The organism is Mycolicibacterium doricum (assembly GCF_010728155.1).
GTDB classification, from domain to species: Bacteria; Actinomycetota; Actinomycetes; order Mycobacteriales; family Mycobacteriaceae; genus Mycobacterium; species Mycobacterium doricum.
The window spans coordinates 2,397,591-2,858,963 of the sequence record NZ_AP022605.1 but is presented as its reverse complement, the minus strand read 5'-3'; the positions used below and the strand labels follow the sequence as shown (position 1 = coordinate 2,858,963).

The window sequence follows — 461,373 nt, the reverse complement described above, 5'->3', positions numbered from 1 at the left end:
GAGGCGTTCCGCCGGGTGGCGCGGCGTTCTGCGGCGCTGGGCTTCGACGGCAAGTGGGTGCTGCACCCGGATCAGATCACCGCAGGCAACGAGATTTTCAATCCACGCCAACAGGACTACGACCATGCCGAATTGATCCTCGAGGCCTACCATTGGCACACCTCGCAAGCCGGCGGCGCCCGCGGTGCAGTGATGCTGGGCGACGAGATGATCGACGAGGCCAGTCGCAAGATGGCGCTGGTGGTCGCGGCCAAGGGGCGTGCCGCCGGGATGACGCGCCAAGCGGAGCCGTTCCGTCCGCCGGCTTGAGCGTCAGGAGTTCATCACGACGACGGCCATGACCAACCCGGCGAGCAGGGTCACCGCGCCCACGGCGATGCCTGCAACGGCCAGGCCCTTTCCCTGCTCATTGGAGTTCTTGGTCTGGGACAGCGCAATGATGCCGAGCGCAATGCCGACTAGAGCCGGAATGATGCCGATGAAGCAGAATAGGAAGAAAGGGACGCTCATTATCGACGCGACGAGCGAACCGACCGCAAGTCCGTTGGTACCTTGCCCTGGTGGCCCGAACGCGACGTAATTCGGCGGCGGCTGGGGATACCCGGCCGACGTGGCATAGGGCGCATATCCGGGCGGCGGTGGCGGATACCCGGCGGGTGTGTCGTACGGAGTGCCGTACGAGCCGTAGGACTGATATCCGGGCGGCGGAGGCGGATAGCCGGGCTGTTGATAGCCGGGCTGTTGGTACCCGGGTTGCTCGCCGTAGGCGGGCGTTTCGTAGCCGCCAGCGTGCGGCTCGGAGCCGCTCGCACCGGGGTCGGCTCCTGACGAGGGCTCGGGGTCGCGGTCCGGGTTCGTCATGAACTCAACCTAGCGCACCTGATGGGCACCGATACGGTATCCGAAACGTTGATCTGGGGTGAACCCGCTGCCAAAAACCGGGTTCTAGAGGAGAATGACAAGCGATGACTAGTCCTTTCCAATCCGGGCCGACATCGGGTGCCCAGCCGACGTCACTGCCCACCTCACCCGCCGGTGCCCCTGGGGTGCCCGCCGCGCTGCCGACACCGCCCAAGGGGTGGCCGATCGGCTCATACCCGACGTATGCCGAGGCGCAGCGTGCGGTCGACTTCCTCTCGGATCAGCAGTTCCCGGTGCAGCAGGTCACCATCGTCGGGGTGGACCTGATGCAGGTGGAACGGGTCACCGGCCGGCTGTCGTGGCCCAAGGTGCTGGGCGGCGGTGTGCTGACTGGCGCGTGGCTCGGTCTGTTCATCGGCCTGATTCTCGGGTTCTTCAGCCCGAATCCGTGGAGCGCGCTGCTCACCGGTCTGATCGCGGGTGTGTTCTTCGGCCTCATCACCTCAGCCATCCCGTACGCCATGGCCCGTGGGACAAGGGATTTCAGCTCGACCATGCAGCTGGTCGCCGGCCGCTACGACGTGCTGTGCGATCCGAAGAACGCCGAACAGGGCCGGGATCTGCTGGCGCGCTTGACGATCTGAGGTGGCGACACGGCCACGTCGCGGATGAAACGGCCAGGTCACGATCGGGGGTGAATCCACCGTCCGGACCGCAGAAGTGTTGCACATCACGCGCGTCTCCCTCTACGGTTTGCCCGCGGGAAGTTCCCCGGCGGCGCCGCTCTCCAGCGGCTGGAGGGGAACAGACGGGAGGCTGGTGGTGCGCGCTCGGCGGCTAGGTGCTGCAGCAGTCGCCGCGCTGGCGACCGCGTCGACGGTTTCGGCGTGCGGATCCGGCGGCGACGGAAACGTCGTCAACCTGTACACCTCGGCTAATGAACTCGCCACCTTCACCGAACTGGCCGAGCGGTGTACCGAAGAGCTCGACAACGGGTTCACCGTGCGGCAGGTCAGCCTGCCCAAGAGCGCCGACGAACAGCGGCTCCAGCTCGCACGGCGGTTGACCGGCAACGACAAGACCCTCGACCTGATGGCCATGGACGTCGTGTGGACCGCGGAGTTCGCCGAGGCCGGCTGGATCGTCCCGCTGTCGGAGGATCCAGCGGGGTTGGCCGAGCCGGACGCGACCACCGATACGCTGCCCGGTCCGCTGGAGACCGCCACCTGGCAGGACAAGCTCTACGCGTCCCCTATCACCACCAACACCCAGGTGCTCTGGTACCGCGCCGACCTGATCCCCGAGCCGCCCGGCACCTGGGATGCCATGGTGGCCGAGGCGGCCCGGCTCTACGAGGCCGGCCAGCCGAGCTGGATCGCCGTGCAGGGCAAGCAGTACGAGGGCCTCGTGGTGTGGTTCAACACGCTGCTGGAAAGCGCAGGCGGACAGGTGCTCTCCGACGACGGCACCAAGGTCACGCTGACCGACACGCCCGAGCACCGCGCCGCGACCGTCAAGGCGTTACAGACCATCAAGGCGGTGGCCACCGCGCCGGGCGCTGATCCGTCGATCACCCAGACCGACGAGAGCACCGCGCGCCTGGCGCTCGAGCAGGGCAACGCCGCGCTCGAGGTGAACTGGCCGTTCGTGCTGCCTTCGATGCTGGAGAACGCGGTCAAGGGTGGCGTCGGATTCCTCCCGCTCGACGAGCGTCCCGACCTGACCAGCGCAATCAACGAGGCGGGCACGTTCTCGCCGAGCGACGAGCAGTTCCGGACCGCCTACGACGCCAGCCGCCAGGTGTTCGGGTTCGCGCCATTCCCGGAGGTGAACCCGGGCACGCCCGCGAAAGTCACGCTCGGCGGGCTGAACCTGGCCGTCGCCAAGACGTCCCAGCACAAGGCGGCGGCCTTCGAGGTGATGCGGTGTCTGCGCAGCCCCGAAAACCAGCGGACCACCTCCGTCGAGGGTGGTCTGCCCGCGGTGCGGGCGTCGCTCTACGACGATCCGGCGTTCCAGGCCCGGTATCCGCAGTACGACATCATCCGCAGGCAGCTGATCGACGCCGCGGTGCGTCCGGCGACCCCGCAGTATCAGGCCGTCTCGACGCGGATCTCGGTGACGCTGGCGCCGATCGACCAGATCGACCCGGAGCGCACCGCAGATGAACTGGCCGAGCAGGTCCAGAAAGCGATCGACGGCAAGGGGCTGATTCCGTGACGGCCACTGTTGACGCCGCACCGGCCACCGCAGCGCCGACGGCAACGAGCGGTGGCAGCGACGACGCCCGATCCGAGCGGCGGCTGGCCTTCCTGCTGATCTCCCCGGCGGTCATTCTCATGCTGGCCGTCACTGGGTACCCGATCGTCTACTCGGTGTGGCTGAGCCTGCAGCGCTACAACCTCGCCACCCCCGACGACACCGAGTTCGTCGGTCTGCAGAACTACGTCACGGTGCTCACCGACGGCTACTGGTGGAGTGCGCTGGCGGTCACCCTCGGCATCACGATCGTCTCGGTGGCCATCGAGTTCGTGCTCGGGATGACGCTCGCTCTGGTGATGCACCGGACCATCTTCGGCAAGGGCGTCGTCCGCACCGCAATCCTGATCCCGTACGGCATCGTCACCGTCGCCGCCTCCTACAGCTGGTACTACGCCTGGACGCCCGGCACCGGATACCTGGCCAACCTGCTCCCCGAGGGCAGCGCGCCGCTGACCGAACAGCTGCCGTCGCTGGCGATCGTCGTGCTCGCCGAGGTGTGGAAGACGACGCCGTTCATGGCGCTGCTGCTGCTCGCCGGTCTGGCGCTGGTGCCGCAGGAGCTACTCAACGCCGCGCAGATGGACGGTGCGGGCGCGTGGAAGCGGCTGGTCAAAATCATTCTGCCGCTGATCAAACCGGCGATCCTGGTGGCGCTGCTGTTTCGTACGCTCGACGCGTTCCGGGTCTTCGACAACATCTACGTGCTGACCCAGGGCGCCAACAACACCGGGTCGGTGTCGATCCTCGGCTACGACAACCTGTTCAAGGCGTTCAGCCTCGGGCTGGGTTCGGCGATCAGCGTGCTGATCTTCCTGTGCGTGGCGATCATCGCGTTCGTCTACATCAAGTTGTTCGGCGCGTCGGCCCCCGGGTCACAGGAGGACGGCCGATGAGCGCTTGCGCGAAGAGCGGAAAACACCGATGAGCGCTTGCGCGAAGAGCGGAGGAACCCGATGAACCAGCGGGTGACCGCCGGGCGGGGGACCGGATGGGCCGTCGTCAACGTCCTCGTCGTGCTCTATGCGTTGGTCCCGGTGCTGTGGATCCTGAGCCTGTCGCTGAAGCCGACCTCGAGTGTCAAGGACGGCAAGCTGATCCCGACGGAGATCACGTTCGCCAATTACAAGGGCATCTTCAACGGGGACGCCTTCAGTTCGGCCCTGGTCAACTCGATCGGCATCGGCCTGGTCACCACGGTGATCGCGGTGGTGTTCGGCGGCATGGCCGCCTATGCGGTGGCACGCCTGACGTTCCCCGGTAAGAAGTTACTGGTCGGCGTCGCACTGCTGATCGCGATGTTCCCGCAGATCTCTCTGGTCACGCCGCTGTTCAACATCGAGCGCTCGCTCGGACTGTTCGACACCTGGCCCGGCCTGATCATCCCGTACATCACCTTCGCGCTGCCGCTGGCGATCTACACGCTGTCGGCGTTCTTCCGGGAGATCCCGTGGGACCTGGAGAAGGCCGCGAAAATGGACGGTGCGACACCGGCGCAGGCGTTCCGGAAGGTGATCGCCCCGCTGGCTGCGCCCGGCATCGTCACCGCCGCCATCCTCGTCTTCATCTTCGCGTGGAACGACCTGCTGCTGGCGCTGTCCCTGACGGCGACGCAGCGGGCGATCACGGCGCCGGTGGCGATCGCGAACTTCACGGGAAGTTCACAGTTCGAGGAACCGACCGGGTCGATCGCGGCGGGCGCGATGGTCATCACAATCCCGATCATCGTGTTTGTTCTCATCTTCCAGCGACGGATCGTCGCCGGGTTGACGTCCGGTGCGGTGAAGGGATAGCGCGATGGCCGAAATCGTCTTGGACAAGGTGACCAAGAGTTATCCGAACGGCGCGACGGCGGTGAAGGACCTGTCGATCACGATCGCCGACGGTGAGTTCGTCATCCTGGTCGGGCCGTCCGGTTGCGGCAAGTCGACGACGCTGAACATGATCGCCGGGCTCGAGGACATCTCTTCCGGTGAGCTGCGCATCGGCGGTGAACGGGTCAACGAGAAGGCGCCCAAGGACCGCGACATCGCGATGGTGTTCCAGTCCTACGCCCTGTATCCCCACATGTCTGTGCGGCAGAACATCGCCTTCCCGCTCACGCTGGCGAAGGTGAAGAAAGAACAGATCAACGCCAAGGTGGAGGAGACCGCGAAGATCCTCGACCTCACCGAACTGCTGGACCGCAAACCCAGTCAGCTCTCCGGCGGTCAGCGCCAGCGGGTGGCGATGGGACGCGCGATCGTGCGCAACCCCAAGGCGTTCCTGATGGACGAGCCGCTGAGCAACCTCGACGCGAAACTGCGCGTACAGATGCGTACGGAGATCTCCCGGCTGCAGAACCGGTTGGGCACCACCACTGTCTACGTCACCCACGACCAGATCGAGGCGATGACACTCGGCGACCGCGTCGTGGTGATGCTCTCCGGCGTCGTGCAGCAGATCGGCTCGCCCGAGGAGCTCTACAACGCACCGGCGAACCTCTTCGTCGCCGGCTTCATCGGCTCACCCGCGATGAACTTCTTCCCGGGGTCGCTGACCGACGTGGGGGTGCGGCTGCCGTTCGGCGAGGTCACGTTGACCCGGGAGGCGCACGACCTGATCAACCGGCGCGGCAAGACGAAGAACATCATCGTGGGGGTCCGCCCCGAACACCTCGAGGACGCGTCGGTGCTCGACGGTTACGCCCGGATCCGTGCGCTGAGTTTCGAGGTCATCGCCGACATGGTGGAGTCGCTGGGCGCCGAGAAGTACGTGCACTTCCGCATCGAGGGCGCCGGCGCCCAGTCCGCGCAATTGGAGCAGCTCGCCGTCGAGTCCGGACAGGGCGAGAACGAGTTCGTGGCGCGGGTGTCCACCGAGTCGCAGGTCCGTCAGGGCGGCACCATCCAACTCGCGCTCGACACGTCGAAGCTGGTGATCTTCGACGGCGATTCGGGGGAGAACCTGACGATTCCCGACAAGCGGTCCGCGGAGCCGCCGCGGGTCGCGGAACCGGCCAAGCCCGCCGAGTGACCGATGTCCTGACCGCGGTGCGCGCTCACCTGGGCGAGCACTTCCGAGGGGTCGGCATCACCACCGAACCCGCTGCCGCCAGCGTCACCTTCCTGGGCACCGAACGCATCGAGGTGCTGCGGTTCGGGCCCGGCGACGACGGGGTGGCGCACTACGTGTCGCTGGGTTGTTCGCGCCATCCGATGTTCGACCCAACTGAGTTGGTGACCGATGCGATACACGGGCCCCGCGCGGAAGTGGTTCTGGCCCTTCGCGGTCCGACACCCAAGGGGCTGGTCCGCTCGGTGGCGGTACTGGCCGCCGCACCCGCGGTCGAGGGCCTCGTACTGGAGGCCGACGCGTTGATCGACCTCGAGACACCGCTGTGGGATCTCTCCCCGTTCACTGCTTTCCTGTTGGGCAGCAGCGATATCGACGACGTCCCGCTACCCGGTCCGCTGCCCGCGGTGACGGTCTTCTCGGCCACCCCGATCACCCCGACGGAGGCCGCGTGGGTGCGACTCAGGGGTGCCGACGCGATGCGGGAGGCGTGGACGGCCGACGGAGTCGACGTGCTGGATCCGGCCCGCAGGGCGGCCAGCCCGCCTTAGCTCAGAGCCAGTGGTTGCGCCGGAAGGTGAAGTAGAGCAGCAAGCAGGTCGACGCCATGAACAGCAGGACCGCCGGATAGCCGTAGATCCAGTCCAGTTCGGGCATGTGGTCGAAGTTCATCCCGTAGATCCCCGCCATCGCGGTCGGCACCGCTGCGATGGCCACATACGCCGAGATCTTGCGCATATCGATGTTCTGCTGCATCGACACCTTGCCGACCGCAGCCTGCACCAGTGAGCTGAGCACGTCGTCGTAGCTGGCGATGCGGTCGGCGGCCTGCGTATTGTGGTCGAGGACGTCGCGGAAGTAGCGCCGGACCTCTTTGGAGATCAGGTCGTTGTGGTCGCTGCCGATGCGCTGCAGCGCCAGATTGAGCGGGCTGATCGCCCGGCGCATCTCGACGACCTCCCGCTTCGCCAGATAGATTCGCTCGATGTCGGTAGCGCTGCTGGGGGAGAAGACGTTTTCCTCCAGGGCGTCGATATCGTTTGCCACCAGGTCGGTGACCTCGAGGTAGGTGTCCACGACGTGGTCGGCGATCGCGTGCATCACCGCGTGCGGCCCGAGTGTGCAGCGCGCGGGACTGGTGTCGATCTGTCTGCGCACGCCGGCGAGCCCACCGTGCACACCGTGGCGCACCGTGACCACGAAGTCCGCGCCGACGAAGACCATGATCTCTCCGGTTTCGACGATCTCGTGGGCCTTGGGCCCCTCCCCGTGCTCGACGTAGGTGATGGTCTTGAGCACCAGGAACAACGTGTCGTCGTAGCGTTCCAGTTTGGGACGCTGGTGGGCGTGGACGGCATCCTCGACGGCCAGTTCATGCAGGTCGAACACATCCGCGACGGCCTGCATCTGATGTTCGTCGGGTTCGTGGAGGCCGATCCATACAAAGGCCGGTCGGCCCTCATGCTCGAGTTCACGGACCTTTTCCAGGGCGGCGCTGTGCGCGTACTTGCCCGGCAACCGCGTGCCGCCGGCGTAGACGGCACAGTCCACCGTCGCGCGGGCGACCGGGACGTGGATACTGCTGGCGTCCGGTTCGGTCGATTGGTGCTGCCGGCCGCCTTGACGCAGCAACGACGGTGGCAGCGCGCGAAACGACGGCATAGGAACCTTCCCTCGACGGCCAGCGGCCCCGTTCGGACCTGCACAGATGGTACGCGGCCGCCCTGCGGACCCCGTCCCTGCCGAGAACGAGGGGCCGTGTGAACATTAGGGTCCGATACTGTTCCCTTGTGGTCGAAATGGTGAGTACTTCGCAGGTTGTCATCGAGGACGCGGACCCGGCGCGCACCCTCGGTGGCCTCCACACCGGGTGTCGCCCAGGTCGGCCGTGCGATCCCGGAAGACCCCGGACCGAAGCCAACAGCGCGCTGTTCAAGACGTTCGGCGCCGACCTGGCCTCGGCGGTGGCCGCAGCGGTCGATGCGGCGTCGACAGCTGGCTGAGCCAAGCGACACCGTGCGCCGTCTGCTGTTCACCCTGTGCACGATGCTGCTGACCGCGTGCGGTGGTCCGCAGACCGGGCCGTCGCTGACGATAGGATCCGCCGAGGACGAAGCGTCGGTGATCACCGCACACCTGTACGCTGCCGCCCTACGCCACTACGGCACCGGCACCCGGGTGGAGCCGACCGCTGATCCGCTCACCGCTCTCGACGCCGGTGACGTGGCGGTGGTTCCGGGACTCACCGGGCGCCTGTTGGACCGCTTCCAGCCCGATGCGACCGCGCGCGCCGACGAACAGGTGTACCGGGACATGGTGTCGGCGCTGCCCGAAGGCGTCGCCGCCGGTGACTACACCACCGCGGCCGAGGACAAGCCGGCCCTCGCCGTCACCGTGTCCACCGTCGCCGAACTGGGTGGCCAGGACCTCTCGGCGGTGGCGCGCCGGTGCGGCGACCTCCGGCTGGGCCAGGTCCGCGGGGCGCGCACCCCGGCGACGGTCGGTACCTGCCGACTGCCCGTCCCACGCGAATTCCGGGACGCCGCAGGGCTGTTCGCGGCGGTGAAAGCCGGTGGGGTCGACGCCGCATGGACGACGACCGCGATGCCGGACATCCCGTCGGATCTGGTGGTGCTCACCGACGGCACCTCGCTGGTCCGCGCGGAGAACGTGGTCCCGTTGTACCGCCGCAACGGCCTCGCTGAATCACAGGTCCTCGCGCTCAACGAGGTCGCCGGTGTGCTGGACACCGCGGCCCTGGCCGAAATGCGCGCCCGCGTCCGAGAAGGAGCGGATCCAGCCGTCGTCGCCGACGAATGGCTCGCCGAGCACCCGCTGCGGGACTGAGTCAGTGGGGCCCGGGCATGAACCTCGAGGTCACCGAGGGGAACAGCCGTTGGTAGCGCGGCCCGAGGATCCGGATAATCACGTCGAGCGCCTTGGCGTCGGTGCCGATGAGCACCCGCGCCTTGTTCTTGCGAACACCGTCGAGGATGACCTGGGCGGCTTTCTCCGGTGTGGTGTTGGCGAGTCTCTTGTCGAAGAACGTGGCAAGTTCATCGGCGTCGAGGCCTTCCACGGCGGTGGCATTGCGCGCGATCGCGGTCTTGATGCCGCCGGGGTGCACGGTGGTCACCTTCACCGGGTGCCCCGCCACGGCCATCTCCTGGTTGAGCGCCTCGGTGAACCCGCGCACCGCAAACTTGGCGGCGTTGTAGGCGCCCTGACTCGGCACCGAGAACAGGCCGAACACGCTGGAGACATTGATGACGTGCCCGTCGCCGGAGGCGATCAGGTGCGGCAGGAACGCCTTGGTGCCATTGACCACACCCCAGAAGTCGACGTCCATCACCCGTTCGATGTCCTTGAACTGGCTGACCTCGATGTCCCCCATGAAGGCGATGCCGGCGTTGTTGTAGATCTGGTTGACCTTGCCGAAGTGCTGCTTGACCTCGTCGGCGTAGAGCAGGAACGCCTCACGCTCGGTGACGTCGAGACGGTTCACCTTCACCGGTGCGCCAGTCCCGCTCTCCTTGATGCGCTCCTCGGTGACGGCCAGGCCCTCGAGGTTGACGTCGCTGATCGCGACGCTGGCCCCGGAGCGGGCCAACTCGATCGCCAGCGCCTGCCCGATTCCCGACCCGGCGCCGGTGACGACGGCGACCTTTCCGGCGAAGCCCTGCATATTCACTCCTCGTGTCGATTGACTCGCGTCGAGGCTAGTCGATACTCGCGGTACCGGTGCAGCGGGGTAACGGTCAGTGACCCGGGCGCGCGGGGGCCACGCCGAAACGAACGTTCGGGCGCCAAAGTGCAGGTGATTCGCGCCAGAACGTCCATCTCGGCGACGGGACCGCTACGGGGCGAACGCCTCGTCGAGGATCTCCTGCTGCTCGACGGCGTGCACCTTCGAGGACCCGGATGACGGCGCCGACATTGCGCGCCGCGAGATCCGCTTGATGCCGGCGAAGTAGTCCGGCAGCATCTCGGGCAGCGTCAGCCCGAACGTGGGCCACGCACCCTGGTTCGCCGGCTCCTCCTGCACCCAGAACTTCTCCGCGACGTTCGGGTACTTCTCCAGCGTCTCAGCCAGCCGCCGCCTGGGCAGTGGGGCGAGCTGCTCGACCCGCACGATCGCGACGTCGTCGCGGTCTTCCCTGTTCTTACGCGCCACCAGCTCGTAGTAGATCTTGCCGCTGGTTAACAGCACCCGTTTGACCGTGTTGCGGTCGCCGTCGCCGTCGGTGTACATGGGCTCCTCGAGCACCGAACGGAACTTCTGCTCGGTGAAATCACGGATGTCGCTCACCGCCGCCTTGTTGCGCAGCATCGACTTCGGCGTGAACACGATCAGCGGTCGCCGAATCCCGTCCAGACTGTGCCGGCGCAGCAGGTGGAAGTAGTTCGCCGGCGTCGAGGGCATCGCGATCGTCATCGAGCCCTCCGCCCACAACTGCAGGAACCGCTCGATGCGGCCCGAGGTGTGGTCGGGCCCCTGACCCTCGTGGCCGTGGGGCAGCAGCAGTACGACGTCGGAGAGCTGACCCCACTTCGCCTCGCCAGAGCTGATGAACTCGTCGATGATCGACTGCGCCCCGTTGATGAAGTCGCCGAACTGCGCCTCCCACAACACCATCGCGTCGGGGTTGCCGACCGAGTAGCCGTACTCGAAGCCGACCGCGGCGAATTCCGACAGCGGCGAGTCGTACACCAGGAACTTGCCGCCCGTCGGGTTGCCGTCGGAGTCCGTCGCCAGCAGCTGCAGCGGCGTGAACTCCCTGCCGGTCTTGCGGTCGATCACCACCGAGTGGCGCTGCGTGAACGTGCCACGGCGGGTGTCCTGGCCGGACAGCCGGACCAGTTTGCCCTCGGCGATCATCGTGCCAAGGGCCAGCAGTTCGGCGAACGCCCAGTCGACCTTGCCCTCATAGGCCATCTCGCGGCGCCTCTCGAGCACCGGCTTGACGCGCGGGTGCACGGTGAAGCCCTCCGGCACCGCCAGGTGGGCGTCGCCGATGCGGGCCAGCAGCGACTTGTCCACCGCGGTGGCGAGCTTGGCCGGAATCTGCTGGTCGGCTTCCACCGATTCGCTGGGCTCGATTTCGTGCTTCTCGAGTTCGCGGACCTCGTTGAAGACCTGTTCGAGTTGGCCCTGGTAGTCGCGCAGCGCGTCCTCGGCCTCCTTCATCGAGATGTCGCCGCGGCCGATCAGCGATTCGGTGTAGCTCTTGCGGACGCCACGCTTGGTGTCGATCACGTCATACATCGAGGGCTGGGTCATCGACGGGTCGTCACCTTCGTTGTGCCCGCGGCGGCGGTAGCACAGCAGGTCGATGACGACGTCCTTCTTGAACTTCTGCCGGAAGTCGACGGCCAGCCTGGCCACCCAGACCGCGGCCTCCGGGTCGTCGCCGTTGACGTGGAAGATCGGCGCGCCGATCATCTTCGCCACGTCGGTGCAGTACTCCGACGATTTCGCGGCCGCGGGCGACGTGGTGAATCCGATCTGGTTGTTGACGATGAGGTGGATGGTGCCGCCGGTGCGGTAGCCCCGCAGCAGCGCCAGGTTCAGCGTCTCGGCGACCACGCCCTGCCCGGCGAACGCGGCGTCGCCATGCAGCATCAGCGGCACGACGGTGTATCCGTCCTCGCCATCGCCCTTGTCGAGCAGATCCTGTTTGGCGCGTACCAGGCCTTCCATCACCGGGTCGACGGCCTCGAGGTGGCTCGGGTTGGCGGTCAGCGAGACCGTGATGTCGTTGTCGCCGAACATCTGCAGGTACGTGCCGCTGGAACCGAGGTGGTACTTCACGTCCCCGGAACCGTGCGCCTGCGAGGGGTTGAGGTTGCCCTCGAATTCGCTGAAGATCTGGCTGTAGGGCTTGCCGACGATGTTGGCCAGCACGTTGAGCCGACCGCGGTGCGGCATACCGACGACGACCTCGTCGAGCGCGTGATCGGCGCACTGGTCGATCACCGCATCCATGGTCGGGATGACGGTTTCCGCGCCTTCCAGTGAGAATCGCTTCTGCCCGACGTACTTGGTCTGCAGGAAGGTCTCGAAGGCCTCCGCCGCGTTGAGTCGGCTCAAGATGTACTTTTGCTGCGCGACGGTGGGTTTCTCGTGTTTGCCCTCGATACGCTCCTGGAGCCACTGCTGCTGTTCGGGTTCGAGGATGTGGGTGTACTCGACGCCGATGTGGCGGCAGTAGGCGTCGCGCAGCACGGCGAGCACGTCGCGCAGCTTCTTGCGTTCGGCACCGGCGAACCCGTTGACCTTGAACTCGCGGTCGAGATCCCACAGCGTCAGCCCATGGGTGAGCACGTCGAGGTCGGGGTGACTGCGGAAGCGGTTGTTGTCCAACCGCAGCGGGTCGATGTCGGCCATCAGGTGGCCGCGGTTTCGGTACGCCGCGATCAGCTCGATGACGCGGGCGTTCTTGTCCTCGATCGAATCGGGGTTGTCGATGCGCCAGCGCACCGGCTCGTAGGGGATCCCCAGTTCCCGGAAGATCTCGTCGAAGAACTCGTCGGACAGCAGCAGCTGGTGCACGGTCCGCAGGAAGTCACCGGATTCGGCGCCCTGGATGATGCGATGGTCGTAGGTGGACGTGAGCGTGATGAGCTTGCCGATCCCGAGGTCGGCGATGCGCTCCTCGCTGGCGCCTTGGAACTCCGCCGGATACTCCATAGCGCCGACACCGATGATCGCGCCCTGGCCGCGCATCAGGCGCGGCACCGAGTGCACGGTGCCGATGGTGCCGGGGTTGGTCAGCGAGATCGTCACACCGGAGAAATCCTCGGCGGTGAGCTTGCCGTCGCGGGCGCGCCGCACGATGTCCTCGTAGGCGGCGATGAACTGGCCGAAGCGCATGGTGTCGGCCTTCTTGATGGCCGCGACGACCAGCTGCCGGTTACCGTCCTTGCCCTGCAGGTCGATCGCGAGGCCCAAATTCGTGTGCGCGGGGGTAACCGCGTTCGGCTTACCGTCGACCTCGGCGAAGTGACGGTTCATATTCGGGAACTTCTTGACCGCCGTCACGATCGCGTAGCCGATCAGGTGCGTGAAGCTGATCTTGCCGCCGCGCGTGCGCTTGAGGTGGTTGTTGATAACGACGCGGTTGTCGATCATCAGTTTGGCCGGGATGGCGCGCACGCTGGTCGCGGTCGGCACGTCCAGAGACGCCGACATGTTCTTGACGACGGCCGCGGCGGCACCGCGCAGCACCTGGTTCTGGTCGCTGTCGTCGGAGGACTGCGACTCCGGTTTGGCGGTGCCGTTGCCCGACGACGCGCTCGACTTGGCGGACTTCTCGGACGACTTGGCATCCGCCGGCTTGGTCGAGTTCGGTTCGGCCGGCTTGAAACCCTGCGGCTTGGAACCCTGCGGCTTGGAACCCTGCGTCTTGGAACGCTGCGGCTTGGAACCCTGCGTCTTGGTGTCTTGTGTCTTCGGCGCCGGCGCCGGCGCTGGCTCCGGCGGGGCCTTGGGCGCGGCGGTGGCGGTGGCGTTGCGCGTCTGCTGCCCGTTGGCGCTCGCCGCGGAGTCGGTGGTCGGTTCCGGGTTGTAGTCGACGAGGAACTCGTGCCAACTGGGGTCTACCGACGAGGGATCCTCGCGGAACTTGCGATACATTTCCTCGACCAACCATTCGTTCTGGCCGAATGGTGAAGGTGAACTGCTCACGGCAGCTACTCGCCTCGATTCCGTCGTCTCAGGCGAGCATGGCAAGGCTGCTCGCCGCTCATGTTCTGTTCTGCGGTTTACCCGCTTTGGCGCCGCCTAAAGGCTAGCGCTCCGACCATCACGGGACCATCGCAATGCCGCCTTGGAGGGGTTCTGGTCGTAGTGGTCATGGATTCGGCTGCACCGATGGCAGCACGTGCAGTGTCACCGGCCAGCGCGACGGCGGCGGACCGAACGCCGATCGGGCGTTCTCGATGATCTTCTTGCCCATCATCCGGTTGCCGACTCCGCCGACGACGGCGCCGATGCCGACCGGCAGCACCTTGCCGAACGCCAGCGCACCGCGTTTGAGCGTGTAGCGCTTGACGAAGTACCTCAACAGGCGTGAGTTGAGTTGAGACACCGCCGGCAGCGGCAGCACGGCCGCGCCTTCGCTTATCCACGCGCCGCTGGTGCGGCCCCGGCCGAGCAGGTCGGCGACCGCCCGCTTGCTGTCCTCCCCGACGAGCACCGAAAGCACCAGCGCCCGGCGCCGCTCTCGCTCGTCGGCCGGGATGCCGTGCACCTCCGCGACGGCGAGTACGAACAGCGATGTCGCCTCCAGGAAGACCACGGTCTCGCCGGCCACCGCGGACATGGCGGCGAGCGTGCCGATGCCGGGGAAGGCCGCCGTGGAGCCGACCGCGGCGCCACTGCCCATCACCGCGCGCATGTAGTGCTTCTCGAGCTTGCTGATGACCTCGGCCGGTGAGGCGGTGCGGTCCCCGGAGCGGACACGGTCCACATACGCCTTCACCGCGGGCGCCTGGACGCGGGCGCTGCGTTCGATGATCTGCGACAGCACCCTGGCGGTCGCGCCCGGCTTGTCGTCGGTGTCCTCGCCGGCGAACGCCAGCTGTTTCTTGCGGTCCGATCGAGCGCTCATTGCGAGGCCTCCCTTGCCGTGGCGCCTGAACTTCTCAGGCTAACGCGATGTCAACGAACGACCACGTCGTGTGGTGCCGGGCAGTGACTGCAGTCACTGTTGGGTGGCGGACGGAAAAAGTCTCGACGCGACTCGCTGACCCTATCCATGGCAACATCCACGCACGTGGACGACACCTCTGCCCTCAGCACGCCGGTCCGTGGGGCGCCGGGGCGGGCGCAGATGATCGTGGTGCTCGGCGCCCTCGTCGCGCTCGGTCCGCTCACGATCGACATTTATCTGCCCGCCCTGCCGAGCATCGCCGACGAACTGAGCGTGTCGTCGTCGGTCGCGCAGCTGACGCTCACCGGCACCCTGGCAGGGTTGGCGCTGGGCCAGCTGGTGGTCGGTCCGCTGTCGGATTCGTTGGGGCGGCGCCGCCCGTTGATGGCCGGAATCGTGCTGCACATGCTGGCGTCGGTGCTGTGCATGCTGGCGCCTGACATCGCCGTGTTGGGTGTCGCCCGCGGGCTGCAGGGCATGGGCGCCGCCGCCGGAACCGTGGTGGCGATCGCCGTCGTCGGTGACCGGTTTTCCGGAGCGGCCGCGGCGACGGTGATGTCGCGGCTGATGCTCGTCCTCGGTGTCGCGCCGGTCCTGGCGCCGTCGCTGGGCGCGGCGGTGCTGCTGCACGCGTCGTGGCAGTGGGTGTTCGCCGCGCTCGTCGTGCTCGCCGGCGGGCTGCTTCTCGCCGCGGCCACGGTGCTGCCGGAGACGCTGCCGACGGCGCACCGCCGTCCGTTGAAGGTGCGCGGCATCGCTGCGACCTACGCCTCACTGCTGCGCGACCTGCGTTTCGTGGTGCTCGTCCTGGTGGCGGCGTTGGGCATGTCGGGACTGTTCGCCTACATCGCCGGCGCGGCGTTCGTGCTGCAGGGCGACTACGGGCTGGACCAGCAGACGTTCGCGCTCGTGTTCGGTGCCGGCGCGGTGGCCCTGATCGCCACCACGCAGTTCAACGTGGTGCTGCTGCGCCGGTTCACACCGCAGCAGATCATGGTGTGGGCGCTGGCGGCGGCGTCGCTGGCCGGTTTGGTCTTCGTCGGGCTGGCGGTCGCCCATGTCGGTGGTCTGGCCGGCTTCCTGATGTCGGTGTGGGTCATCCTCGCCGCGATGGGGTTGGTGCTGCCCAACGCGCCTGCGGTGGCGCTGTCGCGCCACAACGAGGCGGCGGGCACCGCAGCGGCCCTGCTCGGTGCCGGCCAGTTCGGTCTGGGCGCGGCGGTCGCACCGCTGGTCGGGGTGCTCGGCAACGACGAGTTCGCGCTCGCCCTGGTCATGGTGGTCGGCACGGTCGTGGCGCTGGTCGCGCTCGTGGCGGTCGGGCCTTCTCGGCCACAACCTTCGATAGGCGAGTCGACCCGAAATGCTCTCCACGTCTGAAATCCGGCCGGGTAGCCCGTGGCATGCGCTGTGGGCCATGATGGTCGGCTTCTTCATGATCCTGGTTGACGCCACCATCGTGGCGGTCGCCAACCCGCTGCTCATGGAGGAGCTGGGTGCCGACTACGACGCCGTGATGTGGGTGACCAGCGCGTATCTGTTGGCATATGCCGTTCCGCTGTTGGTTGCGGGCCGGCTGGGCGACCGGTTCGGACCCAAGAACGTCTACCTGCTCGGCCTGGCCGTCTTCACCGCGGCCTCGCTGTGGTGCGGGCTGGCCGGGTCCGTCGACACGCTGATCGCCGCGCGGGTCGTCCAGGGCATCGGCGCGGCATTGTTGACGCCGCAGACCCTCTCGACGATCACCCGGATCTTTCCGCCCGAGCGCCGCGGTGTGGCGATGAGCGTGTGGGGGGCGACGGCCGGGGTGGCGACGTTGGTGGGACCTCTGGCGGGTGGGGTGCTGGTGGACCACCTCGGCTGGCAGTGGATTTTCTTCGTCAACGTTCCGGTCGGGCTGGTCGGTCTGGCGCTGGCGTGGTGGCGGGTGCCTGCGCTGCCGACCACCGCGCACCGGTTCGATCTGCTCGGGGTGCTGCTGTCGGGCGTCGGGATGTTCGCGATCGTCTTCGGGCTACAGGAGGGCCAGTCCCAGGGTTGGCAGCCCTGGATCTGGGCGCTCATCGTGGCCGGAATCGCGGTGATGGCCGGCTTCGTCTACTGGCAGTCGGTCAACCCGCACGAACCGCTGATCCCGCTGCGGATCTTCGGTGACCGCCACTTCTCTCTGTCCAGCTTCGGCGTCGCGGTCATCGGCTTCGTGGTGACGGGCATGATCGTGCCGACGATGTTCTTCGCCCAGGCAGTCTGTGGGCTGACGCCGACGGAATCGGCGCTGCTGACCGCGCCGATGGCGATCGCCACCGGAGTGCTGGCGCCCGTGGTTGGGCGCTTCGTCGACCGCGCCCACCCGCGGCCGATCATCGGGTTCGGGTTTTCGGCGCTGGCCATCGCGCTGACGTGGCTGTCGATCGAGATGGCGCCGGAAACGCCGATTTGGCGGTTGGTGCTGCCGTTCGGTGTCATGGGCATCGGGATGGCGTTCATCTGGTCACCGCTGGCGGCCACCGCGACGCGGAACCTGCCGGCGGCCCTCGCCGGCGCCGGGTCGGGCGTCTACAACGCGACCCGTCAGGTGGGGTCGGTGCTGGGCAGCGCGAGTATGGCGGCGTTCATGACGTCGCGGATCAGCGCGGAGATGCCATCGGCGGCGGACGCATCGCCGCGAGGGGAGGGCACGGTCTCCGCGCTGCCGCAGTTCCTTCACGCGCCGTTTGCCGCGGCGATGTCGCAGTCGCTGCTGCTGTCGGCGTTCGTGGCGCTGATCGGTGTCGCCGCGGCGATCTTCCTACGGGACTTCCGCGTAGCTCCTGGGCCCGGTCCCGCTGCCCCGGCGACTCGGACCGAGCCAGTGGACGACGGCTTCGACGACGACGACTACCTCGAGTACGCGGTCAGCTGGGACGATCTGCAACTCACCGAACCGATCACGCCGCATCCGAATGTCGGCGCCGACGAGAGCGTCACGCAGCCGCTCGTCTCCCATAGTCGGCGCACGCCCATGAAACCCGACCCGGTCCCCGGCGACGATCCGTGGCGTCGGGTTCTCGACGAACTGCTCCCTGACGTCGCGCCGCGGCCCGCGGTCGAGCCGGGGAACACGGTCGAGCCGGGGAACAGCAGACGCCGCCGTTACCGCGACGACGGCGACGGTCACCGCCAGTGGCTGAGCGCGACGACCGAGCCGCCGCGCGGGCGCCATTCGCGCGGGGATTGACCCGCTACGGTAGTCAACGACAGGAACGCGCCGAGTTCGACCAGACCCTTCGGCGTCGACGGCAGGTACTCGGTGAGCGCTTCGGACCGCACGATCACCGCCGCGTACTTGGCCCGGCTGATCGCCACGTTGAGGCGATTACGATTGAGCAGGAACGAGATCCCGCGCGGGACGTCGTCGATGGACGAGGCGACCATCGAGACGAACACCACCGGCGCCTGCTGGCCCTGGAATTTGTCGACGGTGCCTACCCGCACACCGGCCAGCCCGGCGGCGCCGAGGCGCTGCCGCAGCAGCACGACCTGGGCGTTGTAGGGCGTCACGACCATCACGTCGTCTTCGGTGAGCGGTCGGGTGCCGTTCTCGTCGGTCCACAGCGCATTCAGCAGCGGGCGAATTCGCGCGACGATCGCGTCGGCCTCCTCCGGGCTCTCGGTCGCGTTGCCGTCGTGTGGGACGGCGACCTCATGCACACCGGGTGACCAGCCCTCGAGGGTGCGCGCCGCGGTGACCGCGTCGAACGACTGCAGGCGTCCGTCGTAGGACAGCCGGGACACCGCCGCGCATACCTGCGGGTGCATCCGGTACGACACGTCGAGGAAGTAGCCGCGTTCGGCGGGCAGCGTGTGCGCACCGTCGACGAGCCAGCCGAGCGCCGAGGAGTCGACCGGTTCAGGATGCGTGCCCGCACTGACCTGCGGAAGCTGCTGAGGGTCGCCGAGCAGCAGGAGGTTCGCGGCGGCCGGCGCGACGGCGATCGTGTTGGCCAGGCAGAACTGGCCCGCCTCTTCGATGACGAGCAGGTCGAGGCAGCCGCGCGGGATCCGGTTCCCGTTCGCGAAATCCCATGCGGTGCCGCCGACGACGCACCCGTCGTTGTCGGCGCAGAACGCCGGGAACTCCGCCTCGTCGAGCACTGTCCAGCACGCGTCGTCGCCGTGCCCTCGCTTCTTGGCCACCCGCGCCGAGGCCACCCCCGCCGCGATGACCCCGCGCAACAGGTTCTCCACCACCGCGTGTGACTGCGCCACCACCCCGATGCGCCAACGATGCGTGTTGACCAGCGTGGCGATGACCGCCGCCGCGGTGAACGTCTTGCCGGTGCCGGGCGGGCCGTGCACCGCCAGATACGACGAGTCGAGGTCGAGCAACGCGGCGGTGATCGTCCCGGGTGTGTCCGGACCGGTGGGCAGCGGTGCGCCGCTGCGGGTGCGCGGCGGGCGGCGCAACAGGATGTCGGTCACGGCGGTGGCGGGCAGCCGCGGCAGGCGCTCGGCCACCTCGGCGGCCGTCGCCTCGATCGAATCGCGCAGCGCGGTCGTGCGGATCGGCGGCCCGGGCGCCAGCGCGAACGGCAGCTGATCGAATACCCCGCCGTCTTTGGGAGTGCGCTCGACGATGACCACTTCGGTGGGTGCGTCGGCGTCGTCGTATTCGACGACGGTGGCGCTGCCCGCGGCGCGGCGGTCCGGATCGTCGCCGAGCCCGGCCGGGGCGGGCGGCTCGTACAGGGCGTACATCTCGCGGCTCAGGCGGCCTGCGGCCATCGCCCCGGTCAGCCGCACGCGGCGCTGCGGTTTACGGGCCCGCGGCGGAGTGTGCCAGTCGGTGTCGACCTTCGCGCCGTCCGCGTCGACGAGGAAGACGTCGGTGCTGTCGGCCCATTCGTCGACCGGGTTGTTGAGCCGGTCGAAGTGCGACCACCAGAACGGTTTGTCCTCGCGGCGGTGGTAGCCGCGGGCGGCGGCGACCATCGCGACCGCGGACTGCTCCGGGGAGCGGCGCTGGAGCTCGTCACCCGCGTAGCGGCACAGCGCGCGGTCCAGGGCGTCGACGGGTTCGGGCTCGGGCTTGAGCTCGGCGCGGACGGGCTGCGGCCCGCGTGGCGGCACTTCACAGTCGACGGCCCGGCACACCAGCCAGTCGCGCAGTCTGCGCGTCGAGGTGCAGTCGTACCGGTTGTAGTCCTCGATGTCCTTCAGGACGACGGCGGCGTCCTCGTCACGGCCCTCGGCGCGCAGCTCGCAGTAACGCGCGTACTCGGTGATCGACGCCGCGGCCGTGGTGACGTCGCCGGTGCGCAGCTGACCACCCATGTACAGCGGTTCCAGCGACTTGAGGCTGTAGTTCTGGGTGCCGACCCGAAAGGTCTTGCGCACCAAGGGGTAGAGGTCGACCAGCACGCCGCTGCGCAACAGGTCGTCGACGGCGTCCTCACCGATGCCGTAGCGCCCGGCGAGCCGCAGCAGCGCGGTCTTCTCGTAGGCGGCGTAGTGGTAGATGTGCATGTTGGGGTGACGTTTGCGCCGCTTGCGCACGAACTCGAGGAAGTCTTCGAGCGCCCGCCGTTCCTGCGGCCGGTCGTGCGCCCACAGCGGGTGGAATCCGTCGGCGGTGTCCAGCACGCCGAACAGATACTCCAGCCCCCACTCGTGGCCGTCGTCGGTCCACAGCGGGTCACCCTCGAAGTCGAAGAACAGGTCACCCCTGTCGGGTTCGGGCAGCAGCATCAGCGGCTGCGGATCGGTCACCTCGTACGGCGGTTTGCCGTCCACTCGCGGCGCGATCTGCAGTCGGGCCTGCGCGCTCAACGCGGCGACGGTGCGCGCGGACAGCTCGGGCACCGGCCCCCGGTGCCCGGCGAGTGCGGCGACGGTGGTGACCCCGGCGTCGAGGAACCGGGCCCGCTGACTTACCCGCATCCCCGCTACCAACAGCGGATCGTCTCGCGACCGCACCTGAATGCTGCACTCCGGGCAGCGGAAACACGCGCGGACGTCCTCGTCCTCCCAGCGCACCGGCGCGCCGCCGGCCAAATGGTCGTCGAGCAGCCGCTGCAGCGCGGCCCGTCGCAGCCGGTACACCGGCAGCAGCTCGGCGAGCGCGTAGCGGGCAGTGGCGCCGTCGCCGAGCACGAGTTCCACCTCGTCGGCGACCGGCACGCCCACAGCGGTCAGCGTCTCGGCGTAGGCGGCCAGCTGCAGCAGCGCCGCCACCTTCACCGAGCGCGCCAGCTTGGTGTCGCGCAGCAGGTAGCGGTCTCCCGCGAGGACCAAGAAGTCGGCGAAGCCGGCGAACCGGCCGTCGAACATCGCTGCCTGGTAGATCACCGGCGCCCGGCGGGCCACGGCGCGGGTGGTGGCCTCGGCGGCGGCGGTCAACCCGGCCACGGTGTAGGGCGGCCTGCCGATGACGGTGACGTTGTTGTCGCCGTCGGCCCTCAGCTCCTCGAGGTGGCGCTTCTCGTGGTGCTCGCCGAGGTCGGCGGTGCGGGCCAGCAGGCCGTCATCGGCGGCGGCCTTCGGACCCCACCCCAGCCGGGCGTCGAAGGAGCGCAGCAGCGCGTACTCACAGCGGGCGGCCGCGGCGAGATCGGATGCACTGTAGATAACTCTGCTGGATGTGGCCTCGTCGTGCGCCCCAACGGATTCGACGAACACGCCAGACACTTTAGGGCAGCGATCCGGCAGCTAGCCGGTGTTGCCGATCAACTCCACGCCGTTGCCGTTCCAGCGGAACCGCACGATGCTGGCCAGCGCGTCGACCTCACCGGCGTAGCGCAGGGCGACGGTGTCGCCGGTGGTGCCGGCCGGGTCGAGGCCGTTGAACCCGTAGGTGTCGGGCACCCCGGTGGGGATGAACTTGCCGAGGTGGAACATCACCGCGCGGGTGTTCGGGTTCTCGGCGTTGGTGTTGGCGCGCACGATGACCGCCGACAGCTGCGCGCACTGGTTGTAGTTGCCCGCCACCGGCTCCGGGCTCCACGGCTGACCGCTACGGGGATCGCGCGGCAGTTCGGAGACGGCCTTGGCGATCTCCGGGGCGGCCAGGTTCACCGCGCACGGATCCGACGGCGCTGCAGCCGGCGGCGGCCCGACGGTCGGGGCGATGCTCGGCGTGGCCGGGGCGGCGGGTGCTGGCGAAGGGCCCGTCGCCTCCGGGGTCTTGGACACCGTCGAGTCGCCGGAGCCGCAGCCGACGAGGGCAGACATTGCGGCTGCCGCGACTGCGACCACGACCACCCGCTTCACAACAGCGCACCGTACCGGGATCGGATGTGAGGTTCGAACAGGCGCGCTGGGCCGAAGTGGTCCGATGGCGCACTAGACTTGCCACGTTATGACGTCGCCTGAGCCGGACGCCCCCGGCACCGAAACCACCTTCGCTGGTCTGCAGATTCACCCGGAGGTGTTGCGTGCTGTCACCGATGTGGGCTACGAGACCCCGTCGGCAATCCAGGCCGCCACCATCCCGGCGATGCTTGCCGGCTCCGACGTCGTCGGGCTCGCCCAGACGGGCACCGGCAAGACCGCGGCGTTCGCGATCCCGATCCTGTCGAAGATCGACACCACCAGCCGCGTGACGCAGGCCCTCGTCCTCGCCCCGACGCGGGAGCTCGCGCTGCAGGTCGCCGAGGCGTTCGGCCGCTACGGCGCGCACCTCAACGTCAACGTGCTGCCGGTCTACGGCGGCTCCTCGTACGGCCCGCAGATGGCCGGGCTCAAACGCGGCGCGCAGGTCGTGGTCGGCACGCCCGGCCGGGTGATCGACCATCTGGAGAAGGGCACCCTCGACCTGTCGCACCTGGACTACATGGTGCTCGACGAGGCCGACGAGATGCTGCAGATGGGTTTCGCCGAGGACGTCGAGCGCATCCTGTCGGACACGCCCGAATACAAGCAGGTCGCGCTGTTCTCGGCGACCATGCCGCCGGCGATCAAGAAGATCACCGCCAAGTACCTGCACGATCCAGTCGAGGTCACGGTCAAGTCGAAGACACAGACCGCCGAGAACATCACGCAGCGCTACATCCAGGTGTCGTACCCGCGCAAGATGGACGCGTTGACGCGGCTGCTGGAGGTCGAGCAGGGCGACGCGATGATCGTGTTCGTCCGCACCAAGCAGGCCACCGAGGAGGTGGCCGAGAAGCTGCGGGCGCGTGGATTCGCCGCGGCGGCCATCAACGGCGACATCCCGCAGGCGGTCCGGGAACGCACCATTTCGCAGCTCAAGGACGGCTCGATCGACATCCTGGTCGCCACCGACGTCGCCGCACGTGGCTTGGACGTCGAGCGGATCTCGCACGTGGTGAACTTCGACATCCCGCACGACCCGGAGTCCTACGTGCACCGCATCGGGCGTACCGGACGTGCCGGCCGCTCGGGCACTGCATTACTGTTCGTCACCCCGCGCGAGCGGCACCTGCTCAACTCGATCGAACGGGTCACCCGGCAGAAGCTCGTCGAGAGCCAGCTGCCCTCGGTCGATGACGTCAACGCCCAACGGGTGGAGAAGTTCCGGGACTCGATCAGCGAGGCGCTCAACGCGCCCGGTACCGACCTGTTCCGCCGCCTCATCGAGGACTACGAACGCGACAACAACGTGCCGCTGGCCGACATCGCCGCCGCTCTGGCCGTGCAGTCGCGAAACGGCGAAGCCTTCCTGATGACCGAACCACCGCCGGAGAAGCGGCGGGAGCGTCCCGTGCGCGACGACAGCGGTCCACGCAAGCCGCGCGACCGGACGCGGACGGACCTCGCCACCTATCGCATCGCCGTGGGTAAGCGGCACAAGGTGATGCCAGGCGCCATCGTCGGCGCGATCGCCAATGAGGGCGGACTGAACCGCAGCGACTTCGGGCACATTTCGATCAAGCCGGAGTACTCGCTGGTGGAGCTGCCTGCCAGTCTGCCGAAGGACACCCTCAAGAAGCTCGAGCGCACACGCATCCAGGGTGTGCTGATCAATCTCGAGCCCGATCGCGGGCCGAGGGCGCGCCACAAGGGCAAGTGACCGCACCCCGGGGCGTGCAGGAGCCGGTGGCTCAGGGCGGACTGGAGTCGGTTTCGGCCGACGAGCGCGTCGCGTCGCTGACCGGTCTCCGCGCGGTCGCCGCGCTGCTGGTCGTGCTGACGCACGCCGCCTACACCACCGGCAAGTATCCGCAGGGCTTCGCGGGCCTGGTGTACAGCCGCATGGAGATCGGGGTGCCGATCTTCTTCGTGCTGTCGGGTTTCCTGCTGTTCCGCCCGTGGGTGCTGGCGGCGGCCCGCGGCGGCGCGCCGCCCTCGGTGCGCCGCTACGCCTGGCACCGGGTGCGCCGCATCATGCCCGCGTACGCGGTGACCGTGGTGGTGGCCTACCTCGTCTACCACTTCCGCACGGCCGGTCCGAACCCCGGGCACACCTGGGAGGGGTTGTTCCGCAACCTCACGCTCACGCAGATCTACACCGACGACTATCTGTACTCGTTCCTGCACCAGGGCCTCACCCAGATGTGGAGCCTCGCCGTGGAGGCGGCGTTCTACGTCGTGCTGCCTGTACTGGCGTGTGTGCTGCTCGTGCTCCTGTGCCGCCGCACGTGGCGACCGGCTGTGCTGCTGGCGGGGCTCGGGTCGCTCGCCGCGGTGTCGCCGCTGTGGTTGTGGCTGGTCCACGGTGTCGACTGGCTGCCCGACGGCGCCCGGCTCTGGCTGCCGACGTACCTGGTGTGGTTCGTCGGCGGCATGCTGCTCGCCGTGCTGCAGGCGATGGGGGTGCGGGTCTACGCGATGGCCGCCATTCCGGTGGCCGTGGTCTGCTATCTCATCGCGTCAACTCCGATCGCCGGTGAGCCGACCACCTCACCGGCCGAGCTGCGCGAGGCGCTGGCCAAGACCACGTTCTACGCGGTGATCGCGACGCTGACGGTCGCGCCACTGGCCTTGGGTGATCGCGGTGTGTACGCGAAGCTGATGGCCAGTCGGCCGGTGGTATTCCTGGGCGAGATCTCCTACGAGATCTTCCTGATCCACCTGGTCGTGATGGAACTGGTGATGGTTGAAATCCTCCGCTACCCGATCTACACGGGTTCGATGCTGTGGTTGTTCGTCGGCACGATGGCGGTGACGATCCCGCTGGCCTGGGTACTGCACCGGTTCACCCGCGTGCGCCCGTCGTGACCTCCGCCCGAGACCGCGGGTCAGAACCCGGCGCCCGGATTGAGGATCGCGTCGGGGTCGAGCGCCTGCTTGATCCGGCGGTTGAGTTCCATCGCCTCCGGGCCGATCTGGCCGGCCAGCCACGGTCGCTTCAACCGTCCGACGCCGTGTTCACCGGTGATGGTGCCGCCCAGCCCGACAGCCAGGTCCATGATCTCGCCGAACGCCTTCTCGGCACGCTCGGCCATCGCCGCGTCGGCCGGGTCGAACACGATCAGCGGGTGGGTGTTGCCGTCGCCGGCATGGGCGATCACCGAGATCAGCACGTCACGGTCGGCGGCGATCTTCGCCACGCCGGCCACCAGGTCCGCCAGCGCGGGCAGGGGCACGCCGACGTCTTCGAGCAGCAGCGCCCCCTTGGCCTCGACCGCCGGGATGGCGAATCGCCGGGCCGCCACGAAGGCCTCCCCCTCGTCCGGATCCGACGTCGAGAACACCTCCGTCGCACCGAATTCGGCGAAAACCTTCGCCATGAACCCGGCGTCGTCGGCACCCGCGGCGCCCCGGTCGTCGGAGGCGGCGACCATCATTGCGGCGGCATTGCGATCCAGGCCCATCCGCAGTTTGTCCTCCACCGCGTTGATCGCGACGGCGTCCATGAACTCCAGCATCGACGGCCGGATCCTGCCGGTGATGGTGACGACCGCGCCCGCCGCCGCCTCGACGGAGTCGAACGTCGCGACGACCGTGCACGGTGACGGCTGCGGCGGCAGCAGGCGCAACGTCGCCTCGGTGATGATGCCGAGCGTCCCCTCACTACCCACGAACAGCTTCGTCAGCGACAACCCTGCCACGTCCTTGAGCCGGGGCCCGCCGAGGCGCACCGCGGTGCCGTCGGCCAGCACGACCTGCAGCCCGAGCACGTAGTCGGTGGTGACGCCGTACTTCACACAGCACAGGCCGCCGGCATTGGTGGCGACGTTGCCGCCGATGCTGCAAATCTCATACGACGACGGGTCCGGGGGATACCACAGCCCCTGTTCGGCGACCGCCTTCTTGACCTCCGCGTTGAGCAGGCCGGGCTGGACCACCGCCGTTCGGGTCACCGGGTCGACGGTGATGTCGCGCATCTTCTCGGTCGACAGCACGATCGCGCCGTCGAGCGCCGTCGCCCCGCCGGAGAGCCCGGTGCCCATTCCGCGCGTAACCACCGCGACCTTGTGCACCGACGCCCACCGCAGTGTCGCCTGGACCTCTTCGGTGCGGGTCGGGCGCACCACCGCCAGCGCGGTTCCCGCGCTGGGATCGGCCGCTCGGTCCTGCCGGTAGGAGGCCACGATGTCGGGATCGGTGACGACGACACCGTCGGGCAGTTCGGCGACCAGGTCGCTCAGGGCGGGGCTCACGTCGCCATGGTAGGGCGGGGGATTCCTCGAGTAACCGCTTGGAGCGGCGCCGATCGCCCTATTTTCAACGCATGCCCCGCTCCTACGGCCAGCACTGCGCACTGGCCAAGAGCCTCGACCTGGTCGGTGACCGGTGGACTCTGCTGATCGTGCGCGAGTTGCTCGATCGGCCGCGGCGCTACGGGCTGGTGGTCAAACGGGAACTTCCCAAGCCGGCATCGGGAAAGGTGTACGACCTCACCGGCGACGGCCGCGCGCGGTGCGCGCCTATGTGCGCGACGACCGCACCGGTCCTGATGTGGTAGTGCGGCTGGCGACGCCACAGGGCGGTGCGACGATCGTGATCGGCGACCGACGGGTGGAGTTGGTCGGCGACGGTGCCGATTCAGACGTCACACCCGACGTGGTGCTGACCGGTGAGGTCGACGTGCTGGCCGGCGCCACGGAAGCGGTTCGACGGCTCGCCGAGGTGTTCACCCCGCCCCGGGTTCGTCTCTAGGCCCGCGACGGATTCAACGTCCGCGGGGCACAGTGGAGCCGTGCAGCTGCCTCATCCGCGCACCGGCGCCCTGTTCACCTCACCCGTCTCTCCGGGTAGCGGGTGGCCCGGAGATCCGGCCACCGGTGCGACGGCGGTCGCGGCGTCGGCGGCGACGGTGGAGTCCCTGGCGGCCGAGGTGGGGTCGCTCGGCGAGCTGGAAGCGCTGGTGTCGGTGTGCCGCGCCTGCCCGCGCCTGGTCGAGTGGCGGGAGGCGACCGCAGCGGTCAAACGCAGGTCGTTCGCCGATCAGCCGTACTGGGGCAGACCCGCACCCGGCTGGGGGGACGCGCGTCCGCGAATCATGGTCGTCGGCCTGGCCCCGGCAGCCCACGGCGCCAACCGCACGGGCCGGATCTTCACCGGTGACCGGTCCGGGGACTTCCTGTTCGCAGCGCTGCACCGCGCCGGCCTGGCCAACCAGGCGCTGTGCGTCGACGCCGCAGACGGCCTGACACTCAACGACGTCCGCATGGCCGCCGCGGTCCGGTGTGCACCCCCGGCGAATGCGCCGACCCCGGCTGAACGGGCGACGTGCGCACCGTGGCTGGACGCGGAGTGGCGTCTGATCCGCGGTGACGTGCGGGCCGTGATCGCGCTGGGTGGCTTCGCGTGGAAGGCGGCGCTACAGATGCTGCGCCGCGGTGGGGCGGCCGTGACGGTCCCTGCGCCGACATTCGGGCACCTTGCTGCGGCGGAGTTCGATGGCCTTACGCTGCTGGGCTGTTATCACCCGAGCCAGCAAAACACGTTTACCGGCAAGCTCACTCCGGCGATGATGGACGACGTCTTCGCCGAGGCCCGAAGAAGGGCAGGGATCCGGTGACCACCGTGCTGGTGATCGGCGCCTCCGAGCTCACGGACTATTGCGGGCCCGGAATGCGTTGACGTTGCCATGCGCCTATCTGTCCTGGACCTCATTCCCGTGCGCACCGACCAGACCACGTCGGACGCGCTGGCGGCGACCACCCGACTCGTCCAGACCGCCGACCGGCTCGGCTACACGCGTTACTGGATCGCCGAGCACCACAACATGCCCGCCGTCGCGGCGACCAGTCCGCCGGTCGTGATCGCCCACCTGGCCGCGCATACGTCTCATATCCGGTTGGGTTCCGGCGGTGTGATGCTGCCCAATCACGCGCCGCTGGCGGTGGCCGAACAGTTTGCGCTTCTGGAGGCCGCCCACCCGGGCCGCATCGACCTCGGCGTCGGCCGGGCTCCCGGGTCCGACCCGGTGACGTCGATGGCGCTACGCGGCGCCGCCGGGCGCGGCGACACCGACATCGAACGCTTCCCCGACTACCTCGACGACGTCGCGGCGCTGATGAGCCGCCACGGGGTGCGGGTGTCGTTGCCGCGCAACCTGATGCGTGAGACCTACATCCTCAAGGCCACCCCTGGGGCGACCACCGAACCGCGGTTGTGGCTGCTCGGCTCGTCGATGTACTCCGCGCACCTGGCCGCGGCGAAGGGTTTGCCGTACGTGTTCGCCCACCATTTCTCGGGTCAGGGCACCGCCGAGGCGTTGGCGACCTATCGCGCGGAGTTCCGTCCCAGCGACGTCGCCGCCGCCCCGCTCACGTTCCTCACCGTCAACGCCGTCGTCGCCGACACCCACGACGAGGCGATGGCGCTGATGCTGCCCAACCTGCACATGATGGCTAAGCTGCGCACCGGTGAGCCGCTGACCGCGCTCGACCTCGTGGAGGACGCCGAGGCGAAGAAGCTCAGCCCGCAAGCCCAGGCCGTCGTCGAGGATGGACTGCAGCGCGCCGTGGTCGGTTCGCCGGCCGAGGCGGCCGAGCAGGTGCGGGCACTGGCCGCCGAGTTCGACGTCGACGAGGTGATGGTGAACCCGGTCGCCTCAGCACGCCGGGGCACCGATCCGGCGACGGCGCCGGCCCGCGACACCACCCTGGAACTGCTCGCCAAAGAGTTGCTCTAGGCGGCTCTATGGCTTGAGCACGACGATCGGGATGGGCCGCGTCGTGCGTTTCTGGTAGGCGTCGTAGCGATTGGAGGTTTTGTCGTTGACGATCCGCCACAACCGGGCGTAGTCCGGATCGTCGGGCAGCACCGGCTGCGCCGTCACGGCCAGGCGTTTCGTACCGATGTTGATCTCGACGTTCGGGTTGGCCTTGAGGTTGTGGTACCAGCCCGGCGACCGCGGCGCCCCGCCCATCGACGCGACCACGAGGTAATTGGCGCCGTCGCGGGCGTAGCTGAGTGTGGTACTGCGGACCTTACCGGTCTTGGCGCCCACCGTGTGCAGCAGCAGGCTCGGCGGGGCGCCGGGAATCCGGTGGCCGACTCGGCCGCCTGACTTCTTGTACAGCAGGTCGTGCAGCTTCAGCAGCCGCAGTCCGACCTGTTCGACGGGGGAGAGGTGGCTCATTGCACCAGTGTGTCAGCACGTCGAGGTCTCCGAACGCACCCCAGGCGATCCGGTCGGCCCTGAGGAGCGCCGTAATGAGCCCTACGGCGTGCGGTCGAGTTCGGCGAGTGCCTCTCGCAGCAGCCGGCCCGATTCCTCGCGGTCGGGGTCTCGGCGCAGCAACATGTTCTTGGCGAACGACAGCTTGTCGCCGCCACGGCGGGGCAGCACGTGCAGATGGACGTGGAACACCGTCTGGAAGGCCGCCTTACCGTCGTTGATGACGACGTTGTTGCCGTCGGCGTGCAGTCCCGAGCGGCGGGCCGCCTTGGCGATGCGCTGCCCGATGCGGGCCATACCGGCGACCGTCTCCGGCGGGGTGTCGGTGAGGTCCACGCTGTGACGCTTCGGGATCACCAGGGTGTGGCCGCGGGCGAACGGGCGGATGTCGAGGATTCCCAGGTAGTCGGCATCCTCGTAGACGCGGATGGCGGGCGCATCGCCGGCGACGATGTCGCAGAACACACAAGACATCCCGCCACGGTAGCCCGCGTGGTCAGGAGTTCGCGTACGTCTCCGCCCGGGAGACCAGCGAGCAGTGTCCGCCGCCCCGCCCGCTGAACCTCAGCGCGACGGGGTGAACCGGCGCAGCCGCAAGCTGTTGGTGACCACGAACACCGAGCTGAAGGCCATCGCCGCGCCGGCGATGAGCGGGTTGAGCAGACCGAACGCCGCCAAGGGCAGCGCAGCGACGTTGTAGGCGAAGGCCCAGAACAGATTTCCCTTGATGGTGCCCAGCGTGGCGCGTGACAGTCGGATCGCGTCCGGAACGGCACGCAGGTCGCCGGTCACCAGGGTGAGGTCCGACGCCTCGATCGCCGCATCGGTGCCGGTGCCCATGGCCAAGCCGAGGTCGGACTGCGCCAGCGCGGCGGCGTCGTTCACCCCGTCACCGACCATCGCCACGACCTTGCCGTCGCGCTGCAGCCGCCGGACGGCCTCGACCTTGTCGCGCGGCAGCACCTCGGCGATCACGCTTGCGGGCCCCACCTCGATACCGACCTGCCGGGCCACCGCCTCCGCGGCGCGTCGGTTGTCGCCGGTGAGTAGCACCGGGGTCAGCCCCAGCGCGCGCAGGTCGGCGATCGCGTCGGCCGCGTTGTCCTTGACCGTGTCGGAGACGACGACGACCCCACAGATTGCTCCGTCGGCGGCGAACCACACCGGCGTCTGTCCCTCGGCCTCCGCCGCCTCGGCGGCGGCGCGCAGGTCGTCGGGTACCGGCGCCGCGACGGTCTCGGTCAGCCAGCCCAGCCGTCCTGCCGCGACGCGGTGCCCGTCGACGACACCGCTGACGCCGCTGCCCCCATGGTTCACGAACTCCTCGACCGCTGGTAGCTCGCCATGCTCGCCGGCGTGCGCCGCGATCGCGCGGGCGATGGGGTGCTCCGACGCGCTCTCCACGGCACCGAACAGTCGCATCGTCGCCTCGTCGGCGAATGTGGCGACGACCGACATCTGCCCCGTCGTGACGGTTCCGGTCTTGTCCAGTACGACGGTGTCGACGCGGCGCGTCGACTCCAGCATCTGCGGGCCCTTGATCAGGATGCCCAGTTGGGCGCCGCGGCCCGTGCCGACGAGCAGTGCGGTCGGCGTGGCCAGGCCGAGTGCGCACGGACAGGCGATGATCAGCACGGCGACAGCTGCGGTGAACGCCGCGCTGACCGGTCCGCCTGCCAGCAGCCACCCGGCCAGGGTCAGCAGCGAGAGCCCGATGACGACCGGGACGAAAACTGCCGACACCCGGTCGGCCAGCCGCTGTACCTCGGCCTTACCGCTCTGCGCCTCGTTGACCAGTCGGGCCATCTGCGCCAGCTGGGTGTCGGCGCCGACCCGGGTGGCGCGCACCGTGAGCCGGCCGCCCACGTTGACTGTCGCGCCCACGACGTCGTCGCCGGGCCCCTTTTCGACGGGCACGGACTCACCGGTCAGCATGGACATGTCGACGGCCGAGGAACCGGACACCACCACCCCGTCGGTCGCGATCTTCTCGCCCGGCCGCACCACGAACTGGTCGCCGACGCTCAGCTCGCCGACGGGAATCCGGACCTCCTGCGAACCGCGCAGGATCGCGACGTCTTTGGCGCCCATGCCGAGCAGTGCGCGCAGCGCCGCTCCGGACTGCCGTTTGGCCCGCGCCTCGAAGTAGCGGCCCGCGGTGAGGAAGGTGGTCACCGCGGCGGCGACCTCAAGGTAGAGGTGCACGTCGCCGGTGTCCGACGGCAGCAGGTCGAACGACATCGTCATCCCCGGCATCCCTGCGTGGGTGAAGAACAACGCCCACAGCGACCACAGATACGCGGCGCTCACGCCAACCGAGATCAGCGTGTCCATGGTGGCCGCGCCGTGGCGCAGGTTCACCCACGCGGCCCGGTGGAACGGCCACGCACCCCACACCACGACGGGGGAGGCGAGCGTCAAGGTCAGCCACTGCCAGTTGTCGAACTGCAGTGCCGGGATCATCGACAGCAGCACCACCGGGATGCTCAGCGCCGCGGAGATCGCCAACCGCTGTCGCCATGCGGCGGCCTCGTCCGGCCGGGGCGGCTCGGGCTCCTCGGATTCAGGGGTGGGCAGCGTCGCGGTGTAACCGGTGGCCTCCACGACCGCGACCAGGTCCTCCGGGCGCACGGTCTCGGGGTAGGTGACGGTGGCCTGTTCGGTCGCGTAGTTCACCGACGCGCTGACGCCGTCGATCTTGTTGAGCTTCTTCTCGACGCGGGCCGCGCAGGACGCGCAGGTCATACCGCCGACGTCGAGGACGACGGAACTCATGCCGTGGAGCGGACGTCGTATCCGCAATCCTCGATGGCGGTGACGACGGCGGCCTTGTCGGGTTCACCGGTGACGGTGACGGCGGCGGCATCGAGGTCCACGGTGACGCCGGTGACACCGGGCAACGGCTGCACGGCCTTGGTGATGCTGGCAACGCAGTGTGCGCAGCTCATACCTTCGACTTCCAGTTTCAGGCTCATGACGCCATCCTATACCCCTAGGGGGTAGGGGTAAACGGGATCGGGTACGTCTACCCCGGGCGCGTCCCGTGCCCGGCCTCGCGTGCAGGTCCCGGCTGTCCACGACCGGGAGGCTGCTCAGGTCGCGGTAGCGGAGTTCGGGGTGTCCGCGGTCGGGGGGTCGGTCACTGCGTCGGCACCAGGATGCCCTCGGACGGTTGCACGATCACAAAACCCTGTCCGTGGAAGGCCACCTGCAGTGCCTCACCGGATCCGCGGCCGATCAGCGCACCAGCCTTGAAACTCGCCTTGAGCTGGGTCTGCAGGTTTGCCGACCACGCGACGACGGCGTTGGTGTCGGCAAAGGTGGGCGCCTCGGCGGCATCGAGAACCACCGGAGGGCCGTCGGTCGTCAACGCGACCCACCCCGTGCCGCGCAGCGTGGTGTTGAACAGGCCGCCGGTGGCGATGCTGCCGCCGCGCACCCGCTCGATGTTCCAGTCCAACCCCGCCGAGAAGGCGAGCACGTTCTTGCCGCTGATCGACAGGCCGCTGTCGGTGAGTCTGAGCAGGTGCACGTCGTAGCTTCGTTCGGCGAGGAACACGTCGCCTTGACCCTGGCACCGCATCAGCGGCAGCCCTTCGCCGGTGAGCGCCTTCTTCAGGAACTTCGACGCGCCACCGCCCTCGAAGGAGAAGTCGACGTTGCCCTGGTAGGCCACCATCGCCCCCTGCCGCGCCATGAACGGTTCGCCGAGACGCACCCGCAACATCTTGGTGTTCTGGTTGGCGATCGGGGTGGCGTCCTTCTCGCCGAACCGGCCGTCGACCAGGTCGCCGGAGATACCGGCGAACCCGTCGCCACCCACCGGCGCCTGGGTGGGTGCCGGTGTGGCGGGCGCTCCAGCCAATGGTGCCCGCATCACCTGGCCGTGGCTGGACACCTGGTCGGTCCAGCCCTGTCCGTCCCACCAACGGAACTGGTGGCGGCCGTCGGGGTCGGGCAGCCATTGACCGGTCAATGTCTGACTCCTCGTCGTCGGTGGGAAGACTGTGCTCAACCCTGAAGACTGTGCTCAACCCTTGAAGACTGTGCTCAACCCTTGAAGACTGTGCTCAACCCTTGAAGACTGTGCTCAACCCTTGAAGACTGTGCTCAACCCTAAATCAGTGCGCCGTCCGACACGCCAAGCGTGGCGACGAGAAGACATATGAGACCGTCCACGGAGCGGCTTTTGGGAAGTACGACTACATCAACATCTGGCGGGATCAACATCTGGCGGGATCAACATCTGGCGGGTCGAGGTGCACTCCGACAAGGGGCCTGCCGAACCGCCCGCTTTGGAGCCCGCCGTTCCGGGGGCCCGCTCAAACCTGTGTCATGGACCAGTATTCGCCGCGACGGGCGACGAGCTCGTCGTGGGTTCCGCGTTCGACGATGCGGCCGGACTCCATGACCAGGATCAGACCCGCGTCGCGGATGGTCGACAGACGGTGGGCGACGATGAAACTGGTCCGGTCGCGGCGCAGTGCGGCCATCGCCTGTTGGATGAGCAGTTCGGTGCGGGTGTCCACCGAACTGGTCGCCTCGTCGAGTACCAGCAGCTGCGGTTGGGCCAGTACCGCGCGGGCGATCGTGATCAGCTGTTTCTCGCCGGCGCTGATCGAGCCGCCGTCGTCGGTGACCCGGGTGTCGTAACCGTCGGGCAGCGTGTGGACGAAGTGGTCGACGTGTGCGGTTCTCGCGGCCTCGATCACCTCCTCTGACGTCGCGCCGGGCCTGCCGTAGGCGATGTTGTCGTAGATCGTGCCGGCGAACAGCCAGGTGTCCTGCAGCACCAGGCCGATCCGCGAGCGCAGGGAGTGTCGGCTGACCGTGGAGATGTCGATGCCGTCGAGCAGGACCCGGCCGGAGTCGACGTCGTAGAACCGCATCAGCAGGTTGACCAGCGTCGTCTTGCCCGCACCGGTCGGCCCGACGATGGCCACGGTGGCGCCCGGTTCGGCCACCAGTGACAGGTCCTCGATGACCGGTGTACCGGGCTGGTAGCCGAAGTGGACGTGTTCGAACTCGACCCTGCCCCTGGTTGGGGGCAGCGGCGTCACCGGATCGGCGGGCTGCTCCTCGGCGTCGAGCAGTTCGAAGACGCGCTCGGCGCTGGCAATCCCGGACTGCAGCGTGTTGTACATCGCGGCGACCTGGGCCAGCGGCTGGTTGAACTGGCGGACGTACTGGATGAACGCTTGGATGTTGCCGATCGTGACTTGTCCTGTCGCCACCTGGAGGCCCCCGACGACGGCGACCGCTACGTAGCTGAGGTTGCCGATGAACCCCGTCGCCGGCGAGACCAGCCCCGAGAAGAACTGGGCGCCGAAGCTGGACTGGTACACCTCGTCGTTGAGCTCGCGGAACTTCTGCTGTGCGGCGGTGCGGTGCCCAAACGTCTTGACGATCGTGAAACCGCTGTAGGTCTCCTCGATGTGGGCGTTGAGCCGGCCCGTGTTGCGCCACTGCGCGACGAACAGCCGCTGACTGCGCTGGGTGATCCAGCGGATCGCCAGCAGCGACAGCGGCACGGTCACCACGGTGAGCAGGGTGAGCAGCGGTGAGATCGTCAGCATCATCACCAGCACCGCGACGATCGTCAGCAGCGAGGTCAGCAGCTGGCTGATCGTGATGGTCAGCGAGGTCTGGATGTTGTCCACGTCGTTGGTGACGCGGCTGAGCACCTCACCGCGCTGGCGGGTGTCGAAGTAGGACAGCGGAAGCCGGTGCACCTTGTCCTCGACGTCGGCGCGCAACCGGACCATGGTGCGCTGCACGACGACGTTGAGGGTCCGGGCTTGGATCCACACCAGGAGCGCTGCAACGAGATACACACCAAGAGCCAGCGCCAGGGTGCGCGCGACGGCGCCGAAGTCCACGCCCTGTCCGGGCACGACGGCCATCCCGGACAGCAAGTCGGCGAACGCCGAGTCCCCGCGCGCCTGGGCCGCCTCGATGGCCTGCTCCTTGGTCAGCCCCGCGGGTAACCCTCGGCCGATCACCCCGTTGAACAACAGGTCAGTCGCGTGTCCGAGGATCCGCGGGCCGAGCACCCCGAGCGCGATGCCCACCACCCCGAGTCCGATCACCGCCGTGGTGAGCGTGCGCTGCGGGACGAGCCGCCGGACCAGGCGAAAGGCGGAGCCTTTGAAGTCGCGGGTGCGTTCGGCCGGCGCCTGCAGAAGGCCGCGCATCGGCCGGCCCATCGGTCCGGTCACGGGCCACCGCCGACGTCGGCGTCCACCGACTGCGATTCGGCGAACTGCGCGTACGTCGGGCAGTCGGCGAGCAGTGACTCGTGCGTGCCGACGCCGACGACGCGGCCGTCGTCGAGGACAATCACCTGGTCGGCCTGTGCGACGGTGGAGAGCCGTTGTGACACGACGATGACGGTGGCCTCGGCCGACACCTCGCGCAGCGACGCGCGGACCCGGGCGTCGGTGTGGACGTCGAGCGCGGACAGCGCGTCGTCGAACAGGTACACCGCGGGCCTGCGGATGACGGCGCGCGCGATCGCCAGCCGCTGCCGCTGTCCGCCGGAGAAGTTCATCCCGCCCTGGGCGACGCGCCGCTGCAGCCCGTCGGCGTGTGCGCGCACGAAGTCCTCGGCGGCGGCCACCCGCAGCGCATCCCACATCTCTTCCTCGGTCGCAACGTGTCCCGGGGCCGCCCCGAGCTGCAGGTTGTCGGCCACGGTGCCGCTGAACAGGTAGCCGCGCTGGGGTACCAGCCCGATCAGCGACCACAGCCGTTCGATGTCGTAGTCGCGGAGGTCGGTCCCGTCGACCCGGATGCTGCCGCCGGTGACGTCGTAGAGACGGCACATCAGCGAGATCAGGGTGGATTTGCCGGACCCGGTGGACCCGACGATCGCCGTCGTCGCCCCGGGATACGCGGTCAGCGAGATCTCTTCGACGACCGGCCGGTCGGCGCCCGGATAACAGAAGGTGGCGCCCTCCAGGCGGATCTCTCCGCGCACGGTGTCCGGCCGGACGGCGTCGGGCGGGCTGTCGATGCCCGGTCGGGTGGCCAGCACCTCGCCGATCCGTTCGGCGCAGACCGCCGCCCGCGGGATGACGATCAGCATGAACGTGGCCATCAGCACGGCCATCAGGATTTGCATGAAGTAGGACAGGAACGCGATCAGTGAACCGACCTGCATTTGACCGGCGTCGATGCGCAGACCGCCGAACCAGATCAGCGCGACGCTCGAGACGTTGATGACCAGCGTCGTCACCGGCAGCATCAGAGCCTGCCAGCGGCCGGCGTCGAGGGCCGTGTCCGACAGCCTCTGGTTGGCGTCGGCGAAGCGGTCGCGTTCGAGCGGTTCGCGGGCGAAAGCGCGGATCACCCGCAGGCCGGTGAGTTGATCGCGCATGACCCGGTTGATGTTGTCGATGAGCTGTTGCATGCGCCGGAAAATCGGCAGTAGATGCGACACGATCCAGTAGTTGGCCAGCGCCAGCACCGGGATGCTCACCAGCAGCAGCCACGACAGCCCCGCATCCTGGTGGATCGCCATGAAGATGCCGCCGACTGACATGATTGGCGCGGTGATGAGCATCGTGCACGTCAACTGCACAAGCCGCTGGATCTGGCCGACGTCGTTGGTGGTGCGGGTGAGCAGCGACGGCGCGCCGAACCGCGCGGTGTCCTCCGCGGAGAACCGCGTCACCCGGTCGAAGATCGCCGAGCGCAGGTCACGGCCGAACCCCATACCGGCCCGCGACCCGAAGTACACCGCGCCGACCGCGCACACCACCTGCAGCGCGGTGACGCCGAGCATCACCATGCCCAGTTCGACGATGGTCCCGGTGTCGCCCTTGGCGACGCCGTCGTCGATGATCGCGGCGTTCACAGTCGGCAGGTACAGCGAGGCGAAAGTGCTGACGACCTGGAGTGCGGCGACCACCCAGAGCAGTCCGCGGAACGGCTGCGCGTACTGCCGCAGCAGACCCAAGAGCATCTCGCTACTGTCGCACACCGAATGAAATCGCAGGTCAACCGGCATGTCGGTGGTTCACGATCAAGGCGGCCGCTACAGTGCATGGCGTGAACACCAGCACGCCCACGACGGGACGGACCCGCAACGTGAAGGCGCTGGCCGCGCTGGCGACGGCCGTGATGCCGCTGTTGGCCGCCTGTTCCTCGGACCCTGAGCCCGGGGCGCCGGGTGAGGCGCCGCAGAGCACGCAGGCCCAGCAGGACGTCAAGCACGGCCCGTTCTTCCCCCAGTGCGGTGGAATCAGCGACCAGACCATGAGCCAGCTCACCGAGGTGCCGGGTCTGGTGAACACCGCGACGACGTCGGTGGGCTGCCAGTGGCTGGCCGGCGGCAGCATCGTGGGGCCGCACTTCTCGTTCACCCATTTCCGTGGCAGCCCCATCGGGCGTGAGCGCAAGACCGAGGAGCTGTCGCGCACCAGCGTCGAGGACATCAACATCGAGGGCCACGACGGATTCATCGCGACGGGCGACGATCTGACGCTGGGCACCAACCTGTGTGAGATCGGCATCCAGTTCGACAACGACTTCATCGAATGGTCGGTCAGCTTCGCCGACAAACCGTTCCCGGACCCATGTGAGGTGGCCAAAGAGCTCACCCGCCAGTCGATTGTGAATTCCCGATGAGCCGCTCTGCACGGACTCTGGCCGCGGTGGCCGCGCTGCTGGCCGCCCTGACCATGCTGCTGGGCTGCACCCGTACCGTCGAGGGCACCGCGGCGCGCGCCGGCTCCGGCGGTGGGCCGAGCAACAACGACTCCGAACGGCAGTATCCGAACCTGCTCAAAGAGTGCGACGTGCTGACCGAGGACATCCTGGCCGAAACGGTCGGCGCGGACCCGCTCGACATCCAGAGCACCTTCGTGGGCGCCGTCTGCCGCTGGCAGGCCGCCAATCCCGCCGGCCTGGTGGACATCACCCGCTTCTGGTTCGAGGAAGGCAGCCTCGACAACGAGCAGGAGACGGCCCAGAAGCTCGAGTACCAGATCGAGAACCGGTCGGTGGCCGGGGTGCCGTCGATCGTGATGCGACCCGGCGATCCCAACGGGTCGTGCGGCGTGGCCAGCGATGCGGGCGGTGTGGTCGGCTGGTGGGTCAACCCGCAGGCCCCGGGGATCGACGCCTGCGGGATGGCGATCAAGCTGATGGAGCTGACGCTCGCCACCAACTCCTAGCGACATCGCCAGTCGGGAACCTCGCCGCGGTGCCCGTCCTCGTGCGGCCACATGCCGGTCGAGGTCCGCTGAGTTGTCGGTGCCCGGTCCTACACTCGCCATGCACCGCGACGACGAGGCAAGGGACGGGCCACATGCGATTCCTGCATACCGCCGACTGGCAGCTCGGGATGACCCGCCACTTCCTCAACGGCGAGGCGCAGCCCCGGTATTCGGCGGCCCGGCGCGAGGCCGTCGTCGCGCTCGGCGCGCTGGCGGCCCAGGCGAAGGCGGAGTTCGTGGTGGTCGCCGGCGACGTGTTCGAACACAATCAGCTCTCCCCACGCGAGGTCAGCCAGTCGCTCGAGGCCATGCGGACCATCGGGGTCCCGCTCTATCTGCTGCCCGGAAACCACGACCCGTTGGACGCGTCCTCGGTATACACCAGCGCGCTGTTCACCGCCGAACGCCCGGACAACGTCACCGTCCTCGATCACCCCGGTGTCCATACGGTGCGGCCGGGGCTTGAACTTGTCGCGGCGCCGTGGCGGTCGAAGGCTCCGACGAGCGATCTGGTCGGTGACGTACTTGCCGATCTCCCCGCCGACGGTGTGACGCGCATCGTCGTCGGCCATGGTGCGGTGGACCTCATCGACCCGGGAAAGGAGAAGGCGGCGCTCATCGGGCTGGCCACCGTGGAGGCGGCGCTGACGCGCGGCGCGGTGCACTATGTCGCGTTGGGGGACAAGCACTCTCGCACCGATGTCGGCGCCACCGGCCGGGTCTGGTACTCAGGGTCGCCGGAGGCCACCAACTACGACGACATCGAAACTGACTCCGGGCATGTCCTGGTGGTCGACATCGACGAGGACGACGACCTGCGGCGTGTGCGAGTGCGCAGCGAGAGGTTGGGGCGCTGGCGGTTCGTCACGCTGACCCGATCGGTCGACGACAGCCGCGACGTCGCCGATCTCGACCTCAACCTCGACCTCATGCCGGACAAGGAGCGCACGGTGGTCCGCCTCGGACTGACCGGGTCGCTCACCGTCACCGACAAGGCCGCTCTGGACGAGTGTCTGCACAAGTACTCCCGGCTGTTCGCGGCGCTCACTGAGTGGGAGCGGGGGACCGACATCGCGGTCCTGCCCGCTGACGGTGAATTCGACGATCTGGGTGTCGGCGGGTTCGCGGCCGCGGCCGTCGACGAGTTGGTCGAGGCCGCCCGCGCCGACGGCGACCGCGCGGAGGACGCCCGCGCCGCGCTCGCCCTGCTCCTGCGCCTGGTCGAACGAAGCGAGGTCGCATGAAGCTGCACCGCCTGGTGTTGACCAACTACCGCGGCGTCAGCCGCCGCGAGGTCGAGTTCCCCGACCGCGGTGTCGTGGTGATCAGCGGGGCCAACGAGATCGGCAAATCCTCGATGATCGAGGCGCTGGATCTGCTGTTCGCCGCCAAGGACCGCTCGACGAAGAAGGAAGTCAAGCAGGTCAAGCCCACGCACGCCGACGTGGGTACCGAGATCAGCGCCGAGATGACCACCGGGGCATATCGGTTCGTCTACCGCAAGCGATTCCACAAGCGTGCGGAGACGGAGCTGACCATTGTCGTCCCGCAGCGTGAACAGCTCACCGGTGACGAGGCCCACGAGCGTGCGCTGATCCTTCTCGAACAGACCGTCGACATGGATCTGTGGCGAGCGCAACGGGTCTGGCAATCCGCCTCCACTGCCGCGGCCGACTTCTCCGGCTCCGATGCGCTGGCCCGCGCGCTCGACGTGGCCGCCGGTGAAGCGGCCGCCACCTCGGGTGTTGAACCGCTGCTCGTCGACCGCATCGACGAGGAGTACAGCCGGTACTTCACTGCCACCGGGCGGCCCACGGGGGAGTGGGCCGCCGCGATCAAACGGCTGCAGGCGGCCGAAGCCGAGGCGGCGCGCTGCGCGGCCGCGGTCGGTGAGGTCGACGAGGCGGTGCGCCGGCACGCGGTGCTGACCGACCGACTGGCGGAGTCGAGCATGCAGCGAGCGGCGCTCACCAGAGAGCTGATCGCCGCGCGGGAAGCCGCGCAGGCGGTGGCGGCGCTGCGCCGGCAGGTCGACGAGGCGGACGTCATCGCCAAGGCTGCTCAGGCCACGCGCACCGCCTCGCTCGCCGCGGTCACCGAACGCCGCCGGGTGCGGGCGGACATCGACGAGCGCCGCGCGGCGATCACCGATCTCGAAGCCGCGGTCGCCATCGCGGTCGATGAGGAGGCGACCGCCCGCCATGTCGACGAGGCGGCGCAGCAGGCTGCCGAGCAGGCGCGCGCCGCAGTGGAAGAACAGCAGGCCCGCGTCGACACGATACGCGCTGTGGCCCAACGTCTTTCGGACAGCCACGAGGCCGACCGGCTGGCGGCCAGGCTGGCGAAGATCGACGCGGCGATCCGTGAGCTGGCGGCCGTCGACACCGCAATGGCCGGGATCACGGTCACCGACACCTCGATCCGGCGCGTCGAGGCCGCCGCCCTGGCCGTCCAGCGGGCCGCCGGGCAGGCCGAATCAGCCTCTGCCCGAATAGAGATCGAGGCCGTCGCCGACCTCGAGGTGCGGGTCGGAGACGACTTGGTGCGGCTGGCCGCTGGGCAGGGCTGGTCGGTCAATGCCACGTCGCCGACCGAGCTGACCGTACCCGCGCTGTTGACGGCGCGCGTGGTGCCCGGCGCCCCGGCGGTCCAGACCCAGGCCCGGCTCGACGAGGCCAACGCGGAACTGGCGGCCGCGCTGCAGGACGCCGGCGCCGCCGACGTCGTGGCCGCGCGGAGCCTGCACGACCGGCGCCGCGAGCTGAAGCAGACGCGGGCGACATTGCGTGCGACTGTCGATGCGCTGACCGGTGACAACAGCGAAGCGGCACTGCGGGCACGGCTGACCGAACTCCGGGACGGGCAACCGGACGCCGAAGGGCTGTTCGACCTCGCCGGTCCGGCAGATGCCGCCGCGGCCCGCATGGCCCTGGCCGCCGTCGTCGCTGCGCATCAGCGCGCCATCGTCGACTGCGAGACCCATCGCAAGGTGGCGGTGGCGGCCTCGGCGGAGTTGGCGCAGAAGACCACTCGGCTCGGTGTCGTGCAGGAGAAGCTCACCGCCGCACAGGCGGAGCTGAACCGCGTTACCGAACGGCTGGCCGCGGCCAGAGACACCGTGGCCGACGAGGCGCTGTCGGTGGCGGCCGAAGCCGACCGTGAGGCCGCCGAGCGCGCCGCCGCCCGCGCCGCCCAGCTTCGCGACGAACTGGCGCAGTGCGCGCCGGAGGAGGTCGACGCAACTCTTTCCGAGGTGACGCGTCGCGAAAGGGCGCTGCAGGCCCGCCACGAGGAGACGACCGAGGCGCTGCGTGAAGTGACTGCCGCGCTGAAGGTGTACGGCACCGAGGGCCGGCAGTGCCAATTGGACAGTGCGCACGCCGAACGCCAACACGCCGAGTCCGACTACCTGCGGGTGCACCGCAGGGCGCGGGCGGTGGAGCTTCTGCGTTCGGTGATGAGCAGGCACCGCGCGGCGACGCGGCAACGCTACGTCGAGCCGTACCGCCGTGAGGTCGAACGGTTGGGGCGGCTGGTGTTCGGTGAGAGCTTCGAAGTCGAGATCGACAGCGATCTGCGGATCCACAACCGCACGCTAGCCGGCCGCACAGTGCCCTACGAATCACTGTCCGGCGGTGCGAAGGAACAGTTGGGCATCGTGGCTCGGCTCGCCGGCGCTGCCCTTGTGGCCAAGGAGGACTCGGTGCCCGTCGTCATCGACGACGCGCTTGGATTCACCGATCCCGACCGGTTGACCAAGATGGGCACCGTTTTTGACGTCATCGGTGGTGACGGCCAGGTGATCGTGTTGACATGCAACCCGCAGCGGTACGCATCGGTGCCCGGCACACACCATATCGAGTTGACGTCTGAGCGAGAGCTTTCACCGCTTCCGCCGAATGCCGCTGCCCGTGACACGTGAGGTATCCACGAAAACGGGTATGGCCTACGAGTAACACAAACCGGGAGGCCATGGTGTCACTAGGAGACAGAGCCGAGCCGCTGCGGCAGCGCGTCACCGATCTGCTCACGACGGTGGGAGCCGCGCTGGGAGGGCTGGCGCAGAAGGCGCGTGACGCCGTGGAGGGGGCGGCTGGGCGCGTCGGTATCGGATCATCGTCGGACTCCGACGGCCCCGCCGCATTGCCGTCCGGTGAGAAGGGCACGTCGAGCTCCGGGTCGGCGTCGGCGCCGAAACCTCCGGCGAAGAAGGCACCTCCGGCGAAGAAGGCCCCCGCCAAGAAGCCTGCGGTCAAAGCCACTCCGGCGAAGACCGAAGCGGCCAACATGGCACCGCCGGCCAAGAAGGCGCCCGCCAAGAAGACGCCCGCCAAGAAGGCGCCGGCCAAAAAGGCGCCGGCCAAGGATGCCGGGCTGACCAAGACCGAAGCGGCGAAGACGCCACCCGCCAAGAACCCACCCGCCAAGAAGGCCCCGGCGAAGAAGGCCGTCAAACGCCCGGATACCCAGGGCTGATCAGCGGACTGTTACCGCGAGACCACTCAGAGATAGGCGCTCGCGGGAGCGCCCGTGCTTTGGTACCAAGGGGCCCGCACAGGGGCTGTTACTTCACGAAACCGATTTTCGTGTAATCCAGGTCGCCGATGCCGGCCGGTCCGTAGTTGGCGAGGCTGCTGCGGACGGCGACGTTGCCTGCCGACTGGAACAGCGGCAGGCTGTGCACCACCGCCCACAGCATCTTGTCCAGTTCGTTGGCGTGTTCGCGGGCCTTGGCCGGGTCGAGTTCGGACAGCGTCTTCTCGATCTGCGCGTCGATCTGCGGGCTGCCGATCTTGCCTACGTTGCCTTCACCGGTCGCGGCATAGATCTGGGTCAAGCTGGACAACGGGAATGCGTCCCCGGCGTAACCGAACTGGGCGATGTCGAAGTTGCCCGGTGTGACGTACTGGGTGAACAACGCACCGCCCGGGGCCGCGATCAGGTCGAGTTTCACGCCGATCTGTGCCAGCAGGTTCTGGGCGACCTGCGCGATCTGCCGGGTGCTCTGCCCGTCGTAGAACACGTCGCGGATCACCAGTTGCCTGCCGTCTTTCTCCCGGAACTGCCCGTTCAGACGCCAGCCGAGCGCATCGAGTTCGCGGTTGGCGGCCTCCCGGTCGAACGGGATACCGTTGCTCTGATAGCCCTCCTGGCCAGCCACGTAGATGTGGTTGTCCAGCGTGGTGGGGGTCGCCACGAGGCCGCGCTGGCTGACATCGGCGATGACTTGCCGGTCGATGCCCTTGGCGATTGCCCTGCGCAGTGCCGGGTCGTTCAGGATGGAGCCCGGCGCACCGTTGATGGTCAGGTGGTACCAGCTGGCCGCCGGTGCCCGGCGGATGGACACCCCGGCGGTGCGCTGCGCAATCGTGAGTTCGTCGAGGGAGACGAGCCCAACCGCGTCGAGCGCGTTGTTCTGCAGCGCTGGGATCTTGGCCGCGTCGTCGAGCACCGTGTAGGTGATGGTGTCCAGCTTCGGGGCCGCGCCCCACCAGTTCGGGTTGCGGCTCAACCTGATCCGCTGTGCAGCCTTGTCGACGCTGCTGACGATGAACGGGCCCGCCGACGGGGCGGGCCCGTTGAGCAGTGCGGTGTTGAACGCCTCCGGCGTTGCTGTCACGCTCTTCGGGTAAAGCATGCTGTTACCGGCGAACATGCCCTTCCAGTCGGCGTAGTGATCGGCGAACGTGACGACCGCCTGACGGTCGTCGACCCCGCGGGTCACCGAGGCGACCCGCTCGGTGCCATTCGGCGCGGCGATAAGGAACCTTTCGTCCCTACCGCTCTGGGCGGCGATCTGGCTGGCGATGTCCTCCCAGGTGATCGGCGTGCCGTCGCTCCACACCGCTTTGGGGTTGATGGTGTAGGTCACCGTCTGCGGATCGGTACCCGTCAGCTCCACTTCGGTGAAGTAGTCCTGGTTGACGGACGGCTCGCCGGCGGGGGAGAGGACGAAGGCGCGTGGCATCGTCGGGCGTAGCAGCCCACCAAGTTCGCCCAGGTTGCCGTCGATGTGCAGTGTGTTGAAGTTGGGTGGGAAACCACTGAGCGCCAGGCGCAGATTGCCGCCCTGACGCAGATTGCCCACGTCCTGCGGGTTGATGTCGTTGGTGGCGCCGAGCTCCGCGCTACCACCGGCCGGCGGCGTCTCCTCGTTGCCGCTCGAACACGCCGTGAGGGTGAGGGTGGCAACGAGGGCGGCCGAGATGAGGCGTCGCAACGTCATGCACACGAACTCTAACGTTGCGGGACCGTCGGCTGGGGCACCGCCGCCAACAGACTCCGCGTGTAAGCGTGTCGCGGTGCGATGAAGATCTGCTCGCCGTCGCCCTGCTCGACGATGGCGCCCTTGTGCATGACGGCGACCCGGTGGGCGAGGTGCCGCACCACCGACAGGTCGTGCGAGACGAACAGATACGACAACCCGAACTGCTCCTGCAGGTCCAGCAGCAGGTTGATGACGCCCGCCTGGATCGACACGTCCAGCGCCGAGACGGGTTCGTCGAGGGCGAGGATCCTCGGCTGGGTGGCCAGTGCCCGGGCGATGCCGATGCGCTGCTTCTGCCCGCCGGAAAACTCCGCGGGGTAGCGGCTGGCGTCCTCGCGGCGCAGCCCCACGATGCCGAGTAGTTCGGCCACCCGCTCGTCGATGCGGGTCTTGTCGAAGTTGTCGGCCTGTAACGGTTCGGCCAGCACATCGAACACCGGCAGCCGTGGGTCGAGCGACGCCACCGGATCCTGGAACACCACCTGCAGATCCCCCCGCAGCGCACGCCGTGCCCCACGGTCGAGCCCGGCGACGTCGGAGCCGAGCACCTCGATCGAACCAGCCTGCGGCGGCACGAGTTCGAGGATCTGGTGCAGTGTCGTCGACTTGCCCGAACCGGATTCGCCGACGATCCCCAGCGTGCGTCCCTGTTGCAGTTCGAAGCTGATGCCGTCGACGGCGCGGACCTCGCCGATCCGGCGCCGGAAGACGGTGCCCTTGGTCAACGCGTAGGTCTTCACCAGATCGCTCACCCGCAGCACCACCGGATCGTCGGCCGACGGCGGTGACGCGGGAGGCGCGGTGGACACGCCGTACACCTCGGCGGCGCTGCGGCCCGCGACGTGTTCGGTGCGGATGCACGCCGCCCGGTGCCCCGGCGCCACTTCGACAAGCTCGGGTTCGCCGGCGCGACACTCGTCGATCGCTAGCGGGCAGCGCGGCGCGAACGGGCAGCCCGGCGGCAGCGCCGCCAGCGACGGCGGCGCACCCGGAATCGGCACCAGCCGCTCGCCCTGCGGCGCGTCGAGTCGTGGCACCGACCCGAGCAACCCGACCGTGTAGGGCATGCGCCGCTCGGCATACAGCTCCGACACCGACGCGATCTCCACGGCCCGGCCGGCGTACATCACCAGCGCCCGGTCGGCGAACTCAGCGACGACGCCCAGGTCGTGGGTAATGATCAGCACGCCAGCCCCGGTGACGTCGCGCGCCGTCCGCAGCACTTCGAGGATCTGCGCCTGCACGGTGACGTCCAGCGCGGTGGTCGGCTCGTCGCAGATCAGCAGGTCAGGGTCGTTGGCGATGGCGATCGCGATGACTACCCGCTGGCGCTCGCCGCCGGACAGTTCGTGAGGAAAGGCCCGGGCGCGGCGCTCCGGCTGCGCGATGCCGACCAGTTCGAGCAGTTCGACCGCGCGGGCGCGTGCGGCGCGGCGGCCGAGGTCGCGGTTGTGCACGCGCAGTGCCTCGGCGATCTGGTCCCCGACCGTGTACACCGGCGTCAGCGCCGACATCGGATCCTGGAACACCGTGCCGATCCTTCGGCCGCGGATCCGAGACATCTCGGCATCGGAGAGGCCGAGCAGTTCGGTGCCGTCCAACCGCACGGAACCGGCCACCTCCGCGTGCTCGGGCAGCAACCCGGCGACGGCCATCGCGCCGGCCGATTTCCCGGCACCGGACTCCCCGACGAGCGCCACCACCTCTGCGGCGTCGACGTGATAGTCCAGGCCGCGTACCGCGGCCACCCGCTCGGCGTCGGTCGCGAATGTCACCGTCAGCCCGGTGACCTCGAGCAGGCTCATCTCTTCCGGCCTCTCCGGGCCGGCCGGATCCCCGGATCGAGTGCGTCGCGCAGCCCGTCGCCGACGAGGTTGGCGCACAGGACGATCAGCACCAGCACGCCGGCCGGGAACAGGAACACCCACGGGAAGGTGGTGACCGAACCGGTGCCGTCGGCGATCAGCGTGCCCAGCGAGACGTCCGGCCGCTGCACACCGAATCCCAGGTAGCTCAGCCCGGTTTCGGCGAGCACCGCCAGCCCGACGTTGAGCGCGGTGTCGATGATGAGGATCGACGCCACGTTGGGCACAATGTGGCGCACGATGATCCGCCAGTGCGGCACACCCATGTAGCGCGCCGCGACGACGAATTCGCGGTCGCGCAGGCTCATTGTCAGGCCCCGCACCATGCGAGAGCTGATCATCCAGCTGAACGCCGCCAGCAGCAGGATCAGCCACAGGATCGTGCCGGACTCCGTGGTCCGCGGCGTCACGATGGCGATGAGGATGAAGCTGGGCACCACCAACAGGAGGTCGACCAGCCACATCAGCGTGCGGTCGCGCCATCCGCCGAAGTAGCCGGCGATCGATCCGACGGTGGCCGCGATGATCGTCGAGATGAACGCGACTGCGACGCCGATGAGCATCGACTTCTGCATACCGCGCAGCGTCTGAGCCAGCAGGTCCTGGCCCAGGGCGTTGGTTCCGAACCAGTGTTCGGTCGTCGGTGGCTGCTGTAGCGCGTAGTAGTCCAGGTCGGTGTAGCTGTGGGGCAGCAGCGGCGGCAACAGGTAACACCCGGCGAACATCAGCACCAGCACCACCAGCGCGCCGACCGCCGGCTTGTTGCGCACGAACCGCCGCAGGACCAGGGTGCGTCGCGACGCGAACCGCGAGCTGTCCAGTCCGGATCGGGCGGTGGTGCTCGTCGAATCCGTCACCCCTGCACCCTCACCCTCGGATCCAGCGCCGCGTAGATCACGTCGGACAACAGCCCGGCCAGCAGGATCATGGCCCCGGAGAACACCGTGATCGCCGCGACGATGTTGGTGTCCTGGGTTGCGATGCCCTGCACCACCCATTCCCCCATGCCATGCCAGCCGAAAATCTTCTCGACGAAGACCGCGCCGGTCACCAACCCGCTCACCCCGTAGGCGAACAGGGTCGCCATCGGGATCAGCGCGGTGCGCAGACCGTGCTTGAACAACGCTTGGCGCCGGGTCAGGCCCTTGGCGCGGGCGGTCCGGATGAAGTCCTGGCCGAGGACGTCGAGCATTGCGTTGCGCTGGTAGCGGCTGAACCCGGCGATGGCCGCGAGCGCGAGCGTGACCGTCGGCAGGATCAGGTGCTGCAACCGGTCGACGAATTGGTTGACCGGTCCGCCGACCGCATCGGGCGAGGTCTCGCCGGTGTACTCGAACAGCTGCACGCCGAGCCAGGAGTTGGCGTTGAGGGCCCCCAGGATCAGCAGGTTGGCGATCACGAACGTCGGCGCGGACAGCACCAGCAGCGACAGCAGCGTGACGACCCGGTCGGAGAGTCGGTACTGCCGGACGGCGCCCCACGCGCCCATCACGACGCCGGTGACGGTGCCCAGGATCGAGCCGATGACCAGCAACCGCAGGCTGACCCCGATCCGGCGGCCCAGTTCGTCGGAGACCGGCTGGCCGCTGACCGTGGTGCCGAAGTCGCCGCGCACCGCGTCACCCAGCCACTGCGCGTACCGCACCGGGATGGGCTTGTCGAGGTTGAGTTCGGCGGCCTTGGCGTCGATGGTCGACTGCGGGGGCCGCGGGTTGCGCTGCAGAAGGCTGTCGAGCGGTTCGAAGGTCAGCGACGTCAGCGTGAACGTCAGGAACGACGCGAGCGCCAACAGCACGACGTAGTTGAGCAGCCGGCGCGCGAGGAACCGCGTCATCGGCGGCTGCCGGTGCAGGGCTGCATGGGCTAGAGGGTAGAAGAGATCCCCCCGCTCGCAGGCGCGGGGCACACGCGACGGCCGCACCTCACAGCGTACGCATAGGCAATGCACAGGACTGGGCCCATCGCGGTGCGAATAATGGGGCCATGAGCCTGAACCAGACCGGCACCGACCGGTCGGTCATGCGCCGCGCCGACGGTAACCCGGTGCGGGTGCTCGTCGTCGACGACGAACCGGTGCTCGCCGAACTCGTGTCGATGGCACTGCGGTACGAGGGCTGGGACATCGCCACCGCGGGCGACGGCGCGACGGCCATCGCCCTGGCCCGCGAGAACGCCCCCGACGTGGTGGTGCTCGACGTCATGCTGCCCGATATGAGCGGACTCGAGGTGCTCGCCAGGCTGCGCGAGCAGATCCCCGGGTTGCCGCTGCTCCTGCTGACCGCCAAGGACTCCGTCGAGGACCGCATCGCCGGGTTGACCGCCGGCGGCGACGACTACGTCACCAAACCGTTCTCGCTCGAAGAGGTCGTGCTGCGGCTGCGGGCCCTGCTGCGCCGTACCGGGGTGAGCGCGACCGGCGGTGCGACGATCGTGGTCGGCGACCTGGTGCTCGACGAGGACAGCCACGAGGTGACGCGCGGTGGCGACGCGATCACGCTCACCGCGACGGAGTTCGAGCTGTTGCGGTTCATGATGCGAAATTCGAAGCGGGTGCTGAGCAAGGCGCAGATCCTGGACCGCGTCTGGAGCTACGACTTCGGGGGACGCTCCAACATCGTCGAGCTGTACGTGTCGTATCTGCGCAAGAAGATCGACAGTGGCCGCGCGCCGATGATCCACACGCTGCGCGGCGCGGGCTATGTCCTCAAACCCGCCGCCCGCTGAACCGGTCGGCCGCACACGGCTGCGTTCGCCCCGCAGCTGGTCGCTGCGGGGCAGGTTGCTCGCCACGCAAATCGTCCTCCTCGCGTTGGTGTGCGCGGCGGTCGGCGTGGGTACCGAACTTGCGCTCCAGCGGTTCCTGGTCAACCAACTCGACGCCCAGCTCGCCGAGACCGCTCGCCGGTCGGCCGGCCTGTTCGCCTTCGGCCCGCCGCCGGGATCGCCGATGATGATGCCGATCATGCCGGTACCGCGGTTCCCGCCACAGCCGGGCTTACCGCACCGGCGGATGATCCGCGACGACGCCGGACCAGGCCCGGCGTTCCTCAACGCGCCGGGGCAGGCTGCCCGAACGGTAGGTGCGGTGGTCGGCGACGGCGCTGCCGTCGACGCGGGGATCATCACCGCCGACGGCGCGCGCGTCCAGATCAGCGACGCCGCCGCCACCCAGCTCGCCGCGGTGCCCGCCGACCAGACGCCCCGCAGCGTCACGCTCGACGGGCTCGGCCGCTACCGGGTGATCGCGCTGCCCGCCCGGGGGCCCGCGGAGGTGATCGTCACCGGCCTACCGACCTCCGACGTCGACGACACCCTGCTCACTGTGCTCGTCATCTTCTGCGCGGTGGCGGCGATCGCGCTGGTCGGCGCCACCGCGGCCGGGGTGTGGATCGTCGGCAGGCAGTTGGCGCCGCTGTCGCGGGTGTCGGCGGCCGCACGCGAGGTCGCCGACCTCGAACTCGACCGCGGCGAGGTGCGGCTGCCGACGCCGATCGTCGCGGTGGACCCGGCCAGTGCACACACCGAGGTCGGCCAGCTCGGGACGTCGCTGAACCGGATGCTCGACCGGATCGCAGACGCACTGTCGGCGCGGCACGCCAGCGAGACCCGGGTGCGCCAGTTCGTCGCCGACGCCAGCCATGAGCTACGCACCCCGTTGGCGGCCATCCGCGGTTACACCGAACTGGCGCAACGACATTGCGATGCGCTGCCCGGTGACGTCGCGCACGCGATGAACCGGGTGGAATCGCAGACCGCGCGGATGACGCGACTGGTCGAGGACATGTTGCTGCTGGCACGCCTCGACGACGGCCGGCCCCTGGACCGTGAGCCGGTCGATCTGTCCCGGTTGGTCGTCGACGCAGTCAGCGATGCGCACGCCGCCGCGCCCGGGCATGTGTGGTTGCTCGACCTGCCCTCCGAACCGGTGGTGGTCGACGGCGACGAAGCCCGACTGCACCAGGTGCTGGCCAATCTGTTGGCGAACGCCGGCACCCACACACCGTCTGGCACGACGGTCGTCACGTCGCTGGCCGAAGGCCCCGTGGGCGGCGCGGTGTTGACGGTGACCGACGACGGCCCAGGGATCCCGCCTGCATTGCTGCCCGAGGTATTCGAGCGCTTCGCCCGCGGCGATTCGTCCCGATCGCGTCGCGACGGTAGTACCGGGCTGGGACTGGCCATCGTCGCCGCGGTGGTCAAGGCGCACGGCGGCAGCATCCAGGTCGCCAGCGTGCCGGGGCGCACGGAGTTCGTGGTGGGGCTGCCTGCCGAGCAGGGTCCCGACGACCATGGATCCACACCGGATGGTTCTTCGTCACCGAACTACTGGTGATCGGCGAACGCAGCGGGCTGCGCATTGACGACGTGCCGCTCGGGCTGGGCTGCCCTGCGTTTTCCGGACTGCGGATTTCGCATCCATTTACGCTGCGAGCTGTGAATTCATGTACTCGATGCGGACCTCGTGCGGTGTCCGATAGCCGAGTGCGGAATGAATTCTGCGTCGATTGTAGAACAATTCGATGTAGCGTGCAATATCTTCCTTCGCCGCCTTCCGGGTCGGGTACACCATGTGGTGGACCCGCTCATTCTTCAAACTCGCGAAAACGATTCCGCGAGCGCATTATCCCAACATACCCCGGTGCGGCCCACCGATTGCCGCAGCCCGAACTCCTTAAGCGTGGCGGAATACTCGGCAGACATATATTGGGTGCCGCGATCGGAATGCATAATGCAATCTTGCTCCAGCTGGTGGTTGCGGGCCGCCATATCCAGCGCGTCGGTGACCAGCTCAGTGCGCATGTGCTCGGCCATGGCATAGCCGATCACCTCTTTGTTGAAGCAGTCGATGACTGTCGCCACATACAGCCAGCCTTCCCACGTCTTGATGTAGGTGATGTCGCCGACGCACTTAACCCCGGCTTATCGGCGGTGAAATCGCGGGCCACCAGGTCGGCCACCGCCTGCTCGGGCTTACCCGGGATTGTGGTGCGTTTGTACGGTTTCGGTTGCACCGCAACAAGGTTCAGCTCACGCATCAGCTTTCGCACCAACTCTTCCCCGACGTGTTCGCCGGCGCGGACCAACTCGGCGTGGATGCGCCGATACCCATAGGCGCCGTCGAATGAGTCGAACAACGTGGCGATCTTGATCTTGAGTTCCTCCCGGCGCTTCTCGGCCGTACTGGGCGGGCGCGCGGCCCACTCGTAATAGCCGCTCTTGGACACGCCCAGCCAGCGGGTCATCTGGGCGACGGTGGGAGCCTCGGCGACGTGCGCGGCGGCGTGCTCCGCGGCGATGAGCGCGTATTTCTCGCTCACCGCTGCTCCCTCGCGAAGTACGCTGCCGCTTTTTTCAGGAAGGCGAGTTCCATCGCCATTTCCCGGTTCTCTCGTTCCAACTCGCGGAGCCGCGCGCGTTCTGACAATTGCAGCGGCGGCTCGTCCCCGGCGCGCTCCTCTCGGTATTTGCGCACCCAATTGCCGACAGTCGTCTCACTCAGCCCATGTTCACGAGCGACCTTAGCGATAGGCTGTTGCCCCTCCACCACGAGTTTGACGACTTCCTCACGAAACTCTGGAGAGAATTTCTGGTATTTCTTCGCCAATTCCCTTCATTCCTTTCCGGCTCGGACCCTATTTGGTCCGCAGTCCGGAAAGTGGGAGGCACGCCAGGCAGCGGCGCCGGTGGCGGTCGTTGCGCGGTGGCCGTGTGGTGTGCCTTCGCTCGCGCGGCGGCGCGTTGGGCGGCGTTGTGGTTGCGTTCGGCTTTGATGCGTGTGGTGTTCTGGGCGGTGCGGGTGTGTCGTCGTTTCGGCATCTTGGTGATGCGGTCGGGGTCGGGCGGGGGTGGGGTCAGCGGCGGTAGCTCGGTGGTGGTGGTGTTCCAGCGGGGGAACAATAGTCGGCTTGCCGGCACGGTGGTGTAGCGCTGGGCGGCTGGGGTGGTCCAGGTCACGGTGCCGTCGGGTGATTGTTCGTCGCGCCAGCCGTTCCAGAACGTTTTCGCCAGGTGGTGGGTGCGGCATGTGCAGTTCAGGTTGGAGGCGTGGGTGGGCCCGTGGGGCCAGGGCACGACGTGGTCGATATCGCAGCGTTGGGCAGGCACGGTGCAGCCGGGGAATCGGCAGAACAGGTCACGGGCGCGCACGAACGCGGCCAGCTTGGCCGAGGGGCGGTAGTGCGGTTCGGGATCGGCGCCGGGTAGCCAGAGTTGTTTGATCGCCGCGCCGTTGCGGATTGCCTCGGCCAACGCCGCGATCGGCAGGATCGTCGCGCCGGGCAGCAAGGCCACGCCCGAGTCCTGGTCGCAAGGACGAGGATTAGGCACTTCCGGGTCGGGCTCGGGGTTTGGCTGGGGGTCGGCTACCGAGTCGGATCCCGGCGCCGATGATTCATCTTGACGAAACGGTCCGGGGGCGGGCTCGGCTCTGTGGGCCTGCTGGCTTTGTTGTGCGCGGTCCTCGGCGGCGATCAGCTGCTGGGCGGCCTCGACGGCGGCCGGATCGGCGATCACCGTGATGACGACATTGGAGCTGGTCGGCGCTGACGCCGGGCAGTCGGGTGATCCGCACCGGCACGGTAGGTGATCGTGGCCTGAGACGATGGCGCCCACCGCGCATGAGCGCCGCTCGCCGATGGTGCGGGGGTCGTCGTCGCAGACCCCTTTGAGCATCGCGGTGATCCGGGCGGACAGCACCTCAGCGTCACAGCCGAGCAGCTGACCCCAGACCGTGACCAGCGCGTCGGGGTCCTGCAGCGTCCCGATCCGGAAGTCGCGGGTCGTGAGGACCTGTTTGGCTCGGGTGACTGCATCCGGGTCATACCGGTTGATCACCGCGTCGACCGCGCGGGTCAACCGTTCGTCGGACAACGGCCCCCACCGCTGCGCTTGGCCGGCCAGCGCGGCGTCGAGCAGCGCCAGCACCCGGGTGTCCTCGACGAGGCGGGTACGCCAGGTGATCTCGCAGATTAGCCGGGTGCTCAACCGGCCCTGCAGGTACAGCGCCGCGATCCGGGGCAGCCGGTCGCGCAACGCGACCGCGATCCGCATCTGCCCCGATGCCCGTTTGTGTCCGATGTTCAACGCGGCCCCGATCTCGGATGCCGCCGCAGCCCAGGAGTCGTAGACCCAGTGGTCATGTTCCTGGTCCTCGGTGACGCTCAGATGCGCCAGCTGCGCGATCGCGGCGAACTTCCGCGCCCCGGCCTGCGCCTCCTCACGCGCGGACTGCCCGATCGCAGCGATCAGCGCGGACTCGTCCAGCCCCGCGAACACAGTATCGAACATACGTTCGATACTACCGGGACGGGGTGACAAGACCCCCGACAACCCCGTTGACCGAAGATGCTCGCGAGGTCGGGCGGGAGATCGGGAATCCGCCGCTTTGCCTCCGACAGGACAGTCCACGCCGTGGCCACGGCCGCACGCTTCTTGACATCACCGCCGCCCCCCCGGTACCTTCCCGCTATCAAGGTAAATTGGGCAGAATCAGCCAACTTAACAAGGAATCCGATGACAGCCGCTCAGGTAGCCGCACCGGAGCCGGGCCAGTACGAGCTGAGCCATTTGCGCTCGCTGGAGGCCGAGGCCATCCACATCATCCGCGAGGTCGCCGCCGAGTTCGAGCGGCCGGTACTGCTCTTCTCCGGCGGCAAGGACTCGATCGTCATGCTGCACCTGGCGATCAAGGCATTCGCGCCGGCCCGTCTGCCGTTCCCGGTGATGCACGTCGACACCGGCCACAACTTCGACGAGGTCATCGACACCCGCGACCGCCTGGTCGCCGAGAACGGCGTCCGTCTGGTCGTCGCGTCGGTGCAGGAGGACATCGACGCCGGCCGCGTGGTCGACAACGGGCCGTCGCGCAACCCGCTTCAGACCGTCACGTTGCTGCGCGCCATCCGCGAGAACCGTTTCGACGCCGCCTTCGGTGGGGCCCGCCGCGACGAGGAGAAGGCCCGCGCCAAGGAGCGGGTGTTCAGCTTCCGCGACGAGTTCGGCCAGTGGGACCCGAAGGCGCAACGGCCGGAGTTGTGGAACCTCTACAACGGCCGGCACCGCACCGGCGAGCACATCCGCGTCTTCCCACTCTCGAACTGGACCGAGTACGACATCTGGGCCTACATCGGCGCGGAGGGCATCACGCTGCCGGACATCTATTACGCGCACACCCGTCGGGTGTTCCAGCGCGACGGCATGCTGCTGGCCGTCCATCCGTTCATGCAGCCCCACGACGGCGAAGAGGTCTTCGAGGCCAGTGTGCGGTTCCGCACCGTCGGTGACGTCACCTGCACCGGCTGCGTCGAATCGACGGCGTCGACCGTGGAGGCCGTCATCGCCGAGACCGCGGTGTCGCGGCTGACCGAACGTGGCGCGACCCGCGCCGACGACCGGATCTCCGAGGCCGGGATGGAAGATCGCAAGCGACAGGGCTATTTCTGATGAGCACGACGACGCTGCTTCGCATCGCCACCGCCGGCTCTGTCGACGACGGAAAGTCGACCCTGATCGGCCGGCTGCTCTACGACTCCAAGGCGGTCATGGAGGACCAGCTGGCCGCCGTCGAGCGCACCTCCAAGGAACGCGGCAACGACTACACCGACCTCGCCCTGGTCACCGACGGTCTGCGGTCCGAACGTGAACAGGGCATCACGATAGACGTCGCGTACCGCTACTTCGCCACGGCCAAGCGGAAATTCATCATCGCCGACACCCCCGGCCACCTCCAGTACACCCGCAACATGGTCACCGGCACCTCGACCGCGCAGCTGGCGATCGTGCTCGTCGACGCCCGCCACGGGCTGCTCGAGCAGTCGCGCAGGCATGCGTTCCTGGCGTCGCTGCTCGGTGTGCAGCACATCGTGCTCGCGGTCAACAAGATGGACCTGATCGACTGGAATCAGGCGAAGTTCAACGACATCCGCGACGAGTTCCACGCGTTCGCCGCACGCCTCGACATCCACGACGTCACCACCATCCCGATGTCTGCGCTGCTCGGCGACAACGTCGTCACCAAATCGGACAAGGCCCCCTGGTACGACGGGCCGGCGCTGCTGAGCCACCTCGAAGAGGTCTACATCGCCGGTGACCGCAACCTGACCGACGTCCGCTTTCCGGTCCAGTACGTGATCCGCCCGCAGACCCGCGACCACGCCGACCACCGCAGCTACGCCGGCACCGTGGCCAGCGGTGTGATGCGGGTCGGCGACGAGATCGTCGTGCTACCCAGCGGTAAGACCAGCAGCATCACCGCGATCGACTCACCGACCGGTCCGGTCACCGAGGCGTTCCCGCCGATGGCGGTGTCGGTCAGCCTGGCCGACGACATCGACATCAGCCGCGGCGACCTGATCGCCCGCGTCAACAACCAGCCGCACGTGTCGAACGCGTTCGACGCGACGGTGTGCTGGATGGCCGATGCCTCGGCGCTCGAACCCGGGCGCGAATACCTGGTCAAGCACACCACCAGGACGACCCGGGCCCGCGTCGCGTCGCTGGACTACCGCCTCGACGTCAACACGCTCCACCGCGACAAGTCGGCCACCGCGCTCAAGCTCAACGAACTCGGCCGGGTCACGCTGCGCACCCAGCAGCCGTTGTTGCTCGACGAGTACTCGCGCAACGCCGCAACCGGCTCTTTCATCCTGATCGACCCCGACACCAACGGCACCGTAGCCGCGGGCATGGTCCGCGACACCAGCCCCGTCGCGAACCGGACCGCCACCCCGAACACCGTGCGACAACAGCCGCTGGTCAGCGCGAAGGACCGGCTGTCGAGGGGCCGCACCGTCTGGTTCACCGGGCTGTCGGGCTCCGGGAAGTCGTCAGTGGCGATGCGGGTGGAGCAGAAGCTTCTCCGACGGGGTTGTCCGGCTTATGTTCTCGACGGCGACAACGTGCGCCACGGCCTCAACGCCGACCTCGGCTTCTCGATGGCCGACCGCGCGGAGAATCTGCGGCGACTCGCCCACATCGCCACGCTGATGGCCGATTCCGGCCTGACTGTGCTGGTGCCGGCGATCAGCCCGCTCACCGAGCACCGCGAACTGGCCCGCGCGGTACACGTCGACCAGGGTTACGACTTCTTCGAGGTGTTCTGCGACACGCCGCTCGAGGACTGCGAGCGGCGCGACCCCAAGGGCCTCTACGCCAAGGCGCGCGCCAGGGAGATCACCCACTTCACCGGGATCGACAGCCCGTATCAACGGCCGAAGACCCCCGATCTGCGGTTGACCCCCGACCGCGACGTCGACGACCTCGCCCAGCAGGTCATCGACATGCTGGACCGCGGCCGGTGAACGACCACGGACTGGCCGCTCGGCTCGCCACCCGGGCCGGTGACCTGCTGCTCGATGTGCGCGCGGAGTTCGCCGACGCTTCGGTCGACGAGCGAAAAGCCGCTGGCGACAAGCGGTCTCACGATTTCCTGACGGCCGAGCTCGCCGAGCAGCGGCCCGGTGACGCGGTCCTCTCGGAGGAGGGCGCCGACGACCCCGTGCGGCTACGTTCGCAGCGGGTGTGGATCGTCGACCCGCTCGACGGCACCCGGGAATTCTCGGAACTCGGCCGCGACGACTGGGCTGTGCATGTGGCGCTGTGGCAGTCCGGTGAGCTGGTGGCCGGGGCCGTCGCGCTGCCCGCGCAGAACACCACGCTGGCGACACCCGACGTCGCCGCTCCGATGCGGTTCGACGGGCCGCCGCGGATCGTGGTGTCGCGCACCCGGCCGCCCGCGATTGCGCTCGCGGTGCGCGACAAACTCGGCGGTACCCTGGTCGAAATGGGTTCGGCCGGAGCCAAAGTGGCCTCGCTCATACAGGGCTTTTCGGACGTGTACGTGCACGCAGGTGGACAGTACGAATGGGATTCGGCCGCACCGGTCGCGGTGGCCCGCGCCGCCGGACTGCACTGCTCCCGCATCGACGGCTCACCGCTGGTCTACAACCGCGACGATCCCACGCTGCCCGACCTGGTGGTGTGCCGGCCGGAACTGGCCGAGGCGGTACTGGCGGTCACCGGCGCTGAGTAGGCTGGCCGACCGGGCGACTAGCCTGGGTTCATGCGGATGTCGGCCAAGGCGGAATATGCCGTCCGGGCGATGGTGCAACTGGCCACCGTCGAGGACGGCGTGCTGGTCAAGACCGACGACCTCGCAAAAGCCCAGGGTATTCCGGGGCAGTTCCTCGTCGACATCCTCTCCGATCTGCGCACCGACCGGCTGGTGCGCAGCCAGCGCGGCCGCGACGGCGGGTACGAACTTGCCCGGCCGGCCGCCGACATCAGCATCGCCGACGTGCTGCGCTGCATCGACGGCCCGCTTGCCAGCGTGCGCGACATCGGCCTCGGTGATCTGCCGTACTCGGGGCCGACCGCCGCATTGACCGATGTGTGGCGCGCGTTGCGGGCCAGCATGCGTTCGGTGCTCGAACAGACCAGCCTGGCCGACGTGGCTTCGGGTGCCCTGCCCGAACATGTGGCGTCGATGGCCGGTGATTACCTCGACCAGGAGCACAAGCGCGGCCATTACCGCGCGGGCTCGAATGGCCTGCGCCCGAGCTGATTCAAGCCATCGGTGCCGTCGTGGTGGGTTCCGATCGATCCGACGGGCCGGCCCGGCGTCTGGGTGGCCGGACCGCGGAGCGGTAACGTCGGTTGCCGGCCACCGAGAGGACCCAATGGCTTCCGAAGATGATCGACCGACGACCGCCGACGGCCACCCAGATCCGGGAACAGTTCGGAAGGCGATCGCCGCATCGGCGATCGGCAATGCGACCGAGTGGTTCGACTACGGCATCTACGCATACGGCGTCAGCTACATCTCCGCGGCGATCTTCCCCGGAGAAGCGGGGCGCGCGACGCTGCTCGCGCTGATGACGTTCGCCGTCTCTTTCCTGGTGAGGCCGCTGGGTGGTTTCATCTGGGGTCCGCTCGGCGACCGGCTGGGCCGCAAGAGGGTGCTGGCGATCACGATCATCCTGATGGCCGGCGCGACGTTCTGTGTGGGGCTGGTTCCCACCTACGCCGCGATCGGGATGTGGGCGCCGTTCCTACTGGTCCTGTTGCGGATGGTCCAGGGTTTCTCCACCGGCGGTGAGTACGGCGGCGCCGCGACGTTCATGGCCGAATACGCCCCTAGCCGTCGCCGCGGAATGCTCGGTAGCTTCCTCGAGTTCGGGACGCTCGGCGGATTCGCGGTCGGCGCGCTTCTCATGCTGAGCTTCTCCCTGATGCTCGGGGACGATCAGATGCACGACTGGGGGTGGCGGCTGCCGTTCCTGCTCGCCGCGCCGCTCGGCTTGATCGGGGTCTACCTGCGGTCGCGGCTCGAGGACACCCCGGTCTTCCGCGAACTCGAGGAGAAGGGCCAGAACGAGGACCAGGCCACCGCACAATTCCGGGATCTCCTCGCCCGCTATTGGCGGCCCATCCTGCGGCTCGGCGGGATGGTCGTCGCGTTGAACGTCGTCAACTACACACTCCTCAGCTACATGCCCACCTACCTGGAGACCCAGATCGGGCTGTCGGCCGACCAATCACTGTTCGTGCCGATCATCGGCATGCTGGCGATGATGGTCTTCGTGCCGTTCGTCGGTCTGCTCAGCGACCGGGTGGGGCGCAAGCCGCTGTGGTGGTTCTCGCTCGTCGGGCTCTTCGTGGCGGGTGTCCCGATGTTCCTGCTCATGGGCACGAACCTGGCCGGGGCGGTGATCGGGTTCGCGGTGCTGGGACTGCTCTACGTACCGCAGCTGGCGACCATCTCGGCGACGTTCCCGGCCATGTTCCCCACCCAGGTGCGTTACGCCGGCTTCGCGATCGCCTATAACGTGTCGACGTCGATCTTCGGTGGCACCGCCCCGGCGGTGAACGAGTGGCTCACCAACCGCACAGGCGACGTGCTGTTCCCGGCCTATTACATGATGACCGCGTGCGTCATAGGTGCACTCGCCCTGATGAAGGTCCCGGAGACCACCCGCTGTCCGATCAACGGCACCGTCACGCCCGGCACCGATGATGCGCCGGATCCGGTCCCTTACCAGAAGATCTAGGAGCCCGACCTGTAGGCCGGGTGATGATCTCGAGGTAGTGCCCCGCGCGGGTTCCTGCTAGTAGACCGCCGCGGCCCCCGTCGTGGTGGCTCACCCCGCGGTGCTGCCGGCCATGCGGATCCGGCTGCAAATGGCGTCGAACTCAATCTCCGACACGGCCACGATCGCCTGGTCAGCGCCGGATCAGAAGCCGATCGTCGGCAGCTTGAACGGGTTGCTCGGCGGGCCGAGATTGAGCGGGTTGGTCGGCGGCCCTAGCTTCGGCGCCGGAAGGTTCACGCTCGGCATGCCGACGGCAGGCAGGCCGACCCCGGGCAGAGCCGGCGCGTGGAGGTTGAACGGCACGCTGAGCCCGATGTCGGGAACCACGTCGGGCAGGCCGACTGAGATCGGGACGCTGCCGTTCGCCTCGACCGCCGACGGCAGGTTGGCCACGTTCTTGGCGACCTCGCGGGACCACGCCTCGGGAATCTGGATCGGCGCCTTCTCCGCGGTGTTCTTCTTCTCCGCAGGCTGCTCCTCCGGGGCCCGCTCACACATGGCCGGATCGGCACATTCTGGTGCGGCGACCGGTTCTGCTGAAGCGACCCCCGCGCCCAGGAACCAGGCCAGAAGGCCCACGACACCGACGATCGATGCCCCGGCCAGTACTCGTTTGAAATCCACGTTCAACCCCTCGGATAGAAAATCAAATAAATCGTATCCCTTTCGAGCAAATTGTGCGTTGGCTTACTCGCCTTTGCGGACGTATAGGCCGTATTTGCTTAGCAGGCCGAACCACCGCCGGCAGCTGCGGAAATGCGCTAGCGACACACACTTGGGCGGGGAACGTTGCGCTGGCAAACACGCTCGGTGTTGTGAAGTATTGCTGAGCCGCAAAACACTACGGGGGATCGAGCGACAGCGAATCGGCAATACCGAGGCATGGGTCTTCGCCGTCGAGGCTTGTAACGAGGAATTCGAGATCCGGCGGACTGGACGTCATACGGGTTCCGGAAGCTGTGGCCGTCGGGGCACGACCAGGGCACGACCACCGGGCCTGGCCTCCGCACTGGACCGGCGATCCCGCTCGGCCTGCCCGAACGGCATTCGGCGGGTCAGATGGCGTAGCTCATGACCGAGCTGGCGACGCCGGGCCCACCTCTACGAACTGCTCCCGCAATCCCCGGAGATGCTCGACGAGCCTGGCGAATGAGGCGGACGTTCGCGACCGGCGTGCATCAGGTCGCGCCGCAGTACGACGGCCGTCACGTCGTCGCGGTCCAGATCCCCGTTCGCGCGCACACAGGGCGTCGACCAGCGCCTGTGGGCTGGTGCCATGCTGCGGCGCGCACTCGGCCACGGCATCCGACGGCTGCTCGACGGTGCCGCCCCACAGATCCATCACGCCGTTGCTGACGAGGAGAAGCGCGTCGCCGGGCTGGAGGGCTCCGTGTCGCTCGTCCCAGCCGCTGTCCAGCCCGATCGGCAGACCGTTGGAGGCCGCCCGCTCGACGTGATGTGAACCGGTCCGGACGACAAAGCACAGCCTGTGCCCGGCGTCGGCGAAGCGGAAGTCCCCGGTGACGAGGTCGACGAGCACGTAGGTCAGGGTGATGAACGCGCTGGTGCGCTGCAGGTCGTGGTCGACGACGCCGGCCACGCGGCTCATGGCGGCCGACGGACTGAGCTGCGGGTCGTTGGTCCGCAGCGCGGCCCTGGTCGCCACGGCTCGGACGGCGTGCGGCACCTCGACCCGAATGTCGTAGAAGTCCTCACCGACCTGCCTCGCCGGCACCGAAGCCGCACCCGAACTCCAGCCTGGTGTGGGCGGGAGCGTCCCCGGCAGGAGAGCGCGCCGCACTTCGGCGGCGCGTTCGAGTTCCTCCTGCTCCAGGCGGCGGACGAGCAGTCCGGAGATGATGGCCATCGCAGAGTGGTTGGCGCGCAATACCTTCCAGCCGGTGACGTGGCGGGTGGCGATCACCATCCCGGCGACTGACGTGTCGAAGATCCGGCGGAACAGTTCCTCGCTCTCGTTGAGCCGCCGCGCGGTGGCCCGCTCCTGGCCCACAGCGAGCGAGAGCGAGAGCGAGAGGAAGACGACCACCATCGAGAGCTCGAAGACCTGCAGGACGAGGTTGTCCATCTCCGGCGCCAGGAGGTTGAAGGCGAACGGTCCGGTGCCGTACGCGCTGCCGCTGAGGCGATGACGGCGATTGCCAGACCTGCGCGACTGTCTCCGCCCGCCCGGCGTGCCGCGGGCGATTGGGCAGGTCCATGAACAGCGGGACCAGCAGCAGCATCCCGGCAGCATGTTTCGGCGCCGACGTCACCAGCCGGATTCACGCCTCGGTGGAGTCGGCGAGCAGGTAGGTGGCTCCGGCGCCGACGAGGTCGTAGACCACCGCCGCGGAAGTGACGGCCACCAGTAACCGACCGAGGTCGCGCGGTGCAGACAGGCGCGGCAGGCGATCGTGCCGACCTCTGAGGATCAGCGACGGGCCACCACGCCGTCGAGGCCAGTGCCGTCGGCTGGGTCACCAGCGAGAGCCAGCCGACGACGAGAACGGCGAGTAGGCAGGCGACGACGAAGACGACGGCCGGCTTGTCGGAGTGAACCCGCTGATCTCCCGCCGCCCCCTTATCGGGATTCACTCGCTCACTTTTACATGCTGATGAATGCGACGCGGGCGACTGAGCCACTCGATCCGGGGGCCGCAGTCAGTTAGTCGCCGGAGACCGTACCAGCGGATCTCGTCTTTGGGTGCCCCCGGCAGGATTCGAACCTGCGGCCTTCTGCTCCGGAGGCAGACGCTCTATCCCCTGAGCTACGGGGGCGCGTTCAGATGTGCCGCGCCATTGGGCCTGCACAGCGTAACGCATCGGGAGCCGCGGAATGGATTCGGGCACTGACCACCGCAGACCATAGGATGGACCCCCGTGACACCCGCCGACCTCGCCGACTTGCTCAGCACCACCGCGACCGCTGTGTTGACCGAGCGCGGCCTGGACACCGCCGCACTGCCCGCGACCGTCACGGTGGAGCGTCCCCGCAATCCCGAGCACGGCGATTACGCCACCAACTTGGCGTTGCAGCTCGGTAAGAAGGTCGGCGCCAACCCCCGCGAGTTGGCGGGATGGCTGGCCGAGGCGCTGACCGCCGCCCCCGGCATCTCGTCCGCCGACGTGGCCGGTCCGGGTTTCGTCAATCTGCGCATCGAGGCCGCCGCCCAGAACGTGATCGTCGGTGAAATCATCACCGCCGCACAGCGCTACGGGCACTCCACCGCGCTGGCCGACCGCAACATCAACCTCGAGTTCGTCTCGGCCAACCCGACCGGCCCCATCCACATCGGCGGTACCCGGTGGGCCGCCGTCGGCGACGCGCTCGGCCGGCTGCTGGCCACCCAGGGCGCCGCGGTGGTGCGGGAGTACTACTTCAACGATCACGGCGCGCAGATCGACCGGTTCGTCAGCTCCTTGATCGCGGCGGCGAAGGGGAAACCCACCCCCGAGGACGGCTACGCAGGCAGCTACATCGGCGACATCGCCGCGCAGGTGCTGGCCAAGGATCCCGGTGCGCTGGAGCTGCCCGACGACCGGATGCGCGAGGCGTTCCGAGCAATCGGCGTTGACCTGATGTTCGACCACATCAAGACCTCGCTGCACGAGTTCGGCACGGACTTCGACGTCTTCACCCACGAAGACTCCATGCACACCAGCGGACGCGTCGAGGAGGCTATTGCCCGCCTGCGGGAGAACGGCGCGATTTACGAGAAGGACGGCGCCACCTGGCTGCGCACCACCGACTTCGGTGACGACAAGGACCGCGTCGTCATCAAGAGCGACGGCGCCCCCGCCTACATCGCCGGTGACCTCGCCTACTTCCTGGACAAGCGGCAGCGCGGTTTCGACCTGTGCATCTACATGCTCGGAGCGGATCACCACGGCTACATCGCCCGGCTCAAGGCGGCCGCAGCGGCGCTCGGTGACGATCCGGACACCGTCGAGGTGCTGATCGGCCAGATGGTCAACCTGGTCCGCGACGGCCAACCGGTGCGGATGAGCAAGCGCGCGGGAACGGTGATCACCCTTGACGACCTGGTCGAGGCGATCGGTGTCGACGCCGCCCGCTACGCGCTGATCCGCTCGTCGGTGGACACCCCGATCGACATCGACCTTGCGCTGTGGTCCTCGGCGTCCAACGAAAACCCGGTCTACTACGTGCAGTACGCCCACGCACGGCTCTCGGCGCTGGCCCGCAACGCGGCCGACCTCGGCGTCGTGGTGCGTACCGACCACCTCGACCTGCTCACCCACGACAAGGAGGGCACCCTGATCCGCAACCTGGGCGAGTTCCCGCGGGTGCTGGAGTCGGCGGCCGCGCTGCGCGAACCACACCGGGTGTGCCGCTACCTCGAGGACCTCGCCGGTGACTACCACCGGTTCTACGACTCCTGCCGTGTGCTGCCGCAGGGTGACGAAGAGCCGTCCGACCTGCACTCGGCCCGCCTGGCGCTGTGCCAGGCGACCCGCCAGGTGGTCGCCAACGGTCTGGCGATTCTCGGCGTGAGCGCTCCGGAGCGGATGTGAACGCCCACCCCGCCGGCCCCCGGCATGCCGAAGAGGTCCACCACGGCGGCGCGCCGCCGCGTCCGGCCGGCCCCGACGAGGTCCTGCGAATCGCCCCGAACGTCTGGCCGCGCAACGCGGTTCGCGGCGCTGACGGCGTGGTGTCGATCGCCGGAGTGTCGATCACCGACATCGCCGCTCAGTTCGGCACGCCGGTCTTCGTCGTCGACGAGGACGACTTTCGCTCCCGGTGCCGGGAGATCTCCGATGCGTTCGGTGGCGGCGAGTACGTGCGTTACGCCGCAAAGGCGTTCCTGTGCACCGAGGTGGCGCGCTGGATCGACGAGGAGGGGTTGGCGCTCGACGTCGCCAGCGGCGGAGAACTCGCCGTCGCCCTGCATGCCGGCTTTCCGGCCGAGCGCATCGCGTTGCACGGCAACAACAAGTCTCTCGACGAACTGACCCTCGCGGTGAAATCCGGTGTCGGTCACGTGGTGGTCGACTCGATGATCGAGATCGAGCGCCTCGACGAGATCGCCGCCGGGGCCGGGGTGGTCCAGGACGTCCTGGTGCGAGTGACCGTCGGTGTGGAAGCCCACACGCACGAGTTCATCTCGACCGCGCACGAGGATCAGAAGTTCGGACTGTCGCTGACCAGCGGTGCCGCGATGGCGGCCGTGCGCCGGGTGTTCGAGACCGACCACCTGCGGCTGGTCGGTCTGCACAGCCACATCGGCTCGCAGATCTTCGACGTCGCGGGATTCGAGATCGCCGCGCACCGGGTGATCGGCCTGCTGCGTGACGTCGTCGCCGAGTTCGGCGTGGACAAGACCGCACAGATGTCCACCGTCGACCTCGGTGGTGGGCTCGGTATCTCCTATCTGCCGCAGGACGATCCGCCACCGGTCGCCGACCTCGCGGCCAAGCTGGGCGCCATCGTGGGCGCGGAGTCCGCCGCCGTCGGCCTGCCCACCCCGAAGCTGGTGGTCGAGCCTGGCCGGGCCATCGCCGGACCGGGCACGATCACGCTCTACCAGGTCGGCACCGTCAAAGACGTCGCCGTCGCGTCCGACCGGTACCGGCGCTACGTCAGCGTCGACGGCGGGATGAGTGACAACATCCGCACCTCGCTGTACGGCGCCGAGTACGACGTCCGGTTGATCTCCCGGGTCAGCGACGCCGACCCCGCGCTGAGCCGGGTGGTCGGCAAGCACTGCGAGAGCGGTGACATCGTCGTGCGCGACGCCTGGATCTCCGGCGACGTGTCTCCGGGTGATCTGCTCGGGGTCGCCGCGACCGGCGCCTACTGCTATTCGATGTCGAGCCGTTACAACCTGATCGGCCGCCCCGCGGTGGTGGCGGTGCGCGACGGGCACGCGCGCCTGATCCTGCGCCGCGAGACGGTCGACGATCTGTTGAGTCTGGAAGTGAGTGGTCAATGAACAGTGACAAATCCGTAGGCGACAAACCGGTCGGCGTAGCCGTCCTCGGCCTCGGCAATGTGGGCAGCGAAGTGGTCCGCATCATCGAGCACAGCGCGACCGACCTCGCCGCGCGTGTCGGCGCCCCCCTCCTGCTACGCGGGGTCGGTGTGCGCCGGGTGGCCGACGACCGGGGTGTGCCAGCCGAGCTGCTCACCGACAACATCGAGGAACTGGTCTCACGTGAGGACGTCGACATCGTCGTCGAGGTGATGGGACCGGTCGAACCGGCGCGCAAGGCGATCCTCTCCGCGCTCGAACAGGGCAAGTCGGTGGTGACCGCCAACAAGGCGCTGATGGCGCAGTCGACGGGTGAGCTGGCCCAAGCCGCCGAGGCCGCCCGCGTCGACCTGTACTTCGAGGCCGCCGTGGCCGGTGCCATCCCGGTGATCCGGCCGCTGACCCAGTCGCTGGCCGGTGACAGCGTGCTGAGGGTCGCCGGCATCGTCAACGGCACGACCAATTACATCCTGTCCGCGATGAACGACACCGGCGCCGACTACGACAGCGCACTGGCCGACGCAAGCGCGCTCGGATACGCCGAGGCCGATCCGACCGCCGACGTGGAGGGCTACGACGCCGCGGCCAAGGCGGCCATTCTGGCGTCCATCGCGTTCCACACCCGGGTGACGGCCGACGACGTCTACCGCGAGGGCATCACGCGGGTCACCGCCGAAGACTTCGAATCCGCCCACGCGCTCGGCTGCACGATCAAGCTGCTAGCGATCTGTGAGCGGCTGGTCACCGATGGTCAGCAGCGCGTCTCGGCGCGGGTCTATCCGGCGCTGGTTCCGCTCGACCATCCGCTGGCATCGGTCAACGGCGCCTTCAACGCCGTGGTGGTCGAGGCGGAGGCGGCCGGCCGGCTGATGTTCTACGGCCAGGGCGCCGGTGGCGCGCCGACCGCCTCGGCGGTCATGGGCGACCTCGTGATGGCCGCGCGCAACCGGGTCCAGGGCGGCCGCGGGCCGCGAGAGTCGAAGTACGCCAAGCTGCCGGTGTCGCCTATCGGGCTCATCCCCACGAGGTACTACGTCAACATGAACGTCGCCGATCGTCCGGGTGTGTTGTCTTCGGTTGCGGCCGAATTCGGCAAGCGTGAGGTCAGCATCGCCGAGGTACGCCAGGAGGGTGTCGTCGACGAGGGCGGACAGCCCTGCGGAGCCCGCATCGTCGTTGTCACGCACCGCGCGACCGACGCGGCGCTGTCCGAAACCGTCTCGGCGCTAGCCGAACTCGACGTCGTGCAGAGCGTCAACAGCGTGCTGCGCATGGAAGGAACGAGCCAATGAGCACGCCCGTGAACGCAGTGCACCGGCCGTGGCCCGGCCTGATCGAGGCCTACCGCGATCGGCTTCCCATCGGTGCTCACTGGACGCCGGTCACCCTGCTCGAGGGCGGGACACCGCTGGTGCATGCCAAGCGGTTGAGCGAATTGACTGGGTGCACAGTGCATCTCAAAGTCGAGGGGCTCAACCCGACCGGTTCGTTCAAAGACCGCGGGATGACGGTCGCCGTGACCGAGTCGGCGGCCAGCGGGAAGCAGGCCGTGCTGTGTGCGTCGACGGGCAACACCTCGGCGTCGGCGGCCGCGTACGCGGCCCGCGCGGGCCTCACCTGTGCGGTGCTGATCCCGCAGGGCAAGATCGCGATGGGCAAGCTGGCCCAGGCGGTCATGCACGGCGCCAAGATCATCCAGATCGACGGCAACTTCGACGACTGCCTCGAACTCGCGCGCAAGCTCACCGCCGACTTCCCGACCGTCGCACTGGTCAACTCGGTCAACCCGTTCCGCATCGAGGGCCAGAAGACCGCCGCCTTCGAGATCGTCGACGTCCTGGGCACCGCACCGGACGTGCACGCCCTGCCGGTCGGCAACGCGGGAAACATCACGGCGTACTGGAAGGGCTACAGCGAGTACCACCGTGACGGCGTGTCTGACAGGCTGCCCCGCATGCTGGGCATCCAGGCGGCAGGGGCCGCGCCGCTGGTGACCGGCGAGCCGGTGAAGAACCCGGAGACCGTCGCCACCGCGATCCGCATCGGCGCACCGGCGTCGTGGGCGTCGGCGGTGGAGGCCCAGCAGCAGTCGGGCGGCCGGTTCCTGGCCGCCACCGACGAGGAAATCCTGGCGGCGTACCACCTGGTGGCGCGCACCGAAGGCGTCTTCGTCGAACCGGCATCGGCGGCGAGCGTCGCCGGGCTGCTGAAGTCGATCGAAGACGGCTGGGTGGCCAAGGGCTCGACCGTGGTGTGCACGGTCACCGGCAACGGACTCAAGGACCCCGACACCGCGCTCAGGGGTATGCCGGCGGTCACGCCCCTGGCGGTCGACCCGGTGGCGGTCGCCGCCGAACTGGATCTGGTCTGACAGGACGTGTCGGTGACGCAGACTCTTCCCGCCGGGCTGACGGCGACGTCCACGGTGGCGGCGTCGAGTGCCAACCTCGGCCCCGGTTTCGACAGCCTCGGCTTGGCGCTCAGCCTCTACGACGAGATCGTCGTTGAGACAGTCGAATCGGGGCTGACCGTCACGGTCGAGGGGGAGGGCGCCGGCCAGGTTGCCCTGGACTCCTCGCACCTGGTGGTGCGGGCGATCGAAGCCGGTCTGCGGGCGGCCGGGTGCGTCGCGCCCGGGCTGGTGGTGCGGTGCCGCAATGCCATCCCGCACTCCCGTGGGCTGGGGTCGTCGGCGGCGGCCGTCGTCGGCGGCCTCGCTGCCGCAAATTCTCTTGTCTGCCAAGCTGACTGGGCACCGGTCACGGTGGAGCAGTTGATCCAGCTGTCGTCGACGTTCGAAGGCCACCCGGACAACGCCGCAGCCGCCGTGCTGGGCGGGGCCGTCGTCACCTGGACCGACGGCGTGGGCGCGCAGGCCCGCTACGCGGCCGCGCGGTTGCGGGTACATCCCGACATCCACCTGTTCCCGGCCATCCCGCAACAGCGGTCCTCGACTGCCGAGACCCGGATGCTGCTCCCGGCGACCGTCAGCCACACCGACGCGCGATTCAACCTCAGCCGCGCGGCGCTGCTGGTGGTGGCGCTGACCGAACGTCCCGACCTGCTGATGGCCGCCACCGAGGACGTCCTGCATCAACCCCAGCGCGCGGCGGCGATGCCCGCGTCGGCGGAATTGATGCGGGTCCTGCGCGGTTGTGGTGTAGCGGCGGTGCTGTCCGGCGCAGGGCCGGCAGTGATCGCACTCGGCACCGAGCCCGAACTGCCCGCCGAGGCAGTCGAGTTCGGCGCCGCGAACGGGTTCACCATCGCCGAGATGGCCGTGGGGGACGGTGTGCGCTGGTCAACCGGCGTCGCCGCCCACAGCTGAGGGCGGACACACCTCCCGCGAGTTGCGGAGGTTTCTTGCGTCCAGCACGTAAGCGGGCTATTCTCGCTTTCGTCCAGCAATTGCAGCGTCTCTGCCTGCGCCGACACTAGGTCGACCCTCATCTTTCCCGTGTTTCACTCGTGGACCGACGGTTCGCCCCACGGCGGCGGATCCCGGCGATCATCGTTGCACAGGCGACGGTGGAACCTTCGCGTTCGGCGGATCGGCTGAACGTCAAGGACATTTTGAGCCCTCGCTCATACGAAATCAGCGAGGGAAAGAAAGGAAATCCGTGACCGATACGGACCTCTTCACGGCCGACAGCGCTGAGCGAACAGAGTTGCCGAACATCGTGAACACTGAAACTTCTACAGCGTCGGCGAGCCCGGCCGTCACCACGACGACCGCGGAGACCGCCCCTACCGCCGACGTCGCTTCGGGTGACCGCGCCACGTCGCTGACCTCGATGGTTCTGCCGGAACTGCGCGCCCTGGCGCGGCAGATCGGCGTCGAAGGTGCCTCGGGCATGCGCAAGAGCGAACTGATCGCCGCAATTCGCGAGCGCCGCGGCGAAGGTAACGGTTCGAAGGGCGACAACACCGCCACCGCCGCCGCAGCCGAGCAGACGCCGCCGCGCCGCGAGCGTCGTGGCGCGTCCCGCCAGGCCGGCGCCGCCGAAGCCAGCGCCACCGAGCAGCCCACTGCCGAGCAGCCCGCCGCCGAGCAGGTCGTCGCGGAGCAGAAGACCGAACGCCCCAAGAACGGCCGGACCAGGGCCGAGCAGCCCGCGGAGCAGTCCGACGGCGAGCAGCCCAAGGCTGCGCAGCGCCGGTCGGATCGCCCGAGGGGCGATCAGTCCGACACCAGGTCCGAAGACCGGTCCGACACCGACCAGCATCAGGGCCAGGGCAACCGGAACAACGGCAACAGCAGCAACAGCAGCAACAGCAGCAACAGCAGCAACAGCGGCAACAACGCCGACGGGGACGACGACGGCGACGGCCGCGGCGGCCGGCGCGGACGCCGGTTCCGCGACCGCAGGCGTCGCGGCGAACGTGGCAGCGAGAGCGGCGGCGGTGGCGATCGCGACACCGAGATCCGCGAGGACGACGTCGTCCAGCCCGTCGCGGGCATCCTCGACGTCCTCGACAACTACGCGTTCGTCCGCACGTCGGGCTATCTACCCGGGCCGAACGACGTCTACGTGTCGATGAACATGGTGCGCAAGAACGGATTGCGCCGCGGCGATGCCGTGACCGGTGCAGTCAGGGTGCCCAAGGAAGGCGAAGGCGGCGGCCAGAATTCGCGTCAGAAGTTCAATCCGCTGGTGCGCCTCGACAGCGTCAACGGCGGGCCGGTCGAAGACGCCAGGAAGCGTCCGGAATTTGGCAAGCTGACCCCGCTGTACCCCAACCAGCGGCTGCGCCTGGAAACCTCTCCGGACAAGCTGACCACCCGTGTGATCGATCTGATCATGCCGATCGGCAAGGGGCAGCGGGCGCTGATCGTGTCGCCGCCCAAGGCGGGTAAGACCACGATCATGCAGGACATCGCGAACGCGATCACCCGCAACAACCCGGAATGCCATCTGATGGTGGTGCTCGTCGACGAGCGTCCGGAAGAGGTCACCGACATGACACGTTCGGTCAAGGGTGAGGTCATCGCCTCCACCTTCGACCGGCCGCCGTCCGACCACACCACGGTCGCCGAGCTGGCCATCGAGCGCGCCAAGCGCCTGGTGGAGCAGGGCAAGGACGTCGTGGTGCTGCTCGACTCGATCACCCGTCTCGGCCGTGCGTACAACAACGCGTCGCCTGCGTCGGGCCGAATCTTGTCCGGTGGTGTCGACTCGACCGCGCTGTACCCGCCGAAGCGTTTCCTCGGCGCCGCGCGCAACATCGAGGAGGGCGGTTCACTGACCATCGTCGCCACCGCGATGGTGGAGACCGGGTCGACCGGTGACACGGTGATCTTCGAGGAGTTCAAGGGCACCGGCAACGCCGAGCTGAAGCTGGATCGCAAGATCGCCGAGCGTCGGGTGTTCCCGGCCGTCGACGTGAACCCCTCGGGCACCCGCAAGGACGAGCTGCTGCTCGGCCCGGACGAGTTCGCGATCGTGCATAAGCTGCGCCGGGTGCTGTCCGGTCTCGACAGCCATCAGGCCATCGACCTGCTGATGAGCCAGCTGCGCAAGACCAAGACGAATTACGAGTTCCTGGTGCAGGTCTCCAAGACCGCGCCTGGGTTGGCGGACCACGACTGATTTGATTTCCGGGAAGGCTCCTGGTCAGCGCCTCGATCCACGACAGCGTGCTGGCCCTGTCCGGCCGGAATAGCCCCGTCCTCCCGCGTGTTTAGGCTGTTGGCGGTCGACCTGGCATAATTGACCGCTAGTCATACCCTCGGTTCCGGTTCACGCCCATCTCAGCGCAGGTCATGAGCGGGCGACCCGGCGGCCATGATCGAAGAGGACACCAATGAAGACGGGTATTCACCCTGACTACGTCGAGACCACGGTCCAGTGCGGCTGTGGCAACTCGTTCACCACACGCAGCACCAAGAAGACCGGAAGCATCGTCGTCGAGGTTTGCTCGCAGTGCCACCCGTTCTACACCGGCAAGCAGAAGATCCTCGACAGTGGCGGCCGTGTCGCACGCTTCGAGAAGCGCTACGGCAAGCGCAACAAGTAGCCACCACTCCGACGCCCGCTCTGTCGCCACGCGCACAGGCCGGGCGTCGGTTTGCGTTCGCGGAAGTCTTCGGGAAGGAGGTCGCGATGAACGCTCCTACCACAGCGGTCGACGCGTTGCTTGCCGAGCACGCCGACCTTGAGCGTCAGCTGGCCGACCCCGCGCTGCACGCCGACGCGGGCAACGCCCGCAAGGCCGGTCGGCGCTTCGCGCAGTTGTCGCCGATCGTCACCACCTACCGCAAGCTCGAAGCCGCCCGCGGTGACCTCGAAGCGGCCCGCGAGCTGGCCGGCGACGACGAGTCCTTCGCCGCCGAGGTGCCCGAACTCGAGGCCACGGTCGACCGACTGGAAACCCAGCTGTCCGATCTGCTGGCCCCGCGCGATCCGCACGACGCCGACGACATCGTGCTCGAGGTGAAGTCGGGCGAGGGCGGTGAGGAGTCGGCCCTGTTCGCCGCCGACCTCGCGCGAATGTACATCCGTTACGCCGAGCGGCACGGATGGTCGGTCACGTTCCTCGACGAGACCACCTCCGACCTCGGCGGCTACAAGGACGCCACGCTGTCGATCCGGAGCAAGGGCGACTCTGCCGACGGGGTGTGGGCGCGGCTGAAATTCGAAGGCGGCGTCCACCGCGTGCAACGGGTACCGGTCACCGAATCGCAGGGCCGGGTGCACACGTCCGCCGCCGGCGTGCTCGTCTACCCCGAACCCGAAGAGGTCGAGCAGGTTCAGATCGACGAGTCCGATCTGCGCATCGACGTCTACCGGTCCTCGGGAAAGGGCGGCCAGGGCGTGAACACCACCGACTCGGCCGTACGCATCACCCACCTGCCCACCGGTATCGTCGTGACCTGCCAAAACGAACGCTCACAGCTGCAGAACAAGGCGCGCGCCATGCAGGTGCTGGCGGCACGTCTGCAGTCCCTGGCGGAGGAGCAGGCGCAGGCCGACGCGTCGGCCGACCGCGCCAGCCAGATCCGCACCGTCGACCGCAGCGAGCGGATCCGCACGTACAACTTCCCGGAGAACCGGATCGCCGACCATCGCATCAACTTCAAGTCGCACAACCTCGACCAGGTGCTCGACGGCGATCTCGACCCGCTGTTCGACGCGTTGGCGGCCGCCGACAAACAGGCGCGACTGCAGAGCTCATGACCCAGGCGACGGCGTCATCGCTGCGCCAGGTCATCGGCGAGGCCACGGCAGTGCTGGCCGCCGCCGGCGTGACGTCGGCCAGGGTGGACGCCGAACTGCTGGCCGCCCACGCGGCGGGCACCGAACGGGGGCGATTGATGTTCACCGACCTCCCGGCGGATTTTCACCCCCGCTTCCGTGACCTCGTCGCTTCGCGCGCGAAGCGCATCCCGGTGCAGCACCTCACCGGCACCGCGGCGTTCGGGCCGGTGCAGGTCAGCGTCGGACCCGGGGTGTTCATTCCACGGCCGGAAACCGAGGCGTTGTTCGAATGGGTTGAGCGCCAGGATCTTCCGGACGAGCCGCTGATCGTCGACCTGTGCACCGGCTCGGGGGCGCTCGCGCTCGCGATCGCCACCGCCCGCCCGCAGGCGCGGGTGCTCGCCGTGGAGAACTCCGCCGAGGCACTCGACTACGCCCGCCGCAACCTCGCCGACACCGGCGTCGAACTGCTCGACGCCGACGTCACCGATGCCGGCCTTCGCCGTGATCTCGACGGTGTGGTGGACGTCGTCGTCGCCAACCCGCCCTACCTCCCGGACGGGGCCGGGCTCGATCCCGAGGTCGCCGAACATGACCCGGCGCAGGCGCTGTTCGGCGGACCGGACGGCATGGTGGTGATCGACGCGATCGTCGCGCTCGCGCGCCGCTGGCTGCGGCCCGGCGGTCGCTGCGCGGTCGAACACGACGACACCACATCGGCGCTCACGGCAGCGGCCTTTCGCCGCAGCGGCGCATTCGACGCCGCTGCATTCGACGCCGCTGCATTCGACGAGGTAACCGCCCACACTGATCTGACCGGCCGGCCACGCTTCGTCACCGCCCGGCGTCAACCGGCCACCACGGAGGGGTGATGACAGAACTGTTCGACTGCGCCGACCCCGAGAACCGGGCGACCGGTATCGCGGCCGCCGTCAGCGCCCTCAAAGAAGGCGGGCTGGTCGTGCTGCCCACCGACACGGTCTACGGCATCGGCGCCGACGCGTTCAACAACGAAGCGGTCGCCGCACTGCTGGCCGCCAAGGGCCGTGGCCGGGACATGCCGGTGCCCGTGCTGGTCGGCTCGTGGCACACCATCGAAGGCCTCGTGTACACCGTGCCGCACACCGCACGGGAACTGATCCGTGCGTTCTGGCCGGGAGCCCTGAGCCTGGTAGTCCGGCAGGCGCCCTCACTGCCCTGGGATCTCGGCGACGCGCACGGCACGGTGATGCTGCGGATGCCGCTGCATCCGGTGGCGATCGAATTGCTGCGGGAGGTCGGCCCGATGGCCGTGTCGAGCGCCAACATCTCCGGCCGTCCCGCCGCGGTGTCGGCGGCCGACGCCCGCGAGCAGCTCGGCGACCTGGTCGACGTCTACCTCGACGGCGGCCCGTCCGAGCAGCAGGCGGCTTCGACGATCGTCGACCTCAGCGGTGTCCACCCGCGTGTCCTGCGCACCGGACCCGTCACTGCCGAGGCCGTCGCCGAGGTCCTCGGGGTCAACACCGAAAGCCTGCTCACGCAGTGAACGAGTACCTTGCGATCTCCGATCGCGGCGCGGGCGTGCCGCTGCGCGAGCTTGTCCTCGTCGGTCTGACCGCCGCGATCATCACCTACTTGGCCACCGGGTGGGTTCGTGTCCTCGCGACCCGGTTGGGGGCGGTAGCGTACCCGCGCGAGCGCGACGTTCACGTGCAGCCCACCCCCCGGATGGGCGGGCTGGCGATGTACGTCGGCGTCGCCGCGGCGGTGCTGCTGGCCTCCCAGCTGCCCGCACTCACCCGCGGATTCGTCTACTCCACCGGGATGCCCGCGGTCGTGGTCGCCGGCGGACTCATCATGGCGATCGGGCTGATCGACGACCGGTGGGGACTCGACGCGCTGACCAAATTCGCCGGCCAGCTCACCGCGGCCAGCGTGATGGTCACCATGGGCGTGGCGTGGAGCGTGCTGTACATCCCGATCGGCGGCGTCGGCACCATCGTGCTCGACCAGGTCGCGTCGATCCTGCTGACACTGGCGCTCACGGTGGCGATCGTCAACGCGATGAACTTCGTCGACGGACTCGACGGTCTGGCGGCCGGGCTGGGATTGATCACCGCGCTGGCCATCTGCCTCTTCTCGGTCGGCCTGCTGCGCGATCACGGCGGTGACGTGCTGTTCTACCCACCAGCAGTGATTTCGGTGGTGCTCGCGGGGGCCTGTCTGGGTTTCCTGCCGCACAACTTCCACAAGGCGAAGATCTTCATGGGGGATTCAGGGTCGATGCTGATCGGCCTCATGCTGGCCGCGGCGTCGACGACGGCGGCAGGTCCGATCTCGCAGACCGCTTACGGCGCTCGCGACGTGTTCGCCCTGTTGTCGCCGTTCCTGCTGGTCGTCGCCGTCATGTTCGTCCCGGCCCTGGACATGCTGCTGGCGATCATCCGGCGCACCCGGGCAGGGCTCAGTCCGTTCAGCCCCGACAAGATGCATCTGCACCACCGGCTCCTCGAGATCGGGCACTCCCACCGCCGGGTGGTGTTGGTGATCTACATGTGGGTCGGCATCGTCGCGTTCGGCGCCGCGAGCACCATTTTCTTCGACCCCCGGCACACCGGAATGGTCATGCTGGGCGCGACGGCGGTCGCCATCGTGGTGACGCTCGTTCCGTTGCTGCGGCGACGGGAAGTTGCAGCCGAGAGGGTGTACGACGAAAAGTAGTAGACCCCGGTTTAGGGCCGCCTACTATGTGGTAACGTGCTGCTAGACACCGGCCAGGACCAGATTCAGCCTCGCGGGTTGCCGGCCACGGACCGTCGGATTCGCACCGATTCGGACCGTTTCAGACCGACAAAGGGAGCACCCTTGGGCGATTCCAGCGAGCCCGTAGCCCTCCGATACGCTCGACAGAATATTCACAGGTTCCAGAACGGGTGCTCCTACGAACCGCGGATTGAGGTGAAGCAGTGACGACGCCAGCGCAGGACGCGCCGTTGGTGTTGCCGGCAGTTGCGTTCCGGCCTGTCCGTCTGCTCGTCATCTGCGTCGCGTTGGCCGCGGTCGCGGCGGTTGCCGCCGCGCTGTTCGGCGTCCCGACGGTGGGGCTGTTCTTCGGGATCGGCCTCGGGCTCGGTCTGACCAACGCTGTGATGATCCAGCGTTCGGTCGAGTCGATCACCGCCAAAGACCACCCTCTCAAACGCAACATGGCCATGAATTCGGCCACCCGTCTGCTGATCATGACCGTGATCGGCCTGACCATCGCCTACGTCTTCAAGCCGCAGGGCCTCGGCGTGGTGTTCGGCATGGCGCTGTTCCAGGTGATCCTGGTGGCGTCCACCGCCCTGCCGGTGGTCAAGAAACTCAAAGCCCAAGCCGCTGACGGACTCGAAGGAGAGACCCCACAGCAATGACGCAGACGTTCCTCGCCGCAGAGAGCGGTATTCAGGTCGGCCACCACACGGAGGCCAACTGGTTCGGGCTGACGGTCAACACCGACACGATCCTGTCCACGGCGATCGCCGCCGCGATCGTCCTGGGCCTGGCGTTCTTCCTGCGTGCCAAGGTGACCTCCACCGGGGTGCCCAGCGGTGTCCAGCTGTTCTGGGAGACGCTGACGGTGCAGATGCGTGACCAGATCGAGAGTGCGATCGGCATGCGGGTGGCTGGCTTCGTGCTGCCGCTGGCCGTCGCGCTCTTCGTCTTCATTCTGGTCGCGAACTGGCTATCGGTGCTGCCGGTGCAGTACTCCGACGAGACCGGCATCCACGAGCTGCTCAAGCCGGCGGCCTCCGACATCAACTTCGTTTTGGCGCTGGCATTGTTCGTGTTCATCGCCTACCACGCCGCCGGGTTCTGGCGCCGCGGCGTGCTCGGTCACCCCAAGGCCGTGCTCAAGGGCCACGTCGCGGTCCTCGCCCCCATCAACCTCGTCGAGGAGATCGCCAAGCCGATCTCGCTGTCGCTCCGGCTTTTCGGCAACATCTTCGCCGGCGGCATCCTGGTCGCTCTTATCGCGCTGTTTCCGCCGTGGATCATGTGGGCGCCCAACGCGATCTGGAAGAGCTTCGACCTGTTCGTGGGCGCCATCCAGGCGTTCATCTTCGCGCTGTTGACGATCCTGTACTTCAGCCAGTCCATGGAGCTGGAAGAGCACGACCCGACGCCCTGACAGACCACTCGAAAACAACGCTCGACCCACGTCCTGGTAGGCGACTACCAGATCTCAAGGAGGATATGGAATGGACCCCACAATCGCTGCTGGCGCACTCATCGGCGGTGGACTCATCATGGCCGGTGGCGCGATCGGTGCCGGCATCGGTGACGGTATCGCCGGTAACGCGCTGATCGCCGGTATCGCCCGCCAGCCCGAGGCGCAGGGTCGCCTGTTCACGCCGTTCTTCATCACGGTCGGTCTGGTGGAGGCCGCCTACTTCATCAACCTGGCGTTCATGGCGCTGTTCGTCTTCGCGACGCCGGTTGCTTAGTCGGTTTGGAATCTTCAGTCATGGGTGACCTGAGTACGACCATCGTGGCCGCGGAAGAGGGCGGCGGCGGGAACTTCCTCATCCCCAACGGCACCTTCTTCTTCGTGCTGCTCATCTTCCTCATCGTGCTGGGCGTCATCGCCAAATGGGTGGTGCCCCCGATCAGCAAGGTGCTGCAAGAGCGCGAAGCAATGGTCACCAAGACGGCGGAGGACAATCGCAAGGCGGCCGAACTCTTCGCCGCCGCACAGGCCGACTCCCAGCAGGTGATGTCCAAGGCGCGTCGTGAGGCCTCGGGCATCCGGGACGAGGCCCGCGGCGAGGGACGAAAGATCCTGGAAGACATGCGTTCGCGCGCCAGCGCGGAAGCGGCGTCCACCCTGCAGAAGACCAACGAAGAGCTGTCCCGTCAGGGCCAGCAGACCGCGGCCGAACTGCAGTCTTCGATCGAGACGCTGTCGGCCACGCTCGCCGGACGCGTTCTCGGCGTCGATCTCTCCAGCGCCGCCGCGACGAGCCGGGGACGGTAGCCCATGTCGACATTCATCGGTCAGCTCGTCGGGTTCGCGGTCATCGTGTTCCTGCTGTGGCGTTACGTGGTGCCGCCGGTGCGGCGGATGATGACCGCGCAGCAGGACACCGTGCGTCGTCAGCTCGAAGAGAGCTCGACGGCGGCGAACAAGGTAGCCCGGGCGGACCAGCAGCACGCCAAGGCTGTCGAAGAGGCCAAGGCGGACGCCAAGCGGGTGGTCGAAGAGGCCCGAGCCGACGCCGAGAAGATCGTCGAGCAGATGCGGGCCCAGGCCGACGCCGAAGTGGAGCGCATCAAGGTCCAGGGGCAGGCGCAGGTGCAGCTCCTGCGCCAGCAACTGATCCGCGAACTCCGATCGCACCTCGGCAGCGAATCGGTGGCCCGAGCCCGAGAACTGGTCCGCGACCACGTCTCCGACGACGACAACCGGTCGGCGACCGTCGACCGGTTCCTCGACGAACTCGACGCGATGGCGCCCTCTGACGTCGCCTTCGACGACGCGGCCGGTTCCCGGCTGCGCTCGACGAGCCGGGAGTCCCTCCGGGTGCTGGTCTCGCGGTTCGACGAACTGACCGCGAATGTCGACGCCGACGGTCTGACGTCGCTCGGTGACGATCTCGCGGCGGTGGCCAAGCTGCTCAAGACCGAGCAGGTGCTCGGCAAGCACTTCGCCGAACCCACGGAGGACGGGGAGGCTAAGGCGAACCTCGCGGAGGCCGTGCTGTCGGGCAAGATCTCCGACACCGCGCTGGAAGTCGTCAAAGCCGCTGTCGCACAACGGTGGTCAGACGAAACCGACCTGGACTACGCCGTCCGGCACACGGCTCGGCTGGCGCTGTTGGTTCGGGCTGAGCGCAACGACGAGACCAGCGAGGTCGAGGACCAGCTGTTCCGGTTCAGCCGGATCCTGGACTCCGAGTCACGGCTGAGCGCCCTGCTCAGCGACTACACCATGCCCGTCGAGGGCCGGATCGCGCTGCTGGACCGGCTGCTCGAGAACCAGGCTGGCCTTACCACGAGAGCGCTGCTGGCGCAGACGGTCGAGCTGCTGCGCGGTGACCGCGCCGACGAGGCGGTGCGCGAATTGGCCGAGCTGGCGGTGTCGCGCCACGGCGAGGTCGTCGCGCATGTCAGCGCCGCCGCAGAGCTCGGCGATGCCCAGCGCACCCGGCTCGCCGAGGTGCTCGGCCGGATCTACGGTCGGCCGGCATCCCTGCAGCTGCACGTCGATCCCGAGATGCTCGGCGGCCTCACCATCGCCGTGGGCGACGAGGTGATCGACGGGTCATTGGCATCGCGGCTGGCTTCGGCTGAGAACCAACTGCCCGACTAACTCGAACCCACCAGACTCAAACACAAAGGCAGGAAGACAAACCCATGGCAGAGTTGACTATCTCGGCTGCTGACATCCAAGGGGCGATCGAGGACTACGTCGCCAACTTCGCCAGCGACACCGAGCGGGAAGAGATCGGCACCGTCATCGACGCCGGTGACGGTATCGCCCACGTCGAGGGCCTGCCCTCGGTGATGACACAGGAGCTCCTCGAGTTCCCCGGCGGTGTCCTGGGTGTCGCACTCAACCTCGACGAGCACAGCATCGGCGCGGTCATCCTCGGTGACTTCGAGAAGATCGAAGAGGGCCAGCAAGTCAAGCGCACCGGTGAGGTGCTGTCCGTCCCCGTGGGTGACGGCTTCCTCGGTCGCGTGGTCAACCCGCTCGGCCAGCCCATCGACGGCCGTGGCGAGATCGCAACCACCGAGCGTCGCGCACTCGAGCTGCAGGCGCCTTCGGTGGTGCAGCGCCAGGGTGTGAGCGAGCCGTTGCAGACCGGCATCAAGGCGATCGATTCGCAGACGCCGATCGGGCGTGGCCAGCGCCAGCTGATCATCGGTGACCGCAAGACCGGCAAGACGGCGGTCTGCGTGGACACCATTCTCAACCAGCGGCAGAACTGGGAGACCGGCGATCCCGACCAGCAGGTGCGCTGCGTCTACGTCGCGATCGGTCAGAAGGGCACCACGATCGCCAGCGTGCGCCGCACCCTCGAAGAGGGCGGCGCAATGGACTACACCACCATCGTCGCGGCGCCGGCGTCCGATTCCGCCGGCTTCAAATGGCTTGCCCCGTACACCGGTTCGGCCATTGCCCAGCACTGGATGTACGGCGGCAAGCACGTCCTGATCGTTTTCGACGACCTCACCAAGCACGCCGAGGCCTACCGCGCGATCTCGCTGCTGCTGCGCCGCCCGCCGGGCCGCGAAGCGTTCCCGGGCGACGTGTTCTACCTGCACTCGCGCCTGCTCGAGCGTTGCGCGAAGTTGTCCGACGAGCTCGGTGGCGGCTCGATGACCGGTCTGCCGCTGATCGAGACGAAGGCCAACGATATCTCCGCTTATATCCCGACCAACGTCATCTCGATCACCGACGGTCAGTGCTTCCTGGAGACCGACCTGTTCAACCAGGGTGTGCGGCCGGCCATCAACGTCGGTGTGTCGGTGTCCCGCGTCGGTGGCGCCGCGCAGATCAAGGCGATGAAAGAGGTTGCGGGAAGTCTCCGCTTGGACCTGTCACAGTATCGCGAGCTCGAGTCGTTCGCGGCGTTCGCCTCGGACCTGGATCCCACGTCCAAGGCCCAGCTGGATCGTGGCGCGCGTCTGGTCGAGCTGCTCAAGCAGCCGCAGAACAGCCCGATGCCGGTCGAGGAGCAGGTCGTCGCGATCTTCCTCGGCACCAGAGGCCACCTGGACACGGTGCCCGTGGAGGACGTGCAGCGATTCGAGCAGGAACTGCTCGAGCACGTGCGGTCCTCCAAGGCGGAGATCCTCCGCGAGATCCGAGAGAGCAAGAAGCTCACCGAGGAGCTCGAGAACACGTTGACCGACGTGGTCAACGAGTTCAAGAAGGGCTTCGAGACCACCTCCGGTGAATCCGTGGTGCCCGACGAGAACGTCGAGGCGATGTCCGACGCGGATCTCGAGAAGGAATCGGTGAAGGTCCGCAAACCCGCGCCGAAGAAGAAGTAAGGCGCGCATAACCGATGGCTGCCACACTGCGCGAACTGCGCGGCCGCATCCGCTCAGCAGGGTCGATCAAGAAGATCACCAAGGCCCAGGAGATGATCGCGACCTCACGCATCGCCAAGGCGCAGGCCCGAGTCGAGGCGGCTCGGCCCTACGACCGCGAGATCACCAACATGCTGACCGAACTGGCCAGCGCCAGCGCCTTGGACCACCCGCTGCTCGTCCAGCGCGAGAATCCGCGGAGGGCCGGAGTGCTGGTCGTGTCCTCGGACCGGGGATTGGCCGGTGCGTACAACGCCAACGTATTCCGCCGGTCCGAAGAGCTGTTCGCGTTGCTGCGTGAAGAGGGCAAAGAGCCCGTCCTGTACACGGTCGGCCGTAAGGCACTGTCTTACTACAGCTTCCGCAACTGGGACGTGACCGAATCGTGGACCGGCTTCTCCGAGCGGCCCGAGTACGAGCACGCGCAGGAGATCGGCGGGACTCTGGTCGCGGCGTTCATGGCGGGCGCCGACGACGAGGGCGACGACGCCGGCGCGGACGGCATCCTGGGCCTCGACGAACTCCACATCGTGTTCACCGAGTTCCGGTCGATGCTCTCGCAGTCCGCGATCGCCCGGCGAATCGCGCCGATGGTCGTGGAGTACAGCGAGGAGGACGAGAACACCCCGCACACGCTGTTCTCTTTCGAACCGAGCGCCGAGACACTGTTCGACGCTCTGTTGCCGCGATACGTGTCGACGCGGATCTTCGCGGCGATGCTCGAGGCGGCGGCATCGGAGTCGGCTTCGCGTCGGCGCGCCATGAAGTCGGCGTCTGACAACGCCGACGACTTGATCAAGGACCTGACGCTGATGGCCAACCGCGAACGGCAGTCCCAGATCACCCAGGAAATCAGCGAGATCGTCGGTGGCGCCAACGCGCTCGCGGACGCCGCCAAGAAGTAACCCAGCGACACAGCTAGGAAGCGAAGAAGACAATGACTGCTGCCACCGAGCAAAGAGAAACAGAAACCGGCTCCGACAACGTCGGCCGCGTCGTGCGGGTCACCGGCCCCGTCGTCGACGTCGAGTTCCCGCGCGGGTCCGTCCCGGAGTTGTTCAACGCCCTGCACGCGGAGATCGACTACAAGGACCTCGCCAAGACGCTGACCCTCGAGGTCGCCCAGCACCTGGGCGAGAGCCTGGTGCGGTGCGTCTCGATGCAACCCACCGACGGTTTGGTCCGCGGCGTGGACGTCACGGACACCGGCGCGTCGATCTCGGTGCCCGTCGGCGAAGGGGTCAAGGGTCACGTGTTCAACGCCCTGGGCGCCTGCCTCGACGACCCGGGCTACGGCAAGGACTTCGAGAAGTGGTCCATCCACCGCAAGCCGCCGGCCTTCGCCGAGCTCGAGCCGCGCACCGAGATGCTCGAGACCGGCCTCAAGGTCGTCGACCTGCTCACCCCGTACGTTCGCGGTGGGAAGATCGCCCTGTTCGGCGGCGCCGGTGTGGGTAAGACGGTGCTCATCCAGGAGATGATCAACCGCATCGCCCGCAACTTCGGCGGCACCTCGGTGTTCGCCGGCGTCGGGGAGCGCACCCGTGAGGGCAACGACCTCTGGGTCGAGCTCGCCGACGCGAACGTTCTCAAGGACACCGCGCTGGTCTTCGGACAGATGGACGAGCCGCCCGGTACCCGTATGCGCGTGGCCCTGTCGGCGCTGACGATGGCGGAGTACTTCCGCGACGAGAAGCAGCAGGACGTGCTGCTGTTCATCGACAACATCTTCCGGTTCACTCAGGCCGGCTCGGAGGTGTCCACGCTGCTCGGCCGTATGCCGTCGGCCGTGGGTTACCAGCCGACCCTGGCTGACGAGATGGGTGAGCTCCAGGAGCGCATCACCTCGACGCGCGGTCGCTCCATCACCTCGATGCAGGCCGTGTACGTGCCCGCCGACGACTACACCGACCCGGCGCCCGCCACGACGTTCGCGCACCTCGACGCGACGACGGAGCTTAGCCGTTCGGTCTTCTCGAAGGGCATCTTCCCGGCGGTGGATCCGCTGGCCTCCAGCTCGACGATCCTCGACCCCTCGGTCGTCGGTGACGAGCACTACCGCGTGGCCCAGGAAGTCATCCGCATCCTGCAGCGCTACAAGGACCTCCAGGACATCATCGCGATCCTCGGTATCGACGAGCTCGCGGAGGAGGACAAGCAGCTCGTCCAGCGCGCACGGCGCATCGAGCGCTTCCTGAGCCAGAACATGATGGCCGCCGAGCAGTTCACCGGTCAGCCGGGTTCGACGGTGCCGCTCAAGGAGACCATCGAGGCGTTCGACAAGCTGTCCAAGGGCGACTTCGACCACCTTCCCGAGCAGGCGTTCTTCCTCATCGGCGGTCTCGAGGATCTGCAGCGCAAGGCCGAGAGCCTCGGCGTGAAAATGGAAGACGGCGGCGACGGCGCCCCGCTCGGCAGCGACCACAACAAGAGCGACCCGAACGGTGGCGACAAGGGCGACGACGCAGACAAGGACGCCTAACGATGGCCGACCTCGACGTAGACATCGTCGCCGTCGAGCGGGAGATCTGGTCGGGTAAGGCGACGTTCGTCTTCACCCGCACCACCTCCGGCGAGATCGGCGTCCTGCCGCGGCACATCCCGCTGGTCGCTCAGCTCGTCGACGACGCGATGGTCCGCGTCGAGCGCGCGGGTGAGGAAGACCTGCGGGTGGCGGTCGGCGGCGGCTTCATGTCGGTGACCGAGTCCGGCGTGATCATCCTCGCCGAGACCGCCGAGCTGGAGTCGGAGATCAACGTCGACGAGGCGCGGCGTGACTCCGAGTCCGACGACCCGACCACGGCCGCACGGGGTCGCGCGCGGCTGCGCGCGCTGGGCCAGATCGACTGACGGCACCGATGGGCGCGTCCATGTGGAGCATGGTCGCGGTCATCGGCGTGCTCCTCCTGGTCGTCGTCGCGCTGTCGTACCGGCTGTGGAAACTGCGTCAGGTCGGTGGCACGGCTGCGATCCTGCGTGACGTCCCGGCCGTCGGCGGTCACGGCTGGCGGCACGGGGTGATGCGGTACCGCGGAGGCGAAGCCGGCTTCTACCGGTTGTCCAGCCTGCGGTGGTGGCCCGATCGCCGGCTGAGCCGGCGGGGCCTGGAGATCGTGTCCCGTCGCAGCCCGCGCGGCGACGAATTCGACATAATGACCCACGAGATAGTCGTGCTCGAGCTACGCGACACCAGCCCCGAACGTCGGCGCGGCTACGAGATCGCGCTGGACCGGGGAGCACTGACCGCGTTCCTGTCCTGGCTCGAGTCGCGGCCGTCGCCGCGTGCCCGCCGCCGCAGCTTCTAGCCCGAAGTTACGGCGTTGAGGGCGGCGTTTTCGGGTTTTGACCTGGTGGTTTGTCGTTTTGGGGTGGTTTTTTCTGTCGACGTCAGGTCAGTGTGAGTGGGACGGCGGCGCCCAGGAGGTCGAATGCGCGCCGTTGGGTGTCGGTGGGTGCGGTCAGGGTGGGCACGATGGGGCCATTGTCGCCGTAGCGCAGGTCGTTTCGGGTCAGAGTGCCCAGGTGTGTGAGCAGGGCCTGGTAGCTGCGGGCTGGTAGTGCGGTGTCGGTGGTGGTTTTGCGGGCGGCTTTGGTGGCGGCGGCGGCCGAGCGCCGGGCGGGGGCGACGGGGTCCTGGCGTGCGGGTGGATGCTCGTCGGTGAAGGTCAACGGGGCCAACGCTTTACGCATGTGCCAGGTCAGGTAGGCGGCCAGCATGCAGATCAGGACGTGGGCTTTGACGCGGTCATCGAGGCGGTGGTGGATGGGGCGCAGGTCCAGGTCGATGGCTTTGAGGCTGCGGAAGTCGCGTTCCACCTGGGCGAGGTTCTTGTAGGCCCCGATCACCGCGTCGGTGCTGAATTCAGTGGGTGTGGCGGTGGTACGCAGGACGTAGATGCCGTCGAGGGCGGCTTCGGCGTCGATGCGGTCGGTGTCGCGGCTGATGGTCAGTGTGGTGTCGGTGATGTTGAGATGAAAGTGCTTGGCCATCTTGAACTTTCCCAGGATTTTGCCGACTTTCACCCCGATCGGCCCGGCGCCGGCGACCCGGCCCGCGCTGACTGCGGCGATGATCGGTGCCAGGGCGGCCTCGGTGGCGGCGAGCAGTTCACCGCGTTTACGCGCCCGTTCGGCGGCCAGCAGCGGGTTGCGACACGCGACGAGACGTTCGCCGGGGTAGTCGGGATGGGTGATCTCGGCGAAGTTCTGCTCATCGAACAGCGTCATTTGCAGCGGTCCGTCATCGGCGGCCAACGTAGCGATCTGCGGGGCGCGTAGCGCGGTCAGCCAGCCGATCCCGCCGAGGTCCTTCAAGGCGACGATGCGGGCGGAGGTGATCATCCCGCGATCCCCGACCATCAGCATGTTCTGCAACCCGAAGGTGTCGCGGACCGCGGTCACCGCGTGGGTGAACGCGGTCGGGTCGGCGGTGTTGCCGGAAACACCCGGATCGCGACGGGACGCCCGTCGGGATCGGTGAGCAGCCCGTACTCGATCTGCTCGCAGCCTTCTTCGCGTCGCGGGAGTAACCGCGGGCAGCCAGGTCGCAGTGCCGTCCGGTCACCCACGAGGAGGACAGGTCGAACATCGCGATCCGGGACGGATTGACCGCCGGGCCCAGATGGCGTGCCGCGAGCTTCTTCTCGATGGCCTCTTGGCGGGTCAGCAGCCAGTCCATCGCCGCGTACACCTCGTCGGTGGACACCGAGGCGAGGTCCAGATCGGTGGCCAGGGTGGTGTCGGCCCACCAGGAGATGGTCGCCAACTTCGACGCCGGGGCCACCGTGCGGGCCAGAATCAACGCCATCGCGACCTGACGGTGCCGGCACGTCGGGCCCAGCAGCCCGGGCAGGCCCAATGCCTTGGCGGTGACCGACGCCGCGGCCAGATGTCCGTGCGGTAGAGCGCGGGTCACGGTGCACACCGCGGCGGGATCGACCAGGCTCTTGCCGGCCAGGATCGCCCTGATCGCGGCGATCGCCTCCGGTGGCAGCACCGAGAGGTTGGCCAGCGTCTCGTTGCGCACCCGTCCGTCCTCGCGGAAGGACCGTCGCAGCAATTGTGACTCGTAGACCCGTTCGACACCATCTTTCCCGGTGTACTTACGACGTTGTGTAGCGATGTGAACTGCGCCAGTCCCCTTGGGCATGAACAGATTCTACGCCACATCCATCAGGCAGTCTACAATATTAGTGACTACACAATGAACGTGTCGAACAGTCAACTCCGCAGATCAGACCTCAAAAACCCTACTCAAACCCGCCGTAACTTCGGTCTAGCGGGTGCGGCCGCCGGGTCCGATGGTCTTCGCGCAAGCGCTCATCCGATGGTCTTCGCGCAAGCGCTCATCCGCCGGGCTTCCACAGCACGTCGCCGTCCGGATTGGCGACGCGCGACAGGATGAACAGCAGGTCCGACAGCCGGTTGAGGTATCTCGCCGGCAGCACGCTGATGGCGTCGCCGTGCGCGGCCACCGCCTCCCAGGCCGATCGTTCGGCGCGCCGGGCCACCGTACGCGCGAGGTGCAACTGCGCCGACAACGGCGTCCCGCCCGGCAGGATGAAGGAGGCCAACGCGGGCAACGGCTCGTTGAACTCGTCGCACCAGGATTCGAGTCGGTCGATGTAGTCCTGGGTGATCCGCAGCGGCGGGTACTCGGGGTTCTCCGCGACCGGGGTGGAAAGGTCGGCGCCCGCGTCGAAGAGGTCGTTCTGGATCTGGCGCAGTACGGCTGAGACGCGCTCCGCGGGATTGCCGAGCGCGATCGCGACGCCGATCGCGGCGTTCGTCTCGTCACAATCGGCATAGGCGATCAGACGCGGGTCGTTCTTGCTCACCCGGCTGAAGTCGCTGAGTCCCGTGGTTCCGTCGTCACCGGTTCTGGTGTAGATGCGGGTGAGATGCACGGCCATGGGTCAAACCGTACTAGGCGGGCGGCGTGGGACCTCGCCGGAAACTGACACGGCTGGAGCCGCTGTTTACACTGACCGGCGTGAGTGAGCGATTCGTGGTGACCGGCGGCAACCGGTTATCTGGCGAAGTCGCGGTGGGGGGAGCGAAGAACAGTGTGCTCAAACTGATGGCCGCATCGCTGTTGGCCGAGGGGACGAGCACGATCACGAACTGCCCCGACATCCTCGACGTCCCACTGATGGCCGAGGTGCTCCGTGGGCTCGGTGCGACGGTCGAGCTCGACCGCGACGTCGTGCGCATCACCTCACCGGACGAGCCAAAGTACGACGCCGACTTCGCCGCGGTACGCCAGTTCCGCGCCTCGGTATGTGTGCTCGGTCCGCTGGTCGGGCGGTGTAAGCGCGCCCGGGTGGCGTTGCCCGGCGGTGACGCGATCGGATCGCGCCCACTCGACATGCACCAAGCGGGCCTGCGCCAACTCGGCGCTCGCTGCAACATCGAGCACGGATGCGTGGTCGCCGAAGCCGACGAGCTGCACGGCGCGGAGATACAGCTGGAGTTCCCGTCGGTCGGGGCCACCGAGAACATCCTGATGGCGGCGGTGCTGGCCAACGGTGTGACGACGATCCACAACGCCGCCCGAGAACCCGACGTCGTGGACCTGTGCGCGATGCTCAACCAGATGGGGGCGCAGATCAGCGGCGCCGGGTCGTCGACCATGACGATCACCGGCGTCGACCGCCTCTATCCCACCGAACACCGGGTGATCGGCGACCGGATCGTCGCTGCGACGTGGGGGATCGCCGCGGCGATGACCCGCGGCGACATCTCGGTGACCGGGGTCGACCCGCAGCATCTGCAGTTGGTCCTCCACAAACTTCACGACGCGGGCGCGACCGTCACCCAGGACGACAACGGATTCCGGGTGGTGCAGTACGAGCGGCCGAAGGCGGTCAACGTCGCGACTCTGCCTTTCCCCGGGTTCCCGACAGACCTACAACCGATGGCGATCGGGTTGGCGGCAATAGCCGACGGCACGTCGATGATCACCGAGAATGTCTTCGAGGCGCGGTTCCGGTTCGTCGAGGAGATGATCCGGCTGGGCGCCGATGCCCGCACCGACGGGCACCATGCGGTGGTGCGCGGGATTCCTCAGTTGTCGAGCGCTCCGGTGTGGTCGTCGGACATCCGGGCCGGTGCCGGTCTGGTGCTCGCCGGCCTCGTCGCCGACGGCGACACCGAGGTGCACGACGTGTTCCACATCGACCGCGGCTACCCGCTCTTCGTGGAGAACCTCAAGGGTCTGGGTGCCGAGATCGAGCGCGTGACGTCGTCGCCGGCGGGCTGAGCCGCTCGACTCGGACCTTTCCGGCCCTATGAGCAGGCGATTTTGGCAACGGCGCAACCTGTGCGTAAGCTAGCGGACATACCGAAGGCCCCCGGCCGAAAGGCCCGGGCGGAACCCGGTTGACTCCCTCGAAACCATGCAGTACAGTATCAGGGTTGCCTGCGTAGCGGGTGTGTTGTTTGAGAACTCAATAGTGTGTTTGGTGGTTTTTGTTTGTTGTTTTTGTTTTTGGCCATGCTTCTTTTTCCCGTTTAGGGGTGTGGTTGTTTTTGCCAGATTTTTGTCTGGTTGTGATCGGATTTTCCTGATTGCCTTTTTGAGGTTTTGTTTGGAGAGTTTGATTCTGGCTCAGGACGAACGCTGGCGGCGTGCTTAACACATGCAAGTCGAACGGAAAGGCCCTTCGGGGTGCTCGAGTGGCGAACGGGTGAGTAACACGTGGGTGATCTGCCCTGCACTTTGGGATAAGCCTGGGAAACTGGGTCTAATACCGAATACACCCTGCTGGTTGCATGACCTGGTGGGGGAAAGCTTTTGCGGTGTGGGATGGGCCCGCGGCCTATCAGCTTGTTGGTGAGGTTACGGCTCACCAAGGCGACGACGGGTAGCCGGCCTGAGAGGGTGATCGGCCACACTGGGACTGAGATACGGCCCAGACTCCTACGGGAGGCAGCAGTGGGGAATATTGCACAATGGGCGCAAGCCTGATGCAGCGACGCCGCGTGGGGGATGACGGCCTTCGGGTTGTAAACCTCTTTCAGTAGGGACGAAGCGTGAGTGACGGTACCTACAGAAGAAGGACCGGCCAACTACGTGCCAGCAGCCGCGGTAATACGTAGGGTCCGAGCGTTGTCCGGAATTACTGGGCGTAAAGAGCTCGTAGGTGGTTTGTCGCGTTGTTCGTGAAAACCGGGGGCTTAACCCTCGGCGTGCGGGCGATACGGGCAGACTTGAGTACTGCAGGGGAGACTGGAATTCCCGGTGGAATGTCTCTGGGGTGACGCTGGGACTGCGTGGGGAGCGAACAGGATTAGATACCCTGGTAGTCCACGCCGTAAACGGTGGGTACTAGGTGTGGGTTTCCTTCCTTGGGATCCGTGCCGTAGCTAACGCATTAACCCCGCCTGGGAGTACGGCCGCAAGGCTAAAACTCAAAGAAATTGACGGGGCCCGCACAAGCGGCGGAGCATGTGGATTAATTCGATGCAACGCGAAGAAACCTGGGTTTGACATGCGCAGGACGCCGGTAGAGATATCGGTTCCCTTGTGGCCTGTGTGCAGGTGGTGCATGGCTGTCGTCAGCTCGTGTCGTGAGATGTTGGGTTAAGTCCCGCAACGAGCGCAACCCTTGTCTCATGTTGCCAGCACGTGATGGTGGGGACTCGTGAGAGACTGCCGGGGTCAACTCGGAGGAAGGTGGGGATGACGTCAAGTCATCATGCCCCTTATGTCCAGGGCTTCACACATGCTACAATGGCCGGTACAAAGGGCTGCGATGCCGTGAGGTGGAGCGAATCCTTTCAAAGCCGGTCTCAGTTCGGATCGGGGTCTGCAACTCGACCCCGTGAAGTCGGAGTCGCTAGTAATCGCAGATCAGCAACGCTGCGGTGAATACGTTCCCGGGCCTTGTACACACCGCCCGTCACGTCATGAAAGTCGGTAACACCCGAAGCCGGTGGCCTAACCCTGTGTGGGAGGGAGCCGTCGAAGGTGGGATCGGCGATTGGGACGAAGTCGTAACAAGGTAGCCGTACCGGAAGGTGCGGCTGGATCACCTCCTTTCTAAGGAGCACCACGAGACTTGGACGCCGCCCACATCGTGTGGGGGTTCGGTGGTTTCGAGCGGTTCGTGATGATGGGCTTTGCCTGTAGTGGGTGGAGTTCGGGTGCGCAACAAACGTGTTCGGTCCGGCGGGAATCGGGTCGGCGAGGAGATTGCCAGACACACTGTTGGGTCCTGAGGCAACAGGCCTGCGGGCTCACTCCGATTATGGGGTGGGTGCCGGCTCTCGGAGTTGTTCGGGGGTTCTGGTTGCTGCCCTGCTTTGGTGGTGGGGTGTGGTGTTTGATTTGTGGATAGTGGTTGCGAGCATCTGGATGACGGCTTGCGCGGATGGGTTCGCTCCTCGATTGTGGGGTGGGTGTGTTGGTGTGGGTTGTTGTTCGGTGTAATGCAAATTTTTCTGATACCCGCATTCCCTGTTATGGGTGTGTGGGTGACTCATTTTTTGGTTTTGTGTTGTAAGTGTTTAAGGGCGCATGGTGGATGCCTTGGCATTGGGAGCCGATGAAGGACGTGGGAGGCTGCGATATGCCTCGGGGAGCTGCCAACCGAGCGTGGATCCGAGGATGTCCGAATGGGGAAACCCGGCACGAGTGATGTCGTGTCACCCGGCACTGAATACATAGGTGTCGGGGGGGAACGCGGGGAAGTGAAACATCTCAGTACCCGTAGGAAGAGAAAACAACAGTGATTCCGTGAGTAGTGGCGAGCGAAAGCGGAGGATGGCTAAACCGTGCACATGTGATACCCGGCAGGGGTTGTGTGTGTGGTGTTGTGGGGTGCGTCGATCTCAGATCTGCCGGTCTGGGCTGCAGTGAGAAAAGCTCGTGTTAGTCGAACTGGTTTGGGATGGCCGACCGTAGAGGGTGAGAGTCCCGTAGGTGAAAACATGTGCTCTGCAGTGATGTGTCCCCGAGTAGCAGCGGGCCCGTGGAATCTGCTGTGAATCTGCCGGGACCACCCGGTAAGCCTGAATACTTCCCAGTGACCGATAGCGGATGAGTACCGTGAGGGAATGGTGAAAAGTACCCCGGGAGGGGAGTGAAAGAGTACCTGAAACCGTGTGCCTACAATCCGTCAGAGCCTTCGTGTTAAAGCGTGGGGTGATGGCGTGCCTTTTGAAGAATGAGCCTGCGAGTCAGGGACATGTCGCGAGGTTAACCCGGGTGGGGTAGCCGTAGCGAAAGCGAGTCTGAATAGGGCGTATCACGTCAGTAGTGGCGTGTGTAGTGGTGTGTTCTGGACCCGAAGCGGAGTGATCTACCCATGGCCAGGGTGAAGCGACGGTAAGACGTCGTGGAGGCCCGAACCCACTTAGGTTGAAGACTGAGGGGATGAGCTGTGGGTAGGGGTGAAAGGCCAATCAAACTCCGTGATAGCTGGTTCTCCCCGAAATGCATTTAGGTGCAGCGTTGCATGCTTCTTGTTGGAGGTAGAGCTACTGGATGGCCGATGGGCCTCACAAGGTTACTGACGTCAGCCAAACTCCGAATGCCGACAAGTGAGAGTGTGGCAGTGAGACGGCGGGGGATAAGCTCCGTGCGTCGAGAGGGAAACAGCCCAGATCGCCGGCTAAGGCCCCTAAGCGTGTGCTAAGTGGAAAAGGATGTGCAGTCGCGAAGACAACCAGGAGGTTGGCTTAGAAGCAGCCACCCTTGAAAGAGTGCGTAATAGCTCACTGGTCAAGTGATTGTGCGCCGATAATGTAGCGGGGCTCAAGCACACCGCCGAAGCCGCGGCAATCAGATAGTTGTCTGGTTGGGTAGGGGAGCGTCCTGCATCCGGTGAAGCAGCCTAGTGATGGAGCTGTGGAGGGTGTGGGAGTGAGAATGCAGGCATGAGTAGCGATAAGGCAAGTGAGAACCTTGCCCGCCGAAAGACCAAGGGTTCCTGGGCCAGGCCAGTCCGCCCAGGGTGAGTCGGGACCTAAGGCGAGGCCGACAGGCGTAGTCGATGGACAACGGGTTGATATTCCCGTACCCGTGTGTGAGCGTCCCTGATGAATCAGCGGTACTCACCGCCCAAAACCGCTGTCACCGGCACCTTCGGGTGCGCGGGTCTGCGGGGCTGCGCGGGACCTTCGTTGGTAGTAGTCAAGCGATGGGGTGACGCAGGAAGGTAGCCGTACCAGTCAGTGGTTGTACTGGGGTAAGCCTGTAGGGAGAGGCCCAGGTAAATCCGGGTTTCACATGTCCTGAGAGGTGATGCATAGCCGATTGAGGCGAATTCGGTGATCCTATGCTGCCAAGAAAAGCCTCTAGCGAGTGCGCACACGGCCCGTACCCCAAACCGACACAGGTGGTCAGGTAGAGAATACCAAGGCGTACGAGTGAACTATGGTTAAGGAACTCGGCAAAATGCCCCCGTAACTTCGGGAGAAGGGGGACCCACATGGCGTGACAGGCCTTCGCGGTCTGGAGCGTGAGTGGGTGGCACAAACCAGTGAGAAGCGACTGTTTACTAAAACACAGGTCCGTGCGAAGTCGCAAGACGATGTATACGGACTGACGCCTGCCGGTGCTGGAAGGTTAAGAGGACCGGTTAACCCTTCGGGGTGAAGCTGAGAATTTAAGCCCCAGTAAACGGCGGTGGTAACTATAACCATCCTAAGGTAGCGAAATTCCTTGTCGGGTAAGTTCCGACCTGCACGAATGGCGTAACGACTTCTCAACTGTCTCAACCATAGACTCGGCGAAATTGCATTACGAGTAAAGATGCTCGTTACGCGCGGCAGGACGAAAAGACCCCGGGACCTTCACTACAACTTGGTATTGGAGTTCGGTTCGGTTTGTGTAGGATAGGTGGGAGACTGTGAAGCAGCCACGCCAGTGGTTGTGGAGTCGTTGTTGAAATACCACTCTGATCGTATTGGGCTTCTAACTTCGAACCGTATATCCGGTTCAGGGACAGTGCCTGGTGGGTAGTTTAACTGGGGCGGTTGCCTCCTAAAATGTAACGGAGGCGCCCAAAGGTTCCCTCAACCTGGACGGCAATCAGGTGTTGAGTGTAAGTGCACAAGGGAGCTTGACTGCGAGACGTACATGTCGAGCAGGGACGAAAGTCGGGACTAGTGATCCGGCACCTCTGAGTGGAAGGGGTGTCGCTCAACGGATAAAAGGTACCCCGGGGATAACAGGCTGATCTTCCCCAAGAGTCCATATCGACGGGATGGTTTGGCACCTCGATGTCGGCTCGTCGCATCCTGGGGCTGGAGCAGGTCCCAAGGGTTGGGCTGTTCGCCCATTAAAGCGGCACGCGAGCTGGGTTTAGAACGTCGTGAGACAGTTCGGTCTCTATCCGCCGCGCGCGTCAGAAGCTTGAGGAAATCTGTCCCTAGTACGAGAGGACCGGGACGGACGAACCTCTGGTACACCAGTTGTCCCACCAGGGGCACCGCTGGATAGCCACGTTCGGACAGGATAACCGCTGAAAGCATCTAAGCGGGAAACCCCCTCCAAGACCAGGCTTCTCACCCATCAAGTGGGATAAGGCCCCCCGCAGACCACGGGATCGATAGACCAGACCTACAAGCACAGCAATGTGTGCAGGGAACTGGCACTAACCGGCCGAAAACTTACACACAAAAATGTGTTGGTATTTCACGCCTCGCAACCACACCACACCAAAATCAACCACAACTGCACACCCCACCACCAAAAAACACTTCCCCCACCACACCGTGGGGGCACTTGAAAACAAGTGAAAATAGAGTTACGGCGGTCCATAGCGGCAGGGAAACGCCCGGTCCCATCCCGAACCCGGAAGCTAAGCCTGCCAGCGCCGATGATACTGCCCACCCGGGCGGAAAAGTAGGACACCGCCGAACACCCTTCACACCTCGGCCCTCCAACCACAAACGGAGGGCCGAGGTTTTTTCGTCTGTGGACTTTCAGCGATCAATCGAATAGCGCAGGAATGGCCGAATGGGGACGCGGCATGGTGCCGACCGGGTTATGGCTGTTGGCGTACCCGGCGGCGCGGAATGCGCCAGGTTGCATCGATCTGCTCGCCTGACCGTGCCTTTCCCTAGACTCGTCGGCATGAGCGGCGGCACGGGGCAGGCGGTTTCGGAGGGTCTCCTGAAGATCGAGGACTGCCTGGACGACGAGGGCAACATCGTCCTGCCGCCCGGTGTCACGCTCATCTCCCTCATCGACCGCAACGTCGCCGCCGTCGGTGACGCCGTGGCGTACCGCTACCTCGACCACACCGGCGTCGACCACACCGGCGCCGACGACGTGCGCGTCACCGAACTCACCTGGACCGACCTGGGTGTGCGGTTACGGGCGATCGGTGCGCGGCTACAGCAGCTCACCTCCCGCGGCGACCGGGTGGCGATCCTCGCCCCGCAAGGCCTCGACTACATCAGCGGCTTCTTCGCCGCCATCAAAGCCGGTGCCATCGCGGTGCCGCTGTTCGCCCCCGAACTGCAGGGCCACGCCGAACGGCTGTACACCGTGCTCGACGACGCCCGACCGACCGTCGTGCTCACGATTACCGCTGCGGCCGGCGCTGTCGAGGACTTCCTCGGCGATCTGGTCGACCGCCCACGGCCGCACGTCGTGCTGATCGACGAGATTCCCGATGCCGCCGGGGATGCCTTCGAGGAAGCCACGATCGACGTCGACGACGTCTCGCACCTGCAGTACACCTCCGGTGCGACCAGGCCCCCGGTCGGCGTCGAGATCACCCACCGGGCGGTCGGCACGAACCTGCTCCAGATGATCCTGTCGATCGACCTACTCGACCGGAATACCCACGGTGTCAGCTGGTTGCCGCTGTTCCACGACATGGGACTGTCGATGATCGGGTTCCCGGCCGTCTACGGCGGCCACTCGACGCTGATGTCGCCGACGGCCTTCCTGCGACGTCCTCAGCGATGGATCCGCGCGCTGGCCGACGGATCCCGGCACGGCCGCGTCGTCACTGCCGCGCCCAACTTCGCCTACGAATGGACCGCCCAGCGCGGGCTGCCCGAGGCCGGTGAGGACATCGATCTGGGCAACGTCGTCCTGATCATCGGCTCGGAACCGGTCAGCTGGGAAGCCATCGACGCCTTCTCCGCTGCATTCGCCCCGTACGGACTGCCGTCGACGGCCTTCGAACCGTCCTACGGGATCGCCGAGGCGACGCTGTTCGTCGCCACGATCGCCCCGGACGCGGAACCGTCGGCGGTGTACTTCGATCGCGGGCAGCTTGCCGTCGGGCGGGCGGTCCCCGTCACCGCCGACGCGCCGAGCGCGGTGGCGCAGGTGTCGTGCGGTCAGATCGCACGCAGCCAGTGGGCGGTGATCGTCGACGCCGAGTCGGGTGAGGAGCTACCCGACGGGCACATCGGTGAGATCTGGCTGCACGGCGAGAACATCGGCCGCGGGTACTGGGGCCGCCCCGACGAGACACGCGAAACCTTCCGTGCCGCACTGATACCCATAGTCGGTGGTCACGCCGACGGTGTACCGGAAAACGGTCGCTGGCTTCGCACCGGCGACCTCGGCACCTATCTCGACGGCGAGCTCTACGTCACCGGCCGCCTCGCGGATCTGGTGGTGATCGACGGGCGACAGCACTACCCGCAGGACATCGAGACCACCACGGCAGAGGCCACGTCGTTGGTCCGCCGCGGCCACGCCACGGCGTTCACCGTGCCCGACGAGCAGTTGGTGATCATCGCCGAGCGAGCCTCCGGAACGCGACGCGCCGACCCGGCGCGGGGAGTGGACGCGATCCGCGCCGCCGTGCTGCAGCGCCATGGCATCGACGTCGCCGACGTGCGTTTCGTCCCGGCCGGCGCGATCCCGCGCACCACGAGCGGCAAGCTCGCCCGACGGGCATGCCGCGCCGAATACCTCGACGGAACGTTGCGCGGCGCCTGAGGGTCAGGCCGGCAGGGCCAGCCGGGTCGGCTGGCCGTGGCCGCGCAAAGTCACCGTGCCGCCCAGCGTCCAGTGCGAGCGCTCGGAGTCGGTAGCGGCCTCGACGGCGTCGGAGGCGGCGAGGAGTCTGTTGGGCGCCGATTTCGCGAGTTCGCACAGCCGGGACGCCTCGTTGACCGGTTCCCCGATGACGGTGTACTCGAAGCGCTCTTTCGCGCCGACGTTGCCCGCGACCACCGTGCCGGCCGCCACACCGATGCCTGCCTGACATTCGGGGACCTCGTCGGCCAGGCGCCTGGCGATGGCCCGGGCCGCCGACAACGCCTCGTCCTCGGCGTTGTCGAGCGCGACCGGGGCGCCGAACACGGCCAGCACCGCATCGCCTTCGAACTTGTTGACCAGGCCGTGGTGGCGATCCACCTCGTCGACGATCACGGCGAAGAACCGATTGAGCAGTTCGACGATCTCCGTCGCGGGGCGACTGGTGACCATCTGAGTCGAGCCGATGATGTCGACGAAAACCACTGCGGCGTGGCGCTCTTCGCCGCCGAGCTCAATCTGCTCCTTCTCGGCCGCCAGAGCGACCTCACGGCCGACGTGGCGGCCGAAAAGGTCACGCACCCGTTCCCGTTCGCGCAATCCCTCGACCATCTTATTGAATCCCCGCTGCAGCTCACCGAGCTCGGTGCCGTCGAAAACGACCAACTGACAGTCGAGGTCGCCACGTTCGACGTTCTTCAGTGCCGCGCGCACCACCCGCACCGGTGTCGCGATCAGCCAGGACAGCAGCCACATCAGGATCAGCCCGAAGAGCAGTGCCACCATGGCGATGATCATCACGGCGACACCCAACTGTGTTGCGCTCAGATTCTGCATCGAGAGCGAGAACAACGCGAGAAGGAGGATGCCGAGCACGGGGACGCCGGAGCTGAGCAGCCAGACCGTCATGGTGCGGCCCATGACGCCGTGTGCGAACCGGCGTGGCGGGCGGCCGGCTTCGAGCGCCTGGGCGGCGATCGGCCGCAGCGAGAATTCGGTGATGAGATAGCAGGCGGTGGCCACCACGATGCCGGGGAATCCGACCCCGAACAAGAACCGGGGGACGAAGGCCGGATTCTGCAGGCCGTACAGCAACGTCAGCAGCGCGGTACCCAAGCCCCAGAACAGAAGCAGCATCTTCGCCACCTGCCACGGCGCCCGGAACACGTTGTACTGGTCGGTGCGGGTGGGAGTGCGCTCTTCGATGGCCCATCGCAACGAGCGGACCGTATGTGAGGTGATCCAGGCCGTGCCGAAGAGCAACGCGACCACCATGTAGGCGGGCACCACGCCCCAGGTCAACCATGCCGGCGCGTCGGAGAAGACGCTCGGCACCGGTATGGCCACGGCGTTGAGGAGCAGCGACACCCCGATGCCCAAGATGTTGGTGAGCAGGACGAAGAAGGTGAGGATCGCCTGGATCCGAACGCGTCGGCGACGCTGATCTTCTTCGGGCTTGCCCAACAGCCAGGAGCCGTAGTCAGGAGTGTCCGGCAGCCGCCCGCTCTGCCGGGTCACCTTCTCCAGGAGCAGGCCGAGTCGTTGTGGAACGCTCTTCTTGGCGGTTGTCGTCGCGTCCATTGTGACGCCAGCCTAATTTGCGCGGGTCCGCGAACCCTAATGTTGTGCGGGTGCGTCTCGTCATCGCCCAGTGCACGGTCGACTACATCGGTCGGCTGACCGCCCATCTGCCCTCTGCACGCCGACTGCTGCTGTTCAAGGCCGACGGCTCGGTCAGCGTGCACGCCGACGACCGCGCCTACAAGCCGCTGAACTGGATGAGCCCGCCGTGCTGGCTCAAGGAGGAGACCGGCGACGCGCACCCGGTGTGGGTGGTCCAGAACAAGGCCGGTGAACAGCTGCGTATCACCGTCGAGCAGGTCGAGCACGACTCCAGCCACCAGCTCGGCGTGGACCCCGGCCTGGTCAAGGACGGTGTCGAGGCTCATCTGCAGAAGCTGTTGGCCGAGCATGTCGAACTGCTCGGCGCCGGGTACACGCTGGTGCGCCGCGAGTACATGACCGCGATCGGGCCGGTGGACCTGCTGTGCCGTGACGGGGCCGGGCTCTCGGTGGCCGTGGAGATCAAGCGACGCGGCGACATTGACGGGGTCGAACAGCTCACCCGTTATCTGGAACTGCTCAACCGGGACAGCGTGCTTGCGCCGGTGTCGGGTGTGTTCGCCGCACAACAGATCAAGCCGCAGGCGCGCACGCTGGCGACCGACCGTGGGATTCGTTGCCTGATACTCGATTACGACCAGATGCGGGGTATGGGCAGCGACGACTACCGGCTGTTCTGAAGCACTAGACTGCCCACATGCCCAGGCGTCGCCCTCCGCCGCGCCGGTCGCGTCCGCTGCCTCCGGTGTTCACCGAGCGGCGCGTCGAGGCGGGTCCCGACGGTGACGACTACGAGGTGCGTCCGGTGGCCGGTTCGCGTGCCACCAAGATCTACCGGTGCCCGGGCTGTGACCACCAGGTCCGGCCGGGCACAGCACATCTGGTGGTCTGGCCGGCAGACGCGGGGGAGGCGGCGGTCGAGGACCGCCGGCACTGGCACACGCCGTGCTGGACGCACCGGGCCACGCGAGGCCCGACGCGCAGATGGTCTTAGTGCGTCAGTGCTCGGCCGCGGGCTCGACGAGCTCGATGAGCACGCCGCCGCCGTCCTTGGGGTGGATGAAGTTGATCCGGGAGTTCGCGGTGCCGCGGCGGGGCTCGTCGTAGACGAGCCGCACACCCTGCTCGCGCAGACGCTCGCTGAGTTCGTCGAGGTCGCTGACGCGGTACGCGAACTGCTGCAGGCCGGGGCCGCGCTTGTCGAGGAACTTGGCGATCGTCGAGGAGTCGTCGATCGGCGACATCAACTGGACCTGGGTGCTGCCGACCGCGGCACCCCGCACCGACAGCATCGCCTCGCGGATGCCCTGCTCCTCGTTGACCTCTTCGTGCACCACGATCATGCCGAGGTGGTCGTGGTACCACCTGATCGCATCGTCCAGATCGGGCACCGCGATCCCGACGTGATCGATCGCGGTCACCAGGGTGGCGGCCCGTACTGGACGGGCGTCAATCTGCTCGGCAGTCATATCAAAAAGGTAACCTAACGGCATCGGTTCCGAACATCTCAAGTCCGCTGTATAGCCTCATCGGAACCGCCTGAAACCCGCTTGGAGGTAGTGATGACGACGTCGGTGATCGTTGCTGGAGCCAGGACGCCAGTAGGCAAGTTGATGGGTTCGCTGAAGGACTTCTCGGGCAGCGAGCTGGGGGCGATCGCGATCAAGGCCGCCCTGGAGAAGGCCGGGGTGGCGCCCTCGGCGGTGGAGTACGTGATCATGGGTCAGGTGCTCACCGCCGGCGCCGGGCAGATGCCGGCCCGCCAGTCCGCAGTGGCCGCGGGCATCCCGTGGGATGTCCCGGCACTGACCATCAACAAGATGTGCCTGTCGGGTGTCGACGCCATCGCGCTGGCCGACCAGCTGATCCGCGCTGGTGAATTCGACGTCGTGGTGGCCGGCGGTCAGGAGTCGATGAGCCAGGCGCCGCACCTGCTGACCAACAGCCGCTCGGGCTACAAGTACGGCGACGTGACCGCGATCGACCACATGGCCTACGACGGCCTGCACGACGTGTTCACCGACCAGCCGATGGGTGCGCTCACCGAGCAACGCAACGACGTCGACCAGTTCACTCGCACCCAGCAGGACGAGTACGCCGCCCAGTCCCATCAGCGCGCCGCCGCGGCGTGGAAGGACGGGGTGTTCGCCGACGAGGTGGTGGCGGTGACGATTCCGCAGCGCAAGGGTGATCCGCTGGAGTTCAACGAGGACGAGGGCATCCGCGCCAACACCACGGCCGAATCGCTGGCCGGGTTGAAGCCGGCGTTCCGCAAGGACGGCACGATCACCGCGGGTTCGGCATCCCAGATCTCCGACGGCGCCTGCGCAGTGGTGGTGATGAACAAGGCCAAGGCCGAGGAGCTGGGCCTGACCTGGCTGGCGGAGATTGGCGCGCACGGTGTGGTCGCCGGGCCGGACTCCACCCTGCAGTCCCAGCCGGCCAACGCGGTGAAAAAGGCGATCGCCAAGGAAGGCATCACCGCCGACCAGCTCGACGTGATCGAACTCAACGAGGCCTTCGCTGCGGTGGCTCTCGCCTCCACCCGGGAGCTCGGCGTCGATCCCGACAAGGTCAACACGAACGGCGGCGCGATCGCGATCGGCCATCCGATCGGCATGTCGGGTGCCCGCATCACGCTGCACGCGGCGCTCGAACTGGCCCGCAAGGGCTCCGGCTACGCGGTTGCCGCGCTGTGCGGTGCGGGGGGCCAAGGCGACGCGCTGATCCTGCGGCGGCCCTGAGGCGTCGGCGGCCGACGTCTACGACGGCTTGTAGTAATCGCCGCCGGCGTAGGGCACAATGGCGGTCATGTCTGGTGCTTTCGATCTGCGCAATGCTGCCGGCTGGCTCCGGCTCGTCGGGCTGCTTGAAGCGGTGAGCTGGGTGGGACTGCTGGTGGGGATGTACTTCAAGTACCTCGGCAGCCCTAGCACCGAGATCGGGGTCAAGATTTTCGGACCCGTCCACGGCGGCGTGTTCGTCGCCTTCCTCGTGGCCGCTGTCGTCGCCGGCTTCACGCTCAAGTGGCGGGCGGGGACATGGTTGCCGGCTGGTGTGGCGAGCATCGTCCCGCTGGGCACTGTGATCTTCCTCATATGGGCTGATCGCACGGGCCGGATGGGAGGCGACGCCGTCTCCGCGCTGGGTCGGCCAGGCCGCCCGGCACCTGAAACGACGTGACAGACTTGCAGGCGTGACACGTCCACGACCTTCCATCGGGCCGGCACTGGCCGGTGCGGTTGATCTGTCCGCGCTCAAGCAACGTCCCGCCGCCGAAGCGGGCGGGCCTGCCTCAGCAGGCGGCCCCGGTGTCGAGATCACCGAGGCGAACCTCGAAGCCGAGGTACTGACCCATTCCGGTCAGGTTCCCGTGGTGGTGCTGCTGTGGTCTCCGCGCAGCGACTCCAGCGTGGCACTGGGGCAGACGCTCGCCGGACTGGCCAACGCCGACGCGGGGAAGTGGTCGCTGGCGACGGTCAACGTCGACACCACCCCGCGGGTGGCGCAGATGTTCGGAGTGCAGGCGGTGCCCACGGTGGTCGCGCTCGCCGGAGGCCAACCCATCTCGAGTTTCGAGGGCTCGCAGCCGCCCGATCAACTGCGGCGCTGGATCGACTCGCTCCTGGCGGCCACTGCCGGAAAACTCTCCGGATCGGGAGACCCCGGCCAGCCCGAGCAGGTCGACCCCGAGGTCGCGCAGGCGCGCGCGCTCCTCGACAACGGTGACTTCGGCGCCGCGCTGAACGCCTACCAGGCGATTCTCGATGCGCAGCCGAATCACGCCGAGGCCAAGGGAGCGGTCCGGCAGATCGCGTTCCTGCAGCGCGCGACGGCGCAGCGTCCCGACGCGGTGACCATCGCCGACGCCGCGCCGGCCGACATCGACGCCGCCTTCGCCGCCGCGGACGTCGAGATCCTGCAGCAGCAGGTCGAGGCGGCCTTCGACCGGTTGATCGCTCTGGTCAAACGCACCGCCGGCGACGACCGCACGAGGGTGCGGACTCGGCTCATCGAGCTGTTCGAGCTCTTCGACCCTGCCGACCCCGAGGTGATCGCGGGCCGCCGCAAGCTCGCCAACGCCCTGTACTGAGCTCGGCCGACTCGGCCCGTCTCGGAAAGGGGCGCGGCCGTCGCCCTGTCAATGACTTCGTGCCAACGAGATGGTGTCGGTGCCCGTCAGGACAGCGGCGGCGCGGTCGCCGGGCCTTGGACGACGGGCGCCTCTGCGGAGACCGGTTCGAACCACAACGCGGACAGCGGCGGGAGCACCATCACCGCGGAGGCCGGCCGGCCGTGCCAGGGCTCGTCGGTGGCCTCCACGGCCCCGTAGTTGCCGATTCCGGCACCGTCGTAGTCGGATGCGTCGGTGTTGAGCACCTCACGCCACGTGCCCGCGTGCGGCAGACCCAACCGGTACTGGCTGTGCTCGGCACCGGAGAAGTTGAACACGCATGCCAGCACCGAACCGTCGTCGCCGTAGCGCAAGAAGCTCAGCACGTTGTTGGCCGAGTCGTTGGCGTCGATCCACGAGTAGCCCTCGGGGCTGGTGTCGTGTGACCACAACGCACGACGGCTCGTGTAGATGCGGTTCATGTCGGAGACCATCCGCAGGATGCCGCCCGAGTAGCTGTTCTCGTCGAGCTGGTACCAGTCGACGCCGCGTTCTTCCGACCATTCGGCGCGCTGGCCGAACTCCTGGCCCTGGAACAGCAGCTGCTTACCGGGGTGGGCCCACTGGTAGGCGAGCAGCTGCCGTACGCCTGCAGCCTTGCGGTGGTCGTCGCCGGGCATCCGTCCCCACAGCGTGCCCTTGCCGTGGACGACCTCGTCGTGACTGATCGGCAGCACGTAGTTCTCGCTGAACGCGTACAGCATCGAGAACGTCATCTCGTGGTGGTGGTAGCTGCGGTGGATGGGGTCGCGGCCGATGAACGCCAAGGTGTCGTTCATCCAGCCCATGTTCCACTTCATCGAGAAGCCGAGCCCGCCCAGATTGGTCGGACGGGTCACGCCGGGCCACGACGTCGACTCCTCGGCGACCGTGACGATGCCCGGGCTGGCCTTGTGCACGGTGGCGTTCATCTCCTGCAGGAACTGCACCGCCTCGAGGTTCTCGCGGCCGCCGTAGATGTTCGGCGTCCAGCCGCCCTCCGGCCGCGAGTAGTCCAGGTAGAGCATCGAGGCGACGGCGTCCACGCGCAGCCCGTCGACGTGGAACTCCTGCAGCCAGTACAGCGCGTTGGCGACGAGGAAGTTGCGCACCTCGGCCCGGCCGAAGTCGAAGACATATGTGCCCCAGTCCAGCTGCTCGCCGCGGCGGGGGTCGGCGTGTTCGTAGAGCGCGGTGCCGTCGAACCGGCCCAGCGCCCATGCGTCCTTAGGGAAGTGCGCGGGCACCCAGTCGACGATCACTCCGATCCCGGCCTGGTGCAGTCGGTCGACGAGATAGCGCAAATCGTCGGGCGTGCCCAGGCGTGACGTCGGTGCGTAATACGACGTGACCTGGTAGCCCCACGAACCGCCGAACGGGTGCTCAGCCACGGGCAGCAACTCGACGTGGGTGAACCCGTGCTCGACGACGTACGCGGTCAGCTGGTCGGCCAGCTCCACGTAGGACAGACCCGGCCGCCACGACATCAGGTGCACCTCGAGGGTGCTCATCGGCTCAGACACGGGGTTCTGGGCGGCGCGCCGGGCCATCCACGCGTCGTCGCCCCACCTATAGGTGCTCGTGGTTACCCGGGACGCGGTCTGCGGCGGCACCTCGGTCGCGAAGGCCATGGGATCGGCACGCTCGCTCACCACGCCGTCGGCGCCGTGGATGCGGAACTTGTAGAGCCCGTCGACCGGGAAGTCGGGCCAGAACAGCTCCCACACACCCGTCGAGCCGAGCACGCGCAGTTGCGCCTCGTTGCCCTCCCAGTGGTTGAAGTCGCCGATCAGCTGAACTCCCTTGGCGTTGGGTGCCCACACCGCGAAGGACACACCTTCGACGACCCCGTCGGGGGTGGTGAAGCTGCGCGGGTGGGCGCCCAGCGCCTCCCACAACCGTTCGTGGCGACCCTCGGAGAACAGGTGCAGGTCCATCTCGCCCAGCGTGGGCAGGAACCGATAGGCGTCGGCGGTGTGGTGGATGTGCGGCTGGTCGCCGCCGTGGTCGTAGCTGACCTCGAGGCGGTAGTCGATCAGGCCGGTGAACGGCAGGGTGACGGCGAACACGCCCGCCTCGAGGTGGGTGAACACATGTCGTTCACCGCCGACGACGGCCGCGACCTCGGTCGCGTGCGGGCGGTACGCCCGGATCACGGTGTGGTCGTCGTACTCGTGCGCCCCGAGAATCGAGTGTGGGTCGTGGTGCTCGCCGGCGAGCAGCCGATTGAGGTCGGCGGTGTGCGGCCGCAGGTGCGGGCTCGTGATGGTGGTCTCGTCGGTCAGTCGCTTTGTCTTGGCCATGCGTGTGTTCACTCCCTACGCAGTAGGTTGAGGCGTTGGTCGGCGGGCACCTGCGGCATGTTGAGCACGTGCGCCACCGCCCTGGCGGGCTCGATTCGCACGTAGTTCGACTCGCCCCACTGGTATTCCTCTCCGGTGATCTCGTCGCGCACCCAGAACCTGTCGTAAGGCTCCATTCCCAATGCGGCCATGTCCAACCACAGTGTGGCCTCCTCGGGCCCGAACGGGTTGAGCGTCACCACGACGAGGAGCTGGTCACCGGTGACCGGGTCGAACTTGCTGTAAGCCAGGATGGCGTCGTTGTCGGGGTAGTGGAATGTGATGGTCCGCAGTTGGTGCAACGCCGGGTGCACCCGCCGGATCTCGTTGAGGCGGGTGATGAACGGTTCGAGCGACTCGCCGTCGGCCAGGGCGGCGTCGAAGTCGCGAGGACGCAGCTCGTACTTCTCCGAGTTGAGGTACTCCTCGCTGCCTTCCCGCACCGGGAGGTGTTCGAACAGCTCGTAACCGGAGTACACACCCCACACCGAACTCATCGTCGACGCCAACACGGCGCGGATCGCGAACATGCCGGGGCCGCCGTGCTGCAGGCTCTCGTGCAGGATGTCCGGGGTGTTGACGAAAAGGTTGGGCCGCGCGTAATCGGCGTGCTCGGCGATCTGTTCGCCGAACTCGGTCAACTCGCTCTTCGATGTGCGCCACGTGAAGTACGTATAGGACTGCGTGTAACCCAGCTTCGCCAGACCGTACAAGCGGGCCGGCCGGGTGAACGCCTCGGCCAGGAAAAGCACGTCCGGGTCCTCGTTCTTGATCTCCCCGATCAGCCAGGCCCAGAAGTTGGGGGGCTTGGTGTGCGGGTTGTCGACGCGAAACACCTTGACGCCGTGGGATATCCAGAAACGGACCACCCGCAGCACCTCCAGGTACAACCCGACCGGGTCGTTGTCGAAGTTCAGCGGGTAGATGTCCTGGTACTTCTTCGGCGGGTTCTCCGCGTAGGCGATGGTGCCGTCGGGCAGCACGGTGAACCACTCCGGATGCTCACGTGCCCACGGATGGTCCGGCGCGCACTGCAGCGCCAGATCGAGTGCCACCTCGAGTCCCTGGTCGCGGGCGGCCGCGACGAACTCGTCGAAGTCCTCTATGGTGCCGAGCTCGGGATGCACCGCGTCATGGCCGCCCTCGTCGCTGCCGATCGCCCACGGGGATCCCACGTCGTTGGGTCCGGCGGTCACGCTGTTGTTGGGGCCCTTGCGGTGTACCTTGCCGATCGGGTGGATCGGCGGGAGGTACACCACGTCGAAGCCCATCCTGGCGACCCGGGGGAGCGCCTTGGTGGCGGTGGCGAACGTGCCGTGCACGGGATGGCCCTGGCTGTCCCACCCGCCGGTGGAGCGGGGGAAGAACTCGTACCAGGACCCGAAGCGGGCCAGTGGCCGGTCCACCCAGACGCCGTATTGGTCACCGCGCGTGACGAATTCGCGCAGCGGATACTGATCGAGCAGTCCCGTCACGTCAGTCGCCAGCGCGGCACCCGCGCGGTAGAACGGATCACCGGGTTCGCGCAGTCGTTCGGCGGCCTGCACCAGGGGGTAGCGGTCCTGCCGGGGGACGCCGGTGGCGGCACGCTCCAAGAGGCGTGCCCCCACGAGCAGATCGTTGTTCAGTTCCGACTCGCTTTGGCCGGCGTCGAGTTTCACCGTGACGTTGTGGCGCCACGTGGCGATCGGGTCGCCCCAGCCGTCGACCCGGTAGGTCCACAACCCGACGGTCTCGGGCACGAATTGGCCGTGGAAGACGTCGGGTGTACGGCCCTGGCTCATCGGCAACGCCTGCGGTTTGATCCGCGGCGAGGGGTTGACGACTTCTTGGATCTGGACCGCTTCGGTAGCGCTCACCCGGCCCACCGGAGCGTCGGCGAGTTCGGGATACGACGTGCCGTGATAGCGCACCACCAGCGTCGCGGAGACCGCGTCGTGGCCCTCGCGCCACACGGTGGCGCTCACCGGCACCACCTCGCCCACCACCGCTTTGGCCGGGTACCTGCCGCCGGATACCACGGGCGCGACGTCGTCGATTCCGATACGGCCGGCCACCACAACTCCTCTTGAATCGGCGCGACCACCCGCGTCGTCGGGGTGGCCGCTTTAGTCGGTTATGCCTCGGTCGGTTCTCGATGCACCTTCTGGGCGCCCTATACCCACCGTAGTGCGCGGCCCAACCCGAAGCAGGCCGAGCAATCGGCGAGACGCTGCGCGCTTCGGAGAAGTCAGTAAGGTAAAGCCACGTGAAAGCCCTGCGCAGGTTCACTGTCCAAGCCCACCTTCCCGACCGGCTTGCCGCGCTCGAGCGGCTCTCGGTCAACCTCCGCTGGTCATGGGACAAACCGACCCAGGATCTGTTCGCCGACATCGACCCGAGACTGTGGCAGCAGATCGGCCGCGACCCGGTCGCGCTGCTCGGCGGCGTGAGGCCGGGCCGGCTCGACGAACTGGCCGGCGACGAATCCTTCGTCCGCCGCCTCGACGGGCTGGCCGCCGATCTCGACGACTACCTGAGCCGGCCGCTGTGGTACCAGCAGCAGCTCCAACAGGGTGAGGTGCTGCCCAACGGCATCGCGTACTTTTCGATGGAGTTCGGCGTCGCGGAGGTGCTGCCGAACTACTCCGGCGGCCTCGGCATCCTCGCCGGCGACCACCTCAAGTCGGCATCCGACCTCGGCCTGCCGCTGATCGCTGTCGGGTTGTACTACCGGTCGGGCTACTTCCGGCAGTCGTTGACCGCCGACGGCTGGCAGCACGAGAACTACCCTTCGCTGGATCCGCAGGGGCTCCCGCTGCGGCTGCTGGCCGACGCCGACGACAACCAGGTCCTCATCGAACTCGCCTTGCCCGACGACGCGATGCTGCGTGCGCGGGTGTGGGTGGCGCAGGTCGGTCGGATCCCGTTGCTGCTGCTCGACTCCGACATCCCCGAGAACGACCACGAACTGCGCGGCGTGACCGACCGCCTCTACGGCGGTGACCAGGAGCACCGGATCAAACAGGAACTCCTCGCCGGTATCGGCGGTGTCCGGGCGATTCGTGCGTTCACCGAGGTTGAGGGGCTGCCCTCCCCTGAGGTGTTCCACATGAACGAGGGCCACGCCGGCTTCCTCGGCGTGGAGCGCATCGGCGAATTGATCGACGCCGGACTGGATTTCGACACCGCGCTGGCCGTCGTGCGGTCCTCGACGGTGTTCACCACGCACACCCCGGTGCCCGCGGGTATCGACCGGTTCCCGGTGGAGATGATCAAGCGGTACCTCGGCGGCTCCCGCCTCCTGCCGGGCGTGCCGCTGGATCGGATCGTGGGGCTCGGCGCCGAGGACGATCCCTCGAAGTTCAACATGGCCCACATGGGTCTGCGGTTGGCCCAGCGCGCCAACGGCGTCTCACTGCTGCATGGCCGGGTCAGCCGTGAGATGTTCAACGAGCTGTGGCCGGGGTTCGACGCGAACGAGGTGCCGATCGGCTCGATCACCAATGGTGTGCACGCGCCCACCTGGGCGGCACCGCAGTGGCTGGAGCTGAGTCGCGAACTGCTCGGCAGTCAGGATCTCGGGATGTTGCGCGAGACCGACACCTGGGAGCTTTTCCGAGAGGTGGACCCGGGCCACCTGTGGTGGATCCGCTCGCAACTGCGTCGGGCGCTGGTCGAGGACGTCCGCGCACGGCTGCGCCGGTCATGGCTTGAGCGCGGCGCTGCAGAGGCGGAATTGGGTTGGGTGCCAACGGCATTCGACCCGGACGTGCTGACGATCGGGTTCGCGCGCCGGGTGCCCACCTACAAACGGCTGACGCTGATGCTGCGTGATCCGGCCCGGCTGGAGAGGCTGCTGCTCGACAAGGAGCGGCCGGTGCAGCTGATCGTGGCGGGTAAGTCGCACCCTGCCGACGACGGCGGCAAGGCGCTCATCCAGCAGGTCGTGCGGTTCGCGGACCGCCATGAGGTGCGCCACCGCATCGCGTTCCTGCCGGACTACGACATGTCGATGGCGCGGCAGCTGTACTACGGCTGTGACGTCTGGCTCAACAATCCGCTGCGGCCGCTGGAGGCGTGCGGCACCTCCGGCATGAAGAGCGCGCTCAACGGCGGGCTGAACCTGTCGATCCGCGACGGTTGGTGGGACGAGTGGTTCGACGGCGAGAACGGGTGGGAGATCCCGACCGCCGACGGTCTGGCCGACGAGACCCGGCGCGACGACCTGGAGGCCGCCGCGCTCTACGACCTCGTCGAACAGTCGGTCGCCCCGAAGTTCTACGAGCGCGACGAACACGGCGTCCCGCTCCGCTGGGTGGAGATGGTCCGCCACACACTCAAGGTCCTCGGCCCGAAGGTGCTGGCGTCCCGGATGGTCCGCGACTACACCGAGAAGTACTACGCGCCGGCCGCACAGTCGCTGCGGCGCACCGTCGAGGACGCCGACGGGGTGACGTTCGGTGCGGCGAGCGCGCTGGCCGACTACCGGCGTCGGGTGCAGCAGGCGTGGCCGAAGGTCGAGGTCACCGACGTGGACAGCTCCGGGCTTCCCGACACTCCGCTGATCAACTCCGAGTTGACGCTGACCGCGACGGTGTCGCTGGCCGGTCTGCGACCCGACGAGGTGTCGGTGCAGGCGGTCCTGGGCCGCGTCGATGCGAGCGACACGTTGCTCGATCCGGTGACGGTGCCGATGGAGTACGCCGGCACCGCCGACGACGGCCGGGAAATTTACTCGACGACGACACCGCTGCCGGTCGCCGGGCCCGTCGGCTACACCGTGCGGGTGCTGCCACACCATCGGCTACTGGCCGGCGACAACGAACTCGGCCTCGTCGCGCTGGCGTGAGCATCCTGACCCACGAGAGGCGAGATGTCCGAAGCGGTGTCGGCGTGATCCGGCACCACCAAGGTCGTCTGATGGTGATCTGACGCTCACGGGAAGCGGATCAGACACCGCTGTTCGTCGCCGAGGACCCCGACCCGGAACGCGTCGATCCGGGAGAAACCGGACGGCACCGAATCGCCGTTGACATCACTGGCCGCCAGCCCGTTGGACAGGATTCCCGACACCGCCTCGTCGAGGTCGCCCGCCGTCAACGCGATGGTGCTGCCGTCCGGCGTGGTGACGTCGCGCGACAGCTTGGTGGTCGCGACCCCCGTCAGGCACGCGGTGCGCAGCGCCGCTTCGGCGGTGTCGAGCACCAACCCGCGCTCGTTCTGCACGGCCTGCAGATAGCGCGACATCAGCACCGAGTAGGCGGTGTTGTCGCCGTTGGCCAACCCGTGGGCGTCGACGTCATGCTGGGCGGCGCCCATCGTCTGCAGCTCTGGTAGGTCGACGACGAGCGCATTGGTGGCCGGACAGTAGGACACCGGCGGGCTCGGGCGCGCGTCCGGGCAGGTCTGCGCCGTCTCGGCGGTGAAGTCGAGATCCGGCGGGCGTGCGGGTTCCAAGGTGATGGTCAGCGCATCGACGATCGAGCGCACCGAACCGGCGGTGACGGGCAGTTCGCCGGTCTGGTCTTCGGGCAGCAGCACCGGCAGATCCCCTCGACGCTGGCCGATCTCCCGCAGGTCGATCGCCGCGCACGACGTCGGCCCGTCGGTGAAGCCGGACTGGAATGCCGATACCCGTTCGAACGCCGAACCGTGTTCGTCGAGCGCGGCGAAGAAATCGTCCTCGCGGAACAACGGGTCGCGGAACGCGATGACGGCCGACAACACACCGTTGAGGCCGTCTCCGGTGCTCAAGACGAAGCGCGGCGACGAGCCCTCGGCGACCCAGCGCATGTAAGCCCCGGCGAAACAGTCCGCCTGTTGTTCGGAGACCAGCACCGGGGTGTCGGGCCCGTTGAGCTCCGCCTGATGCACGATGGTGTGCCCGTATTCGTGCGCCAGTACCATCGCCACGCCCATGTCCCCGTTCGCGGCGCGCAAGGACGGCAGGAGTTCACCACGGTCCCACCCGATCGTGTTGTCCTCGAGGCAGAACCCGGCGTTGACCAACCCGATGGTGTCCATGCCGCAGAACATCCCGTCGAACTCTTCCGAGTCCCACGACACCAACCTCTGGACCGGGGTGAACGGCTCCCCGTCGAAGCTCTCGGAATAGGACTGCCCCCAGAACTGCTCGACGTCGCTGACCGCCGCAGCGGCCAGCGCGTCGATGTCACCGCCGTCGGAGCCGTCGACGTCGCGGGTGGGGGCCTCGGCGTCGGAGCGTAGACCCGTCGGCCCGTCGGTGGCCACCATGCCCGCCACACGGAACGGGTCGTCGAACACCGATACCGGACGGCCGGCCAAGGTGGTCGAGCAGCCGGCGACCACCAGCACGGCCGTAGCGGCCACCCCGACACCGAGCACCCGCCGTCGGCTCATTGTTGGCGCCTCCCCGTGTCACGTCGTTCGAAGGATAGCGACGTCAGGTCCCGGCGCGGAGGCGTTCGAGGGCGCCCCGGACCCGGGCCGGGTCGGTGGTGGCCCAGAACGGGGGCAGCGATGCGCGCAAGTAACCGCTGTAGCGGGCGGTGGCCATCCGCGAGTCCAGGACGGCCACCACGCCCCGGTCGTCGGTGCGGCGCAACAACCGGCCCGCACCCTGTGCCAGCAGCAGCGCGGCGTGCGAGGCGGCGACGGCCATGAAGCCGTTGCCGCCGTGTGCGGTCACCGCCCGCTGCCTGGCCGTCAACAGCGGATCGTCAGGCCGCGGAAACGGGATCCGGTCGATCAGCACCAGAGACAGCGACGGTCCGGGGACGTCGACGCCCTGCCACAGCGACAGCGTGCCGAACAGTGAGGTCTGCGGATCGTCGGCGAACCGTTCGACCAGCGCGGAGGTGGTGTCCTCGCCCTGACAGAGCACCGGGGTGTCGAGCCCTTCGCGCATCGCCTCGGCGGCGGCCTTCGCCGCGCGCATGGAGGAGAACAACCCCAACGTGCGTCCGCCCGCCGCGGTGATGAGCCCCTGGATCTCCTCGAGCTGTTCGGCAGAGCCTGTCCCGTCGCGGCCGGGAGGCCGAAGATGGGCGGCGACGTAGAGGATCGCGGCCTTGGCATGTTCGAATGGTGAGCCGACGTCGAGACCCTGCCACGACGTATCGGCCAGCCCCCACGCCTGCGCCATGGCGTCGAAGTTGCCGCCCACGGTCAACGTCGCCGACGTCAACACCGTAGTCGCATGCTGGAAGAGCCTGGTCCGCAGCAGGGCGGCCACCGACAGCGGCGCCACCCGCAGGATCGCGCTGGCCGATCCGGAGTTGCCGCCTTCGTGGTCCAGCCACACCACGTCGATGCGGTCGGGGATGGCCGCAACGAAGGAGCCCAGGATGCGATTCACGGTGTCGCTGACGTCGGACAGCGCGGTCACCGCCTCGGTGCGCGCGGCGGCGGCCTTGGGATCGGCCGGTGCGGTGTCGATCGCCGAACGCGCGCGGTCGGCGGCGTCGCGCAGGGCTGTCAGATAGGTCGCCAGCTCGTCGTCGAGTCGATCGATGCGCCCTGGCGTGCCGTCGTGAATGGCCGACGACACGGTGGCAACGGCCGTCCCCAGCCGATCCGCGAGCTCACCTTCGACCAGGCGCGCCACCCGGCGGTGGGCGATACCCAACGACGTGGCCGACAGTTCACCGGTCGCCACCGACGTCACCCGGTCGGCCAGTTCGTGCGCCTCGTCGATCACCACCGCGTTGTGTTCGGGCAGCACCGCGGCGTCGGACATCGCGTCGATCGCCAGCAGCGCGTGGTTGGTCACCACTACATCGACGTCGGCGGCTTTCCCACGGGCCTTCTCGGCGAAACATTCGGTGCCGTACGGGCACCGGGTGACGCCGATGCACTCCCGAGCGGACACGCTGACCTGACGCCATGACCGGTCGGGGACGCCGGGTCGCAGTTCGTCGCGGTCGCCGGTCTCGGTATCCGACGACCATCTGGTCAGCCGCTGCACGTCGCGGCCGAGCGCGGTGGCCTCGACCGCGTCGAACAGCTCTTCCTGGGGGCGGTCATCCGGGGTGTCCGCCGTGCCAGCCGTGCCGTTGTGGATTTTATTCAGGCACAGGTAGTTTCGGCGCCCCTTCAGCAGCGCGAATTGCGGGCGCCGCGGCAGCTTCCCGGTCAGGGCGTCGGCCAGGCGGGGGAGGTCGCGGTCGACGAGCTGACGCTGAAGGGCAATCGTGGCGGTCGACACCACGACCGGTTCGTCGGCGGCGATGGCGTGGGCGATGGCGGGCACCAGGTAGGCCAGCGACTTGCCGGTGCCGGTCCCGGCCTGCACGGCGAGATGCCGACCGGTGTGGAACGCCTGCGCCACCGCCCTGGCCATCTCCACTTGACCGGACCGCTCGGCGCCACCGACCGCCGCTACCGCCGCGGCCAGCAGGTCGGTGACGTGCTCGCCGGGATCCTGGTCGGCCCTAGGAGTGACCACGGCCACTCCTAGAGCCGTTCGCCGCCGCGGGCCGGGGCGACCATGCGGGTGGGGATGGCGGGCTCGCCACGGGAGAGCTTGAGCCCGTCCCATGGCAGGCTCAGCAGCCCGGCGGCGACCCGCTCGCGGCCCGCAGCGAGGCCCAATTCGTCGACGGGTTCGCCGGCGCGCACCAGGGGCACCGTCAACCGGCGCAGGTCGTAGCCGGCGGTGTCGGTCGGCGGTGCGCCGTACGGGTGCACGACCTCCTCGACGATGGTGCCGGACGGTTTCACCAGGCGAGCCGCCTGTTTACGTCCCCCATGGGATTCCTTGCGGCTGCTGCGCTTCTCCACGGGCAGGCCGTCGACCTCGACGAGCTTGAAGACCATCCCCGCGGTCGGCGCGCCGGAACCGGTGACCAGCGACGTGCCGACGCCGTAGATGTCGACCGGTTCGGCCCGCAGGGCGGCGATCGCGAACTCGTCGAGATCCCCGGACACCACGATGCGGGTTCGGGTCGCGCCCAAGCCGTCGAGCTGGGCACGCACCTGGCGGGCCAGCACGCCGAGGTCGCCCGAGTCGATCCGCACCGCACCCAGCCGCGGACCGGCCACCTCGACGGCGTTGGCGACGCCGGCGGTGATGTCGTAGGTGTCCACCAACAGCGTGGTGTCCGCACCGAGCGCGTCGACCTGGGACCGGAATGCGGCCACCTCGTCGGGGCCGTCGGGGGTGGTGTGCAGCAGCGTGAAGGCATGGGCACTGGTCCCCATGGCGGGCACCCCATAGCGGCGTTGCGCCTCGAGGTTCGAACTGCCGGCGAATCCGGCCAGAAAGGCAGCCCGGGCGGCGGCCACGGCCGCCTGCTCATGGGTGCGCCGGGACCCCATCTCGATGAGCGGCCGGCCCTGTGCCGCACCGGCCATCCGGGCGGCGGCCGCGGCGATCGCGCTGTCGTGGTTGAAGATCGACAACGCCAGCGTCTCGAGGACCACACATTCGGCGAACGTGCCGTGCACCGACAGCACCGGCGAGCCCGGGAAGTACAGCTCGCCCTCGGGGTAACCGTCGATGTCGCCTCCGAAGCGGTACCCGGCGAGGTAACGCAGCGTCTCGTCGTCGAGGAAGTCCGCGACGACGGCCAGCGCCGTGTCGTCGAAGGAGAACTGACGCAACGACTCGACGAACCGGGAGGTCCCCGCCACCACGCCGTATCGCCGGCCGTCGGGCAGCCGGCGCGCGAAGATCTCGAACGTCGCGCGCCGGTGCGCGGTTCCGTCCCGCAGCGCGGCTGCCAGCATCGTGAGCTCGTATTTGTCGGTCAGCAGCGCGGCTGTCACAGCTGCCACCGTAACGCCTATGGCGGCCCCGGTATCCTGGCCGCATGGTCACACCGGCGAAAGCCCCGGGAACCCACGAGCAGCGTGACGTGGCCACGGTGCCGGATCAGGGCGAGGCCACCGACGTGCCCTGGGTCACCATCGTCTGGGATGATCCGGTGAATCTCATGACCTACGTGACCTACGTCCTGCAGAAGCTGTTCGGCTACAGCGAACCCCATGCCACCAAGCTGATGCTGCAGGTGCACAACGAGGGCAAGGCCGTCGTGTCGGCGGGCAGCCGGGAGTCCATGGAGATCGACGTGTCCAAGCTGCATGCCGCGGGGCTGTGGGCCACCATGCAGCAGGACCGCTGACGGGACCGCGAGTGCGCAAATGGAAGCGAGTGCAGACGGCCGAGGGTGTGCGGATCCGGTCCGCGCTCGAACCGCATGAGGCGGCGCTGCTGCACAGCCTGGTCAGCTCGGTGAAGGGCATGCTCGACGAACGCCAGTCGTCCGCTCCGGCAGACGAACTCGAGGAGATCACCGGGATGCGCACCGGGCACACCGGGCCGCCGGAGGACGCCACGATGAAACGGCTGCTGCCGGACTTCTTCGGCGCGGCCACCGATCACCCGGACGGGTCCGGCGCCGCGGACAGCCTCAACAGCGCGTTGCGCAGTCTGCACGAACCGGAGATCCTGGCCGCCAAACTCCATGCGGCACAACGACTGCTGGACACCCTACCGGCCGGCGGCGGGCGGTTCGAGCTGACCGAGGACGATGCTCACGCCTGGGCCGCTGCCGTCAACGACGTCCGGCTGGCCTTGGGGGCCATGCTCGACGTCGACGTGATGGGCAGCGACGAACTGCCGCGGGACCATCCGATGGCCGGACATGTCGACGTCTACCAGTGGTTGACGGTGCTGCAGGAGTATCTGGTGCTCAGCCTGGTGCGGAAACCCCCCCGGTGAGCGGTTCGATCACCGACGTTTCGGGCATCCGCGTCGGACACCACGACCGACTGGATGCCGACGCCACACTGGGCAGCGGCTGGGCCAGCGGCACCACCGTCGTGCTCACCCCACCCGGCACCGTCGGGGCGGTCGACGGCCGGGGCGGCGCGCCGGGCAGCAGAGAGACTGACCTGCTCGATCCGAGCAATTCGGTGCGTCACGCCGACGCAGTGGTCCTCACCGGCGGCAGCGCCTACGGGCTGGCCGCCGCCGACGGGGTGATGACGTGGCTCGAGGAGCAGGGCCGCGGCGTGGCGCTCGGCGGTGGAGTGGTGCCGATCGTGCCCGCCGCGGTGATCTTCGATTTGCCGGTCGGGAGCTGGGCGTGCCGACCGACAGCCGAATTCGGCTACAACGCCGCCGCGACCGCCGGTGTCGACGTCGCGGTGGGAACCGTCGGCGCGGGGGTCGCGGCGCGGGCCGGCGTCCTCAAGGGCGGGGTGGGGACGGCCTCCGTCGTCCTGGACAGCGGGGTGACGGTCGGTGCGATCGTCGTCGTGAACTCTGCCGGTGAGGCCTTCGACACCGCGACCGGACTGCCGTGGATGGCCGAGTACCGGGGTGAGTTCGGGCTCGTCGACCCGCCCCCCGACCAGATCGCCGCCTACGCGGGCCGTCGTCAGGAGCTCAGTCCGCTCAACACCACGATCGCGGTGGTCGCGACCGACGCCGCGCTCAGCCCCGCCGGTTGCCGCCGGGTCGCGGTCGCCGCCCACGACGGGTTGGCCCGCACCCTGCGGCCATGTCACACCCCTCTCGACGGGGATACGGTCTTCGCGCTGGCCACCGGTGCCGTCGAGGTGGCGCCCGACGCCACCACACCGGCGTCGATGTCACCCGAGGTGCCGCTGATGACCGCGATCGGAGCGGCCGCGGCGGACTGCCTGGCCCGCGCCGTGATGGTCGGCGTGCTGGGCGCCGCGGGCGCCGCCGGAATACCGACGTACCGGGACGTGTTGCCCGGAGCGTTCGGGTGAGACGTCTGTGAAGCGACAGGGACGTCTGTGAAGCGACAGGGACGTCTGTGAAGCGACAGGGGAGTGCAGTGCTGGTGATCCGCGCCGATCTGGTCGACGCCATGGTCGCCCATGCCCGCGCCGACCATCCGGACGAGGCGTGCGGCATCATCGCCGGCCCCGAAGGGTCCGACCGGCCGGAACGCTTCGTCGCGATGCTCAACGCCGAAAGGTCGCCGACGTTCTACCGTTTCGACTCCGGCGAGCAGCTCGAGGTGTGGCGCACCATGGACCATGCCGACGAGGTGCCGGTGGTGATCTACCACTCCCACACCGGTACCGAGGCCTACCCGAGCCGCACCGACATCGCGCTGGCGGCCGAACCCGACGCCCACTACGTGTTGGTGTCCACGCGCGACCCGCAGGAGAACGAACTGCGCAGTTTCCGCATCGTCGACGGCGTGGTCACCGAAGAGCCCGTCACCATCGTCGACCAGTACTGAATAAGGAGACTTTCCATGGCTGTCACTGTGTCCATCCCCACCATCCTGCGCACCCACACCGGGGGTGAGAAGCGCGTCAGCGCGTCGGGCGCCACGCTCGCCGACGTCATCAGCGACCTCGAGGCGAACTACTCCGGCATCTCGGAGCGGCTCGTTGACCCCGACAAGGCGGGCAAGCTGCACCGGTTCGTCAACATCTACGTCAACGACGAGGACGTCCGCTTCTCGGGTGGGCTGGACACTGCGGTCTGCGACGGGGATTCGGTGACGATCCTGCCCGCCGTGGCAGGTGGCTGACCTTGGCCCGTCATGACTCGGTGCTCGAAGCGCTCGGCAACACGCCGCTGGTGGGCTGCCCGCGTCTGTCGCCGCGGTGGGATGACGACGAGCACGGCCCGCACGTGCGGCTGTGGGCCAAACTCGAGGACCGCAACCCCACCGGCTCGATCAAGGACCGGCCCGCGCTGCGGATGATCGAACAGGCCGAGCGCGACGGGTTGCTGCAGCCCGCTTCGACGATCCTGGAACCCACCAGCGGCAACACCGGGATCTCGCTCGCGATGGCCGCGTTGCTCAAGGGTTACCGGATGATCTGCGTCATGCCGGAGAACACGTCGATCGAACGCAGGCAGCTGCTCGAGCTCTACGGCGCCCGCGTCATCTTCTCCCCGGCCGAGGGCGGGTCCAACACCGCGGTGGCCCATGCCAAGGAGCTGGCGGCGGCCAACCCGGAGTGGGTGATGCTCTACCAGTACGGCAACCCCGCGAACGCCGACGCGCACTACTACGGAACCGGACCCGAACTGCTCGCCGATCTGCCGGAGATCACCCACTTCGTGGCGGGGCTGGGGACCACCGGAACGCTGATGGGCACCGGCCGATTCCTGCGCGAGAAGGTGCCCGGTGTGCAGATCGTGGCCGCCGAACCGCGCTACGGCGAAGGCGTCTACGCGCTGCGCAACATCGACGAGGGTTTCATCCCCGAGCTGTACGATCCCGACGTGCTGACCACCCGGTTCTCCGTGGGATCGTTCGACGCCATCAAACGAACCCGTGAACTGGTCACCAAGGAGGGCATCTTCGCGGGTGTCTCCACCGGGGCGATCCTGCACGCGGCCCTGGGCATGGCCGCCAAGGCGGTCACGGCAGGCGAGCGCGCCGACATCGCGTTCACCGTGTGCGACGCCGGGTGGAAGTACCTGTCGACCGGTGCGTACGGCGGCAGCCTCGACGACGCAGAGGACGCCTTGGAAGGGCAATTATGGGCATAGGCCCCGGTTATCCCGCCAACCCCCCGGCGCCGCAGAAGAAGCGGCCGGCGTGGGTGGTCGGCGGGGTGACGATCGTCAGCTTCGTTGCCCTGCTCTACGTGATCGAGCTGTTCGATTCGCTGAGCGGGCACCGTCTCGACGAGAACGGCATCCGTCCCCTGGACACCGCCGGTCTCTGGGGCATCGTGTTCTCGCCGCTGCTGCACGCCGACTGGCAGCACCTCCTCGCCAACACCGGTCCGGCGCTGGTGCTCGGGTTCCTGATGACGCTGGCCGGGCTGTCCCGGTTCATCTACGCCACCGCCATCGTGTGGATACTCGGCGGACTCGGCACCTGGCTGATCGGCAACGTGGGGACGCAGTGCCCCTACGTCGGCGTGCGCTGCGAGGTCAACCACATCGGTGCGTCCGGGCTCATCTTCGGCTGGCTGGCGTTCCTGATCGTGTTCGGGTTCTTCACCCGTAAAGCCTGGGAGATCGTCGTCGGCGTCATCGTGCTGTTCGTCTACGGCGGCATCCTGCTCGGTGTGCTGCCCGGCACCCCCGGGGTGTCCTGGCAGGGCCATCTGTGCGGTGCGGTCGCCGGCGTGGTGGCCGCCTACGTCCTGTCCGGTCCGGAACGCAAGGCCCGCGAACTGCGCCGGTCGCGGACCGCACCGCCGTACCTGACGTCGTGACCACCCTGGCGGGCGATCGGCTGGGCCCGGTCGGGATCTTCGACTCCGGTGTCGGGGGGCTCACGGTCGCGCGGGCGATCATCGACCAACTGCCCGACGAGGACGTCATCTACGTCGGGGACACCGGCAATGGTCCGTACGGTCCGCTGACGATCCCCGAGATCCGCGCTCACGCCCTGGCGATCGGCGACGACCTCGTCGAGCGCGGTGTCAAGGCACTGGTGATTGCCTGCAACACGGCGTCGTCGGCATGCCTGCGTGACGCCCGTGAGCGCTACGCGCCGGTGCCGGTGGTTGAGGTGATCCTGCCTGCGGTCCGCCGGGCGGTGGCCACCACCCGCAGCGGCCGCATCGGGGTGATCGGCACGGCGGCGACCATTGCCTCCGGTGCTTACCAGGACGCCTTCGCCGCCGCCCGCGACATCGAGGTCATGGGTGTCGCCTGCCCCCGGTTCGTCGACTTCGTCGAACGCGGAGTCACCAGCGGACGGCAGGTCCTCGGACTGGCCGAGGCCTATCTCGAACCGCTGCAACAGGCCGACGTCGACACCCTCGTGCTGGGGTGCACGCATTACCCGATGCTGTCGGGCCTGATCCAGCTCGCGATGGGCGACCAGGTCACCCTGGTGTCGAGTGCGGAGGAGACCGCGAAGGATCTGCTGCGCGTGTTGACCGAACTCGACCTTTTGGCACCGCATCCGGCCGGTCCCGGCGCCGCCCCGGCCACCCGGGTGTTCGAATCCACCGGCGACCCAGCGGCGTTCACCGCCCTGGCGGCCCGCTTCCTGGGGCCGAGTCTGGACGGGGTACGGCCCGTGCAGCGCCGCGTCGAGGCGTAGCGTCCGCCGGACCCGCGGCCGGTGGTGACAATCCGGCCATGTTTTCGTCAACGGCGGATTGGGCATGGCAAGCTGGTGGGCGTGCGAATCACCGTACTCGGTTGCTCCGGCAGTGTGGTCGGGCCTGATTCGCCGGCGTCCGGGTATCTCGTGACCGCCCCCGACACCCCACCGCTGGTGCTGGATTTCGGCGGCGGCGTGCTGGGCGCACTGCAGCGCCACGCCGACCCCAACGCGGTGTCCGTGCTCCTGAGCCATCTGCACGCCGACCATTGTCTGGACCTGCCCGGGCTGTTCGTGTGGCGCCGCTACCACCCGTCGCCCGCCCCGGAGCGCGGTGTGCTCTACGGACCCGCCAACACCTGGGCTCGGCTCGGCGCCGCGTCCTCACCGGAGGGCGGGGAGGTCGACGACATCTCCGACATCTTCGAGGTGCGGAGCTGGTCGGACAACTCCGCCGTGCAGATCGGCGCGTTGTCGGTATTGCCGAGGCTGGTGTGCCACCCCACCGAGTCCTACGGGATGCGCGTCACCGATCCGTCCGGCGCGACTTTCGTCTACAGCGGTGACACCGGATTCTGCGAGTCGCTCGTCGAACTCGCGGCCGGCGCCGACGTGTTCCTGTGCGAGGCGTCGTGGACACATTCGTCCGACCGTCCGCCGAAGCTGCACCTGTCGGGTACCGAGGCCGGCCGGGCGGCAGCACGCGCCGGGGTCGGGGAACTGCTGCTCACCCACATCCCGCCATGGACCTCGCGCGAGGATGTGATCAGCGAGGCGAAGGCGGAGTTCGACGGCCCGGTGCACGCGGTGGTGTGCAACGAGTCGTTCGACGTCACCCGCCGCTGAGGGAAGCGCTGACTCCCGGTCAGGCCGTCGGCGTCAGCGGTTAGGGTTGGCCCGTGTCCAGACGAGAAGACGGTCGGCTCGACGACGAGCTGCGTCCGGTACGGATCAACCGCGGTTTCACCTCCCATCCCGCCGGCTCGGTGCTGGTCGAGTTCGGCGAGACCCGGGTGATGTGCACGGCCAGCGTCACCGAGGGCGTGCCGCGCTGGCGCAAGGGAACGGGGCAGGGCTGGCTCACCGCCGAGTACGCCATGCTGCCCGCCGCCACGCACGACCGCTCCGACCGTGAATCGGTCAAGGGGCGTGTCGGCGGTCGCACCCAGGAGATCAGCAGGCTGATCGGCCGGTCGCTGCGCGCCTGTATCGACTTGAATGCCCTCGGTGAGAACACCATCGCCATCGATTGCGATGTGCTGCAGGCCGACGGCGGCACCCGTACCGCGGCGATCACCGGGGCCTATGTCGCGCTGGCCGACGCGGTCACCTACCTCTCCGCGGCCGAGAAGCTCTCCGACCCCCGGCCATTGTCGTGCGCGATCGCGGCGGTCAGCGTGGGCGTCGTGGACGGCCGGGTGCGGGTGGACCTGCCGTATTCGGAGGATTCGCGCGCCGAGGTGGACATGAATGTCGTCGCCACCGACACCGGCACGCTGGTGGAAATCCAGGGCACCGGTGAGGGCGCCACGTTCCCCCGCTCGACATTGGACAAGCTGCTCGACCTAGCGCTGACGTCCTGCGAGCAGTTGTTCGTCGTACAGCGCGAAGCCCTCGAGGCGCCGTACCCGGGCCCGCTGCCTGAGCCCACGTCGCCTCCGAAGAAAGCGTTCGGAAGCTGACGGTTTTGGCGGACGTCCTGGTCGCCAGCCGTAACCGCAAGAAGCTCGCCGAACTGCGGCGGGTGCTCGACGCTGCGGGGGTGTCCGGGCTGACCTTGCTGTCCCTCGATGACGTGGCACCGTTCGACGAGGCGCCCGAGACCGGTGCGACGTTCGAGGAAAACGCGTTGGCAAAGGCGCGTGACGGCTTCCGCGCGAGTGGCATCGCCACCGTCGCCGACGACTCCGGCCTCGAGGTCGATGCGCTGAACGGGATGCCGGGGGTGCTTTCGGCACGCTGGGCGGGGGCCCACGGCGGGGATGACGCGAACACCGCACTGCTGCTGGCTCAGTTGCGGGATGTGCCCGCCGCACGGCGGGGCGCGAGCTTCGTCTCGGCCTGCGCGCTGGTGGCCGGAACGCGAGAAGTCGTAGTGCGGGGCGTGTGGCGGGGGGTGATCACCCGGGAGCCGCGCGGGAGCGGCGGGTTCGGCTACGACCCGGTGTTCCTGCCCGAGCACTTCGATCGCACGGCCGCCGAGTTGACGCCCGCCGAGAAGGATGCCGCCTCCCATCGCGGTCGAGCGCTCGCTCAGCTGGTGCCGGCGTTGCGGGCGCTCGGCCGCTGACGTCACGTCGCAACGGCACGTGCTGTTCTGGTGCTCCGCCGGTCACAGGCCGAAGCGCGCCTTGAGGTTCGTCGTCTGGTAGTGCTCGACGATGATGCCGAGCAGCGGGATCGTGCCCGCGAGCAGCACGCCGATGGTCTTGCCGATCGGCCAGCGCACCTTCACCGCGAGGTTGGCGGTGAACAACAGGTACGCGAAGTACACCCAGCCGTGGATGGGGGCGACCAGCCACAGGAACGGCCAGTCCACCTCGACGATGTACTTGAGCACCATCTCGGCACACAGCACGATCAGCCAGATGCCTGTGGTCCACGCCAGGACGCGGTAGTTGCGGATCGCCTTGGCGATGGTCTCGGTCGACACTCCGGCGGGCGCGGCGTCAGGCGTCTGCGGTGCGGTCATGATGTGGTTCTGCCTTCGTTGTCGGCTTCGGCGAGGTCGGCCAGGTAGGCGTTGTACTCACGCAGCGCGGGGTCGTCGTCGGGTGCGGGCGCAGTGGGTGTGCGTTCGGGCAGCAAGTGGGCCGGGATCTCGGTGACCGCCGCGGGCGGTTCGGGCGGGTCTTGCTCGTAACGGACGAACTTGTAGTACGCGTAGAAGCAGAAACCGGCGAACATCGGCCACTGCAGGGCATATCCGAGGTTCTGGAACGACCCCGACGTCGACTCCCAGCGGGTCCACTGCCACCACGCCAGCGCGAGGCAGCCGGCGGCGGCCGCGACGACCAGCAGCATCAGCGCCGGCCTCCTACGCTGTGTAGTGGACACGGTTCCACGGTACCGCTTGGCTCTTGGTTCACTACCGGCAAACCGCGAAGAGCGCCACCGACACCACGACGATCCGGACGGTACGATGGGCACGCTGCGGGCGTGGCGAAACAGGTATACGCGCGGTCTTTAGGTGTCCGTGCTCGAAAGAGCGTGTGGGTTCGAGTCCCTCCGCCCGCACTCGGTGTCACCGGGCCAGGCACCATGGCCTGGTGACACTCCGCCGCCTGATCGCCCGGGTGTTTCTCGGGGCGTCCCTCGTGTTCACGGGGATCGGGCACCTGACGTTCGCCCGGACCGACTTCTACGCCCAGGTGCCGCCCTGGCCGCCGCTGAACGTCCTGCACCCCCTGCGGAAGTCGGTCGAGGAGAACCAGCATGTCCGGGCGTGACCGCGACGAGTCCGGCCGGCCCCGCAATAGCCGTGCGCGCGACGCGCTGGGCCGGCCGCTTCCGCCGGGCAGTGAAGGTGTCGACCGCATCCCCGACGACCTGCACCTGCCACCGGCCGAGTCACTGGACTACGCCCAACGCCTCCTCGACGACGGTCGCGCTTTCCACGCGCACGAGGTGCTCGAAGCGGCGTGGAAGGACGGCGCGGACCATGAGAAGGAACTCTGGCAGGGTCTCGCGCAGCTGATGGTCGGCATCACCCACGTGCAGCGGGGCAACGTCGGCGGCGCCCGCGCGCTGCTGCGCCGCGCCGTCGCGCGGCTGGCGTCAGCTCCGGCCGCGCCGTACGGAATCGACGTGACCGGCCTCATCGATCACGCGGAGGCGCTGGACGCCGATCTGGCCGCCGGTCGAGAGATCCCGGTGGATCGGCTGCGTCCCACGCTCGTGCGCACGGCCTGAAAGACCGCGTCGCTCGCTGCACCTGCCCATCGGTAGAAGGCGGCGGACGAAGTCGATGAAAAGGGGCCGTTGCACGCCGAGGAGTACCACGCCGAGGAGTACAACGTCGCGCGCTTCCGCGAAGCCCGGTTGATGAAGATTGTGCCGGTCAGCCACGAGATGATCCGCAACTTCCTCGCAGCCCACGTCCTGAGCCGGCCGAGGAGCTACCGACCGGGTCACCCGGGGGTATCCGCGTGGCATGGTGATGTGATGCATCGACACCCGCCGCTGGCCGATATCACCGTCGTGACGCTGGAACAGGCGGTCTCCGCGCCGATGTGCACGCGGGTGCTCGCCGACTTCGGCGCGCGGGTGATCAAGGTCGAGAACCCCAGGGGCGGCGACTTCGCCCGCCATTACGACGACGTGGTCCACGGCCAGGCCGCGCACTTCGTGTGGGCGAACCGCGGCAAGGAGTCGCTCAGTCTCGACCTGAAGTCGCAAGCGGGTCTGGAGCTGCTGCACCGGTTGCTCGGCGGCGCCGACGTGCTGGTGTCCAACCTTGCCCCCGGGGCGATGGCCCGGATGGGCATCGGCGCCGCCGGCCTCAAAGAGCGGCATCCGCGGGTGATCCCGGTCGAGATCGACGGCTACGGCGCCGGCGGGCCGATCTCGCACAAACGCGCCTACGATCTACTGGTCCAGGCGGAATCGGGCGCCTGCGCGGTCACGGGTCACCCCGGACTGCCCGCGAAATCCGGTCCACCGGTGGCCGACATCTCGACGGGGTTGTACGCGGCGCTGTCGGTCCTGGCGCTGCTCTACGCGCGTAAGGGCGACGGTGCCGGTCGCGCCCCGGCCGTGGCGGTCAGCCTGTTCGACACGATGACCGACATCATGGGTTATCAACTGACCTACACACAGCACTCCGGTGTCGACCAGCAACCGCTGGGGATGAGCTCACCGGCGGTCGCGCCGTACGGAGCCTACCCGACCCGGGACGGGCAGACGGTGGTGTTGGGCACCACCAACGACCGGGAGTGGCAACGGCTGGCGCGAGAGATCATCGAGCGCCCAGACCTGGCCGACGATCCCACGTTCGCGACCAACGGCGACCGGGTCGGCCACCGCGACATCCTCGACGACGCGATCGGCTCCTGGTGTGCCCAGCACGACCTCGCGCACATCCAGAAGAAGGCCGACGATGCGGGCATCGGCAACTCCCGCTACAACCTGCCCAGTGAAGTCGTCGACCATCCGCACCTGAGCGCCCGTGACCGCTGGCGGCCGGTCGAGACGCCCAACGGCGAGATCTCCGCACTGCTGCCACCCCCGGTGATCGAGGGGTTCGAACAGCCGATGGGCGCGGTGCCGGGACTCGGTCAGCACACCGACGCGATACTGGGCGGGTTGGGCCTGTCCGTCGACGAGATCGCCGCTCTGCGTGAGGAAGGGGCGGTCGGTCCGGCGTATTCGTCGTCGACATGCCCGCTGATCGAAACACCCGCTGATCGAAACATCCGCTGATCGAAACATGTAGCCACTCAGGAGCACCCATGCGTGAAACCGTCATCGTCGAAGCCGTCCGCACACCTGTCGGCAAGCGCAACGGCGGCCTGTCCGAGATGCACGCGGCGGATCTGTCCGCGGTCGTCCTCAACGAACTGGTCCTGCGGGCCGGGATCGACCCCGAGGTCGTCGACGACGTCATCTGGGGGTGCGTCTCCCAGGTCGGCGACCAGTCCAGCAACATCGGGCGCTTCGCCGTACTCGCCGCGGGCTGGCCGGAACACATCCCGGGCACCACCGTGAACCGCGCCTGCGGTTCGAGCCAGCAGGCGCTGGACTTCGCCGTGCACGCCGTGATGTCGGGCCAGCAGGACGTCGTCGTCGCCGGCGGTGTGGAGGTGATGAGCCGGGTGCCGCTGGGCTCCGCGCGGGCCACCGGCATGCCCTACGGGCCGAAAGTGCTCGAGCGCTACCGGGACTTCAGCTTCAACCAGGGTATCTCGGCCGAGCTGATCGCCGAGAAGTGGGGCTTGTCGCGTACTCGCCTCGACGAGTACTCCGCAAGATCCCATGAGCTGGCCGCGCAGGCACAGGACGCCAAGGCCTTCGACGAGCAGATCGTGCCGGTGTTCACGGGGGACGACCCCGCGCCCGTGGTTGCCGACGAAGGCGTGCGGCGTGGCACGTCGGTGGAGAAGCTGGCCCGGCTGAAGCCGGTGTTCCGCGACGGCGGCGTGATCCACGCGGGCAACTCCTCGCAGATCTCCGACGGGGCGGCGGCCTTGTTGGTCATGACGGCGGAGAACGCCGTGCAACTGGGGCTGACGCCGATCGTGCGCTACCGCGCCGGTGCGGTGGCCGGTGCCGACCCGGTGCTGATGCTCACCGGTCCCATCCCGGCCACCGAGAAGCTGCTACACAAGGCGGGCGTCGGCGTCGACGAGATCGGTGTGTTCGAGGTCAACGAGGCGTTCGCACCGGTGCCGCTGGCGTGGCTCGCCGAGACGGCAGCGGCCGAGCAGCGGCTCAACCCGCTCGGCGGCGCCATCGCGCTCGGCCATCCGCTCGGTGCTTCCGGCGCGGTGCTGATGACCCGGATGGTGCACCACATGCGCGACAACGGCATCCGGTACGGACTGCAGACGATGTGCGAGGGCGGCGGCACGGCTAACGCCACCCTCGTCGAACTCATCGCCTGATCCAGGGGGACCCGTGTACTTGCGGTGGCCGCGCGGCTGATCGCCAACCACGCGGCCGGCACTCAATTAACTGTCCACTCAATTAACTGTTCACTCAATTAACTGTTGTAGTTGTTGCAGCTGTTCGCGACGTCCAAGATCGGCACGAAATAGGCCTGTGCGGTCGGGTTGCCCTGCAGGAACGCCACCGTCGCCTGCCGCTGCTGCGGGGACGAGGCGAGGAAGCTACGAACCGCCTGCTGGCCACCGCGCTGCTGGGCGAACTGCACGGCCAGATCGGGGTGCTGATCGTCGAGCGCGGCGATCACCTGGTCGTAGGTGCAGGTGGTGTTGATGATCGCGCCCAGGTCGGGTTGCGCCGAAGCGACGCCCCCGGAGAGCGGTATCGCCGCGGCGAGGCCGCCGAGCGTGATAGCGATATTCTTGCGCGACAGCTTCAGCATGGGTACACCCTTTTCTCGGAAGTTCTCTTGTCGAATGCGCTTCACCGGGCACAAGATCACCCGACAGCGGATTCATCGACAATAACAGCGCGACTGTTACCTTTCTGCCCTGGAGCAAACCTCGTCGAGGTCAGTGCCCCGACGTCAGTAGAGGACAGACACGTCCTTGCGCTCGTGAGGGGGCACGCCGGCGGGCACGTTGCGCATGCCGTGGATGACGCCGATGGTGTGGTAGTGACGGTCATGGGGCCGTTTGCCATGTCGGCCAGAGGGTATGTCGCCCGAGTAGTCAGCGGACGACGGGAGGCCACGATGCCCAAGACCACGAAGAGCGGTAAGGCCAAAAGCGATGAGCTGCCCAGCACCCTGAAGAGGTCGGATGCCAAGGCGCAGCGAACCTTCGCCAAGGCCCACGATGCGGCGGCAGACGAGTACGGCGAGGGTGAGCGCGCGCACCGGGTGGCGTACAGCGCCCTCAAGCACAGCTACGAGAAGGTCGGCGACCACTGGGAGCCCAAGGAGAAGAAGGGTCCGTCGGACGACCGGGCCGAGAGCGGTGGGCCGAACGCCAAGGGAGAGTCCGCCGAGGGCGTCGACGCCAATGCGTCGAAGAAGCACCTTGTCGACGTCGCTCGGCGCCTGGACATCCCGGGGCGATCGACGATGACCAAGGACGAACTCGTCTCGGCGATCAAGAAGGCCAACCGGCGCGAGTCCGCCCGCAAGCGTTAGCGTTGGCTGCCCGGCGCGCGGTGGGGCTGGAAGGTCTCGAGCAGCATGCGCTCCTGCTCGCGCCGCGTCGTCCGCTGAGCCTTGCCTCGGGTGATGAGGATCCCAACCGTGGCCAGTGTCCACACCGCGTACTGGGCGGCCCACGCCCACCGGAACGAGTCGAACGAATAACCGCCGGTCGCGTCGAGGATCTGGCCCATGGCCTGCATCACGAGCAGCGAGGCGAGGAACCCGCCCATGTTGACCATCCCCTGGGCCGTGCCCAGTGTGGCGCTCGGATTGAAGGTGCGCGCGAAGTCGAAGCCCACCACCGAACCCGGGCCGCCGACAGAGATCACGATCACCAGCGTTACCAGCAACCACAACGGGGCCGGGCCGGGTAGCGCCAGCACGACCGTCCAGACCAGAGCGTTGGACCCGATGATCCCGAGCACCAGCCATGATCGGCGATGTGGGTACCTGCCGGTCACGATGCCGATGGCGATCCCCGAAGCGATGGCCGATGCCACGGAGATCGACAGCAGGATGCCGGCGGCCGATGTCGACAGTCCCTGTGACACGGTCAGGTACGGCACGCCCCACATCAGCGCGAACACGGTCACGGAGAACTGGGTGCCCATGTGGGTGAAGAAGCCCAGTCGGGTTCCCGGTCGCAGCCACACCGTCTTGACGCCGCGCAACGTATCACCGACGGTGCCCGTCGATTCGGGTACGTGCCTGCCCGACGGGGCGTCCTTGATGAACACGAGCGTCAGCACGAGGGAGGCCAGCCCGAGGGCAGCCACCGACGTGTAGGCCGTCGTCCAGCCGGCCACCCCGAGGATCGCCAGGAACGGCACCGCGGAGAGCGCCTGACCGAGCTGGCCGCAGATTCCGGTCAGCTGCGTGACTAACGGGACCTGTTTCGGCGTGAACCAGAGCGGGACCAACCGCAGCACCGAGATGAAGGTCAGCGCGTCCCCGAGGCCCAGAACCGCCCGAGCCGCGATGGCAGCAGGCAAGGATTCGTTCACCGCCAGCGTCAGCTGACCGGACGCCATCAACGCGGCGCCGGCGGCGATGAGCACTTTGGATCCGAACCGGTCCAGCAGCACCCCGGCGGGCACCTGCGCACCGGCGTAGACGATGACCTGCAGCACGACGAAGGTGGCGAGCACGCTTGGCGTCGCCGAGAAGCGTTCGGCGGCGTCGAGACCGGAAACCCCCAGGGTGGTGCGGTCCATCACCGCCACGATGTAGGCCAGCAGTCCGGTGGCCCACACGATCCATGGGCGCACTCGGACCCTCCGTCGATTGGCTGATGTGTCCCTTCCATCGTGTCCCACGCACGTCGGCGCGGGCGACCAGGCAGGCTGTGACGTCCGCTATGGCTGGTGCAGAGTTACCCGCGTGGAATTGGCTGACAACGCACACAGATGTCGATTCGTTTATACCGGAGATCGATATTGTTACTGCTCATCGCGCATTGCTGATGAGTCGTGGATTCGCATACACCGCCTGGTTGAGTTAGCTGGTTCCGCAGCACCGCAGGTAAAGTGATTCGTGCCGCGATTCGAAGCGCGACGCGCGGGCGAGAGGAGTGTGTACGTGGTCGAGTACCGGCTGAACGAGCTGTCGCGGATCTCGGGCGCCAGCACTCGCAACATCCGCGCCTACCGGGAGCGCGGACTGCTCGATCCGCCACGTCGTCAGGGACGGTCGGCCTTCTACACCGCATTTCACCTCGCGAGGGTTCAGCTCCGCGCACATCGCGGAGTTCTTCGCCAGCATGCGGGCCGGCGCGGACCTGGCCGACATCATGGGCTTGCAGCGCTCGTTGTTCACCACCGACGACCGGCGTGACCATGGCGTACGGCCTCGCCGACGTCGTCGACGGCAAGCTTGTGCTCCTCGATCCGTCCATCGCCGAGATCGTCGGCCGGTCGGCCGACCCGATGCTCTACATCCGGGCCATCCTGCGGATCGTGGCGTCTACCCGCCGCGACGTCGACACCCTTGCCGGTGTGGTGGCCGAAGCGCTCCAGGAGTGCATCGAGGCGCGGTTCGGGCCGGATCGGACGCCTGATCCGCTCCAGATGCACCCCGTGGTGCAGGACTACCGGGAGCTGGCCAACCGACTCGTCACGCGCCACCTCGACGAGGCGCTACACGCGCAGTTGTCGTGGCGACATGCCGGTTGACCGGCCCGCGCTCTGGAAAGTCTGATGCGAACGTGACTGGTGCCATGAAATGACGCTGGGACGGCCGTACCGACCTGTACGTCGATCGACGACGGACCCCGCCTTCGAACCGTACAAAAGGCAGGTGGCGCCCTACCTGAAGGGCTGAGAGGCGGTGCTGGGACGACCGCGCGTCGGCATCTACGCCAACTCGAAAACGATCGAATCGCCATCCAGACGACCCTTCGGATGCCTGAAGATAAAGATAACAATTTGGTAACGATAATGCGTTGATCAGCGGAGTTATAGCTACTCGAGCGTAACCACCCACCAGCAGGACGTTTGTCCCGGGAGCTGTGCGCAGCTTCTGAACGGGGTATTGCGCAAGCACGGGTTACTCGAGCGTAGAACTCGTCAGTAACCGATTCAGCGGCCTGGGACCCGCTTCTTCTTATGCCACTCTTAGTGGGGCTGGGGTGAGCGCCGGCGGACGCAGGATCGGTCCACTCGCGACAGCGACCAGCTGGATTCGACGCCGAATCGCCGTAGGCCCGCCGCAGGGGAGCGCGGGCCCGCCGCAGACGACCACCCGATACACCCACGCTCGCGAGCAGTACACGCGGGCGCGAGAGCGCCACCGAGGGAGACAACGACAAGTGACGATCGACGAGCATGACAGGGTTTCCATCAGCTGGGACGACGAGTCCGGAGCCAAGATCACGCATGCACTTGTGGATCGCCTGACCGCGGGTGAACCGTTCGCCGTGGCCTTCGGCGGGCAGGGCAGTGCGTGGCTGGAGACGCTGGAGGAGCTGGTGTCCTCGACGGGCATCGAGTCGGAACTGGCCACCCTCGCCGGTGAGGCCGAATTGCTGCTGGAGCCGGTGGCCACCGAACTGGTCGTCGTCCGCCCGATCGGCTTCGAGCCGCTGCGCTGGGTCCGCGCGCTGGCCGCCGAGGAACCCGTGCCCACCGCCAGGCAGCTGACGTCCGCGGCGGTGTCCGTCCCGGGCGTCCTGCTGACCCAGGTCGCCGCCATACGTGCTCTCGCACGCCAGGGCATGGACCTGTTCGAGACGCCGCCCGTCGGGACCGCCGGGCACTCGCAGGGCGTCCTCGCCGTCGAGGCGCTCGCCGCGCATGGCGCCAAGGACGTCGAGTTGCTCGCACTGGCGCAGCTGATCGGTGCGGCGGGCACGCTGGTGGCCCGTCGCCGGGGGATCACGGTCCTGGGTGACCGGCCGCCGATGGTGTCGGTCACCAACGCCGATCCCGAGCGCATCTACGAGCTGCTCGAGGACTTCTCCTGCGACGTGCGCACCGTCCTGCCGCCGGTGCTGTCGATCCGCAACGGCCGCCGTTCGGTCGTCATCACCGGGACTCCCGAGCAACTGTCGCGCTTCGAGCTGTACTGCGCCCAGATCGCCGAGAAGGAAGAGGCCGAGCGCAAGAACAAGCTGCGCGGCGGCGCGGTGTTCGCACCGGCCTTCGACCCCGTGCAGGTGGAGGTCGGCTTCCACACCCCGCGCCTGGCCGACGGCATCGACATCGTCGGCCGGTGGGCCGAGATGATCGGTCTGGACGTCGCACTCGCGCGCCAGATGACCGAGGCGATCCTCGTCAAGCAGGTCGACTGGGTCGACGAAGTCACCGGACTCCATGAGGCCGGCGCCCGCTGGATCCTGGACCTCGGTCCCGGGGACATCCTCACCCGGCTGACCGCGCCGGTGATCCGCGGACTCGGCGTGGGTATCGTGCCCGCCGCCACCCGCGGCGGCCAGCGCAACCTGTTCACCGTCGGCGCCGTGCCGGAGGTGGCCCGCCCCTGGTCGAGTTACACCCCGACCACCGTGCAGCTGCCCGACGGCTCGGTGAAGCTGTCCACCAAGTTCACCCGGCTGACCGGCCGCTCGCCGATCCTGCTGGCCGGTATGACACCGACCACCGTCGACGCCAAGATCGTCGCTGCCGCCGCCAACGCCGGCCACTGGGCCGAACTCGCCGGCGGCGGGCAGGTCACCGAGGAGATCTTCAACGACCGCATCGCGGAGCTCGCCACACTGTTGGAGCCGGGCCGCGCAATCCAGTTCAACTCGCTGTTCCTCGACCCGTACCTGTGGAAGTTGCAGCTCGGCGGGAAGCGGCTGGTGCAGAAGGCCCGCCAGTCCGGCGCGCCCATCGACGGCGTAGTCGTCACCGCGGGTATCCCGGAGCTCGAAGAGGCCGTCGACCTGATCGACGAGCTCAACGGCATCGGCATCAGCCACGTCGTGTTCAAGCCGGGCACTGTCGAGCAGATCCGGTCGGTCATCCGGATCGCCGCGGAGGTTCCGACGAAGCCGGTCATCGTGCACATCGAGGGCGGCCGCGCCGGCGGCCACCACTCGTGGGAAGACCTCGACGACCTGCTGTTGACGACGTACTCGGAACTGCGCTCTCGCTCCAACATCACCGTCTGCGTCGGCGGCGGGATCGGCACCCCGGGGCGGGCCGCGGAATACCTGTCCGGCCGCTGGTCGCAGGCCTACGGTTTCCCGGTGATGCCCGTCGACGGCATCCTGGTCGGCACCGCGGCGATGGCCGCACTGGAGGCCACCACCTCACCGGCGGTGAAGCAGCTGCTGGTCGACACCACCGGCACCGAGCAGTGGGTCGGTGCGGGTAAGGCGCAGGGCGGGATGGCTTCCGGGCGCAGCCAGCTGGGTGCCGACATCCACGAGATCGACAACGCCGCATCGCGTTGCGGCCGACTGCTCGACGAGGTCGCCGGCGATGCCGACGCGGTTGCCGAGCGCCGCGACGAGATCATCGCCGCGATGGCCGCGACCGCCAAGCCGTACTTCGGTGACGTCGCGGAGATGACGTACCTGCAGTGGCTGGCCCGATATGTCGAACTCGCGATCGGCGACGGCGACAGCACCGCCGATACCAGCCGCGCCGGTTCGCCGTGGCTCGACATCACCTGGCGTGACCGGTTCGCCCAGATGCTGCAGCGTGCCGAGGCCCGCCTGCACCCGCAGGACCACGGACCGATCGACACGGTGTTCTCTGGTTCTGCCGGCTCGGCGCTGCTGGAGACGCCGCACGCCGCGATCGATGCGCTGGTGAACCGCTACCCGGACGCAGCCACCGTGGTGCTGCACCCGGCGGACGTGCCGTTCTTCGTCCAGCTGTGCAAGACCCTGGGCAAGCCGGTCAACTTCGTGCCGGTCATCGACAAGGACGTGCGCCGGTGGTGGCGCAGCGATTCCCTGTGGCAGGCGCACGACGCCCGCTACACCGCCGATCAGGTCTGCATCATCCCCGGCACCGCCGCGGTCGTGGGGATCACCCGCGTCGACGAGCCCGTCGGCGAGCTGCTCGACCGCTTCGAGCAGGCGGCTGTCGACGAGGTGCTCGCCGCCGACGGCAAACCGCAGCCGGTGATCAGCCGTCGCCAGGGCCACGCCGAGGTGGACGGCCCGCTCGCGGTGCTGCTCGACGCCCCCGACGTGCTGTGGGCCGGCCGCACGGCCGTCAACCCCGTACACCGCATCGCCGCACCCGCCGACTGGCAGGTCCGCGACCAGGGCCGCACCGCCACCCACGCGTCGACCGGCGCGCGCCTCGAGGTGGCCGACGACCAGCACGTGACGCTCAGCGTGCCGCTGTCGGGCACCTGGGTGGAGATCCGGTTCACCCTGACCGACGTGATCCGCACCGGCGGCGCGCCACTGGTCACCACCGAGGACGCGGCGACCGCGATGCGTGCGGTGCTGGCCATCGCCGCCGGGGTGGAGGGACCGGACGCGCTTCCGCCCGTCCAGGACGGTACGGCGACCGCCACCGTCACCTGGGATCCCGAACTCGTCGCCGACCACACCGGGGTCACCGCGACCTTCGGTGCGCCGCTGGCGCCGACGCTGACGGTGGTTCCGGACGCGCTGGTCGGCCGCTGCTGGCCCGCGGTGTTCGCCACCGTTGGATCCGCCGTCACCGACACCGGTTTCCCCGTCGTCGAGGGTCTGCTGAGCCTGGTGCACCTCGACCACGGTGCCCGTCTCGTCGCGGCGCTGCCGAGCGAACCCACCGAGTTGACCGTCACCGCGACGGCCGGCTCGGCCACCGACACCGAGGTCGGCCGGGTCGTCCCGGTCTCCGTGACCCTGACCGGGCCCGACGGCACCGTGCTGGCCATCCTCCAGGAACGCTTCGCGATCCGGGGCCGCACTGGCGAGGCCGAGCTGGGCGAACCCGACCGTGCCGGCGGCGCCGTCTCCGGCAACGCCACCGAGACCCCGCGCCGCCGTCGTCGCGACGTCACGGTCGGTGCTCCGGTGGACATGCGGCCGTTCGCGGTGGTCTCCGGTGACCACAACCCGATCCACACCGACCGGGCTGCCGCGCTGCTGGCCGGTCTGGAGTCGCCGATCGTGCACGGCATGTGGCTGTCGGCCGCGGCTCAGCACGTCGTCACCGCCACCGACGGCAAGGCCGTCCCGCCCGCGCGTCTGGTCGGCTGGACCGCCCGGTTCCTCGGCATGGTGCTGCCGGGCGACGAGATCGACTTCCGCGTGGACCGCGTCGGCATCGACGTCGGCGCCGAGGTGCTCGAGGTGACCGCGAAGGTCGGCACGGATCTGGTCATGTCGGCCACCGCCCGGCTGGCGGCGCCGAAGACCGTCTACGCCTTTCCTGGGCAGGGCATCCAGCACAAGGGCATGGGCATGGAGGTCCGGGCCCGTAGCAAGGCCGCCCGCAAAGTGTGGGATTCGGCGGACAAGTTCACCCGCGAGGCGCTCGGCTTCTCCGTGCTGCACGTGGTGCGCGACAACCCGACCAGCCTCATCGCGTCCGGGGTGCACTACCAGCACCCGGAGGGCGTGCTGTACCTGACGCAGTTCACCCAGGTCGCGATGGCGACCGTCGCCGCGGCGCAGGTGGCCGAGATGCGCGAGCAGGGTGCGTTCGTCGAGGGTGCGATCGCCTGTGGCCACTCCGTCGGCGAATACACTGCGCTGGCGTGCGTGTCGGGCGTCTACGAACTCGAGGCGCTGCTCGAGGTGGTGTTCCACCGCGGGAGCAAGATGCACGACATCGTGCCCCGCGACGAACTGGGCCGCTCCAACTACCGCCTGGCCGCGATCCGGCCGAGCCAGATCGGCCTCGACGACGCCGACGTCAAGGACTTCGTCGCCGAGATCGCGGGTCGTACTGGGGAATTTCTCGAGATCGTGAACTTCAACCTGCGTGGCTCGCAGTACGCCATCGCCGGTACCGTCCGCGGGCTCGAGGCGCTCGAGGAGGAGATCGAACGGCGCCGTGAGCTCAGCGGTGGCAAGCGCTCGTTCATCCTGGTGCCGGGGATCGACGTTCCGTTCCACTCGTCGGTGCTGCGGGTCGGTGTCGCCGACTTCCGCCGCTCGCTGGAGCGGGTCATGCCGCGCGATGCCGATCCCGAACTGCTGATCGGCAAGTACATTCCCAACCTGGTGCCGCGGCCGTTCACGCTCGACCGCGACTTCATCCAGGAGATCCGCGACCTGGTGCCGGCCGAACCGCTCGACGAGATCCTCGCCGACTACGAGACCTGGCGCACCCAGCGGCCACGCGAGCTGTGCCGCAAGGTCGTCATCGAACTGCTGGCCTGGCAGTTCGCCAGCCCGGTCCGGTGGATCGAGACCCAGGACCTGCTGTTCATCGAAGAGGCCGCGGGCGGCCTCGGGGTGGAGCGGTTCGTGGAGATCGGCGTGAAGTCGGCGCCGACCGTCGCCGGTCTGGCCACCAACACGCTCAAGTTGCCGGAGTACTCGCACAGCACCGTCGAAGTGCTCAACACCGAGCGCGACGCCGCGGTGCTGTTCGCCACGGACGAGGACCCGGCCACCGATCCTGAACCGGAGCCCGAGGAGTCTGCGCCGCTCGCCCAGGCGGCGCCGGTGGCGCCCGCCGCGGCGGCGCCCGCCGCCCCGTCGGGCGGACCGCGTCCGCAGGACCTGAGTTACGACGCCGCCGATGCGACCGTCGCGCTGATCGCGCTGTCGGCCAAGATGCGGCTCGACCAGATCGAGGCGCTCGACTCCATCGAGACCATCACCGACGGTGCGTCGTCGCGGCGCAACCAGATGCTGGTCGACCTGGGCTCCGAGCTTAACCTCGGCGCCATCGACGGGGCGGCGGAAGCCGACCTCGGTGCGCTCAAAGGTCAGGTCACCAAGTTGGCCCGTACGTACAAGCCGTTCGGTCCGGTGCTCACCGACGCGATCAACGATCAGCTGCGCACGGTCCTCGGGCCGTCCGGTAAGCGTCCGGGCTACATCGCCGAACGCGTCGCCAAGGCATGGGAACTCGGCGCCGGCTGGGCCAAGCACGTCACCGTCGAGGTGGCGCTGGGCACCCGCGAAGGCAGCAGCGTCCGCGGCGGCAGCCTCGGCGGTCTGCACGACGGCGCGCTTGCCGACGCAGCGACGGTCGACAAGGTGATCGACGCGGCGGTGGCCGCGGTCGCCGCCCGCAAGGGCGTCGCGGTGTCGCTGCCCTCGGCGGGCGGTGGCGGCGCCGGTGGCGGCGTAGTCGATTCGGCGGCGCTGGGTGAGTTCGCCGAACAGGTCACCGGCCGTGACGGGGTCCTGGCCAACGCGGCCCGCCTGGTGTTGGGCCAGCTCGGGCTGGACGCCCCGGTGACGGCGCCGGAGACGGCGACCGACGCGGAACTGGTCGACCTGGTCACCACGGAACTCGGTTCGGACTGGCCGCGTCTGGTGGCGCCGGTGTTCGACGGCCGCAAGGCCGTGGTGTTCGACGACCGCTGGGCCAGCGCGCGCGAGGACCTGGTCAAGATCTGGCTGGCCGACGAGGACGACATCGACGCCGACTGGCCAAAGCTGTCCGAGCGCTTCGAAGGTGCGGGCCATGTCGTCGCCACCCAAGCGAATTGGTGGCAGGGCAAGGCGCTCGCGTCGGGCCGCAACGTCCACGCGTCGCTGTTCGGCCGCATCGCGGCGGGTGCGGAGAACCCTGGAAAGGGCTGCTACAGCGACGAGGTGGCGGTGGTGACCGGTGCCTCGAAGGGGTCGATCGCCGCCGCAGTGGTGGGGCAGTTGCTCGACGGCGGCGCGACGGTCATCGCGACCACTTCACGCCTCGACGACGCCCGGCTGGCGTTCTACAAGGCGCTCTACCGCGACACCGCCCGCTTCGACGCGACGCTGTGGGTGGTGCCCGCGAACATGGCGTCGTACTCCGACATCGACGCGCTGGTGAAGTGGGTCGGCACGGAACAGGTGGAAAGCCTTGGGCCACAATCGATCCACCTCAAGGACGCCCAGACCCCGACGCTGCTGTTCCCGTTCGCCGCGCCCCGCGTGGCCGGTGACATGTCGGAGGTCGGATCGCGCTCCGAGATGGAGATGAAGGTGCTGCTGTGGGCCGTGCAACGGCTCGTCGCGGGGTTGTCGTCGATCGGCGCCGAACGTGACATCGCCTCGCGCCTGCATGTCGTGCTGCCCGGTTCCCCGAACCGGGGCATGTTCGGCGGCGACGGCGCGTACGGCGAGGCCAAGTCGGCACTCGACGCCCTGGTCACTCGCTGGAAGGCGGAGTCGGCGTGGGCGCAGCGGGTTTCGCTGGCGCACGCGCTGATCGGCTGGACCAAGGGCACCGGGCTGATGGGGCACAACGACGCCATCGCCGGTGCGGTGGAGGAAGCGGGCGTGAGGACGTACACCACCGCGGAGATGGCCTCGATGCTGCTGTCGCTGTGCGACGTCGAGGCCAAGGTGGCTGCGGCGCGCGAGCCGATCAAGGCGGATCTGACCGGCGGTCTCGGTGACATCGAACTCGACATGGCGGCGCTTGCTGCCAAGGCTCGCGAGGAGATGTCGGCCGACGACGCCGTCGACGAGGACGCCGACGCACCCGAGCCGGGCACCATCGCCGCGCTGCCGTCGCCGCCCCGCGGCTTCTCGCCCGCGCCGGCCCCGGAATGGGCTGACCTCGACGTCGACCCGGCCGACCTGGTGGTGATCGTCGGCGGGGCCGAACTGGGCCCGTACGGTTCGTCGCGCACCCGCTACGAGATGGAGGTCGACAACGAACTGTCGGCCGCCGGCGTGCTCGAACTGGCTTGGACCACAGGCATGATCAAGTGGGAGGACGATCCGAAGCCGGGGTGGTACGACGCCGCCAGCGGTGAGCTGGTGCCCGAGGAGGAACTCGTCGAGCGTTACCACGACGCGGTCGTGGAGCGGTGCGGCATCCGTGAGTTCGTCGACGACGGTGCGATCGACCCGGACCACGCCTCACCGCTGCTGGTCAGCGTGTTCCTCGACAAGGACTTCAGTTTCGTGGTGTCCTCCGAGGAGGAGGCGCGCGCCTTCGTCGAGGTCGATCCCGAGCACACCGTGGTGCGCCCGGTCCCGGACTCGTCGGACTGGCAGGTGATCCGCAAGGCCGGCACCGAGGTCCGTGTCCCCCGCAAGACGAAGTTGTCCCGTACGGTGGGCGCGCAGATCCCCACCGGCTTCGATCCGACGGTGTGGGGCATCACGCCCGACATGGCCAACTCGATCGACCGGGTGGCGCTGTGGAACATCGTCGCGACCGTCGACGCGTTCCTGTCCGCCGGCTTCACGCCGACCGAGCTGATGCGCTGGGTGCACCCCAGCCTGGTGGCCAGCACGCAGGGCACCGGTATGGGTGGCATGACCTCGATGCAGAGCATGTATCACGGCAACCTGCTCGGCCGCAGCAAGCCCAACGACATCCTGCAGGAAGTTCTGCCGAACGTCGTTGCCGCCCATGTCGTTCAGTCCTACATCGGCTCCTACGGCGCGATGATCCACCCGGTCGGCGCCTGCGCCACCGCGGCGGTGTCGGTCGAGGAGGGGATGGACAAGATCCGGCTGGGCAAGGCCGAGTTCGTGGTCGCCGGCGGGTTCGACGACATGACGCTGGAAGCCGTCATCGGTTTCGGCGACATGGCGGCCACCGCCGACACCGCAGTGATGCGCGCCAAGGGAATCAGCGACGGGAAGTTCTCCCGCGCCAACGACCGCCGGCGCCTCGGCTTCGTCGAGGCCCAGGGCGGCGGTACCATCCTGCTGGCCCGCGGCGACCTCGCGGTGAAGATGGGTCTGCCGGTGCTGGCGGTCGTCGGATACGCGCAGAGCTTCGCCGACGGTGTGCACACCTCGATCCCGGCTCCGGGGCTCGGCGCGCTGGGCGCCGGCCGTGGCGGCAAGGATTCGGTGCTGGCCCGCTCGCTGGCCAAGCTCGGGGTCGGTGCCGACGACATCTCGGTGATCTACAAGCACGACACCTCGACGCTGGCCAACGACCCCAACGAAACCGAACTGCACGAACGACTCGCCGACTCGATGGGCCGGTCCGACGGTGCGCCGCTGTTCATCGTCAGCCAGAAGACGCTGACCGGCCACTCCAAGGGCGGTGCCGCTGTCTTCCAGATGATGGGCCTGTGCCAGGTGCTGCGCGACGGGGTCATCCCGCCGAACCGCAGCCTGGACTGTGTGGACGACGAGATGGCGACCTCGGGGCACTTCGTGTGGCCGCGGGAAACGCTGCGGATGGGTGAGAAGTTCCCGCTCAAGGCAGGTCTGGTGACCAGCCTGGGATTCGGTCACGTCTCCGGGCTGATCGCGCTGGTACATCCACAGGCGTTCCTCGCGACGCTCGACCGCGAGCAGCGGGAGGACTACGTCCGCCGAGCCGAGCAACGCATGCTGGCGGGTCAGCGCAGGCTGGCGTCGGCGATCGCCGGTGGGCGGCCGATGTACGAGCGGCCCGCCGACCGCCGGTTCAGCAACGACGTGCCCGAGAAGCGCCAAGAGGCGGCGATGCTGCTCGACGCCGCGTCGAGGCTCGGCGACGGTGACGTGTACGTCCGCTGATAACCTTCCGCGCGTGGCGATAGTCGGCGTGGGCATCGACCTGGTTTCCATTCCGGATTTCGCGGAGCAGGTCGACCGGCCGGGGACGGTGTTCGCCGAGACGTTCACCCCGGGGGAGCGCCGCGACGCCGCCGACAAGAGCTCGTCGGCGGCGCGGCACCTGGCCGCGCGGTGGGCGGCCAAGGAAGCCGTCATCAAGGCGTGGTCGGGATCGCGGTTCGCCAAGCGGCCCGCGCTTCCGGAGGGCATCCATCGCGACATCGAGGTGGTCACCGACATGTGGGGCCGGCCGAAGGTGCGGCTCACCGGTGACATCGCCGAGCACCTCCGGGAGGCGACCATCCACGTGTCGCTCACACACGAGGGGGATACCGCGGCCGCCGTCGCGGTCATCGAGGAAACCTGAGCAGCGCGGTTGCTTGACTGCTCCCTCATCGGGTACCCGTGCGGTTCTCCCTAACCGTGAGGATCGATCGTGAGTGAAACCAGCCAGCGCCAGCTGGGCGACTCGGACAGCCCCATCGAGGACGCCCTCGAACACGCTTTCCGGCGGATGGTGGACGAGGGCACCCAGCGGCTGCACCGCGGCTGGCGTGAAGTGCTGGTCACCGGATTCTTCGGAGGCACCGAGATCGCCGTCGGTGTGCTGGCCTACCTGTACGTGCTGCACGAGACGCAGAATCCGCTGCTGGCGGGGCTGGCGTTCTCGATCGGATTCCTCGCGCTGCTGCTGGGACGCAGCGAGCTGTTCACCGAAGGCTTCCTGGTCCCCGTCACCACCGTGGTGGCCAAACGGGCCAGCGTCGCGCAGCTGTTCAAGCTGTGGGGCGGCACGCTGGCGGCCAACCTCGTCGGCGGCTGGGTGCTGATGCTGCTGATCATGACGGCGTTCCCCCAGTTGCACGAGCAGACCATCGAATCGGCGGGCCATTACGCGACGGCGCCGCTGTCGGCAAAGACCTTCGCCCTCGCGCTGCTCGGCGGCATGGTCATCACGCTGATGACCCGCATGCAGCACGGCACCGACTCGATGCTGGGGAAGGTCGCCGCGGCCGTCGCCGGGGCATTCATGCTGGCCGGACTCCAGATGTTCCACTCCATCCTGGACTCGCTGCTCATCTTCGGCGCCCTGATCGCGGGTGACGCCCCGTTCGGATACTCCGACTGGTTGTGGTGGTTCGCCTACACACTGGTCGGAAACATCCTCGGTGGCCTCGGTTTGGTCACGCTGCTGCGCCTGCTGCGCACCAAGGACCGGCTGCAGCAGGAGCGCCGGGCGGTCGAATCCGACTGAGGTAGGCCAACCATTAGCCTCGACACCATGAGCGACGTGGTGGCGCGGGTCCAGGAAGTCCTCCCGTCGGTCCGGTCCGACCTCGAAGATCTGGTGCGAATCGAGTCGGTATCCGCCGACCCAGCGCGACGCGACGAGGTGCAGCGCAGCGCCAAGGCGGTGGCCGATCTGCTCGAGGCGGCCGGTTTCGACGACGTCAGCGTCGTCGCCGAGGGTGGGGCGCCCGCGGTGATCGCCCGCCACCCGGCCCCCCCGGGTGCGCCGACGGTGCTGCTCTACGCCCACCACGACGTGCAGCCGGAAGGGGACCCGGCGCAGTGGTCCTCGTCGCCGTTCGAACCAACCGAACGCGACGGACGGCTGTACGGCCGGGGGACGGCCGACGACAAGGCCGGCATAGCCACCCATCTGGCCGCCTTCCGCGCATTCGGCGGCGAACCGCCGGTCGGGGTGACGGTGTTCGTCGAGGGCGAGGAGGAATCGGGGTCGCCGTCCCTGTCGACTCTGCTTGCCGCGCACAGAGAATCGCTGGCCGCCGACGTGATCGTGATTGCCGACTCCGACAACTGGAGCACCGAGCGGCCGGCTCTGACCGTGTCGTTGCGCGGCCTGACCGACTGCGTCGTCGAGGTGGCCACCCTCGACCACGGCCTGCATTCGGGGCTGTGGGGCGGTGTGGTGCCCGATGCGCTGACCGTGCTGGTCCGGCTGTTGGCGAGCCTGCACGACGACGACGGCAACGTCGCGGTCGCCGGTCTGCACGAGGGTTCGGCCGCTGACTCCGACATCACCGCGGACCACGGCCCGGACTGGGTTCGCGAGGAATCCGGGCTGCTGCCCGGGGTGTCCGAGATCGGCTCGGGCTCAGTGGTGCGACGGCTGTGGGCTAAACCGGCGGTCACCGTGATCGGCATCGACGCGACGCCGATCGGCAAGTCGTCGAACACGCTGATCCCGAGGGCGCGGGCCAAGATAAGCATGCGGGTGGCGCCGGGCGGTGACGCGCGGGCACATCTGGACGCGCTGACCCGCCACCTCGAGGCCCATGTGCCCTGGGGCGCCGCGCTCACCGTGACCCCCGGGGACATCGGCCAGCCCTATGCGATCGATGCGGCGGGCCCTGTCTACGACGCCGCGCGTGCGGCGTTCACCCAGGCGTGGGGCGCCGAACCGGTGGACATGGGTATGGGCGGGTCGATACCGTTCATCGCCGAGTTCGCCGCCGCGTTCCCGGACGCGACGATTCTGGTGACCGGTGTGGAGGATCCCCGAACTCAGGCGCACAGCGTGAACGAGAGCCTGCATCTCGGTGTGCTGGAACGGGCGGCCACCGCCGAGGCGCTGCTATTGGAAAAACTCGGAACGCCGGGCGCGGGCTAGACCGACAGGTCGCGACGAAGTTTCGCGACGTGGCCGGTGGCGCGCACGTTGTACTGCGCCTCGGCGATCTTGCCGTCCTCGTCGACGACGAACGTGGAACGGATCACGCCCTGAACGGTCTTGCCGTACATCGTCTTCTCGCCGAAGGCACCCCACGCGGTGAGCACCTCTTTGTCCGGGTCGGACAGCAGCGGGAAGGTCAGCCCCTCCTTGTCGCGGAACTTCGCCAGCTTGGCCGGCTTGTCGGGCGAAATACCGATCACGTCCAGGCCTGCGTCGTTGAGTTCGGCGAGGTTGTCCCGAAAGTCGCACGCCTGCTTGGTGCAGCCCGGTGTGGACGCGGCGGGGTAGAAGTAGACGATGACTTTGCGCCCCCTGTGATCCGACAGGCTGACGGTATTGCCGTCGGCGTCGGGCAGGGTGAAGTCGGGTGCGGTGTCGCCTACCGACAGGCGAGGGGTCTGAGGCATGGCTGTCCCTTCTGGTGGACCGGTGCCGTCGGCTTCACACCGGCTGATCTAGGGTAGTTCGGCAGGACGGGGACCAGACTGGGGACCCGGCACGGGACTTGGAGGACATGACGTGGCGGACCGGGATCCCGAGGCCATCAAGAAGGACATCGACACTGCTCGTGACCAGTTGGCGCTGACCGTCGATTCCCTCGCGGAACGGGCCAACCCGCGCCGGTTGGCCGACGACGTCAAGGCCCAGCTGATCCGGTTCGTGTCCCAGCCGCCCGTGGCGGCCTCGCTGGCCGGCGTGACATTGCTCATCGTCGTGGTAGCGGTGCGGCGGTCCCGCCGATAGCGAGATGGCGCCGACGGAGTATCAGCCGGTCGATCCGCAAAACCAAACCCCGCGTGAGCAGGGTTTTGGTGTGGTGCGCCGTCAGGGTTTCGAACCCCGGACCCGCTGATTAAGAGTCAGCTGCTCTACCAACTGAGCTAACGGCGCGCGGGAGAGACGATAACAGGCGATGCGCCGAGACGTGAAATCACGTCGTCACGTGGGTATCCACCGGTCTCGCCGACAGGCTCGATGTCGGCGCTGCCAGTAGACTGTGGCCTACACGTCCGCGTGAGTGGACCTGGGTGTGTGGGAGAAGACATGAGGGGGGCAAGACTGTGCGGTGGACAAGACTGTGAGGTGGACAGGACTATGAGGCAGGTCCGATCGTTGACCGGTCCGCGTCGGCAACGAGCCTGGTGGGCGGGCATGCTGGTGGTCCCAGCCGTGGTGCTGGGGCTCACCTCGTGCTCGAGCGGGTCAGAACCCGAGGTCCAGCAGGTGATCTCCGACAAGGGCACCCCGTTCGGCGACCTGTTGGTGCCGAAGCTGACGTCGTCGGTGACCGACGGGGCCGTGGGCGTTCCAGTGGACAGCCCGGTCACCGTCGGAGCCGAAGGCGGTGTGCTGGGCTCGGTGACGATGGTCAACGAGGACGGCGACCCGGTGTCGGGCACGTTGAGCCCGGACGGCCTCACCTGGGCCACCACCGAGCCGCTGGGATACAACAAGAGCTACACCGTCACCGCGAAGTCGATGGGCCTCGGCGGTGTCACGAGTCGGCAGATGACGTTCGAGACGCACTCGCCGGAGAACCTGACGATGCCGTACGTGCTGCCCAACGAGGGTGAGGTCGTGGGTGTCGGCCAGCCGGTGGCGATCCGGTTCGACGAGAACATCACCAATCGGTTGGCGGCGCAGCGGGCCATCACGGTCAAGACCGACCCGCCCGTCGAGGGCGCGTTCTACTGGCTGAGCAACCGCGAGGTGCGCTGGCGGCCCGCCCAGTACTGGGAGCCCGGCACGAAGGTCGATGTCGAGGTGAACACCTACGGGGTCGACCTCGGCGACGGGTTGTTCGGCCAGGACAACGTCAAGACCTCGTTCACGATCGGCGACCAGGTGGTCGCGACCGCCGACGACACGACGAAGACGCTGACGGTCCGGCGCAACGGCGAGGTCGTCAAGACGATGCCGATCTCGATGGGAAAGAACAGCACACCGACCGACAACGGCACCTACATCATCGGCGATCGGTTGTCACACTTGGTGATGGATTCCTCGACCTATGGGGTGCCGGTCAACTCACCGGACGGTTACCGCACCGAGGTGGACTGGGCCACCCAGATGTCCTACAGCGGCATCTACGTCCACTCCGCGCCGTGGTCGGTGGGTTCCCAAGGTGAAAGCAACGTCAGCCACGGCTGCCTTAACGTGAGCCCGTCGAACGCGAAGTGGTTCTACGACAACACCAAGCGCGGTGACATCGTGGAGGTCGTCAACACCGTCGGCTCGAGGCTGCCGGGCACCGACGGATTGGGTGACTGGAACATCCCGTGGGAGCAGTGGAAGGCCGGTAACGCCGGAGTCTGACCGGCAGATGCAAGAAGCGCCCCACCGTGCACGGTGAGGCGCTTCTTGCGTACTCCGGGTGGCTGACGGGACTCGAACCCGCGACATCCAGGATCACAACCTGGTGCTCTACCAACTGAACTACAGCCACCATCGCTGCTGGCCCCGTCGGGGCCGGGCAGCCCGTCGATCTTAACCGGTCGGGTGCCCCGAGGCCGAATCGGTTCCGGTCGCATCCTTCGCGGGTTGGCCGAGTTCGGCCGCGATCGCGGCGATTTCGCTGGTCGACGGCCCCGGTGGCGCGACGAACACCGTCTGCCGGTAGTACTTCAGCTCGCGGATCGACTCGTGGATGTCGGCCAGCGCGCGATGCGCGAGGCCCTTTTCCGGCTGACCGAAGTAGATCCGCGGGTACCACCGTCGGCACAGCTCCTTGATCGAGCTGACGTCGATCATCCGGTAGTGCAGGTACTCGTCGAGTCTTGCCATGTCGCGGGCGATGAACCCGCGGTCGGTGGCAATCGAGTTGCCGGCCAGCGGGGCCATCTTGGCCTGTTTGACGTGCCCGCGGATGTAATCGAGGACCATCTCCTCGGCCGCCGGAAGGTCGACCGTCGAGGCGCGCACCTCCTCGATCAGACCCGAGCGGGTGTGCATGTCGGTCACCACCGGGATCATCGCGTCCAGCGCCTCGTCGGGCGCGTGGATCACCACGTCGAGCCCGTCGCCGAGGATGTTGAGGTCGGCATCGGTGACCAGAACCGCGATCTCGATGAGCAGATCCTTACTCAGATCCAGCCCGGTCATCTCGCAGTCGATCCACACCAATTCGTCGCGCACAGCGAATCAGGGTATTCGCCCCCGCGCCGCGCGCATGCCGACACCCGCCGCAGCGGGGACCGTCAGTCGCCGCCGAGCTTCTTGTAGACCGCGCCGACGATCGGCGTGACGACCGCGCGCGGAGCGTAGCCGCTGGCCACCGACATGGCCTTCGACGTCACTCCGGGCACCACCCGCATCTTGTTGCTCTCCAGGCCGTCGAGCGACAGCTTGGCGGTGTACTCGGTGGAGATCCACAGGAAGTCCGGGATGAGCTTCTCCACCAGTGACTGCTCGTGTTCGTCGGGCAGCGTCTCGCGCACCGGGCCGGGAGCCAGCAGCGTGACGTGCACACCGACCCGCTTGAGCTCGCCGCGCAGCGACTCGCTGAAGGTGTTCACGAACGCCTTGGTCGCCGCGTAGGTCGCGTTGTTCGGGATCGGGGAGTTCCCGGCCGCCGACCCGGAGATGAGGATGCCGCCGGAACGGCGCGACACCATGCCCGGCAGGACGGCGAGCACCAGGTCGTGCACGCCCAGTACGTTCAGCTGAACCTGCGCCTTCTCGCCGGCGGGATCGAGCCGCGCGATCGGGCCGAAGGTGGCGGTGCCGGCGTTGGCGCAGAGGATGGAGATCTCGCGGGTGGCCAGCTCGTCACACAGTGCGGTGCGGGCGGTCGGATCCGCCAGGTCCACCGGCCGCACGTCGACGGTCACGCCGTAGCGTTCGGTCAGCCGCGCCGCCAGCGCGGTGAGAACGTCTTCGCGACGCGCCGTGATGATCAGGTGGTGGCCTCGTGCGGCCAACTCTGTGGCGAGTGCTTCGCCGATGTTCTGAGAGGCACCGGTCACGACCGCGCGGGCATCGGGGCGGGGTGTGGGTACGGGCATGGCGGAACTATATCGGGACGCCCGCGTGCGCCGTCACCTCCCGTCGGCCGTCTATATCCTGGGCGACCGTGACTCGACCCGCGCCGAAACATCCGCCATCCGCGCCGACCGCCGGCCGAGGCCGCATCGTCGCGTGGGCGCTGTGGGACTGCGGGAACACCGGCATGAACGCCATCGTCGCGACGTTCGTGTTCGCGGTGTACCTCACCGGCGCCGTGGGATCGGATCTGCCGGGCGACACCTCGGCCACCAGTTGGCTGGGCCGCGCGATGACCGTGGCGGGTCTGGTGGTGGCGGTGCTGGCGCCGGTCACCGGGGTGTGGGTGCAGGCCCCGCGCCGGCGGCGGGTGGTGCTGACGGTGCTGACCGGCACGGCGGTCCTGCTCACCGCCTCGATGAGCCTGATCCGTGACGACCACCACTACCTGTGGGCCGGCCTGGTGCTGTTGGCGTGCACCGCGGCGTGCGGCGATCTGGCCAGCGTGCCCTACAACGCGATGCTGCGGCAGTTGGCCGGTCCGCGCAGGTCTGGGCGGATCTCCGGATTAGGCTGGGCGGCAGGCTATTTGGGCAGCGTCTTCCTGCTGCTGTTGGTCTACGTGGGTTTCGTATCCGGCGACGGCGACACCCGCGGCCTGCTCGGAATCCCCGTCGCCGACGGCCAGAACATCCGGGCGGCGATGCTGCTGGCCGCGACGTGGTTCCTGCTCTTCGCACTGCCGCTGTTGATCACGGTGCCGGCGCACCTGCCCGACGCCGACGACGTCGACCCCGACCAACCCTCCGGAGTGTTCGCCGCGTACCGCAGGTTGTGGACCGAGATCGTCGGGGAATGGCGGCGCGACCGGAACATCGTCTACTACCTGCTCGCCAGTGCGGTGTTCCGCGACGGGCTCGCCGGCGTGTTCGCCTTCGGTGCGGTGCTCGGCGTGAGCGTCTACGGCATCTCGCAGGCCGACGTCCTGCTGTTCGGGGTGAGCGCCTGCGTCGTGGCCGCCGTCGGCGCGGCCATCGGTGGTCTGATCGACGACCGGGTCGGCTCCAAACCGGTGATCGTGGTGTCGCTGACCGCGATGATCGCGGTCGGATTGACCCTGTTGAGCCTGTCCGGCCCGGCGGCGTTCTGGGTGTGCGGTCTGCTGCTGTGCCTGTTCATCGGCCCGACGCAGTCCTCGGCGCGGACCTTGATGCTGCGGATGTCGGCGGCGGGCAAGGAGGGCGTCGCGTTCGGGCTTTACACGACGACGGGCCGGGCGGTGGCGTTCCTGGCGCCGTGGCTGTTCTTCATGTTCATCGACTTTTTCGACAGCGACCGCGCGGGCATGGCCGGGTTGTGCGTGGTGCTGGCCGCCGGGCTCGCCGCGATGCTCGCCGTGAACGCGCCGCACCCCCGGCCGTCGCTAGCGCATGCCGACGCAGAAGGTCAACCCTGACCCGGTGTTCTGCTCCACCTGCGCGCCGTTGATGGCCACCGAACAGGTCACGTCACGGCCCACGTTGATGATGCTGATGCGCGCCGAGCTGCGTGCCGGTGACGGCAACTCCACCTGCTTACTCCACGGCAACGCGACGTTGAACTCGGTCTGCGGGACGCCACCGGTGTCGGTGTAGGTGATGTTGATGACCCGGCCCTCGCCGACGACGTCGTAGGTGACGGTGTCGGTCGACTCCGACGGCGGCGGCGTGGGCGGGGCGGTCGACGGCTGCGGTGTGGTCGGCAGCGGAACCACCGGGGTCGGGATGCGGGAGGTGGTGGTGGGCCGCTGGGACGTGGTGGCGGTCGGCTCGGGCATCGACGGAGCCGGGGCGACGACGGTCTGCTGCCGGGAGCTGTCGGTGATGACGAGCGCAATCACCAGCGCGACGACGAGAACAACCACCGCGCCCGCGAGCACCCAGAGCCACGTCGGCGATTTGGGTCCCTCGGGAGGCGGTTGCTGGGGGCCGCCGGGCGGATAGCCGGGCCCGTACTGGCCGGTCGAGTACGGGTCGTATCCGTACTGACCGTGCTGATGGTACGGCGACAGTCGCTCCGTGGGATTCGGTGCGGCAGGAGGCTGATAGGCCGGACCGTACGGGCTCTGGTTGGCGTACGCGGGGTCCGGCTGACCCTGGTAGCGCTCACCCAGCGGTTGGGTCGGCTCGGCGCCGTCACGACGTGGTGACTCGGTCATACCCACCTCATGGTCGCAGGGTACCTGCGGATCGAGTGCCGCCGTCGTGGTGTTGGGTGTGCCGGTGGTTGCAGACGCGGATACCGTCGAAGGTGGCCGCTCGGTCGCGAGGATCAGGATGAGGATGAGGAGATTCGACGCGTGAGACGTCAGGTGCGGGCGAACTACGGTGCGTCGCTGTCGCCTGATGCGACGGCGTTCGCCCACCTCGTCGACGACGGCGGCTTCCCCCGGGCGGTGCAGCGGTTCCTTCGGGGCTGGCGGGCGAGTTCCTCACGAGACGTCGAATTGCCCGTCGAGGGCCCGGTCACCCGCGTCATGCACTCCGCCGACGGGCACTGGCTGGCTTGCCAGGTCGCGCCCGACGGCAGTGACCGATTCCAGATCTGGGTGGTGACAACCGATCCCGACGACCGGGACGCTCGCCGCATCGACTCGTGGCCCCAGGATCAGCCGGACGGCAGCGCCGAACTCATCGGCTGGGACGGTACGCAGGTCGCTGCGATCCTGACGGGTCAGGACGGCGTCGGCAGTTCGTGCCTGATCGACCCGGCCGACGGCGCCACCATCGTGCTGGACCGCCGCACGGCCGGCCGACTGGTGGACGCCTGGGCCGGCGCCGCGCTGGTGCGGGTCGGGCCGCGCGGCTACCGAGACCTCATCATGCTGCGCGGGCTCACCGAAACCGCCCTGCTGCCCTATGACCCGGGTTCGACCACCGATATGGGTTACATCCTCGACGACCACGGCCCACGGCGCTTGCGGTCGGGCCCGATGGGTGAGAGCTTTACGCTCTACTACCCGGCCAAGGACTACGGACCCAACAGCACCGAGGGTTATGTGCGTGCGCTGATCCGCAGCGACAACGGCGGAACGCACGCGCGGCTCATCGAGGTGACCACCACGGCGGAGGCCGTCTCCTACCACGTCGTCGCGGAGAAGCCGGGGTTCGACCTCGACGAGTTCGTCGTCAGCGACGATCTATCGACCGTTGCCTTGCTGTGGAATGTCAACGGCTGCAGTGAGTTGCAAATCCTCGAGTACGCCGACAACACGTTGTCCGAACCCATCGCGCTGCCCGGCCTCGTCGCGACGGAGCTGTCGATCAGCGCGGGCGGTTCGATGGTCGCGATGACGGTGGAGAGCCCGTCGCTGCCGCCAACGGTCGAATTGGTCGATCCACGCTCACGTGAGTGGCAGCGGGTGGACCGCGAACCCAGTGAGGGTCCGCTGACGGCGGATCCCACGTTGGAGGTGGTCATCGCCCGCGACGGGCTCAAGCTGACCGGCTGGCTGTACCGCCCACCCGCACCGGTCGAACCGGTCGGCGCGATGATCTTCCTGCACGGCGGCCCGGAGGGCCAGTCCCGGCCCGGTTACAACGAGTACTACCCTGCGTTGCTGGCTGCGGGGATCACCGTGTTCACCCCCAACGTGCGTGGCTCCGGCGGATTCGGTCGCGCGTTCATGCACGCCGACGACAAGGAGTTGCGGTTCGCCGCCATCGACGACGTAGCGCAGTGTGTGCGCTATCTGGTCGAGCACGAAGCCGTACCCGCAGACCGCATCGCCTGCTGTGGCTGGTCCTACGGCGGTTATCTGACGCAGGCGGCGTTGACGTTTCACCCCGAGCTGTTCGCGGCGGGCATCAGCATCTGCGGGATGAGCGATCTCAACACCTGGTATCGCAACACCGAGCCGTGGATCGCCACGGCCGCCTATCCCAAGTACGGGCATCCGATCGGCGACCGTGACCTTCTGGAGCGGCTCTCACCGCTGCTGCGGGCGTCGGCCCTGACCGCCCCGCTGCTGCTGGTGCACGGCGGCAACGACACGAACGTGCCGCCCACCGAATCACAGCAAATGTTCGAGGCATTGCGGGCGTTGGACCGCACTGTCGAGTTGCTGGTGTTCGACGACGACGGGCATGAGATCGTCAAGCGGGAAAACCGCGCCGCGCTGGTCAATGCGATGACGACGTGGCTGCTCAAGGCGTTCTCGGAGACATCGGTGTCCTGACGACCGTCCGCCCCGGGCAACAGGTTTGGAGAAATTGTCCGGTGGGTAAACAGTCGTGCGCGTCACAGCGGCGCGAATGGTACGGAGGCTGGCCATGAGAAGCATCATCGGCGTCGTTGTGCTGGTCTGGTTGCTGATCGGCGTGGTGGCCGCCTTCCAGCGCGACTATTTCCAGTCGGGGGAGGCCAACTGCGCCACCGCAGCTCGGGTGGCGTTGACCGTCGTGGCCGGCCCACTCAATTACGCGGGCGTCAATCCGAAGGTGGACTGCACCGAGGTGCAGATCCCGCAGCCGAGCCAGTGATGACTGGTGCCAACAAGTAACTGGTGCCAACAAGTAAAAGGAGAAGGAGTACGCGATGATCATTCTCGGAATCATCTTGGTGGTGCTGGGATTCGTGGTGCCTGCCTTGGACGTCCTCACCTACATCGGTGTGGTGCTCATCGTGGTCGGTGCGGTCTTCTGGATTCTCGGAGCGACCGGCCGAGCGGTCGGAGGCCGAAAAGTCTGGTACTAGTGAACCCTGGTATTAGCGAACCCTGGTCCGGCGGTCCCAACTGCGGGTCGCCTGCCGGCTCGCTCACCAGTGCACGCCCGGTACCAACCGCACCGCCCGCTTGACCGGACGGGGAATACGAAGGCCCGGAACCGGGCGAGTCGGCCGTCTCGTCCGGCTGGTGGGACGCTGCGGCACCGGCGGGTCCTCGGTGACGCCGCGGGCCGCGGAGGAGTCCGGAAATCCCAGATACAGCTGATGAAGCACACGGCGGGTCAGTTTCGGGGTGAAGTACATCCCGATGTCGGCCAGGGTGCCGACGGGTGAGTCGATCCGGGGGGGCTTCTCGATCAGCCCGCGGACCACCATGGCGGCGGCGTGCTCGGCGCTGATCGGTGGCAGCGGGTTGAGCCTGCCCGACGGCGCGATCATCGGCGTCTTCACCAGCGGCATGTGGATGTTGGTGAAGGTGATGTGGTCGGACAGAGTCTCGGTGCCCACCACTTCGGAGAACGCGTCGAGGGCGGCCTTACTCGGAATGTAGGCGCTGTATCTCGGGCTGTTCGCCTGCACGCCGGCGCTGGAGACGTTGACGACGTGGCCGAACCGCCGTTCACGCCAGTGCGGCAGCAGTGCGAGCACCATGCGTACGGGCCCGAAGTAATTCACCGCCATCACCCGTTCGTAGTCGTGCAGCCGGTCGGTCGACGCGACAACCGAGCGCCGGATCGAGCGGCCCGCGTTGTTGACCAGGTAGTCGACGTGGCCGAAACGGCCCAGGATGTCCTTGACGGTGTGCTCGACCGCTGATGAGTCGGTGATGTCGCACGTGAACGCATGCGCATCGCCGCCGGTAGCGCTGATCTCGGCGATCAGCTCGTCGAGTGCGGCGCCGTTTCGTGCGAGCGCGAAGACCGTGGCGCCACGGGCGGCAACTGCTATGGCCGAAGCGCGCCCTATTCCGCTGGAGGCCCCTGTGATGATGACGTGCCGACCCACCAGCGGGCCAGCGGGATCGTCGCGCCTGGCCCGGTCAGGATCGAGGTGCTGAGCCCAGTAGCGCCACAGCCCAGGGGCGTATGTCGAGAAGTCCGGAACCGCGATCCCGGTGCCGCCCAACGCCGCGACGGTGTGTTCGCTGCTGAATGTGGGCGCCAGTTCGACCACGTCGAGGATCTCCGCCGGCACGCCTAGCTGGGTGACGGCCATGTCACGCAGCCTCTTGGCCGGACCGTTGACCCGCAGCAGTGGGGTCGCCGCGGCCCGGGGTAGGGAGCCGACCAGCGGCGGCAGCCCAGCCGCGGCGGCGACACCGCGATAGATCTCGCGCAGGCCGATGGTCTCGGGCGCCGTCAGGTGGAAAGTCTGTCCGTCGCATCCGTCGAGGTGCATCAGTGCGGTCATCGCGGCCACGACATAGTCCACCGGCACGACGTTGGTGCGTCCGACGTCCGGCAGCATCATCGGGGTGAAGCGCGGCAGGGCGGCCAGTTTGGTCAGCAGCCCGAAGAAGTAATACGGTCCGTCGATCTTGTCCATCTCACCGGTCCGGGAGTCGCCGACCACGACGGCCGGCCGGTAGATCCGGTACCGGAGTCCCTCGGCGTTCCGGACCAGCGACTCGGCTTCGAACTTGGTCCGGTGATACGGCGTGGGCAGCTCCTGTGCCACGTCGAAGTCGTTCTCGGTGAACCTACCGGGATGGTTGCCGGCCACCGCGATCGACGACACATGGTGCAGCGTCGCATCCAGCCGCCGGGCCAGGGCGATCACCGCGCGGGTGCCGTCGACGTTCGCCGCATGCTGCCGGTCTGCGGGTGCGGTCATGTCATAGATTGCGCCGCAGTGCACGACGTGGTCGATCGGCCCTAGGTCGGCGACAACGTCGTCGGGCAGTCCGAGGCCCGGTTCAGTGAGATCACCCACCAGCGGATCGACCCCGGCGCCCCATCTCAGCGCAAGTTCCTCGAACCGTCGTAGCGACCCGCGTCGGACGAGTACATGAATCTTCGTGGTGTCCGGCCGGGCCAGGAGCTCGTCGATCAGACGTCGCCCAATGAACCCGGTACCGCCGGTAACGACATAGCGCATACGAATATCGTGGTGTGTCGACGGAGGAACGTCAATCTGGGCTAGCGTTGCGTTTCATGCCAATCGATCCCAACGCCGTGGGCGTGACCACTGCCGCCCAACTGTTCGAGTGGACCGACCGTGACACTCTCCTCTACGCACTGGGTGTCGGCGCCGGTACCGCCGACCTTGCGTTCACCACGGAGAACAGTCACGGCATCGATCAGCAGGTACTGCCGACTTTCGCAGTGATCGCCTGCTCGCCGTTCGCGGCGGCTGCCAAGATCGGCAGCTTCGACTTCAGCCGATTACTGCACGGATCACAGGCCATCCGGTTGTTCGCGCCGCTGCAGCCGGCGGGCAAGCTCAGCGTGGTCAGCGAGGTTGCCGACATCCAGGACAAGGGTCCGGGCAAGAACGCGGTCGTGATGGTCAAGGCGACCGGTAGTGACCCCGACACCGGTCAACCAGTCGCCGAGTCGCTCGTGACGCTGGTGATCCGCGGTGAGGGTGGTTTCGGAGGTCAGCCCGGGCAGCGGCCGCCCGCGCCGGAGTTCCCCGAGCGTGACCCCGATGCCCGTGTGGCGTTGCCGACCCGTGAGGACCAGGCGCTGATCTACCGGCTCTCCGGCGACCGCAACCCGTTGCACAGCGATCCCTGGTTCGCGCGGCTGGCCGGGTTCCCGACTCCGATCTTGCACGGACTGTGCAGTTACGGGGTGGCCGGCCGTGCGCTGGTGGCAGAGTTGTGCGGCGGCGATGCCACTGGGATCAGGGCGATTTCGGTGCGATTCAGTTCGCCGGTTTTTCCCGGTGAGACGTTGACGACGTCGGTCTGGCGGGGGCAGTCGGGTACCGCGGTGTTTCGGACCGAGGCGAGCCAGCCGGACGGATCCAATGCGCGCGTGGTGCTCGACGACGGGGTGGTGGAGTTCCTCACGCACTGATCCGACGAACTGTCCGACAACTTCGCGCACGTTCACCGCTCAACCGGTAGCCGCCCGGCCGAGGCCAGCGCCGCCACTGTCATCGCTCGAAGGACAGTGCGCCAGTTCACCTCGGCCGCTTTGTCGGGCCCGGATTTCACGCTGTGCGGGGTCGAGTTGAGCAGACCGAACACGGCGTGGGCCATCAGCCGCGCCTCCGCCTCGTCGATCGAGGGCTCCACGGCGCGCAGCACCTCGACCCAGATCTCGACGTACTGCCGCTGCGACCGGCGCACCTGCCGTTTGGCGGAATCGGGCAGGTGGATGAGGTCCCGGTCCTGGATTCGGATGAGATCGGACTCGCCCAGCGCGAAGTCGAGGTGGAAGTCGATCAGCCCGTCGAGGATGGTCGCCGCGTCCGGCGAACCGGCGAGCACCTCGCGTGCACCGGCGAGCAGCCGGGTGCTGATGCCGACCAGCAACTCGACGAGCAGCGCCTCTTTGTTGGGGAAGTGCCGGTAGATCGCGGGTCCGCTGACGCCGACCGCCGCACCGATGTCCTCCAGGCGGACCGCCAGGTAACCCTTCTCGGCGACAAGGCGTTCCGCCGCGGCGATCAGCTGGCTGCGACGATCTGACTTCGCCTGGCGACGGCGGGTGTCCGCGGCTGCTTTCGACGCCATGCGCACGCCTCTTGAGGTGGAGGTGGACATCGGGTGTTAATCATGATTAACATACCACGAGTTATTCGTCATTAACTCAAACGAACGGGTTCTCCGATGGCGCCGCGGGCATCATATCGTGACGAGCACATAGCGCTCGTCGAGGGGCTGCGCACCAAGCTCGCGGGCGCGGCGCTCGGCGGGTCGGCCAAGGCGCGCGAGCGCCACGTCGGCCGCGGCAAGCTGCTACCGCGCGACCGGGTCGACGGCCTGCTGGACCCGGGCAGTCCGTTCCTGGAGATCGCCCCGCTGGCCGCCGACGGGATGTACGACGACGACTGTCCCGGTGCAGGGTTGATTGCCGGCATCGGGCGGATCTCCGGACGGGAATGCATGGTCGTCGCAAATGACGCGACGGTCAAAGGCGGCACGTACTACCCGGTGACGGTCAAGAAACATCTGCGCGCCCAGGAGATCGCCGCGCAGAACCGGCTGCCGTGCGTGTACCTGGTCGACTCCGGCGGCGCCTTCCTGCCGCGTCAGGACGAGGTGTTCCCCGACCGCGACCACTTCGGCCGGATCTTCTTCAACCAGGCCACCATGAGTGCCCGGGGCGTCGCGCAGATCGCTGCTGTGCTCGGATCCTGCACCGCCGGTGGGGCTTACGTGCCGGCGATGAGCGACGAAGCGGTCATCGTGCGCAATCAGGGCACGATCTTCCTCGGCGGACCACCGCTGGTGAAGGCCGCCACCGGTGAGGTCGTGTCCGCGGAGGACCTCGGCGGCGGCGACCTGCACTCGAAGACCTCCGGCGTGACCGACCACCTCGCCAGCGACGACCGTGACGCGCTGCGGATCGTACGGCGCATCGTCGCGACCCTCGGAAGACCCCAGCCGCCGCCATGGGACGTCGCCCCGACCGTCGACGCGGTGTCCGATCAGAGCGAGCTCTACGACATCGTCCCGGTCCACTCACGGGTGTCCTACGACGTGCACGACGTGATCACCCGCATCGTCGACGGCGGCGAGTTCGCGGAGTTCAAAGGCGAATACGGTGCCACACTGGTCACCGGATTCGCCCGCATCCACGGCCACCCGGTCGGCGTCGTCGCGAACAACGGCGTCCTGTTCGGCGAATCCGCGCAGAAGGGCGCCCACTTCATCGAGCTGTGCGACAAGCGTGCGATCCCGCTGCTGTTCCTGCAGAACATCTCCGGCTTCATGGTCGGTCGCGACTACGAGGCGTCGGGGATCGCCAAACACGGCGCCAAGATGGTCACCGCGGTGGCGTGCGCGCGGGTCCCCAAGCTGACCGTCGTCATCGGCGGCTCCTACGGCGCGGGAAACTACTCGATGTGCGGCCGCGCGTATTCGCCCCGTTTCCTGTGGATGTGGCCGAATGCCCGGATCTCGGTGATGGGCGGTGAACAAGCGGCGTCGGTGCTGGCCACCGTGCGCGGCGAGATGACGCCCGAACAGGAGCAGGAGTTCAAGGCACCGATTCGCGAGCAGTACGAACGCCAGGGCAACCCGTACTATTCGACGGCGCGGTTGTGGGATGACGGCGTCATCGACCCTGCGGACACCAGAACCGTTGTCGGGCTGGCTCTCTCCATTGTCGGACAGGCGCCTCTGGAGCCTGTCTCCTACGGCGTCTTCCGGATGTGATCGCATGACACACCACACGTTCGACACCAGGGGCCAGCGAAGCGACGGGGGATTCACCACCGTGCTGGTCGCCAACCGCGGAGAGATCGCCGTACGGGTCATCGCCACCCTGCGCGCGATGGGCATCCGCTCGGCGGCGGTGTACAGCGACGCCGACGCCGGCGCCCGCCACGTTGCGGAGGCCGACGTGGCGGTTCGGATCGGACCCGCCGCTGCCCGGCAGAGCTATCTCGACATCGACGCGGTCGTGTCCGCAGCGCGCCAGACCGGAGCCCAAGCCGTACACCCGGGTTATGGGTTCCTCTCGGAGAACGCCGATTTCGCCGCGGCACTAGAGGCCGCGGGCATCGTGTTCATCGGCCCGCCCGTCGGGGCGATCCGGACCATGGGCGACAAGATCGCGGCCAAGGCGACGGTCTCGCTGTTCGGCGTGCCCGTCGTCCCCGGGATCTCGCGCCCGGGGCTGACCGACGACGACCTGATCGGTGGCGCTGAGGAAGTCGGCTTCCCGGTGCTGGTGAAACCGGCGGCCGGTGGCGGCGGCAAGGGCATGCGGGTGGTGCGTGACCCGAGCGAGTTGCCCGCCGCGCTCATCTCGGCCCGCCGGGAGTCGGCCGCCGCGTTCGGTGACGACACGCTGTTCCTGGAACGGTTCGTGCTCAACCCGCGCCACATCGAGGTGCAGGTGCTCGCCGACGGGCACGGCAACATCGTGCATCTCGGCGAACGCGAGTGCAGTCTGCAGCGTCGCCATCAGAAGGTGATCGAGGAGGCGCCGTCGCCGCTGCTCGACGAGGCGACGCGCGCCCGGATCGGCGCGGCGGCGTGCGACACCGCGCGTAGCGTGGGCTATGCCGGCGCAGGCACGGTGGAGTTCATCGTGTCGGCCGACCGGCCCGACGAGTTCTTCTTCATGGAGATGAACACCCGCCTGCAGGTCGAGCACCCGGTCACCGAGATGGTCACCGGTGTCGACCTCGTCGAGCAGCAGATCCGCATCGCCGCGGGAGAGAAACTGACCATCGCCCAGGGCGACATCGTCATGACCGGGCACGCCGTCGAGGCCCGCGTCTACGCCGAAGACCCGGGCCGCGGCTTCCTGCCGACCGGTGGGACCGTCCACGGATTAGCGGAACCCACGGGCGTCGGCGTCCGTGTCGACTCGGGACTGAGCCGCGGCGCAGTGGTCGGCAGCGACTACGACCCGATGCTGGCCAAGGTGATCGCCCACGGGGCCGACCGTTCGGCCGCTCTGCGCGCGCTCGACCGCGCGCTCGCGCGGACGGCGGTCCTGGGCGTCGACACCAACGTCGACTTCCTGCGGTTCCTGCTCGCCGACCCAGACGTCGTCGCCGGCCGGCTCGACACCGGCCTGCTCGACCGCCGGGCGCCCGACTACACGCACGCGCCGGTGAGCGACGAGGCCCTGATCGCCGCGGCAGCCTACCTGTGGTTGCAGGCGTGGCCGGCACCCGGCGGTGACCTGTGGGCGGTGCCGACGGGGTGGCGCATCGGCGACCACGCGCCCACGACCCATCGCCTGCAGTCCGGTGAGCGCACCGACCACGTCCGCCTCACCGGCACCCCACAGGCTGCCAGGGCGAGGATCGAGGACGGCGAAACTCGTTCTTTGACAGCCACACTCGAGGGTGACCGGCTTGTCGTCACCATCGACGGTCTGCGCGCCGACTACCTCGTCGCCGCCGACGGCCGGCAGATGTGGCTGGCCGCCGACGGCCGGCAGATGTGGCTGGCCGCCGACGGCCGGCAGATGTGGCTGGCCGGCGGGGGCCGCACGGTCGCCGTCGCGGAGGTGCGCGAGGCTCCGGTGCGCCAGGACGACGCGCACAGCGGTGATGCCGAGTTGACCAGTCCGATGCCGGGTTCGGTGGTGGCCGTCGGCCCCGACGACGGCGCCGAGGTCGCCTCGGGCACTGTGGTGGTGACCGTCGAGGCGATGAAGATGGAACATGCCATGACCGCGCCGGTCGACGGCGTGGTGGAACTGCTCGTCGCGGTCGGTGACCAGGTGAAGGTGGGCCAGCCGCTGGCCCGGATTCGCGCTACCGACATAGGAGCGCAACAATCGTGACCGACTCCTCGGGTTTCTTGTCGTCCGGCACGCTGCCGGACCATTACGAACAGCTCGCCAATACTGTGCGCGATTTCGCCCGTACGGTCGTGGCGCCGGTGGCCGCCAAACACGACGAGGAGCATTCGTTCCCGTACCAGGTGGTGCGCGCCATGGCCGACATGGGACTGTTCGGCCTGCCGTTTCCCGAGGAGTACGGCGGGATGGGCGGGGACTACTTCGCGCTGTGCCTCGCGCTGGAGGAACTGGGCAAGGTCGACCAGAGCGTGGCGATCACGTTGGAGGCCGGCGTATCGCTCGGGGCAATGCCGGTGTACCGGTTCGGCAACGAGGCCCAGAAGCGTGAGTGGTTGCCGCAGTTGACCAGTGGCCAGGCGCTCGCAGCGTTCGGGTTGACCGAACCCGGCGGCGGCAGCGACGCGGGAGCCACCAAGACCACGGCCCGCCTCGACGACGGGCACTGGGTGATCAATGGCAGCAAGCAATTCATCACCAACTCGGGAACCGACATCACCAAGCTGGTGACGGTCACCGCCGTCACGGGTGAGACCGACGGGCGCAAGGAGATCTCGTCGATCCTCGTCCCCGTGCCCACCGACGGCTTCACCGCCGAACCGGCGTACAACAAGGTGGGGTGGAACGCCTCCGACACCCATCCGCTGTCGTTCGACGACGTGCGGGTGCCCGAGGAGAACCTGCTCGGTGAACGAGGGCGGGGTTACGCCAACTTCCTGCGCATCCTCGACGAGGGCCGCATCGCGATCGCCGCACTGTCGGTCGGCGCGGCGCAGGGTTGCGTGGACGAGAGCGTCCGCTACGCCAAGGACCGTGAAGCCTTCGGTCGCAGCATCGGAAGCAATCAGGCGATCGCCTTCAAGATCGCGCGGATGGAGACCCGTGCGCACGTCGCCCGCACCGCCTACTACGACGCCGCGGCTTTGATGCTGTCGGGTAGGCCGTTCAAGAAGGAGGCTGCGATCGCCAAACTCGTGGCCAGCGAGGCCGCGATGGACAACGCGCGCGATGCCACACAGATCTTCGGTGGCTACGGCTTCGTGAACGAGTTCACCGTCGCACGGCACTACCGCGACAGCAAGATCCTCGAGATCGGCGAGGGGACGACCGAAGTGCAGCTGATGCTGATCGCGAGACAGGCCGGCCTGTGACCGGAGAGGCCTCCGTGGGCAGCAAGGTCATCGCCCAGCGCGGACTGTGGTTCGAGGAGTTCGAGACCGGCGTGCTCTATCAGCACCGGCCGGGGCGCACCATCACCGAGGCCGACAACGTCCTGTTCACCACGCTGACCATGAACACCCAGGCGCTGCATCTCGACGCGGCCTTCTCGGATGCGATGCCGCCGTTCCACCAACGGTTGGTCAACTCGATGTTCACGCTGTCGACGCTGGTGGGTCTGTCGGTCGCACAGCTCACTCAGGGGACGATCGTCGCCAACCTGGGGTTCGGTGAGGTGGCGTTCCCGAAGCCCGTGTTCCACGGGGATACCCTCTACGCCGAGACCCAGGTGCTCGAGAAGCGCGAGTCCAAGAGCAGGCCGGGGGAGGGGATCGTCACCTTCTCCCACGTCGGGCGCAACCAGCACGGCGAGGTCGTCGCTACCGCAGCGCGGAAGGCCATGGTGCGCAAGCAGCCGGCCGAGGAGAACTGATGCTCGGCGACAACGGGCCCGGCTGGCTGTTCTGCCCGGCCGACCGGCCCGAACGGTTCGACAAGGCCGCTGCCGCAGCCGATGTGGTGATCCTCGACCTCGAGGACGGGGTGGCCGCCAAGGACCGGGAGGGGGCGCGCGCCGCGCTTGTCGACACCCCACTGGACCCGGCCCGCACCGTCGTCCGGGTCAACCCGGCGGCCACCTCCGACCACGCACTCGACCTGGAGGCGCTGGCACGCACGGACTACACCACGGTCATGCTGCCCAAGACCGAGAGCGCCGACCGGGTGAGCGCACTGGCGCCACTGAAGGTGGTGGTGCTCGTCGAGACACCGCTGGGCGCACTCAACGTCGTCGAGTCGACCCGCGCGGACAACGCGTTCGCGGTGATGTGGGGCGCCGAGGACCTGTTCGCAGCCACCGGTGGGACGGCCAACCGCTGGCCGGACGGAAGGTATCGGGACGTGGCGGTCCACGTGCGGTCCCAGACGCTGCTCGCGGCGAAAGCCTACGGGCGGTTGGCCCTGGACTCGGTATACCTCGACATCAAGAATCTCGACGGTCTGCGGGCCGAGGTCGACGACGCCGTCGCGGTCGGGTTCGATGCCAAGGTCGCGATCCACCCCACCCAGGTGGCGGTGATCCGTGACCGATTCCGACCCGCCGCCGAACAAGCCGACTGGGCGCGCCGGGTCCTCGACACGGCGCGCAATCAACGCGGCGTCTTCCAGTTCGAGGGCATAATGGTGGATGCCCCAGTGCTGAGGCGAGCGGAGCGCATCGTCGGGTTGGCGCCACACCCAGGCAACTAGCCGGCATCCCTACACCGGGGTTCCCGCTCTGACCGCCACACGCTGAGCACCTGAAGTCGTCGGACGGCCGAACATGCCGTCGATGCGACCTGAAGGAGGCGGTATGGCCGGCGTCGAGTTGGAACCCGTGCGGCTGGTCGGCGCCGACGGCGCACCGAGCGCACATCAGCGCTACAGCCGCGACCTGCCTCCCGAAACCCTGTCCTGGCTCTACGAGACGATGGTCGTCACCCGCGACCTCGACACCGAATTCGTGCACCTGCAGCGCCAGGGCGAACTGGCGCTCTACGCGTCCTGCCACGGTCAAGAGGCCGCACAGGTCGGCGCCACCGCCTGTCTGCGCAAGACCGACTGGTTGTTCCCGCAGTACCGGGAGATCGGCGCGTTTCTGTTGCGCGGCATCTCTCCGGCACAGCTGGCGGCGGTGTGGCGGGGTGCATGGCACGGCGGTCTGGGATTCACCGCGAAGTGCTGTGCGCCGATCTCCATCCCGATCGGTACCCAGGGCCTGCACGCCGTCGGCGCGGCCATGGCCGCCCAGCGCCTCGGCGAGAACTCCGTGACGGCGGTCTTCCTCGGGGACGGCGCCACCAGCGAAGGCGATGTGCACGAGGCGATGAATCTCGCCGCCCTCTACCAGGTGCCGTGCGTGTTCTTCGTGCAGAACAACCAGTGGGCGATCTCGGTTCCGGTGGAGCGCCAGGTGGCCGGGCCGTCGATCGCCCACCGCGCCGCCGGCTACGGCATGCCGGGGGTGCGGGTCGACGGCAACGACGTGCTGGCGTGCTTCGCGGTGATGGCGGAGGCGGCCGAGCGGGCCCGCGCGGGGAACGGGCCGACGCTGATCGAGGCGGTCACCTATCGGCTGGGGCCGCACACCACCTCCGACGACCCCGGCCGCTACCGCGACCAGTCGCAGGTGGACCGGTGGCGCGCGTTCGACCCGATTCCGCGGTACCGCGCCTACCTGCAGGGTGCAGGCGTGTGGACCGAACGGCTGGAGGACCGGGTGACGGCCAGGTCGAAACGGTTGCGCGCCGAACTTCGTGACGCGGTGGTCGGTGCGCCCGACGTCGATGTGGCCGAGGTGTTCGACACCGTCTACCACGACATCACCCCGGATCTCGCCGAGCAGCGCGACCGGTTGCTCGCCGAGGTGGCCAAGGAGGCGTGACATGACGCAGTTGATCGAGCGGCCCCCCGGTGCGAGCGGCGATGACCAGCCATTGTTCGCCGACGTCCCGCCCGTCACCGAGTCGACCATGGTGCAGGCGATCAACCGTGCCCTGCACGATGCGATGGCCGCCGACGACCGGGTGCTGGTGTTCGGTGAGGACGTCGCGACCCTGGGTGGGGTGTTCCGCGTGACCGAGGGGCTGGCCGAAACGTTCGGCGAGCAGCGATGTTTCGATACCCCGCTGGCCGAGTCGGCGATCGTCGGTATCGCGATCGGCATGGCGATCCGCGGTTTCGTTCCCGTGCCCGAGATCCAGTTCGACGGGTTCGCCGCACCGGCGTTCGACCAGGTGGTCAGTCATCTCGCGAAGTACCGCATGCGTACTCGCGGCGATGTCGACATGCCGGTGACGATCCGCATCCCGTCGTTCGGCGGAATCGGCGCGGTCGAACATCATTCGGAGTCGACGGAGACGTATTGGGTGCACACGGCGGGCCTCAAGGTGGTGACCCCGTCGAGTCCATCCGACGCGTACTGGCTGCTGCGGCACGCGATCGCTGCCCGCGACCCGGTCATCTATCTGGAACCGAAGCGGCGGTACTGGGCTCGGGAGACCGTGGACACCGCGAAGCCCGGTCTGCCGATCGGACGCGCTGCGGTGCGCCGCCAGGGCACCGACGTCACGGTGCTCACGTACGGACCGCTGGTGACGACGGCACTGGCCGCCGCGGATGCTGCGGCCGTTCACGGTTGGTCGCTCGAGGTCGTCGACCTGCGCTCGCTCAGCCCCCTCGACTTCGACACCGTGGCGGCATCGGTGGGCAGGACGGGGCGCGCGGTGGTGATGCACGAGGGCCCGCGGACACTCGGCTTCGGCGCCGAACTGGCCGCACGGATCTCCGAAGAGCTGTTCTACGACCTGGAGGCCCCGGTTCTGCGCGCCACCGGATTCGACACCCCGTATCCACCGGCGCGCCTGGAGAAGCTGTGGCTTCCCGGAGTGGACCGGCTGCTCGACTGCGTGCAGCGTGCCCTGGAGATGCCATGAGTGTGCACGATTTCCTGGTTCCGGACCTCGGCGAGGGCCTGCAGGACGCGACGATCACCTCGTGGGAGGTCGAGGTTGGGGACGAGGTGCAGCTCAACCAGACGCTGTGCACCGTGGAGACGAACAAGGCGGAGGTCGAGATCCCGAGCCCGCATGCCGGCCGGATCGTTGAGCGCGGGGGCGACGAGGGGCAGACGCTCGACGTGGGATCGCTACTGGTGCGGATCGCCACGTCGGTACCGGTTGGCTCCGAGCGCAGATCGGTGTTGGTCGGCTACGGCGCGGACGAGGCCATGGATTCGAGCAGACGCACCCGCGCACCATCCGGGCGTCCGCGGGCCAAACCGGCGGTGCGGAAGCTCGCGGCCGAGCTGAACGTCGATTTGTCCGCCGTCAGCGCCTCGGGTCCGGACGGGGTGGTCACCCGCGACGACGTGCAGCGTGCGGCGCAGAGGCGGGCACCGGCCCGGGAGCAGTTCACCGTCGGTGGTGTCCAGGCCGAGATGGCGCGGCGGATGTCGTTGGCGCGACGCGAGATCCCGGACGCCCACGCCAGCGTCACGGTCGACGGCGGCGCGCTGTTGCGGCTGCGGGACAGGCTGCATGACTCGGACCCGCCCGTGACGCCGTTCGTGTTGACCTTACGGTTGCTGACGGTGGCTCTGCGACACCACCGAGCGCTCAACGCGACATGGATCGAGACGGCGGACGGCCCGCAGATCCACCGGCACAGCGCCGTTCATCTCGGATTCGGCGTCGCCGCCCCGCGGGGGCTTCTGGTGCCGGTGATCGCCGACGCGCAGGACCAGACGACCCGCGAACTCGCAGCGGCGGTGGCGCGGATGGTCGAGGAGGCTCGCGCCGGCCGGATGCGGCCAGCCGAGTTGTCGGGGTCGACCTTCACCGTCTCCAATTTCGGCGCCCTAGGGCTGGATGACGGTGTGCCGGTGATCAACCACCCTGAGGCCGCGATCCTGGGGATGGGTTCTTTGAAGCCGCGTGCGGTGGTCGTCGACGGGGAGGTGGTCGCCCGCCCGACGATGACGTTGACGTGCGCTTTCGATCACCGGATCGCCGACGGGGCCACCGTTGCGGCATTCCTGGGCGAGCTGCGCGAGCTCGTCGAGACGCCGGAGCTCGCACTGCTCGACCTGTGACCTACCGGCGTTTGGCGGCAGCGAGCCGGCGGGCGAACTCCGGCGATTCGATGGAGGCCGCCTGGGGTCCGAGTTCGATGTCGACGGCCGTCCGGTGCTGGTCGGTGTCGACCGTTCCCGGGTTGGCGGTCGCGCGCATTGAGGCTTTCGTCGCCAGCACGACGTCGCGCGGTGCGGCTGCGGGCCCGGCGGCCAACTCTCGCGCGGCGGCGACGGGATCGTCGGCGACCTCGAGGGCAAGACCGTGGCGGACTGCGGCATCGGCGTCGAATCGCATGCCGAAAAGCAGTGCCGCCCGGGCCACCTCGGGACCCACGGCCCGCTGCAACATCCAGGTCGCCCCACCGCCGGGGTGGATGCCGAGCTTCTGGAAACGCGGGTCGAACAAGGCGTTGGGGCCGGCGATCCGGACGTCCGCCGCGAGCGCCAGGTTCAGCCCGGCGCCGACGGCCGCGCCATTGACGGCGGCGATGGTTGGCAGCGTGCAGTGCGCTATCGCGAGGAACCCGTCGTAGATTCGGCGCAGACCGTCTTCGGTCGCCTCACCCAGTGCGGTCAGATCCGCGCCCGCGCAGAACGCCTTGCCGGCTCCGGTGACGATCACCGTGTGCACCTCCGGGTCGGCCTCCGCCGCGTCGACGGCCGCGCGAAGTGCCGCCGACATCTCGAAGGTCACGGCGTTGCGACGGTCGGGGTCATTGACGGTGATCAGGGCGACGTGGTCGTCGACCTGCATCAGTACGGAATCAGCCACGCCATCACCCTATTCGGGCTCGTTGTCGTCCTTTGCGCTGAGGTAGCGGTGGGGGTGGAAGTGGTGGTTGAGGCGGGGTTGGCCGGTGTCGTGGTGTTTTGGTGGGTTCCAGTGGGTGCGTCCGTTGCCGGGGCGGTGGGTGGTCCTGGCGTGCCTCCCACTTTCCGGACTGCGGACCAAATAGGGTCCGAGCCGGAAAGGAATGAAGGGAATTGGCGAAGAAATACCAGAAATTCTCTCCAGAGTTTCGTGAGGAAGTCGTCAAACTCGTGGTGGAGGGGCAACAGCCTATCGCTAAGGTCGCTCGTGAACATGGGCTGAGTGAGACGACTGTCGGCAATTGGGTGCGCAAATACCGAGAGGAGCGCGCCGGGGACGAGCCGCCGCTGCAATTGTCAGAACGCGCGCGGCTACGCGAGTTGGAACGAGAGAACCGGGAAATGGCGATGGAACTCGCCTTCCTGAAAAAAGCGGCAGCGTACTTCGCGAGGAGCAGCGGTGAGCGAAATACGCGCTCATCGCCGCGGAGCACGCCGCCGCGCACGTCGCCGAGGCTCCCACCGTCGCCCAGATGACCCGCTGGCTGGGCGTGTCCAAGAGCGGCTATTACGAGTGGGCCGCGCGCCCGCCCAGTACGGCCGAGAAGCGCCGGGAGGAACTCAAGATCAAGATCGCCACGTTGTTCGACTCATTCGACGGCGCCTATGGGTATCGGCGCATCCACGCCGAGTTGGTCCGCGCCGGCGAACACGTCGGGGAAGAGTTGGTGCGAAAGCTGATGCGTGAGCTGAACCTTGTTGCGGTGCAACCGAAACCGTACAAACGCACCACAATCCCGGGTAAGCCCGAGCAGGCGGTGGCCGACCTGGTGGCCCGCGATTTCACCGCCGATAAGCCGGGGTTAAGTGCGTCGGCGACATCACCTACATCAAGACGTGGGAAGGCTGGCTGTATGTGGCGACAGTCATCGACTGCTTCAACAAAGAGGTGATCGGCTATGCCATGGCCGAGCACATGCGCACTGAGCTGGTCACCGACGCGCTGGATATGGCGGCCCGCAACCACCAGCTGGAGCAAGATTGCATTATGCATTCCGATCGCGGCACCCAATATATGTCTGCCGAGTATTCCGCCACGCTTAAGGAGTTCGGGCTGCGGCAATCGGTGGGCCGCACCGGGGTATGTTGGGATAATGCGCTCGCGGAATCGTTTTTCGCGAGTTTGAAGAATGAGCGGGTCCACCACATGGTGTACCCGACCCGGAAGGCGGCGAAGGAAGATATTGCACGCTACATCGAATTGTTCTACAATCGACGCAGAATTCATTCCGCACTCGGCTATCGGACACCGCACGAGGTCCGCATCGAGTACATGAATTCACAGCTCGCAGCGTAAATGGATGCGAAATCCGCAGTCCGGAAAACGCAGGGCAGCCCATCCAGCCGGTTTTGTCGATCATGAGGTTGGCGGGTTGGCAGGCCAGGGTGAGGTTGTCGATGTCGGTGCGCCCGCCGGTGCGGTAGTCGTGGGCGTGGTGGGCTTGGGTCCAGTAGAACGGCGCGGTGCAGTGCGGGTGGGTGCAGCCTTTGTCTCTGGCGAACAGGGCGAGGCGTTGGGCGGTGGTGGCGGTGCGTTTGGCGCGGCCGAGGTAGAGGATTTCTTCGGTGTGGTCGTCGAACACCGCCAGGTAGTGCCGGGAGGTGGCGGCCATGCGGATCAGGTCGCGGAGGGGGAGGCGGTTGCCGCCGCCGGTGTGGGCCCATCCGGCGGCGTGTTCGAGTTCGCTGAGGGTGGTGCTGGCGACGATGGTGGCGGGCACGCCGGCGACCTGACCGAGCCGGCCTGAGGCCACGGTGTCGCGCAGGACGGTTTTGATGGCGTCGTGGTGGCGTTGGCCGGCGGTGCGGTGGTCGCGGCCGGTGCGGGCGGCGTCGTGGGTGTCGTGGTGGGCGGCATCGTGGGTGTCGTGGTGGGTGTCGTGGTAGGTGTCGTGGTGGGTGTCGTGGTGGGGCAGGTTGGCGCCGGGGGCGGCGTGTTTGGCCAGCACCACATCGAGGAAGGCCCGGAATTCGGGGTCGATCCAGCCGTCGAGGTGGCTCATCCCGTCGGCTTGCTGGCGGCCTACCGTGACGGTGCGGCGGCGTTGTTGGGTGGGGTAGTCGGGTTCGGCGCCGTCCTGGTCGATGTGGGCCAGCAAGGTCTCGGCGACTTTGCGGAAGTCCTCGGGCACCAACGTCTGTGCGTGGGTGACGAGGTCGTGTTCGTAGTCGTCGCGGCGGGCGAACGACACCCATGTCGGCAGTCTTTTCACGAAGTCCTGGATGATCCGCACATGGGCGACGCCGATCACGCCGCGGGCTACTGCGTCAGCGGTGTGGGCGAGGTCGGTTTGGACGCGTTCGCCGGTGAGGGTGTAGCGGGGGCCCAGTTGTGTGGCGTCGGTGAGTCGTTGTGTGGCGTCTTTCTGGGTGATCCGCAGGTGGTTGGCCAGCACTTCGCGCAGGGAGGTGGCGCCGAGGCGGTGGGGGTCGGCTTCGGCGATCAGCCGTCCGGTCAACCGGTGCTCGACACTGGGCACGGCCCATACGGCGTGTTTGATGCGGTCGAGTTCGGCCAGCAGTTGCCGGTGTGGCAGGTCGTCGATGGGGGCGGTCTGCAAGTCGGTCACCGCCGCCAGCAGGCGGTCGACCGCGCCGTGAAAGTCCCCATCCATACCTCGAACACTAGTTCGAACCACCGACAAAACACCGCGAATTGGGACAGCAGAAACCCAAGTGGCCAAAGTGTTTGGTCATCGACGTCGGGAGTATTTGAGATACAGGTAGTCGGCGTGAGTGAGGGCGTGGTCGAGCGACATCCGCAGCGGCGAGGTGAGCGCTCCGCGGCCGTGGCCGACGTCTTGGACACCGGCCAGCGTCGGCGACAAGGTCACACAGATCTCGTCCACCGCGTCCGCCGCCACGAGCTCGTCAAGCAGGGTCGGGCCACCCTCGCAGAGGACGCGGCTCAGGCCGCGCGCCCGGAACTGGGCCACCACATCCGACACCTCGACGGTGTGTTCACCGGCGATGAGGACGTCGCGCCGTTGGTCTGCCCTCAAACCGCGTTCGTCGGCCGCGCACCGGCTGGTCACGAGGATGGGCCGCTGCGTGGGGTCGGCGAACAACGTGTCCGGCAAAAAGCCCGACAGGCTCACGACGGCGATCGGCGGGATCGGTCGGCCGGGGGGCCAGCGGTGCGGCATCGCATCGACTCGGACGGGGCCGTAGTGCTCGGCGCGCACCGTTCCGGCGCCCACCAGCACGACGTCGGCGAAACCCCGGAGTTCCCGGAGCAACGCCTGATCCAGTGGATCCGACAGGGGACCGGCGCGTCCGGCGAACGCGGCGGCGCCGTCCGCGCTGAAGATCATGTTGGCCCGCACCCCGATTGGCGGCCTGCGGTAGTACTCGATCAACTCGTCGAGGTCGGTGACGGCGGCGAGATGCGGCGCCACTAGGCCTCGTGTCCGGGTGTGACATCGCGGACGTCGGCGAAGGTCACCCAGTCCGTGAATTCACCCGGAGGCTGACCCGCGATCGGGTCGAGGACATGCCCGACATGGTCGCCGACCTCGAAGCGATCGAGGATCTTGCCGACGAACCAGGCCCCGGCGCCGTCGAGTACGGGCACTCCTTCGGGCCCGATGTGCCACGCGCAGCGATCGAATTTGTCTATTTCGTCGCCGGTTTCACCGCCGAAGAGTCGAGCCAGGTCGATGTTCTCGCGGGCGATGACGTGCACCGCGAGATGCGTCGCGTCCTGCGCCACCCGAAAAGTCTTGTTGCGCTTCGAAAGACCGATCAAGAAGCGCGGCGGGTTGATGCTGGTCTGGCTTGCGAAGCCCACCAGGCATCCCGACTTGACGTCACCGGCGCGGGTGGTGACCACGAACATCGGATAGTCCAGCAGCGCCACGAGTGACTCGAATGATTCCGCTCCCGATTCCGGCATCGTCACAGTGTCCATGCCATCCGGCGGTTCGGTTGACCCACCCTGTGTTCATACCGGGAAGTGGTGCGTTATTCGCCCACTCCCTCGTAGTGTGGAACGCCGCGCTCACGGAAGCGGCGTCCGGTCATCTTCTGCGGCTCGATCCGGATGAAGTTGTCCCGCCGGCCCTCCACCCACGGCTCGACGAAGGTTCCGGACACTTCCGTCAGCTCGTCGATATCGGTGATCGGATGTGCCGTTCCGACCACAGTCACGCTCCACCCGGTGTGCAGATCGGCGTCCAGCTCGTCAGCCTCGAACGCGACCACGGAGTTCTGGTTCGCTGCGGCGAGCTTCGCCCCGCCGGCCACCCGGATGATGACGTCGTCGCGCTTCATCCGGAAGTTGACCGGGTGGACGGCGGGCAACCCCTCCTCGGTGAACACCAGACGGCCCACGCGCACACCGGCCAGCAGATCGAGGCACTGCCTGCGGTTGAGGACATCGAGTTGCTGCCCCTTGGACATGGTCATCAATCTCCCTGCGCCAGTCGCGCAAACCCGTTGTCGGGTTCCGCCGCATCACCAGTGTCCGCCAGGCTACCCATACTGTGGAAGGGACCAAAGGCCCTACGCCACCGCTGCGGTTGCAACCGATACTGGCCAAGTCCGGATGGTGAGCCGGCGAAGGGATTGGCGAGGGATGTCGACTGCGGGCCAATCAGGCATCGTCGTAGGGGTCGACGGGTCACCGAGTTCCGATGTTGCCGTGCGCTGGGCGGCGCGTGAGGCGGTGATGCGCGGGGTTCGCCTCGTGCTCGTCCACGTCCTTTCCACGGATGTCACCGCTGTGTGGGCGATGGCGGTTCCCGCTGCGCCGCTCCCTGCCGAGTTCTTCGAGAGCAGGGAGCGGGCGGCGCGCACGGTGCTCGCCGCAGCCGAGGCGCTGGCGACCGAGAGTGGTGCAGTCGACGTCACGACGGACTTCGTATACGCCGCACAGGTGCCCGGGCTCGTCGACGCCGCCAAGGGAGCCGACATGGTCGTGGTCGGAACACGTGGGCACGGCGCGGTGAAGCGTCTGCTGCTCGGCTCGGTGAGCACCGGGCTGCTGCATCACGCAAGATGCCCGGTCGCGGTCGCGGTCGTCGGCGCCGACAGCGAGACCGCGCCCGCCACCGGCCCGGTCGTGGTGGGTGTGGACGGTTCTCGTGCCTCGCAGCGCGCGGTGGAGATCGCGTTCGAAGAGGCGTCCATGCGGGGCGTCGACCTGGTTGCCCTGCACAGTTGGAGTGACCGCAGCGAGTCTCTTCACCCCTACGTCGACTGGGCGACGGTGCAGGTGCCGGCAGAGGAGACGCTGGCGGTGAGCCTGGCAGGCTGGTGTGAGCGTTACCCGGACGTGACGGTACACCGTGAGTCGGTGTTCGACAGGCCCGTCGAGCATCTGCTCGAACGCTCGGAGGGCGCACAGCTCCTCGTCGTGGGTAGCCACGGCCGCGGTGGGTTCGCAGGAATGCTGCTGGGTTCGGTCAGCACCGCCGTGGTGCAGGCCGCGCGCGTACCGGTGATCGTGGCCCGGGGCCGGTGAGCGTCCCCGACGATCCGCGCGCGACGCGCCCCCGGCAGGGATCGAACCTGCGACCAACCGCTTAGAAGGCGGCTGCTCTATCCGCTGAGCTACGGAGGCAGCGGAGACACTCTAGCTCAACCACTGCCAACCGATGGATGGGTCGATGCCCGGTGCCGGCCGTGATCATGCACCCCACAAGGGACATGGAAGCTGGGTCGGCCGGTGTATCCCGCCGCACGCAGGCACCCCACCGCTCAGCGCGCAAAGCCGTCCCCGCCGGGGCGGCTGGTACTAGCGTGGTGTCACCAGTCACTGTCGACAGGAGGACACGGGTGGCAACGAGCGACGTGCCGGAATTGGATGCCGCGGGCTTGTCGGAGGAGCTCAGCCCGTTCGACCAGATCCTGCACCGCGGCGAGGCCAACCCCCGGACCCGCTCGGGAATCCTGACGATCGAGATCCTCGACACCACGCCGGACTGGGACCGGTTCCGCATCCGCTTCGAACACGCCTCTCGCAAGGTGTTGCGCCTGCGTCAGAAGGTCGTGACGCCGACCCTGCCGACGGCCGCGCCGCGATGGGTCGTGGACCCGGACTTCAACCTCGACTTCCACGTCCGTCGGATCCGCATCCCGGAGCCCGGCAGCAAGCGCCAGCTGATCGACCTTGCCGAGATCGCCCTTCAGTCACCCCTGGACATCTCGCGTCCGCTGTGGACCGCCACCCTCGTCGAGGGGCTCGGGGGTGGTCGAGCCGCGACCATGCTGCACTTCAGCCATGCGGTGACCGACGGAGTGGGCGGTGTCGAGATGTTCGCCAGCGTCTACGACCCGCAGCGTGACCCGCCGCCCAGCGACGCACCGCCACTGCCGATTCCGCAGGACCTCTCGCCGAACGACCTCATGCGCCAAGGGCTCAGCCGGTTGCCCTTCTCCATCCTCGGCGGTGTCCGCGGCGCACTTGGGGGTGCGGCGAGCGTGGTGGGCAAGGTGGTGCGTGACCCGGTCTCGTCGGTGGGCGGTGTGGTGGACTACGCGAGGTCCAGCGCACGCGTGGTGGGCTCGGTTGCCGAGCCATCTCCGCTGCTGCGCCGGCGCAGCCTGTCGACACGCAGCGAGGCGATCGACATGTCCCTCGGCGACCTGCACAGGGCGGCCAAGGCGGCGGGCGGCTCCATCAACGACGCCTATCTGGCGGCCCTGTGCGGGGCGCTGCGTCTCTACCACGACGCGTTCGGCCTGCCTGTCGCCACGTTGCCGATGGCCGTACCGGTCAGCCTGCGGTCGGATGCCGACCCCGCGGGTGGCAACCGGTTCGTCGGGGTCAACCTCGCCGCGCCGATCGGCGTGGTCGACCCCCGAGAGCGCATCAGCAAGGTGCGCGCGCAGATGACACACAAGCGCGAGGAGCGCGCGCTCGACATGGTCGGGGCCATCTCACCCGTGGCGAGCCTGCTGCCCGACACGGTGCTCGAGGCCATCGCCGGATCGGTCGTCAACTCCGACGTCCAAGCCAGCAACGTGCCCGTGTACGCCGGGGACACCTACATCGCTGGAGCAAAGGTTCTGCGCCAGTACGGGATGGGGCCGCTGCCAGGTGTCGCGATGATGGTGGTGCTGGTGTCGCGTTCGGGCTTCTGCACGGTCACCGCCCGCTACGACCGTGCGTCGATCACCGATCCGGACTTGTTCGCCGAGTGTCTGCTGGCCGGTTTCGACGAGGTACTCGCCATCGGTGGTCCCGGCAGGGCCGGCCCAGCATCGTTCACCCGGCAGTCCGATAACCCCTCATCGAACGCGAGTGCGCCACAATGAGTCGGGACGACGGTCAGCAGTCCGAGCGCCGCGCCCTGCGGCTACCCGGATCGGTCGCGGAGATCCTCGCCTCACCCGAGGGGCCGCAGGTCGGCGCATTCTTCGATCTCGACGGCACACTGGTGGCAGGGTTCACCGGCGTCATCATGACCCGGGATCGGTTGCGCAGCAGGCAGATGAGTGTGGGTGAGTTCATCGGCATCGTGCAGGCCGGGCTCAACCACCAACTCGGCCGGTCGGAATTCGAGGACCTCATCGGCAAAGGTGCCCGCATGTTGCGCGGCAGCTCGCTCAGCGACGTCGACGAACTCGCCGAACGGCTGTTCCTGCAGCACGTCCGCGACCGGATCTATCCCGAGATGCGCGATCTGGTGCGCGCCCACATGGCGAGGGGCCACACCGTCGTGCTGAGTTCGTCGGCGTTGACGGTGCAGGTGGAACCCGTAGCACAGTACCTCGGTGTCCGGAATGTGCTGAGCAACAAATTCGTGACGGACGAGAATGGGTGCATCACCGGTGAGGTCGTCCGGCCCATCCTGTGGGGGCCCGGCAAGGCCCGTGCGGTACAGGTCTTTGCGGCCAGCAACGGCGTCGACCTTTCGAAGAGTTACTTCTACGCCGACGGGGACGAGGACGTCGCTCTCATGTACCTCGTCGGCAACCCGCGGCCGACCAACCCGGCGGGCAAGCTCGCCGCCGTGGCGGCCAAGCGCGGGTGGCCGGTTCTCCGGTTTACCAGTCGCAGCGGGAGCAATCCCGTGTCCCAACTGCGGACCGTCGCCGCCATCGGCTCTGTGGTCCCGGTCGCCGCCAGCGCCATTGGTGTGGGCCTGCTCAGCCGCAACCGCCGTACCGGCGTCAACTTCTTCACCTCGACGTGGGGTCGGATGCTGCTCACCACTGCGGGCATCAACCTCAACGTCCTGGGCCGGGAGAACCTGACGGCGCAGCGGCCCGCGGTGTTCCTCTTCAACCACCGCAACCAGGCCGACCCGCTGATCGCCGGCAGGCTGGTCGAACGCGATTTCACCACGGTGGCCAAGAAGGAGCTCGAGAACGACCCGCTGATCGGCACCATCGGCAAGGTGATGGACGCCGCGTTCATCGACCGCGACGACCGCAAGGCCGCGGTGGAAGGGTTGCGCAAGGTCGAGGAGCTTGCGCGCAAGGGTATTTCGATACTCATCGCCCCCGAGGGCACGCGCCTGGACACCACCGAGGTGGGGGAGTTCAAGAAGGGACCGTTCCGCATCGCGATGTCGGCCGGAATCCCAATCGTGCCCATCGTCATCCGCAACGCGGAGGTCGTCGCCGCGCGCGATTCGAGCACGTTCAACCCAGGCACGGTGGACATCGCCGTCTACCCCCCGATCCCCACCGACGACTGGACGGTGGAGGATCTGCCGCACCGCATCGCGGAGGTTCGGCAAATCTACCTCGACTCCCTCAAGGCGTGGCCGCACCGGACGCTGCCGGTGCCCGCGCTGTACAAGCGATCGCCGGGCGAGACGGTGGAGCCGAGGAAGGTTGCGGAGAATTCGGCCGACAACCCCGCCAAGAAGGCCGACAAGAAGGCGCCCGCCAAGAACGCCGCGGTGAAAGGCCGACAGTGAAGCTGCCCGACGACCACTACGCCGGCTTCACCACCACCGACGACGCACTGGTGCTTGCGGTGGCGTCATCGCCGGCCGAGATGGGGCTGCTCGACGAGTGGCTGGCGGCCCAACGACGTGACAATTCCGACGTCAACGTCGAGGTCCTGAAGCTACCCGTCGACGGTGAGCCCTCGCCGGGTGTGCTGGCCGAACTGGTCGAGGAACTGGAGGCCGATGAGGACCGCACCGTCGTCCCGGTGCGCGTCTTCTGGGTGCCCGCGGGTCTGCCCACGCGGTCGAAGGTGGTGGCGCTCGTCTCGGGTCGCGACACATACCGCCCGCCCGAGGTGCTGCAGCGCCGCATCCTCAAACGCGACCGGACCCGGGCCCGCGTCATCGCCGGTGAGCCCGCCAAGGTCTCCGAGTTGCGCCAGCAGTGGCACGACCACACGGTGGCCGAGAGCCCCGGGCAATTCGCGCATTTCGTCATCCGCCGGGCGATGCTCGCCATCGAGCGCGTCGAATACCGGCTGCTGGGTCCGGAGTACAAGTCGCCCCGGCTGGTCAAGCCGGAGATCCTCACTTCCACCAGATTCCGTGCCGGTCTCGAGCAGATCCCCGGCGCGACGGTCGAAGAGGCCGGCAAGATTCTCGATGAGCTCGCCACCGGGTGGAGTCGGGTGTCGGTGGATCTCATTCCGAACCTCAGCCGGCTGATCACGCGTCGAGGTTTCGATCCCCATTTCGACTACGACCAGTCCGAGATCGCCCGTCTGCGGCAGGATCTGGAGAACCATCCGGCGGTGCTGCTGTTCTCTCATCGGTCCTATCTCGACGGGGCGGTGGTGCCCGCGGCGATGCAGGAGAACCGGCTGCCCCCGGTGCACATGTTCGCGGGGCTCAACTTGTCCTTCGGCTTCATGGGACCGCTGCTGCGCCGTTCCGGCGTGATCTTCATCCGCCGCAACGTCGCCGGCGACCCGCTCTACAAGTACATACTCAAGGAGTACGTCGGCTACGTCGTCGAGAAGCGGTTCAACCTGAGCTGGTCCATCGAGGGCACCCGGTCCCGAACCGGGAAGATGCTGCCTCCGAAACTCGGCCTGCTGGCCTACGTCGCCGACGCCTACCTGGCCGGCCGCAGTGACGACATCCTCTTGCAACCGGTGTCGATCAGTTTCGACCAGCTGCACGAGGTCTCGGAGTACGCCGACTACGCCCGCGGCGGCGAGAAGACTCCCGAGGGGCTGAGCTGGCTGTACAACTACATCAAGGCGCAGGGGGATCGCAGCTACGGCAAGATCTATGTGCGCTTCCCCGAGGCGGTTTCGATGCGTCACTACCTCGGTGAGCCCGGCGGTCCGATCGCCCACGACAAGTCGGGAAGACGACTGGCGATGCACAAGATGGCCTTCGAGGTGGCCTGGCGAATCCTGCAGGTGACGCCGATCAACGCGACGGCGTTGGTGTCGGCACTGCTGCTGTCCACCCGCGGTGTCGCGCTCACCCTCGACCAGCTGCACCACACCCTGCAGGACGGGCTCGACTATCTGATGCGTAGAGATATCCCGCTGACCAACAGCGCGCTTCGGCTGCGCACCCCCGGCGGTGTGCTCTCCGCGGTCGACGCGCTATCCAACGGTCACCCCGTCACAAAGGTCGACAGCGGGCGTGAACCGGTGTGGCACATCGCCGCCGAGAACGAACACAAGGCCGCGTTCTACCGCAACACACTGATCCACGCCTTCCTCGAGACGTCGATCGTGGAGCTGGCGCTGGCGTACGCAGCGCGCGCCGACGGTGACCCGGTGCAGGCGTTCTGGTCGCAGGCGGCACGACTGCGCGATTTGCTGAAGTTCGACTTCTACTTCGCCAACTCCGCGGCGTTTCGAGAGCACGTCGCCGAGGAGATGTCGTGGCGCGCCGACTGGGACTCCCAGGTGGCGGCCGGCGGTGAGCGGATCGACACTCTCTTGCGCGAGAAACGGCCCCTGATGGCGGGTGCGATGCTGCGGCCGTTCTTCGAGGCGTACGAGATCCTGGCGAGCGCATTGCGCGACCTCCCTGCCCACGTCGAGGAGAAAGAGCTCACGAAGCGAGCCATGGGGTTGGGCCGCCAGTACGTCGCCCAGAACCGGGTGCGCAGCAACGAGTCGGTGTCGGCGCTGCTGTTCACCACCGCGCGGCAGGTCGCCGCCGACCAGCAGCTGCTGGAGCCCGGCGACGACCTCCAGGCGCGCCGTACGGCTTTCTGCGAGGAATTGTGCGAGATCCTCGCAGACGTGGACAAGGTCGACCGGTACGCGGGCGACCAGTTCGCTGCGCGGGAAGCCGAACGTCGCCGGGCGAAGAGCAGGTGAACCGCCCACCAGGGTGACGGCGAACACGCCATACCCTGTGGAGCATGAGCATGGTTGCGGTGACGGCCCGCACCAGCGCGGTGTGGCCCGTGCTGGCGGGAGTGGTGGCGCTGGCCGGCGTCACCGCCGCCGGTATCGGCGCCCTGTCGTTCGCGGACGCGCTGACCGCTACCGGCCTGCCCGATCCGGGACCGGTCACCACCTACGGGCTGCCGTTCATGCGGGCCGCCGGCGAGGTCGCCGCGGTGACCGCCGTCGGCGCCTTCCTGTTCGCCGCCTTCCTGGTGCCGCCGCAGGCCAACGGTGTGCTCGACGTCGCCGGATACCGGGCGTTGCGGTTGGGCACGGCGGCCTCGGCGGTGTGGACGGTGTGCGCTGTGCTGCTCGTGCCGCTGACCGTGTCCGACGTATCCGGCCAGCCTGTGCGCGACCACCTCGACCCGGTCGAGATCTGGTCGGTGGCTGGGCTCGTCGACGTCGCCGGCGCGTGGCGGTGGACGGCGCTGCTGGCGGCCGTGGTCACCCTGGCCAGCCTGCCGGTGCTCCGGTGGGCGTGGACTCCGCCGTTGTTCGCCGCTTCGCTCGTCACGCTGATGCCGCTCGGCCTGACCGGTCATTCCTCGTCGGGTGGCCAGCATGACCTGGCCACCAACAGCCTGCTCATCCACCTCGTCGCCGGGGCGCTGTGGGCGGGGGGCCTCATCGTGCTGCTGGTGCACGCCCTGCGCGCTGGCGAGCACGCGGACGTGGCCGCCCGCCGCTTCTCCGCGGTGGCGCTGTGGTGTTTCGTCGCGATGGCGCTCAGCGGCATCGTCAACGCGCTGGTGCGGATGTCGCCGTCGGACCTTTTCCGGACCGAGTACGGCGGCTTGGTGCTCGCCAAGGTGGCGGCGCTGGTGGCGTTGGGGCTGCTTGGTTACCTCCAGCGCCGCAAGGGGGTGGCCGCTCTGCAGGCGGACCCCGGCGCGCGAGGCCCCCTGCTGCGGTTGGCGCTGGTCGAGGCGGTGCTGTTCGGGGTGACGTTCGGTATCGCGGTCGGCCTGGGCCGGACACCGCCCCCTCCACCGGGACGGGAACCCACCCCGGTGGAGGTCGAGATCGGCTACGATCTGGCAGGCCCGCCGACGGCCGCCCGGATCCTGTTCGACTGGCGGTTCGACCTGATCCTGGGCAGCGCCGCGATCATCCTGGCGCTGGTCTACCTCGCGGGTTGGCAGCGGCTGCGGCGGCGCGGCGACGCGTGGCCCGCCGGGCGTACGGTGGCGTGGCTGCTCGGCTGCGCAGCGCTGCTGATCACGACGTCCTCCGGACTCGGCCGATACATGCCGGCGATGTTCAGCGTGCACATGGTTGCGCACATGCTGTTGTCGATGTTGGTGCCGATCCTGCTGGCGCTCGGTGCGCCGGTCACGATGGCGCTGCGCGCACTGCCCGCGGCGGGCAAGGGTAAGGCGCCCGGCCCGAGGGAGTGGTTGCTTGCCGCCCTGCACTCTCGAGTGTCGCGCATCCTCACCCACCCGATCGTCGCGCTCGTGCTGTTCGTCGCCGGGTTCTACGGGCTGTACTTCGGCGGTCTCTTCGAGGCGGCCGTCGACGACCACGCGGCCCACGTCCTGATGAACATTCACTTCCTGGTCAGCGGCTACCTCTTCTACTGGGTCGTGATCGGCGTCGACCCGACCCCGCGGCGGGTCCCGCAACTTGCCAAGCTGGCGATCGTGTTCGCCTCGCTGCCCCTGCACGCATTCTTCGGCGTGGTGCTGATGGGCATGAACTCGGTGCTCGGTGAGGGGTTCTACCGGTCGCTGCAGCTGAGCTGGCACGACGATCTGCTGGCCGACCAAAAGCTGGGCGGCAGTATCGCCTGGGCCGCAGGGGAAGTCCCGCTGGTGCTGGTACTTGTCGCGCTGCTCATCCAGTGGCGCCGCAGCGACCAGCGCGACGCCAAACGCCTCGACCGGGCGGCCGAGCGAGATCACGACGCCGACCTGACCGCCTACAACGCGATGCTGACCGAACTCGCCCGCCGCGGCGGCCGCTGAGGGCGTCCGTCCCCTGTACCCGATCCATCCACAGCTCCGATTCATCCACAACGCCCGATCGATGCACAACGACGCCTGCTCCCCGCACCGGGTGGTGGCCGCTGTCACTGCCGTCGCGGTGAATGGCGGTACCGGCGAGACACCGCCGGCCAGTGGATCAGACCCGAATCGAGGAACCCCATGTTCGAGACGCCTATCACCATCGTCGGCAACATCGTCAACAATCCGTTCCGGCAGCGCATCGGCGACCAGGAGGTCATCCGGTTCCGGATGGCCAGCAACTCCCGGCGCCGCACCGCCGACGGCGCCTGGGAGCCGGGCAACTCGCTGTTCGTCAGCGTGAGCTGCTGGGGCAGACTGGTCACCGGGGTCGGCGCCTCCCTCGTCAAGGGAGATGCGGTGATCGTGGTCGGGCAGGTGTACACCAGCGAATACGACGACCGCGAAGGCGTGCGCCGCTCCTCGGTGGAGGTACGGGCCACCGCGGTCGGGCCGGACCTCAGTCGCTGCGTCGCCCGGATCGAGACGCTGCGACAGCCGGGCACCACCGGTATCGGTGGCGCGCCCGAAGGCGCCGAATCCGGTGACGACGGCGGTGCCGTCGATGCCGACGAGACCCACCTGGTCGACCCCGACGCCGCGGAGGCGCTGCCACTGAGCGCCTAGCCACATCCGGCCACGCCTAGGATGGGGCCCGCGGCAACAGACGTTGACGACGCTTGAGAAAGGCAACACCACGGCATGGCCGAATTCATCTACACGATGCGCAAGGTCCGCAAGGCGCACGGCGACAAGGTCATCCTTGACGACGTCAACCTGAACTTCCTTCCGGGCGCGAAGATCGGCGTCGTCGGTCCGAACGGGGCCGGCAAGTCGAGCGTCTTGCGGATCATGGCCGGCCTGGACACCCCGAACAACGGGGACGCCTACCTGGCGCCCGGAGCCAGCGTCGGCATTCTGCAGCAGGAACCGCATCTCGACGAGACGAAGACGGTCCGGGAGAACGTCGAAGAGGGCGTCCCCATCAAGGGCAAGCTCAACCGGTACAACGAGGTGGCCGAACTGATGGCCACCGACTACTCCGACGAGCTGATGGAGGAGATGGGCCGGCTGCAGGAAGAGCTCGACGCCGCCGACGCGTGGGACATCGACAGCCAGCTCGAGCAGGCGATGGACGCGCTGCGTTGCCCGCCGCCCGACGAGCCGGTCACCCACCTCTCCGGTGGTGAACGCCGCCGCGTCGCGCTGTGCAAGCTGCTGCTGAGCACGCCGGACCTGCTGCTGCTGGACGAGCCGACCAACCACCTCGACGCCGAGAGCGTGCTGTGGCTCGAACAGCACCTCGCCTCCTACAAGGGCGCCATCCTGGCCGTCACCCACGACAGGTACTTCCTCGACAACGTCGCCGAGTGGATTCTCGAACTGGACCGCGGTCGCGCCTACCCGTACGAGGGCAACTACTCCACCTATCTGGAGAAGAAGGCAGATCGCATCGCGGTGCAGGGCCGCAAGGACGCCAAGCTGCACAAGCGTCTGCAGGAGGAACTCGCCTGGGTGCGCTCCGGTGCCAAGGCCCGGCAGGCCAAGAACAAGGCCCGGCTGGGGCGCTACGAGGAGATGGCTGCCGAGGCCGAGAAGTCGCGCAAGCTCGACTTCGAGGAGATCCAGATCCCGACGCCGCCGCGGCTCGGCAACGTCGTGGTGGAGGTCGAACACCTCGACAAGGGTTTCGAGGGTCGCGCGCTGATCAAGGACCTGTCCTTCACACTTCCGCGCAACGGCATCGTCGGGGTGATCGGACCCAATGGCGTCGGCAAGACGACACTGTTCAAGACGATCGTCGGTCTGGAGCAGCCGGACAGCGGTACCGTCAGGGTCGGGGACACGGTCAAGCTCAGCTACGTCGACCAGAACCGGGCGGGCATCGACCCGAAGAAGAACGTGTGGGAGGTCGTCTCCGACGGACTCGACTACATCGAGGTCGGGCAGAACGAGATCCCTTCGCGGGCGTATGTTTCGGCGTTCGGGTTCAAGGGGCCCGATCAGCAGAAGCCGGCCGGTGTCCTGTCCGGCGGTGAGCGCAACCGGCTCAACCTCGCGCTGACGCTCAAAGAGGGCGGCAACCTGATCCTGCTCGACGAACCCACCAACGACCTCGACGTGGAAACGCTGAGCTCGCTGGAGAACGCGCTCGAGAGCTTCCCTGGTTGCGCGGTGGTGATCTCCCACGACCGATGGTTCCTCGACCGCACCTGCACGCACATCCTGGCGTGGGAGGGTGACACCGACAACGAGGCGAAATGGTTCTGGTTCGAGGGCAACTTCGGTGCCTATGAGGAGAACAAGGTCCAACGCCTCGGGGCCGAGGCGGCCCGTCCGCACCGGGTGACGCACCGCAGGCTGACTCGCGACTAGTCTCGCTCGTGCACCGTACGACGACGGGCGGTGTGCGGGTGTGAGTCAGGAGAGATCCGCATGACGGGAACCGGTGCCGAAGCTGCGCGCGACCCTTCGGCGGATATGCTCGACCAGTTGGCGAAGGCCTACGCCGCGACGTATCGCGGACCGCAGCAGGGCGAGTCGGCGGCGGACCGCGCGACCACGGGCCTGGTGGATCCGGCGGACATGCTGGAGTCATCGGACCTCGTGCGGACCCATCACCGGCTCGCCGAGCGCAGGAAGGTGGGGGAGACCCTCGTCGCGGTGTACGGCGTCGACGGCACCGACGGTGTCGGCCCCGCGCTACAGGTGGTCACCGATCAGGCGCCGACGCTGATCGACTCCGTAACGGTGCTGCTGCACCGGCTGGGTGTGGCCTACCGGGCGATCATGAACCCGGTGCTGCGGGTGCGTCGCGGATCCTCCGGTGAGCTGCTGGATGCCCGTCCCATCTCCGAATTTGATGCGCGGCCCGCCGCGGAGTTTGATGCGCGGCCCGCCGCGGCGGCGACCGACGGCTACGTGGTCGACGAGGCGTGGATCCACATCGAACTCTCCGAATCCGCCGACCGCTCGTCGGTGGAGGAGGCCAGGCGGATGCTGCCGCGCATCCTCGCCGACGCCCGCCAGGTCGACATGGACGGCAGCGCGATGGTGGCCCGGCTGCGGTCGCTGGCCAACGACATCGAGGCCGACACCCTCGGCCACTTCACCGCGCCCGAACGCAAGGACGTCGCCGCGCTGGCACGGTGGCTCGCCGACGGGCATTTCATCCTGCTCGGCTGCCAGCGGTGCCCGGTCACCCAAACCGAATCGTCGGTCGAGGCCGACAGTCGGCTCGGCGTGCTGCGGCTCCGCGACGACGTGCTGGCGCCGCTGACCCGGGACGGCGACCTGCTGGCGCTTGCGCAGGCCACGATCCCCAGCTACGTCCGCTACGGCGCCAACCCGTACATCGTCGTCATCCGCGAAGAGGGGGCCGGGGCAGAGGGTTACGACGCCGTCGAACACCGCTTCGTGGGCCTGTTCACCGTCGCCGCGATGAATGCCAATGTACTGGGCATACCGCTGATCTCGCGGCGCGTCCATGAAGCGCTGGCCATCGCCCAGCGCGATCCCAGCCGCCCAGTGCAACTGCTGCTCGACGTCATCCAGACCATTCCGCGGCCGGAACTGTTCGCACTGCGGGCCGATGAACTGCTCGACATGGCGATGGCGGTCATCGATCTGGGCTCCCGCCGGCGAACCCTGCTGTTCCTGCGCGCAGACAGCCTGGTGCACTTCATCGCGTGTCTGGTGTACCTGCCGCGTGACCGCTACACCACTGCCGTCCGGCTCGAAATGCAGGACATCCTGGTCCGCGAACTCGGTGGTGTGAGCATCGACTACTCCGCCCGGATCAGCGAGTCACCCTGGGCTGTCGTGCACTTCACCGTCCGGCTACCAGAGGGTTCGCGTCCCGAAGACGTCGACATCTCGGCGGAGAACGAGGAGCGCATCCAGCGTGAGCTCACCGAGGCCGCCCGGACCTGGGGTGACCGCCTGCTCGGCGCCGTGGCATCCGGCGACCTGGATCCGCATGTGGCCGAGCACTACGCCGTCGCGTTCCCCGAGGACTACAAGCAGGCTGTCGCACCCGCGGACGCGATCGGCGACATCGCGATCATCGAAGCGCTGCAAGACGACTCGGTAAAACTGGTGTTCGTCGAGGGCGGGCAGGACCGCGTCGGCAAGCTCACCTGGTACCTCGGTGGCCGGTCGGCGTCACTGAGCCAACTACTCCCGATGCTGCAGTCCATGGGTGTCGTGGTCCTGGAGGAACGACCGTTCACGGTGGCTCGCGCCGACGGCCTGGCCATGTGGATCTACGAGTTCAAGATCCGTCGGCACCCCACCATGCCGGAATCGACGGGCGACGGGTCCGACCGCGACGCGACGGCCGCCCGGTTCGCCGATGCGGTCACCGCGATCTGGAACGGCCGCATGGAGATCGACCGGTTCAACGAACTGGTGCTGCGTGCCGGGTTGACGTGGCCGCAGGTGATGGTGCTGCGGGCGTACGCGAAGTACCTGCGGCAGGTCGGTTTCCCGTACAGCCAATCGTTCATCGAGTCGGTGGTCAACGACAACCCGCACACCGCGCGGTCGCTGGTGGAGCTGTTCGAGGCGCTGTTCGATCCCACCGAGGCCGCCAAGGAACGCGACGCCCAGAGTGCGGCCGCGGCCGTCGCCGCCGACATCGACGCGCTCACGGGTCTGGACACCGACCGGGTGCTGCGCGCGTTCGCCTCGATGATCCAGGCCACGCTGCGCACCAACCACTTCGTCGCGCGCGCCGAGTCGGCGCGCGCCCGCGACGTCCTGTCGATCAAACTCGATCCCGGGCTGATCGACGAACTGCCGCTGCCCAGGCCCAAATTCGAGATCTTCGTGTACTCGCCGCGGGTCGAGGGCGTACACCTGCGGTTCGGCCACGTCGCCCGCGGAGGCCTACGGTGGTCGGACCGGCGGGAGGATTTCCGCACCGAGATCCTCGGCCTGGTCAAGGCGCAGGCGGTGAAGAACGCCGTCATCGTCCCCGTCGGCGCCAAGGGCGGGTTCGTCGTCAAACAGCCCCCGGTGCCCACCGGTGACGCCGCCGCCGACCGCGACGCCCAGCGCACCGAAGGAGTGGACTGCTACAAGCTGTTCATCAGTGGCCTGCTGGACGTCACCGACAACGTCGACAAGGTCAGCGACGAAGTCGTCCCGCCCCCCGACGTCGTCCGCCGCGACGGCGACGACGCATACCTCGTGGTGGCCGCCGACAAGGGGACTGCGACCTTCTCCGACACCGCCAACGAGGTTGCCAAGTCCTACGGCTTCTGGTTGGGCGACGCCTTCGCATCCGGTGGGTCGGTGGGCTATGACCACAAGGCGATGGGGATCACCGCCAGGGGCGCATGGGAGTCGGTCAAACGGCACTTCCGGGAGATGGGCGTCGACACCCAGTCGGAGGACTTCACCGTCGTCGGCATCGGCGATATGAGCGGAGACGTGTTCGGCAACGGAATGCTGCTGTCCGAACACATCAGGCTCGTCGCCGCGTTTGACCACCGGCACGTCTTCCTCGATCCCGACCCGGATGCGGCGGCGTCGTTCCGAGAGCGCCGACGGCTGTTCGACCTGCCCCGCTCGTCGTGGGAGGACTACGACCGCTCCCTGATCAGTGAGGGCGGCGGTGTGTACAGCCGTGAGCACAAATCGATCCCGATGAGCTCCCAGGTCCGCGACGCGCTGGGACTCGACGACAGGCTCGAGGAGATGACGCCGCCCGCCCTGATCAAGGCGATCCTCAAGGCGCCGGTCGACCTGCTGTGGAACGGGGGCATCGGCACCTACATCAAGGCCGAGACGGAATCCGACGCCGACGTCGGCGACCGTGCCAACGATCCGGTCCGCGTCAACGCCAATCAGGTGCGCGCCAAGGTGATCGGCGAAGGCGGCAACCTCGGCGTCACCTCCCGCGGGCGCATCGAGTTCGACCTCGCCGGCGGCCGGATCAACACCGACGCCCTCGACAACTCCGCCGGCGTCGACTGCTCTGACCACGAGGTCAACATCAAGATCCTCATCGATTCGCTGGTCACCGCGGGGCGCATAGAGCTGAGTGAGCGCCACGATCTGTTGCTGTCGATGACCGACGAGGTCGGTGATCTGGTGCTGTCGGACAACCGCGACCAGAACGACCTGATGGGCACCAGCCGCGCCAACGCGACGAGCCTGCTGCCCGTGCACGCCCGGATGATCGATCACTTCGTCACACAACGCGGGATGAACCGCGAGCTCGAGGCGCTGCCCACGAACAAGGAGATCCGCCGCCGGCTGGGCGTCGGAATAGGGCTCACCTCACCTGAACTGGCGACGTTGATGGCACACGTCAAGCTGGCGCTCAAGGCCGACCTGCTCGACAGCGAACTACCCGATCAGGAGGCGTTCGCCGCCCGGCTGCCGCGGTACTTCCCGTCCACCTTGCGGGACCGGTTCGCCGCCGAGACCCGCTCGCACCAGCTGCGCCGCGAGATCGTCACTACGATGCTCGTCAACGACGTCGTCGACACCAGCGGGATCACCTACGTGTACCGGACGACCGAGGACGCCGGCGTCGGGACGGTCGACGCGGTGCGAAGCTTCGTCGCGGTCAACGCCATCTTCCGGGTGGGCGACGTCTGGCGCCAGATTCGCGCCGCGAATCTGCCGGTGGCGGTCAGCGACCGGATGACGCTGGATCTGCGCCGGCTCGTCGACCGCGCCACGCGGTGGCTGCTGAACTACCGGCCACAACCACTGGCGGTCGGTGCGGAGATCAACCGGTTCGCCGACAAGGTGGCGGCGCTGACCCGGCGGATGGAGGAATGGCTGCGCGGCGACGACGAGGCCATCGTCGCCAAGGAGACCGGAGAGTTGTGCTCCCACGGGGCCTCCAAGGAGCTGGCCTACTCCGTGGCGACCGCTCTCTACCAGTTCAGCCTGCTCGACATCATCGACATCGCCGACATCGACGACCGCGACCCCGCTGAGGTAGCCGACACGTACTTTGCGCTGATGGACCACCTCAACACCGACAGCCTGCTGACCGCGGTGTCCAAGCTGCCCCGGGGTGATCGCTGGCATTCCCTGGCGAGGTTGGCGATTCGCGACGACATCTACGGCTCCATACGGTCGTTGTGCTTCGACGTGCTCGCGATCGGCGAACCCGACGAGAACGGCGAGGAGAAGATCGCCGAGTGGGAGATGACCAACGGGTCGCGGGTGGCGCGCGCGCGGCGCACGCTCACCGAGATCTACGAAGACGACGAACGGGACCTGGCGACACTGTCGGTGGCGGCGCGCCAGATCCGCAGCATGACACGATCGAGTGGGACGGGGTCTTCCGGGTGACAGCAGGTTTTGTGGCGCCGGTGCACGTGCGGTGGTCCGACATCGACATGTACCAGCACATCAACCACGCCACGATGGTCACCATCCTCGAAGAGGCCCGCATCCCCTTCCTGCGTGAGCCGTTCGAAACGCGGATCATCGACATCGGTCTGTTGATCGCCGACGTGCACATCTCTTACAAGAGGCAGCTGCGCCTCATCGACTCGCCGCTGCAGGTGACGATGTGGTCCACACGCGTACGCGCGGTTGATTTCACGATCGGTTACGAGGTCCGTTCCGTGGGCGCGCGGGCGGATTCCCGGCCGGCGGTCATCGCCGAGACCCAATTGGCCGCCGTTCACATCGAGGAGCAACGGCTGGAACGGTTGACCTCCGAACAACGCGCCTATCTGCAACGCTACCTGCGATGAGCGGCCCTGAGCGGGGGCTGTGGTTGACCGATCACCGTCTCCGTGACGATCTGGCCACGTTCGCCGAACGGGCGGTGCGCCTCGACGGCGCCGCGGTGGTGCGATTGCGTGAGCGGGCCGGCGGCGGTGTGATGGCTTACGTCGCGACCGGTTTCGACGTGCTGGCCAGCCGGGTGGTGAACGGGCGGCTGCGCCCCAAGGACCTCTGCGCTGGTGCCGACGCGCTGGCGGCCGGGCTTGCGCGGATCGACCCCTCGGGCTTCGTCGACACCGGCTTCCCGATGGATTCGTCCTGGCGTGGTGCGGTGCCGTCCGATACGGGGTTCACCCACCTCGACGACGTACCGGCCAGGGTGATGCTCGATCTGGTGACCCGCGGTGGCGCATTGGCGCGCCAGCACAGCGGCGCCCACGGCCCGCCGTCGTCGCTGCTCGATCAGGAGGTGCTGGCGGTCAGCGGCGGTGGATACCGCGTCGGCATCCCCATGCGTTGCGTGTTCGCGCTCACTGCGATGGGCTTCCTCGCGCAGGGCAGCGGCGCGCTAGGCGCCGAGGACATCGTGCGGATCCGCGTGTCGCCCACCTGGCTGCGCATCGACGCCCGGTTCGGCTCGGTGCTGAGACGACGCGGCGACCCCGCTGTGGTGTTGCGCTAGACCAGCCAGACCGCGGCGTCGGCGGGCAGCCGCCCGCGGTCGAGAGGTGTGCTGGTTATCAGCACCTCACCCGCAGGGAGGTCGACCGGGCACTCACCCGCGTTGAGCACGCACGTCAGCCCGCCGGCGGTCCGGAACGTCAGTACCCCGGCCTCGGCGGACAGCCGGGTCAGCGTGGCCGCGTCGACCCCTGAGCGATCCCGGCGCAGCCGCAACGCCCGGCGGAAGAAGTGCAGCATGGAATCCGGCTCGGCCAGTTGGCGTTCCACCGTCAACGACGCCCAGTCCGGCGGCATCGGCAGCCAGGTCTCGGCCGCGGTGGAGAAGCCGAACGGAGGGGCATCACCGCTCCACGGCAACGGCACCCGGCAGCCGTCGCGGCCGCGTTCGGTGCCCTTGGAGCGTTCCCACACCGGGTCCTGGAGCACCTCGTCGGGGAGATCCACGTTGGGCAGGCCGAGCTCTTCGCCGTTGTAGATGAACACCGCGCCGGGCAGTGCCAGCATCACCAAGGCCATCGCGCGGGCCCGCGCCAACCCGAGCAGCCCACCGCCGTACCGGGTGACCTCCCGCTCGACGTCGTGGTTGGACAGCGTCCACGTCGGCGTCGCACCCTCCAACGCGACGGCGGCCAGCGAGTTCTCGATCGCGTCGCGGATCTCGTCGGCGTCGAACTCGGCGCGCACCAGCCGGAAGTTGAACCCCAGATGAAGTTCGTCCGGGCGCAGATACGCGGCGAACGCGGCGTTGTCGTACACCCACACCTCGCCGACGGCGACCGCGCCGGGGTAGTCGTCGAGCACCGAGCGGATGTGGCGGTGGATGTCGTGGACGCCCTCGTGGTCGAACCGGGGGTCGTCGGCCATGTCGGCGAGCATCTTGTTCTCGGCGATCGCCATGTCGGGCAGATCCTTGGGTTTGGACATGCCATGTGCCACGTCGATGCGGAAACCGTCGACGCCGCGGTCGAGCCAGAACCGCAGGGTCTTCTCGAGGTCTTCGTAGACCTCCGGGTTGTCCCAGTTCAGATCGGGCTGTTCGGGATCGAACAGGTGCAGGTACCACTGTCCGGGCTGCCCGTCCGGTTCGACGATGCGCGTCCACGCCGGGCCACCGAAGATCGAGACCCAGTTGTTGGGCGGGTGCAGCCCGCCGGGCCCGGTGCCGTCCCGGAAGAGATAGCGCTCCCGCTGGGCGCTGCCCGGGCCAGCGGCAAGCGCCGCCTGGAACCAGGGGTGCTGTGCGCTGGTGTGGTTGGGCACCAGGTCCATGGTGATGCGGATGCCGCGGTCGTGGGCGGCTGCGATCAGCCGGTCCAGCGCCTCCATGCCACCGAAGAGTGGGTCGATGTCCCGTGGATCGGCGACGTCGTATCCGTGGTCGGCCATGGGGGAGACGGTGACCGGGTTGAGCCACAGCGCGTCGACGCCGAGCTCGGCCAGATAGTCCAGCTTCGCGGTCACCCCGTCGAGGTCACCGACGCCGTCGCCGTTGCTGTCGCGGAAGGACCGGGGATAGACCTGGTAGAACACCGCGCGCGCCCACCAGGGCTGGTCAGTCGTCGTGGGGTGAACCATTGCGCCCATTGTGGCCGCCTGTGCTCAGAACGGCGAGTTGACCATCGACTGGGCGGCCATCTCGAGATAGGCCAGCAATTGGCTGCGGTGCTCGTCGTCCAATGTCGCCGAGTCGATCTCCGCCACGGCGGTATGCATACAGCGCAGCCAGGCGTCGCGTTCGAGGTAGCCGATGCGGAACGGCGCGTGACGCATCCGCAGCCGGGGGTGTCCGCGCTGATCGGAGTATGTTCGAGGACCGCCCCAGTACTGCTCGAGGAACATCCGCAACCGCACCTCGGCCGCCTCGAGCTCGTCGTCGGGGTACAGCGGACGCAGGATCTCGTCCTCCCGTACCTGCTCGTAGAACCGCGCCACGATCGCGCGGAACGTCTCGTGGCCACCGACTTCGTCGTAGAACGACCGCGTTGGTTGCGTCACCGTTCCATTGTGGCCTGTCGGGGGCCCCGGAGCCGCCACCCTGGTGAGGTCACCAGAAGTTCACTGGACTGACCTGCGAACACGTAAGGAATTGCCGTGCGGAGGCCGTCGATCCATGGTGAACTGTCTCCTCGGAGGACGTATGGCGCAACGCAAGAAGAGCCCGTCGAGGCCGGCCGGCCACAAGCGTGTGTCCGCGGTCGGCCCGTCGGGTCCCGCGGGAAGCACCCGTGTCCTGCACAGTGTCGAAATCCACGGCGTCGAAATCCACGGCGTCGAAATCCACGGCGTCGAAATCCACGGCGTCGAAATCCACGGTGTCGAAATCCGCGGCGGAGAGCCCACGGGGCCGGTTCGCGACGGCTCGCTGTGGGGTCGCCGCCGCGTCCTGCTGCTGAACTCGACCTATGAGCCGCTGACCGCGCTCCCGCTGCGGCGGGCGGTGGTGATGCTGATGTGCGGTAAGGCCGACGTCGTGCACGAGGACCCGGCAGGACCGGTGATCCACTCGGCGACGCGCAGCATCTCGGCACCCACGGTCATCCGGCTGCGCAGCTTCGTGCGGGTGCCCTACCGGGCCCGCGTCCCGATGACCCGGGCGGCGTTGATGCACCGCGACCGGTTCCGTTGCGCGTATTGCGGCGCCAAGGCCGACACCGTCGACCACGTGGTGCCCCGCAGCCGCGGCGGGGACCATTCGTGGGAGAACTGCGTGGCTGCATGCGCGCCCTGCAACCACCGCAAGGCCGACCATCTGCTCGCAGAGCTGGGCTGGACGCTGCGCTCGGCGCCGTTGCCGCCCAAGGGGCAGCACTGGCGGCTGTTGTCGACGGTCAAGGAGCTCGACCCGGCGTGGATGCGATACCTGGGTGAGGGCGCGGCCTGATACCCCGGTGGGATACGGTTTTGGATCGTGACGACCTCCGTGATTCTCGTCCTCGTCCTCGTGCCGTTGGGACTGACCGCGGTCCTGGCCTTGCTGATCTTCCGGAGCAAGGGTCCGCACCCGGCGAGTTACAAACTGTCCGAACCGTGGCGGCATTCGCCGATCCTGTGGGCGGCCGAGGAGCCGGCAGCCCACGGCCATGAGACCGTGACCGGGCGCAGCATTCAGGCCGACACCGCCGCCCACGGTGGCAACGTCGGCGAGCATCATTCGAATCCCGTGATCATCGGAGGCGGCGCAAGTGGCAAGTGGTGAGGTCAAGGCAACCGGTCATCGCGCGGCGGTCGAACGCCAGGGCCTGCCCTACGGCTGGGCGCTGACGTCCAGCGGACGTCTGTCCGGCGTGACCGAACCCGGCACCCGGTCGGTGGACTATCCGTTCGCGACCAAGGACCTGGTCATGCTCGACGATGCGCTGAAGTACGGGTCTCGGGCGGCCAAGGCCCGTTTCGCGGTGTACATCGGCGACCTCGGGGCGGACACCGCTGCCACGGCCCGCGAGATCCTGGCGCAGGTGCCGACGCCGAACAACGCGGTGCTGCTGGCGGTGTCGCCGGATCAGCGCGCGATCGAGGTGGTCTACGGCGTCGACGTCAAGGGCCGCGGCATCGAGACCGCCGCGCCGCTGGGTGTCTCGGCGGCCGCGGCGTCGTTGCAGGAGGGGAACCTCATCGACGGATTGATCAGCGGTGTGCGGGTGTTGTCGGCGGGCGTCTCACCCCGCTGACGTCCCGCCTTGCTGACACCCTCGGTCGCCGCGCAGACAGCTAGCTGACGTCGTGGCGGCGGGCGCGCAGCGCCCGCTCCACGCCTGCGCGGCCTTCGAGGACCAACCGGCGAAGCGCAGGTGGCACTTGGTAGTCGGGGGAGCCGCTGAGGAACCGATCCGCGGCGGCCAGACCTTCGTCGCTGATGTCCCACGCCGGGTAAAGGCCGATCACCACCGTCTGCGCCACCTCACTCGACCGGCGCTCCCACACGCCGGGGATGGCCGCGAAGTACTTCTCCGTGTACGGCGCCAGCAGGTCCTCCTGGCCCATCCGGACGATGCCGCCGACGATGGAGCGGGTAGTGATGTTGGGCAGCGTGTCGTCCTCGATGACCTGTTTCCAGGCGGCCTCTTTCACGCCGGGCTGCGGTCGTGCCGCCGACGCCGCCGCGGCGTGGCGTCGGCCCGCGGCGGTGGGATCACGCTTTGCCTCGGCGTCGATGAACGGCGTCTCGGGGCCGTCGGCGTCGATATCGCCGCTGGCAGCCAGCGCCGTCACGATGCGCCAGCGCAGATCGGTGTCGACGACCAGACCGGGCAGATTCACCTCGGCGGGTTCGTTGTCGAGCAGCGTGGCCAGCACGGCGACGTGGCTGCGCGACAGCACCGAGGTACACAGCGCGTTGACGAACGCCAGCTGGTGGTCCGAACCCGGCGCCGACTCGCGGGCGAGATCGAGCAGCCGGTCGGCGAACGCCGGCCAGCCGTTCTGCCGCGCCCACTGCGGATCGGCGTAGGAGTTCAGCGCGGTCTGGGCCTGCGCCAGCAGCCGCTGCGCCACGCCCACCTCGGTTTCGGCGTGCACACCGCTCATCACCAGCGCCACGAAGTCACGGGCCCGCAGCTCAGCTTCGCGGGTCATCTCCCAGGCCGCCGACCAGGCCAGCGTGCGAGGAAGCGGTTCGGCGATGTCGGCGATGCGGGTGAGCACCGTCTGCAGCGAATCCGGGTCCAGCCGTGATGCGCAGTACGTCAGGTCGTCGTCGTTGACCAGCACCAGCTTTCCGCGCGGCACTCCTTGCAGTGTCGGCACTTGAGTGCTCTCACCCTCGACGTCGAGTTCCTCGCGGTGTACCCGCACGAGCTTTCCGGTGGTCGGATCGTCGTCGTACACCCCCACGGCGAGTCGGTGCACGCGGGTCTCGCCGGCTCCAGGAGCGGCACCGCTCTGGGCGATCGCGAAGCGGGTGAATCGCCCCCCGCCGTCGAGGTCGAAATCGGCGCGCAGCGTGTTGAGCCCGGTGGTCTTGAGCCACTGCCTGCCCCATCCGGACAGGTCGCGGCCCGAGGACTTCTCCAGCGCACCGAGCAGGTCGCCGAACGTCGCGTTGCCGAAAGCGTGGTCGCGGAAGTAGTCCCGCAGCCCGGCGAGGAACGATTCCAGGCCCACGTAGGCGACGAGCTGTTTGAGGACGCTGGCGCCCTTGGCGTAGGTGATGCCGTCGAAGTTCACCTCGACGGCGTGCAGGTCGGGGATGTCGGCGGCGACCGGATGGGTCGAGGGCATCTGGTCCTGACGGTAGGCCCACGACTTCTCCACGTTGGCGAACGTGGTCCACGCCTGGGTGTACTCCGTCGACTCCGCCTGGCACAGCACCGAGGCGAACGTCGCGAATGATTCGTTGAGCCACAGGTCGTCCCACCAGGCCATGGTGACCAGATCGCCGAACCACATGTGCGCCATCTCGTGCAGCACCGTCTCGGCGCGCCGCTCGTAGGACGCGCGGGTAACCTTGCTGCGGAAGACGTAGTCCTCGAGGAACGTGACGGCGCCGGCGTTTTCCATGGCACCGGCGTTGAACTCCGGGACGAACAGCTGATCGTATTTGCCGAACGCGTACGGCACGCCGAAGTTGTCGTGATAGAACCCGAATCCCTGCTTCGTCTCGGTGAACAGCCGCTCGGCGTCCATGAACTCCGCGAGCGAGCGGCGGCAGAACAACCCGAGCGGGATCTCGCCGTGCTCATCGCGGTACAGGTCGTCCCAGCGGGCGTACGGTCCGGCGATCAGCGCGACGAGGTAGGTGCTCATCCGCGGTGTCGGCACGAACACATGTGTCCTGGCGGCGCCCGCGCCGCCATTCGGTTGAGCCGCGCCGTCGTAGCGACTGCCCTCGAGGGCGCCGTTGGACACCACTTCCCAGTGCGCGGGCGCGGTGACGGTGACGTGGAACGTCGCCTTGAGGTCGGGCTGGTCGAAACAGGCGAACATGCGCTTGGCGTCGGCGGTCTCGAACTGCGAGTATAGGTACACCTCGCCGTCGACCGGGTCGACGAAGCGGTGCAGTCCTTCACCGGTGTTCGAGTAGCGGCAGTCGGCGTCGACGACGAGCACGTTGCGCTCGTCCAGCCCCACCAGCGGGATGCCGGTGGACTCGTCGTACCCCGACACGTCGATGGCGTCACCGTTGAGGGTGGCCGCGTGAATCGTGTCGGCCGCAATGTCGACGTAGGTCTCCGCGCCGGCCGTCGCGTCGAACGTGACGGTGGTGACCGAGCGGAACGTCTTCTCGCCGGGCGCGGCGACACCGTCGGTGAGGTCCAGTTCGATGCGGTAGTTGTCGACGGTGACCAGGGCCGCGCGTTCGACGGCCGCCTCGCGGGTCAGGTTGGGAAGTGCCACGCCCCCAACCTATCGGGCGCCGGGAAAGCTCGTCGTCTGCAGCCAGTTCAGGAACGTGCCGTCGCCCACCGAGGACACCATCGACGGGCAGTACATCTGGATGGCGATGCCGGCGACGAGCGCCGCCAGGTCCGGCAGGACGCCGTCGTTGCGCACGGCCGTAACGGCCTTCGCGAAATCCTTGCCGGGTTCGACGAGCACCGGGCACACCCGCTTGCCGAGCGCGACGGTGTCGACCGGATTGTCGTACCGCACCCCCGCTTCGTTGAGCGCCGAGAGGAAGGCGTCGTCGACGGGGTCGGCGGCCGCGGCCGGGGCGGTCATGAGGGCGCCGGTGACCGCGGCGGCACATAGCGCCACCGCCATCCGGGTTCGAGCTGTTGCGGACATCGTGCTCCTCGTCGGTCCATTCCACGTTGGTTCACCCAAGTCAAACACGGTTGGGTAGAGGTTGTCCCAGCACTGCGTGTCCCGCGGGGCCGGTGGGTTCGAACGGCTTGTCCGGGGAACACCCCCCTCGTCACCGAAAGGATCGTCACCGAAAGGATCCGCTGATGGCCGACGAGAAGTCTCCTCCGAAGTCCCGAGCCGATTTCTGGTTCGACCCGCTCTGCCCGTGGTGCTGGATCACCTCCCGCTGGATCCTCGAAGTGGAGAAGGTGCGCGACATCGAGGCGAACTTCCACGTCATGAGCCTGGCGGTGCTCAACGAAGGGCGCGATCTGTCCGAGGGGTACCAGGAGGCGATGAAGCGGGCATGGGGCCCGGTGCGCGTCGCGATCGCCGCCGAGCAGGCCGAGGGGCCGGACGTCCTCGCGCCGCTCTACACCGCGATGGGCACCCGGATCCACGACCGGGGCTACGGCGAATTCGATCCCGATTTCACCGCCGTCATCTCCGAATCGCTCGCCGAGGTCGGCCTGCCCGCGGAGCTGGCCCAGGCTGCGACGTCCGGGGAGTACGACGACGCGTTGCGCAAGAGCCACCATCGGGGCATGGACCCCGTCGGGGACGACGTCGGCACCCCCACCATCCACGTCAACGGGGTCGCGTTCTTCGGTCCCGTGCTGTCGAAGATCCCGCGCGGCGAAGTTGCCGGGAAGCTGTGGGACGCGTCGGTCGTCTTCGCGTCGTATCCGCACTTCTGGGAACTGAAGCGGACCCGCACGGAGATGCCGTCGTTCGACTGACATCCGCGCCGGGTGGTTGCGTCGAAACGGCATGGACCGGGTGTGAGTATGCAAATATCTATGACCGCCCCGCGAGGGGTAGCGTCGCACCCCGCCCCGAGCCCCGGAGACCACCGATGTCGATCGACAGTCAGCACCAGTCCGGCACCACCTCGGCGAACGTCGCCACGATGTTCTTCGACCGTGTCGAGAAATCCGCGCAGCACGAAGCTTTTCGCAAACTCGACGGGGGTGAGTGGACGTCGCTGACCTGGAGGCAGGCCGCCGACCAGGTCGAGGCGCTGGCCGCCGGCCTGCTCGCGCTCGGCATCGAACCCGAACAGCGGGTTGGTATCGCGTCGAGCACCCGCTACGAGTGGATCCTGGCCGACCTGGCGATTATGTGCGCCGGCGGCGCCACCACCACCGTGTACCCGACGACGAACGCCGCCGACACCGCCTACATCCTCAGTGACTCCGAGTCTCGCTTCGTTTTCGCCGAGGACGAGTCGCAAGTGGAGAAGCTCCGCGACCGACGCGACCAACTGCCGCGCCTGGAGAAGGTGCTGCTGTTCGACGGCACCGGGGACGGCGACTGGGTGGTCGGTCTGGCCGATGTCATCGAGATGGGCAGCAAGCACCTCGAGCAGCAGCCGTCGGCCGTGCGACACCGCTCCGAGGCGATCACCGCGGACCATCTGGCCACCCTCATCTACACCTCCGGCACCACCGGGAACCCCAAGGGCGTCCGGCTCGCCCACCGCGCGTGGGTGTACGAGGGCGAGACCATCGCCGGCTTCGGCATCCTCGACGAGAACGATCTGCAGCTGCTGTGGCTGCCGCTGGCGCACGCGTTCGGCAAGGTGCTGATCTCGGCCCAGGTGGCCTGCGGCTTCGCCAGCGCCATCGACGGCCGGGTGGACAAGATCGTCGAGAACATGGGAACGGTGAAGCCGACCTTCATGGGGGCGGCGCCGCGCATCTTCGAGAAGGCGCACGCCAAGGTCGTCGTGCAGCAGCACGGCGTCAAGGAGAAGCTGTTCAACGCGGCGTTCGCGGTGGGCCGCCAAGTGAGCCGCCTACGGCGTGAGGGCAAGTCGGTGCCGCCGCATCTGGCCCTGGCGCACGGCCTCTTCGACCGGCTGGTCTTCAGCAAGGTGCGCGACGTGTTCGGCGGGCGGATCCGGTTCATGATCTCCGGCGCTGCGCCGTTGAACGGTGACATCGCCGAGTGGTTCCACGCCGCGGGCCTGCTGATCCTGGAAGGTTACGGACTCACCGAGACCGCGGCCGGCGCGTGCATCAACCGGCCGCAGAACTACCGGCTCGGCACCGTGGGGCAGGTCTTCGACGGCAGCCAGCTGCGCATCGGCGACGACGGTGAGGTCCAGATCAAGGGTCCGTGTGTGATGGACGGCTACCACAACCTGCCGGACAAGACCGCCGAGGCGCTGACCGACGACGGTTGGCTGCGCACCGGCGACCGAGGTCAGCTCGACGACGACGGCTTTCTCACCATCACCGGCCGGCTCAAGGAACTGTTCAAGACCTCCGGCGGCAAATTCATTGCGCCGCCGGCCATCGAGGGCAAGTTCATGGCGCTGTGCCCGTACGCCGGCCACATGCTGGTCTTCGGCGAATCGCGCAACTTCTGCGTGGCACTGGTGACCCTTGACCCCGACGCCATCTCCAGTTGGGCCGGCGAGAACGGTATGGGGGACAAGTCGTACGCCGACCTGGTGAAGTCCGAACCGGTGCGGAAGCTGATCGGCGGGTACATCGATCGACTCAACTCGGAGTTGAACCGGTGGGAGACGATCAAGAAGTGGGCGATCCTCGACCACGACCTGTCCATGGAGAACAACGAGCTGACACCGTCGCTGAAGGTGAAGCGGTCGGTCGTCGAGGAGAAGCAGAAGGATCTGCTGGACTCTTTCTACCAGGGCTGAGCTTCGGTCCACCGGTCGGCGTGGTGCTCGGCTGACCTGTCACAATGGCCGCCATGCGCGTCTACCTGGGAGCCGACCACGCGGGCTACGATTTGAAGCAGGTCATCATCGACCATCTCCGCAGCACCGGTCACGAACCGGTGGACTGCGGCGCATTCGGCTACGACGCCGACGACGACTACCCGGCGTTCTGCATCGCCGCGGCGCAGAAGACGGTCGCCGACCCGGGCAGCCTCGGCATCGTGCTGGGCGGGTCGGGCAACGGTGAACAGATCGCCGCGAACAAGGTGCCGGGCGCCCGCTGCGCGCTGGCCTGGAGCGTCGAGACCGCGTCACTGGCGCGCGAACACAACAACGCACAGCTCATCGGGCTGGGTGGCCGCATGCACTCCCAGTCCGACGCGCTCGCCATCGTCGACGCGTTCCTGAACACGCCGTGGTCGAAAGGCGAACGGCACCAACGGCGTATCGACATCCTCTCCGAATACGAGCGCACCCACGAAGCGCCGCCGGTACCCGGGGCGCCGGCCTAGCCGATGCCCGAGGGCCACACGCTGCACCGGCTCGCCCGGCTGCACCAGAAGCGGTACAAGGGCCAGGGGGTGCGGGTGAGCAGCCCGCAGGGCCGATTCGCCGAGAGCGCGGCGATGGTGGACGGCCACACGTTCACCGGTGCCAGCGCCTGGGGCAAGCACCTGTTCCACCACTACCGCGGTGGCCGCATCATCCACGTGCACCTGGGCCTGTACGGGCGGTTCGACGAGTTCGCGGTTGCGGTCGACGAACCGCCGCCCGATCCGGTCGGGCAGGTCCGCATGCGTATCGTCGGCGCCGACTACGGCACCGACCTGCGCGGCCCCACCGCCTGCGAGGTCGTCGACGAGGCGCAGGTGTCCGACATCCTGGCCCGGCTCGGCCCGGACCCGTTGCGCTGCGACGCCGATCCGGCGCCCGCGTGGAAGCGACTGAACCGGTCACGCAGGCCCGTCGGCGCGCTGCTCATGGACCAGACGGTGATCGCCGGAGTCGGCAACGTCTACCGCAGCGAACTGCTGTACCGCCACCAGATGGATCCGTTCCGGCTCGGCACGAACATCGAACCCGGTGAGTTCCACGCGATGTGGACCGACCTCGTCGCGTTGATGAAAGTCGGCGTGCGGCGCGGTCAGATCGTCACCGTACGTCCCGAGGATGACCATGGCGCCCCGTCGTACCGCACCGGTCGGCCCCGCACCTATGTCTACCGCCGGGCGCTAGAGCCGTGCCGGATCTGCGGCACGCCCGTCAGCACCGCCGTCCTGGAGGGCCGCAACCTGTTCTGGTGCCCGACCTGCCAGAGCTGAGCAGGGTAACGCGGCGCGGGCCGCCGTCAGCAGCGACAATCTCCCGGTGGAACTGATCCTCGTCGTCGTCGGCGCCATCGTGGTCACCGCCATCGCTCACCGTCGCGGCCTGGAGCCCGCCCTGGTCCTCGTCGTGGTCGGGTTCGTGGTCTCCTTCGCCCCCGACTTCAACGGCGTCGAACTGGAATCCGAGGTGCTGTTGTCGGTCGTCCTGCCCCCACTGCTGTACTCGGCCGCGCTGAGCTTCTCGTTCCCCACCTTCCTGCGCAACATCCGGCCGATCCTCGGGCTCGGGGTCGGGCTGGTGGTGATCACCACGTTCGCGGTGGCCGGGCTGGCGTCGTGGCTGGTGCCGTCTCTGACGTTCGGGACCGCGCTGATCCTCGGCGCAGTGGTGGCGCCCCCCGACGCGGTCACCGCCGTCGCGGTGGGTCGCCGCCTCGGCCTGCCGAAGAAGGTGATGGCGATCCTCACCGGCGAGAGCCTGGTCAACGACGCGGCCGCGCTGTCGTTGTTCTCGATCGCCGTGGCCCAGGTGGCGGGCAGCCGGGCGTTCATCGAGAACCCGGTGCTGCTGTTCGGTTACAGCGCACTGCTCGGCCCGCTCGTCGGCGCCGCACTCGGCTTCGTCACGCTGTGGATCCGCCGCCGGCTGGCCAACCCGGGGCTGGAGACCATCCAGGGGCTCGTGGTGCCGTTCGCGGCGTTCATCTGCGCTGAGCACCTGCACGCCTCCGGGGTGCTGGCTGTCGTGGTCGCCGGTTTCGTCGTCGGCCACGGTTCACTCGACGCCGGTTACCAGACCCGGCTGCAGGAACGTTACGTGTGGAACTCCGTCGACGTGATGCTCGAGGCGTTCGTGTTCGCCTACATCGGGTTGCAGCTGCGCTTCGTCCTCGAGGACCTCAACGAGGCGCACGAGTCGCTGGCCGAGGTCGCCGTGGCGTCCGGCGTCGTGCTGCTGGTGGTGCTGCTGATCCGGCCGGCCTGTGTGTTCGTGATGTTCGGCCGCGGTGTGCTCTCCCGCAAGGTCGAGTCCAGGTTGAGCGTGCCCAAACCCGAGCAGGGCGGTCGCGGGGCGCTCGGGGTGCGCCGCCGAAACGGGGCGCGCCGGCTGTCGGTGCCGGTCGACCGGCGGGCGTTGACGTGGCAGGAGAACGTCGTCGTGTCGTGGACGGGGATGCGCGGGGTGGTGACGCTGGCGGCGGCCTCGGGCATACCGCTGACGACGGTCGAGGGCGAGGCGTTCCCCGAACGGGCGACCATCCAGGCGATCGCGTTCGTGGTCAGCGTCGGCACACTGCTGCTGCAGGGGTGGACGCTGCCGGCGCTGATCCGGTGGCTGCAACCGTCGTTCGAGGAGGATCGGCGGTCCGACGAGACCGAGACCCGCAAGGCCGAGCAGGTGGTGCGCACCGCCGCCGACGAGGTGCTGAACCGTTTCGCCGACGCGCCGCCACCGGGACTCGACGATGCGACGCTGACCAACATCCAGCAGACCATCGCCCGGCACGCTCAAGACGCCGACGAGATGCCCGACCCGGAATCGCACACACCGCGCGCCGAGGTGTTCTCCAAGCTGTACCGGGATGTGCTGTGCGCGCAGCGCAACGCGCTGATCGCCCAACGCGACGCCGGTCGCATCGAGGACGAGGCGGTGCGCGCCATGCTCGAACGGCTCGACCTGCAGGAGGCCGGCGTCTCGGCGCGCCTGGAAAGCCGGATCTGACCTCGAAGCGCCGAAGTCTCTAGAAGCCGCCGAAGTCCCCGCCGCCGAAGTCGCCACCACCGAAATCGCCCCAGCCGCCGCCGGTGTCGCCGCTGGTGTCGCCGCCGCCGTGGCCCGCGTCGGTCCCGGGGTCCTGGCCCTGATCGTCGAAGCCCTGGTCGTACCCCTGGGCGAAACCCTGCTCGTACCCGCTGCCATGCATTCCGGAGAACAACGCGTCGAACAGCAGCACCGAGCCCAGCCCCCATGCCCCCGCGACCAGCGCCGGTTTCCACCACGGCTCCGAATACCAGCCCGCCGGAACCGGTCGGCCCGCCACCCGGCCCCCGGGGTAGTAGTTCGGGGTGCGCTGCGACGGGGCCGGCGACGCCTCGATTTCCCGGCCCTCGAACTGCACACGGCGGTCCTCGGTCACCGCGCCCGCCGAGCGCTGGCCCGCCAGCGCCTCGAGCTCGGGGCCCGGGTCCATGTCCATCGCGACCCGTGCCGCGCGCACGTAGTACAGCCCTTCGACGGCGCTCTCCTTGGCCAGCTGCGCCTGTTTGGCCGACGTGGCCTGGTCGATCTGCGACGCCGCGGCGGTGTAGCGCTCCGATGCGTCGGCCAGCGCCTGCTTCGACGCCTCACCCGTGCCGGTGAGGTTGAGCACCTGGCCGCCGAGCCGTTCGATCACCCGCCGGGCGTCGGCCTTCGCGTCGGCCAGGGTCTGCGCGTCACGCCGGCCCGACGCCTTCGAAGAGCTGTAGACGGCCAGCGCAAGGGCCGCGACGATCACGATGATCAAGACGAGCAGGACGCCGTTCATGCGTCCAGCCTACCGACGCGACCTCGCCGTTCGCGGTGCGCGAAAAATCGGCGAACCCGCTCGAGTCACAGCACATTAATGTCCGTGCAACTGGCGGGCCACAAACCTCGTCCTAACTGGTAGCACCCCACCGCAGCCCAGGAGGACACACCGTGAAGGAACTCTCCATAGTCCGTGGCGCCTGCCCGCACGACTGCCCCGACACGTGCGCGATGCTCTACCACGTCGAGGAGGGGAAACTCGTTGACGTGACGGGGGATCCGGACCATCCGATGACCCGGGGCAATCTGTGTGTCAAGGTCAAGAACTTCCACGAGCACCACTACCAGCCGGACCGTCTGCTGTACCCGATGCGCCGGGTGGGGCCCAAGGGATCGGGTGCGTTCGAGCGGGTCTCCTGGGACCAGGCGCTCGCAGAGATCAAGCGGCGGTGGACGGAGATCATCGACGAGTACGGCAGCCAGGCCATCATGCCGCACGCCTATCTCGGCCACCAGGGTGTGCTCAACGGGTTGACCGCGGGTGACGCGTTCTTCAACCGGCTCGGCTCGACGGTTGCGGAGAAGACCTACTGCGAGTCGGGATCGTCGACCGCGTGGCACATGACGGTCGGCGGGTCGGGTGGTCTCGACGTCGAGTCGATGGCGCACTCGAAGTACATCATCGTGTGGGGCATGAACATGACCAGCACGAACCTGCACGGCTGGCCGTTCCTGCTGGAGGCGCGCAAGAACAACGGGGCCAAGATCGTGGTGATCGACCCGGTGCGCAATCGGACTGCACGACAGGCGGACTGGCACATCCGCATCCGGCCCGGCACCGACGGGGCGCTGGCGATGGGCATGATCGGAGAGATCGTCGCGCAGGGGCTGGTCGACACCGACTACGTCGAGCGTTACACCGTCGGATTCGACGAACTCGCCGCGCGCGCCGCCCAGTACTCACCGGAACGTGTCGAGGAGATCACCGGCGTGCCCGCAGACGACGTGCGCACGCTGGCGCGCGAGTACGCCACCAGCCAGCCCGCGGCGATCCGGCAGGGAGTGGCGCTGGAACGCAGCCGCGGTGGGGGCCAAGCGATTCGGGCCATCACCTGTCTGCCCGCGCTGGTGGGTGCCTGGCGCCACGTCGGCGGCGGCATGATGGAGATGCCGATCTGGGAGTTCCCCACCCGCTTCGACAAGATCTGCATGCCGCAGTGGATCCCCGAGGGCACCCGCGTGGTCAACGAGCTCGACCTCGGCATGGCGCTGACCGGGGAACTCGACCTCGACCCGCCCATCAAATCGCTGTTCGTCTACAACTCCAATCCGGTGTCGCAGGCACCGGCGCAGGAAAAGACGATGCGCGGGCTGATGCGCGACGACCTGTTCACCGTGGTCAGCGAGCACTTCGTCACCGACACCGCGAAATTCGCCGATCTCGTACTGCCGGCCGCCATGCAGGCCGAACAGCTCGACATCATGGTGACCTGGGGCCACCTCTATGTCACTTTGAACCAACCGGCGATCGCACCGCCGGGGGAGTGCATCCCGAACGTGGAACTGTTCCGCCGGCTGGCCCGCACGATGGGATTCGACGAGGAGTCGATGGCCTACTGGGACCGCACGGACCGTGAGATGCTCATCGACTTCCACGACTGGGACGCCCCAGCGCTGCAGGGCATCACGTACGAGAAGCTCGAAGAAGTCGGCTGGATGCGGCTCAACGTCGGCAGCCCGGACACCCGGGCCCCGCACGCCGAGGGTAACTTCCCGACGCCGTCGGGCAAGTGTGAGTTCAAATCCAGCCTCGCCGAGGGCGGCAACTTCGTGGTCCCGGTGTGGCGGTCGATGTACGAGGCGATGCAGCCGGGAGGGTACGTCGACCCGGTGCCCGACTACGTCCCGCCATTCGAGTCACCGCAGTCGAATCCCGAGTTGGCGCAACGCTTCCCGCTGAGCATCATCTCGCCGAAACCGCACGCCTTCCTCAACAGTCAGTACGGCAACGCGCCCGACAAACAGCGGGTCCAGGGCGGCCAGCGGGTGTTCATCCACCCCGACGACGCCGCCGCGCGCGGTGTCGCCGAAGGGGAGATGGTGCGGGTGTTCAACGACCGCGGGTGCTTCGTGGGTCCGGCCGCCTACCAGCCGGATCTGATGCCGGGCTTGGTGATGGCCAACGTCGGGCACTGGCAGGGCGGTAGCTCCGGCACGACGGTGAATGCGATCACCGCCGACCGGCACTGCGGGCTGGGCAACGCGGGCGTGTACTGCGACAACCTGGTGGAAGTGCAGAAGGTCATCGACGAGGCCGCCGCCAGCTGAGGTCGCCAGCTGAGGTCGCCAGCTGAGGTGCCCAGCTGAGGGACTCGTCGTGGGCCGCTGGCGTACTGCCTTATGTTCGCTGAGCTCGATGACTCGGCGCTCGACACCGACCGCGCGAAGCAATATTTGACATAGCAATATTTGGCATCGCAATATTTGACATAGCAATTTCTTGGGCGTCCGGAACGGAGGAGTCGCATCCAAGCTGCGTAGCCAGTTCACTACAAGCAGTGGAAGGGCGGTTGCGGTTCGGGGTCGCTGCGCCGGGGGTACCGATAGGACATGGCGCACGACAATGGGCTGCTGCGGCGGCCACGATCGCAGCGTGAGCTTTGGGCCGAAGAGATCCTGGATCGGCTCTCCCCGCTCATGGGCGTGCTCGGCATCGTGTTCGTGCTGCTGGTACTCGGTGAGCAACTGGCGCGCCCGGGACTGCTGTCGGTGGCCATGGCGATCCTGAGCTGGGTGCTGTGGGCGGTGTTCGCCCTCGAGTTCGTAGCCCGGCTGGTGGTTACGCCGGATACCGCCGCCTTCTTACGGCGAAACTGGTGGCAGATCGTCTTTTTGGTGCTGCCTTTCCTCCGGCTGCTACGTGTGGTCCGCACCGCCCGGCTGACGAGGTCGGGCCGGGTGTTGTCCGGCGCGGTGCGTGGAAGTCGTTCGGCGCAGGCAGTGCTCGGCAGCAGGCTCGCCGGTCTCGGCTCCATCGTCGCGATCACCGTGTTGGGCAGCAGCCAGCTGCTGTTTCAATTCAGTGACTATCCCCGGTATGGGGACGCCTTGCATGCGGCTGCCCTCGGCGCCATAACGGGTGAACCGCTCGGGAAAGCTGACGGATTCGCCCAGGCGATGGAGGTGTTCCTGGCGATCTTCTCCGTCGTGGTGTTCGGCGCCCTCGCGGGCTTGCTCGGCTCGTTCTTCACCGAGAACAGACACCGAGAGAGAGAGGAAGCCGCCGAGCGCGGGTCTACGGACTCGGCCGGGTCACCCGGGCGGCCAGCGCCTTCTGCGAAGCGGGCGACGGGAGTGGGACCCGCATAGCTGGTTGGGACCGACACCGCGACACGGGTGCCCTATCGGTTGGCTGTGCCTACCCTGTCGCCGTCCGGTGTGATCAGAAACCACTCGGCGCCGAACAAATTCACGCCGTGGCCTTCGATAGTTCCCGGCCCCTTGTCGCCCGCGTACCAGTACAGGGGATGACCTTGATAGGCCACCTGTGCACTGCCGTCGGGGCGGGGGACAGTCCTGGCCGCGGACACCTGGATTCCGATCCCCCCGGCCGGATCGCCGGAAGCCAGCAGGGGCAACCAGGTGTCAGCGCACGAGCCTCGACATGTGGACTCGTTCGCCGTGTCCGCCGAGGAGGCATACACCGCGCGGCCGGTACCGTCCACCACGAAGGTGCCCAAACCGTCGATCTCGTCGGTCTCCAACCACTTCGGACCGGTGGGCAGAATGCGGTCGGTCGACGGCGGCGGCGTTTGCGCATCGTGCTCGAATGCGGCCGCGGGTGGCGGCGTCGTCGTCTCGTGAACACCCGACGTGCCACCGTCGCCAACTGCGCAGCTCGTGAGCACGACACTGCCGGCCGTCAAGGCCGCCGCGGCGGCGCCGATGAAACGGGGACCGGTGAAGGCGCGTTCACACATGCACGTTGTTTTGCCAATATCCGCCGCCGGCAAACCGGGCAAGATCTGCGCTGGGTGACATGGATGGGGACATGGATCACCATCCGCCGGGTCGCCTAACCACGATCGGCGACTCACGCGCTGGTCAAGCTTGGAGCGGGCGACGGGAATCGAACCCGCGTAGCTAGTTTGGAAGACTAGGGCTCTACCATTGAGCTACGCCCGCAGCGTGCGCACGCCGATGGTACCGGCGCCCACCGGATCAAATCCAATTGGGTGCCTCGCCCGTCGGTGCTCGGTTCGCAAGCCGTAGGATCGCGCGTGGTCAGCGCTGCGCGTCAACGCATGGTGCGGACCGTGACGGCGCGGGGTGTAGCGCAGCTTGGTAGCGCATCCGCTTTGGGAGCGGAAGGCCGCAGGTTCAAATCCTGTCACCCCGACAACCAGCACCGCACCGATGTGACACCAGAGCCCAGACATCAGTACCCAGACACGAGGAGAGACCGCAGTGAAGAGCACCGTCGAGAAGTTGAGCCCCACCCGGGTGCGCATCAACGTGGAGGTGCCCTTCACAGAACTCGAACCGGACTTCGACCGGGCGTTCAAGGAGCTCGCCAAGCAGGTGCGGCTCCCCGGCTTCCGGCCCGGTAAGGCGCCGCGCAAGCTGCTCGAGGCCCGTGTGGGGCGCGAGGCCATGCTTGACCAGATCGTCGGCGAGGCCGTCCCCGACCGCTACACGGAGGCCGTCACGACTCAGGCTGTGCAGCCTCTCGGGCAGCCGGAGATCGAGATCACCAACAAGGAGTACGGCCAGGACCTCGTGTTCACCGCCGAGGTCGACGTCCGTCCGGAGATCGCCTTGCCGGACCTGTCCGCACTGCAGATCACCGTCGACCCGATCGAGGTGACCGACGAGGAGGTCGACGCCGAACTGGAGTCGCTGCGCGCCCGCTTCGGCACGCTCACCGGTGTCGACCGTCCGGCCCGGAACGGCGACTTCGTCTCCATCGACCTGTCGGCGACCGTCGACGGGCAGGACGTCCCGGAGGCCACGACCGAGGGCCTGTCGCACGAGGTGGGCTCCGGCCAGCTGATCGAGGGCCTCGACGACGCGATCGTCGGCCTGTCGGAGGGGGAGAGCAAGGAGTTCACCACCACGCTCGCCGCCGGCGAGCACGCCGGCAAAGAAGCCGTCGTCACCGTCACAGTGAAGTCCGTCAAGGAACGTGAACTGCCGGAGCCGGACGACGAATTCGCCCAGCTCGCCAGCGAATTCGACACCATGGAGGCGCTCAGGGACAGCGTGACCGAGCAGGTGCGTCGGGTGAAGCGAGTCCAGCAGGCCGAGCAGATCCGCGACAAGGCGCTGGAGCTGCTACTCGAGCAGACGGACGTGCCGCTGCCGGAGAAGATTGTCCAGGCGCAGATCGACGACACGGTCCACAACGCGATCCACGGCCTCGACCACGACGAGGACCGCTTCGCCGAGCAGCTCGCCGAGCAGGGCAGCAGCCGCGAAGAGTTCGACGCCAACACCCGCACCGAGGCGGAGAGGGCCATCAAGACTCAGCTGCTGATGGACGCGCTCGCCGACCAGCTTGACGTCCAGGTCGGCCAGGACGACCTGACCGAGCGGCTGATGCTGATGTCGCGCCAGTACGGCCTCGAGCCGCAGCAGTTGCTGCAGATCCTGCAGCAGAACAACCAGCTGGCCGCCATCTTCGCCGACGTGCGGCGCGGGCTGACCATCGCGGCCGTGGTGCACGGGGCCACCGTCAAGGACACCGACGGCAACCAGATCGACACCACCGAGTTCTTCGGCCCGTCGGGCGGCGCACCGGCCGAGGCGGCCGAGGCGGACGACGAGGCGGACGCAGCAGACGACGCCCAAGTGACGCTGTGAGCGAACGCTCGCCGGTCAGGGAGTGCATGCTCACCCACGTTGGTTAGTGTCGGTACCCAGACCACATCGACGAACACACCGACGACACACCGCGAACTGGCGGACCCAAGACGTAAGAGAAAGCAGGTATCCAGTCGTGACTGTTATGCGTGGCGGGGCGCCGGGCCTCACGCTCCAGGACTCGGTCTATGAGCGTCTGCTCGCCGAGCGCATCATCTTCCTCGGCTCACAGGTGGACGACGACATCGCCAACCGCCTGTGCGCGCAGATCCTGCTGCTCTCGGCGGAGGACCCGACGAAGGACATCCACCTCTACATCAACTCGCCCGGCGGCTCCATCAGCGCCGGCATGGCGATCTACGACACGATGGTGCTGGCGCCGTGCGACGTCGCGACCTACGCGATGGGCATGGCCGCTTCCATGGGCGAGTTCCTGCTGGCTGCGGGCACCAAGGGTAAGCGCTACGCCCTGCCCCACGCCCGCATCCTGATGCACCAGCCGCTCGGCGGTATCACCGGTGGCGCGGCCGACATCGCGATCCAGGCCGAGCAGTTCGCGGCGATCAAGAAGGAGATGTTCCGCCTCAACGCCGAATTCACCGGGCAGACCATCGAACGCATCGAGGCCGACTCGGACCGCGACCGCTGGTTCACCGCCAAGGAAGCCCTCGAATACGGATTCGTCGACCACATCATCACCAGCGCCAGCATCAACGACGGAGTGGCCCCCTAATGAGCAACCAGACCGACCCCCGCCTCCAGCCCCAGGCGCGCTACATTCTGCCGTCGTTCATCGAGCACTCCAGCTTCGGCGTCAAGGAATCCAACCCGTACAACAAGCTGTTCGAGGAACGCATCATCTTCCTCGGCGTGCAGGTCGACGACGCGTCGGCGAACGACATCATGGCCCAGCTGCTGGTGCTTGAGTCGCTCGATCCCGACCGCGACATCACCATGTACATCAACAGCCCGGGTGGTTCGTTCACCTCGCTGATGGCGATCTACGACACCATGCAGTACGTGCGTGCCGACATCCAGACGGTGTGCCTGGGTCAGGCCGCCTCGGCCGCCGCGGTGCTGCTGGCCGCCGGCACACCCGGTAAGCGGCTCGCGTTGCCGAACGCCCGCATCCTGATCCACCAGCCCGCGCTGTCCGGCGTGATCCAGGGCCAGTTCTCCGATCTGGAGATCCAGGCCAAGGAGATTGAGCGGATGCGCACGCTGATGGAGGTCACCCTCGCGCGGCACACCGGTAAGGACGCCGAGACGATCCGCAAGGACACCGATCGCGACAAGATCCTGACCGCCGACGAGGCCAAGGACTACGGGATCATCGACACGGTGCTCGAATACCGGAAGCTGTCCGCCCAGACCTCCTGATCAGGTGCGGCGTCGCCACGTGGGCTTCAGCCCTTCGCTGGGTCACGGTGGCGACACGCCAGGGACACGGCGGCGTGTGGCAGGCGGCAACCCGGCGTGTGAGGCGTTATGTTGGCGCGACAGCTGAATACCACCAGCGCGATTCGGCACTAACGGTCGCACCGCGCGGGAGTTAACGGGTAGCGTCGGAAACAGGGCCGCACCACAGGTCCTGGCAACGGCCCGAACCGACCCTCCGACGTCGAACAGGAAAGTAGGACCCCACCACCATGGCGCGCATTGGAGACGGCGGTGACCTGCTGAAGTGCTCGTTCTGCGGGAAGAGTCAGAAGCAGGTCAAGAAGCTCATCGCCGGCCCCGGCGTGTACATCTGTGACGAGTGCATCGATCTCTGCAACGAGATCATCGAAGAGGAGCTGGCCGACGCCGACGAGGTGAAACTCGACGAGCTGCCCAAGCCCGCGGAGATCCGCGAGTTCCTCGAGAGCTACGTCATCGGACAGGACACCGCCAAGCGCACGCTGGCCGTCGCGGTCTACAACCACTACAAGCGCATCCAGGCCGGCGAGAAGAGCCGCGATTCACGCTCTGAGCCGGTCGAGCTGACGAAGTCCAACATCCTGATGCTCGGTCCTACCGGCTGCGGTAAGACCTACCTCGCGCAGACACTGGCCAAGATGCTCAACGTCCCGTTTGCAATAGCAGATGCGACCGCGCTCACCGAGGCCGGCTACGTCGGTGAGGACGTCGAGAACATCCTGCTGAAGCTGATTCAGGCCGCTGACTACGACGTCAAGCGGGCCGAGACCGGAATCATCTACATCGACGAGGTGGACAAGATCGCCCGCAAGAGCGAGAACCCGTCGATCACCCGTGACGTCTCCGGCGAGGGTGTGCAGCAGGCACTGCTGAAGATCCTCGAGGGCACGCAGGCATCGGTGCCTCCGCAGGGCGGACGCAAGCACCCGCACCAGGAGTTCATCCAGATCGACACCACCAACGTCCTGTTCATCGTCGCGGGTGCCTTCGCCGGGCTGGAGAAGATCGTCTCCGACCGCGTGGGCAAGCGCGGCCTGGGCTTCGGCGCCGAGGTCCGCTCCAAGGCCGAGATCGACACCCAGGACCACTTCGCCGACGTCATGCCGGAGGACCTGATCAAGTTCGGGTTGATCCCCGAGTTCATCGGCCGCCTGCCGATCATCGCCTCGGTGACGAATCTGGACAAGGAGTCGTTGGTCAAGATCCTGTCGGAACCCAAGAACGCGTTGGTCAAGCAGTACACCCGGCTGTTCGAGATGGACGGCGTCGAGCTGGAATTCACCGGCGACGCGCTCGACGCCATCGCCGACCAAGCCATCCACCGCGGCACCGGTGCGCGTGGTCTGCGCGCCATCATGGAGGAAGTCCTCCAGCAGGTCATGTACGACATCCCGAGCCGCGACGACGTCGCGAAGGTCGTCGTAACCAAGGAAACCGTGCAGGACAACGTGCTTCCGACGATCGTGCCCCGCAAGCCGCAGCGCAGCGAGCGTCGGGACAAGAGCGCTTAGCACTCACCGACAATGCACCCAGGGTCGTGAACCTCCGGGTTTCGCGCCCCTGGGTGCATTGTCGTGTGTGAGGAGAATCTGTTCGGCAACGCGTATCTGTGGATGACGCGGAACGCCTGCAGATACTGACGGGGCAGCGGACCGGTCGTGTACGGAAGGTCGTACTTGACGCACAGAGCGCGCACCCGCTGCGCGATCTGCCGCAACCGATTGCTGGGCAGGTCGGGGAAGAGGTGGTGTTCGATCTGGTAGCACAGATTCCCGCTCATGAACCCCATCGCGGTTCCGGCGTGAAAGTTCGCGCTGCCCAGCATCTGCCGCAGATACCACTCGCCGCGCGACTCGCTTTCGAGGACCGCGGGCTCGAACTTCTCTGCGCCGTCGGGGAAGTGGCCGCAGAAGATCACCACGTACGCCCACAGGTTGCGCAGCACATTCGCCGTCGCGTTGGCAGCCAGTGTCCGCAGGAAACGCCGCCCGCTGAGCGCCGGCAGAACCATATAGTCCTTGCTGACCTGGCGCGCGACCTTGGCCAGCAGCTCCCGGCCCCCTTTGGACCCACCGACGAGCAGTGCGCGGTCCCGGCTCGCGTGCAGACCGTGCAGCGCGATGCCCCACTCGAAGATCAATGCCAGGAACACGTTTCGTAATGGCGCCGCGAGGTGGTCCGGACTCCACTCCTGGTCCGGGGACACCCGCAGCACGCCGAAACCGAGATCGTCGTCCACGCCGATGATGTTGTTGAACACGTGGTGTTTGTAGTTGTGGGAGTACTGCCACTGAGACGACAGCCCCGCCATATCCCATTCCCAGGTGTTCGAGTGGATCTCCGGATCGTTCATCCAGTCCCACTGCCCGTGCCCGACGTTGTGCCCGATCTCCATGTTCTCGATGCTCTTGGCGGTCGCGAGCGCGACGGTGCCCAGCACCAAACCCGCAGTCCCCCAAGGGCGGTGGATGAGGATTCGTGCGGCCACGTCGAGAACGCGTTGAGCCCCGATCGTGCGACGGATGTAGGCGGCGTCACGGGCGCCCAGCGAGGCTTCCACGTCGGCACGGATGGCGTCGAGCTCGCGTGTCAGGCCCTCGACATCCGCCTCGCTCAAATGCGCATAGGCAGCGACGTCGGTGATTGCCACATGAGTCCTCGGGTCGGTGGGGGAGGCGCATTCGCATACGCGTTGTGCCCCAGTGATCGGGACCGGCTCCTCGACCCACTCTACGTGCCGACCGGCAGCCGTTACCGCGACGCCCGGCTGCGCTCCGCGAGGACCTCGTCGACGAATGCGTCGTAGCGGGTCTTGGTGAACCCCTCGGCGTCCTCGGTTCGGGTGTCCGTCGGGCGTCGAGGTCATCCAGGCGGTGGGGTTCCGAGCTAGGAGTTCCTGCAGATGGCGCTCAGATCAGCGGTCGACGCGGTCCGGTCGGGTGTAGACGTTCATCGACTGGCCGCGCAGGAACGCCACCAGGGTGAGCCCGGACTGGCCCGCCAGGTCGACCGCCAGCGACGACGGTGCCGAGACAGCGGCGAGCACCGGAATGCCCGCCATCACCGCCTTCTGCGTCAGTTCGAACGAGGCGCGACCGCTGACCAGCAGCACCGAACCGGTCAACGGGATGCGGTCGGCCTCCAACGCCCAGCCGATCACCTTGTCGACGGCGTTGTGCCTGCCGACGTCTTCGCGTACGACGAGCATCTCGCCGTTGGTGGTGAACAGCGCGGCGCCGTGCAGTCCGCCGGTGGTGGCGAACACCTTCTGTGCCGCCCGCAGCCGATCCGGAAGCGCCGACAGCGTTTCGACGCTGACCCGTGACGGGTCGTCTCCGGGGCCGTGTCGGCTGATGAGTTGCACGGCCTCCAGCGAGGCCTTGCCGCACACCCCGCACGACGAGGTCGAGTAGAAGTTCCGCCGCAGATCCGGGCTGGGCGCGGACACGTGCGGTGCCAACGTCACGTCCAGCACGTTGTACGTGTTCACCCCGTCGTCACCGGCCCCGCGGCAGTACCGCACCGTCAGCACGTCGTCGCGGTGCCCGATGAACCCTTCGGTGAGAAGGAAACCTTGCGCCATCTCGACATCCGATCCCGGTGTGCGCATCGTGACGGTCAGCGGCTCACCGCCGACGCGGATCTCGAGTGGCTCTTCGACCACCAGGGTCTCGGGCCGCGCGACGCTGGTGCCGGCGGTCACATGGTGGACGCGCCGCCGCGCGGTGACACGACCCATGGGTCCAGCCTAGGAGGTGACCTCGATGATCTGTATGACGCCTCGGCTCAGACCGGCGACCAACAGCTGCCGGGCCGCCGGCGGAATCGGCATCACAGTGTTCACCGATCCGACGCCGACGTCACATGCGCGCCGGCGTGCCAACGCCCCCGGGATATGCACAATTGAGGCATGGACATCGATTGGCGCACCGCGGCTTGGCGTGACCCGCTGTCGGTCGGATGGCGCGCGCATCGTCAGATCCTCATGCTTCGGTTCCGGTGGCACGAACGCCGTCACTTGTCGGCCCGCGGCGGTCGGCAGGCCTAGGTCAACTACTCCGAGGGGCGCTAGCCCACAGCTACCGATGGGTGGCGTTTTCTTAGGAGAATCGCGTTTCCGGCACGTGACGAAGACCACACAACGTTCGCTTCGGCGCGGCGTTCGCCCCGCTGAGCAGGGCATCCACCAATCCTGCCCGGCGTGGCGGTGCGGCGTGTGGTATCGGGCTACCTAAGACCAGTGCAATAATCGGTACTAAGAGTGACATCAACTTCTATTCGGAACGTATGTGGGTCGTCCACCGGCGGCGCGCCTGGGCGCCCGCGACTGGTGGACCCGCTGCTGACAGTGGGAAAGGCAGGGGGATGGGGCTGAACGGCAACGGCGCCGCGCCGCGGCAGAAGCTCGAGAAGGTCGTCATCCGATTCGCCGGTGATTCCGGTGACGGCATGCAGCTCACGGGTGACCGCTTCACGTCCGAGGCGGCGCTCTTCGGTAACGACCTCGCGACGCAGCCGAACTATCCCGCCGAGATCCGCGCGCCTCAGGGCACCCTGCCCGGTGTCTCGTCGTTCCAGATTCAGATTGCCGACTACGACATCCTCACCGCAGGCGACCGACCCGACGTCCTGGTGGCGATGAATCCCGCGGCGCTCAAGGCCAACGTCTCCGACCTGCCCCGCGGCGGTCTGATCATCGCCAACTCCGACGAGTTCACCAAACGCAACCTGGCAAAGGTCGGCTACGACGCCAACCCACTCGAAACCGACGAGCTGTCCGACTACGTGGTGCAGGCCGTGCCGATGACCACCCTGACCCTCGGCGCCGTCGAGGAGATCGGCGCGTCGAAGAAGGACGGCCAACGCGCGAAGAATATGTTCGCGCTCGGCCTGCTGTCGTGGATGTACGGCCGCGAGCTGCACCAGAGCGAGATCTTCATCCAGGAGAAGTTCGCCCGCAAACCCGACGTCGCCGCCGCGAACGTGCTGGCGCTCAAGGCCGGCTGGAACTTCGGCGAGACCACGGAGGCGTTCGCCACCACTTACGAGGTGTCTCCGGCCAAGCTGCAATCCGGCGAGTACCGGCAGATCTCGGGCAACACCGCACTCGCCTACGGCATCGTGGCAGCCGGCGTGCTCGCCGACACGCAGGTGATCCTCGGCACCTACCCGATCACCCCGGCGTCGGACATCCTGCACGAGCTGTCCAAGCACAAGAACTTCAACGTGCTGACCTTCCAGGCCGAGGACGAGATCGCCGGCATCGGCGCTGCGCTCGGCGCCTCCTACGGTGGCGCGCTCGGCGTCACGAGCACGTCGGGTCCCGGTGTGGCGCTCAAGGCCGAGGCGGTCGGCCTTGGCGTGATGACCGAGCTGCCGCTGGTGATCATCGACGTCCAGCGCGGCGGCCCATCGACGGGTCTGCCCACCAAGACCGAGCAGGCCGACCTGCTGCAGGCGCTCTACGGCCGCAACGGCGAGTCGCCGGTTGCGGTCCTGGCCCCGCGGTCGCCGTCGGACTGCTTCGACATCGCGGTGGACGCCGCCCGGATCGCGCTGACCTACCGCACACCGGTGATCATCCTGTCCGACGGTGCGATCGCCAACGGCTCGGAGCCCTGGCGTATCCCCGACGTCGCCGGATACGACCCGATCGACCACACCTTCGCGCAGCCCGGCGACGACTTCGCCCCGTATGCACGCGATCCGGAGACGCTGGCCCGCCAGTTCGCGGTACCCGGCACCGCGGGTCTCGAACACCGGATCGGCGGACTGGAGAAGGCGAACGGTTCGGGCAATATCAGCTACGAGCCGAAGAACCACGACCTCATGGTCCGGCTGCGGCAGGCCAAGATCGACGGCATCACCGTGCCGGACCTGCAGGTCGACGATCCGACCGGCGACGCCGAGCTGCTCCTGATCGGCTGGGGCAGCAGCTACGGGCCGATCGGTGAGGCGTGCCGTCGCGCCCGGCGCAAGGGCATCAAGGTGGCCCATGCACATCTGCGGCATCTGAACCCCTTCCCGGCCAACCTCGGTGAGGTGCTCACGCGTTACCCGAAGCTCGTGGCGCCGGAGATGAACATGGGGCAGTTGGCCCTACTGCTGCGCGGGCGCTACCTCGCCGACGTGCAGTCGGTGACCAAGGTCGAGGGCATGGCATTCCTGGCTGACGAGGTCGAAGGCATCATCGATTCCGCGATCGACGGCACACTGGGAGGCAAGGAAAACGAGAAGGCCACGTTCGCGCGGCTGGCTGCGGCCACCGTGGGAGCTGGCGTGGGAGTGAGCGAATGACAACAGCGAGAAGCGAAGCGGATCGCGCATCAACCCAGTTGATCGGAACCGACCTGAGCCTGACCCCGTTGTCCAAGACGGCGGGGGTGCCCACCACCGACCAGCCCCAGAAGGGCAAGGACTTCACCAGCGACCAGGAGGTGCGCTGGTGCCCCGGGTGCGGTGACTACGTCATCCTCAACACGATCCGCAACTTCCTGCCGGAGTTGGGGCTGCGCCGCGAGAACATCGCGTTCATCAGCGGCATCGGATGCTCAAGCCGTTTCCCGTATTACCTGGAGACCTACGGCTTCCACTCGATCCACGGCCGTGCGCCGACCATTGCCACCGGGCTCGCGCTGGCCCGTCCCGACTTGTCGGTCTGGGTCGTCACCGGTGACGGCGACTCGCTGTCCATCGGCGGCAACCATCTGATCCACGCGCTGCGCCGCAACATCAACATCACAATCCTGCTGTTCAACAATCGGATCTACGGTCTGACCAAGGGCCAGTACTCGCCGACGTCCGAGGTCGGCAAGGTGACGAAGTCGACGCCGATGGGCTCGCTGGACTATCCGTTCAACCCGGTGTCGCTGGCACTGGGCTCCGAGGCCACGTTCGTCGGCCGGGCGCTGGACTCCGACCGCAAGGGTTTGTCCGAGGTGCTGCGCGCCGCGGCCCAGCACCGCGGTGCGGCCCTGGTCGAGATCTTGCAAGACTGCCCGATCTTCAACGACGGCTCGTTCGACGCGCTGCGGAAAGAGGGTGCCGAGGAGCGCCTGATCAACGTCCGCCACGGCGAACCGATCACCTTCGGCGCCGACGGTGAATACTGCGTCGTCAAATCCGGCTACGGTCTGGACGTCGCCAAGACCGCCGACGTGTCGGCTGACGAGATCGTGGTCCATGACGCCGAGATCGACGATCCGGCGTACGCGTTCGCGCTGTCACGGCTGTCCGAGCAGAACCTCGAGCACATGGTGATGGGCATCTTCCGGCAGGTCAACCGGCCCACCTACGACGACGCCGCCCGTGAGCAGGTTCAGTCGGCGCGCGATGCCAGGCCACACGACACCGCGGCGCTGCAATCGCTGCTTCGCGGCAAGGAGACCTGGACCGTCGACTAACGTCACCTAGGTGATCCTGGGGGCGACGTCACCCGTACCGTTGGCCGCGGTCGTGCTGGCCGGCGGGGCGTCCCGCCGGATGGGACGCGACAAGGCGACGGTGAGCATCGACGGCCCGTCGGGACCCACCACACTCGTCGAGCACGTGGTGACCACGGTGGGCCGACGGTGCTCGCCGGTGTTCGTGATCGCCGCACCCGGCCAAGCGCTACCCGACCTGGCTGCCGAGGTGTTGCGCGACGAGGTACGCGGCGTGGGACCGCTGCTGGCGACCGGGCGGGGGCTGCGTGCGGCCGCCGAAGCCGGGCACCGGTGGGCGTTCGTGTGCGCCGTCGACCTGCCCTATCTGACGATGGATTTCGTCGACGATCTGGCCGTGCCCGCCGAACGGCTCGGCGTCGATGTCGTGCTGCCGTGGGACGGCCGCGACCACTACCTGGCGGGTGTCTACCGCACCTCGCTCTCCGGGCACATCGCCCAGTTGGTGGCCGCCGGCGAGCGCAGCATGCGCGCCCTGGTGGACACCGTGGATGCCCAGCGGATCGTCATGCCCGAGCAGCGGGCTCTCACCAACGCGAACACGCCCGCCGACCTGCCCGTCGGCCACTGATCTGCCAGCAAATTGTATGTCGGCTTTACTTAGATTACCTTTCTAACAATGCGGGCGTAAATTCCGTGATAAGGCGCCATTTACCTATCCGTGATCAAAATGTGAACGTCTGCGCCGTTACCATCTGAATGGGTACCATTTCCTGGTCAACTCGTCCGGAATCCGCTGGGGCAGCACCTTTTTCGGCTCGCCGCCGGTTCCGGCTTTCGATGCGTACCCCCTTCCCATTCAGGCGAGGGGACGAGAAATGCCTCAAAAAAGAACGGTGTACGGCCTTTCGCGCGCGTCAACAGGATGAGCAGGCGCCCGATCGAGGCAGTCGACGCCTCGATATGGCCTTGCCGCACAACACGTTCCGTCCGCGCTGCAGTGGTACCCGTACCTTTCGCCAGCGTCGGGTTGGGCAAGAGAAGGTTATGCCGCAAGCCCTTTGGAGGCGCACTCTTCCACGCGACGGCTGCACGTGCGAGCGAACCGGCTCGCGGACCTGCTCGCCGGCTCTCGAGCGGCCCGGATCGCCGCTCGGCCACATTTTCTGGTGAAACCTTCTGCTACGTGGTCTGGCTCACAAAAATGTCGTGATTTGGGTCACGAATGCGGTGTGCCGCCCTTGTCCGGGAGCCCCTCGTAGATTGCGCGCTGACCTGCGTCTTAGCTCTTTCACAGGCGGCCGTAATGATCCTGTTATCTGCCGTCCTTCCGCGTCGAGTGGATATGACTTCTGGGTGAACGCTTTGTAGCGTCCTCGACGGCTCCTCACCGGAGCAAACAATTCCAAAACCACGAACCTGCGCGTGAGTGGGGCCGCGGACGGCGTGATCGCCCAGCGGACGTCGGGCTGAAGTCCGGCGGAGCATGTCGAGCTCCCCATGTCGCACCTGACCGAGACGGTGCGGCCCAGCTCCTTCTGCCTGTGCTTCAGGCGGCGCGCCCGCATGTCGGGCGTCGACGGCGCGCGCTCGGCGAAAGGACACAAGTTTGAAGAACATCCGCAAGACGTTTGGGCTGGCCATCTTTGCCGGGGGGCTCGCTGTGGCTCCGATGGCGCTGGGCGTCGGCACCGCGAACGCGGACAGTGGCGTCAACTGGGACGCCGTCGCGGCGTGCGAGTCCGGCGGCAACTGGTCGATCAGCACCGGTAACGGCTACTACGGCGGCCTGCAGTTCACCATGAGCACGTGGCGGTCCAACGGCGGCTCGGGTTCGCCGCACAACGCCTCGCGCGAAGAGCAGATCCGCGTGGCCGAGAACGTCCTACAGAGTCAGGGCATCGGCGCATGGCCGGCCTGCGGTGGGCGCGGCTGACGCACTGCAGCAAGGGGCGGCACCTGCTGGTGCCGCCCCTTCTCTCATCTGTCTCTTACGCCAGATAAGTAACGGTTAAAACTTTGGCAACACTGGTAACGCGTGATGTCCATCACCCGACACCCCGGATAGCCGCATCGGAAGTCTCAGTCCTTCGACCGCGGTCCTTGGTTGTCGAACGGTCGGGGAAGGACCGCAACATGATGGACATCCGTAAAGCTCTCACCCGAGGTATCTGGCTCGCCGTCATCGGCGCCGCGCTCGCGCTGGCCCCGATGTTCTGCTCGTCGGCCACGGCGAGCGCCGACTCGGTCGACTGGGACGCCGTCGCGCAGTGCGAGTCGGGCGGCAACTGGTCCACGAACACCGGCAACGGGCACTTCGGCGGACTGCAGTTCAAGCCGGCCACCTGGGCGTCCCACGGTGGCCGTGGCAATCCGGCCAGCGCGTCGCGCGGCGAGCAGATCCAGGTCGCCGAGCGGGTGCTCGCCACCCAGGGACTCAAGGCCTGGCCGAAGTGCGGGCCGCGCGGCGTCGCCGCCAGCGCCGCGGTGTGGAACAACCCCGGTGCCCCCCGGGTCGCCGCTCCGGCCACCGCGCCGCGTCCCGCCACCGGTTGCGCCGCGGTGCGCTCTGGCAGGGTCCTGGGCATCGTCGACCTCAAGGCGCTGTGCTCGACGGTGCTCAGCCCGCTGGGCGGCCTGGCTGCGCAGCGCTGAACTCGTTTCCCTGCGGATCGAGCATGGTGCCGTCCGGTAGCCGCACCGCACCGGCGGCCAGCAGATCGTCCGCCGGGGCGCTCAGCGACCACCAATCGGGCAGGTGATCGGCGAGCGGACCCGCGCATCGACCCGCAGGGGCGGAAGCGTGGCGGTCATCCGGGCAGCACAAAGGCGGAGCGGGCGGCGACCGATGCCAGGTGCCATGCCACGACAGGCTCGGGAATCAGTACGGTCGCTCTGCTCGCCAGGGCGCTCATGGCGGCCGGGCGCACATTGACGACGCGTCCGATCAACTTCGACTCCCAGACGAGTGCCCGCACCCGGGCACGGCGGAAACCTGCGAACCGGCTGAAGGCGGTCGGGAAGTCGGTCCGGGCGTCCGTGGCGGCCGCCACGAACTGTGCCAGGACGGCTGCGTCCTCGAGACCCTGACAGCCACCCTGACCCAGATGCGGCCGCATGGGATGTGCGGCGTCGCCCACCAGCGTCACCGGACCTCGCGACCAGATGCGCAGCTGATCGCGGTCGTAGAGATCGTTGCGTAGCACGTCGGCTGCTGCTGTGGCCGCCAGCAGCGACGGAATCGGCTCAGCCCAGTCGCGGTACTTTCCCCGCAGATACTCCAGCTCGCCCCCCGGGGTCGCCCCGCCCTCGGCCGTGCGTTCGGTGGCGAACCAGTACGTGTGGTCGGATCCCAGTGGGACGTGGCCCACCTCGGTGCCGGCACCGAGTGTCTGGCCGGCGAGTTCAGGATCGAGGCGGTGCCTCGAGATGCCCCGCCACGCGGTGTACCCGGCGTAGCGGTGACGCAGAGGTCCGTTGAGGTGGCGGGCAACCATCGAGCCGACGCCGTCGGCGCCGATCACCGCGGTCGCCTCGTGCACCGCCCCGTCCGACAGCGTGACCCGCATCCCGCCGGGTGCCGATTCGATTCCGCGCGCGGCGACCCCGCGCCGCACGGTGCCGGGCGTCAGGGCGTCGGCGAGGATGCCGGTCAGGTCGGCGCGGCGGGTCACCACCAGGGGTTCACCCAGCGCGCGCACCATCCGGTCTGCCGACGGCCGGCGCAGCCACGCACCGTCGCGCCACCGCAGGGCGCCCGCGGTGACGCGGCCGCCGGAGCCGCGCACCGCGTCGCCGAGGCCGAGCACGTCGAGTGCGGCCAGCGCATTGGGCCAGATGCTGATACCCGCACCCGCGGAGGTGTCCGCCTTCTCTTCGAGGACCGCGACCGGGTAGCCGATCCGTTGCAACGCGACCGCGGTGGCCAGACCGGCGATGCCCGCGCCGACGATGAGGATCCGCTGCGACATCGCACGAACTTAACCCGCACCGGTGTGCTACCTACTTGAAGTCATGCCCGACAATGCTCCCTCGCCCAATGCCGCCGAGTCCGCTCCCTCGCCTTTCGCGGATCTCGACGCCTACCTCGCGCTGCCGCGGGTGTCCGGGCTCGCGGTCGCTCCCGACGGGACGCGGGTGGTGACCACGATCAGTGAGCTCGATGACAAGTGCACCGCCTTCGTCACCGCGATCTGGGAGCTCGACCCCGACGGGATTCGCCCCGCCCGCCGCCTTACCCGCGGCCCGAAAGGGGAGCGCGCACCGGTCTTCACCCCGGGCGGTGATCTGCTGTTCCTGGCGTCACGCCCCAGCGGAGACTGCACCGAACACGGCGACTCGCCACCCGCGGCGCTGTGGCGACTGCCCGCGCAGGGCGGAGAGGCGGTCGAGGAGTGCGCCCCGCCCGGCGGTGTGGCATCCGTGCACTGCGCGCGGGCGGCGGGAGTCACGGTGGTGAGCGCGCCGATGCTGACCTCGGCGACCGACCTCGGCGACGACAAGAGGTTGCGTGCGCTGCGCAAGGACAACAGGGTCTCCGCCATCCTGCACAGCGGCTATCCGGTGCGCTCATGGGATCACGACCTGGGGCCGGATCAGCCGCACCTGCTCGACGCCGCCGACGGCCGTGATCTGACATCCCAGCCCGGCGACGGTCTGCGCGGCGCGGGCGTCGACCTCAGCGACGACGGCCGATTCCTGGTCACCTCGTGGAAGAACCCGTCCGCCGGGGCTGTGCTGCGTGACACCCTGGTGCGCGTCGAGGTGGACACCGGTGAGCGCATCATGGTCGCCGACGACCCCGGGGCCGACTTGGGGAATCCGGCGGTCTCCCCGGACGGCAGTGCGGTGGCGTTCACCCGCGAGACCATCTCCACGCCGCTGCAGGCTCCGTGCACCACGCTGTGCTGCGTGCGGTTCGGGGAGGCAGCACGGGAAATCACCGCCCACTGGGACCGCTGGCCCACCTCGGTCACCTGGAGCCGCGACGGCAAGATGCTGGTCCTCACCGCCGACGACAACGGCCGCGGGCCGATCTTCCTGGTCGACCCGGATAGCGGCGCCGTCACGAAGCTGACCGACGACGACTACACCTACACCGACGTGACGCCCGCACCCGGTGGCGTGCTCTATGCGATCCGGCACAACTACGCCGCGCCGCCGCATCCGGTGCGCATCGACCCCGACGGCGCGGTCACCGTGCTGCCCACCGTGGAGGCGCCACCGCTGCCGGGAACGCTCACCGAGGTGACCGCGGCCGCCCCCGACGGTGTCGCCGTGCGGTCGTGGCTGGCGCTGCCCGACGGCGCCGACGAAAGCCATCCGGTGCCGCTGCTGCTCTGGGTGCACGGTGGGCCGCTCGCCAGTTGGAACGGCTGGCACTGGCGGTGGAATCCGTGGCTGATGGTGGCGCAGGGGTACGCCGTACTGCTGCCCGACCCCGCGCTGTCCACCGGCTACGGCCAGCACTTCGTCCAGCGCGGCTGGGGTGCCTGGGGTGAGGCGCCCTACACCGACCTGATGGCCGCCACCGACGCGGCGATCGCCGACCCACGCATCGACGACGCCCGTACCGCGGCGATGGGCGGGTCGTTCGGCGGATACATGGCGAACTGGATCGCCGGGCACACCGACCGATTCGACGCCATCGTCACTCACGCCAGCCTGTGGGCGCTCGACCAGTTCGGCGCCACCACCGACGGCGCCTACTGGTGGGCCCGCGAGATGACACCCGAGATGGCCGAACGCAATTCGCCGCACCTCTTCGTCGAGAACATCGCCACGCCGATGCTCGTCGTCCACGGCGACAAGGACTACCGCGTGCCGATCGGCGAAGCGCTGCGGCTCTGGTACGAGTTGCTCACCAGGTCGCGCCTACCCGCCGACGACGCGGGTGCCGCACCGCACCGGTTCCTCTACTTCCCCTCGGAGAACCACTGGGTGCTGGCGCCCCAGCACGCCAAGCTCTGGTACCAGGTGGTCTTCGCGTTCCTGGCCAGGCAGGTGCTCGGGCGAGACGTCGAGTTGCCGGAACTGCTCGGGTAGCGTCGCCACCATGAGTCCCGCAGAGCAGCGTGAATTCGACATCGTCGTCTACGGAGCCACCGGATTCGTCGGGAAACTCACCGCCGACTACCTGGCGCGGCACGGCGGGGAAGCCAGGATCGCGCTGGCCGGACGGTCGCCGGACAAACTGCTCAAGGTCCGCGAATCGCTGGGCGACAAGGCGGCCGGCTGGGAGCTCATCACCGCCGACGCCTCACAGCCGTCGACCCTCAACGCGCTGGCCGCCCGCACCCGTGTCGTCCTCACCACGGTAGGGCCGTACACCAAGTACGGGCTGCCGCTGGTCGCCGCGTGCGCCGCTGCCGGCACCGATTACGCCGATCTGACCGGCGAGACGATGTTCATCCGCGACAGCATCGACCACTACCACAAGCAGGCCGTCGACACCGGCGCGCGCATCGTCCACGCCTGCGGGTTCGATTCCATTCCTTCGGATCTCACCGTCTACGTGTTGCACCGAAAGGTGTCCGAGGACGGCGAGGGGGAGCTCGGCGACACCACCATGGTGGTGCGCAGCGTCGCAGGCGGCGCCTCCGGTGGCACGCTGGCCTCAGCCATGGAAATCCTGAACGCCGCCTCGGCGGATCCCGAGGTGCGGCGGCAGATGACCGACCCCTACACCCTGTCGCCCGACCGCCGGGCCGAACCCGAACTCGGCGCGCAGCCCGATATGCGCTGGCGGCGCGGTGCGGAGATCGCGCCCGAACTGTCCGGGTACTGGACGGCGGCGTTCGCGATGGCGGGCCCGAACACCCGCGTCGTCAGGCGCAGCAACGCACTGCTGGGCTACGCCTACGGGCGTAGGTTCGAATACTCCGAGGTGATGAGCACCGGGCGAACCCCAGTCGCACCCGCGATCGCCGCGCTGATCACCGCGGGCAGCACCGCCGTCATGGGCCTGGGTATGCGCTACTTCCACCGGCTGCCCCGCAGGCTCGTCGACCGGGTCCTGCCAGCGCCCGGCACCGGGCCCAGCGAGCAGACCCGCGAACGCGGGCACTACACCGTCGAGACCTACACCACGACCACCACGGGGGCGCGTTACCTCGCGCGGATGTCCCAGCGTGGTGACCCGGGTTACAAGGCCACGTCGGTGTTGCTCGGCGAGTGCGGTTTGGCGCTGGCACTAGACCGGGAAAAGCTCTCGGACCTGCGCGGTGTGCTCACCCCCGCGGCGGCGATGGGCGACGCACTACTGGCGCGGTTGCCCGGTGCCGGTGTGTCCCTGGAGACTTCCCGGTTGGCGTGACGGGCGCCGTTCCCACGGTGGGACCCGGACGGTAGGCAGTGTCGTCGCTCCCTAGAATCAACGGGTGACCGCCACCCCTGACGCCCACGCCGAAGCCCTGCCCACATCCTGGGAGCCGGGGGCGGTCGAGGCGGACATCTACCAGGGCTGGGTGGATGCGGGGTACTTCACCGCCGATCCGGCGAGTGACAAGCCCGCGTACTCGATCGTGCTGCCGCCGCCGAACGTGACCGGCAGCCTGCACATGGGCCACGCGCTCGACCACACGCTCATGGACGCGCTCACCCGGCGCAAGCGGATGCAGGGCTTCGAGGTGCTGTGGCTGCCCGGCATGGACCACGCCGGCATCGCCACCCAGACGCTGGTGGAGAAGCAACTCTCGGTCGACGGCAAGACCAAAGAGGACTTCGGTCGGGAGCTGTTCATCGACAAGGTGTGGGAATGGAAGCGGGAGTCCGGCGGCACCATCGGCGCGCAGATGCGCAGGCTCGGCGACGGGGTCGACTGGAGCCGTGACCGGTTCACGATGGACGACGGCCTGTCCCGCGCGGTACGGACGATCTTCAAGAAGCTCTACGACGCCGGATTGATCTACCAGGCCGAACGCCTGGTCAACTGGTCGCCCGTGCTCCAGACGGCGATCAGCGACCTCGAGGTCAAGTACGAAGACGTCGAGGGTGAGTTGGTGTCGTTCCGCTACGGCTCGCTCTCGGACGACGAACCGCACATCACCGTCGCCACCACCCGCGTGGAAACCATGCTCGGCGACACCGCGATCGCCGTCCATCCCGACGACGACCGCTATCGCCACCTGGTGGGCACCTCGCTGCCGCACCCGTTTCTGGATCGTCGCATCGGCATTGTGGCCGACACCCACGTCGACCCCGAATTCGGGACCGGGGCAGTGAAAGTGACGCCCGCCCACGACCCCAACGACTTCGAGATCGGATTGCGGCATTCGCTGCCGATGCCCTCGATCATGGACACCAGGGGCCGGATCGCCGGCACGGGGACGCAGTTCGACGGGATGGACCGGTTCGAGGCGCGCGTCAAGGTCCGTGAGGCACTGGCCGAGCAGGGTCGCATCGTCGCCGAGAAGCGACCCTATCTGCACAGCGTCGGACACTCCGAACGCAGTGGTGAGCCCATCGAGCCGCGGCTGTCACTGCAGTGGTGGGTCAAGGTGGAGGCGCTGGCGAAAGCGGCCGGCGACGCTGTGCGCAACGGCGACACCGAAATCCACCCGCCGAGCCTGGAGCCGCGCTGGTTCGCCTGGGTGGACAACATGCACGACTGGTGCATCTCCCGGCAGCTGTGGTGGGGCCACCGGATCCCGATCTGGCATGGCCCCGACGGGGAAACCGTCTGCGTGGGGCCGGACGAGACGCCGCCGGCCGGCTGGGAACAGGACCCCGACGTGCTCGACACCTGGTTCTCCTCGGCGCTGTGGCCGTTCTCGACCATGGGCTGGCCCGACCGCACGCCGGAGTTGGAGAAGTTCTACCCGACGACGGTGTTGGTCACCGGCTACGACATCCTGTTTTTCTGGGTGGCGCGGATGATGATGTTCGGCACCTTCGTCGCCGACGACCCGGCGATCACGCTCGACGGCCAACGCACGGCGAACGTGCCGTTCGAGCACGTCTTCCTGCACGGGTTGATCCGCGACGAACACGGCCGCAAGATGAGCAAGTCGCGCGGCAACGGCATCGACCCGCTCGACTGGGTGGAGGCGTTCGGCGCCGACGCGCTGCGTTTCACCCTGGCCCGCGGCGCCAGCCCCGGCGGCGACCTGGCGATCGGCGAGGACCATGCGCGCGCATCGCGGAACTTCGCCACGAAACTCTTCAACGCCACGCGCTTCGCGTTGATGAACGGCGCCGCGCCGGCGCCGCTGCCGGACATCGCTGAACTCACCGACGCCGACCGTTGGATCCTCGGCCGGCTCGAAGAGGTGCGCGCCGAGGTCGACACCGCCTTCGACGCCTACGAGTTCAGCCGGGCGTGCGAATCGCTGTATCACTTCGCCTGGGACGAGTTCTGCGACTGGTACGTCGAGCTCGCGAAAGTCCAACTCGGCGAATGCCTTCCGCATACCACCGCGGTGCTGGCCGCCGTGCTGGACACCCTGCTCAAGCTGCTGCACCCGGTGATGCCGTTCGTCACCGAGGTGCTGTGGAAGACGCTGAGCGCGCGGGCTGCGGCGAGCGGAGCGACGCGAAAGGCGGAGTCGCTGGTCGTCGCCGACTGGCCGGAGGCCTCCGGTATCGCTCTCGACGAGACTGCGGCCCAACATATCTCCGACATCCAGAAGTTGGTGACCGAGGTGCGCCGGTTCCGCAGCGATCAGGGGCTGGCCGACCGGCAGCGGGTTCCGGCCAGATTGTCCGATATCGGCGCGGCGGGTTTGGACCACCACGTTCCCGCGGTCCGCGCACTGGCCTGGCTGACCGAGGCGGGTGACGGCTTCACCCCGTCGGCGTCGGTGGAGGTGCGGTTGTCGGCGGGGACCGTCGTGGTGGAGGTGGACACCTCCGGCACCGTCGACGTCGCCGCCGAACGCCGCCGGCTCGAGAAGGACCTCGCCGCCGCGGAGAAGGAACTGAAGGGGACGGCCGCGAAACTTGGCAACGACGCCTTCCTCGCCAAGGCGCCCGCGGAGGTGGTCGACAAGATCCGCGCCCGTGAGCAGGTGGCGCGCGAGGAGGTCGACCGCATCAACGCCCGCCTGGCCGGACTGCCGTCCCGATGAGTCGGCCACAACCGAGCCCCGACGAGATCGCGGCGCTGCTGCAGGTGGAGCATCTGCTCGACGCCCGCTGGCCGGAGACCAAGATCGAGCCCAGCACGGCGCGGATCAATGCGCTGCTCGAGATGCTCGGCTCACCGCAATCCGGGTATCCGTCGATCCACATCACGGGCACCAACGGCAAGACCTCGGTGGCCCGGATCATCGACGCGCTGCTGATCGCGCTGAGTCGGCGCACCGGTCGGACCACCAGCCCGCACCTGCAGTCGGCGGTCGAGCGAATCGCCATCGACGGTGAACCGATATCGCCGGCCCGCTACGTCGAGGTCTACCGCGAGGTGGAACCGTTCGTGCACATGGTCGACCAGCAGTCCGAGGCGGCGGGGGGACCGCCGATGAGCAAGTTCGAGGTGATCACGGCGATGGCCTTTGCCGCGTTCGCCGACGCACCCGTCGACGTCGCGGTCGTGGAGGTCGGTATGGGTGGCCGGTGGGATGCGACCAACGTAGTCAATGCGCCGGTCGCGGTGATCACGCCGATCGGCATCGACCACGCCGACTACCTCGGGGACACGGTGTCCGAGATCGCGGGGGAGAAGGCCGGCATCATCACCCGCCAACCGGACGACTTGATCCCGACCGACACCGTCGCGGTGATCGGTCGCCAGGCGGCCGAGGCCATGGAGGTGCTCCTGGCGCAAGCAGTCCGCGCGGACGCCGCGGTCGCCCGCGAGGACTCCGAATTCGCCGTGCTGTCCCGCCAGGTGGCCGTCGGCGGTCAGCTCCTCGAACTGCAGGGCCTCGGCGGTGTGTATTCGGAGATCTTCCTGCCGCTGCACGGTGAACACCAGGCGCACAACGCGGTACTGGCCCTTGCCGCGGTCGAGGCGTTCTTCGGTGCGGGTGCAGACCGCCAACTCGACATCGACGCGGTACGGGCCGGGTTCGCGGCCGTTGCCAGTCCCGGCCGGCTGGAGCGCCTGCGCAGCGCGCCGACGGTGTTCATCGACGCCGCCCACAATCCCGCGGGTGCGGCCGCGCTGGCCGATGCCCTGCAGACCGAGTTCGACTTCCGTTTCCTCGTCGCGGTGGTGTCGGTGATGGGGGACAAGGACGTCGACGGGATACTCGCGGCGCTGGAACCGGCGTTCGACCAGATCGTCGTCACGCACAACGGCTCGCCGCGCGCCCTCGACGTCGAGGCGCTCGCGTTGCGCGCCCAGGAGCGCTTCGGACCCGAACGGGTGATCCCGGCCGCTACGCTGCCGGACGCCATCGAGACCGCGACGGCGGTGGTCGAGGACTCCGGCGGCGGGAGCGAAGGACTCTCCGGCGCCGGCATGGTCATCACCGGTTCGGTGGTGACCGCCGGGGCCGCGCGCACCCTGTTCGGTCGGGATCCGCAGTGAGCGAGCAACCCGTGCCGCAGCGGCCCGACCCGTGGCGCAGCTTGCGCGGCGTGATGGCAGGCACGCTGATCTTGGAAGCCGTCGTGGTGCTACTGGCGCTGCCGGTCGTCTCCACGTCCCACGGTGGCCTGACCACCACCAGCGGAGGCTTCCTCATCTGCTTTGCCGTCGTGCTGATTCTGCTGTGTGGAGTCCAGGGTCGACCCTGGGCGCTGTGGGTGGATCTCGCACTGCAGGTGGTGCTCATCGCCGGGTTTCTGGTCCACGCCGCGATCGGCTTCATCGGCGTGGTGTTCGCGGCGGTCTGGGGTCTCATCGTCTACCTACGGGCCGAGGTCAGGCGACGTGAGAAGCGTGGTTTGCTGCCTGGTCAGCGGAGAAGCGAGGACTGACCGGACCCTGTGCTGCAGTAGTCTGTGCGCCGTGACTGAGCGGACTCTGGTGTTGATCAAGCCCGACGGCGTGCAACGACGCCTGGTTGGGGAAATCCTCGGCCGGATCGAGCGGAAGGGTCTGACCATCGCCGCTCTCGAGCTGAAGACGGTCAGCGATGAGGTGGCCCGGCGCCACTACGCCGAGCACGAAGAAAAGCCGTTCTTCGGCTCGCTGCTGGAATTCATCACCTCTGGACCCGTGGTCGCTGCGATCGTGGAGGGCCCGCGCGCGATCGCCGCGTTCCGTCAGATCGCCGGCGGCACCGATCCCGTGGAGAAGGCCACCCCCGGCACCATCCGCGGTGACCTGGCCCTGATCACCCAGGACAACCTGGTGCACGGCTCCGACTCCCCGGACTCCGCGGTTCGCGAGATCGAACTCTGGTTCCCCGGCCGCTGACCCGGTTCGCGGAGCCTGGTCGGTCGGTGCCGTGACGTGTGGGATACTGGTCGCGGGTAGCCGGACGTCAACCAGAGTTCGTCGCCCGAATGAAGACTTCGACGTGCGCGACCATCGTGAACGCGGTGTGGCGCCGACCGTCCAGCCGTCATTCAGCCAGGCACTGAGTTGGTTCTGACCTGGGGCCGCTCGGCGCGAGACCACAACAAGCCCGGGGGAAGTCCTACCGGGTACAACATTGGAAGCCCTCGCGTGGCCGCGTCGACACGACGCGCCCGGGGGCTTGAGGAGAATACGTGGCCGACAGTGAAAATACTCAAGCCCAAGACTCGCCGGACTCTTCAGAAGAGGCTTCGCCTCGCGAAAGACTTCCCGAACGCCTGAGGGTGCATTCCCTGGCCCGGGTGCTGGGCACCACCAGCAGGCGGGTCCTCGACGCGCTGGCCGAACTTGACGGCCGCGCCCGCAGCGCGCACTCGACCGTCGACCAGACCGAGGCCGAGAAGGTCCGCGAAGTTCTCGCCGGCGGCGACGGGGACGCACCCGCACCCGGCCAAGAGCCGGAGTCGCGGCTGATCCTCGAGACGGCCACTGTCGAGCGAGCGGACTACCTGCCGCTGTTCGTCGCGCCGCAACCGGTGCGGTTCGAGCCCGCCGACGAGGACGACGACGAGGACGACGACACCGCGTCGGCCGACAGCGACGACGACGAGGAGGACCCGTCGGAGCGGCCCGCCGCACGCCGCCGACGGCGGGGACGCCGCGGCCGGGGACGCGGCCGGGGCGAGCAGAGCGACGACAACGGCGACGTAGACGCCGAGGGCGGCGAGACCAAGACCGACAGTGGGGCCTACTCCGACTCCGATCAGGACACCGGGGAGGACTCCGACGAGGACGGCGATGAGGACGCCTCGGGCGGCGACGGCAGTTCACGCCGGCGCCGGCGCCGGCGCCGGCGCAAGTCCGGGTCTCCAGACGACTCCGACAACGGCTCACCGGACGACCCGCCGAACACCGTCGTGCACGAACGTCCCCCGCGTGAGCGGGGCGGCAAGTCCGGCGACGGCGACGACAACGAGATTCAGGGCATCAGCGGCTCGACGCGCCTGGAGGCCAAGCGGCAGCGCCGCCGCGACGGCCGCGACGCCGGACGGCGTCGTCCGCCGATCCTGTCCGAAGCCGAATTCCTGGCCCGCCGCGAAGCCGTCGAACGCGTCATGGTGGTCCGCGACAAGGTGCGGACCGAACCTCCCCACGAGGGCGCGCGCTACACCCAGATCGCCGTGCTGGAGGACGGCGTCGTCGTCGAACACTTCGTGACGTCGCCGGCGTCCGCGTCGCTCGTCGGCAACATCTACCTGGGCATCGTGCAGAACGTGCTGCCGTCGATGGAGGCGGCGTTCGTCGACATCGGTCGCGGCCGCAACGGCGTGCTCTACGCCGGTGAGGTGAACTGGGAGGCCGCCGGCCTCGGTGGACAGAACCGCAAGATCGAGCAGGCCCTCAAACCCGGCGACTACGTCGTGGTGCAGGTCAGCAAGGACCCGGTCGGCCACAAGGGTGCCCGCTTGACCACGCAGGTGTCGCTGGCCGGGCGGTACCTGGTCTACGTGCCGGGCGCGTCGTCGACCGGCATCAGCCGCAAGCTGCCCGACACCGAGCGGCAACGGCTCAAGGAGATCCTGCGCGCAGTGGTCCCCGCCGACGCCGGCGTGATCATCCGCACTGCGTCGGAGGGCGTCAAGGAAGACGACATCCGCTCCGACGTCAACCGTCTGCAGGAGCGATGGACGCAGATCGAGACCAAGGCCGCCGAGATCACCGCGAAGAAGGCCGGCGCCGCCGTCGCGCTCTACGAAGAGCCCGACGTGCTGGTGAAGGTGATCCGCGACCTGTTCAACGAGGACTTCTCCGGACTCATCGTCTCGGGTGACGAGGCCTGGAACACCATCAACTCCTACGTCGAGTCCGTGGCACCTGACCTGATGCCACGACTGACCAAGTACGAACCGGCCGGCAACTCCAACGGCGGCGACGGCCCCGACGTGTTCGCCGTGCACCGCATCGACGAGCAACTCGCCAAGGCCATGGACCGCAAGGTGTGGCTGCCGTCCGGCGGAACCCTCATCATCGACCGCACCGAGGCGATGACCGTGGTCGACGTCAACACCGGCAAGTTCACCGGGTCCGGCGGCAACCTCGAGCAGACCGTCACCCGCAACAACCTCGAGGCGGCCGAGGAGATCGTGCGGCAGTTGCGGCTGCGCGACATCGGCGGCATCGTCGTCATCGACTTCATCGACATGGTGCTCGAGTCGAACCGCGATCTCGTGTTGCGCCGGCTGACCGAGGCGCTGGCCCGCGACCGCACCCGCCACCAGGTGTCCGAAGTGACGTCGCTGGGTCTGGTTCAGCTGACGCGTAAGCGGCTCGGCACCGGGCTCATCGAGGCGTTCTCCACGCCGTGTCCGCACTGCGCGGGTCGCGGAATCGTGCTGCACGGCGACCCGATCGACAACGTGTCCGGCAACGGGGGCGGCAAGTCCGAACCCGGAATGGGGAGGCGCAGCAAGCGCGGCAAGAAGGGCGGCAAGCCCGAGGAGGTGCCGGTCGCCGTGCCGGTGATCAAGGTGCCGCCGCACCCCGCCGGTGAACACCCGATGTTCAAGGCGATGGCCGCCGCCAACGGCGGTCACGACGAGTCCGAAGACGAGTCCACCGATGACACCCCGGCCCGCGAGGACGACACCGCGGAGAAGGTTCATGACGCCGTCGCCGAAGAACTCGACGACGAGGAGTTCGCGGACTCCGACGACGAAGACTCCGACGACGAGGACTCCGACGACGAGGACCCCGACGACGAGGACTCCGACCAGATCGACCTCGACAACGACGACGACGAAGAGGACGACGACATCGACGACATCGACGTCCTCGACGACGACGAAGAAGACTCCGACGAGGACTCCCGGGATCCCGAGGATAACGACGAGGACGAGGACGATGGCGAGGACGATGACGAGGACGAGGACGATGACGAGGACGAAGCCGAGGTGATCGTGGTCGCGGCCCGGCGCCCGCGGCGACGCGCCGCGGCACGTCCGGCGGGTCCACCCAGCAGCGAGTAGCCGGTTTGACCCTTTAGCCGCTGGTCACGTACCCTTGACCAGTTGCCGCCAGGCTGACTGCCGGCGGCGGCGGGATCGGATCGACGCCCGCACCCAGACCCGCGCACGCAGCCCAAGGGCAACGCAGTACGCGCACCGGCTACGGAAGAGGACTAGGACACGATGGCGAGCTACGCAATCGTCAAGACCGGCGGCAAGCAGTACAAGGTCGCCGTTGGTGATGTGGTCAAGGTCGAGAAGCTCGACTCCGAGCCGGGCGCGTCGGTGTCGCTGCCGGTCGCCCTGGTGGTCGACGGCGCAGACGTCACCACCAAGGCCGAGGATCTGGCCAAGGTGGCGGTTACCGGCGAGGTGCTCGAGCACACCAAAGGCCCCAAGATCCGGATCCACAAGTTCAAGAACAAGACCGGCTACCACAAGCGTCAGGGTCACCGTCAGCAGCTGACGGTCCTGAAGGTCACCGGCATCAAGTAAGCGGAGGCGAAGACATGGCACACAAGAAGGGCGCGTCCAGCTCGCGCAACGGTCGTGATTCGGCCGCCCAGCGGCTCGGTGTGAAGCGCTTCGGCGGCCAGGTCGTCAAGGCCGGCGAGATCATCGTGCGCCAGCGTGGCACCCACTTCCACCCGGGGGTGAACGTCGGTCGTGGCGGCGACGACACACTGTTCGCCACCGCACCCGGCTCTGTCGAATTCGGCAGCCGTCGCGGTCGTCAGACCGTCAACATCGTCCCGGTCGCCCGACCGGAGGTTTGATTCCGGCGCCGAGATCGACGTTTGCGCGCCGGCTTCTCGCAAGTTAGCGCCCATATGTTCGTTTCGGCGAAGGAGTGATCAATTATGCCTCGCTTTGTCGACCGCGTCGTCGTCCACGCGCGGGCCGGCAACGGCGGTAACGGCTGTGCGTCCGTGCACCGCGAGAAGTTCAAACCGCTCGGCGGTCCGGACGGCGGTAACGGTGGTCGCGGCGGAAGCATCGTGCTGGTCGTCGATCCGCAGGTGCACACGCTGCTCGACTTCCACTTCCATCCGCATGTCGCGGCCCCGTCTGGCAAGCAAGGCGCGGGCAGCAACCGTGACGGCGCGGCCGGCGCCGACCTGGAGCTCAGGGTGCCCGACGGCACCGTAGTCCTCGACGAGGAAGGCCGTGTGCTGGCCGATCTCGTCGGTGTGGGCACCCGGTTCGAAGCTGCGGCGGGCGGTCGCGGCGGCCTCGGTAATGCGGCGCTGGCCTCTCGCTTCCGCAGGGCGCCCGGATTCGCGCTGCTCGGCGAGAAAGGTGAGGTGCGAGAGCTCACGCTGGAGCTGAAGACGGTCGCCGACGTCGCGCTGATCGGCTTCCCGTCCGCGGGCAAATCCTCTCTGGTCTCGACGATCTCGGCGGCCAAGCCGAAGATCGCCGATTATCCCTTCACCACCCTGGTGCCCAACCTCGGGGTGGTGTCGGCGGGTGACCACACCTTCACGGTCGCCGACGTTCCCGGCCTGATCCCCGGTGCTTCCGAAGGGCGCGGGCTCGGCCTCGAATTCCTGCGTCACATCGAACGCTGCGCCGTGCTGGTACACGTCGTCGACTGCGCGACCATGGAACCCGGCCGCGACCCGGTCTCCGACATCGAGGCGCTCGAAGCCGAATTGGCGGCTTATCGTCCGACTCTTCAGGGTGATTCGGCGCTCGGTGACCTCGCCGAACGCCCCCGCGCGGTGGTGCTCAACAAGATCGACGTCCCCGATGCCAGGGAACTGGCGGAGCTCGTCCACGACGAGGTCTCGGAGCGGTTCGGCTGGCCGGTGTTCGAGGTCTCCACCGTGGCGCGCGAAGGTCTGCGGGGGCTCATCTTCGCTTTGTGGGACATGGTCCGCACCTACCGCGCGGCCCAACCTCCGGTCGTCCCGCGCCGCCCGGTCATCAGGCCCATCCCCGTCGACGAGACCGGGTTTTCGGTGCAGCCCGACGGAGAGGGCGGCTTCGTCGTGCGCGGCACCCGGCCCGAACGCTGGATCACCCAGACCGATTTCGACAACGACGAGGCGGTCGGTTACCTCGGCGACCGGTTGGCCCGCCTCGGCGTCGAAGAGGAGCTGTTGCGGCTCGGCGCGCGTCCCGGCTGTGCGGTGACGATCGGCGACATGACGTTCGACTGGGAGCCGCAGACTCCCGCCGGGGTGGACGTGCAGATGTCCGGCCGCGGCACCGACACCCGCCTCGAGCAGACCGACCGCGTGTCGGCCGCCGACCGCAAGATCGCCCGGCGGGAGCGTCGGCAGTCCACCGACGAACCCGGCGGGGAGGAATGACCGAAGCCGCCAGTAGGACCTCGGCGCACCGCGAAGCGATCCGCACCGCGCGCAGCGTCGTCGTCAAGATCGGCACCACCGCGCTGACCACACCGACCGGGGTGTTCGACGCCAACCGGCTGGCCACGCTGGTCGAGGCAATCGAGAGCCGCATGCGGACCGGATCCGACGTCGTCATCGTGTCCTCGGGCGCTATCGCCGCGGGTATAGAACCGTTGCGGCTGTCGAAGCGGCCGACGGATCTGGCCACCAAACAGGCCGCGGCCAGCGTCGGGCAGGTTGCGCTGATCAACTCGTGGAGCAGCTCTTTCGCTAGGTACCAGCGCACCGTCGGACAGGTGTTGCTCACCGCCCACGACATCTCGATGCGCGTGCAGCACACCAACGCCGCCCGCACCCTCGACCGGCTGCGGGCGCTGCACGCCGTGGCGATCGTCAACGAGAACGACACGGTGGCGACCAACGAGATCCGCTTCGGTGACAACGACCGGCTCTCGGCCCTGGTGGCGCATCTGGTGGGGGCCGATGCACTCGTACTGCTCTCCGACATCGACGGCCTCTACGACGGCGATCCGCGGAAAGCGGGGCCGGAGAACCCAGCGCGGTTCATCGCCGAGGTGAACGGATCCGGCGACCTCGACGGTGTGGTGGCCGGGCGAGGCAGCAGCCTGGGCACCGGCGGCATGGCGTCGAAGCTGTCGTCAGCGCTGCTGGCGGCCGATGCAGGCGTGCCGGTGCTGCTTGCCGCGGCCGCCGATGCCGCCACCGCGCTGTCCGATGCGTCGGTCGGCACGGTGTTCGCCCCTCGCGCGGAGCGGATGTCGTCGCGGCGGTTCTGGGTGCGGTACGCCGCCGAATCCACCGGTGCGTTGACCCTCGACCAGGGCGCCGTCGACGCGGTTGTGAGACACCGGCGTTCGCTGCTGCCGGCAGGTATCACCGCGGTGTCCGGGCGGTTCTACGGCGGCGACGTCGTCGAGTTGCGCGCGCCGGACGCGACCATGGTCGCCCGCGGCGTCGTCGCCTACGACGCGACCGAACTGGCCACCATGCTCGGCCGCTCGACGTCGGAGCTACCCGCCGACATGCGCAGACCCGCGGTCCACGCCGACGACCTCGTCGCGGTGTGACTCATGCGGGGTCATAGGCGAAGGTGACCTTGACCACGCCGTGGTCGCCCGTGCCGGTGTCGCGGTGGTTGTCGAAGTTGAGATGGTCATTGTTGATGGCCAGCCCGTCGAAGAGCCAGATCCGCTTGCGGCTGTTGTCGTAGAATTGCTCGCTGACCAGGACGTGGTCGAGTGATTCCCGAAGACCCTGGTAAATGTGGGTGTAATAGACGTCGCGGGTGTCCCGGTATTCCTGAAGGGTCTGAGCCGTGTACAGCCCGACGTCGCTACCGCCTGCCGACTCACCGACGAGATAGCGCGGTTGTTCGGTAAGAATGTTGGCCGTGTTGCTCGTGTGTCCGTCGTTGATGTCGCCGAGCACGATGACCGGCGTCTGGCTGCCCCGCATCACGTCGGTCAGCAACACCCGCAATGCGACGGCCTCGGCGGTTCGCCGGATCGTGGATATTCCTGCGCCGAGCGCCTTTTGGTGGGGCTTGTACAGATCCGGGTTCCGGTCGAACCACGCTTCGTCCGACATCTGGGTGGGCAGCTTCGATTTGAAGTGGGCGACAAAGACTTGGGTGCAAGGTTGGTCGTCCCGCAGCCGGACGGCGAAGCGTAGGACCGGGCGTGAGAATGCATTGATCGCCACTTTCACCTCGGGTGCCTGCGCATCGTTCGGGTCGGATCCGAGTTCTAGTCGCACCCCCTTGGGGAACTTGTCCACCCACTCGGGTTCGCCGTCGAGAAGACCCTTGCGGACCAGGGCGCCGCAGACGATCCTGCGGCCGGTGGCGGGCTCGGCCAGAACGTCGTACTCCTCTTCGAGCCGCTTGTTCACCGAAAGCACCGCGTCCAGCGCCCGCTTGCTCCACAACTCCTGCAGGCCGACGACGTCGGCGTCGAGCGTCGTCAACTGCCACGCGGTCCACTTGATCTTGACGTCGAATTCGGCGTCGCTCCAGGTCTGCCCCCGATGCATCGGCTTGCCGGCGTCCTGCAGGTTGTAGAGATTGAACGTCGCGACGCTGAAGGCTTTGCGTGCCATCCGACGATCGTGCCGGTCGAAGGTGAACCAGGGACGACGCGGCAATGTCCGTCCAGTCGCGACTGGTTATTTCGTCCGGGTCCGCAGGACGCGGGCGACGAGTCGCTTGAGCCGTTCGGCCCGGCGGCGAGCGGTGTCCAGCGCGTCGTCGTCGGCGGGACGCACCGCAACGCCGTGTGCCGCGGCCGTCGCGGTGAGGGCCGTGCGCACCGCGGGATCGGCGAGCAGCACGGTGGCCAGCATTCCCGGGGACAGCATCCGCTCGCCGAGCAACCCGCGGTAGTGCACCTCCGCGGGGATCGCCACGGCCAACGCACCGCGGAACACACCGTCAGCGGTCGCGACGATCACCGTGAGCACCGCCTGGGATGCGGCGCCGAGCGCCAGACCGCGGAACGGAAACCAGGGCAGCGGCAGTTTGTCGATCTGCTTGTCGAGCGCACCGGACAGCAGGTACCCGGCCAGCTTGTGCGTCTCGATCTCCTTGACGTCCGACCACTGCACACCGTCACCGTCGAACTCCACCTCCTCACCGCTGATGGCCAGCCCGCCGAAGTGGTTCAGCAGCCGCAGCACCTCACGAAGCGGTTCGGGAGCCGGTATCAGCCGGGCCAGCGTGTCTCCCACGCCGACCGCCCACCGTCCGTCGATCGCAGCGGGTGCGGGCCTCACACCGAATACCGAAAGCACCCCGCCATCTAATGCGATCTACGCCGAGAAGGCGAGCGCGGGCAGCTCGTCGGAAAGCAACGCCAGCATCGGCGAGCATCCGTTGTCGAGTTTCACCGTCGCGAGGTCGTCACCGCGGGTGCGACCCCGGTTGACGATGGCGACCGGCATTCCCCGCGCGGCGGCATGCCGAACGAACCGGTAGCCGGAGAACACGGTCAACGACGAGCCGGCCACCAACAGCGCCTCGGCACCGTCGACCACCGCGAAGGCCTGTTCGACACGGGGTTTCGGCACGCTCTCACCGAAGTACACGATGTCGGGTTTGAGCATGCCGCCGCAGACCGGACAGTCGACGATGCGGAAGCTGTCCGTGTCATCGATCATCGCGTCGGCGTCCGGGGCGACGGCGATGCCGCCGACCGCTTCGGCGCGCTCGAGGAATCCGGGGTTGGCCGCCTCGAGCAGCTCGGCCAGCGTCGCGCGCGACATCGCACGACCGCAGTCGAGGCAGGTCACCCGCGCGTAGGTGCCGTGCAGGTCGACGACGTTGCGACTGCCTGCCTTGGTGTGCAGGAGGTCGACGTTCTGGGTGATCAGCCCGGTGACGACCCCGGCGCGTTCCAAGGCGGCCAGCGCGCGGTGACCGGCATTGGGCAGGGTGGCCGCCATGTGCCGCCAGCCGACGTGGGTGCGCGCCCAGTACCGCCGGCGCAACGTCGGGTCCGACGTGAACTGCCGGATGGTCATCGGGTTGCTCGGGGGCGAGTCGGGTCCGCGGTAGTCGGGGATGCCCGAGTCGGTCGATATACCGGCCCCGGTGAGCACCACGACGCGGCGGCCGGCCAGCAGCGCGACCAGTTCCGGTGATTCCACCTCATCGAGACTACGACGACGTAGAGCGGGCACCGACGACGTACAGCGGGCACCGGTGGTCAGTGCAGGCAGTCGGCCGCGGCGATGAGTTCGGCGCTCATGTTCTGCTCCATCATCCGCAGTGCCGCCTCGCCCAGTTCGGCGTCGATGTGGGCGACGGCATCGCCGGGTATCACAACCGGGAAGTGCCGGACGTAGGCGTCGAGCGCGGTGTAGAGGATGCACTGTTCGGTCACCTGCCCGGTCAGCACCACGCGCGTCGGTTCCAGCTGGGTGAGCAGGTAGGCCAGCGACGTGGCGTAGAACGCGCTGTGGCGCACCTTGGTCATCACTCGGCAACCCTGTTGTGGCACAACGGGTTTGACAAGGTCAGGACGCTCGCCGTCGAGCGCCGAGCGCACGATGTCGCTGAACTCCGCGCTGAAGTCGCCGTAGTTGTCGTTGACGTAGATGAGGTCGACATCGTCGCGGGCGCGGGCATCGGTGACGAGTTTCGCCAGCGGGTCGATGATTCCCTCGACGTTCGGAGTGAGCTTCTCGGCGTCCTCGTGGTCGTAGGTGTTCATCATGTCGATGATCAGCACGGCGGTCGTGGTCATGTCACCTGCATACCCCGCGACGATTGCGGGCAACAATGTGGGCATGGATTTCTACTCGGCGTACCGGCACGGCTTCGCGCGCATCGCCGCATGCACGCATCACACCTTTCTCGCCGACCCCAAGGGCAACGCCGAGTCCGTCCTGCGGATGGCACGCGAGTGTCATGACGACAACGTGGCGCTGGCCGTCTTCCCGGAGCTGACGCTGACGGGTTACTCGATCGAGGACATCGTGCTACAGGACGCGTTGCTCGACGCCGTCGACGCCGCGCTGCAGGACGTCGTGACCGCGTCGGCGGACCTGCTGCCGGTGCTGGTCGTGGGCGCGCCGCTGCGCTACCGCCACCGGGTCTACAACACCGCGGTGGTGATCCACCGCGGGCAGCTCCTCGGCGTGGTGCCGAAGTCCTACATCCCCAACTATCGCGAGTTCTACGAGAAGCGTCAGATCGCCGCAGGCGACGACGAGCGCGGCGAGATCCGGCTGGCCGGGCAGGAGGTGCCGTTCGGACCCGATCTGCTGTTCGAGGCCGCCGACCTGCCCGGTTTCGTCCTGCACGTCGAGATCTGCGAGGACATGTGGGTGCCGGTGCCGCCCAGCGCCGAGGCGGCGCTGGCCGGTGCGACGGTGCTGGCCAACCTGTCGGGCAGCCCGATCACCATCGGCCGGTCCGACGACCGGTGTTTGCTCGCGCGGTCGGCGTCGTCGCGGTGTCTGGCCGCCTATGTGTACGCCGCGGCGGGGCAAGGGGAGTCGACGACCGACTTGTCCTGGGACGGGCAGACGATGATCTGGGAGAACGGTCTGTGCCTGGCGCAGTCGGAGCGGTTCCCGAAGGGAGAGCGCCGCTCGGTCGCCGACGTGGACCTCGAACTGCTGCGCAACGAGCGACTGCGGATGGGCACCTTCGACGACAACCGGCGCCATCAGATGATCGACGAGGATTCCTTCCGGCGCATCGAGTTCACGCTCGACCCACCGACCGGGGACATCGGTTTGTACCGAGAGGTGGAGCGGTTCCCGTTCGTACCCGCGGACCCCGCACGGCTGGAACAGGATTGCTACGAGGCCTACAACATCCAGGTCGCCGGGCTCGAGCAGCGGCTGCGCGCGCTCGATTACCCCAAGATCGTGCTCGGCCTGTCCGGCGGTCTCGACTCCACACACGCACTGATCGTGGCGGCGCGGGCGATGGACCGTGAGGAACGGCCGCGCAGCGACATTCTCGCGTTCACCCTGCCGGGTTTCGCCACCGGCGAGCGCACGAAGAACAACGCGACCCGGTTGGCCGAGGCGCTCGGTGTGACGTTCGAGACCATCGACATCAAGTCGACGGCCGAGTTGATGCTCAGCGAGATGGACCACCCCTTCTCCCGTGGTGAGGAGGTCTACGACGTCACATTCGAGAACGTGCAGGCCGGTCTGCGGACGGATTACCTTTTCCGCCTTGCCAATCAGCGCGGCGGTATTGTGCTGGGCACCGGAGACCTCTCCGAGCTGGCGCTGGGCTGGTCCACCTACGGGGTGGGCGATCAGATGTCGCACTACAACGTCAACGGGGGTGTGCCGAAGACGTTGATCCAGCACCTGATCCGCTGGGTGATCTCGTCGGAGCAGTTCGACGACACCGTCAACGACGTGCTGAAGTCGGTGCTCGACACCGAGATCAGCCCGGAGCTGGTGCCTGCCGGTGAGGACGAGGAGATCCAGAGCAGCGAAGGCAAGGTGGGCCCGTACGTGCTACAGGACTTCTCGCTGTTCCAGGTGCTGCGCTACGGGTTCCGCCCGTCGAAGGTGGCATTCCTGGCCTGGCACGCGTGGAGCGACGCCGAGCACGGGGACTGGCCCACCGGGTTCCCGGAGAGCAAGCGGCCCACCTACTCCCTGGAGGAGATCAGGCACTGGCTGCAGGTCTTCGCCGAGCGGTTCTACTCGTTCAGCCAGTTCAAGCGGTCGGCTCTGCCCAACGGCCCCAAGGTCTCTGCCGGGGGTTCACTGTCCCCGCGCGGCGACTGGCGGGCGCCGTCGGACATGTCGGCGCGGGTGTGGCTCGACGAGATCGAGAACTCCATCCCGAAGGGCTGACCGTCGACGCTGCGGTGCGGGCGCAGCGCACCATGTCAGGTCATCTGAGGGTGTCAGGTCATCTGAGGGCGTCGTCGACCGCTTCCGCGCTGGGAGCGCAGTCACCGGCGCCGGGGACCAGGGTGGCCAGGGCGCCCGCGGCGCACGCGCGCCGCAAGGCGTTCTCGTGTCCGGAGCGCCAATGCGCGGCAAGCACCCCGGCGAACACGTCACCGGCGCCAGTGGTGTCGACGGCCTCCACTGCGGGTGCCGGGATGTCGAACCGTTCACCATCACCGAGATAGCTTGCCCCGCGGGCACCCCGGGTGATCACCAGATGCGAGACGGGCCAGTGCCATTGAGCGGCTTCGGCCTCGTTGACCACCACCACGTCGGCAGCTTGGGACAGCCTCAGCAGTTCGTGCGGCGGGGCGCCGGACGGCGAGGCGTTCACCATCACCACCGCTCCGGCGGCGCGCGCCACGCGCGCCGCGTCGTTCGCCGTGTGCAGCGGAATCTCGAGTTGCATCAGGACGACGTCGGCCGCCTCGATGACCTCGCGCACCGCCGACGAGGCAACGCTCAGGTGGGCATTGGCGCCGGGCGCGACGACGATGACGTTCTCCGCGGCGGAGTCGACGATCACCACGGCCGAGCCGCTGGGGCCGGGCACCGTCACGACGCCGTCGAGGCCGACACGGTTGGCCCGCAGATGCATGCGCAGTTGCCCGGCGGCCGGGTCGTCTCCGAGTGCGGCGACCAGCCGGACGTCGGCGCCCGCCCGTGCTGCCGCGATCGCCTGGTTGCCGCCCTTACCGCCGGGAGAGGAGGTCATCGACGACGCGAGGGCCGTCTGGCCGGGCCGCGGCAGCGCCGGCACCGAGAAGCACAGGTCGGCGTTCACACTGCCCACCACGCAGACACGCGCCGCCGCCATGGGGTAACGCTAGACCAGCGGTTGGCGGCGGTGACCCTGACACCCGTCGGGCCCCGCCACCTTCGATACGCTGGTGTGATGAGTGTGCACGCCCCCGCGGCTGCTGACCTGCGCGCCGAGGTCCATGACGCCGCCCGTCGAGCCCGGGCCGCCTCGCGCACGCTGGCGAGGCTGTCCACCGAGACCAAGAACCGAGCGCTGCGGGCGGCCGCCGACCGGGTGCTCATGGACGCGCACCTCGTCGTCGCCGCCAATCAGCGCGACCTGGACGAGGCCAGGGCGGCGGGCACATCGGACGCCATGCTCGACCGGCTGGCGTTCAACCCGCATCGCATCGACGAGGTGGCAGCCCGGCTGCGCCAGGTGGCGAGCCTGCCCGATCCCGTGGGTGAGGTCCTGCGGGGCAACACGCTGGTCAACGGCCTGCGGTTACGTCAGCAGCGGGTGCCGCTCGGCGTGGTCGGAATCGTCTACGAGGGCAGGCCCAACGTGACCGTCGACGCGTTCGGGCTGACGCTGAAATCCGGCAACGCGGTGCTGCTGCGCGGCAGTTCGTCGGCGGCGCACTCCAACGCCGCACTCGTCGACTCGCTGCGCGCCGCACTGGTCGCCGAGGGCCTCGACGACGATGCGGTGCAACTGCTGCCCAGCCACGACCGGGCCAGCGTCACCCACCTCATCCAGGCGCGCGGACTCGTCGACGTGGTGATCCCACGCGGCGGGGCCGGCCTGATCGACGCCGTCGTCCGCGACGCCCAGGTACCGACCATCGAGACCGGGGTCGGCAACTGCCACGTCTACGTGCACTCCGCGGCGGACCTCGACATGGCCGAGAAAATCGTGCTCAACGCCAAGACCCGGCGGCCCAGCGTGTGTAACGCCGCCGAATCGGTGCTCGTCGACGCGGCCATCGCCGATCACGCGGTGCCCCGGCTCACCAAGGCGCTCCAAGACGCCGGGGTGACCGTGCACGCCGATCCGACCGACGAGGAACTGTGCGCCGAGTTCCTGTCGATGGACATTGCGCTGGCCGTGGTCGACGGCGTCGATGCGGCGATCGCGCACGTCAACGAATACGGCTCCGGCCACACCGAGGCGATCGTCACGACCGATCTGGCAGCGGCGCAACGGTTCACCGAGCGGGTGGATGCTGCCGCGGTCATGGTCAACGCGTCGACGGCGTTCACCGACGGTGAGCAGTTCGGGTTCGGCGCCGAGATCGGGATCTCCACCCAGAAGCTGCACGCCCGCGGTCCGATGGGTCTGCCAGAATTGACCTCGACCAAGTGGATTGTGTGGGGAGACGGCCACACCCGCCCTGCCTAGATCGGAGACTCCTTTCCGTGAGCGTCCCTGCACGTCCCGCCCCGCTGTTCGCCGACATCGACGATGTCGCGCGGCGGCTGGCCCAGACCGGTTACCTACCCGACACCGCGACGGCCACCGCGGTCTTCCTCGCCGACCGGCTCGGCAAACCGCTGCTGGTGGAAGGGCCCGCCGGAGTCGGCAAGACCGAACTGGCCCGCGCCGTCGCGCAAACCACCGGATCGGAGCTGGTGCGGCTGCAGTGCTACGAGGGCGTCGACGAATCCCGCGCCCTCTACGAGTGGAACCACGCCAAGCAGATCCTGCGGATCCAGGCCGGCAATGCCGCCGGCTCAGGTGCGGCTGCCGGCTCCGCCGGCGGCGCGGATTGGGACCGCACCAAACTCGACGTGTTCAGCGAGGAGTTCCTGCTGTCGCGGCCGCTGCTGACCGCGATCCGGCGCACCGAACCGACCGTGTTGCTGGTCGACGAGACCGACAAGGCCGACATCGAGATCGAGGGGCTACTGCTCGAGGTGCTCTCCGACTTCGCGGTGACCGTGCCGGAACTGGGCACGATCAAGGCGGAACGGACTCCGTTTGTCGTCCTCACCTCGAACGCCACCCGGGAGCTGTCCGAGGCGCTCAAGCGGCGCTGCCTGTTCCTGCACATCGACTTTCCCGATGCCGACCTCGAGCGGCGCATCCTGCTGTCGCGGGTGCCGGAACTACCCGAGCACCTGGCCTCCGAACTGGTCCGCATCATCGGTGTCCTACGCGGGATGCAGCTCAAGAAGCTGCCCTCGGTGGCCGAGACGATCGACTGGGGCCGTACGGTGCTGGCGCTGGGCATGGACACCATCGACGACGCGATGATCGCCGCCACGCTCGGTGTGGTGCTCAAACACCAGTCCGACCGGCAACGTGCCGCCGGAGAGTTGAGGCTGAACTGATGCCGCCACGCCGCCTCCGACCGCCACAGCCGCTCGCCCCGCACGGGATCCCCGGCCATCTGGTCGAGTTCGTCGAGGCGCTGCGCCGGCAAGGGATCTCCGTGGGCCCGTCGGAGACCGTCGACGCAGGGCGGGTGATGGCCGTCCTCGGACTGGGGGACCGAGAGGTGCTGCGCGAAGGCCTCGCCTGCGCGGTGCTGCGCCGCCCGGACCATCGCGACACCTACGACGCGATGTTCGATCTGTTCTTCCCGGCGGCGCTGGGCGGTAAGACAGTAATCGACGGCGACGCGGCGGACAGCGACGAGCACGGCACGGGGCCCGAGGACGTCGAGGCGATGCGTGAAGCGCTGCTGAAGTTGCTCACCGACAACCCCGACCTCGCCGACCTCGACGAGCGGCTGGCGGCGATGATCGCCCAGATCGTCGAATCCTACGGCCGCTACAACTCCAGCCGGGGGCCGTCGTACTCGTCGTATCAGGCGCTCAAGGCGATGAGCCTCGACGATCTGGAGGGCCGCCTGCTCGCCGGCCTGCTGGCGCCCTACGGCGACGAGCCGACCCCCAGCCAGGAGCAGATCGCCAAAGCCCTCGCAACCCAGCGTATCTCGCAGCTGCGGAAGATGGTCGAGGGCGAGACCAAACGACGGACCGCCGAGCAGCTCGGCCGTGAACACGTGCAGATGTACGGGGTGCCCCAGCTGGCCGAGAACGTCGAGTTCCTGCGTGCCTCCGGTGAGCAGCTACGCCAGATGCGCCGGGTGGTGGCCCCGTTGGCGCGCACGCTCGCCACCAGGCTGGCGGCGCGCCGACGCCGCGCCCGGGCCGGCGAGATCGACATGCGCAAGACCCTGCGCAAGTCGATGTCGACCGGGGGAGTGCCGATCGACGTCGTGCTGAAGAAGCCGCACCCGGCGCGGCCCGAACTGGTCGTGCTGTGTGACGTGTCGGGGTCGGTCGCCGGGTTCAGCAACTTCACGCTGATGTTGGTGCACGCACTGCGCCAACAGTTCTCGCGGGTGCGCGTCTTCGCGTTCATCGACACGACCGACGAGGTCACCCAGCTGTTCGGTCCCGACGCCGACCTGGCGGTGGCCGTGCAGCGCATCACCCGCGAGGCCGGCGTCTACACCCGCGACGGGCACTCCGACTACGGCAACGCCTTCACGTCGTTCGTCCACAAGTACCCCTCGGCGCTGTCGCCGCGCAGTTCGCTGCTGGTGCTCGGCGACGGGCGCAACAACTACCGCAACCCGGAAACGGAGTTGCTGGCACGGATGGTCAACGCCAGCCGCCACGCGCACTGGCTCAACCCCGAACCGAGACACCTGTGGGGCAGCGGCGATTCGGCCACCCCACGTTACGAGGACATCATCACCATGCACGAGTGCCGTTCGGCCAAACAACTGGCCGCGGTGATCGACCAGCTGCTGCCGGTGTAGCTCAGGTGAAGGGCACCGTCACGTCCCCGCGCCGCGACGTCTATCGCGCCGACCGCGCCGCATTCGAGGTGTCCCAGGTGCTGGCGGTCGACCGCACGTCGGTCTGAGGGAGCGTCGGCTGCCGTAAGCTCGCTGTTCGTGCAAACTCGACGCAGGCTGGGCGTGATGGGCGGGACGTTCGATCCCATCCACCACGGACACCTGGTCGCCGCCAGTGAGGTGGCCGATCTGTTCCAGCTCGACGAGGTCGTGTTCGTGCCGACCGGACAGCCGTGGCAGAAGCACGACCGCCGGGTCACCGCGCCCGAGGACCGCTACCTGATGACGGTCATCGCCACCGCCTCCAACCCGCGATTCTCCGTCAGCCGGGTGGACATCGACCGCGGCGGGCCGACGTACACCAAGGACACGCTGCGCGACCTTCACGAGCTCAACCCCGACGCCGACCTGTACTTCATCACCGGCGCCGACGCGCTGGGCTCCATCCTGTCGTGGCAGAACTGGGAGCAGATGTTCTCGATCGCGCGGTTCGTCGGTGTCAGCAGACCCGGTTACGAACTGGACGGCAAGCACATCTCGGCGGCCATGCGGGAACTCCCCGACGATGCGCTGTCATTGGTGGAGGTGCCGGCTTTGGCGATCTCGTCGAGCGACTGCCGCAAGCGCGCGGTCGAGGCACGGCCCATCTGGTACCTGGTGCCCGACGGGGTGGTGCAGTACGTCACCAAACGCAGGCTCTATCTCCCCGAACCTTCTCCAGAGTTGAGGACATCCCAATGACCGCCTCCGACGAAGCCATCCAGCTGGCGACTGTCGCCGCCCGTGCGGCGTCGTCCAAACTCGCCGATGACGTCGTCGTCATCGACGTATCCGGCCAGCTCGTGATCACCGACTGCTTCGTCATCGCCTCGGCGAGCAACGAGCGACAGGTCAACGCCGTCGTCGACGAGGTCGAGGAGAAGATGCGGCAGGCCGGGCACAAGCCGGCCCGCCGGGAAGGCACCCGCGAGGGGCGGTGGACGCTGCTCGACTACGTCGACATCGTGGTCCACATCCAGCATCAGGACGAGCGCAACTTCTATGCGCTGGACCGGCTGTGGCGCGACTGCCCGACCGTCCCGGTGGAACTGGACGACCCCTCGTGAGGGTGCGGCGACTGGTGCTGCTGCGGCACGGCCAGACCGAGTTCAACGCAGACCGGCGCATGCAAGGCCAACTCGACACCGACCTCTCGGAGCTCGGACGGGAACAGGCGGTGGTCGCAGCCGAGGCGCTGGCCAAACCCCAGCCACTGCTCATCGTGTCCTCGGATCTGCGGCGCGCGCTGGACACGGCAGTCGCGCTCGGGGAGCGTTCCGGTCGGCCGGTGTCGGTCGACACCCGGCTGCGGGAGACGCACCTGGGTGACTGGCAGGGAATGACCCACCTCGAGGTCGACGCCGTGGCGCCGGGCGCCCGGCTGGCGTGGCGGGACGACGCCCGGTGGGCGCCGCACGGAGGGGAGAGCCGCGTCGACGTCGCGGCACGTAGCCGTCCGTTGGTCGCCGAACTCGTTGCCCGACAGCCGGAGTGGGGCTCGGACTCAGACGGTCACGAACCGGACCGTCCCATCGTGCTGGTGGCCCACGGCGGTCTCATCGCCGCACTGACCGCGGATCTGCTGGGCCTGCCGGTGGACAACTGGCCGTTGCTCGGCGGGATGGGCAACGCCAGTTGGGTGCAGCTGTCGGGACACTCGAGACCCGATGCCGGACTCGACGACATCCGCTGGCGACTCGATGTGTGGAACGCCTCGGCGCAGGTGGGCCATGACGTCCTCTGACTCTGACCCCGGCCGCCGAACACTGCTGGTCTTCGCCGATTCGCTGGCCTACTACGGCCCGACCGGCGGCCTGCCGTCGGACGATCCCCGGATCTGGCCCAATCTCGTCGCTGCTGAGCTCGGTTGGGATCTGGAACTGATCGGCCGCATCGGCTGGACGTGCCGTGACGTGTGGTGGGCGGCGACCCAGGACCCGCGGGCGTGGGCCGCGCTCCCGCGCGCCGGTGCCGTCGTCTTCGCCACCGGCGGCATGGATTCGCTTCCCTCACCGCTGCCGACCGCGCTGCGGGAGCTCATCCGGTACGTCCGGCCGCCGTGGCTGCGGCGATGGGTGCGCGACGGGTACGGGTGGATCCAGCCGCGGCTGTCGCCGGTCGCGCGAGCGGCGCTGCCGCCGCACCTGAGCGCGGAGTACCTCGAGATGACCCGGGGTGCCATCGACTTCAACCGCCCGGGCATCCCGATCGTCGCGTCGCTTCCGTCGGTGCACATCGCCGAGACCTACGGCAAAGCGCATCACGGCAGAGCCGGCACGGTCCGGGCGATCACCGAATGGGCCGCGCAGCACGACGTTGTTCTGGTCGACCTCAAGGCTGCCGTCGCCGAGCAGATTCTCGGCGGCCACGGCAACCCCGACGGTATCCACTGGAACTTCGAAGCCCATCAAGCAGTGGCCCAGCTGATGCTCAAGGCGCTCGCCCAAGCGGGTGTGGCGCACCGCCTCCCGGGCACCTGACCGATGGCGGTCGTCGTGGTGACCGACACCTCGTCCCGGTTGCCGATCGAGGTTCTCGAGCGCTGGAACATCCGGCAGGTGCCCTTGCACGTTCTGGTCGACCAGCATGATCTGCGGGATGCGGTCGATGTCATCCCCAACGACATTCACCAGCGCGCGCACGTGACGACCTCGGGAGCGACACCGGGCGAACTCGGCGCGGCCTACCGGCGGGCGCTGGCCGACAGCGGTGGTGACGGTGTGGTCGCCGTGCATATCTCCGCCGCGCTGTCGAGCACCTTCAGTTCCGCGGTCACCGCGGCCCGCGAATTCGGTTCGGCAGTGCGGGTGGTGAACTCGCGCTCGGCCGCGATGGGGGTCGGCTTCGTCGCGAGCGCCGCCGCCCGGTGCGCGGCCGAGGGCGGGGACCTCGACACCGTCGAGGCGGTAGCGCGGTCGGCGGTACCGCGCGGTTCGGCGTTCATCGTGGTGCACCGGCTCGACAATCTGCGGCGCAGCGGACGGATCGGCGCGACGTCGTCCTGGTTGGGCACGGCGCTGTCGCTGAAACCGCTGCTGCGCATCGACGTCGACGGCCGACTCGAGCTCGCCCAGCGCATCCGGACGGCGTCGAAGGCGCACGCCGCGCTCGTCGACCAGGTGGCAGAGTTCGTCGGTGACCGCCGCGCCGTGGTCGCGGTGCACCACGTCGACAACCACGATGCCGCCGATGCTGTCGGCGCGGCGCTGACCGAACGGCTGCCGCAGATCGGGACGCTCACGGTCACCGACATGGGACCCGTGCTGGCGGTCCACCTCGGTGCCGGCGCTGTCGGGGTGTGCGTGGGGCTTCTGGACTGAGGCGCCATCCGCGCGTGGCCTCGACGCGCGCCTCCAGAGCGTCGCCTCGACGCGCGATTGGTAAGTGTTGACTTACCGTTCGTGGCGACTTACCAAGTCGGCGCGGATGGGACGCCTGTGCCTGAAGCGGTATCCGGACCTGCTGATGCGACGGGCACCGACACCGCTGACGGTGCCCACGCGCGCCGAACGGGCGGATCCCGTCGACTTCCTCACCCACGCTGAGTGCCGCCGAATGGCAGGCGCAGAGCCTGTGCACCGGCTGGACGGTCAGCTGCGTCGTCGCGCGCCGCAAGTTCGGCGGGGCGTCATCTGGCACGGCGTGCTCGTCGCGCCTGCATTGGAGCGAGACATAAGGGGGTGAGCGTCCTCCACAGCTCGGCGTTCATCCACAGGCGCGACGTCGAGACTGCTGGGCGAGGCTGATCCGACGGACGGCGTCCCTACCGTCGGCGTATGCGGACCGAAGAGCCGGCCGAGCGGCTGCACCGTCGCCTCGGCTCCGAAGAAGAGCCCGACCGCGACGAGGCGCGACCCGACACCGCCCTGTCCCGGTGGCTGCCCGACGCCGCCACGCCGAGCGGGACGGGCTGGGTGGCGGCGGTGCGAGCCGACCCGGGGAGAGCCGGTGTCGTCGGATTGGCCCTCGTCGGCGTGATGGCCGTGTTGGTCACCGTGTTCACCCTGTGGCGCGACGACCCGCCTCCGGTGGTCGCGGCGAAACTGCCCGAGGTGGAGATGGTGTCGTCGGCCGCCCCGAAGCCGGCACCCGACCAGCCGGTGGTGGTCAGCGTCGTCGGGCTGGTCCGCCAGCCGGGGCTGGTGACGCTGGCCCCGGGCGCCCGGATCGCCGATGCCCTCGAGGCGGCCGGTGGAGCGGTCGACGGCGCGGACCTGATCGGGCTGAACATGGCGCGACGGCTCACCGACGGCGAACAGATCATCGTCGGAATCGCCCCCGCGCCCGGTCAACCCGCCACCATGGGCAGCTCCGCGAGCGGAGTGCCAGACGCTGCGGCGGCTCCGTCCGGCGCCGCGCCCGCCGAACCGGCCAAGGCTGCCGGCAAGCCGGTGAACCTCAACACCGCGACCGTTGAGCAACTCGACACGCTGCCCGGGGTGGGGCCGGTCACCGCGGCGGCTATCGTCGCCTGGCGCGACGCGAATGGCGCCTTCGACAGCGTCGACCAACTCGGCGAGGTGGACGGAATCGGTCCGGCGCGGCTGGCCAAACTCCGCGACCTGGCCCATGTGTGAGCGACGAGGCCGCGCCGCTCGACCTGCGCCTGATTCCCGCGGCCTCGACCGGGTGGGCGGTCACCGCGGCTGGGATCCAGTGGGGAACCGCCGCCGCGGTACTGGTGCTGATCGGCGGAGTCTCCGCGACGGCCGCGGCAGCGGTGTGGGGCAGCGGCGAGGTGACGGTCACCGCGGCGATCCGGTCGGCGGCCGCGGCTCTGGCGGCGGTCGCGGTCGTCGGGGCGGCCTTCACCGTCGCGGTGACGATGCGCGCCGATCAGGTGCGCCACCACCCAATCGGAGCGCTCTACGGGTCGACGGTGCTGGTCACCGTCACCCCTGGCGACACCCCGCGGCCGCTCGGCGGTGGGCGCCTGATGTTCCGGGCGGTTCTGCACGCCGTGGACGGCCGACCGATGTCGGGGCGGGTGGTGGTCTTCGCGTCGGCGAGCGGATTCTCCGACGTGAGCGCGGGCCGCCCGGCTGCGTTCCGTGCCGGCATCGGCAGACCCGCTCGGCGCGACCTCACAGTGGCGGTGCTGTCGGCGAGCGGGGACGCCGCCGTGGGGACGGCCTCCCCGGTGCACCGGATGGCGCAGCACCTCCGCACCGGGTTCGCCGACGCCGCGCGCGGAGTGCTGCCGGTCGATCAGGCGGCGATGCTGCCCGCGCTGGTGCTCGGCGACACCGCGGCACTGTCACCGGACGCCACCGCGGAATTCCGCGCAGCCGGACTGACCCACCTGACGGCGGTGTCGGGCGCCAACGTGACGATCGTGTGCGGCGCGGTGCTGCTCAGCGCGGCGGTGTTCGGGCCGCGCGCAGCGGTCGCATTCGCCGCGTTGGCGCTGCTTGCGTTCGTCGTGGTCGTGCAGCCGTCGGCGAGTGTGCTGCGCGCCGCGGTGATGGGTGCGATCACCCTGCTCGCGATGGTCACGCACCGGCGCAGGCAGGCGATCCCCGCGTTGGCCGCCAGCGTGCTGGTGCTCCTGATCGCCGCACCCGAACTCGCCGTGGACGCCGGCTTTGCGCTGTCGGTGGCGGCGACGGCCGGTCTGGTGGTGATTGCGCCGGTGTGGTCCCGGCGGCTGACCGGGCGCGGGTGGCCGAAACCGTTCGCCGACGCCGTCGGTGTCGCGCTGGCGGCGCAGCTGGTGACCGCGCCACTGGTGGCGGGGATCTCCGGTCGCGTCAGCCTGGTGTCGGTGCTGGCAAATGTCGCTGCAGCGCCGGTGATCCCGCCCATCACGGTGGTCGGCACCGCCGCGTCGGCGCTGTGCTCACTGTGGCCGGCGGGTGCCGGGCTGCTGATCCGGTTCACCGGACCGCCGTTGTGGTGGCTGCTGCGCGTGGCCGAACGGGCGGCCGCGGTGCCCGGCGCTTCGGTCCCGGTGCCGTCCGGGTGGGCCGGGGTCGGGCTGGTGGCGGTGGGCGGGACGACACTCGTCTTGCTGTGGCGGTGGCGGTGGGCGCGGATCGCCGCCGGGGCGGCTGCGCTGTGCCTGGTGGCGTGGTCGATGTCCGGGCACGCCGCACTCGGCGGCGTCGGCGCCGCGTGACACGATCATCGGGTGAGCCAACAGGTCGCAGCCCTCCATCTGGTCCTGGGGGACGAGGAACTGCTCGTCGAGCGCTCGGTGGCGGCCGTGCTGAAGAACGCGCGCAAGCGCGCAGGCACCCACGATGTCCCGGTCAACCGGCTACGCGCCGGTGAGGTGAGCACCAGCGAACTCGCCGAACTGCTCAGCCCGTCGCTGTTCTCCGACGAGCGGGTGGTGGTGCTGGAATCGGCCGCCGAGGCCGGCAAGGACGCGGTCGCACTGATCGCCACGGCGGCGGCCGACCTGCCGCCGGGCACGATGCTCGTCGTCGTGCACTCGGGCGGGGGCCGCGCCAAAGCGTTGGCCGATCAGCTCAAGAAGCTCGGCGCCGAAGTGCATCCGTGCACCAAGATCGTCAAAGCCGCCGACCGCGCCGATTTCCTTCGCAAGGAGTTCCGCGGCCACAAGGTCAAGGTCACCGATGACACCGTCACCGCCGTGCTCGACGCGGTCGGTTCCGATATCCGCGAGCTGGCGGCGGCCTGCTCGCAACTGGTGGCCGACACCGCAGGTGAGGTCGACGCGGCCGCGGTGCGCCGGTACCACTCTGGAAAGGCTGAGGTAAAGGGCTTCGACATCGCGGACAAGGCTGTGACCGGCGACGTCGCCGGGGCCGCCGAGGCCCTGCGTTGGGCGATGCTCAGCGGCGAACCGCAGGTGGTGCTGGCCGATGCGCTGGCCGAGGCGGTGCACACTATCGCCCGCGTCGCGCCACTGTCGGGTGATCCTTACCGGCTGGCGGGTGAACTCGGCATGCCGCCGTGGCGCGTGCAGAAGGCGCAGAAGCAGGCGCGGCGCTGGTCGCGGGCGTCGGTCGCGGAGGCCATGCGGCTGGTCGCGGCCCTCAACGCAGACGTCAAGGGCGCAGCGGCAGATGCCGACTACGCCCTTGAATCAGCGGTGCGCAGAGTCGCCGAACTCGTGGCCGACTAGCGAGCGCGAGGAACGCTCAGAACTTGTTCAGCGCGACGGCGAGCGCCGACTTCTTGTTGGCGGCCTGGTTCTTGTGGATGACGCCCTTGCTGGCGGCCTTGTCCAGCTTCCGGCCGGTCGCGACGAGCAGTTCGGCGGCCTTGTCCTTGTCGCCGGCGTCGAGGGCTTCGCGGAACCCGCGCACCGCGGTGCGCAGCGAGGACTTCACCGACTGATTGCGCAGACGCCGACGCTCGTTGGTGCGGATGCGCTTTTCCTGCGACTTGATGTTGGCCACGTAGAGCAGTCCTTCTCGAATATCGGGTGGATGATGCAGAGTCTTCGTCCGCGCCGACACGGCGGGCAGCGATTGTCCAGGTTACCAGCGAGGCACTGAATCGACCAAAGTGAGCCCGCTAACCTGCCTAAATGCCCGGTGTGGGGCAAAGTGTCATGGGTGAGCCTGCGCACCCTGCCGACCGAATCCAGCCGATCCTCCCGCACCAACGGTGCGCGGACCAAGAGGCACGCAGGAATCTTCGACGGCTACAACAGCGTCGGGGCCTACGACAAGGCCTTCGACGAGATGTTCGATCCCCAAGGCAACGTGCGGGGCCCCTACAAGGGCATCTTCGCCGAACTCGAGCCCGCGGACGCCTCGGACCTCCAGGCGCGCGCCGATGCGCTGGACCGGGCGTTTATCAACCAGGGGATCACGTTCTCACTGTCCGGCCAGGAGCGGCCACTGCCGCTGGACCTCGTGCCGCGGGTGATCTCCGCCACCGAGTGGACGCGGTTGGAGCGCGGTATCACGCAGCGGGTGCGCGCACTCGAGGCCTATCTCGACGACATCTACGGCGAACAACACATCCTTCGCGACGGCGTCATCCCGCGCCGGCTTGTCACGTCCTGTGAGCATTTCCACCGCGAGGCGGTGGGCATCAGCCCGCCCAACGGTGTGCGCATCCACGTTGCAGGCATCGACCTGATCCGTGACGAACACGGCAGCTTCCGGGTCCTCGAGGACAATCTGCGGTCCCCGTCCGGGGTGTCCTATGTGATGGAGAACCGCCGCACCATGGCGCGGGTGTTTCCCAACCTGTTCGCCACCCACCGGGTACGCGCGGTCGACGACTACGCCTCACACCTGTTGCGGGCCCTGCGCAACGCGGCCGCCTCCAACGAGGCCGACCCGACGGTCGTGGTGCTGACACCGGGGGTCTACAACTCGGCGTACTTCGAGCACTCACTGCTCGCCCGGCAGATGGGTGTGGAGCTGGTCGAGGGGCGCGACCTGTTCTGCCGTGACAACACGGTCTACATGCGCACCACCGCCGGTGAGCGCCAGGTCGACGTCATCTACCGCCGCATCGACGACGCGTTCCTTGACCCGATGCAGTTCCGCCCCGATTCGGTGCTCGGGGTCGCCGGGCTGCTCAACGCCGCCCGGGCCGGCAACGTCGTCATCTCCAGCGCCGTCGGCAACGGCGTCGGCGACGACAAGCTGGTGTACACCTACGTGCCGACGATCATCGAGTACTACCTGGGTGAGAAGCCGCTGCTGGCGAACGTCGACACCTACCGCTGCTGGCTCGACGAGGAACGCGAGGAGGTGCTCGACCGGGTCAACGAACTGGTCATCAAACCGGTCGAGGGCTCCGGCGGGTACGGCATCGTGTTCGGCCCGAACGCGTCGGACAAAGAGCTCAACACCATCTCCAAGAAGATCCGCAACGACCCCCGCGGGTGGATCGCCCAGCCGGTGATGCAGCTGTCGACCGTACCGACCCAGATCGGCGGAAAGCTGGCGCCCCGTCACGTCGACCTGCGACCGTTCGCGGTCAACGACGGTGACGACGTGTGGGTGCTACCAGGAGGGCTCACCCGAGTAGCACTGCCGGAGGGCTCGCTGGTGGTCAACTCCAGTCAGGGCGGAGGGTCGAAGGACACCTGGGTGCTGGCGTCGCGCACGTCGGCCGCCGAGCGGGAACTCGCCGCCGCGGAGGTCGTGCGCCAACTGCCCAAGGCGGAAAAGAACACCAAGACCGCCAAGGTCGACAAGGGCGCCGACGCCCAATCCGCAGAACAGCTGCAGCTGCAGCAGCAGCAACAGCAGCAGCAGCAGCAGCAGTAGGGGTTGTCGGACATGTTGGCACGCAACGCCGAATCGCTGTACTGGATCGGACGCTACGTCGAACGCGCTGACGACACCGCCCGCATCCTCGACGTGACCGTGCACCAACTGCTCGAGGATTCCAGCGTCGACCCGGACCGGGTGGCACGGACGCTGCTGCGGGTGCTCGGCATGGAGGCGCCCGACCATCCGCTCGACGTGTGGTCGCTGGCCGACATCGTCGCGTTCGACCGCGACAGTGCCGACGGTACGTCGATCGTCGACTCGATCTCTGCGGCGCGCGAAAACGCCCGTGGGGCGCGTGAAGTCACCTCGACAGAGATATGGGAGTGCCTCAACACCACCTATAACGCCCTGGCCGAACGTGAACGCGCCGCCAAACGCTTGGGCCCGCACGAGTTCCTGTCCTACGTCGAGGGCCGTGCGGCCATGTTCGCCGGGCTGGCCGATTCCACGCTCAGCCGCGACGACGGTTACCGGTTCATGGTGCTCGGCCGCGCGATCGAGCGCGTCGACATGATGGTCCGGTTGTTGCTCTCGCGCGTCGGCGACAGCGGATCGTCGCCCGCGTGGGTCACGCTGCTGCGTTCGGCCGGTGCGCACGACACCTACCTGCGTACCTACCGGGGTGTGCTGGACGCCGGCCGCGTCGTCGAATTCATGATGCTCGACCGGCTGTTCCCGCGGTCGATCTTCTACTCGCTGCGTCTCGCCGAGCACAATCTCGACGAACTGCTCAACAGGCCGCACAACCGGTTGGGCGCCACGGCCGAAGCGCAACGCCTGCTGGGCCGCGCGCGCAGCGAGTTGGAGTTCATGCATCCCGGTGTCCTGCTCGAATCGCTCGAGCAACGGCTGGCCGGATTGCAGAAGACGTGCAGCGACGTGGGAGAAGCGTTGGCGGTTCAGTACTTCCACGTCGCGCCGTGGGTGGCGTGGACCGATGCGGGTCGCAACGCGATGGTCATCGAAGAGGGTGAGGTCTAGGGCCGATGAGTGGCGAGCGCGGCGACGAGCCCTCGGACGAAGAGCAGACCAGCAAGAGGAGACACTGATGTGGCGGATGCGGGTGGTGCACGCGACGGGCTATGCCTACAGGTCGCCGGTCACCGCGTCGTTCAATGAGGCCCGTTTGACGCCGCGTTCGGACACCCGGCAGAACGTCATCCTCAACCGGGTCGAGACGGCGCCGGCCACCCGCCAGTATCGCTACGTCGACTACTGGGGCACCGCGGTGACCGCGTTCGACCTGCACGCACCGCACACCGAACTCGAGGTGACGTCCTCGTCCGTGGTCGAGACCGACGTCGGCGACCGCCCCACGGAAACCGTGACGTGGGACGATCTGCGATCCGAGGCGGTCATCGACCGGTTCGACGAGGTGCTCACCGCATCGCACTACACTCCGGACAGCAGGCGCATCGCCCGGGTCGGCCAGCGCATCGCGAAGTACCACGACCCGTACGAGGCGGTCATCGCCGCCGCGAACTGGGTGCACACCGAACTGGACTACGTCCCGGGGACCACCGGCGTGCACTCATCGGGCCTTGACGCGCTGCGCGAGGGTAAGGGAGTATGTCAGGACTTCGCGCACCTGTCGCTCCTCCTGTTGCGGAGCATGGGAATTCCCGCCCGTTACGTATCCGGCTACCTGCACCCGAAGAAGGACGCGGCGATCGGCGACACCATCGACGGTCAGAGCCACGCGTGGGTGCAGGCCTGGACCGGGGGCTGGTGGCACTTCGACCCCACCAACGACAGCGACATCAACGAGCAGTACATCAGCGTGGGCGTCGGACGCGACTACGCGGACGTGTCACCGCTCAAGGGCATCTACTCGGGGGAGGGGTCCACCGACCTCGACGTCGTGGTGGAGATCACCCGTCTGGCTTGACGTACACCGGGCCGGCCGTAAGCGCATCGAGCGCCGCGCACGGCACGGTGTCACCGGGCAGCACAACCGAGGGTCAGGCGATTGGCTATTCCGATCGCGGCGAATCCGGCCTAACCTAATGTGAGCCGTATCACACGAGGCGGAGGCGGCGATGCGAATAGCGGATGTGCTGCGCAGCAAGGGCTCGGCGGTGGCGACCATCACCGAGGCCACCACGGTCACCGGATTGCTGGCCGAACTCGCCACCCACAACATCGGCGCCATGGTCGTCGTCGGGCCCGACGGCATCGTCGGGATGGTCTCCGAGCGAGATGTGGTGCGCCGACTGCACGAACGGGGTGCCGATCTGCTGCGTCAGCCCGTCTCGGAGATCATGACGAACGTCGTGGTGACGTGTACGCCGGACGATCTCGTCGACGATATGTCGGCGTTGATGACCAACAACCGTGTCCGGCACGTCCCGGTGCTCGACAACGGCGGGCTGGCCGGGATCGTGAGCATCGGCGACGTGGTCAAGACGCGGATGGAGCAGCTGCAGGCCGAACAGGAACGGTTGCACGCCTACATCAGCGGAGGGTGAGTCACCGCCCGGCGGTGATCGATGTGTGATCGTGGGGGCCGCGCCCCTCAGCTCCAGAAGGACTCAGCTCCAGAAGTACTCAGCTCCAGAAGTACTCGGTGCGCAGTCGTGTGGCGACCACGTCGAAACGGTCGCGGTCGAGAATAGCGCCCTCGCGGCGAATGCCTTCCTCTGGCACGTCGAGCACCCGGTCCAACCGTACCCAGCTGGTCCGGCCATCGTAGTCCCAGCTGCCGGCGCCGATGGCAACCCAGTCCGGGTCGTCGACGTGATGGTCCTGACTCGACAGCATCAGGCCTAGCAACGTCCGCCGATCACGGCCGACGACCAGAACGGGACGATCCTTACCGCGACTCGGGTCGTCCTCGTAGACCACCCAGGTCCAGACGATCTCCCCGGGGTCGGCCCGCCCGTCGAGGTTGGGTGCGTAGACGATCTTGCGGGCGCGCTGCGCGGTGGGAACGCTGTTCTGCGTCACCGGGCGGCCCGCGGTGATAGCGGGCGAGGCCGCACTGGAGGCGCCCGCGAGTGCCGACAGGCCCACACCCAATCCGATCTTGAGACCCTGGTTGATGCCCTGCTGCACCGTGCGCGGACGGTTCTCGGACTGCTGGAGCTGGCGGATGACCTTGGGTGCCTCTTGGAACACCAGCTTCTCCGCCAACCGCTGAAACGTCCTCCACTGCGACGCCATGTCTTCGAGCATAGGTGAGGCCAGAAGCGCACCCCCTGCCGTGTGCGGCACCGTGAACCCCGCCCGGCAACTCGAGTTCAACCCCCGTCGGTGGGCCCGCGCACAGCCGATGTCGGGGGTCTGACGCGAGCCGAACCGCGGCGCTCGGGAGGACGCTCGCCCGTGGTCTCGGGGTGCGGTGTTTACCGGGGTTTCGACGGGGAACCTTGTCCCAGGCCTCCCGTCGGCCGCGGCGGCCTCGATACCGGAGGGAGCTGGCCATGTACACCGGCGTGGCGTCGATGCTGTTGGTGACAGTGGTCGGCACGGCGGCGGTATACGGGTTGCACCGGCTCACCGCGGTGGCCCCGAACGCACTAACGTCACTGCCGTACCAATCCGGGTGGCAGCCGGAGGAACACGCGTTGTCGCGCTATCACGTCCGCTGGTATCCGGCGACGCTGGTTTTCCTGGCGTTCGACGTCGAGATGCTGTTCATGTATCCGTGGGCGATCGTCGTCGCGGAGCTGGGCCTCAAGGCTATCGTCGAGATGTTCCTGTTCCTGGGGGCGCTGTTCGTCGCGGTGGCGTGGGCGTGGCGGGAGGGCGCACTGCGATGGGTGTGAGGCAGACGTTGGCCGAGCTCGCCGTTCGCGGCGTCCATGTGCTCACCGTGGAGGTGCCCGGACAGTGGGTGACGCGTTCTCACCTGCAACGGCACATCCTCGATCGAGGGTGGCGGGATGCGTTGTCGGCCGCCGACGCCGACGTTCTCGCGGTCTGCGGCGTGCCGGGGCCCGAACTGTCCGCTGTCATCGATCGGATCTGGGATCAGCTGCCTGGGCCCAGAGTCAGGATCGACGTCCCCGGCCCTTCGCACGTCGAAGCCCAATTGGACCGCGCCGCCGCCGAACTGCTCCATGATGACCGCCAGCGCGCCGACGCGCGAAGCAGACCGCAGCGGCCCCATATCAGCGCCGACGGCGATCACGGCGACATGGATCACGGCGACATGGATCACGGTGACATGGATCACGGTGACATGGATCACGGTGGCATGGATCACGGTGGCATGGATCACGGTGGCATGGATCACGGTGGACACGGCGAGATGGATCACGGCGGCATGGATCACGGTGGCATGGATCACGGCGATATGGACATGGACATGGCGCCGGAAGGTATCGCGCTGGCGCAGGGGACCGAGGACCGCGACGGGCTGGAGATGGACGCACTGCATCTGCGGCTGGGTCCCGTGCTGCCGTACTGGCCGGCCGGACTGGTGTTGCGCTGCAGCATCAACGGAGACGTCATCACCGAGGCGCGGGCCTGGATCGTCGGCGCCGCGCGGCATGCCGGCGATCGGTCAGAATCGTCACCGCTCGACGGTGCGTTGGGGGCGGCGCGGGAATGCGACCACATCCACGACGTGCTCGCCCTGGTGGGCTGGCCCCGCGGCGCCGCGATCGCACGGCGCTGCCGGGATCTGCTGCTGGCAGACGAGAACGAGAACGCGGTGCGGCTGCTGGGCAAGCTCCAGCGCGCCGTGCGCCGATCGGTGCTGCTGCGCTGGTCGTTGCGTGACGTCGGATTGCTGACGCGCCAGGAGCTTGGCCGACGACGACTGCCGGCCGCGCTGGAAGGCGATGCGTACACCCGGCTGCTGACAAGGTCGGACGTCATGGGCGATCTGGTGTCGGACCCGCTGATGGTCAATCCCTTTCACGTCGACACCCGAACCGTCACGGAGGCATTGCCACACCTGGTCGGCGGGCTCGACATTGCCACGGCGCGCCTCACCGTCGCCGGTTTGGGTATCGAAACGTCGCTGCACGCCGGGGTCGGCGCACCATGACGATCACCACGGTGTCCGGAATGTGGGCAATTGTCGCCGCCGCCTTGCTCATCGGCCTGGCTTACTACGCCGCAACACTCGACGGTGCCTTCACCGCCTGGGAAGACGGTGTCACCGCGCGTGCCCTCGCCCCGTTGTCGGAATCGGCCCGGCTGTTTCGGCAGCGACGGCGGGTCACCGTCGCGGCGGACAGGGTGTTGTGGCGGATCGGCGGTGGGGGACTGATCGCGGTCGCCCTGCTGATGGTGACGGTGGTGCCGCTGGGCCGATGGACGCTCTTCGACCTCGACGTGGGCGTCGTGTGGTTCAACGCGATGGACGTTTGCGTGTGGGCGCTGGTGTGGCTCGCGGGATGGGGCGCGAATTCGACCCACTCACTCGTCGGCGGGTACCGGTTTCTGGCTCAGGGGCTCGGGTACGAACTGCCGCTGATGTTCGCGTTGGTCGCCCCCGCCATCGCCGCCGAGAGTCTGCGCATCGGCACGGTGGCCGATGCGCAACACGGGCTGTGGTACGTGGTGTGGATGCCTGTGGCGTTCGCCGTCTATTCCCTTGGGGTGGCAGGATTTTCGGTGTGGGGGCCGATGTCGGCGGCATTCGGAGCCGACATCGCCGGCGGGGTGGCCGCCGAGTTGTCCGGTGCCGATCGCCTGCTGGTGGTGATCGGGCGGTACGCACTACTGGCGGCGGGGTCGGCCTTCGCGGTGCCTCTGTTCCTCGGCGGTGGCGCCGGCCCGCTGCTGCCGGACTGGTTGTGGACGCTCGTGAAAACGGTTGCCCTGCTGACGGTACTGGTGTGGTTGCGGCGCCGACTGCCACTGTTGCGGCCGGACAAGTTCATGGAGATCGGCTGGCTCGTGCTGCTGCCTGCCGTGCTGGTCCAGGACCTGATCGTGGCGATCGTCGCCGTCTGGAGGTAGCGACCATGCTCGCGGACATTGTCTTCGGGGCCGTATTCTGGGCCGCCGGCGGTACCGCCTTGCTCGCCGGCGCGGCAGTATTCGTCGTCGACTCGATGGCCAGGGCGACCTACGCCCTGGCGACGTCTTTCATCGCCGTCGGGGTGGCGGTGTTGTTGCTCCAGCAGAACTACGTCGGGGTCGTCGTCATCTTGATGATGGTCATGGAGATGGCCGTGATGGCGGTCTACATGGTCATGTTCATGGGGATGAATCCGGCGCTGATGCCGATGAGCATGGTGCACGGCAAACGGATGTCGCTGGCCATTTCGATCGGCACGTTCCTGCTCCTGGCCACCGGCATCCTGCTGGTGGATTGGCCGCCGCGGCGCGGATCGCCGCCGGCGGACGTCACGGCCGCGCTCGGCGACGCGCTGATGGGCCAGAAGATGCTCGCCATGGTGGTCATCAGCCCCGTGATGGTGGCGACCATCGTCGGCGGGGTGGTGCTGGCCGTGCGGCGCACCCGCTACGACCGGTTCGGCGACGACCTGCGACGGCGACCGGCCAGCGACCCGCAACCGGGAGGGGTCGGCCGATGACCCTGCAGACGGTGCTGCTGGTGGCGGCCGCGGTGTTCAGCGTCGGCCTGTACGGTGCCCTGTCCCAGCAGGTCGTGGTCATGGTGATGATGGGTCTGGAGCTGATGATCAACGCGGTGATCCTCGCGGGCGCGGGCTTCTGGTGGTTTCTGGCGCCCCACCCGACGGGCCAGGTGCTGCTGATGGTAATCGTCGCCGCGATGACCGTGGAGATGGCGATGGGGTTCGCGGTGGCCACGCTGCTGCACCGCGACCGGCAGGCCGACATGACCGACATGGCCACGGATCTGGCCGGGTGAGGCGATGACGGCGTCGTTGGCGCAGTGGTCGCTGTGGGGTCTGGTCGCACTGCCCGCCGCCGCCGGGGTGGTGTTGTTGGTCAACCACCTTCGCCGCCCCGCGGCCGACCGCCTGGCCTCGGTCACCTCGGTGGGGGCGGCCACGGTCGGGGTGGTGCTGGCCGGGGTGGTCGCCGTCAGCAGGCCCACGGTCAGTGTGCCGTTCATGGGCGGTGCGGACTTCGCCTTGAGCGTCGACGCGTTGTCGGCGACCGTGGTGCCCGCCGTCGCCGTCATCACGCTGCTGGTGCTGGTCTTCGCCGTCGGCGACGGCGCGGTGCGGGGTGGTCGCTTCCACGGCCTGATGCTCCTGTTCGCCGCAGCGGTGATGCTGACCGCCACCGCGGCCACCCTGCCTGCGCTGCTGTTGGCGTGGGAAGTGATGGGGGCCGCCTCCTACGCCCTGATCGGCTGGCGATGGCGGCAGACGTACCGGGTGTCGGCCGGTCTGACCGCTTTTGTCACCACCCGCGCGGCCGACCTCGGTCTCTACCTCGCCGGCGGCGCCGCGCTGGCCGGCGGTGCGGGACTCGCGCTGGCCGACATGGCGGACGCCTCGAGCGGATGGCGACACGCCATCGCCGCGGGCGTCCTGGTCGCCGCACTGGGCAAGGCGGCGCAGCTGCCGTTCTCGTTCTGGCTCTCGCGTGCGATGGAAGGGCCGAGTCCGGTGAGCGCGCTGCTGCACTCCGCGGCGATGGTCGCGATGGGCGCCTACCTGCTGCTGCGCATGGGCCCGCTGCTCGCGGCGTCCGGATGGGCAGCCACGGCCGCCGCATGGCTGGGGGCCGCGACCGCCGTCCTGCTGGGGGCGGTCGCAGTCGCCCAGCGCGACCTCAAACAACTGCTCGCGGCGTCGACCGCCGCGCAACTGGGCTTCGTCGTGATGGCCGCCGGACTGGCCGCGGTCGGCGGCGGCGCCGCACAGTTGGTCGCGCACGCCTTCACCAAGGCCGGCCTGTTCCTGGCCGCCGGTGCATGGCTGTCGCTGGTCGGGAGCAAGCGCCTCACCGAGCTGCGCGGGATCGCGCGGCGCTGGCCGTTGATCGGGGTGACGGCCGGCGTCTCGGCCCTGGCCCTGGCGGGTGTTGCACCGTTGTCGCTGTGGGCGACCAAGGACGCCGTGTTGGCGGTTGCCCGCGAACACTCGATATGGCTGTATCTGGCGGGCCTGACGGCGGCCGCATTGTCGGCCGCGTACGCGGGCAAGATCCTGCTGGTCATCTGGGGCCGGCCCGCGCAACGCCAGCCAGGCAAGCCACGTCGATCGTCGCCCAGCTTCTTTGAACGGGTACCGCTGGCCATCCTGGCGGCGGGCGCGGCGGTGACCGGCGTGCTCGCGCTGCCGCCGATAGGTACGCGGCTGGGCCAAGCCCTCGATCCCGGCCCCACCGCACATGCCACGGTGCTCGAGCTCATGATCTCGGCCGTGCTCGCCGTCGTGGTTGTGCTCGCGGTGCTGCGGTGGGGTGCGCCCGAGCCGAGGTGGTTGGCGTCGTGGCTGGGCTTGGAGAGGGCCGCACACGCGTCGGTGGTCGCACCCACCATGCTGCTCGCGGGCGTCCTCGCCCAATTCGACGACCGGGTCCTCGACCGGTCGATATCCGCCGTCGCGCTGCGGACCCTTTCCCTGTCGCGCGTCTTCGCCGGGTTCGACCACAACATCCTCGATCGGGCCGTGGACGCGACCGCCGCGGGCACCATGGCCTCCGCTGCCGCGGCCGCGCGCGCGGATCGCCGCGACGTGGACGGCCTGGTGGAGCGAACCGCCACGCTGATGCGGCGGCTGGGGGAGCTGGCCCGAAAGCCGCAGACCGGCCTGCTGCACCAGTACTACATGAGCGCCGTGGTCACCGTCGTCCTCGCCGTCCTACTCCTTGTTGCCGTGAGGTGAGCGTGCTCAGCATCGTCGTGTTTCTCCCATTGGCCGCCGCCGTGACGCTGCTGGCGGTGCCTGCCGTGTCCGATGCGCTCGCCGGTCGGCTGTGGGTGGCGGTCACGGCCGTCGAGGTGGTTCTGGCCGGGGTGTTGTGGTGGCGGTACACCGCACCAGGGCCCGGCGCATTGGCCTTCGAGGAGCAGGTCCCCTGGATTCCCGGGGTCAACAGCAGCTATCACGTCGGTGTCGACGGGTTGTCGCTGCCGCTTGTCGCGATGACCTCGGTGGTTTTCCTGGCGTGCGCCGTCTACAGCCTGCGCGACACTGATCGGCCGCGGACCCAGGCCGCACTTTTCCTGTTCCTGCAGACGGTGAGCCTGGGCCTGTTCGTGGCGGCCGACCTGATCCTGTTCTTCCTGTTCTTCGACCTGTCGATCGTGGCGATGTATTTCGTCATCGCCGGATGGGGTCACGGTGACCGGGGCCGCTCGGCGCTGAAGTTCTTCCTCTACACGTTCCTGGGGTCACTGGCTTTGCTGGTGGGCTTCATCGGCCTCTACATCGGCGCCGAGCCGCACACGTTCGACATGGTGGAACTGGCGGCCGCCGCTCCGCTGGCGGGCCGCCCGCTTGCCGGAGGTCTGGTACTGGCGGCGATCGTCGTGGGGTTGGCCGTCAAGACGCCGACCTTCCCGTTTCACACCTGGCTTCCGCCCGCGCATACCGACGCCCCGGCGATCGGGTCGGCGGTGCTCGCCGGCGTGCTGCTGAAGATGGGCACGTACGGGTTCCTCCGGATCGCAATGCCGATGCTGCCCGAGGCGTGGCGGGACTGGGCCTGGGGCATCATCGCCGTCGGCGTGGTGTCGGTGCTCTACGGGGCCCTGGTCGCGCTGGCCCAGGACGACCTCAAGCGGATGATCGCCTATACGTCGGTCAACCACATGGGCTACATCGTGCTGGCGGTCGGCGCCGCCGGCCTCGTCGCCGCCGACACCGCTCAAGCTCGCGAGGTCGCCGTCAGCGGCGCGGTCACTCAGATGGTCAGCCACGGCTTGATCACCGGCGCGCTGTTCCTCCTCGCGGGTGTGTTCCAGGCGCGCACCGGCAGCTACGCCATCAAGGAGTACGGCGGACTCGCCGGCCCCGCGCCGAAACTCGCCGCCCTGTTCGCGATCGGGGCGTTCGCCTCCCTCGGGCTGCCCGGCTTCTCCGGCTTCATCGCCGAGTTCCAGATCTTCACCGGCAGCATCGCCGCCGCCCCGGTGACCGCGGTCGCGCTGCCGGGCATCGTGATCACCGCGGCGCTGTTCCTGCGCGCCTTTCAGCACATCTTCACCGGTGAAACTCGGCTGCGCTCAATCGGTTTCGTCGACCTTCGGGGAACCGAGATGTGGTCGGCTGCCATGCTGTTGGCGCTTTCCGTGGTGATCGGCCTCGTTCCCCGGGTGCTGCTCGACACCGTCGAACCGGCCGCCGCGGTGCTGATCGGCCTTGTCGGGAGGTAGGCGGTGAACCCCAACACCGGGATGCACCTGACGCTGATGCTGCCGGAGATGCTGGTGTTCGGTGCGGGACTGTCGGTGCTGATCGGCGGCTCGTTCCTGGCGCGGCGCCGCCAGTGGTGGGGTCGCGTGGTGGCCGCCGCGGCGCTCTGCGGCGCCGGTGTCGTCGCGGCGGTCCAGCTCGCCGGATCCGATGGGGTGGCGTTCGACGGCACCTTCGTGGTGGACACCGCGACGGGCGTCGCGCGCATCGCCTCCGCCGTCGGCCTGCTGGCGGTGCTCGCCGTGGCGGGTGACGAAATCGCGGGCTCCGCACGGGAAAGCGAGATCTACGCACTGTTGCTGTTCGCCACCACCGGGGTGCTCGTCCTCGCCGGCACGGCCGACCTGATCGTGCTCGTCGCCGGATATCTGCTCGCCAGCATTCCGCTGTATGCGCTCATCGGGCTAGCCCGCACCGCCACCGGGGCCGAGGCGGCGATGAAGACCTACCTGCTCGGAGCGCTGTTCGGGATCCTTCTGCTGCTGGGGGTCAGCGTCCTCTACGGGGTCACGGGCGGCACCTGGTACCCACAGGTGGCCGGCGAACTCGGCACCGCACCGTCCGGCGCCGTCGCCGCCGGTCTGATCGGAATCCTCGGGGGGCTGTTGTTCAAGGCCGGCGGCGTGCCGGCGCACTTCTGGATTCCCGACGCGGCGCAGGGCGCTGCCGGCACCGTGGCGATGTTCGTGACCACCGTGCCCAAGGTCGGCGCGTTGATCGCGTTGTACCGACTGGCCGACCTGCTTCCCGACACCATCGCCTGGCCGCTGCTGATCGGGCTGCTGGCGGTCGCGAGCATGACCCTGGGCAATCTGGCCGCCTACTGGCAGAGCGACCCCCGGCGGCTGCTGGGCTGGTCGACGGTCAGCCAGGTCGGTTACCTGTTGGTGCCGGTGGCCGTCGTCGGGCGCAGCGACCTCGCCGTCCCGGCGCTGCTGTTCTACCTGATCGCCTACACCGTCACGAACGTCGCCGCGTTCGCGGTCTCCACCGCGCTGCCCGGACTTCGGGACCTCGGCTCCTATCGTGGGCTGGCCTACGAACGGCCGTGGCTGGCAGGGGCATTGGTCGTGGCACTGCTCGGACTGCTGGGAACCCCGCCGACCGCCGTGTTCGTCGGCAAGCTGACCACCGCAGGCGCCGCCTGGGACGGCGGTGCGGCGTGGCTGGCGGTCGTCGTCTTCGTCAACACCCTTATCAGCCTCTTCTACTACTTGCGCTGGATTGCGCCCTGTTACCAGCGGGTGGACGGACGCGACGACGCGTTCCCGGTCACGTCCTGGTCCGTTGCCACGGCCGTCGGTGCCGCGGTCCTGAGCCTCGCGCTGGGAGTTGGTGCCGGACTGGTGTGGAGGGTGGTGGCCGGATAGTGGGGTCCGGGTGGTGGCTCCGGAGTCGGTGTTCGGCTGCACGAGCCGGGTTCGCGCTGCGCGATTGTGCGGTCCGGACGCCGCCTCTATACGCTTGTCATACCCGTCGCCCGCCTCACCAGGAGATCCCATCAGCACTTTCGCCGACCAGACTTTCACGGCGCCGGCGCAGATCCGGAACTTCTGCATCATCGCGCACATCGACCACGGCAAGTCCACGCTCGCTGACCGGATGCTGGGCATCACCGGCGTCGTCGCCGATCGCGACATGCGCGCGCAATACCTCGACCGGATGGACATCGAGCGCGAGCGCGGCATCACGATCAAGGCGCAGAATGTGCGTCTGCCGTGGGAGGTCAACGGCGAACAGTTCGTCCTGCACCTGATCGACACCCCTGGCCACGTCGATTTCACCTACGAGGTGTCGCGCGCGCTGGAGGCCTGCGAGGGCGCGATCCTGCTGGTCGACGCGGCCCAGGGCATCGAGGCGCAGACGCTGGCCAACCTGTACCTGGCACTGGATCGCGACCTGACGGTCATCCCGGTGCTCAACAAGATCGATCTGCCCGCCGCCGATCCGGAGCGCTATGCCGGTGAACTGGCCCACATCATCGGCTGCGAGCCGTCCGACGTGCTGCGGGTGTCCGGCAAGACCGGCGAGGGGGTCAGGGAACTGCTCGACGAGGTGGTACGGCTGGTGCCGCCGCCGACCGGCGACCCCGACGCCCCGGCCCGCGCGATGATCTTCGATTCCGTCTACGACATCTACCGGGGCGTCGTCACCTACGTCCGGGTCGTCGACGGCAAGATCACCCCGCGCGAGCGCATCGCGATGATGTCGACCGGCGCGACCCACGAGCTGCTCGAGGTCGGCATCGTCTCACCTGAGCCGAAAGCCTCGGCCGGCCTGGGGGTGGGAGAGGTCGGCTACCTAATCACCGGCGTCAAGGACGTCCGGCAGTCGAAGGTCGGTGACACCGTGACGACCGCGCGCCACGGCGCCAAGGAGGCACTGACGGGATACCGCGAGCCACGGCCGATGGTCTACTCGGGTCTGTATCCGGTCGACGGGTCGGACTACCCGGTCCTGCGCGAGGCGCTGGACAAACTGCAGCTCAACGACGCGGCGCTGACCTACGAGCCCGAGACGTCGGTGGCGCTGGGCTTCGGCTTCCGGTGCGGCTTCCTCGGCCTGCTGCACATGGAGATCACCCGCGAACGCCTCGAACGCGAGTTCAACCTCGACCTCATCTCCACGGCGCCAAACGTCGTCTACCGCGTGATAACGGAGGGGACGGCGCCCGGTGATCCAGGGATCGTCGTCACCAACCCATCGGACTGGCCCGAAGGCAAGGTCCGCACCGTCTACGAGCCGGTCGTGAAGACCACCGTCATCGCGCCGAGCGAGTTCATCGGCACGATCATGGAGCTGTGCCAGTCCCGGCGCGGTGAGCTCGGTGGCATGGACTACCTGTCGCCGGAACGCGTCGAACTGCGCTACACGATGCCGCTCGGCGAGATCATTTTCGACTTCTTCGACTCGCTGAAGTCCCGCACCCGTGGGTACGCCAGTCTCGACTACGAGGAGGCGGGCGAGCAGGAGGCCGATCTCGTCAAGGTCGACATCCTGCTTCAGGGTGAACCGGTCGACGCGTTCAGCGCGATCGTGCATAAGGACGGGGCGTCGGCCTACGGTAACAAGATGACCAGCAAGCTCAAGGAACTGATTCCACGTCAGCAGTTCGAGGTGCCGGTCCAGGCGGCCGTCGGGTCCAGGATCATCGCCCGTGAGAACATCCGGGCCATCCGCAAGGACGTGCTGTCCAAGTGCTACGGCGGTGACATCACGCGTAAGCGCAAATTGCTCGAGAAGCAGAAGGAAGGCAAGAAGCGGATGAAGACCATCGGCCGCGTCGATGTGCCGCAGGAGGCGTTCGTGGCGGCGCTGTCCACCGACGCCGCCGGGGACAAATCCAAGAAGTAGGCCGAACGGTCGCACCGGCCGCCTTCGCGTGCTAGAGAAAGGCATGCGCGCTTCACGGCTGGCCTCGATCCTGGCCGGCGCGTGTGTGTTCTGCGCCGGGTGCACGACCACACTCGACGGTGTGGCCGTCGACCAAGCGCCGACCGTGGGCCCGCCGCCGGTGCGGGAGCTGGAGGACGTGCTGCCCACCGGCGCCGAACTCTCCGAAGCCCTCGGCATCGCCCCGACCGGGCTGATGGGCCAACTCGTCGAGGGGGGCGCCGACACCCTGCTGCGCGGCGTCGACCGGGCCCAGGCGAGACCGGTGGAATGTGTCAGCACCACCTACCGGCTTCAGCACGCCGTCTACGGCGCCAGTTCGGTGCGGTCGGTCGCCAGCAGATCGTGGGCCGCAGGCAGCGTCGACGGCCCGGCGCTGAGCGGGTTCTTCGGTGTGGTGCAACTCGGCGAGGCCGACGAGGCGGAGAACTTCTTCGCCACCGCGGCGGACTACTGGGCCCAGTGCGACGGCGAGACGGTCGTGCTGCGGAGCGGTGGCACGGGTGCCGGCGCGCGAAGCCGCATCACCGACGTGACGGTCGCCGACCGGGTGGTCTCGGCGGTCGTGGTCCACGAGGCGGCGGGCGGCAGCGGGACACCGATCCAGCGTGCGCTGGGCGTGGCGGGCGACGCGATCGTCGACGTGGAGATCACCGACCTCGCCGGTGCGCGATCCGGCGGAGCGGGCGGTGCGGTCGACGTCGCGCGGATCATGCTGGACAAACTGACCGGCTGATGGCAGACAGCGGAGGGACCGTTGTGCGCCACCAGATGGCCCGCGAACCCGACGAGGGAAACCGACATCGGGTTGAGCAGAGGGCGGTGTCGTTCGCTTAGGCCGTCGGCACCCGACGCGCGCCGCCGACCAACTCACCCCAGGCGGCGTCCGCCTCGGCGTGTTCACCCGTGGGTGATCCACCCGCGAGCGCCACCAATCCTCCGGCGACGCGGCCGATGCCGAGCCCGGTTTCGTTCACCACGGCCACCAGTTCATCGAACGCCTGCCGTTCGGTGCAGCCGCGCAAGCCCACCAGGATGCCGATTGCGATGTCGATGACCCGGCGCGACGTCACGTCCGTGATCCGGTTGTCCATGCTTCCCCCTTACTGACAGCACCATCGTGCTGAGTCGGTGCTGCATCTGGCAAGACGCTGCATCTGGCAAGACATGGATACACGGTGAATCTGACTTTGCGTTGAACGTTCCGCTACGACGGCGCGTTGGCCGGGACGAACACCCCGGAGCTGTCGGCCTCTTCCTCCGCGCGGATCACGTGCACGACGGCGTTGATCAACGCCAGGTGGGTGAACGCCTGCGGGAAGTTGCCCAGGTGGCGACCCGTACCCGGCTCGATCTCCTCGGCGTAGAGGTGCAGCGAACTGGCGAACGACAGCAACCGTTCGCACAGGTGCTTGGCGCGGCTCACCTCGCCGATCTCCACCAGCGCCGAGACCAGCCAGAACGAGCAGATCGTGAACGTGCCCTCTTCGCCGGCCAAGCCGTCGTCGGTCTCCTCGACGCGGTAGCGCAACACCAGCCCTTCCTCGGTGAGTTCGTCGGCGATCGCCAGCACGGTCGCCCGCACGCGGGGGTCGTCGGGCGGCAGAAACCGGACCAGCGGCACCAGCAGCAGGGAGGCGTCCAGTGCGTCGTCGCCGTAGCGCTGGGTGAACACCCCCCTCGAGTCGACGCCGTTGGCCACGACGTCGGCCTTGATCTCGTCGGCGATCTCCCGCCACTGCTGGGCATAGCTCTTTTCGCCCTCCAGTTCGGCCAGTTTCGCGCCGCGGTCGAGGGCCACCCAGCACATCACTTTCGAGCTGGTGAAGTGCTGCGGTTCGCCGCGGACCTCCCAGATGCCGCGGTCGGGTTCCTTCCAGTGCTTGATCGCCTCTTCGACCTGGAGTTTGAGCACCGGCCACAGCGCCTCGGGAATCTGCTCGCGCGATTTGGTGTGCAGATACACCGAATCGAGCATGGTGCCCCAGATGTCGTGCTGCCTCTGGTCGAAGGCACCGTTGCCGATCCGTACCGGCCGGGCACCGTCGTACCCCGACAGGTGGTGCAGCTCCTCCTCGACCAAGCTGCGCTCACCGCCGACGCCGTACATCACCTGCAGGGGGTGGCGCTCACCGTTATCCGCGCCGGACACGTCGGCGATGAACGCGAAGAAGTCGTCGGCCTCGCGGTCCAGGCCCAGGGTGTACAGACCCCACAGCGCGAACGTCGAATCCCGCACCCACGCGTACCGGTAGTCCCAATTGCGTTCGCCCCGAGGCGCTTCCGGCAACGACGTGGTGCTGGCCGCGAGCAGCGCACCGGTCGGCGAGTACGTCAGACCCTTGAGGGTGAGCGCACTGCGCTGAAGGTACGCCCGCCACGGGTGGTCGGGAAAATCCCCCACGTTGATCCACTGCCGCCACGCCTCGCTGGTCTGCCACATCTTGTCGGTAGCCCCTTCATAGTTCTGCGGCGCCGGATGCTTCGACCACGACAGCGCGACGAAGACGTTGTCGCCTTCCTTGAGCCGCGTGCGCGCCCTGGCCTCTCGGCCCTCGAGTCCGATGCGCAGGTTGGTGGTGAGCCGCAGCGTCGGATGAGAATCGGCGTTGCGGTTGGCCCGCGCGATCGCCTCACCGTAGGCCGGACCGGAGTACTCCCAGTCGACGCTCACCCGGTGGTAGTCGAAGGAGGGCTCGCAGTTCATCACCAGCTCCACCGTGCCGCTGACACACCGCACCGTGCGCAGCAGGATGTGCTCGGCATCCCAGTCCATCGGCGTGCGGCGGTGGGTGCGCGACCGCGCCTCGAGGTCGTGCCAGGGACCCATCACCAACGCGTCACGCACGATCAGCCAGCCGGTGTGCGTCTGCCAAGTGGTCTCCAGAATCAGGCTGCCCGGCAGATAGCGCCGCGCCGCGGGCACCGTCACCCCGTACGGGCCCAGCCGGAAGTGTCCAGCACCGCGGTCGAGGATCGCTCCGAACACGCTCGGCGAGTCCGGGCGCGGGACGCACAGCCACTCGACCGAACCCGCCGAAGAAACCAGGCACGTGTTCTCGCAGTCCGACAGGAATCCGTAGTCGGCGATGGGCGGGAATGGGTTGCGCAGACTGCCGGTCGGTGCGTAGGGCACCGGCGCCGTCACCGTCAACGGGGTGTCCGGCAGCATGGCCGGCAGCCCGATCGCCGCGGGATCGTCGGTGGGCTCGGTGTGTTCCAGAACCATGCCCGCCATCATCGACTGCCGACGTGCTGGCGTCTACTCAAACACCCATGTCGCGCGGTTGCTGACCGGTGAGCGAGCCCACGGCCCCGGCCTTCGCGACCCGGGCATCGCATAGTCTGGCCCGATGGACGGATTCCTCAGTTGGTGGGACGGCGTCGAGCTATGGCTGACCGGTCTGGGATTCGTCGCGCAGACGGCGGTCGTGCTGCCGGTGGCGTTGCTGCTGGCCTACGGGCTGGCGGTGATCCTCGACGGTGCACTGGCAGCGGGCGTCCGGGTACTGCGGCGCGCACGCCACGACGGGGGACCGTCATGACCGGGATGCCCCGCTCGCGGGTGACCCTGGTGCTGGTCGTCCTCATCCTGCTCGTCATCGTCGCGTGGCTCATGACTCGCTGACCGCTCGGTGCTGATGACTCGCTGACCGCTCGGTGCTGATGACTCGCTGACCGCTCGGTGCTGATGACTCGCTGACCGCTCGGTGCTGATATCGCCGGAGCTCTGTTATCTTCACACCATGCATCCGGCGTCCGGCAATAGCGAGTGCCACATCGTGGCGCTCATTGCCGTGGGGTCGGGCGCGGTTGCTGACGTTCACTGTTGTTGCTGAGACCCTGTCCGCGGTTGGGTCGGCGACGGCGTCTTCGTGCTGGCTGTTCGTCGCTATCCGTCTCCGCTGTGACGGAGTCCGTCCTGTGATCCACGCAAAACGCACCGAAAGGCCGTCGATGCTCAGGTCAGCCAGGTCCCTCGAATGCTGGCGGGCCGCCGCAGTGCTAGCAATCTCGGTGTCACTGTTGGCCGCCTGTGGCGCCAGCGACGTCGCGGGTGAGCACGGTGGGTCGAAGGCGGAGACGACACTGACGCTGATCGCCTACGCCGTGCCGGAGCCCGGCTGGGCGAAGGTGATCCCGGCGTTCGCGGCCACCGAGGAGGGTAAGGGCGTGGGCGTGACCGTTTCCTACGGCGCCTCCGGCGAGCAGTCCCGCGGCGTCGACTCGGGCAAGCCGGCGGACGTGGTGAACTTCTCGGTCGAGCCCGACATCACCCGTCTGGTGACGTCGGGGAAAGTCAGCGAGGACTGGGAGAGCAACGCCACCCAGGGGGTCCCCTTCGGGTCGGTGGTGACCTTCATGGTCCGCGAGGGCAACCCTAAGAACATCCTCGACTGGGACGATCTACTGAAGCCCGGCGTCGAGGTCGTCACCCCCAGCCCGCTGAGTTCGGGTTCGGCGAAGTGGAACCTGCTCGCCCCGTACGCGGTGAACAGTGACGGGGGTAAGAACCCGCAGGCCGGCCTCGACTACGTCAACCAGCTGGTCAGCGAGCACATCAAGCTTCGCCCCGGCTCCGGCCGCGAAGCCACCGACGTCTTCCTGCAGGGCAGCGGCGACGTGCTGCTGGCCTACGAGAACGAGGCGATCAACTCCCGCCGCCTGGGTCACGAGTTCGACTACTTCAACCCCAGGCAGACCTTCAAGATCGAGAACCCGGTCGCGGTCGTCACCTCCAGTCGGCACCTCGAGCAGGCGACGGCGTTCGTGAACTTCCAATACACCCCTGAGGCGCAGAAGCTCTGGGCCGAAGCCGGATTCCGTCCGGTCGACCCCGCGGTGGCCGAGGAGTTCGCCGACGAGTACCCGGCGCCGCAGAAGCTGTGGACCATCGACGATCTGGGCGGCTGGCAGCAGGTGGACAGCGAGCTGTTCGACAAGGACACCGGCTCGATCACCAAGATGTACACGCAGGCGACTGGATGATCACTGCCGTCAACTGGCGACTCCGCCGGGGGTCGACAGCTGGACAGTTCGTGCGGGCGACCGGGATGCACAAGGCCGTCATCGACCGCGTCGCAGTGCTGGGTTTCGAGGTACGGCTGGCGCTCACCACGCCGTGGCCCACGCGCTGTTCAGCCGCGTTGACGCCGAAACGGTCGGCCGCGTGAGGGCGAGACGAGACGGTCTAACGTACGGGGCACCTGGGTGCCGGAGATCCCGGCGGCCCTCACCACAGGCGTCGACGGATACCCCAGGCGCCGGCCGGCAGTGTGCCGTCGCGGTGCCGACGCCGGACACCGACGCGAGCAGGTCGTGCAGATGGATGACGCCGACGATCTCGTCGTGGTCGGAGCTGGTCACCGGGTAGCGGGCGTGGCCACCGGCCATTCGCGCGAGGACCTCGGACACCGTGTCGCTGTCGGAGACGACGTCGACGCGTGAGCGCGGGATCATCGCATGCTCGGCACTGCTCGTGGGGAAGTCCATGATGCGGTCGAGCAGCGCGGAGAGCTCCCGCGTGATCTCCCCCGCCTCCCGTGACGCGGCGACGATGTGTTGGAGGTCCCGCGGCGTCGCCGAGTGTTCGACGTCGTGCACGGGCTCGATCCGCAGCACCCGCAGCAGCAGGTTCGACGACTGGTCGAACAGCCAGATGAGCGATGGCCCCCGATTCCGACGGCCACCGCCGTGGGGATCCAGGCACCGCCGAGCAGCGTCTCCAGGCCGCGCCCGATCAGGGGTTCGGCGACGTAACCGACCAGCAGGCCGGTGACGGTGATGCCAAGTTGGGCGCCCGACAGCATGAACGACGTGCGGCGGGTGACGCCGAGCGCCCGCGACGCCGCGGTGTCACCGGCTTCGGCGCGCGCTTTGAGTCGCGACCGGTCCACGGCCATGTAGGCGAATTCCTATGCGACGAAGTATCCGGTCAGCGCGGTGATCGCCAGAACGACGAGAAAACCAACGACAATTCCGATCATGGCGGTCAACATGTGACCGCCATGGGTCTATGGGGTGGCATCGAGTCCTTGCTCGGTGAAGGGGTGGCGCTTACGTCGACGTCCAGCGTACCGATGCCATCGCAGTGCCATCGGGGCGTCGAGTGCTCAGGCCGCTGCGCGGGTCGCGGCCACGTCGTCGAAGCGGTCGAGCACCGTGGCCGCCACCAGGTTGTGCGAACCCAGCGGCTCGGCCATCGGGATGTCTTGTCGCGCAGCGAAATCAGCGACACGATCGGTGATACGGCCGTGCGCGAGGAACCACGGCACGATCACCAGCCGACGGGCGCCCGACGCCCGTAGCGCGGCGGCGGTGCCGGCCAGGTCGGCGTGCGGGCCGGTGGCGAAGGCGACCTTGTTGCCCGCCCATCGGGTGCCGTCCGCCAGCGCGGGCCCGACGGTCGACGTCCTGGCGTTGGCCGTCGCGTTCGAGGATCCGACGGCCACCACGATCACGCCGAGGTCGTCGTCGTAGGGGGAGACTCCCGCCTCGGTCAGGCGAAGGTGCGCCACCGACAGCAGCGCGGGGTCCTCACCGAGCACCGGGGCGGTCCGCACCGATGCGCCCACCGCGTCAATCACGGCCGGGATGTCGACCCGGGCGTGGTAGGCGTCGGCGAGCAGGAACGGTACGACGGTGGCGTTGCCCGTCTCCGTGAGCACGTCGTGCAGGCTCGGGGCGCACTTTTCCAGGAACGCCGCGCGGACGTCGAGCCAGGGGCGCAGCCGCCGGATCCGGCCGGCCACCGCGTGGGTGACCGCTGCCGACCGAGGATCGACGCTGCCGTGCGCCGTCAGGACGAGAGTGCTGCTCAAGACTGGTGGAGTCCGCATTCGATCTTGCCGGTGCCCGCCCAGCGTCCACTGCGCGGATCGGCGCCCGCGATCGGCTTGGCCGTGCAGGGGGCGCAGCCGATCGACGGGTAGCCTTCGTCGACGAGCGGATTGACCAGCACGCCGTTGGCGTCGATGTAGGCCTGCATGTCGTCGTCCGACCACGCCGCGATCGGGTTGATCTTCACCGGGCCTTGAGCGAATGCCCGGTACCCGGCGAGTGCCTTGGTCAGCGGCTCGACCTTGCGCAGCCGGCAGCACTCGTTCGGTTCGCGGGCGAACAGGTTCGCACCGAGCAGCGCGTCCTGTTCGGCGACGGTCCGCTCCGGCGCGACGTTGACGACGTTGACGTCGTAGACCGACTCCACGGCGTCGCGGGTGCCGATGGTCTCGGCGAAGTGGTATCCGGTGTCGAGGAAAAGGATGTCGACGCCCGGTCGGATCTTCGCCGCCATGTCGACCAGTACCGCGTCCTGCATGTTGGACGCCACCACGTAGTTCCCGGCGAAGTTCTCGTCGGTCCAGCGCAGCAGATCCCACGCGCTCGCGTCGGGGCCGAGCTCGGCAACTCCGCGTTCGGCCAGCCGCTGCAGGTCGATGTCGGAAAGCAGGTCGGTCATCGTGTAGTCACCTCAAGTCCGCTTCGTCGGCACGCAGGGCCCACGTTGCGAAACGCTCACCGTGCTCGCGTTGTTTCACGAAGTTGCGAACTACCCGCTCGATGTAGTCGCCGAGTTCGGTGGCGAGCACCTTGTGCTGGCGCAGCTTGCGCCCGAAACCGCTGTCCAGACCCAGGCTGCCGCCCAGATGGACCTGGAAACCCTCCTCCGGACCGTTGCCGTCGTCGACCATCTGGCCCTTGAACCCGATGTCGGCGACCTGGATCCGGGCGCACGAGTTCGGGCAGCCGTTGATGTTGATCGTGACCGGGACGTCGAGTTGGGCGTTGATGTCCTCGAGCCGCTTTTCGAGTTCGGGTACCAGCACCTGCGAACGGCTCCGGGTCTCGGCGAAGCTCAGCTTGCAGAACTCGATCCCGGTGCAGGCCATCAGGTTGCGCCGCCAGTGCGACGGTGTCGAGGGTAGGCCCAGTGCGTCCAGCCCGGCCGTGAGCTTGGCCACCTCTTCGTCGGGCACGTCGAGCACGATCAGCTTCTGGTACGGGGTGAACCGGATCCGGTCGGAACCGACGGCCTCGGCGAGGTCGGCCACCTTCTGCAGGATGGTGCCCGAGACGCGGCCGGCGATCGGTGCGACGCCGACGGCGTTGAGGCCGTTCTTGAGCTTCTGCACACCCACGTGGTCGATCGGGCGGGTGACCGGGTCGGGGGCAGGACCGTCTAGTAAGGGACGGTGCAGGTATTCCTGTTCGAGAACTCCCCTGAATTTCTCGACACCCCAGTCCTTGATGAGGAACTTGAGCCGCGCCTTCGACCGCAACCGCCGATAGCCGTAGTCGCGGAACACGCTCACGACGCCCTCCCAGACGTCGGGCACCTCGTCGAGCGGGACCCAGGCCCCGACACGCTGGCCCAGCATCGGGTTGGTGGACAGTCCGCCGCCGACCCACAGGTCGAAGCCGGGGCCGTGCTCGGGGTGTTCGACACCGATGAACGCGACGTCGTTGACTTCGTGCACGACGTCCTGCAGACCGGAAATCGCGGTCTTGAACTTGCGCGGCAGGTTGGAGTATTCCGGCTTGCCGATGTAGCGCCTGACGATCTCCTCGACCGCCGGCGTGCCGTCGATCACCTCGTCGAGGGACTCACCGGCCAGCGGCGAACCCAGCACGACGCGCGGGCAGTCGCCGCACGCCTCGGTCGTCTGCAGCCCGACCTCGTCGAGCCGCCGCCAGATCTCCGGCATGTTCTTGACGTCGATCCAGTGATACTGGACGTTCTGCCGGTCGGAGATGTCGGCGGTGTCCCTGGCGAATTCGGTCGAAATCGTCCCTAATGTGCGCAGCGCCCGCGCCGTCAGCGCGCCACCGTCGCTGCGGACCCGCAGCATGAAGAACTCGTCTTCGAGCATGTCGGTGTTCTCGTCACCGGTCCACGTGCCGTCGAAGCCGGGCTTGCGCTGCGTGTAGAGGCCCCACCAGCGGAAGCGGCCGCGCAGGTCGCCCTTGTCGATGGTGTCGAAGCCGCCGGGGGCGTAGATGTTCTCGATGCGCGCCCGCACATTGAGCGGGTTGTCATCCTTCTTGGACTGCTCGTTGGCGTTGAGCGGCTCGCGGTAGCCGAGCGCCCATTGTCCTTCGCCGCGAGGGCGCTTGGCGGGCTTGGCGGGACGAGGCTTGGCCTGCGCTGAAGTCTGGGTCATGGGGTCTGGCTCCTTCTGGGAGCCGGCGTTGGGACCGCGCTGAATCACCGGTGGGCTGTCCGGCGGCGCAGATCCGGCGGCCAGCTGTACGTGCGGGGTGGGCTGGGGTCCTAGATCAGGCGCGTCAAGGCAGACAACAACAAGTGCAGACGCGCTTGAAGTCCACGTGCCGCCGAACCACCAGCGAGATGCGGGTGTTGAGGGCCGGGGCGGCAGTCACCCGGCCATTGTGCCACGAACTGCCGCACCTGCCCCAACCAAGCCGGCGCCAACCGCGGGATTACGCCAGCTGGCGTCCCGCTGGGACGATGGAGGGGTGAGTCTCCGAACCGCCCCGCAGCGCGCGCCCGACCTGGCCGCGACAACCGGACGCCCGTTCGGCCTCTACATCCACGTGCCATTCTGCGCGACCCGCTGCGGCTACTGCGACTTCAACACCTACACCCCGGCCGAGGCGGGCGGCGCCAACCCCGACGGCTGGCTGGCCGCGATGCGCCAGGAGCTCGCGCTCGCGGCCCGCACGCTGGGAACGCCGCCGCCGGTGCAGACGGTGTTCGTCGGCGGGGGCACACCATCGGTGCTGGGCGGCGCCGGCCTCGGCGCGGTGCTGGCCGCCGTGCGGGAGCATTTCGACCTGGCGCCCGGCGCCGAGGTCACCACCGAGGCCAACCCGGAGTCGTCCGGACCCGAACTGTTCGATGCGCTGCTGGCCGCCGGCTACACCCGGGTGTCGCTCGGTATGCAGTCGACGGCCCGCCACGTGTTGAAGGTGCTCGACCGGCCGCATTCGCCGGGTCGTGCGGTGGCCGCCGCCGGGGAGGCTCGCGCCGCCGGATTCGGTCACGTCAGCCTGGACCTGATCTACGGCACGCCGGGGGAGACGGACGACGATCTGCGCCGATCCGCCGACGCCGCGGTCTCGGCCGGTGTCGACCACGTGTCGGCCTACGCGCTGGTGGTCGAGGACGGGACGGCGCTGGCCCGGCGGGTGCGGCGCGGCGAGGTGGCCGCACCCGACGACGACGTGCTGGCGACCAGGTACGAACTGCTCGACGCGCGGTTGGGTGCGGCCGGGCTCGGTTGGTACGAGGTGTCGAACTGGGCAAGGCCCGGCGGGGAGTGCCGCCACAACCTCGGCTACTGGGTCGGCGGGGAATGGTGGGGTGTCGGGCCGGGTGCGCACGGCTTCCTGGGCCAGACGCGGTGGTGGAACGTCAAACATCCCAACGCGTACGCCGCGGTGCTCGGCGAAGGCGGCCTTCCCGTCGCGGATTTCGAGGTGCTCGACCCGGCGGCACGGCACACCGAGGACGTGATGCTGCGCGTGCGGTTGCGCAGCGGGCTGCCGCTGGACATGCTCACCGCCGGCGAGCGGGACCGCGTCGGCGCCGTCGTTGCCGACGGTCTCGGGGTCCTCGACGGCACCCGACTGATCCTCACCGACCGCGGCCGCCTGCTGGCCGACGGGGTGGTGCGCACGTTGCTCGCCGATTAAATCTGCTGGGAGTACGGCAGATCCATGTCGTACAGCCGGGCATGCAGCACCGTGCGGTTACGCAGCGCCGAGCGCACGGCGCGGTGCAGGCCGTCCTCGAGATAGATCACGCCCTGCCAGCGGACCGCGTGCGGGAACAGGTCGCCGTAGAAGGTCGAATCCTCGGACAGCAGCCGGTCCAGCGCCAGCACGGTCGTGGTCGTGACGATCTCGTCGAGCCGGATCTGCCGGGGCGGGATACGGGACCACTCGCGATAGCTGAGGCCGTGTTCGGGGTAGGGCTTCCCGTCGCGGACACCCTTGAAGATCATCAGCGCGCCTTCGGTTGCTCGGCCCCTTTGACGACGAAGGTTAGCCGACCTCGGCCGCTGGGTATTCAGGTGGACCGCGCGGTGCGTAACACGGCGTTTGTACACCGTAAACTGGACACGGACGGTGCCAAGGAACGAGAGGTGGGTGAACAGAATGGGTAGTGCCGACGACCGTCGCTTCGAGGTGCTGCGCGCCATCGTCGCCGACTTCGTCGCCACCAAGGAGCCGATCGGCTCCAAGACCCTGGTGGACCGACACAACCTCGGAGTGTCCAGCGCGACGGTCCGCAACGACATGGCCGTCCTGGAGGCCGAGGGGTACATCGCCCAGCCGCACACCAGCTCGGGACGAGTGCCCACCGAGAAGGGCTACCGCGAATTCGTCGACCGCCTCGACGACGTCAAACCGTTGTCGTCGGCGGAACGGCGGGCGATCCTCAAGTTCCTCGAGAGCGGCGTCGACCTCGACGACGTGCTGCGCCGGGCGGTGCGTCTGCTGGCGCAGCTGACCCGTCAGGTCGCCATCGTGCAGTATCCGACGCTGTCCACCTCCATGGTCCGCCACCTGGAGGTCGTGGCGCTCACGTCGGCACGCCTGTTGCTGGTCGTCATCACCGACACCGGCCGCGTCGACCAGCGAATCGTCGAACTCGGCGACGCGATCGACGAACACGAACTCGCGACCCTGCGCGATCTGCTGGGTCAGGCGCTGGAGGGTAAGCGGCTCTCGGCCGCGTCGGTGGCCGTCTCGGACCTCGCTTCACACTTGAACGGCAGCCCGGGGTTGTCGCATCGACTGGCCGACGCGGTCGGCCGCTCGGCCACCGTGCTGGTCGAGACGCTGGTCGAGCACACCGAGGAGCGGCTGCTGCTAGGCGGCACGGCGAACCTCACCCGCAACACCGCCGATTTCGGCGGTTCGTTGCGGTCGGTCCTCGAAGCCCTCGAGGAGCAGGTGGTGGTGCTGCGCTTGCTCGCCGCGCAGCAGGAGGCGGGCAAGGTCACCGTCCGGATCGGGCACGAGACCGAGGCCGAACAGATGGCGGGCACGTCGGTGGTGACCACGGCCTACGGCAGTTCGGGCAAGGTCTACGGCGGCATGGGTGTGGTGGGTCCCACTCGGATGGACTATCCGGGAACCATCGCTAATGTCGCTGCGGTTGCTTTGTACATCGGTGAGGTTCTGGGTACGCGATGAGCGCGTCGAAGAGGACATCTCAACAGCCGCTACACCGGCACTGAAAGGTCAAGCGTGGCACGCGATTATTACGGCCTGCTCGGAGTGAGCAAGGGCGCCAGCGATCAGGAGATCAAACGCGCCTATCGCAAGCTTGCCCGCGAGTTGCATCCCGACGTCAACCCCGACGAGGAGGCGCAGGCCCGGTTCAAGGAGATCAGCGCCGCCTACGAGGTGCTGTCCGATCCGGAGAAGCGACGCATCGTCGACCTCGGCGGTGACCCGCTCGAGGGTGCGGGCGCATCGGCGAACGGGTTCGGCGGTGGGTTCGGCGGTCTCGGTGATGTGTTCGAGGCATTCTTCGGCGGTGGCGGCGGCTCACGCGGACCGATCGGGCGTGTCCGGCCCGGCTCGGACTCCCTGCTGCGGATGCGCCTGGACCTGGCTGAATGCGCGACCGGCGTGACGAAACAGGTCACCGTCGACACCGCCGTGCTGTGCGACCTGTGCCACGGCAAGGGCACTCATGGCAACTCCACGCCCGCGACATGTGACACCTGCGGTGGCCGCGGCGAGATCCAGACCGTGCAGCGCTCGCTGCTGGGCCAGGTCATGACGACGCGGGCGTGCCCGGTGTGCGGAGGGGTCGGGGAAGTGATCCCGGACCCGTGCCACCGCTGCGGCGGCGACGGCCGCGTCCGCGCCCGTCGCGAGATCAGCGTCAAGATCCCGCCGGGGGTCGGCGACGGGATGCGGGTGCGTCTGGCCGCGCAAGGTGAGGTGGGGCCCGGCGGTGGCCCGGCGGGGGATCTGTACGTGGAGGTGCACGAGAAGCCGCACGACGTCTTCGTCCGCGACGGTGACGATCTGCACTGCACGGTGTCGGTGCCGATGGTCGACGCCGCGCTTGGCGCCACCGTCAGCTTCGACGACATCCTCGGCGGGCCGCTCGAACTGACCGTCGCCGCCGGTACCCAGCCGGGTGCGGTGACGACGCTGCGTGGTCACGGCATGCCGCACCTGCGGTCCGGTGTCCGCGGTGACCTGCACGCACACATCGACGTGGTGGTGCCGGCCAAGCTGGATCACACCGACATCGAACTGCTGCGTCAGCTCAAGGAGCACCGTAGCGGCGACGTCGCCGAGGTCCGCACCAGCAGCTCACCGGCCGCGTCGAACTCCGGCGGTCTGTTCAGCCGGCTGCGCGAGACGTTCACCGGCCGCTAGGGGGCTCGTCGCGTGCGCGACCTCTTCTACGTCGATGCGCTGCCCGACGCCGGTGACCTGGCCGTGGTGTACGGCGACGCCGGATTCCACGCCACCAATGTGCGGCGCACCCGCATCGGTGAGCATCTCGACCTGGGCGACGGCGCAGGCACCGTGGCGCACTGTGTGGTCGAGGACGTCGGCAAGGGCAGGTTCACCGCCCGCGTGCTCGAACGCCGGGTGGTCGCTCGGCCCACTCCCGCGGTGACCGTCGTGCAGGCGATCCCCAAATCGGACCGCGCCGAGTTGGCGGTGGAGTTGGCCACCGAGGCCGGCGCCGACGCGGTGGTCCCGTGGCAGGCTGCCCGGTGCGTGGCCCGCTGGGAGGAGGGGAAGGTCGACAAGGGGTTGCGCCGCTGGCGTGCGGTGGCCCGCGCCGCGTCGCGGCAATCCCGCCGGGCCCACATCGCGCCGGTCGACGGTGTGGTGTCAACGGCCGAGTTGGTGCACCGAGTGAGCGCCGAGGTTGCCGACGGCGCGACGGTGCTGGTCCTGCACGAATCCGCCACGGGCCCGCTCAGCGGGGTGGACCTGACTCAGGCCCCGGCGCTGACCCTGGTCGTCGGGCCGGAGGGCGGTATCGGCGACGAGGAGCTCGAGGCCCTCACGGCGGCGGGGGCGGTGGCGGTCCGGCTCGGCCCGACGGTGTTGCGTACCTCGACCGCGGCGGCCGTCGGGTTGGGTGCCCTAGGGGTGTTGACGCCGCGCTGGCAGTAGCGCCACCAGCATCGCGACGGCCGCGAACACCTGCCACATCAGGATCGGGTAGACGCTCGCACGTTCCCACACCGGCGCGGGCAGTACCTCGACACCGGACCACGCCTGCCCTCCCAGCACGGTGAGGCTGAGCAATCCGATTGCGCCGAGCAACCGGGACGTCAGCCGGAACCGGAAACCGGGCAGCAGTGCCGCGCCGGCGATGGCCGCGGCGTTGCCGCCGACGATCGCGAGCGCCGCGCCGACCAGATGGAACGCGCCGTCGCCCGCGTGCACAGTCCCGACCAGGATGTTGCCGATCGCGTTGGCCGCCGCGAGCGCCGTCAATGTCCGATGACGGCAGCCGCTCGCCAGCACCGCACCCAGCAGAAAGAGGACGCCCTGCACGGCGAACGCGCTGTTCATCAGCGCGGCGAGAGGCTGACCGGGCACGCCGAGGTCGCTGATGAAATCGTGGGCGTAGCTGTAGGACGGCCGGTACGCCGAGGCGCTGGCCGCCTCGGCGGCCAGATACGCCGCAGCACCGAGAATCCAGGAGCTTGCGGCGGCGCGGGGTCGAGGGGTCATCGGCGTTCCCAGGTTAACCATTGGGGTGGTCTCGCACCCGGCGGTAGAGTGGGACCAGCGACGATACGGCCGGCCCGCCCGGACAAGACAGAAAGCAGGCAGAAAGCAGCACGTGACGCCCCGTGAAACGAACGCTGACTCGTCCGGGTCTTCTTCGGCCCCCATGACGGGCTCATCAACCACTGGCGCCCCGGTACGCAGCAGCAGAATCGACGTGCCGCCCGCTTCTGTCATGGGCCTGCTCGGCTCTGCCGACGAGAATTTGCGCGCGCTCGAAGGGTTGCTGGCAGCAGATCTCCACGTGCGCGGCAACGCGGTCACCCTCATCGGTGAACCAGCCGACGTCGCGCTCGCCGAGCGGGTGGTCTCCGAACTGGTCGCCATCGTCTCGAGTGGCCAGCAGTTGACGCCGGACGCGGTTCGGCGCAGCGTCGCGATGCTCACCGGCGCCGGAGACGCGTCGCCCGCCGAGGTGCTGACGCTGGACATCCTCTCGCGCCGCGGTAAGACCATCCGGCCGAAGACGCTGAACCAGAAGCACTACGTCGACGCGATCGACAAGCACACCATCGTGTTCGGCATCGGGCCGGCCGGCACCGGCAAGACCTACCTGGCGATGGCCAAGGCGGTCAGCGCATTGCAGACCAAGCAGGTCAGCCGCATCATCCTGACCCGTCCCGCGGTCGAAGCCGGTGAACGCCTCGGCTTCCTGCCCGGCACGCTGAGCGAGAAGATCGACCCGTACCTGCGGCCGCTGTACGACGCGTTGCATGACATGATGGATCCCGAACTGATCCCGAAGCTGATGAGCGCGGGGGTCATCGAGGTGGCGCCGCTCGCGTACATGCGGGGTCGGACGATCTCGGACGCGTTCATTATTCTCGACGAGGCCCAGAACACCACCGCCGAGCAGATGAAGATGTTCCTCACCCGCCTCGGCTTCAACTCCAAGATCGTCGTCACCGGCGACATCACCCAGATGGACCTGCCCGGCGGTGCCGAGTCGGGGCTGCGCGCGGCGATGCGCATCTTGGACAACATCGACGACATCCACTTCGCCGAACTCACCAGCGCTGACGTGGTCCGCCACCGGTTGGTCGGTGAAATCGTCGACGCATACGCCAGATTCGAGGAGCCCGCACAGCTGAACCGGGCTCAGCGGCGGGCGTCCATCGGCCGGCCACGGCGGTAGCGCGATGAGCATCGAGGTGTCCAACGAATCCGGCATGGACGTCTCCGAGGGGGAGTTGATCAGCGTCGCCCGGTTCGTCATCGAGAAGATGAACGTCAACCCGGCCGCCGAACTGTCGATGGTCCTGCTCGACTTGTCTTCGATGGCCGACCTGCACATGCGCTGGATGGATCTGCCGGGCCCGACTGACGTGATGAGCTTCCCGATGGACGAGCTCCAGTCCGGCGGCCGCCCCGACGCGCCGGAACCGGGTCCCGCCATGCTCGGCGACATCGTGCTCTGCCCGGAGTTTGCCGCCAAACAAGCCGTGACGGCCGGCCACTCGTTGGGGCACGAGCTGGCACTGCTGACGGTGCACGGCGTCCTGCACCTACTGGGCTACGACCACGCCGAACCAGACGAAGAGAAAGAGATGTTCGCGTTGCAACGTGAACTCCTCGAAGAGTGGGTGGCCGACCAGGTCGAGGCATACCACCTCGACCGCCAGACGGAGCGGGACCGGCGATTGCTCGACAAGTCCCGGTACTTCGACGAATGAGCGGACTTCCTCAACTCGTCGGAGTGATCGCGCTCGTCGGGTTCGGTGCGGTGTTCGCGGCGATCGACGCCGCGCTGAGCACGGTGTCGATGGCCCGTGTCGAGGAACTGGTGCGCGAGGAGCGGCCGGGTGCGGTGCGGTTGCAGCGGGTGATGCACGAACGGCCCCGCTACATCAACCTCATCGTGCTGCTGCGCATCGCCTGCGAGGTGAGCGCCACCGTGCTGCTCGCCGCCTACCTGGAGGGCCACCTCGGCGTCAGCTGGGGGCTGACCGCGGCCGCAGGAATCATGGTGGTCGCCAACTTCGTCGCCGTCGGCGTCGGGCCGCGCACCGTCGGGCGCCAGAATGCCTATCCCATCGCGCTGTACACGGCGCTTCCGCTGCAGGCGATTTCGGTTCTGCTCACGCCGATCAGCCGTCTGCTGGTGTTGATCGGCAACGCTCTCACCCCCGGCCGCGGCTTCCGCAACGGACCGTTCGCCTCGGAGATCGAGCTGCGGGAGGTCGTCGACCTGGCGCAGAAGCGCGGGGTGGTGGCCGACGACGAGCGCCGGATGATCCAGTCGGTGTTCGAGCTCGGCGACACCGCCGCCCGTGAGGTGATGGTGCCGCGCACCGAGATGGTGTGGATCGAGAGCGGCAAGACAGCCGGGCAGGCCACCTCGCTGGCGGTGCGCAGCGGACACTCCCGCATACCCGTGATCGGGGAGAACGTCGACGACGTCGTCGGCGTGGTCTATCTGAAAGACCTCGTCCAGCAGACGTACTACTCGATGAACGGCGGCCGCGACACCACCGTCGACCAGGTGATGCGCGACCCGGTGTTCGTACCGGACTCCAAACCGCTCGACGAACTGCTACGAGAGATGCAGCGCGACCGCTACCACATGGCACTGCTGGTCGACGAGTACGGCGCCATCGCCGGGCTGGTCACCATCGAAGACGTGCTCGAGGAGATCGTCGGCGAGATCGCCGACGAATACGACACCGACGAGGTGGCGCCGGTCGAAGAGCTCGGCAACCGGGAGTACCGGGTGTCCGCACGGCTGCCCATCGAGGACCTCGGCGAGCTCTACGACACCGAGTTCGGCGAGGATCTCGACGTCGACACCGTCGGCGGTCTGGTCGCCTTCGAGCTGGGGCGGGTGCCGCTGCCCGGTGCCGAGGTCACCTGGGATGGCCTGCGGCTCAAGGCCGAAGGCGGCCCGGACCACCGCGGCCGGGTGCGCATCGGCACCGTCCTGGTCAGTCCCGCCGAACCCGAGCACGACGACGAGACCGAACCCGAGGAGCGCGGTGACTGAACTCGACCCCGAGGACGGCAAACTGGTCGTACTGGCCCGCGGCGCGATGGTGCGCGCGGAGGCCGCCAGTGGCGCCGCCGTGCGCGACCTCGACGGCCGCACCTACGCCGGCGCCCCCGTCGCACTGGATGCGCTGCCGCTGACCGCCCTGCAGGCGGCGGTGGCCGCGGCGGTGTCGAGCGGCGCCGCCGGGTTCGAGGTGGCGGTGCTGGTCGGCGGCTCGGCCGACGACGCGGGGGTGGCCGCGGTGCGGGAGCTTTCCGCCGGCGCCGCGGTGCTCGTCACCGACCGGACCGGGAAGCCGCTTAGATGGAGCCGGGCGTGAGCGAATTCCGTTCGGGCTTCGTGTGTTTGGTCGGCAGGCCGAACACCGGTAAGTCGACGCTGACGAACGCGCTGGTCGGTGCAAAGGTGGCGATCACTTCGAAGCGGCCACAGACCACCCGGCACACGATCCGCGGCATCGTGCATCGCGACGATTTCCAGATCATCCTCGTCGACACGCCCGGTCTGCACCGTCCGCGCACGCTGCTGGGACAGCGGCTCAACGACCTGGTCAAGGCCACCTACTCCGAGGTGGACGTGATCGGACTGTGCATCCCCGCCGACGAGGCGATCGGGCCGGGGGACCGGTGGATTCACGAGCAGATCCGCGCCGTCGCGCCGAGGACCACCCTGGTCGCCATCGTCACCAAGATCGACAAGGTGCCTCGCGACCGGGTCGCCGCCCAATTGGTCGCGGTCAGCGAACTGGTCGGGCCCGACGCGGAGATCGTGCCCGTCGCGGCGACCACCGGTGAACAACTCGACGTACTGACCGACGTGCTGGCCGGCAAGCTCCCGCCCGGCCCGGCGTTCTACCCCGACGGTGAGTTGACCGACGAGCCCGAGGAAACCCTGATGGCCGAACTCATCCGCGAGGCTGCCCTGGAAGGCGTGCGCGACGAACTGCCGCATTCCCTGGCGGTGGTCATCGACGAGGTGAGCCCGCGCGAGGGACGCTCACCCGAACAGGGTGACCTCGTCGATGTGCACGCGATCCTCTTCGTCGAACGCGACAGCCAGAAGGGCATCGTGATCGGTAAGGGTGGCGCGCGCCTGCGCGAGGTCGGCACGGCCGCACGCACGCAGATCGAGAAGTTACTCGGCACGAAGGTCTACCTCGAGCTGCGCGTCAAGATCGCCAAGAACTGGCAACGCGATCCCAAACAGCTTGGCCGACTCGGCTTCTAAGCCGTCTCGCGCAGGTCCGGGTCGTCACCGGTCGGCGCGTCGTCGGCCGCGGGCGTCCCGGCCGGCCGCACCTGCGGCGTCTCCCACCACGCCTCGGGCTGACGGGCGGCCCACCCGCCGACCGCCTCCAGCTCGGCGGCCAGGGAGATCAGCAGCGGCTCACTCTCGGCGGGGCCCATCAGCTGCACCCCGATGGGGAGTCCGTCGGCAGTGAACCCGGCCGGCACGTTGATCGACGGCCAGCCGAGCAGGTTCCACGGCCAGGTGACCGGACACGCCTTGATCATGGTGCGATCGGTGGCCAGTCCGCCGAGCTCGTCGAAATCGTGGACGCGTGGCGGCGGCTGCGCGGTGGTGGGCGCCAGCACCACGTCACAGAGGTTGAACACCCAGCCGATCCGCCGTTGGGCGGCGGCCTCCTTGGCCCTCGCCTTGCGCAGGACGTGTTCGGAGAGCAGCCGCCCGATCCGCAGGTTCGCCTTCGTGCGCCTGTCGAAATCCACCCCGTACCCGAGCCGCTCGGTCCAGTCCAGCAGCCCAGATGTCGAGCGGGACAGAAAGTTCCACGACATGCCGACGGTGTAGTCGGGGTCCGCTGGCCGCACGCTGTGGCCGAGTTCCTCCAGGTGGCCTGCGACGGTCTGCAACGCCGCCCGGATGTCGGGATGCAGGGTCGCGTGGAAGCCGGTGAACGGGAACTTCGTCGACAACCCGATCCGCAACGGACCCGGCGCCTGGGCGACGGACTGCGACATCCGGACCGGCGCCGGACGGTGCAGGTCGCCGGCCGTGTTGCCCGACGCCGCATCGAGCACCAGCGCCGCGTCGGCGACAGTGCGCGCCAGCACCCCGTTGACGGTGATGCCGTTGAACGCCTCGGCCATCGGCCAGGTCGAGATGCGGCCCCGCTGCGGTTTGATCCCGACGAGATGGCACCAGGCCGCCGGGATGCGCACACTGCCCGCGCCGTCGGAGCCGATCGCCGCGGTGACCAGCCCGGCCGCGACCGCCGCGGCGCTACCTCCCGACGACCCACCGGGAGTGTGCTCGCGCGACCACGGGTTGCGGGTGTGGCCGAACGCCGGTCCGCTGGTGAACGGCCACTGGCCGAGCTCGCAGGTGTTGGTCTTGCCGACGATCACCGCACCGGCGGCGCGCAGCCGGCGGATCACCTCGGCGTCGGCGGTGGCCGGCCGTACCGTGCCGGTGACGCCGAAACGCGTCGGCACGCCGGCGATGTCCACGTCGTCCTTCACGGCGATCGGGATGCCGAGCAGCGGGCGCTGATCGCCGGCGGCGCGTCGGCGGTCGGCCTCGGCGGCGTCGTCGAGGGCCTGTTCGGCCAGCACCACCCGGAACGCGTTGAGCGTCGGCTGGCTGGCGGAGATGGCGTGAAGGGATCGGCGCACCAGGTTTTCCGCCGTCACCGCGCCACTGGCGAGCTGATACAGCTGGTCGGTCAGGGTCGGGAAGGCGGTTCGAGCGGAGCGGGGAGCAGACGAAGCAACCATCGGCTCAACCATATCGGCGCTGCCAACCCAGCATTGTCCGACCGTGGTGGGACACTGGTCGGATGCGGCTGTATCGGGACCGCGCCGTCGTGCTGCGCCAACACAAGCTGGGTGAAGCCGACCGGATCGTCACCTTGCTGACCCGCGACCACGGGCTGGTCCGCGCGGTCGCCAAGGGGGTGCGGCGTACCCGCAGCAAGTTCGGCGCGCGGCTGGAACCGTTCGCCCACATCGACGTCCAACTGCACCCCGGCCGCAACCTCGACATCGTTACGCAGGTGCAGGCGATCGACGCGTTCGCCTCCGACATCGTCAGCGACTACGGGCGCTACACGTCGGCGTGCGCGGTGCTCGAGACGGCCGAGCGCCTCGCCGGTGAGGAGCGCGCCCCGATGCCCGCGCTGCACCGGCTGACCGTCGGCGCGTTGCGCGCGGTCGCCGACGGCAGCCGCCCCCGCGAACTGGTGCTGGACGCATACCTGTTGCGCGCCATGGGAATCGCCGGTTGGGCGCCGGCGCTGGTCGAATGCGCCCGCTGCGCGACCCCCGGCCCGCACCGGGCGTTCCACGTCGCGGCGGGCGGCAGCGTGTGCGTGCACTGCCGGCCGTCGGGGTCGGTGACCCCGCCGCAGGCCGTACTGGCCTTGATGGCCGCGCTGCACGACGGCGACTGGCCGGCCGCCGAGGCGTCGACCGCGTCGCACCGCAACCAGGCCAGTGGGCTCGTGGCCGCCCATCTGCAGTGGCACCTGGAGCGGCAGCTACGCACATTGCCGCTGGTGGAGCGGGTCTACCGGGTCGATCATGCGGTCGCTGATCACCGGATTTCGCTGTTGCGGCAGGATGTGCACCGTGGTGACGAACCGGGTGACCAGCTCGCGGCGGGGAGCTGAGCGCAAGAAGTCGCAATTCCCCCAGCTCGACCCACCTGCTGACGACTATCCGACCTTCCCCGACAAGTCGACGTGGCCGGTACTGTTCCCCGAGCTGCCGCGTAACACCAACGGCAGATTCGCTCGCCCACCTCAGCACACCAGCAAGGCCGCCGCGCCCAAGATTCCCGCCGACCAGGTGCCCCAGCACGTCGCGGTGGTGATGGACGGCAATGGCCGGTGGGCCACCCAGCGCGGACTGCACCGCACCGAAGGCCACAAGATGGGTGAGGCGGTGCTCATCGACGTCACCTGCGGGGCCATCGAAATCGGTATCAAGCATCTGACCGTCTACGCGTTCTCGACCGAGAATTGGAAGCGCAGCACCGAAGAGGTGCGCTTTCTGATGGGGTTCAACCGCGAAGTGGTCCGCCGCCGGCGGGAGAACCTCAACGACATGGGCGTGCGGATGCGCTGGGTCGGATCGCGGCCGCGGATGTGGCGCAGCGTGAGCAAGGAATTCGACATCGCCGAGGAGATGACGGTCGACAACGATGTCATCACCATCAACTACTGCGTGAACTACGGCGGGCGCACCGAGATCGTCGAGGCGGCGCGCCAGCTGGCGCAGGAGGCCGTCGACGGCAAGGTGAACCCGACCCGGATCACCGAGGCCGCGTTCGCCAGACACCTGCACCGGCCCGACATCCCCGATGTCGACTTGTTCATCCGTACGTCGGGGGAGCAGCGGGCCAGCAACTTCCTGCTGTGGCAGTCCGCGTACGCCGAGTACGTGTTCCAGGACAAGCTATGGCCGGATTACGACCGCCGCGACCTGTGGGCGGCGTGCGAGGAGTACGTCAGCCGCAACCGAAGGTTCGGGCGCGCCTGATGGATCTGCAGCCCCGGCTGGCCGCCGTGCTCGACGGGTTCGTCGACGCAATGACCCCCGAACCCGACGGCGCGCTCACGGTGCGCCACGACGGGACGATCGCCTCGCTGCGGGTGGTCACCATCGCCGAAGGCCTCGAACTGGTCTCGCTCACCCAGATCCTCGCCTGGGATCTGCCGCTGGACGCCAAACTGCGCACCGCGGTCGCCGAGCATGCGCACGGCACGCTGCTGGGGACGGTGTCGCTGGCGGCCAAGAGCAGTCCGAAGGAGATCGCGGCGGGCGCCAAGCGCAACTCGAAGAAGGCCGCTGATGTGTTGCTGCGCTATAACTTTCCGGCCGCCGGTCTCGCCGACGAGGCGTTGCGCACCCTGATTCTGCTAGTGCTCAGCGCCGGGGCGGACATCCGCCGGGCGCTAACGGGCTGAGCAGTCCCCGCACAGCCCGAAGATCTCGATGGTGTGGCTGACGTCGGAGAAGCCGTGTTCGCGGGCGATGTCGGCGGCCCACGTCTCGACCTGGCGACCCTGGATCTCGACGGCGGCGCCGCAGGCTCGGCACACCAGGTGATGGTGGTGACCCGCCGAGCAGCGGCGGTAGACCGATTCACCGGTGTCGGTGCGCAGGACGTCGACCAGGCCGGATTCGGCCATCGACTGCAGGGTGCGGTACACCGTCGTCAACCCGATGCCCTCGCCGCGGCGCTTGAGAGCATCGTGCAGTTCCTGGGCCGAGCGAAATTCGTCGAGTCCGTCGAGCAGGTCGGCGATCGCCGCCCGCTGCCGGGTGGCGCGGACCGGAGCCGGGCTCACTGAACGTCCTCCCCGGCGTGCGCGACGGCGTCGGCGACGATGTGCACCAGGTGTGCGTCGACGAGCCGGTAGAGCACCTCGCGGCCGGACCGCTCGCTGGCCACCACCCCCGCCTGTTTGAGGATGCGCAGGTGCTGGCTGACCAGGGGCTGGGGAACGCCCAGCGCGTCGACGAGTTCGTGGACGCAGCGCGCCGAATGCCGGAGATGCAGCACGATTGCGATCCGCACCGGCGCGGCCAGTGCACGCAGCAGCTCACCGGCGGTGTCGAGCACCTCACGCGACGGCAGCGGCGACGACACCCCGTGTTCGGGAGCGGCGTCTGACCCCGCAGTGCTGGAAACGATTTTCATTTGGCCGCCACGATACATGCATCGATCCGCATGTCAACGGCTGCCGACGCGGTGGCGGGAGGGGTCGCGAGCGCCCACTACGCTGGTGCACCGTGGCATCCATCATCGACACCGTTGCGAACCTGGCGAAACGCCGTGGATTGGTCTACCAATCCGGCGAGATCTACGGCGGCACGAAATCGGCGTGGGACTACGGGCCGCTCGGGGTGGAGCTCAAGGAGAACATCAAGCGGCAGTGGTGGAAAGCCGTCGTGACGGCTCGGGACGATGTCGTGGGCTTGGACTCCGCCATCATCCTTCCGCGCGAGGTGTGGGTGGCCTCCGGTCACGTCGAGGTGTTCAACGATCCGCTGGTCGAATGTCTGAACTGCCACAAGCGCCACCGGCAGGACCACATGCAGGAGGCGTACGCCGCGAAGAAGGGCAAGGGCGAGACCGCCGTCGATCCGGACTCGGTGCCGATGACCGAGATCACCTGCCCGGACTGCGGCACCAAGGGTCAGTGGACCGAACCGCGCGACTTCAACATGATGCTCAAGACCTACCTCGGCCCGATCGAGAGCGAGGAGGGGCTGCACTACCTGCGGCCGGAGACCGCCCAAGGCATCTTCGTGAACTTCGCCAACGTGGTGACCACGGCACGCAAGAAGCCGCCCTTCGGCATCGGCCAGATCGGCAAGAGCTTCCGCAACGAGATCACCCCGGGCAACTTCATCTTCCGCACCCGCGAGTTCGAGCAGATGGAGATGGAGTTCTTCGTCGCACCGTCGACGGCCGAGGAGTGGCACCAGTACTGGATCGACACCCGCCTGCAGTGGTACGTCGACCTCGGCATCGACCGTGACAACCTCCGGCTCTACGAGCATCCGAAGGACAAGCTGTCGCACTATTCGGACCGCACGGTCGACATCGAGTACAAGTTCGGCTTCGCCGGCAACCCGTGGGGGGAGCTCGAAGGTGTGGCCAACCGCACCGATTTCGACCTGTCCACCCATTCGAAGCACTCCGGTACCGACCTGTCGTTCTACGACCAAGCGAGCGATCTCCGCTACACGCCGTACGTGATCGAACCGGCGGCAGGGCTGACCCGGTCGCTGATGGCCTTCCTGGTCGACGCCTACACCGAGGACGACGCCCCCAACGCGAAGGGCGGTGTCGACAAGCGCACGGTGCTGAGACTCGACCCGCGGCTGGCCCCGGTCAAGGCCGCGGTGCTGCCACTGTCACGCCACGCCGACCTGTCACCCAAGGCACGTGACCTCGCCGCCGAGTTGCGCAAGAACTGGAACGTCGAGTTCGACGACGCCGGTGCGATCGGCCGTCGCTACCGCCGCCAGGACGAGATCGGCACCCCGTACTGCATCACCGTCGACTTCGACTCGCTCGAGGACCATGCCGTGACGATCCGCGAGCGGGACACGATGACCCAGGACCGCATCGGCCTCGGGGCAGTCAGCGACTATCTCGCGGTGCGGCTCATGGGATGTTAGAAGCGGCCACCGCCGCCGAACATCCCGCCGCCGCCACCGCCGGAGCCGCCGAAGGATCCCGGGCCGAAGCCGCCACCGCCGAAGCCGCCGCGCATACCGCCGCTGAGGATGTTGCCGATCAGGATCCCGCCGATCATCGCGCCCATGTTGCCGCCGCCACCGCCCCCGCCGTAGCGGCCCCGGTAGGCCTGCTGCGCGTGCTGCACGTCGGCGTTGGCGAGTTGCTGCGCCTGCGCGGCGAGCATGGCCGCGCCGTTCGCGTGGGCGATCGCCTCAGACGGGTTGGTGGCGCGTTTGCCGTCCGCGGCGCCGATCTGACGCACCGCCTCGGCCAGCCGGGTTCTGGCTTCCGGGCCGATGCTGCCGCGCCGGGTGTCGATGAAGTCCGACACCGACCGCACCCGAGACCGGGCCACGAACAGTGCCTCCTCCAGCGCCCGGTTCAGCCGTTCGGCGGCCTCGCGTTCCTTTTCGACGGTGGCCAGCAGACGGTCGAGATCGGCATCGGCCTTCGTCAGCTGGGTGAAGGCGCCCAGCGGATCGGTCGAACCCGACTGCTGTGCGGTCGCGACGGCCGCTGAGGCGGCATCACGTGCGGTCGCCAGCTCGGCGCGCTGCGGCACGTCACCGGCGGACAGGAGCTCACCGGCCTGACGGATCCCGGACTGGATGTCCTCGATCACCGCGGGCAGCCGCGTCGCCGCCCGCCGGATGTCGCTGGCGGCGCTGTCCACCGCGTCGAGCAGCGAACTGGCCTGGCTCAACGCGGATTCCGCGGCGCGCACCGCATCGACGAGTTCGCTCTGCTGACCGGCCACCGGCCGGGCTGCCAGCTCCCGGCCGCGGGTGATGTTCTGGTCGGCGAACGTCATCAGTTCTGTCGCGGCATCGACGTTGCCCGCGACCGACGCCAGCGCGGCGGCGTCGAATTCGGTGTGCAGGGCGGCCAGCTTCCGGCGGGACGGTTCGATGCGGGCGGTGACGTCGACGACGCGCTGGGTCAGACGGTCCAGCCGCGACGGCGCGTTGATGACGAGTTCACGCAACCGCTCGAAGTTCTCGGTCTGAGCGTCGAGTTCACCGTCGGCCTTCGCGGCGGCGACGATCACCCGGGTCAACAGGTCCCGACGTTGCGCGGGGGTCTCGGGGATCGCGTCGTCGAGTTGCTGGCGCACGGTGAACGCCTGTGCCAATGTCTGTTTGGCGGCCTCGACCGCGCGGGTGAACGGCTCGGTGCGTTCTTCACCGAATTCCTCGACCGCCAGCGCCAGTTCATTGCTGCTGGTGCGTACGGCGTTGTCCACTTCGACCACCATCGATTTCGACAGTTCGTCGAGGGCGTCGATGGGCACCGACGCCAGCGCGTTCGGATCGCTCGGGTCGAGGCGGCGGGCTCGCTCGATCTCGGCGGCGCGGCGCTTGCGGCGACGCCGCTGGGCCCACACCCACAGGACCACGACGGCGAGTGCGATGACACCCAAGGCGAACAGCAGGCCACCCCAGGCGATTTGGGCCGGTGCGGCGGCGTTGTTCAGACCGTCGGCAGCGGCTATCGCAGCTGCCGCCCAGTCGCCGCCGCGTAGCGCGGGTTCGACCTGGTCGCGCCGCACCTCGTCGACTTCCGCGGCGGTGAGGTCCGGCACCGACGACGGCACCTGCAGTGCGTAAGCGCGGTCGACGGTCGCCACCGCCAGCAGCGCGTCGAAGCTCCCCAGATCGCTGATCTGCATGGTGCTGCGCGCCCAGCTGACCGCACCCTGGCCGGAGAAGTCGTCGACGAACACCACCCACAGCCGGATCTGGCGGTCGGTGTAGAGGCGATCGACGGCCTCCTGGACCTGGCCGCGCTGCGTGGCGGACAGGGCGCCGGCCTGGTCGGTGACGTAACCCGGCAGTCGGAACGGCGGTTCGGCGGCAGTGACCGGCGCAAGGAGGACACCCGCCGTCAGGAAGGTGGCGAGCAGTGCGAGCAGTCGCGTGATGCGCATGGTCGTCAATGTAGTGCCGCGCGCACCCGACCTTGAGGAGACCGACGGACCGTGCTGGCAGACTGTTCCTCGGTGAACCCACGACTGCAGGACAGCTACGACCAGTTCGATCGCCAACGTCGGGTGGCCGAACCGGCGAAGAGCGCTGTCCTGCCGGGCGCCGGCATCGAGCACCGCACCGACTTCGCGCGCGACCGCGCCCGGGTACTGCACTGCGCTGCGCTGCGCCGGCTCGCGGACAAGACCCAGGTGGTTGGCCCGCGGGAGGGGGACACGCCCCGCACCCGGCTGACGCATTCGCTCGAGGTCGCCCAGATCGGTCGGGGGATGGCCGTGGGCCTGGGCTGTGACCCCGACCTGGTCGACCTCGCCGGCCTTGCCCACGACATCGGTCATCCGCCGTATGGGCACAACGGTGAACGCGCGCTCAATGAGATCGCCAAGGCGTTCGGGGGTTTCGAGGGAAATGCGCAGAACTTCCGCATCCTCACCCGGCTGGAGCCCAAAGTCGTTGACCTCGACGGTAGCAGTGCCGGGCTGAACCTGACCCGGGCGGCGCTGGACGCGGTGACGAAGTACCCGTGGCAGCGCGGTGACCGCACGAAGTTCGGCTTCTACGACGACGACGCCCCCGCGGCCGCCTGGGTGCGTAAGGGCGCCCCCGCCGAGCGGCCGTGCCTGGAGGCCCAGGTGATGGACTGGGCCGACGACGTGGCCTACTCGGTGCACGACGTCGAGGACGGCGTCGTCTCCGGCCGCATCGATCTGCGGGTGCTGGCCGACGACGACGCGGCCGCTTCGCTGGCGCGCCTGGGCGCCGAGGCCTTCCCGACCTTGGCGCTCGACGATCTGCTGGGCGCCGCCGAGCGCCTCTCGCAACTGCCGGTGGTGTCGCAGGTCGGCAAGTACGACGGCACCCTGGCCGCCTCGGTCGCGCTCAAACGGATGACCAGCGAACTGGTCGGCCGCTTCGCCAACGCGGCGATCACCGAGACCAGGTCGGTCGCCGGCGAGGGGCTGCTGCGGCGCTTCGACACCGAACTGGCGGTGCCGACGCTGGTGCGCGCCGAGGTGGCGGTGCTCAAGATGCTGGCACTGCAATTCATCATGAGCGACCACGGGCACCTGGGGGTCCAGGCCGACCAGCGCACCCGCATCCACCAGGTGGCCCTGATCCTGTGGGCGCAGGCGCCGAGCAGCCTCGATCCGCTCTTCGCACCGGAGTTCGTCGCCGCCCCCGACGACGGCGCGCGGCTGCGCGTGGTGATCGATCAGATTGCGTCCTACACCGAGGGACGGCTCGAACGAGTGCACGAGGCGCGCTCGCCCAGACCTCTAGACTGAGCTGGTGGCCGGGCGGATTCCAGATCGCGACATCGCGGCCATCCGTGAACGTGTGCGCATCGAGGACGTCGTCGGCGACTACGTGCAACTGCGCCGGGCCGGCGCCGATTCGCTCAAGGGTCTGTGCCCGTTCCACGACGAGAAATCGCCGTCGTTCCACGTGCGTCCCAACCACGGGCACTTCCACTGCTTCGGCTGCGGGGAAGGCGGTGACGTGTATGCGTTCGTGCAGAAGATCGAGCACGTCAGCTTCGTGGAATCGGTGGAACTGCTCGCCGACCGCATCGGCTACACCGTCACCTACACCGGCGGCTCGACTAGCAACGTGCAACGCGACCGGGGCAGCCGCAGCCGGCTGCTGGCTGCCAACGCCGCCGCGAGTGAGTTCTACGCCGAGGCGTTGACATCCGAGGAGGCCGCCCCGGCGCGGCAATACCTCATCGAGCGCAACTTCGACGCCCAGGCGGCCGCCCGCTTCGGCTGCGGCTTCGCCCCGTCGGGCTGGGACAAGCTCACCAAGCACCTGCTGCGCAAGGGATTCGAGTTCAGGGAGCTCGAGGCGGCCGGGCTGTCCCGGGAGGGCAAGCGCGGGCCGATGGACCGTTTCCACCGCCGGCTGCTCTGGCCTATCCGGGCGGCCGGAGGCGAGGTGATCGGGTTCGGTGCGCGGCGCATCTTCGACGACGACCCGATGGACGCAAAGTACGTCAACACCCCCGAGACGGTGCTGTACAAGAAGTCGGCGGTGCTCTTCGGCCTCGACCTGGCCAAGCGCGATATTGCCAAGTCGCACCGGGCCGTCGTCGTCGAGGGCTACACCGACGTGATGGCGATGCACCTGGCCAACGAGACGACCGCCGTCGCGTCCTGCGGTACGGCGTTCGGCGAAGGCCACCTCGCGCTGCTGCGCCGGTTGATGATGGACGACAACTGGTACCGCGGTGAGCTGATCTTCGTGTTCGACGGCGACGCCGCCGGGCAGGCGGCCGCCCGCAAGGCGTTCGACGGTGATCAGCAGGTGGCCGGCAAGTCGTTCGTCGCGGTCGCCGCCGATGGGATGGACCCATGCGATCTGCGGCTCAAGTCGGGGGACAACGCGCTGCGCGACCTGGTGGCGCGGCGGATCCCGATGTTCGAATTCGCCATCCGGAGCCTGATCCCCGCCGGCGACGTCCTCGACAACGACCCGGCCGCGCAGGTGGAGGCGCTGCGCCGCTGCGTGCCGCTGGTGTCCCGGATCCGCGACTATGCACTGCGCGACGAGTACGCGCGCCGGCTGGCGGGCTGGACGGGATGGGCCGACGAGGCCCAGGTGCTCAACCGGGTGCGCGAAGAGGCGGCCAAACGCGGGATGCCCGACCGCGGTCGCCGGCGCAACGGCGCGGACCCGGCGGCCACCGCGCCGCGGCGCGCCCCGGATGTCGCCGCGCGGCCCGATCCGGCGGACCCGACGCTCTGGCCTCAGCGGGAGGCGCTGAAATCGGCGCTGCAGTACCCGGCGCTGGCCGGTCCGGTCTTCGACGTGCTGACCGTCGACAGCTTCACCCATCCCGGCTACCGGGCCGTGCGCACCGCTGTCGAGGCAGCCGGTGGCGCGGCCGCCGGGCTGTCGGGTGCGCAGTGGATCGAGGTGGTGCGCGAGCAGACCGCCAGCCCGCAGGCGGCCAACCTGGTCAACGAGTTGAGTGTCGAGGCCATCCGGGTCGAGGACGACGACAAGCTGCCCCGCTACATCGCCGGTGTCCTGGCCCGGCTCCAGGAGGTCTGGGTGGGCCGTCAGATTGCCGAGGTGAAATCGAAACTTCAGCGCATGTCGCCGGTGGAGCAGGGCGACGAGTACCACGCACTGTTCGGTGACCTGGTGGCGATGGAGGCCTACCGCCGCAGCCTGCTCGAACAGGCCAGCGGCGATGACTTGACTGCGTGAGTGCGCGTAACGCGATATGGTGGGCGCGCTATATACCCGTTGGGGGACGGCGAGCAGGAAGGCAGCACCTGTGGCAACCATGATTCGGGTCCGGCGCTCGGTCGCGATCGGCGCGTTCGCTGCGGTGGCGGTGGCTGCTCCGTTTGCTGTCGCGCTGACCACCACCGCCGATCAAGCCACGCAGGCCGGTCCGGCGTGCCTGGCATGGTTCGGCAACAAGGCCGACGGCAAGTGCCTGGCCTACTCCAACGGAACTGGGGCCACGGTGGGCACCCCAGGGGTCGCGTTCGGTGCAGACGGTATCGGGATCAGCACGGGCCCGCTGTTGCCCGGCACCACCATCGACACGGCCATCGGCAACTAAGCGGCGCCTCACGCCTCACTTCTCGGTGGGTGCCTCCGGGCGCAACACCGCGGTCTGTTCGTCGATCGGCGTCAGATTCACCAGCTGCGGGTCGGGAGAAACCCGTTCGGCGATCTTGCGCCGTGACGTCTCGATGACAGCCCTGGCGGCAGGACTGCTTGTCACCGCGCGGTAGGTGCCCGCGATCTGCTCGTAGCGGCGCCGGCCTGCCTTGGTGCCCATGACATAGCCGACGGCCATCACAGCGACGTACCCGATCACGAAGGCCCTTCCACTCGACGGTGCGTGGTCTCCATCCTGCCTCATGACTGGCGGTTCGCGCCGTGCCAGGGAGCGCGTTGGCGAGGGCACCGGTGCATACGCTAGAGTCATCCCTCGGTCCGCGCGGAAAGCGCACGCCGACATTGCCGTCCCCTGTAGCTCAATTGGCAGAGCATTCGGCTGTTAACCGAAGGGTTGCTGGTTCGAGTCCAGCCGGGGGAGCTTTCGTTTCGTCAGGTGGGTGATCCGCCAGAACGACACCACCTGCACAGGTCTGCCCCGAGAATGGCTTCGTCTGGTACCGGAAGGGGACCCATGACCGATATGCCCGACGACCTGCCCTCGCCCGAGGATTTCCGGCGCAAGCTGGCCCACGTCGATCGTGAGTTCGCCGAGGCCCGCCGCTACCTCTCGGCGTTGTGCGCGGAAGACTACGAGGCGCTCGGTACGCTGATGACCGAAATCCACCACAGCGGACGAGCCATGAAGATCTTGGCGGCGATGGCCGTCCAGGCCCTCGACTTCGCCGAGCTGTCGGCGGACCGCCTCGGCGGCGATGTCCAGAAGTGGCTCCACTTATCGGCGATCGCTCAAGACACCGCCGAGAACGAGCGGGACCAGACCGAACTCGGCGGCGAGGGATGAGCTTCTCGACACCGCCCAACGGCTAAGCCGGTCCCGCCGTCGTCAGTTCGTCGGGGTCCATCATCGCGGCGTAGCGCAGCTGCTCGGGAATACCGAAGCCGTCGACCAGGAGCTCCGCGTGTGGCCGCAGCGAGCGGCACCGCTCGTTGATGCCACGGGTGACCGCCTTCGCGCGCTCGGTCGAAAGGAACCGGTGCTCGATGAACCAGGCTTTGTCGTCTTCGACCACCGACAGCGCGTACAGATCGCAGACCATGCCGAGGATGTTTTTGGCCTCCTCGTCCGCACACGTGTCGATGCCCGCGACGAACGCCTCGAGCACGATCCGGTCGATATGGGCCTGCGCGGTGTGCAGGACGTGGTCCTGCACGGCGTTGAACGCGTCGAACGCCGACATCTCCTTCGACTTGGCCTGCAGCCGCCGGGCCACCGAGGACAGCAGGTACTCCTCGCGATCCTCGAACATCTGCACCTGGGTGCCCCGGTTGAACAGGCTGCCCTCTTCCTCGTTGTCCTGCCGGGTGTCGAGGATGGTCTGCATGATCGTCTCGGCCGCAGTCCTTTTGATCACCCGCGTGCCGACGGTGTTGGCCGCGAAGCGCACCCAGTCCACCGGGCTCATACCCTTGACGTCGTCAGCATAGGCGGTCAGCAATTCCTTCGCGACGAGCTGGGTCAGCACGTGGTTGTCACCCTCGAAGGTGGTGAAAACGTCGATGTCCCCGCGTAGCCCGATGAGCCGGTTCTCGGCGAGGTAGCCGGCGCCGCCGCACGCCTCGCGGGCCTCCTGGATCGCCCGGCTGGCATGCCAGGTGTTGGCCGCCTTGAGGCCGGCCGCGCGGGCCTCAAGTTCCCGTTGCTCCTCGGCGTCGGGGTGCTCCGTGCTCTGCAGTTCGTGACACTTGGCGACCAGCTCGTTCTGCGCGAACTGCAGTGCATACGAGCGGGCCACCAACGGCAGCAGCCTGCGCTGGTGCACCAGGTATTCCATGATGACGACCTCGCCGCCGTCGGGCCCCGAAAACTGCCTGCGCTGCAACGCATACCGGGTCGCGATGTCGAGGGCGACCCGCGCGGCGGCGGCGCCGCTGCCCCCGACAGTGACGCGGCCACGGATCAATGTGCCCAGCATCGTGAAGAAGCGGCGGTTCGGGTTCTCGATGGGCGAGGTGTAGGTGCCGTCCTCGGCCACGTCGCCGTAGCGGTTCAGCAGGTTCTCCCGCGGCACCCGCACGTTGTCGAAGACGATGCGGCCGTTGTCGACACCCGGTAGGCCGCCCTTGTAGTCGCAGTCCGACGTGGTGACCCCGGGCATGTCGTTGCCGTCCTCGTCGCGGATCGGCACCAGCACGCAGTGCACGCCGTGGTGGACCGGCTCGCCGCCCTCGTGGGTGATCAGCTGCGCGAAAACCGCTGCCATCCGGGCTGTTTGGGCGGCGCCACCGATGTAGTCCTTACGGGAGGTCGGGGTGGGGGAGTTCACGACGAACTCCTGGGTCTCCGAGTCGTAGGTGGCCGTCGTCTCGAGGGACTGCACATCGCTGCCGTGTCCGGTCTCGGTCATCGCGAAACAGCCGAGCAGGTCGCAGTCGATGACGCGCTTGACGTACCGCTCGTGGTGGCGTTCGGTGCCGAGGTTCTCCACGGCGCCACCGAACAGGCCCCACTGCACTCCGGCCTTGACCATCAGCGAGAGGTCGCTCATCGCGAGCATCTCGATCTGGGTGGTGGCCGCACCCACATTGCCGTTGCCGCCGTGCTCCTTTGCGAAGCCGTCCTGGGCGGCGCCCTCGGCGGCCATGATCCGCAATTGTTCGTCCACCTTGGTTCGGGCGATGACCGTGTTCGGGGTGTAATGCGGTGTGAAGACCTCGTGGGAGAGTTTGTCCCGCATGTCGTTCTTCACGTCACGCCAGCGGCCGTCGAGGGCGTTTCGCAGATGCTCCGCAGTGGTGGTCACACCTCACGGTAACCTCGCTGTCCATTCCCCGAAACTGTGATACGGCGCACCGAGGTTGGCCTCAGCAAGATGTCATTGGGCGTCAGGAGTTCAATGTCGTCATGACCAACTCCGAGCGGCCCGATCCGGTATCGCCGACAGGCATGCCGCACACGGTCGACCACCAGCACGCCGACGTCACCGGTGGATGGCTGCGGGCGGCCACCTTCGGGGCGATGGACGGTCTCGTCAGCAATACCGCGCTGATCGCCGGTGTGGCCGCGAGCGCGAGCGCGCAAACGGTGGTGCTCAGCGGTGTGGCGGGCCTGCTGGCCGGAGCGTTCTCGATGGCGCTGGGAGAGTACACGTCGGTACAGACGGCCAACGAACAGATCGACTCCGAAGTCGGTCTGGAGCGGCGGTCGTTCCGCAAGCAGCCCCAGGCCGAGCAGGACGAACTCGTCGACATGCTGGTGGAGATGGGCCTGAGCGAAGATACCGCGCGCAAAGCCTCCTCCGAGATCCACCGCGATGAGGGCCGGGCGCTGAACTTCCACCTCGTTCAGGAACTCGGCGTACACCCGGAGGAGAAGCCGTCGCCGTGGGTGGCGGCCGGTTCGTCGTTCGTCATGTTCGCAGTCGGCGCCGTCATCCCGCTCGTCCCGTATCTCCTCGGTTACGAGTCGCTATGGGCGGGGCTGCTGTGCGGCGGCCTCGGCTTGCTCATCGCCGGCGCCGCCGCCGCCCGGTTCACCCGCAAGCCGATCGCCTTCGCCGGAATCCGACAGCTGGGTCTCGGGGCGATCGCGATCGCCGCGACCTATGCCGTCGGGCTGCTGATCGGGACGACCGTCACCTGACTATGTTTCGTTGCCGACCGTCAATGCACGCGCCTCGTCGGTGAGTTCGGACAGTTCGTCTTCGGGGGCGTCGATACCGCGCAGGTATCTGCGGCTGGCGGTCAGCACGCCGGCGGCCGCCAGCACCGCGGCGGCACCCACCCAGTAGGGGAGATGGACGTTGACCTGCTCGCCGAGCACGCCGGCCAGCCACGGCGCGACGGCCGCGCCGCCGAACCGCAGGAAGCTGTAGGCGGCCGATGCGACCGCGCGGTCGACCGGCGCGGCCTTCATGACCGTCTCGGTGATCAGTGTGTTGTTGACGCCGATGAACAGCCCGGCCACCACCACGCAGGTAGCGAGAACGGCCTTGCTGTCGGTGCCGATCGCCATCACCACCAACGTCGCCGTCATTGCGAGCAGGTTCACGATCAAGGTGGGCACCGTCCCGAACCGACGCTGCAGCCGGGGGGCGGCGACGACGGAGGTGAAGGCCAGCGCCACGCCCCAGCCGAAGAAGATGAACCCGATCTGCTGTGCGCTCATGTCCAGCGGGAACGGGGTGAACGCCAGCAGGGTGAAGAAGCCGAAGTTGTAGAGCAGTGCGGTGATCGACGTGCCGAGCAGCCCGCGGTGCCGTAACGCGCGGAACGGGTCGACCAGTGTGGTGGCCCGCTCGGGTCGCGGCGTCGTGGGCAGCAGGATGGCGGTGACCACCACCGCGACGACCATCAACGCTGACACACCGAAAAATGGCCCACGCCAGGAGATCTCACCGAGCACACCGCCGACGAGCGGGCCGACGGCGATGCCGAGCCCGAGCGCCGCCTCGTAGAGGATGATCGCCTGCGCCACCGAACCGCGCGCGGAAGCGACGATCGTCGCCAGCGCCGTCGCTATGAACAGGGCGTTGCCCAGCCCCCACAGCGCCCGCCACCCGATGATCTCCGTGACCGTGCCGCTCATCCCCGCCAGGCCGGCGCCGACGATGATCACCACCAGGCCGAGCAGCAGTGTGCGCTTGGGGCCGATCCGGCTGGAGACCACACCGGTGATCAGCATCGCCACGCCCATCACGGCCATGTAGCTGGTGAACAGCAGCGACACCTGGGACGGGGAGGCGTGCAGGTTGTCGGCGATCGGTTTGAGGATGGGATCGACGAGGCCGATGCCCATGAACGCCACCACGGAGGCGAACGCAACGGCCCAGACGGCTTTGGGTTGGCGCAACATCAGTGGGAGACTCCTGTCTGTCAGCTGTAGGTGGGGGCGAGCAACCGCTCGATGACGTCGACGGCAGCGGCGAGCGTCTGGCGGTCTTCCGGCGAGAGCTGTGCCAACCGCGGGTTGATGGCCGCGGCGCGGTGGATGCGGGCCCGGGCCAGCACCTCCCTGCCCCTGTCGGTGATGCGGATCAGCACCGCCCGCCCGTCCAGCGGGTCGGTGGACCGCGAGACCAGTCCGGCATCTTCCAGCCGACGCACCTGCGTGGTCATGGTGGGCTGCGAACAGTGGTCCAGGGTGGCGAGGTCGGAGATCCGGGCCTCGCCCTGGTCCTCGATCGTCGACAGCAGCCGAACCTGCGCCCAGGGCAGCGGGAGCCGCGTGCGCTGGGTGGCCAACCGGTTGAGCCGGGCGACGACGGCCAGCAGATCGCCGCCGAGATGTTCGCCGCCAGCCAGGGGGGACTCCTCGGTGGCAGGTGTGGTCATGGGTGCCATGATACATAGGAAGGCTATACAGTCCAGCGGCCGTCGCGGCCCGGGCACGCGGGCCCCATGGGGCCGACTGGCAGAATCGGGGGATGACCGCAACCCCGACGCCGAGCCAGCCTCGCCGCGCCGGATCGTTGCAGCCCGGTGAACTGGCCCAGGCCTCGGTGATGGCGGCCCTGTGCGCCGCCACCGCGATCATCGCCGTGGTGGTGCCGTTCGCAGCTGCGTTGTCCCTGCTCGGCACCGTCCCGATGGGACTGCTCGCCTACCGGTACCGGCTCCGCGTCCTGATCGCGGCGACGGTGGCGGGTGCGACCATCGCATTCCTGATCGCCGGCATGGGCGGGATGATGTCGGTGATCGACTGCGCCTACATCGGCGGGCTGACCGGCATGGTCAAACGGCGCGGCCGCGGCACGCCCACGGTGTTCGTCGCGGCCCTGATCGCCGGCACCGCATTCGGTGTGGCGGCGGTGGCGGCCCTGGCCGTCCTGTCCCGCCTGCGCAACCTGATCTTCGATTCGCTGACCGCCAACATCAACGGCATCGCCGCGGTGTTGTCCCAAATCCCGAACCTGGAGGACTCGGCGGAACGGCTCAAACGCGACTTCGCGACGGCGCTGGACTACTGGCCGCTCGTCATCGCCGGCTCCGGTGTCCTCAGCATCACCATGGTGACGCTCATCGGATGGTGGGCGCTGTCGCGGGTCCTCGGTCGTCTAGTCGACATTCCGGACGTGCACAAACTCGAGGCCCCGGCCGAGAGCGGGCCCGTCGCGCCGGTCCCCACCGAACTGCGCGACGTACGGTTCCGCTATCCCAACACCGGGCAGGACGCGCTCGGTCCGGTGTCGCTGACCGTCGGCCCCGGCGAACATGTCGCCGTCACCGGCGCCAACGGATCGGGCAAGACGACGCTCATGCTTGTGCTGGCCGGGCGCGAACCGACCGCCGGCACCGTGACACGCCCTGGTGCGGTCGGGCTGGGGCGCCTCGGGGGCACCGCTGTCGTCATGCAGCACCCGGAGAGCCAGGTACTTGGCACCCGTGTGGCCGACGACGTCGTCTGGGGGCTGCCGCCCGGCACGAAGACCGACGTGTCCAGGTTGCTGTCCGAGGTGGGCCTCGACGGTATGGAGGAGCGCGACACCGGTGGGCTCTCCGGTGGCGAATTACAGCGGCTCGCCGTGGCCGCCGCGCTGGCCCGCGAACCGGCGCTGCTGATCGCCGACGAGGTCACCAGCATGGTCGACCAGCAGGGCCGCGAGGGCGTCATCCAGGTGCTGTCCGGGCTGACGCAACACCACGACATGTCGCTGGTGCACATCACCCACTACAACGACGAGGCCGGCGTCGCCGACCGCACCATCAACCTCACCGGGAACGGCGGCGCATCCGACAACGCCGAGATGGTGGAGACCGCCGACGCCCCCACCGGCACCACACCTGTGGCCGACACCGGCGCCGCACCCGTACTGGAGCTGGTCGGCGTCGGACACGAATACGCCACTGGAACGCCATGGGCCAAGACAGCGCTGTGCGACATCGACTTCGCGGTCCCCGAAGGTGACGGCTTGCTGATCCACGGCCTCAACGGCTCGGGGAAGTCGACACTGGCCTGGATCATGGCGGGCCTCACCGTGCCGACCACCGGCACCTGCCTGCTCGACGGCGCACCCGTCTCCGACCAGGTCGGAGCCGTCGCGATCTCGTTCCAGGCGGCGCGGTTGCAGTTGATGCGCAGCCATGTCGACCGCGAGATCGCCTCGGCCGCGGGGTTCTCGCACCACGACCACGACCGCGTCGGGCGGGCCCTCGCGACGGTCGGTCTGGACCCGACGATGGCGTCCCGGCGAATCGACCAGCTCAGCGGCGGCCAGATGCGCCGCGTCGTGCTGGCCGGCCTGCTGGCCCGCAAACCGCGCGCGCTGATCCTCGACGAGCCCCTGGCCGGGCTCGACGCCGCCAGCCAGCGTGGATTTCTGCGTCTGGTCACCGACCTTCGACGCAACGCGGGTCTCACCGTGGTCGTCATCTCCCACGACTTCTCCGGGTTGGAGGAGCTGTGCCCGCGCACACTGCATCTGCGCGACGGTCTGCTCGCGCCCGCTTCGGCGACCGCGGGAGGCCTGTCGTGACCGCTCCCGCCCGCAAACCGCGTAGGCCGGTGGTGCTGCTGCGTCCGGTTCCGGGCCGCTCGGTCATCCACGACCTGTGGGCGGGCACCAAGCTCATCGCGGTCGCCGCGATCGGGGTGCTGCTCACCTTCTACCCGGGCTGGGTGCCGATCGCCGCGGTCGCCGTGCTGGTGCTGGTCGCGGGGCGGGTGGCACACATTCCGCGCGGGACGCTGCCGTCGATCCCGGTCTGGCTGTGGGGTCTGTTGTTCCTCGGCGGCCTGACGGCGACGTTCGGCGGCGGGGATCCCGTCGTGGCGCTGGGGTCGGTCGAGGTGGGGCTCGGCGGGCTGTTCAACTTCCTACGCATAACGGCGCTGTCGATCGTGCTTCTGGGCCTTGGCGCGATGGTCTCGTGGACCACCAACGTCGCCGAGATCGCGCCGGCCGTCGCGAAACTCGGCCGCCCGCTGCGGCGGGTCCGGATTCCGATCGACGACTGGGCGGTGGCGATCGCGTTGGCGCTGCGGGCGTTCCCGATGCTCATCGACGAGTTCGCGACGCTGTACGCCGCGCGGCGGCTGCGGCCCAAACAGCACCTGTCGAGCCGCAAGGTTCGGCGCAAGCGGTGGCTGATCGAGATCGTCGACCTGCTCGCGGCGGCGGTGACGGCCGCGCTGCGCCGTGCCGACGAGATGGGCGACTCGATCACCGCGCGCGGCGGCACCGGCCAGATCTCGGCCGCGCCGTCGGGACCCAAGGCGCGCGACTGGATCACCCTGGCGATCATCGTCGTCGTGTGCGGTGCCGCGCTCGCGGTGGAATTGACCGTGCTGCCGACGAGTTCGGCGCCCACCTGATCGGTGCCACCGGCGCACCGCCGCTACGGTGGAGCGCGTGACAGCGCCCCGACGTGTCGACGCCGACTTCCTCGCCCTGCCACGACAACATCTGGCCGACGCGGCGTTGTCGGCTGCGCTGGCGGCCGGGGCCACCTACGCCGACCTGAGGATCCAGGCGATCACCAGCGAGCTGGTGCAGTTGCGTGACGGTGAGTTCGAGACCGCCGTCATCGACCGCGAGATCGGGCTGGCGGTGCGGGTGATCGTCGACGGCACATGGGGTTTCGCTTCACACGCCGAACTCGACCCGGTCGTCGCCGCAGATACCGCGCGCCGCGCGGTGCAGGTCGCGGCCGCGCTGGCCGGGCTCAACGCCGAACGCATCGAACTGGCACCAGAACCGGTCTACAGCGACGTCACCTGGGTGTCGGACTACCGCGTGGATCCGTTCACCGTGCCCGCCGCGGAGAAGATCGCCGTGCTGGGTGATTACTCCGGCAGGCTGCTCGCCGGCCGGGACTGCGGGGTGGAGGTCGACCACGTGTCGGCCGGTCTGCACACCGCCAAGGAGCAGACCTTTTACGCCGACACGTTCGGAACGTCGATCACCCAGCAGCGGGTCCGGGTGCTGCCGACGTTGGAGGCAGTCGCCGTCGACACCTCCGCAGGCACCTTCGAGACCATGCGCACCCTCGCCCCGCCGGCCGCGCGCGGTTGGGAGGTCGTCGCCGGTGACGACGTGTGGAACTGGACCGACGAACTGGCTCAGCTGCCCGCGCTGCTGGCGGAGAAGACTAAGGCACCCAGCGTGGTCGCCGGTCCGACCGACCTGGTGATCGACCCATCCAACCTGTGGCTGACCATTCACGAGTCCGTCGGCCATGCCACCGAATACGACCGGGCGATTGGCTACGAGGCCGCCTACGCCGGCACGTCGTTCGCGACCCCCGACAAACTCGGGACCATGCGATACGGCTCACCGGTGATGAACGTGACCGCCGACCGCACCGTCGAACACGGTTTGGCATCGGTCGGTTTCGACGACGAAGGCGTTCGCGCGCAGAGCTGGGACCTGGTACGTGACGGTGTGTTCGTCGGGTACCAGCTCGACCGGGTATTCGCGGCGCGGCTGGGAGTGGCGCGGTCCAACGGGTGCTCCTACGCCGACTCGCCGCACCATGTCCCGATCCAGCGAATGGCCAACGTGTCGCTGCAGCCGGCTCTCGAGGATGTCGGCACCGACGACCTGATCGCCCGTGTCGACGACGGGCTCTACATCGTCGGCGACAAGAGCTGGTCGATCGACATGCAGCGCTACAACTTCCAGTTCACCGGCCAGCGGTTCTTCCGGATCGTCGACGGCCGGCTCACCGGCCAGGTGCGTGACGTGGCGTATCAGGCGACGACGACGGCGTTCTGGGGTGCCCTCGAGGCGGTCGGTGGACCGTCGACATGGCGGCTCGGCGGGGCGTTCAACTGCGGTAAGGCACAGCCCGGGCAGGTCGCGGCGGTGAGTCACGGCAGCCCGTCGGCGCTGTTCCGTGGGATCAACGTGCTCAACACACGCGCGGAGGCTGGCCGATGAGCGCAGCGAAGAGGCCGATTGGCGTGCGCAGGTGATCGGCCCTCAGCAAGTCGTCGACGCCGTGCTGGCCGAAGCCGCCCACCGCGGCCGGGCTGACGAGACGATCGTGCTGGTCACCGACCGTACGGATGCGTCGTTGCGATGGGCGGGAAACTCGATGACCACGAACGGAGAGTCCGTCAGCCGCAGCACCACGGTGATCTCCATTGTTCGGCGGGGCAACAGCGCGCACGTCGGATCGGTGCGCTCCAGTGAGGTGGAACCGGCCGCGATCGGCGCACTGGTCGCGGCGTCACAGGACGCTGCCACCGCCGCACCCGAGGCCCGCGACAGTGCGCTGCCGCTGCCGCCGACCGATACACCGGGCGACTGGGAGTTGCCGGTGCCGACGACGGGCGCGGACGTGTTCGCCGGGGTGGCGGGAACGCTGGCGCTGGGGTTCCGCGGCGAGGACCACCTGTACGGATTCGCCCGCCATGTGCTGGAGACGACGTTCGTCGCGACGTCGACCGGTCTGCGCCGGCGGTACACGCAGCCCACGGGATCGGTGGAGATCAACGCCAAGCGCGGCGGCGCAAGCGCCTGGGCCGGGATCAGCACACCGGACTTCGTGAACGTGCCAATGGATTCGATGCTTGAAGACCTGGCGATGCGGTTGGGCTGGGCCGAGCGCACGGTCGAGCTGCCCGCGGGACGCTACGAGACCATCATGCCGCCGTCGACCGTGGCCGACATGATGATCTATCTGACCTGGACTATGGACGGCCGCGGGGCGCAGGAGGGCCGCACCGCGCTGTCCGCGCCGGGTGGGACGCGGGTGGGGGAGCAGTTGACCGACCTGCCGCTGACGCTGTACTCGGATCCGGCCGCGCCGGGGTTGGCATGCCGTCCTTTCGTCGCGGCGGCCACGTCCTCGGAGCGGATATCGGTGTTCGACAACGGGATGGACATCGAACGGGTGGACTGGCTGCGCGACGGCGCGGTGAACGCCCTGGCCTACCCTCGGGCGGCGGCCGCGGAGTTCCAGGCACCGGTCGCGGTGCCGGCCGAAAACCTGCTGATGACCGGCGGTACTGCGGAGTTGGCCGACATGGTCGCCACTACCGAACACGGACTGCTGCTCACGACGCTGTGGTACATCCGTGAGGTCGATCCGACGGTGCTGCTGCTGACCGGGCTGACCCGCGACGGCGTCTATCTCATCGAGGACGGCGAGGTGTCGGCGGCGGTCAACAACTTCCGGTTCAACGAGAGCCCGCTCGACCTGCTGCGGCGCGCCACCGAAGCCGGGGTGAGCGAGGTGACGCTGCCGCGAGAGTGGGGTGACTGGGCCACCCGTGCGGCGATGCCGACGTTGCGGATTCCCGACTTCCACATGTCGTCGGTCAGCCAGGCGCAATAATTCCCAGGTGGCCACAGACATGACGGTGTTCGCCGGGGCGCCGTGACGGTCGCCGCAGCACGGCAGTTCGAGGCGTACGGCGCCTCCTACTGGGGTGCGATCGTCGTATTCGTGGTGGGTGCGGTGGTCCTGGTGTGGCTTGGGCGCACGCAGACCGAAGAGCAGTCGCGGCGGTTCGGGCGGATCGTCGGGGCGCTGACGGCAGTGATCTACGCGGCCGTGCTGGTCTACTCGATGTTCCCGCCGACGATCGAGCGGTCGGTGCCCCTGCGATTGACCGACCTGGCGACGGTGGCCGCGGCGTGTGCGCTGTGGAGCGGGCGGCACTGGGCGTTCGCGCTGACCTACTACTGGGGTCTGGTGCTCAGCGCGCAGGCGCTGATCTCGCCGGTGCTGGTCGGACCCGACTTCCCGCATTACACCTTTCTGGCGTTCTGGGCGATCCACCTGGCGGTCGTCTGGGCGGCGATCTATCTGACGTGGGGCAGGGGAGTGCGGCCGGAGTGGCGCAGCCTGCGCCTGGTGGTGATCGTGACCGCGGTGTGGGCGGCGGTCACGTTCGTGTTCAACCGGATCGCCGGCACCAATTACGGGTTCCTCAACGGCAAACCGGTGACGGCCAGCCTTTTGGATGTGCTGGGGCCGTGGCCGGTGTACATCCTGTCGGCGACAGCGCTGATCGTCGCGGTGTGGGTGCTGATGACGTTGCCGTGGGTGGGGTCGAGGGGCGGCCGGCCGCATGCGACGATGGTGCCGCGTTGGTCGCGCCGGGGGCGGTAGCTCAGTCGGTTAGAGCCGTGGACTCATAATCCATTGGTCGCGGGTTCGAGCCCCGCCCGCCCCACTTCAGATGGTTCCCGTCGACGAACTCGCCGAACGGATCAGCGAGCTGCCCGCCGACGTCGAGATCGTCGTTCACTGCCGCGGCGAATACTGCCCGTCGCCTACGACGCGGTGCGGCTAGTCGCCGACCGCGGCCGCCGCGCCGCCATCCGACTCAACGGTTCAGCGTTGGTCGGCCTGTAGCGCCAGGCGGTGCGACTGTTCGCTTCCCACCGATCCCGGGTCTGTGCGTGGGGCGCGTCGCCCATGCTTCTGTGCGGTGTCAGTGTGCGGTGCCCGTGTTGTTTTGGTGGGCCACCAGCTGGCTTCGCGGAGGAGTGTGGCGATGGCGGGCACGGTGAGGGTACGCACGAGGAAGGTGTCGAGCAGTAGTCCGAACCCGATGATGAGGCCGGCTTGGATCATGATGGCGACTGAACCGACCATGAGGCCGAACATGCTCGCGGCGAAGATCAGACCCGCTGAGGTGATGACGGCGCCGGTGCTTGCGACGGTACGTAGGACACCGACGCGAATGTTGGCCCCGGATTCTTCGCGGAGCCGTGAGACGAGCAGCATGTTGTAGTCGGCGCCGACGGCGACGAGAATGATGAACGCCAGCAGGGGTACCGGCCAGGCGATTTCTTGGCCCAGTCCCCACTGGAAGACCACAACGCCGATGCCCAGTGAGGCGAGGTAGTTGAGCACGACAGTGCCCAATAGGTAGAGCGGTGCCAGCAGCGCGCGCAGCAGTAGGACGAGGATGATGCCGACGATCATTATGGTGGCGATGGCCAATTGTGCGAAGTCGGCCCACAGAAGTCGTTGGATATCGGCGTTCACGGCGGGGAAGCCGGCGACGGACATGGTGGCGTCGGCTAGTGAAGTGTTTGGTCGTGCTGAGTTGGCGGTGTCGGTGATGCGGCCGGCCAGGTTCATGGCTTCAACGCTGTAAGGGTCGTGGCTGCTTTCGATCATGAACCGTGCTGTCTTGCCGTCCGGTGAGAGAAACTGTTTGGCGACGTCGGTGAATTGTCGGTTCTCGAATGTGTTTGCGGGCAGATAGAAACCGCTCGAGGAGTCGGAGTCCGCCGCTGCGCGTGAGGAGTTTTGTAGTTGGGTGGCGATCTGGCTCATGCCGGACAGCATGTCAATGTTGCTGTCGGCAAGGGTGCGGACGCCGGTGGCGAGTGCTTGAGCGCCGGAGGCAAGCTGGCCGATCCCGTCCTGCAGCCGGCGGAGATTGGCTTCCATGTCGGCGGGGTTCCCGAGGGCTCCGAAAGCCTTGTCCAGAGAGGCGACCGCGTTTTGGACGTCGGCGAGGGTGCCCGCGACGGTGGAGTTGGTGGCGGGATCGTAGCGGTCCCCGAGGTCGGCGATCTGATTGAAGAATCCGCTGTCGCGCAGGGTGACCAAGACCCGTACCTGGTCGCGGATTTGAGCGCATTGCGGGATGGTGGCACACCATGGTGCGGCGTTGAGGGCACCGACGAGCGGGTCCAGCTGGGTGATCGCGTTTTGGGCTTGGTTGGCCAGCGGCCGTAATCCTGGGCCTGATTGGATGGCCTGGTCGACGGCGGGGGCAGTGGCGGACAGCTGTTGCAGCAGCGGTCGAAACTGGTTCACCTGACTCCCCGCGGATTGGGCTTCCGTGAGGATTCCGGCCAGTGGCGTGAGGGCGGTGCGCACGGTGCTGTGGAGCTGGGCGAGGCCGTCGGCGAGCTGATCGGCGCCGTTGGTGAGTTTGGCGATGTCGTCCTTGCGGGAGTTGCCCTCGGCGACCGCGCCGGCCATTTTGTCGCCGATCTGGCCGTTCTGCCAGGCCAGTTCTGCTTGGTCGAGGCGTTCCCCGGCGGGGCGGGTGACTCCGGAAACTTTGGTGACGCCCGGGATCTGGGACACGCGGGAAGCCAACTCGTCAAGATCGGCTAGTCCCTTTCCGGTTCGCATGTCGGTGGGATTTTCGACCACGAGGAATTCGGTGATGACGACGTCTTTGCGGAAGTGCCGGTCCAGCAGTTGGTAGCCCTGGTTGCTCGCGGTGGTGGCCGGTTGCCCCTTGCGGTCGTCGTAACTGATTTTGATCGTTGCGGCGGCTGCCGACAGGGCGAGCAGGATGACCAGGCTGACGATCAGCAATGGCACGGGGCGGCGGACCACCGCAACCGCGACGCTGTTCCAATAGCGGCGGGTGCGATCTGGTTTCGGTTCACCGATACCGCGTTTGGCGGCTACCGACAGTACAGGTGGCAGCAGGGTGACGGTGGCGAGAAATCCGAAGAGAACGGCGACGGCACACGCGGGGCCCAGGGCGCCGAATACGCTGAGCCGCGCGAATACCATGGCCATGAACGCGAGCGCGACGGTGGCGGCGGAGGCGAGAATGACCCGCCCGATGCTGGCGGTGGCGTGGACAACGGCCAGATCGGCAGGTACTTGAGCGCGGCGCTGTTCGTGGTACCGGCTGATCAGAAACACTGTGTAGTCGGTTCCGGCGCCGAGCAGGATCGCGGTCATGAATGCGACGGTGAACTGCGACACCGGCATGCCCATCTCACCGAGTGCCGAGAGGACGCCGCGCCCGACCGCTAGGCTGAGCCCGATCACCAGCAGCGGCAACAGCGCGGTGAACACCGACCGGTACACGATCAGCAGGATCAGAGCGATCACGCCCGCGGTAGCGATCGAGATCAGCAGTAAGTCGTGTTCGGCGGAGGCGATCATGTCGCTGAACGTCGCCGGCGGCCCCGTCACTTGCACAGTCGTGGTGGAGCCGGCGAACACCTCCGCGGCGATATCGCGCACCGTCTTCACGGATTCGGCGGCTGTGGGGTCCCCCAGGGTGCCGGCGACACCGACGGGCAGATACCAGGCTTTGCGGTCGGCGCTGACGGCCTGAGCTTCAGTAACCGGATCGGCCAGTAGATCCTGCACCAGCAGCACGTGGTCGCCCTCGGCCTGCAACCGGCTCACGAGTTCGCCGTAGTGCTGCCGCGCAGTCGGAGTCAGACCATGCGGATCTTCCATGGCGACGAACAGCAGGGTTTTCGAGCCTTCTTCGTCGAAAGCGACGCTCATGCGGTCTACCGTCTGCAATGACGGCACATCTCGGGGAACGAGCTCCACCGACTGTTGTCGCACCACGGTTTCCAACTGCGGAAACAGCAGCGCGAGGACCACCGCCGCGCCTAGCCATACCCCGATGACCAGCGCTTTGTGTCGGAGGGTGAACCTGCCGAGCGCTGCCAGCCGCGCGCTGTACTCACGAGTGTCCGCCGGGTGGGGCGATCTGTTGGCGCGCGTGTCTGGGCCCGTGGCATGGCTTGGGGAATCTGCAGTGCCGTCTGTCACCGAACCTCCACTGGTGGCGATGGTAGCGATACTGTCGGTATCGCTACGCTACCGGGCGTAGTGCATTGGTGACGGCCTGGAGTCGGCCCGCCGCACATATGCAGCGGGCGATCGACACGTTGTCTACCGCCTCGTCATGGGCATGGTTGGCGATGTAGCCGAGTTGCTCGCGGCTCAGCCGAATGTTGAGGGTGTGCAACAGCAAGAGCCTCATCGGAGGCCCGAAATCCGAGCGTTCTGTTGGTCGATCATCATCGCCGAAATCAATTGGTGGCATAAGCCACCATTTTGGCGCATGCCGTCAGATTGATACGGCCTACCGCGGTTTGTCAAGATGGACCTACCGCGGTTTGTCAAGATGGACAGGTGCGGGCGAGGGCTAAGAGATGGGGAGGGCGTACCGGTGCCGAACGCCGGGCGGAGCGCCGCCAGCGGTTGATCGATGCCGCGACCGAAATCTGGAGCGAAAGCGGGTGGGCGGCAGTGACGATGAGAGGAGTGTGCGCCAAAACCGGCCTGAACGACCGTTACTTCTATGCAGACTTCGAGACCCGCGACGAGTTACTGGTTGCCGCATGGGACGGGGTGCGCAACGAGATGCTCGGTGAGGTTTCCGCGACCCTCGCAGAACGCATCGACCAGCCGCCGATGGAGACCATTCGCGTGACCATCGCATCGGTGGTCCACCGAATCGCAGAAGATCCGGGCAGGGCGAAGATCTTGCTGGCCCAACATGTGGGCAGTTCCCCGCTTCAGCATCGGCGCGCTGTCGCACTGCAGGAGGCCACCAACCTTGTGGTCGCGGCCGGTAAGCCACAGCTCAGACCGGATGTCGATGAAGCGGCCCTTCGGATGGACACCTTGGTTGCGGTCGGTGGCTTCGTCGAGTTGATCACCGCCTGGCATGCAGGTTTCCTCGACGTCATCCAAGAGGAAATCGTCGAACACGCCAGTCGGCTTGCCGAAACCCTGGCCGAACGCTACCTGGTGGACGACGCCGGCCTTCGATGATGGACCGGAGCATTACCGTGCTGCTCCGGGCTCAGAGCCCCGCGTCGCCTGAGTTCTGTAGCAGCACGTAGCTGGCGAGGCTGCCGAGGAAGCCTGCGCAATGCTGAACGAGTTCATCGGTTGTGAACTCCAGTTCTCCGTCGAGCCAGCGGCGAAATACTTCGAACAACCCTCCCACACCCAAGGTGGAGGCCAGATGGGCGACGCTCACTGCAGAGTCGGCAATGGCGAGATGAAGTCTGGCCTCACGCAACACGAGGTCGGTGAAACCGGCCATCAGTTCACTGCGTAGCTCCCGGAGCAGCGGCTCGGTTGCAGATTCTACGAACAAGATCCGAGCCAACCGAGCGTCGTTGTCGATCATACTGACCAACGCGCGGATCGGCGCGTACGCCAGCACCGCGGGTGGGGCACCGGCATCGGGGATAGCTCGCACTATCACGTCCTGGAAGGCCGCGTAGAGCTGCCGGTAGACCGCCCGTAGGAGCGCATCGCGATCGGAGAAGTGCTGATAGAAGTAGCGGGAGGTGACACCCGACTCGGCGCAAACGGCTGTCACAGTGGCGGCGGACACGCCACGGGTGCCGATCAACTCGACAGCGGCATCGATGAGACGGCTGCGCCGGTGCTGGTGACGCGCCTCGGCGGACATCCCGCTGTACACCCGCGCCGATCGCACAACCCAAGCTTGCCATTTAATTTTGACAAGCGGTAGAGTCAGATCATCAACTTACCCACGACGACGGGAGTAACAAGTGAGCAGTGAGTTGCCCGCACGACCTACCACGCGAGTCGTGCCGAAGCCTCGACGTGTCCGCTTCGAGATGCCTACTGGGACCAAACGACAGCACTTCGTCGACGGCGACTTGGTGATGAGCCACTTTGTCTCCACCTTGTCGGCCACGTTCCCCGAAGGCGAGGATTTCTTCATCCGGTCGGTCCGCCACTTCCGGGACCAGATCAGCGACCCTGACCTGAAGGCGGCGGTCAAGGGATTCATTGCGCAGGAGGCCACCCACCGGCATCAGCATAGCCTGCTCAACCAGCGGCTCCAGGAGATGGGCTATCCGACCGAGGGGATCGATCGGCACATCGCGAAGTTGCTCAACCGACTTGAGCCTCGATTCTCTCCAGAGATGAACCTTGCTGTGACGGCCGCCCTTGAGCACTACACGGCGACGTTCGCCGAGATCATTCTCACCAGCGAAGAAGCTCAGGCACTGATCGGCGACACCGAGGTGCGGCCGATTCTGCTCTGGCACGCAGTGGAAGAATCCGAGCACAAGGCCGTCGCTTTCGATGTATTCCAGGCGATCGGTGGAAGCGAACGCACCAGAGTGAGGGGAATGCGATTCGCCACAGTCCTCTTGTTCTTGGAGTTGGTCCTCCAGACCACCCGCTCTATGGCAGGCGACCGTGCCGCGTATAACCCGGTGCGGTTGGTGCGAAGCCTTCGAGCCTTCCGGCATAACCCGCTGTTCAGCCCGGCAGCAATTCAGCGCTTCCGTTCCTACACCCGTCCCGGATTCCATCCCGACGACTGGGATAGCGCGGAAATCCTCGACCGTTGGACCAAGGAACTCTTCGACGCCGACGGCGCCCAACGAGTGGAAAGTAACGTCTAGATCGGCCACGCGCCTGTTGCGTTCTAGGCTGGATCAAGTGCTAGGCCGGATCAAGTGCTAGGCCGGATCAAGCGGTGACCATACCCAAAGACCCGGTGTCGAAACGACGCCTCACCGGGTCTTTGGGTACCGCTGCGTCCAGGTCGGCCCCTGTGGGTGGCCGGCGTTGAAGCGGCCGGGGGCTTGATCGCGGGCGGGGCGTGGGCGGTGCATCGGGGGCCGCCAGGGTTTTCGCATTTGTAGTTGTCGCATTTATTTGTAGTTGTCGCATTTGGAAGTAATTGTGAGGGCGACCGCCCCGTCCGCTCGCCTTCTTGTCGCAGCGCGACAGTGGCCGAAAGACCGCGACAGTGGCCGAAAGACTTGGTAAGACGGGACTTGGTAAGACGGTGAGCCCGGTTTAGCCCACGGAAGGTCGTATTCCGTCAGGGGGCCATGCTTCGAGGCCATCTTCTAGCGGCACGTGCAAGGACCGCAGCAGCGCAGAGAACAACCTCCAGTTCCCGATCGCGGCGACGAGTTCGACGAGGACGGCCGGGTCCCCGTGCAATGCCCGCTGACACTGAGCCCAGGTTTCGTCCGAGATGGTGCCGTCATTCAACGTCTCGTCTGTCGCCGCCAGTACCGCCCGCTCGGCTTCGCCGAAGTGGCTGGCGTTCTGCCAGTCGCGCACCGCGAGCAGGTCGTGTTCGGGCACATCGAGCAGGCGGGCAACGCGCCAGTGTTGTGTCCATTCATAGACCGAATCTGTGACCCAGCCGATTCGCATGATGATCAGCTCCCGTAGACGCGCGTCCAGCGCGCCTTTCCACAGCAATGCCTCCAGCATTCCGTGCAATGCGACGGCCACAGGGGGCTGATGAAGGGCGATCCGGAAAACCGACAGTTCAGCCATGGCGTCGGGAATCCCGCATTGAGCGGCGCGCTCGCGGGCATCTGTCAGGGCAAGCATGTCAACCCGGCTTCGGCTGCTCACGGTGGATCCTTCCGGTTGGGCGCTAGTTGGCGCTGTCAGGCGATCGGCACAAAGACATTGTGCAGAGCGGGAACCCGGTCCGGCTCGTTGCCGGCCAAAAGGTCGAGCAGCCCGGGCAGGCCCGCGAAACCGGTGATGTCGCGGTGCAAATCATCGAAAGGCCAACGCCCCGAGACCAACAGCTCGATGGCGCTCTGGTAGGCGGGGTAGTCGACCCCCAACGAACCGAGGATGCGTAGTTCTTTGAATACGAGCAGGTCTGGCTCGAAGCCGGGCGCTCCGCCGCCGCCGCGTGTGCCGGCGACCACCACGCGTCCGCCGGGCTGCGCGAGTGCGATGGCGTCCGCGAACGCGGCTGGCGCCTTCGCGGTGACGTCGACGACGACGTCTGCGAGCCGGCCGGTCGCCTTGTGCAGGGCCTGTGCCGGGTCGTCTTCGGTGACGTCGATGGTCAGGTCCACGCCGAACTGGTGCGCTGCGGCTAGCCGAGTTCGGTCGCGAGGGCCGACTCCGGTCATCGCGACGAATGCCGCTCCGGCCTCCTTGGCGGCTACGGCAGCACAAACACCGCGGATCCCTGGTCCGAGGACCGCGACGACGTCGCCGGGAATGGTCTCGGGCAACATGGCAGCCCATTTGATCCCTGCGCCAAGCGGATTGAACAACGTCGCCACAATCGGGTCGAGTCCGTCCGGGACCGGCAACAACATGGAATCGAACGGGAGATGCAGGTGGGTTGCGTAGCCACCCCACAGGCCGGGCGGGATGTTCACATCGACGAAGCCGAACATGGTGGCGAGGCCGTTGCTCGAGCACCTGCGATATTCGCCGCGGCGGCACAACTGGCACTCCCGACACGATCGGAACACCTCGACGGCGACTCGCTGACCCACCGACACGCCCCAACGCTCGCGCGCGGCGTCACCGATTTCCTCGATGACGCCGATGATCTCGTGTCCGGGGATGAAGGCGAATCCCGCCGGCAGGTGTCCGCTGAACTGCTCGTGGTCGGTTCCGCAGAGCCCGCACGCCTCGATCCGCAGAAGACCGGACTCGTCGTCGACGCGCGGCACCGGAAGATGTCGCCGTTCAAGGGTGCGCGGCTTGGTCAGCACGAGCGCGTCGGCGTTCACGACAGTTCGAATTCGACGTGTCCGTCCGCCTGCCGCACGGCGACTTGGTGTCCGACGCACATCTCTTGTGACATTGCCACCGCCACCTCGGCATCGTCGCTGCGCGCCGCGACACGGCGGCCGTCGGTCAAGCGCGCGAAAATGGGCACCCAGGAGGGGCCTTGGTCGCGGTCGTGCACGACGGTGTAGCCGTCTATGGTCGCCTGACCGGATGCGTCGGCGGGCGAAGCGACCGTGAGGGAGGTGCCGTCGATCGCAGATTGCGCTTCGGCCATGTCCGGAGTCTGCCATCCGGTCGGCGGTGGGGTCGCCGACCACAGACCCAACGAGTGCTTGGTGATGTACCAGCCCAGTCCGGACACGAGTCCCACGGCGTCGGGTTCGCTTCTGCAGCGTCGCACCATCTCGACAATCGAATGGCTGACATAGTTGTTGCCCGGCCCTCCGTGGTAGGGCAGTCCGCCGGTCACCGTGAACCCGCGGTCATCGGCCGGGTCGAGATCCAAGGCGTCGATCGCCGCCTCGACCGCGGAAGGAAAGCAAGAGTAGAGATCAAACCATCTGATGTCGTCGATGTGAAGTCCACTGGCCGCCAATACCGCCTTGCCGGCGGCCCTTATTCCGGCGGAACGACCCAGATCAGGCCGCTGAACCGGGAAGTACACGTCGTTGCAGGTGGCCGACGACCACGGGAATACCCAACGGTCACTAGGTACTCCCAGTTCCTCGGCGACTTCGGCGGCCATGATGACGAAGGCGGCAGCCATATCCACGGCGATGATGCTGTTGAGCAGCTTCGGATACGGCTCGCACACCATTCGGTTAGCCGGGGAGACCGTGCTGAGCTCGTCGGCGCTGCGGGCACGCGGAAACCAGGCCTGCTCGGGATGTCGGGACGCCTCAACCGTGAACGGAGCCATCAAGTCACCCAGCCAGCGGCGCTGCTCGTCGAATGTGCGGCCTGATCGGGCCGCGATCGCGGATTCGAAGATCGGATACACCTCGTGCGGCCAGTGAATTCCGGCGTGCATCTCGGCGTCGCTCAGTCCTGGGCGTGTGTCACCGAGCGACTCGTCCCGTGCTGCGATGGGTTTGGGCTCCAACAGCGCGCTACCGGATGCCACTTTGCGTGCTGACGCGCCGCTTTCCGCTCCGACGATCAGAGCCGCGTCGCTGACGCCGCGCCAAATGCGGCGGCCGAGGACCTCGACCAGGTACTGGGGGGTGTTGCCGCCGACCGGACAACTGATGCGATGAGTCGGCGTGAGCCCAGTCGCTTCGGCAATCCTCGACGCGGGGTTGTCGCGTGGAATCATCAAGATTCCCGGCGTCGCCACGGTATCGATGCGGTGCCCTACCGCGGCCGACGCATCCTGCAGTGCTCGACGGGCGGCCTCGGAGGCCAGATCGATGGGATCGACGGTGCCTTCACCGCGGTGTGTGAGTTCACCGACGCCGACGACAACCGGAGTGCGTGGTGGGATCGGAGTGCGTGGTGGGATGCTCAACGGTCAGGTCAAGTTCATTGTCGAGGTCTCTTATGTGACATGACTGCGATGTTGTCACATCCGGCTTCCTTCGGACAACCACCCGTATTGGATCATCCGCCGGTCTTGGACAGAGCGAGCCGGTTTGGCCCGGCATACTTACACCGTGACGAAAAAATCGTTGCGACGGGGCGACGCGACTCCAGCACGAAGCCGCGATGTGGCCCGTGACCGCCTACTCGATGCCGCCGAAACCTGCCTGCAGGGCAAGGGGCTGGCAGGCACCACGATGGAGGACATCGCCAGGCAGGCGGGCGTCTCGCGCGCCACGGTCTATCGCTACTTCCCCAGTCGCGAATCCGTCGTTTCCGGTGTTATCGTGCGCGCCGCCGAACGTTACCTGCACCGTATCAGCGGGCGGATCCTCGCGCACACCGAGTTAGGTTCGGCGATACTGGATTTCGTCGCAGTGACGGTACGCGCCGCGCGCCGCGAACCGATAATAGGAATGCTCTTCGCCAGCGACGACGAACTCGCCGGCGTCGGGCTGGCCGAGGGAACGTCGGTGGCGTTGTTCGAACTCGTGGCCGAGTTCCTTCGTCCCGTGTTCGCCGCACACTGGGATCAACTCGAAGCCGGCGCATCGGTCGACGATGCCGCCGAATGGATACTGCGCACCATCCTCAGCTTGCTCTCGGTTCGCGGTCCCCGGCACCGCAGCCCCGAAGGCATCGACGCTTTCTTGCGCCGATTCCTGCTTCCTGCTCTGCTCGTCGACAACCAGCGTTGCGTCACTGCGACAACTGCGGAGTAGTGTCTCAGAGCATGGCATCGGTATCGGTGAACGAAACGAGGCGCTGACCATGGACTTCCCGCAGTTCAACCAACAAATTGCCGAGGAGCTCCAGCACGCGTCGGGAACCTCGGGAGGGCTCGCCAAGTACCTGGATTTCCGCCACACCGAGTTGACCGCCGGGCGGCTGGTCGTGGAAATGGATGCCCGGGCCGATTTGTTGACTCCCTTCGGCACTCTGCATGGTGGATGCCTGTCAGCGATGGTCGACCACTGCTTGGGCGTGGTGTTCTATCCGGTGATCCCTCCTGGGTCGTGGGTCGCCACAACCGAATTCAAACTGAACCTGCTGCGGCCGGTGTCGAGCGGAGTGTGCGTCGCCCTCACCGAGATCATCGCGCTGGGTAAGCGTAGCGGCGTGGCCAGGATCGACATCACCAACGCCGGGCGCGCGGTATGTGCCGCACAGGGAACAGTGACCGTCGTCGGCAAGAGCGCCTCGTGATCCGGTCGGGCAACGAGAGCGCCGCCCGAGGTGACCGTCGAGGATGCCCCGAATGACCTCTACCTTCGAGCGCATCCGTACTGAAGACGGAACCGCCCTTGCGGCCGATGTCTACCGACACGAAGCCGCCCGCGCAGTTGTCATCCTGCTGCACGGTGGTGGGCAGAACCGCCACGCCTGGGCGACCACGGCGCGCCGCTTGCACGCGCGTGGCTATACCGTCGTCGTCTATGACGCCCGCGGCCACGGCGACAGCGAGTGGGACCCCGACGGCCGATACGATTTCGACCGACTCGCGTCCGACCTGCTAGCGGTTCGCGGATATGCCAGCGACGACCGCCCGCCGGCTGTCGTCGGCGCATCCTTGGGCGGCATGACCGTGTTGGGAACCCACTTGGTGGCGTCCGCCGATCTGTGGGGTGCCGTCGTCCTGGTCGACATCACTCCGCGAATGGAGTTTCACGGAGCACGCCGCGTCGTGTCGTTCATGGCCGCCCATCCCGACGGATTCGCAACGCTGGACGACGCCGCGGACGTCATTGCCGAGTACAACCGGCATCGCACTCGTCCCAAGAACCTGGACGGACTCCGCAAAGTGTTGCAGCAGCGCGCTGACGGTCGGTGGATCTGGCGATGGGATCCGGCCTTCATCACCTCCAACTTCGAGTTCCTGCAGGGTGACCCCGCAACGGGCGCCGAAAAGTTCGGCGCCATAAGTGAGCTGCTCATCGAGGGGGCCCGCCGCGTGCGGGCGCCAACGCTTCTGATCCGCGGCGCCCACTCTGATGTGACATCGCAGCAGTCGGTCGAGGAGTTCCTCGACGTCGTACCGCACGCCGAGACGGTCGACGTTTCCGACACGGGGCATATGGTCGCGGGCGACGACAACGACGCGTTCACCTCGGCAGTCGCCGATTTTCTCGATCGCACGGTGAACAACTCGGCGGATTGAGCGTCGTTTCAGGATTCGCAGCCGGCGCGACCGGTACATCCGGTGCTGCGACGAGGAACCTGTCTTGCTGAACAGGTCAGTTGTCTTGCTGAACAGGTCAGTGTTCTTGCTGACCAGGTCAGTGTTGTTGCTGACCAGGTCAGTGTTGTGAGAGCCGGAACTCGCTCGGAGAGTGACCGGTCCATCGCTTGAAGGCATGTGAGAAGTTGGTCAGGTCGCTGTATCCGAGCTCTGTGGCAATCTGGCTCGCCGACATCGATCCGGTGAGTAGCAGCATCACGGCGCTCTCACGCAAACACGACTGGCGCAACGCGCGAAACGTGGTCCCTTCGTCCGAGAGCCGCCGCTTGAGTGTGCTGGTGGATACCGAGAGTTCGTCTGCGACCCACTGGCTACTTCGCTGTCCGGGATCCTTCTCCAACAGCTGTCTCACCTTCTCCGAAAAGGACGTGGCTCCACTTCGCTGGTCGAGAGCCTGCTTCAGCTCTGCGACGGCGAGTCGATACGCGAGGGGATCGGAGAATCGGCACACCTCGTCGAGCGTCTCGGCGGGAAAGTGAAGGTGCGACACCGGAGCGTCAAAGAACAGGCGCCCGGCCAGCATCAGGTTTTGGTCGATATCGTTCACCGCGACGGGCGCCGGCCAACTCAGATGGAGGGTGACGGTCGGCGCGTCACCGACGAGCATGTGAAGCAGTCGCAACAACGCCGACCCGGTGTACGTGACTGCCAGACAGTCCAGCGCCGGATCGCTCGTGTGTCCGGAGAGCCCGACGGTGAGGCCATGGTCATTCGAATGGAAATGTGCAGTGATGGCTGTCGTGATCAACGGCAGATAGGTGAGCAGCTCCGCGATCTCGGCCACCGAGTTTGCGCTGACCAACGGAACACTCAACGGGCCGAAGGACGTCAACTGCGCCTGTCGGGCGAACGCGAAGCCGAGAACGGTTGCCTGGTCGACGTCGAGGTCGGGATATACCTCGCGAAACCATCGTAGCGGGGCTTGGGCGTCGCGCCGGATCAGCGTCGCCTCGTCGGTTCCTTCGCGAGCCATGATGGCACGGAGTCGCGCGACGGCGTCTGGGTCGAGTGCCTGGCTCTCGAGCATTTGCACGAACGCGAGTGGGGGCACGCCTGCGTCATTGAGGTTCACCGACCACGGCCCTTTGAGCTGAATTCACAAGTTTCTGATCCCGGCGAATATAGCCGAAGCGCTCATCTTCGGCAAAACTGTTAACAAGTATTCACACCAAGGACGTATTCACACCGAGGACAACGTAAGAGGAGTTGGTTATGGCCGTTGTCACCTTCGTCTCCCACGAGGGCGAAAAGCACGAGGTACCTCTCGAGGAGGGTAAGTCGCTGATGCAGATCGCGACCAACAATGGGGTGCCCGGCATCGACGGCGACTGCGGAGGAGAAGCCGCGTGCGGCACCTGCCATGTGATCGTCGACCCGCAGTGGTCCGATCAGGTCGGCCGCTCCGGACCCACTGAAGAAGAGATGCTCGAGATGAGCCCCGAGCGTCAGCCGACCTCCCGGCTGTCCTGCCAGATGGCCGTTTCCGAGGCATGGGATGGCTTGATCGTCCACACACCAGAGTTTCAGATGTGACAACGAGAGGACACGTAGACGTGACGAATATTCGCGAGGCGGTCACCGCCAAGGTTCAGGCGACCATTCCGATGGAACGGATAATCCAAGGCGCCCACCTTTACGACAAGACGCGGCGCTTGGTCACCGGCACCAACGGTCAGAAGATTTTCACCGAGCGACCGCTCCCGCCGGTCGACGAAGTGGAACTGGCCGACATCGACCTGAGCAATCCGTTCCTCTACCGTCAGGGTCTCTGGAAGTCCTATTTCGAGCGCCTGCGCAACGAGGCTCCTGTGCACTATCAGGCCCACAGCGCGTTCGGCCCCTTCTGGTCGGTGACGCGGCATGCCGACATCGTGGCCGTCGACAAGAACCACGAGGTCTTCTCCTCCGAGCCGTTCATCGTCATCGGGAACCCGCCGCGTTTCATGGACATTGCGATGTTCATCGCGATGGATCCGCCAGAACACGACAGGCAGCGGGCCGCTGTCCAAGGGGTGGTCGCCCCGAAGAACCTGCGTGAGATGGAAAGCCTCATCCGCGAGCGGGTCAGAGATGTGCTCGACGGTCTCCCGCTCGGCGAACCGTTCAACTGGGTGCAGCACGTCTCTATCGAGCTAACCGCGCGGATGCTCGCCACACTGCTGGACTTCCCGTTCGAGCAGCGGAGCAAGCTCGTCCAATGGTCCGATCTTGCCACCTCTATGGAGCAAGCCAACGGTGGACCGTCGGACAACGATGAGATATTTCGTGGCATGGTCGATATGGCTCGAGGTCTCAGCGCTCACTGGCGGGACAAGGCAGCCCGGACGGCTGCCGGGGAGGAGCCCGGCTTCGATCTGATCACCATGTTGCAGCGCGACGAGAGCACCAAGGACCTGCTCGACCGCCCAATGGAGTTCCTGGGCAACTTGGTGTTGCTGATCGTGGGCGGCAACGATACAACGCGCAATTCCATGAGCGGTGGTGTCCTCGCGCTCAACGAGTTCCCTGACCAGTTCGAGAAGCTGAAGGCGAACCCCGGCCTGATCCCCAACATGGTTTCGGAGATCATCCGTTGGCAAACGCCGCTCGCCCATATGCGCCGGATCGCCAAGGCCGACACCATGCTGAACGGGCAGTTCATCCGCAAGGGTGACAAGGTCCTAATGTGGTACGCCTCGGGTAACCGCGACGAACGGGTGTTCGATCGGCCCGATGAGCTCATCATCGATCGCTCCAACGCCCGTAACCACATTTCGTTCGGTTTTGGCATCCACCGCTGTATGGGCAACCGGCTGGCCGAGATGCAGCTGCGGATTCTGTGGGAGGAGTTGCTTCCCCGTTTCGAGAACATCGAAGTCGTCGGCGAACCCGAGTACGTGCAGTCGAACTTCGTGAGGGGGATCAGCAAGCTGATGGTTCGCCTCACCCCGAAAGTTGCCGCATGACCTTGCGGCGAGCGGTGATCGTGGGCGCCAGCCACGCGGGCGCTCAGCTCGTGGCCAGTCTTCGCCAAGAAGGGTGGGACGGCGAGATCGTCCTGGTCGGCAACGAGTCGGCGTTGCCCTACCAGCGGCCCCCGCTGTCGAAGGCCTACCTGGCCGACAAATGCGGACTGGCCGAACTCGCGATCCGCAGCCCGGAGTTCTACACCAAGCAGCAAATCCAAGTTCTGGATGCCACGGTGGTGGCGATCGACCGCCCGGCTCGTCATGTCGTGCTGAATAACGGCGAGGTACTGCCGTACGACAAGCTCGCGCTGTGCACAGGTGCGCGGCCTCGCCGGCTGTGCATCCCTGGAGCCGACCTGGCCGGGGTGTGTTACCTACGCACTGCGGCGGACGTCGCGATGATTAGAGAGGGCGCCAGGGCCGGGCGCCGGGCCGTGATCGTCGGGGGTGGTTACATCGGACTGGAAACGGCCGCCTCCTTGCGCGCACTGGGTCTGGAGGTCACCGTGCTCGAGGCCACCGAGCGCGTACTCCAACGGGTCACCGCCCCCGAAGTGTCGGCGTTCTTCGACCGGGTCCACCGGGAGGAGGGCGTCAACATCCGGACGGACGCCCTGGTCGACGCCATGTCCGGCGACGGTAGGGTCCGCGAAGTGATCCTGGCCAGTGGTGAATCGATTCCCGCCGACCTCGTCATTGTCGGCATCGGCGTCGAGCCGAACACCGATCTCGCTGCCGCCGCGGGCCTGGCCATCGACAACGGCGTCGTGATCGACGACCAGGCCCGGACCAGCGACCCCGACATCCTGGCTGCCGGGGACTGCACCAGCCACCACATGGCCCGTTACGGCCGTCGCATCCGCCTGGAGTCCGTGCCCAGCGCAGGTGAACAGGCCAAAGTGGCCGCCGCCACCATGTGCGGTAAGTCGAAGAAAATCCTGGCGCTGCCATGGTTCTGGTCAGATCAATACGACCTCAAGCTCCAGATCGCCGGTCTCAACACGGGGTACGACGAAGTGGTCCTCAGCGGCGACCCGACCGCCGACCGCGACTTCACCTGCTACTACCTCCGTGCCGGCGAACTCATTGCCGCCGACTGCATCAACCGGCCCCGCGACTTCATGTTCAGCAAGCGAGCCATCATGGCGCAAGTCCCGTTCGACCGGACCGAACTGATGCTCGCCGGCTCGGCCTGAGGTGACGGTTCCGTGGCGCGACAGGTATCCCCGGCGGTGACCTCACCGTCGAAACGCTGGTGTAAATCAGCCGTTCACTGCTACCGAACATTCACTGCTACCGAACATTCACTGCTACCGAAACATCGACGTTGAGGAGACACATATGAAGACACGCGCTGCGGTGCTCTGGGGCCTGGGAGAGAAGTGGGAGGTCGAAGAGGTCGAGTTGGATCCTCCGGGCCCCGACGAAGTGCTGGTCCAGCTGACCGCGACCGGGTTGTGCCATTCGGACGAGCATCTGGTGACCGGCGACCTACCCTTTCCGCTTCCTGTCGTCGGTGGTCACGAAGGCGCCGGCACCGTGGTGGAGGTGGGTGCAGGCGTCGAGGACATCGCCGAGGGGGATTCGGTCATCCTGACGTTCCTGCCGTCCTGCGGGCACTGCTCTTACTGTGCGCGGGGGATGGGAAATCTGTGCGACATGGGTGCGGCGATCATGATGGGACCCCAGATCGACGGCACCTACCGCTTCCATGCCCGCGGTGAGGACATCGGCCAGATGTGCTTGCTGGGCACGTTCTCGGAATACACCGTGGTACCGAAGGCGTCCGTGGTCAGAGTCGACCACGGGACACCGTTGGACAAGGCGGCTTTGATCGGTTGCGGTGTCACGACCGGTTACGGCTCGGCGGTGCGCACCGGCGAAGTGCGGGCCGGGGACACGGTGGTCGTGATCGGCGCCGGCGGCATCGGGATGAATGCGATTCAAGGCGCCCGCATCGCCGGCGCGTTGGCCATCGTGGCCGTCGACCCGGTGGAGTTCAAACGCGAACAAGCCGGCGGTTTCGGCGCGACGCATGCCGTTGCCACCGTCGATGAGGCCTGGGCACTGATCAGCGACATCACCCGCGGCAAACTCGCCGACGTCTGCATCTTGACCACCGGCGTCGCCGAAGCGGCCTACACCGCCGAGGCGCTGTCGCTGGTCGGTAAACGCGGCCGTGTGGTCATCACCGCGATCGGACACCCCGAAGACACCTCAATGTCGGGCTCACTGCTGGAATTGACGCTGTATGAAAAGCAGATCCGCGGTGCCCTCTACGGCTCGTCCAACGCCGTACACGACATCCCGCGGCTCGTCGAACTCTACAACTCCGGACATCTCAAACTCGACGAGTTGGTCACCCGTGAATACACCCTCGATCAGATCAACGACGGCTACGCAGACATGCGATCAGGCCGCAACATCCGAGGACTCATCCGATTCTGATACAGCAGTCAAAACTGGGGCGGAGACGACGCTGCAGAACGCGGAGCACCCTGCTCGTCGAAGGAGCCCGCGACGAGGCGGCGGTCTCACCCAGCGCCGTCATGTTCGACGCCTACGCCGGCGCGCAGGAGGCCAGTTGTGAGCACCTACGGCCTGTCGGTTCTCGGCGCGGATCTGAAGTCGCTGGGTGAGACCGCCCGAGCCGCCGATGCGGCCGGGTTCGACGCCGCATGGGCCTCGGAGTTCTACTCCCGGTCTGGATCGATCTCCATGGCGGCGATGGCCAACAGCACACAGGACTGCCGGATCGGTTCCTCGATTCTCTACGGCGTCGGCCGAAGCCCCTTGGTGCTGGCCACCTAGGCGCGCGACCTCGATGAACTCTCCAATGGGCGACTGGTGTTGGGCCTCGGCAACGGCACCAAACGGATGATGAGCGACTGGCACGGCGTGCTCGACACCTCCGCACCCGCGTTGCGGATGGAAGAACTCGTGACGCTGCTGCGACGGATCTGGAACCTGCATGAAGGCCCGGTCCATCACGAGGGCCGCTTCTACACCATGAACCTCATTCCGACCGGCGACGTGCAACCCCTCAGCCGACCGATCCCGATCATCACCGCCGGTGTCCGCCCCCGAATGTGCGAGGCGGCCGGGCGGGTGGCTGACGGGCTGGCCGGACATCCCCTATTCACCACCACCTACGTCGAGGAGGTCGTCCGGCCCGCCATCGCCAGGGGCGCGACGCGCACGGGCCGTGACCCCATTGGGGTCGAAGTCATCTCCATGGTCATGTGCTCCATCCACGACGACGCCGAGGTCGCCAGACGCGAACTGGGCCAGCAGATTGCGTTCTACTCCTCGGTCAAATCCTACGAGACGGTACTGGACGTGAACGGCTTCGCCACGGAGGGCCGAGCCATCCGGGAAGCATTCGCCCGACGTGATTTCCCGGGGATGTTCGCCGCGGTGTCCGACGAGATGATCGACACCATGGGCGTCGCCGGGTCGGCAGACCAAGTCCGAGAACAGCTGAGACGCTACGAAGGCGTCCTCGACCACATCATGCTGTACTCACCGTCGGTCGGCATCGCCCCGGAACGCGTGCAGCAGAACCTCCACAGCATCATCCGGGAATGCTCACCGGCCTCGATGTCGCGAGGGCGGTCCGACCCTTCCGTCCACACCGACACCTGATTCCGACACTGCCCATTCCGACACTGCCGCCGACGTCGCCCCGTCCTCAGCCACGACTGGTCGGATTCCCGCCGTCGCTGTCAGCATGGGGAGCGTCATGATGGTCCGTCGTCAAGGCCGCCGCGGGGCGAGAACTGCTCCATAAGATCGCCGAAAGCGCTGACATCGCCGTGTGCGGCGAAGTGCTCCGGACTGACCTCGATGAACACCGCACTGGCGGTGAAGTGGGCGACTCCACCCTCACCCGTGCCTGTCGCCGTGACATGCAGCGCCCGTCCTTCACGAGAAGTGATGTGGGCAGTAATCCGGTGGGGCTGATGCAGCCGCACCGGCCGCAGGTACTCCACCGTCAGGGTGCGTGTCACCGCGGGGGTGCCGGCGATCCACAAAGTGAAGCCCAGGACGTCATCACATGCGGCGGCCACTGCCCCGCCATGCGCTAAACCCGGGGCCCCGCTATGACGCTCGTCGAAAGTCACATCGGTGTACACCGCGTCGCCGCTGCGATGCACCACCAACTGCAACCCGTGGGGATTGTCCGGGCCGCAACCCATGCACGTCGTGGTGTGCGAAGGCAGCCGCTCCGGCGGCAACACGCTCTCTGGCACCATCACGCTCCAATACGATCGGTTTCGCTGCGCTACTGTTAGTACCACACTGGTACACTACGGACAGCATCGGGTGACGATCGACCGCCGAGGTGAATGAGTGAGCGACAGTCAGGAAGCGCCAGTCGCTGACGACGACGTGGACCCTCGGCGTATCCGGTCACGAACTCGGCTGCTGGATGCAGCCGCAACCCTGCTGAGCACCGGTGGCGTAGAAGCGGTCACCGTCGATGCCGTCACCAAAGCGTCCAAAGTGGCCAGAACCACGCTGTACCGGCACTTCCAAAGTTCGTCCCACCTGCTCGCAGCGACGTTCGAACGCCTGCTTCCGCAAGTGACAACTCCGGCACCGAACAGCGGACCCGTCCGTGACCAGCTGGTCGAATCGCTCAGCCGCCTAGCCGCTCTCTTCAACGCGCCCCTGCATGTCACGACGCTGGCATGGCTCTCCCTGGGCTTCACCGGCCCCAGTAACGAAGCGGATGACCGCCACACATCCGGGGCGTTGCGGGCCCGAGTTGTCGACCAATACCGGCAACCGTTTGACGCGATACTCACCAGCCCGAAAGCGCAAGCCCAACTCGACGACTTCGACAGGGAACTGGCGCTCTGTCAACTCGTCGGCCCACTCGCGTTCGCCCGGATGACCGGGATTCGCACCATCACTCACGACGACTGCGCGAACCTCGTGGACGACTTTCTCGCCGCCCACCGCAAGACCGAGAGCCACATCAACAAGGGGGCTAAGTCCGCGATCAAAAAGACGGGGCCCGCGCGCCTGGCTCGCTAGCCACAACCGATTCACAGTGCCCAGTCGGCTGTCTTCGAGTCTTCGAGCTGTCGTGGCGTTCACTACAATCACGTCGGCCACGGCAACTCAAGGATGCTCGTCGTCAACCGAAACCGCCGAGATGCCTGGTTTGTGGGACGAAGATACGGGAATCTGGCGGGGTATGATTCCGCCCGAGGTCGCGCTGGCCGGCCCACCGTCCGCGGTCGGTGCTTCGGACCTCCGGTCGCGCAGCATGGCGGGGTACCTGCCGATGCCGAGGCGGAAGGACCTGACGAAAGGGCTGCTGATCCCCGTCACCTACGGGATCGGAGTCCTCAGCGCCGGTGGTGTCACCGGCGAGTCGGTGGTGCGCGCCGTGGTGGTGCTGCTGGCGGTCGAGTTGCTGGTGTACCCGGCGAGGTACCAGTGGAACGACGTGCGCGGATTCGTTGCCGACCAGCGGCACCCGTCGAGCAGCGGCCGGGGCCGGCTACCCGGGCCGCTGAGCTGTGTGCATTCGCGCATCGTGACCAGTTGTAGCGTCGCAGCAGCCAAACTGCTGACCGCTGCCGCACTGATCGTGCTCCTGCCCGAGCTGCACCTGGCGGGCGTCCTGTCCTTCGCCATCGTGGGGGTGTTCGCCGTCGCGATCGTCTACGAGTTGCTCCGGTCCGCCAGCACCGGGCGTCGTAGCGAAATCCCACCAGCAGTGACCCAGGTTGACGACGGCGAGCTCGAGCAGTAAGCGTCATTGTCGGTGAGCTGGTGACGCTACCGCCGATGCGCCCGGGGTGTCGACCGCCGGCCTGACAGCCGCCGTCACTGCGTCGCGCGTAGCACCACGATCCCCGGGACGGTTGCCACGTAATCGAAGAACGGATCGTCGACAACCTTGTTGTTCGTCGGCAGCGAGGAGGCGTTGCGCACGGCCGGTCCCTCGGGTGTGTCGACGAAGATCCCGACGTGCGTGACGTCGAGACCGCCGTCGGCGGCATACGCCCCGATGTAGTCGCCGGTGCGCAGACCGTCCACCACCGTGTCGCCGACCGCCCCGCTCGGGATGTAGGTAATCTCCCGCGACACCTCGGGTAGTCCGGGTAAATACACCCCGCCGTCGTCCTTGCGGTTGAGGCGCTTGGCCACCGTGACCGACTTCGCGCCGAGGTTCGCGGTCACGTCTGTCGCGATTGCAGGTGCGGCCGTCGACCAGTCGGTGAAGAAGTGCCTCCGGTTGCGGAAACCGACGACGCCGTACTTGTAGCGGACCTCGATGAGACGGTCGACGAACTCCTCGCGGTCGTCGGCGCGCTTGAGGGCCTCGACATAGTCGGCGTAGGTGAAGCAGTCCACCGCCTCGACGTTGACGACGAGTTCCTCGGGCCCGGTCGCCGAACCGACCAGGGTGTCGGCGCCGTACGGCACCCCGAGGAACTGCCGGGAGACGGACTCGGCCAATGACGGAGCCTGTGCGAGCACAGCGTGGTTGCGCACCCGGAGCAGATCCCCGAGGATCTTCTCGCTTCGGCCCGCGACGCGTACGACCGGCGGCTCGAGCGGGTGGTTGGCCAGATAGGCGGTGACGGGGATCGGTGCGGTTGCGCTGTAGCCGACGGGCAACACCACGTCACCGGCCGTCGAGTTGTAGTAGACGTCCCAGCGGTAGAAGCCGGCGAAGGCGCCCCGATCGCGGGCGAGCGCCGCCGCGTAATCGCTGACCGCCCGCACATACTCGCTCGAGTTGTTGTACCGCCATAGCGCGCCGTCGGGGTTGCGGGCGAAATCGTTGGCGGCCAGATAGCGGCCCGCGGCCATGATGCTGTCGTGCGGCGAGGTGATGTCGCCGCCGCCGCCGTAAGCCTCGAAGGTGGCCGGCATGAACTGCATCGGTCCCTGTGCGCCGGCCGTACTGACCCCGGCGATACGTCCGAACGCCGTCTCCACCAGGTTGATCGCCGCCAGATAGTTCCAGCCGACGCCGAAGGTCTTCTGCGCCTCGCGGTAGTAACCCATCAACTCGTCGGCCGGTCGCGGGGCGACGATCCGCCAGGCCGGCAGGGTGGGTTTCGCATCGCCCTTGCTCAGCGACGTGAGCTGGCGGCGCGCGCTGACGTTGCGGTCGTAGACCTCGATTAGCCAGGCTGGGACCCGAGGCCGCACGATCGCATCCCACTCCGGGTGGCGCCCCAGCGCCCGATAGGCCAGTTGCTGGCGTCGAGCGGCCGCCACCATTACCGCCTCCGGCGACGACGGGTCACGCAACGCCCGCTCGTCGGCGAGGAGGTCCTCGACGATCCGTACCGGATCGGCCGCCAGGCGCAGTGTCGGCGGTTCGGAATCCGCCCGCGGGGCGGGGGAGGGTGCTCCCCCCGCGACAGGCGGAGAAGGCGTGGCGGCCGGCTCGCTCGACGGAGAGCAACCGCCGGCCGCCACTGCGATGACGATGAGAAGCGACGGTGTCGCATTCCGAAGCAGGGCGGCCATGGGATGGTCGTGGCTCAAAGGTGGTCAACTCCCGATATCGCGTTACACCCGACGGTCGCACAGTTACGCGTTCGGGGTGATCACCGCCCTGCCGGTGAACTCGCCGGCGGCGAGACGCTCGTAGACCATCGGCGCTTCGTCGAGCGTGAACCGGTGCACCACGGTCTTGATCCGTCCCTGGCGGGCCAGGTCGAGCACCTCCATGAGCTCGGGCCGCGACCCCCAGTAGGTCGTGGCGAGGCGCGCCTCATAAGGCACCGAGAAGAAGCCGAACGGCACACTGCCCCCACCGATGCCCACGACCGTAATGTCCGAGAGTGGCCGGGCGACCGCGGTGGCCAGCGCCATGGTGGCGTCGACCCCGACGAAATCCACGACGACGTCGGCGCCTCGGCCCTCTGTGAGTTCGCGGATTTCGTCTGCGGCGTCGGCGCCGGACCGAACGGCGTGGTCGGCGCCACTCTGCTCAGCCAGGCGCAGGGCCTCCGGGCGGGTGTCCACGGCGATGATGCGAGCGGCGGTCAACGCGCGCAGTATCTGGACCCCCATGTGACCCAGCCCGCCGATGCCGATCGCCACCGCGGTCGCCCCGGGCGTCAGTAACGGCAGGGATCGTTTGACGGCGTGATACGGCGTCAGCGCCGCGTCGGTCAGGGGTGCGGCGTCGACGGGATCCAGGTCGCCGAGCGGTACCAGGAGCCGGGCCGCCGGCACCAGCATGTACTGGGCCATGCCGCCGTCGTAGCCGAGCCCACCCCCCGCGGCGGGTTGGTCAGCCGCGCGTTCACAGTAGTTTTCCATGCCGACCTGACACCGTTTGCACCGGCCGCATCCCCACGGCCCGTACACCGCGACCGGTTCGCCTACCTGCAGGCCGCTCACCCCGGCGCCGATGGTGTGCACCCAGCCTGCGTTCTCGTGTCCGAGCGTGAACGGCGGATTCCACGGCATCATGCCGGCCTCGAAATCGTGCAGCAGGTGCAGATCCGAATGGCATGCACCCGCCCCGGCGACCCGGATCACCACCTGCCCCGGGCCGGCTTCGGGTTCCGGGACCTCCCGGATCTGCGGAGGCGTTTTCCATGCCGTGAGTTGCATTGCCTTCACACCATCAACTCCTCAATACCCCGTCTGTCATATCAGTCCCAAATTTCACGTTTATCACACCAGTATCACGGCAAGCCTCTTACCGAGAGCCCCTCTCAAACGGACATCGGCAGAAACGGACCCTCATGAACACCGTCCTGTATATCAATCCCGTGGGCGTGGTGGGCGAAACCCGCGCCTTCAGCAAAGCCGAGATCGCCGACCTGGTGAGCGATTACGGCTTGGAAAGTCTGTCCAGCGGCGATCGGCAGTTCGACTTCTGGTTTACGCCCACCACGCGGCGCTGCCAACGCCGGGTCAACCGCAGCGCCACCGAGTTACTCCTTGCCGCCACCGGGTTCACCGCGAAGAACGTACCGCTCCTGCGCGGGGGCGTGGTCGTGGCGACCCACGACACGGACGGCGACCTCGACGGTCTGAGCTGGGAACAGCTCGATCAGCTCACCGCCATCAGTCGCACGCTCGCCCAGCGCGACTTGCGGGTCCTCGACCGGCGGTGCAACCGCGCCGACGCCGCCCTGCGGCGCCGTTCCGCTACCCCGGCCGCGGTGTCCGCCCAAACCGTCGAGCAGCGTCGACCCGTTCGGCATTGAGTTCGGCATTGAGTTCGCGTTGAGTTCGCGTTGAGTTCGGCGTGTTAAGCGGGATTCGCCGGAGGTGGGTGTCGATCGCCGCGACGACTGACCGCCGCAGAGTTGTCGCCAGCCTTCGGTAAGGTCCCGGCGTGACTGCGAGCCTGACCGTCAAATCCGTAAACGCCCGTCTCGCTGAGGAGCTCGACGTCAGTGAGGGGCAGGTGGCGGCCGCCGTCCGGTTGCTCGACGAAGGCGCCACCGTGCCGTTCATCGCCCGCTACCGCAAGGAGGTCACCGGCAGCCTCGACGACGCACAGCTGCGAATGGCCGAGGAACGCCTGACCTACCTGCGTGAACTCGACGACCGGCGGGCCGCTGTGCTGACTTCCATCGAAGGCCAGGGCAGACTCACCGACGACGTGCGAACCGCGCTGCTGACCGCCGACACCAAGTCGAGGGTCGAGGACATCTACCTGCCGTACAAGCCCAAGCGGCGCGCGAAAGCGCAGATCGCCCGTGAAGCAGGTCTCGAACCGCTCGCCGACCGCCTGCTGGCCTACCCGACCCTTGTCCCCGAGGTGGTGGCCGGGCAGTTCCTGACCGACGGCGTGCCCGATGCGGCCGCCGCGCTCGACGGGGCACGCCACATTCTGATCGAGCGCGCAGCCGAGGACGCCGACCTGGTCGGCGCCGTACGCGAGAGATTTTGGAACGACGGGTCGCTGCGCACCTCACCCCGGTCCGACGACGCGGCCAAGGCGCCGGCGGCCCAGAAGTTCCGCGACTACTTCGAGTTCTGCGAACCGCTGCAGAACATGCCCTCGCACCGGGTGCTCGCCGTGATGCGCGGTGAGAAGGAAGAGGTGCTGTCGCTGAACTTCGACGGGGGAGACGACGACGTCTACCTTGCGATGGCGGCGCGGACCCTCGGCATCGACATGACCTCGACGGCCTCCGCGACGCCATGGCTGGCGACCACCGTGGGGTTGGCGTGGCGGGTCAAGCTGATGGTCTCGGCGGCCGTCGCCGCCCGCATCCGCCTGCGGCAACGGGCCGAAGAGGATGCGGTCGCAGTATTTGCCCGCAACCTCAAGGATTTGCTGCTCGCCGCACCGGCCGGTTCCCGCAGCACCCTCGGTCTGGACCCCGGTTTCCGCACCGGCGTCAAGGTCGCTGTCGTGGACGGCATCGGCAAGGTCGTCGACTCCTGCGCGGTCTTCCCGCACCAGCCGCAGAGGCAGTGGGATCAGGCCAAGGCCACCCTCGCGGCGCTGGTCGCCCGTCACGGTGTCGAGTTGATCGCCGTCGGCAACGGCACCGCCTCGCGCGAAACAGACGCTCTGGCAGCCGAACTCATCGCCGACATCGCCGCCTCGGGGGCCAAGCCGCCGGTGAAGGCGACGGTCAGTGAGGCCGGGGCTTCGGTGTACTCGGCATCGGCGTACGCCGCGCACGAACTGCCAGAACTCGACGTGACGTTGCGGGGCGCGGTGTCCATCGCCCGCCGGTTGCAGGATCCGCTCGCCGAACTGGTGAAGATCGAGCCGAAGTCCATCGGCGTGGGCCAGTATCAGCACGACGTGACGCCGGGGACACTCGCACGCAGTCTCGACGCCGTCGTAGAGGATGCTGTCAACGCGGTGGGCGTCGACCTGAACACGGCCTCGGTTCCGCTTCTTTCGCGGGTGTCCGGGGTCACCGACACCCTCGCCGAGGCGATCGTCAGCCATCGCGAGAAGACGGGCCCGTTCCGCAACCGCAAGTCGCTGCTCGACGTTCCGCGCCTCGGCCCCAAGGCTTTCGAACAATGTGCGGGCTTCCTGCGGATCACCGGCGGCGAAGACCCGCTCGACGCCTCAGGTGTCCATCCCGAGGCCTATCCCATGGTGCGGCGGATTCTGGACCGTTCTGGTGTCACGCTGGCCGAGATCATCGGCAACGAACGGCAACTGCGCTCCCTGAAACCGGCCGATTTTGCCGACGACCGGTTCGGCATCCCCACGGTCAGCGACATCCTCGCCGAACTCCAGAAGCCCGGACGTGACCCGCGCCCGGCGTTCTCGACGGTGACCTTCGCCGCCGGTGTGGAGAAGGTCGCCGACCTGAAGGTCGGTATGGTGCTCGATGGCGTGGTCACCAACGTGGCGGCGTTCGGCGCGTTCGTCGATGTGGGCGTGCATCAGGACGGTCTGGTCCACGTGTCCGCGATGGCTGACCGCTTCGTGTCCGACCCCCATGAGGTGGTGCGGTCCGGTCAGGTGGTGCGGGTCAAGGTCGTCGACGTCGACGTGGACCGGCAGCGGATCGGGCTGAGCCTTCGTCTCGGCGACACCCCGCAGCGGGGCAAGGCCGAATCACCCCGCGATGCTCCCACCCAGCGGCCACAGTCCAGACGAAGCCCAAAGCGAGACGACAATCGGCGGGACACGGCCTCTTCGGGGTCGATGGCGCAGGCATTGCGTGACGCCGGCTTCGTCCGTTAGCGCTTGCCCGCCCCAGAAGCCTCTTCGGCATCCCAGACTGAGGCATGCGTTGATGGGATCGACCCGGACGCACGTTCTGACCCTCGCCGGGGGAGCAGGATCACCACGGGGTCCGCTGTATCGGGAATCGCCAGGCAGGCACCGGACAACGGAATCGGCGTAGGTTCACACGTCTTCGGGCTCCGGCGCCGAATCGAAGAGACGTTCGGCATCGGCTCGCTCGCACACCGCCGTACCGGGCGTCAGCAGCATGGCCGAGCCGGTGGCGATACCGAACTGCACAGACTTGCTCGGCGACCATCCCCGCGTCAGACCCACAGTGATCGCTGCCACCATGGCGTCACCCGCCCCGACACCGCTGACGGCGTTCACCGGTATCGCCGAGAATCTCTGACTGCCCAGTGATGTCGCCAGCAGCGCCCCGTTCGAACCGAGTGACACCACGACCATGCGGGCAACCCCGGAGTTGATGAGGTCGTGTGCGGCGGCCAGTTGTTCCGGTTCGTCGACCAGATCCCGGCCGGTGCGCTCGCGCAGTTCCCGCAGGCTGAGTTTCAGGAGGAAGATTCCTGAACGGACGTGCTGGAGGGCGTCGCCGGACGTGTCGAGAACCAGCCGCACGCCGAGGTCGAGGCACAGGTCGGCCACGCGTTGGTAGAAGTCGGGTGCCACGCCCGGCGGGAGGCTGCCACTGGCCACGACGAACTCTGCTGCTTTCGCCGAATAGCGCAGTTCGGCGAGACATTTCAGCTGTTCGTCGGACGTCAGGCACGGTCCTGGGAGGATGAACCGGTACTGCTGGCCGGTGCTGTCGTCGGCGACGGTGAAACTCTCCCGCGTCGGCTCGGCAATCGCGATGCGGCGGTAGGGCACCTCGGACCTGGCCACGAGATTGGTGACCAGGTCGCCGGTCGGTCCACCCACGGGAAACACTGCGGACACCGAACCACCGAGGACGTGGGCGGTGCGCGCCACGTTGATACCACCCCCACCGGGGTCGTAGCGCACGCCGGCACACCGGATCTTACTCGTCGGCCGCACGTGTGGAGCGTTCGCCGTGATGTCGAGTGCGGGGTTCATCGTGAGAGTGACGATGGTCGTCCCGTATCCGGATCGCCTGCCTGACGCCGTCACGGGTGGCTCCTCGTTGCGGTAGTGGCCCCGGGCACGACGAGCATGGGCACGTCGGCGGACTGCGCCACAGCTGAACTGACCGAACCCAGCCAGGTGCTTGCGATGCCGCCACGTCCGCGAGAACCGACAACCACCAGTTGCGCCCGCTCGGACTCACGGAGCAGCGAGCGGGCCGGTTGGTCGCAGACGACGTGCCGGTGTACGCGCACTTCGGGATACTGTTCCTGCCAACCGGCGAGCCGTTCGGCCAGGACTTCATGACCCTGGCTCTCGAATCGATGCCAATTCATGCCGAGCATCGGGAAGACCGCCACATCGCTCCACGCGTGCAGCGCGACCAGATCCACCCGCCTGCGCGCGGCCTCGTCGAATGCCAGTGCAGTCGCCGCCTCCGAGGCGGGCGACCCGTCGACGCCCAGCAGGACGGGCGCATCACCGTCCGGCTCGCCTCGTAGGGGGCGGATGACGGCGACCGGGCATCGGGCATGGTGCACCAGACCGGTGCTGACCGACCCCAACAGCACCCGGCCGAGCGCGCCGGTTCCGCGGCTGCCGACGACAACCATCTCTGCGCTCTCGGATGCGTGAACCAGCGTCGGCACCAAGCTCGAAACCAGGATCTCGGTGTGCATATCGAGCAGCCGGGACTTCGGGCCAGATGCCCTAGCCGTCTCGAGCGCCTGATCGAGGACGTGCTGGGCGTTGTCCTGCTGCCAGGCGTTGATCTCGGTGAGGACCGGGCCCATCGGCCAACTCCCGACCACGGGCGGGGCCACGTGGACCAACGTCAGACGGGTACGGCGCATCAGGGCCTCATGGGTCGCCCAGCGGATCGCGGCGTCGGACTCCGCCGATCCGTCGACACCGACCAATATGCCTCCCGGCGAGGCGTTTTGACGCCGGTCACCGCCAAGAGGTTCCATGTGATCCGTCTCCCTGCTGAGAGCTCGTCACCGGTTTCGACGAGCGCTTCGGCTCCCGCCTGACGCGGTCAGGCGTCGCTTGGGCGCCGTGCGGTGTCGACCGCACTTCTCAGTCCCCGAACCGGACGGTGGTGCCGGGCATGAGTTGAACCACCCGGCCACGGCATTCCACTTCCACACCGGCGGCGTCGCGTGGCTCGACACTGATCATCACGCCCTTCCCGCTGACCCGCAAGTGCAGGTGCAGGCCACGGTAGTGGATCGGCACAGCCAGCACGCCGAGGCTTTCCGGCCAGTACGGGGACAGGATGAGGCGGTTCGACCGGGTCTCCATTCCGGTGAAGCACCGCTGCATCAGATCGACGGTGCCTGCCATGGCCGCCAGGTGAATCCCTTCCGACGTGGTGCCGCCCTGGATGTCGCAGACGTCGGACTGGAGCACCTGTCGGAAGAACTCCACCGCGCGATCGCGGTTGGCGCGGGCCAGCACCCAGGTGTGCACGACGCCGCTGAGTGTGGACCCGTGCGAGGTGCGGGCCAGGTAGTAGTCGACCATGTCCGGAACGCGGTCCCGGGCGAAGCGGTAACCGAGCCGGTTCAGTATCTCACCGAGCTCCGTCACCGACATCAGGTACAGCAGCATGAGGACGTCGGCCTGCTTGGCGGCCTTGTAGCGGTTGACGTCGTCGTTCTCTGCCTCGAGGATGCGGTCGAGGCGCTGGATGTTGCCGTACCGCCGGCGGTAGTGCTCCCAGTCCAGTTCCTCCAACTCGCCGTAGCCCTCGAACTGGCTGATGACACCGTCGTGGAAGGGCACGTACATCCGGCGACTCACCTCGTCCCAGTGCGCCAACTCGCTGACGGTCAGTCCCAGCGTCTCCAACAGGTCGAGTCGGCTCGGCAGCGGCAGCAGGTTCAGCGCGTCGATGGCCCGCATGATGACCCACACCGCCATCACGTTGGTGTAGGCGTTGTTGTCTATGCCGTCGTAGGGTGCATCCGGGTAGCCGGAGTGGAACTCGTCGGGTCCGATCACGCCGCGGATGCTGTAGCGACCGCGGTCTTCGTCGTAGGTGGCCATGCTCACCCAGAACCGGGCGATCTCGGCCAGCATCTCCGCCCCGTAGTCGATCAGATAGGCCAGATCCCCGGTGACCTGGTAGAACTCCCACGCGCTGTAGGCGACGGCGATGCCGACGTGGTGCGCGCGAGCGCTCGCGTCGGGATTCCAATTGCCGCTGCGCGGATTGAGGTGCAGGCGTTGACTCTCCTCGCGGCCGTCACTGCCCGATTGCCAGGGGAACATCGCGCCGGAGTGGCCGGCCTCGCGCGCGGCCTGACGGGCCTCCGGCAACCGCCGGTACCGGTACGCCAACAGCGATCGGGTGATCATCGGCACCCGCAGGTTGAGAACGGGGAAGATGAACAGTTCGTCCCAGAAGACGTGGCCGCGGTAGGCTTCGCCATGCAGTCCGCGGGCCGGCACCCCCACATCGAGGTCGGCGCTGTTCGGCGAAACCGTCTGCAGCAGATGCAGGAGATGGAGTCGGAGGATGCGCAGTTCGTCTGTGAATTCTTCGTCTGTGAAGTCTTCGAACTCGATGGACAGGCGTTCCCACAGATGCAGCCAGTCGGCCACGTGTCCGTCGCGCAGTTCGGCGTACCGGCCGAGCCGGCTCACCCAGCGCTGCGCCTCCTCCGAAGGCTCTGACGTCGCGACATCGCGTCCCGTGAAGAGGGTGACGACCTTCTCCACCGTCAGCGTCTCGCCCACCGACTGTCCGACGGTGATCTCGTGACCGATCTCGGCTTCCTCACCGGTGAGCTGATAGGAGGCGGGAACCGGGTCGCCGTCGCGCCAGACGACGGTCCGCGCCGCCATGGCAATCCGAACGCGCGACTGGGTCGTCTGCACCGTCAACAGCACCGAATCGGTGGAGAGCTGCCGGGTGTCGACCAATTCGAGATGTTCTTTGCCGAGGTCGCGGTAACGCTCGACGAGAGAGTTCGTGACGTTGCCGTCCAGCGTAGAGCGGATGGTGATCTCGCCCGACCAGTTCTCGGCGAGGATGGTGGTGTGCAGCGCGGCGACGTGGGGCAGGTGCATCGCGACGAACCGTTGCTGTGTCAGCGAAGTCGTACGTCCGGCGTCGTCTCGGAACCGGACGTCCCTCGTCAGGGTCGCGCCACGAAGGTCGAGGGTCTGACGGTAGGAGAGCACCTCGACCGCATCGATGTCGAACCAGTCGCCGCCGTCGATCCGGAAGGTCAGTGGCAGCCAGTTCGGGAGGTTCACCAGGCTTTCGTTGGCGACAGCAGAACCCGATACGTCGTCGACGAGCCGGTTGAAGACGCCGGCGGCATAGGTTCCGGGATAATGCACCTGTCCGGCGCGCGATTCCGGCGCCGCGCCCCTGGTGGCGAAGTAGCCGTTACCGACCGTGCACAACGACTCGCGAAGTTTCTCGCTCTGCGCGTCGTACCCCTCGTAGGTGAAATCCCAAGCGGCGCCGGCGGCGTGGCGCTTGTAGTCGAGCCACCGAGACCCCCGCTGAAGGAACTCCCGCACCTGGTCGGGGGATTGCAGGCTGAAGCGCGCAGCCGTCTTGCGGTCGCCGTCCTCGTCATGCCGCACGACGATGCCGATTCCGTCGAAGCGGACGGCGTCGAAGGCGTCTTCGTCGGTGAGGTCGTCGCCGATGTAGATGGGCAGGGGGGAGCCCGCAGAGTCGATGCGGTCACGAATCCACAGGAGAGCAGTGCCCTTGTCCCAGTCGACGTCGGGTCTCAGTTCCACCAGCATGCGTCCACTGGTCACCCGCAGCCCAGCTCGTTGACCGAGTCTACGTGTGGTGGAGAGGATCTCGGCGACATGATCGGCCGACGCGACCTCGCGGTGGTGAACCGCGACAGCGAAGCGCTTGTGCTCCACGCGCACACCCGGGATCTGCGCGAGGCGATCGCGCAACTCACCGGCTGCGCGCTCGAGGACGGGGACGACCCCGGCCGCCGCCTGATTCTGGTGATACGTGCCGTCCGGACCCCTCAGCTCGAAACCGTGGCTCCCGGCGTACCAAAGCCCGGGTGCACCGACCCGAGCCTGGACGTCGGCGAGGTCGCGACCGCTCAGGATCGCGACGTGACACACCGCCGCAACCTGTTCCAGCGCCTCGGCCGCCCCGCCGACCAGTGTGGCCGCGTCGGGATCGGAGACGATGGGGGACAGCGTTCCGTCGTAGTCCAGGAACAACATCGACTCCCGTGTACTGGTGATGCCGATCAACTGGCCATAGGACTCGAGCGCGTCGGGGACTTCGGAGACGCGCTGATCACCGGTGCGGACCGTGATGTCGTCCAGACCCGCGACCACGTAGTCGACATCGGACGGTATCGGTCCGTCGGCGTGGCGGGTCCGGTCGACGCCGATGATGAGCGCGAAACCGGCGTCGCGGCCGACGGTCACACCAGCCGCCGCATCCTCGATGAGGACGGAGCGCTGCACAGGCACGCCGAGTCGGCGCGTTGCCTGCAGGAAGGCGGGAGGCTCACCGGCCCCGGCTGAGCCGGAGCCGTCGACGCAGAGGTCGTAAACCCCTTCTTTCTCGAGGATTTCCAGGGTCTCGCCCCCGTCACGATGTGACGAGCAGGCCGCGGTTCTGATCCCGGCGTCGCGGAGCTTGCGCGTAAGCGCCACAGCGGGCTCCACCAACGCCGCCGTGGCTCTCGTCTCGGCGAGCACGCCGTCGAGATCGAAGATCACCGCATCGTGGTAGCGGGGATCGACGACCACCGGGAGCCTCATGGCAGGCGTGCCAACTGGTGCTCCGCTTCCAGGACCTGGCGGGTCGTGCGAACCACGGTGTCGGGATTGAGGCTCATCGACTCGATTCCCAGCCGGACCAGGTACTCGGCCATGTCCGGGTAGTCCGAGGGCGCCTGTCCACATAACCCCGAATGAATCCCGTTGCGGCGGCAGCCCTCCACGGCCAGGCGGATCATCTCCTTGACACCGTCGTCCCGCTCGTCGTAGTCGAACGCGACGACCTCGCTGTCACGGTCGACGCCGAGGGTGAGCTGGGTCAGGTCGTTGGAGCCGATGGAGAAGCCGTCGAAGCGTTTGGCGAACTCGTCGATGAGGATGACGTTGTTCGGGATCTCGCACATCGCGTAGACCTTCAGCCCGTTTTCGCCCCGCCGCAGTCCGAGGTCGGCCATCGTCTGCAGGACGAGGTCGGCCTCGGCTACCCGGCGGACGAAGGGAATCATGAGGATGACGTTGGTCAGGCCCATCTGTTCGCGAACACGCCGCATCGCACGGCACTCGAGCGCGAAACCCTCGGCGTAGGCGGGGTGGGCATAGCGCGAGGCACCCCGGAAGCCGAGCATGGGATTGCTCTCGGAAGGTTCGAAGGCCTGTCCGCCGACCAGGCTCGCATACTCGTTCGTCTTGAAATCCGACATTCGCACCACGACGGGCTTCGGCCAGAAGGCGGCCGCGATCGTGCCGATTCCCTCCGACAGGCGCTCGACGAAGAAGGCACCCCCGTCGTCGTATCCCTGCGTCAGCCGGTCGATGTCCCGGCGCACCCGCGGGTCCTCGACTTTCTCGGGGTGCAGCAGGGCCAGGGGGTGGAAGCGGATGTACTCGCTGATGATGAACTCCGTCCGGGCGAGTCCCACACCGTCGTTGGGCAGAAACGACGTCTTGAAGGCGAGATCGGGGTTGCCCAGGTTCACCATGATCTCGGTCCGTGGCCGGACCATGTCGCCGATTTCGGTGCGCTCCACGTGGAAGCCGACCGCGCCGTCGTACACACGCCCCGAGTCGCCCTCGGCGCACGATACCGTCACCATCGCGCCGTCCGGCACGCTGGTGGTCGCGTCGCCGGTGCCGACCACGGCCGGGATACCGAGTTCGCGGGCGACGATCGAGGCGTGGCAGGTCCGCCCGCCGCGATTGGTGACGATCGCCGCGGCGGTCTTCATCACCGGCTCCCAGTCCGGTGTGGTGGTGTCGGCGACCAGCACTTGCCCGGGCTCGAATTCCGCCAGTTGGGAGAGGTGCTCGATGTGCTTCACCACACCCGAGGCGATCCGCTCACCTACCGAGCGCCCCTCGGCCAGTATCTCGCCGCGGCCCTCCAACACGTAGGTCTCGACTGCGGTGGCGCTGTGCTGGGAGGCCACCGTCTCGGGGCGGGCCTGGACGATGTAGAGCTTCCCGTCGATGCCGTCCTTGGCCCACTCCATGTCCATCGGCCTGCCGTAGTGCTGCTCGATCGCGCACGCGTAGCCCGCCAGTTCCAGGACGTCCTCGTCGGTGAGGCAGAACCGAGCGCGGTCGGCCTTCGGCGTGGGGATGTTGCGCGTGGTGTTCTTCGTCTCGCCCTCGACGAGGACCATCTTCACGGCCTTGTCGCCGAGGAGGCGGCGCAACACCGCGCGGTGGCCGGAGAGATAGGTCGGCTTGTGAACGTAGAACTCGTCCGGGTCGACGGCGCCCTGGACCACGTTCTCGCCGAGGCCGTAGGCGCCGGTCACGAAAACGGCGTCGCGGAAGCCCGATTCGGTGTCGAGCGAGAACATCACACCGGAGGAGGCGATGTCGGAGCGAACCATCTTCATCACCCCGATCGACAGCGAGACCTTGAAGTGGTCGAAGCCCTGATCGATCCGGTAGTGGATGGCGCGATCGGTGAACAGGCTGGCGAAGCAACGGCGGCAGGTGTCGAGCAGGCTTTGTGCGCCCTTGATGTTGAGGTAGGAGTCCTGCTGGCCGGCGAAGCTCGCCGTGGGCAGATCCTCGGCGGTGGCCGAACTCCGCACGGCGAGGCTCACGTCCTCGCCGTACTCCTGCTGGAGCGCTCGGTAGGCCTCGAGGATCTCGGCGGCCAGATCCTCGGGGAGCCCCGCCCCATAGACGATCTCGCGGGCGCGCTTTCCTTTGCGAGCCAGTGCGGCGACGTCCGCGGGGTCGATGTGGTCGAGTTCGGCGTGTAGTCGATCCCACGCACCGGCCTCGTCGAGCACGTGGCGGTAGGCGGCGGCGGTGATCGCGAACCCGTTCGGGATGCGGACACCCTGACCGGACAGGTTCTGATACATCTCGCCAAGGGAAGCGTTCTTCCCGCCGACCAGGGGCACGTCGTCGATGGCGAACTCCTCGAAGAACCGGACGTAGGCGCACTCGCTCATGGTCTGTCCTCTCAATTGGGCGACGAATGCCAACCTCCCACGATCGGAGGCCTCCGACACAGGGCCGGAAGTCACTTTGGACCAGGCGTCGGGTCGATCACCGCCCCCGCCGGTGAACCGGCCCACGGCGAGACGCTCGTGGACCGTCGGCCCTGCGTAAAACAGCACGGTGGTTTGTTTCGGTGATCTTGCCTTCGACTCGAGCCAGGGCGATAAGGCGTTGGCGGGCGAACCGCTCGGCCGAGGAAGTGGGGGACGCACCGCGATACCCACGGAGATAGCGTGCACGCACGCCCTGTCGTCGGTGTGGCCGGCCACCACACGGAGCAAACGCAGCCGCACGAACAACAGATGAACCGCCCGAGCAGTGGGGGACCGGTGGCGCGCCGCCGCCCATCTCACCCATCTGCCGAGCTCCTCACGGGATGCCGGTACGGTCGGGACGGACTGAAAGGACTCACTTCTGATGGCCACCCCGCACGGCGGCTCACGGCTCGGAACCCGGTTCGGCCCGTACGAACTCCGGTCCCTGATCGGAGTCGGCGGGATGGGCGAGGTGTACCGCGCCTACGACACGGTCAAGGGCCGCACGGTCGCGCTGAAACTGCTGCGCGCGGAGATGGCCGCCGACCCGAGTTTCCAGGAGCGATTCCGGCGCGAGTCGCGTGTCGCGGCTCGGCTGCAGGAACCGCACGTCATCCCGGTGCACGACTTCGGTGACATCGACGGTGTGCTCTACATCGACATGCGCCTGGTGGAGGGTGCCAGCCTGAAGGACGTTCTGCAGGCCAGCGGCCCCCTGGACGCCAAACGGGCGTCCTCAATCATCGGCCAGGTCGCCGCGGCGCTCGACGCCGCGCACGCCGACGGACTCGTACACCGCGACATCAAACCGGAGAACGTCCTACTCAATCCCGACGACTTCGCCTATCTGGTGGACTTCGGGATCGCCCACACCGGCGGCGACCCGGGTGTGACATCGACGGGGATGATCGTCGGGTCGTCGGCGTACATGGCGCCGGAGCGGTTCAGCGGCGGGCCCGTCGGCCCGCCCGCCGACGTGTACTCGCTGACGTGCCTGCTCTACGAATGCCTCACCGGTAGACCGCCGTTCGAGTCGCGTGACCTGCAACAACTGATGAGTGCACACATGTTCGCTCCGCCACCGCGGCCCAGCGTCATGCGCAGAGGGATCAGCCGCGCGTACGACGATGTCATCACCCGCGGGATGGCCAAACAAGCGGGGGAGAGGTTCCCGACGGCCGGCGACCTAGCCAAGGCGGCGACCGCAGCGGCGATGCTGCCCGCAGCGTCCGCGAGTGCCGCCGCGGCCGCCGTTGCCGCCAAACCGCCTGGCACCCGGCAATTCTCGTCGGTGTTCGCCAATCCCGCAGCCACCGGCTACACCCCGTATCTGCCTGCGCCGGCGCGCACCGCGGCCAAACCGCCGGCGAAGAAGAACACCGCGCAGGTGGTGTTGATCGCGGCGATCATCGTGCTGTTCGGCGTGGCCGCCGTGCTGGCCGCGCTGCTCGCGTTCAACGGACAGGGCGGCACGCCGACGGCCCACACGACAGTGGCGCCGACCACGGCGCCCTACGACGAAAGCGTCCCGACGACCACCCGATCGACGACCGCTTCGACAACCACGACCACCACCACCCCGTCGACCACCACCAGCTCCACGCCGTCGACATCGGCCACCGCCCCCGCGGGGATGTCCGGCGCCGACGGACAGGGCTTCGTCGGCCACTATGCGCGGTGCGACTCCGGCGGGTCCCCGGCCGCGATGGTGCGGACCGCTCAGTCGCTGGCCGTCGTCTGCCGCACCGACGACGACGAGTACTACTACCGCGGCGAACGGCTCAGCGACGGCGCCACGATCGAACTGCAGGACGCGAAGCCCGTAGGCGGGGGCTATGACGTGGTCGATCCGTCCGGAGGTGCCCGCTACCAAGTTCGGCCCGACCGGCTCACCATCGTGAGTAACGGCCGGGCCGACAATTCAGAGCGCGTACTGGAGTACTATGCGGACTAGCTCGGGGTCAGTTCCCGTTGTTCGCCGCCCGCTCCTGCTGACGCTTCTCCTTCTCGGTGTCGGCGAGTTCCTCGACGCGGTCTGCCTGCGCCCGCTTGGCGGCGGCAGTACCGGCCTTGTCGGCGGCATCGTCGAGCTTGGTCTGCGCCACCTTCTCGATGCTCTTCTCGGTTGCCGAGATCACGGCCTCTTCCTCGCGGCGGGCCGCCTCGGCCGACTCCACGCGCTGGGCAGCGACCCGATCGGCCTCCTCCTTGGCGTCGGCCGCCTTCTTCTGCGCGTTGTGCACGGCGTTCTGCTTCCGCTCAGCAGCGGTCTGGCGCGCTTCCCTCTTCTCTTCCTTACGGTCCTGATCGGCCTGCTGCGTCTCACGCTTGGCCTGTTCCCGCGTCGATTCGAGGTCCGCCTCGGCCTGCTCGTGCACCTGGGTGGCAGTCGCATCCAGCTGGGCGGCCCGGCGCAGAGCCTCGCTGCGTTCGACCAACGCCGCGCCGCGCTCCTCGACATCGGGCGCGCCGAGCGCGTTGCCGACCGCGAGGTCGAGCATGCCCAGTGAGCGTTCGTAGAAGAGTCGCGCCGGTGCCTCGGAATCGAGGCGGGCCACGACCCGGTTCTCGATCACCTGCAGTGGGAAGCGGGCGACCTGGTACTGGAGTCGCAGTACGGCGAATGGGATGTCGGTGATCTTCATCGATTACTCCTGGCTTTCTATCGCTGTTCGGGAACGTCGGCGTCGGCGGCCAGTGCGTCGGCTTCGGCACGGTTCCGCTCGGCCTCTGCGTTCGCACTGGCGGCGACGGTGATCGCGTCGTTGCGCTGACCGGCGGCGTCGGCGACCTCGGCGCTCGCCGCGGCCTTCTCCGCGCGGGCCTCGACGTCGGCCTGCTCGGCCTTGCGCTGGGCTTCGGCCTCGGCCTGGGCCACATCGCCGGCGGCGCGCTGGGCTGCGGCCTGCTCGGCCTGCCGCTTCTTGGCCGCCTGGTCCGCGCGCGCGGCACTCTCCTCGGCGGCGGTCTCGGCGTTCACGGCGGCGCGCTCCTGCGCGCCTTCCTGCTGCGCCTCAAGGACTTCCTGGCGGGCCTGCTCGGCTTCGGCGTCGGCGACCGCCTCGACAGCGTTGGCGTCCTTGCGCTCCTCGGCCTGGGTCTGCTCGAGCTGCCCCTCGGCGGTCAGCGAATCGTTGCCGGTCACTGCGCCAGCGACTTCCTTCGCCTTGCCAATGACCGAATCGATGAGGCCTTTTCGGGCCTGGTCTGATTTGCTGTTCTCAGTCATGTATTCCCCTCAGTAGGTACCTGGAGGGGGATTCCCGATCGCCGCGGATCGACACGCTGATGTGGTCTGGGCCACTTCCGCGGCCGTGATATGGCAAAAGACCGCCCCCTACCGACAATCGCGGCGGGGCAAAACAGTAGGATTAGAAAACAGTAGGACAACAGTGGGACTAGGTAATTGCAAAGCGGGGTAGAATGGGGGCCAAAGCTGTGAACAGCCTAAACAGCTTGGCGTGCGGAGGACAGCGAACATGTATACCAATGAATTTCCTGAGGACACCCTTCGAATCAACTTTGAACACTGGTTGTGTGAAGCCATCCGCACGGGGGTTCGCAACGCGCATCTGCAGCCGCTGACCCCGCTGTGCGCGCAGACCTGGCAAGCCATCGACGAGGTGGCCGACGCGGCCGCCGCGGTCGGCGGCCAATCCGGCCACGTCGCACACCTGCAGAACGTGGTCCTCGCCGCTCGTGACCAGTTCGCCCGCCAACTCGGTGGAACCTACCGCGCACCCGAGATGCTGCTCGGGCGCGCCGCTAGCTAGCCGGCTGTCGGGCAAATAATTACCTCGGGGTGATTGCCGGCCTGCTGGGCTGACGCGTTCGTCATTTTGTGCCAGCAAACCGTTTCGGGGCGATCACGAAGTCGTTGCGGTTCCTGCGCCGACACGCTGCAGCGTCACTGCCGCCACTACTGTCACACCGGTATCTCGCTCTATGCGATGCCCGAAAGGTGTGACATGCCGGCCATGGGACGAATGGCGGCGCTGACGGCGGTGTCGACGACGGTGGCGTCGCTGGTACTGCCGATCGCGACCAGTCCGTCGGTGGCCGCCGATCCGTGTTCGGTCCCGGTTGCGGCCCCGTCGGCCCGCAGCGCGAACCCCGGGTTCACGCTGCCGAAGTTCCCGGTCCTGCATGTGCCGATCGGCCGCAAACCCGCCCCGAACACCACTGCAGCCGAGGCCGCCAAATCCGATGCCGCCGCGCACCCGACGCCGCCGCCCGTGCCGCCGCGGCCCCGGCCGCGTCGGGGGCCATCGTCGTCGACACGATCGCCGGCCCGAACTCGTCGTCCTACAAACGGTTTGGCATCTCCGGGGCGGACCTCGGCACCCTGTGGGACAACGGGTACTCCGGCGGGCAGCGCCAGGCGCTTATCGCCTTTGGTGACACGTTCGGCAATGCAGCCCGCAGGCGGAAGAACACCCTGTTCCGCACTTCCACCACCGACCTGCCCAATGGGATGACCGTGGCCGACGCGGTCGCCGGCGACAAGTTCGGCGGCTCACCGGTCAAAGCCGCTCGCCCCAACTTCTCGCGGCAGGTGATTCAGAGCCTCAACCTGGCCGCCACCGAGGTGGCCGTGATCCCCACCGCTGGCATATCCGTCGGCACCCGGCAATACGTCAATTTCATGTCCGTCAGCCAGTGGGGCGCACCCGGACAGTGGTCGACCTGGACGGTGCCGCGCACCTCCATCAGGCCCAGTTGGTTCAACACCGTTCCCGGTGTGCAGTTCGTATGGGGTGATCAGAACTTTCAGATGGGCGCATTACCTGCGGCACAACGGCTACCTGTACGCCTACGGCACGGGCGCGGGACGCGGCGGCATGCCGTTCCTGTCCCGAGTCAGCCAGAACGCGGTCGCCGACAAATCCGCCTACGAGTACTACCCGCCGTTCGGCTGGCTGCGCGGCTTCCCGTTCCTGGCCATCCAGGTGGTGTGGGCGCCGGGCAGTGAGATGTCGGTGGCCTGGAACGACCACCTGAAGAAATTCGTGATGCTCTACACCAACACGGTGAGCGACGTGGTGATGCGCACCTCCGACAAACCCGAGGAGCCGTGGAGTTCGGCGAAGAAGATCGTCACCTCGGCCGCGGTGCCGGGTGGTATCTACGCTCCCTACATCACCCCTGGTCGCACCCCTGGTCGACAGGCAGCGACCTGTACTTCACGCTGTCCCGCTGGTCGGACTACAGCACACTGCTGATGCACACGTCCCTCGGCTAGACGTGCGCGTCCTGCAGGCCGACCCGGACACGCCCTCGACCTGTCTCATCCCGCCGTCCGTCGCGATCACCGGAGCGCTGGGCGCGCGGCTGGCGGAGCGGTTGGGCACCGTGGTCCAGCGCATCCGCGATGGCGGGGGCAAGGTGTCGACGTGCGATCAGGCCGACGGTACAGAAAAAAACCACCGCCCTCACGCCGAGGCGCGTGGGCGGGCGGGAGGCACGGCGGCCAGCAGGTCGCGGGTGTAGGGCTGCTGCGGCTCGGCGAACAACTCGGCGGCCGGCCGGTACTCGACCGCGGCGCCGTCACGCATCACCAGCACGTCGTGGCTCATCCGCTGGAGGACGGCGAGGTCGTGGCCGATGAACAGATACGTCAAGCCAAGGTCGCGCTGTAGTCCGGTCAGCAGGTCGAGCACCTTCGACTGAACCGAGACGTCAAGGGAGGCAGTGGACTCGTCGAGGATCAGCAGGTCGGGTTCGGTGGCCAGCGCTCGGGCGATGCTGACCCGCTGGCGTTGGCCGCCGGACAGTTCGTGCGGGTAACGCGAGGCGAACTCGGCGGTCAGGCCGACGAGGTCGAGCAGCTCGGCGACCCGCGCCCGGCGGCCGTCGCGCCCGTCGACCAGCTCGTGCACCGCCAGCGGTTCGCCGATCGCCGCACCAACCCGCAGGCGAGAGTTCAACGAGGAGAACGGATCCTGGAAGACCAGGCTGATGCGGCGGCGCAACTTCTTCTCGTCGGACCCCCGCACGGCCAGCACGTCGACGCCGTCGAGCGCCACCGACCCGGCGTGCGGTGTGACCAGTCCGGTGAGCGCGGCGGCGACCGTCGACTTCCCCGAACCGGACTCGCCGACCAGGCCCAGCGTGCTGCCGCGGCGGATGTGAAACGTCAGGTCCTGCACCGCGTGCACGGTCGAGCGGCCGGTCGGGCCGGACACGTCGAACCGGACATCGAGCCCGTCGACCTGCAGCAGCACCGGGGCGCCGGGGTCGGCCGGCGGGGGACCGTCACCGCCGACGAGCGGCCGTGCCGCCAGGAGTACCCGGGTGTAGTCGTGCTGCGGGCGGTCGAACACGTCGAGCACCGGTGCCTGCTCCACGGCCACACCGCTGCGCAGGACAGTGACATCGTCGGCGACCTGCCCGATCACCCCCAGGTCGTGGCTGATCCACACCACCGCGGTGCCGAAGTCGCGCTGCAGATCCTGCACCAACTCGATGATCTGCGCCTGGGTGGTCACGTCCAGCGCGGTCGTCGGCTCGTCGGCGATGAGCAGCTCCGGGTCACAGGCCAGTGCGATCGCGATCATCACGCGCTGGCGCTGTCCACCCGACAACTGGTGCGGATAGGAATCCAGGCGTCGCTCGGCCTCGGGCAGACCGACCGCGGTGAGCAATTCCAGCGCGCGCCCGCGGGCCCGTCTGCGTGTCTGATTTCTATGCGCCTCAAGGGATTCGGTGATCTGCCGTTCCAGCGTCAGCAGCGGGTTGAGCGAGGTGCCGGGGTCCTGGAACACGAACCCGATACGCCCGCCGTGTACGGCGCGCAGCGTGCGGGCCGACGCACCGACCAACTGCGTCGGCGTCTGCCCGCCTAGCAGGCTGGAACCGCTGACCACCGCGCCCGGGGCGTCCAGCAGACCCGTCGCGGCCAGCACCGTCATCGACTTCCCAGAACCCGACTCGCCGACGATGCCGAGCGTTTTTCCCGTTCGACGGTGAACCAGGCACCGCGCACGATGTCGCGCCTGCCGATCCGCACGCCCAGATCGGCGACGTCGAGGACGGGTCCGCTCATCGCTTCCTCCGAGCCTCGATCATCGTGCGTTGCTTGGGATCCAGCACATCCCGCAGGCCGTCGCCCAGCAGGTTGAACGCCAACACGATGACGAAGATCGCCGCGCCGGGAAACACCGCCATCCACCACGCCAGCGTCACGAAACCCTGGGAGTCGAAGATCATCCGGCCCAGGGACGGCTGGGGCGGCTGGATGCCGAGACCGAGGAACGACAGGGCCGCCTCCGACAGGATGGCGAACGCCAGCGAGATCGACGTCTGCACGATCAGCGGTCCCGAGATGTTCGGCAGGACATGGCGGGTGAGAATGTAGAAGTGGCCGGTGCCCATCGTGCGGGACACCGCGACATAGGGTTCCATCCGGACCGACAGCGTGCTCGCCCTGGCCACGCGTGCGAAGATCGGGGTGAACACGATGCCGATCGCCAGGATGGTCGTCGTCACTCCCGGCCCGAGGATGGCCACCACCGCGAGCGCGAGCAGCAGCACCGGGAACGCGAACATCACGTCGACGATGCGCATCAACACCGTGTCCAGCCAGCCGCCGCGATATCCGGCGACCACACCGACCGTTACCCCGACGACGGCCGCGAATGCCACGCTGATCACCGACACCCGCATCGACGCCTGGATGGCGACCAGCACGCGGGACAGCACGTCGCGGCCGAGTTCGTCGGTGCCGAACCAGTGCGCGCCGCTGGGGGACTGCAGGGCGTTCGGCACGTCGATCTCGTTGAGGCCGTACGGGATCAACCACTGTGCAAACAGTGCGACCACGACGACCACCGCCAGGATGACCGCGCTGACAACCGTGACGGGGTTGCCGAGCAGCAACCGCCACCCCGCCACTCGAGCTGCGATGTGGGTCTGTTCGGCGGGGGCGGTCATGACAGCCGGATCCTCGGGTCGGCGACCGCGTACAGCGCGTCCACGATCAGGTTGATGAGCAGGAACAGCGCAGCCATCAACAGCACGGCACCCTGGATGACGGGGTAGTCGCGCGCGGCGACGGCGTTGTAGAGCAGCCGGCCGAGGCCGGGCCACGCGAACACGACCTCGACGACGATGACGCCGCCCAGGATCGTGGCGAGCTGGATGCCGGTGATGGTGAGTACCGGGATCAGCGCATTGCGCACCGTGTGGCGCAGCGTGACCACCCGTGGCGGGAGGCCTTTGGACCGGGCGGTCCGCACGTATCCCATCGAGGCCACTTCTAGGACTGCGGACCGGATGTAGCGGGTCATGATGGCCGCGGCTACCAAGCCGACGGTCAGCCCGGGCAGGATGATGTGGCGCAGCCAACCAGCCGGGTCGTCGAACAGCGGCCGGTACCCCGAGGTGGGGAGCCATCCCAGGGTGGAGGAGAACAGCGCAATTAGCAGGATGCCGAGCCAGAAATCCGGGACCGAGACGCCGAACTGACTGCACACCCGCACGATCGCGTCGCTGACACGGCCTTCGCGCAATGCCGCCCAGATTCCCGCGGGCACCGCGATCAGCAAGGCGAACACGATGCCAACCAGGCCGAGTGACACGGTCGCCGGTAACCGGTCCAGCAGGGTGGCGGTGACGGGGTCACCGTTGCGGAAACTTACCCCGAGGTCGCCGGTGAGCGCATTGCCCAGGTAGCTGAAGAACTGCACGATCAACGGACGGTCCAGACCGCTCGCCGAGCGCAGCGCCACGTAGGCCTCCGGGGTGTACCGGGTACCCAGGGCGATGCGCACGGGATCGCCGGGGACCAGCTGCACGAACGCGAACACGACGATCAGCACGCCGATCAGCACCACCAACGAGTACGCGATCCGCCGCGCGAGGAAGCCCGCGACCGGGTGGGCGATCAACGCCGTCACGGGTTGTCGTCCTCTCCGAGGACGGCGCGGCGGAACCGGACGGCGCCGTCGCGGCGCGCCTCGTATCCCGAGAGGGCAGGGGTCCAGGCCTGGATGACCGATGGGTTGTAGAGGTAGATGTAGCTGACCTCGTCGGCGATGCGGGTGGCCGCCCGGGAGTAGATGTCGCGGCGCTTGTCGCGGTCGGTCTCCACGCGGCCGGCGTCGAGCAGGTGGTCCACCTCGGGGTCGGAGAACTTCTGGGCGTTACTGGTGCCGTTGGTGTGGTGCTGGGCGTAGTAGAAGTCGTCGGGGTCGATGTTGCCGAGCCAGCCCATCATCAGCATGTCGAAGTTGCCGTTGTTCTGTTCGTCGAGCCAGGTGGCGAAGTCGACCGTGCGGATGTCCACGGTGATCCCGAGCGGCGCGAGGTTGTCGGCGATGATCTGCGCGGCGGTGACCGTCTCGGGATACTCGCTGGTGACCAGCATGTCGAGTCGGTTGGGTGTGGCGTTCGCCTCGGGGAGCAGCTCTTTGGCCTTCTGGATGTCATAGGAGTACCGGTCGTACGGGGTGAACCAGGGGTTGCCCTCGGGGATCGCGAGTTGGTTCTCGGCCGCGGTGCCGTAGCTCGTCGCGGCGACGATGGCCTCCCGGTCGATGCCGTAGGCGATCGCCTGGCGCACCCGCACGTCGTTCCACGGCGGCCGGGCCTGGTTGAGCGCCAGATACCAGTAGTCGTTGCTCGGCGTGACGGCGAGGCGCAGGGATTCGTCGTCACGCAGCTGTAAAACCCGCTGCGGAGGCACCGAATCGGTCCAGTCGACCTCGCCGGCCTGCAGCGCCGACAACGCGGTCGACGGCTCGGAGATGAAGCGGAACGTCAGCCCGGAGATCCCCGGTGGGCCACCCCAGTAGGACGGGTTGGCGCGCAGCGTGATCGAGTCGCCGCTGGTGGCGCCGGTGAACGAGAACGGTCCGGTGCCGACGGGATGGGTGGCGATGCGTCCGCTGTCGACATTGGCCCGCGACACGATCGCCATCCCCTTGAACCCGCCGAGGTTGGTCAGCAGATTCCGGGTGGGTCTGTCGACGGTGATGCGCACCGTCGCGGGATCGACGGCGGCGACGTCGGTGACCGCGCTGAACTTGTCGACGTTGGTCAGTTCCTCGTCGATGATGCGGCGGTAGGAGTAGACGACGTCGTCGGCGGTGAACGGGCTGCCGTCGTGGAAGGTGACGCCGCGCCGCAGATGGAAGGTCCACACCCGCTGGTCGGGGCTGACCTCCCAGCGTTCGGCCAGGGCCGGTCGCATCGCCAGGTCGGCGTCGGGTTCGACGAGGGTGTCGAAGACGTTCTCGAGCACCTCGAACGAGAAGTACGCGCTGGTCTTGTGCGGGTCGAGCTGGTCGGGTTCCCCGGCGATCGCGGCGACCAGGTTGCTCGACGCGGCGTCGCCGAGGTCGACGCGGTCACCCGTGGAACAGCCCGTGATCGCCAACAGCACCGCCACGGTGAGGGCCACACCGGCCGGTAGCACCGCATCACGCCGCATCACGACCACCTCAAGATCACCCCGGGCACCTCCAGGCTTCTTACCCCGTGCGGTCCTCGCCGCAAACGCCGAAGCGGCTCACCGGCGAACTTCCGTGAACAGTTCTCGCCGCCTGGCGGCGTCGCCCCTTGAGCCACCGCAGCACTTTCGGGGAGAATCTCGCCGGTTGATCAGCGCGCCTTCGGCCGCTTGTGCAGCACCAGACGGGCCAACGGGATCTGCGTCTGTTCCGGTGCGGCGGCCATCCGGGTCGCGATGCCCGCCTCGAGCTGGTCGAGGAACTGCTCCGCACGCGCATCGTCGCGACCGCCGTCAAGGGCGCCGACCATGGTCGAGAACACGGACGCCCGTGCAAACTGCGCCCAGTTGACGCCGAATGCCTTGGCGTCTTTGTCCAATCGGTACTGAGCGAAGAACCGGTCCTCACCGTCGAAAATCTCGAGGTGCTCGATCTCCAGGCGCTCGAAGCGGCCCGACGGGGAGAACGGGGCGATGAAGTCTGCGGCGCGCCTGCTCACCATCGGGATCGTCATGCGCCGAACTTCGTCCTCGAGGACCAACCCCGCCCCGGTCAGTTCGGCCAGCGCATCGGTCAACGCCGCCAACAGCGGTCGGTACCCGTACTCGCCGTCCTCGCCGATACCCATCGTCATCAACACCAATCGGCCGCCCGGACAAAGCTCGCGGCCCCGGAACGCGACGAATTCATGCCAGTCGTGAGCGGCCTGGCGGGCGTAGGCGGCCCGCAGCGACTCCTCTGCGGTGTGGGCCACCTGCAGATGGTCGGGCACCGGGGCGGGCACCCGGCTCAACCATTGGACCGCGTGCGCGCTCCAGCCGAGGTTCACGCTGTTGGACGGCAGGATCTGCGAGTAGAACGACCGGCCCACCGCGGACGCGAACGAGGCCGCGTCCTTGCGCAGATACGAATCGGGGTCGTCGGTCAGTGTGCGGAACATCGCGGTGAAGTCGTTGACGGGAACGTCGGTGTGCACCACCAGCACGGAGTGTCCGCGGGTCGTCCTGGTGCGCAGGACGGCGATCGCCGCGCAGATCGGCAGTAGGGAGTTGTGCGCGGTGGCGGCGCCGTAGTCGGCGATCACGATGGGCTGCGGCGGTGCGGGCAGCGGCACCACCTTGGCGGCCTGCTCGAACAGGTCGATCGCCGGGCGCAGGCCGGCCGCCTGCAACCGCCTCCTGGCGGTGTAATAGGCACTGTCCAATGGCTGCGGACAGACAACGACGCTGGACTCGGGCACGAGCGGGCTTCCTTCGAACGGGACGACACCTCCGACGGTAGTCGCCGGTCGCCGCCTTCGCGCTGGACGTTCCGCAGCAAATGCTGAGGTTGTGACCGAAATCGCGGGCTCTGACATTGCGCGAGCGGCGAACTGATCGGCGGCATCAGCCACCAGGTGTTCATCGTGCGGCCGATCCGCCGCCCTCGAGGATTGAGGGTCAGTGGCCCCGCGCCACCCAGTCGTCGTAGTTTACGATCTCGTCGCCGACGGTGGTGGTGTCACCGTGGCCCGGGTAGACGACCGTGTCGCCGGGCAGGGTGCCGAGGCGTCCAGAGATCGATTCGAGAATGGTGGGGAAATCGGAGAACGAGCGCCCGGTGGCGCCGGGCCCGCCCTGGAACAGCGTGTCGCCGGAGAACACCGCCTTCAGATCGGGGGCGTACCAGCACACCGAGCCCGGGGAGTGCCCGGGAGTGTGCAGGGCGCGAAAGTCGATCCTGCCGGCGTGCAGCGTTGTGCCGTCCTCGACCACGCGGAAGGTCTTGTCGGGGTGGGTCATCTGCCAGAGCATGTCGTCGGCGGGGTGCAGCAGGACCGGCGCGTCAAGCGCCTGGCCGAGTTCGGGGGCGACCGTGACGTGGTCGTTGTGACCGTGGGTGCAGATCACCGCGACGACGTTGCGGCCGCCGACGGCCATCACGATCGGGGCGGCGTCGTGGGCAGCGTCGAAGACCACCACGTCGTCGTCGTCACCGACGACCCAAATGTTGTTGTCGACTTCCCAAGAGCCGCCGTCGAGTTCGAACACACCGTGGGTGACCACCCGCTGGATGTTGCTCATTTCAACACCACCACCGACCGCAGCACCTCACCGTGGTGCATCTTCTCGAAGGCCGCCTCGACGTCGTCGAGGCCGATGCGTTCGGAGACGAACTTGTCCAACGGCAACCGGCCCTGCAGGTACAGGCTGATCAGGGTGGGGAAGTCACGTTCGGGTAGACAGTCGCCGTACCAACTGGACTTCAGCGCCCCACCGCGGGAGAAGAAGTCCACCAGCGGCATCTCCAACCGCATGTCCGGGGTCGGAACACCCACCAGGACAACGGTTCCGGCGAGATCACGGGCGTAGAACGCCTGACGCCAGGTCTCCGGGCGGCCGACCGCGTCGATCACCACGTCGGTGCCGAACCCGTCGGTCAGCTCCTGGATCGCCTCGACCACGTCCTCGACGCTGCGGGCGTTGATCGTGTCGGTGGCGCCGAACTCGCGTGCCCACCGGAGCTTCTTGTCGTCGGTGTCGACGGCGATGATCTTCTTGGCCCCCACCAACGCTGCCCCCGCGATCGCCGCGTCACCGACACCGCCGCAGCCGATGACCGCAACAGTGTCGTCCCGGTTGACCGCACCGGTGTTGACGGCCGCACCGATACCGGCCATCACCCCACAGCCGAGCAGCCCGGCGGCCGCCGGGTCGGCCGCGGAATCGACCTTGGTGCACTGCCCTTCGTGCACCAGTGTCTTGTCGGCGAATGCACCGATGCCCAGGGCGGGGGTCAACTCGGTACCGTCGGTCAGCGTCATCTTCTGCGCGGCGTTGTGGGTGTCGAAACACAGGTGCGGACGACCCCGCTTACACGCCCGGCACTGTCCGCACACCGCGCGCCAGTTCAGGATCACGAAATCACCCGGTTCCACATTGGTGACACCGTCGCCGACCGATTCCACCGTGCCGGCCGCCTCGTGACCGAGCAGGAACGGATACTCGTCGTTGATCCCGCCCTCGCGGTAGGTCAGATCGGTGTGGCACACCCCGCACGCGATGATGTCGACGACGACCTCGCCCGGACCCGGATCCGGAACCACGATGTCCACCACTTCCGCGGGCTGCTGCTTGGACCGCGAGATCACCCCGCGCACTGTCTGACTCATGCCTACAACGTAATCCCTGTAATCCCTCCGGCGAACTGTGACCGCGGCCCGCGCTGGCCTCGCTCGCGACGAGGCCGAGGGGATCGAGGCGTTGATGGCGAAGGATTTCCGGTCCAGCGAGTTCGCCGGAATCGACTCTCGGACGAGGGGCTCGGCAGCGGGCGCGCCGAGGCCCAGCCCGCGCGGGTGCTGGCGAACGTCCAGCGCGCCCTGCGGCGCGGCTGGGTGCTCTTGATGGCCGACATCAAGGCGTCCAGCCGTCGGGAGGACGACATCGGGGTGCCGCCGGCGGCCTACCTCGACTACATCTGCCGCAAGTAACATCACCCCGATGGGCGTGCTCGACGTGATCGCGGACTGGCCGGTGACCACCGCCGCCGCAGTGGTGGTCGGGCCGGCCGGTGTGTTGGCCCAATACGGCGATCTCCGGCACCGGTTCCGGCTGGCGTCGGTGACCAAACCTCTCACGGCGCGCGCCGTGCAGGTCGCGGTCGAGGAGGGCGTCGTCGACCTCGACACCCAAGCGGGTCCGCCCGGCTCCACCGTCCGCCATCTGCTCGCCCACACCTCCGGGCTCACCATGCACTCCGACGAGACGATGGGTGAGCCAGGGGACCGCCGCATCTACTCCAACTACGGCTTCGGGGTGCTGGCCGCCACAATCGAGCGGGCCGCCGACATCGAATTCGGCCGCTACCTCGCCGAGGCGGTGTTCGAACCGCTCGGGATGTCCGACAGCACGCTCGACGGCGGCGCGGAGGCGGCCGGGTACGGCGCCTATTCCACGGTTGCCGACGTCGCGGCGTTCGCCGGCGACCTGCTGCGGCCGCGGCTGGTCTCACAGCAGATGCACGAGGAGGCGACCAGTGTGCAGTTCCCGGGGCTCGACGGCGTGTTGCCCGGCTTCGGCGTGCAGCGCCCGAACGACTGGGGGTTGGGCTTCGAAATCCGCGACGACAAGTCGCCGCACTGGACCGGCTCGACCAATTCGAGGCGCACATACGGCCATTTCGGCCAGTCAGGGACCTTCCTGTGGGCGGACCCGGGCGCGGACCTGGCACTCGTCGCCTTTGCCGACCGCGACTTCGGGGACTGGGCCTACGAGCGTTGGCCGACGATCTCTGATGGAGTCCTGAGAGAATTCGGGCCACACTAGCGCAACACCCGCCACACAAGGCACAATAGACACGCACGACACGGTTGTCACTCGGTTTCAAGAGGCCGCTTGGGGAAGACGTCCCTCGTGGAGCCGAAGGAGCAGCTTATGCGTGCGTCGAACCAGTTCGCCGACGCGACGACAGGCGTGGTGTACGTGCATGCCTCACCCGCGGCGGTGTGCCCACATGTCGAGTGGGCGTTGTCGTCGACCCTGTCGGCGCGCGCCAACCTGAAGTGGACCCCGCAGCCCGCCATGCCCGGACAGCTCCGTGCGGTCACCAACTGGGTGGGCCCGGTCGGCACCGGAGCGCAGTTGGCCAACGCCCTGCGCTCCTGGTCGGTGCTGCGGTTCGAAGTCACCGAGGACCCGAGTCCCGGCGTGGACGGGCACCGCTGGTGCCACACCCCGCAGTTGGGTCTGTGGAGCGGTCCGATGAGCGCCAACGGCGACGTCGTTGTCGGCGAGATGCGGCTGCGCGCCCTGATGGCCGCTGGCGCCGACGTGCTGGCTGCCGAACTGGACACCGTGCTCGGCACGGCGTGGGACGAGGCGCTGGAGCCCTACCGCGACGGCGGGGCGGGCGCCGAGGTCAGCTGGCTCAACCGCGGAGTCGGGTAGCGCCGCGCTGACCGGTGGACGTCAGGATGCGCAGCGCGCCCGGGACTACGGACACCGTGACCGGCAGTGGGCAGTGAAATCCCCGTCGGCGTGGGCCGGCCGGATCGAGGGTTGCCTTGACCGAGGCGGCGTGGATCCGGCGACACCACGGCGGCGAAGTCGCCGGGGATCGGGTCCAGCGACCCCACGACGCTGGTCCCCCCGCCAACCGGCACCACCGCGATGCGCTGCGCGCTGCAGTGCTCGAGGATCGCCGCGACCTGCTCCTCGTCGGCGGGCAGCAGCACCGCGTCGGGTGTGTCCTGAACTCCGCGATTGCGCCGGCGCAGCAGGTCGAGGGTGAACTTGCCGTCCCGACGGGCAAAAGGTTCACCTGTTCTGCGACGATCGGCGGGCTTGGCTGCGTGACGCCGAGCGCCTGTTCGAGAAGTGACCGAATGCCGCAGGACACGGTTCTGGCGGCGGCCGCGTCGCCCCAGATCGGGGAAGAAACCGGGCAGCGTGCTCGGATCGGCCAGGATGCGTTACATTATTACACGTGGTGCCAAGGCGTAATGGCGGTTCGCGAACGGTGGAGGAACGCATCCTCGACGCCGCCGGGGAATGCGTCGTGGCCTTCGGGGTCAACCGGGTCACGCTGGCGGAGATCGCGCGCCGGGCGCGAGTGAGCCGGCCGACCATCTACCGCCGCTGGCGTGACATCGACGCCGTCCTCGCCGCGCTGCTCACCGCCCGGATCGCCGGGGTGCTCGACGGCGTACCCGGTGACGGGGTCGGCCGAGTGGCGCTGGTCGAACGGATCGTTCGGGTGGGGAACCGGCTACGCAACGACGAGATCGTGATGGCCGTGCTGCACAGCGCACCCGAACCGGCGACGGCCTACATCACCGAACGGCTCGGCACCAGCCAACAAAACCTGATCGACGCGCTGGCCGCTGAGATAAAACTCGCCCAGGACCAGGGCAGCGTGCGCTTCGGTGAATCCCGTCAACTGGCTGCGATGTGTCTGCTGATCACCCAGTCGACGATCCAGTCCGCGCAGATGGTGGCCCCGCTCCTCGACGCCGAGGCCCTGTCGAAGGAACTGGCGCGCTCACTGAACGGGTACCTGCGGCCATGACGGCCGCCCTCAACGCAACCCGCCGTGCCCCGAACTGGCCGCCCTGGCCGCCGGCGCACCGGTCGACGTCGTGGTGGTCGGCGGCGGGATCACCGGCGCCGGTATCGCCCTGGATGCCGCGAGCCGCGGCCTGGCGGTCGTGCTCGTGGGGAAGCGCGACCTGGGGTTCGGCAACCTGGGGTTCGGCACTAGTCGCTGGAGCTCGAAACTCCTCCACGCGGATCGCTACCTGGCCAGTGGCAACCGCGGCATCGCGCGGCGCAGCTCCGTCGAGCGTGGAACCCTCATGACCCGAACAACTCGGCCGCATCTACCTCTGGCTCACCGACGAGGTGCACCCGGGCCGATACCCGACGTGCCGCAACCGAGCCGACAGGAGGTCAGCGTCCTGCTCACATCGTCGACACCGCGTTCGCGACGACCTCGACCGAAGGCGTCCAAGGCGCATACCCCGGGTTGCGCCCGCTGATCGACACCGGCGCGGCAGTACCGCCGACCTGTCAGGCGGCGACACGGTGAGGATCGCCGACCGGTGTCATCAACGTGATCGGCGGGGGATGTCCGGCCGCCGAACTCCGGCGTTGCGGCAGGTGCGAGTTCCCTTACCGCTCACCTACAGCGGGATGTTCTTGTGCCGACCGCGGCGCCCAGGCGCCTCGGCCAGCGCCTGGGCGAGCTTGCTGCGGGTGTGCTCGGGGTCGATCTTCTCGTCCACCACGCCGATCTCGATAGCGGAATCCACACCGCCGGCGATCCGCTCGTGCTCGGCGGCGAGCTCCTCGTGCAGCGCTTCGCGGTCCTCGGGCGCTGCGGCCGCGAGCTTCTTCTTGTGCAGGATCCCGACCGCTGCCTTGGCGCCCATGACGGCAACCTCGGCGTCCGGCCACGCGAAGACCTTCGTCGCACCCAGTGAACGCGAGTTCATCGCGATGTAGGCGCCGCCGTATATCTTCCGGGTGACCAGCGTGACACGCGGAACGGTGGCCTCGCCGAACGCGTGCAGCAGCTTAGCGCCGCGGCGGACCACACCGCCCCACTCCTGGTCGACGCCGGGCAGGTAGCCCGGCACGTCGACGACGACGACCAGCGGGATGCCGAACGCGTCGCACAGCCGCACGAAACGTGCTGCCTTCTCGGCGCTTTCGGAGTTCAGGCAGCCGCCGAGACGCAGCGGGTTGTTGGCCAGCACACCGACGGTTCGCCCGGCCAGCCGGCCAAGCCCGACCACCATCGACGGCGCCCACTTGGCCTGGAACTCCTCGAACGGCACGCCGTCGTCGAGCAGCGCGGTGATCAGCGGGTGCACGTCGTAGGCGCGCCGCGCCGAATCCGGCAGCAGGGCCGCCAGGTCGCTGTCCTGGGCCTCCGCCTTCGTCCGGTCGAAATGGCCCTGCTGGCTGAACAACCCGACCAGGCGGCGGCCGCGCTGGTAGGCGTCGAGTTCGTCGCTGGCGACGATGTGGCAGACACCGGACTTCTTGTGATGGGCCTCTGGTCCGCCGAGCGACACCATGTCGACGTCCTCGCCGGTGACGCTGCGCACCACATCGGGGCCGGTCACGAAGATCTTGCTGTCCGGGGCCATCACGATGACGTCGGTCAGGGCCGGACCGTAGGCGGCGCCGCCGGCGGCGAAGCCGACGACGACGGAGATCTGCGGGATGAACCCGGACGCGCGGATCATGGCCTCGAACACCAGACCGACAGCGTGCAGCGCCTTGACACCCTCGGCGAGGCGGGCGCCACCGGAGTGCCAGATCCCGATGATCGGGCTCTGCTCCTCGATGGCGGTGTCGTAGGCGTTGACGATGTGGCGGCAACCCTCGGTGCCCATGGCCCCGCCCATCACGGTCCCGTCCGTGCAGAACGCGATGGCGCGCACGCCGTTGACGGTGCCCGCGGCGGCGAGCACACCGGAGCGGTCCCGCTCATGCAGCAGCTCGACGGTGCCGTCGTCGAAGAACGTGCTCAGCCGGAGCAGCGGATCGCGCGGGTCGAGCGTTTCGCCGACAGCCTCGGGGGCCATGATCGTCATCCAAATCCTCCTAGTGCCCGTTCCGATGTCAGCTGACTGTCGAGAAGCTGCGCGTGCTAGTACTTCCCGAAAGCCAGCGCGACGTTGTGCCCACCGAATCCGAACGAATTGTTGATCGCGTACCGGTAGTTACCGGGTCGCTCAGAGCCGGCGACGACGTCGAGGTCGATCTCCGGATCCAGGTTCTTCAGGTTGAGTGTCGGGGGGATGACGCCGTTCTTGAGCGCCAGCACCGTCAGGATCGACTCCACCGCGCCGACGGCGCCGACCGAGTGGCCGAGCGCCCCTTTGGGCGCGTAGACCGCCGGCTTGTGGCCGCCCATCGCCTTGTTGATCGCCTTGCCCTCGGCGACGTCACCGACAATGGTGCCGGTGGCGTGCGCGTTGACATGGTCGATATCGGTCGGTTGCAGACCGGCCAGTTGGATGGCGCGGGTCATCGCCCATCCGGCCTGCTCGCCGTTGGGGTCCGGCGCCACGATGTGGTAGCCGTCCGAGGTCACGCTCGCGCCCATGATCCGGGCGAGGATGTTGGCGCCGCGCGCCTTGGCGTGCTCCTCGGTCTCGATGACCATCAGGGCACCGGCCTCCCCGAAGACGAAGCCGTTGCGGTCCCTGTCGAACGGACGGCAGGCCCCTGCCGGATCGTCGTTGGTGGTCGACAGCACGATGCGCATCTGCGCGAACCCGGCGATCGGCACGGCCTCGATCCGGGTCTCGACCCCGCCGCAGATTGCGATGTCGGCCTCACCCAGCACGATGTTGCGCCACGCCTGGGCGATGCCCTCCGAACCGGAGGCGCAGGCCGATACCGGGGTGATGACCCCGGCGCGGGCCTTGCGCTCCAGACCCACCGCGGCGGCGGCCGCGTTGGGCATGTACATCTGCACGGCCAGCGGTGACACGGCCTTGAGGCCCTTGGCTCGCATCGCGTCGTAGCTGAACACGAGCTCCTCGGTGGAGCCCATGCCGGTGCCAATCGACACCATCAGCCGACGCGAGTCGACCTCCGGCGTGCCGGCGTTCTCCCAGACGCGACGCCCCAGCACCGTCGACATCTTCTGCAGGTAGGACAGCCGGCGGAGCTCGACACGCGTGAGCTCACCGTCGAAGTCCTCCAGCAGATGCCCGCCGATACGCACCGGAAGGTCGTACTGCTCGACGAACGGGTCCTCCAGTGTGCGGATACCGCTCTGCCCGTCGATGAGACGCTGCCAGGTGGTCTCCGCATCGGTAGCCAGGGCGGTCGTCATAGCAACACCTGTGACGACCACGTTGGGGAAACCGTCCCCCGTTAACCGTGCCATTCCTGCTCCGTTTGTGTCTTTCCGTTGGCCGTGCGCTACTCAGTAACGACCGAACGCCAAGGCCACATTGTGGCCTCCGAATCCGAACGAGTTGTTGATGGCGTACTGGTAGTCGCCATAACGTGGCTCGCCCGCGACGACATCGAGATCGATCTCGGGGTCCGGTGTCTCGTAGTTCAGTGTTGGCGGGATGACGCCGTCACGCAGTGCGAGCACCGTGAGGATCGACTCCAGCGCACCGACCGCACCGATGGAGTGGCCGAGCGCTGACTTCGGCGCGTACACCGCGGCGTGCTCCACACCGGCGACCCGCAGGGCGTTGGCCTCGGCCGTGTCGCCGATCGGGGTCGCGGTGGCGTGGGCGTTGACGTGGTCGATGTCCTTGGCGGACAACCCCGCCGTCTCCATCGCACGCTTCATCGCGTGGCCGGCCCGATGACCGTCCGGCGCAGGAGCCACCATGTGGAACGCGTCGCTGGTAATGCCGGCGCCCATGAGGCGGGCCAACGGCTTGGCGCCGCGGGCCAGCGCGTGCTCTTCGGTCTCGATGATCATCATCGCCCCGGCCTCGCCGAACACGAAGCCGTCGCGGTTCTTGTCGAACGGCCGTGACGCACCGGCGGGGTCGTCGTTACGCGTGGACATGGCGCGCATCATCGAGAACGCCGCGATGGGCAGTGCCTCGATGCCGCCTTCCACACCGCCGACAACGGCGAAGTCCGCATCGCCCATGACGATCTGACGCCATCCGTGAGCGATCGCCTCCGACCCGGACGAGCACGCCGACACCGGGGTGATGACCCCGGCGCGGGCGCCCAGTTCCAGACCAGCGACGGCCGCCGCACCGTTGGGCATGATCATCTGGACAGCGAGCGGCGACACCTTGCGGGGGCCACCCTGGTTCATCGCGTCGTAGGTTTCGACGATCTTCTCGCCGCCGCCCAGACCGGTGCCGATGATCACGGCGAATCGGTCCGGATCAACCTCAGGCTTACCGGCGGTCTCCCAGAGCCGGCCGGAAATCAACTTCGACATGCGCTGCACGTAAGACATGCGACGCATGTCGATGCGGGTCATGTGATCGTCGACGTTGTCGACCAGATGGCCGCCGATACGCACCGGCAGGTCCCACTTGGTGACGAACTCGTCTTCGAGAACGCGGATACCGCTCTCACCGGCCAGCAGGCCCTTCCACGTGCTCTCGATGTCTGCGGCGAGCGACGTGGTCGCCTCGACGGCGGTCACCACGACGCTGGGGAAACCGCCGTTAGCAGTGGAAGGCCTGGTCACTGCGAGAACTTATCGCGGAGTGCGGCGGCAGCCTCGGGGTTCTCTTCCTCGAGCTTCTGGATGTAGGCGACGACGTCACCCACGGTCCGCAGCCCGGCGAGGTCCTCGTCGGGGATCTTCACGCCGTACTTGTCCTCGGTCTGCACCGCGATCTCCACCATCGACAGCGAGTCGATGTCCAGATCGTCGACGAACGACTTCTCCGGGGTGACCTCAGACGGCTCGATACCGGTGACCTCTTCGATGATCTCGGCGAGGCCGGCGATGATTTCTTCCTGAGTGGCGGGCACGATGGCTCCTTCTATACGTGGTGAACATGCCTCCGCGGAAGCGGAGAACTCTTGGAATGACGATCGATATGCGGTTGTCCCGGCGGCCTACAGCGAGGTGAGCCCGTCCAGATCAGCGGGGGACTTGACGGCGTGCGTCGCAACCCCCCGAAGTTCACGTTTGGCGATGCCGACGAGTGTGCCCGCGGGCGGGAATTCGACGATCGCGGCGTTCTCGGCGTTCTCGAAGCGCTGCCGCATCGTTGCGGTACAGAGATCCCAGCGCACGGGGCGGGTCAATTGGGCGACCAGCTTCTCGATCGCGTCCGCAGCCGAGGTTACCGGCTTTCCGTCGACGTTCGACAGCAGCGTGGCCGTCGGCTCGGCGGTGGACACCTCACGCGCGGCGGCCTGGTAGCCGTCGAGTGCGGAGGCCATGTACTGAGTGTGGAAGGCGCCCGCGGTGGCCAGCTTGCGGACGCGGGCCTTGGCCGGCGGGTCCTCGGCAAGCTTGTCCAGAGCGGACACCGCGCCGGCGGCGACGATCTGACCGGCCGCATTGCGGTTGGCGGCTACCAGGTCGAATCGAGCGAGCGCTTCAAGTACATCGGCCTCGTCGCCGCCGAGGACGGCCGCCATGCCGGTCGGCTCGAGCGCGCAGGCCTTGGCCATCTCGGCGCCGCGGGTGGCGGCCAGCTTGATCGCATCGTCGGCGGAGATGACCCCGGCGATGGCGTATGCGGCGATCTCGCCGACGGAGTGGCCGGCGACGACGGCGCCGGCACCGAACAGGCCGGTTGTTCCCGCGTCGCTGCGCTCGCCCAGACGCCGGGTGACTTCCTCGTGGGCCAGCAGCGTGGCGGCCACGACCAGGGGCTGGGTCACCGCGGTGTCGGTGATCTCGTCGGCGTCGGCGTTGGTGCCCAGCCGGGCCAGGTCCAGGCCGCTGATCTCCGACCACGTCGCCAAGCGCTCTGCGGCACCGGACAGCGGCAGCCAGGGCTCGAGCATCCCGGGAGTCTGTGACCCCTGGCCGGGCGCGAGCAGCGCGACCTGGGTAGGCGATTGAGGCACGTCTCTAAGAGAACACTGTGAAGACGACTTCGCGCCGTGTAAGAGATTATGAACCTCATCTTATGTTTTTGTAGCAAGTCCACAAAACTGCATGTGATGCAACTCCGGCGAGATCCAGCCGCGACCTCCTAGCCGTTGCGATAGAGGTTCGCGCTGGCCGGTCGCACGGTGGGGACGTGCAGCGATGCCGCACTCGCCCGGTTGGACTGGGCCGCGTGCCGGTTGAGCCGGCCCACTGTGGAAGCTACCCGCAGGACGTACGCGTCGCGGGGCAGGGTGGGGTCGCGCCCGGTGAAGTCGGCGATCCGTTTCAGCCGGTAACGCACGGTATTTGGATGAACGAACAATTGGCGGGCGCAGGCCTCGATCGCCCCACCGGCGTCCAGGTAGGCGTCCAGGGTTTCGGTGAGGGCGGGACCGGCATCACCGAGCGGTCGCATCACCTCCGCGTCCAGCGCCGCGATGGCCGTCGCGTCGCCGAGCAGGGCGCGTTCGGGCAGTAGTTCGCGTGCCGACACCGGCCGGGGCGCACCGCTCCATCCGGCGACCGCGTTCATGCCTGCGATCGCCTCGCTGGCGGACAGGTGGGCCGCCGACAGCGTCGGCGCCGTCGGTCCGACGACGACCGGGCCGTCGGCGAAGGCCGCGAGGATTTCCTTGAGGAAGCGGTCGGTGGGCGAGATCGGACCGGAGACGATCGCGACCAGCCAGGTGCCGTGCACATCCGACAGCGCGGCGCGGTCGTTGCGGGTCACCACGTCGCGCACGTCGTCGGAGGCGAAGTCGACGCGGTCGGGCTGCGGGAGCCCGACGATGACGGTGGCCGGGGCGGTGGCGTCCCAATTGAGCGTCGCCGCCTGGGACTGCAGTTCCGGCCCCACGTCACCGCGGACCACGGCGTCGACGACGTTGGCCTCCATCCGGGTGTCCCATGCGCCCCGCGCCTCGGCTGCGTCGGCGTAGGCCGAGGCCGCGGCGAACGCCAGATCCCGGCTGTAGCGCAGGATGCCCGCGGTCAGCGCCGTCACCTGCTCGTCGGAGCGCGCCAGCACCGGTACCGCCTCCTCGAAGAACTCCATCGTGGTACGCACCATCTCGACGGTCTGGCGCAGCGCGATGCGACGGGTCAGATCCTGGGGGACCACCTCGAACGCCTTCGCGGTGTAGCCGACGTTGCTCTGCGGGTCGCGCATCCATTCGACGAAGTTGACCACCGCTGTCTGCACGACGAGGTGCACGCTAGCGCGTTGCGAGGCCTCCAGGCCGGCGAAGAACGGCAACCGGTCACCCATGGAGGCCACCGCCTCGGTGGCCAACCGTCCCGAGTACTGCTTCAACCGGCGCAGCACCGAGTCCGGCACGGTCTGCAGGACCTCCACCGTCGACGCCGGCGGGACGTACCGATTGTCGAGCATCCCTAAAAGATACCCCGATTTTCTATCGGGTCCTCCAAGGTGTCGGGGGCCTCAGGCCACTCCGGGATCGGACGTCTGCTCCGGCGCCGCCAGCACGTCGTCGATTTCGTAGCGGTGAGCCGCCTCGACGGCCACCGAGATGTCGACGTTGCCGTCGCGCGCCAGCCCTTCGAGCACCGCCACCACCACGGACTCCGCGTCGGTGTTGAAGTAGCGCCGCGCCGCCGGACGCGTGTCGGAGAACCCGAAGCCGTCCGTACCGAGGGTGATGTACGTCCCCGGGACCCACGGCCGGATCTGCTCGGGCACCGCCCGCATCCAGTCCGACACCGCCACCACGGGTCCGGCCGCGTCGGCCAACGCCTTGGTGATGTACGGGGTGCCGGCTGGGCGGTCGGGATGGCGCAGCAGCTCCTTCTCGATCCGCACACCGTCGCGGTTGAGCTCGTTCCAGCTCGTCACCGACCACACGTCAGCGGCCACGTCCCAGTCGGCGGCCAGCATCTCGGCGGCCTTGAGGGCCGACGGCATCGCCACCCCCGACACCAGGATTTGCGCGGTATTGGACTTCTTCTCCGCGGCGGCGCGGTACCGGTAGATCCCGCGTAGCAGCCCCTCGACGTCGAGGTCCTCCGGTTCGGCGGGCTGGACGTACGGCTCGTTGTAGATCGTCAGATAGAAGTAGACGTTCTCGGGGTTCTCGCCGTACATCCGGTGCAGGCCGGAATCGATGATGTGGGCGATCTCGTAGGCGAACGCCGGGTCGTAGGCCACGACCGCGGGATTGGTGGAGGCCAGCAGCAGCGAGTGCCCGTCGGCGTGCTGAAGTCCCTCGCCGACGAGCGTGGTCCGGCCCGCCGTCGCACCGAGCGCGAAGCCGCGGGTCATCTGATCGGCCGCCGCCCAGAAGCTGTCACCGGTGCGCTGGAACCCGAACATCGAATAGAAGATGTAGATCGGGATCATCGGCTCGTTATGGGTCGCATAGGACGTGCCCGCCGCGATGAACGTGCCGACCGAACCGGCCTCGTTGATGCCCTCGTGCAGGATCTGCCCGACTTCGCTCTCCCGGTACGCCAGCATCAGTTCGGCATCGACGGAGGTGTAGAGCTGCCCGTTGCGGTTGTAGATCTTGAGTGTCGGGAACCACGAGTCCATCCCGAACGTGCGCGCCTCGTCCGGAATGATCGGCACGATGCGATGGCCGATCTGCTTGTCACGCAGGATCTCCTTGAACGTGCGGACCGTCGCCATCGTGGTGGCGACCTCCTGCTTGCCCGAGCCCTTCTTCAGCGCCTGGTAGGCGTCGCTGGGCGGCAGCGTGAGCGCCTTGGACTTCGTCCGGCGCTCCGGCACGAAACCGCCGAGCGCACGCCTGCGGTCGAGCATGTAGCGGATCTCCGGCGCTTCGGGCCCGGGGTGGTAGTACGGCGGCAGGTAGGGGTTCTCCTCGAGCTGTGCATCGCCGATCGGGATGCGCTGCGCGTCGCGGAAATCCTTGAGGTCTTGCAGGGCGAGCTTTTTCATCTGATGGGTGGCGTTGCGGCCCTCGAAGTGCTTGCCGAGGGTGTAGCCCTTGATGGTCTTGGCGAGGATGACCGTGGGCTGGCCCTTGTGGTCCATCGCCGCGCGGTAGGCGGCGTAGACCTTCCGGTAGTCGTGGCCGCCGCGCTTGAGGTTCCAGATCTCGGCGTCGCTGAGGTTCTCAACCAGCTGTTTGGTGCGCGGGTCCCGTCCGAAGAAGTGGTCACGCACGTAACCACCGTCGTTGGCCTTGTAGGTCTGGTAGTCGCCGTCGGGTGTGGTGTTCATCAGGTTCACCAGTGCGCCGTCGCGGTCGGCGTGCAGCAGCGCATCCCATTCGCGGCCCCACACCACCTTGATGACGTTCCAGCCGGCGCCGCGGAAGAACGACTCCAGTTCCTGGATGATCTTGCCGTTGCCGCGCACCGGGCCGTCCAGGCGCTGCAGGTTGCAGTTGATCACGAACGTCAAGTTGTCCAGCGCCTCGAGCGCGGCGACGTGGGCCAGCCCGCGGCTCTCCGGCTCGTCCATCTCACCGTCGCCCAGGAACGCCCACACGTGCTGATCGGAGGTGTCCTTGATACCGCGGTCGTGCAGGTAGTGGTTGAATCGGGCCTGGTAGATCGCATTCATCGGGCCCAGCCCCATCGACACCGTGGGGAATTCCCAGAAATCGGGCATCAGACGAGGGTGCGGGTACGACGGGATACCGCCGCCCGGGTGGCTGTGTTCCTGGCGGAATCCGTCGAGCTGGTCGGCGGTCAGCCGGCCCTCGAGGTAGGCACGGGCATAGATGCCCGGCGACGCGTGGCCCTGGATGAACACCTGATCCCCGCCCCCGGAGTGGCCCTTACCGCGGAAGAAGTGGTTGAACCCGACCTCGTAGAGCGCGGCCGACGACGCGTACGTCGAAATGTGACCGCCCACACCGACTCCCGGGCGCTGCGCGCGGTGCACCATGATCGCGGCGTTCCAGCGAATCCAGGCCCGGTACCGGCGTTCGACGTCCTCGTCGCCGGGGAACCACGGCTCCAGTTCGGTCGGGATCGTGTTCACATAGTCGGTCGACGTCAGCGCGGGGATCGACACCCGCTGCTCACCGGAGCGTTCGAGCAACCGCAACAGAATGTAGCGGGCTCGAGCCGGGCCGGAGCGTTCGAGTAGCTCGTCGAACGACTCCAGCCATTCGCCGGTCTCATCCGGGTCGATGTCGGGCAGATACGATGCAACACCTTCACGAATCACCCGAACGCGGTCGTGTGCGGCTGCAGTAGAGGAGTTTTGGGCCAGCTCCTGGCGCACGAACTCGGTGGTCAATTTCCGCTCCTTGTCAGGCGGTATGGGAACGCCGCGACCGTGGGGGTTTGTGACCTCACGCGCGACAACCTCCATCCTTCCCCCATCGTGCCGCAACCGCACCGTGGTAGCGCAGGTGGTCGGAGTGAACCCGCGACGAAGTCGGTCAACCGGTAACGTCTGTAGACCGTGCTGAGCGGTGGAGGGTGCCAGGGGAGGCGGCTGCAGACGGTTGGCCGGATACTCGGCAGCCTCGCCGCGGCGGCCATGGTCATCGTCGGCTGCACTTCGGTGACCTCGGGGACCGGCGAGGTCGACCCCGAGGCCGCGCCGGTGTACCGCGCCTCGGTGTCCGCCTCGGTCGAGGAGTCGATCGCGCAGTCGAGCGCGCGGGAGTCCGAACGGCAACAGTCCCTGACCACCGCGGCGATCCACACCGCGTGCGAGGACCTGAGCAGCTCCAGCGTGAACGCGATCGGGGCCGTCAACGCCTACGTCGACGCGGTCAACGAGAACTCCCCCGAGGTGGGGGCTCGTGCCGGGCCGGCGGTGGAAGCGCTCGACATCAGCGCCAACCTGGTGTCCAGCGGCATCTCGGAGGTGCTCAGCCCTGAACTGGGTGACGCGCTGGGCGCCTGGGTGGGCGCCGCCCGCGACGTCGCGGGGACGATCAGGCGTGATGCCGGACCCGACGAGTTCAACGCCGCGGTCACCCGGTTGGACGCTTCGCGGGAGGTCGCACTCGAACTGTGCGACGCGTCATATTGACGGACCGGGGCAGCGGCCGCACGTAACCGGTGGGGCTCATGCAACGATAGGGGCTCGACGACGGGCAGCATCGGCAGAAGGAGGACCGACGGTGGTGGCGGCGGCGGACGCCCCGAATTATGCCCAACGACTGGGCATCGAAAACGATCAGGTTGTGCAGGAACTGGGCTGGGACGAGGACGTCGACGACGACATCCGGGCCGATATCGAGGACGCGTGCGGTGGCGAGCTGCTCGACGAGGACGCCGACGAGGTCATCGACGTCGTTCTGCTGTGGTGGCGCGACGACGACGGTGACCTGGTGGACGCGCTGATGGACGCCATCACCCCACTCGCCGACGACGGCGTGATCTGGGTGATCACCCCCAAGACCGGCAAGCCGGGGCATGTGCAACCGGCGGACATCGCCGAGTCGGCGCCGACGGCGGGTCTGATGCAGACCTCCTCGGCGAATCTGGGTGACTGGATCGCCAGCCGGCTGGTGCAGCCCAAGTCGAAGCCCGCTGGGCGGCGGTAGATGGCCGCACTCGATGTCGGCACCGAAGCGCCGGACTTCACGCTCAAGGACCAGAACGGCCAGCCGGTCACGCTCAGCGCCTTCCGGGGCGCCAAAGACGTGCTGCTGGTGTTCTTTCCGCTCGCATTCACCGGCATCTGCCAGGGTGAGCTCGACGAGATCCGGGACCACCTGCCGACCTACGACAACGACGACACAGTGACGCTGGCGATCTCCGTCGGTCCACCGCCCACCCACAAGATCTGGGCCACCCAGAGCGGCTTCACCTTCCCGGTGCTGTCGGACTTCTGGCCGCACGGTGCGGTCGCCCAGGCCTACGGGGTGTTCAACGACGACGCCGGCATCGCCAACCGCGGCACCTTCGTGGTGGACCGGTCGGGGATCATCCGGTTCTCGGAGATGAAGGGGCCCGGCGAGCCGCGCGATCAAGCGGTGTGGACCGACGCGCTCTCGGCGCTGCGCTCGGGCTGAGGCGATTTTCGCCTGCAGCGCGGCGCCGGATTTTTCCCTGCGGCGCGTCGCCGGGTAGCCTGCCCGGCACGGGGCGTGTAGCTCAGTGGTAGAGCTCTGGTTTTACACACCAGCGGTCGGCGGTTCGATACCGTCCACGCCCACCAAGGTCATTGCAGGTCAGTGCCATACTCGGGAGCTACCGCGCACCGGATCGGGTGTTCGATAGCGGGTCAGTGTCCCGAGAGTGTCCCAAGCGCCAATCGCGTTGCATGTGCGGCCCGCCGAAAGTTGTCGGACCCGGCAGATAGCCTCCGCGGTATGGATTGGATTGATCCCGACGGTTGGCCGCGCAATCGGTATACGGGCGTGGGCGGTGGTCTGTACACGGGTGTCGGGGGCGGGCTGTACACCGGCGTCGGTGGTGGTGCTTACACGGGCGTTGGTGGCGGTGCCTACACCGGAGTTGGCGGTGGTGCCTACACCGGCGTCGGGGGCGGTCTGTACACCGGAGTTGGCGGTGGTTGCTACACCGGTGTCGGGGGTGGTTTGTACACCGGCGTGGGCGGCGGTCTATACAGCGGGCCGGGGGGCGGGCTGTTCAGTGGACCAGGCGGCGGCGTCTATTCTGGCGTCGAGTCACGGCCGCCCCTGCGGAACTGGCCGCCGATCCCGTTGTTGCTTCGATACTTGAACCAGATCGGATATCGGCGTGAAGCTGCGTTGATTCGCGAGGCATATGGCATGTGAGCCGGGGTGTTTGGCCGGGATTTACTCTCGCCGAAAGCCGCAAAACCCCGGGGTCTGAGCAAGCCCAGCTGCCCGCCGGTAGCTCGCGCTGAGCCCGCCGGATAGAAATTTTGCGGGCAACAGGTTTGTTGGAACGATGTCGTGCCCTGTGAAATTGGTCATTGACACAGGTCAGAGCGTGCCGGACCCTAATATGACCCGCGAGGAACCGAGGAGGCGGCTGTGTCGATCCGTACGCACGTCCGTCACAGACGGGCTCCGGCCCCCAACGGGTGCCGGTGGTGTGGCCGCGAGGAGCGGTCCCATGGCCTTGAGTGGGCGGCCTCGGTCCGTTACCACAACTGGAGCGCGCCGACTAACACACAACGTCGCGCCCGAATGGTTGCCCGACGCGTTCGCTAATACTCTGCGCGCGTTATCAACTCGTCAAACAACTCCCGTAACTTCTCGGGAACTTCGTCAGGGGTGCGAAGTCCGACGGCGAGAGTGGTCATAATTTCAGGTTTGCCGCTTATTTCGACAGTGCTGTTTTCGCGTATCATTCGCTCTACCTGCGAACTGAATTTGCCTTCCCGGTGAGCAGAGAAGTCCGATGGTTCCCACGGACGATCATCTGTCCTGGGCCACGCGCCATTCGCGCAGGATGCCCACTGCTCATCTGTGAACGTGTCTTCAAACTCGCGAACGCCTACGGTCAGCACGTGAGTGTTGAGGCTGAGTCCGTTAGCCGCCAAACGTGGTTCCGAGAATATCTTGAGGTCCCGTGAGTCCTCATCGACAACGATCAAGACATATCTCCCATGAGTGTGCAAATACTTTGCGAACCGAAGTGCACCGTCGTTGTTATCGCATGGCCAGATGGCGATTCCGCACGCCTGTAGGTGCCGACCGGTTGCGAGTTTGAATAGCACGGGAAGCGCTCTGCTTTCGGTCGGCCCCTCAACGCCCACGAACAACCGCTCATGCAATAGGACGGTGTTTCTCAGCCCGAGTGATGCAGCGATTGCGCCCAAATGAGCACCGACTTCGGAGTCATCCGTGATCTGGTCAGCCGTCGTACGGCTATTCACGTGCTGTAGGTGCACGACCTTCGAGATATCCACTCCGTCAATGAGATTCATCGAGTGAGTTGCGACAACCGTGCGGACGTTGGGAAGTTTCGCTTGCTCATCGAGCAATTTCATAAAGCCGCGTTGATGACGGTAGTCCAGATGGGTGTCCGGCTCATCGTAGAGAAGCACAGTGTCCTCGCCCGATCCGCTAAGAAGATTGGCATTGAACTCCCATACGGCAAGGGCGATTCGGCGTGACCTTCCCGTTCCAGATTGACCGAGGTGCACTTGTTCGCCGCGTTCGTTGACTGCGCTCACTTCGAGCGATTTGAGTCCGCTGTCGAGTCGCACGACAGGGTGAATTTGAATTTCGCCGATGTCGCCACATTTCTGCTTGATGTGCTCGCGCAGCGCTTCGGCGTCCGACACCACTCGATCTTGAAGCTGGACGGTCAAACTGTTCAGATCGCCTTTGATCGTCTCGTCCTCAGTATGAGCAGCGTAGGACGTTTTGAGGGTGGCGAGAATTGCATCCTCGGGGTTCTGTGTCGATGTCGCATCAAAGCGTTGAACTCGCGGCAACGCCCTTTTCAAATCGGTGCTTGCTGGCATCCACATGTCGGACTTCTCGGCGTCGGGCACCAGTTCTTCAAGCCGCGCCACCAACTCTGGCTTGTTCCCGGTTTGGGGCAGGCCGAGGCTGCTTAGCCTGAATTTCAAGGCTTTCACGTCCTGCGCGCCAATATCCCGCAGTGCCTCGTTAATCGGGACGGCCGCGAGAACTTCGAGAGCTGTACCGCTCTCTCGGTAGACGCGGCGTATTCGGAGTGGCGATGGGAGCGACAGCTGCTCTTGCTCATCGGCGCGAAGCGCGAACGTGCCTTCGACCACTGTCTCGGTGACACGCGTCGGGGTGCCGTCGGGACCCGGCGCTCCGTAGGTGCGATCACGGTCCGTGAGCTTCAGCCCGTCGAGTAGGAATGCGACGGCGTCGATGACCGCACTCTTACCCGAATCATTGTGTCCCGCCAGGATTGTCGGCGATCCAATGCTGATCTTCAGATTCTCTTGGATCGAACGGAATCCATGAATGGCAACTGAGTCCAAGAGCACGCAATTTCCCCCATCTCCACGTCGCGACCACGCGCGAAGGCTCATTGTGCCTGAGCCGTCGGCGCGCCTAGCAACGCAGCGCCGGATAAGTCTTGAGGCGCGCCGCGTTACTACCCGAACAGCGCTGCGCCCGCCGCCCGTAGCTCGGTGGCCTTGACGTGGGTATAGATGCGCAACGCGACCTCGGGCGAGTGGCCGTGCCAGGCGGCGACCACCTGCGGGGTGTGGCCCCGGTCCTGCATCAGCGACACCGACGTGTGGCGCAGTTCGTGCAGCGTGATGCGGCGCAGCCCGGCCCGCTCGCGCAGGCGGTGGAACTCGTCGGTGTAGGCGTCGGGCCGCAGCGGGGTGCCGTCCTCGGACACCGCCACCAGCCGGTCCTCGGACCACCCGACGCCCAGCGCCAGCGCCTCGGCGCGCTGGTGAGTCTTGAGGCTGCGCAGCGCCTCGGTCACGTCCGCCGGTAGCGGCAGTTCGCGGCGCGACCGGCGCGACTTGGGGTCGCCCTCCACCACCGCACCGCCCACCGACACCCGGCCTCGCCGGACGGCCAACACCCCGGTGTCGAGATTGACTGCACCCCAGCGCAATCCCAGCACCTCCGACCGGCGCAGCCCGTACATGCTGAGCAGCCAGCAGGCGAACAGGCGGTGATTGCGCACCGACTCGCGGAACCGCTCGGCCTCGGCCAGCGTCCACGACCGCACCGCGCCGTCGGCGTCGTCGTCCGGCTCGGCGGTGTCTTCGGCGACGTCGGCGTCCCTCGGCCGGTCCACCAGGGCCACGACGTTGCGCGGCAGCACGCCTTGGGCGGTGTAGGACTGCACCACCGCGCCGAACGTGGTGAGGGTGGACCGCACCGTCTGCGGGCTGAGTCCACGTTGCTCGGCGGCGGCAGCCCCGGGCGCGGCGGGGGCGTAGACACCACGGCGCAGCCGAGAGACCCGCCCGGTGGCCAGCAGCGCGGACAGGGCCGTGTGCACATCGCCGGGCAGCGCGGCGGCGAGGTCGGCGGCGGTGATGCCGTCGGGGTGCTTGGCCACCAGCGCGACGACGCGACCGGCCAGCGAGTCGGCCCGGTAGTGGCGGTGGTCGGTGCGCGCCGCCGTGAGCATCCACGCCACCAGGCCGTCCACGTCGGCCTTGGTGAGCGCCTGCAATTTGCGCCCACCGAGGCGTCGCACAACGGGTTTCAGGTCCATCTCGTAGCCGTACTTGGTCACCTGGCGGATGCCGCGCCGCCCGGCCAGCCATGCCTCGCACGCCTCGGCGACCGTGATGGCGGTGGGGCGGTTGTAGGTGCCCGCCGCCACCTCGGACGTGATCCGGCGGTACTCGCGGCGCGCCTCGGCCAGGGTGCGGTAGGTGAACCGTCGCCGGTCGCGGGTGCCGTCGGCCTTGGTGCCAACGTCGGCGCGGAACTCGTAGGTGGTCGCGCCGTTGCTGGCGGTGCGCTTGCTGATCGGTTCGGCGCGGCGGCTGCGCTTGGCGGGCTGCGCGTCGGCGGTGGTGGTGGTGTCGATGTCGCTCATGTCGGTGGTTCCCTCGGGTGCGTGGTTGTGGTTGTGGTGGTCGTCGCCGGGCTAGGTGGTCGTGGTGTCACTCGGTCGCGGCGGTGGCCGTTTCGGTAGCGGCTCATCGTCAAACCACCCCTCGGACCTCGCCCGTTTGAGCAATCGGTCCACCGTCTTGGTGCTGACGTGCAGCTCGGCGGCCACGGTCGGGCGCACCGGCTGGCCGAGGGCCAACGCCCGTTCGGCAATCTGGGCCGCCCGGTACACGCGCGGGTCGTGGTTCTCGGGTTGCGTCTGGACCTCGGCGGTGTCGTCCACGTAGCCGATCTGGCCGCCGCACCGTTCGATCCATTGCGCGGCGGTGACGGCAAGGCGGCGCACCGAGAACGCGCGCACCTCGTCGTAGCCCACCACCGCGCCGTCGTCGGCCGTCAGCGTCAGCTCGGTCAGGGCGGGGCCGGACCCCCGGCTGGTGGTCACCCGCACGACGTAGGTCACGGGATGACCGGCCAACCGGATGGCCACGCGCTCGTCGGGGCGGGGTGTCCGTCCGAACGGCCCGCTGTGGCTGCCGGGTTTCGGGTCGGGGTCGGCGTAGTCCACCGACTCCACGTCGCCGCGCTTGAGCTGTGGTCGCGTCGTGCTCATGTTGTCCAATCTACAGACTGGACATTAGACAGGCAACAGAGTCGTATAGGAAACATGACTGACCACTTGGACACAACCACCCTGACCGCGCCGGGACGCGCTGCCTGCCCCGTCATTCGGCGCGGACCCGTGACCGTCGAGTACCTGCGCGTGCACCCGACCGTGAGCGCCGAGCAGGCCGCAATGCTGCTCGGCGTCTCCCGTGGGTACGCCTACGACCTGATCCACGCGGGCAAGCTGGACGCAATTGAGTTGGGGGAGAGGCGCGTTCGCGTCAAGTCCGCCAGCCTGCTGCGGCTGCTGGGCGAGGACTGACCCGCCCCCGAATGCAGCGCGCCCCGGCCCGACAACGACACCGGAACCGGGGCGACTTACCACCAAAGCGAGGACACACCGACATGCCCAACGACAGGGCCGACTCTACCGCTGACCGACGGGGCGGGGTCACCAACGGCCACCACAGCGCCGACGACCTGCTGGCCAACATGCCGGCTGAATTCGGCAAGGCCACCAACGGGCACGCCGCCGGGTCGTCCGCCGCCGCCGACGATGGCGGGCACGACGCTCGCGCCGAATGGGCCAGCGGCGTGCACTGGGCCGACGCGCTCAACGTCGATCCCGAGACGCCCATCGCCGACGTGTGCGGCCCCGAGACGTGGAACGCGGTGCGCAAGTTCTGCCGCCAGTTCGACGTGTCGATGTACCTGCCCGACGGTGCGGCCAGCATGGCGTTCTCGGATTTCGCCGCGCTGCCGTCCACGGTCTGGGGCACTGCCAGCCCCAAGGTGGCGCTGAGCCGCGCGCAGGTCGCCGAGTTCGCCGCCGACACCCTCACCGACGACCCGCACGTCATCGGCGCGCGACTCAAGAAAGCGCGGTGGGAACGGTTCGACCGCAAGAAGCGGACCGACGCCGCCCTGGCCGCCGAGAAGATACCCGCGACGACCGCCTACACCCTCGGGGAGATTGAGGCTGCTGCCGGTCCCGAGGTCGCCGAGGCGTGCAGGGCGCACATTGAGAACGCCAACCGGCGCGCGTGGACGAGTCCCAAGCCGCACAATCTGCGCGAGCACGAATACCTAATGACCGCCGTCGAGCTGGTCGATAAGCCGTTCGACGTGCCGGTGCCGACTCTCGCGGCCATGACCCCGGCGACCGACGCCGAACGCAACGCCGCCCTGGTCCAACTCGGCGTTGCGCGGATACGCCACACCGACGCCATCACCGCCCGCGCCCGTGCGGGCGACGTGCCCGCGTTGGACCTGGCCGCCGAGATTCTCACCGTGTCGGAACTGGCCAAGCTCGAACCCGTGCGCCCGCTCATCGACGGTTTCATCCCAAGGGGTCAGTTGGCCGACCTCAACGGCCCGCCCGGCTCGGGCAAGACGATGACGGCCGTGAGCGCGGCGGCGTCGGTCGCCTCGGGCAAGCGGTGGTGTGGCCAGTACGCCGTCGGCGAGCGCGCGGCGGTGCTCTACATCGCCGCCGAGGGGGCAGCGGGCATCCGCGCCCGCCTGCTCGCCTGGTGCGAGGTCAACGACGTGGACCCCAAGGACATTGAGGACACGTTCATCATCGCCCCGCGCGCGGTCCAGATGGGCGACGACGGGCACATGGAGCAGGTGCGCAACCTGGTCAAGAAATACGACGTGGCCCTGGTCGTGTTCGACACCCGAGCGCGGTGCACCGTCGGCATCGAGGAGAACTCTGCGACCGAGCACGGCAAGGTCATCAGCCGCGCCGACGACATCAACCAGCAGACCGGCGCGACCGTGCTGGTCGTGCACCACACCGCCGCCGGTAGTGACCGGGCGCGCGGGACGACGGCCTGGGACGGCGGCGTGTGGTCGTCGCTGCTGCTGGCCCGCGTCGGCGGGAAGAAAGCGAAGTCCCGCAGGATCGAGCTGACCTGCGTCAAACACAAGGACTGGCCGGACAAGTGCGCGCACCCGTTCAAGCTCGTCACCCACACGGTGAGCGAGGCGCTGATGCCCGGTGCCACCGCCGCTCAACGGTCAACGCTGGTGCTCGTCGGCGTCGATCCGATAGCCGACACCCCCACCGATACCGACGACGCACAAACAATGTCTGAGGCGCAGGCCGAAATCCTCGCGCTCACCGCCGAGTTGGGCGGCGCGGACGGGCTCACCCGGTCCGAGATCGTCAAGTTCGCCACCGAGCGCGATGTGGCCTCGCGCAGTGGGGCGTACACGGCCATCACCGCCCTGACCGACAAGGGCAAGCAACTCGTCAAGGTACCCGGCACACAGCGTCTCGCCGTGCGTGAGTTGGTCCAGGGCGTGCCGGATGCCAAGGACGCCGTGTCGGTCGTGGGGTCGCCGACCTACACCGAGGCGGTGGGCACCATCATCGAGACGCTGTGCGCTCGCCGCGCCGAGGGCCGTATCACCGACGACATGCCCAAGACCGACGCCCACAAACTGGTCGGGGGCCACGCCGTTCCCTACGCCGAGGCGTGGTCGCGGTGGCTGGCCGCCGGGCGTCCCGACGACGCGGCGCAGGTGGACAAGTTGAAGTCCGCACCCACGGCCCACGCCGCGTCCAAGGGCCGGGGCGGCGGTGGGGCGAAACCGTGAAATCCACCGCGCAAATCACCCCGAAAACCCTTACTGACCTGGGACTGTCCAGAGTTGTCCAGGCCATCGGCTGGACGACCCGGCGCATTCTGGACAACCGCAGGTCAGCGGGGGTCGGGGTCGTCTGGACAACTTTGGACAACGTGCGGCCGTCCAACCCGTCCAACACTGTCCAGCGCCCATCAAAAAGCCTTACTGACCTGCGATTGTCCAAATGTCCAGAATTGTTCAAATCACCGTTCCCAAATGTCCAGGGAAGTGGCATCCCTTTAGGGTGCCAACTGGACAAGGGCCGGACGCTGGACGGGGTAGGCGAACGGATAGACGGCACCGCGCAGCCGAACGACGCCGGGCCGGGCGGTGGCGGTGGCACCCTCGGCGGCGCGCGGCTGTGGTGTGGGCGGTGGCACGACCGGGCGGCGGCGGTCATGTCGGCGGGCCATTTGTCCACGGTGTCCAATAGGTCCGTGCAGTCTTGTAATGTCAAGCAGCGCAACAGCTTTCGTCACATAATGCGAACATTCTGCGTACAGTGATGTGCATGGCCCCCGTCATGCGACACCGCGACAGCCGCGCCCGTGCCGCCGAGGCGTACACGATGCACCTCGACGGCGCGTCATGGCAGGACATCGCCGACGCCCTCGGGTTCCGTGGCCGCTCGGGTGCGCAGACCGCCGTCAACCGTCACCTCGCCGAGACCACGCCGGACCCCAACCACATCGCGCGGCGCAAGTGGATCGACGGCAAGCGCCGCCTACGCGCCCGGCTGTGCCGACAACTGACCGCCGCCGAGACCGCCAACGACTCGCAGGCGGTGGCGCAACTGTCGGCGGCCATCGACCGCGTGGACGACCAACTGGCCAAGGCGGAAGGGCATTACGCGCCGACCAACGTCAACGTGGCGGTGGACGCCGCGCCGTCGATGGCCACCGCCGAGTGGCTGCGCCAGGTCCGCGAGGCCAGCGCGGCGGCGGCGGTGAGCGGTGGCAACCCGGCTGCCCTGGCGTCGGCTGCCGAGGTCATCGACGCCGAGGTGGTCCAGTGACCACGTTCGGCGCGCCCGACGTGGACGCTGCCGAGGCCGTCGCGGTGCTGATGCGAGAGGTGACCGAGGGCCGCCTGACGGCCGCCGCGATGGCCGACCGCGCCGCCGACCGCTGCCGCGAGGTGTTCGGCACCTGCGACGGGCCGACGGACCCGCTGTGGCCCGTCCACGTCGATGTGTGCCGCGCCGTGCTCGGTCATGGCGGGCTACCGGCCGCCGAACTCGCACAGTGGGCCGCCGTGGCCCGCAGCCGCGAGAATCCCGGCGCGGTGGGGGACAACCCGCCCGCGCCCAGTTCGTCCGCCAGCGAGGCGCACGGCCTCGGTTCCGGCGATGCTGACGACGACGCCGACGCCACGCTGAAACTCGTTGCGCCCGTTGCCGACACAGTGGACACCGTGGACACGGTGGACGATGACCTCGCCGACGTTCCGCCCGAGGTGCTGGCTGAGGCCGAGGCGGCGGCGCTGGCCGTCATCGCCGCCTACCGACAACGAGAGGGCCGGACCCGATGACCGACACGACACCAGCAGCCGGGGGCATCCTCGCGCGCATCCGCGCCAGGCTGGCGGCACTCGACACCGCACCCGCCGCCGAGCCGGCGACCGTGGAACCCGAACCACCAAGCCGTGAGCACCTGTTCGGCAGCCAGTACCTCGTCCGCCAGTCGTTCGAGGAGACGATGCGCCAGCGCGGATATCGGGGTCAATCGGCACTGCTGCGCCGCCGACTGGTCGCGCGCGGCGATGGCCAGCAGCAGCGTGACACCGCCACGCGGCACGCGGGACACACCCCCGGCAGCGTGATGTGGCCGCCGGAATAGGGACCGCCGACCACCGCCGGATGGGCCGTTCTTGGGACACCGGCCACCAGGCGGCGGACCCTTGGTGGCAGCGAGCGGGCGGTGGCCTGCACTGATGTGCCGACACCAAACCGGCGACCGTTTGTCGCCCGAGCAAACGGGCCACCGATGACGGCACAAAACACCAGGTCAGGGGCATTCATGTTCAGCGACACCCCGATGGCCGCGCACGCGCTGGCCGAGGCCGAGCACTTGGCGCAACTGCGCGCCCGGCGGGTGCCGGACACCCCGCACGACTTGGGCCGCCGGTTGCTGCCGAACTACCGACTGACCCCCGCCGTGAGCATGGTCGGCCAGGAGATCGACCGGGCCATCCGTGAGCCAAACGACCGGCTCATCATCACCATGCCGCCGCGCGAGTCCAAGTCCACCACCGCCGCCGTGCTCGGCACGCTGGTGGCACTGGTCCGCAACCCCGACACGCGCATCATCCTGGCCAGCTACGCCGATGAACTGGCCGAGAAACACTCGCGCCAGGCGCGCCGCCTCATCAACGACCACGGCGAATTGCTGGGGTTGGCGCTGTCGGCGGACAAGTCCAGTGCGGGTCAGTGGACCGTGGCCGGGCGGCGCGGTGGCCTACTCGCGTCGGGCATCCTGTCCGGCATCACCGGCCACGGCACCGACGGGCTGCTGATCGTGGACGACGCGGTGAAGAACATGAGCGACGCCGATAGCCCGACCCTGCGCCGCCGGGTCGCCGAGGAGTTCCGCGCCACGCTCATGTCCCGTGTCGAACCCGGTGCGTCGGTGGTCGTCGTCGGCACGCGCTGGCACGCCGACGACCTGATAGGCACGCTGCTGGCCGAGGAGGGCGACCGCTGGCGGCTGGTAAGCATCCCCGCCGTAGCGGCCGAGGACGTACCCGATTCACTGGGCCGTGCGCCCGGTGAGTGCATGGTGAGCGCGGTGGGTCGCACCGCCGCCGACTTCGCCGAACGCCGCCGCAGCCTCGGCGAGCGCGCGTGGTGGGCCGAGTTCATGGGTCTACCCGCATCGCCCGAGGGCAACGTGATCCGTCAGGAATGGCTCGACCAGCACCGCCTCTCGGCCATGCCGTCACGGCTGCTGCGCACCGTCGTCGGCGTGGACCCGTGCGACAGCGGCCAGGGGGACGCGGCGGGCATCGTGGCCGCCAGCCTGACGGCCGAGGGGGCGGTGGTCGTCCACCGCGACATCAGTGCGCCCATGACCCCCGACCAGTGGGCCGAGGCGGCGGTGCGGCTGGCCATCGACACCGGGGCCAGCGAGGTCGCGGTGGAGTCGTTCGCCGCGCGCGAGGGGTACCTGTCGGTGGTGCGCACTGCGCTGGCCCGGCACAACTCGCCGCACCACATCATCGTGTCGGCCTGGCCGCCGCGTAACACCAGCGGCCGAGGCCGGGGCAACGCATTGCAGCGGTCGGCCAAACTGGTGCAGGGGTTGGAGACGGGCACCACCCGCCTGGTCGGGTCACTGCCGAACTGGGAGACCGCCGCCGTTAGCTGGCAAGGCGGTGAGCGTGACCACCAAGCCGACTGCCTCGCGGCCACCGTTGTCGCGCACGACGTTCTGACCCACGGCGGGCAGGTGTACATCGTCAACCCGGCAGATGTGGCCCGCCGTTCCCACGCCGGGCCGCCCGCCTGGATGCGCCGCCGGATCGGGTAATCGGCCGCCCGACACGCCGACCACCCGGCCCTCAATTTGCGGGGCCGGGTGTTGCCGTTCGTGCCCGCATTTCGCCACGTCGTAAGGCGCCACAATCCCGCACCGTTCGGGATAGTTTGGTTAGTTTGCATTGCCGCTCAACGGTTTTCGGTGTAGTGGCTATGCCCGTGGGCGGCTTAATGTGGGGGCATGACAGCGACCAGCCCGCCCGTGACCGCTCCCCATCCGCGCGACCGCTCAGTGGAGTCGTGGCGTTCCCGGCTCGGGGCGATGGCCAGTCGCGGCGAGACCGACGGCCCCCGCGTCGATGAGGCGCGCGCCGCGTTGTCGTGGTGGCGGCATCGCCAGTCCATCATCGAGACCGGCATCTCGCCCGAACGGGCCGAGGAACTGGCCGACCTCATCACCGACGAGGCCGCGACCGACGCCGAGGCGGTGGCCCAGTGACCGCCATCCGTCCCGGCGTCGCGGCCAAGAACCGCACCCACGCTGCGCTCGCCGCGCAGCACCCGCAGCCGCCACGCCGGTACTCGCAGGCCGAGTTGCGCGAACGGCGGCGCACCGGGTTCACGGCGGGCCACTACGGCGGGGACTGGTCGCTGGCCCGCGAGATCGCCGATGTCGTCGGCCCGTTGGCGCAGCGGATCGCCGCTGACGAGCGTCCCAGCCGCTTCATGCGCTCCTCCGCGACCGTGCCGTGGCTGGCCGAGATGGTCCACGAGGCTGTCGGCGTCGTCGTGGGGTGGGTGGCCGAGGCCGATGCCCGCCGCCGCACGGCACACCTGGCGAACGAGCCGGGTAAGCGCCGCTATGCGGTGACCACGCTGGTGGACCTGGCCACGCGCCCGGCGCTGCCCGAGATCACCGACAAGATGCTGAAATCCGGTGCGTGGGCGGCGGCGCTGGTGGCGATGGCCGACGGCATTGACGATGCGTTCTCCGACCTGTTGACGCATTCGCATCCGCCCAACGCAGCGGCGTTGCGGGGCCAGCCTTCCCGGTCGGAACACCTGGCCCGGCTGTTGCGCGAGACCATCGACCGCGCCGCGCTGGCATTGGAACGCCGACTGAACCGCGACGACCACGGCGACCACCACCCGACCGGCGAGACCGCCTCAACCCCCGACGACCGCGCCCGCGCCGAACTCGAATCCCTTGGAGTCACACCATGACCACCGGCCTGCCCGACTTCCCGCTGACCACCCATCCCGACATGCTGCCGGTGCGTTTCGAGGTTCCGGCGGTGAACCCGGCCATCCCCGGCCTCTACGCAGCGACGTTCTGGACCGACCTTCGCCTCCGCGCCGAGCAACAACCGCCACGCCCGCTCGTCCAGATGCGGGCGGATCAACGACAAACGGGCGGCGACCGGATCGGAGTCCACAGCAGGCAGCGTCATACCACAAGTGTGAACAAACCAAACGGAAAAACCTAATCAATTACTGCGCGATCCCTTAGCTCGACGTCACCGGTATCTATGAGGTCCCACACTCCCTGATCACCGCCGCGGCCCTCGACAAACTCGCTGGTGAAGGAGTCTTCGCGATTTCGCGAGTCACTGTAGGTACCCGACCGCATCACCCGGGATCGAGCACTCAGATCCTGCACGCGAAAGTAAGCGGCACGCGGCGCTTCGCTCTGGACGAGATCGCAGACCTTGCTGACGATCGAGGTCCTGAACCCGCTGATCTCCGCATCCTTGGTCGCCTGATCCAACATCGCCAGACGGCGCAGCTTGTCCGCAGTGCCGAGCATGGCTCCGTTGATGAGCAATGAAGTGCGGCGAGACTCCGCCCGCAAGGCTTGATCGAGCGAGACCCGCTCCTGCTCCTGCTGCCGCTTGAACGAGCGCTCGTTCCTGAACTTGAGAAAGCCGACAACGGCGGTCGCTACAGCGAGGCAAGCGGCCAGGATCCGGATTCCAACGAGCCAACCACCCGGAGGGATCAGACTGATTGCAAAGGTGGCCGCAGCGGTCAGAACAGCCAGCACCGTCAGCGCGAAGTTGAAGGCGACCGCCTGGTCCTTGACGACCTTCGCCTGCTCGACCCCCACAGCGGCAGCATCTCACACGGCCTCGACACGATCCTGCACCCCAAGACCGGCCGCCGTGTGTCGGCGTCTGCCCATCGCGCTCGGCGCTCCAAATCGAATCCTTGGCACATTCTTGGCACAACGGGGGAGTCTGGAGACCGCCCAGAATCTAGCCCATAAGCTTCTGAACAGGGAATTCGTGGTGGGCGCGGAGGGTTTCGAACCCCCGACCGCTGGTGTGTAAAGGGACCGGAACGTGTGAACCCGCGTGCGGCGGCGTCCAGCATGTCCAGGTCAGAGGCTGTTCGGGTGTCCGCCGTGTCCTCTGCGTCCAGGCCGTTCGGGCGCGTCTTGGGACACCGTTGGGACACTGGCGAATCGTTCAAAGATTGGACCAGGGGTTGCCCTCGTCATCGAGTAGAGGGCCATCCTCGCCTCGTTCCTCACCGATCACAGGCCACCTGTCCAAGGGGTGCTTGAGCTGGTAATCCGGCAAGTCGCCCGGACGCAACGTGCTCATGTCCGACTCGATCTCTGATCCGAAGTCCAGGAGTTCCAGTACGCCGTCGCCGTCCCTGGCGAAGCGGGCTCCGCGTTGTCCGTTGTCGAAGTCCACAGTTACGAAATCGCCATCTACTGCCGAAACGACGCCGAGCCACCCGGACTGGTTCTGAATTCGATCACCAACGTTAAGCCACACAGCGTCATGTTTACCCGTTCGCGAGCGGCCAGCACGACAGATCGGGTCAGGCGGCGGACAGCCCGGCGGACTCGGCGGTCCACAGGTCGTCTCGCTGCCACTGGTGCCCGCACCCGCCGCACTCGTACCGGCACACCGCCCACCCACCACCGCCTCGGGTCACCTCGGTCGGCCCGGTCAGGGTGGCCAGGCGCACCCGGCTGTCGGCGTGGTGCCCGGCCGGGTTGCACTCGGGGCAGTAGTCGTCCAGGAATTGCAGGCGGCGGCTGTCCGGCGCGGTCGTTGTCGTCGTCGTCACGGTGTCTCCTCGGTGTCGTTGGTGAGGTGGCCCCGCGTGGTTGTGGTCGGTCGTCAGGTGAGCGGCGGCACAGGGCGCATACCAGCCCGCAGCCCGGCCAGTTGCGAGCTGGTCGGACCGCCGCCGTCGGTGATGCCCAGCGCCTCGCACACGTCGGCGTGGGTCGCCTCCCCGGTGCGGTGGAGTTGCTTGGCCACACACATCACAGCGGGCCATGTCCGCTCGATGAGCGGGGTGACGGCGTGCCCGAGATGCGTGCCGCCGGAAGCGATCAGCATCCGGTCGTCCTTGTAGCCGCCCGCGTTGAGGATCGCGAGCACCTGGCGCTGCGTCGGGCGGTTGTCACGGCCACCGGCACGGAACTTCGCCTGCGCCCACGGCCCGGCATACGCGATCTCGGGGTCACGCCCGTGGGGCGTGTCGGCGAACGAGGCGAGACCATCGACACCCCACATGCGGCTGTTGGACACCACCGCGCTGCGGAGTTGGCCGCCGAGGGCGACACCAGCGACGGCGTGGGCCGCTTCGTGAACGCACGTTTCGAGGTGATGCCGTTCGCGGTTGGTGAGGTCGGCCATCGTCAACGGGGGCTTGGCTCGGGTGGTGCCGGTCATCGGTCTGTCCCTTCGGAGGTGGTAGTCATTGTGGGGTCATTGCTGCTCGTCGTGGGTGGTGGCCGACGCCGAGACAGCGGTGCGGTACACAACCGGGCCACCACCGTCCCGACGCCGACCGTTCGCCATGACCAATGGCTCTGATTCGCGTTGCAACAACTTGTGTGCGTTCTTCTAGCGTTCCCTGCGGTCGCGGGCGTCGGCTTTGGCCGCGCTCGCGGCGAGGTATCGGGCGAGACACGCGGTGCATGTCCAGCCGTGGACGCTGCCTTTGCAGGTCAGGCACGGCCCGCCGCAGCGCCAGCAGGTCCGTCCTTGGTATTCGTCGCTGACGGTCACGGCGTCACCGTCACTGCCGCGAGGAGTGCCTCGTAGCCGATCACCAGCGACCGCTCGGCAACGGCAGCGTAGAGGTTATGGCGCTCGTCAATCGCGGTCCTGATCTGCACCGCGTCGCGCCACCCGAACGGCTGCGAGGTCGCCACGATGGTGCTGCCGAGACCGGCGACGTACCCGCCCCCGATGACCCACGTGTTGCCCGACGGGGACACCCGTGCGGTGCCCGACTTGGCGAACAGCGTGGTCTCGATGGCGGGCAGATGCGCGCCGACGTGGAAGAACCCCACGGTGTTCGTCTCGGCCATCGCACCTTCGAGGTAGGCGATAGCCTCCTTGAGCGTGGGCCGGACGGCGATGCCGCCGGGCACGTCGGCGGCATCCACGAGGAGCCGCGCGGCGAACTCCCGCTCTGCCGTCGGCTGCTCCTCCAACCGGAACAGCTGCGCGGCACGCTGTTCGACCTCGCGGCGAGACGGCTCGGTCAGGTCGCACTCGTCATACGCCCACACCGTCATCGGGTCGAACGGGTCCAAGATGGCGGGCCGGGTGCCTATCTTGCGTTCCGCGTTCTCGATGGGCGGGACCGAACACCACGGCGCACCCCACACTCCGGATGCGTCGTGACCGCCGTAGTTCGCGCCACGGACCTCGACACCGGTGAGGTGACGGCTGGCCTCGTTGGTGCCGACTGTTGGGTCGGGGCGGGATCAAGTTGGTCGCGGCGGCCGGTGGGGTGCATCCGGATACCGTGGCGCACGGTGTGCGCGAGTTGGATGACGACGAACCGATTCCGGGGCGGGTGCGCCGGCCGGGTGCGGGGCGTCCGCCGATGGCGGTGACCGACCCCGATCTGGTCGCCGCGCTGGATGCGTTGGTGGATCCGGTCTCGCGCGGCGATCCGGAGTCGCCGTTGCGGTGGACGACCAAATCGACGGCGAAGCTGGCCGCCGAGCTGACCGCCAGGGGGCATCGGGTGTCCGCGCGGACGGTGGCCAAGCTGCTCAAAGAGGCTGGTTATAGCCTGCAGGCGAACTCGAAAACCCTCGAAGGCGCCCAGCATCCGGATCGGGATGGGCAGTTCGGCTATCTCAACACCCAAGTCGAGCGGTTCCAGGCCGACGGGGACCCGGTGATCAGCGTGGACACCAAGAAGAAGGAACTCGTCGGCAACTACAAAGCTGCTGGCCGCGAATGGGAGCCCGCCGGGTCACCGCGCACGGTGAAGGTGCATGACTTCGCCGACAAGGCGCTGGGCAAGGTGGCTCCCTACGGGGTCTACGACATCGCCGCCAACACCGGCTGGGTCAACGTCGGCACCGACGCCGACACCGGCCAGTTCGCGGTGGAATCGATCCGCCGCTGGTGGACCACGATGGGCGCTACCAGCTATCCCGGATCCGACAAGCTGCTGATCACCGCCGACTCCGGTGGCTCCAACGGATCCCGGCTGCGGCTATGGAAAACCGAACTCGCCGCCTTCGCCGCCGAGGCCGGACTCGACATCACGGTCTGCCACCTGCCGCCCGGCACCTCCAAATGGAACAAAATCGAACACCGGCTGTTCTCCGCGATCAGCCGCAACTGGCGCGCACGCCCCCTGGAATCTCACGAGGTTGTCATCGAAACTCTCAGGGCAACAACCACATCCACAGGACTGACCGTAAACGCGGTGCTCGACACCACCACCTACGACCGCGGCATCAAGATCACCGACAAGCAGATCGCCGCCCTCGAAGCCACCCAGCTGCACCGTCACGAGTTCCACGGCGACTGGAATTACACGCTCACCGCCGACCACACCGCGACACGCCCAACGTCACCTACCTAAATACTGCGCGCAACCTAAGTAACGACACCGACACCGCAGTCCCTGCATCCTGGGACATCACCAAGGACCGCCAGTACAAGTCCTTCGTCTCCGTCCCGGTTCGCGCGGAAGGCGTCGCCTTCGGGATGCTGACGGCCAATACGCTCGAAACCGACGGGTTCTCCAACTCCGACGTCGCATCCATCAAGGTGTTGGCTCACCTGCTGGCGGCCGCGGAAGCGACGACGATGACACCTGCACGTATCGCCAGGGCTGTCCAGCGGCGGGGTAACTAGGATGTGCCTAACGTGTTCTGTCGGGGAGCGCAGCTATGCTGGCGTCGTCCGAAAGGGGTGAGGTGATGGCCAAGACCGTGGAGTTCCACGATGCTGACATGCGTCGCGCCTGGGAGGAAGCCGACGCTGCCGAGCGTGACGCCGAGAAGAATCCAGAGCGCGTCGCTGAACGCCGTCGTCGCTTGATCAAGTGGGTTGAGGCACGCGCGAGCGCCTAGCTTCACGGGAACTTTCTCTTGTCCCGGTGACCGCGAAGCCGACATTTGGTTTCGTCCCGAGCGTTTTGCCGTAACCTTGCGTTGGGGCGCAGCAAGGGCTGTGAATCGCGGACATTGCCTCTTCGGCGTGGTCACGTCGGGAGCGGGTCGATCTGGCATAAATTGGAATCTTCCGGTCCGGCTGGTGTGGGTGCGGTGTCGCGTTCGATCGCGGTGGCCACGGCCAGGAAGGCGTGAGCGAGCATGGCCAGGGTGGTCCAGCGGTGCCAGGATTTCCAGCGCCGGACTTGGTGCTGATCGAGGCCGACGAGGCCTTTGGCGGCGTGGAAGGATTCTTCGATGCGCCAGCGCTGCCCGGCCACGGCGACCAGGGTGCGCAGCGGCACCGGACGCGGTGAGTAGCAGCGTAGGTAGGCCAGCTCGCCGGTGGTGTTGTTGCGGCGGATCAGCAAATGATGCGCACCAGTGTCGGTGGCGTCTTCGGCGAGCAGCCCGAACCAGGCCGAGGAGTACAGCCGTGGCCCGTGTGCCCCGGCGCCGGCGGAGTGCTTTTGCCAGGCAGTGCTGCGGGATCATCGCGGGCAGCGCATCGACGCGCAGCCGCCGGCGTGGGTGGGCACCCGCCGGTTGGCCGCGATCGCGAACACGTAGCCCAGACCGTGGCCGCCCTCGACCCAAACCCCCGCTGCTGTGCCGCGAGTGTGCCAAGAGGCGCAGAAACGGGTGAGAAACGGGTGATGCGCCATGACATGTCAAGCGGGTGAGCCAAAGGCTGGTTGCCCATCCCGCACATCGTGACAGCGACATGACCTACTCCGTCGACCGCCGTGGGTCTCACCCTTCTCGTCATGTGGCTACATCGAAGCACTATGTGAGACCCTGCCAAGGTGATTTCGCCCGTCACGCGCGCCCGCGCGGTCGGAATCGCCGCCGGGCTCCTCGCCGATTCGCTGCTGGGCGACCCACACCGCGGGCACCCGGTTGCCGGATTCGGCCAGGTAGCAGCACGACTGGAGTGGATCACTTACGCCGACTCACGGCGGGCGGGAACGATGCACACCGGCGCGCTGCTGACCGCGCTCGCCGCTGCCGGACTGACCGCCGAACACGCCGCCCGTCGGAGCCCACTAGCCACGGCTGCTCTTACCGCGGCCGCCACCTTCGTGGCGGTGGGCGGTACCTCGCTGTGCCGGGTGGGTGATCGGCTATCGGAGGTGTTGGATGCCGGCGACATCGACGGCGGGCGTCGCCTGCTGCCGTCGCTGTGCGGGCGGGATCCGTCGGTGCTCGACGCGGAGGGGCTGACCAGAGCTGCCGCGGAGTCGATCGCCGAGAACACCTCCGACGCCCAGGTTGCGCCGCTGCTGTGGGCGGCGGTCGCGGGTGTGCCCGGTCTGCTGGTGTATCGGGGAGCGAACACGCTGGATGCGATGATCGGCAACCGTTCCCCGCGGTACGCCCGTTTCGGGTGGGCGGCAGCGCGACTCGACGACGCGCTCAACTACCTGCCGGCTCGGTTGACCGGGCTGCTGACGGCGCTGTGCGCCCCCGTGGCCGGCGGCTCACCGGCCGCCGCGGTGCGGGCCTGGCGGCTCGACGCCCGGAACCATCCCAGCCCGAACGCCGGCGTCGCCGAGGCAGCGTTCGCCGGTGCCCTGGGCGTGCGGCTCGGCGGACCCACGCAGTACGCCCACGAATTGCAGATCAGGCCCACCCTGGGTGACGGACGCAGCCCCGCGGTGGCCGATCTGCGGCGGGCGGTGCGGTTGTCACGGGCGGTGCAGACGGCTGCGGGGGTGTTGGCGGTGACGGTGGCGGTTCAGCGCCGCCGGCCGTAGCGGTCGGCGAGCTTGTCTTCGGGGGTCGCGGGCGCAGTCGACTCCGCGGTCACCCTGTCGCGGCGGCGCTGACGGATCTCGGCGTAGATGAAGTACCCGAGCCCGATCGGCGCGATGATGCCGAACGCGATCCACTGGATCCCGTAGGACAGGAACGGGCCGGCGTCGAGGTGTGGCAGCCCGATGACGCCCAGTCCACCGGGCTGGTCTTCGACCAGCTGCAGATAGGAGCCGGCCAACGGCACACCGGTGAGCGTGGTGATCTGGCCGGGGTTGATCGCGTACACCTGCACGGTGCCGTTCTCTCGCAACGGTTCCTTGCCCGGCGGAACGGGTTCCGCGTCACGCAGCCGAGCGGTGATGGTCACCGATCCGGTGGGAGCCGGCTCGATCGGCGGTACGTCGGTGCCCCGCTCGGGTTTCACGTAGCCGCGGTCCACGAGCACGGTCGGCCCGCCGTCGACGGCGAACGGCACCAGCACCTCGTACGCCGGTTCGCCGTCGATCACCCGCAGCCGCGCCAGCACCTGCGCATCGGGGAGGTAGCGCCCGGTGGCCGTGACCCGTTGCCACTGTTCGTCGGGCGCGGCCGAATCCTGCCGGGGCAGCAGCGATGTCACCGGCACCGGTTCAGCGGTGACCGAGCGGGCGATCTGATCGTTCTCCCGCGACGTCGTGGCGTTCTTGCCCAGCTGCCAGGGCGCCAGGACGGTGAAGCAGAGGTACGCGAAAGCGAGCACCACCACGAACAGCGCCAGCCACGCCGGCCGCAGGAGGAACTTCCAGCGCTTCATCAGCTCGCGACACCCCGGATGGCGAGCTGTTCGTCGACCCAGTCGTGCAGGGCGCGCAGCGACGCCTCGATCACGCTGAACGCGTCCTCGAAGTCGTCCTGGGATGCCGCGACCATCAGGTCCGCGGCCGGGTGGTCGTCGTCGACCTGAGCGGCGTCGTGGCTGCTCGGGTAACCGTGCGCGCGCAGCACGTGGACCGCCCCGGACAGCCCGCGTTCGGCGATCTGGTGGGCCAACACCTTCTCCGCCGTCGGCGACCGGCAGATGTTGCCCGAGCAGATGAACGTGATGTGCAACCGCCCCGATTCAGACACCCAGCACCTCCCGTAGGCCGGCCACGGAATCCACGTGGACGAGCACCGGCACCGCGGTGGGCTCGGCGAAGTCACCGCGGCCGTAGCCCCACCCGACCACCACGGTGTCGATGCCGTGCGCCGCCGCGCCCTCGACGTCGTGCCAGCGGTCGCCGACCATCATCACCCGGTCGGGCAGCGGTTCGAGCCGGGCCAGCGCGGAGGCGACGACGTCGGCTTTGGCCGCGCGGGTGCCGTCGGGCCTGGCGCCCGCGATCACCTCGAAGAAGCCGTCGAGGCCGAAGTGGGCCAGGATGCGCTGCGCCGTCGGCTCCGCCTTGGAGGTCGCCACGGCCAGACGGACCCTCGCCGCCTGCAGATCGGCCAGCAGTGCCGGGATGCCGTCGAAGGTGCGGTTCATCGCCCATCCCCGTGCGGTGTAGTCGGCACGGTAGGCCTCGATCGCCGCGTCGGTCCGCTCGCCGAGGCCCAGGGATCGCAGCGTGTGGTGCATCGGCGGCCCGACGATGCGACCGGCCAGATCGCCGTCGGGAACCGGCGCCCCGACCTCACCCAGGGCATGCCGGAAGCTCGACACGATGCCCTCCGCGGAATCGGTCAGCGTGCCGTCCAGATCGAACAGCACGAGTTGCGGGCGGGTGGCGGTCGAGCGGGCCAGCGTGTCGGTCACGCTCCCATTCTCCCCGAAGTCCCCGGCGACCTTCGCGGGGTCGTCCGGGGTCGTGTCCCGCGCCGCGCACTACTGTCGTGCTGTGCCACGTCCCGCGCCGCAGACGACCAGGTACCACGGCGACCAGGCCGTGTTGCCCGGCATGCTCGACTTCGCCGTCAACGTGCGCGCCACCGCGCCGCCGTCCTGGCTCGCCGCGCGCCTCGCCGACCGCCTGGCCGACCTCGGCCGCTACCCATCAGCCGCCGACGAACGCCGCGCCGTGGCCGCGGTGGCCGCCCGGCACGGGCGCGCCGAGGACGAGGTCGCGCTGCTGGCCGGCGGAGCCGAGGGCTTTGCTCTGCTCGCCCGCCTGAAGCCGCGGTTGGCCGCGCTGGTCGCACCGTCGTTCTCCGAACCGGATGCGGTGTTCGCCGCCGCCGGCGTAGCCGTCACCCACGTGGTCCTCGATCCGCCGTTCACGTTGCCCGGCGCCCGGGTGCCGGATGCGGCCGACCTCGTGGTGGTAGGCAACCCGACCAACCCCACCGCGGTGCTGCACTCCCGGGCGGACATCCTGGCGCTGCGTCGTCCCGACCGTCTCGTGGTGGTCGACGAGGCATTCGCCGACGCGGTGCCGGGTGAGCCGGAATCCTTGGCGGGCGAGCCGTTGCCGGACGTGGTGGTGCTTCGCAGCCTCACTAAGACGTGGGCGCTCGCCGGGCTGCGGGTGGGCTATGCGCTCGGCGCGCCGGAGGTGCTGCGGCGACTGACTGCGCAGCGAGCACACTGGGCGCTGGGCACCCTCCAGTTGGAGGCGCTCGCCGCATGCAACGCGCCGTCCGCGCTGCGCGAGGCGGAAGCCGGTGCACACCGGTTGGCCGCGGTTCGGGCCGAGATGGTCACGGGACTGACCCGGATCGGCGTCGACTGCGTCCCCGGTGCCGCACCGTTCGTGCTGTTCGCGGTGCCGGATGCCGAGTTGGTGCGGAAACGGCTGGAAGGCAAGGGGATCGCGGTGCGACGGTGTGACACCTTCGTCGGCCTGGACGGGCAGTTCCTGCGGGCCGCGGTACGTGAGCAGTGGCCGGTGCTCGCCGAGGCGCTGACGGAGGCGATGCGATGAGGGTGCGACTGCGCGACGTGATCGGCGTGCTCGACGAGGCTTACCCGCCCCGACTGGCCGAGCACTGGGATTCCGTCGGGCTCGTGTGTGGCGATCCCGACGAACCCGTGGAATCGGTGACCGTCGCCGTCGACGCCACCGAAGCCGTCATCGCCCAAGTGCCGGAACGCGGGCTGCTCCTGGCACACCACCCGCTGTTGCTGCGCGGGGTGGACACGGTCGCGGCCAGTACGCCGAAGGGTGCGCTGGTGCACTCGCTGATCCGCACCGGGCGCTCCCTGTTCACCGCACACACCAACGCCGACTCCGCGTCACCGGGAGTCTCCGACGCCCTGGCCGCCGCTCTCGGGCTCACCGTCGAGGAAGTGCTCTCGCCGGCCGCCGCCGACAGCGAGCTGGACAAGTGGGTGGTCTACGTGCCCGCCGAGAACGCCGATGCGGTGCGCCAGGCCATGTTCGGTGCGGGCGGCGGCCAGATCGGTGACTACTCGCACTGCAGCTGGAGCACGCCCGGCACCGGGCAGTTCCTACCGCACGAGGGCGCGTCGCCGGCCATCGGCGCCGTCGGCTCGGTGGAGCGCGTCGCCGAAGAACGCGTCGAGGTGATCGCGCCGTCGGCCCGCCGGCGGGATCTGCTCACCGCGGTGCGCAGTGCCCATCCCTACGAGGAGCCCGCGTTCGACATCTTCAGCATCGCGCCGATCCCCGGACATGTCGGAATCGGCCGCACCGCGTCGCTGCCCACCCCGGAACCGTTGTCGGACTTCGTGTCCCGGGTCGACGCCGCCTTGCCCGCCACGACCTGGGGGGTGCGCGCCGCCGGCGATCCGTCCACCGTGGTGTCCCGGGTGGCAGTGTGCGGGGGAGCGGGGGATTCGCTGCTCGGCACGGTGTCTGGCGCCGGCGTGCAGGCCTATGTGACGGCTGATCTGCGTCACCATCCTGCCGACGAGCACCGGCGGGCGTCGCCGGTGGCGCTGATCGACGTCGCACACTGGGCGAGCGAATTCCCCTGGTGTGCACAGGCTGCCGGTGTGCTGCGGAGCCACCTCTCTGATGCGTTGCCGGTGCGGGTCTGTGAGCTGCGCACCGATCCATGGAACCTAGGGACTGGTAGGGAAACACGTGAAAGCTGATGTGTGGCAGCAGAACTCGTTGCTGCAACTGGCCGAGGTGGATGCCGGGCTGGCACGGATCGACCATCGGGTCCGCAAGCTGCCCGAACAGGAAGAACTCGACCGGGTCCGTGCCGACCACACTGCGGCCAACGATCGGGTGGCGGTACTCGGGATCGCCATCGACGACCTCGACGAGCAGGTGACCAAGTTGGAGTCCGAGATCGACGCCGTCCGTCAGCGCGAAGACCGCGACCGGGTGTTGCTGCAGGGCGGCGGTGTCGCTGCCAAACAGGTCGGGGAGCTGCAACACGAACTGGAGACGCTCGAACGCCGCCAGGCCAGCCTGGAGGACTCGCTGCTGGAGCTGATGGAACGCCGAGAGGAGTTGGCCGCCCAGCGGACGGCGGAACTCACGCGCGTCGACGAACTGCACACCACGCTGGCGGCCGCCCAGCACGCGGTGGCCGACGCCGTCGCCGAACTGGACCGATCGCGGCAGGAGAACCTCACCCGGCGTGCGGAGTTGCTGGCGGCCCTGCAGTCGGAGCTCGTCGACCTTTACGAGCGTCAACGCGCCCGCGGCGGCCCGGGTGCCGGGCAGTTGCAGGGCCGCCGCTGCGGAGCGTGCCGACTCGAGATCGACCGGGGCGAGATGGCCCGGATCACGGCTGCGCCCGACGACGAGGTGCTGCGCTGCCCGGAGTGCAACGCGATTCTGGTGCGCGCAGAGGGGTTCAAGAAGTGAAGGCCGCCCGATGAAAGTCATCGTCGAGGCCGACGGCGGCTCGCGGGGCAACCCGGGGCCGGCAGGCTACGGCTCCGTGGTGTGGTCGGAAGACCGGTCGACGGTGCTCGCCGAGGTCAAGCAGGCGATCGGCCAGGCGACCAACAACGTCGCCGAGTACCGCGGGTTGATCGCGGGGCTCGAGGAAGCCGCGAACGTGGGCGCCACCGAGGTCACGGTGTCGATGGACTCCAAGCTCGTCGTCGAGCAGATGGCGGGCCGCTGGCGCGTCAAGCATCCCGACCTGGTGCCGTTGCATCAGCAGGCCCGGGCGCTGGCGCAGCGGTTCGACCGCGTCACCTATGCCTGGATTCCGCGGGACCGCAACGCCCACGCCGACCGACTGGCCAACGAGGCGATGGACGCCGCGGCGGGCATCGAACCTGCGCCGAGAAAGCCCGGACTTGCCGCATCCGCCGAGGCGCCCACCTCACCCGCCGGCTGGACGGGTGCGCAGGGGAGACCGACACGATTCCTGCTGCTGCGCCACGGCCAGACGGAGCTGTCGGTGGAGCGCCGGTACTCCGGGCGGGGTAATCCGGCGCTGACCGAACTGGGCCGCAGACAGGCCGATGCCGCGGCCGCCTACCTCGCCGGTCGCCGCGGCGTCGACGCCGTCATCAGCTCACCTCTGCAGCGGGCCTACGACACCGCGGCCACCGCGGCCAAGACGCTCGGGCTGGACGTGACCGTCGACGAGGATCTGGTCGAGACCGACTTCGGCGCCTGGGAGGGGCTGACGTTCGGCGAGGTCTCTCAGCGTGATCCGGAATTGCACGGCCGCTGGTTACAGGACACCAGCGTGGAGCCGCCCGGGGGGGAGAGCTTCGACACCGTCGCTCACCGGGTCCGTCGGGCGCGCAACCGCATCATCGCCGACCACGGCGCCTCCACGGTGCTGGTGGTCTCCCACGTCACGCCCATCAAGACCCTGCTGCGGCTGGCGCTCGACGCCGGCGCGGGCGTCCTGTACCGACTGCATCTGGATCTCGCGTCGCTCAGTATCGCGGAGTTCTACCCCGACGGTGGGTCGTCGGTGCGGCTGGTCAACCAGACCGCCTATCTCTAGGTGTGCAGGTGGACGCGCTCACCGTGCGGGCCGAAGATCACGATGGCTTCCACCGGGCCGTCGACCACTCCGAACCAGTGCGGCGTCCACGTCGAGAACTCGACCGCCTCACCGGCTTCCACGGTGAAATCACGTTCGCCGAGGATCAGCCGCAGCCGACCCGACAGCACGTACATCCAGTCCTGACCCTCGTGCACCGGTAGGTCCTCGGGTGGTTTGCGCCGGCGGGCGCTGACCCGGACTTTAAACGCGTGCAACCCGCTCGGCGACCCCTGGCGGGTCAACGGCCAGTACGTCACACCGTGACGCGTATGCGAGTTCGAGTGCACCCGGGGGTCTTCCGCCTCCGGGGAGCGCAGCAGTTCGTCGGTGGTGACCGCCAGCGCGGCGGCCAACCGGGGGAGATGGTCGAGCGCCAACCGCCGCTTACCGGACTCCAGGCGGCTCAGGGTCGACACGTCGATGGACGACCGGGCCGCCACCTCCTCCAGGGTGAACCCACGTTGGCGGCGCAGTTCCCGCAACCGCCTGCGGACCCTCTGGTCCACAGAATCATCTCGCGCAACATTTGCCTGCACGGCAAATCAGCTTGCCACCCCTGGTGTGCCCGCGGCAACCTCGAGATCCCGCGGCAACCTCGAGATATGGACGACGTCTGGGATTGCGTGATCGTCGGTGGTGGCGCCGCGGGACTGAGCGCCGCACTGGTACTGGGCCGGGCGCGCCGCCGCACTCTGGTGGTGGATGCCGGCAAGCCGAGCAACGCTGTGTCACATGGGATCGGTGGGCTCCTCGGATACGACGGGCGGCCGCCCGCCGAGCTGTACACCGCGGGCCGAGCGGAGTTGGCGAAGTATCCGCAGGTGCAATTGCGGACCGGAGTCGTCACCGACGTGGGCCGCGGCGAGGTCTTCACCGTCGAAATGGCCGACGGCACCGTCGAATCCACGCGGCGCATCGTGCTCGCCAACGGTATGCACTACCACCTGCCGGAGATCCCCGGCCTGGCGCAACTGTGGGGAGACTCGGTGTTCCACTGCCCGTTCTGTCACGGCTGGGAGGTGCGTGACGTCCCTGTCGCGGTGCTGGCCGACGGCGCCCGTGCGGTACATGCCGCGCTGCTTCTGCGCGGATGGACTGAGGACATCGTGGTCCTCACCGACGATCTGGGCGATGAACGCCCACTTGTGGAGGCCGCGGGCGTCCACATCGACGAGCGGCGGGTCGCCGAGGTACGCGCCGCCGGAGATGGTCTGGAGATCGTCTTCGCCGACGGCGGGGTGTTGGCGCGCCGGGCATTGATGGTCGCCGCGACGGTGTCTCAACGCTCGGCCCTTGCGGAGCAGTTGGGCGTGCGGTTCGGTGAGCCGAACCCGCTGTCCGCCGAGGCGGTTTGGGTCGACGAGTTCGGCCGCACGTCGGTGCTGGGCGTGTTCGCGGCCGGAGACGTCACCGTGCAGCTGCCCCAAGTCGCCGCGGCGATCGCGGCCGGCTCGAAAGTGGCAGCGGCGGTGGTACAAAGCCTGCTCAACGACGAGTTCGGATTGCCGGTTCCGGCATGGAACGAGGAAGCGAATGTCTGAGACAGTGGAGTTCTGGGAGCAGCACTACGGTGCGAAGGATCGGGTGTGGAGCGGCCGGGTCAACCTGCGGCTCGCCGAGATCGTCGAACCGCTGCGGCCGGGCCGCGCACTCGACCTGGGCTGCGGGGAGGGCGCGGACGCCATCTGGCTGGCCCGGCACGGCTGGCAGGTGGTGGGCGTCGACATCTCGCGGACCGCACTGGAACGGGCTGCGCAGGACGCCGCGGCGGCCGGCGTCGCCCAACGGATCCGGTTCGAACAGCACGACCTCTCCGAGACCTTTCCCGAGGGGCGTTTCGACCTCGTGTCGGCGCAGTTCTTCCATTCCCCGCTCGACGTGGACCGCAACGGAGCGCTACGCCGCGCGGCCGGTGCGGTGGTGCCCGGAGGCCTGCTGTTGATCGTCGACCATGGGGCGACGCCGGAGTGGACGTGGAAGGACGGTCACCCTCACGATCTGCCGTCGATGGCGGAGGTGCTGGCCGCGCTGGACCTGGATCTCCAGCAGTGGGAGCGACTGCGGGCGGACGAGGTCGAGCGGGCCGGGCAGAGCCCGGACGGGCAGCCGGTGACGTGGCTCGACAACGTCATCCTGATGCGGCGTCGCTGACCGGGTACGGTGGTCTGCGCGGACGAGTTGGCTGGGCGGCCGCGGACCGGAAACGGTTCGAGGAAAGTCCGGACTTCACAGAGCAGGGTGATTGCTAACGGCAATCCGAGGTGACTCGCGGGAAAGTGCCACAGAAAACAGACCGCCACCGGCAACGGTGGTAAGGGTGAAACGGTGCGGTAAGAGCGCACCAGCACCCCGGGTGACCGGGGTGGCTAGGTAAACCCCACCCGAAGCAAGGCCAAGCAGGCCGCACCCGGTGCGGCTGCGCAGGCGCTCGAGGGTTGCTCGCCCGAGCCTGCGGGTAGGCCGCTCGAGGCACCCGGCGACGGAGTGTCCAGATGGATGGTCGCCGCCGCGTCGTCAGCAATGAGGGCGCGGAACAGAATCCGGCTTACAGGCCAACTCGTCCGCCCGTCACTTCCCCTTGCGCACCGCCTCGTCGAGCTCGCGCAGCGCGTCGTCGAGCTGCGAACGCGCTTGATCGGCGAGCTCGGACTCCACCTGGTACAGCAACCCGTAGGTGAAGGTGTCCTCTCCGGCCGCATGCGCCGCCTCGGCTTCCTGGAGCAGATGCGTGCGGCTGACCACGCTGTCCTGGTGATCGCCGAGCAGCGACTGGATCGCCTTGGCCCGCTCCGACACCTTGTCCTTGCCGGTGGCTGCCGCCGTGTAGCGAAGACGCTTGGCGCCCTTTCGGATTCGGTGCAGCGCCTCGTCGTGTTCGGTGTCGGGGGCGGCCGCCGCCTTCTTGGCCGCCTTGCGGACCCGCTTGTAGGCAGAGTCGATCGTGGTCAGTGGCGGCCCCTCACCGGACCGTGTGTCCGGCGGTTCGGCGGCCACCAGACCGTCGAGGGCATCGAGGAGACGGAAGTACCGTTGCGAACGCATCGCGATCAGCGACCGCCGCCACCCCGACTGGTACCGCCGCTTCGCGCCTTCCACCAGCCGCTCTCGCACCGGCCCGCGCACCAGTTCGGGTTCCAGCCCGTCGAGCGCATTGGCGTACCGTTCGGCGAGGACCTCGGCGTCGCGCGCCACCCCGAGTATGGCGGCGAGCTGGCGCAACTCGTCGAGCACCCAGGCGTCGTCGGAGATGCCGAACACCGGCTCGGCGGACTGCAGCAGACTGCGGATCTTGCGCGTCGTCACCCGCATCTGGTGCACCGAGTCTTCGACATCGGCGCGCACCGCGCGGTCCCACTCCAACAGCTGCTCGACCTGTTCGGCGACGGCTCGGCGCACCGGATCCTCGGTGCGGGTCTTCACCTCGTCGTCGGCCTGTCCGGTGTCGAGCACCCGGCCCAGCTTCGACGCGTGTCCGGCCGGTGACGCCCCGGTGTCAAGCACCCGGTTGGTCAACCGGTCGAGCAGCTTCGCGTCCCCGTCGCCGGTGAGCTCCAGCTCCCACTCGCGCCACCGCTGCTCCTCGCCGCCCTCCGCCGACGCCGTCACCATGTCGTCACAGAACTCGGCAACCGCAGCACCGGAGGGCCCGTGCAGCATGTCCACGGTTCGCCGCGTGCTTATCCTCGCCACGGGTGCCAGCGGACGGTCGCGCACGATCGCCAGCACCACATCGCGCAGATCGTCGGGGACCGCGTTCTCGTCACCGTCGAGCGGCGAGCGGACCTCGGTGCGTGTGTCGGGCCCGGCCGGGAGTTTGAGATGCCAGCCTGCGTCGGTGCCACCCGTGCGGCGCCGCAACGTGATCCGGTGCGCGGCGAGGTCACGTCCGGGCGTGTCGAAGTAGACGGCGTCGAGCTGCTGGACGGGCAGCCGTTCCACCCGGGAAACCGTGCTGAGCCCGTCGAACGACGGCGCGACGGTCGAGTCGACCACTTCGAACTTCCGCTCCACCTCGGTGTACCGAGAGCTGGTGTACCGAGAGCTCTTGGGCGTCTTGCCTGCCATGTCCACCTTCGCTGGTCCGTGAGGGACCACAAGCCTGCCACAACCGCGTGAACGAGCCCGGCGACGGGGATCGCTTCCTGTCTCGCCGCGCTGTGACAGCTCGGCGACCAAGGCGGTGGTGCTCGCTTTAGAAGCTGTGCTCCTCGGCCGGGAACGTCCCGGCCGCCACCTCGTCGGCGTACTGCGTTGCCGCGCGGCGCAATTCGCTGCCCACATCGCCGAAGCGCTTGACGAACTTGGCCGTCTTGCCCGACGTCAGCCCGGCCATGTCCTGCCAGACCAGCACTTGCCCATCGCAGTTGGGGCCGGCGCCGATGCCGATGGTCGGAATGGTCAGCTTCCCGGTGATCTGGGTGGCTAGTTCGGCGGGCACCATCTCCATGACCACCGAGAAGGCGCCAGCCTCGGCGACGGCGATCGCATCGGCGATGGTCTGGTCGGCGCCGTCACCGCGGCCCTGGACCTTGAAGCCGCCAAGGCCGTTCACGCTCTGCGGGGTGAAACCGATGTGCGCCATGACCGGGATGCCCGCCGCGGACAGGGTCGCGATCTGCTCGGTGACCCGTTGGCCCCCCTCGAGTTTGACCGCATGCGCACCGGTCTCCTTGAGGAAGCGGGTCGCGGTCGCCAACGCCTGCGCCGGGCCGGACTCGTAGCTGCCGAACGGCAGGTCGGCCACGACCAGCGCGTGCGGTGCGCCCCGCACCACACCGCGCACCAGCGGGATCAACTCGTCTAGCGTGATCGGCACCGTGGTGTCGTAGCCGTAGACGACGTTGGCCGCCGAGTCGCCCACGAGCAACACCGGGATGCCGGCGTCGTCGAAAGCCCGGGCGGTGGAGAAGTCGTAGGCGGTGAGCATTGCCCACTTGTGGCCTTCGGCTTTCCACTTCTGCAGGTGCGTGGTGCGAACCTTGACGCGCGGCTTGGTGGTGGGCTGATCGCTCGCAGCACCGTAGACAGTCTGTTCAGACATCGTGGTCCCTCTGATGGTCGGGTCGATCCTCGAGGCCCGTCCGGGTCCCCGGGTTCGTCTGACGCACCAAGTCTGCCACTCCGGCACACCAGGGTGAACACCGTGTCAAGTGCAGTTGCTCACACCAGGCCCCGCCGAACCGCTCGCTAGGTCCCCTAGCTGGTCACCACGATGCCTGACGGGGTGAAATCGCCGCTCGCCAGGACCGGAGGCGATCCATGGCAGCATGTGGTCCCATGAGGCTTCGGATCGGGGTCGCGGCGACCGTCATCGCACTGCCGCTCGTCGCGGGGTGCAGCAACCTGGTCGACGGTCGCGCGGTCATCGCCGTCCCGCCGCCGGGGACGCCGATCCAGTGGGCGCCGTGCCAGGCGGGTGCGCCGTCCGACGAGTCCCGCATCCCCGCCGGTGCGGACTGCGGTCTGCTGTCGGTGCCGGTGGACTACGGGGATCCCGACGGTGATGTGGCCCGGTTGGCGATGATCCGCTTCGAGGCCACCGGCGACAAGATCGGCTCGATGGTGGTCAACCCCGGCGGACCGGGTGAGTCGGGTGTCGAGGCGGCCGTGTCTATGCTGCCGGCGGTCCCGCAGTCGGTGCGGGAACGTTTCGACGTCGTCGGGTTCGACCCGCGCGGAGTCGCGTCGTCCACACCGGCGGTGTGGTGCAATTCCGACGCCGACAACGACCGGATCCGCGCCGACCCCCAGGTCGACTACACCCCCGAGGGTGTCGAACACATCGAGAGTGAGACCAAGGCGTTCATCGAACGCTGTGTCGACAAGTCCGGCGAGGAATTCCTGGCCAACATCGGCACCGTCAACGTCGCCAAGGACCTCGACGCGATCCGGGCCGCGCTCGGCGACGAGAAGCTGACCTACCTGGGCTACTCGTACGGCACCCGCATCGGCGCCTCCTACGCCGAGCAGTTCCCGCAGAACGTGCGCGCGATGATCCTGGACGGCGCGGTCGACCCCAATGCCGACCCGCTGCAGGCCGACATCCGCCAGGCCGCGGCGTTCCAGACCGCATTCAACGACTACGCCGCCGACTGCGCGAAGCGGCCGGACTGCCCGCTGGGCACCGACCCGGCCAAGGCCGTCGAGGTCTACAAGAGCCTGGTCGACCCACTGGTGGAGGAGCCGGCCAAAACCGACGACCCCCGCGGCCTGAGCTATAGCGACGCCATCGTCGGCACCATTCAGACGCTGTACTCACCGAGCCTGTGGCGCTACCTCACTCAGGGGCTCGCCGAGCTCGAGGCCGGACGCGGCGACACCATGCTGGCGCTGGCCGACCTCTACATGCGCCGGGATACACAGGGCCACTACAACAATTCGACCGACGCCCGGGTAGCGGTCAACTGTGTCGACCGGCCGCCGGTGACCGACCGCGACAAGATCGTCGAGCAGGACCGCAAGCTGCGCGAGGTGGCGCCGTTCATGAGCTACGGCGAATTCACCGGACACGCCCCGCTGAGCACCTGTGCGTTCTGGCCGGTCCCGCCGACCAGCACGCCGCACGAACTCGACGTCGACGGGCTACCGCCGATCCTGGTGGTGTCCACCACCAACGACCCGGCCACCCCCTACCAGGCGGGTGTCGACCTCGCCCGCCAACTCGGCGGCACCATGCTCACGTTCGAGGGCACCCAGCACACCGTGGTGTTCCAGGGCAACGCCTGCGTCGACGAGATCGCGGCCAGATACCTTATCGACGTCGTCGTACCGCCGCCGGACACCCGGTGCCGCTGACTGGTCACAGCCGGGTCACCGTTTGTCTGCTCGTGGCGCCTGAGCTGATCGGCCGTGCGAGCATGATCGCCATGTGGCGGGTAGGGCGGGCCTTGACGCTGGGCGCGTTGGCGCTCGTCGTCGCCGGCGGTGTCGCAGGCCCCGCATCGGCTACCCCGGAGGGGGACGCCACCGAGCTCTTCGGCCGGCCGCCGGTATGGGGTACGTGCCAGCAGTGGGTCGACGCGGCGCGGATACCCACCGCGCAGTGTGGGACCGTCTCGGTCCCGGTGAACTACGATCAGCCCGACGGCGCCCAGGCTCAGCTCGCGGTGATCCGGATCCCGGCCACCGGCGACCGCATCGGGGCGCTCATGGTCAACCCCGGCGGGCCGGGCGCCTCCGCGGTCGACACCGTCAGTGGTATGGGCGCCGCCCTCGCCGACACCGAGATCGGCCGGCGCTTCGACCTGGTGGGCTTCGATCCGCGCGGCGTAGGGCACTCCACGCCGCAGCTGCGCTGTCGCACCGACGCCGAATTCGACGCCTACCGCCGCGAACCGATGGTGGACTACAGCCCGGCCGGGGTGGCGCACATCGAGGGGATTCACCGCCGCTTCGCCCAGCAGTGTGTGGAGCGGATGGGCCGCGACTTCCTGGCCAACTTGGGCACCGCCGACGCCGCGCGGGACATGGAGGTGGTCCGGGCGGCGCTGGGGGAGGATCAGCTCAACTACCTCGGCTTCTCCTACGGCACCGAACTGGGCGCCGCCTACGCCGAGCGCTATCCCGACCGGTTGCGCGCGATGGTGCTCGACGGCGCGGTCGACCCCAGCCTCGACCCGATCGACGAATCCGTCGCGCAGCAGGCTGGATTCCAGCGGGCCTTCGACACCTACGGGGCGGACTGCGCCAAGTCCGCAGGCTGTCCACTGGGCAGCGACCCGACCCAGTTCGTGGCGCGCTACCGCCAGCTCGTCGACCCGCTGGTGGCTCGTCCGGCCGCCACTGCCGACCCACGGGGACTGAGTTACCAGGATGCGATCACGGGCACCGGTAACGCGCTGTACAGCCCGCGGTTCTGGCCGTATCTGACCAGCGGGCTGCTGGGCCTGCAGCGCGGCACTGACCCCGGGGACCTGTTGACGCTGGCCGACGAGTACCAGCGCCGAGATGCCGCAGGCCACTACAGCAACCGCCAGGACGCCTTCACCGCGATCCGCTGCGTGGATGCGCCCTACCCCACGGATCCGGCCGCATGGGTGCAGGCGGACCGGCGATTCCGGGAGGCGGCGCCGTTCCTGTCCTACGGCCAGTTCACCGGATACGCGCCGCGCGACGTGTGCGCGCTGTGGCCGGTGCCCGCCACGTCGGCGCCGCGGCCGGCCACCAACCCGGGCCCCGGGAAGGTCGTCGTGGTGTCCACCACCGGTGATCCGGCCACCCCGTATGAGGCCGGTGTCGCGTTGGCGCGGCAGATGGGCGCCTCGTTGATCACCTTCGAGGGCAGGCAGCACACCGTGGTCTTCAACGGCGACGCCTGTGTCGACACGGCGGTGGTGCGGTTCCTGGTCGACGGCGTCGTGCCGCCGAACGGTTTGCGGTGCTGACCGGGAATCCAGTCGGAGCAGCGCCGTAACACCGAATTAACAGGCGGAACCTACGCTCGCGGTCATGGATCGCCAGAAGGAATTCGTGCTGCGCACGCTGGAGGAACGCGACATCCGCTTCGTCCGGCTGTGGTTCACGGACGTCCTCGGTTACCTCAAGTCCGTGGCGATCGCGCCCGCCGAACTCGACGGCGCCTTCGAGGAGGGCATCGGCTTCGACGGCTCCGCGATCGAGGGCTTCGCGCGTGTCTCGGAAGCCGATGTGGTCGCCCGCCCCGATCCGTCCACCTTCCAGGTGCTGCCGTGGGTAGACCGTTCCGGCAAGCACCACTCGGCCCGGATGTTCTGCGACATCACCATGCCCGACGGGTCGCCGTCGTGGGCCGACTCCCGCCACGTGCTGCGCCGCCAGCTCGCCAAGGCCAGCGATCTAGGGTTCTCCTGCTACGTGCACCCCGAGGTCGAGTTCTTCCTCCTCGAACCCGGCCCCAACGACGGCACTCCACCTGTACCGGCCGACACCGGCGGGTACTTCGACCAGGCCGCGCACGACTCGGCGCCCAACTTCCGCAGGCACGCCATCGACGCGCTCGAGCAGATGGGCATCTCGGTCGAGTTCAGCCACCACGAAGGCGCCCCCGGCCAGCAGGAGATTGACCTGCGCTACGCCGACGCGCTCTCGATGGCCGACAACGTGATGACGTTCCGCTACGTCGTCAAAGAGATCGCGCTCGGTGACGGCGTCCGGGCGTCGTTCATGCCCAAACCGTTCGCCGAACACCCCGGCTCGGCGATGCACACCCACATGAGCCTGTTCGAGGGCGACACCAACGCCTTCCACAGCCCCGACGACCCGCTGCAGCTCTCCGACGTCGCCAAGTCGTTCATCGCGGGCATCCTCGAGCACGCCTGCGAGATCAGCGCCGTCACCAACCAGTGGGTGAACTCCTACAAGCGACTGGTGCACGGCGGCGAGGCGCCGACGGCCGCCTCCTGGGGCGCGGCCAACCGCTCTGCGCTGGTCCGGGTGCCGATGTACACCCCGCGCAAGGCGTCGTCGCGCCGCGTCGAGGTGCGCAGCCCCGATTCGGCGTGCAACCCGTACCTGACGTTCGCGGTGCTGCTGGCCGCCGGACTGCGCGGGGTGCAGAAAGGCTACGTGCTGGGTCCGCAGGCCGAGGACAACGTGTGGAGCCTGACCCCCGAAGAGCGCCGCGCTATGGGCTACAAGGAGTTGCCCGGCAGCCTCGGCGTCGCGCTCGGCGAAATGGAGAACTCCGAATTGGTCGCCGAGGCGTTGGGGGAGCATGTCTTCGACTACTTCCTGCGCAACAAGCGCGCGGAGTGGGAAACGTATCGCAGCCATGTCACGCCGTACGAGCTGCGGGCGTACCTGTCGCTGTGAGACGGGCGCGGTAACGTCGGCAGCGTGGCCCGACCGTCGACCGAACGCTCCACGCTGCCCAGCACCGGGCGTCTCGGGCTGGTGGAGAACCAGGCCCCCGCGCACCTCGACCGGCTGGGCTGGAACACCGACCGACACGTCGAACTACTGTGGTCGCTCTCACGTGCACCCGACGCCGACAGCGCACTGCAGACCATGGTCCGCCTCGCCGACGCGCTCGGCGACGGCTGGGACAGGCTCGACGCCGCACTGCTGAGCGACAAACCGTTGCGCGGACGGCTGTTCGCGGTGCTGGGTTCGTCGCTAGCGCTCGGCGACCACCTCGTCGCCCACCCCGAGAAGTGGGAATTGCTCGCGGGCAAGGTTGCGCTCTCGACGGCCGAGGCGCTGCGCGAGGAGTTCATCGCGCTCGCGCAATCGGTCACCGACGCAGCTTCGGCGATGCTGCCGCTGCGCACCCTGTACCGCGACCGGCTGCTGGTGCTCGCCGCCCTCGACGTGGCGCCCACCGTGGAGAACGAACCGGTGCTGCCGTTCTCGACCGTCGGCGAGCACCTGTCGGACCTGGCCGACGCCGCGCTCGCCAGTGCGCTCGAGGTGGCGATGCGCTCGGTGTGCGGCGACGCCGACCGGCCTCGCATCGCCATCATCGCGATGGGCAAATGCGGCGCGCGCGAACTCAACTACGTCAGCGATGTCGACGTCATCTTCGTCTCCGACCCCGCCGACGGGACCACCACCCGGGTGGCCGGGGAGATGATGCGGTTCGCCGCCGACGCGTTCTTCGAAGTCGACGCGGCGCTGCGTCCGGAAGGCAAACACGGTCAACTCGTCCGCACGCTGGATTCGCACGTCGCCTACTACCAGCGCTGGGCCAGGACGTGGGAGTTCCAGGCACTGATGAAGGCCCGGCCCGCGGCCGGTGACGCCGATCTGGGCCGCGAGTACATTCAGGCGCTGTCTCCGATGGTCTGGACCGCCTGTGAGCGTGAGGATTTCGTCCCCGAGGTGCAGGCGATGAGACGGCGGGTGGAGGAACTGCTGCCTGCCGGGGTGCGGGGTCGGGAACTCAAACTCGGGACCGGGGGCCTGCGCGACGTGGAATTCGCCGTCCAGCTGCTGCAGCTCGTACACGGACGCAACGACGAGTCGCTGCACGTCGCGTCGACGGTCGATGCGCTGGCGGCGTTGGGCGCCGGCGGCTACGTCGGCCGCGACGACGCCGCCAATCTCACCGCGTCCTACGAATTCCTGCGGCTCCTCGAGCACCGGCTGCAGCTGCAGCGACTCAAGCGGACCCACCTGCTGCCGGAGGCCGACGACGACGAGGCGTTGCGCTGGCTGGCCCGCGCCGCGCACGTCCGACCCGACGGGCAGCACGATGCCCTCGGCGTGCTGCGCGAGGAACTCAAGCGGCAGAGCCTGCGGGTGTCGCGGCTGCATGCCAAGCTGTTCTACCAGCCACTGCTGGAGTCGGTGCGCCAACCGGCGCTGGGCATCGAGCCGGGGATGAGCACCGCCGCGGCCGAAAGGCAGCTGGCGGCATTGGGGTACGAGGGTCCGCAGAGCGCCCTGACGCATCTGGCCGCGCTCACCGGTGAGCGTGGTCGTCGCGGCCGGGTGCAGCGGGTGCTGCTGCCCACGCTGCTCGACTGGCTCTCCGACACCCCCGACCCCGACGCCGGCCTGCTGTCCTACCGCCGCATCAGCGAGGCGCTGGCCGAGCAGCGGTGGTATCTGAGCACGCTGCGCGACGAGGGAGCCGTCGCCAAACGGCTGATGCGGGTGCTCGGGACGTCGGCCTACGTGCCCGACCTGTTGATGCGCGCCCCGGAGGTCATCCAGCTCTACGCCGACGGACCCAACGGACCCAAACTGCTCGACACGGAACCCGAAGCCATGGCAAGGGGGCTGGTGGCGTCGGCGGGCAGGCACGCCGACCCGGTGCGGGCCATTGACGCGGCGCGCACACTGCGGCGCCGCGAACTCGCGCGCATCGCCTCGGCCGATCTGCTTGGCATGCTCGAGGTTACCCAGGTGTGCCGGGCGCTGACGGCGCTGTGGGTGGCCGTGCTGCAGGCCGCGCTGGACGCGGTGATGCGCGCCAACGCCCCCGAGGGCGGGCCCCCCGCGCGAATCGCGGTGATCGGCATGGGCCGGCTCGGAGGCCAGGAACTGGGATACGGCTCGGACGCCGACGTGATGTTCGTCTGCGAACCGTGCAGTGGCGCCGAGGAATCCGCCGCGGTGAAGTGGGCGACCGGCGTTGCCGAGGGGGTGCGCTCACGGCTGGGGACCCCGAGCGCAGACCCGCCACTGGAAGTGGACACGGGGCTGCGCCCCGAGGGACGTAACGGACCGCTGGTGCGCACGCTGGCGTCCTACGAGGCGTACTACGCACAGTGGGCGCAGCCGTGGGAGGTGCAGGCGCTGCTGCGCGCGCACCGCGTCGCAGGGGATCTCGAACTCGGTGAACGGTTCCTGCTGACGATCGACAAGACGCGCTACCCGGCCGGCGGCGCGTCGGCACAAGCCGTCCAGGAGATCCGGCGGATCAAGGCCCGCGTCGACGCCGAACGGTTACCGCGCGGCGCGGATCCCAACACCCACACCAAGCTCGGCCGGGGCGGGCTGGCCGACATCGAATGGACCGTCCAGCTCATGCAGCTGCGATTCGCGCACAAGGTGCCGGCCCTGCACTGCACCTCGACGCTGGAGGCGCTCAACGCGATCGGCGCCGCCGAACTCATCGCAGAAGGAGACGTCGACCTGTTGCGGCAGGCCTGGCTCACGGCGACGCGGGCGCGTAACGCGCTGGTGCTGGTGCGCGGCAAGCCGACCGACCAGCTGCCCGGCCCAGGCCGGATGCTCAACGCGGTGGCGGTGGCCGCCGGCTGGGACAGCGACGACGGCGGCGAGTTCCTCGACAACTACCTGCGGGTGACGAGACGCGCGAAGACGGTGGTCCGCAAGGTGTTCGGTGGCTGAGACGGCACAGCCCCGGAGTGGCCGTCCGACCTGGTGAGCACCGAGGAGTACGCGCGGCTCGCTACGAACAACGGGGCCACCGGTTCCACAACGGCGTCTTCACGTCACCGACATGAAGGCCCCTCGACGAAGCTACCGTGCGTCGCGGTCGAGGGCCAGCTAAGAGCGCGGCCGCCGGAACCGGCTGAGCAGCCCGCCGCGGCGAACCGGTTGACCGGTCGCGTATCCGGCGGGTGCGGCGGTCCCGGTGACCACCCGGTTGGGCGCCACCCCGCCTGCCCCGACGCCGCCCATCCGGCCGCGTCGGCGGGCATCGGCCGACCACGCACCGGCGCCGAGTCCGGCGATCGCGAGGAAGCCGAAGCAGAACAGCAGGACCACCTCGCCGCCGTTCTGCATCGGCCAGAAGCTGGCCGCCGGCCCGTCCAGCGGCGGCCAGTGCTTCCAGAAGTAGGCCACGGCCATCTCACCGGAGGCGATGAACGCCGCGACCCGGGTGAAGAGGCCCACTGCGATGAGCAGACCCGCCGAAAGTTCGATGATCCCGGCCCACCAGAACGGCCAGGTGCCGACCGGGATGGGTTCACCCACCGGCCAGCCGAAGATCTTCGCCGAACCGTGCAGTGCGAACAGGAGGCCGGCAATGATGCGGAAAACACTCAGGAGCGGGGAGGAATAGCTCGCCAACCGAGCGTCGAAAGTGGTCGCCATGGGCTGACCTTACGCGCCGATATGCCGCGGGTTCACAGCTCGAGCAACACTGTCACCGGACCGTCGTTGACCAGTTCCACTTCCATGTGCGCCCCGAAAACTCCTGTTTGCACAGATGCTCCCAGCACACGCAGCGCCTCACAGAACGCGCCGACCAACGGTTCGGCGACCGGTCGGGGCGCCGCGGCGCTCCATGACGGTCGCCGCCCCTTGACGGTGTCGGCATCGAGAGTGAACTGGCTGACGACCAGGATCGGCGCGGCCAGGTCGGCGGCCGAGCGCTCGCCGTCGAGAATTCGCAGCCGCCAGAGCTTTCCGGCGAGTTTGCGCGCGATGTCCGCGTCGTCGGTGTGGGTGACGCCGACCAGTGCGAGGAGGCCCTGGTGGGTGGGTGCGATGGCGCCCACCACGTCGCCGTCGACGACGACGCTCGCTGAGGATACCCGCTGCACCAGAACCCGCATGGGTCCATCCAAGCGACAGGGCCGGGTGGTGCGAACACCCCCCGGCCCTTCACGTCGCTGACGGCTCAGACGTCGTAGTACAGCGAGAACTCGTAGGGATGCGGACGGATCTGGATCGGCATGATCTCGTTCTCCCGCTTGTAGGAGATCCAGGTCTCGATCAGGTCCTCGGTGAACACGCCACCCTCGGTGAGGTACTCGTGATCCTCCTCGAGCCGGTCGATCACCGCGGACAGCGACGTCGGAGCCTGCGGGATGCCGGCGGCCTCGTCCGGCGGCAGCTCGTAGAGGTCCTTGTCGACCGGGGCCTGCGGCTCGATCTTGCGCTTGATGCCGTCGATGCCGGCCATCAGCATCGCCGCGAACGCCAGGTACGGGTTGCCCGAGCTGTCCGGGCAGCGGAACTCGAGACGCTTGGCCTTCGGGTTGTTGCCGGTGATCGGGATGCGCACGCACGCCGAGCGGTTGCGCTGGCTGTACACCAGGTTGATCGGCGCCTCATAGCCCGGCACCAAACGCTTGTAGGAGTTCACCGTGGGGTTGGTGAACGCCAGCAGCGACGGCGCGTGGTGCAGGATGCCGCCGATGTAATGGCGGGCGAGGTCGGACAGACCCGCGTAACCCGACTCGTCGTGGAACAGCGGCTGGCCGTCCTTCCACAGCGACTGATGGGCGTGCATACCGGAGCCGTTGTCCCCGAACAGCGGCTTGGGCATGAACGTGACCGTCTTGCCCTCCTGCCATGCGGTGTTCTTGATGATGTACTTGAACAGCAACACGTCATCGGCGGCGTGCAGCAGCGTGTCGAACTTGTAGTTGATCTCGGCCTGACCGGCGGTGCCCACCTCGTGATGGCCGCGCTCGAGGATGAAGCCGGCGTTCTGCAGGTTCGTGGCCATCTTGTCGCGCACGTCCACATAGTGGTCGTAGGGCGCGACGGGGAAGTAACCGCCCTTGGGACGCACCTTGTAACCGCGGTTGGCGCTGCCGTCCGCCTCGAACGGCTCGCCGGTGTTCCACCAACCCGACTCGGAATCGACCTCGTAGAAGGTGCCGTTGATCTTCGAGTCGAAGGTGACCGAGTCGAAGATGTAGAACTCGGCCTCGGCGCCGAAGAAGCAGGTGTCGGCGATGCCGGTGCTGGCCAGGTAGTTCTCGGCCTTGCGTGCCACGTTGCGGGGGTCGCGGGAGTAGGCCTCGCGGGTGAACGGATCGTGCACGAAGAAGTTCATGTTCAGCGTCTTGGCGTGCCGGAACGGGTCGATGCGCGCCGTCGCCGGGTCGGGCAGCAGCATCATGTCCGACTCGTGGATCGACTGGAAGCCGCGGACAGACGAGCCGTCGAACGCCAGACCGTCGTCGAAGACACTTTCGTCGAAGGCCGAGGCCGGGATCGAGAAGTGCTGGACGACGCCGGGCAGATCGCAGAAGCGAATGTCGACGTATTCGACCGATTCGTCCTTGATCAACTTGATGATGTCGTCGGCCGTCTTATCTGCCACTCTACTTTTCTCCTTTACTGGTAACCCGCGCGTTGACGCTAGGGACACGATGTTGCACGATCGTCAACCGCATGTTGCGGCAGCGTTACGGCGGAGCATCACACCCGGTTTCGCGGCGGGCGCCGCGGGCACCCCTATCCTTTCAGTATGGCCCGCACGCTCGGGTCCTGGCTGTCCGGACCGGAATCGAACCGCGGACCCGGCGGCCCGGGCCGACCACCGACTGAATACCCGGGTGAGAGGCTCGGCGCGCCCGACAGCGGGCCCGGGTCGATGGCGCGGTTCGGCCGCCGGGTCGCCGCCCTGCTCGTCGACTGGTTCGTCGCCTACGGGCTGGCCGCGCTGGCGATGGCACTCGGCCTCATCTCGGTCGGTGCGCTGTCGACGGTGATCCTCGTCATCTGGTTCCTCCTCGGGGCGGCGTCGGTGCGCCTGTTCGGCTTCACCCCCGGTCAGTTCGTCCTCGGGCTGATGGTGGTGTCGATGGACGACCGACAGCACGTCGGCCTGGGCCGCGCCGTGGTTCGCGGGCTGCTGATCGCACTGGTGATCCCGGCGCTGTTCACCGACGAGGATCTGCGCGCGCTGCACGATCTGGCCACCAAGACGGCGGTGGTTCGCCGAACATGAGCTCTTCCGGGCCAGTAACCGGCGCACACGCTCACATTCGACGTCAGTCCTCGTGGCGCATCTGCCCGTTCATCATCGTCAGCACCACGTTCGTGCGATGAATGTCGTGGAGGTCGACCTCCAGGATGATCTGGTCGAGCACGATCAGATCGGCGCGATTGCCGGCCTCGACGGAGCCCACCAAGGCGTCCAGCCTGATCTGGTAGGCGGCGCCGATCGTGTTGGCGTGCACCGAACGCCGCGAAATGCGGCGCCCACTCACGCGCGGTGCACACCTGCGGAAGTATCGCCGGTGGACCTACTGTGCGTGTCGCGGCGCGCCGCTAACGGCGGCGCACGGTGCGCTGGACGCCGCGCATCTTGGCCTGCGCGGGCATCGGGCCCTTCGGCATCGCGGCCGGGCCGATCTTGGTGCCCAGCGCTGCCAGCCGCGACTCCAGCGCATCCATCTGCTTGACGGTGATGTTGGCGGGGAGCTTGTTGAGGTGGCGCTCGAGCTTGGCCAACGGCACCTCGCCCTCGCCGTTGCCGACGACGACGTCATAGATCGGGGTGTCGCCGATCAGCCGGGCGGTGCGCTTCTTTTCCTGGGCGAGCAGCGGCTTGACCCGGCCGGCGTTGCCCTCGCCGACGAAGATGACGCCGGGACGGCCGATCACCCGGTGGACGGCGTCGAAGTTGCCTGTCGCCGCGACGCCCGGCGTCACCCGCCACCGCCCGCGCAGATTGTCCAGTGCCCACGCGGCGGCGCCGGTCTGGCCCTCGGCCTTGCGGTACACCGACTTCTGCGCCCGGCGCCCGAAGATGATGAATGCCACCAGCGCCCCGAGCACGATGCCCAGCGGGATCAGCATGTACGTCGTGAACCCGCCGGCGAGGACACCGACCGCGACCGAAACACCGACGACCAGGACGAACGCGCCGATCATGTACGGCAGGAGCCGGCTGTCCTCTTTGCGCTGGATCTGGAACGCCTGCCAGAGCTGACTGCGCCGCTGCTTGGACGCGGCCTTGCGGGCGGCCTTCGCCTCGGCCTTTGCGGCCTTGGTGGCGGCGGTGTTGCGGGTCTTGGCCATGCCCTCAGGATACGGGTGGCGTCGCGGCCCATTTCAGCCGCGCAGCCTGCGCGTACAGCCGCCCCGCACGGTAGGACGAACGCACCAGCGGACCGGCCAGCACGCCGACGAATCCGAGACCCTCGGCGAACTCCGCGAACTCGACGAACTCCTCGGGAGTGACCCAGCGGTCCACGGGATGGTGGCGGGGCGAGGGCCGCAGGTACTGCGTGATCGTGACGATGTCGCAGCCCGCCTCGTGTAGGTCGACCAGCGCCGTCCGTACCTCGTCGGGCGTCTCACCCATGCCGAGGATCAGGTTGCTCTTGGTAACCAGGCCATCGTCGCGGGCCGCGGTCAGCACCGCGAGGCTGCGCTCGTACCGGAAGGCCGGCCGGATCCGCTTGAAGATGCGCGGGACCGTCTCGACGTTGTGCGCCAACACTTCCGGGCGCGACTCGAAGACGGTCTCCAGCTGCACACGGTCGCCGTTGAAATCGGGGATCAGCAGTTCGACGCCGGTGTCGGGGTTGAGCCGCTTGATCTCGCGTACGGTCTCCGCGTACAGCCAGGCGCCGCCGTCGGGCAGGTCGTCGCGCGCGACGCCGGTGACCGTCGAGTACCGCAGCCCCATGGCCGCCACACTCTGGGCGACCCGGCGCGGTTCGTCGCGGTCGAGTTCGGTCGGCTTACCGGTGTCGATCTGGCAGAAGTCACAGCGGCGCGTGCACTGCTCTCCGCCGATCAGGAAGGTGGCCTCGCGGTCCTCCCAGCATTCGAAGATGTTGGGACACCCGGCCTCTTCGCACACCGTGTGCAGGCCTTCACGCCGGACGAGGGATTTGAGCTCTTGGTACTCCGGTCCCATCCTGGCGCGGGTCTTGATCCACGGGGGTTTGCGTTCGATGGGCGTCTGGGCGTTGCGAACCTCCAGGCGCAGGAGTTTTCGGCCCTCCGGCGGCGTGACCGTCACTGTGCCGATTCTAGCCGCTGTGTCGATTCTGGCCGCTGTGTCGATTCTGGCCGCCGTGTCGATTCTGGCCGCGGTGTCGCTTCTACCCGCGCGACCGCGCCCGCATCGATCGGCAGGCGGCCGTCGAGCGCGTCACACACCCGCTCGGTGACGGCATCGGTGACCTCGGCGACGGTGACGCGGCGTCCCAGTTCGGCGGTCAGCGACGTCACGCCAGCATCGGCGATCCCGCACGGCACGATGACCGAGAACGCCGACAGGTCACAGTCGCAGTTCAAGGCGAACCCGTGCAGCGTGGTGCCGCGGGACACCCGGACACCGATGGCGCCGATCTTGCGTTCCGGCCGCGGGCCGTCACCGGGAAGCCAGACCCCCGAGCGGCCGTCGACCCGCCCGGCGTCGAGCCCCAGGTCAGTGCACACCGCGATCAGGGCCTCCTCGATGCGGCGCACGAAGTTCACCACGTCGAGCGGTTCGGCCAGTCCGACGATCGGGTAGCCGACCAGCTGGCCGGGGCCGTGCCAGGTGATCTTGCCGCCGCGGTCGGTGTTCACCACCGGCGTGCCGTCCAGGGGACGCTCGTGTGGTTCGGTGCGCCTACCCGCCGTGTAGACAGCCGGATGTTGCAGCAGCAGAAGGGTGTCGGGTCCGCCGGCGACCCGCGCATCGACGAGCCGGCGCTGCTGTTCCCACGCGTCGAGGTAGTCGACGGTGCCCAGGTGCCGCACCTCTGGGGGGTGGGTCGACGACCTGATCGAAACCGCCATGTCCTCGACGCTACTCGTTCAGGCGTCCCGCGGACCGGTGGCGTAGGCGAGGGCTTCCCCGACGGTGTTGTGGTGGAACGTGAACCCGGCTCGCTCCAGTGCGGCGGGGATCGCCCGCTGACCGCTGAGCAGCCCTTCGTCGGCGAATTCGCCGAGCACCGTGCGCAGAGCGAACCCGGGCACCATCAGCGGGGCCGGCCGGTTGAGCGCACGGCCCAGCGCCGTGGTGAACTCCGCGTTCGTGACCGGTGCCGGACCGGTCAGGTTCAGCGGGCCGGACAGGTCTTCCCGGGCTACCGCGAACAGCACCGCGCGCACCTGGTCCTCGAGGCTGATCCACGGCATGTACTGCCTGCCGTTGCCCAGTCGCGCGCCCGAGCCCAGGCTGAACAGCGGTTTGAGCCGGCTCAGCATCCCGCCGGACGATGAGAGCACCAGACCCGTGCGCAGCAGCACCACCCGGGCGCCGTCGTCGGCGGCCGCCGCCGTCGCGGCCTCCCAGTCCACGCAGAGCTGTGCGAGGAAGCCGTCGCCCGCGGGTGCGGATTCGTCGGTCACCCGGTCGCGGGTATCGCCGTAATAGCCGACGGCACTGGCGTTGACCAGCACCGGGACCCCGGCCTCGGCGACGGCGTTGGCCAGCACCTCGGTGGGGTCGATGCGGCTGTCGCGCAGGGTCTGCTTGAACGCACCCGACCAGCGGCGCTGCCCGACGCCGACACCGCACAGGTTGATCACGGCGTCGACCCCGCGAAGCGCATCCCCGTGTAACTCACCGCTGTCCGGATTCCAGAACACCTCGTCGGCGTTCGACGGTGGCCGGCGCACGATCCGCACCACCCGGCGGTCCGCTGCGCGCAGCGCCGACACCAACGCCGAACCGATGAGACCGGAAGAGCCCGCGATCGCGATCACGGCCCCGCCAGATGTCGCCGGCCCCCCGGCTCCGGTGGCCACCGGGTTAGAGCCCCAGGTCGGCCTCGAACGAACCCTCTTCGAGTCGGCGCTTGATGGTGGTCAGGAAGCGACCGGCGTCCGCACCGTCGATGAGCCGGTGGTCGTAGGTCAGCGGCAGGTAGCAGATCGACCGCACACCGATCGACTCGTTGCCGAACTCGTCGACGATCACCCGCGGCCGCTTGACGATCGCGCCGGTGCCCAGCATCGCCGCCTGCGGCGGAACCAGGATCGGCGTGTCGAACAGCGCGCCCTGGCTGCCGATGTTGGTGATGGTGAACGTGCCGCCGGACAGTTCCTCTGGTTTGAGGTCACCGGAGCGGGCGCGCGACGCGATGTCGTTGATCGCCCGGGCCAGCCCGCCCAGCGACAGGTCGCCGGCGTTCTTGACGACGGGGGAGAGCAGACCCTGTTCGGTGTCGACCGCGAAGCCGAGGTGCTCGGCGTCGTAGTAGGTGATCTCCTTGGTGTCCTCGTTGTAGCTCGCGTTGACGTTCGGGTGCATCTTCAGCGCGTCGATGACCGCCCTGGCGATGAACGGCAGGTACGTGAGGTTCACGCCCTCACGCTCGGCGAAGCCCGCCTTGGCCTTGGTACGCAGGGCCACGATCTTGGTCATGTCGACCTCGTGGGTCTGCGTCAACTGCGCTGTGGCTTGCAGGGACTCGCGTGTCTTCTTCGCCGTCAGCTGGCGGATGCGGGTGGCCTTCTGCGTCGTGCCACGCAGGTGCGCCAGCGGCGCGTCGGCAGCGTTCGCGTTCGCGGGCGCCATCGCCGCGGCCGGCGCCTTGCCGGGTGCCTCGGCAGCGTCCTCGGTTTTTCCGGCCGGCGCCTTCTTGGCCTCTGCCGCCGCAAGCACATCCTGCTTGCGGATGCGGCCCCCCACGCCGGTGCCCTTGACGCCGGCCAGGTCGACGTCGTGCTCGGCGGCCAGTTTGCGCACCAGCGGTGTGACGTAGGGGCCGCCGCCGTCGGACGGCTCGGTGTCCTGCTGCGGCTCGGGTTCCTTCTTGGGCTCGGGTTTCGGCTCCGGCTTGGACTCGGGTTTCGGCTCCGGCTTGGACTCCTGCCTGGGTTCCGGCTCTTGCTCGGGTTCCGGCTCCGGCTCGGGTTCGGCCTCGGGTTCGGTCTCGGCCTGATCGGCGTCACCGATCTTCGCTAGTTCGCCGCCGACCTCTACCGTGTCGTCCTCATCGGCGATGATCTCGAGCAGTGTGCCCGCGACAGGGGAGGGAATCTCGGTGTCCACCTTGTCGGTCGACACCTCCAGCAGCGGTTCGTCGACCTCGACGCTGTCGCCCACCTTCTTGAGCCACCGGGTGACCGTGCCCTCGGTAACGGATTCGCCCAGTTCGGGCATCTTCACCGGGGTCGCCGAACCCGACGACTTCGGCTTCGACTCCTTCTTCTTCGATTCCGTTTGGGGCTCGTCGGCCGTCTCCTCGGCGGCCGGTTGCGACTGCACCGCCGGTTCCTCGGCGGGCTTCTCGTCTTCCGACGAGTCGTCGGAGGAGTCGTCGCCGTCCCCGATCACCGCCAGTTCGCCGCCGACCTCGACAGTGTCGTCCTCCTGCGCCACGATCTTTTGCAGCACACCGGAGGCCGGAGCCGGGATCTCGGTGTCGACCTTGTCGGTCGAGACCTCGAGTAGCGGTTCGTCCTGTTCGACGGTGTCACCCTCTTGCTTGAGCCACCGGGTGACGGTGCCTTCGGTGACGCTCTCACCGAGAGCGGGCATCTGAACAGAGACGGCCATGTGTGTTGGCTCCTTCGCACGATCAGTCGCGGGGGTGGGCGAACGTCGCAACCCATCCTTCCACGTCTGTACCCGGCTTTCCTCGAGAGACTCGGCAGCAGATTGCTCTGGCACTATCGAAAGGGATGTGACGAGAGCAGAGGGAGACGGTGGGACTGTTCGACAAGTGGCGCGGTCGCCGTTCCGCGCGTGCGGAGGGCCGCGACCCCGCGGCCGACCTGAGGTATCTGCGGCAGTGGGTGGCCGAACACCGCGGCGTCGAGGCGTACGTCGAACCGAAGACCACCGTCACCGACGTCACGGTGGTGCTCGTCGCCGCCGACGGTGAATGGACGCGGCGGCGCGCCGGGGGAGACGCAGGTGCGCGGCGGCTGTCCGAACGGCTCAAGATCCCGGTGTACGACGTCCAGAAAGTTGGCTACCCGCAGCGCATGCGCGACTATGACGCCCGCCGGCGCATAGAACGCAAACGCGCCGCCCGCCGCGAACTAGAAGGGTGACACCGCGATGACCGGATCCGTGTCCCGACCCGCCCCGCGCTTCGTCGACAGCACCGAAGGAGTGCGCGTCGCCGTTTACGAAGAGGGCAACCTCGACGGACCCACGCTGATCCTGGTGCATGGCTGGCCGGACTCGCATGTGGTGTGGGACAGCGTGGTGGCCCGACTCGCCGAACGGTTTCACCTCGTCCGCTACGACAACCGCGGCGTCAGCCCGACCTCGGCACCGAAACGTGCCGCGTCGTACACCACCGCCCGCTATGCTGACGACTTCTCGGCGGTCGCCGACGCCGTCTCACTCGGCCGGGGAGTGCACGTGGTGGCTCACGACTGGGGTTCCGCCGGCATGTGGGAGTACCTGTCGCGACCGGAGGCCGCCGAGCGGGTCGCTTCGTTCACGTCGCTGTCGGGGCCGAGCATCGACCACGTCCACCGGTACGTCATCGACGGACTCAAGCGGCCGTACCGGATCCGCAGACTGGGGCGCGCGCTGAACCAGTTCACACGGTTGAGCTACATGATCCTGCTGTCGGTCCCGGTGGTCGGCCCGGTGCTCGTGCGCACCTTCATCGCCGAGGGCCTGCGGCAGTTCCAGCGGATCGCCGAGGGCATCGCCACCGATCGGCTGCTGCACTCCGATACCTATCGGGCCGACGCCGCGCGCAGCGTGAAGGTTTACCGCGCCAACTACTTCCGCGCATTGCTCACCACACGCACTCCCCGCGTCGTCGACGTCCCCGTGCAGCTGATCGTCAACACCGGCGACGCGTTCATCCGGCCCTACGTCTACGACGAGATCGCACCCTGGTTGCCGACGCTGTGGCGGCGGGAGTTGCGCGCGGGGCACTGGTCACCGATGTCGCACCCGCACGCGATCGCGCGGGCCGTCGCACAACTCGTCGATCACGTCGACGGTGGTCCGTCCGACCGGGAGCTGCGCAGGGCGCGGGTGGGTGTGCCGCGCGAGCACTTCTCGGACACGCTCGTCTCGGTGACCGGCGCAGGCAGCGGCATCGGCCGTGAGACCGCGCTGGCCTTCGCGCGGGAAGGCGCCGAACTGGTGGTCAGCGACATCGACGAGGCCGGTGCGAAGGCGACGGCGGCCGCGATCGAAGCCGCAGGCGGCGTCGCGCACGCCTACCGGCTCGACGTGTCCGACGCCGACGCGGTCGAGCGGTTCGCCGACGAGGTCTGCGCCACCTACGGTGTCCCCGACATCGTGGTCAACAACGCCGGCGTCGGACAGGCCGGCCGCTTCCTGGACACCCCGCGCGACGAGTGGGACCGGGTCCTCGACGTGAACCTCGGCGGAGTGGTCAACGGATGCCGCGCGTTCGCCCGTCGGCTCGTCGAGCGCGGCACCGGCGGGCACATCGTCAACGTCGCCTCGATGGCATCGTACGCACCGCTGCAGTCGCTCAACGCCTACTGCACCAGCAAGGCCGCGGTGTACATGTTCTCCGACTGCCTGCGCGCCGAACTCGACGAGGCCGGGATCGGGCTCACCACCATCTGCCCGAGCACCGTCAACACCAACATCGTGCGCGACACCCGCATCCACGCGCCGGCCGACCGCACCGGCGACGTCGCCGGCCGGCGCGGTCAACTGCAGAAGATGTTCGCGATGCGCCGTTACGGCCCCGACAAGGCCGCCAAGGCGATCGTCGCCGCCGTCAAGGCGGACAAGGCGATCAGGCCGGTGATGCCGGAGGCCTACTTCGTCTACGGTGTCTCGCGGGTGCTGCCGCAGGCATTGCGCAGCACCGCCCGCGGCCGGGTGCTCTAGCCGTTTCTCGGCTTCTCAGCCCTGGGCCGCGATGTCTTCGAGGACCGCGAACATCGTGCGCGTCGGAACCCCGGTGCCGCCCTTGGGGGTGTAACCCCATGGGCCGCCGGAGTTGTACGCCGGGGCCGCGACGTCGATGTGCGCCCACTCGACACCGTCGGCGACGAACTCGCGCAGATAGGTGCCTGCCACGAGCATGCCCGCATAGCGCGAACCACTGACATTGGCGAGGTCGGCGACCGTCGACTTGAGCTCGTCTTTGAGTTCCTCGGGCAGCGGCATCGCCCACGCGTTCTCACCAACCTGCTGCGACAGCGTGGCCACCCGGTCGCGGAAGGCATCGCTGCCCATCACACCGGGCGTGCGGGAACCGAGCGCCACGGTCTGGGCGCCGGTCAGCGTCGACGTCTCGATCAGGTAGTCGGGGTCGTCCTCGCAGGCCCGCACGATCGCGTCGGCCAGGATCAACCGGCCCTCGGCGTCGGTGTTGAGCACCTCCACGGTGGTGCCGCCGTACTGGGTCAGCACGTCACCGGGCCGTTGGGCGGTCGACGACGGCATGTTCTCCGCCATCGGCACCGTCGCGATCACGTCGATCGGCAGCTTCTGCTTGGCCGCGAGCGCGACGGTGGCGATCACCGCGGCCGCCCCGCCCATGTCGGAGGTCATGTGGTGCATGTTGGCGGCCGGCTTGATCGAGATGCCACCGGTGTCGAAGGTGATGCCCTTGCCGACGAGCGCTACTCGCTTCGCCCGGTTCTCCCCACGCATCTTGGCGCCCTTGTGGGTCAGCCGCACCAGCCGTGGCGGCCGCGACGAACCCTTGCCGACGCCGACGATGCCGCCGTAACCCGCCTTGGCCAAGGCCTTCTCGTCGAGGATCTCGACGCTCAGACCGGCGGCCTCACCCAGCGCCTTCGCGCGCTGGGCGAACTCGTCCGGATAGAGGTGGCTGGGCGGGGTGTTGACGAAGTCGCGGGCAGTCGCGACGGCGACGGCGATGTCGGTGGCACGCTGCGCGGCGTCGCCGGCGCGGGTCTTCGACTCCTGCGACAGCGCGGTGATCGCCCGCAGACCGCCGTCCTTGGGGGCGGTCTTGTCGCTGCGGAACTCGGTGAAGCGGTACGAGCCCAGGATCAGGCCCTCGATCGCCGCCTCCAGGTCCAGCGCCGACAACGTGCTCAGCACCGCCGCGGCCTTGTCGAGCGACCGCGCCGCGTTGCCGGCCGCTCTTCGCACGGTGTCGGTGGGCCACTCGTCGCGGTCCTTGCCCAAGCCGACCGTCAGGACGCTGGCCACCGGCAGCGAGGACACCACCAGGCGGTGCGTCTGGCCTTCACCGCCGGTCGCACCGACCGCCCCCAGTGCGGCCTCGATCTCCCGGACAGCGTCGCTGTCGAGGAACGGCGACGCGGTGAGAACGGCGGCGGCGTCGTCACGGCTGACGACGGGCACGACCAGCACGGTGTCGCCCACGCCGCGGCTCGGTGTGGAAGAACTGACGGTGACGATGGGGGCCTGGTAGCCGGGATCGGAACTCACGGGAATCCACCCTAAGGTGTCAGGCGTGACCGAACCCCTGCACGGCCCCCTCGAAGACCGGCACCGCGAGCTGGGAGCGACGTTCGCCGAGTTCGGCGGATGGTTGATGCCGGTGTCCTACGCGGGCACGGTCAGCGAGCACACCGCGACCCGTACGACTGTCGGACTGTTCGACGTGAGCCACCTCGGCAAGGCCCTAGTGCGGGGCCCCGGCGCGGCGGCGTACGTCAACGCCGCGCTGACCAACGACCTGAACCGGATCGGCCCGGGCAAGGCGCAATACACGTTGTGCTGCAACGATTCCGGCGGCGTCATCGACGACCTGATCGCCTACTACGTCTCCGACGACGAAATCTTCCTGGTGCCCAACGCCGCGAACACCGCCGCCGTGGTGGCCGCGCTCGCCGAACGGGCGCCCGACGGCGTGACGGTCACCGACGAGCACCGCTCGTACGCCGTGCTGGCGGTGCAGGGCCCCAAGTCCGCCGACGTGGTGGGCGCGCTCGGCCTGCCCACCGACATGGGTTACATGGGTTACGCCGACGCCGCGTTCGACGGCGTCGGCGTGCGGGTCTGCCGCACCGGTTACACCGGCGAGCGGGGCTTCGAACTTCTGCCGACGTGGGACGAGGCCGGCGTGGTGTTCGACGCGCTGGTGGAGGCTGTGCGGGCCGCCGGCGGTGAGCCCGCCGGACTCGGCGCCCGCGACACCCTGCGCACCGAGATGGGTTACCCGCTGCACGGTCACGAACTGTCGCCCCAGATCTCTGCGCTGCAGGCGCGCTGCGGGTGGGCGGTCGGGTGGCGCAAGGACGCGTTCTGGGGCCGCGATGCGCTGCTGGCCGAGAAGGACGCCGGTCCCAAGCGGCTGCTGCGCGGGTTGCGCGCCGTCGGGCGCGGGGTGCTGCGGCCGGACCTGACGGTGTTCGACGGCGACACCGCGGTCGGGGTGACGACGTCGGGAACCTTCTCGCCGAGCCTGAAGGCCGGTATCGCACTCGCGCTGATCGACACCGCCCACGACATCGCCGACGGCAGCCGGGTGGAGGTGGACGTCCGTGGTCGACGCGTCGAGTGTGAGGTCGTCAAACCGCCGTTCGTCACAGCGAAAACCCGCTAGCCACCGGAGATACAATTGCTTCCATGAATGACGGCCCCCTCGAGTTCACCGTTCACCGCAATGCGGAACCGGCGACCGACGAGGTACGCGCCGAAATCCTGGCCAATCCCGGCTTCGGTCGCTTCCACACCGACCACATGGTGTCGATCGACTACACCGTCGCCGCCGGCTGGCACAACGCCCGCGTGCTGCCCTACGGCCCGATCGAGCTTGATCCGTCGGCGCTCGTGCTGCACTACGCGCAGGAAATCTTCGAGGGGCTCAAGGCCTACCGGTGGGCCGACGGGTCGGTGGTGTCCTTCCGCCCGGAGTCCAACGCCGCCCGGCTGCGGAGCTCGGCCCGCCGACTCGCGATCCCGGAGCTGCCCGAGGAGGTGTTCCTGGAATCGCTGCGCCAGCTCGTCGCGATCGACGAGCAGTGGGTGCCGCCCGCCGGCGGCGAGGAGTCGCTGTACCTGCGGCCATTCGTCATCGCCACCGAACCAGGGCTCGGCGTCCGGCCCGCCGACGAGTACCGTTACCTGCTCATCGGGTCGCCGGCCGGGGCATACTTCCCGCGCGGTATCAAACCGGTCAGCGTGTGGCTGTCCCACGAATACGTGCGGGCCAGTCCTGGCGGCACCGGCGCGGCGAAGTTCGGCGGGAACTACGCGGCGTCGCTGCTCGCGCAGGCGCAGGCCGCCGAGAACGGCTGCGACCAGGTGGTGTGGCTCGACGCGATCGAACGCCGCTACGTCGAGGAGATGGGCGGGATGAACCTGTTCTTCGTCTTCGGCAGCGGTGGTTCGGCGCGGTTGGTGACACCTGAGCTGAGCGGTTCACTGCTGCCTGGCATCACCCGAGAGTCTTTGCTGCAGTTGGCAAGCGACGCCGGATTCGCCGTCGAGGAGCGTAAGATCGACGTCGACGAGTGGCAGAAGAAGGCCGCCGCCGGGGAGATCAGCGAGGTGTTCGCGTGCGGCACTGCCGCGGTGATCACCCCGGTCAGCCACGTCAAGCACAACGACGGCGAGTTCACCATCGCCGACGGTGAGCCCGGCGAGGTGACGATGGCGCTGCGCGACACGCTCACCGGCATCCAGCGCGGCACCTTCGCCGACACCCATGGCTGGATGGTCGAGCTCGCCCAGGCTTCTGCGGTACCAGGCGGGAACTGAAACCGCTGAGGATCGCCGGTCTCCTCACCTGAGCACCAGGCCCAGTGCCACCACCGTCGTGGTCACCTCGATCGCGGCGCCCAGCACGTCACCGGTGACCCCGCCGAACCGGCGCACGCAGTGCCGCACCAGCAGGGCGGCCACGCCCACCGCTGTCAACACCGCCACGGGCCCCTGCCAGACCCGCTCGGTGGCCGGGATGGCCATCGCTGCCACAACGACCAGCCACCCCACCACCACCGCCGCTGGTTGGGTGCCCGCCACGCGAGCGCCGAGCGCGCTGCCCGCGGCGGCGGGTGTCCCGCGCCGGCAGGCCACCAGCGCGGCGACCCGCCCTGCCGTCACCGCCGCGACGGCTCCCGCCGCACCGGCCCAACCGTCGGGCAGCATCGAGAACGCCAGCGCCTGCGCGCCCACTGCCACCACGATCGACGCCGCACCGAACGCGCCGGCCGACCCGTCGCGCATCACGCGCAGGGCGCGTTCCGGCGGGCCGTAGCACCCCAGCCCGTCGACGGTGTCGGACAGGCCGTCGATGTGCATTCCGCGGGTGGCCAGCAGCAGCACGGCCACGGTCAGCAGACCGGCCAGTGCGCTGTGTGCGCCGAATCCCCACGACGCCGCCCACAGCACCGCGGCAGCGACCGCACCGAGCGCGATACCGACGCAGGGCAGTGCGCTGAGCACGCCGCGGCCCAATCTTGCGGTACGGCCGGCAGGTACCGGCAGCACGGTGCCGAAGGCGAAGGCCCCTGCGACCGCACTGATCACGACGAGACGCCGGCCTCGTCGAAGGTGGCCATCCCGGCCAGTGCGGCGACCGCGGCGCGCACCACAGGCAGCGCAACCGCCGCGCCGGTGCCCTCACCCAGCCGCATCCCCAGGTCGAGGATCGGTGTCAGGCCGAGGCGATCGAGGGCGAGCGTGTGTCCGGGTTCAGGACAGCGGTGTCCGGCCTGCCACCACTGCCGCGCGCCCGGGGCCAGTCGGTCGGCGACCAGCGCGGCAGCCGTCACCACCAGGCCGTCGAGCAGCAGCGGCGTCCGGCGCACCGCGGCCTGCGCGCAGAACCCCGCCATCGCGGCCAGATCGGCACCGCCGCAGATTCGCAGCAGCGCCACCGGATCCGCCGCCACCGTGCGCGCGCGGTACATGGCGTCGCGGACCGCCGCGGTCTTACGCGCCCAGCCGGCGTCGTCGATGCCGGTCCCGCGACCCACTACCACCACCGGTTCCGAATTGGTCAGAACAGCGATCAACGCCGTTGCCGCCGTCGTGTTCGCGATCCCCATGTCGCCGGCGATCAGCAGGTCCGCCCCGGAGTCGACCTCGTCGTCGGCGATGCGGCGGCCCGCCGCCAGCGCCGCCTCGGTCTCCTCGCCGCTCAGCGCATCCTCGAGGGCGATGTTGCCGCTGCCACGCCGCACCTTGACCGCGCCGACCGCCGGCGTCAGCGGTTCGTCGCAGTCCACCGCGACGTCGACGACCCGCACCCCGGCGCCGGCCACCTCGGCCAGTGCATTGATCGCCGCCCCGCCTGCCGAGATGTTGGCGACCATCTGCGCGGTGACCTCCGACGGATACGCCGACACCCCGGTGGCGGCGACCCCGTGGTCACCGGCGAACACCACCACCCGAGGCCGGCTGAACTGTCGCGGCGGGCACACGCCCTGGCAGGCCGACACCCACACCGAGAGTTCCTCGAGCCGGCCGAGAGCGCCGGCCGGTTTGGTGAGCCGGCCCTGACGGGCCTTTGCCTGGGCCGCGGCGCCCGCGTCCGGTGGCGCCACGTCGGCAAATCCCACGTCGGCAAATCCCACGTCGGCAAATCCCACGTCGGCAAATCTCACCACGGCTCCTTCACGGTGATCGGTTGGCCCGCGACGATCAGCACCACACGATCGCACGTCGCGGCCAGCCGTTGGTTGAGCGCGCCGAGTTCGTCGGCGAACCGGCGTCCGCTGGCCGTAGCGGGCACCACGGTCAGTCCCACCTCGGGGCTGACCAGGGCCAGGGGCCCGGCGAACGCGGCCACCGCCGCCACTAGCGCGTTGATGCCCGGCGCCGCCGAACCGGCATTCCATGCGTCGCAGCGGTCCAGCTCCGCGGTCAGCCACCCGCCGATGTCGTCGACCAGGGTCGCCGTGGTGGGATCTTCGCGCAGGGCGGCGGGGACGTCGGTGGTCTCGGTGGTCAACCAGCGGCCAGGTCGGCGCTCACGGTGTGCGGCGACCCGCCGGGCCCACTCCACGTCGGCAGCGGGCGACGCGCCGGTGGCCATGTAGCGGACGGGCTCCTGTTGCGCCGCCGCGTCGAGCTGTCCTTCCGCCCACTGCGATTTACCGGAGCGGATGCCGCCGAGAACAAGTGTGCGCACCGTCGCCGGTCCGCCTCAGGTTACTTTGGCGCCGCGCTCGACCTGTGGGCGCGGGGCCCGCATCCGGCGCATCTGCGACGCCCGGCTGGCCGCGTAGAATCCGAGCTTCCACCCGGATTCGGTGTTGCCCGGGAACTTCTCGTCGACCAGACGGTTGACCTTGCGGCCGACGACGAACCCGTCGATGACCATGATGAGCACCAGCACGAGCATGGCCGGCGACAGTAGCCGCTGCACCTCGATCGACGGCACGGCGAGCATCACGAAGATCAGCGCCAAGGCGGCGGGCATGAACAGGCCCAGCACGTTGCGCCGTGAATCGACCACGTCGCGCGCGAAGCGCCGCACCGGCCCCTTGTCGCGGGGCAGCAGGTAGGCATCGTCACCGGCCATCATCTTCTCACGGCGCTCGGCCATCGAGGCGCGCCGTTGAATCTTGTCGGCCTTACGCTCTTCCTTGCTGAGCTTGGGTCCGCGCAGCTCCTTGCGGCGGCGACGCGCCTCAGCGGAAGTCAGCGGGGCGGGTGCCACCGGGCCGCGACGCTTGGCGGCGTCGCGTTTCGGGGTGGGCCTGCCTTTGGGGGCGGTCAGGCGCTCCCTGGTGTCCGATCCGGGCGCGGGTCTCGCCGTCGCCGCGGCCGCCTCGCGGTCCTCGGGTCGCTCGCCGTCATTTCTCCGGCTGGAGTCGCCTTTTCGGCCCAGCAGTTTCACATCCGCCAGATTACTTGCCGATCGACGGGGTTCGGCCGGGCGGGAGTCAGCTCCGGAATAACGCGGCAGCAAGGTACCGTTGAGGTAGTGGACCGCCGGCGGGTTTCGTCGGCGCGTTCCCCACGAACCAGCAGCAGGGATGCAAAGGGAGAGCAATGACTGTTCAGGATGAGTCGGCGACCGCCACCGCAACCCACGGTGTGCTTCTCACCGAAGCCGCGGCCGCCAAGGCGAAGGCCCTGCTCGACCAGGAGGGCCGTGACGACCTGGCGCTGCGCATCGCCGTGCAGCCGGGCGGCTGCGCCGGCCTGCGCTACAACCTGTTCTTCGACGATCGGGCGCTCGACGGCGATCTGACCGCGGAATTTGGTGGCGTCAACCTGACCGTCGACCGGATGAGCGCCCCCTACGTGCAGGGCGCCACGATCGACTTCGTCGACACCATCGAGAAGCAGGGCTTCACGATCGACAACCCGAACGCCACGGGCTCGTGCGCCTGCGGCGACTCGTTCAACTGATCGGCTAGTACTGGCTGCCGCTGCGCAGCAGATACGAGCAGACCAGCACCTCGTTGTCCCGGATGAGCAGCTGCGCGACCGCCTGTTCCTCCTCATTGGGGGGCTGCTGCCGCCGGGCCGAACCACGGGCCGGCGCCACCCGCATGGTGAACAGCACCTGAGCCTGATTCGCCGACCACGGCACGATCGTGTCGATGGACGTCACCTCCGCTCGGCTGAACTGTTTACGGAACGCGTCGCCCGCCAGACCTGCCAGCGCAAGATCCGACCGCTTCTCCTTCACGGCGTCGAACAGCCCGCACAGTGCATGCCGGGCAACCTGCTCGTCGTCGCCGTTGGACAGGGCGTCGAGGTAACCCTGGATCGCCGTGCGGGCGGAGGCGTCGCCGAGCGGCCCAGCCGCCTGCGGCGCACCGTCGTCACGGGTGGCGAAGACCACCGCTGCCACCAGGGCGGCCACCAAGACCGCGACGGCCACCGCCCACATCAGCCGTCTGCGCCCCCGCTCCGGATACTGCACCGGCGGGGGCAGCATGCCTGGATATGCCGACGGCACCTGACCCGGATAAGGTTGCGGTGTGCCCTGATGCGGCGGAAGCGGTTGCTGGGGGTAGGACTCCGGATAGGGGTACGGGCCGGCCATCGAGAACGTCGCTCCAAGGGGATTGTGAGATCAGATCGCCTGTCTACAGTGACCGCGCGGGCACTTGTACGCAGGTTAGCGCACAGCGGGTGTGCCACCGGGGGACGACGGGCCCCAGATCCGGGCGGCTAGGGTCGGGGTAGTGCAGACGACTTTGAAGGGTGACACTTCGTGACCATTGCGGTGACCGGGTCCATTGCGACCGACCATCTGATGCGATTCCCGGGCCGCTTCGCCGATCAGCTACTCGCCGAGCACCTGCAGAAGGTGTCGCTGAGCTTCCTCGTCGACGACCTGGTCATCCACCGTGGCGGCGTCGCGGGCAACATGGCTTACGCCATGGGCATCCTCGGCGGCGAGCCCACGCTGATCGGCGCCGTCGGCAGGGACTTCGACGACTACCGCGGCTGGCTGACGGCCCACGGTGTGGACTGCGACAGCGTCCTGGTCTCCGAGACCGCCTACACCGCCCGGTTCGTCTGCACCACCGACGACGACATGGCGCAGCTCGCGTCCTTCTACCCGGGCGCGATGTCGGAGTCGCGCAACATCAAGCTCGCCGACGTCGTCGCCCGCACCGGCAACCCCGACCTGGTGATCATCGGCGCTAACGACCCCGATGCGATGTTCCTGCTCACCGAGGAGTGCCGCTCGCTCGGTCTCCCGTTCGCGGCCGACCCCAGCCAGCAGCTGGCCCGGTTGTCGGGCGGCGAGATCCGCAGGCTGATCGACGGCGCCACCTACCTGTTCACCAACGACTACGAGTGGGATCTGCTGCTGCAGAAGTCCGGCTGGTCGGAGGCCGAGGTCATGCAGCAGATCCAGCTGCGGGTGACCACGTTGGGCGAGAAAGGGGTCGACCTCGTCGGACGCGACGGCACCTTCGTCCACGTCGACGTGGTCCCCGAAACCCACAAAGAGGATCCGACCGGCATCGGTGACGCATTCCGTGCCGGATTCCTCACCGGCCGCAGCGCCGGGTTGAGCCTCGAGCGCGCCGCCCAGCTGGCCTCACTGGTCGCGACGCTGGTGCTCGAAGCGCCCGGCCCGCAGGAGTGGACGTGGGACAGGGACGCCGGCCTCGAGCGGATCGGCGACGCCTACGGCGCCGACGCCGCCAAGGACATCGCCGGGGCGCTCGGCTGACGCCGGACGTCCGGTCAGAGCTGCACGGCCGGTCAGAGCTGCACGGGGTAGTGCGGCTCCCTGATCTGTGGGGTGACGCTGCCCTCGACGAAGATCGCGTGCCACAGCATGAAGATCAGCACGGTCCACAACCGGCGGCTGTGATCGCTGACGCCGGTCCGGTGCTCGTCGAGCATGTTGCGCACGGCCTCGGCGTCGATGAGATCGCCGGTCTGTGACGCCGCGACCGTTTCGTAGGCCCATTCGAGCAGTTCCCCCGACCGCAACCAGTGCCGGATCGGCACCGGGAAGCCGAGCTTCGGCCGGTTCAGCACGTGTGGGGGCACCACGGGTTCCAACGCCCGCCGCAGCGCGAACTTCGTCGTCGTGCGGGTGATCTTCTGCTCCAGTGGCAGCCGCGACGCCACCGCGAACACCTCGGGGTCGAGGAACGGCACCCGAAGCTCCAGCGAGTTGGCCATGGTCATCTTGTCGGCCTTGACCAGGATGTCGCCGCGCAGCCAGGTGAACAGGTCGATGTGCTGCATGCGTGCCACCGGATCCCAACCGTCCGACTCCCGGTAGAGCGCGGCGGTGACGTCGGTGTGCGTCCACTCCGGTGAAAACCGCCGGAGCACCGCACGCAGATGCTCGTCGGAAAAGCTGCGTGCGTTGCCGTAGTAGCGCTCCTCGAGGCTCTGCGAACCGCGGTGCAGCAGGCTCTTGCCGCGCATCCCTTCGGGAAGCGGAGCCGACGCCCTCCGCAACGAGCGCCGAACCGGTCGCGGCAGATAGTCGAAGGCCCGAAGCGACAGCGGTTCGCGGTAGATGGTGTACCCGCCGAACAACTCGTCGGCGCCCTCCCCGGAGAGCACCACCTTGACGTGCTTACGCGCCTCGCGGGCGATGAAGTACAGCGGCACCAGCGCCGGATCGGCCACCGGTTCGTCGAGATACCACACGATCGCGGGCAGCGCCTCGACGAACTCCGCCTGGCTGACCACCTTGGTGACGTGGCGGGCGCCGATCGCTTCGGCGGACGCCACCGCCACGTCGACCTCCGAGAAACCCTCCCGCTCGAAGCCGGTGGTGAACGTGATCAGCCGGGGGTTGTGGCGCATCGCGAGCGCGGCGATCGCGGTCGAATCGATACCACCGGACAGGAAAGCGCCGACGGTGACATCCGCGCGCATGTGCTTGGCGACCGAATCCTGCAGCACCGCGGTGATCTCGTCGTATCGAGACTGTTCCGCACCAGGACCGGAACCGGCGCGAAAGGGCACCGCGTCGAAGCGGGGGGTGAAGTACCGGGTCACCACCGGTGCCTGACCCGGCCGCATCCGCAGGTAGCTGCCCGACTCGAGCCGGCGTACACCGCGGTGCAGCGTCTCCGGCTCAGGGACGTACTGCAGGACGGTGTAGTGCTGGACGGCGCGCTCGTCCAGGCCGGTGTCGAAGCCCAGTTCCCCGGCCAGAGCCAGTAGACACTTCTTTTCGCTGCCGACCGCCGTCCCGCCCGGACCGGTCGCGATGTAGAGCGGTTTGATCCCGAACGGATCCCGCGCGCAGAACAGTTCCCCCTCCACGGTGTCCCACATCGCGAACGCGAACATGCCGCGCAGCCGCGACAGCGCGGTCGGACCCCAGTGGTGGTAGGCGGCGATGATCGCCTCGCCGTCCCCGTCGGTGGCGAACTCGGCGCCGAAGGCTTCGGCCAGTTCCCGTCGCAATTCCAGGTAGTTGTAGATCTCGCCGTTGAACACCAGCACGTAACGCAGCGGCGCCTCGGCGGGACCCCAGCGCAGCGGTTGGTGGCTGTGCGCGATGTCGATGATCGACAGCCGGTTGAAGCCGAGCACGATGCCCGGATCTTCCACGTCGTCCGACCAGGTCCCCGGTTCGTCTGGACCCCGATGACGCATCAGTTCAGCAGCCCCCGAAACCGCGCCGACCAGCGCGGGGGAGGGCTGCGCGGACGGGTCTTTCAGGAACGCCAGCAGTCCGCACACGGCGACAAGTATGCCCAAAGCGTCCCGGTTGAACGCCAAGGCAGAGGTGTGTCGAGACCGCCACCCCGGCGTGGTCTACGCTGCGTAGTATTCAAACGGTGGCATGGACCGCGCAGCGGTCGGCTTAGCGGACTTCTAGGAGGCGCCAACGTGACCCCTCGCGGGCTGAAGGCGGTGGCACGAAAAGCCGCACTGGTGGTGGTTTTCGGTGCCACCGCACTGGTGTTGAGCGGCTGCAGCTTCACGGAGGCACTGGCTCTGGGCTGGCCGAAGGGCATCACGCCCGAAGCGCACCTGAACCGGGAACTGTGGATTGGCTCGATGATCGCTGCCCTGGTGGTCGGCGGCATCGTCTACCTCATGATCTTCTGGGTGAGCGCCTTCCACCGTAAGAAGGCCTCCGACACCGAGTTGCCACGCCAGTTCGGCTACAACATGCCGCTGGAGCTGGTCCTGACGGTCATCCCGTTCCTCATCATTTCGGTGCTGTTCTACTTCACCGTCGTGGTCCAGGAGCAGATGGTGGCCAAGGAGGACAACCCCGAGGTCGTCGTCGACGTCACGGCGTTCCAGTGGAACTGGAAGTTCGGGTACAACAAGGTCAACTTCGCCGACGGCACGATGACCTACGACGGGGTCGACGAGGCGCGCAGCGCCGCCATCGCCTCCCGCCCCGGTGAAGAGGGTGCGGGCGCCGTGGGTGAGTCGGAAGAGGCCCGCCCGGAGCAGGGCGTGATCGCCGGCCAGAACACCGAGGAGCGCAGCTACCTGGCGTTCGACCGGATCGAGACGCTGGGCACCAGCAACGAGGTTCCGATCCTGGTGCTGCCGTCCGAGAAGCGCATCGAGTTCCGGCTGGCCTCGGCCGACGTGGTGCATTCCTTCTGGGTGCCGGAGTTCCTGTTCAAGCGGGATGTGAACCCGAACCCGCAGCAGAACAACTCCGACAACATCTTCCAGATCAGCGAGATCACCGAGGACGGGGCCTTCGTGGGTCGTTGCGCGGAGTTCTGCGGCATTTACCACGCGATGATGAACTTCGAGGTCCGGGTGGTCCCGCCGAACGACTTCAAGGCGTACCTGAACCAGCGCATGGCGGGCAGGACGAACGCCGAGGCGCTGATCGCCATTAACCAGCCACCCACCGCCGTCACGACCAAGCCGTTCGACACACGGCGCGGCGAGATGGCCCCGCAAGCGAACAGGTAGGACTTCTCGATGCACATCGAAGCCAGGTTGTTCGAGGTCCTCACGGCGTTCTTCGCTCTCGCCGCTGTCGTGTACGCCACGCTGACCGCGATGTTCGGCGGCGGCGGCGTGGAGTGGGCGGGTACCACCGCGCTGGTGCTGACCACTGGGCTGACCCTCATCGTCGGCACGTTCTTCCGGTTCATCGCCCGGCGCCTCGACACCCGGCCCGAGGACTACGAGGACGCCGAGATCAGCGACGGCGCCGGTGAACTCGGCTTCTTCGCGCCGCACAGCTGGTGGCCGATCATGATCGCGCTGTCCTTCTCCACCGCCGCGGTCGGCGCCGCGCTGTGGCTACCGTGGCTGATCGTGGCGGGCATCGTGTTCGTGCTCACGTCGGCCGCCGGCCTGGTCTTCGAGTACTACTGGGGCCCTGAGAAGCACTGACCCGGCGCTCGCGCGGGCCCAAAGATCACGAAACGGGCAACACCTGGCCGGCGAACCGCGCTGTGACGGACGACGGTCACCCGCCGTTGGGTAGTGTTTGCCCCGGCGCGGTGAGCGGTCGAGGCCGCATGTCCGCGCCGGTGACGCAGTCGAGAAGGAATAGGCGTAGATGAGCGGGCCGAACCCCCCAGGGCCGGGCTCGCCGGGACCCGACCAGCCCGAGCGGGACGGCGGTAGGCACTCGGCACCCGACGACGCGACCGAACAGGTCGACGCGGCCGAGGCACCGGCCGCCTCGGGTGCGACGGAGTCCTACTCCCAGGCGTACTCCGCCCCGGAATCAGAACAGTTCACCAGCGGACCCTATGTGCCCGCGGACCCGGCGCTGTACGACTACGACAGCTATGAGCCGGCGTCCGACCTCGGCGACGAGCCGGCTCCGCCCCGCTGGCCGTGGATCGTCGGTGTCACCGCGATCATCGCCGCGATCTCTCTGGTGGTGTCGGTGGCGCTGTTGGTGACCGAGACCAACACCGATCAGTTGGCCACCCCGGCGACCACCACGACGACGCCTCCGCCCCCCGTGCAGGATGAGATCACCACGACCACCACGCCGCCACCGCCGTCGCCGACGACGACCGAGCCTCCGCCACCACCGCCTCCGCCGGAGACCGTGACGGTCACCGAGCCGCCGCCTCCAGCGCCGCCGGCCGAGGCGCCACCGCCGCCTCCGCCGCAACAGACCACGACACCGCCGCCTCCGCCGCCGACCACCACGACTCCCGCCGGTCCCCGGCAGGTGACCTACTCGGTGACGGGGACGAAGGCGCCGGGAGACATCATCACCGTCACCTACGTCGACGCGTCCGGACGCCGCAGGACCCAGCGCAACGTCTACATCCCCTGGTCGCTGACCGTCACCCCGATCTCCCAGTCGGAGGTGGGATCGGTGCAGGCTTCGAGCCTGTTCCTGGTCAGCAAGCTGAACTGTTCGATCACGACGAGCGACGGCACGGTGCTGTCCGCCAACAACGGCAACGCCGCACAGACGAGTTGCTGATGACATACCCGGGCGACACCGTGTCCGCCACGCGGCCGGACACCGGCGACGTGGACAACCTGGACCGCATCCTCCTCGGCGCGGGCGGTGCCGTGTGGTTGACCGCACTGGGCACCGGTGTCGCGGCGACTGTCGCGCTGGCGGACCTCGCCGGGGCGTCGGCGCCCGCCGCCGACGGCGGCACGCCGTGGCTTCTGTACGGCGTCATCGGCGTCTCCGCTGTCGTCATCGCCGCAGCCGTGCCGCTGTTGCTGCGAGCGCGTCGCAATGCTGCGGGCGAGCCCGCACCGCTGACCGTGCAGCGGGCTGGCACCATGGCGGGGCAGGGAAGTGCGGCCCGCACCGCCGAATCGCCGACGGAAAAGCTCAACGTCGCCGCCCTCCGTGAGGTGCCGCCCCGGCTGCACGCTGGGCCCGGGAATGCCCGCGTCGAGCAACTCTGGCGGCGTTGCGCGCTGGTCATCGCGATCGCCATGGGAGCTGCGATGGTGGTGATCGGGATGGCGACCTATCTGATGGCCGTCGGCGACGACATCGCCTCATGGGTGCTCTACGGCCTGGCGGCGGTCATCACGCTGGCCATGCCGGTGGCGCCGTGGTGGTATCTGCGCGAGATCCGCGTCCTGCGGCAACCGGCTGCCTGACACCTGGTCGAGTTCCGTCTCGCAGGCCGAGGCGGCCGGCCCATACCGCGACGACTCATACACCACACGACGAACGGCCGCAGCGATCGCAAGGATCGCAGCGGCCGTGTCGTCGTCGGACTCTAGTGGTGACCGTTCGCCGAACCGTCGCCGTCGCCGTCACCGTCGGTGGAACCGTTGGCGCCCTGCCGAGCCTGCAGAGCGGTCAGCGCCCGGCGGTGCGAGGCGTGCGCCGCCTCGGTCAGCGCCTCGTGCTCGACGATCGGGTCGGCGAACAGGAAGCTGCCGCTGCCCGGCGCTCCGCCGAGCCCCAGCTTGTTCATCCGCTTGGGCAGCGGAGCGCCCTGGTACTCCAGCGGAATCGGATGGCCGTGCTCGTCGACCGGTCCGAGCGGTTGGTGCAGCTCGATGTACGCACCGTGCGGCAGCCGCTTGATGATCCCTGTCTCGATACCGTGCTCGAGCACCTCACGGTCGCTGCGCTGCAACGACACCGCCCAGCGATAGGCGACGAAGTACACGATCGCCGGCAGCACCACCATGCCGATCCGGCCGATCCACGTCGTCGCATTGAGGGAGATCTGGAACTTGAGCGCGATGATGTCGTTCATGCATACGAGCGTCATCAACAGGTAGAAAGAGATCGCCATCGCGCCGATCGCCGTGCGGACCGGAGCGTCACGCGGACGCTGCAACAGGTTGTGGTGGGCGTCGTCCCCGGTGAGCCGCTTCTCCAGGAACGGATACACCGTCAGCAATCCGAGGATCAGGCCCATCAGCACCGCGATCCACACCGGCTGCGGGATGGTGTAGTCGCCGATGTAGAACTCCCATGGCGGCCAGATCCGGAGCAGGCCGTCGGTCCACATCATGTAAAAGTCGGGTTGGCTGCCCGCCGACACCTGAGAAGGCTTGTACGGGCCGAGAGCCCAGATCGGATTGATCTGCAGCAGTCCGCCCATCAGGCCGAGGACACCGACGGTCACCGCGAAGAACGCGCCGGACTTCACCGCGAACACCGGCATCACACGTACGCCGACGACGTTCTTCTCGGTGCGACCGGGACCGGGGAACTGGGTGTGCTTCTGGAACCACACCAGCGCCAGGTGCGCGGCAATGAGCGCGAGCATGATGCCCGGGATCAGCAGGATGTGCAGCGCATAGAGCCGCGGGATGATGATCGTGCCGGGGAAGTCGCCACCGAACATGGCCCAGTGCATCCAGGTGCCGACCACCGGGATGCCCATGGTGATCCCGGACAGGGCCGCCCGCAGGCCGGTGCCGGACAGCAGGTCGTCGGGCAGCGAGTAGCCGAAGAAGCCCTCGAACATGGCCAGGATCAGCAGCAGCGCGCCGATCACCCAGTTGGCTTCACGCGGTCGCCGGAACGCGCCGGTGAAGAAGATGCGGGCCAGGTGGACCATGATCGACGCTGCGAACAGCAGCGCCGCCCAGTGGTGGATCTGCCGGACGAACAGGCCGCCGCGCACCTCGAAGCTGATGTCGAGGGTGGTTTCGTAGGCTCGCGACATCGTGATGCCGCGCAGCGGCTGGTACACACCGTCGTAGACGACCTCGGACATCGACGGGTCGAAGAACAGGGTCAGCCACGTGCCGGTGATCAGCAGGACGATGAAGCTGTACAAGGCGATCTCACCCAGCAGGAACGACCAGTGGGTGGGGAAGACCTTGTTCAGCTGCCGGCGGACGGCCGCCGACGGGTGGTAGCGCGAATCGATCGCCTCACCCTGGGCGGCAAGCCGGGCGGCCATCTTGGAACCACTCTGTGCACTCATGTTGTCTTCCGTTCCCAGAATGCAGGCCCGACGGGCTCGGGGAAGTCGCCGTTGGCGACCAGGTATCCGTCCTGGTCAATGGTGATGGGTAGCTGTGCGAGGGCGCGCGCCGCCGGACCGAATATCGGTCTCGCGAAGTGCAGCGCGTCGAACTGCGACTGGTGGCAGGGGCAGAGAATCCGGTTGGTCTGCTGCTCGTAGAGCGACGCGGGGCAACCCAGGTGCGAGCAGATCTTCGTATAGGCGAACAACTCGCCGAAGTTGAAGCTCTCCTGGCCCTGACGCTTGACCACCTTCTGCATGTCCTCGGGCCGAAGACGGATCAGTATCACGGGATTACGCACCCCCATGAGGATCGCGTTGAGCCGGTGGTGCGATTCGACCGTCGTACCGTCACCGTCCGAATCACGCCATGGATAGACGGTCTCCATGCCTCCTGCGTCGAGATCCTCCGGCCGGATCTTGGCGAATGCCGAACCATGCCCGGTGTTGCCGGTGGCCCGGGCGAGGTAGATGGTCTCGCCCTGGAAACGCGGCGTCCAATCCGAGGTCCACAGCACCGCCTTGGCGCCCTCGGCGGTCGGCACCACCGGTTTCCAGGGGTTCTTGATCAGGCCGCCGATGAACGCCACCGCCGTGCCGAGGCCGAACGCGCCGAGCCCGACGCCGAGCGACAGACCGATCATCTTGCGACGCCGGATCGTCGAACCCTCGAGGGCGTCGGTCAGGTTAGCCGCGACCGTCTTGCGTTGGATCTCGGGTGAGGCACCGTCGTGGCGGTCCTGGATCGAGATCTCCTCGGGGATGAACCGCTTCTGGTAGAGCACCGCGCCGATCCCGATCGCGAGGATCGACAGTCCGAAGAACAACCCGTATAGCGGTGTCGTGAGCGAGTACAGGAACTCGTTTTCGGAGCCGTAGGGCTGGTACTCCCACGGCCAGAACAGGAAGACCAGCAGCAGAACCAGGCCGGACACGCCGCCGATCAGCAGCCACGTCGCGACCGAACGCTCCGCACGCTTCTCGGCGCGTGTGCCCGGGACCGGCCAGCGCGGCTCCTTGAATACGGTCTCGACGCCGTCGAGCTTGCCACCGAGTTCGACGAGCTCCTCACGTGACATGGTCGCCAGTTCGGCATCGGTGGGCTGGCCCGGCACGCCGGCGTGGCCGGGTGCGTCGGTGCCCTTGGGCGCATCAGCGGGCGTGTTGGCAGCTGCCCGGCGTTCGTCGTCGCTCAGTTCGTCATCCATCCGTTCGTCATTCACGCGCGTGCCCCGATCCACAGAGCCGCGCCGATGACGGCCACCATGCCGATGATCCATGCCGCCATGCCTTCGGACGTCGGCCCGAATCCGCCGAGCCCGTAACCGCCGGGCGGCGGTGTCTTCCGCGATTCCTCCACATAGGCGACGATGTCGCGCTTCTCCTCCGGTGACAGCTGGCGGTCGGAAAACTTGGGCATGTTCTGCGGACCGGTCTGCATCGCGGTGTATACCTGGGCGGGGGAAGCTTTGATTTCAGGTGCGTACTTTCCCGACGACAGGGCGCCGCCCCGGCCGGTGAAGTTGTGGCACGACGCGCAATTCAGCCGGAACAGGTCACCGCCACGGGCGACGTTGTCACCGATCAGCGACTCGTTGGCGATCTCGCCGTTCTCGTCGCGGGGGACGACGGGGCCGCCACCGTTGGCCTGCACGTAGGCGCCGAGCGCATCGGTCTGCGCCTCGTCGAAGACAGCCGGCTTGTCCGGTGCCTGGGCCTCGTTGCGGCGTGCGGGCATGCGGCCGGTCGAGACCTGGAAGTACACCGCCGCCTCGCCGACACCGATCAGGCTCGGCCCACGGTCGGGCACGCCCTGCAGGTTGCTGCCGTGGCAAGTCACACAGGACATGTCGTAGAGCTCTTTGCCGGTGCGCAGCAGCGCCGACTGCGACTCGTCGGCCACCGCCACCTGCGGTGCCGGCGTCAGCGTGGCGGCGACACCGCCCGCGACACCAAGTCCGACCAGCAGCAGCACCGCGGCCGACAGGCGCCGGCGAAACCGTCGGCGGGACTTGCTGATCATCGAACCCCTTCTCGTCGGCTGAAGACCCTGTGAGCTCATCGGACTCGAGCTCATCGGACCCGAGCTCATCGGACTCGAGCTCATCGGACTCGAGCTCATCGGACTCGAGCTCATCGGACCCGAGCTCATCGGACGAAGTAGATGGTCGCGAACAGCGCGATCCACACGATGTCGACGAAGTGCCAGTAGTACGACACGACGATCGCCGCGGTTGCCTGTGCCGGGGTGAACTTGCTCATCTTGGTGCGCGCGAGCAGGAACACGAACGCGACCAGACCGCCGATCACGTGCAGACCGTGGAATCCGGTGGTGATGTAGAACACCGAGCCGTAGGCGCTGCCGGCGATCGTGGTGCCCTCGTGCACGAGGTTGAGGTACTCGTAACCCTGGCCCAGCACGAAGAACAGACCCATCAGGAAGGTCGCGACGTACCAGCGGCGCAGGCCGAAGACGTCACCACGCTCGGCGGCGAACACACCCATCTGGCAGGTGAACGACGACGCGATCAGCACCAGCGTGACGGGTACCGCCAACGCCAGGTTGAGTTCGGTCGGCGGGGGCGGCCACTCGCCGCCTGCCTGGGCGCGTGCGGTGAAGTACATCGCGAACAGGCCAGCAAAGAACATGAGTTCACTGGAAAGCCACACGATGGTGCCGACACTGACCATATTCGGCCTGTTCAGCGAATGCACGCGCGAAGTGATCGCGGTTCCCGAGGTCCCAACAGCACTCGTCACACCGAAAGTATGACGCTTTGTAGTTGTCGAACTCCACCCGGGTCGCCTATTCGTCATAAGTGTCGTTCGCGACGAACGGGCGGACCTCTGGGAAGTTCTCGGCGGCCGTGGGAACATCGGCGCGTGACTGATACTCCCACGTGGCCGTCGATCCTGGGGCGGTTGACCACCGGACAGAATCTGGTGACAGGGCAAGCGGGCTGGGCGATGGACCAGATCATGACTGGCGCGGCCACCCCGGCCCAGATCGCGGGATTCGCGGTGGCGATGAAACTGAAGCGCCCGACGTCCGCGGAAGTCACCGAACTGGCCGACGTTATGCTCAAGCACGCGCGCCGCATCCCGACCGAGACCATCGGCACCGAGACGGTCGACATCGTCGGCACCGGAGGCGACGGCGCCAACACCGTGAACCTGTCCACGATGGCGGCGATCGTGGTGGCCGCCGCGGGCGTACCGGTGATGAAGCACGGCAACCGCGCCGCGTCGTCGCTGTCCGGCGGGGCTGACACCCTCGAGGCGCTCGGCGTCCGGATCGACCTCGGTCCCGATCAGGTGGCGGCCTCGGTCGCCGAGGTCGGTATCGGTTTCGCGTTCGCCAACCACTTCCACCCGTCGTACAAACACGCCTCGGTGGTGCGTCGTGAGCTCGGCGTGCCGACGGTGTTCAACCTGCTCGGGCCGCTGACCAACCCCGCACGGCCGCGCGCCGGGCTGATCGGGTGCGCATGGGGGGAGCTCGCAGAGGTGATGGCCGGGGTCTACGCCTCGCGCAACTCCAGCGTGCTGGTGGTGCACGGCGACGACGGCCTCGACGAGCTGACCACGACCACCACGAGCACGATCTGGCGCGTGCAGGCCGGCACCGTGGAGCGGTTGACGTTCGACCCGGCGGCCTTCGGGTTCCAACGGGCCCAGCTGTCCGAACTCGTCGGCGGCGACGCCGAACACAACGCCGCCGAGGTACGGGCGGTGCTCGGCGGCGCCGAGGGCGCCGTGCGCGATGCGGTGGTCCTCAACGCCGCCGGCGCCTTGGTCGCGCACGCCGGACTATCCAGTGACGCCAAATGGGTGCCGGCCTGGGAGGCGGGACTGACCCGTGCCGCCGAGACCATCGACTCCGGAGCGGCCGAAAAGCTGCTCGCGCGTTGGGTGCGGTTCACCCAGAAGCTCTGAGCGGTTTGCCTGTTCGGCGGCCAGGCGTGCCGAGCGGGCGGTATCCGCCCACCCCAGCCAGCGACCCGCCGCGCCGATCGGTGTGGCGTAGCCGGGTTCGCATCGCACGATCCGCACCCCGGGGGTGGTGAGCCAGCGGGCGATGAGCGCGGTCTCCTCGACCAGCGCACCGCCCAGCGGGGCGGGCTCGGGCAGCACCGTCTGCGCCGCGGCGGTCAAGGCGTCGACGACCGGCATCGGCGGCACCCCGCGACGCGCGCAGCCGGCGGCGGCCAGACGCCCGTGCCGTACGACGGCGAGATCCCACCCGCCGCTGTCGGGGCGGGCCGCGACCAGCTCGGTCTGGCCGGCCAGCGCGCGCAGTCGCTGCCCGCGCCATAGCACCTCGATGCCGGTGGCGGCGTGGTCGCGCAGCCGCGCGGCGGACTCGTAGCGATCGGCGGCGGCCAGCTCGGCGATCGCGCCGATCACCGCGGCCAGCGGCGCGTCGTCGCGGCCCTCGACGAGGTCGGCGGCGCGGCGGGGGGCCGGTGCATATGCCGCCGCGTCGATGCCGCGCGGCGCCGGGCACGGCGACAGCTCGCGCTCGGCGCAGGCCGGCCCGTGCCGCGCAGCGCGGGCGAGCCGTGCGGTGCAGGTCCGGACACCGGTGAACCGGGCGAGCACGTCGGCGGTCCGCACCGCGTCCCCGCGGGCCCGGAAAGGTCCGACCGCCGAACCGTGGCGGGGGGCGCGCACGACCGAGAACCGCGGGAACGCCTCATCGGTCAGCACGATCCACCACCAGCGCTGCGGGAACTTGGAACGCCGGTTGTAGGGCGGCGCGTGCGCTGCCAGCAGGCGCAGCTCACGCACGCCCGCCTCGAGCTCGTGGGCGCACTCCACGTGGTCGACGCGGGTGGCCAGCGACGCCATCTCCTTCGTCCGCGCCCTCGGATCGGCGCCGGTGAAGTACTGCCCGACACGGCGGCGCAGGTCCACCGCGGTGCCGACGTAGAGCACCTCGTCACCGGGGCCCCGGAACAGGTACACCCCCGGCCGATGCGGCAGCCCGTCGGCCAGGCGTCGGTTGCGGCGCTGCGCGGGCGTGACGTCGGGCAGGTAGGCGCGCAGGTCGGTGTAGCTGTGCACGCCCTGGTTGCCGATCCGCTCGATCAGCCCGTGCAACACGTCCACCGTGGCGCGGGCGTCGTCGAGGGCTCGGTGGGTCGGGGTCGTCTCGGCGCCGAACAACTGCGCGAGTGCGGACAGCCGCACGCTGGGTGCCTCTTCACGGGTCAGCACGCGGCGCGCCAGCTTGACCGTGCAGAGTACAGGCGGGCGGGGCCAGGTCAGCCGGCACTGTTGGGCCGCCGCCCGCAGGAAGCCGATGTCGAAGCCGGCGTTGTGGGCCACCAGTACCGCACCGCGGGCGAATTCGAGGAATGCGGGCAGCACCGACTCGATGGGCGGCGCGGCGCACACCATCGCCGTGGTGATGCCGGTCAGCGAGACGATCTGCGGGGGTATCGCGCGCCCGGGGTCGACGAGGCTGGCCAGCTCGCCGAGCACCTCACCGCCGCGGACCTTCACCGCGCCGATCTCGGTGATCGCATCTGGACGGTCGCCCGTGGCGCGACCCCCGGTGGTCTCCAGGTCCACGACCACGAACGTGGTGTCGCGCAACGACAGCGACTCCATGTCGAACGACAGCTGTTCGGCCGCGTGCCCGACGGCACCGATGCTGCGCTGACCCATGCGAGGAACGTAGGGAGCGGCACCGACAGCGCGCTGGTGCCACCCGGCCGCGGAGTTGTCGGCCGGCGTGTCGGTGGGCGCCGCTAGCGTGCGGGCACCACCGATCGAGAGGACGGCCACATGGCACAGGGTCACCAACCGCGAAGCCACCAACCGCGAAGCCACCAACCGCGAAGCCACCAACCCCGCTCGGCGGATCCGGGCGTGGAGGCGGAGCCGGTCACCATCGACTGCGACGACTGCGCGGTGCGCGGTCCGGGATGTCGGGACTGTGTCGTCAGTGTGCTGTTGGGGGTTCCCGACATGTTGCTCGCCGACGAACGTCGCGCACTGGAAGCGCTGGCGGAAGGCGGATTGGCGCCGCGATTGCGGCTCGTTCCAGTTCACCGGCAAAACGATGCTGGCGTTGCCTGAGGGGCCGTGCGAGGAGAGAGCGGAAGAAATCGGCCATTGGCACCTGTTAAGTTTGGCCTCCTGTTGGACAACCCCGGTGCCGTTTCGTAACCTATCTGAGACCTTAGAGCAGTTCGAGGCGGCTCGTTACGCCAGTTGAAGGACGCAAATCTTGAGGCTCGTTCGCGCGCAGTGGGGCATTGGTGTTCTTAAGCGACCCGCAGTCAGTGCGATAGCGGCTCTGGCCATGTTCAGTTCAGTGCTGGCCGGCAGCGCGCTGGCCGACCCAGCCGACGATGCGCTGGCAAAGCTCAACGAGTTGTCGCGGCAGGCCGAGCAGACCACCGAGGCCATGCACTCGGCGCAGCTCGAGCTCAACGACAAGCTGGCCGCCCAGCAGGCCGCCGATGCCAAGCATGCCGCCGACCTCGCCGCCGCCGATGAGGCCGAGGCCCAACTGGCCACCTTCCAGTCGGCAGTGAACAAGGTTGCGGCCACCCAATACATGGGCGGTCGCACCGACGGGATGAGCGCGATCCTGACCGCCGACTCGCCGCAGCAGTTCATCGACCAGCTCTCGGTGCAGCGGGCGATGGCGGGCGAGATGGCCGCACGGATGGCGGGCTTCCGCGACGCCACCGCCCGGGCCGCCGCCGCCGAGCAGGCATCGGCGCGGTCCGCCGCCGACGCCAAGACCGCCGCGGAGCAGGCCGCGCAGATCCGCGCCGATCTGCAGAACAAGCAGAGCCGGCTGCAGACCCAGATCGCCGTCGTCAAGTCGCAGTACGAGGCGCTCACGCCCAACCAGCGTGAGGCGCTGGCAGCGCTTCCGCCCGCGCCTGCGGTGCCTCCGCCGGCTGCAGTGCCTCCCACCAACGATCCCGGTGTGCTGGCCGCACCGCCCGGGGCCATCCCGCCGGGTGACATCGCGCCACCGGCGCCCGTCGGAGCCAACCGCGCCGTCGCCGTGCAGGCCGCGCTCAGCCGTATCGGTTCGCCGTACTCGTGGGGTGGATCCGGCCCGAACGCATTCGACTGCTCGGGTCTGGTGATGTGGGCGTTCCAGCAGGAGGGCGTCTCGCTGCCGCATTCCAGCCAGGCGCTGGCCCGCGGGGGGCAGCTGGTGTCGACGGAGCAGATGCAGCCCGGTGACCTCGTCACCTATTACTCGGACGCCTCGCACGTCGGCATCTACATCGGCGACGGGATGATGGTTCACGCGTCGACCTACGGCACCCCGGTGCGTGTGGCTCCGGTGCACAACGCGCCCATCCACAACGTGCGTCGCTACTAGGTCCCGTGGCCACCGGGCCCGGCTCCATCCGACCCCGACGGATACTGCTCGCGCTGCTGCTGGCCGAGTTTCTCTCCGCCGTCCTGCTGCTCACCCGGTTGCAACCGCCGGCCGCGCCGCCGCTCGCCGCCGACGCCGTCGTCGCGCAGCCCACGGCAACCGGCCCCCCCACCATCACCACACAGCTGCCCGACGGCCGCCGCGCGGAGTTCGTCCCACTCGGCGGTACTCGCAGCGCTGCCCTGCTTTCCAGGGTCGTCGCCGAACTCCCGGCCGCCGTCGACGCGGTGACCGACTTCTGGGGACCGGACTGGCGACGCGAGATCGTCATCGTCGCGACGGGGTCGGACCCGCAGTTCGCGGCACTCGCCGGCGGCGGAGCCGACATCGCGGCCGCGACCACCGCCGACCGCATCGTGTTCGCCCCCGGGGCTGCCACGATGACCGACGAATCCCTGCGCACCGTGCTGCGCCACGAAATGTTTCACCACGCGGTGCGGGAGCAGACCGCCGCCGATGCCCCGCGCTGGCTGACCGAAGGCGTCGCCGACTACCTCGCCCGCCCGCGCGACGCGGCAGCGGCACCCGATCCGAGAGCGGCCCTGCCCACCGACAGCGAACTCGACACCCCAGGCCCCACCCGTTCGCTCGCCTACGACCGGGCGTGGCGGTTCGCCGCCTATGTCGCCGATCGCTACGGCCCCGAACGGTTGCGGGGGCTGTATGTGCGGGCGTGCGGGCCCGGCCACCATGACCTGGCCACCTCGGTGCGAGACACGCTGGGATCCGACCTCGATGAGGTGCTGGTCGGCTGGCGGCAGTGGCGGCAGGGCTAGCCCGCTCCGATGTCCCGAATCCTGCTGGTGACCAACGACTTTCCGCCCCGCCCCGGCGGCATCCAAAACTACCTCGAGGCTTTCGTCGACCATGTGGTGGCGGCGGGTGCCCACGAGGTGACCGTTTACGCCCCGGCGTGGAAGAACGCCGCGGACTACGACCGCGCAGCCGTGTTCGAGGTGGTCCGCCACCCCGGCACCCTGATGCTGCCCGAACCGTCGGTGGCCGGGCGGATGCGCGGCCTCGTCGTCAGCCACGACATCGACACCGTCTGGTTCGGTGCGGCCGCGCCGCTGGCCCTGCTCACGCCGGTCGCCCGGCGGGCCGGCGCCGACCGGGCGATCGCCAGCACGCACGGCCACGAAGTGGGCTGGTCGATGCTGCCGGTGGCACGCACGGCGCTGCGCCGCATCGGCGAAGCCACCGACGTGGTGACCTTCGTCAGCCGCTACACGCGCGCCCGGTTCGCCGGCGCGTTCGGACCGCGCGCCGCGCTCGAACACCTCCCGCCCGGGGTGGACACCGACCGGTTCACCCCCGATCCGGCCGCGCGGGCGGAGCTGCGGACCCGCTATGGCCTCGGGGACCGCCCGGTGGTCGTCTGCCTGTCCCGTCTTGTGCCCCGCAAGGGACAGGACACGCTGATCAAGGCGATGCCCGCGCTCCGGCGGCGAGTGCCGGGCGCGGCGCTGGTGGTCGTCGGCGGCGGTCCGTATCGCAGCACGCTGCAACGCCTCGCCCAACAGCACGGCGTCGGGGAGCATGTGCGGTTCACCGGCGGCGTCCCCGGCGAGGAACTGCCCGCTCACCATGCGATGGCCGACGTATTCGCGATGCCGTGCCGCACCCGCGGCGCCGGCCTGGACGTGGAAGGGCTCGGCATCGTCTATCTCGAGGCCTCCTCGAGCGGTGTGCCGGTGGTGGCGGGACGCTCAGGCGGTGCCCCGGAGACCGTCCGCAACGGTGAGACCGGGCTGGTCGTCGACGGCACCGACGTCGGTGCGGTGGCCGCCGCGGTCGGCGATCTGCTCGCCGATCCTGCGCGCGCCGCCGCGATGGGCGCCGAGGGCAGGCGGTGGGCGCTGCAGAAGTGGCAGTGGCCTACACGCGCGGCCCGGCTCTCCGAACTGCTCTAGCCGCTGTACAGCGCCTCGATGTCGGCGGCGAACTTCTCGGCGACCACGTTGCGTTTGACCTTCAGCGTCGGGGTGAGCTCACCGCTGTCCTCGGTGAAGTCCACCGGAAGGATGCGGAACCTGCGGATAGCCTCGGCTCTCGACACCGCCTGGTTGGCCTGTTTGACCGCGGTGTCGATCTCGGCCACCAGATCCGGGTCGGTTGCGAGGTCGCCGACCGAGGCGCCGCTGTCCTTACCGTTGCGCTGTTTCCAGCCCTCGAACGCCTCGGGGTCGATCGTGATCAAGGCACCCACGAACGGTCGGGCATCGCCGACGGCCATCGCCTGGCTGATCAGCGGATGCGCCCGCAGCTGGTCCTCCAGGATGGCCGGCGCCACGTTCTTGCCGCCGGCGGTCACGATGATTTCTTTCTTGCGGCCGATGATCGTGAGGAATCCCTCATCGTCGATCGCGCCGAGGTCTCCGGTGTGGAACCAGCCGTCGGTGAAGGCCTTCGCGGTCTCATCCTCGTTTCGCCAGTAGCCGCTGAACACCACACCGCCGGAGACCAGCAACTCGCCGTCGTCGCCGAGCCGCATGCTGTTGCCCGGTAGCAGCTTGCCCACCGAACCGATCTTGATGTCGTCGACCCGGTTGACGGTGATCGCAGCGCTGGTTTCGGTCAGCCCGTATCCCTCGTAGATGGTCAGCCCGACGCCGCGATAGAAGTGGCCGAGGCGAGTGCCAAGCGGTGCGCCACCCGAGATCGCCGCGCGGCATTCGCCGCCGAGTGCCGCGCGCAGCTTGCCGTAGACGAGGCGGTCGAACAGCGCGTGCCTGGCGCGCAGCAGCAGCCCGGGCCCGCCGGAGTCCATGGCGTTGCTGTACTCGATCGCCGTCGCGGCGGCGACGTCGAAGATGCGGCCTCTACCGTCGCTGCGGGCGTTCTGCTCGGCGGTGTTGTAGACCTTCTCGAACACTCGCGGCACCGACACCACCAGCGTCGGCTTGAACACGCCGAACATCGGGACGAGGTTCTTGATGTCGCTGGTGAAACCGAGAGTGACCTTGTTGGCGAACGCGGCGATGGTGATGGCGCGGGCCAATACGTGAGCCAGCGGCAGGAACACCAGCATCCGCTCACCCTTGGCGAGCTGAGTCTCGAAGCAGCTCTTGGCGCCGCGGATCTCGTAGACCAGGTTGGCGTGGGTGAGCTGGCACCCCTTCGGCTTTCCGGTGGTGCCCGAGGTGTAGATCATGGTGGCCGGTTGGGCGGACCGGATGCCGGCCAGCCGGTTGTCGAGTTCCTCGGGCGCCACCTCCCTGCCCGCCTCGGCCAGCGCCTGGAGCGCACCGGCGCCCGAACTTTCGATGCGCAGCACCGTGCGCAGTTCGGGAAGCCCACCCCGGAGCTGTTCGATCTTCTCGGCGTGGGCGTCGTTCTCCGCGATCACCAGCACCGCGCCCGAGTCCGAGAGCACCCAGCGGACCTGCTCGGCTGATGACGTCTCGTAGACGGGGACGGTCAGCGCGCCGACGGCTAGGATCGCGAAGTCGATGATCGGCCACTCGTAGCGGGTCGCCGAGAGCAACGCGACACGATCACCGGGCTGCACGCCCGACGCGATCAAACCGAGCGCGGTGGAACGGATCTGGGCCGCAGCCTCGGCACACGTCACATCCGTCCAGGCGCCGTCGACCAATCGGCGGAAGATGACATGGCCGGGGTCGTCGCGCTCATGGTCGAAGACAGCACTGACGACGCTGTCGCGCTCACCCACCGTGAAGGTTGCGGGCACACTGAACTCAGGCACATATCCAGCGTAGTCGGCCGCTGCGCTACGGCGGGGCGCCGTGTGTGAAGCTTGGGGGACGATGAACAGCATCCAGATCGCCGACGAGACGTTCGTTGCCGCCGACCCCGCCGACGTGGGGCGCGCCGTCGCCGATCCCGCCAAGTGGCGGCGCTGGTGGCCGGACCTGAAGCTGACCGTCGTGGAGGACCGGGGGCCCGTCGGGCACCGCTGGACGGTGACCGGCGCGCTGATCGGCACCATGGAGGTCTGGCTGGAACCGTCCCTGGACGGCGTGGTCCTGCACTACTTCCTGCACGCCGAACCGGCAGGCGTCTCCGCGCGGCAGTTGGCGAAGATGAACCTGGCCAAGGTCAACCATGCGCGGCGGGTGGCGGGTAAGAAGATGGCGTTCGAGCTCAAGCGGACCCTGGAGGCATCGCGGCCGGTGGGGGTGTCGCGGCTGACCTGACAGTGGGTTCAGCCGCGGGCATGAGGGTACATTTCGGCTTGAGGAGGGCGGGCACGTGGCGGACAAGACGGCGCAGACCATCTACATCGATGCCGATCCTGCGACGGTGATGGACGTCATCGCCGACATCGGGTCCTATCCGGACTGGGTCAAGGAGTACCGGGAGACGGAAGTGCTCGAGACCGACACCGACGGGTACCCCAAGACGGCACGGCTGGTGCTCGACGCGGCGGTTCTCAAGGACACCATGGTGCTGGCCTACGAATGGCCCGCCGACCGCAATTCCGTGACGTGGACGTTGGTTTCGAGTTCTTTGCTGAAATCCCTGGCGGGCGCCTACCGGCTGGCGCCGAAGGGTTCGGGCACAGACGTCACCTATGAGCTCGCGGTGGACCTGATGATCCCGATGATCGGTCTGTTGAAACGGAAGGCGGAGCGCCGGTTGACCGAGACGGCGCTCAAGGATCTGAAGAAACGGGCCGAGGCTGAGTGAATCCCAGTGGCGCCGCGGCACGCATCAGCCTGTTCGTCGGCAAGGGCGGGGTAGGTAAGTCCACGCTGGCCACGGCCACAGCCGTCCGGCAGGCGCGGGCGGGTGGCCGGGTGCTGATCGTATCCACCGATCAGGCGCATTCGACGGGGGACGTCCTCGGCGTGACGGTCACCCCGACCGGGCGGCGGGAGCCGACCCGGATCCTCGCCGACCTCGACGCGGGTGTCCAGGACGCCGGCGGCTCGCTCGACGCGCTGGCCCTCGACACGCTGGAGCTGCTCACCGAGCGGTGGCGGGAGATCGCCGGCCCCGTCACCGCGCGGTTTCCCGACTCGGACCTGAGTGAGGTTGCTCCCGAAGAACTCTCCGCACTGCCGGGCGTGCAGGAGGTACTGGGGCTGCACGAGGTCGCGGAGTTGGCGGCCAGTGGTCTGTGGGAGCACGTCGTGGTCGACTGCGCCTCCACTGCGGATGCGCTGCGCATGCTGACCCTGCCCGGCACGCTCGCGCTCTACCTGGAGCGGGCGTGGCCACGGCACCGCCGGCTGTCCCGGGGCGCCAACGATGCGACGTCGGCCGCGATGGTGGATCTCGTTGAGCGCATAGATGCGGCGACGCAGCGGTTGACCATGCTCTTGGCCGATGCGTCGCAGGTCAGCGCGCACCTGGTGCTCACCGCAGAACGAGTGGTGGCCGCCGAGGCGTCCCGCACGCTGGGCTCCCTGGCGCTGATGGGCGTAGGGGTAGCCGAGCTGATCGTCAATCAAGTTCTGGTGCAGGATGATTCGTTCGAGTATCGGAACCTTCCGGAGCATCCGGCGTTCGACTGGTACGCCGAACGCATCTCCGAGCAGAGGGCGGTGCTCGACCATCTCGACACCGTGATCGGGGGCGTGGCGTTGGTGCTGGTCCCCCACCTGCCCGGCGAGCCGATCGGCCCAAAGGCACTCGGCGAACTGCTCGACGGCGCACGCAGGCGCGACGGAGCGGCCCCACCGGCGCCGGTGCGGCCGATCGTCGACCGTGAGTCGGGAGCCGGCCTCGATGCGGTGTACCGATTGCGGCTAGAGTTGCCGCAGGTCGATCCCGGGGAGCTGACGTTGGGCCGGGCCGACGACGACCTGATCATCGGCGCGGGCGGTATGCGGCGCCGGGTCCGACTCGCGTCCGTGCTGCGCAGGTGCATCGTCATCGACGCGGCACTGCGGGGAAGCGAGTTGACCGTGCGATTTCGACCGAATCCGGAGGTGTGGCCGGCATGAGTGCCGAACATCCAGACCTCGGTCCCGAGCTGAGGGCGCTCGCACAGGCGATCCTCAACCGCGTAGACCCGGCGATCCGGTTCGCGGCCGCCCGGGCGGCCGGAAGTGGTGAGGGGCGGGCGGGTAGTTGCCAGCAGTGGTGGTGCCCGGTGTGCGCGCTGGCAGCGGTGGTGCAGGGTGAACAGCACCCCCTGCTCAACGTCGTCGCCGAACACAGCGTCGCGCTGCTCGACGTGGTTCGCGGGCTCGTCGACAACATCGACGCCGCGGGCCCACCACCACCCCCGTCGTCCGGAGAGCCGCCGCCACGCCGCGACCCCGGCGGCTATCAGCACATTCCGGTGACCGTGCAGGAGTGAGGTCCGCGCTGTCGGCGTGTTCTCGCCGCCTGGGTAGAGTTGTCGCAGGGCACCGCCCGGTGCACCCGATGCGGAGGGGCCATGTGGTACTGGCTGTTCAAGTACGTCTTCATGGGCCCGTTGCTGACCCTGCTCGGCCGTCCGAAAGTCCATGGGCTGGAATACGTTCCCCGCTCGGGGGCGGCCATCCTCGCCAGTAACCACCTGGCCGTCGCTGACAGCTTCTACCTACCGTTGGCGGTCAGCCGACGCATCACCTTCCTAGCCAAGGCCGAGTACTTCACCGGGACGGGGCTCAAGGGCTGGTTCCAGCGCTGGTTCTACACCGCCGCCGGCCAGGTGCCGATCGACCGGACCGACGCGGACTCTGCCAAGAGCGCGTTGACCACCGCGCAGCGCATCCTCACCGAAGGCAAGCTGCTCGGCATGTACCCCGAGGGCACCCGCTCACCCGACGGACGGCTCTACAAGGGCAAGACCGGTTTGGCCCGGCTCGCACTGGAGACCGGCATGCCGGTGATTCCGGTCGCGATGATCGGCACCGATGTCGTGAACCCTCCGGGCAGCAAGATGTGGCGGTTCGGCCAGGTCGAGGTCAAATTCGGCAAGCCGATGGACTTCACCCGGTTCGAGGGGCTCGCGGGCAACCGCTTCATCGAGCGGGCGGTCATCGACGAGGTGATGTACGAACTGATGCGGCTCTCCGGTCAGGAGTACGTCGACCTGTACGCCGCCGATGTCAAGGAGGGCACCGCGGTCGCTCAGCCGGCCGCGCGACTGCCCGAGGCCGCCGCAGGCTGAATCGCCGCGACCGGTTCGGTGTGGTGCGTCGGCCGCACGGAGAGCGTGCCGGCCGCCGCGATGACGAACAGCGCCCACCACACGTACGACCCGCCGGCCAGCTGACGCCACAGTGGTGCCGAGGTCTCCTGGTGTTCCGGCAGCAGGGTGATCGGCGACCAGACCATCAGTGCGCACCCGAGCGCCCCTGCCACGGCCAGCGCCGCGTGCCGGGTGCGATGGGCGACCACGAGGGTCACCAGCACCGTCGGCAGCGCCCATACCCAGTGGTGCGACCACGACACCGGTGAGACCACCAGCCCGAACATCGCCACGCAGATCAGGGCCAGCACCGGTTCGTCGGCGCGCAGGGCGCGGCGTGCCGCCCAGACCGTCAATCCCAGTACGGCGAAGCACGCCAGCACCCACACGATGAACCGGAGGTCTTCGCCGACGCCGAACCGCGCGAGCGCGCCCGCGATGTTCTGGTTGGTGTTCAGCGTGGCCGCGCCGATCCGGTCGGTGTTACGCACGGTGTCGGTCCAGTACTCCCAGGAGTCACGCCACGCCAGCGTGAACCCGAGGAGAGTCAGCGTGACGACCGATGCCGCGCTGATGAGCAGTGCGCGGGTGTCACGGCGCAGCAGGAAGTAGAGCAGGAACACGGCGGGGGTGAGTTTCAGCGCGATCGCCACGCCGAGCAGGACCCCACGCGGCCACGGGGTGCGCCGAGGCACGCAGTCGGCGATCACCAGCGTCATCAGCACGACATTGATCTGGCCGAAGTCGAAGTTGGCCTCGATCGGCTCGAAATGCACCACCGTCACCGCGACGATCGCCGCGGCCAGCCAGATCCGACGTCCCGCCGTCCAGACGTCGAGCCGGCTCAGCACGATAACCACCGCGACAATCAACAGCAGCAAGGTGACCGCGGTGATCACCGCGCTGGCCGCGGGCAGCGACATGACGGCGAACGGCGAGAATACGATGGCCGCCAGCGGGGGATAGGTGAACGGCAGATCGAGGCCACCCTGGGTGGCGAACATCGCACCGTCGGCATAGAGGGGGCTGCCGTCGAGCCAGGCTCGGCCGCCCATCCGATAGACGTCGATGTCGATCCGGTAGGGCGTGTCATCGAACACCCTCCAGCCGGCCCAGCCGAGCGCGACCAGGGTCAGAGAACAAAACGCCCGCCACGCGAGGGTTGGCGCCCAAGCAGGCGTCCGCCGAGTACTCATGTCGCCGACCAGAGTATCGGTGGCCGCCGGCGGGTCGGACGGTATCCCGGTCGCGCCACGCGCAGGTCGGCGTAAGTTTTCTGCGTGCGCCTGACCCTGCAGCTGGACTTCCTCACCCTCGATCGCCTGCCACTGCTGTGCTGCCTGGTCGCGTTCATCCTCACCTTCTTCGCGACGCGCACGATCGTGCGTTACATCCGACGCCACGCCGGCAGCGACGCCCCCCGTAAGTGGTGGCAGCCCCGCAACATCGCCGCCGCGGGCGGTGTGCACATCCACCATGTGGTGATCGGGGTGATCCTGGTGATGGTCTCGGGACTCACCATGGTGACGCTGGCCGTCAACGGGGGAGTGCCCGAATTCACCGTCGCGGCAACGGCCTTCGGGATCGGTGCCGCGCTGGTGCTCGACGAGTATGCCTTGATTTTGCACCTGTCCGACGTGTACTGGTCCGAGGACGGCCGCACCTCGGTGGACGCGGTGTTCGCCGCCGTCGCGGTGGCGGGCCTTCTCATCCTGGGGTTCAATCCACTGTCGTTCTTCGACGTCGGGATCTGGCGCGACGACCACAGCGTGGTGGCGCGCGCGACGGTGATCGCGTTGGCGGTCGTGACGCTGATGCTGGCGATGGTGGTGCTGGCCAAGGGAAAGGTGTGGACCGGGCTGGTTGGCATGTTCATCACCCCCCTGCTGTTCGTCGGGGCGCTGCGGCTGTCCCGCCCGCACGCGCCGTGGGCCCGCTGGCGTTACACGAACCGGCCGCGCAAGATGCACCGGGCGCTGGAACGGGAACGCTGGCTGCGCAGGCCCGTCGTGCAGGCCAAACTGTGGCTGCAGGACGCCATCGCGGGTATGCCGAGATTCCCGGACGACGCAAAGGTCGACGCACAGCTGGATCGCGAGATCCACGCGGCCCCCGCTCCGCGGAAGGTCCCCCCCGTCGAGGAAGCCGCCGTCTAAGATGCGCTACTTCTACGACACCGAGTTCATCGACAACGGTCGCACCATCGAGCTGATCTCGATCGGCGTGGCGGCCGAGGACGGGCGGGAGTACTACGCGGTGTCGACCGAGTTCGACCCCGAACGTGCAGGCAGCTGGGTCCGCAAACACGTGCTGCCGAAACTGCCGTCGCCGGCGTCGAAATCCTGGCGGTCCCGCCGCGAGATCCGCTCGGAACTCGAGGACTTCTTCGGCATCGACGGAGAGGACCCGATTGAGCTGTGGGCCTGGGTCGGCGCCTACGACCACGTGGTGCTCTGCCAGCTGTGGGGGCCGATGACCGCGTTGCCACCCGCGATTCCGCGGTTCACCCGCGAGCTGCGCCAGTTCTGGGAGGACCGCGGCTCACCGCGGATGCCTCCCCGGCCCCGCGACTCCCATGACGCACTGGTCGACGCCCGCCACAACCTGCTGCGTTACCAGGTGATGACCGGAACAGCGGGGATGGCCGGCCCCTGACGCACCTGACTTACCATTGACAGGTGAACTGGACCGTCGACATCCCCATCGACCAGCTCCCGGACCTGCCGCCCCTGCCGGATGAGCTGCGTCAGCGTCTCGACTCCGCGCTGGCCAAGCCGGCGGTACAGCAGCCGAGCTGGGACGCCGACGCCGCCAAGGCCATGCGCACGGTGCTCGAGAGTGTTCCGCCGGTCACGGTGCCTTCGGAGATCGAGAAGCTCAAGGTTCTGCTCGCCGACGTGGCGCGCGGCGAGGCGTTCCTGCTGCAGGGCGGTGACTGCGCAGAGACGTTCGTCGACAACACCGAACCGCACATCCGCGCCAACATCCGCACCCTGCTGCAGATGGCCGTCGTGCTGACCTACGGCGCGAGCATGCCGGTGGTCAAGGTGGCCCGGATCGCCGGGCAGTACGCCAAACCGCGCTCGTCGGACGTCGACGCACTGGGACTGAAGTCCTACCGCGGCGACATGATCAACGGGTTCCCCCCCGACGCCGCCGCCCGCCAGCACGACCCGTCGCGCCTCGTGCGCGCCTACGCCAATGCCAGCGCCGCGATGAACCTGGTGCGGGCACTCACCTCCTCCGGGATGGCGTCGCTGCAGGGCGTGCACGACTGGAACCGCGAATTCGTGCGCACCTCACCCGCCGGCGCCCGCTACGAGGCGCTCGCCGGTGAGATCGACCGGGGTATGCGCTTCATGAGCGCGTGTGGGGTCAACGACCGCAACCTGCAGACCGCCGAGATCTTCGCCAGCCATGAAGCGCTGGTGCTGGACTACGAGCGGGCCATGCTGCGGCTGTCGGCCGAGTTCCCCGTCCACGATCCGCAACCGCGGCTCTACGACCTGTCGGCGCACTATGTGTGGATCGGTGAACGCACCCGCCAGCTCGACGGCGCGCATATCGCGTTCGTGGAGACCATCGCCAACCCGATCGGCATCAAGCTGGGACCGACGACCACGCCGGAACTCGCCGTCGAGTACGTCGAGCGGCTCGACCCGCAGAACCAGCCGGGCCGGCTGACGCTGGTGACCCGCATGGGCAACAGCAAGGTCCGTGACCTGCTGCCGCCGATCGTCGAGAAGGTCCATGCCAGCGGGCATCAGGTCATCTGGCAGTGCGATCCGATGCACGGCAACACCCACGAGTCCTCGACCGGTTACAAGACCCGCCACTTCGACCGCATCGTCGACGAGGTGCAGGGGTTCTTCGAGGTACATCGTGCCCTGGGCACCCATCCCGGCGGCATCCACGTCGAAATCACCGGTGAGAACGTCACCGAATGCCTCGGTGGCGCGCAGGACATCTCCGACACCGACCTGGCCGGGCGGTACGAGACGGCGTGCGATCCGCGGATGAACACCCAGCAGAGCCTCGAGTTGGCATTCCTGGTCGCAGAGATGTTGCGCGACTGAAGTCGCAGGGGATGGGGACAGGCCTCAGACAAGGCTCGCGAGGTTGCTGCCGAGCGCCCACCCACCGGCGGCGAGTAGACCGGTCAGCGTGATGATCGCGACGACCCAGAACAGCAGCGCACGTTTGGCCCGCCGCCGGGCCCAGTAGAAGTCGTCGATGTCGATACCCGCGAACTGTCCTGCTGGATAAGCGATCTCACCGGAGTCGCGGGTGAACACCCGGGTGTGCTGGCGGGGTGAAGCTTCGGGCGGGTGGCCGCTCGTGTCGGTGGCGGCCTGCTGGTCGGACAGCTTGCTGTGATACAGCGCCGCCGACGCATGCTGGGCGGAGTGGCGCGGTGCGGGGACCCGGAACGGCGGCAACCGCAGTTCCTCGGCGATATCCGCCAGATCGGCGCCCATGTCGAGCGCGTCGGCGTAGCGGCCGGCCGGGTCGCGGGCGGTCGCACGCAGCACCAGGTCGTCGAGCTGCGCTGGCACACCGGCGATCACCGCACTCGGCGGCGGAACGTCGTTGTCCATGCGCTGGTACGCCACCGCGAGCGCACTGTCCCCGCTGAACGGGGTGACACCGGTGAGCAGTTCGAAAGCCATGACGCCGACTGAGTACACGTCGCTGCGCGGTCCGGCGTTGCCGGTGCCGACCTGTTCGGGGGACAGGTATGCCGCCGTGCCGAGAATTACACTCGTGGAGGTGATCTTGGCTTCGGCGACGGCGCGTACCAGGCCGAAATCGGCGATCTTGACTTCACCGTCGTCGGAGATCAGCACATTCTCCGGTTTGACGTCGCGGTGCACCAGCCCCGCGCGGTGCGCCACGGCCAACCCGGACAGCACCGGCGCCAGCACGGCCGCCGCCGCGTGCGGCGGCATGGGGCCGCGTTCGCGCAGCAGCTCACGCAGCGTACCGCCTTCGACGAGTTCCATGACCAGGAACGGATACTGGCCGTCGATGCCCTGGTCGTAGACCGCGACGAGACCGGGGTCCTTGAGCCGCGCGACCGCCCTCGCCTCCCGCTGGAACCGGGTGAGGAACTGCTCGTCTCCGGAGTAGCGAGGGTCCATGACCTTCACCGCGACCGGTCGGTCCAATCGGACGTCGAGTCCCCGGTACACCGTGGACATGCCGCCAGTGGCGATCGGCGCGTCGAGGTGGTAGCGGCCGTCGAGTACGGCGCCGGCGAGCGGGTCCGACTGCGGGTGGGCCTCCACCGAAGACATGTTACGAGTCGCGCCGGTGGCCCTAGACTCGGTGCAGTGAGCAGCATTCCGGCCGCAGACGACGTCCTCGACCCCGATGAGCCCGTCTACGACCTGCCAACGGTCGCCCACCTGCTCGGTATGCCGGTGACGCGGGTACACCACCTGTTGCGGCAGGGCCAGTTGCTGGCCGTGCGGCGAAACGGCGAATTCGTGGTGCCCCAGATGTTCTTCGATCGACACGGTCAGGTGATCAAACCGCTGCCCGGTCTGCTCGTGGTGCTGCGCGACGGCGGCTACCGCGACACCGAGATCGTGCGGTGGTTGTTCACCCGTGACCCGTCGCTGACCATCAGCCGGGACGGGGCCGCCGAACGGATCGCCAACGCAAGGCCGGTCGACGCACTGCACTCCCACCAGGCCCGTGAGGTGGTCCGGCGCGCCCAGGCGATGGCATATTGACCGCTCAGCGGTCGTGGCATATTGACCGCTCAGCGGTGGTGGCATATTGACCGCTCAGCGGTGGTGGCGTACTGACCGGTCAGCGGGACTGTCGAACCCGGCCGGGCCGGGCTCGACCTTCGCCAGCGAATACCACGCCACCACAGCGCATCCCGCGGCGAGCAAGACGTGCAGCCACGAATACATGCCGTGTGCCCCGTCGGGTTTGAAGATCACCATGATCCAGGTGGAGAACCCGGCGATCAACGCGATCGACCGCCTCGACTGGGCCAGTGCGGAGACCACCGCCAGCGGCCAGGTGTAGTACCACGGCAGTGCGGCGGGCACGAACAGCACGAACACGAGCATCACCGAGGTGATGCCGATCAGCGCTTCGCGGTCGTCGTGGCGGAACCGCCACCACAGCAGCGGAAGCGTGACCACGATGATCGCCAGGCCGACGATGCGGGTGACGTCGACGACGGCGTAGAAGTTCACCGGCAGGAACAGTCCGCCCACCGCGTTGGTCAGGTTCGCCGCCGCCGTCGGCAGCGTCAACCAGTTGATGATCTTGACGTTTCCGGCCGCCAGCGCCGACAGCCATCCCAGGCCGACGCCGGCGACCCAGGACAACACCGCGAAGACGGCGACGAAGATCAGCAGCGCCGCGGTGGTGGCCGTCACGAAGGCCCGCGGCGCGCGGTAGCCCCGGCGATCGCTCAGCTGTCGCATCCAAATCCAGACGGTGAACGGCAGCGCCAGTCCGGCGGTCGCTTTGACCGCGACGGCGACGACGATCACCGCGACGCCCGCCGCCGGGCGGTTGTTCAGGGCCAGTGCCAGCCCGGCCATCATCAGCCCGACCATCAGCATCTCATTGTGGACGCCACCCATGAGGTGGATGATCACCAGCGGGTTGAGCACGCAGATCCACAGCGCCGCAGCGCCGCTGGCGCCGATGTGGCGGGCGATCCGTGGGGCCGCCCAGATCAGCAGGATCAGGCCGGGCAGCATGCAGAGCCGCAGCAGCATCGTCCCCGCGACCACGTGTTCGCCGACGATCATGGTCACGAACTTTGCGACCATGATGAACGCCGGCCCGTACGGTGCCGTGGTGGTGGTCCAGATTGGGCTGACGTCGTCGAGCAGCGGGTTGGGGTTGGCGATCGGTCCGACGACGTAGGGGTCGAAACCGTCGCGCAGCAGCGCCCCCTGCGCCAGATACGAGTAGGTGTCGCGGCTGAATACCGGGACGCTAAGCAGCAGCGGTGCGAGCCAGAACCCCGTGGTGGCGACCATGGTGTATTCGTCGGTGGAGCGCCCCGGAACGCCAGCGATGACCCGTCGGCCCAGCCACAACCAGGCCACCAGCATCATCGCGACGCCGCCCCACAGCAGCGTCGAGGACAACACCAGGCCGTGACCGAAGCGCAGCCAGGAAAGGTGCAGCGATTCGAGCAGAGGATCGTGTACCCGGGTGCTGCCGGCTCCGAGCCCCCCGGCCGTGATCAGCGCGGCGCCGACGAAACCGAGCAGCGCGGGCTTCGCGGACGGCGACCTGGTGAAAGCGACCAGCCGTGCGACATGCCGCGCCGCAGCGGGTTTCGGCGTGTCGGTCGGGGTGGGTGTGACCATGCTCAGGCGGACCGGTTGGCGGCCAATCTGGCGAGTTCGGTGAGACCGGCCTTGGCCTGCGCGTCGATCGGTGCCGAGTCCAGCGCCTCCAGCGAGCGGCGGGTGAGCAGGGCGATGCGTTCCTCCACCGCGGCCAGCGCGCCGACCGACTCGATGGCCCAACGCAGTTCGCGCACCTGCGGCTCGCTCAGGTCGGTGCCGATCGACGAGCGCAGTTGCGCGGCCGTGTCCGGATCGGTCTTGTCGGCCAGTTCGACGGCTTCGGCCAGCAGCACGGTCCGCTTACCCGACCGGAGGTCGTCGCCGGAGGGTTTGCCCGTGACGACCGGATCCCCGAATACGCCCAGCACGTCGTCGCGCAGCTGGAAGGCCACCCCGATATCGGTGCCGAGCTGGTGGAAGATCTCCTGCACCTCTGGCCGGTCGGCGGCCGCGGCGGCGCCCAGCTGCAGCGGGCGGGACACGGTGTAGGACGCGGTCTTGTAGGTGTTCACCGCGATCGCCGAGGCGACGGTCTCGGCTCCGCTGGCTTCGGCGGCGATGTCGAGGAACTGCCCGCCGAGCACCTCGGTCCGGATGTCGGCCCACACCCGTTGCACGCGGCGGTGCGCGGCGAGGGGCAGGTCGACGGAGGTGACGATGTCGTCGGCCCACACCAGCGACAGATCCCCGAGCAGGATCGCCGCCGACAGGCCGAACTGTTCGGAGGAACCGTGCCAGCCCTGTTCGGCGTGGCGGTCGGCGAACAACCGGTGCACGGTGGGCAACCCGCGTCGCGTCGCCGAGGCGTCGATCACGTCGTCGTGAACGAGCGCACACGCGTGCAGCAGTTCCAGGGCGGAGAACAGCATCAGGACACCGCTGTCGACGGGGCGGTCTGCCACCGCCCGCCACCCCCAGTAGGCGAAGGCCGGGCGGAGGCGCTTACCTCCCCGCAGGACGAACTCCTCGAGGGCGGCGGTCAGCTCCGCGTAGTCCGAACCGATGTAGGCGGCATCACGCCGGCGGACGGACAGGTAGTCCCGCAGCTGCTCGGTGACGGCTTCGGCCAACTCGGCGGCTGACGGAGCCGCGGCATCCACGCTCAGCGGGTGCCCCTTTCGTTCGTATACGGATTTTCGGATGTGGGGGAGCGATCCCGGCTGGTCCATGCCAGACCGCCGATGATCCCGGCCACCACCAGGGTGGCCACCGTCAGCCAGATGGCCGCGGTGGTGAACGAGCGCGCGCTGGGATCGGTGTAGCGTGCCTGGGCGTTGAGCGTCGACACCACGCCCGGGTTCAGTTTCCATTCCACGACCTCGGTGCTGACCTGATCGCCGTTGGTCGAGGTGACCTCGCCGGGGAATGCCACCGACAGCGAGACGTCGGCCTGCGGATCGCTCACCGACGTCAGGTCGACGCGGCCTTCCAGGATGACCAGGTCACCGGCGCGGCGCAGCGAGATGTCGACGCCCGCGGCATCGCGGTTCATATTGGCCAACTGCGGCAGTTCGGCGAAGGTGAGGTCGGAGAACACCGCCTGCGAGCCCACGTAGTCGTCGCGGTTGTAGCCGGAGACCGCGACCTTGGTGGCGAAGGGCAGGTTGTTGAGCAGTTGCGGACCCTTGTCGGACGGCCCACGGGGTTTGGTCGCGGCGACGATCTGGCCGGACACCCGGTCATCGGGGGACACGGTGATCGACGCCCGGACTCGCACGCATCCCACCACCATGGGCAGCATTAACAGCAGCAACACCCAGGCGACCAGGCGGGTGCGTTGTCGGCGGGCGAGCACGGTGGTCATCGGAGGTCATCGTGCCAGATGCGGGCCTACAGCGGCAGTGCGCGGCCCAGGATCGCGAAGGCCCGGGGGTCGCCGGCGAAGTGATAGCCGCGGATGACATCGGAGAACCCGAGCCGACGGTAGAGCCGCCAGGCCCGGTTGCCCTCGCCGTTGATCTCGGGCGTGGAGAGCAGGACGTGTTTCTCGGCGCGGTCGCTCAGCAGCCGGCGGGCCAGCCGCTCGCCGAGACCGCGGCCCTGCGCATGGGGTGCGATGTGCAGTTCGGTCAGCTCGAAGTAGCTGTTCATCAGGTCGTCGATGCGGGCCGGTTCGGCGCCGACGCGCTTGAGCCCGGCCACCACTTGCTGCTGCCACCACTGGTCGGGGGCACCG

General features: G+C 68.0%; 406 protein-coding genes, 10 tRNA genes, 3 rRNA genes, 1 other RNA gene and 18 pseudogenes (2 of these 438 running past the window's edge). 275 read left to right on the top strand and 163 right to left on the bottom strand.

Translation table 11 applies throughout. From position 1 onward, the window contains the following. Positions 1 to 309 carry the final stretch of an HpcH/HpaI aldolase/citrate lyase family protein gene (locus G6N07_RS13850; protein WP_085189233.1) on the top strand. It extends 675 nt beyond the left edge of the window, so the window shows 309 of its 984 coding nt (coding positions 676–984); its start codon lies beyond the left edge, outside the window; it ends in the stop codon at positions 307 to 309. Positions 310 to 312: 3 nt separating this feature from the next. Here the strand turns inward: G6N07_RS13850 and G6N07_RS13845 are convergent, their stop codons facing one another. Next, a complete protein-coding gene (locus G6N07_RS13845) occupies positions 313 to 861 on the bottom strand; it encodes a DUF4190 domain-containing protein (protein WP_085189231.1) in 549 nt (182 codons plus the stop codon). Between the two features lie 104 nt (positions 862 to 965). Between G6N07_RS13845 and G6N07_RS13840 the strand changes: the two genes are divergently transcribed. From G6N07_RS13840 to G6N07_RS13815, 6 genes are all read left to right on the top strand, one after another. Beyond that, a complete protein-coding gene (locus G6N07_RS13840) occupies positions 966 to 1,505 on the top strand; it encodes a YflT domain-containing protein (RefSeq protein ID WP_085189229.1) in 540 nt (179 codons plus the stop codon). Between the two features lie 178 nt (positions 1,506 to 1,683). Then, positions 1,684 to 3,081: an ABC transporter substrate-binding protein gene (locus tag G6N07_RS13835; RefSeq protein ID WP_085189323.1), complete on the top strand. Its 1,398-nt coding sequence runs from the start codon at positions 1,684 to 1,686 to the stop codon at positions 3,079 to 3,081. After that, a complete protein-coding gene (locus G6N07_RS13830) occupies positions 3,078 to 4,016 on the top strand; it encodes a carbohydrate ABC transporter permease (RefSeq protein ID WP_085189227.1) in 939 nt (312 codons plus the stop codon). Before G6N07_RS13835 ends, G6N07_RS13830 begins: the two co-directional genes overlap by 4 nt. Before the next feature lie 72 nt (positions 4,017 to 4,088). Next, on the top strand, positions 4,089 to 4,913 hold the full coding sequence (locus tag G6N07_RS13825) for a carbohydrate ABC transporter permease (RefSeq protein ID WP_179960039.1): 825 nt from the start codon (positions 4,089 to 4,091) through the stop codon (positions 4,911 to 4,913). A gap of 4 nt (positions 4,914 to 4,917) precedes the next feature. Further along, positions 4,918 to 6,135, top strand: coding sequence for an ABC transporter ATP-binding protein (locus tag G6N07_RS13820; protein ID WP_085189223.1), 1,218 nt, complete (start codon positions 4,918 to 4,920; stop codon positions 6,133 to 6,135). Continuing rightward, on the top strand, positions 6,132 to 6,725 hold the full coding sequence (locus G6N07_RS13815) for a suppressor of fused domain protein (RefSeq protein ID WP_085189221.1): 594 nt from the start codon (positions 6,132 to 6,134) through the stop codon (positions 6,723 to 6,725). Before G6N07_RS13820 ends, G6N07_RS13815 begins: the two co-directional genes overlap by 4 nt. 1 nt (position 6,726) lies before the next feature. Here the strand turns inward: G6N07_RS13815 and corA are convergent, their stop codons facing one another. Continuing rightward, positions 6,727 to 7,836 (bottom strand): magnesium/cobalt transporter CorA, encoded by a 1,110-nt coding sequence (corA, locus tag G6N07_RS13810; protein ID WP_085189219.1) that lies wholly within the window; start codon positions 7,834 to 7,836, stop codon positions 6,727 to 6,729. Between the two features lie 384 nt (positions 7,837 to 8,220). On the opposite strand from corA, the gene G6N07_RS13800 reads away from it, so the two are divergent. After that, positions 8,221 to 9,021 (top strand): glycine betaine ABC transporter substrate-binding protein, encoded by an 801-nt coding sequence (locus G6N07_RS13800; protein WP_179959990.1) that lies wholly within the window; start codon positions 8,221 to 8,223, stop codon positions 9,019 to 9,021. Position 9,022: 1 nt separating this feature from the next. Here the strand turns inward: G6N07_RS13800 and G6N07_RS13795 are convergent, their stop codons facing one another. The 3 genes from G6N07_RS13795 to G6N07_RS13785 form a co-directional block, all read right to left on the bottom strand. Continuing rightward, positions 9,023 to 9,859 carry an SDR family NAD(P)-dependent oxidoreductase gene (locus tag G6N07_RS13795; RefSeq protein ID WP_085189214.1) on the bottom strand — a complete coding sequence of 279 codons (837 nt, stop codon included), beginning with the start codon at positions 9,857 to 9,859 and terminating at the stop codon, positions 9,023 to 9,025. A 171-nt stretch (positions 9,860 to 10,030) separates the two neighbouring features. Next, on the bottom strand, positions 10,031 to 13,861 hold the full coding sequence (locus G6N07_RS13790) for a multifunctional oxoglutarate decarboxylase/oxoglutarate dehydrogenase thiamine pyrophosphate-binding subunit/dihydrolipoyllysine-residue succinyltransferase subunit (protein ID WP_085189212.1): 3,831 nt from the start codon (positions 13,859 to 13,861) through the stop codon (positions 10,031 to 10,033). Positions 13,862 to 14,027: 166 nt separating this feature from the next. Further along, on the bottom strand, positions 14,028 to 14,786 hold the full coding sequence (locus G6N07_RS13785; protein WP_085189210.1) for a hypothetical protein: 759 nt from the start codon (positions 14,784 to 14,786) through the stop codon (positions 14,028 to 14,030). A 147-nt stretch (positions 14,787 to 14,933) separates the two neighbouring features. Between G6N07_RS13785 and G6N07_RS13780 the strand changes: the two genes are divergently transcribed. After that, positions 14,934 to 16,208 carry a multidrug effflux MFS transporter gene (locus G6N07_RS13780; protein ID WP_085189208.1) on the top strand — a complete coding sequence of 425 codons (1,275 nt, stop codon included), beginning with the start codon at positions 14,934 to 14,936 and terminating at the stop codon, positions 16,206 to 16,208. Beyond that, on the top strand, positions 16,192 to 18,045 hold the full coding sequence (locus tag G6N07_RS13775; RefSeq protein ID WP_085189206.1) for an MFS transporter: 1,854 nt from the start codon (positions 16,192 to 16,194) through the stop codon (positions 18,043 to 18,045). The genes G6N07_RS13780 and G6N07_RS13775 overlap by 17 nt, the downstream gene beginning before the upstream one ends. On the opposite strand, the gene G6N07_RS13770 is transcribed toward G6N07_RS13775, so the two are convergent. Both G6N07_RS13770 and G6N07_RS13765 read right to left on the bottom strand, forming a co-directional pair. Further along, entirely contained in the window at positions 17,982 to 21,485 is a 3,504-nt protein-coding gene (locus tag G6N07_RS13770; RefSeq protein WP_085189204.1) for a TM0106 family RecB-like putative nuclease, read from the bottom strand. The genes G6N07_RS13775 and G6N07_RS13770 overlap by 64 nt on opposite strands. Before the next feature lie 30 nt (positions 21,486 to 21,515). Further along, a complete protein-coding gene (locus G6N07_RS13765) occupies positions 21,516 to 22,037 on the bottom strand; it encodes an LppP/LprE family lipoprotein (protein ID WP_085189321.1) in 522 nt (173 codons plus the stop codon). A 127-nt stretch (positions 22,038 to 22,164) separates the two neighbouring features. Between G6N07_RS13765 and G6N07_RS13760 the strand changes: the two genes are divergently transcribed. Both G6N07_RS13760 and G6N07_RS13755 read left to right on the top strand, forming a co-directional pair. Next, positions 22,165 to 23,838, top strand: coding sequence for a DEAD/DEAH box helicase (locus G6N07_RS13760; RefSeq protein WP_085189202.1), 1,674 nt, complete (start codon positions 22,165 to 22,167; stop codon positions 23,836 to 23,838). After that, positions 23,835 to 24,986 carry an acyltransferase family protein gene (locus G6N07_RS13755; protein ID WP_085189200.1) on the top strand — a complete coding sequence of 384 codons (1,152 nt, stop codon included), beginning with the start codon at positions 23,835 to 23,837 and terminating at the stop codon, positions 24,984 to 24,986. The genes G6N07_RS13760 and G6N07_RS13755 overlap by 4 nt, the downstream gene beginning before the upstream one ends. A gap of 20 nt (positions 24,987 to 25,006) precedes the next feature. Here G6N07_RS13755 and G6N07_RS13750 read toward each other — a convergent pair whose 3' ends face one another. Further along, the gene (locus tag G6N07_RS13750; RefSeq protein ID WP_085189198.1) at positions 25,007 to 26,371 is read right to left on the bottom strand and encodes an FAD-binding oxidoreductase; all 1,365 of its coding nucleotides are present in this window, start codon (positions 26,369 to 26,371) and stop codon (positions 25,007 to 25,009) included. A gap of 71 nt (positions 26,372 to 26,442) precedes the next feature. Between G6N07_RS13750 and G6N07_RS20430 the strand changes: the two genes are divergently transcribed. The 4 genes from G6N07_RS20430 (at position 26,443) to G6N07_RS13735 (ending at position 28,854) form a co-directional block, all read left to right on the top strand. Next, entirely contained in the window at positions 26,443 to 26,676 is a 234-nt protein-coding gene (locus G6N07_RS20430; protein WP_235849634.1) for a winged helix-turn-helix transcriptional regulator, read from the top strand. Positions 26,677 to 26,711: 35 nt separating this feature from the next. Next, entirely contained in the window at positions 26,712 to 26,870 is a 159-nt protein-coding gene (locus tag G6N07_RS20425) for a hypothetical protein (protein ID WP_244949066.1), read from the top strand. 40 nt (positions 26,871 to 26,910) lie between these two features. Next, positions 26,911 to 27,735: a uracil-DNA glycosylase gene (locus tag G6N07_RS13740; protein ID WP_085189197.1), complete on the top strand. Its 825-nt coding sequence runs from the start codon at positions 26,911 to 26,913 to the stop codon at positions 27,733 to 27,735. A gap of 69 nt (positions 27,736 to 27,804) precedes the next feature. After that, positions 27,805 to 28,854 (top strand): LLM class flavin-dependent oxidoreductase, encoded by a 1,050-nt coding sequence (locus tag G6N07_RS13735; protein WP_085189195.1) that lies wholly within the window; start codon positions 27,805 to 27,807, stop codon positions 28,852 to 28,854. Between the two features lie 6 nt (positions 28,855 to 28,860). Here G6N07_RS13735 and G6N07_RS13730 read toward each other — a convergent pair whose 3' ends face one another. The 7 genes from G6N07_RS13730 to G6N07_RS13700 form a co-directional block, all read right to left on the bottom strand. Continuing rightward, positions 28,861 to 29,304: a nitroreductase family deazaflavin-dependent oxidoreductase gene (locus tag G6N07_RS13730; protein WP_085189193.1), complete on the bottom strand. Its 444-nt coding sequence runs from the start codon at positions 29,302 to 29,304 to the stop codon at positions 28,861 to 28,863. A gap of 81 nt (positions 29,305 to 29,385) precedes the next feature. Continuing rightward, the gene (locus G6N07_RS13725) at positions 29,386 to 29,817 is read right to left on the bottom strand and encodes an HIT family protein (RefSeq protein WP_085189191.1); all 432 of its coding nucleotides are present in this window, start codon (positions 29,815 to 29,817) and stop codon (positions 29,386 to 29,388) included. A 90-nt stretch (positions 29,818 to 29,907) separates the two neighbouring features. Next, entirely contained in the window at positions 29,908 to 32,118 is a 2,211-nt protein-coding gene (locus tag G6N07_RS13720) for a heavy metal translocating P-type ATPase (protein WP_085189189.1), read from the bottom strand. Then, on the bottom strand, positions 32,115 to 32,318 hold the full coding sequence (locus G6N07_RS13715) for a heavy-metal-associated domain-containing protein (protein WP_085189187.1): 204 nt from the start codon (positions 32,316 to 32,318) through the stop codon (positions 32,115 to 32,117). Before G6N07_RS13715 ends, G6N07_RS13720 begins: the two co-directional genes overlap by 4 nt. Positions 32,319 to 32,482: 164 nt before the next feature. Further along, the gene (locus tag G6N07_RS13710) at positions 32,483 to 33,319 is read right to left on the bottom strand and encodes an AIM24 family protein (RefSeq protein WP_085189185.1); all 837 of its coding nucleotides are present in this window, start codon (positions 33,317 to 33,319) and stop codon (positions 32,483 to 32,485) included. A gap of 346 nt (positions 33,320 to 33,665) precedes the next feature. Next, positions 33,666 to 35,549, bottom strand: a complete 1,884-nt coding sequence (locus tag G6N07_RS13705; protein ID WP_085189319.1) for an ABC transporter ATP-binding protein — start codon at positions 35,547 to 35,549, stop codon at positions 33,666 to 33,668. A gap of 8 nt (positions 35,550 to 35,557) precedes the next feature. Further along, positions 35,558 to 37,309, bottom strand: a complete 1,752-nt coding sequence (locus G6N07_RS13700) for an ABC transporter ATP-binding protein (protein WP_099050173.1) — start codon at positions 37,307 to 37,309, stop codon at positions 35,558 to 35,560. 77 nt (positions 37,310 to 37,386) lie between these two features. Here G6N07_RS13700 and G6N07_RS13695 point away from each other — a divergent pair, with 77 nt between their 5' ends. From G6N07_RS13695 to G6N07_RS13675, 5 genes are all read left to right on the top strand, one after another. Continuing rightward, positions 37,387 to 37,974, top strand: a complete 588-nt coding sequence (locus tag G6N07_RS13695; RefSeq protein WP_085189181.1) for a DUF3558 domain-containing protein — start codon at positions 37,387 to 37,389, stop codon at positions 37,972 to 37,974. After that, on the top strand, positions 37,971 to 38,522 hold the full coding sequence (locus G6N07_RS13690; RefSeq protein ID WP_085189179.1) for a DUF3558 domain-containing protein: 552 nt from the start codon (positions 37,971 to 37,973) through the stop codon (positions 38,520 to 38,522). The genes G6N07_RS13695 and G6N07_RS13690 overlap by 4 nt, the downstream gene beginning before the upstream one ends. 134 nt (positions 38,523 to 38,656) lie before the next feature. Continuing rightward, on the top strand, positions 38,657 to 39,808 hold the full coding sequence (locus tag G6N07_RS13685; RefSeq protein ID WP_085189177.1) for a metallophosphoesterase family protein: 1,152 nt from the start codon (positions 38,657 to 38,659) through the stop codon (positions 39,806 to 39,808). Next, on the top strand, positions 39,805 to 42,486 hold the full coding sequence (locus G6N07_RS13680) for an AAA family ATPase (protein WP_085189175.1): 2,682 nt from the start codon (positions 39,805 to 39,807) through the stop codon (positions 42,484 to 42,486). The genes G6N07_RS13685 and G6N07_RS13680 overlap by 4 nt, the downstream gene beginning before the upstream one ends. Before the next feature lie 50 nt (positions 42,487 to 42,536). Further along, on the top strand, positions 42,537 to 43,040 hold the full coding sequence (locus tag G6N07_RS13675) for a hypothetical protein (protein ID WP_085189173.1): 504 nt from the start codon (positions 42,537 to 42,539) through the stop codon (positions 43,038 to 43,040). 88 nt (positions 43,041 to 43,128) lie between these two features. Here the strand turns inward: G6N07_RS13675 and G6N07_RS13670 are convergent, their stop codons facing one another. Genes G6N07_RS13670 through G6N07_RS13655 form a run of 4 tightly spaced genes read right to left on the bottom strand, consistent with a single transcriptional unit; the run spans position 43,129 to position 48,531 of the window. Further along, entirely contained in the window at positions 43,129 to 44,790 is a 1,662-nt protein-coding gene (locus G6N07_RS13670) for an oligopeptide ABC transporter substrate-binding protein OppA (RefSeq protein ID WP_085189172.1), read from the bottom strand. A gap of 11 nt (positions 44,791 to 44,801) precedes the next feature. Next, entirely contained in the window at positions 44,802 to 46,637 is a 1,836-nt protein-coding gene (locus G6N07_RS13665; RefSeq protein WP_085189170.1) for an oligopeptide ABC transporter ATP-binding protein OppD, read from the bottom strand. Continuing rightward, a complete protein-coding gene (locus G6N07_RS13660; RefSeq protein ID WP_085189168.1) occupies positions 46,634 to 47,554 on the bottom strand; it encodes an oligopeptide ABC transporter permease OppC in 921 nt (306 codons plus the stop codon). Before G6N07_RS13660 ends, G6N07_RS13665 begins: the two co-directional genes overlap by 4 nt. After that, entirely contained in the window at positions 47,551 to 48,531 is a 981-nt protein-coding gene (locus G6N07_RS13655; protein WP_085189166.1) for an oligopeptide ABC transporter permease OppB, read from the bottom strand. The genes G6N07_RS13660 and G6N07_RS13655 overlap by 4 nt, the downstream gene beginning before the upstream one ends. A 185-nt stretch (positions 48,532 to 48,716) precedes the next feature. Here G6N07_RS13655 and G6N07_RS13650 point away from each other — a divergent pair, with 185 nt between their 5' ends. Together G6N07_RS13650 and G6N07_RS13645 are read left to right on the top strand one after the other, a co-directional pair. Beyond that, entirely contained in the window at positions 48,717 to 49,421 is a 705-nt protein-coding gene (locus tag G6N07_RS13650; RefSeq protein ID WP_085189317.1) for a response regulator transcription factor, read from the top strand. Beyond that, the gene (locus G6N07_RS13645) at positions 49,396 to 51,030 is read left to right on the top strand and encodes a sensor histidine kinase (protein WP_085189164.1); all 1,635 of its coding nucleotides are present in this window, start codon (positions 49,396 to 49,398) and stop codon (positions 51,028 to 51,030) included. The genes G6N07_RS13650 and G6N07_RS13645 overlap by 26 nt, the downstream gene beginning before the upstream one ends. Before the next feature lie 87 nt (positions 51,031 to 51,117). Here the strand turns inward: G6N07_RS13645 and G6N07_RS13640 are convergent. Together G6N07_RS13640 and G6N07_RS13635 are read right to left on the bottom strand one after the other, a co-directional pair. Continuing rightward, a pseudogene (locus G6N07_RS13640) lies at positions 51,118 to 52,302 on the bottom strand (IS3 family transposase). Next, complete coding sequence (locus G6N07_RS13635) at positions 52,194 to 53,984, bottom strand: HNH endonuclease signature motif containing protein (protein ID WP_163784197.1); 1,791 nt, start codon at positions 53,982 to 53,984, stop codon at positions 52,194 to 52,196. The pseudogene G6N07_RS13640 and the gene G6N07_RS13635 overlap by 109 nt, the downstream one beginning before the upstream one ends. 225 nt (positions 53,985 to 54,209) lie before the next feature. Between G6N07_RS13635 and cysD the strand changes: the two genes are divergently transcribed. The 5 genes from cysD (at position 54,210) to G6N07_RS13610 (ending at position 59,743) form a co-directional block, all read left to right on the top strand. Beyond that, positions 54,210 to 55,139 carry a sulfate adenylyltransferase subunit CysD gene (gene cysD, locus G6N07_RS13630; protein ID WP_085188613.1) on the top strand — a complete coding sequence of 310 codons (930 nt, stop codon included), beginning with the start codon at positions 54,210 to 54,212 and terminating at the stop codon, positions 55,137 to 55,139. Then, positions 55,139 to 56,995: a sulfate adenylyltransferase subunit CysN gene (gene cysN, locus G6N07_RS13625; protein ID WP_085188615.1), complete on the top strand. Its 1,857-nt coding sequence runs from the start codon at positions 55,139 to 55,141 to the stop codon at positions 56,993 to 56,995. The genes cysD and cysN overlap by 1 nt, the downstream gene beginning before the upstream one ends. Then, positions 56,992 to 57,726, top strand: coding sequence for a 3'(2'),5'-bisphosphate nucleotidase CysQ (locus tag G6N07_RS13620; protein ID WP_085188617.1), 735 nt, complete (start codon positions 56,992 to 56,994; stop codon positions 57,724 to 57,726). The genes cysN and G6N07_RS13620 overlap by 4 nt, the downstream gene beginning before the upstream one ends. A gap of 30 nt (positions 57,727 to 57,756) precedes the next feature. Beyond that, positions 57,757 to 58,257, top strand: coding sequence for an Rrf2 family transcriptional regulator (locus G6N07_RS13615; protein ID WP_085188619.1), 501 nt, complete (start codon positions 57,757 to 57,759; stop codon positions 58,255 to 58,257). Positions 58,258 to 58,372: 115 nt separating this feature from the next. Next, positions 58,373 to 59,743: an MFS transporter gene (locus tag G6N07_RS13610; RefSeq protein WP_085188621.1), complete on the top strand. Its 1,371-nt coding sequence runs from the start codon at positions 58,373 to 58,375 to the stop codon at positions 59,741 to 59,743. A gap of 183 nt (positions 59,744 to 59,926) precedes the next feature. On the opposite strand, the gene G6N07_RS13605 is transcribed toward G6N07_RS13610, so the two are convergent. The 3 genes from G6N07_RS13605 to G6N07_RS13595 form a co-directional block, all read right to left on the bottom strand. Then, positions 59,927 to 60,409 carry a hypothetical protein gene (locus G6N07_RS13605; RefSeq protein WP_085188623.1) on the bottom strand — a complete coding sequence of 161 codons (483 nt, stop codon included), beginning with the start codon at positions 60,407 to 60,409 and terminating at the stop codon, positions 59,927 to 59,929. Between the two features lie 445 nt (positions 60,410 to 60,854). Beyond that, complete coding sequence (locus tag G6N07_RS13600) at positions 60,855 to 61,871, bottom strand: PP2C family protein-serine/threonine phosphatase (RefSeq protein ID WP_235849583.1); 1,017 nt, start codon at positions 61,869 to 61,871, stop codon at positions 60,855 to 60,857. 619 nt (positions 61,872 to 62,490) lie between these two features. Then, positions 62,491 to 62,563, bottom strand: a tRNA-Arg gene (locus G6N07_RS13595). A 102-nt stretch (positions 62,564 to 62,665) separates the two neighbouring features. Between G6N07_RS13595 and argS the strand changes: the two genes are divergently transcribed. From argS to G6N07_RS13490, 21 genes are all read left to right on the top strand, one after another. Continuing rightward, positions 62,666 to 64,318 (top strand): arginine--tRNA ligase, encoded by a 1,653-nt coding sequence (gene argS, locus G6N07_RS13590; RefSeq protein ID WP_085188625.1) that lies wholly within the window; start codon positions 62,666 to 62,668, stop codon positions 64,316 to 64,318. Next, a complete protein-coding gene (gene lysA, locus G6N07_RS13585; protein WP_085188627.1) occupies positions 64,315 to 65,739 on the top strand; it encodes a diaminopimelate decarboxylase in 1,425 nt (474 codons plus the stop codon). Before argS ends, lysA begins: the two co-directional genes overlap by 4 nt. Further along, positions 65,736 to 67,070, top strand: coding sequence for a homoserine dehydrogenase (locus G6N07_RS13580; protein WP_085188629.1), 1,335 nt, complete (start codon positions 65,736 to 65,738; stop codon positions 67,068 to 67,070). The genes lysA and G6N07_RS13580 overlap by 4 nt, the downstream gene beginning before the upstream one ends. Further along, the gene (gene thrC, locus G6N07_RS13575; protein ID WP_085188631.1) at positions 67,067 to 68,149 is read left to right on the top strand and encodes a threonine synthase; all 1,083 of its coding nucleotides are present in this window, start codon (positions 67,067 to 67,069) and stop codon (positions 68,147 to 68,149) included. Before G6N07_RS13580 ends, thrC begins: the two co-directional genes overlap by 4 nt. 12 nt (positions 68,150 to 68,161) lie before the next feature. Then, entirely contained in the window at positions 68,162 to 69,106 is a 945-nt protein-coding gene (gene thrB, locus G6N07_RS13570) for a homoserine kinase (protein WP_085188661.1), read from the top strand. A 292-nt stretch (positions 69,107 to 69,398) separates the two neighbouring features. Continuing rightward, positions 69,399 to 71,369, top strand: coding sequence for a transcription termination factor Rho (gene rho / locus G6N07_RS13565; RefSeq protein WP_085188633.1), 1,971 nt, complete (start codon positions 69,399 to 69,401; stop codon positions 71,367 to 71,369). Between the two features lie 214 nt (positions 71,370 to 71,583). After that, positions 71,584 to 71,796, top strand: coding sequence for a 50S ribosomal protein L31 (rpmE, locus tag G6N07_RS13560; RefSeq protein WP_085188635.1), 213 nt, complete (start codon positions 71,584 to 71,586; stop codon positions 71,794 to 71,796). A gap of 86 nt (positions 71,797 to 71,882) precedes the next feature. Then, a complete protein-coding gene (gene prfA / locus G6N07_RS13555; protein ID WP_085188637.1) occupies positions 71,883 to 72,956 on the top strand; it encodes a peptide chain release factor 1 in 1,074 nt (357 codons plus the stop codon). Further along, positions 72,953 to 73,849, top strand: a complete 897-nt coding sequence (gene prmC, locus G6N07_RS13550; RefSeq protein ID WP_085188639.1) for a peptide chain release factor N(5)-glutamine methyltransferase — start codon at positions 72,953 to 72,955, stop codon at positions 73,847 to 73,849. Before prfA ends, prmC begins: the two co-directional genes overlap by 4 nt. Continuing rightward, complete coding sequence (locus G6N07_RS13545; protein WP_085188640.1) at positions 73,849 to 74,505, top strand: L-threonylcarbamoyladenylate synthase; 657 nt, start codon at positions 73,849 to 73,851, stop codon at positions 74,503 to 74,505. Before prmC ends, G6N07_RS13545 begins: the two co-directional genes overlap by 1 nt. Next, entirely contained in the window at positions 74,502 to 75,680 is a 1,179-nt protein-coding gene (locus tag G6N07_RS13540) for a glycosyltransferase family 4 protein (protein ID WP_085188642.1), read from the top strand. The genes G6N07_RS13545 and G6N07_RS13540 overlap by 4 nt, the downstream gene beginning before the upstream one ends. 245 nt (positions 75,681 to 75,925) lie before the next feature. Beyond that, positions 75,926 to 76,372, top strand: coding sequence for an ATP synthase subunit I (locus G6N07_RS13535; protein WP_085188644.1), 447 nt, complete (start codon positions 75,926 to 75,928; stop codon positions 76,370 to 76,372). Then, a complete protein-coding gene (gene atpB, locus G6N07_RS13530; protein ID WP_085188646.1) occupies positions 76,369 to 77,130 on the top strand; it encodes a F0F1 ATP synthase subunit A in 762 nt (253 codons plus the stop codon). Before G6N07_RS13535 ends, atpB begins: the two co-directional genes overlap by 4 nt. A 70-nt stretch (positions 77,131 to 77,200) precedes the next feature. Continuing rightward, positions 77,201 to 77,446 carry a F0F1 ATP synthase subunit C gene (locus G6N07_RS13525; protein ID WP_011561261.1) on the top strand — a complete coding sequence of 82 codons (246 nt, stop codon included), beginning with the start codon at positions 77,201 to 77,203 and terminating at the stop codon, positions 77,444 to 77,446. A gap of 20 nt (positions 77,447 to 77,466) precedes the next feature. Next, positions 77,467 to 77,976 carry a F0F1 ATP synthase subunit B gene (locus G6N07_RS13520; RefSeq protein ID WP_085188648.1) on the top strand — a complete coding sequence of 170 codons (510 nt, stop codon included), beginning with the start codon at positions 77,467 to 77,469 and terminating at the stop codon, positions 77,974 to 77,976. 3 nt (positions 77,977 to 77,979) lie between these two features. Continuing rightward, positions 77,980 to 79,311 (top strand): F0F1 ATP synthase subunit B/delta, encoded by a 1,332-nt coding sequence (locus tag G6N07_RS13515; protein WP_085188650.1) that lies wholly within the window; start codon positions 77,980 to 77,982, stop codon positions 79,309 to 79,311. 44 nt (positions 79,312 to 79,355) lie between these two features. Continuing rightward, entirely contained in the window at positions 79,356 to 81,002 is a 1,647-nt protein-coding gene (gene atpA, locus G6N07_RS13510; protein WP_085188652.1) for a F0F1 ATP synthase subunit alpha, read from the top strand. A gap of 14 nt (positions 81,003 to 81,016) precedes the next feature. Beyond that, positions 81,017 to 81,946, top strand: a complete 930-nt coding sequence (locus tag G6N07_RS13505; RefSeq protein WP_085188654.1) for a F0F1 ATP synthase subunit gamma — start codon at positions 81,017 to 81,019, stop codon at positions 81,944 to 81,946. A gap of 32 nt (positions 81,947 to 81,978) precedes the next feature. Next, entirely contained in the window at positions 81,979 to 83,523 is a 1,545-nt protein-coding gene (gene atpD / locus G6N07_RS13500; protein WP_085188655.1) for a F0F1 ATP synthase subunit beta, read from the top strand. A gap of 2 nt (positions 83,524 to 83,525) precedes the next feature. Then, a complete protein-coding gene (locus G6N07_RS13495; RefSeq protein ID WP_085188657.1) occupies positions 83,526 to 83,891 on the top strand; it encodes a F0F1 ATP synthase subunit epsilon in 366 nt (121 codons plus the stop codon). Positions 83,892 to 83,899: 8 nt separating this feature from the next. Beyond that, on the top strand, positions 83,900 to 84,346 hold the full coding sequence (locus G6N07_RS13490; RefSeq protein WP_085188659.1) for a DUF2550 domain-containing protein: 447 nt from the start codon (positions 83,900 to 83,902) through the stop codon (positions 84,344 to 84,346). A gap of 82 nt (positions 84,347 to 84,428) precedes the next feature. Here G6N07_RS13490 and G6N07_RS21195 read toward each other — a convergent pair. Continuing rightward, positions 84,429 to 86,190 (bottom strand): annotated as a pseudogene (locus tag G6N07_RS21195) (IS1634 family transposase). A 196-nt stretch (positions 86,191 to 86,386) separates the two neighbouring features. After that, complete coding sequence (locus tag G6N07_RS13480; RefSeq protein WP_085191447.1) at positions 86,387 to 86,953, bottom strand: cob(I)yrinic acid a,c-diamide adenosyltransferase; 567 nt, start codon at positions 86,951 to 86,953, stop codon at positions 86,387 to 86,389. 80 nt (positions 86,954 to 87,033) lie between these two features. Here G6N07_RS13480 and murA point away from each other — a divergent pair, with 80 nt between their 5' ends. The 5 genes from murA (at position 87,034) to G6N07_RS13455 (ending at position 95,958) form a co-directional block, all read left to right on the top strand. Further along, a complete protein-coding gene (gene murA / locus G6N07_RS13475; RefSeq protein WP_085191449.1) occupies positions 87,034 to 88,302 on the top strand; it encodes a UDP-N-acetylglucosamine 1-carboxyvinyltransferase in 1,269 nt (422 codons plus the stop codon). A 325-nt stretch (positions 88,303 to 88,627) separates the two neighbouring features. Beyond that, positions 88,628 to 90,084: ribosomal RNA gene (locus G6N07_RS13470) — 16S ribosomal RNA — on the top strand. Positions 90,085 to 90,541: 457 nt separating this feature from the next. Then, positions 90,542 to 93,667: ribosomal RNA gene (locus G6N07_RS13465) — 23S ribosomal RNA — on the top strand. A 130-nt stretch (positions 93,668 to 93,797) separates the two neighbouring features. Then, positions 93,798 to 93,911 (top strand): 5S ribosomal RNA (gene rrf, locus G6N07_RS13460). Together the 16S, 23S and 5S rRNA genes form the textbook arrangement of a ribosomal RNA operon. 214 nt (positions 93,912 to 94,125) lie before the next feature. Next, positions 94,126 to 95,958, top strand: coding sequence for a fatty acyl-AMP ligase (locus G6N07_RS13455; protein ID WP_085187333.1), 1,833 nt, complete (start codon positions 94,126 to 94,128; stop codon positions 95,956 to 95,958). A gap of 3 nt (positions 95,959 to 95,961) precedes the next feature. Here the strand turns inward: G6N07_RS13455 and G6N07_RS13450 are convergent, their stop codons facing one another. Continuing rightward, positions 95,962 to 97,578, bottom strand: coding sequence for an adenylate/guanylate cyclase domain-containing protein (locus tag G6N07_RS13450; RefSeq protein ID WP_085187336.1), 1,617 nt, complete (start codon positions 97,576 to 97,578; stop codon positions 95,962 to 95,964). Positions 97,579 to 97,628: 50 nt separating this feature from the next. Between G6N07_RS13450 and nucS the strand changes: the two genes are divergently transcribed. Together nucS and G6N07_RS13440 are read left to right on the top strand one after the other, a co-directional pair. After that, the gene (nucS, locus tag G6N07_RS13445) at positions 97,629 to 98,300 is read left to right on the top strand and encodes an endonuclease NucS (RefSeq protein WP_085187482.1); all 672 of its coding nucleotides are present in this window, start codon (positions 97,629 to 97,631) and stop codon (positions 98,298 to 98,300) included. Positions 98,301 to 98,317: 17 nt separating this feature from the next. Then, the gene (locus G6N07_RS13440; protein ID WP_085187339.1) at positions 98,318 to 98,614 is read left to right on the top strand and encodes an Rv1322 family protein; all 297 of its coding nucleotides are present in this window, start codon (positions 98,318 to 98,320) and stop codon (positions 98,612 to 98,614) included. Positions 98,615 to 98,618: 4 nt separating this feature from the next. Here the strand turns inward: G6N07_RS13440 and mce are convergent, their stop codons facing one another. Next, positions 98,619 to 99,089 carry a methylmalonyl-CoA epimerase gene (gene mce / locus G6N07_RS13435; protein WP_085187342.1) on the bottom strand — a complete coding sequence of 157 codons (471 nt, stop codon included), beginning with the start codon at positions 99,087 to 99,089 and terminating at the stop codon, positions 98,619 to 98,621. 93 nt (positions 99,090 to 99,182) lie between these two features. Between mce and G6N07_RS13430 the strand changes: the two genes are divergently transcribed. From G6N07_RS13430 to G6N07_RS13420, 3 genes are read left to right on the top strand one after another with little or no spacing between them, the layout of a single operon-like run. Then, positions 99,183 to 100,364, top strand: coding sequence for an acetyl-CoA C-acetyltransferase (locus G6N07_RS13430; RefSeq protein WP_085187345.1), 1,182 nt, complete (start codon positions 99,183 to 99,185; stop codon positions 100,362 to 100,364). Between the two features lie 58 nt (positions 100,365 to 100,422). Further along, the gene (locus G6N07_RS13425; RefSeq protein ID WP_085187348.1) at positions 100,423 to 100,803 is read left to right on the top strand and encodes a DUF3817 domain-containing protein; all 381 of its coding nucleotides are present in this window, start codon (positions 100,423 to 100,425) and stop codon (positions 100,801 to 100,803) included. A gap of 13 nt (positions 100,804 to 100,816) precedes the next feature. Continuing rightward, entirely contained in the window at positions 100,817 to 101,713 is an 897-nt protein-coding gene (locus tag G6N07_RS13420) for a tetratricopeptide repeat protein (protein ID WP_085187351.1), read from the top strand. A gap of 86 nt (positions 101,714 to 101,799) precedes the next feature. On the opposite strand, the gene glgB is transcribed toward G6N07_RS13420, so the two are convergent. Together glgB and G6N07_RS13410 are read right to left on the bottom strand one after the other, a co-directional pair. Continuing rightward, positions 101,800 to 104,076, bottom strand: coding sequence for a 1,4-alpha-glucan branching protein GlgB (gene glgB, locus G6N07_RS13415; RefSeq protein ID WP_085187485.1), 2,277 nt, complete (start codon positions 104,074 to 104,076; stop codon positions 101,800 to 101,802). A gap of 8 nt (positions 104,077 to 104,084) precedes the next feature. After that, positions 104,085 to 106,172, bottom strand: coding sequence for an alpha-1,4-glucan--maltose-1-phosphate maltosyltransferase (locus tag G6N07_RS13410; RefSeq protein WP_085187487.1), 2,088 nt, complete (start codon positions 106,170 to 106,172; stop codon positions 104,085 to 104,087). A gap of 191 nt (positions 106,173 to 106,363) precedes the next feature. On the opposite strand from G6N07_RS13410, the gene glgP reads away from it, so the two are divergent. Then, a complete protein-coding gene (gene glgP / locus G6N07_RS13405; protein ID WP_085187354.1) occupies positions 106,364 to 108,946 on the top strand; it encodes an alpha-glucan family phosphorylase in 2,583 nt (860 codons plus the stop codon). 86 nt (positions 108,947 to 109,032) lie between these two features. Here glgP and G6N07_RS13400 read toward each other — a convergent pair whose 3' ends face one another. Genes G6N07_RS13400 through G6N07_RS13390 form a run of 3 tightly spaced genes read right to left on the bottom strand, consistent with a single transcriptional unit; the run spans position 109,033 to position 113,847 of the window. Next, positions 109,033 to 110,478, bottom strand: coding sequence for a neutral zinc metallopeptidase (locus G6N07_RS13400; RefSeq protein WP_085187357.1), 1,446 nt, complete (start codon positions 110,476 to 110,478; stop codon positions 109,033 to 109,035). Between the two features lie 43 nt (positions 110,479 to 110,521). Continuing rightward, entirely contained in the window at positions 110,522 to 112,525 is a 2,004-nt protein-coding gene (locus tag G6N07_RS13395) for an ATP-dependent DNA helicase (protein WP_085187490.1), read from the bottom strand. An 8-nt stretch (positions 112,526 to 112,533) separates the two neighbouring features. Beyond that, a complete protein-coding gene (locus tag G6N07_RS13390) occupies positions 112,534 to 113,847 on the bottom strand; it encodes a nicotinate phosphoribosyltransferase (RefSeq protein WP_099050106.1) in 1,314 nt (437 codons plus the stop codon). A gap of 44 nt (positions 113,848 to 113,891) precedes the next feature. Between G6N07_RS13390 and clpS the strand changes: the two genes are divergently transcribed. The 11 genes from clpS to rdgB all read left to right on the top strand — a co-directional run bounded on the left by clpS (position 113,892) and on the right by rdgB (position 121,383). Continuing rightward, entirely contained in the window at positions 113,892 to 114,203 is a 312-nt protein-coding gene (clpS, locus tag G6N07_RS13385) for an ATP-dependent Clp protease adapter ClpS (protein WP_085187363.1), read from the top strand. 11 nt (positions 114,204 to 114,214) lie between these two features. After that, the gene (gene aosR, locus G6N07_RS13380; RefSeq protein ID WP_085187366.1) at positions 114,215 to 114,802 is read left to right on the top strand and encodes an oxidative stress transcriptional regulator AosR; all 588 of its coding nucleotides are present in this window, start codon (positions 114,215 to 114,217) and stop codon (positions 114,800 to 114,802) included. After that, positions 114,799 to 115,821 (top strand): P1 family peptidase, encoded by a 1,023-nt coding sequence (locus tag G6N07_RS13375; RefSeq protein WP_085187369.1) that lies wholly within the window; start codon positions 114,799 to 114,801, stop codon positions 115,819 to 115,821. The genes aosR and G6N07_RS13375 overlap by 4 nt, the downstream gene beginning before the upstream one ends. 68 nt (positions 115,822 to 115,889) lie before the next feature. Continuing rightward, positions 115,890 to 116,303 (top strand): M67 family metallopeptidase, encoded by a 414-nt coding sequence (locus tag G6N07_RS13370; protein ID WP_085187372.1) that lies wholly within the window; start codon positions 115,890 to 115,892, stop codon positions 116,301 to 116,303. Between the two features lie 15 nt (positions 116,304 to 116,318). Next, entirely contained in the window at positions 116,319 to 116,600 is a 282-nt protein-coding gene (locus G6N07_RS13365; protein ID WP_085187376.1) for a MoaD/ThiS family protein, read from the top strand. Between the two features lie 2 nt (positions 116,601 to 116,602). Further along, on the top strand, positions 116,603 to 117,574 hold the full coding sequence (locus tag G6N07_RS13360; RefSeq protein ID WP_085187379.1) for a cysteine synthase: 972 nt from the start codon (positions 116,603 to 116,605) through the stop codon (positions 117,572 to 117,574). Then, on the top strand, positions 117,565 to 118,251 hold the full coding sequence (locus G6N07_RS13355; protein WP_085187382.1) for a rhomboid family intramembrane serine protease: 687 nt from the start codon (positions 117,565 to 117,567) through the stop codon (positions 118,249 to 118,251). Before G6N07_RS13360 ends, G6N07_RS13355 begins: the two co-directional genes overlap by 10 nt. A gap of 5 nt (positions 118,252 to 118,256) precedes the next feature. Continuing rightward, positions 118,257 to 119,090: a glutamate racemase gene (murI, locus tag G6N07_RS13350; RefSeq protein WP_085187493.1), complete on the top strand. Its 834-nt coding sequence runs from the start codon at positions 118,257 to 118,259 to the stop codon at positions 119,088 to 119,090. A 75-nt stretch (positions 119,091 to 119,165) separates the two neighbouring features. Next, the gene (locus G6N07_RS13345; RefSeq protein WP_085187385.1) at positions 119,166 to 119,939 is read left to right on the top strand and encodes a cyclic nucleotide-degrading phosphodiesterase; all 774 of its coding nucleotides are present in this window, start codon (positions 119,166 to 119,168) and stop codon (positions 119,937 to 119,939) included. A 53-nt stretch (positions 119,940 to 119,992) separates the two neighbouring features. Continuing rightward, on the top strand, positions 119,993 to 120,775 hold the full coding sequence (rph, locus tag G6N07_RS13340) for a ribonuclease PH (protein WP_085187388.1): 783 nt from the start codon (positions 119,993 to 119,995) through the stop codon (positions 120,773 to 120,775). 5 nt (positions 120,776 to 120,780) lie between these two features. Next, positions 120,781 to 121,383: an RdgB/HAM1 family non-canonical purine NTP pyrophosphatase gene (gene rdgB / locus G6N07_RS13335; RefSeq protein WP_085187392.1), complete on the top strand. Its 603-nt coding sequence runs from the start codon at positions 120,781 to 120,783 to the stop codon at positions 121,381 to 121,383. 42 nt (positions 121,384 to 121,425) lie between these two features. Here the strand turns inward: rdgB and G6N07_RS13330 are convergent, their stop codons facing one another. Next, positions 121,426 to 121,785, bottom strand: coding sequence for a DUF3817 domain-containing protein (locus G6N07_RS13330; protein WP_085187395.1), 360 nt, complete (start codon positions 121,783 to 121,785; stop codon positions 121,426 to 121,428). Further along, positions 121,782 to 122,150, bottom strand: coding sequence for a hypothetical protein (locus tag G6N07_RS13325; RefSeq protein ID WP_085187398.1), 369 nt, complete (start codon positions 122,148 to 122,150; stop codon positions 121,782 to 121,784). Before G6N07_RS13325 ends, G6N07_RS13330 begins: the two co-directional genes overlap by 4 nt. 96 nt (positions 122,151 to 122,246) lie before the next feature. Here G6N07_RS13325 and G6N07_RS13320 point away from each other — a divergent pair. The 5 genes from G6N07_RS13320 (at position 122,247) to G6N07_RS13300 (ending at position 125,695) form a co-directional block, all read left to right on the top strand. Then, a tRNA-Leu gene (locus G6N07_RS13320) sits at positions 122,247 to 122,330 on the top strand. Between the two features lie 32 nt (positions 122,331 to 122,362). Next, the gene (locus tag G6N07_RS13315) at positions 122,363 to 122,542 is read left to right on the top strand and encodes a hypothetical protein (protein ID WP_085187401.1); all 180 of its coding nucleotides are present in this window, start codon (positions 122,363 to 122,365) and stop codon (positions 122,540 to 122,542) included. After that, on the top strand, positions 122,529 to 123,005 hold the full coding sequence (locus G6N07_RS13310) for a DUF309 domain-containing protein (protein WP_085187403.1): 477 nt from the start codon (positions 122,529 to 122,531) through the stop codon (positions 123,003 to 123,005). The genes G6N07_RS13315 and G6N07_RS13310 overlap by 14 nt, the downstream gene beginning before the upstream one ends. A 252-nt stretch (positions 123,006 to 123,257) precedes the next feature. Continuing rightward, entirely contained in the window at positions 123,258 to 124,514 is a 1,257-nt protein-coding gene (locus G6N07_RS13305) for a CaiB/BaiF CoA transferase family protein (protein WP_085187496.1), read from the top strand. 29 nt (positions 124,515 to 124,543) lie between these two features. Further along, a complete protein-coding gene (locus G6N07_RS13300; RefSeq protein WP_085187405.1) occupies positions 124,544 to 125,695 on the top strand; it encodes a thiolase family protein in 1,152 nt (383 codons plus the stop codon). A gap of 98 nt (positions 125,696 to 125,793) precedes the next feature. Here G6N07_RS13300 and G6N07_RS13295 read toward each other — a convergent pair whose 3' ends face one another. Beyond that, the gene (locus G6N07_RS13295) at positions 125,794 to 126,138 is read right to left on the bottom strand and encodes a hemophore-related protein (protein ID WP_085187407.1); all 345 of its coding nucleotides are present in this window, start codon (positions 126,136 to 126,138) and stop codon (positions 125,794 to 125,796) included. Positions 126,139 to 126,450: 312 nt separating this feature from the next. Between G6N07_RS13295 and G6N07_RS13290 the strand changes: the two genes are divergently transcribed. Continuing rightward, a complete protein-coding gene (locus G6N07_RS13290; protein ID WP_085187410.1) occupies positions 126,451 to 126,870 on the top strand; it encodes a ChaB family protein in 420 nt (139 codons plus the stop codon). On the opposite strand, the gene G6N07_RS13285 is transcribed toward G6N07_RS13290, so the two are convergent. After that, on the bottom strand, positions 126,867 to 128,147 hold the full coding sequence (locus G6N07_RS13285; RefSeq protein WP_085187413.1) for an MFS transporter: 1,281 nt from the start codon (positions 128,145 to 128,147) through the stop codon (positions 126,867 to 126,869). The two genes, G6N07_RS13290 and G6N07_RS13285, sit on opposite strands and share 4 nt — an antisense overlap. A gap of 265 nt (positions 128,148 to 128,412) precedes the next feature. Between G6N07_RS13285 and G6N07_RS20420 the strand changes: the two genes are divergently transcribed. The 6 genes from G6N07_RS20420 to G6N07_RS13260 all read left to right on the top strand — a co-directional run bounded on the left by G6N07_RS20420 (position 128,413) and on the right by G6N07_RS13260 (position 141,590). Further along, positions 128,413 to 128,712, top strand: a complete 300-nt coding sequence (locus tag G6N07_RS20420; RefSeq protein WP_318652445.1) for a MerR family transcriptional regulator — start codon at positions 128,413 to 128,415, stop codon at positions 128,710 to 128,712. Continuing rightward, the gene (locus G6N07_RS20415) at positions 128,709 to 129,050 is read left to right on the top strand and encodes a MerR family transcriptional regulator (RefSeq protein WP_235849502.1); all 342 of its coding nucleotides are present in this window, start codon (positions 128,709 to 128,711) and stop codon (positions 129,048 to 129,050) included. The genes G6N07_RS20420 and G6N07_RS20415 overlap by 4 nt, the downstream gene beginning before the upstream one ends. Positions 129,051 to 129,685: 635 nt before the next feature. Beyond that, positions 129,686 to 138,916, top strand: a complete 9,231-nt coding sequence (locus G6N07_RS13275) for a type I polyketide synthase (protein ID WP_085187416.1) — start codon at positions 129,686 to 129,688, stop codon at positions 138,914 to 138,916. A gap of 13 nt (positions 138,917 to 138,929) precedes the next feature. Then, the gene (gene acpS / locus G6N07_RS13270) at positions 138,930 to 139,322 is read left to right on the top strand and encodes a holo-ACP synthase AcpS (protein WP_085187419.1); all 393 of its coding nucleotides are present in this window, start codon (positions 138,930 to 138,932) and stop codon (positions 139,320 to 139,322) included. Positions 139,323 to 139,391: 69 nt separating this feature from the next. Further along, positions 139,392 to 140,210: a formate/nitrite transporter family protein gene (locus G6N07_RS13265; RefSeq protein WP_085187422.1), complete on the top strand. Its 819-nt coding sequence runs from the start codon at positions 139,392 to 139,394 to the stop codon at positions 140,208 to 140,210. A gap of 27 nt (positions 140,211 to 140,237) precedes the next feature. Then, a complete protein-coding gene (locus G6N07_RS13260) occupies positions 140,238 to 141,590 on the top strand; it encodes a dipeptidase (RefSeq protein ID WP_085187425.1) in 1,353 nt (450 codons plus the stop codon). Here the strand turns inward: G6N07_RS13260 and bcp are convergent. After that, positions 141,587 to 142,060: a thioredoxin-dependent thiol peroxidase gene (bcp, locus tag G6N07_RS13255; protein WP_085187428.1), complete on the bottom strand. Its 474-nt coding sequence runs from the start codon at positions 142,058 to 142,060 to the stop codon at positions 141,587 to 141,589. The genes G6N07_RS13260 and bcp overlap by 4 nt on opposite strands. A 112-nt stretch (positions 142,061 to 142,172) precedes the next feature. On the opposite strand from bcp, the gene G6N07_RS13250 reads away from it, so the two are divergent. After that, the gene (locus G6N07_RS13250; RefSeq protein WP_085187430.1) at positions 142,173 to 142,397 is read left to right on the top strand and encodes a DUF3618 domain-containing protein; all 225 of its coding nucleotides are present in this window, start codon (positions 142,173 to 142,175) and stop codon (positions 142,395 to 142,397) included. Between the two features lie 71 nt (positions 142,398 to 142,468). Here the strand turns inward: G6N07_RS13250 and G6N07_RS13245 are convergent. Then, a tRNA-Lys gene (locus G6N07_RS13245) sits at positions 142,469 to 142,544 on the bottom strand. A 204-nt stretch (positions 142,545 to 142,748) separates the two neighbouring features. Here G6N07_RS13245 and G6N07_RS13240 point away from each other — a divergent pair. Next, positions 142,749 to 143,969 carry a L,D-transpeptidase gene (locus G6N07_RS13240; RefSeq protein WP_085187433.1) on the top strand — a complete coding sequence of 407 codons (1,221 nt, stop codon included), beginning with the start codon at positions 142,749 to 142,751 and terminating at the stop codon, positions 143,967 to 143,969. A gap of 57 nt (positions 143,970 to 144,026) precedes the next feature. On the opposite strand, the gene G6N07_RS13235 is transcribed toward G6N07_RS13240, so the two are convergent. The 3 genes from G6N07_RS13235 to cmrA all read right to left on the bottom strand — a co-directional run bounded on the left by G6N07_RS13235 (position 144,027) and on the right by cmrA (position 145,657). Continuing rightward, positions 144,027 to 144,099 (bottom strand) — tRNA-His (locus tag G6N07_RS13235). 41 nt (positions 144,100 to 144,140) lie between these two features. After that, the gene (gene orn / locus G6N07_RS13230) at positions 144,141 to 144,788 is read right to left on the bottom strand and encodes an oligoribonuclease (protein ID WP_085187436.1); all 648 of its coding nucleotides are present in this window, start codon (positions 144,786 to 144,788) and stop codon (positions 144,141 to 144,143) included. 62 nt (positions 144,789 to 144,850) lie between these two features. Beyond that, positions 144,851 to 145,657 carry a mycolate reductase gene (gene cmrA / locus G6N07_RS13225; protein ID WP_085187439.1) on the bottom strand — a complete coding sequence of 269 codons (807 nt, stop codon included), beginning with the start codon at positions 145,655 to 145,657 and terminating at the stop codon, positions 144,851 to 144,853. A 68-nt stretch (positions 145,658 to 145,725) separates the two neighbouring features. On the opposite strand from cmrA, the gene G6N07_RS13220 reads away from it, so the two are divergent. Continuing rightward, positions 145,726 to 147,090, top strand: coding sequence for an MFS transporter (locus G6N07_RS13220; protein WP_085187441.1), 1,365 nt, complete (start codon positions 145,726 to 145,728; stop codon positions 147,088 to 147,090). Here G6N07_RS13220 and G6N07_RS13215 read toward each other — a convergent pair. Beyond that, positions 147,058 to 147,831, bottom strand: a complete 774-nt coding sequence (locus G6N07_RS13215) for an MmpS family transport accessory protein (RefSeq protein ID WP_085187499.1) — start codon at positions 147,829 to 147,831, stop codon at positions 147,058 to 147,060. The genes G6N07_RS13220 and G6N07_RS13215 overlap by 33 nt on opposite strands. Positions 147,832 to 147,972: 141 nt before the next feature. On the opposite strand from G6N07_RS13215, the gene G6N07_RS13210 reads away from it, so the two are divergent. The 3 genes from G6N07_RS13210 to G6N07_RS19715 all read left to right on the top strand — a co-directional run bounded on the left by G6N07_RS13210 (position 147,973) and on the right by G6N07_RS19715 (position 150,368). Further along, a complete protein-coding gene (locus tag G6N07_RS13210) occupies positions 147,973 to 149,850 on the top strand; it encodes a S9 family peptidase (RefSeq protein ID WP_085187444.1) in 1,878 nt (625 codons plus the stop codon). A gap of 94 nt (positions 149,851 to 149,944) precedes the next feature. Beyond that, entirely contained in the window at positions 149,945 to 150,154 is a 210-nt protein-coding gene (locus G6N07_RS13205; protein ID WP_085187502.1) for a hypothetical protein, read from the top strand. Between the two features lie 55 nt (positions 150,155 to 150,209). Continuing rightward, positions 150,210 to 150,368, top strand: coding sequence for a DUF6131 family protein (locus G6N07_RS19715; protein WP_099050107.1), 159 nt, complete (start codon positions 150,210 to 150,212; stop codon positions 150,366 to 150,368). A 63-nt stretch (positions 150,369 to 150,431) separates the two neighbouring features. Here G6N07_RS19715 and G6N07_RS13200 read toward each other — a convergent pair whose 3' ends face one another. After that, positions 150,432 to 152,438 carry an SDR family oxidoreductase gene (locus G6N07_RS13200; protein ID WP_085187447.1) on the bottom strand — a complete coding sequence of 669 codons (2,007 nt, stop codon included), beginning with the start codon at positions 152,436 to 152,438 and terminating at the stop codon, positions 150,432 to 150,434. 56 nt (positions 152,439 to 152,494) lie between these two features. Between G6N07_RS13200 and G6N07_RS13195 the strand changes: the two genes are divergently transcribed. After that, positions 152,495 to 153,364, top strand: a complete 870-nt coding sequence (locus G6N07_RS13195; protein ID WP_085187450.1) for a MaoC family dehydratase — start codon at positions 152,495 to 152,497, stop codon at positions 153,362 to 153,364. Between the two features lie 32 nt (positions 153,365 to 153,396). On the opposite strand, the gene G6N07_RS13190 is transcribed toward G6N07_RS13195, so the two are convergent. Further along, positions 153,397 to 154,026 (bottom strand): SACE_7040 family transcriptional regulator, encoded by a 630-nt coding sequence (locus G6N07_RS13190; RefSeq protein WP_085187453.1) that lies wholly within the window; start codon positions 154,024 to 154,026, stop codon positions 153,397 to 153,399. Between the two features lie 96 nt (positions 154,027 to 154,122). Here G6N07_RS13190 and G6N07_RS13185 point away from each other — a divergent pair, with 96 nt between their 5' ends. The 8 genes from G6N07_RS13185 to G6N07_RS13150 all read left to right on the top strand — a co-directional run bounded on the left by G6N07_RS13185 (position 154,123) and on the right by G6N07_RS13150 (position 163,628). Beyond that, on the top strand, positions 154,123 to 155,673 hold the full coding sequence (locus G6N07_RS13185) for a carboxyl transferase domain-containing protein (protein WP_085187456.1): 1,551 nt from the start codon (positions 154,123 to 154,125) through the stop codon (positions 155,671 to 155,673). Positions 155,674 to 155,677: 4 nt separating this feature from the next. Further along, positions 155,678 to 157,765: an acetyl/propionyl/methylcrotonyl-CoA carboxylase subunit alpha gene (locus tag G6N07_RS13180; RefSeq protein WP_085187459.1), complete on the top strand. Its 2,088-nt coding sequence runs from the start codon at positions 155,678 to 155,680 to the stop codon at positions 157,763 to 157,765. Next, positions 157,762 to 158,931: an acyl-CoA dehydrogenase family protein gene (locus tag G6N07_RS13175; protein WP_085187462.1), complete on the top strand. Its 1,170-nt coding sequence runs from the start codon at positions 157,762 to 157,764 to the stop codon at positions 158,929 to 158,931. The genes G6N07_RS13180 and G6N07_RS13175 overlap by 4 nt, the downstream gene beginning before the upstream one ends. Before the next feature lie 14 nt (positions 158,932 to 158,945). Next, entirely contained in the window at positions 158,946 to 159,431 is a 486-nt protein-coding gene (locus tag G6N07_RS13170; RefSeq protein ID WP_099050109.1) for a MaoC family dehydratase, read from the top strand. Further along, positions 159,431 to 160,246: an HpcH/HpaI aldolase/citrate lyase family protein gene (locus G6N07_RS13165; protein ID WP_179959989.1), complete on the top strand. Its 816-nt coding sequence runs from the start codon at positions 159,431 to 159,433 to the stop codon at positions 160,244 to 160,246. Before G6N07_RS13170 ends, G6N07_RS13165 begins: the two co-directional genes overlap by 1 nt. Before the next feature lie 103 nt (positions 160,247 to 160,349). Then, positions 160,350 to 161,420, top strand: a complete 1,071-nt coding sequence (gene pdhA / locus G6N07_RS13160) for a pyruvate dehydrogenase (acetyl-transferring) E1 component subunit alpha (protein WP_085187471.1) — start codon at positions 160,350 to 160,352, stop codon at positions 161,418 to 161,420. A gap of 1 nt (position 161,421) precedes the next feature. Continuing rightward, positions 161,422 to 162,471 (top strand): alpha-ketoacid dehydrogenase subunit beta, encoded by a 1,050-nt coding sequence (locus G6N07_RS13155; protein ID WP_085187474.1) that lies wholly within the window; start codon positions 161,422 to 161,424, stop codon positions 162,469 to 162,471. Then, positions 162,468 to 163,628: a dihydrolipoamide acetyltransferase family protein gene (locus tag G6N07_RS13150; RefSeq protein ID WP_085187477.1), complete on the top strand. Its 1,161-nt coding sequence runs from the start codon at positions 162,468 to 162,470 to the stop codon at positions 163,626 to 163,628. Before G6N07_RS13155 ends, G6N07_RS13150 begins: the two co-directional genes overlap by 4 nt. A gap of 1 nt (position 163,629) precedes the next feature. Here G6N07_RS13150 and G6N07_RS13145 read toward each other — a convergent pair whose 3' ends face one another. Further along, on the bottom strand, positions 163,630 to 164,382 hold the full coding sequence (locus tag G6N07_RS13145) for an enoyl-CoA hydratase (protein WP_085187479.1): 753 nt from the start codon (positions 164,380 to 164,382) through the stop codon (positions 163,630 to 163,632). A 9-nt stretch (positions 164,383 to 164,391) separates the two neighbouring features. After that, positions 164,392 to 164,526: pseudogene (locus tag G6N07_RS21045) on the bottom strand (HNH endonuclease signature motif containing protein); the annotation flags it as partial. Positions 164,527 to 164,594: 68 nt separating this feature from the next. Between G6N07_RS21045 and G6N07_RS21040 the strand changes: the two are divergent. The 3 genes from G6N07_RS21040 to G6N07_RS21030 are packed head-to-tail and all read left to right on the top strand — an operon-like array spanning position 164,595 to position 165,777. Continuing rightward, positions 164,595 to 164,957, top strand: a complete 363-nt coding sequence (locus G6N07_RS21040) for a transposase (protein WP_404822133.1) — start codon at positions 164,595 to 164,597, stop codon at positions 164,955 to 164,957. After that, positions 164,954 to 165,373 (top strand): IS3 family transposase, encoded by a 420-nt coding sequence (locus G6N07_RS21035; RefSeq protein WP_404822132.1) that lies wholly within the window; start codon positions 164,954 to 164,956, stop codon positions 165,371 to 165,373. Before G6N07_RS21040 ends, G6N07_RS21035 begins: the two co-directional genes overlap by 4 nt. Next, a complete protein-coding gene (locus G6N07_RS21030) occupies positions 165,337 to 165,777 on the top strand; it encodes an IS3 family transposase (RefSeq protein ID WP_404822131.1) in 441 nt (146 codons plus the stop codon). The genes G6N07_RS21035 and G6N07_RS21030 overlap by 37 nt, the downstream gene beginning before the upstream one ends. A gap of 43 nt (positions 165,778 to 165,820) precedes the next feature. Here G6N07_RS21030 and G6N07_RS13135 read toward each other — a convergent pair. The 4 genes and pseudogenes from G6N07_RS13135 to G6N07_RS13120 form a co-directional block, all read right to left on the bottom strand. After that, positions 165,821 to 167,095: pseudogene (locus G6N07_RS13135) on the bottom strand (DUF222 domain-containing protein); the annotation flags it as partial. 78 nt (positions 167,096 to 167,173) lie between these two features. Further along, positions 167,174 to 167,878 (bottom strand): pyrimidine reductase family protein, encoded by a 705-nt coding sequence (locus tag G6N07_RS13130; RefSeq protein ID WP_085189716.1) that lies wholly within the window; start codon positions 167,876 to 167,878, stop codon positions 167,174 to 167,176. Next, positions 167,878 to 168,375 (bottom strand): flavin reductase family protein, encoded by a 498-nt coding sequence (locus G6N07_RS13125; RefSeq protein WP_085189960.1) that lies wholly within the window; start codon positions 168,373 to 168,375, stop codon positions 167,878 to 167,880. Before G6N07_RS13125 ends, G6N07_RS13130 begins: the two co-directional genes overlap by 1 nt. Before the next feature lie 68 nt (positions 168,376 to 168,443). Further along, on the bottom strand, positions 168,444 to 168,881 hold the full coding sequence (locus tag G6N07_RS13120) for a pyridoxamine 5'-phosphate oxidase family protein (protein ID WP_165756755.1): 438 nt from the start codon (positions 168,879 to 168,881) through the stop codon (positions 168,444 to 168,446). Between the two features lie 175 nt (positions 168,882 to 169,056). Here G6N07_RS13120 and G6N07_RS13115 point away from each other — a divergent pair, with 175 nt between their 5' ends. Continuing rightward, the gene (locus G6N07_RS13115) at positions 169,057 to 169,944 is read left to right on the top strand and encodes a universal stress protein (RefSeq protein WP_085189719.1); all 888 of its coding nucleotides are present in this window, start codon (positions 169,057 to 169,059) and stop codon (positions 169,942 to 169,944) included. 26 nt (positions 169,945 to 169,970) lie between these two features. Here G6N07_RS13115 and G6N07_RS13110 read toward each other — a convergent pair. Then, a tRNA-Arg gene (locus G6N07_RS13110) sits at positions 169,971 to 170,043 on the bottom strand. A gap of 215 nt (positions 170,044 to 170,258) precedes the next feature. On the opposite strand from G6N07_RS13110, the gene G6N07_RS13105 reads away from it, so the two are divergent. The 9 genes from G6N07_RS13105 (at position 170,259) to G6N07_RS13065 (ending at position 186,162) form a co-directional block, all read left to right on the top strand. Beyond that, on the top strand, positions 170,259 to 171,740 hold the full coding sequence (locus G6N07_RS13105; RefSeq protein WP_085189721.1) for a wax ester/triacylglycerol synthase family O-acyltransferase: 1,482 nt from the start codon (positions 170,259 to 170,261) through the stop codon (positions 171,738 to 171,740). Next, entirely contained in the window at positions 171,737 to 173,353 is a 1,617-nt protein-coding gene (locus G6N07_RS13100) for an HAD-IB family hydrolase/lysophospholipid acyltransferase family protein (protein ID WP_085189723.1), read from the top strand. Before G6N07_RS13105 ends, G6N07_RS13100 begins: the two co-directional genes overlap by 4 nt. Further along, a complete protein-coding gene (locus G6N07_RS13095) occupies positions 173,350 to 175,695 on the top strand; it encodes a glycerol-3-phosphate 1-O-acyltransferase (protein WP_085189725.1) in 2,346 nt (781 codons plus the stop codon). Before G6N07_RS13100 ends, G6N07_RS13095 begins: the two co-directional genes overlap by 4 nt. A 44-nt stretch (positions 175,696 to 175,739) precedes the next feature. Then, the gene (locus G6N07_RS13090; protein WP_085189727.1) at positions 175,740 to 177,737 is read left to right on the top strand and encodes a bifunctional copper resistance protein CopD/cytochrome c oxidase assembly protein; all 1,998 of its coding nucleotides are present in this window, start codon (positions 175,740 to 175,742) and stop codon (positions 177,735 to 177,737) included. Positions 177,738 to 177,917: 180 nt separating this feature from the next. After that, a complete protein-coding gene (locus tag G6N07_RS13085) occupies positions 177,918 to 178,403 on the top strand; it encodes a single-stranded DNA-binding protein (protein WP_085189729.1) in 486 nt (161 codons plus the stop codon). A gap of 75 nt (positions 178,404 to 178,478) precedes the next feature. Next, positions 178,479 to 180,152 carry an energy-dependent translational throttle protein EttA gene (gene ettA / locus G6N07_RS13080; RefSeq protein WP_085189731.1) on the top strand — a complete coding sequence of 558 codons (1,674 nt, stop codon included), beginning with the start codon at positions 178,479 to 178,481 and terminating at the stop codon, positions 180,150 to 180,152. Between the two features lie 60 nt (positions 180,153 to 180,212). Next, on the top strand, positions 180,213 to 185,096 hold the full coding sequence (locus G6N07_RS13075) for an NAD-glutamate dehydrogenase (protein ID WP_085189733.1): 4,884 nt from the start codon (positions 180,213 to 180,215) through the stop codon (positions 185,094 to 185,096). After that, a complete protein-coding gene (locus G6N07_RS13070; RefSeq protein WP_085189735.1) occupies positions 185,093 to 185,506 on the top strand; it encodes an acyl-CoA thioesterase in 414 nt (137 codons plus the stop codon). Before G6N07_RS13075 ends, G6N07_RS13070 begins: the two co-directional genes overlap by 4 nt. Then, positions 185,503 to 186,162: a DUF8010 domain-containing protein gene (locus G6N07_RS13065; protein ID WP_085189736.1), complete on the top strand. Its 660-nt coding sequence runs from the start codon at positions 185,503 to 185,505 to the stop codon at positions 186,160 to 186,162. The genes G6N07_RS13070 and G6N07_RS13065 overlap by 4 nt, the downstream gene beginning before the upstream one ends. Here G6N07_RS13065 and G6N07_RS13060 read toward each other — a convergent pair. Next, positions 186,159 to 187,748, bottom strand: coding sequence for a glycoside hydrolase family 13 protein (locus tag G6N07_RS13060; RefSeq protein WP_085189738.1), 1,590 nt, complete (start codon positions 187,746 to 187,748; stop codon positions 186,159 to 186,161). The genes G6N07_RS13065 and G6N07_RS13060 overlap by 4 nt on opposite strands. Before the next feature lie 15 nt (positions 187,749 to 187,763). Beyond that, positions 187,764 to 188,159 (bottom strand): globin, encoded by a 396-nt coding sequence (locus G6N07_RS13055; protein WP_085189740.1) that lies wholly within the window; start codon positions 188,157 to 188,159, stop codon positions 187,764 to 187,766. A gap of 142 nt (positions 188,160 to 188,301) precedes the next feature. Between G6N07_RS13055 and G6N07_RS13050 the strand changes: the two genes are divergently transcribed. Genes G6N07_RS13050 through G6N07_RS13040 form a run of 3 tightly spaced genes read left to right on the top strand, consistent with a single transcriptional unit; the run spans position 188,302 to position 189,832 of the window. Next, positions 188,302 to 189,045, top strand: a complete 744-nt coding sequence (locus G6N07_RS13050; protein ID WP_085189742.1) for an HNH endonuclease — start codon at positions 188,302 to 188,304, stop codon at positions 189,043 to 189,045. Positions 189,046 to 189,069: 24 nt separating this feature from the next. Beyond that, positions 189,070 to 189,360 (top strand): aa3-type cytochrome oxidase subunit CtaJ, encoded by a 291-nt coding sequence (ctaJ, locus tag G6N07_RS13045; protein ID WP_443678238.1) that lies wholly within the window; start codon positions 189,070 to 189,072, stop codon positions 189,358 to 189,360. After that, positions 189,347 to 189,832 (top strand): DUF5130 domain-containing protein, encoded by a 486-nt coding sequence (locus tag G6N07_RS13040; protein WP_085189746.1) that lies wholly within the window; start codon positions 189,347 to 189,349, stop codon positions 189,830 to 189,832. Before ctaJ ends, G6N07_RS13040 begins: the two co-directional genes overlap by 14 nt. A gap of 40 nt (positions 189,833 to 189,872) precedes the next feature. Here the strand turns inward: G6N07_RS13040 and pepN are convergent, their stop codons facing one another. After that, positions 189,873 to 192,497 carry an aminopeptidase N gene (gene pepN, locus G6N07_RS13035; protein ID WP_085189748.1) on the bottom strand — a complete coding sequence of 875 codons (2,625 nt, stop codon included), beginning with the start codon at positions 192,495 to 192,497 and terminating at the stop codon, positions 189,873 to 189,875. Positions 192,498 to 192,506: 9 nt separating this feature from the next. Beyond that, positions 192,507 to 192,887, bottom strand: coding sequence for a DUF732 domain-containing protein (locus G6N07_RS13030; protein WP_085189750.1), 381 nt, complete (start codon positions 192,885 to 192,887; stop codon positions 192,507 to 192,509). Positions 192,888 to 193,051: 164 nt separating this feature from the next. On the opposite strand from G6N07_RS13030, the gene G6N07_RS13025 reads away from it, so the two are divergent. From G6N07_RS13025 to G6N07_RS13005, 5 genes are all read left to right on the top strand, one after another. Then, the gene (locus tag G6N07_RS13025) at positions 193,052 to 193,687 is read left to right on the top strand and encodes a mycothiol-dependent nitroreductase Rv2466c family protein (RefSeq protein ID WP_085189752.1); all 636 of its coding nucleotides are present in this window, start codon (positions 193,052 to 193,054) and stop codon (positions 193,685 to 193,687) included. 116 nt (positions 193,688 to 193,803) lie between these two features. Next, complete coding sequence (locus G6N07_RS13020) at positions 193,804 to 195,615, top strand: AMP-dependent synthetase/ligase (protein WP_085189754.1); 1,812 nt, start codon at positions 193,804 to 193,806, stop codon at positions 195,613 to 195,615. A gap of 53 nt (positions 195,616 to 195,668) precedes the next feature. After that, positions 195,669 to 196,148, top strand: coding sequence for a ribose-5-phosphate isomerase (locus G6N07_RS13015; protein ID WP_179959988.1), 480 nt, complete (start codon positions 195,669 to 195,671; stop codon positions 196,146 to 196,148). Between the two features lie 3 nt (positions 196,149 to 196,151). Continuing rightward, positions 196,152 to 196,958, top strand: a complete 807-nt coding sequence (locus tag G6N07_RS13010; protein ID WP_085189759.1) for an Fpg/Nei family DNA glycosylase — start codon at positions 196,152 to 196,154, stop codon at positions 196,956 to 196,958. 46 nt (positions 196,959 to 197,004) lie between these two features. Continuing rightward, complete coding sequence (locus G6N07_RS13005; protein ID WP_085189760.1) at positions 197,005 to 198,687, top strand: cation:proton antiporter; 1,683 nt, start codon at positions 197,005 to 197,007, stop codon at positions 198,685 to 198,687. 19 nt (positions 198,688 to 198,706) lie between these two features. Here the strand turns inward: G6N07_RS13005 and G6N07_RS13000 are convergent, their stop codons facing one another. Next, a complete protein-coding gene (locus G6N07_RS13000) occupies positions 198,707 to 199,492 on the bottom strand; it encodes a hypothetical protein (RefSeq protein ID WP_085189762.1) in 786 nt (261 codons plus the stop codon). Between the two features lie 152 nt (positions 199,493 to 199,644). On the opposite strand from G6N07_RS13000, the gene G6N07_RS12995 reads away from it, so the two are divergent. Continuing rightward, positions 199,645 to 201,801 carry a molybdopterin-containing oxidoreductase family protein gene (locus tag G6N07_RS12995; protein WP_085189764.1) on the top strand — a complete coding sequence of 719 codons (2,157 nt, stop codon included), beginning with the start codon at positions 199,645 to 199,647 and terminating at the stop codon, positions 201,799 to 201,801. Positions 201,802 to 202,083: 282 nt separating this feature from the next. Then, positions 202,084 to 202,842, top strand: a complete 759-nt coding sequence (locus G6N07_RS12990) for a hypothetical protein (RefSeq protein ID WP_085189766.1) — start codon at positions 202,084 to 202,086, stop codon at positions 202,840 to 202,842. Positions 202,843 to 202,874: 32 nt separating this feature from the next. Here the strand turns inward: G6N07_RS12990 and G6N07_RS12985 are convergent, their stop codons facing one another. Together G6N07_RS12985 and G6N07_RS12980 are read right to left on the bottom strand one after the other, a co-directional pair. Then, on the bottom strand, positions 202,875 to 203,486 hold the full coding sequence (locus G6N07_RS12985) for a COG4315 family predicted lipoprotein (protein ID WP_133055527.1): 612 nt from the start codon (positions 203,484 to 203,486) through the stop codon (positions 202,875 to 202,877). 98 nt (positions 203,487 to 203,584) lie between these two features. Further along, a tRNA-Gly gene (locus tag G6N07_RS12980) sits at positions 203,585 to 203,658 on the bottom strand. A gap of 140 nt (positions 203,659 to 203,798) precedes the next feature. Here G6N07_RS12980 and G6N07_RS12975 point away from each other — a divergent pair. From G6N07_RS12975 to clpX, 5 genes are all read left to right on the top strand, one after another. Next, positions 203,799 to 203,872: transfer RNA gene (locus G6N07_RS12975), tRNA-Pro, on the top strand. Positions 203,873 to 203,940: 68 nt separating this feature from the next. Further along, a complete protein-coding gene (gene tig, locus G6N07_RS12970; RefSeq protein ID WP_085189770.1) occupies positions 203,941 to 205,335 on the top strand; it encodes a trigger factor in 1,395 nt (464 codons plus the stop codon). Between the two features lie 145 nt (positions 205,336 to 205,480). After that, on the top strand, positions 205,481 to 206,068 hold the full coding sequence (locus G6N07_RS12965) for an ATP-dependent Clp protease proteolytic subunit (RefSeq protein WP_085189772.1): 588 nt from the start codon (positions 205,481 to 205,483) through the stop codon (positions 206,066 to 206,068). Beyond that, positions 206,068 to 206,715, top strand: coding sequence for an ATP-dependent Clp protease proteolytic subunit (locus G6N07_RS12960; RefSeq protein WP_059096011.1), 648 nt, complete (start codon positions 206,068 to 206,070; stop codon positions 206,713 to 206,715). Before G6N07_RS12965 ends, G6N07_RS12960 begins: the two co-directional genes overlap by 1 nt. Positions 206,716 to 206,984: 269 nt before the next feature. Continuing rightward, positions 206,985 to 208,265, top strand: a complete 1,281-nt coding sequence (gene clpX, locus G6N07_RS12955; protein ID WP_085189774.1) for an ATP-dependent Clp protease ATP-binding subunit ClpX — start codon at positions 206,985 to 206,987, stop codon at positions 208,263 to 208,265. Here clpX and G6N07_RS12950 read toward each other — a convergent pair. Beyond that, positions 208,262 to 209,404 carry a fatty acid desaturase family protein gene (locus tag G6N07_RS12950; RefSeq protein ID WP_085189776.1) on the bottom strand — a complete coding sequence of 381 codons (1,143 nt, stop codon included), beginning with the start codon at positions 209,402 to 209,404 and terminating at the stop codon, positions 208,262 to 208,264. The two genes, clpX and G6N07_RS12950, sit on opposite strands and share 4 nt — an antisense overlap. A gap of 264 nt (positions 209,405 to 209,668) precedes the next feature. Next, a complete protein-coding gene (gene fdhD, locus G6N07_RS12945; protein WP_085189778.1) occupies positions 209,669 to 210,493 on the bottom strand; it encodes a formate dehydrogenase accessory sulfurtransferase FdhD in 825 nt (274 codons plus the stop codon). 626 nt (positions 210,494 to 211,119) lie between these two features. On the opposite strand from fdhD, the gene G6N07_RS12940 reads away from it, so the two are divergent. The 5 genes from G6N07_RS12940 (at position 211,120) to G6N07_RS12920 (ending at position 216,791) form a co-directional block, all read left to right on the top strand. Continuing rightward, positions 211,120 to 213,051 carry a 2-oxoacid:acceptor oxidoreductase subunit alpha gene (locus G6N07_RS12940; protein WP_085189780.1) on the top strand — a complete coding sequence of 644 codons (1,932 nt, stop codon included), beginning with the start codon at positions 211,120 to 211,122 and terminating at the stop codon, positions 213,049 to 213,051. Further along, complete coding sequence (locus G6N07_RS12935) at positions 213,048 to 214,157, top strand: 2-oxoacid:ferredoxin oxidoreductase subunit beta (RefSeq protein WP_085189782.1); 1,110 nt, start codon at positions 213,048 to 213,050, stop codon at positions 214,155 to 214,157. Before G6N07_RS12940 ends, G6N07_RS12935 begins: the two co-directional genes overlap by 4 nt. Before the next feature lie 16 nt (positions 214,158 to 214,173). Beyond that, entirely contained in the window at positions 214,174 to 214,767 is a 594-nt protein-coding gene (gene mobA, locus G6N07_RS12930; protein WP_275990305.1) for a molybdenum cofactor guanylyltransferase, read from the top strand. 978 nt (positions 214,768 to 215,745) lie between these two features. Next, positions 215,746 to 216,072 (top strand): transglycosylase family protein, encoded by a 327-nt coding sequence (locus G6N07_RS12925; protein WP_085189786.1) that lies wholly within the window; start codon positions 215,746 to 215,748, stop codon positions 216,070 to 216,072. Positions 216,073 to 216,272: 200 nt separating this feature from the next. After that, the gene (locus G6N07_RS12920) at positions 216,273 to 216,791 is read left to right on the top strand and encodes a transglycosylase family protein (protein WP_085189962.1); all 519 of its coding nucleotides are present in this window, start codon (positions 216,273 to 216,275) and stop codon (positions 216,789 to 216,791) included. A gap of 155 nt (positions 216,792 to 216,946) precedes the next feature. On the opposite strand, the gene G6N07_RS12915 is transcribed toward G6N07_RS12920, so the two are convergent. Further along, positions 216,947 to 218,107 carry an FAD-dependent monooxygenase gene (locus G6N07_RS12915; protein WP_085189788.1) on the bottom strand — a complete coding sequence of 387 codons (1,161 nt, stop codon included), beginning with the start codon at positions 218,105 to 218,107 and terminating at the stop codon, positions 216,947 to 216,949. 43 nt (positions 218,108 to 218,150) lie between these two features. On the opposite strand from G6N07_RS12915, the gene G6N07_RS12910 reads away from it, so the two are divergent. The 11 genes from G6N07_RS12910 to proB all read left to right on the top strand — a co-directional run bounded on the left by G6N07_RS12910 (position 218,151) and on the right by proB (position 232,998). Then, positions 218,151 to 220,181, top strand: a complete 2,031-nt coding sequence (locus G6N07_RS12910) for an alpha/beta hydrolase family protein (protein WP_085189790.1) — start codon at positions 218,151 to 218,153, stop codon at positions 220,179 to 220,181. Between the two features lie 10 nt (positions 220,182 to 220,191). Beyond that, positions 220,192 to 221,451, top strand: a complete 1,260-nt coding sequence (locus G6N07_RS12905) for a saccharopine dehydrogenase family protein (protein WP_085189792.1) — start codon at positions 220,192 to 220,194, stop codon at positions 221,449 to 221,451. Positions 221,452 to 221,515: 64 nt separating this feature from the next. Continuing rightward, positions 221,516 to 224,203: a valine--tRNA ligase gene (locus tag G6N07_RS12900; RefSeq protein WP_085189794.1), complete on the top strand. Its 2,688-nt coding sequence runs from the start codon at positions 221,516 to 221,518 to the stop codon at positions 224,201 to 224,203. Then, positions 224,200 to 225,609 carry a bifunctional tetrahydrofolate synthase/dihydrofolate synthase gene (folC, locus tag G6N07_RS12895; protein ID WP_085189796.1) on the top strand — a complete coding sequence of 470 codons (1,410 nt, stop codon included), beginning with the start codon at positions 224,200 to 224,202 and terminating at the stop codon, positions 225,607 to 225,609. Before G6N07_RS12900 ends, folC begins: the two co-directional genes overlap by 4 nt. Beyond that, entirely contained in the window at positions 225,606 to 226,001 is a 396-nt protein-coding gene (locus tag G6N07_RS12890) for a DUF4233 domain-containing protein (RefSeq protein WP_085189798.1), read from the top strand. The genes folC and G6N07_RS12890 overlap by 4 nt, the downstream gene beginning before the upstream one ends. A 31-nt stretch (positions 226,002 to 226,032) precedes the next feature. After that, positions 226,033 to 226,443 carry a nucleoside-diphosphate kinase gene (gene ndk / locus G6N07_RS12885; RefSeq protein ID WP_085189800.1) on the top strand — a complete coding sequence of 137 codons (411 nt, stop codon included), beginning with the start codon at positions 226,033 to 226,035 and terminating at the stop codon, positions 226,441 to 226,443. Positions 226,444 to 226,739: 296 nt separating this feature from the next. Beyond that, positions 226,740 to 229,571, top strand: coding sequence for a ribonuclease E (locus tag G6N07_RS12880; protein WP_085189802.1), 2,832 nt, complete (start codon positions 226,740 to 226,742; stop codon positions 229,569 to 229,571). Between the two features lie 162 nt (positions 229,572 to 229,733). After that, on the top strand, positions 229,734 to 230,045 hold the full coding sequence (gene rplU, locus G6N07_RS12875) for a 50S ribosomal protein L21 (protein WP_059092184.1): 312 nt from the start codon (positions 229,734 to 229,736) through the stop codon (positions 230,043 to 230,045). 14 nt (positions 230,046 to 230,059) lie between these two features. Further along, positions 230,060 to 230,326, top strand: a complete 267-nt coding sequence (gene rpmA, locus G6N07_RS12870; RefSeq protein ID WP_085189804.1) for a 50S ribosomal protein L27 — start codon at positions 230,060 to 230,062, stop codon at positions 230,324 to 230,326. A gap of 84 nt (positions 230,327 to 230,410) precedes the next feature. Next, complete coding sequence (gene obgE, locus G6N07_RS12865) at positions 230,411 to 231,868, top strand: GTPase ObgE (RefSeq protein ID WP_085189806.1); 1,458 nt, start codon at positions 230,411 to 230,413, stop codon at positions 231,866 to 231,868. Then, complete coding sequence (gene proB, locus G6N07_RS12860; RefSeq protein WP_085189808.1) at positions 231,865 to 232,998, top strand: glutamate 5-kinase; 1,134 nt, start codon at positions 231,865 to 231,867, stop codon at positions 232,996 to 232,998. Before obgE ends, proB begins: the two co-directional genes overlap by 4 nt. Before the next feature lies 1 nt (position 232,999). Here the strand turns inward: proB and G6N07_RS12855 are convergent, their stop codons facing one another. From G6N07_RS12855 to G6N07_RS12840, 4 genes are all read right to left on the bottom strand, one after another. Next, positions 233,000 to 234,028: an endonuclease/exonuclease/phosphatase family protein gene (locus tag G6N07_RS12855; protein WP_085189810.1), complete on the bottom strand. Its 1,029-nt coding sequence runs from the start codon at positions 234,026 to 234,028 to the stop codon at positions 233,000 to 233,002. Between the two features lie 66 nt (positions 234,029 to 234,094). Further along, positions 234,095 to 234,700 carry a hypothetical protein gene (locus tag G6N07_RS12850; protein ID WP_235849671.1) on the bottom strand — a complete coding sequence of 202 codons (606 nt, stop codon included), beginning with the start codon at positions 234,698 to 234,700 and terminating at the stop codon, positions 234,095 to 234,097. A gap of 36 nt (positions 234,701 to 234,736) precedes the next feature. Continuing rightward, entirely contained in the window at positions 234,737 to 235,573 is an 837-nt protein-coding gene (locus G6N07_RS12845) for an NAD-dependent protein deacetylase (protein WP_085189814.1), read from the bottom strand. 59 nt (positions 235,574 to 235,632) lie between these two features. After that, positions 235,633 to 236,172: a cysteine hydrolase family protein gene (locus G6N07_RS12840; protein ID WP_085189816.1), complete on the bottom strand. Its 540-nt coding sequence runs from the start codon at positions 236,170 to 236,172 to the stop codon at positions 235,633 to 235,635. Positions 236,173 to 236,215: 43 nt separating this feature from the next. On the opposite strand from G6N07_RS12840, the gene G6N07_RS12835 reads away from it, so the two are divergent. Beyond that, entirely contained in the window at positions 236,216 to 238,258 is a 2,043-nt protein-coding gene (locus G6N07_RS12835; protein ID WP_085189964.1) for an NAD(+) synthase, read from the top strand. 58 nt (positions 238,259 to 238,316) lie between these two features. On the opposite strand, the gene G6N07_RS12830 is transcribed toward G6N07_RS12835, so the two are convergent. Further along, entirely contained in the window at positions 238,317 to 239,174 is an 858-nt protein-coding gene (locus G6N07_RS12830) for a ribokinase (RefSeq protein WP_085189817.1), read from the bottom strand. 78 nt (positions 239,175 to 239,252) lie between these two features. On the opposite strand from G6N07_RS12830, the gene G6N07_RS12825 reads away from it, so the two are divergent. The 11 genes from G6N07_RS12825 (at position 239,253) to holA (ending at position 250,045) form a co-directional block, all read left to right on the top strand. After that, positions 239,253 to 240,500: a glutamate-5-semialdehyde dehydrogenase gene (locus G6N07_RS12825; protein WP_085189819.1), complete on the top strand. Its 1,248-nt coding sequence runs from the start codon at positions 239,253 to 239,255 to the stop codon at positions 240,498 to 240,500. Between the two features lie 17 nt (positions 240,501 to 240,517). Continuing rightward, positions 240,518 to 241,432 (top strand): AAA family ATPase, encoded by a 915-nt coding sequence (locus tag G6N07_RS12820; protein ID WP_085189821.1) that lies wholly within the window; start codon positions 240,518 to 240,520, stop codon positions 241,430 to 241,432. Further along, complete coding sequence (locus tag G6N07_RS12815; RefSeq protein ID WP_085189823.1) at positions 241,432 to 242,874, top strand: vWA domain-containing protein; 1,443 nt, start codon at positions 241,432 to 241,434, stop codon at positions 242,872 to 242,874. Before G6N07_RS12820 ends, G6N07_RS12815 begins: the two co-directional genes overlap by 1 nt. Before the next feature lie 138 nt (positions 242,875 to 243,012). Beyond that, on the top strand, positions 243,013 to 243,654 hold the full coding sequence (gene nadD / locus G6N07_RS12810) for a nicotinate-nucleotide adenylyltransferase (RefSeq protein WP_085189825.1): 642 nt from the start codon (positions 243,013 to 243,015) through the stop codon (positions 243,652 to 243,654). Then, positions 243,651 to 244,019 (top strand): ribosome silencing factor, encoded by a 369-nt coding sequence (rsfS, locus tag G6N07_RS12805; RefSeq protein ID WP_085189827.1) that lies wholly within the window; start codon positions 243,651 to 243,653, stop codon positions 244,017 to 244,019. Before nadD ends, rsfS begins: the two co-directional genes overlap by 4 nt. Then, entirely contained in the window at positions 244,016 to 244,696 is a 681-nt protein-coding gene (gpgP, locus tag G6N07_RS12800; RefSeq protein ID WP_085189829.1) for a glucosyl-3-phosphoglycerate phosphatase, read from the top strand. The genes rsfS and gpgP overlap by 4 nt, the downstream gene beginning before the upstream one ends. Continuing rightward, positions 244,683 to 245,432, top strand: coding sequence for a diglucosylglycerate octanoyltransferase (octT, locus tag G6N07_RS12795; RefSeq protein WP_085189831.1), 750 nt, complete (start codon positions 244,683 to 244,685; stop codon positions 245,430 to 245,432). Before gpgP ends, octT begins: the two co-directional genes overlap by 14 nt. Positions 245,433 to 245,435: 3 nt before the next feature. Then, positions 245,436 to 246,272 (top strand): DegV family protein, encoded by an 837-nt coding sequence (locus G6N07_RS12790; protein WP_085189833.1) that lies wholly within the window; start codon positions 245,436 to 245,438, stop codon positions 246,270 to 246,272. Between the two features lie 456 nt (positions 246,273 to 246,728). Beyond that, positions 246,729 to 247,529, top strand: coding sequence for a ComEA family DNA-binding protein (locus G6N07_RS12785; protein ID WP_085189835.1), 801 nt, complete (start codon positions 246,729 to 246,731; stop codon positions 247,527 to 247,529). Beyond that, complete coding sequence (locus G6N07_RS12780) at positions 247,526 to 249,070, top strand: ComEC/Rec2 family competence protein (RefSeq protein ID WP_085189837.1); 1,545 nt, start codon at positions 247,526 to 247,528, stop codon at positions 249,068 to 249,070. Before G6N07_RS12785 ends, G6N07_RS12780 begins: the two co-directional genes overlap by 4 nt. A gap of 12 nt (positions 249,071 to 249,082) precedes the next feature. Then, a complete protein-coding gene (holA, locus tag G6N07_RS12775; protein WP_085189839.1) occupies positions 249,083 to 250,045 on the top strand; it encodes a DNA polymerase III subunit delta in 963 nt (320 codons plus the stop codon). A gap of 16 nt (positions 250,046 to 250,061) precedes the next feature. Here the strand turns inward: holA and rpsT are convergent, their stop codons facing one another. Further along, the gene (gene rpsT / locus G6N07_RS12770; protein ID WP_085189841.1) at positions 250,062 to 250,322 is read right to left on the bottom strand and encodes a 30S ribosomal protein S20; all 261 of its coding nucleotides are present in this window, start codon (positions 250,320 to 250,322) and stop codon (positions 250,062 to 250,064) included. A gap of 150 nt (positions 250,323 to 250,472) precedes the next feature. Between rpsT and G6N07_RS12765 the strand changes: the two genes are divergently transcribed. From G6N07_RS12765 to G6N07_RS12750, 4 genes are all read left to right on the top strand, one after another. Beyond that, a complete protein-coding gene (locus G6N07_RS12765; protein WP_085189966.1) occupies positions 250,473 to 252,158 on the top strand; it encodes a circularly permuted type 2 ATP-grasp protein in 1,686 nt (561 codons plus the stop codon). Between the two features lie 12 nt (positions 252,159 to 252,170). After that, positions 252,171 to 253,145, top strand: coding sequence for an alpha-E domain-containing protein (locus G6N07_RS12760; RefSeq protein ID WP_085189843.1), 975 nt, complete (start codon positions 252,171 to 252,173; stop codon positions 253,143 to 253,145). A gap of 67 nt (positions 253,146 to 253,212) precedes the next feature. Then, on the top strand, positions 253,213 to 254,052 hold the full coding sequence (locus G6N07_RS12755; protein ID WP_085189845.1) for a transglutaminase family protein: 840 nt from the start codon (positions 253,213 to 253,215) through the stop codon (positions 254,050 to 254,052). A 151-nt stretch (positions 254,053 to 254,203) separates the two neighbouring features. Then, positions 254,204 to 254,632, top strand: coding sequence for a CBS domain-containing protein (locus tag G6N07_RS12750; protein ID WP_085189847.1), 429 nt, complete (start codon positions 254,204 to 254,206; stop codon positions 254,630 to 254,632). 79 nt (positions 254,633 to 254,711) lie between these two features. On the opposite strand, the gene G6N07_RS12745 is transcribed toward G6N07_RS12750, so the two are convergent. Continuing rightward, positions 254,712 to 255,338 (bottom strand): type II toxin-antitoxin system PemK/MazF family toxin, encoded by a 627-nt coding sequence (locus tag G6N07_RS12745; protein WP_085189849.1) that lies wholly within the window; start codon positions 255,336 to 255,338, stop codon positions 254,712 to 254,714. A 248-nt stretch (positions 255,339 to 255,586) separates the two neighbouring features. On the opposite strand from G6N07_RS12745, the gene G6N07_RS12740 reads away from it, so the two are divergent. The 10 genes from G6N07_RS12740 (at position 255,587) to G6N07_RS12695 (ending at position 266,555) form a co-directional block, all read left to right on the top strand. After that, complete coding sequence (locus G6N07_RS12740) at positions 255,587 to 255,931, top strand: NADH-quinone oxidoreductase subunit A (protein ID WP_085189851.1); 345 nt, start codon at positions 255,587 to 255,589, stop codon at positions 255,929 to 255,931. Further along, positions 255,922 to 257,160 (top strand): hypothetical protein, encoded by a 1,239-nt coding sequence (locus G6N07_RS12735; protein ID WP_085189854.1) that lies wholly within the window; start codon positions 255,922 to 255,924, stop codon positions 257,158 to 257,160. Before G6N07_RS12740 ends, G6N07_RS12735 begins: the two co-directional genes overlap by 10 nt. Further along, positions 257,157 to 258,080: a complex I subunit 1 family protein gene (locus tag G6N07_RS12730; RefSeq protein ID WP_085189856.1), complete on the top strand. Its 924-nt coding sequence runs from the start codon at positions 257,157 to 257,159 to the stop codon at positions 258,078 to 258,080. Before G6N07_RS12735 ends, G6N07_RS12730 begins: the two co-directional genes overlap by 4 nt. Before the next feature lie 5 nt (positions 258,081 to 258,085). Further along, positions 258,086 to 258,661, top strand: coding sequence for an NADH-quinone oxidoreductase subunit J (locus G6N07_RS12725; protein WP_085189858.1), 576 nt, complete (start codon positions 258,086 to 258,088; stop codon positions 258,659 to 258,661). Further along, positions 258,658 to 258,960 (top strand): NADH-quinone oxidoreductase subunit NuoK, encoded by a 303-nt coding sequence (locus G6N07_RS12720; protein WP_085189860.1) that lies wholly within the window; start codon positions 258,658 to 258,660, stop codon positions 258,958 to 258,960. The genes G6N07_RS12725 and G6N07_RS12720 overlap by 4 nt, the downstream gene beginning before the upstream one ends. 4 nt (positions 258,961 to 258,964) lie before the next feature. After that, positions 258,965 to 260,893: a proton-conducting transporter transmembrane domain-containing protein gene (locus G6N07_RS12715; RefSeq protein WP_085189862.1), complete on the top strand. Its 1,929-nt coding sequence runs from the start codon at positions 258,965 to 258,967 to the stop codon at positions 260,891 to 260,893. Between the two features lie 2 nt (positions 260,894 to 260,895). Further along, positions 260,896 to 262,386, top strand: coding sequence for a complex I subunit 4 family protein (locus G6N07_RS12710; protein WP_085189968.1), 1,491 nt, complete (start codon positions 260,896 to 260,898; stop codon positions 262,384 to 262,386). Between the two features lie 21 nt (positions 262,387 to 262,407). Further along, positions 262,408 to 263,796 carry an NADH-quinone oxidoreductase subunit N gene (locus G6N07_RS12705; RefSeq protein WP_085189970.1) on the top strand — a complete coding sequence of 463 codons (1,389 nt, stop codon included), beginning with the start codon at positions 262,408 to 262,410 and terminating at the stop codon, positions 263,794 to 263,796. 130 nt (positions 263,797 to 263,926) lie between these two features. Continuing rightward, a complete protein-coding gene (gene lepA / locus G6N07_RS12700; protein WP_099050193.1) occupies positions 263,927 to 265,780 on the top strand; it encodes a translation elongation factor 4 in 1,854 nt (617 codons plus the stop codon). Positions 265,781 to 265,823: 43 nt separating this feature from the next. Continuing rightward, on the top strand, positions 265,824 to 266,555 hold the full coding sequence (locus G6N07_RS12695; RefSeq protein ID WP_085189866.1) for a sensor domain-containing protein: 732 nt from the start codon (positions 265,824 to 265,826) through the stop codon (positions 266,553 to 266,555). 97 nt (positions 266,556 to 266,652) lie between these two features. Here G6N07_RS12695 and G6N07_RS12690 read toward each other — a convergent pair whose 3' ends face one another. After that, the gene (locus tag G6N07_RS12690) at positions 266,653 to 266,913 is read right to left on the bottom strand and encodes an ANTAR domain-containing protein (RefSeq protein ID WP_085189868.1); all 261 of its coding nucleotides are present in this window, start codon (positions 266,911 to 266,913) and stop codon (positions 266,653 to 266,655) included. A 113-nt stretch (positions 266,914 to 267,026) separates the two neighbouring features. Next, positions 267,027 to 269,048 carry a glycoside hydrolase family 15 protein gene (locus G6N07_RS12685; protein WP_099050194.1) on the bottom strand — a complete coding sequence of 674 codons (2,022 nt, stop codon included), beginning with the start codon at positions 269,046 to 269,048 and terminating at the stop codon, positions 267,027 to 267,029. A 124-nt stretch (positions 269,049 to 269,172) separates the two neighbouring features. Here G6N07_RS12685 and G6N07_RS12680 point away from each other — a divergent pair, with 124 nt between their 5' ends. From G6N07_RS12680 to G6N07_RS12675, 3 genes are all read left to right on the top strand, one after another. Beyond that, positions 269,173 to 269,364, top strand: coding sequence for a hypothetical protein (locus G6N07_RS12680; RefSeq protein ID WP_085189872.1), 192 nt, complete (start codon positions 269,173 to 269,175; stop codon positions 269,362 to 269,364). Positions 269,365 to 269,565: 201 nt separating this feature from the next. After that, on the top strand, positions 269,566 to 269,658 hold the full coding sequence (locus G6N07_RS21025; RefSeq protein WP_372507519.1) for an Ms4533A family Cys-rich leader peptide: 93 nt from the start codon (positions 269,566 to 269,568) through the stop codon (positions 269,656 to 269,658). Positions 269,659 to 269,776: 118 nt separating this feature from the next. Next, on the top strand, positions 269,777 to 270,808 hold the full coding sequence (locus G6N07_RS12675) for a sulfate ABC transporter substrate-binding protein (protein WP_085189972.1): 1,032 nt from the start codon (positions 269,777 to 269,779) through the stop codon (positions 270,806 to 270,808). Positions 270,809 to 271,081: 273 nt separating this feature from the next. On the opposite strand, the pseudogene G6N07_RS12670 reads toward G6N07_RS12675, so the two are convergent. The 5 genes and pseudogenes from G6N07_RS12670 to G6N07_RS21020 all read right to left on the bottom strand — a co-directional run. Continuing rightward, a pseudogene (locus G6N07_RS12670) lies at positions 271,082 to 271,818 on the bottom strand (CNNM domain-containing protein); the annotation flags it as partial. A 114-nt stretch (positions 271,819 to 271,932) separates the two neighbouring features. Continuing rightward, positions 271,933 to 272,640, bottom strand: coding sequence for a sirohydrochlorin chelatase (locus G6N07_RS12665; RefSeq protein ID WP_372507518.1), 708 nt, complete (start codon positions 272,638 to 272,640; stop codon positions 271,933 to 271,935). After that, positions 272,637 to 273,278, bottom strand: coding sequence for an adenylyl/phosphoadenylyl-sulfate reductase (locus G6N07_RS12660; RefSeq protein WP_163784191.1), 642 nt, complete (start codon positions 273,276 to 273,278; stop codon positions 272,637 to 272,639). Before G6N07_RS12660 ends, G6N07_RS12665 begins: the two co-directional genes overlap by 4 nt. Before the next feature lie 7 nt (positions 273,279 to 273,285). Then, positions 273,286 to 274,980 carry a nitrite/sulfite reductase gene (locus tag G6N07_RS12655; RefSeq protein WP_085189878.1) on the bottom strand — a complete coding sequence of 565 codons (1,695 nt, stop codon included), beginning with the start codon at positions 274,978 to 274,980 and terminating at the stop codon, positions 273,286 to 273,288. Positions 274,981 to 275,104: 124 nt separating this feature from the next. Next, a complete protein-coding gene (locus G6N07_RS21020) occupies positions 275,105 to 275,200 on the bottom strand; it encodes an Ms4527A family Cys-rich leader peptide (protein ID WP_353612147.1) in 96 nt (31 codons plus the stop codon). Positions 275,201 to 275,296: 96 nt separating this feature from the next. Between G6N07_RS21020 and hemW the strand changes: the two genes are divergently transcribed. Next, a complete protein-coding gene (gene hemW, locus G6N07_RS12650; RefSeq protein ID WP_085189880.1) occupies positions 275,297 to 276,475 on the top strand; it encodes a radical SAM family heme chaperone HemW in 1,179 nt (392 codons plus the stop codon). Here the strand turns inward: hemW and G6N07_RS12645 are convergent. Beyond that, positions 276,472 to 276,786, bottom strand: a complete 315-nt coding sequence (locus G6N07_RS12645; protein ID WP_085189882.1) for a type II toxin-antitoxin system VapB family antitoxin — start codon at positions 276,784 to 276,786, stop codon at positions 276,472 to 276,474. The genes hemW and G6N07_RS12645 overlap by 4 nt on opposite strands. 154 nt (positions 276,787 to 276,940) lie before the next feature. Here G6N07_RS12645 and hrcA point away from each other — a divergent pair, with 154 nt between their 5' ends. The 3 genes from hrcA to G6N07_RS12630 are packed head-to-tail and all read left to right on the top strand — an operon-like array spanning position 276,941 to position 279,946. Then, a complete protein-coding gene (gene hrcA, locus G6N07_RS12640; RefSeq protein WP_085189884.1) occupies positions 276,941 to 277,984 on the top strand; it encodes a heat-inducible transcriptional repressor HrcA in 1,044 nt (347 codons plus the stop codon). A 54-nt stretch (positions 277,985 to 278,038) separates the two neighbouring features. Then, positions 278,039 to 279,190 carry a molecular chaperone DnaJ gene (gene dnaJ / locus G6N07_RS12635; RefSeq protein WP_085189886.1) on the top strand — a complete coding sequence of 384 codons (1,152 nt, stop codon included), beginning with the start codon at positions 278,039 to 278,041 and terminating at the stop codon, positions 279,188 to 279,190. A 12-nt stretch (positions 279,191 to 279,202) separates the two neighbouring features. Further along, positions 279,203 to 279,946 (top strand): 16S rRNA (uracil(1498)-N(3))-methyltransferase, encoded by a 744-nt coding sequence (locus G6N07_RS12630; protein ID WP_085189888.1) that lies wholly within the window; start codon positions 279,203 to 279,205, stop codon positions 279,944 to 279,946. On the opposite strand, the gene G6N07_RS12625 is transcribed toward G6N07_RS12630, so the two are convergent. Continuing rightward, the gene (locus tag G6N07_RS12625; RefSeq protein WP_235849673.1) at positions 279,917 to 280,513 is read right to left on the bottom strand and encodes a DUF998 domain-containing protein; all 597 of its coding nucleotides are present in this window, start codon (positions 280,511 to 280,513) and stop codon (positions 279,917 to 279,919) included. The genes G6N07_RS12630 and G6N07_RS12625 overlap by 30 nt on opposite strands. Before the next feature lie 112 nt (positions 280,514 to 280,625). Here G6N07_RS12625 and G6N07_RS12620 point away from each other — a divergent pair, with 112 nt between their 5' ends. Genes G6N07_RS12620 through era form a run of 5 tightly spaced genes read left to right on the top strand, consistent with a single transcriptional unit; the run spans position 280,626 to position 284,783 of the window. Further along, a complete protein-coding gene (locus tag G6N07_RS12620; protein WP_085189892.1) occupies positions 280,626 to 281,705 on the top strand; it encodes a PhoH family protein in 1,080 nt (359 codons plus the stop codon). A gap of 4 nt (positions 281,706 to 281,709) precedes the next feature. Continuing rightward, positions 281,710 to 282,243, top strand: coding sequence for an rRNA maturation RNase YbeY (gene ybeY, locus G6N07_RS12615; protein WP_085189894.1), 534 nt, complete (start codon positions 281,710 to 281,712; stop codon positions 282,241 to 282,243). Beyond that, positions 282,240 to 283,550 (top strand): hemolysin family protein, encoded by a 1,311-nt coding sequence (locus tag G6N07_RS12610; protein ID WP_085189896.1) that lies wholly within the window; start codon positions 282,240 to 282,242, stop codon positions 283,548 to 283,550. The genes ybeY and G6N07_RS12610 overlap by 4 nt, the downstream gene beginning before the upstream one ends. Then, the gene (locus tag G6N07_RS12605; protein WP_085189898.1) at positions 283,543 to 283,875 is read left to right on the top strand and encodes a cytidine deaminase-like protein; all 333 of its coding nucleotides are present in this window, start codon (positions 283,543 to 283,545) and stop codon (positions 283,873 to 283,875) included. Before G6N07_RS12610 ends, G6N07_RS12605 begins: the two co-directional genes overlap by 8 nt. Beyond that, a complete protein-coding gene (gene era, locus G6N07_RS12600) occupies positions 283,872 to 284,783 on the top strand; it encodes a GTPase Era (RefSeq protein ID WP_085189974.1) in 912 nt (303 codons plus the stop codon). Before G6N07_RS12605 ends, era begins: the two co-directional genes overlap by 4 nt. On the opposite strand, the gene G6N07_RS12595 is transcribed toward era, so the two are convergent. Beyond that, a complete protein-coding gene (locus G6N07_RS12595; protein WP_085189976.1) occupies positions 284,780 to 286,294 on the bottom strand; it encodes an amidase in 1,515 nt (504 codons plus the stop codon). The two genes, era and G6N07_RS12595, sit on opposite strands and share 4 nt — an antisense overlap. 62 nt (positions 286,295 to 286,356) lie before the next feature. On the opposite strand from G6N07_RS12595, the gene recO reads away from it, so the two are divergent. Genes recO through G6N07_RS12580 form a run of 3 tightly spaced genes read left to right on the top strand, consistent with a single transcriptional unit; the run spans position 286,357 to position 288,486 of the window. Next, on the top strand, positions 286,357 to 287,187 hold the full coding sequence (recO, locus tag G6N07_RS12590) for a DNA repair protein RecO (RefSeq protein ID WP_085189900.1): 831 nt from the start codon (positions 286,357 to 286,359) through the stop codon (positions 287,185 to 287,187). Next, the gene (locus tag G6N07_RS12585) at positions 287,162 to 288,058 is read left to right on the top strand and encodes a decaprenyl diphosphate synthase (RefSeq protein WP_099050195.1); all 897 of its coding nucleotides are present in this window, start codon (positions 287,162 to 287,164) and stop codon (positions 288,056 to 288,058) included. Before recO ends, G6N07_RS12585 begins: the two co-directional genes overlap by 26 nt. Further along, entirely contained in the window at positions 288,058 to 288,486 is a 429-nt protein-coding gene (locus G6N07_RS12580) for a hypothetical protein (RefSeq protein ID WP_085189904.1), read from the top strand. The genes G6N07_RS12585 and G6N07_RS12580 overlap by 1 nt, the downstream gene beginning before the upstream one ends. On the opposite strand, the gene G6N07_RS12575 is transcribed toward G6N07_RS12580, so the two are convergent. Together G6N07_RS12575 and G6N07_RS12570 are read right to left on the bottom strand one after the other, a co-directional pair. After that, the gene (locus G6N07_RS12575; protein ID WP_085189906.1) at positions 288,475 to 288,870 is read right to left on the bottom strand and encodes a Fur family transcriptional regulator; all 396 of its coding nucleotides are present in this window, start codon (positions 288,868 to 288,870) and stop codon (positions 288,475 to 288,477) included. The genes G6N07_RS12580 and G6N07_RS12575 overlap by 12 nt on opposite strands. Continuing rightward, on the bottom strand, positions 288,867 to 289,223 hold the full coding sequence (locus G6N07_RS12570) for an ArsR/SmtB family transcription factor (protein ID WP_085189908.1): 357 nt from the start codon (positions 289,221 to 289,223) through the stop codon (positions 288,867 to 288,869). The genes G6N07_RS12575 and G6N07_RS12570 overlap by 4 nt, the downstream gene beginning before the upstream one ends. A 92-nt stretch (positions 289,224 to 289,315) precedes the next feature. Here G6N07_RS12570 and G6N07_RS12565 point away from each other — a divergent pair, with 92 nt between their 5' ends. Beyond that, positions 289,316 to 290,713, top strand: coding sequence for a glycine--tRNA ligase (locus tag G6N07_RS12565; protein WP_085189910.1), 1,398 nt, complete (start codon positions 289,316 to 289,318; stop codon positions 290,711 to 290,713). Here the strand turns inward: G6N07_RS12565 and G6N07_RS12560 are convergent. After that, entirely contained in the window at positions 290,710 to 292,701 is a 1,992-nt protein-coding gene (locus tag G6N07_RS12560; protein ID WP_085189912.1) for a TPM domain-containing protein, read from the bottom strand. The genes G6N07_RS12565 and G6N07_RS12560 overlap by 4 nt on opposite strands. 72 nt (positions 292,702 to 292,773) lie before the next feature. Between G6N07_RS12560 and G6N07_RS12555 the strand changes: the two genes are divergently transcribed. The 3 genes from G6N07_RS12555 (at position 292,774) to G6N07_RS12545 (ending at position 296,336) form a co-directional block, all read left to right on the top strand. After that, positions 292,774 to 294,045, top strand: a complete 1,272-nt coding sequence (locus G6N07_RS12555) for a deoxyguanosinetriphosphate triphosphohydrolase (protein ID WP_085189914.1) — start codon at positions 292,774 to 292,776, stop codon at positions 294,043 to 294,045. Between the two features lie 4 nt (positions 294,046 to 294,049). After that, complete coding sequence (dnaG, locus tag G6N07_RS12550) at positions 294,050 to 295,972, top strand: DNA primase (protein ID WP_085189916.1); 1,923 nt, start codon at positions 294,050 to 294,052, stop codon at positions 295,970 to 295,972. A gap of 70 nt (positions 295,973 to 296,042) precedes the next feature. Further along, positions 296,043 to 296,336, top strand: coding sequence for a DUF7155 family protein (locus G6N07_RS12545; RefSeq protein ID WP_085189918.1), 294 nt, complete (start codon positions 296,043 to 296,045; stop codon positions 296,334 to 296,336). A 15-nt stretch (positions 296,337 to 296,351) separates the two neighbouring features. Here G6N07_RS12545 and G6N07_RS12540 read toward each other — a convergent pair whose 3' ends face one another. Next, entirely contained in the window at positions 296,352 to 296,597 is a 246-nt protein-coding gene (locus tag G6N07_RS12540; RefSeq protein ID WP_085189920.1) for a hypothetical protein, read from the bottom strand. A gap of 149 nt (positions 296,598 to 296,746) precedes the next feature. Between G6N07_RS12540 and G6N07_RS12535 the strand changes: the two genes are divergently transcribed. Together G6N07_RS12535 and G6N07_RS12530 are read left to right on the top strand one after the other, a co-directional pair. Continuing rightward, positions 296,747 to 296,819: transfer RNA gene (locus tag G6N07_RS12535), tRNA-Asn, on the top strand. Positions 296,820 to 296,912: 93 nt separating this feature from the next. After that, entirely contained in the window at positions 296,913 to 297,242 is a 330-nt protein-coding gene (locus tag G6N07_RS12530; RefSeq protein ID WP_085189922.1) for a hypothetical protein, read from the top strand. Positions 297,243 to 297,264: 22 nt separating this feature from the next. Here G6N07_RS12530 and G6N07_RS12525 read toward each other — a convergent pair whose 3' ends face one another. Then, complete coding sequence (locus tag G6N07_RS12525) at positions 297,265 to 299,202, bottom strand: acyl-CoA dehydrogenase family protein (RefSeq protein ID WP_085189924.1); 1,938 nt, start codon at positions 299,200 to 299,202, stop codon at positions 297,265 to 297,267. Positions 299,203 to 299,303: 101 nt separating this feature from the next. Here G6N07_RS12525 and G6N07_RS12520 point away from each other — a divergent pair, with 101 nt between their 5' ends. Next, positions 299,304 to 300,041 (top strand): VIT1/CCC1 transporter family protein, encoded by a 738-nt coding sequence (locus tag G6N07_RS12520; protein ID WP_085189926.1) that lies wholly within the window; start codon positions 299,304 to 299,306, stop codon positions 300,039 to 300,041. Here the strand turns inward: G6N07_RS12520 and G6N07_RS12515 are convergent, their stop codons facing one another. Together G6N07_RS12515 and G6N07_RS12510 are read right to left on the bottom strand one after the other, a co-directional pair. Further along, positions 300,042 to 301,253, bottom strand: a complete 1,212-nt coding sequence (locus G6N07_RS12515) for an MFS transporter (RefSeq protein ID WP_085189928.1) — start codon at positions 301,251 to 301,253, stop codon at positions 300,042 to 300,044. A 20-nt stretch (positions 301,254 to 301,273) separates the two neighbouring features. Beyond that, a complete protein-coding gene (locus G6N07_RS12510; protein ID WP_085189930.1) occupies positions 301,274 to 301,741 on the bottom strand; it encodes a MarR family winged helix-turn-helix transcriptional regulator in 468 nt (155 codons plus the stop codon). Positions 301,742 to 301,824: 83 nt separating this feature from the next. Here G6N07_RS12510 and G6N07_RS21015 point away from each other — a divergent pair. The 8 genes and pseudogenes from G6N07_RS21015 to G6N07_RS12480 all read left to right on the top strand — a co-directional run. Next, positions 301,825 to 302,451 (top strand): annotated as a pseudogene (locus tag G6N07_RS21015) (cobalt ABC transporter ATP-binding protein); the annotation flags it as partial. 21 nt (positions 302,452 to 302,472) lie between these two features. Next, positions 302,473 to 302,967 (top strand): annotated as a pseudogene (locus tag G6N07_RS21010) (ATP-binding cassette domain-containing protein); the annotation flags it as partial. Between the two features lie 12 nt (positions 302,968 to 302,979). After that, entirely contained in the window at positions 302,980 to 303,873 is an 894-nt protein-coding gene (locus tag G6N07_RS21005; protein WP_372507520.1) for an ABC transporter ATP-binding protein, read from the top strand. Next, entirely contained in the window at positions 303,870 to 304,712 is an 843-nt protein-coding gene (locus tag G6N07_RS12500; RefSeq protein WP_085189934.1) for a CbiQ family ECF transporter T component, read from the top strand. Before G6N07_RS21005 ends, G6N07_RS12500 begins: the two co-directional genes overlap by 4 nt. A 37-nt stretch (positions 304,713 to 304,749) precedes the next feature. Then, positions 304,750 to 306,279 carry a TldD/PmbA family protein gene (locus G6N07_RS12495; protein ID WP_085189977.1) on the top strand — a complete coding sequence of 510 codons (1,530 nt, stop codon included), beginning with the start codon at positions 304,750 to 304,752 and terminating at the stop codon, positions 306,277 to 306,279. 31 nt (positions 306,280 to 306,310) lie between these two features. Beyond that, entirely contained in the window at positions 306,311 to 307,681 is a 1,371-nt protein-coding gene (locus G6N07_RS12490; protein ID WP_085189936.1) for a TldD/PmbA family protein, read from the top strand. A 42-nt stretch (positions 307,682 to 307,723) separates the two neighbouring features. After that, the gene (locus G6N07_RS12485; RefSeq protein ID WP_085189938.1) at positions 307,724 to 308,461 is read left to right on the top strand and encodes a YwaF family protein; all 738 of its coding nucleotides are present in this window, start codon (positions 307,724 to 307,726) and stop codon (positions 308,459 to 308,461) included. Further along, a tRNA-Ile gene (locus tag G6N07_RS12480) sits at positions 308,452 to 308,525 on the top strand. The genes G6N07_RS12485 and G6N07_RS12480 overlap by 10 nt, the downstream gene beginning before the upstream one ends. A gap of 161 nt (positions 308,526 to 308,686) precedes the next feature. Here the strand turns inward: G6N07_RS12480 and G6N07_RS12475 are convergent. Then, on the bottom strand, positions 308,687 to 311,854 hold the full coding sequence (locus G6N07_RS12475) for an MMPL/RND family transporter (RefSeq protein WP_085189940.1): 3,168 nt from the start codon (positions 311,852 to 311,854) through the stop codon (positions 308,687 to 308,689). Positions 311,855 to 311,897: 43 nt separating this feature from the next. Continuing rightward, complete coding sequence (locus G6N07_RS12470) at positions 311,898 to 312,068, bottom strand: long-chain fatty acid--CoA ligase (RefSeq protein WP_163784189.1); 171 nt, start codon at positions 312,066 to 312,068, stop codon at positions 311,898 to 311,900. Between the two features lie 152 nt (positions 312,069 to 312,220). On the opposite strand from G6N07_RS12470, the gene G6N07_RS12465 reads away from it, so the two are divergent. Further along, a complete protein-coding gene (locus G6N07_RS12465; RefSeq protein ID WP_099050186.1) occupies positions 312,221 to 312,865 on the top strand; it encodes a TetR/AcrR family transcriptional regulator in 645 nt (214 codons plus the stop codon). A 31-nt stretch (positions 312,866 to 312,896) separates the two neighbouring features. On the opposite strand, the gene G6N07_RS12460 is transcribed toward G6N07_RS12465, so the two are convergent. Then, the gene (locus tag G6N07_RS12460) at positions 312,897 to 313,517 is read right to left on the bottom strand and encodes a TetR/AcrR family transcriptional regulator (protein ID WP_085189944.1); all 621 of its coding nucleotides are present in this window, start codon (positions 313,515 to 313,517) and stop codon (positions 312,897 to 312,899) included. Between the two features lie 103 nt (positions 313,518 to 313,620). On the opposite strand from G6N07_RS12460, the gene G6N07_RS12455 reads away from it, so the two are divergent. Further along, positions 313,621 to 314,490, top strand: coding sequence for a metal-dependent hydrolase (locus G6N07_RS12455; protein WP_085189946.1), 870 nt, complete (start codon positions 313,621 to 313,623; stop codon positions 314,488 to 314,490). Positions 314,491 to 314,890: 400 nt separating this feature from the next. Here G6N07_RS12455 and G6N07_RS12450 read toward each other — a convergent pair whose 3' ends face one another. The 3 genes from G6N07_RS12450 to G6N07_RS12440 are packed head-to-tail and all read right to left on the bottom strand — an operon-like array spanning position 314,891 to position 318,101. Further along, on the bottom strand, positions 314,891 to 315,466 hold the full coding sequence (locus G6N07_RS12450; RefSeq protein ID WP_085189948.1) for a carboxymuconolactone decarboxylase family protein: 576 nt from the start codon (positions 315,464 to 315,466) through the stop codon (positions 314,891 to 314,893). A 35-nt stretch (positions 315,467 to 315,501) separates the two neighbouring features. Further along, the gene (locus G6N07_RS12445) at positions 315,502 to 316,599 is read right to left on the bottom strand and encodes a zinc-dependent alcohol dehydrogenase (RefSeq protein WP_085189950.1); all 1,098 of its coding nucleotides are present in this window, start codon (positions 316,597 to 316,599) and stop codon (positions 315,502 to 315,504) included. Then, positions 316,596 to 318,101 (bottom strand): acetyl-CoA acetyltransferase, encoded by a 1,506-nt coding sequence (locus G6N07_RS12440; RefSeq protein ID WP_085189979.1) that lies wholly within the window; start codon positions 318,099 to 318,101, stop codon positions 316,596 to 316,598. The genes G6N07_RS12445 and G6N07_RS12440 overlap by 4 nt, the downstream gene beginning before the upstream one ends. A gap of 151 nt (positions 318,102 to 318,252) precedes the next feature. Between G6N07_RS12440 and G6N07_RS12435 the strand changes: the two genes are divergently transcribed. From G6N07_RS12435 to G6N07_RS12425, 3 genes are read left to right on the top strand one after another with little or no spacing between them, the layout of a single operon-like run. Further along, positions 318,253 to 318,900 (top strand): TetR/AcrR family transcriptional regulator, encoded by a 648-nt coding sequence (locus G6N07_RS12435; protein WP_085189951.1) that lies wholly within the window; start codon positions 318,253 to 318,255, stop codon positions 318,898 to 318,900. A 49-nt stretch (positions 318,901 to 318,949) separates the two neighbouring features. Beyond that, positions 318,950 to 319,384, top strand: coding sequence for a PaaI family thioesterase (locus G6N07_RS12430; protein WP_085189953.1), 435 nt, complete (start codon positions 318,950 to 318,952; stop codon positions 319,382 to 319,384). Between the two features lie 52 nt (positions 319,385 to 319,436). Continuing rightward, positions 319,437 to 320,336 (top strand): alpha/beta fold hydrolase, encoded by a 900-nt coding sequence (locus G6N07_RS12425; protein WP_085189955.1) that lies wholly within the window; start codon positions 319,437 to 319,439, stop codon positions 320,334 to 320,336. 139 nt (positions 320,337 to 320,475) lie between these two features. Here G6N07_RS12425 and G6N07_RS12420 read toward each other — a convergent pair whose 3' ends face one another. After that, a complete protein-coding gene (locus G6N07_RS12420) occupies positions 320,476 to 321,489 on the bottom strand; it encodes a helix-turn-helix domain-containing protein (protein ID WP_179959987.1) in 1,014 nt (337 codons plus the stop codon). 140 nt (positions 321,490 to 321,629) lie between these two features. Here G6N07_RS12420 and G6N07_RS12415 point away from each other — a divergent pair, with 140 nt between their 5' ends. The 5 genes and pseudogenes from G6N07_RS12415 (at position 321,630) to G6N07_RS12395 (ending at position 327,010) form a co-directional block, all read left to right on the top strand. Next, positions 321,630 to 321,950: a 2Fe-2S iron-sulfur cluster-binding protein gene (locus tag G6N07_RS12415; protein ID WP_085189957.1), complete on the top strand. Its 321-nt coding sequence runs from the start codon at positions 321,630 to 321,632 to the stop codon at positions 321,948 to 321,950. A 71-nt stretch (positions 321,951 to 322,021) separates the two neighbouring features. Then, entirely contained in the window at positions 322,022 to 323,362 is a 1,341-nt protein-coding gene (locus G6N07_RS12410) for a cytochrome P450 (RefSeq protein WP_085189983.1), read from the top strand. Then, positions 323,359 to 324,561 carry an NAD(P)/FAD-dependent oxidoreductase gene (locus tag G6N07_RS12405; RefSeq protein WP_085189959.1) on the top strand — a complete coding sequence of 401 codons (1,203 nt, stop codon included), beginning with the start codon at positions 323,359 to 323,361 and terminating at the stop codon, positions 324,559 to 324,561. The genes G6N07_RS12410 and G6N07_RS12405 overlap by 4 nt, the downstream gene beginning before the upstream one ends. Before the next feature lie 145 nt (positions 324,562 to 324,706). Beyond that, on the top strand, positions 324,707 to 325,813 hold the full coding sequence (locus tag G6N07_RS12400; protein ID WP_163784187.1) for an NDMA-dependent alcohol dehydrogenase: 1,107 nt from the start codon (positions 324,707 to 324,709) through the stop codon (positions 325,811 to 325,813). A gap of 138 nt (positions 325,814 to 325,951) precedes the next feature. Then, a pseudogene (locus G6N07_RS12395) lies at positions 325,952 to 327,010 on the top strand (LLM class flavin-dependent oxidoreductase). 95 nt (positions 327,011 to 327,105) lie between these two features. Here G6N07_RS12395 and G6N07_RS12390 read toward each other — a convergent pair. Next, positions 327,106 to 327,618: a PaaI family thioesterase gene (locus G6N07_RS12390; RefSeq protein ID WP_085191439.1), complete on the bottom strand. Its 513-nt coding sequence runs from the start codon at positions 327,616 to 327,618 to the stop codon at positions 327,106 to 327,108. 100 nt (positions 327,619 to 327,718) lie between these two features. On the opposite strand from G6N07_RS12390, the gene G6N07_RS12385 reads away from it, so the two are divergent. Both G6N07_RS12385 and G6N07_RS12380 read left to right on the top strand, forming a co-directional pair. Next, positions 327,719 to 328,408 carry a TetR/AcrR family transcriptional regulator gene (locus G6N07_RS12385; RefSeq protein ID WP_085191420.1) on the top strand — a complete coding sequence of 230 codons (690 nt, stop codon included), beginning with the start codon at positions 327,719 to 327,721 and terminating at the stop codon, positions 328,406 to 328,408. Between the two features lie 163 nt (positions 328,409 to 328,571). Then, the gene (locus G6N07_RS12380) at positions 328,572 to 329,135 is read left to right on the top strand and encodes a hypothetical protein (RefSeq protein ID WP_085191419.1); all 564 of its coding nucleotides are present in this window, start codon (positions 328,572 to 328,574) and stop codon (positions 329,133 to 329,135) included. A gap of 74 nt (positions 329,136 to 329,209) precedes the next feature. Here G6N07_RS12380 and G6N07_RS21000 read toward each other — a convergent pair whose 3' ends face one another. The 3 genes and pseudogenes from G6N07_RS21000 to G6N07_RS12370 all read right to left on the bottom strand — a co-directional run bounded on the left by G6N07_RS21000 (position 329,210) and on the right by G6N07_RS12370 (position 331,978). Continuing rightward, on the bottom strand, positions 329,210 to 330,007 hold the full coding sequence (locus G6N07_RS21000) for a DUF1460 domain-containing protein (RefSeq protein ID WP_372507527.1): 798 nt from the start codon (positions 330,005 to 330,007) through the stop codon (positions 329,210 to 329,212). Positions 330,008 to 330,127: 120 nt separating this feature from the next. Further along, positions 330,128 to 330,400 (bottom strand): annotated as a pseudogene (locus G6N07_RS20995) (lytic transglycosylase domain-containing protein); the annotation flags it as partial. Positions 330,401 to 330,934: 534 nt separating this feature from the next. Continuing rightward, positions 330,935 to 331,978, bottom strand: coding sequence for an NAD(P)-dependent alcohol dehydrogenase (locus tag G6N07_RS12370; RefSeq protein WP_085191416.1), 1,044 nt, complete (start codon positions 331,976 to 331,978; stop codon positions 330,935 to 330,937). A 125-nt stretch (positions 331,979 to 332,103) separates the two neighbouring features. On the opposite strand from G6N07_RS12370, the gene G6N07_RS12365 reads away from it, so the two are divergent. Further along, the gene (locus tag G6N07_RS12365; RefSeq protein WP_085191415.1) at positions 332,104 to 332,571 is read left to right on the top strand and encodes a hypothetical protein; all 468 of its coding nucleotides are present in this window, start codon (positions 332,104 to 332,106) and stop codon (positions 332,569 to 332,571) included. Between the two features lie 131 nt (positions 332,572 to 332,702). Next, positions 332,703 to 335,036 (top strand): Tex family protein, encoded by a 2,334-nt coding sequence (locus tag G6N07_RS12360; RefSeq protein WP_085191413.1) that lies wholly within the window; start codon positions 332,703 to 332,705, stop codon positions 335,034 to 335,036. Between the two features lie 165 nt (positions 335,037 to 335,201). On the opposite strand, the gene G6N07_RS12355 is transcribed toward G6N07_RS12360, so the two are convergent. From G6N07_RS12355 to ppsA, 4 genes are all read right to left on the bottom strand, one after another. After that, positions 335,202 to 336,170, bottom strand: coding sequence for a 1-phosphofructokinase family hexose kinase (locus G6N07_RS12355; protein ID WP_099050237.1), 969 nt, complete (start codon positions 336,168 to 336,170; stop codon positions 335,202 to 335,204). Next, positions 336,167 to 337,093 (bottom strand): universal stress protein, encoded by a 927-nt coding sequence (locus G6N07_RS12350; protein WP_085191409.1) that lies wholly within the window; start codon positions 337,091 to 337,093, stop codon positions 336,167 to 336,169. The genes G6N07_RS12355 and G6N07_RS12350 overlap by 4 nt, the downstream gene beginning before the upstream one ends. 109 nt (positions 337,094 to 337,202) lie before the next feature. After that, a complete protein-coding gene (otsB, locus tag G6N07_RS12345; RefSeq protein WP_085191407.1) occupies positions 337,203 to 340,895 on the bottom strand; it encodes a trehalose-phosphatase in 3,693 nt (1,230 codons plus the stop codon). Then, on the bottom strand, positions 340,892 to 343,288 hold the full coding sequence (gene ppsA / locus G6N07_RS12340) for a phosphoenolpyruvate synthase (RefSeq protein ID WP_085191405.1): 2,397 nt from the start codon (positions 343,286 to 343,288) through the stop codon (positions 340,892 to 340,894). Before ppsA ends, otsB begins: the two co-directional genes overlap by 4 nt. Positions 343,289 to 343,754: 466 nt before the next feature. On the opposite strand from ppsA, the gene G6N07_RS12335 reads away from it, so the two are divergent. After that, positions 343,755 to 345,326: a serine/threonine-protein kinase gene (locus tag G6N07_RS12335; RefSeq protein ID WP_085191403.1), complete on the top strand. Its 1,572-nt coding sequence runs from the start codon at positions 343,755 to 343,757 to the stop codon at positions 345,324 to 345,326. A 7-nt stretch (positions 345,327 to 345,333) separates the two neighbouring features. On the opposite strand, the gene G6N07_RS12330 is transcribed toward G6N07_RS12335, so the two are convergent. Both G6N07_RS12330 and G6N07_RS12325 read right to left on the bottom strand, forming a co-directional pair. Next, positions 345,334 to 346,017, bottom strand: coding sequence for an IF2 family translation initiation factor (locus G6N07_RS12330; RefSeq protein ID WP_085191401.1), 684 nt, complete (start codon positions 346,015 to 346,017; stop codon positions 345,334 to 345,336). 17 nt (positions 346,018 to 346,034) lie between these two features. Then, positions 346,035 to 346,601, bottom strand: a complete 567-nt coding sequence (locus G6N07_RS12325; RefSeq protein WP_085191399.1) for a CsbD family protein — start codon at positions 346,599 to 346,601, stop codon at positions 346,035 to 346,037. A 250-nt stretch (positions 346,602 to 346,851) separates the two neighbouring features. Here G6N07_RS12325 and G6N07_RS12320 point away from each other — a divergent pair, with 250 nt between their 5' ends. Then, positions 346,852 to 347,145, top strand: a complete 294-nt coding sequence (locus G6N07_RS12320) for a hypothetical protein (protein ID WP_085191397.1) — start codon at positions 346,852 to 346,854, stop codon at positions 347,143 to 347,145. 170 nt (positions 347,146 to 347,315) lie between these two features. On the opposite strand, the gene G6N07_RS20400 is transcribed toward G6N07_RS12320, so the two are convergent. After that, positions 347,316 to 347,495 (bottom strand): hypothetical protein, encoded by a 180-nt coding sequence (locus tag G6N07_RS20400; RefSeq protein ID WP_165756765.1) that lies wholly within the window; start codon positions 347,493 to 347,495, stop codon positions 347,316 to 347,318. On the opposite strand from G6N07_RS20400, the pseudogene G6N07_RS20395 reads away from it, so the two are divergent. Both G6N07_RS20395 and G6N07_RS20390 read left to right on the top strand, forming a co-directional pair. Further along, positions 347,442 to 348,098: pseudogene (locus G6N07_RS20395) on the top strand (DUF4185 domain-containing protein); the annotation flags it as partial. The gene G6N07_RS20400 and the pseudogene G6N07_RS20395 overlap by 54 nt on opposite strands. 31 nt (positions 348,099 to 348,129) lie before the next feature. Continuing rightward, the gene (locus G6N07_RS20390) at positions 348,130 to 348,594 is read left to right on the top strand and encodes a DUF4185 domain-containing protein (protein ID WP_235849775.1); all 465 of its coding nucleotides are present in this window, start codon (positions 348,130 to 348,132) and stop codon (positions 348,592 to 348,594) included. Between the two features lie 210 nt (positions 348,595 to 348,804). Here the strand turns inward: G6N07_RS20390 and G6N07_RS12310 are convergent. The 7 genes and pseudogenes from G6N07_RS12310 to G6N07_RS12280 all read right to left on the bottom strand — a co-directional run bounded on the left by G6N07_RS12310 (position 348,805) and on the right by G6N07_RS12280 (position 356,974). Then, positions 348,805 to 350,417, bottom strand: a pseudogene (locus G6N07_RS12310) (dipeptide ABC transporter ATP-binding protein). Next, positions 350,414 to 351,304, bottom strand: a complete 891-nt coding sequence (locus tag G6N07_RS12305) for an ABC transporter permease (RefSeq protein ID WP_085191395.1) — start codon at positions 351,302 to 351,304, stop codon at positions 350,414 to 350,416. Before G6N07_RS12305 ends, G6N07_RS12310 begins: the two are co-directional and overlap by 4 nt. Next, positions 351,301 to 352,269 (bottom strand): ABC transporter permease, encoded by a 969-nt coding sequence (locus G6N07_RS12300; protein ID WP_085191393.1) that lies wholly within the window; start codon positions 352,267 to 352,269, stop codon positions 351,301 to 351,303. Before G6N07_RS12300 ends, G6N07_RS12305 begins: the two co-directional genes overlap by 4 nt. Beyond that, the gene (locus tag G6N07_RS12295; protein ID WP_085191391.1) at positions 352,266 to 353,804 is read right to left on the bottom strand and encodes an ABC transporter substrate-binding protein; all 1,539 of its coding nucleotides are present in this window, start codon (positions 353,802 to 353,804) and stop codon (positions 352,266 to 352,268) included. Before G6N07_RS12295 ends, G6N07_RS12300 begins: the two co-directional genes overlap by 4 nt. Positions 353,805 to 353,974: 170 nt before the next feature. Beyond that, positions 353,975 to 355,063, bottom strand: a complete 1,089-nt coding sequence (locus tag G6N07_RS12290; RefSeq protein ID WP_085191389.1) for a class I SAM-dependent methyltransferase — start codon at positions 355,061 to 355,063, stop codon at positions 353,975 to 353,977. A gap of 199 nt (positions 355,064 to 355,262) precedes the next feature. Continuing rightward, on the bottom strand, positions 355,263 to 355,886 hold the full coding sequence (locus G6N07_RS12285; RefSeq protein ID WP_085191387.1) for an MBL fold metallo-hydrolase: 624 nt from the start codon (positions 355,884 to 355,886) through the stop codon (positions 355,263 to 355,265). Continuing rightward, positions 355,883 to 356,974 (bottom strand): S-(hydroxymethyl)mycothiol dehydrogenase, encoded by a 1,092-nt coding sequence (locus G6N07_RS12280; protein ID WP_085191385.1) that lies wholly within the window; start codon positions 356,972 to 356,974, stop codon positions 355,883 to 355,885. Before G6N07_RS12280 ends, G6N07_RS12285 begins: the two co-directional genes overlap by 4 nt. Before the next feature lie 168 nt (positions 356,975 to 357,142). Here G6N07_RS12280 and G6N07_RS12275 point away from each other — a divergent pair. The 3 genes and pseudogenes from G6N07_RS12275 to G6N07_RS12265 all read left to right on the top strand — a co-directional run. Beyond that, positions 357,143 to 357,274, top strand: a pseudogene (locus G6N07_RS12275) (methyltransferase); the annotation flags it as partial. A 31-nt stretch (positions 357,275 to 357,305) separates the two neighbouring features. Then, the gene (locus tag G6N07_RS12270; protein ID WP_085191383.1) at positions 357,306 to 358,130 is read left to right on the top strand and encodes a serine hydrolase domain-containing protein; all 825 of its coding nucleotides are present in this window, start codon (positions 357,306 to 357,308) and stop codon (positions 358,128 to 358,130) included. Between the two features lie 108 nt (positions 358,131 to 358,238). Further along, a complete protein-coding gene (locus G6N07_RS12265) occupies positions 358,239 to 358,751 on the top strand; it encodes a DUF3145 domain-containing protein (protein ID WP_085191381.1) in 513 nt (170 codons plus the stop codon). A 122-nt stretch (positions 358,752 to 358,873) separates the two neighbouring features. Here the strand turns inward: G6N07_RS12265 and G6N07_RS12260 are convergent. Further along, positions 358,874 to 359,232: pseudogene (locus G6N07_RS12260) on the bottom strand (FAD-binding protein); the annotation flags it as partial. A 57-nt stretch (positions 359,233 to 359,289) separates the two neighbouring features. Here G6N07_RS12260 and G6N07_RS12255 point away from each other — a divergent pair. Together G6N07_RS12255 and G6N07_RS12250 are read left to right on the top strand one after the other, a co-directional pair. Then, positions 359,290 to 359,871 carry a TetR/AcrR family transcriptional regulator gene (locus G6N07_RS12255; protein ID WP_085191379.1) on the top strand — a complete coding sequence of 194 codons (582 nt, stop codon included), beginning with the start codon at positions 359,290 to 359,292 and terminating at the stop codon, positions 359,869 to 359,871. Further along, a pseudogene (locus G6N07_RS12250) lies at positions 359,868 to 360,194 on the top strand (FAD-dependent oxidoreductase); the annotation flags it as partial. The gene G6N07_RS12255 and the pseudogene G6N07_RS12250, both read left to right, overlap by 4 nt. A gap of 290 nt (positions 360,195 to 360,484) precedes the next feature. Here G6N07_RS12250 and G6N07_RS12245 read toward each other — a convergent pair. The 7 genes from G6N07_RS12245 to aceE all read right to left on the bottom strand — a co-directional run bounded on the left by G6N07_RS12245 (position 360,485) and on the right by aceE (position 370,102). Further along, a complete protein-coding gene (locus G6N07_RS12245) occupies positions 360,485 to 361,906 on the bottom strand; it encodes an acyl-CoA carboxylase subunit beta (protein WP_085191377.1) in 1,422 nt (473 codons plus the stop codon). Positions 361,907 to 361,962: 56 nt separating this feature from the next. Continuing rightward, a complete protein-coding gene (gene kasB, locus G6N07_RS12240) occupies positions 361,963 to 363,213 on the bottom strand; it encodes a 3-oxoacyl-ACP synthase KasB (RefSeq protein WP_085191375.1) in 1,251 nt (416 codons plus the stop codon). 39 nt (positions 363,214 to 363,252) lie between these two features. Beyond that, positions 363,253 to 364,503, bottom strand: coding sequence for a 3-oxoacyl-ACP synthase KasA (gene kasA / locus G6N07_RS12235; RefSeq protein ID WP_085191373.1), 1,251 nt, complete (start codon positions 364,501 to 364,503; stop codon positions 363,253 to 363,255). Beyond that, positions 364,500 to 364,793: a meromycolate extension acyl carrier protein AcpM gene (acpM, locus tag G6N07_RS12230; RefSeq protein WP_011560748.1), complete on the bottom strand. Its 294-nt coding sequence runs from the start codon at positions 364,791 to 364,793 to the stop codon at positions 364,500 to 364,502. Before acpM ends, kasA begins: the two co-directional genes overlap by 4 nt. Before the next feature lie 87 nt (positions 364,794 to 364,880). Continuing rightward, positions 364,881 to 365,846 carry an ACP S-malonyltransferase gene (locus G6N07_RS12225; RefSeq protein WP_085191371.1) on the bottom strand — a complete coding sequence of 322 codons (966 nt, stop codon included), beginning with the start codon at positions 365,844 to 365,846 and terminating at the stop codon, positions 364,881 to 364,883. A gap of 128 nt (positions 365,847 to 365,974) precedes the next feature. Beyond that, a complete protein-coding gene (locus G6N07_RS12220) occupies positions 365,975 to 367,261 on the bottom strand; it encodes a PucR family transcriptional regulator (RefSeq protein ID WP_085191369.1) in 1,287 nt (428 codons plus the stop codon). Positions 367,262 to 367,312: 51 nt separating this feature from the next. After that, the gene (aceE, locus tag G6N07_RS12215; protein WP_085191368.1) at positions 367,313 to 370,102 is read right to left on the bottom strand and encodes a pyruvate dehydrogenase (acetyl-transferring), homodimeric type; all 2,790 of its coding nucleotides are present in this window, start codon (positions 370,100 to 370,102) and stop codon (positions 367,313 to 367,315) included. Between the two features lie 246 nt (positions 370,103 to 370,348). Between aceE and G6N07_RS12210 the strand changes: the two genes are divergently transcribed. The 4 genes from G6N07_RS12210 to G6N07_RS12195 all read left to right on the top strand — a co-directional run bounded on the left by G6N07_RS12210 (position 370,349) and on the right by G6N07_RS12195 (position 371,983). Then, positions 370,349 to 370,849, top strand: coding sequence for an Rv2240c family protein (locus G6N07_RS12210; RefSeq protein WP_085191366.1), 501 nt, complete (start codon positions 370,349 to 370,351; stop codon positions 370,847 to 370,849). Positions 370,850 to 370,940: 91 nt separating this feature from the next. After that, entirely contained in the window at positions 370,941 to 371,366 is a 426-nt protein-coding gene (locus G6N07_RS12205; RefSeq protein WP_085191364.1) for a DUF3052 domain-containing protein, read from the top strand. Beyond that, a complete protein-coding gene (locus G6N07_RS12200) occupies positions 371,367 to 371,837 on the top strand; it encodes a peroxiredoxin (protein WP_085191362.1) in 471 nt (156 codons plus the stop codon). Between the two features lie 71 nt (positions 371,838 to 371,908). Continuing rightward, a tRNA-Val gene (locus G6N07_RS12195) sits at positions 371,909 to 371,983 on the top strand. Between the two features lie 981 nt (positions 371,984 to 372,964). On the opposite strand, the gene G6N07_RS12190 is transcribed toward G6N07_RS12195, so the two are convergent. The 3 genes from G6N07_RS12190 to G6N07_RS12180 form a co-directional block, all read right to left on the bottom strand. Continuing rightward, positions 372,965 to 374,731 carry an AAA family ATPase gene (locus G6N07_RS12190; RefSeq protein WP_085191356.1) on the bottom strand — a complete coding sequence of 589 codons (1,767 nt, stop codon included), beginning with the start codon at positions 374,729 to 374,731 and terminating at the stop codon, positions 372,965 to 372,967. Positions 374,732 to 374,841: 110 nt separating this feature from the next. Then, positions 374,842 to 376,263 (bottom strand): site-specific integrase, encoded by a 1,422-nt coding sequence (locus G6N07_RS12185; protein WP_085191354.1) that lies wholly within the window; start codon positions 376,261 to 376,263, stop codon positions 374,842 to 374,844. Positions 376,264 to 376,314: 51 nt separating this feature from the next. Further along, on the bottom strand, positions 376,315 to 376,893 hold the full coding sequence (locus tag G6N07_RS12180) for a hypothetical protein (RefSeq protein ID WP_133055542.1): 579 nt from the start codon (positions 376,891 to 376,893) through the stop codon (positions 376,315 to 376,317). A gap of 54 nt (positions 376,894 to 376,947) precedes the next feature. Between G6N07_RS12180 and G6N07_RS12175 the strand changes: the two genes are divergently transcribed. Then, entirely contained in the window at positions 376,948 to 377,208 is a 261-nt protein-coding gene (locus G6N07_RS12175; protein WP_085191350.1) for a helix-turn-helix domain-containing protein, read from the top strand. Between the two features lie 83 nt (positions 377,209 to 377,291). Beyond that, positions 377,292 to 379,490 (top strand): AAA family ATPase, encoded by a 2,199-nt coding sequence (locus G6N07_RS12170; protein ID WP_085191349.1) that lies wholly within the window; start codon positions 377,292 to 377,294, stop codon positions 379,488 to 379,490. Positions 379,491 to 379,759: 269 nt separating this feature from the next. Here the strand turns inward: G6N07_RS12170 and G6N07_RS12165 are convergent, their stop codons facing one another. Beyond that, complete coding sequence (locus G6N07_RS12165) at positions 379,760 to 379,933, bottom strand: hypothetical protein (RefSeq protein WP_163784185.1); 174 nt, start codon at positions 379,931 to 379,933, stop codon at positions 379,760 to 379,762. Positions 379,934 to 380,031: 98 nt separating this feature from the next. On the opposite strand from G6N07_RS12165, the gene G6N07_RS12160 reads away from it, so the two are divergent. The 7 genes from G6N07_RS12160 (at position 380,032) to G6N07_RS12130 (ending at position 384,482) form a co-directional block, all read left to right on the top strand. Continuing rightward, positions 380,032 to 380,535: a hypothetical protein gene (locus tag G6N07_RS12160; protein ID WP_085191347.1), complete on the top strand. Its 504-nt coding sequence runs from the start codon at positions 380,032 to 380,034 to the stop codon at positions 380,533 to 380,535. Then, the gene (locus G6N07_RS12155; RefSeq protein WP_085191345.1) at positions 380,532 to 381,050 is read left to right on the top strand and encodes a hypothetical protein; all 519 of its coding nucleotides are present in this window, start codon (positions 380,532 to 380,534) and stop codon (positions 381,048 to 381,050) included. Before G6N07_RS12160 ends, G6N07_RS12155 begins: the two co-directional genes overlap by 4 nt. Continuing rightward, positions 381,047 to 381,358, top strand: coding sequence for a hypothetical protein (locus G6N07_RS12150; RefSeq protein ID WP_085191343.1), 312 nt, complete (start codon positions 381,047 to 381,049; stop codon positions 381,356 to 381,358). Before G6N07_RS12155 ends, G6N07_RS12150 begins: the two co-directional genes overlap by 4 nt. 180 nt (positions 381,359 to 381,538) lie before the next feature. Then, the gene (locus G6N07_RS12145) at positions 381,539 to 383,047 is read left to right on the top strand and encodes a terminase large subunit domain-containing protein (protein ID WP_085191341.1); all 1,509 of its coding nucleotides are present in this window, start codon (positions 381,539 to 381,541) and stop codon (positions 383,045 to 383,047) included. A gap of 189 nt (positions 383,048 to 383,236) precedes the next feature. Continuing rightward, the gene (locus tag G6N07_RS12140; protein WP_085191339.1) at positions 383,237 to 383,494 is read left to right on the top strand and encodes a hypothetical protein; all 258 of its coding nucleotides are present in this window, start codon (positions 383,237 to 383,239) and stop codon (positions 383,492 to 383,494) included. Next, positions 383,491 to 384,219 (top strand): hypothetical protein, encoded by a 729-nt coding sequence (locus G6N07_RS12135; RefSeq protein WP_085191337.1) that lies wholly within the window; start codon positions 383,491 to 383,493, stop codon positions 384,217 to 384,219. The genes G6N07_RS12140 and G6N07_RS12135 overlap by 4 nt, the downstream gene beginning before the upstream one ends. Next, on the top strand, positions 384,216 to 384,482 hold the full coding sequence (locus G6N07_RS12130) for a hypothetical protein (RefSeq protein WP_085191335.1): 267 nt from the start codon (positions 384,216 to 384,218) through the stop codon (positions 384,480 to 384,482). Before G6N07_RS12135 ends, G6N07_RS12130 begins: the two co-directional genes overlap by 4 nt. Here G6N07_RS12130 and G6N07_RS12125 read toward each other — a convergent pair. From G6N07_RS12125 to G6N07_RS12105, 5 genes are all read right to left on the bottom strand, one after another. Beyond that, complete coding sequence (locus tag G6N07_RS12125) at positions 384,479 to 385,102, bottom strand: hypothetical protein (protein ID WP_235849772.1); 624 nt, start codon at positions 385,100 to 385,102, stop codon at positions 384,479 to 384,481. The genes G6N07_RS12130 and G6N07_RS12125 overlap by 4 nt on opposite strands. Before the next feature lie 361 nt (positions 385,103 to 385,463). Further along, entirely contained in the window at positions 385,464 to 385,781 is a 318-nt protein-coding gene (locus tag G6N07_RS12120) for a preprotein translocase subunit YajC (protein ID WP_133055541.1), read from the bottom strand. Between the two features lie 46 nt (positions 385,782 to 385,827). Beyond that, positions 385,828 to 386,079, bottom strand: coding sequence for a hypothetical protein (locus G6N07_RS12115; protein WP_085191331.1), 252 nt, complete (start codon positions 386,077 to 386,079; stop codon positions 385,828 to 385,830). 53 nt (positions 386,080 to 386,132) lie between these two features. Continuing rightward, positions 386,133 to 386,693 (bottom strand): hypothetical protein, encoded by a 561-nt coding sequence (locus G6N07_RS12110; RefSeq protein WP_085191329.1) that lies wholly within the window; start codon positions 386,691 to 386,693, stop codon positions 386,133 to 386,135. A 335-nt stretch (positions 386,694 to 387,028) separates the two neighbouring features. Continuing rightward, positions 387,029 to 387,640: a hypothetical protein gene (locus G6N07_RS12105; protein WP_085191327.1), complete on the bottom strand. Its 612-nt coding sequence runs from the start codon at positions 387,638 to 387,640 to the stop codon at positions 387,029 to 387,031. Between the two features lie 77 nt (positions 387,641 to 387,717). Between G6N07_RS12105 and G6N07_RS12100 the strand changes: the two are divergent. The 3 genes and pseudogenes from G6N07_RS12100 to G6N07_RS12090 form a co-directional block, all read left to right on the top strand. Then, positions 387,718 to 388,854 (top strand): annotated as a pseudogene (locus G6N07_RS12100) (ISAzo13 family transposase); the annotation flags it as partial. Beyond that, on the top strand, positions 388,803 to 389,135 hold the full coding sequence (locus G6N07_RS20990; protein WP_338098015.1) for a GAF domain-containing protein: 333 nt from the start codon (positions 388,803 to 388,805) through the stop codon (positions 389,133 to 389,135). The pseudogene G6N07_RS12100 and the gene G6N07_RS20990, both read left to right, overlap by 52 nt. Before the next feature lie 65 nt (positions 389,136 to 389,200). Beyond that, positions 389,201 to 389,353, top strand: coding sequence for a hypothetical protein (locus tag G6N07_RS12090; protein WP_163784183.1), 153 nt, complete (start codon positions 389,201 to 389,203; stop codon positions 389,351 to 389,353). A 224-nt stretch (positions 389,354 to 389,577) separates the two neighbouring features. Here the strand turns inward: G6N07_RS12090 and G6N07_RS20985 are convergent. After that, positions 389,578 to 389,736, bottom strand: a pseudogene (locus tag G6N07_RS20985) (transposase); the annotation flags it as partial. Positions 389,737 to 389,818: 82 nt separating this feature from the next. Between G6N07_RS20985 and G6N07_RS12080 the strand changes: the two are divergent. Together G6N07_RS12080 and G6N07_RS12075 are read left to right on the top strand one after the other, a co-directional pair. Next, positions 389,819 to 390,004 (top strand): hypothetical protein, encoded by a 186-nt coding sequence (locus G6N07_RS12080; protein WP_133055540.1) that lies wholly within the window; start codon positions 389,819 to 389,821, stop codon positions 390,002 to 390,004. Between the two features lie 236 nt (positions 390,005 to 390,240). Next, positions 390,241 to 391,191, top strand: coding sequence for a cobalamin biosynthesis protein (locus G6N07_RS12075; protein WP_085191319.1), 951 nt, complete (start codon positions 390,241 to 390,243; stop codon positions 391,189 to 391,191). Here the strand turns inward: G6N07_RS12075 and G6N07_RS12070 are convergent. From G6N07_RS12070 to G6N07_RS12060, 3 genes are read right to left on the bottom strand one after another with little or no spacing between them, the layout of a single operon-like run. Beyond that, positions 391,173 to 391,985, bottom strand: a complete 813-nt coding sequence (locus tag G6N07_RS12070; RefSeq protein ID WP_085191317.1) for an SURF1 family cytochrome oxidase biogenesis protein — start codon at positions 391,983 to 391,985, stop codon at positions 391,173 to 391,175. The genes G6N07_RS12075 and G6N07_RS12070 overlap by 19 nt on opposite strands. After that, positions 391,985 to 392,299: an arsenate-mycothiol transferase ArsC gene (locus G6N07_RS12065; protein WP_085191315.1), complete on the bottom strand. Its 315-nt coding sequence runs from the start codon at positions 392,297 to 392,299 to the stop codon at positions 391,985 to 391,987. Before G6N07_RS12065 ends, G6N07_RS12070 begins: the two co-directional genes overlap by 1 nt. Further along, positions 392,292 to 392,969, bottom strand: a complete 678-nt coding sequence (locus tag G6N07_RS12060; protein WP_085191313.1) for an HAD hydrolase-like protein — start codon at positions 392,967 to 392,969, stop codon at positions 392,292 to 392,294. Before G6N07_RS12060 ends, G6N07_RS12065 begins: the two co-directional genes overlap by 8 nt. A gap of 82 nt (positions 392,970 to 393,051) precedes the next feature. Here G6N07_RS12060 and cobC point away from each other — a divergent pair, with 82 nt between their 5' ends. From cobC to G6N07_RS12040, 4 genes are read left to right on the top strand one after another with little or no spacing between them, the layout of a single operon-like run. After that, complete coding sequence (gene cobC / locus G6N07_RS12055) at positions 393,052 to 394,074, top strand: Rv2231c family histidinol phosphate aminotransferase CobC (RefSeq protein WP_085191311.1); 1,023 nt, start codon at positions 393,052 to 393,054, stop codon at positions 394,072 to 394,074. Beyond that, a complete protein-coding gene (locus G6N07_RS12050) occupies positions 394,071 to 395,210 on the top strand; it encodes a Nif3-like dinuclear metal center hexameric protein (protein WP_085191309.1) in 1,140 nt (379 codons plus the stop codon). The genes cobC and G6N07_RS12050 overlap by 4 nt, the downstream gene beginning before the upstream one ends. After that, positions 395,200 to 395,937 carry a zinc ribbon domain-containing protein gene (locus G6N07_RS12045; RefSeq protein ID WP_085191307.1) on the top strand — a complete coding sequence of 246 codons (738 nt, stop codon included), beginning with the start codon at positions 395,200 to 395,202 and terminating at the stop codon, positions 395,935 to 395,937. Before G6N07_RS12050 ends, G6N07_RS12045 begins: the two co-directional genes overlap by 11 nt. A 10-nt stretch (positions 395,938 to 395,947) precedes the next feature. Next, positions 395,948 to 397,045 (top strand): bifunctional RNase H/acid phosphatase, encoded by a 1,098-nt coding sequence (locus tag G6N07_RS12040; protein WP_085191305.1) that lies wholly within the window; start codon positions 395,948 to 395,950, stop codon positions 397,043 to 397,045. Here G6N07_RS12040 and G6N07_RS12035 read toward each other — a convergent pair. After that, on the bottom strand, positions 397,042 to 397,623 hold the full coding sequence (locus G6N07_RS12035; protein ID WP_085191303.1) for a type II toxin-antitoxin system RelB family anti-toxin: 582 nt from the start codon (positions 397,621 to 397,623) through the stop codon (positions 397,042 to 397,044). The genes G6N07_RS12040 and G6N07_RS12035 overlap by 4 nt on opposite strands. 66 nt (positions 397,624 to 397,689) lie before the next feature. Between G6N07_RS12035 and G6N07_RS12030 the strand changes: the two genes are divergently transcribed. The 3 genes from G6N07_RS12030 to rnpB all read left to right on the top strand — a co-directional run bounded on the left by G6N07_RS12030 (position 397,690) and on the right by rnpB (position 399,651). Beyond that, a complete protein-coding gene (locus tag G6N07_RS12030) occupies positions 397,690 to 398,628 on the top strand; it encodes an NAD(P)/FAD-dependent oxidoreductase (protein WP_085191301.1) in 939 nt (312 codons plus the stop codon). After that, positions 398,621 to 399,238: a class I SAM-dependent methyltransferase gene (locus G6N07_RS12025; protein ID WP_085191299.1), complete on the top strand. Its 618-nt coding sequence runs from the start codon at positions 398,621 to 398,623 to the stop codon at positions 399,236 to 399,238. Before G6N07_RS12030 ends, G6N07_RS12025 begins: the two co-directional genes overlap by 8 nt. A 23-nt stretch (positions 399,239 to 399,261) precedes the next feature. Continuing rightward, positions 399,262 to 399,651: RNase P RNA component class A (rnpB, locus tag G6N07_RS12020), an RNA gene on the top strand. Between the two features lie 4 nt (positions 399,652 to 399,655). On the opposite strand, the gene G6N07_RS12015 is transcribed toward rnpB, so the two are convergent. Continuing rightward, entirely contained in the window at positions 399,656 to 401,152 is a 1,497-nt protein-coding gene (locus G6N07_RS12015) for a CYTH and CHAD domain-containing protein (protein WP_085191437.1), read from the bottom strand. 127 nt (positions 401,153 to 401,279) lie between these two features. Then, positions 401,280 to 402,128 (bottom strand): 3-methyl-2-oxobutanoate hydroxymethyltransferase, encoded by an 849-nt coding sequence (gene panB, locus G6N07_RS12010; RefSeq protein ID WP_085191297.1) that lies wholly within the window; start codon positions 402,126 to 402,128, stop codon positions 401,280 to 401,282. 236 nt (positions 402,129 to 402,364) lie between these two features. On the opposite strand from panB, the gene G6N07_RS12005 reads away from it, so the two are divergent. The 4 genes from G6N07_RS12005 to G6N07_RS11990 all read left to right on the top strand — a co-directional run bounded on the left by G6N07_RS12005 (position 402,365) and on the right by G6N07_RS11990 (position 409,864). Then, positions 402,365 to 403,882 carry an alpha/beta hydrolase gene (locus G6N07_RS12005; RefSeq protein ID WP_179959986.1) on the top strand — a complete coding sequence of 506 codons (1,518 nt, stop codon included), beginning with the start codon at positions 402,365 to 402,367 and terminating at the stop codon, positions 403,880 to 403,882. A gap of 62 nt (positions 403,883 to 403,944) precedes the next feature. Further along, the gene (locus G6N07_RS12000; RefSeq protein WP_085191435.1) at positions 403,945 to 405,471 is read left to right on the top strand and encodes an alpha/beta hydrolase; all 1,527 of its coding nucleotides are present in this window, start codon (positions 403,945 to 403,947) and stop codon (positions 405,469 to 405,471) included. 64 nt (positions 405,472 to 405,535) lie between these two features. Beyond that, positions 405,536 to 406,876, top strand: a complete 1,341-nt coding sequence (gene glnA, locus G6N07_RS11995; RefSeq protein WP_085191293.1) for a type I glutamate--ammonia ligase — start codon at positions 405,536 to 405,538, stop codon at positions 406,874 to 406,876. Between the two features lie 24 nt (positions 406,877 to 406,900). Then, on the top strand, positions 406,901 to 409,864 hold the full coding sequence (locus G6N07_RS11990; RefSeq protein ID WP_085191291.1) for a bifunctional [glutamine synthetase] adenylyltransferase/[glutamine synthetase]-adenylyl-L-tyrosine phosphorylase: 2,964 nt from the start codon (positions 406,901 to 406,903) through the stop codon (positions 409,862 to 409,864). A 159-nt stretch (positions 409,865 to 410,023) separates the two neighbouring features. On the opposite strand, the gene G6N07_RS11985 is transcribed toward G6N07_RS11990, so the two are convergent. The 3 genes from G6N07_RS11985 to glnA (G6N07_RS11975) form a co-directional block, all read right to left on the bottom strand. After that, a complete protein-coding gene (locus tag G6N07_RS11985; protein WP_085191289.1) occupies positions 410,024 to 410,575 on the bottom strand; it encodes a DoxX family protein in 552 nt (183 codons plus the stop codon). 32 nt (positions 410,576 to 410,607) lie between these two features. After that, positions 410,608 to 411,039, bottom strand: coding sequence for a D-aminoacyl-tRNA deacylase (gene dtd / locus G6N07_RS11980; protein WP_085191287.1), 432 nt, complete (start codon positions 411,037 to 411,039; stop codon positions 410,608 to 410,610). Between the two features lie 65 nt (positions 411,040 to 411,104). Next, complete coding sequence (gene glnA, locus G6N07_RS11975; RefSeq protein ID WP_085191285.1) at positions 411,105 to 412,541, bottom strand: type I glutamate--ammonia ligase; 1,437 nt, start codon at positions 412,539 to 412,541, stop codon at positions 411,105 to 411,107. 147 nt (positions 412,542 to 412,688) lie between these two features. Between glnA (G6N07_RS11975) and G6N07_RS11970 the strand changes: the two genes are divergently transcribed. Then, the gene (locus G6N07_RS11970; protein ID WP_085191283.1) at positions 412,689 to 413,171 is read left to right on the top strand and encodes an RDD family protein; all 483 of its coding nucleotides are present in this window, start codon (positions 412,689 to 412,691) and stop codon (positions 413,169 to 413,171) included. Positions 413,172 to 413,214: 43 nt separating this feature from the next. Here the strand turns inward: G6N07_RS11970 and G6N07_RS11965 are convergent. From G6N07_RS11965 to sucB, 6 genes and pseudogenes are all read right to left on the bottom strand, one after another. Then, positions 413,215 to 413,406 (bottom strand): annotated as a pseudogene (locus G6N07_RS11965) (amidohydrolase family protein); the annotation flags it as partial. Positions 413,407 to 413,494: 88 nt separating this feature from the next. Beyond that, positions 413,495 to 414,247 carry a DUF4191 domain-containing protein gene (locus G6N07_RS11960; protein WP_085191279.1) on the bottom strand — a complete coding sequence of 251 codons (753 nt, stop codon included), beginning with the start codon at positions 414,245 to 414,247 and terminating at the stop codon, positions 413,495 to 413,497. 4 nt (positions 414,248 to 414,251) lie between these two features. Continuing rightward, positions 414,252 to 415,226 carry a lipoyl synthase gene (lipA, locus tag G6N07_RS11955; protein WP_404822156.1) on the bottom strand — a complete coding sequence of 325 codons (975 nt, stop codon included), beginning with the start codon at positions 415,224 to 415,226 and terminating at the stop codon, positions 414,252 to 414,254. Beyond that, a complete protein-coding gene (gene lipB, locus G6N07_RS11950; RefSeq protein WP_085191275.1) occupies positions 415,196 to 415,966 on the bottom strand; it encodes a lipoyl(octanoyl) transferase LipB in 771 nt (256 codons plus the stop codon). Before lipB ends, lipA begins: the two co-directional genes overlap by 31 nt. Positions 415,967 to 415,984: 18 nt before the next feature. Beyond that, entirely contained in the window at positions 415,985 to 416,923 is a 939-nt protein-coding gene (locus tag G6N07_RS11945) for a TIGR01777 family oxidoreductase (protein WP_085191273.1), read from the bottom strand. A gap of 4 nt (positions 416,924 to 416,927) precedes the next feature. Continuing rightward, positions 416,928 to 418,679: a 2-oxoglutarate dehydrogenase, E2 component, dihydrolipoamide succinyltransferase gene (sucB, locus tag G6N07_RS11940; protein ID WP_085191271.1), complete on the bottom strand. Its 1,752-nt coding sequence runs from the start codon at positions 418,677 to 418,679 to the stop codon at positions 416,928 to 416,930. A gap of 149 nt (positions 418,680 to 418,828) precedes the next feature. On the opposite strand from sucB, the gene G6N07_RS11935 reads away from it, so the two are divergent. Then, positions 418,829 to 419,179, top strand: a complete 351-nt coding sequence (locus G6N07_RS11935) for an oxidoreductase (protein ID WP_085191269.1) — start codon at positions 418,829 to 418,831, stop codon at positions 419,177 to 419,179. Positions 419,180 to 419,186: 7 nt separating this feature from the next. Continuing rightward, positions 419,187 to 420,965 (top strand): SDR family oxidoreductase, encoded by a 1,779-nt coding sequence (locus G6N07_RS11930; protein ID WP_179959985.1) that lies wholly within the window; start codon positions 419,187 to 419,189, stop codon positions 420,963 to 420,965. Between the two features lie 15 nt (positions 420,966 to 420,980). Here the strand turns inward: G6N07_RS11930 and G6N07_RS11925 are convergent, their stop codons facing one another. After that, on the bottom strand, positions 420,981 to 422,507 hold the full coding sequence (locus tag G6N07_RS11925; protein ID WP_085191267.1) for a leucyl aminopeptidase: 1,527 nt from the start codon (positions 422,505 to 422,507) through the stop codon (positions 420,981 to 420,983). Between the two features lie 25 nt (positions 422,508 to 422,532). On the opposite strand from G6N07_RS11925, the gene gcvT reads away from it, so the two are divergent. Next, a complete protein-coding gene (gene gcvT, locus G6N07_RS11920; RefSeq protein WP_085191265.1) occupies positions 422,533 to 423,627 on the top strand; it encodes a glycine cleavage system aminomethyltransferase GcvT in 1,095 nt (364 codons plus the stop codon). Positions 423,628 to 423,650: 23 nt separating this feature from the next. Then, positions 423,651 to 424,784, top strand: a complete 1,134-nt coding sequence (locus G6N07_RS11915) for a branched-chain amino acid aminotransferase (RefSeq protein WP_085191263.1) — start codon at positions 423,651 to 423,653, stop codon at positions 424,782 to 424,784. Positions 424,785 to 424,808: 24 nt separating this feature from the next. Here G6N07_RS11915 and G6N07_RS11910 read toward each other — a convergent pair whose 3' ends face one another. The 4 genes from G6N07_RS11910 to G6N07_RS11895 are packed head-to-tail and all read right to left on the bottom strand — an operon-like array spanning position 424,809 to position 427,872. Then, positions 424,809 to 425,555 (bottom strand): adenosylcobinamide-GDP ribazoletransferase, encoded by a 747-nt coding sequence (locus tag G6N07_RS11910; protein ID WP_085191262.1) that lies wholly within the window; start codon positions 425,553 to 425,555, stop codon positions 424,809 to 424,811. Continuing rightward, positions 425,552 to 426,604, bottom strand: a complete 1,053-nt coding sequence (cobT, locus tag G6N07_RS11905; protein WP_085191432.1) for a nicotinate-nucleotide--dimethylbenzimidazole phosphoribosyltransferase — start codon at positions 426,602 to 426,604, stop codon at positions 425,552 to 425,554. The genes G6N07_RS11910 and cobT overlap by 4 nt, the downstream gene beginning before the upstream one ends. 26 nt (positions 426,605 to 426,630) lie before the next feature. Next, positions 426,631 to 427,161 carry a bifunctional adenosylcobinamide kinase/adenosylcobinamide-phosphate guanylyltransferase gene (locus G6N07_RS11900; RefSeq protein ID WP_085191260.1) on the bottom strand — a complete coding sequence of 177 codons (531 nt, stop codon included), beginning with the start codon at positions 427,159 to 427,161 and terminating at the stop codon, positions 426,631 to 426,633. A 15-nt stretch (positions 427,162 to 427,176) separates the two neighbouring features. After that, positions 427,177 to 427,872 carry a DUF3043 domain-containing protein gene (locus G6N07_RS11895; protein ID WP_085191258.1) on the bottom strand — a complete coding sequence of 232 codons (696 nt, stop codon included), beginning with the start codon at positions 427,870 to 427,872 and terminating at the stop codon, positions 427,177 to 427,179. Between the two features lie 155 nt (positions 427,873 to 428,027). Here G6N07_RS11895 and G6N07_RS11890 point away from each other — a divergent pair, with 155 nt between their 5' ends. Continuing rightward, positions 428,028 to 428,390, top strand: coding sequence for a HesB/IscA family protein (locus G6N07_RS11890; protein ID WP_011560685.1), 363 nt, complete (start codon positions 428,028 to 428,030; stop codon positions 428,388 to 428,390). A 4-nt stretch (positions 428,391 to 428,394) separates the two neighbouring features. On the opposite strand, the gene G6N07_RS11885 is transcribed toward G6N07_RS11890, so the two are convergent. Beyond that, on the bottom strand, positions 428,395 to 429,033 hold the full coding sequence (locus G6N07_RS11885) for an Rv0361 family membrane protein (protein ID WP_085191256.1): 639 nt from the start codon (positions 429,031 to 429,033) through the stop codon (positions 428,395 to 428,397). Between the two features lie 171 nt (positions 429,034 to 429,204). On the opposite strand from G6N07_RS11885, the gene G6N07_RS11880 reads away from it, so the two are divergent. Then, positions 429,205 to 430,179 carry a carbohydrate kinase family protein gene (locus tag G6N07_RS11880; protein WP_085191254.1) on the top strand — a complete coding sequence of 325 codons (975 nt, stop codon included), beginning with the start codon at positions 429,205 to 429,207 and terminating at the stop codon, positions 430,177 to 430,179. A gap of 32 nt (positions 430,180 to 430,211) precedes the next feature. Here the strand turns inward: G6N07_RS11880 and asnB are convergent, their stop codons facing one another. Then, positions 430,212 to 432,167, bottom strand: a complete 1,956-nt coding sequence (asnB, locus tag G6N07_RS11875) for an asparagine synthase (glutamine-hydrolyzing) (protein WP_085191252.1) — start codon at positions 432,165 to 432,167, stop codon at positions 430,212 to 430,214. A 150-nt stretch (positions 432,168 to 432,317) separates the two neighbouring features. Here asnB and ctaC point away from each other — a divergent pair, with 150 nt between their 5' ends. The 4 genes from ctaC (at position 432,318) to G6N07_RS11855 (ending at position 435,509) form a co-directional block, all read left to right on the top strand. Continuing rightward, complete coding sequence (ctaC, locus tag G6N07_RS11870) at positions 432,318 to 433,376, top strand: aa3-type cytochrome oxidase subunit II (RefSeq protein WP_085191250.1); 1,059 nt, start codon at positions 432,318 to 432,320, stop codon at positions 433,374 to 433,376. 9 nt (positions 433,377 to 433,385) lie between these two features. After that, positions 433,386 to 433,805 (top strand): cytochrome c oxidase subunit 4, encoded by a 420-nt coding sequence (locus G6N07_RS11865; RefSeq protein WP_085191249.1) that lies wholly within the window; start codon positions 433,386 to 433,388, stop codon positions 433,803 to 433,805. A gap of 169 nt (positions 433,806 to 433,974) precedes the next feature. Beyond that, complete coding sequence (locus tag G6N07_RS11860) at positions 433,975 to 434,865, top strand: MmpS family transport accessory protein (RefSeq protein WP_085191247.1); 891 nt, start codon at positions 433,975 to 433,977, stop codon at positions 434,863 to 434,865. Beyond that, complete coding sequence (locus G6N07_RS11855; protein ID WP_085191245.1) at positions 434,865 to 435,509, top strand: DUF2561 family protein; 645 nt, start codon at positions 434,865 to 434,867, stop codon at positions 435,507 to 435,509. Before G6N07_RS11860 ends, G6N07_RS11855 begins: the two co-directional genes overlap by 1 nt. Before the next feature lie 122 nt (positions 435,510 to 435,631). On the opposite strand, the gene qcrB is transcribed toward G6N07_RS11855, so the two are convergent. The 4 genes from qcrB to ctaE form a co-directional block, all read right to left on the bottom strand. Further along, positions 435,632 to 437,305 carry a cytochrome bc1 complex cytochrome b subunit gene (gene qcrB, locus G6N07_RS11850; RefSeq protein ID WP_085191243.1) on the bottom strand — a complete coding sequence of 558 codons (1,674 nt, stop codon included), beginning with the start codon at positions 437,303 to 437,305 and terminating at the stop codon, positions 435,632 to 435,634. Next, complete coding sequence (gene qcrA, locus G6N07_RS11845) at positions 437,302 to 438,555, bottom strand: cytochrome bc1 complex Rieske iron-sulfur subunit (protein ID WP_085191430.1); 1,254 nt, start codon at positions 438,553 to 438,555, stop codon at positions 437,302 to 437,304. The genes qcrB and qcrA overlap by 4 nt, the downstream gene beginning before the upstream one ends. An 11-nt stretch (positions 438,556 to 438,566) precedes the next feature. Then, a complete protein-coding gene (gene qcrC / locus G6N07_RS11840; protein ID WP_085191241.1) occupies positions 438,567 to 439,370 on the bottom strand; it encodes a cytochrome bc1 complex diheme cytochrome c subunit in 804 nt (267 codons plus the stop codon). 125 nt (positions 439,371 to 439,495) lie between these two features. Beyond that, on the bottom strand, positions 439,496 to 440,107 hold the full coding sequence (gene ctaE / locus G6N07_RS11835) for an aa3-type cytochrome oxidase subunit III (protein WP_085191239.1): 612 nt from the start codon (positions 440,105 to 440,107) through the stop codon (positions 439,496 to 439,498). Positions 440,108 to 440,194: 87 nt separating this feature from the next. On the opposite strand from ctaE, the gene trpD reads away from it, so the two are divergent. Next, a complete protein-coding gene (gene trpD, locus G6N07_RS11830; RefSeq protein WP_235849777.1) occupies positions 440,195 to 441,283 on the top strand; it encodes an anthranilate phosphoribosyltransferase in 1,089 nt (362 codons plus the stop codon). Here the strand turns inward: trpD and G6N07_RS11825 are convergent. After that, positions 441,221 to 443,020: pseudogene (locus G6N07_RS11825) on the bottom strand (DEDD exonuclease domain-containing protein); the annotation flags it as partial. The gene trpD and the pseudogene G6N07_RS11825 overlap by 63 nt on opposite strands. 120 nt (positions 443,021 to 443,140) lie before the next feature. Between G6N07_RS11825 and G6N07_RS19960 the strand changes: the two are divergent. The 4 genes from G6N07_RS19960 (at position 443,141) to G6N07_RS11805 (ending at position 446,680) form a co-directional block, all read left to right on the top strand. After that, a complete protein-coding gene (locus tag G6N07_RS19960) occupies positions 443,141 to 443,434 on the top strand; it encodes a hypothetical protein (RefSeq protein WP_085191234.1) in 294 nt (97 codons plus the stop codon). 151 nt (positions 443,435 to 443,585) lie between these two features. Then, entirely contained in the window at positions 443,586 to 444,707 is a 1,122-nt protein-coding gene (ripC, locus tag G6N07_RS11815) for a peptidoglycan hydrolase RipC (protein ID WP_085191232.1), read from the top strand. Between the two features lie 5 nt (positions 444,708 to 444,712). Next, entirely contained in the window at positions 444,713 to 445,543 is an 831-nt protein-coding gene (locus G6N07_RS11810; protein ID WP_085191230.1) for a peptidase, read from the top strand. 9 nt (positions 445,544 to 445,552) lie between these two features. Then, positions 445,553 to 446,680, top strand: coding sequence for a glycosyltransferase family 4 protein (locus tag G6N07_RS11805; protein WP_085191228.1), 1,128 nt, complete (start codon positions 445,553 to 445,555; stop codon positions 446,678 to 446,680). On the opposite strand, the gene G6N07_RS11800 is transcribed toward G6N07_RS11805, so the two are convergent. Further along, the gene (locus G6N07_RS11800) at positions 446,677 to 448,476 is read right to left on the bottom strand and encodes an AMP-dependent synthetase/ligase (protein ID WP_085191226.1); all 1,800 of its coding nucleotides are present in this window, start codon (positions 448,474 to 448,476) and stop codon (positions 446,677 to 446,679) included. The two genes, G6N07_RS11805 and G6N07_RS11800, sit on opposite strands and share 4 nt — an antisense overlap. Before the next feature lie 61 nt (positions 448,477 to 448,537). Between G6N07_RS11800 and G6N07_RS11795 the strand changes: the two genes are divergently transcribed. The 5 genes from G6N07_RS11795 to G6N07_RS11775 all read left to right on the top strand — a co-directional run bounded on the left by G6N07_RS11795 (position 448,538) and on the right by G6N07_RS11775 (position 451,842). Next, positions 448,538 to 448,927, top strand: a complete 390-nt coding sequence (locus tag G6N07_RS11795) for an SRPBCC family protein (RefSeq protein WP_085191224.1) — start codon at positions 448,538 to 448,540, stop codon at positions 448,925 to 448,927. A gap of 55 nt (positions 448,928 to 448,982) precedes the next feature. After that, positions 448,983 to 449,420 carry an SRPBCC family protein gene (locus G6N07_RS11790; RefSeq protein ID WP_085191222.1) on the top strand — a complete coding sequence of 146 codons (438 nt, stop codon included), beginning with the start codon at positions 448,983 to 448,985 and terminating at the stop codon, positions 449,418 to 449,420. Beyond that, on the top strand, positions 449,417 to 450,682 hold the full coding sequence (locus G6N07_RS11785; protein WP_085191221.1) for an ArsA family ATPase: 1,266 nt from the start codon (positions 449,417 to 449,419) through the stop codon (positions 450,680 to 450,682). The genes G6N07_RS11790 and G6N07_RS11785 overlap by 4 nt, the downstream gene beginning before the upstream one ends. Next, complete coding sequence (locus G6N07_RS11780; RefSeq protein WP_085191426.1) at positions 450,679 to 451,041, top strand: hypothetical protein; 363 nt, start codon at positions 450,679 to 450,681, stop codon at positions 451,039 to 451,041. Before G6N07_RS11785 ends, G6N07_RS11780 begins: the two co-directional genes overlap by 4 nt. 81 nt (positions 451,042 to 451,122) lie before the next feature. Continuing rightward, positions 451,123 to 451,842, top strand: coding sequence for a lysophospholipid acyltransferase family protein (locus G6N07_RS11775; RefSeq protein WP_085191219.1), 720 nt, complete (start codon positions 451,123 to 451,125; stop codon positions 451,840 to 451,842). On the opposite strand, the gene G6N07_RS11770 is transcribed toward G6N07_RS11775, so the two are convergent. Beyond that, a complete protein-coding gene (locus tag G6N07_RS11770) occupies positions 451,803 to 453,059 on the bottom strand; it encodes a glycosyltransferase 87 family protein (RefSeq protein ID WP_085191217.1) in 1,257 nt (418 codons plus the stop codon). The two genes, G6N07_RS11775 and G6N07_RS11770, sit on opposite strands and share 40 nt — an antisense overlap. 84 nt (positions 453,060 to 453,143) lie before the next feature. Here G6N07_RS11770 and G6N07_RS11765 point away from each other — a divergent pair, with 84 nt between their 5' ends. From G6N07_RS11765 to G6N07_RS11755, 3 genes are read left to right on the top strand one after another with little or no spacing between them, the layout of a single operon-like run. Beyond that, complete coding sequence (locus G6N07_RS11765; protein ID WP_085191215.1) at positions 453,144 to 454,019, top strand: hypothetical protein; 876 nt, start codon at positions 453,144 to 453,146, stop codon at positions 454,017 to 454,019. 1 nt (position 454,020) lies between these two features. Beyond that, the gene (locus G6N07_RS11760) at positions 454,021 to 454,518 is read left to right on the top strand and encodes a polyadenylate-specific 3'-exoribonuclease AS (protein ID WP_085191213.1); all 498 of its coding nucleotides are present in this window, start codon (positions 454,021 to 454,023) and stop codon (positions 454,516 to 454,518) included. Positions 454,519 to 454,541: 23 nt separating this feature from the next. Next, positions 454,542 to 455,939: a class II 3-deoxy-7-phosphoheptulonate synthase gene (locus G6N07_RS11755; RefSeq protein ID WP_085191211.1), complete on the top strand. Its 1,398-nt coding sequence runs from the start codon at positions 454,542 to 454,544 to the stop codon at positions 455,937 to 455,939. 24 nt (positions 455,940 to 455,963) lie between these two features. On the opposite strand, the gene G6N07_RS11750 is transcribed toward G6N07_RS11755, so the two are convergent. Then, positions 455,964 to 457,160, bottom strand: a complete 1,197-nt coding sequence (locus G6N07_RS11750) for a protein kinase domain-containing protein (protein WP_085191210.1) — start codon at positions 457,158 to 457,160, stop codon at positions 455,964 to 455,966. Between the two features lie 36 nt (positions 457,161 to 457,196). On the opposite strand from G6N07_RS11750, the gene G6N07_RS11745 reads away from it, so the two are divergent. Continuing rightward, complete coding sequence (locus G6N07_RS11745; protein ID WP_085191208.1) at positions 457,197 to 457,601, top strand: Rv2175c family DNA-binding protein; 405 nt, start codon at positions 457,197 to 457,199, stop codon at positions 457,599 to 457,601. Positions 457,602 to 457,655: 54 nt separating this feature from the next. Here G6N07_RS11745 and G6N07_RS11740 read toward each other — a convergent pair whose 3' ends face one another. The 4 genes in view from G6N07_RS11740 to G6N07_RS11725 are tightly spaced (at most 26 nt apart) and all read right to left on the bottom strand, a layout consistent with a single transcriptional unit that may run on beyond the window. Then, positions 457,656 to 459,215, bottom strand: coding sequence for an alpha-(1->6)-mannopyranosyltransferase A (locus G6N07_RS11740; RefSeq protein ID WP_085191206.1), 1,560 nt, complete (start codon positions 459,213 to 459,215; stop codon positions 457,656 to 457,658). A gap of 2 nt (positions 459,216 to 459,217) precedes the next feature. Then, positions 459,218 to 460,297 carry a bifunctional (2E,6E)-farnesyl/geranyl diphosphate synthase gene (gene idsA2, locus G6N07_RS11735; RefSeq protein ID WP_085191204.1) on the bottom strand — a complete coding sequence of 360 codons (1,080 nt, stop codon included), beginning with the start codon at positions 460,295 to 460,297 and terminating at the stop codon, positions 459,218 to 459,220. 2 nt (positions 460,298 to 460,299) lie between these two features. Further along, positions 460,300 to 461,001, bottom strand: a complete 702-nt coding sequence (locus tag G6N07_RS11730) for an LppM family (lipo)protein (protein ID WP_085191202.1) — start codon at positions 460,999 to 461,001, stop codon at positions 460,300 to 460,302. A 26-nt stretch (positions 461,002 to 461,027) separates the two neighbouring features. Further along, positions 461,028 to 461,373 carry the 3' portion of a GNAT family N-acetyltransferase gene (locus tag G6N07_RS11725; protein WP_085191201.1) on the bottom strand. Its footprint extends 248 nt past the window's final position, so the window shows 346 of its 594 coding nt (coding positions 249–594); its start codon lies off the right edge, out of view; the stop codon is at positions 461,028 to 461,030.

What these genes read in the sequence shown, in the direction of transcription:
- G6N07_RS12855 (WP_085189810.1), bottom strand. Translation starts at nt 234,028, where the DNA reads ATGGCACGCAAAGCCTTCAGCGTCGCGACGTTCAATCTCTACAACCTG.
- G6N07_RS13330 (WP_085187395.1), bottom strand. Translation starts at nt 121,785, where the DNA reads ATGACCGCACCGCAGACGCCTGACGCCGCGCCCGCCGGAGTGTCGACC.
- G6N07_RS12405 (WP_085189959.1), top strand. Translation starts at nt 323,359, where the DNA reads ATGACCTTGCGGCGAGCGGTGATCGTGGGCGCCAGCCACGCGGGCGCT.
- G6N07_RS13545 (WP_085188640.1), top strand. Translation starts at nt 73,849, where the DNA reads ATGACAGAACTGTTCGACTGCGCCGACCCCGAGAACCGGGCGACCGGT.
- G6N07_RS12185 (WP_085191354.1), bottom strand. Translation starts at nt 376,263, where the DNA reads ATGAGCGACATCGACACCACCACCACCGCCGACGCGCAGCCCGCCAAG.
- G6N07_RS13085 (WP_085189729.1), top strand. Translation starts at nt 177,918, where the DNA reads ATGTTCGAGACGCCTATCACCATCGTCGGCAACATCGTCAACAATCCG.
- G6N07_RS13240 (WP_085187433.1), top strand. Translation starts at nt 142,749, where the DNA reads ATGAGGCAGGTCCGATCGTTGACCGGTCCGCGTCGGCAACGAGCCTGG.
- G6N07_RS13670 (WP_085189172.1), bottom strand. Translation starts at nt 44,790, where the DNA reads ATGACGTTGCGACGCCTCATCTCGGCCGCCCTCGTTGCCACCCTCACC.
- G6N07_RS12330 (WP_085191401.1), bottom strand. Translation starts at nt 346,017, where the DNA reads ATGAAGATCACCGACATCCCATTCGCCGTACTGCGACTCCAGTACCAG.
- G6N07_RS13780 (WP_085189208.1), top strand. Translation starts at nt 14,934, where the DNA reads ATGGCAACATCCACGCACGTGGACGACACCTCTGCCCTCAGCACGCCG.
- G6N07_RS13260 (WP_085187425.1), top strand. Translation starts at nt 140,238, where the DNA reads ATGAGCGACGTGGTGGCGCGGGTCCAGGAAGTCCTCCCGTCGGTCCGG.
- G6N07_RS11750 (WP_085191210.1), bottom strand. Translation starts at nt 457,160, where the DNA reads ATGTCTTCGGTGGAGGCCCACCCGCAGTCGGACCCGCTCGCCGGCGCC.
- rplU (WP_059092184.1), top strand. Translation starts at nt 229,734, where the DNA reads ATGGCGAGCTACGCAATCGTCAAGACCGGCGGCAAGCAGTACAAGGTC.
- ppsA (WP_085191405.1), bottom strand. Translation starts at nt 343,288, where the DNA reads ATGAGCGAGTGCGCCTACGTCCGGTTCTTCGAGGAGTTCGCCATCGAC.
- G6N07_RS13525 (WP_011561261.1), top strand. Translation starts at nt 77,201, where the DNA reads ATGGACCCCACAATCGCTGCTGGCGCACTCATCGGCGGTGGACTCATC.
- G6N07_RS12000 (WP_085191435.1), top strand. Translation starts at nt 403,945, where the DNA reads ATGATCGCCATGTGGCGGGTAGGGCGGGCCTTGACGCTGGGCGCGTTG.
- G6N07_RS12130 (WP_085191335.1), top strand. Translation starts at nt 384,216, where the DNA reads ATGACCACCGGCCTGCCCGACTTCCCGCTGACCACCCATCCCGACATG.
- G6N07_RS12915 (WP_085189788.1), bottom strand. Translation starts at nt 218,107, where the DNA reads ATGTCGCAGCGGATCCTCATCGTCGGCGCGGGCATCGCCGGTCTGGCC.
- atpA (WP_085188652.1), top strand. Translation starts at nt 79,356, where the DNA reads ATGGCAGAGTTGACTATCTCGGCTGCTGACATCCAAGGGGCGATCGAG.
- G6N07_RS12675 (WP_085189972.1), top strand. Translation starts at nt 269,777, where the DNA reads ATGCTCAGGTCAGCCAGGTCCCTCGAATGCTGGCGGGCCGCCGCAGTG.
- G6N07_RS12690 (WP_085189868.1), bottom strand. Translation starts at nt 266,913, where the DNA reads ATGGACAACCGGATCACGGACGTGACGTCGCGCCGGGTCATCGACATC.
- G6N07_RS13020 (WP_085189754.1), top strand. Translation starts at nt 193,804, where the DNA reads ATGTCGATCGACAGTCAGCACCAGTCCGGCACCACCTCGGCGAACGTC.
- G6N07_RS13295 (WP_085187407.1), bottom strand. Translation starts at nt 126,138, where the DNA reads ATGCTGAAGCTGTCGCGCAAGAATATCGCTATCACGCTCGGCGGCCTC.
- G6N07_RS13730 (WP_085189193.1), bottom strand. Translation starts at nt 29,304, where the DNA reads ATGAGCCACCTCTCCCCCGTCGAACAGGTCGGACTGCGGCTGCTGAAG.
- glnA (WP_085191293.1), top strand. Translation starts at nt 405,536, where the DNA reads ATGGATCGCCAGAAGGAATTCGTGCTGCGCACGCTGGAGGAACGCGAC.
- G6N07_RS13600 (WP_235849583.1), bottom strand. Translation starts at nt 61,871, where the DNA reads ATGGACAACCTCGTCCTGCAGGTCTTCGAGCTCTCGATGGTGGTCGTC.
- prmC (WP_085188639.1), top strand. Translation starts at nt 72,953, where the DNA reads ATGACCCAGGCGACGGCGTCATCGCTGCGCCAGGTCATCGGCGAGGCC.
- G6N07_RS12935 (WP_085189782.1), top strand. Translation starts at nt 213,048, where the DNA reads ATGACAACAGCGAGAAGCGAAGCGGATCGCGCATCAACCCAGTTGATC.
- G6N07_RS13365 (WP_085187376.1), top strand. Translation starts at nt 116,319, where the DNA reads ATGGCTGTCACTGTGTCCATCCCCACCATCCTGCGCACCCACACCGGG.
- G6N07_RS11775 (WP_085191219.1), top strand. Translation starts at nt 451,123, where the DNA reads ATGTGGTACTGGCTGTTCAAGTACGTCTTCATGGGCCCGTTGCTGACC.
- G6N07_RS13735 (WP_085189195.1), top strand. Translation starts at nt 27,805, where the DNA reads ATGCGCCTATCTGTCCTGGACCTCATTCCCGTGCGCACCGACCAGACC.
- hrcA (WP_085189884.1), top strand. Translation starts at nt 276,941, where the DNA reads ATGGGTAGTGCCGACGACCGTCGCTTCGAGGTGCTGCGCGCCATCGTC.
- G6N07_RS12755 (WP_085189845.1), top strand. Translation starts at nt 253,213, where the DNA reads ATGTGGCGGATGCGGGTGGTGCACGCGACGGGCTATGCCTACAGGTCG.
- G6N07_RS13700 (WP_099050173.1), bottom strand. Translation starts at nt 37,309, where the DNA reads ATGCTCTTGGGTCTGCTGCGGCAGTACGCGCAGCCGTTCCGCGGACTG.
- G6N07_RS13400 (WP_085187357.1), bottom strand. Translation starts at nt 110,478, where the DNA reads ATGAGCCGACGGCGGGTGCTCGGTGTCGGGGTGGCCGCTACGGCCGTG.
- G6N07_RS12745 (WP_085189849.1), bottom strand. Translation starts at nt 255,338, where the DNA reads ATGCTCGAAGACATGGCGTCGCAGTGGAGGACGTTTCAGCGGTTGGCG.
- qcrB (WP_085191243.1), bottom strand. Translation starts at nt 437,305, where the DNA reads ATGAGTGCACAGAGTGGTTCCAAGATGGCCGCCCGGCTTGCCGCCCAG.
- G6N07_RS12515 (WP_085189928.1), bottom strand. Translation starts at nt 301,253, where the DNA reads ATGTTGCGCCAACCCAAAGCCGTCTGGGCCGTTGCGTTCGCCTCCGTG.
- G6N07_RS11930 (WP_179959985.1), top strand. Translation starts at nt 419,187, where the DNA reads ATGACCGGATCCGTGTCCCGACCCGCCCCGCGCTTCGTCGACAGCACC.
- G6N07_RS13050 (WP_085189742.1), top strand. Translation starts at nt 188,302, where the DNA reads ATGGCGCAACGCAAGAAGAGCCCGTCGAGGCCGGCCGGCCACAAGCGT.
- G6N07_RS13195 (WP_085187450.1), top strand. Translation starts at nt 152,495, where the DNA reads ATGCCAATCGATCCCAACGCCGTGGGCGTGACCACTGCCGCCCAACTG.
- G6N07_RS11985 (WP_085191289.1), bottom strand. Translation starts at nt 410,575, where the DNA reads ATGGCGACCACTTTCGACGCTCGGTTGGCGAGCTATTCCTCCCCGCTC.
- G6N07_RS13505 (WP_085188654.1), top strand. Translation starts at nt 81,017, where the DNA reads ATGGCTGCCACACTGCGCGAACTGCGCGGCCGCATCCGCTCAGCAGGG.
- G6N07_RS13480 (WP_085191447.1), bottom strand. Translation starts at nt 86,953, where the DNA reads ATGGCCGTGCATCTCACCCGCATCTACACCAGAACCGGTGACGACGGA.
- G6N07_RS12960 (WP_059096011.1), top strand. Translation starts at nt 206,068, where the DNA reads ATGAGCAACCAGACCGACCCCCGCCTCCAGCCCCAGGCGCGCTACATT.
- G6N07_RS12175 (WP_085191350.1), top strand. Translation starts at nt 376,948, where the DNA reads ATGACTGACCACTTGGACACAACCACCCTGACCGCGCCGGGACGCGCT.
- G6N07_RS12655 (WP_085189878.1), bottom strand. Translation starts at nt 274,980, where the DNA reads ATGACCCAGACTTCAGCGCAGGCCAAGCCTCGTCCCGCCAAGCCCGCC.
- G6N07_RS13455 (WP_085187333.1), top strand. Translation starts at nt 94,126, where the DNA reads ATGAGCGGCGGCACGGGGCAGGCGGTTTCGGAGGGTCTCCTGAAGATC.
- G6N07_RS13775 (WP_085189206.1), top strand. Translation starts at nt 16,192, where the DNA reads ATGCTCTCCACGTCTGAAATCCGGCCGGGTAGCCCGTGGCATGCGCTG.
- kasB (WP_085191375.1), bottom strand. Translation starts at nt 363,213, where the DNA reads ATGGCACGGTTAACGGGGGACGGTTTCCCCAACGTGGTCGTCACAGGT.
- G6N07_RS13720 (WP_085189189.1), bottom strand. Translation starts at nt 32,118, where the DNA reads ATGAGTTCCGTCGTCCTCGACGTCGGCGGTATGACCTGCGCGTCCTGC.
- G6N07_RS12725 (WP_085189858.1), top strand. Translation starts at nt 258,086, where the DNA reads ATGCTCGCGGACATTGTCTTCGGGGCCGTATTCTGGGCCGCCGGCGGT.
- G6N07_RS11770 (WP_085191217.1), bottom strand. Translation starts at nt 453,059, where the DNA reads ATGAGTACTCGGCGGACGCCTGCTTGGGCGCCAACCCTCGCGTGGCGG.
- G6N07_RS13515 (WP_085188650.1), top strand. Translation starts at nt 77,980, where the DNA reads ATGTCGACATTCATCGGTCAGCTCGTCGGGTTCGCGGTCATCGTGTTC.
- cysD (WP_085188613.1), top strand. Translation starts at nt 54,210, where the DNA reads ATGACAGCCGCTCAGGTAGCCGCACCGGAGCCGGGCCAGTACGAGCTG.
- G6N07_RS12910 (WP_085189790.1), top strand. Translation starts at nt 218,151, where the DNA reads ATGCCCGACAATGCTCCCTCGCCCAATGCCGCCGAGTCCGCTCCCTCG.
- G6N07_RS12150 (WP_085191343.1), top strand. Translation starts at nt 381,047, where the DNA reads ATGACCGACACGACACCAGCAGCCGGGGGCATCCTCGCGCGCATCCGC.
- G6N07_RS12380 (WP_085191419.1), top strand. Translation starts at nt 328,572, where the DNA reads ATGATTCCGCCCGAGGTCGCGCTGGCCGGCCCACCGTCCGCGGTCGGT.
- ettA (WP_085189731.1), top strand. Translation starts at nt 178,479, where the DNA reads ATGGCCGAATTCATCTACACGATGCGCAAGGTCCGCAAGGCGCACGGC.
- G6N07_RS12825 (WP_085189819.1), top strand. Translation starts at nt 239,253, where the DNA reads ATGAGTGTGCACGCCCCCGCGGCTGCTGACCTGCGCGCCGAGGTCCAT.
- G6N07_RS12320 (WP_085191397.1), top strand. Translation starts at nt 346,852, where the DNA reads ATGTATACCAATGAATTTCCTGAGGACACCCTTCGAATCAACTTTGAA.
- G6N07_RS12965 (WP_085189772.1), top strand. Translation starts at nt 205,481, where the DNA reads ATGCGTGGCGGGGCGCCGGGCCTCACGCTCCAGGACTCGGTCTATGAG.
- G6N07_RS13010 (WP_085189759.1), top strand. Translation starts at nt 196,152, where the DNA reads ATGCCCGAGGGCCACACGCTGCACCGGCTCGCCCGGCTGCACCAGAAG.
- G6N07_RS12990 (WP_085189766.1), top strand. Translation starts at nt 202,084, where the DNA reads ATGGCGCACGACAATGGGCTGCTGCGGCGGCCACGATCGCAGCGTGAG.
- G6N07_RS13120 (WP_165756755.1), bottom strand. Translation starts at nt 168,881, where the DNA reads ATGTCCAAGGGGCAGCAACTCGATGTCCTCAACCGCAGGCAGTGCCTC.
- G6N07_RS13310 (WP_085187403.1), top strand. Translation starts at nt 122,529, where the DNA reads ATGTCCGGGCGTGACCGCGACGAGTCCGGCCGGCCCCGCAATAGCCGT.
- G6N07_RS12730 (WP_085189856.1), top strand. Translation starts at nt 257,157, where the DNA reads ATGACGATCACCACGGTGTCCGGAATGTGGGCAATTGTCGCCGCCGCC.
- G6N07_RS12920 (WP_085189962.1), top strand. Translation starts at nt 216,273, where the DNA reads ATGATGGACATCCGTAAAGCTCTCACCCGAGGTATCTGGCTCGCCGTC.
- G6N07_RS13685 (WP_085189177.1), top strand. Translation starts at nt 38,657, where the DNA reads ATGCGATTCCTGCATACCGCCGACTGGCAGCTCGGGATGACCCGCCAC.
- G6N07_RS13000 (WP_085189762.1), bottom strand. Translation starts at nt 199,492, where the DNA reads ATGAACGGCGTCCTGCTCGTCTTGATCATCGTGATCGTCGCGGCCCTT.
- G6N07_RS13845 (WP_085189231.1), bottom strand. Translation starts at nt 861, where the DNA reads ATGACGAACCCGGACCGCGACCCCGAGCCCTCGTCAGGAGCCGACCCC.
- G6N07_RS13430 (WP_085187345.1), top strand. Translation starts at nt 99,183, where the DNA reads ATGACGACGTCGGTGATCGTTGCTGGAGCCAGGACGCCAGTAGGCAAG.
- G6N07_RS13060 (WP_085189738.1), bottom strand. Translation starts at nt 187,748, where the DNA reads ATGGGCGCAATGGTTCACCCCACGACGACTGACCAGCCCTGGTGGGCG.
- G6N07_RS12680 (WP_085189872.1), top strand. Translation starts at nt 269,173, where the DNA reads ATGGACGGATTCCTCAGTTGGTGGGACGGCGTCGAGCTATGGCTGACC.
- G6N07_RS12460 (WP_085189944.1), bottom strand. Translation starts at nt 313,517, where the DNA reads ATGTCCGCCGAGGCGCGTCACCAGCACCGGCGCAGCCGTCTCATCGAT.
- G6N07_RS12050 (WP_085191309.1), top strand. Translation starts at nt 394,071, where the DNA reads ATGAGGGTGCGACTGCGCGACGTGATCGGCGTGCTCGACGAGGCTTAC.
- G6N07_RS13665 (WP_085189170.1), bottom strand. Translation starts at nt 46,637, where the DNA reads ATGAGCCTGCTCGAGGTCACCGGGCTGACGGTGACATTCGCGACCGAC.
- thrC (WP_085188631.1), top strand. Translation starts at nt 67,067, where the DNA reads ATGAGCACGCCCGTGAACGCAGTGCACCGGCCGTGGCCCGGCCTGATC.
- G6N07_RS12165 (WP_163784185.1), bottom strand. Translation starts at nt 379,933, where the DNA reads ATGGCCCGCCGACATGACCGCCGCCGCCCGGTCGTGCCACCGCCCACA.
- prfA (WP_085188637.1), top strand. Translation starts at nt 71,883, where the DNA reads ATGAACGCTCCTACCACAGCGGTCGACGCGTTGCTTGCCGAGCACGCC.
- G6N07_RS12740 (WP_085189851.1), top strand. Translation starts at nt 255,587, where the DNA reads ATGTACACCGGCGTGGCGTCGATGCTGTTGGTGACAGTGGTCGGCACG.
- G6N07_RS19715 (WP_099050107.1), top strand. Translation starts at nt 150,210, where the DNA reads ATGATCATTCTCGGAATCATCTTGGTGGTGCTGGGATTCGTGGTGCCT.
- G6N07_RS12305 (WP_085191395.1), bottom strand. Translation starts at nt 351,304, where the DNA reads ATGACCGCCCCCGCCGAACAGACCCACATCGCAGCTCGAGTGGCGGGG.
- G6N07_RS13115 (WP_085189719.1), top strand. Translation starts at nt 169,057, where the DNA reads ATGTCGACTGCGGGCCAATCAGGCATCGTCGTAGGGGTCGACGGGTCA.
- G6N07_RS12040 (WP_085191305.1), top strand. Translation starts at nt 395,948, where the DNA reads ATGAAAGTCATCGTCGAGGCCGACGGCGGCTCGCGGGGCAACCCGGGG.
- G6N07_RS12180 (WP_133055542.1), bottom strand. Translation starts at nt 376,893, where the DNA reads ATGAGCACGACGCGACCACAGCTCAAGCGCGGCGACGTGGAGTCGGTG.
- G6N07_RS11730 (WP_085191202.1), bottom strand. Translation starts at nt 461,001, where the DNA reads ATGACCACCGTGCTCGCCCGCCGACAACGCACCCGCCTGGTCGCCTGG.
- G6N07_RS13025 (WP_085189752.1), top strand. Translation starts at nt 193,052, where the DNA reads ATGGCCGACGAGAAGTCTCCTCCGAAGTCCCGAGCCGATTTCTGGTTC.
- rpmE (WP_085188635.1), top strand. Translation starts at nt 71,584, where the DNA reads ATGAAGACGGGTATTCACCCTGACTACGTCGAGACCACGGTCCAGTGC.
- clpX (WP_085189774.1), top strand. Translation starts at nt 206,985, where the DNA reads ATGGCGCGCATTGGAGACGGCGGTGACCTGCTGAAGTGCTCGTTCTGC.
- G6N07_RS12695 (WP_085189866.1), top strand. Translation starts at nt 265,824, where the DNA reads ATGCGCGCTTCACGGCTGGCCTCGATCCTGGCCGGCGCGTGTGTGTTC.
- fdhD (WP_085189778.1), bottom strand. Translation starts at nt 210,493, where the DNA reads ATGGGTCGTGTCACCGCGCGGCGGCGCGTCCACCATGTGACCGCCGGC.
- G6N07_RS12295 (WP_085191391.1), bottom strand. Translation starts at nt 353,804, where the DNA reads ATGCGGCGTGATGCGGTGCTACCGGCCGGTGTGGCCCTCACCGTGGCG.
- G6N07_RS12285 (WP_085191387.1), bottom strand. Translation starts at nt 355,886, where the DNA reads ATGAGCAACATCCAGCGGGTGGTCACCCACGGTGTGTTCGAACTCGAC.
- G6N07_RS12280 (WP_085191385.1), bottom strand. Translation starts at nt 356,974, where the DNA reads ATGAGTCAGACAGTGCGCGGGGTGATCTCGCGGTCCAAGCAGCAGCCC.
- recO (WP_085189900.1), top strand. Translation starts at nt 286,357, where the DNA reads ATGCGGCTGTATCGGGACCGCGCCGTCGTGCTGCGCCAACACAAGCTG.
- G6N07_RS12830 (WP_085189817.1), bottom strand. Translation starts at nt 239,174, where the DNA reads ATGGCGGCGGCGCGTGTCTGCGTGGTGGGCAGTGTGAACGCCGACCTG.
- G6N07_RS11960 (WP_085191279.1), bottom strand. Translation starts at nt 414,247, where the DNA reads ATGGCCAAGACCCGCAACACCGCCGCCACCAAGGCCGCAAAGGCCGAG.
- G6N07_RS13155 (WP_085187474.1), top strand. Translation starts at nt 161,422, where the DNA reads ATGACGCAGTTGATCGAGCGGCCCCCCGGTGCGAGCGGCGATGACCAG.
- G6N07_RS12785 (WP_085189835.1), top strand. Translation starts at nt 246,729, where the DNA reads ATGCGGACCGAAGAGCCGGCCGAGCGGCTGCACCGTCGCCTCGGCTCC.
- G6N07_RS12070 (WP_085191317.1), bottom strand. Translation starts at nt 391,985, where the DNA reads ATGAAGCGCTGGAAGTTCCTCCTGCGGCCGGCGTGGCTGGCGCTGTTC.
- G6N07_RS11970 (WP_085191283.1), top strand. Translation starts at nt 412,689, where the DNA reads ATGGCCCGCACGCTCGGGTCCTGGCTGTCCGGACCGGAATCGAACCGC.
- G6N07_RS12760 (WP_085189843.1), top strand. Translation starts at nt 252,171, where the DNA reads ATGTTGGCACGCAACGCCGAATCGCTGTACTGGATCGGACGCTACGTC.
- G6N07_RS12840 (WP_085189816.1), bottom strand. Translation starts at nt 236,172, where the DNA reads ATGACCACGACCGCCGTGCTGATCATCGACATGATGAACACCTACGAC.
- G6N07_RS12715 (WP_085189862.1), top strand. Translation starts at nt 258,965, where the DNA reads ATGACGGCGTCGTTGGCGCAGTGGTCGCTGTGGGGTCTGGTCGCACTG.
- G6N07_RS11740 (WP_085191206.1), bottom strand. Translation starts at nt 459,215, where the DNA reads ATGGTCACACCCACCCCGACCGACACGCCGAAACCCGCTGCGGCGCGG.
- G6N07_RS13705 (WP_085189319.1), bottom strand. Translation starts at nt 35,549, where the DNA reads ATGGGCCGGCCGATGCGCGGCCTTCTGCAGGCGCCGGCCGAACGCACC.
- G6N07_RS19960 (WP_085191234.1), top strand. Translation starts at nt 443,141, where the DNA reads ATGGCACAGGGTCACCAACCGCGAAGCCACCAACCGCGAAGCCACCAA.
- G6N07_RS12560 (WP_085189912.1), bottom strand. Translation starts at nt 292,701, where the DNA reads ATGCGCATCACGCGACTGCTCGCACTGCTCGCCACCTTCCTGACGGCG.
- G6N07_RS11805 (WP_085191228.1), top strand. Translation starts at nt 445,553, where the DNA reads ATGTCCCGAATCCTGCTGGTGACCAACGACTTTCCGCCCCGCCCCGGC.
- panB (WP_085191297.1), bottom strand. Translation starts at nt 402,128, where the DNA reads ATGTCTGAACAGACTGTCTACGGTGCTGCGAGCGATCAGCCCACCACC.
- G6N07_RS12410 (WP_085189983.1), top strand. Translation starts at nt 322,022, where the DNA reads ATGGAACGGATAATCCAAGGCGCCCACCTTTACGACAAGACGCGGCGC.
- G6N07_RS12720 (WP_085189860.1), top strand. Translation starts at nt 258,658, where the DNA reads ATGACCCTGCAGACGGTGCTGCTGGTGGCGGCCGCGGTGTTCAGCGTC.
- G6N07_RS12520 (WP_085189926.1), top strand. Translation starts at nt 299,304, where the DNA reads ATGACCAACTCCGAGCGGCCCGATCCGGTATCGCCGACAGGCATGCCG.
- G6N07_RS13615 (WP_085188619.1), top strand. Translation starts at nt 57,757, where the DNA reads ATGCGGATGTCGGCCAAGGCGGAATATGCCGTCCGGGCGATGGTGCAA.
- cmrA (WP_085187439.1), bottom strand. Translation starts at nt 145,657, where the DNA reads ATGCCCGTACCCACACCCCGCCCCGATGCCCGCGCGGTCGTGACCGGT.
- G6N07_RS12750 (WP_085189847.1), top strand. Translation starts at nt 254,204, where the DNA reads ATGCGAATAGCGGATGTGCTGCGCAGCAAGGGCTCGGCGGTGGCGACC.
- G6N07_RS11795 (WP_085191224.1), top strand. Translation starts at nt 448,538, where the DNA reads ATGAACAGCATCCAGATCGCCGACGAGACGTTCGTTGCCGCCGACCCC.
- obgE (WP_085189806.1), top strand. Translation starts at nt 230,411, where the DNA reads ATGCCTCGCTTTGTCGACCGCGTCGTCGTCCACGCGCGGGCCGGCAAC.
- octT (WP_085189831.1), top strand. Translation starts at nt 244,683, where the DNA reads ATGACGTCCTCTGACTCTGACCCCGGCCGCCGAACACTGCTGGTCTTC.
- G6N07_RS13100 (WP_085189723.1), top strand. Translation starts at nt 171,737, where the DNA reads ATGAGTCGGGACGACGGTCAGCAGTCCGAGCGCCGCGCCCTGCGGCTA.
- G6N07_RS13215 (WP_085187499.1), bottom strand. Translation starts at nt 147,831, where the DNA reads ATGACCGAGTCACCACGTCGTGACGGCGCCGAGCCGACCCAACCGCTG.
- G6N07_RS12625 (WP_235849673.1), bottom strand. Translation starts at nt 280,513, where the DNA reads ATGACCCCTCGACCCCGCGCCGCCGCAAGCTCCTGGATTCTCGGTGCT.
- G6N07_RS12005 (WP_179959986.1), top strand. Translation starts at nt 402,365, where the DNA reads ATGAGGCTTCGGATCGGGGTCGCGGCGACCGTCATCGCACTGCCGCTC.
- G6N07_RS13165 (WP_179959989.1), top strand. Translation starts at nt 159,431, where the DNA reads ATGCTCGGCGACAACGGGCCCGGCTGGCTGTTCTGCCCGGCCGACCGG.
- G6N07_RS20430 (WP_235849634.1), top strand. Translation starts at nt 26,443, where the DNA reads ATGCCCCGCTCCTACGGCCAGCACTGCGCACTGGCCAAGAGCCTCGAC.
- G6N07_RS12265 (WP_085191381.1), top strand. Translation starts at nt 358,239, where the DNA reads ATGCGTGCGTCGAACCAGTTCGCCGACGCGACGACAGGCGTGGTGTAC.
- G6N07_RS12200 (WP_085191362.1), top strand. Translation starts at nt 371,367, where the DNA reads ATGGCCGCACTCGATGTCGGCACCGAAGCGCCGGACTTCACGCTCAAG.
- G6N07_RS12425 (WP_085189955.1), top strand. Translation starts at nt 319,437, where the DNA reads ATGACCTCTACCTTCGAGCGCATCCGTACTGAAGACGGAACCGCCCTT.
- mce (WP_085187342.1), bottom strand. Translation starts at nt 99,089, where the DNA reads ATGACTGCCGAGCAGATTGACGCCCGTCCAGTACGGGCCGCCACCCTG.
- G6N07_RS11855 (WP_085191245.1), top strand. Translation starts at nt 434,865, where the DNA reads ATGACATACCCGGGCGACACCGTGTCCGCCACGCGGCCGGACACCGGC.
- G6N07_RS12270 (WP_085191383.1), top strand. Translation starts at nt 357,306, where the DNA reads ATGGGCGTGCTCGACGTGATCGCGGACTGGCCGGTGACCACCGCCGCC.
- G6N07_RS12335 (WP_085191403.1), top strand. Translation starts at nt 343,755, where the DNA reads ATGGCCACCCCGCACGGCGGCTCACGGCTCGGAACCCGGTTCGGCCCG.
- G6N07_RS13180 (WP_085187459.1), top strand. Translation starts at nt 155,678, where the DNA reads ATGACACACCACACGTTCGACACCAGGGGCCAGCGAAGCGACGGGGGA.
- G6N07_RS12905 (WP_085189792.1), top strand. Translation starts at nt 220,192, where the DNA reads ATGAGTCCCGCAGAGCAGCGTGAATTCGACATCGTCGTCTACGGAGCC.
- G6N07_RS13030 (WP_085189750.1), bottom strand. Translation starts at nt 192,887, where the DNA reads ATGTCCGCAACAGCTCGAACCCGGATGGCGGTGGCGCTATGTGCCGCC.
- proB (WP_085189808.1), top strand. Translation starts at nt 231,865, where the DNA reads ATGACCGAAGCCGCCAGTAGGACCTCGGCGCACCGCGAAGCGATCCGC.
- otsB (WP_085191407.1), bottom strand. Translation starts at nt 340,895, where the DNA reads ATGAGGCTCCCGGTGGTCGTCGATCCCCGCTACCACGATGCGGTGATC.
- corA (WP_085189219.1), bottom strand. Translation starts at nt 7,836, where the DNA reads ATGCCGTCGTTTCGCGCGCTGCCACCGTCGTTGCTGCGTCAAGGCGGC.
- G6N07_RS12510 (WP_085189930.1), bottom strand. Translation starts at nt 301,741, where the DNA reads ATGGCACCCATGACCACACCTGCCACCGAGGAGTCCCCCCTGGCTGGC.
- G6N07_RS13305 (WP_085187496.1), top strand. Translation starts at nt 123,258, where the DNA reads ATGCATCGACACCCGCCGCTGGCCGATATCACCGTCGTGACGCTGGAA.
- cysN (WP_085188615.1), top strand. Translation starts at nt 55,139, where the DNA reads ATGAGCACGACGACGCTGCTTCGCATCGCCACCGCCGGCTCTGTCGAC.
- lipB (WP_085191275.1), bottom strand. Translation starts at nt 415,966, where the DNA reads ATGGCGGTTTCGATCAGGTCGTCGACCCACCCCCCAGAGGTGCGGCAC.
- G6N07_RS13355 (WP_085187382.1), top strand. Translation starts at nt 117,565, where the DNA reads ATGGGCATAGGCCCCGGTTATCCCGCCAACCCCCCGGCGCCGCAGAAG.
- G6N07_RS13200 (WP_085187447.1), bottom strand. Translation starts at nt 152,438, where the DNA reads ATGCGCTATGTCGTTACCGGCGGTACCGGGTTCATTGGGCGACGTCTG.
- dtd (WP_085191287.1), bottom strand. Translation starts at nt 411,039, where the DNA reads ATGCGGGTTCTGGTGCAGCGGGTATCCTCAGCGAGCGTCGTCGTCGAC.
- G6N07_RS11865 (WP_085191249.1), top strand. Translation starts at nt 433,386, where the DNA reads ATGCACATCGAAGCCAGGTTGTTCGAGGTCCTCACGGCGTTCTTCGCT.
- folC (WP_085189796.1), top strand. Translation starts at nt 224,200, where the DNA reads ATGAGTCGGCCACAACCGAGCCCCGACGAGATCGCGGCGCTGCTGCAG.
- G6N07_RS12415 (WP_085189957.1), top strand. Translation starts at nt 321,630, where the DNA reads ATGGCCGTTGTCACCTTCGTCTCCCACGAGGGCGAAAAGCACGAGGTA.
- G6N07_RS12610 (WP_085189896.1), top strand. Translation starts at nt 282,240, where the DNA reads ATGAGCGGACTTCCTCAACTCGTCGGAGTGATCGCGCTCGTCGGGTTC.
- G6N07_RS13795 (WP_085189214.1), bottom strand. Translation starts at nt 9,859, where the DNA reads ATGCAGGGCTTCGCCGGAAAGGTCGCCGTCGTCACCGGCGCCGGGTCG.
- G6N07_RS12685 (WP_099050194.1), bottom strand. Translation starts at nt 269,048, where the DNA reads ATGGTTCTGGAACACACCGAGCCCACCGACGATCCCGCGGCGATCGGG.
- G6N07_RS12325 (WP_085191399.1), bottom strand. Translation starts at nt 346,601, where the DNA reads ATGACTGAGAACAGCAAATCAGACCAGGCCCGAAAAGGCCTCATCGAT.
- G6N07_RS12145 (WP_085191341.1), top strand. Translation starts at nt 381,539, where the DNA reads ATGTTCAGCGACACCCCGATGGCCGCGCACGCGCTGGCCGAGGCCGAG.
- G6N07_RS11915 (WP_085191263.1), top strand. Translation starts at nt 423,651, where the DNA reads ATGAATGACGGCCCCCTCGAGTTCACCGTTCACCGCAATGCGGAACCG.
- G6N07_RS21005 (WP_372507520.1), top strand. Translation starts at nt 302,980, where the DNA reads ATGGTCGACCAGCAGGGCCGCGAGGGCGTCATCCAGGTGCTGTCCGGG.
- G6N07_RS13065 (WP_085189736.1), top strand. Translation starts at nt 185,503, where the DNA reads ATGAGCGGCCCTGAGCGGGGGCTGTGGTTGACCGATCACCGTCTCCGT.
- G6N07_RS13650 (WP_085189317.1), top strand. Translation starts at nt 48,717, where the DNA reads ATGCGCCGCGCCGACGGTAACCCGGTGCGGGTGCTCGTCGTCGACGAC.
- G6N07_RS13190 (WP_085187453.1), bottom strand. Translation starts at nt 154,026, where the DNA reads ATGGCGTCGAAAGCAGCCGCGGACACCCGCCGTCGCCAGGCGAAGTCA.
- bcp (WP_085187428.1), bottom strand. Translation starts at nt 142,060, where the DNA reads ATGCCTCAGACCCCTCGCCTGTCGGTAGGCGACACCGCACCCGACTTC.
- clpS (WP_085187363.1), top strand. Translation starts at nt 113,892, where the DNA reads ATGGTCACACCGGCGAAAGCCCCGGGAACCCACGAGCAGCGTGACGTG.
- G6N07_RS12025 (WP_085191299.1), top strand. Translation starts at nt 398,621, where the DNA reads ATGTCTGAGACAGTGGAGTTCTGGGAGCAGCACTACGGTGCGAAGGAT.
- G6N07_RS12790 (WP_085189833.1), top strand. Translation starts at nt 245,436, where the DNA reads ATGGCGGTCGTCGTGGTGACCGACACCTCGTCCCGGTTGCCGATCGAG.
- rpmA (WP_085189804.1), top strand. Translation starts at nt 230,060, where the DNA reads ATGGCACACAAGAAGGGCGCGTCCAGCTCGCGCAACGGTCGTGATTCG.
- G6N07_RS12470 (WP_163784189.1), bottom strand. Translation starts at nt 312,068, where the DNA reads ATGAGGCTCTTGCTGTTGCACACCCTCAACATTCGGCTGAGCCGCGAG.
- G6N07_RS12735 (WP_085189854.1), top strand. Translation starts at nt 255,922, where the DNA reads ATGGGTGTGAGGCAGACGTTGGCCGAGCTCGCCGTTCGCGGCGTCCAT.
- sucB (WP_085191271.1), bottom strand. Translation starts at nt 418,679, where the DNA reads ATGGCCGTCTCTGTTCAGATGCCCGCTCTCGGTGAGAGCGTCACCGAA.
- G6N07_RS13715 (WP_085189187.1), bottom strand. Translation starts at nt 32,318, where the DNA reads ATGAGCCTGAAACTGGAAGTCGAAGGTATGAGCTGCGCACACTGCGTT.
- G6N07_RS13495 (WP_085188657.1), top strand. Translation starts at nt 83,526, where the DNA reads ATGGCCGACCTCGACGTAGACATCGTCGCCGTCGAGCGGGAGATCTGG.
- G6N07_RS12400 (WP_163784187.1), top strand. Translation starts at nt 324,707, where the DNA reads ATGAAGACACGCGCTGCGGTGCTCTGGGGCCTGGGAGAGAAGTGGGAG.
- G6N07_RS13425 (WP_085187348.1), top strand. Translation starts at nt 100,423, where the DNA reads ATGGCGGTCATGTCTGGTGCTTTCGATCTGCGCAATGCTGCCGGCTGG.
- G6N07_RS13075 (WP_085189733.1), top strand. Translation starts at nt 180,213, where the DNA reads ATGACGGGAACCGGTGCCGAAGCTGCGCGCGACCCTTCGGCGGATATG.
- G6N07_RS13520 (WP_085188648.1), top strand. Translation starts at nt 77,467, where the DNA reads ATGGGTGACCTGAGTACGACCATCGTGGCCGCGGAAGAGGGCGGCGGC.
- G6N07_RS13125 (WP_085189960.1), bottom strand. Translation starts at nt 168,375, where the DNA reads ATGCCGGAATCGGGAGCGGAATCATTCGAGTCACTCGTGGCGCTGCTG.
- G6N07_RS12160 (WP_085191347.1), top strand. Translation starts at nt 380,032, where the DNA reads ATGGCCCCCGTCATGCGACACCGCGACAGCCGCGCCCGTGCCGCCGAG.
- G6N07_RS11890 (WP_011560685.1), top strand. Translation starts at nt 428,028, where the DNA reads ATGACTGTTCAGGATGAGTCGGCGACCGCCACCGCAACCCACGGTGTG.
- G6N07_RS12170 (WP_085191349.1), top strand. Translation starts at nt 377,292, where the DNA reads ATGCCCAACGACAGGGCCGACTCTACCGCTGACCGACGGGGCGGGGTC.
- G6N07_RS21025 (WP_372507519.1), top strand. Translation starts at nt 269,566, where the DNA reads ATGCATCCGGCGTCCGGCAATAGCGAGTGCCACATCGTGGCGCTCATT.
- G6N07_RS12940 (WP_085189780.1), top strand. Translation starts at nt 211,120, where the DNA reads ATGGGGCTGAACGGCAACGGCGCCGCGCCGCGGCAGAAGCTCGAGAAG.
- G6N07_RS13655 (WP_085189166.1), bottom strand. Translation starts at nt 48,531, where the DNA reads ATGACGCGGTTCCTCGCGCGCCGGCTGCTCAACTACGTCGTGCTGTTG.
- G6N07_RS12815 (WP_085189823.1), top strand. Translation starts at nt 241,432, where the DNA reads ATGCCGCCACGCCGCCTCCGACCGCCACAGCCGCTCGCCCCGCACGGG.
- G6N07_RS12220 (WP_085191369.1), bottom strand. Translation starts at nt 367,261, where the DNA reads ATGCTCGACAATCGGTACGTCCCGCCGGCGTCGACGGTGGAGGTCCTG.
- G6N07_RS13635 (WP_163784197.1), bottom strand. Translation starts at nt 53,984, where the DNA reads ATGTTCGATACTGTGTTCGCGGGGCTGGACGAGTCCGCGCTGATCGCT.
- G6N07_RS12245 (WP_085191377.1), bottom strand. Translation starts at nt 361,906, where the DNA reads ATGACGATCATGGCCCCCGAGGCTGTCGGCGAAACGCTCGACCCGCGC.
- G6N07_RS13490 (WP_085188659.1), top strand. Translation starts at nt 83,900, where the DNA reads ATGGGCGCGTCCATGTGGAGCATGGTCGCGGTCATCGGCGTGCTCCTC.
- G6N07_RS13760 (WP_085189202.1), top strand. Translation starts at nt 22,165, where the DNA reads ATGACGTCGCCTGAGCCGGACGCCCCCGGCACCGAAACCACCTTCGCT.
- pdhA (WP_085187471.1), top strand. Translation starts at nt 160,350, where the DNA reads ATGGCCGGCGTCGAGTTGGAACCCGTGCGGCTGGTCGGCGCCGACGGC.
- G6N07_RS13785 (WP_085189210.1), bottom strand. Translation starts at nt 14,786, where the DNA reads ATGAGCGCTCGATCGGACCGCAAGAAACAGCTGGCGTTCGCCGGCGAG.
- G6N07_RS13015 (WP_179959988.1), top strand. Translation starts at nt 195,669, where the DNA reads ATGCGCGTCTACCTGGGAGCCGACCACGCGGGCTACGATTTGAAGCAG.
- G6N07_RS13645 (WP_085189164.1), top strand. Translation starts at nt 49,396, where the DNA reads ATGTCCTCAAACCCGCCGCCCGCTGAACCGGTCGGCCGCACACGGCTG.
- ybeY (WP_085189894.1), top strand. Translation starts at nt 281,710, where the DNA reads ATGAGCATCGAGGTGTCCAACGAATCCGGCATGGACGTCTCCGAGGGG.
- G6N07_RS13580 (WP_085188629.1), top strand. Translation starts at nt 65,736, where the DNA reads ATGAACAGTGACAAATCCGTAGGCGACAAACCGGTCGGCGTAGCCGTC.
- G6N07_RS13675 (WP_085189173.1), top strand. Translation starts at nt 42,537, where the DNA reads ATGGTGTCACTAGGAGACAGAGCCGAGCCGCTGCGGCAGCGCGTCACC.
- G6N07_RS11860 (WP_085191247.1), top strand. Translation starts at nt 433,975, where the DNA reads ATGAGCGGGCCGAACCCCCCAGGGCCGGGCTCGCCGGGACCCGACCAG.
- G6N07_RS13725 (WP_085189191.1), bottom strand. Translation starts at nt 29,817, where the DNA reads ATGTCTTGTGTGTTCTGCGACATCGTCGCCGGCGATGCGCCCGCCATC.
- atpD (WP_085188655.1), top strand. Translation starts at nt 81,979, where the DNA reads ATGACTGCTGCCACCGAGCAAAGAGAAACAGAAACCGGCTCCGACAAC.
- G6N07_RS11760 (WP_085191213.1), top strand. Translation starts at nt 454,021, where the DNA reads ATGCGCTACTTCTACGACACCGAGTTCATCGACAACGGTCGCACCATC.
- G6N07_RS13680 (WP_085189175.1), top strand. Translation starts at nt 39,805, where the DNA reads ATGAAGCTGCACCGCCTGGTGTTGACCAACTACCGCGGCGTCAGCCGC.
- G6N07_RS12580 (WP_085189904.1), top strand. Translation starts at nt 288,058, where the DNA reads ATGGATCTGCAGCCCCGGCTGGCCGCCGTGCTCGACGGGTTCGTCGAC.
- qcrC (WP_085191241.1), bottom strand. Translation starts at nt 439,370, where the DNA reads ATGATCAGCAAGTCCCGCCGACGGTTTCGCCGGCGCCTGTCGGCCGCG.
- G6N07_RS11885 (WP_085191256.1), bottom strand. Translation starts at nt 429,033, where the DNA reads ATGGCCGGCCCGTACCCCTATCCGGAGTCCTACCCCCAGCAACCGCTT.
- G6N07_RS13185 (WP_085187456.1), top strand. Translation starts at nt 154,123, where the DNA reads ATGGCGCCGCGGGCATCATATCGTGACGAGCACATAGCGCTCGTCGAG.
- G6N07_RS12210 (WP_085191366.1), top strand. Translation starts at nt 370,349, where the DNA reads ATGGTCATCGTCGGCTGCACTTCGGTGACCTCGGGGACCGGCGAGGTC.
- glgB (WP_085187485.1), bottom strand. Translation starts at nt 104,076, where the DNA reads ATGGCCAAGACAAAGCGACTGACCGACGAGACCACCATCACGAGCCCG.
- G6N07_RS12705 (WP_085189970.1), top strand. Translation starts at nt 262,408, where the DNA reads ATGCACCTGACGCTGATGCTGCCGGAGATGCTGGTGTTCGGTGCGGGA.
- G6N07_RS12645 (WP_085189882.1), bottom strand. Translation starts at nt 276,786, where the DNA reads ATGATCTTCAAGGGTGTCCGCGACGGGAAGCCCTACCCCGAACACGGC.
- G6N07_RS13150 (WP_085187477.1), top strand. Translation starts at nt 162,468, where the DNA reads ATGAGTGTGCACGATTTCCTGGTTCCGGACCTCGGCGAGGGCCTGCAG.
- G6N07_RS12530 (WP_085189922.1), top strand. Translation starts at nt 296,913, where the DNA reads ATGACCGATATGCCCGACGACCTGCCCTCGCCCGAGGATTTCCGGCGC.
- G6N07_RS13450 (WP_085187336.1), bottom strand. Translation starts at nt 97,578, where the DNA reads ATGGACGCGACGACAACCGCCAAGAAGAGCGTTCCACAACGACTCGGC.
- G6N07_RS11780 (WP_085191426.1), top strand. Translation starts at nt 450,679, where the DNA reads ATGAGTGCCGAACATCCAGACCTCGGTCCCGAGCTGAGGGCGCTCGCA.
- G6N07_RS12365 (WP_085191415.1), top strand. Translation starts at nt 332,104, where the DNA reads ATGAACACCGTCCTGTATATCAATCCCGTGGGCGTGGTGGGCGAAACC.
- rsfS (WP_085189827.1), top strand. Translation starts at nt 243,651, where the DNA reads ATGACCGCCTCCGACGAAGCCATCCAGCTGGCGACTGTCGCCGCCCGT.
- G6N07_RS21035 (WP_404822132.1), top strand. Translation starts at nt 164,954, where the DNA reads ATGACCCGCTGGCTGGGCGTGTCCAAGAGCGGCTATTACGAGTGGGCC.
- G6N07_RS12835 (WP_085189964.1), top strand. Translation starts at nt 236,216, where the DNA reads ATGGATTTCTACTCGGCGTACCGGCACGGCTTCGCGCGCATCGCCGCA.
- G6N07_RS13800 (WP_179959990.1), top strand. Translation starts at nt 8,221, where the DNA reads ATGCTGCTGACCGCGTGCGGTGGTCCGCAGACCGGGCCGTCGCTGACG.
- G6N07_RS12015 (WP_085191437.1), bottom strand. Translation starts at nt 401,152, where the DNA reads ATGGCAGGCAAGACGCCCAAGAGCTCTCGGTACACCAGCTCTCGGTAC.
- G6N07_RS12030 (WP_085191301.1), top strand. Translation starts at nt 397,690, where the DNA reads ATGGACGACGTCTGGGATTGCGTGATCGTCGGTGGTGGCGCCGCGGGA.
- G6N07_RS13205 (WP_085187502.1), top strand. Translation starts at nt 149,945, where the DNA reads ATGAGAAGCATCATCGGCGTCGTTGTGCTGGTCTGGTTGCTGATCGGC.
- G6N07_RS12660 (WP_163784191.1), bottom strand. Translation starts at nt 273,278, where the DNA reads ATGACCGACCTGCTTTCCGACATCGACCTGCAGCGGCTGGCCGAACGC.
- atpB (WP_085188646.1), top strand. Translation starts at nt 76,369, where the DNA reads ATGACGCAGACGTTCCTCGCCGCAGAGAGCGGTATTCAGGTCGGCCAC.
- G6N07_RS12350 (WP_085191409.1), bottom strand. Translation starts at nt 337,093, where the DNA reads ATGGAACCTCTTGGCGGTGACCGGCGTCAAAACGCCTCGCCGGGAGGC.
- G6N07_RS13090 (WP_085189727.1), top strand. Translation starts at nt 175,740, where the DNA reads ATGAGCATGGTTGCGGTGACGGCCCGCACCAGCGCGGTGTGGCCCGTG.
- G6N07_RS13840 (WP_085189229.1), top strand. Translation starts at nt 966, where the DNA reads ATGACTAGTCCTTTCCAATCCGGGCCGACATCGGGTGCCCAGCCGACG.
- G6N07_RS12110 (WP_085191329.1), bottom strand. Translation starts at nt 386,693, where the DNA reads ATGACCGGCACCACCCGAGCCAAGCCCCCGTTGACGATGGCCGACCTC.
- G6N07_RS13290 (WP_085187410.1), top strand. Translation starts at nt 126,451, where the DNA reads ATGCCCAAGACCACGAAGAGCGGTAAGGCCAAAAGCGATGAGCTGCCC.
- qcrA (WP_085191430.1), bottom strand. Translation starts at nt 438,555, where the DNA reads ATGGATGACGAACTGAGCGACGACGAACGCCGGGCAGCTGCCAACACG.
- G6N07_RS12570 (WP_085189908.1), bottom strand. Translation starts at nt 289,223, where the DNA reads ATGAAAATCGTTTCCAGCACTGCGGGGTCAGACGCCGCTCCCGAACAC.
- G6N07_RS12090 (WP_163784183.1), top strand. Translation starts at nt 389,201, where the DNA reads ATGGCCAAGACCGTGGAGTTCCACGATGCTGACATGCGTCGCGCCTGG.
- G6N07_RS13300 (WP_085187405.1), top strand. Translation starts at nt 124,544, where the DNA reads ATGCGTGAAACCGTCATCGTCGAAGCCGTCCGCACACCTGTCGGCAAG.
- G6N07_RS12140 (WP_085191339.1), top strand. Translation starts at nt 383,237, where the DNA reads ATGACAGCGACCAGCCCGCCCGTGACCGCTCCCCATCCGCGCGACCGC.
- G6N07_RS13690 (WP_085189179.1), top strand. Translation starts at nt 37,971, where the DNA reads ATGAGCCGCTCTGCACGGACTCTGGCCGCGGTGGCCGCGCTGCTGGCC.
- G6N07_RS13820 (WP_085189223.1), top strand. Translation starts at nt 4,918, where the DNA reads ATGGCCGAAATCGTCTTGGACAAGGTGACCAAGAGTTATCCGAACGGC.
- G6N07_RS13765 (WP_085189321.1), bottom strand. Translation starts at nt 22,037, where the DNA reads ATGTCTGCCCTCGTCGGCTGCGGCTCCGGCGACTCGACGGTGTCCAAG.
- G6N07_RS13440 (WP_085187339.1), top strand. Translation starts at nt 98,318, where the DNA reads ATGCCCAGGCGTCGCCCTCCGCCGCGCCGGTCGCGTCCGCTGCCTCCG.
- G6N07_RS12595 (WP_085189976.1), bottom strand. Translation starts at nt 286,294, where the DNA reads ATGGTTGCTTCGTCTGCTCCCCGCTCCGCTCGAACCGCCTTCCCGACC.
- G6N07_RS13610 (WP_085188621.1), top strand. Translation starts at nt 58,373, where the DNA reads ATGGCTTCCGAAGATGATCGACCGACGACCGCCGACGGCCACCCAGAT.
- G6N07_RS12430 (WP_085189953.1), top strand. Translation starts at nt 318,950, where the DNA reads ATGGACTTCCCGCAGTTCAACCAACAAATTGCCGAGGAGCTCCAGCAC.